Raw genomic sequence first — 399,507 nt, 5'->3', positions numbered from 1 at the left:
AGTAATGTTGGCGGGCTTGGCTCGTTACCTTGTGGAATGCTGAACAAAGACGCCATCGTAAAAGAACTTCAACTTATCAAGCAGGCAACTAACCGACCGTTTAACCTCAATTTCTTTTGCCATGAAATGCCGGAGTATGACGCCAACAAGCACGAAAAGTGGCAAAAAACGCTGCAACCGTATTTTTCCGAGGTTGATGCAACCGTTCAGGCTCAGCCAAACGCTCCGACAAGGATGCCTTTCAATCATGATATTGCTGACGCGATTGAACCATTTGCACCGCCAGTGATCAGTTTCCACTTTGGTTTGCCAGACGATGATCTGTTAGCTCGAATTAGAGGGTGGGGAGGGAAGATCCTTTCGTCAGCGACCACGGTGGACGAAGCACTTTGGCTAGAAGCAAAAGGCGTTGACGGTATTATCGCCCAAGGCTTGGAGGCTGGTGGACACCGAGGTATGTTTTTATCGGATGATTTAACTACTCAATTAAGTTTGATGGCGTTATTACCACAAATCGCCAAACGGGTGAATTTGCCCGTTATTGCTGCAGGCGGAATCGCTGATAGAAGTGGGGTGGAAGCCGCGTTGAGATTAGGAGCGAGTGCCGTTCAAGTTGGCAGCGTCTATTTGTTGTGTGATGAGGCGAAAACATCGTCTTTACATCGATATGCCATTGCCAGTGAACGCGCGCAACATACCGCAGTGACCAATGTTTTCTCGGGCCGACCAGCGAGAGGCATTGTGAATCGCGCGATGTCGGAGCTAGGCTACATCAGTGAGTTTGCGCCGAAATTCCCATACGCCTCCATTGAAATGGCTCAACTAAGAGCGCTTATGGAAAAGCAAAACCGAGATGAATTCACACCGTTGTGGTGCGGACAAAACTCGTCGGGTTGTAAGGAAATATCGGCGGCAGAAATGACATTGTCATTAGTGGAAGGCATCGATTTAAACTGATATGCATCTTGCCTTTTAAAGCGATGCTGACCGAATGGTTACGAGTTATCCCTGTATTTATGTAGTAAATCTAATGGGATGTGGCAGTAATCATTCGGAAAGTTTGTGAGTCTGTCTTGGTGCTCATCATCACTTGGCACATAATTTGTGAGTGGCATTACTTCTACGGCGATCTTGTCGGCGTCCGGTCGTGCTGCGATAAACGCTTTCGCGATGGTGAGATGCTGTTCGTTTTGGCTATAAACACCAGTACGGTACTTCTCACCTACGTCTTCACCTTGCTTGTTAACGCTGTAAGGGTCGATTATCTCAAACAAATACCCCATTAAAGTTTCAACCGAAACTTGCTCAGCATCGAACTGGGTTTTCACGCACTCTGCGTAGCCATCGTATTCGGATTGAGTGTTATCCGTTGTGCCATTTGCTCGCCCGGCTTCTGTGTTGATTACGCCCGGAAGGTGGCGCATAAATTCTTGCACGCCCCAAAGGCAGCCGCCTGCGAAGTAAATTTCTTCCATTACTTTTATCCTAGTCTCTATCGTTGTTGGGATGTAGGGAGTTAACCCCTCTTCTTCCATCCCATTTTCGTTGCCCTATTATCTGTTGATGGGAGCGATATTCGCAAGGTACAGCTTGGCTAATCAGACCACGCGTTTTTTCCTTTTTACTTTCAAGTTCTTTTCTTATGAAACATCAGGTGAGTATACTGTAAGCTCATCAATAAGGAGCGAACCTGTGAACCCAAGACAAAATGAAATCCTGCAATTAGTGAACGACCGTAAACGCGTTCAAGTCACAGAGCTTTCTGACATCATTGGCGTGTCGGGTGTGACCATCAGACAGGATTTGAACTTTCTGGAGCAACAGGGCTACCTAAAGCGCGTTCACGGCGCAGCTACCGCGTTGCAAAGTGATGACATTGATGCCCGCCTAGAAGTACGTTTCGATATTAAACAATCGCTCGCAAACCAAGCTGCGGATTTGGTCGCACCGAATGAGACAGTGCTGATTGAAGGAGGCAGTGCCAATGCGTTGTTGGCTCGGACATTGGCTGAGCGCGGCGATGTGACCATCATTACGCCATCGGCGTATATCGCCCATCTCATCCGTAACACTTCTGCCAACATTATCTTGCTTGGTGGCGTGTATCAGCACCAAGGCGAGAGCTTGGTCGGACCGCTGACTAAGTTGTGTATTGAGAACATTCATTTCAGCACGGCCTTCTTGGGTATTGACGGCTTCCATCAAGACACTGGCTTTACTAGCCGCGACATGATGCGCGCTGAGATCGCAGAAACCATCATTGCGAAAAAAAGGCGCAATATTGTTCTAACGGATTCTAGTAAATTTGGGCAAATTTATCCCTCATCAATTGGTAAGACTGACGAAATATCAGTGCTGCTGACTGACAAAGCCGCTCCGAAAAGCGACCTTGAACAAATCAAAAAGCGAGGTGTGGAAGTTATATTAGGCTGATTAAGCCACGCTTCGTTTTCGCTTCGCGAGCATTGCTGTTGGGGAGAAACCGGTGACTAGCATAGTGCCGCTAAGCACTAGAATTGTTCCTATGATGGTGTTAGAGCCGACGGGCTCATCTAGCACCAAGTAGCCCCATAAGATACCAAAAACAGGAACAAGAAAAGTGACAGTCAGTGCTGACGCCGGGCCGATATCAGAAACTAAGCGGAAATAGAGCAAATAAGCGAACCCTGTGCATACAACGCCGAGCGTGACAACAGAGCTCCATTCGAAATGACTTGGTTCTGCACGCATTGGTAAGAATGGTAGCAGCGGCAGTACCCAAATAACCGCCGCCCACATGCTGCCGTGAGCATTGTCAAAAGCAGGTACTTGTGGCGCATTTTTAGTGTAGTTGGTAGCAATGCCATAGCTGAAAGAAGCCATCAAACTGGCGGCAATAGGGAGCATGGCTTCTTCACCTATGGTTGAAGTATCTAAGCCGACCAAGACTGCAACGCCTCCAATGCCTATTAGCATACCGAGAACAGATTTCGCTGTGAGTGGGCTGCGGTACCAAACAAAGCCAACTAGTGCTCCCCATATTGGGGCGGTTGAGTTCAATATTGCTAAAGTTGATGCATTCAGTGTCTGGGCTGCGTACGCAAAGAGTAAAAATGGAACTGCGCTATTGAATAAGCCAATAATAAAGAAGTGTTTAGTATGCGCAGTTAACGTGAGTTTCTTCTTCAAATATACGGCGATCAATAACAAAGCGACGGCGGCAAATGTAACTCGAAATTCGATTAAGTAAGCCGGCCCGAATGTGTTGGCGGCGACTCGCATAAACAGAAACGAGCCACCCCAAATAGCAGCGAGGCAGAGTAAGCGAAAAAAACTGACGGCAGTCATTTGACATCCTTGGTCGAGGTCTAGCGCCTCATCGATTAATTGTTGCGCTAACAGTGAATTAAACCAAGGATGAGGTCAACCAGAAATGTAATGCCAGTTCCGGATCTGGCTAGCTTGGGCTCACGTTGATGGTGTGTTGTTGATTTGTGATGACTTAATGGCTCTCTGACCATACTGCGAATTCATTTCCACTCGGTTCAGTGAAGTGGAATCGACAGCCGCCGGGGAATTCGAAAATAGGGCGGATAATTTTTCCACCATGCAGCTCTACTTTTGTCTGAGTGGCCTGAATGTCTGAGCTATAAAATACTAAAAGTGCGCCACCATTTGCGGTTTGGTTTATAAACTCAGATTTGAAGAATCCGCCATCCAACCCTTGTCCTGAAAATGCAGAATATTCTGGGCCATAATCGGTAAAGCTCCAGTCAAAAGCACGCTCAAAAAATTGTTTGGTCGCACTGACATTAGTGGAACCAAATTCAACGTAATTCAATTTTTCATGTTGATGCATGGTGAAATCCTTCTCGGTTACTATCGTTTCTAGGCGAACTTTTCTACGATGATGTCGTCCGCTTTTTCGACAAATAATGCGCCATTATCTCTGAGCTCTGTCAGCACATTCTCTACATTATCAGGCAGCACCGCACGAGTTGAAGCAAGATTAACTACCACATTGTAGCCAAGTTCCAGCGCTTGCATGACGGATTTTTTCACGCAAAAGTCTAAGGCAAGGCCACCTATAACTAAGGTATCAATCCCGTTGAACTTTAGAAATTCATGCGCGCCTGTCGTTTTGGTGTCGGCAATATCATGGAAAAAAATACCGTAAGGGTGTGCGTCAGGATCCATACCTTTATTAACTTGAAAATCATAGTCCAACACGGGTGGTAAGCCATCTAGCAGCTCAGAACCTGTTGTGCCAAGCACACAGTGACGGTTCCACTTTATATCCACATTCGGTAAACCAACGGGCTCAAGCATATTGGATGGCGATTCTGCATCCCACTTTGCTTTTGGTGGGTGTAAGTCACGACTGACCAGTTTTAATCGGCCTTTGGCATGATTGTTCAAAAGCTCCGGTACGATTTCCAACGCACCTGCAACGGGCAGTTCATTTGGACATAACTCACTAAAGCCTTTCTCTGGATCAACGTCGATCACTGCTGTAGTTTGATAGTTTACTCGAACAGTCATGGCAGACTCCTTGTCTGTCTGATTGTCTGCGTTTATCCACGCAAACAGTTTTGAAAAAAGGTTACTTCGTCGCTAGTCAGCGTATATACCATTGCGGGTTTTCCACCTTTGCCTTTGTTGGTTGAAGCGACTTTATTAGTGGGTTTTAGTACGCCTGAATCTATCAAGCGGCGCTTAATCGTCATTCGGCTGATATCAATACCAAACTCTTGATAAGCAGAAATGATGTCCGCAACCAAAAACTCTTTGTCTAATGCAAACAAAAGAACCGATGTGTATTCAATGGATGCACGAAGCTTTTGCCACGCTTTTTCAATGGTTTTTTGATGATCAAATGCGAGGGTTTCTTCTCCATTGAGAATAGCCTGTAGCGAAAACCATTTAAGTTGGCATTCCGGTACACCTGCATTATTTATTTGCTCTACATTGTTACGATCAACTAAGGCGTAGTGCGTAATGTTTAAGCTCCAGTCTTCTGGATCGCGTTTTGGATCACCGTCGATAAACGCTTCGCTAAAATGGCGAGGGTAGGTATGGATTTTCTCACGGCAAATTCGGCGACGCGCCGCTTCAAAGTTTTCATCGGCCGGGCGTCCGCCTTCACTGGTTAAGTCTTTATCAAAGACAAATCCGCCCGGTAGTGCCCAGACTCCATGGTATGGCCGATTTGGATTTGAACGTTTAATCAACAACACTTCCAATCCCTTATCGGCACAGCCAGATAGCCTGAATGGAATAATGTCGACAGATACGATCATGGTTGGGTCCTAATATTGATTTGTAAGTAATCTAGCGCATAACAAGTGGTCAATCAATGGGTAAGTAACGAGTTGTTAGAAACGTTTTCGGTAGTGTTCTTAATACGGTTTGAGCATAAATTCACGGATGACTCTGACTTATTCACAATGCTTGCTCGAATTCTAGACAAAAAAACCTTATAAAAATGAGTGGTTAGTAACAAAAGTTGACAAACTATAGATGGGTGTTTATTGTTTACGCAAATTAGTTAGTAACAAAAAGTTATATACCCAGGAAGGGCATGTAGAAGGGCACCTAATGACCACCAAACTATTTTCTTCCCGCATCATTCAAAGCGCTTTGGATTTCGATGTCTACAAAGTCAATATGATGAGCGCTGTAACAGCGCTTTACCCTGATGCGATGGTGTCATATAAGTTTATCGTGCGCAGTGAGGAAGACCTCTCTGAGCTTTTGCCTGAGGTAAAAGCCGAAGTCCTTAAACTGCAAGATATTCAATTTACGCAAGAAGAAATTGAATATATTAAGCGTGTCGCGCCTTACCTGAATCCTGACTTTGTTGATGCACTGCGCCATTTCCGTTTCAACCCACAAAGTGATGTCTCTTTCCATAATAAAGCCATGGCTGATGGCTCAAGCCAGTTAAGAATTACCATTAACGGTTTGTGGCGAGATACCATCTTGTACGAAACGATCATCATGAGCATCGTGTCTGAAGTTCGTAGCCGTCAGCGTTGGTCAGATATCCCTGTTGCGCAATTTACCACTGTTTTAGAAGAGAAAGTTCGGCACCTAAAGTCGGAACTAAAACGTCGTAAAATCACTAACTTTAAATTTTCTGACATGTCGACGCGTCGACGTTTTTCCTTCCAAGCTCAGCGCACTATGCTGGAATATTTGTGCCAGGAAGTGCCGGAATGTTTGACAGGAACAAGCAACTATCACTTAGCAAAAGAGCTAAACTTGACGCCTATCGGCACGGTTGCTCATGAATGGTTTATGGGACACCAAGCTCTGGTGAATGTGCGAGATTCGCAAAAAGTGGCGTTGCAACGTTGGCAAAAAATGTTTAATGGTGCACTAGGTATTGCGTTAACCGATACGATTGGTATCGATGCTTTCCTTAAAGACTTTGATGAAGAACTAAGTAACGCGTACTTCGGCGTACGTCACGATAGTGGTTGCCCTTATAGCTGGGGTGAAAAAATGATTGCACACTACCAGTCGCTGAATATAGACCCATTAACAAAAACACTGGTGTTTACCGACGGACTTAACTTCGAACAAGCGTTAGATATTTGCGAGTATTTCCAAGGACGTATTCAGGTGAGTTTTGGTATCGGTACTTTTCTTGCCAATGATATGGGTGATTATGTCAATAAAGATGGTGAAGCCTACCAACCACTTTCTATCGTGATAAAAATGGTCACGTGCAATGGTTCACCGGTCGCCAAAATCAGTGACGAACCTGAGAAAGCCATGTGTGAAGATATCTTCTTTTTGATGAATCTCAAGCGCCGCTTTGAACAACCTCTTGATTTAAATGAGTGTCGTAAAATGATTGATCGTTTAGAAACTGAAGGTCAAAATTATCTCATCGACGCGTAGGCGTTATCCTCTCTCCATGATAAGCACCCTCTATCGTTACGACAAATTTATATAGGTAAACGTGGAGGGTGATTTCGTTATAGTAATATACAGAAGTAACCAGATACAGCGCAGGAAAGCACTCGAAAATTGATGTGTTATCTGCCTTTGATTGGTGTAAATCGATACGTTACAGCATCGTGGACGGCGTATCTTTATCCGACACTAAACTCAGTCTAATCACGTAGTTTGTTCCCACGTACCATGAGCTCACTCGGGTATAGGCGTCTATCTGCTTTTATGACTTTGGGCTTCACGTAGTTGCTTGAATCAGGAGTCAAAATGAACCTAGTAGTACATTTGCAAAAGAAAGCGATCCGAAAATATGGCTATGAGATGGCCACTCGCCAAGCATGGAAGTGTGGTATCAAGGCAAATCTTGTAAAGCGCGTGATTGGCCTTTTTAAAGGACAAATTGTTTGTGTGGTTGAAGGTTGCCGAGCAGAGTTTTCTTCTCCTCTTAATAACCCCCTTCACGAAGATGACAAGCAGGGGCGATATGTGTTTGTTGGCGGTGTATGCTGGGAACCAAATAACATTATAGCGCCTGGTTTCCCTGATTTTATGTTTATGCACGTGCGTAATCTAAGCCACCGTCATAAGTATTTAACGGATGACGAACTATTTTTGAGCTTGGCTTAAAAATAAATCTCATAGACTAGTTCAGCCCAATCATAATCAGTAGTGATACAGTTTTAGCTCTGTTGACACGTTGCTGAGTGTTTCTTGACGTATCTTTTATAAAACAGTGTTTCTTTACTTGTTAATGACAGAGGGTTTGTTTTCGTCTGATGTGATTTCCCTTTTGCGATTTACCATAACGCTCATCAAAGCAAACCATACTGGGATGTAAATCATGAATATGAAATCTATCGCAATTGCAACGGCAGTTGTTGCTGTACTAGCAGGCTGTAAAGACAAAACGCCACCAGCTCCAACTCAAGCAAACATTACTTTGGTTGAAGCGGTGACTGAAACGGTGAAAAAGCCGCACCAAGTATGTAAAGACGTGGTAGTAACCGAGCAAGTTGCCCCTGCGGATGACAATAAAATTATTGGTACGGTTGGTGGCGCAGCAGCTGGAGCAGCGCTGGGCAACCAAATCGGTGGTGGCTCAGGTAAAGTGATTGCAACTGCAGCTGGTACGATTGCTGGTGCACTGACAGGTCGTAAGATCCAGGAGAATGTGCAAAAAGGTGATGTAGTAACAACGACGAAAAAACAGTGTCATACAGAATATACGACATCTGATAAAATAGTGGGTTACGACGTCACTTACGAAGTTTCAGGTGCACCAACGACGGTTCGTTTGGCGAGCAAGCCAGCGACAAAAACGTTCCCAATTCAAGATGGTAACGTTGTTCTACCACAATAGTTAGCGACTTAACCGAAGCGATTAACAAGCCCTTTTATCTTTGAGATGAAAGGGCTTTTTCACATAAGCGGCGTTTTCATCTGTTTTCCTATTGGAATGTGCGGCCAGAAATACCCGTTAATTTCCGCGTTCGATACAATCACTTTTCTAAAAGTACGAACGGAAAAAACATGGAAGATTTTTACCTGACCGAGCACGGTTTGGCTGGTTATTTCGAAGCGCAATGGTTCGACAAGTTCATTGAGGATCAACAGATTGAGATGATAACCAGTCGCTCAAAACAAGTCCCACTTTCTTTTTTGTCATCACCTCACTGCTCCCAAGTTGCTGATTTTATTGCGCAGGCGGTAATCGAAAGCAGCGTTCAGCCGTATTCCCTACTTGAGGTTGGGGCGGCGCTGGGAAGAAATTATTATGAGTTAGTGCAACGCTTACCTAACCTTAGAGAAGCGACGCTTGTGGAGCCTTCAAATAGGTTAATGGATGGCTTGAAGCAACTATTAATAGAAGAACAACGCGTCGAGCTTACTTACCTTCACGATGTGAACACCTTAAACACTTTAGAGGTAGAGAATAGAGATATCGTACAGAAATGTGCTCATGTTGATTTGACGCTAATTAACCAGCCTTTTGAGCTTGATACTCTCCAATCTCGCTTTGATTTAGTCGTATGTTTAAATGTGATTGATCAATGTGAGTCGCCACTTAGCGTGATCAATGCTCTAAAAAAAACCACCAAGGTGGGTGGGCTGATCGTTGTCTCTTGCACTTATCAGTGGAACGCGAAACACATCAAAAATAAAGAAGAGGCGGTTGATGATATCAAAGAATACTTTGCTGAAGGCTGGCGTCTAGTGTCGGAAGCCGAGCATGAATATCGCATCCGGTTTAATGATCGCTTTACAAGGCAGTTTTTATCTCACGTAGTCGCTTACGTAAAAAACGATTAGAGCCACATAAAAAAACCGAGCACTTACGGCTCGGTTTTTTAGTCTTTGGGCTAGAGCACAACTTTAAGTAACGTGCGCTTCTTGTTGCTCTTGCAACTTTTTCTTACGACGTTCTCGTTTAGAAAGCCAAACCAGAGGCACAACAATCATAATGGTTCCTATTGCCATAAATATATCTGGCACTTCTCCAAACCAAATCAATCCCACAAACACGGCACCAATTAAGCCACTGTATTCAGCGCTGGCAATTTTGTTGCTATCGATCGAGCGGTAAGCGATGACACATGTTGCTGCATAAATCATGATGAACAGACTTGAGCCAGCAGCAACAGGGAAAGCACTCCAGTCCCAAGGTTCTGCTTCGATCAGAACAAGCAAGAATGCTACTGGAATACCTGCCAAGTTTGTCATCAATAATGTTTGCATCACAGACTGATTTTTTGGCAGTTTTCGAATGAGCAAGTTATTGATTGCTAAAGTAATTGCAACAACTAAAGCTGAAATTGCTGCCCAATCGATTTGGTCTGGACGAATGATGACTAACACACCGGCAAAGCCCATTATCGCTGCGGCGACCGATTGCTTAGACAACTGTTCTCCAAAAAAGATTGCTGCAAGTGGCAACATGATCAATGGCGCGGCGTAAAAGATCGCGTTCGCAGTTGCGAGCGGTAAAGATGAGATCGCCAAAACCATGAATATTGCACCAAGTAACCATACGTGAGCGCGAACAGCATGCCACTTAAACCCTTCAAGAAAAGGCGCATTTTTTGTTAGCAAGTAGACTGGCAGCAGGAAAAGCACCGCTGAAATTTGTCGGAAAAAGACAAATTGAAAAATAGGCACTTCATTTCCGACACTTTTAATTAAAGAGTCCGAAAGCACCGCAATGAGATTTCCAACAATTAATAGCAGCATCGCTGCTCCGACCGATGTAACTTTCACTTTTTCCTCTCCTCTTTCTTTGCCAAAGAGTAGGTGATGTCATAGGATGAAGTGAAGTGATATTTATTAGTTTAAGTATGAGATTTTTAGATGATGAAATTGCCACCACTCAGAGCGGTTCACTGTTTTGAATCTGTTGCCAGAAACTCTAGCTTTTCGCTTGCTGCTGAAGAACTCAATGTGACGCAAAGTGCCGTTAGCCACCAGATACGATTATTAGAAGATTACTTGGGTGAATCATTATTTATCCGCCAAGGCAGAAAGCTCTCTTTGTCCGATACGGGCACCCGCTATTTAGAGGATATTAGCCCAGCAATTAGCTCAATTGCGATGGCCAGCCAAAAGGTGCGAGAAGGGGACAAAGGCAGCATACGGTTGGCGATTTATAGCTCGCTTGCCGTAAAGTGGCTTATTCCGCGTTTGTCTGATTTTAAGCGCTTACATCCAGAAATCGACCTGACACTCAATATGGTCGTTGGTGATCCTGAACAGACAGACAGCGTTGGCGATTGTTTTATCACGGTAGAAAAGCCAAAGCGAAACTACATGTCGGTAAAGTTATACGCGGAGACGCTGTATCCGGTCTGCAGCCATAAAATTTGGAAAGAGTTGCAAGATCAACCGATTCCAGAAGCGCTTTGGCGATACCCTATTTTGTCGACAGACTCAATTTATCGAGAGAGAGGAAAAGATTGGGCTGAGTGGTGCAGAGCGGGCGGTTACACCTTGCCGAAAGATGTCGATGTTCAACATTTTAGTCATATGTTGTTGGCAATAGAGGCGGCGCGTTATGACCAAGGCATCGCATTTGCGAATGATTTTATGCTCAATGAAAGAGATAAAGCGCACGATTTGGTGTACATCCCTTCTCATGGATTGGAAACCGGAGATAGCTTTTATTTTATTCATAAAAAGAGTCGAGCCAAGCAAGCGGAAATCATCAAGCTCACTAACTGGTTGAAGCAGCAATGCTTGTGAAATGACTAAATTGTCAAAACTAAGAAAGAAAGTGGCAAAGTTGTGTCTAAATATTTCATGTTTTATTGAGTTTTTATTCATTAACATCCACTTGGTTTTGAAACCAAGTGAAATGGATAGCATGGCATGCTTAAGGATGGGCAAAACACAACCTCAATAATTAACAGGCAGTGAAATACAATGTTTAAAAAAACATGGCTAATGACAGCCCTTCTAGCAACATGTTCTGTTGCAAACGCAGCTCCTTACGTTGGTGCATCTGTAGGTCAAGCATCGTTTGGTGATGTTAATGGCTCTATCAATGGTGGTGGTACTAACGCTAGCACTAAACTTAAACTTGAAGATGACTCAAGCCTTTCAGGCAAAGTATTCGGTGGTTACAAATTCAACGAATACATTTCTCTAGAAGCAGCCATTGGTGGTTACGATGCTTTAGACGGCAAAGTTGTTACTGTTGGTGATATGAAGTATCTATCGATTCAGCCAAAAGCGACTCTACCGATTGGCGATCGTTTCAACCTTTTTGCTAAAGCTGGTCTTTCTTACTTCAATGCTGAATTCAAAATTAGCAACTCTGTGATTGACGGTAGCGCAGGCCATACCACCATTTCTGACAGCACTGTAACAGGCATGTACGGTTTAGGCGCAGAGTTCGCTATTACTGAAAACTTTGCTCTACAAGTTGAATGGGAATACATGATGCCTGAGCTAGACATTGCGAAATTTGGCAATGAAAAAGTAACGGTTGATGCAGACATCAATGTATTCTCTGTAGGTATGAGCTACCGTTTCTAAGAATACTTATTCAAGTTACCTCTTGGCTTAGTAAACGTTTGTGACTTCTGTTGGTCGAGCTGAGTCCAAGATTTGAATTTGTTTAGATATAGCACAGGAAGTTTAGTTGCTAAGCGTCCTGTGCTATTTTTTTGCTTTGGAATAACTCTTAGGAATCTTTGTGAACGATGTCAATCTTAGGTATCTGGATCTACTGTTAAAGCACTTTGAACCTCACCAGTATCACCTTGTTACGCTTTCTGAGCTAGAAGCGGTGATTTGCACGTCGAGGCGCAATGTTTCTATTGTGATGAAAAAGCTTGCCACTTACGATTGGGTCGATTGGCAACCTGCGATTGGCCGAAGTAACGCTAGCCGTCTCTGTATTAATATTTCCCTCCAACAAGCGATGACCGAGTTTTTGGTTGAGGAGCTTGGCAGAGGAAGAATGAACTCAATAACGAAACTTATTGATTGGTTCGGTCAAACCGCGGTTAGAGCACTGACTATCGCTTCTGAAAAAGTGAATCGATTGAACGAATCAAATAACGCTATTTTGATTTCTTCTTACCCTTGGGTATCCAAAATCGACCCTGCGAATACTTACCGTCACACTGAATTACACGTCGCGAAAAGCGTTTATGACGTATTGCTGACCCAAAATTCCAATGGTGGTATCGAGCCATCGTTAGCACACGAATGGAAAATGGAAGGCAAGGTAATGACGTTATGGTTGCGGCCAGGCATATATCGCCATGATGGCGAGCCCCTTAATATACAGGATGTGGTTTGGAGTATAGAAAGACTTAGGGAGATAAAAGGACCAGTTCACGAGCTCTGGCAATGCATTGATAGCGTGGTTGCAGAAACATCTAACTGCTTAAAAATCATATTGAAGTATCCGAACAAGTTGTTTCCATACATGCTAGCAACTCCTCATGCGTCTATTCTGTGTCGAGATGTCGTCTCTTTCGGTTCTAGTTATTCCTACCACATAGGGACTGGGCCATTTAAAATCAGCGGCTGGAACCAGGAGAGTATGACTCTTGAAGCGCACAAAGAGTATTTTTCAGCACGCGCATTGTTAGATCAAATAACGCTGTCTCATGGTGATGTTAAAACCTTAAATATGTTGAGCTTTAACCAAAGCTCCGATCACGTTGAAGTGGAAAAAATTAGCGCATTTTCATATCTGACCTACCGCGAACGCGCGGAATCCCAACTCACAAAAGAGACTTGGTATCAACTCGCTGATTACATCCATGTGCAAAAGCGAATTTATGATGCGCCAAGTGCCGTTGACAGCATTCAGTTAGAGACTTACGAGCAAGATTTATCAATAACAGATGGTGGTGTGATACCTAAACTGAAAGGTAAAGTGGTATTAGCTGAACCTGTCTGGACGATACCGAGTTTAATTCGTCATTCCGAATGGTTGCACAGTGTGATTCGTGCAACGGGATTGGAGTTGGAGGTCATTGTTATTGATGACATTAGTTTTCCTGAGGTAGTGTCTCACCAAGCAGACTTGCTCTTCATTGAGGAAGTCATGGAAGCACCATTTGAATATGGCATCTTCGAATGGCTGTCGATAGCAACTGGACTGCGTTTTAGTTTTGATCAAAGCCAGATGCTAAGCCATAGAGAAAAGGTTCGCAGGGCGATGGCAGATGATCACTCGCTACAGTCTTTATTAAACCTAGAGAAAGCGCTGCGCGATCAGTACCTATATTTGCCTTTGTTTGTTGGCTACGAAGAAGTGACAAAAACACAGCAAGTGCGAGGTGTGCAGGTGAAGAATACAGGCTATAGCGATTTACATAGGTTATGGATTGCTCATTCACACTAGAGTCTGTGTTCAAGATTATGCAAATGTCCAACGCATAAAGCCATCGAAATGATGGCTTTATAAGGGCGTATCGGATTAGAAGTTGTACGACACACTTGCGCCAACAACCCATTGGTTTGCACTATCAACGATAGATGAGTCGCTGATACCGCTGCCTAGGCGCGTGTATTGTGTCATTTGGCTTACTTGCCAGTTGTCGTTGATTGGCATAATAAGTTTGTAGCCCACACCATAGCTTACCGTTGAATCACCTTTGTATGCTTTGCGGTTTGCGTTTGCTTCGCGTTGTTTTACACCAAAGTAGTAATCTACGTAGTCTTCACTTTGATAAGTTAGGTTAGCAAAAGGAACAAAATCAACACTACCGAATTTCATGATGTGGAAGTAAGTCGCGCCCGCTAAGTAACCTTTGTAAGCACCGCTGATATCGTGCTGAAGGTATGTAGAAATGACGTTGTTTTGATCCAGTGTAAAGTCTGTGTTTAAACCTAGATCGACGGCGAAACGGCGTTTATCTGTGCCTTTCAGGCTTTTCGCTGTATCACCGTCGCGCATTACACCACTACCTACAAGGTAGGCACTCATGTTGATTAACTCATTGGTGTTACCGAAGAAGCGGTAGTTAATGCCACTTAGGTCGGCATTAAAGTCGTCACCATGGTAACCACCGTTGAGAATTGGTGCTGTATTATGCTTTTGATCTTTGAAAAGATCGCTGCCTTGAGCCACACCAGCTTCTACGTTCCAACCGCCTTCGTTGTTGTAGATGTTACCGTTACGAATGTAAGTATCGCCAGCGAAAGCTGAGCCAGCAGCTGTCAGAGTAAGTAGTGCAATTAATGTTTTTTTCATCATTTTTCCGAGTTGTTCTGTTTTGTTTTGAACACTGTACAAAATGACGTTGTAAGCATCTATCGGCAAAGCGTATGGAAATGTAATGAACAATCAGGGTAAGAAGCAGAATGTTGCTTCAGAATAGAAAGGTTGCTGGAATAGCTTTCGTTAAAACAGCGAAAAAATCCGAGCTGGGGTGGCTCGGATTTGGGGTATTTATCAGGTATTGATACTAACTTCTTACTGTTTCGTTAAGTTGTATAGTGGTGCTAGGTCACCCGTTACTTTTTCGCCATTCATGTCTAGCTTCATAAGTACGTTTTCACCAACAAAGTATTGGTTTGGTGCATCTTCATTTGTCAACGTTACGATGCTGCCATTTGCGTCCCAAGTGAATTGACCTTCAGATTTTGATTGACCGTCTTCTTTGTCTTGGTAGCTTTCTTCAAGTACGTAAGTGCCATCTTGATTTAGTGTGATGGTCATATCGATACCAGCACAATCCGCGCAAGGTAGTGTTCCTTTGTAGGTGCCGTTCCAGTCCAGAGCACTTTGTGCGTTGTGTTCAGAGTCTACAAATGTCTCTTCAGTAATTACCTGTTCTTCTTCTACTGGTAACGTGTCAATTGTCTCAGTCGTAACGTCTGCACTGGTGGTGACTTCAGTTTCCGTTGCCTGAGGTACTTCAACTGCGCTTGTTTCGGCAGGTTTCTCATCTTGACAGCCTGCAAGAATGATTACCGCTCCTGTTAGTGCCAACATTGTCTTTTTCATTTTATCCCTCTTTAAATCAAGATTTTGTATGAGAGTAATAGTAGACATTTATCGAGGATTTGCGTCATCAAAAAGCAATAGAATGATCTAACTATGTCAATAAAACCGGATATGAGCATGAAATTGTCAGGAAAATCAGAACAATGTAAATGTTGCTTTGGGTATCAAGCTTGAGCCCACAGATAAATATCTAAAAAGGGGAGTGGGAGTGGGAGTGAGTTAATTGATAACAGCCCACATTGTTGTGAGCTGTATTATCAACATCATCTAAGAAACGTTATTGAAGCTTGAGCGTGAAGTGCCTCGTTTTGTGCTTCGTTGATCAGAAAACAGCTCCGCAATAACCTGACGATTTAATTCGCCTTTCAAATGGCCGTGCTCATCGATGACGGGCAGTGAATGTTCACACGACATGACTTCAGTCAGCACTTGCTCAATGGCTAAATGTGGAGAGATGATAGGCACCTCTTCATAGATATCATCACGCCAATCTGATATATGAGTTAACTTCGCTGCGTTTAGCAATCCTTGCTGTGTTATCACGCCTTGATAGCCTGCATTGGTCTCATGGTAGGCATAATCACGTTTAACACGTTTCATTTCACTTAGTGCATCTTCAATGGTTTCAGCGCGAACACAGTACGAAGGTGGCTGCATCAGTGTTTCGACTGTCAGTGCTCGCGCTCTATTGACGTCTTTTACAAAGGCTTCAACGTACTCATCGGCAGGATGCAGTAAAATTTCGTCTGGTGAACCTTGTTGGACAAGTTCACCGTCTTTAAGAATCGCGATGCGATCGCCAAGTCGAAGCGCTTCATCTAAATCATGAGTAATGAAAATAATGGTTTTGTGCAGCTTCTGTTGCAGCTCTACCAGCTGATCTTGCATTTCGCTCCGAATCAGAGGGTCCAATGCTGAGAAAGCCTCGTCCATCAACAGTATTTCGGCGTCGGTAGCCAGTGCCCGTGCAAGGCCCACACGCTGTTGCTGTCCACCCGATAGTTGAGCAGGATACTGGTGCTCATAACCCGTCAGTCCAACGGTTTCTAACCATTCATTTGCTTTTTCTAAGCGCGCCTCTTTATTCATTCCCTGAACTTCCAAACCATATGCGATGTTGTCGATAACAGTGCGATGAGGCAGCAAGCCAAAGCGTTGGAACACCATAGACATCTTGTGACGGCGAAACTGTTCAAGTTCTTTGTTAGAAAGTTGCATGACATCCACCCCTTCTACCAAAATCTGCCCCATGGTTGGATCGATTAATCGGTTGAAGTGGCGAATCATGGTGGATTTTCCAGAACCGGATAATCCCATAATGACAAAAATTTCACCCTTTTGAATTTGCAGGTTGATGTCTTTTAGTCCGACCGTGTGGCCCGTTTCCGCTAAAACCTGCTCTTTACTATGTCCCAACTTAACGCGCTCAATCACGCTATTGGGTCTGGTACCGAAGATTTTATAAAGACCGCTGATTTCGATAAGTGGACTAGTCATTTTTTGAATCTCCTAAATGAGCTTGAGTGCGTTTCGCATATGCTTGTGAAGCACGGTCAAAAAGGATTGCTAGGGCGACAATTGCTAAACCATTGAGAAGACCAAGAGTGAAATATTGATTGGTAATAGACTTTAGAACAGGCTGACCTAAACCTTTTACCCCAATCATTGATGCGATGACCACCATTGACAGTGCCATCATGATCGTTTGGTTAATTCCCGCCATGATGGTTGGCATTGCAAGCGGAAGCTGAACCCCAAAAAGCCGTTGCCGAGTGCTGGCACCAAATGCGGTTGCGGCTTCCAATACTTCTTTATCAACTAGACGAATGCCCAAATTGGTTAAACGAATAACCGGTGGAATCGCGTAGATCACTACTGCGATAAGGCCAGGAATTTTCCCGATGCCCAATAACATCACAACTGGAATGAGATACACAAATGCCGGCATGGTTTGCATGACGTCGAGTAATGGTGTTACCACCGACTGAATGCGATTAGAGCGCGCCATAGCGATGCCGATAGGGATACCAAGTGCGATGGCAAGCATAGTACATACAGTGATGATACTGAGCGTGCGCATAGTATCTTCCCACATTCCAAAATAGCCAATCAGAATCAGCGAACCAAAACATGCAGCGGCCAGTTTCCAAGAGCGGCTAGCGGCATAAACGAGAGTGGTGCAGACACCTAAAATAATGAACCAAGGTGTAGAAATCAGAAGTTTTTCAAACCAGACAAGAAACGCCAGGAGCGGATCAAACAGAGACTCAATGAGTTCACCATACTCGCGAGAGAAATCTCTGTAGGCGCCGTCGAGTGTTTTGCGAATCGCCCTGAGATCAGAGGCATCCATTTCCGGGAATTCGCTGAGCCAATTTGAGTCAGACATATGTACTTCCTTTTTCTGATATACCTAAGCGCTTTCAAGAAACTTAATTTGGCAAGAAGAGTAGGGCACCTAGGCCAAGTAATGGTCGTTCGACAGGTTCTTTATCGAACGTATTACTCTTTAAGCTCAGGCGAATATCGTCAAACTTCTCTTTTTCGTTCCTTAGGTATACATCCTTTAAAATAAAACAATCATTAGTGTTCAAACTAATGATTTGCTTGGATTATAGTTTTTCTTCTTCAATAAAATGAACACATTAGCGTGTATTTGTATGAAAAATCTGCGCAAACTAACGTTTTTATTATCCGGTTAATTAGAATTGATCTTTTTGCTCGTTTGTCATCGAAATTTCTAAATTATTAGATGTCTAATTAATGCTGATGTATTACGTATTTGTCGTGTTGATTTTTGCAAACTTAGTTTATTGGCATATGCTAGAAATGTTATTGGCATATGCCAGTTTAAGGCGTAATTTGACTCTATGTTTTTGAGGGACAATGATGGCAAGACCAAAGATAGAAAGACGAATATGCGGACGTGCGGCTCACCATTGCTTTAAGCCCAATGGCATTCCATTTAATCAGTTGGAGCAAGTCGCCATATTACCTGAAGAGTTAGAAGCGCTACGTTTAGCCGACTTAGAGGGGCTTAGCCAGCAGCAAGCTGCGGAGCAGATGGGCGTTTCTAGACAAACTTTTGGTAACACAGTAAAAAGTGCAAGATTGAAAGTCGCAAAAAGTTTAGTTGAAGGTCATGCATTAGTTTTTCCGAATGAGGAGTCAAACTTATGATTTATGCTATTCCTAATGATGGTGAGCGGGTGGCAAACCACTTTGTAAAAGCACCATACATTGCTATTTATTCTGATACTGACGGTATGCTAAAAAACTTAGCGAACATAGCTTCTATGCCACAAGCGGGTTGTAATGCGAAGTCTCAGTTGATTCAGTCTCTAAAAGGGTACAATGTGGATGCTGTTCTTGTGCGAAATATCGGTGAACGTGTATTGGCAAAGCTACTTAGCAGTGGCACGCCAGTATTTAGGCTGTCTACTCGTAGTTCCTTGGAAGATGTGCTTGCGGTTCCAAGAGAGCCTTTGATTGAGCCCTCTCAAGGACGTCCATCAAACAATCATAAGAAAAGTGTTCACAAAGAAAAAGGCGGCTGCGGCTCCTGTGGTTGTGGTGGCCAAAAATCAAAACCCTCCTTGTTGGCAAGACCTAAAGCGCTAATCAAAGCGACATCTAGCCCTGCTATACTTAAGCTAGAGTCGATGGCTAATAAGGCAGGTTAATATGGTTTGGTTATTTACCTTTCTTGGTTTTCTCGCAATCATTTTGTTGATGTCACTTGGCGTCATTTTTCACAACAAGCGCATTCAAGGAAGTTGCGGCGGTTTAAACAACGTCGGTGTTGATAAAGTATGCAACTGCGAAACCTCATGCGCAGAACCTGAAAGGCGTTTATATCAAATCTCAGAGCCTAACTCATCACCTGAGCGCTAAGGCTTTTGGCCCATTGCGGCAAGGTTTGCCGAAACCAGTCCAAATACTTGCTGGTCTGCGGATTCTCTCTGGAGACCAGTATGTTGACTACCTCGACAACGATCCACGCTTTTGCTAGTCCGATATCGCGCGCCAATTCTGTTGTTTCACCTTTCTCTGCGCACTTTATATATTTGTCTGCTACGTTCAAGTAATTATCAAATGTGCCCATGCCCTCGATGAGCGGCGCTAAATCTATCGCGACATGCCCTGTAGAAAAGCGCTCCCAGTCGAACAGCACCAGCTCGCCATTTTGGCGCTGTCCCCAGTTTCCTGCATTGGTGTCTCCGGAGATCAAGTTCTGCCCATCGAAAAGGTGCGCCGATCGTTGTTGTAGCTGGTGGAAGAACTGTTCTGTCTCTGAGCCCAGTTTAAGTGTTGCGAGTGCTTGTTGAGTCGCTTGTGGTGTCCACTGGTGGCGGTGATAAACACCATCTGATGTTGGTGGAAGTCGGTGCAGTTTGACGAGTTGTTCAATGACTCGATCATCTTCAAGTAAGAATGCTTGCTCGACTGCGTGGGGAACGTATTCAACGTACAGAACGTTTTTCTGGTCGTCGAGTTGAATCAAGCGCGGTACGTGTATTCCAAGCGCGTTAAACTGCTCGGCATAGCGTTGATAAAACGCCACTTCTATTTGAGTAGGGTTACGTTTTTCTATTACTTGGACGCCATCTTTTTCGATGAGAAAAACTTTGGCACTGCCCATTTGGTTGAGTTCTTGTTGCGACACCGGACTTCCTGTCTTCATGTAGAGAGAGCTCACCTTAATCGCTGCACTCACGTTTGCCAATAGCCACGACAAAGTGCCTCAAAAATATTAAATGCAACTGTTTAAATATGATTTTGCTGTGAGTGTCTAAATTTTACACAGTCTCGCCTGTACTCCGTTAAATTCGTTCTACGCTTACTATTCGTCTTAATAAAGGAGAACCAAAATGGCTGTAATGAAGCAGGATATTCCAAATCGTGTAACGGTTTACCATGACAATATCGACCAAGAACAAGAGCTGAAAAATGCGATGCTGCCAGAGAAACCGCGCTACTTTAACGGTGCTCCGACTTACAAAGCGAACAGCATCGAAGAGTTTGAAAGCAAAATCAGTCAGATAGGTTTGTCTCTCGATAAATAATTTTTCTTTTACCTAAAAGCGCCCTCAAAATGAGGGCGCTTTTTTGTTTATGTGATTGATTTGAATCGTAGGGAATTAACCTTGTTGTGCACTGCCTTGGCAGACTTGTTTCTGCACTGCTGGTGGCGCGGGCTCGTAATGGCTTAAGGTCATACTAAAGCTGCCTTCACCACCCGTGATGGAGCGCAATCGACGAGCGTAATCTTGCAGCTCGTTTACTGGTGACTTGGCTCTGAGTAAGGTGAAGCTGCTGTCGATTGGCTCGGAGCCTTCGATTAAGCCTCGGTTGCCAGATAAATCACCAGAAACATCGCCAACATTCGCGGTTGGGATGTGCAGTTCCATCTGGACAATGGGTTCTAGCACAATAGGATCGGCGTTGTTAATCGCATTTAAAAACGCTTTCTTACCTGCGATGACAAACGCAATTTCTTTCGAATCGACGGAGTGATATTTACCGTCATAAACGGTGACTTCCACATCCTTAATTGGGTTGCCAGAAATCGCGCCTTCCTCTAACGCTTGCAAAATACCTTTTTCTACAGCAGGAATGAGCGCGGTTGGAATTGCGCCACCCACCACTTTGTTGATGAACTTAAATCCGGCGCCACGTTCGAGTGGACGAACCTTCAATTGCACTTCACCAAACTGACCTGCACCGCCACTTTGTTTTTTGTGTCGATAATGCCCTTCGGCAGGTTTGGTGATGGTTTCAAAGTATTCGACGCTTGGTTGGCAGGTTTCGACGTCCAGTTTGTACACGTTCGCCATCTTTTCTAATGCGACTTTGAGGTGAAACTCCCCTTGGCCGCTGATGATGGTTTCGTTGGTGCGAGCGCGATGTTCGATGCGCAGAGAAGGGTCTTCACTGGCAATTTTATTCAGCACATCTCCTAATTTTTGCTCATCTCCACGCTTAAGAGGCTTCAAGCACAAAGAATACATGGAGTCAGGAAGATCCAACGTTTTGAGTTGAACTCCATCTTCTTCGTGAGAGTCATGAACGATTGAATCGAATTCGAGATCATCCACTTTGGCTAAAACGCAGAAGTCGCCCGCAAGCGCGCGAGGGATCTCGGTTCTATCTTTGCCCTGCAGTTGATATAAGTGCCCAACTTTAAATGCCTTGTTGCTTTCGCCAATATAAAGCTGGCTGCCCGCATTGATTTCCCCCTGATACACACGTAAGTAGGCAAGTTTTCCCATATATGGGTCGACGCTGACTTTGTACACGTGTGCGACGGTGTGCTCTAAGGTTTCGCAATTTACTTTGATTTTTTTGCCGTTCTTTTCCAGTTGAGGAGGGTTACCCTCGTTTGGCATGGGCATGATCTCCGCCAAGGTGCGCAGCAGCAACTCGACGCCCGTGCCGGTTTGTGCTGAGACAAAACAGACCGGAATCACATGTCCAGTTCTCAGTGCTTCTTCAAACGGATCATGCAGTTGCTCTGCGGTGAGTTCGGAGCCTTGTTCCAGATACAGTTCCATCAGTTCTTCATCGACTTCGATGACTTGGTCAATTAAGGTCTCATGAGCTTCATCTACCGTTGCAAGTAAGGTTTCTCGTCCCAATTCTGGTTCGAAATAGCAGTCAACTACAGATTCCCCGTCAGCCGAAGGTAAGTTGATCGGCAAGCAGTGGTCACCAAAATGCTCAACGATGTTCTCCATCAATCTTTCTAACTGACTACCGTGGTTATCGAGCTTATTGATGATGATCATCTGACATTTTTGCTGCTCTTTTGCAAAGGTGAATAAGCGATCGGAAGTTTGGTTAAGTGGTGTTTGAGGGTCGATGACAAGGGCGGATGTTTCAACGGCAGGAAAAACGCTGATAGTACGGCCAAGTAACTCGTTTTGTCCCGGAGTGTCGATGATATTGAGCCGGTGTTTATTCCAGCGCAGTGCGACTGGCGTTGCTTCAATACTGTGTTGATATTGGATGGATTGAGGGTCGAAGTCGGTAACAGTATCGCCTTTTTCTACGCTGCCTAAATGGTGGGTGGCATCGCAGGTGAAGAGCAGTTTTTCTATCAGTGTGGTTTTACCGGTCCCGGTTTGACCGACAAAAGCGATATTGCGTATTTTATTGATAGGCATAAAGCCTCCTTGCAAGATGGCGTGAAAAACCTACGAATTGCTAGGAAGTGGGTTGTTATAGAAACCCACGCACTGCATTGGAGTAGGGCGGGATTACCGCCTATTCGTCTTCCATGTCATTTTCCGGATGACTCGATGCATAAGACCACCTTCTTGGACTACTGGAATCTTAGCATGCCTCAATAACCATATAATTTATGTGATTTATTTCATGATGGGGCTGATTGTTTTTTAATCGAGATCATAAACTCAGAGGTTCTGACTTTTGGAGCAAAACCTCTGGATTGTTTAGGCTATTTGGAAAGAACGATTTCGCCGTCGCGATAAACCAAGCTTGGCGTTACATCTTGTCCGAGCAACACCGGGCCATCAAGATCGACAACGCTTGCCTGAGCAGCAATGGGTAAGGCAGCACGCATCGCAAGCGACGTCCCCAACATACAACCGGACATGAGGCTAAAACCGAGTTTTTGGGCGTCGTCGGCTAATAATAGTGCTTCAGTGAGCCCGCCAGTTTTATCTAGCTTAATATTCACCATTTCATATTTTCCAACCAGCTGATGTAATTGCTCTCTGGTGTGACAACTTTCATCGGCGCAAAGTGGAATGGGGTGCGGAATGCTGGCGAGTACGTCATCGCAGTCTTGTGGCAACGGTTGTTCGATCATGGTGATGTCTAGCGGTTCGAGTTGAGCAAATACCGTCGCGAGGTCGAGGTTTTGCCACGCTTCATTCGCATCTAAGACAATTTGTGCGTGCGGCGCGGCATCGCGTACTGCTGCAACGCGCTCAATCACGTTTTCACCATCCAGTTTTACCTTAAGCAGTTTTGCGCCTTGGCTAAGGTAAGCTTGTGCCTGTTTTGCCATCGCTTGCGGCTTGTCGATAGAAACCGTCATCGCCGTCACAATCGCCTCGGGTAAAGTAAAGAGGTCGTGAACCTGCTGCTTTTGGCTCAAAAGCGCGTGAAGATGCCAAAGGGCGCAATCCAATGCATTTCTTGCCGCCCCTGCGGGTAATAACGATTGAAGCTGGCTTTTGAGAACCATGACATCAGCTTCGCCTTTGGCATACAAACTTTGCAGTTCATGCGCGGCGTGAGAAATCGCCTTAATCACCGATTCAACCGATTCACCATAACGAGGGTATGGCGTACATTCACCTTGGGCGGTCATGCCTCGATGTTCAATTGTCACGCGGACTACGTGGCACTCTGTCCGACTGCCGCGAGAGATGCGAAATGGTGTCGCCATGGCAATCGTGACAGGTTCTACATGAATTTTCATCTCACTAGTTTTCCCTAAACCGCAGTTATTTTCTAAACCGTAAATGTTTCTTAAATCGTAAGGAGCCTATCTGCAACCGCATCAACGCCAAAACGTACAGGGTCGGTGACGGGCACTTGGTATTTGTCGCTCCAATCCTGGCATAACTGGGCTGCATCTTCTTCGCTGACCGCCGAAGTGTTCAAGCAAATACCCACTAATTGAGCGTTTGGATTTGTTAGGCGAGCAGCGGCCAGATTCGCTTCTATCGTTTGTTCAATGGTTGGCAAGCTCGCATGTGGTAAGTTGCGGATGTGCGGGCGACCAATCTCATGGCACAGTATCAGAGCGTCAGCTTGTGCGCCGTGAAGTAAGCCCAAACTTACGCCAGCAAACGAAGGGTTAAACAATGAACCTTGCCCTTCGATGATGTCCCAATCGTGATCGGTGAACTCAGGGCTGATCGCTTCTACTGCGCCGGAGATAAAATCGGCAACTACGGCATCAATCGAAATGCCACTGCCTGCGATGAGAATTCCGGTTTGACCCGTTGCTTTGAACTCTGCACGACAGTTTTTACGCTTCAATGCATACTCAATGGCAAGGGCAGAGTACATTTTGCCAACGGAGCAATCTGTTCCTACAGTAAGTACTCGCTTGCCTGCACGAGCTTTGCCATTGCCGACCTTGAGCGGGGCATCATAATGGCGAACATCATACAGTTTGGTTAATCCGCGTTGTTCTAGATCGGCAAGAGGAGAAAATTCCGCCAAACGTTGATGCATGCCCGATGCAATTTCAAATCCCATCTCTGCCGCTTCAAGTAAGGTTGCTTGCCAAGCTTCGGGAATGACGCCTCCTGGATTTGCCGTGCCGAGCACCAGCGTTTTTGCTCCTTGCTGCTGCGCTTGTTGTATTGTCATGTCGGTTAAACCAAGCGATACGGTTTCTGGCGTCAGGCGGATTTGGCCAAGGCAAATCTCAGGTCGCCATTGGTAAATGCCACGCGCGGTTTTTGCTGCAAGTGGATCGGTTACATCGCCAAGAAAAAGTAGGTAAGGTTGAGCAATTTGCATGATGGTTCCCTTCGTCATCGTTATTGCTCATTAATTTAGCCAGACTGATTTAGGAAACCGAATGCTTATTTGTTAGGCAGGTATAACTTCAGGTTATACCTTTAAACCATCTGTTGTTTTAGAGCGGTGATAAATTGCTTTGTCGCAATGGATTGAGGTGTGTGCTCTGCGAATAAAATAGAGACAGAGAAGGACATATTTGGCTCCAAAGCATGCACGGAAACGGCATTATCTTGGCGATATTGTTTTGCAGTCCAAGGGTCTACAATCGCGAATCCTGCTTCGTTTTTCACCAGTTCAGCCGCCGCGGAGTAGCTGCGGACGGTAATGGCATGTTGATAATGCTCGTCACGCGCTGACAAGGTTTGATGTAACAGCAAGCCCAGAGGGTCTCGGCTATCTAAACCGATAATGGGTAAATCGTGACTGATGAGTTCTTCTAAAATGACGGTTTTTTCTGCGGGTATCGCTGCGCTTTTAGGAGCAATCAGTGCTAAGTTTTCTTTCAATAACACGTGCCCCATGATCGCTGGTGGTGTTTCTTCACCGAACGCAATGGCGACATCCAGTTCATGTTTCAGTAATCCTGAGCACAGCTCATCGCGATTGGCCGTTAATAGCTCAAAGGAGATGCCGTGCTCTTTCGACAACAACGCGACAGTCGGCGCTAACAAGTGCGCGGCCAAAACAGGCGGGGCACCGACTCGTAAATGTTGAGTTCCCTGTTTGACTTTGTTGGTCAGAGAGCGAAATTGTCCGAGTTGTTGATAGACTTTTTCAGCCTCTGGCAATAAGGCTTTGGCTTCTTGAGTGGGAACGAGGCGACCTTTTACACGCTCAAATAAAGCGAAGCTCAGTTGTTGTTCTGTATGGGCGAGAACTCGAGTGACATTAGGTTGGGAAACGTGCAGTAAGCGAGCCGCGCCTGACACCGTTCCTGCTTGCATAATGGCGTAAAAGACTTCTAATTGCCTTAAGTTCACTGCGATTTCCCCCTGCTCATGTTGGTCACCTCAGAATACCCAACCTTGCTGATAAGCGATAGAGGCAAAAGTGCTGGCGTAAAAAATAGGAAGACGATGTTGGTTGCCTTCTTATCTCGCTTTTTCAATTTCTCAACTTCTCAACTTCTCAACTTCTCAACTTCTCAACTTCTATGCTTCACTTTGCTGCTGCATGAAGGGGCAGGTCGTTAAACGGCTCGACGTCTCGGCTGAGTAATCCCATCAAAACCACTGCTAACACCATGACAACAGCTGCTATTGCAAAACCGTATTGTGTTAGCTCGTAATGACTTAACATCGCGATTAACACGTAACTGAGAGATTGAATGGTGGTGGCAAACATGCTGATGCCGCCATCGACGCGACCTCGTTGATGAACCGCTACGGTATGATGCATCCAGTTGACTCTCGCAATGCGATTTAGCGCGTTAAATACGCCAAACAGCGCCGTAAACAATAAGATGGTCAGCGGGCTCATCGCAAAACTCATACCGATAAGCGCAAAAGAGACCATAACCATCGAAGCGAACATAATGTGGCTATGGGAGGCACGGCTTAGCACTTTGGTGACAATAAAGCCGGTTAGCAACGAGCCGAGGCCAAAACTGATGTTGAACCCTGCAAACCAATCGCCAGAGATGCCTTGTTCAGAAAACCAAATCGGCACCAGTTTGCTCAAATACGTCAATGCAGGATAAGAGAGGCAAGAGAGCAGAATAAAGCCATAAAATCGAGGTTCGAGACGGAATATTTGTTTGCTCTCTTTGAGTTGCGCGATGAAAGCAACGGATTTTGATGCCCTTAATTGTTGGGTATAAGGCGTCAGAATATAGAACATCGCTGCTAACGCAGAGGCGCTGGCCGCAAACAAAGCAAACTCTTTCATACCCCACATTTCAAGCAAAACAATACCCAACGCGCCAGCTCCGAGGGTTGTGGATTGCATTACAACTTCTTGCTGACCCGAAATTTTCGCATACTCATGGTGCTGATAATTTTCTTGGGTGAAGGCGTTGTTGGTCGTCCATGCAAAATTACTCGAAACCCAATACACCAATTGCGCAAAAGCCAGCAACCAGTGTGACTCAAACCCTAACCAATAAGCAATGAACACCACCAAAGCCATACCCGATTGAATCCATTGATTGAGCACGAGTAGTACTTTGCGTGAATGTCGGTCAATTAAAGTGGAAAAGAAAGGCGTTGCTAGAAAAGAAATCGCGGTGCAGCTCAGAGAAACTAAAGCTACGAAAGTGCCCATGTTAGGTTCGGAAAGCATGACCCATGGCAGCGCCATCATGAATAAGCCAGAGGAAATGCTGTCGAAGAAGCGGCCAGCTAAGTACGGCTGAGTTTTATTTTTCATTATGTTTGCCTCTAACTCCCGATGGATTTCAAAAGGTTGATGTCCAACTGTCTTGTGTTTAACAACCAAGTCGTTCGCGCTGAACACATTATCTTGAGATCGCCGGGGTTTAGCGTTAATTAAGATGGTGCAACTTTAAAACCTCAAGTAAACTTGAGGTAAAGCATTTTTTTAACAAAATTGATACACAGGGAGTCAAGGATGGAAATCAGCGTAGGAGAAGTGGCAAAACGTTCTGGAGTGAAAGTATCTGCCCTACATTTTTACGAGCAAAAAGGACTGATTTCGAGCTGGAGAAATCAAGGTAATCAGCGTCGCTACCATCGCAGTGTGTTGCGCCGTGTTGCGGTGATCAAAGCAGCGCAGCAAGTTGGGTTGTCGTTAGAAGAAATTAAACATGCGTTAGATGAACTGCCGAAACACCAAGCCCCTAACAAAGCGCAATGGGAAGAAATGGCAAGCCATTGGCATGAACAGTTAGAACAAAAGATTCAAAAACTTAAAGCGTTGCAAAACGATTTAGGCGGATGCATTGGCTGCGGGTGCTTGTCGTTAGAAACCTGCGCACTGCGAAACCCAGAAGATGTATTAGGGAAAGACCACTCGGGGTCGAACTTAACGTTAGAAGAAGAGTAGCGATTATCTCTATTCTTTGTCGAAACTGTCGACTACGATCGCGCCCATCGAAGCAGGCATTGTGATGACGATAACGCGTTTTATCGCAACCAAAGGCTCATTCATGAGTGGCAGTTTATCAAGACAGAAAAGAACTAACGCTACCACAACGGCCGCAATGAGGTACGCAATAACCACACGAAAAATAAAGATGGATACGCGATTCTTGATGTGGCTTTGAAACACGCTTTGATACGCGAAAAAACTGAGGAAAATGACAGAAAGACTTAACAGCATGAGCAAGTTTGCCATTGGTAGGCTCTCACCCAATCGCCACGCTTCCTCCGAAAATGAGATCGGGACTGCTAGGGCAAAAGCGCCAACCAATACTTGGCTAGCGTCTTCTAGATTAAAGTGGCTGCTCATGCTGTTTATTCCATTATTCGCTTGCTAGATGTAAGAGCTTTTCAAAACGCTCATTACCGTGCAGCAATTCGAGGTCTCGTTCTTCGGCAAGTAAATCACGAATGGATGGGCTGTATTCAATTGCGCGTTCCAAGTCTTCAATAGCTTGCTCTTCGATACCAAGGCGAGAGTATGCACACGCGCGTTGATACAGTGCAGGGCCGTTGGTGTAATCGACTTCAAGTACGCGGTTACAAATGCTAAGTGCCCAATGGTATTCGTTGATTTCCATCGCTGCGTCGGCTTTGTAAGTCAACGCTTCTAAATCACCTGGACGAATTAATAAGATTTCATCATAGATTTCAATACGTTGTTCTGGAGTTTGAGAGCTTTGTGCACGTAGCCATAAGTTATGGATCTCGTTGATTTTCTCAATCTCTTTGTTGTTTTCGCTGATAATGCGAGTTTTGCGTTTTAAATCTCGCTCAAGGGCGACAAACTTTTTCTCGTATTCTTGGGCGATCTTCTCCAATCGTTTATCAGCCATCTCTTTGGTGTTGTGTTTAAACTCGCGCAGAGATTGCCATCCGACAAAGGCAATCAGCGATGCGACACCAGCAATGATGTAGAAGAAGTATGTAACGGTCACGTTGGCATAGTTCAACGATTTATCTGCGACCGTTAGCTCGCGATCGGTGATCTCTGTGATCATTCGCTTTTCTAGGCTTTGATAGTCCTGACGCAGCGCTTTTAGTTCATCTAAAATGTAGCGTTCCATTAATGGTCTATCTAACAGATCCGATTCTGAATACTTTTCCTCCGATGCCATTGTTGGCAAGGCAAGTATCAGCGAGAAAAAAATACCAATAAATAAGCGCATATAACGTCCTTTCACGAGAAGAGTACAGATAGACCATGCAACAATAGCAAATAGCACAAACGTTTAGCAAAGTTATTACAAAAGAAATAACAGTCGTCTTCGTAGAAGTCATATTCTTGTTGTTTTTCAGTTTGTTCCTGGTGGTTATTTGTTGTGATATCTTTTATCCTCCTTGCGAATTTATGATTAATGGAGTGAGCATGGACGCGCGAGCTAAGGATTACTTAGAACAATTCCTAGAATTATTATCACCAGAACAAAGGGAAGCTGTACCATCAGTCAGTGCTGACTATTATTGTGCCGATGAATACAACGCGAATGTATGCGCAGATTTGGTTCGTATTGGACAGAAAACTGCATCGTGCAGTTTGGAGCTTTGGTATCGAGAGCATGGTGAAATCATGCCCCAAGTCGGTCATTTACAAGTAGTGACGAATTGGGATGGGGACCCGGTTTGCGTGATACGAATTACTGACGTAAGTACATGCAAATATGAGGATGTAACCGCAGAGTTTGCCTTCGCAGAAGGCGAAGGTGATAGAACCTTAAACTGGTGGCGTGATGCTCATACTGCATTTTTTAAAGCTGAATGCGATGAGTTGAATATCGATTGGCATGAGAAACGTACGCTGGTTTTAGAGCGTTTTGAAGTGGTGTATCCCGTCAATTAGTCTCTGATAGCAGCACTGATTTGAAGTGCTGCTTTCTTTACTGAGAGACCATTTTTAGCGCTTTCGAGCGGTCACACTAAACATGTGCCAATGTTTTTGGCTTCCTACTACAGTGGTCCCGTCTTCATCTCTTTCATGCAATGAAATGAGGTCGTAACCTTCGAATAAGCTTTCCACTTCCTTTTTTGTTAATGCGGTAATGTTTGGGTGCATTTCGGAGGTAACCCAGGAGTCTTTCACTCCCAAGAAATCGCCGCAGAAGATACCGCCCGGTTGTAATGCGCTGTCTATTTTTGTCCAGACTTGTTTGAAGCCTGTATCAGGGCAAAAGAACAAACTGGCATTTGCGATAACCAAGCTGCACTGAGGGTAATGAAATTCAGTAAAACAGCACTGCGAAACCGAAAATCGTTTATTACCTTCAAAGCGTGTTAAACAAGTTTTTACTGCATCTTCATTGCTATCACATGCGTGAACCTTAAATCCCTGTTCGAGTAGAAAGTGGCTGTCTCGACCTATTCCGCAGCCAATATCAAGAGCGACTTTGCCTTCTATCTTAAGTCGGTTTACGGCATTTTCCACGTTTGGGCGGTGAGGTTGGCTTAAAATTTTCTGATAGTATTCATTCCATTGCGCTGGCATTGAACTTCCTTATGTTGGTTGTGTCCCCTGCCCAAAACTAGCGTCCATTTTGTTTTGCTTGACTGGGGAGGTTTGCAGTATTGGCAGCTGTTATAGCTGATCTTCAATCGGTAATATTCCGGAGAACCAAGCGCCCATTTTTCGCCATACTCCTGCTTCTGGTTCGGAGTCGTATTCTTCGCCTGTTTTTACGTCGGTCCAGACAATGTCCCCGTCGCGCAGAGTTAAGGCGTAGGCGTTACTCGACAGTTGATTTGGCAGTTGTTCTAGAAACATTTGCACATATTCTGGCTGTTCGATAACAACGGCCATTTCGGTATTCAAAGCGGCCGAACGTGGGTCCCAGTTCATCGAACCAACGAAAAGTGTTTTGTTATCAATTGTCATTGCTTTAGCGTGTAAACTTGCTCTGCTACTCCCCGTGAGGCTCCACTTACTTTTGAGTTTCGCGCTCGCTTTTACTTCCCAAAGCTTGATTCCAGCTTCGAGTAGATCTTTTCGATATTTTGCGTACCAACCATGCACGGCAAACACATCGTTAGACGCGAGGCTATTGGTCACAATCGTGATATCAACGCCTCGCTTGGCCGCGTTACTTAATGCTTGAGTACCTGCTTCAGTTGGAACGAAATAGGGAGAAATGAGCACAAATGAATCCTCAACACTTTTAACCAATTCCGACAAATTATCAATAAGTTGGCTCTCTCGGGTCGCGACTTTATCGGGCAGATCAAACCATACTTTCGCTTCTCCCCAGTAGAGCTTGAGTTTGCCTTGTTTTAGATCTTGGTACATATCCAGTTGAGTGAAGTCATAGCGGCCGGTTGAAAACTTTTCCTCTAACCGGAGTTTATTGACCTGCTTTTGAATCGCTTGGTCGGTAATTTGCTGTGAATTCGGTGTAATCCATTCCATTGGTATCGAATAGGCGCTATTCCAGTAGAGGTCGAACTGATCGGCAGTTTGTTGTACCGCCTCACCATAGAGCAGAAGATCAAAATCACCAAACTCAACTTGCGATTCAAAAGAGAAGTATTCATTGCCGATATTTCTACCTCCGACAATGGCGGAAACACTGTCTGCAATCAGAGACTTATTGTGCATACGACGATTAAGGCGTTCAAAATCGCTAGCAAGAGCGAACCAACGGGAGTCGCGATACTGATGCGGGTTAAATAAGCGGATTTCTATATTAGGATGTGCATTGAGGGCTGCCATCACATCGTCGTTTCGCTTTTGCATATCGTCAAGCAACAGTCTTACTCGAACACCACGCTTTGCCGCTTCATACAAGCGCCACGTTATTAGCTGACTCGTTTCGTCACCACGGTAAATATAGTATTGAAGGTCAAGGCTTTTCTGGGCGGACTCGATCAAAGAGGTTCGAGCAAGAAGGGCATCGTGTCCCTGATTTAACGGTGCAAAGCCAGTTATGGACTTAGGATCTCTCCCGTAAGCTTCAAAGTACTGCGCAAGAACAGAATCCTTTTGATAACCGAGCTGAAAGCTGGTGGACTTTTCACTGGCGTCATTCAACGATACGGATGAGCATGCCGATAAAATAGTGAGCAGCGAGGGGAAGAGCAACTTGGCGAGCGTTTGTAACAAAGCACATTTCCTTGTCTTACAGAGTGTTACCTACTCCAAATTATAGACTTAAGCTGACGCCACATGCACCCAGAACCGTTTTATAACGAGCGATTAATCAATGAATTGCCATAGAACCTGCACTAAGTTCAACTTTTAGAGCGCAGATAATCATTTATTTTAATTATCATTATGGCCGTATTGGTCATAATCACTAATATCTGGTGATTATGACCAATAGCACACTGGATAAAATAATGGTTTTTATATAACTATATGATTTTTAATAAATAAATGCTTGGCATGTCATTTGCTGTTTAGAATAAAAGTTAAGTTAGAGCAACTTGCGCAGTTGGTTAATTTTTTGTTAATTTTATTAACTTTGAATTGGCAATAACTATCTAGTTCGCTGCTTAAAAGACTAGGCAAGTGCCGCTTTGATGTTTATTCAAATTCAATTCTCTCACCACCATGCTTACCGGGAGCAATGGACTGAATAAAAGTGTGGTGTTGAAAACAACAATAAAAAAGGATTTTCGATGTTAGCAAAACCCATATTACGTTGGCTTTTACCCTTCGTCGTCGTTGGAGGCTCTTATGCAGGATATGCTGCAATTGCCGCAACTGCGCCGGAAAAAGAGTCAACCAAAGATGCAATTACAGAGCCTACTGTTCAGGCTTCTTCTCTTTTTCCTACCGATCACAAAGTGGTGATTACCAGTCACGGTGAATTAGTCCCTTTTGAAAAAACACACCTTTCCGCGCAAGTTAGTGGTGAAGTTACAAGTTGGCACCCGAATTTTGTGACGGGTGGCATCGTAAAACGAGGAGAGGTTCTTTTCACAATTGAAAGTGACAACTATGAAGCGTCGGTTTTACAAGCTGAAGCCGATTTAGCTAGTGCACGCGCAAACTTGATTGAGGAACAAGCGAAAGCCGAAGTGGCAAAACGTCAGGCAAAGAGACTGAGCGATAAGCAAGTGACGGATCTGTATTTACGCAAGCCTCACGTTTTGAGCGCACAAGCGCAAGTGAAGTCGGCTCAAGCGGCACTCAAACGAGCAAAAAGAGAGTTAGAAAATTGCAAAGTCGTTGCACCTTACGATGCGCTGGTTGTTGAGCGTGATATTGGTGTTGGTCAATTTGTTACATCTGGTTCTCGAGTTGCCACGTTAAACAACATCGAAGTGGCAGAGGTGCACGTACCCATTGCCGGTTTTGATAGTGCATTTTTACCCGAATCCATTGGTGAACTCACTGCGACAGTGACGCAGCAAGGTGTGTTTTCTACCACTAGAGAAGGTCGAGTAGTTCGTGATCTAGGCATGATTGATAGCGCTACCCGAATGATTAACATGGTCATTCAAATCGCGGACCCATACGGTGTCGATAACCAGCAGCCTCCAATTAAATTCGGCTCCTACGTTGAAGTGAGCTTCACTGGTAAGGAACTTAAGCACATCTACCGCTTGCCACAGGAATTAGTTAAAAACCGTACCGTGTGGGTGGTGAATGGCGATAATCAACTTCAACCCAGAACTGTCACGGTTTTGAGAGCAGAAGGTGAGTTTTTGCTGGTGGGCGAAGGCTTAGAGCAAAGTGATAAGTTGGTACTGACCTTACCAGAGTACCCTCAAAAAGGCATGGCGGTACAAATCGCAAAAAAGAGTGACGACTCCGAAACCGTCGTACAGTAAGTAGGAGTTTGTCATGGAAGATACTAAACAAAAGGGCTTAATTGCCTATTTTGCGAATAACCCCGTCGCTGCCAACCTTTTGATGGTGTTCATCATTATCATGGGTGTGGTGAGTTTTCTCTTTATTCAAAGGCAGATGTTTCCGAATATTGAGGTGAACTACATTGATGTTCGTGCGACTTATCCTGGCGCTTCTCCTCAAGAGATAGAAGAGAGTATTCTCGTTAAGGTCGAGGAATCGATTAAAGACGTCACCGGGATTAAAAAAGCAGTCTCAACGGCCTCTAGAGGTAGCGCGTATGTTTCCATCGAGGTAGACGTTAATGCCGATATCAAGCGTGTCTTGGATGATGTAAACCAACGTATTGATACCTTGTCTAACTTACCAGCGGGTATGGAACCAATCAATGTCTACCAAGTTGAATGGCGCCAAGATGTAATCGAAATGGGGTTAGTTGGGGACCGACCGCTCGAGGAGCTTAAACTGCTTGCTAAGCAAATCGAAGATGAATTACTTCAGTTAGAAAACGTCATGCTGGTGTATCTGAGTGCGCCAGAAGAAGAAATAGCGATTGAAGTTGACCCACTTGTTCTTCGTAAATACGACCTGACGTTGAGCGATATCAGCAGCGCGATCAGCCGTTACTCAGCCAACTTTTCTGCGGGCGAAGTAAAAACAAACTCAGGGATGATTGCAGTAAGGATTGAAAACCAATACTACCGTGGTGATGAGTTTAGAAATATTCCTGTAAAGCTTGGCGCAAATGGTGCAAAGGTTCTGTTGCAAGATATTGCCACAATAAAAGATGGCTTTACGGAAGAAGAGCGCTACTTTGAATACTCAGGTCAGAATGCGATCTACATGTCTGTTGAAGCAACTCGTGACCAGAACATTATCCCTGTTGCACAGTCCGTTCGTAATTATATTGAAGCAAAAAACAAGACATTGCCGCAGGATGTTAAGCTCAAAGTCTTAGTTGATACGACTTACTATTTAAATGGGCGTCTCGACATGATGTTGAAAAACTTGCTGCAAGGCGCTGCATTAGTCGCGATTATGCTGACCATTTTCCTACGTTTCCGCTTGGCTATGTGGGTAATGATTGGGCTACCTGTCTGTTTTCTCGGTGCCGTAATGATGATGCCTGCATTAGGGATCACGGTAAACATCGTGTCTCTTTTTGCCTTCATTATGGTGCTCGGTATTGTAGTTGATGACGCCATCGTGATGGGAGAAAGTGCGTACAGTGAAATCGAAGAAAAGGGCGGTGGCGTCGAAAACGTGGTTCGTGGTGTAAAACGTGTTGCCACACCAGCCACTTTCGGTGTGTTAACCACAATTGCTGTGTTTGCCCCTTTCTTGTTGTCTAGCGGTATTGATAGTGCCTTCTTTTATGGTATCGCGGGGGTCGTGATTCTTTGTTTGATCTTCAGTTTGATTGAATCGAAGCTGATCCTACCAGCGCACTTGGCGCATACCCATTTTAAGCCAGTTAAACCAGGTGGCTGGCGTGACCGATTTAACCAACGTTTTTTTGGTTTTGTAAATGGTCCATATCGTAACTTTGTAACAACATGCACCCATTGGCGCTGGACAGTGTTTGCGGTGTTCTGTGGTTTACTGCTGATCAGCGCGGCTTTGATCAACGCGAATTATGTTCGGGTGATCCCTAACCCTAAAGTGCCGACTGACTATCCTGCGATCACTATTGAAATGAATGATACCGTTTCAAGTGAGCAGACAATCAGTGCACTCAAGACTATTGAACGTGTCATGCAAAAGATCGAATCTGAGACCATTGCGGAACATGGTCAAGGAATGATTCGTGATGTGCTGTCGTACAACAGAAGCCGCACCGAAGGTCGAGTATTAGTACCTCTTGTTGATGAAGAGTTACGCCCGTTCAATACATTTGAACTGGCTCGACGTTGGCGTGAAGCTATGCCTGTTATTCCAGGTATGAAGAGCATCAAAATCCGCGAGCAGAGTGCGGGTGGTGGTGACAGAGATGAGTTTGGTTACTTGTTGTTTGGTTCTAACATCAATGAGCTCAACGAGGCTGGGCGTTACTTGATAGAGCGTTTACAGCAGGAAGAAGGGTTATATGATATTTCATCTTCTATTGATTCTGGAAGCAAAGAAGTACTCCTGTCTCTTGCGCCTGTAGCGTACGATCTCGGTCTGGATCTCACCATGATCGCAGAGCAAGTTGGTGGCAGCTTTTATGGTGGCGAAGCACAGCGCATTATTCGTGATGGTGAAGAAATTAAAGTTATGGTGCGTTACCCGCAACTGACGCGTGAAGCATTCTCATCATTGCGTTACGCCGTGATTACAACACCAGCAGGTAAGAAGGTCATGTTGGGTGATGTGGTGAAGATCAATGAGCAGCCGGGCGTGAGTAGCATTCGACGTGAAGGCGGGTATCAAACCGTTTATGTCTATGGTTCGATAGACGAAGAATTGGTTGAACCTCAAGAAATCGTGAAGGTCATTGACGACAATATCTTACCGGACATGAAGCAAGCCTTCCCAACTGTGAAAACAGAATTGGGCGGTGATATTGAAGAGCAGGCTGCGCAGCGTAATGAACAGATTTTGTTCTTTATTGCAGGCATGATCATCGTCTACATCTTGTTAGCTGTACCGTTAAAAAGTTATACCCAACCTTTGATTGTAATGTCCGTCATTCCGTTTAGTCTGACGGGGGCGATTTGGGGCCATTTCTGGCTAGGTTTAGACATCAGTATGATGTCGACATTTGGTTTGATCGCCGCTGCTGGCGTGGTTATCAACGACTCTCTGGTTATGACAGATTACGTAAATCAAGTGAGAGAAAAGGGTATGAACATCAAACAAGCGGTTGTTGAGGCGGGTTGTGCTCGTTTTCGAGCTATCACGCTCACCTCAATAACGACGTTTGCGGGTGTATTGCCGATAATGTTTGAAACGAGTTTGCAGGCGCGTTTCGTCATACCGATGGCTGTCGCTTTGGGCTTTGCAGTGTTGTACGCAACGGTTCTGACTTTAGTGTTGGTGCCTTGTTTGTATTTAATGCTTGAAGATATTAAAAATATTTTCAGATCGATTAAGAGGTTTATCCATCGTTTGATTAATCGTTTCAGAAAGTCGCCAGTGACGTCGAGCGTTGAAGCAAGCGTATCGAGTTAACAAGCTTGATGTTAACGATTAGGAGCAGCCTTCGGGCTGCTTTTTTGTTTCCGCATTTTGATTCAAAGCGATTTTTTAGTGGGCAGTTACGTAATTATCTGATGAGAAAACTGCCTGACAAAGCATTTATAATATGTATGTTTTTAATGTATTGAATTCGCATGGTTAATTTGACACTTGGTTAGCGAAATTTACCAGACGAAGATAACGCTGAATATGGCTCATGATTTAAGTTATTGAAAAATAACAAAATAAAAGTTGGCATCGTATGTGCAATATATAAATTGTAATTAAAATTAACTGCTAATCCTCAAGGAGCTTATTATGAAAAGCGTATTTCTATCTACTCTAAGTCTTATTGCTGTAATGTCATCACCAATCGCTGCTGCTAACACTTTAGACAAAGAGGAGTGGAGCTCAGATTTACGTCAGGACTTTTCTGAGATGAAACATGAAGCTATAGCAGATATTCAGCAAATGAACATGGATGCCATTCACGCACGTGATGAGCGTATCGTGAAAAACATTAAAGATGAGCAAGAACAGTTAGTAAAGGTAACGTGCCACAAAGAGAAAGCAAGCAAGTCATAAACGCCGCTAAAAGAGACTAACAGACGAAAATGAATCCAATACGAGTTCGGTGTTAGTTAGCAGTAAGCACTGACCTTGTTGCTCTACTTGCCAGCCTTTTAAGGCTGGCTTTTTTGTTTCTCATTTCATGGGTGGAGATCAGATCCTCAAGCTTATTATCAATAGTTGGCGTGTTTGATGAGCTATTGCTGGATGGAGCGGATGTAACTTTCAAAAGTGTAGATTTCAGTAAAGTGGAGGTGATGTTAGATATTTAAAATTTAGAAAAGATCCGATCTCCTTTTTGACCTTCATAATACCTTAGTATGTGGCTTACCTTTACTTGAATTAGAACTCATATTGCAGGCTCTCGTTTAAAGGTATTGATGCATATTTGAAGAATAAGAGATAGACATATGAGTTTTATTAAAATGTGTAAAGATGGTTTTAGAGGAAAGCCGGATTTCTCTAATTTATTACATAATGCGTTCCAGATAGATGACTTAGTGCTGTCATTTGAGTGTCCGAACAACATATATGAAGGACATGTATACCAGGATCTTGTTAATTTAGAACGGTTCGATGTTGAATCAAAAGTAGAGAGGCATGAAAGGTTTGTAAAGTTAGCTACGGTATATTTTTTGTTTCAGAAGAAAATATTAAACCCTTTGCTTCCTATTAACAAACAAGGTGGATTATATATTAGGTTACGGGTTAAATCTGCTGGAGAAGATATTAATAATATTAGTCAATTGTCTTCATTTTTAGAGAGAGAGTATTATGATTTTTATCATGCCCCGGAGCAAAGTGAAGGCTCTATGAGGGGGTATCATACAGACTTGATGAAAGAATTGACTAAGCGTGCGAATAAACAATGGGGAGAAATTCCAGAAAGTGAAGACCGAAAAAGAGAAAAAGAAGAATATTTAATTAGAGGTTTCTTAAGTGGTTATCCACCAATAAAGTGTGAGCTAGTTGAAGTTGGAAAAAACAAATACTCAAAATACTCAGAAGGTAATCTTAATTATAAGATTGAATTAAGAAGAGTATACAATGTACCCATAAAAAATGAATTCTACCTGAGCATCGAGTTTTGGTATAAGTACGAATCGATGTTTGCCAAGCAAAAGTTTTTAGATTGGGTGAGAAGTGCTGATGAAACTTTTGAAAAAAAAGTATTGGAATTACTGGACTTGTCTCCGCTCATCGACTCGTATACAGCCAAAGCAGTAAAGGGATTGAACGAAGAAACTAAGGCAGAGTAACACAGCGTCAGTGTCAAGAAAAGCTAGCAAAGTATGTAGCCATGAGAGAAAAATGAATCTAATTGGATGTCTATTTACCCTTGTGCTCATGGTGCATATAAAGCCAATGGATTTAGTATAGAGCTTACCACAAATATCAATAAATATTTAAATAACAAGAGATAGAAATATGGATTTTATCAAGATCTTTAAAGATGGTTTTAGAGGGAAACCAGATTTTGCACACTTGTTACATAATGTATTCCAGATAGATGACTTAGTACTATCATTTGAATGCCCGAACAATATATATGAAGGTCATGTATACCAAGATTTTATTGAATTACAACGGTTCAATATTGATTCAAAAGTAGAGCGACATGAAAAGTGTATAAAATTGGCCACGATTTATTTTTCTTTTCAAAAGAAAATAATCAATCCACTATTACCAATCAATAAACAAGGTGGTTTATATATTAGGTTAAGGATTAAGTCTGCAGATAAATGTATTACTAGTGCTAATCAACTATCTTCACTTATAGAGAAAGAGTACGTGGATTTTTATCATGCTGTAGAGTCACCTGACGGCTCTCGAAAAGGTGATCATACAGAGTTGATGAATGATGCCATTGCGTACGCAAATCATCGTTGGGGAACAGACCCGATAAACGAAGAAAAAAAGAGAGCGAAAGAAGAGTTCCTTGTAGGAGAGTTTCTTCGTGGTTATCCTCCAATCAAATGCCAAGATATCAAGATTGGTGAAAATACATTTTCAAAATATGTAGAAGGAAATTTGGAGTATAAAAAAGACTATCGAAGAGTGTACAATTTGCCTATCAAAAATGAGTTTTACTTTAGTATTGAATTTTTATATGAAATCGAACCTATGTTTGCTCAAAAAAAGTTTTTAGATTGGGTAAGACACGCGGATGAAATTTTTGAAAAAAACGTTTTAGAGTTGCTAGCACTGTCTCCGCTTATTGATTCGCATACTACCTCCAAATCCGAAAGGTTGGCAAAAAAAGTTGATCCAGAGCGTTCATACTTAACTTAAAGAAAAAAGCCCGCGAAGAATACCTTCACGGGCGAAAAAAGGGCACCAAATTGGGTGTCTATTCATTTTGGAGGTGGTCGAACGTCCATATAAAACTGACAATAGGCTTGGTGAGAGGCTTACCACCAGCGCGACCAACGAGGCTAAAGTTAACATTGTTGTAATGATTGTTAAAATGTTAATTCTTCAATCAATGTTTTCATTATCGTGAGTTTAAATTGTGAATGTGTTGCCTGCGTGTATTTTTACTCTGTGAAATGCCGTTTTTGACAATAAAACATATTATAAATCTTGTGTTGGTTATTTGATTTGGTTATATAAAACTCAACATACTTAATCCTTAACTGTTCATATTTACACTTAATGAGACACAATAACCCTCTGCTTGTTAAGTGATTGTGTGTTTTTTAACGCATTGGTATTGAACAAAAAGCGACCTAAGCCGCTCTTGTTCATTTTGATAAGTTTACTTATCAGTTGTTTTAGATTTCTTCGTGCTTATGGACTAGGCCGAAGTCAGCTAAAATGGCATACGCAGCAGGGATCATAAACAACACCAGCAGAGTGGATGCGAAAATACCAAACACGATGGAGATAACCAGTGGTTGGATAACCTGTGCTTGCAAACTGGTTTCAGTCAGTAACGGAAGCAAACCTGCTGCAGTGGTCATTGATGTCAGGAATACTGCTCTAAAGCGTTCCCGACTGGCTTTGACTACTGAGTCGTGCACATTATCCCCTTCATCGACATGATGGCGTATGTACTGAACTAACAGAATCGAGTCATTCACCACAATCCCCGCTAGTGAGACAAAGCCCATCATACTCGGCATACTTAATGAGTGACCGAGTAGGATGTGTCCCCATACCACGCCAATAAAGGCGAGTGGAATCGCAAGCATGACCACGAATGGTTCCAAATAACTGCGGAATTGGTAACTCAGAATCGCAAACACGCCAAACAAACCAAGCAAGAAGCCTTTACCCATTGATGCGCCAGTTTCAGCGGTATCTTTGGCTTCGCCTTCAAAATCAAAGCGAAGACCAGGATACTTTTGCATAAGCTTTGGCGCTTCATCTTGTTGGAACTGACGAATAATGGCGGTTGAGTTGGCTTTCGTATTGTCGATATCGCCGAATACACTCACTGTGCGCAAGCCATCAATGCGCTGGATTCTTACGTAATTACGTTGGAAATCCAAAGTCGCAATGGTCGCGAGTGGGATTTGACTGCCATCGGACAAGATAATTGGGAAGTTTGCCAATTGCTGTAAGTCACCAGCTTGTGCTTTATCGAGGCGAACTTCGATGGAAATGTTTTCTACCCCAACTTGGATTTCGTCTGCGGTTTGGCCAAAGAAAGCCGCACGTAACTGATTGGCGATGAGTTGGCCGTTAACCCCATAAGCTTCTGCCCCCGGACGCAGTTTAACCAAAACTTCTTCTTTACCCATACGCATGTCATCCAACACGCCATGGACACCGTCAAACTCATTCAAGTATTGCTGAATGTCGATAGAGGCCGCTTTGAGCGCATCCAGATCATCATGCTTCGCTCGAATTTCAATCGCTCGTCCACCCGGCCCCATGGTCGGTTGTTTAAATACCAGCGAGATAGGATCGGCAAGTTCACCGATGTCTTCGCGCCATGCATCGATAAATTCATCGATGAGTGTGTTACGACTCTCTGCACCCAGCAAATCCAGACGCACCGTGGCAATATGAGGGCCAGATTCATTCGCATCGGCGTTAGCGTTGAATTGACTGGTGATGTGTAGAACCAATGGATTGCCGTCTTCCACTTTCTCTGTCCATTCTTTATCTAGCTTTTGAGCGGAAGCGACGATCTTATCGACGACGGCTTCCGTTTGAGACAGAGAAGAACCCGGAGGAAGAATAATGCGCGCTTCTGCAATGTCGCCATCCAGTTCAGGGAAGGGTTGAAACTTGAGTAAACCACCTACTAACGTGGCTGCGGAGATAAGAAGCAAGGCAACCACACCACCCATAAAGGCATAGCGATACTCGACCACTTTATCCACTGCGTTGACCAAGGTGGTGTTGCGAAAGTTTTCAAAAGAAGCGAGCAGCTTTTGTTTGAACTTCGGTGTTTTTCGCTCTTGCTTTTGTTTGTGTAGTGAGTGAGAAAGGTGGTTAGGTAGAATCAAGAAGGCTTCCACCAAACTTAAACTCAGTACGAGGATCAGAACTTGAGGAACCGCTTTAAGTACCGCACCCATTTCACCTTGCAAAAATAACAAGCTACCGAAAATACACACCGTAGTTAAAAAGGAAGAGATCACCCCCGGCAGTACCTTTTTCACTCCTTTAGTTACGGCATCATCGATCTCTTCTCCTCGGTCTAGGTGAGCGGCAATCGATTCGGCAATAACGATGGCGTCATCCATCATGATACCGATGGCCATGAGTAACCCGACCAAAGACATGATGTTGATGGACAGGCCAAGTTGCGCCATCAAAAATAACCCACCTAAGAAGGCAACAGGTAAACCAGCTGCGACCCAAAAAGAGTAGCGAAAACTAAAGAACAACCACATGGTGGCGAAGACCAGAATGATACCTTGCCAACCGTTTTTGACCATCATGGTCAGGCGATCCCAAAGCACGGATGAAAGGTCATTGGTCATTTGTAGCATCACACCGTCTGGCGCGATGGCTTGTTGTTCTTCGACAAATTGAGCAACACGTTCTTTAATGCGCAGTGCATCGTCTTCTTTGTTTTTGCTGACTTTTAGTAGGGCAGAAGGGTGACCATCAAAGAGGACTTTCTGTTCGTCCAATTCAAATCGGTCGGTAATCGTCGCAATATCTCTTAGACGGATGATTGACCCATTTGGACCAGAGCCCACGACGATAGTCTCAAGCTCTTCTGGCGTCACGCGTCGTTCGTCAAAGCGGATCAGAAAGTTCTTATCTGGCGTTTCGACATTACCACTTGGCAACTTGACGTTCTGACGACCAATCTGCTCAGCAATATCGCCAACACTTAAGCCAAGCTGTCGAATGGCTTGAGTGTCTAACTCTACTCGGTATTGGTGGTCAGAGAAGCCTGCAACTTCAACCAAAGACACATCATAATCGAGCTTTAATGTGCGTTTAAGTTGTTCTGCATAGGCTTTTAGCTCTGGCCATGTGGTGTCTGCAGTGATCGCGATATCCACAACTGGCTCATTCCAATCTAGCTCTTGGACCACAGGAGACTCAATTTCTTGTGGGAAGTCATTAATCGAGTTGATCTGGGTTTGAACATCAACCAGCATGCGGCCGATGTCGGCTTCTTCATTCAGTTTTAAGATAAGACGCGCAGAGCCTTCAATCGCTTCACATTGCGTTTCTTCAATGTTAGCAAGGCCATCAACAGCATCTTCCATTCGGACACAGATACTCTCTTCGACTTCTTGCGGGGAAGCTCCTGGGTAGACTACACCAGCTAGGATGTAGGGCGGATCAAACTCAGGAAAGGTTTCCCGCTTAATCGTGGAAAGTGAAGAGATACCCAATATAAGCAGCGTTAGCATCAGCAAGTTAGCTGCCGTTGGGTGCTTGGCGAAGAATCGGATCATGAATCAGACTCCTCAATAGCCGTTTCTGACTGTTCAGGTGACTCTTTCAATAGCATGCCGTTAATTGCGGGCAGCAAATCGTTGATGATCAGCTTCTGACCTTGCTCTAGTTCACCATCGATCACCACTTGGTTATTGCGGCGATATAACACTTCAACCGTCACGACTTGCAGACGATTGTCATCGCCCATCAGGTAAATCTTATCGCCATGAAGCGCACGCTCTGGGATGACCCAACTCGGGTTCTCTTGTCCCTCAATCAAGGCACGCACAAACATGCCGTTCACCAATGGAGGCGCAGACGTTGGGTTTAATGCACGGTAGTCTTGTTCAATTTCCAGAATCACACCGGCAGTCGCTTGGCTTGGATCAACCGTTTCACTGATGCGTGCAACTTTCGCAGGCCAGCTTGCAGAGAGGTTACCGCTGCTGAGTTCAATGTTGGCATGAATCGCATTCATATCAGGTTGTGGAATACCAGATTCATCACGAACAAACTCACCGATGCTCGCCGCCAAAGTTTGCATGTCATGAATGGACAGTTGAGCTTCCACTTCCATGACATCAATACCATGTCCTGTCACCATGGTTTGTTGGAGGTTAACCACTTGCTTTTTCTCAATTTCTACGTCAGCAATACGCAAATCGTAAGGAAGCGTGATGATGGTTTTATCAAGCGAGCGTTCGGCCTCATCCACTTTTGATGCATTAACTTTAACTAGGGCTTCCGCGACTCGTTTCTCATCCGGCATCAAACCAATTTGATTTTCAATATCCAGTACTAACTTACGTTGAGAGAGCGCGCTTTGCTCTTGCTGATCTACATCCGATTGCGAGGTTAAGCCTTTCTTACGTAGGTTTTGTTTACGGTCTAACTCTTTGTTGGCGATAACCAGACGGTTGGCTTCTATCTTGAGTGTGCTTTTGAGATTCGCTTCTTCTTGGTTCAGCTTAGCCAGAGAGGTTTGAGCAGATTTGAGATCGGCTTGAGCTTGAACCAGTTTCAGTTCGTAATCGAGTGGGTCGATTCGCAAGATTTCTGTCCCTGCTTGCAACACTTGTCCTTTTTCCAGCTGCGGATGGCGGTAGACCACTTTCCCCGTCACTTCGGCTATCGCTTTCCATTCCACTTTTGGGGCGATCTTGCCAAACCCTATGGCTACTGGAGCAATGGCTTTGAGCTCAAGTGGAATCGTCTCGACCAACCGTGCACGATCTCCAGCGGGTTTTACGGGCAAATCTGGTTTGAGGCTAATCGCCAAAAACAGAATGACGACCCCCACCGCAAGAGCAGGAAAGAACAGCAGCTTTTTATTTATCTTCATATTGGTCGCCCGAGTCTAAAAATCCATGTTTCATCAGTTGTATGTTGTGTTCGAATAATCGGTTCAAGAAGGCTTCAGAAAGTTCAATGCCATGAATGGCGAGCAGTGCTGGTGGTGCCATAAAAGGAAACACCATCAAGCTGATGTAAGAGACGCGACAAAGTTGAGGGTCGGCGTCTTTTCGTAAAACGCCACTGTCGATCAACTTATCAAAGATCACGCCTTGCATTGGCTTGCTGATATCTGCGAAGACTTTTTCGAGCAGTTTGCGTTGGGTTTCCGATGGGGGCATATTCATAACTTGGGCAACTAAGCGTGGGAACTGTGGTACCTTGATCATTTCGCGGTAGTAGGTGCGCATTAGATCGAGAAAGTTTTGCTCGTTACTGTTGGATACCAACGTCTGCATCTGCTTTTGCATCGGTGACAGTGTTTCGCGCAACATGGTCTCGAACAAGCCTTCTTTGTTGCCAAAGTAGTAACGAATCATCGCCACGTTCACGCCTGCTTTCTGCGCGACTAGGCGAGTAGAGACCTTGTCATAAGCCATAATGGTGAAGAGTTCGCGCGCGTGGAAAATCAGTTTTTCCCGTGCGTCGATATTATCTGTGGGTCTTCCCGCCCTTCGATGCGCTTCCGTCACAATCTTCTCTCAAAATATTAAACATTTGATTAATTATAAGACGCTGATTTCTCATGCGACATGTGAAAAATTAATCAGTATTTAATCAAGTGATTAATTTGTGATGAAGAGAAGTAAAAAAGAGCAGAAAGAACTGCTCTTTGAACAAATAGAAAAGTATTTACTTAGGAAGAACGGCCTTTTGAGGCTAGATCACCCCCAACTTAACACACTCCAATTCGGTCTGTTGGCGTGTTCTTTTAGTTGTGGGCATGGATTTACCAGATAAGCGTAGTTCGCGTATTCACAAAGCGGTAAATCGTTGATTGAATCGGTATAGAAATGGATTTCGGAATAAGGCTCAGGCTGATTTTCTAGCCACTGTTTTAATCGCGTGACTTTGCCTTCACGATAACTCGGAATACCGTCGATTTCAGCAGTATAACGGTTGTTTTTCTCGATTAAATCAATTCCGAGTGCGGTTGGAATATTAAGACGGCGACCAACGGCTTCCACCAAAAAAGTGACGCTGGCAGAGATGATAACCATATCTATACCATCACGAGACAGTTGCTCAATCAGGGTTTTGGCTTGAGGAAACTGTTTAGCCAGAATATGGCTTTCAACACATTCTTCAACCAAGGCGTTTACTTCTTCAATCGGCATGTTTTCTAGTGGCTTCATGGAGAACGCTAGGTAATCTTCCATGTCCATTTTGCCTTCAGAGTACAAGGCCATTAGACGCTGATCTTCCATAATAAATAAAGGATCAGTCGCGATGCCTCTATCAACCATAAACTCGTTCCAAATCATTGCGCAGTCAGCGTTTATTAGGGTTTCATCCATATCAAAAACATACAAAGGTTTGGACATGTTTAGGCTCTCACTGGTTGAATTTCGTTTAGGTTAAAGAGTAGCTCTAGTTGGCTGCCATTCGCTAGTAAGCGTTCTGAAGAGCGGTTAAGCAAGTCAACAGTGAGCTCACACTCTTCAACGTTCACTTGATAGCGAATAACATTACCTAGAAGCTGGTGGTTGGTGATCGTACCTACTTGTGGCGCTGAGATGTGGCTATCATATTGACGACCTTGCTCTTTTACATATATAGACTCTGGGCGAATCGCTACTTTCCATTCGGTATCAATGTTGAAGAGTTGCTTGGCTTTATTGGCCTCTACAAGGTTGTAGTGCCCCATGAAACCGGCCACAAACTCGTTAGCAGGATGAGTATAAATTTCTTCAGGTGTTCCTGCTTGAACAATTTCCCCTTTACTCATTAGGAAGATACGATCAGACATAATCATCGCCTCTTCTTGGTCATGAGTTACGAAGATAGTGGTGAGATTCATCTCTTTCTGAATGTCTCGGATTTGCTGACGAAGGTGTTTGCGTATTTTGGCATCAAGCGCAGAAAGTGGCTCATCAAGCAATAATATGCGAGGTTTCACCACCAACGCTCGAGCGAGTGCGACACGCTGGCGCTGACCGCCAGAAAGTTGATGCGGATAGTGTTTTTCTTTACCTGCCAGATCCACCAGCTTGATGACTTTAGCCACTTCACGTCGAATATCATCATTCGCAAGCTTTTTCATTTTTAAGCCAAATGCAATGTTGCCTTCGACGGTCATATTGGGAAACAGCGCATACGATTGAAAGACCATCCCAATACCACGCTCTTGCGGGACTTGATGCGTGATATCTTCTCCGTTTACCCAAATCTCGCCTCCATCGACAGGGTTAAGCCCAGCAAGGCTGCGAAGTAGTGTCGATTTACCACAACCGCTAGGGCCCAAAAGCGTAATGAATTCACCTTGCTCGATGTTAAAGTGAATGTCCTCAAATACGGTGTTATCACCAAAACATTTAGTCAGATTTTTCGCTGTTACGTAGCTCATTGTTTGACTCCTCGGCTGAAACGACTTGCCAACCAAGTCAGTAAAAAAATAAATAGGAAGTAGGTCATCACTAAGGCAGACGTAAAGTGGCCGCTCGTCTGACGCATGTTATACAAGTAGATTTGCAGGGTTTCATAACGTGTGCCGACTAAAATATTGGCGAACACAAACTCTCCCAATAGAAATGAAAATGAAAGGAAAAGCGATGCCATCAGTCCTTTTTTGAGGTTAGGTAAAATGACCATCAAAAACGCTTTGGTTGTGCTTGCTCCTAGCAAGTGTGCAGCGTCCATTAAATCGTTAAGGTTAATTGCTTCGAAGCTATTAGAAATCGCACGATACATGAACGGTAACGCGATGGTGAAGTAAGTACCTACTAGAATCCAAGGAGTACCGATAAGGGAGATTTCACTGTCAGCATAAAGTTGAAGCAAGCCGACGGAGGACACCACTGGTGGTACAGCGAATGGTAGCAAAACCAATACGTTCATGAGCTTATCGAGCTTCGGAAAGTAGTAAAACACCACGAATATCGCTGGCAGAACTAGAATCACACTGAGGGTTAGCGAAGCAATACAAATAAACAGCGAACGCCCAAATGCTTGCAAAAAGCGTGGGTCGGTCAGCAATTTAACGTACCAATCAAAAGTGAAACCATCTGGAAGCACCGTGGCGCCCCAGCGTGATGAAAGCGAATAGACAAAGGTCGCTAAAATCGGGATGAGCATGATCCCAACAATGGAATAAACCACCGTTTTATGGAATCGAGTATTAACGTTGTTCATGACTACTTCCTACCTGCATAGCTTTTCGAAATGAGCCATTGGTTAATCACTGTGATAAAGGCAAGTAACGCCATTAGAATCACCGAAATTGCAGCGGCGAGATTAGGTTCAAGGAACAGGTCTCCCGATACCAGACTCGCAATTCGAATTGTGATGACGTTATAGTTACCGGAGGTCAGCGCATAAACACTCGCATAAGCGCCAATTGCGTTGGCTATTAAGATAATAAAGGTACCGAATAAGGCTGGTGAGAGCACTGGCAGAGCGATTTTCGCCCAATACTGTGATGTTTTGGCTCCCAGTAGCGCAGCAGCTGCTTGCCAATCATCACTCAACGCGTCGAACGCAGGGTAGAGCAACAACACCGCCAGCGGGATTTGGAAGTAGATGTAAATGGCCAGCAGGCCCCATTTACCATAAAGGTCGAAATCACCGAGTAAGCCATACTGCTTGAGCAAAAGGGTAATCGCCCCATTGGTGCCCAAAATAATAATAAAAGCGAATGACAGAGGTACGCCTGCAAAGTTGCTGCTCATGTTCGTAAACGCAATCACACCGTCGCGGACTTTAGAATCGACTCTGCGTAGAGAAGAGACCAACAGAGTCGCAATGGCTAAGCCAAAAATGCTCGACCACACAGCTATCCACAAGCTGTTGCCAAACGCCTGCATCATAAAGGTGGAGTCGAGCACTTCAATGTAGTTATCGAAGGCAAACTCGCCATCGTAGATAAAGCTGTTTAACAGTACCCAAATCATCGGTGCGAGTTGAAATAGATAGAAAAACAGTGCGAAAGGCACCAACCAAATGGCTGGCTTAAAGCGCTTTAACCAAGTACTTGCCAAATTTGAGCGTGATTCGCTGGAGCTTGGGGAGAGGACTGAACTGCTCATAGTGCTAACAATTCCTGAGTGTATGGCTTCGTGTGGTCAAGGTTTAGCAATTGACAAACGGTGCCACAAATATCAGTTTGCTTAATATGACAATCTTGATGGGTAAACTTATCACCAATCACAAACAGGGGAACTTCTCGCTCTTCAGGTAAAATCCCACCGTGAGAAAGATCGTTGTTCATGCCATGATCGCTAGTCACAATGATTTGATACCCATCAGCAAGCCATTGATCGATGTAGTTGGAAAGAATAATGTCTGCACCTCGCGCACAATTGCGGTATTGGCGAGAGTCTAGGCCAAACTTATGTCCTGTATCGTCGATATTCATCGGATGGATCAGTAAGAAATCAGGTTGATAGTTGCGGCGTAAATACTCTGCGTCCAGGAACAAGGCTTCATCAGGATAATGATCCCAATGGTAAAAGCAGCCGTGCTGGATATTCAGGGTTTCATCATGCGTGAAACGATCGCGAACAGGTTCAAATGGCGCGCGATTATAAAGCTCACTTACCCAGTGGTAGGCAGCCGCAGCGGTCACTTTTCCTTGGGCTTTTGCCAAACTGAAAATGGAATCGTGTTTGGATAGACGAACGATATTGTTGTTTACGATGCCGCTTTCTACAGGGCGAACGCCCGTTAAAATGCACTCATAAAGTGGGCGAGACATAGAGGGCAGCTCACACTGCACAGGATAAAGCGTTGCGCGAGTTTCTTGTTGGGAACGACTTTGTTCTAGAAGACCATTGAGGTAGCCCATGCAATCACGGGCTACCTGATAGTTCAGTCCATCTAGAACAACAAGGATGACCTTATTGCTCATAACGACTTACTCTTATTGCTGGTGGATTAAGACACTTTCTTGCCATTGACGTGGCAGCTTACGTGCGGACTTTTCCCAAGCTGAGAAGTCAGTCACTGGGTGAACATTGCTGTATTGGTCATTAGCAATTAGCTTGTCTTGCACTGCTTGAGGCAGTGTGATGTTGGTGCGGATTGGACGCGCATAACCTTCTGCTAAGTTGATTTGCCCTTGATCGCTGAAGATGTATTCACGAGCAAGCTTTGCTGCATTAGGGTTCTTCGCGTATTTATTGATTATGGTTGTATAACCAGAAATCACAGAGCCATCTTGAGGAATGCTCACTGTAAAGCGGTCGCGGTCAATTTTGTCGCGGTAGTTCAATGCATTGAAGTCCCACATGATCGCCACTTCAACTTCGCCTTTTTCTAGGTTGGCGATGTTCGGATCGGTAAATGAAAGACGACCTTGCTTCGCGAGTTCAGAAAAGAATTTGAGCGCAGGCTTGAGGTTGGATTCGTCCCCACCGTTGGCGAACGCTGCGGCGAGAACCGCGTTGTTTGCCTGTGCTGCTACGCCTACGTCACCTACGGTCACTTTGTAGTCGCCTTTTAATAGGTCATCCCACGTTTTTGGCGCGTCTTTTACGAGGTTATTGTTGGAGATAAAAGAAATAGTGCCAGTGTAGGCAAGTGCCCAATGACCATCTTCGTCTTTTGCCCAATCTGGGATGTCATTCCAAGTTGTTGGTTTATATGGCTGAGTGACGCCTTTTTTTACCGCTACACGTGCAAAGGCAAAGCCTACGTCACCAATGTCTGCGGTCGCGTTTTTCTTCTCAGCTTCGAATTTTGCGATTTCTTGAGCCGAGCTCATATCCGTGTCTTGGTGCTTAAGGTTGTAATTTGACTTTAAATCAGCCCAAGTGTCTTTCCAGTTTGCCCAACTGTCAGGCATACCCACACTGTAAACCGCCCCTTCTTTTTGTGCTGCTGCTACCAAAGATTCAATATCGGCTTCTTTCGCTACTGTTGGCGTAGCGAGCGTTACCGCAATGATTGCCGCTGGTGCGGTAATTGAACGACTTAGCAAAGTTTTCATTGTCTCCATCCTTCTGGACTAGGTCAGTAAGTTCGCTTTGTATGCTATGGATGGAATGTGACGATTTAGCGCAAGTAATTTGACAGTTTTGCTGATTTTATATGGCACTTATATTTCATACGTTCAGTATGTGTTCTGTTGATTAATGTCATATTTTTGTTACGTAAACGCCTTATGTTATTCGTCAAATTATCGTTGGACTAGATCAGAATGAGAGCGACAGGCACCGGACAATTTGGTACCCAATTAGGAAAAATTAGAAGCAGCTTAAAACAGCAGATTCTTTCCGGCATCATGTCGGAAGGACAAAAACTGCCGTCAGAGAGAGAGCTCAGTGAGCTGTTTTCTACGACTCGAATCACTATCAAAGATGCGTTGGTGTCTTTAGAAACTGAAGGTCTTATTTATCGAGAAGAGCGCCGGGGTTGGTATGTATCTCCTGAGCGTATCTGTTACAACCCGTTGTCTCGTTCTCACTTCCATCAGATGATTCGAGAGCAGCATCGTATTGCAGAAACTAAGCTACTCAACGTGCGAAGTGAAATGGCCGCAGGTGAGTATGCCAAATCGTTAGAGGTTGAGCGAATTACCCCAATTTATGTGATTGAACGGTTACGTTTTATTGATGGGCGAGCGGTATTGTTTGTTGAGAACGTGCTCAAAGCGGCACTGTTTGAGGGTATATTGTCTGAGAACCTCACTATGTCCCTGACGGGCATTTATCGTGAGAAGTATGGTTACGAGACAAAGCGCTCTCGTTTTGATGTGATTCCAACGTCAGCTCCTGCTCATGTCGCTAAGGCGTTGAACCTAGCTGAAGGACAACCCGTTCTGAAAATTCGGCGGGTAAACTACAAACAAGATGGCAAATTAATGGACTGCGAATTCGAGTATTGGCGTCCAGACGCAGTGATGATTCGCATTGATAGCGTAGGATAAAGCGCAGAATTAAAAAGAGCCCAATGAAGGGCTCTTTTTCGCATATTGGTTAGAGAGGCGGTTTAAACGAGGCCTTGCTCTTTCGCCATTCTGCTTGCAATGCCGGGTGCTTTCCAAATGCTTGGCAGCAAAATGAAAGACACAGGTACGGCAGTAATTACAATGAAAGACTGCAATGCAGAAATACCACCAGAGCCCATTGAGATAAGCGCAATAGCGACAATACCCATAATCAGCCCCCAGAACGAGCGAATCACTGCGTTTGGTTCTGTTGAGCCCGTCATCACTACACTGATTGTGTAAGTCATCGAGTCACCCGTCGTCACGATAAATGTTGTCGTTAAGATCAGGAACAGAACCGAAATGATCATTGGGTAAGGTAATTCACCAGTAATCGCTAGCAGTGCTGCAGGCAAGTTAAAGCCTTCAAACGCAGATGAAATCAAACCAGGGTTATCAAGTTCAAACGCAAGGCCACTGCCACCAACGATACTAAACCAGAAGCAAGTAATCAGCGGTGCCGCGATGCTAATAGACATGATTAATTGGCGAATTGTACGACCACGAGAGATACGAGCAATAAAGATCGCCATCATTGGGCCATAACCGATAAACCAACCCCAGAAGAATACTGTCCACCAACTTAGCCAGCCTGTATCACCACGGTAAAGTGCCATAGGGAAGAAGTTATCCACCATACGACCAACGCCTTGCACGTAGCCATCAACGATAAAGCTTGTCGGCCCGAAGAACAGGATGTAACCAATTAATAGTACAGACAAAATGATGTTGTAACGACTGACGATTTGAATACCCTTGCTCAAACCGCTCAGTGCGGAAAGGGTATACATCAGGATCGCCGCCATAATAACCATACTTTGCGTTACGAACGTATCTGGCAGGCCAAACAATGAGTTTAGCGCGTAGCTAATTTGTAAACCTAAGAAGCCGATAGGACCGATGGTTCCTGCTGCTACTGCAATGATGCTACATGCGTCAGCAACATCACCAATCCAGCCTTTAATGGCTTTATCACCAAACACAGGGTAAAGCAGAGTACGCGGCTTAAGAGGCAGGCCTTTATCGTAATGCAAGTGCATTAAGACAATGGAAGATAGACCACCAAGGATCGCCCAAGCTAAGAAGCCCCAGTGCATAAAAGACTGAGATAGGGCATTGATTGCGGCAGTTTTCGGTGAGGCTTCCCCGTATAGAGGCGGAGCAGTCACAAAGTGCGCGATAGGCTCAGCTGCGGCCCAGAACACACCACCACCTGCAAGTAGAGTACAGAGTACGATTGACAACCACTTAAAGTTATCAATATCAGGTTTCGCTAGACCACCTAGGCGCACATAACCAGTGCGACCAAACGCAAGAGCCAAACCAATTAGGAAATTCAGAAGAAGCAGTACTTGCCAGTAAGCTCCGAAATATTTAGTAGCAAAGCCGAAGCCGGTGTTAACCATTGCGGTTAGAGAGTCGGTATTCGTTAGAGCAAGTAAAACGAATAGAGTGAGGAAGCTACCACTTAACCAAAAGACAGGATTGGTGAGTTCGAGGCGCTTGAGTAAAGATGGGGGATGAATAGCAGAATAGTCAGCATCCTGAATAGGCGCTGTGTGGGAGGCGGCATTCGTCATATTTGACATAATTACTTCGCTTTTTAGGGCTATGAAGCCGTGCATTTCCCCTCACATCGTTTCAACGAAAAGTGTGAGGATGTTCAAAAAGCCGATGATGTTAACATGTCGAAGTTGCAAATATAACCTTAGATTTCGATTAATTTTTAACAGGTTAGCCAAGTTGCTGATTTTTGGGTAGAGATCAAAAGAAAGAGTTTTTACGTGAAATGCACCGCATTTCGTATGTAATTAACATTTCCCTTGTTTTCGCATGGGTTTATCAGGATTACATTGAGAAAACATGTTTTTCCCAAGCTAAGGTTTAACTCGATGGCTCACTTCGAACTTAACGGGCAGTGGATGCTTACCTCGCCACAGCGCCCCAATCTTGAAATTCCAATGTTTATTCCGAGCGATAATGTGTCGGCGCTTTTACAAGCAGAGCAGATTCCAGATCCTTATTTTGCCGATAATGAAAACAAAGTTCGATGGATTGAAGAGTGTGAGTGGCATATCTCACGTGAGTTTGACGTCGACGCGTTTACGTTGTCTGCCAAGCAAATTTGGATGACGCTAACTCGTGTCGATACATTGGCAACCTTCTATGTTAATGGTGAGCTAGCACTAACTTGCAGCAACATGTTTACCCAGCAACGTGTGGATATTAAACCGCATTTAAAGCAAGGTACTAACACGATTCGGGTTGAGTTTGCTCGGGCGGATTTAGAAGGTATCGCAAGAGCAAAAAAACTGCCATTTCCTATTCCATCGGCAATGGGCAACAACCAAATTCCACACATGAACTTGATCCGCAAAACACAATGCCATTCCGGATGGGACTGGGGCATTTGCTTGATGGTATCGGGTATTTACGACCCCATTCAAATCGACATTGTGAATGAGCTTTGGCTCAAAGGCTTCTCGACAGAGCAGCAATGGCAAGCCGATGGGAGTGTGTTTCTTGATGTAGTAGTTGAAGTGGAAACGGACAGTCAACGCCATGAAATGATGGTTGAATTTAATGGTGAGCGTCAATGTATTCAAACAAAAGGAAGTGGTCACTATCATTGCCAGTTCCACATTTTGGAGCCTCAACGCTGGTGGCCATCGGGTTATGGCGAAGCGTATCTCTATCCCATTACCATTTCTTGCAGAGAGCAAAAGTTAACGCACAACATTGGTTTGCGTCAGTTAACCCTAAATAACCAAGCTGATGAGCACGGCTCTGCAATGGAATTTATCGTCAATGGCGTACCGATTAATGCTAAAGGTGCCAACTGGATCCCTATTGACGCAATGCCGGGGCGAGAGTACGAAACACGTTATCGCAACCTTTTGCAAAGTGCGGTTGACGCCAACATGAACATGATTCGCGTATGGGGCGGTGGTCAGTACGAGAGTGAAACCTTTTATAACCTTTGTGATGAACTTGGCTTGTTGGTGTGGCAAGACATGATGTTCGCCTGCTCGTTGTACCCATCAAACGACGAGTTTTTAAAAGACGTAGAAGAAGAACTTAGATTCCAAATCCCGAGGCTTAAGAAGCACCCATCAATCGCACTTTGGTGTGGTGACAATGAAGTGATTGGAGCTATTGGTTGGTATGACGAATCTAAGCGCAGCAAAGTCAAATACACGGTTAACTACGATCGCCTCAACCGCATGATTGAGAAGGAGATTACCGAGCAAGATAGCACTCGCCGTTTCTGGCCAAGTTCCCCATGTAATGGTGAACTGGATTTCGGTGATGCGTGGCATGATGATAGTAAAGGCGATATGCACTTTTGGGACGTTTGGCATTCAGGAAAATCATTCAGTGCCTACCTTGACGTGAATCCTCGTTTTTGCTCTGAGTTTGGTTTTCAATCTTGGCCATCTTTTGCTGAAGTTAAGCGGTTTGTCCCTGAGCAAGACTGGAATATTACATCCCCAACTTTCGAACAACATCAGAAGAACCCTCGAGGTAATAGTATTATCACAGAGATGTTCAAGCGCTATTTTCGTTTTCCCTCTGGATTCGAGAGCATGTTGTATTTAAGTCAAGTTCAGCAGGCAATCGCGATCAAAACTGCATGCGATCATTGGCGTGCCATTTCTCCAGTTTGTCGCGGCATGCTGTACTGGCAACTCAACGATAACTGGCCTGTCAGCTCTTGGTCTAGTTTGGAATACAGTGGTCGATGGAAGCAGTTGCACTACCATGCGAAGCGATTTTTTGCGCCACAGTATTTGGTATTTTCCGAGCATACAGGCAAGTTGAGCCTACATTTGCTCAATGATGCCAAAGAGTCCGCAAGCGTCAACGCACTGCTTAAGTGGGTAGATTGGCAAGGGGAAGAAAAGCGATGTTGGAGCTTAGAACAAACAGTCATAGCAGACAGCAATACGATTTTGTGGCAATTGGATGAATCGATCGAGAAGGACGAACTTACGTCAGGCTTCTTCTATGTTGAAGCGCAAATCGGTGAAGACAGAATAAGCAACACATGGTTTAGTACTCACGAGCTAAAAACCTTGCCGATAGCGAAAGCCAATATAGGTGTCTCTATTGAAGGGAGGAAAATTACATTGATTGCGGATAAGCCTGCGTTTTTTGTTCATTTGGAGAGTGATGCTGATGGAAGGTTCAGTGACTCTAGTTTTACTCTGTTGGCCAAGGTTCCAATGACGGTTGAGTATTTAGGTGATGATGTTTCAGGTATGCAGCAGTCGTTGAGGGTATGCCACCTTAATGATTAAAGCGGGCATAGAACATCTACATGCTGATAACTAAAAACGGAGCGTTTGCTCCCTTTTTAGTTACCAAGTATCCGTTATTAAGCTCAGGTTGAGACAGAAGTTTATTTAAGTTTCTGATGGACCCGATAGCTAACGACAAAGCCAATGTAGAATAGTGCAGCAAGAGTAATCACTGCCGTCGCGTACGCCAGCAGGCTGTTTAACCCTAAACCAAAAGCCAAAGTGAAGGCGATACCATGAATGGCTTCCGCAGGGATTCGGTACCAAGCAGCGTGGACGGAAGATCCGAAGAGGATAAAGGTACTAAGTAAGACAATCGTGCCGCCTATAAAGCCGACCCATCTGCTGTTGTTCATGTTGCAGTCTCAGGGGTTACCGAGGTAACGTAACAAAATATTTCAGGATCGTATTATACAACCGATCATCGCGAAAAGCGCTAGAGAAATTTCGCGGATAAAACAGAGTGTTTTAATTCGAACAAAAGAATACGACCATAGCCAACTTAATACAGGAATAACAAAACATGTTGAGATTTATACAACGTCGTCGCATTAAGAAAGTGATTAAACTAATGAGTACCAGATTGGTGGTGGGATACGGCAGTCGTGAGTATTTTTCGGTTGGTCAGGTAAAGACGAGCACCAGTGAGTTAAGCGCGTGCCAACAAAAAATTGCGTTGGCATTATATGCGGATCCGCAAGATCTTGATTTGGAAAATCAACCAGAGTTGCAAGCAATACGCTCAGACGTGGCGCATGATTTCTTTTCTGGTGCCGACTATACCGCTCAAGATGTGCTTAATTTACTCGGCTCTGGTGGCTGGAAAGGCGGCCGAATGGAAGATGGAATGTCTCATCATTTTGGTATGCACAGTCGCTATTAAAAACATGCGTTAATTTTATAAATTCGATAAATATTTTTGCTGTTAAAGATTAATTAAATTTTCTTTCAATTGGGTAACAATTACCTAATTATGCACCCGAATCCCAGCGCGTCGCTGGACTGGTTGGATTGCATACCATGAAATTAATCATCAAAGGATTGGGGCTGAGTGCTCTTGTGCTCAGCATGTTTGCTCATGCAGATAGCAAAACGTTGAACGTTTATGCATGGGGTGGCTATTTGCCGGAAGCATCGTTAAAAGCGTTTGAAAAACAAGAAGGCGTTACGATTAATTATTCGACATTTGAGAATAATGAATCAATGTACACTAAGCTGAAATTGCTAAAAGGTTCTGGTTACGATGTGGTTTTTGCTTCTGCGTACTTCATTGAAAAAATGGGTCGAGAAGGACTGCTTTCGAAAATAGATCACGCTCAAGTGCCAAACATGCAAGACACAATGGACGGCTTACTTGGCCAAGCGCACGATCCGAAAAATGATTACTCGCTGCCTTATATTTGGGGCATTACAGGGATCAGCTACAACGAATCCATGGTTGAGCAACCAGTGACAAAATGGGCTGACTTATGGGAGTCTCAATACGAACAACAAGTTATGTTGATTGATGACGTCCGCGACGTGTTCGGTATGGCGCTTAAGAAAAATGGCCATAGCGTGAACACAAAAGACGAAGCAGAAATCGAGCAGGCTTTTGATTCTCTAGTTGCGCTGAAAAACAACGTATTACTGTATAACTCAGATGCGCCGCAAGTCCCTTACGTGTCCGGTGAAACATCGGTCGGCATGCAATGGAACGGCAACGCATTCCAAGGACAGGTTGAAATGCCTGAGCTGAAGTTCGTGATGCCGGAAGAGGGCGCGGTATTATGGATGGACAACTTCACTATTCCGTCTGGCAGTAAAAACAAAGCATTGGCGCATAAATTTATTAACTTTATGTACCAATCAGAGAACCAAGCGGAAATCGTGACCAGTTTGGGTTATGCGTCGGCAACAAACGCTGGGCGTGACAAATTGCCAGAAGAGTTGAAAAATAACCGTACTATTTTCCCTTCATCAGAAGACATGAAAAAAGGCGAGTTTATTAATGATGTTGGCGCAGAAACGTTAGCGATTTACGAAAAGTACTGGCAACGTTTAAGAACGCAATAAGCAACGTCTTTGCCTATTGTTAGGCTTAAAATCGTTCAAATTTGGATTCCCCTCATCACGAAAGTGGTGAGGGGAATTTTTTTATAGGTTTTGTACTGCGAGTGTTGCTACGCGGAACGCTTTACGAGGCAGAAGTGCTTTTTACCGCGTTGCAGTAACCAATATTGATCAAACAGTGGGAAGCTTAAACTCGGGTTATCAGCCGCCACTTTTTCACCGTTTACACTGATGGCGTTGTTGCTGATGTGTTCGCGTGCAACACGCTTCGAACTTGCTAAGCCCGACTCAATCAACAGCTCAACCAAATCTTGTTGTGTGCTCTCAATGCTTGGTAAACCATCCAACTCCAACTGTTTTAATTCACCCAAACTCAGTTGTTGCACATTACCGCTGAATAAAGCTTGAGTGATACGCTCGGCACTGGCTAGGCCTTCTTCGCCATGAACAAATCGCGTCATTTCTTCAGCGAGAATACGTTGTGCTTGTGGCTTACCTTGGCTTGCTTGGTCTTGCGCTTCAATGCTGGCAATTTCTTCGCAGCTCAAGAATGTGTAGTAACGCAAGAAGTGGTAAACGTCGGCGTCTTCTGCGCCAAGCCAGAACTGGTAGAACGCGTAAGGAGAGGTTTTGCTAGGATCTAGCCATACTGCACCGCCTTCGGTTTTGCCAAATTTGGTGCCATCGGATTTGGTGATCAGCGGCAGAGTTAAGCCAAATACTTGCTCACCATTTTGACGGCGAGTTAAATCGATCCCGCTGACGATGTTTCCCCATTGGTCATTGCCACCGATTTGCAAACGGCAACCGTATCGACGGTTTAGCTCGGCAAAATCGTACGATTGCAGTAGGGCGTAGCTAAATTCGGTGAAGGAGATACCTTGGTCAGGTCGTTGCAGGCGTTGTTTTACCGATTCTCGGTTGACCATAGTATTGATTGAGAAGTGCTTACCCACATCGCGGAAGAAGTCGATCACATTGATCGCTTTCATCCAGTCAGCGTTGTTCACCATGATCATCGGCTTGGCCAGTTGGTGATTCATCAACTGCTGAATTTGATTAGAAAGATCGTTAACCCAGCCTGAGACGATTTCCTCTGAGTTCAGACTGCGCTCAGTCGCTTTAAAGCTTGGGTCGCCAATCATGCCCGTTGCACCGCCAATCAAGGCAACAGCTTGGTGTCCGGCATCTTGAAAGCGCTTAAGCATAATCAAAGGCACGAGGTGGCCGATATGTAAGCTGCCAGCTGTAGGATCGAAGCCGCAGTAAACGGTTTGTGGCTGTGAGAGAAGTGTCTGAATTTCTTCCAAATCGCTGGCTTGTGCAATCAAGCCGCGATCTTGTAAATCTTGCAGTAATGGTGTCGTCATTCTTTTTGTCTGTTTTAGTGGTTGTTACATTCAGACTAAAACGCGACACCTTTTCTCGATATATCCCTTAAGGGACAGTTTTTTATCTTGAATGGAGAATGAGGTGATTGAGGAAAAGCTGGAATAACTCACTCAATGAAGACACATTTAATTGCGAGTAAATTCGCTTTCGATGATTTTTGACCGTGCCTTGAACTAAGTGTAACCGCGCGGCAATTTCTTTGGTGTCAAACCCTTGAGCGAGAAGCGAAGCCACCTCTTGTTCGCGACGGGTGAGTGATTCTACGCCAAACGTTGCTAAAGCTTGCTCAATGGCTAATCGCATACTGCCAGAATAAGCACTCTGTGCAAAAACAGGCTCAGAAAAGGTAAATTCCGTTTGTTTCCAATGCTGCTGACAAAGCGACTGAATTATCGGGAAATAGGGCTTTAGCTTATTGATTTGTTGCTGAGAAAAGTATTTTACATCAGTCATATATCCGAAGTACAGCATGACCCAACGGCCAGATTCAACTTCGACTAGCATGCTAAGTTCGTCTTTCCACCCTGTTTGATGATAGAACTGCTCGCAGTATGAGGTGAAGTCAACGCCTTTACGCGCCACGTCTTTGAGCGTAAATACGCCTTGTTGCTTTGTCTCGTTTAGTTTGAGAAAAAAAGGGTCATTTTGAAATGAGTCAGTAAGGTAGCGTTGAAAAAGTAACTCTCGCTCGTTCTCAATTGAGTCGTAGAGATAAATAGGATGTTTACCTTCTCGGTAACCTAAAATAACTGCGCAATCAAAATGAAAAAGAGTGCGAATGACACGCATAAGTTTAGGAGTAAAGTTAGGCGTGTTAAGAGCAGAAATTGCTTCTGCTAGCAGATTATTAAAGTTATTGTCAGGCATGGGATACCGAATTGCAGGTGGTTTTGCGCAAGCATAACCAAAAGCAATCCAACGAGAAAGGGAAGTCGCCATCTTCTGGTGACTTCCATAGAGAAAGTTGCGTAAGTGCTCAGTTTTGAGGAATCATATCCCCGTTAACTTATTGATAAGGGTGCATAACAACGGTTTTATTTAAGCGATTAGTTGCTATGCATTACTGCGAGTTAGTGAGCTCTTCGTTAACCCAATATTTAGAACCAGACACGTTAGCATCGATGAGCAAACCTTTAGCGTTCAACTGATAGACGGCGACGCCGCTGTTAAATTGTTTTGAAAGTTGCTCTGAATCTTCGCCCGCAACAGCAGAGGCTTCACTTGTGGCCTCCCATCCTTCGTTGACGAACGTATCAAAGTCTTCTTTGCTCTCAAACAGAACCACTTGTTGGTAAAATTTGCCGCCAGCCCCAAGTGCAACGCCCAAACCAAACATATTCATATAAGTGCGTTCTTCTGTTTCCTTATTCACTGCGACTCCTGACCCTGAGTTGGTGTGAAACAGCAAAGATAATTTACGAGAATCAAAGACCGCGTAGCCGTACGCGTTGTCGTAAATAGCTTTTGCCTCCGGCTTTTCATTAAATAACTTGAGCAAAGCGCTATCTGCCATTAAGTCCACGGCTTGGCGAGCTTCTTCTGGCGTATCGCCTTCCATCAGCTCATCAATTTTTTTGTCGGCAGCATCTATCCATTCTTTGCTTTTCTCGATGCTGGCTTCTGTCCATTCGCCTGCGGTATTGATCGCTTCCTCGGACCAGTTCGTGAAATCTTGCCACGCTTGTTTTGAAAACGCTTTGGTGTCGTCCCAAGCATCTTGTGCAGTATCAGAAACTGCGTCGCCAAGCTCAGACATTTTATTGGAAATTTCATCCCAATCGGCATAAGCAGGGGATGCCAGGAGCATCAATGTAGTAAGGAGTGCGATAGGCTTTTTCATCAAATTCTCTCTGGAGTTATCGATATACCATTCATTTTAGGTCATCAGACTTTGATAATGAAATTGACTAAATGACGAACTTGAGAGAGGAATCACGAACTGATTGTGAAATGACGTGTGAATAACAAAGCCCTCACAAGTGGAGTGTGAGGGCTAGAGTTTATCGTGTGTTACTTGCTGCTAACTTTACCGAGTTTTAACCAAGTATCGATAACCGTATCTGGGTTTAGTGATACAGAGCTAATACCTTGATCCATTAGCCATTCCGCTAGGTCGTCGTGGTCTGATGGGCCTTGACCACAAATACCAACGTATTTGCCTGCTTTTGTTGCCGCATCAATCGCCATCTGAAGCATCACCTTAACCGCTGGGTTGCGCTCATCAAATAGATGTGCAACATCGCCAGAGTCACGATCAAGTCCAAGCGTTAGCTGAGTCATGTCGTTTGAGCCAATCGAGAAGCCATCAAAGTACTTCAAGAACTCATCGGCAAGGACCGCGTTGGATGGCAGTTCGCACATCATGATGACTTTAAGACCCTGATCGCCACGGCGCAGATCAAACTTCGCTAGCAAATCAATCACTGATGCTGCTTCGCTTGGTGTACGCACAAATGGGATCATGATTTCAACGTTTTTCAGACCCATTTCGTTACGAACGCGTTTGATTGCTTGAGTTTCTAGCTCGAAGCAGTCTTCAAACACTGGAGAAATGTAACGAGACGCGCCACGGAAGCCAAGCATTGGGTTTTCTTCATGCGGTTCGTAGGCTTTACCGCCAACCAAGTTGCTGTATTCGTTAGACTTAAAGTCAGACATACGAACAATAACACGTTTCGGCCAAAATGCCGCAGCAATGGTTGCGATACCTTCTGTCAGCTTGCTTACGTAGAAATCGATAGGATCTTTGTAACCACGAATACGCTGAGTGATTTCTGCTTTTAGCTCATCGCTTTGTGCATCAAAGTTAAGTAATGCTTTCGGGTGGATACCAATCATCTTATTGATGATGAATTCAAGACGAGCAAGACCAACACCTTCATTTGGAATTTGTGCGAAGTCAAACGCGCGATCAGGGTTACCCACGTTCATCATCACTTTTGTTGGTAGCAGTGGCAGTTCATCAACAGAAGAGCGTTTTACATCAAATTCAAGTTCACCTTGGTAAACGTAGCCCGTTTCACCTTCAGAACAAGATACTGTCACGGTTGCACCATCGGTTAACTTGCTTGTCGCATCGCCACAGCCAACGATTGCAGGAATACCAAGCTCACGAGCGATGATGGCAGCGTGACAAGTACGGCCACCACGGTTGGTTACGATTGCAGATGCTTTTTTCATCACTGGTTCCCAATCTGGGTCAGTCATGTCTGTAACTAGCACGTCACCTTCTTGGACTAAAGACATTTGGTCCAGAGAGTCAACCAAGCGAACCACGCCTTTACCGATGCGCTGACCGATTGCACGACCTTCAACCAAAACATCCGCTTTGTTTTGTAGCTCGTAGCGCTCAATCACGTTTTGTTCCGTTTGTGAACATACGGTTTCAGGACGCGCTTGAACAATGTACAGCTTGCCATCAATGCCATCTTTTGCCCATTCAATGTCCATTGGACGCTGATAGTGCTTTTCGATGATCATTGCTTGTTTTGCGAGCTCTTTGATCTCGTCGTCGTTCAATGAGAACGTGTTGCGCTCTTCATCAGAAGTATCAACGATATCAACTTGTTTGCCGATTTCTTGGTTATCTGAGTAGATCATTTTGATCAACTTAGAACCAAATGTTTTCTTAACGATTGGGTGTTCGCCTGCTTCAAGCATTGGCTTGTGAACGTAGAACTCGTCAGGGTTTACTGCACCTTGAACGACCATCTCGCCTAGACCCCATGAAGAGGTGATGAAGACAACTTGGTCGAAACCCGATTCAGTGTCTAGTGTAAACATAACACCCGACGAGGCTTTATCTGAACGCACCATACGTTGGATACCCGCAGATAGCGAGATGCCACGGTGGTCGAACCCTTGGTGAACGCGGTAAGAAATCGCACGGTCGTTAAATAGAGAAGCGTAAACGTGCTTAGTTGCTTCTAGTACTGCGTCGATGCCTTTCACGTTCAAAAACGTTTCTTGCTGACCAGCAAAAGAAGCATCAGGTAGGTCTTCTGCCGTAGCAGATGAACGAACTGCGACTGAAAGCTCAGGATTGCCTTCGATCAGTTCTTGGTAATTTTCACGAATTTCTTGTTCAAGGTCCGCAGGGAAAGGGGCCTCTAATACCCATTGACGAATGTTTGCACCTGTCTTACGCAGAGCTTCTACATCTTCAACGTCTAGTTCATCGAGTAATTGGTGAATACGCTCATCCAAACCTTCGTGGTCAAGGAATTGGTTAAACGCGTATGAGGTTGTCGCAAAACCATTTGGTACAGAAACGCCTGCGTTTGCTAGGTTAGAAACCATTTCGCCAAGTGAAGCATTCTTACCGCCGACTTTGTCGACATCATCCATGGATAGGCCATTGAACCAGAGGGTGTTCTTTTGCATGTCTTTCTCCAGAAACATTGCAGCTTAGTAGGGGGACTTAAATCGATCTAAACAATCGCATGTTGGCTGTTATTACACGTTGACCATACATTGCTTCATTTAGATTGATATCAAAGGCAAACGATTACGTTCTGGCTGAAAAAAATTCAAAAGAATTTTTAAAGCTGTGGTGAACCTAACTGAAAGCCAAACTGATTTATTAATATTATGTGTACCATCCTACTCAAAAGATTTTGAAAAATTAAACAGAAATGCAAATAAATAACCAAAGTCGTGATGTGTTCTATGTTTCTGACGGTACGGCGATAACATGTGAGACATTAGGGCATGTTGTTCTCGGTCAATTTCCGTTCATTCCTAACGAAAAAACCTTTCCGTTTGTAGAAAGCCAGGACAAAGCTACTGACGTAGTCAAAGAAATTGAAACTTCCTACCAGCGCAATGGCGTCAAACCTCTGGTCTTTTTCTCAATTGTCGTTCCAGAAGTACGTGAAATGCTGCTTGAAGCGCCGGCATACAGTTACGATGTTTTGGAAAGCATTGTGCAGAAAGTGCAAGACGACATTCAGATGGCACCAAAGCCTAAGTTGCAGCGTTCTCGCAGCGTGGGGAAAGATTCCGATACCTATTTCGACCGTATTGCGGCCATTGAATATACATTGGCGCATGATGATGGCATTACGCTAAAAGGGTTGGAGCAAGCTGATATCATCTTACTTGGCGTGTCGCGCAGTGGAAAAACGCCGACTAGCTTGTATATGGCGATGCAATTTGGTTTACGTGTTGTGAACTATCCGTTTATTGCGGAAGATGTGAAGATGATGCGTTTGTTACCTGAGTTTGAGATCCATCGTCATAAGTTGTTTGGGCTGACGATCGATCCCGAGCGCTTGACTGAAATCCGTGAGAATCGTTTGTCTGGAAGTGATTACGCTAGCACAGAGCAGTGCAAGCTGGAGCTAGACACTGTTGAGGCGTTGTTTAGAAGAGAGGCGATCCCATATATCAATACGTCCTCTCTGTCTGTTGAGGAAATTACTACGCGTATTCTGGAAAAAGCAGGAATGAAGCGTCGCTTGTTTGGCTAACAAGAGACGCTCATGTCGCTATGTGTAAGAGGAGGTAAGGTGTGTACCTCCTCTATCAAATGAACCTTAGACAGAATTAATAGTATTGGAACATCTTTTGGATGTCTTGATAGTTTTTGGTCTGAGTTAGTGACAGCATCAGTAAGATACGTGCTTTTTGTGGGTTCAATGTACCAGCGGCAACAAAGCCGTATTTGTTGTCATCAATTTCAGCATCCAAAGTGGTTGAGCCGCTAGGCGTTCGGGAGCTTCTTACAACAACAACGCCATCTTTACTCGCTTTCTCTAGCTCATCAAACACAGTGTGGTACAAGTTACCATTACCGACACCAGCACTTACGATGCCGTCAAACTTCGCATCCACAAAGGCTTTCACTGGCAAATTGGAGGCATTTGCATAGTTATAAACAATACCGACCTTAGGCAACTTAGTAAGCTTTGATACATCGAATGGGGTTTCTGTCGTATGTTTACGCTCTGGGCTTCGTTGATATTTGGCATCGCTATTATGAATGTAGCCGATAGCACCAAAGTTGGGTGACTGGAAAGTGCTGACGGAGGTTGTATTGGTTTTTGTCACATCTCGCGCATCGAAAATCGTGTCATTCATTGCGACTAGCACGCCACGTCCTTCTGAATCTTCATCGGTGGCTGTTACGACTGCATTGTATAAGTTGACTGGTCCATCAGCACTCATTGCGGTGGAAGGACGCATTGCACCAACGATCACGACAGGCTTTGTGCTCTTGACGGTCAGATCAAGGAAGTAAGCGGTTTCCTCTAACGTATCCGTACCATGAGTAATGACGATGCCGTCAACATCATCTTGAGCGAGTAGCTCATTAACTCTTTTCGATAATTTTAGCCACACTTCATCATTCATATCTTGTGAACCGATACTGACCACTTGCTCTCCAGAAATATCGGCAATGTTGGTCATACTCGGCACCGCAGAAATCAATGATTCAACGCCGACTTTACCTGCTGTGTAGTTTGACTCGGTTGCAGATTGACCTGCGCCTGCTATGGTGCCGCCAGTGGCAAGAATTTTAATGTTCGGAAGATCGGATTGCGCGAAAGACAAAGAACTAAGGCACAAACCAAGGGTTATCGTACTGAGGCGGAAAAGATTTTTCGTCATGGGAATCACCTGCTGTTAGGTTGGATGTTGGGGAACTCATCTATCCTAAAAACAGCGGGTTAGATTTTTTGAGTACTAGTTCAACAAATTGCAGATGAAGATCGTGATCAACTAATCACTTAAAGAATATCAAATCAACCAGTTAACCTAATTGACGTGCTTCTTTAACAAGTGAGATGTGCTAGTAACGTGCACAACGTGTTAAGCCCTATAATTTATTGATTTATAAATAAAGGCGGTAGGAGTCTCGTGATGAGGTTACTAAATATGAATTTAGCCGTGTAATTTTCCAAAGTTTACAGTGTAAAAAAAAGCGGCTTTACCCCGGAACAGATAAAAGCCGCTTGCCAATGATGTGTTAATTCACATCTTATCGCATAATCATTTGTTCACGACCAGGACCCACAGACACCATTTTTACTGGTACGCCCATGAGTTCCTCAATGCGTAGAACGTATTTCTGTGCTGCTACTGGAAGCTCTTCAAACTTACGACAACCTGTGATGTCCTCGCTCCAGCTTTCCATCTTTTCGTAGATTGGCGCAAGAGAGGCAGTTTGAGGCCAGATTGGGTTTTCGCTGTGGTCGCCTTCGTAGCCAACACAGATTTTCAGATCGTTAAGGCCAGTCAAACAGTCTACTTTCGTTAGTGCAATTTCAGTTGCGGCTTGCAGTTCAACGCCATTTTTCGTAGCGACTGCGTCGAAGTAGCCCATGTCGCGTGGACGACCCGTAGTTGCACCGAACTCGCCAGCAAGTTCGCGGAAAGCGTCTTGCTCTTCCATTGCAGTGATCAACGTACCAGTACCCACTGATGAGCTGAAGGCTTTTGCAACCGCAATAACGCGTTCAGGACGAAGTGCCGGAAGGCCACTACCGATACCCGCGTACATTGATACAACGTTAGAAGATGTTGTCCAAGGGTACTCACCGTAAACAAGGTCACGACCCGCGCCAAGCTGCGCTTCGAACAATAGAGTTTTGTCTTTCGCTTGTAGTTCTTTTAGAGGAAGCGTTATGTTGCAAATTGAATCGCGCCAAGGTGCAGAGACTTCTAGCAGCCAGTTCGCCAGTTCTTCAGCGGTTTGTTCAAACTCGAACGTCGGGTAAAGTGCACGCAGTTGCGGCAGTTTCCAATCCATCATGAATTGAAGGCGTTCAACCAATACTTCTGGTTGCTTCAACCAACCAACTAGGATGCCTTTCTTCATTACGCGATCACCGTACGCAGGTGCAATACCTTGGCGAGTTGAACCGTATGCTTTGTCGCCTAAACGTTGTTCTTCTAGCGCATCTTCTAGTGCGTGTAGAGGTAGACACAGTGTTGCGCGATCAGAGATGCACATATTCACTTTTACGCCCGCTTCTTCAACTTCCGCAATCTCCTGAGACAGCAACGCAGGGCTGATAACCATACCCGGACCTAACACTGCCAAACAGTCAGGGTTGAATACGCCACTTGGAAGCTGGTGCAGCTTGAACGTACCTAGATCGTTAACCACGGTGTGACCCGCGTTGTTACCACCCTGGAAACGAATGCTCGCAGAAGCTTGCTCTGCCAAAAAGTCAACGATGCGGCCTTTGCCTTCATCACCCCAGTTTGCACCCACAACAACGATAGACGACATAATTTAATCTCCAAAAACAGATGCAAAAATCTTAAGGTGTTCGCCATAATAAGAGAAATTAATTATACTCATTAACTTGATAAGAATCTCATATAGGAATTGGCAATGTTAGATTTGAACTGGCTGCGAACCTTCGTAACTCTTGCAGAGGTAAAACACTTTGGTAAAACAGCGACGGAACTGCACATGACGCAGCCGAACGTAAGTTTGCATATCAAGCAGTTGGAGCAAGCCACGCGCACGAAATTGATTGAGCGAAATCCTGTGCAGTTGACGCAAGCGGGGAAGCGTTTGTTAGCTACGGCGCAGCGGATGCTCAATGAGCTGCAAATTTGTCAGTCAGATCTCAATGCCATCAACGATCTTACGCAGGGGACGCTTTCTATTGCGGCGAGCGATATTGTTTCACGTTTACTGCTTATCAAACCATTTCAGCAATTCAAAAGTGAATATCCGGGGATCGACTTGGCATTGTTCAACACCACATCTTCTCAAGCGGTGGATTTGGTGAAAAGTGCACGTGCCGATATCGGCTTTGTTATCGCACAAAAAGAGAGTCAACCGCTGCATTTTACGCCTCTCACGCAGATTCACTGGTGTGCGTTTGGCGATAACATTTTTGAGTGGCAAGACAATCGAAAAGAGAGCCAGACGCTGATCCTGCTAGGGCACGATACTCGAACCCGAGAGCTGATTGATGCGTCTTTACCTGAACTAAATCTGCCTAAGCATCGCGTGATGGAAGTGGGCAGTGTGGAAGCACAAATCGACTGGGCGGAAGCGGGGTTTGGGACTGCTATTGTGCCGGATTTCTCGCTCGATCCGAGATTAAAGCTTTCCCGAGAAGTTACGCCTTTGCCAAGTTTTCCAAACACTGATTTCGGCTACATCGTGCGTCAAAATCAGGTGTTATCCAAAGCGGCAAAACAGTTGTTGGCTTGGGTTGGCGAGAATGTGTCGGTGGTTGAGGGCTAAGGCGATGAAAGAAAAGGCCATGAAAGAAACGAAGATTACGATTTCGCTCCCATCCTTGATTCACCGTATTGGGGGCGACCATGCCAAGCGAGCGAAAACACTCGCAGCAGAAAAACAGTGCGATCTTAAGCGAATTAGACGATCTCGTCACTGGCAAATCTCAGGCGAGGCTTTGGATGTAAAAGCGTTTTTAGAGCTTCTCAAAAACGAAGAAGCAGAGACGATGCGATTTGCGATCAACAAAATCGAACAAGCTCTACTTGCTCACCAAGACAAATTGGAACCTTTGGACGTGAAGTTGATACGTTTGGTGAGACAAAACCCAAACATCACCTTAGCGGAGCTGATGGCTGAAACGAACTGCACGTTAGTTCAAGCTCGCACGGCACGATTTGATGCTGAGTTGCTTTAAGATCGGTTTGTGGTTTACTCACTTTATTAACAGATGTTAGGGTACCGATCAAAATCACTCACTAAGACCATTTTATTATGGATATTTGGCAGCTTCTCCTTTTTATTCCTGCTTGCTTCGCTCTAAATATGGCTCCAGGCCCAAACAATTTATTGGCAATGAATAATGCGCGTTGTTACGGCTTTAGGGCCGCGTTTACGGCCAGTTTAGGCAGAATTGCTGCTTTTTCAGCGATGATTGCGTTGTCTGCATCAGGTCTGGCTGTGATTTTGTATACGTCAGAAATGCTATTTTTGGCAATAAAGTTAGTAGGGGCGCTGTATCTACTGTGGATTGCGTTCAACCTTTGGCGTTCAGAGTCCAGTCCGATCTCTGACTTGGACAATTCGCGCAATTACGCAGGACTTGCGAAGCAAGAATTTACGCTTGCTGCTGGCAACCCGAAAGCGATACTTATTTTTACTGCATTCTTGCCGCAATTTGTTGATGCCAATGCCAACGTTCAAGAGCAGTTTTTTGCCCTTGGCTCGACGTTTTTGATATTAGAAATGGTCGCCATTTCAATCTATGCCATCTTTGGTTTGTACTTGAGACACTGGTTTTCAAATCCCAAAATGGCGAAACGTTTCAATCGCGGATGTTCGTTGTTTTTAGCCGCATCAGGGGCGAATTTGCTACTAAGTAAGCAATAACAACACATCATCTCTGTAGATTATTTTTCTATAAAAAGAGCCGCTGATGTTACATCAGCGGCTCTTTTCGTTGATGCATCGATTATTTATTGTTACCACATCAAATCGTCAGGCACGACGAAATCTGCGTATGGGTCGTCTTCTGCTGGAATGTCCGATTCAGATTCTTTTTGTTCGATGATGACGGACTCATCACGTTGAGCAATTTTATTCGCTACTCCACGTGGAATGACAACATAGCTTTCACCAACAATTGCGATTGCCAAAATACCTTTAATCAACTGCTCGCGGATAAGTGAATCTACATAAAGAGATTTCACTAGCGTACCGTGAGTGAAGTTGTATTTGATGTCGCCATCTTTTAAGTCGATCTTGTTCATCTCAATCAATTGATTGATCTGCGCTTTGATCTCTTTGTTTAATCGCTCAGCATTTTGCTGCTCGCTCAATTGTTTATCACGCTCTAACTGTTGGCGTTTATTCTCTTCAACCGCCGCTTTTACTTCGCGTGCTTGAACGCGTGATTTTTTAGAGCCTTTCTTCGCTTTCTTTAGTTTCTTTTCATTAACTAAGCCAGCTTTCAGCATTTGTTCTTGAAGGGTAAGTTTTGCCATGTTTTATCCAGTTAGTGCGCAATTTTGGGCATTTTACCCACTATTGCCACTTGTAGTAAATAATAGTGCTTTCTATGGGTCTAAAATGTTTGGTTGGCTTGTTATCTCTTTAATGGAAAGTGCAAAGCGGGCCTTCTCCAAAGCCCGCGAGCATTACTGAAATCTAGGTGGGTTATGGCTGCCACTGTTTAGATGTGACGAGGTTATCCATCACTTTGTTTACCGCTTGATGCGCTTTGTCGACAATGGTGTCTATATCGTTGCGATTCGCGATAAGCGGTGGAGCAAAACCGAGGATGTCACCATGTGGCATAGCGCGAGCGATTAAGCCTTGCTCTAAACAGGCTGCCGCGATTTGCGGACCTACTTTCAAGTTTGGATCAAAGTGTGCTCGGCGTAGTTTGTCTGAAGAAAACTCCAACGCATGCAACAAGCCAACGCCACGAGTATCACCGACCAATGGATGATCGTTAAACGTCTTCGCCATACGTTGCTGCAAGTAAGCGCCGACTTCGGCTGCGTTTTGCACCAGGCCTTCACGTTCAATGATATCGAGGTTGCAGTTCGCGGCTGCCGCTCCCATTGGGTGACCAGAGTAGGTATAACCGTGTCCGATAGCGCCCCATTGGTCGGTGCCGTTTTCTAGCACACTCCAAACTCGTTCACCGACGATCACGCCAGACAGCGGTTGATACGCCGAAGTTAATCCTTTCGCTACCGTGATGAGATCTGGTTTCATGTCGTAGTGCAGTGAGCCAAAATCGGAGCCGAGGCGACCAAAGCCACACACCACTTCATCCGCAATCAAGAGTACATCGTATTTGTCGAGTACTTTGCGAATCGCCTGCCAGTACCCTGCTGGTGGTGGCACAATACCGCCAGTACCGAGCACTGGTTCTGCAATCATTGCTGCTACCGTTTCTGGGCCTTCTTCCAAGATCATCGCTTCGAGTTGATCTGCGCAATATTGAGAGAATTCAAGCTCAGACATACTCTCGTCTTCACGGCGATAATAATATGGCGCGATGGTGTGTTTGATACGCTCAAGTGGTAAATCAAAATGGGCGTGGAACAGCGGCAAACCTGTCATTGAACCGGACGCGATACTTGAACCATGGTAGCCGCGGTCACGCGAAATGATTTTTTTCTTCTCTGGTAGACCACGAGCATTGTTGTAATACCACACCAACTTAAGTTGAGTTTCGTTCGCGTCGCTGCCTGACATGCCGTAGTAAACTTTGCTCATGCCTTCAGGCGCCATTTTGATGATGCGATCTGACAGTGTCACGAGCGCTTCGTTCGTATGGCCGACGTAAGTGTGGTAGTACGCCAGTTCTTTGGCTTGCTCATAAATCGCATCGGCCATTTCGGTCCTGCCATAGCCAATGTTCACACAATACAACCCGGCAAAGCCGTCTATCAGCTCGATGCCTTCTGAATCGGTGATGCGTATTCCGCTTCCGCTCGAGATAATTCTTCCCGGAAGCTCCCCGGCCGCATACTGCTTCAGGTGGGTTGAGGCATGAAATACTCTCTGACGATCGATCTCTAAAAGTTGTTGGGTTTTGTTACTCATGATCCTTCTCCTCGAATAATTGGATATCCATATTTCGTGTCTCAACTGCCACTGACGGTTGGTAAAGCGCCTAAGCAGCAGTATTTGATTTCACTGTATTCTTCAAATCCGTGACGGCTTCCTTCTCGTCCAAGACCAGACTGTTTCACGCCGCCGAATGGGATAGGGTGCCCTGTCATTTTGACGGAGTTCACGCTCACCATGCCAAACTCCAAACCGCGCATGCAGTGCCAAATTTGGTGAATATCGTGACCATAAACATAGGCAGCTAAGCCGTACTCAGTGTCGTTGCTCATTTCAATCACGGTATCTAAGTCTTGGTAAGGCAATACGCCTGCCACAGGACAAAAATTCTCTTCGCGATACACCGCCATTTCTGGGGTTACATCGGCTAGCAATGTCGGCGCGAAGAAGTTTTCGCCTGGTACGGGCTGGTGGTATCCCGCTACCAATCGCGCGCCTTTGTCGAGCGCGTCACGCACCAAATCATGCGCTTTATCCACCGCAGTGCGATTAATAAGCGGTCCCATGGTGGTTTTTTCGTCTAAGCCATTGCCCAAAACGATGTGGCTCATTTCTTTGGCAAACGCTTCCAAAAACGCTTCGTACTTATCGTCAGGGACGAATATACGGTTTGCGGCCAAGCAGTCTTGTCCTGCGGTTTGAAACTTCGCATCCACGGCGGCTTTGGCTGCTTGCTCGACATCCATATCTGGCAGCACGATGAAAGGGGCGTTACCACCGAGCTCCATACTGCACTTCTTCACGGTTTGTGCCGCGTCGCGTAGCAATAGTTTGCCTACTCGAGTTGAGCCTGTGAACGAGAGCGCTTTGACTTTATCGGAGTGACACAAGGCTTGTGACACCATCACCGCATCGCCAGTGATCACGTTAAAGACACCAGGTGGAAAGCCAGCTCGGTCTGCTAACTCTGCCAACGCTAACGCAGAAAAAGGCGTTTCACTGGCGGGCTTAATGAGCACCGGACAGCCTATTGCTAGTGCGGCAGCGGCTTTGCGTGTGATCATGGCATTAGGAAAGTTCCATGGCGTAATCAGTGCTGCGACACCAATCGGCTCGCGCACGGTTGATAGCTGCGCATTCGGAATATGACTTGGGATGGTTTCACCATAGCTGCGGCGTGCTTCTTCGGCAAACCAACGAACAAAGGATGCGCCGTAGTCAATCTCACCTACAGCATCACCTAGTGTTTTTCCTTGCTCCATCACCATCAAATGAGCAAGATCTTGCTTTGATTCTAGAATCAGGTCGTGCCAACGCATGAGAATTTCAGCGCGCTCTTCTGCTTGCATTTTTCGCCATTGACGAAAGGCTTGGTCGGCTTCATCAATCGCTTGATAGAGTTGTTGCTGAGATAGCTTAGTGATGTAACCGATGACCGTGCCATCTGCTGGATTATCCACCGGATGAAATTGATCACCACTTACCCATTTGCCATTCACGTACGCTAAACCTCTCACCAAACGTACGTCTTTCATTATCGCCATCATGTCGTGCGAGGCTTTTAATTCTTCAGCGTGTAAGCTGTGCAGTGCTGTCATGAGTCCTTCTCCCAGCATCGTTGTCCATAATGAAACTGTAATGGAGAAGTGACCGAAATAATTTCTGATACCGAGGTTTAAAACGTCAGAACTTTCTTTTTAGTGCCGTTAAATATGGTGTTTTTTCTGTTCACGCCTGATACGCATTTTCCCTTTTATAACAAAGCGTTTTGGTTTACTTCGAATGTGCCCGCATCACGTTTGATTGTTTTTGTCACAATGTAAGTAAAGTAGCGCTCAATGCCCACATCTGAGTCTAACCAGTTGTCGATAAGCCGCTGATATTGGTCGATATCTTCTGACTGAATTTTAAGGATGTAATCGATACCACCGCCCGTGGCATAGCAATCAGTGACTTCTGGTGAATGTTGAACCAGTTGCTCGAAGCGTTTGAACGCTTGGGCGTTGTGTTCTTTGAGCGTAACTTCAACCATAACCGACGTTCGTTTGAACAAAATATCGGTATTTACTTTTGCTCCGTAACCTTCAATGATGCCTGCTTCTTCCAGTTTTTTGACGCGCTCCCAGCAAGGGCTCACGGATAGGTTGATGGCCTCGGCAAGGTGAGATTTGGTGATACGACCATTATCATGAAGTATTTGTAGAATTTTTACGTCGTAGCGATCGAGGCGCATTATGAGTCTCCCTGTTGAATACTAATCATTTCATAAAGGCTGATGACTGGTCGCTGTTATAAGGTGCTTTCCAGTTTGCTTCTGGTATGCCATTTGTTTTGATTTCTTTAGTTGGCTTTTCAATCAGCCTATCTCGCCGCAGTCTTCGGCTATAACTGCGATAGTGTCACCGATATTCACCATAGCAGGAAAACGACGTGCCGCGAAAATACCATTGCGCTGTGACTTGTACTCAACGGGGGCGGTACCTGTGCGCTCGGTCGAGAAGATTCTCACTAATACATCTCCCTTTTTGACGGTATCGCCAAGATCAAATAAGTATTCTGTGATGCCGTGGTGCTGGCTTTGCACATAACAACTTGCATCAGGCATATCTAATAACTTAGTTGGTTGGGTTGGTTGTTCGTAGTCACCGGGCAAGTTGCCTGAGAAGCGTAAGAAGTTGCGAATGCCACGGTCGGAATAAGCGATGGTTTCTGGAGTGCTGGTTCCGCCTCCTCTTAGTTCGGTGGTAACAAAGATTTTTCCCTGAGACTCCACGGCAGTGTCATACAGGCTGGTGGCGTCCATTTCGAGCAAGATCATGGTGTAAGGTGCGCCAAACAGTTTTGCACCTAATATGCAGGCTTCTTCTTGATCGAGATTGTCGAGACGATGGGCAGCGGCGAACGGCACGATATCTAACGTTTTACCACCTGAGTGAATGTCTAACGCAAAATCGCACTTAGGAACTAGGTAACGAGTAAAATAATCCGCAATTTTCTCGGTCACTGTGCCTATGGGGTTGCCGGGAAAGCTGCGATTTAAATTCCCTTTATCGATAAACGACGTACGTGAGGCATTTTGTACCGCAGGTAAGTTCATCATGGGTACAATAATGACACGACCTTGGATTTGATCTGCCTGAAGCGAGTTCGTCAATTTTAGCAGGCTGGTGATGCCTTCGTATTCGTCTCCGTGATTACCGCCAGTAAGCAGTGCGGTTGGTCCGTGACCATTTTTGATCACGGTGATAGGTATCATAATACTGCCCCAAGCGGAGTCGTCATGTGAATAGGGCAGCGTTAAAAAGCCGTGCTGTACACCTTCTCGGTCAAAGTCTATGGTGGCTGTGATCGAGCTTTTTTGCATATCAAGTCCTTTTAGTTCTCAGACCTGGCTCAACAGAGCTTAAGGTTTGAAAAATTAGTGTTTAACAAATAAGTGGCGTGGAAAATCACACAATGTTTTTGCTCCATCATGGGTAATGACGATACTTTCCGTTGTTTCTAACCCCCAATCTTTGAACCACAGCCCCGGCATAAAATGGAATGTCATACCTTCTCTCAAGATGGTTTTATCGGTGTCTCGCAAACTCATGGTTCGTTCCCCCCAATCTGGCGGGTAGCTCAAACCTATTGGATAGCCACAACGGGCGCCTTCGCGTGAGAATCCTGCTTTATCGAGAACCTGGTTTAGTGCATTGGCGATGTCGGCGCAGGTATTTCCGGGCTTTGCCACTTTCAAGCCTGCTTCAAGCCCTAAAGTTAGGGCTTCGTCGGCTCGTTTAAACTTGTCGTCAGGCTCGCCAAGAAAAATAGTGCGAGAGAGTGGACAATGGTAACGGCGGTGCGCCCCTGCAATTTCAAAAAACGTCCCTTCGCCTTTCTTGAAGGGTCTGTCATCCCAAGTCAGGTGAGGTGCGGAAGCATCAGAACCTGATGGCAAAAGCGGCACAATCGCGGTGTAATCGCCAAAGTGGTCTTCATGCCCGAGCACGGCTTGACGGTTAATCTCGGCAACAAGGTGGTGTTTCGGTAATCCTGGTTCAATCATGTCGAACGCGACACGGTGCATGTTTTCAACAATGCGAGCGGCACGGTACATGTATGCCAGTTCTTGATCGGATTTAACGGCGCGGCACCAGTTGACTAGTCCGGTTGCATCGAGAAGTTGAGCATTCGGTAGGTGCGTAGTGAGTGATTCGTAAGCGGTGGCGCTAAAGTAATAGTTATCTTTTTCTACACCGATACGACCACGATCCCAAAGGCGCGGAGACAGTACGGCTTCGACCAGGAAATCCATCGGGTGTAGCGGCGGATTCATTACATAATGGTCTGGATAGTAGGTGATGTTTTCTGCCGACATATACGCAGTCCTGTATGCTCCGTTGGCATCTTGGCAGCGTCCAAACCAAACGGGTTCATCAGATGGACCAACAACGACACATTGTGGCACGTAAAAAGACCACCCATCATAGCCTGTCAGCCACGCCATGTTAGAAGGGTCATGAATGATAAGGACATCCAATTCTCTTTCTTCCATCGATTGCCGAACTTTCGTTAACCGATCCTGGAACTCATCCAGTGTAAAATGCAAAGCAACGCCTCTCATATTTTCTCCTTGTTAGAAATCCGACGCCTTATGGGCCTTCGGAGACGCTGAGGTATTTCTACCTTCTACCAGCTAGCCAGATCTGCGTTAAAAATGATTGCAATTTACCTCTGGGGTTGTATTTGGATTAAACGATGCTGTTTAACATGTTTGTTTAACCCATACATTTCATGTCAATCATTACAATTGTGGTTTATTTTTGTGCATTTCACCTCGTTTTGTGAGTTAAAGTTCGCCATTTGTTAAATGGAAGTTACAATGAGCGTTAAAAATGAATCAATTAAAATATTGTGTCATGACAATTTCTTTGAACCCGATCATTCGGCCAGGCACCGCTAAATACATCTCCATTGGTAACTATCTTGTCGAATGTGTCCGCAGTGGTTATCTAAAACCGGGAACTCGATTACCCACACATCGTGAGTTTGCAGAGCAAATTGGCGTCAGCGTACAAACGGTGAGCCATGCATATGGTTATGCAGAGAAAAAAGGGGCGATCGAGTCTTGGGTTGGGAATGGTACTTTTGTCAAATCAGGTTTTGTGGATGAAAGTACGGACACGGAGTTCATGCTGACACAAGAGATGAAAGAAACGCCGGATGAAATTGATATGTCGATTGCACATCCAGTGGTGACCGATCGCCACATTACGCTTTTTAATCAGGCGTTAATGGAGATTGCTGGGCAAACAAACAATCGTGGTTTGATCAGTAAAGCAAAGCCGGTAACAGGTCAGCCTCATCATATTGAGTCAGGAGTACGATTTCTAAGTAGCCAAGGGCTGGATGTGGGTGCCGATCAAATATTACTCACAAATGGTGCATGCCATGGTTTAACGTTGGCTTTAAGCACAGTTGTTGAACACGGTGATTTAGTTGCTTGTGGTCACTTGGTTGATCATGGCTTGATCTCTCGCTCGAGAATGCTTGGATTTAAGTTGCAACCACTTGAAATGGATGAGTTTGGTATAACGCCGGATGCATTTGAATGGGCATGTAAACACAAACCAATCAAGGTATTGTGTTGCACACCGAGCATGGCTAACCCGACTAGTGCGCATATGGATGTTGCACGCCGAGAGGCGATAGCGAATATTGCGCAGCAATACGACATCTATGTCATTGAAGATGACGTGTATGGAGCACTAGAACCTAACCGTGTCCCACCCCTTGCCACATTGTTACCCGAACAAGCTTTCTATGTCACCAGTTTAACCAAAGTTGTAGCGCCAGGCATGCGCACTGGCTATCTGACGGTCCCACGTCATTTTCTGCAGCACGCGATTGGTCGTTTAGCGGCTACGAGTTGGTCTGCGACTCCATTACCATTTGAAGTCGCTCATTTGTGGATCGAAAACGGTACGTTAAATCGACTTATTCGCTTTCAAGTCAATGAGTTTGCTAAGCGACAGCGAATAGCAAAAGCCGCTTTAGAAGGGCATGTTTATAGCTCGCACCCGAATGGACAGCATATTTGGTTGAGACTACCCGAGCAGTGGAATAGCGATGACCTGGTTGCTTCGGCTAAGCGTTCAGGGGTGCAGATCACGGGATACAAACCGTTTGTTCTCGATACTAATCAGCCAATGCCTTACGTGCGAATCAGTTTGGGAGCAGAAACAAACCGAGGCTACATCAAACACGGGTTATCTGTGATTGCTGAAATTCTCGATACCAACCCTCCCACCTCACACTTTTTAGTTTGAGCGATAGGTTATTTATGCTTTTATCTGATGGGCTTAAACGTTTGTAACTGAGTTTTTTCTTGTCGCCATTGCCTTGGCGATTTTCCCGTCCAGCGACGAAAGTGGCGGCTGAAGACCGCAGTTTCTGCATAGCCCAGTTGCAACGCGCTCAACGCTGCATTCTCCGGTTGAGAGCAGACGGCCAATCATGTTTGCTGCTTGGTCACTGAGATTGTTGGGGTAACGGGTTTGCAGCTCTTTGAGGTGCTGTTGAAAATGGCGCTCTAGTGCGTCTTCATCTTGGTGGTTCTTAGCGTTAAGCAGAGTCGCTTTAAGTAGGATACCGTCAAACTTATCACCGAAACGCAGTTTGTTCTGCTGGGCAAACTTGCTTTTTTCTACTTCCAATGTTGCGTGTTGAGTCAAATGTAGCGCGAAGTGACTTGCTTCAATATCAAGTAAGCTCGCAACAAACATCGCCAGATGCGACACACTGAGCTGCATCAACTGCGCGATACCTCGTTCGCTGTGCACATCAATATTGAGCGACAACCGTACCCAATCATCTTGTGGCGTCATGTTGAGAGTTACCCCTGACGAATGTAGATAGAGAAAATCATTCACCCGCGCCAAGGCATCACCAACCGTTTCCGCGCGAGAAACCAGCATTGGTAAGTCCCCCAAGCTTTGTAGGTTTTGACGCTCAGCGAGTAACGCACCAAACAACGGTTGCTGACAACGAGCAGCCGCTTCCTCCAGCAATTCAGCCAGCCTAGGGTAGGCGAGATACGTATCGGGATTGCGAAACTGCGCCGCAGACAGCCCGACGGCAGCCATAATCTCAACCGGATTCTGCCCCAGTTCGGAAACCAAGCTATCAAATTTATCGGCAGCGCCACTTCGTACGATATACATGTCTCGATTTTTAAATGTTAACAGGTTGTAAATCGCAATGTGTCAAATTTACTTCGCAAAAGGTCAAGTGAGTGTCAGTGAGTTGATCTAGGTTACATTTTGATAACAAAAACGCATGAATGAGAAGGTGTATGGAACTTATCAATAAAACGGCCATCGTGACTGACGCTGCGGGTGGAATTGGGCAAGCTATTATTGCAAAGCTAAGAGAGCAAGGAGCCAAAGTGCTTGCTGTAGATATTTCAGAGCAATCACTGCAAATGTACGCAAGTTTTGGCCCTAAGCAGTTGGAAACCTTTGTTGCGGACGTCACCGATTACCAACAAGTCGAAGCCATGGTGAAGTACGCGGTCGAACTATTTGGCTCACTTGACATCATGGTCAACAACGCGGGCATCGGTGCACCGAAACCTCTGCTTGACCACGACCCAATTGCTGATTTTGAGCCGATCTCAAAGGTCAACCAAAATGGTGTCTACTACGGAATTCTCGCCGCTGGGCGACAATTCCAAGCGCAAGGCACGCCGGGCGTGATCCTCAATACTTCTTCTGTTTACGCACGAATGGCGTCTGAGATGACCTTTACCTACAACGTCAGTAAAGCCGCAGTCGATATGATGACCAAATGCGCCGCATTAGAACTCGCACCATTGGGTATTCGTGTTTGCGCTGTCGCTCCGGGACGCGTTGATACTCCGATGTTAAGGCAATACGAAGAGATTGGCCTGTGGGACCACATCCGCAAAGAACAGATGCGTCAAAACTTCACACAACCAGAAGAGATTGCTGATGTGGTGGCGTTTCTGGTCAGCGAGAAAGCCAACTGTATCAACGGTTGTACCATCAGCGCATCTGACGGTTTCGAGAATTTTAAGTACCCACTTATGGGATAGGCGAGTACGCCACATTACAGCAACAGCGAGGATGTAAGTTATGTCATTACCAGAAGTTATTCAGCACCAAGATTTCTTATTAACTCTTAATACCAATGAAGAGTCGATCATCAAAGACGCATTACCGGGTGTGGATGTTTACCCGTTGTTTCTTGACCCAGAAAACGGAACTTGGGTGATACGCGCCAAGTTCAAACCGGGCGTGACTTTACCTAAGCACTTCCACACTGGTGTGGTGCATTTCTATACACTGAGTGGCGCTTGGCACTACATTGAATACCCAAACCAAGTCCAAACCGCTGGTAGTTATTTGTATGAGCCAGGTGGTTCGATTCATACCTTTCACTGTCCAGAAGAGTCGGGTGGTGCAGATGGATTTATGGTGATCCAAGGTGCGAACATTAACTTTGACGACGAGGGTAACTTCATCAACATCATGGATGCAGGTTGGATTGAGCAAGTTGTTATTGCAACAGCGAAAGCACAAGGCTTCACTGCGCGCTACATCAAACCGGGTGCGATTGCTGGCCTAAGCGATGAGCTAGCGGAGTAACCCCATGCAACAGATGAACAGTATCATAATGCAGGATGGTAGTGTCCGCCTGAAGCAAGTCGAAATCCCCAAACCTGCAGCGGGACAAGTGTTGGTTCGTAGTCTAGCTTGTGGCATTTGTGGCTCCGACCTTCACATTACTCGACACGCGGATGAGGTATTTGATGTATTCCACCAGCTCGGGTTGATGCCTGATGAAGCCGGTGAGCACGCTCAAGTGATGTTGGGGCATGAGTTCTGCGCGGAAATTATCGAATACGGTGCCGATACGCAGCAAACGTTGTCCGTTGGTAGCCGAGTCACCTCAGTGCCGATGTTGCTCAGCCAAAATGGCGCGGGCGTTGGTGTTACTCCGGGTACTTATGGCGCTTACTCTGAGTATTTCCTGCTTGATGAAGCGTTATTGCTACCTGTGCCAGACGGAATGCCGTCTGAGGCGGCGGCATTAACCGAACCACTAGCGGTCGGTTTGCACGCGGTCAACCGCAGTGAAATCGAAACGGAAGAAACAGCGCTGGTTGTCGGTTGCGGCCCTATAGGGCTGGCGGTGATTGCTGCACTGAAACAACGTGGCGTCAGCAATATTCTTGCGGTCGATCTTCAGGAAGAAAAGCTGCAACTTGCCAGCGAGTTTGGCGCAAATCGATTGATCAACCCGACCAAGGAAGACGAGATCGCCGTCGGGGCACAGTACGCGATGAATTCACGCTTGGTCATTTATGAGTGTGTTGGCAAGCATACCTTGATTGACGATTTTCTGCGCCGCGCTCCTGCCCGAGCGCGAATCGTCATCTCGGGTATCCATACGACACCCGCAATCATTAACTACGCGTACGCGACGGTAAAAGAGCTCGACTTGAGATTCTCTTACTACTACCAACCGCACGAGTTTGAGCAATGCCTACAAGCGATTGCCGAACATAAGTTGCCTTGGCAGAAAATGCTCACTGCCAAAGTAGGGATCGATGGTGTGGAAGATGCGTTTAGACAGTTAATGACTCCCAATGACCACATCAAAGTGGTTATCGAACCTTGGCGCAGCGGCGCGTTAGAAGTGATTTAACTCTTAGCCAGATTAAGCTAGCTAAAACCAATTTTAGTTTGGTGACAGCCCCAACCGTAGCAGCTAGGTTGGGGCTTTTTTGTTAGGCCTGTTCTGCGCATTCCTGTTGCAGAGCAGGGTAATCGGTGTAGCCTCGTTCGTTTCCGCCAAACAACGTTGAGCCATCGAGTTCTGCCAACGGATGGTGATGTTGCAAGCGAGAGACTAAGTCTGGGTTTGCTACGAATGGCCGTCCGAATGCGACAAGATCCGCGTAGCCTTTCTCTAATACTTCGTTTGCTCGTTGAGGATCGTAGCGACCGGCAACAATAATAGCGTTGCGAAAGCGCTTTCTAAGTTCGATTCGAAACGTCTCAGGAATCGTTGGTGCATCGGCCCAATCGGCCTCGGACAAGTGCAAGTAGGCAATGTCGCGCTCCTGTAGCTGTTTTGATGCTTCCAAGATTGTTGGAACGATATCTGGGCAGTCCATATCTTTAAACGTAATGAATGGTGCCAGTCTCACTCCAACTCGATGCGCACCAATAGCGGCGATAACTGCATCCACTACTTCGATAAGAAAACGGATACGATTTTCTCGTGAACCGCCGTAGTTGTCTATTCGATGGTTTGAGTTGGTTCTTAAGAACTGATCGATCAGATACCCATTCCCGCCGTGGATTTCTACACCATCAAAACCCGATTCAATAGCGCGTTTGGCTGCGTTCGCGAAATCACCGACAACTCGGTTGATATCCGCTTGTGTCATGGCGTGTGGCTCAACACAATCGACCATATTGCCGTTGCCTTGTTCATCTGCAATCCAAACTTGCGTCTCTACCGGAGCGAGCGCAGATGGCGCGATAGGCTGTTCACCATTTTGGAATGTTGGGTGAGACACTCTGCCCACATGCCATAGCTGACAAAACATCGCTGCGCCTTGTGACTTGACCGCTTGGGTCACACCCTGCCAGCCCGCCACTTGCGCATCGGTGTAAACGCCAGGGGTGAACGAATAGCCTTGAGAATCGTCCGAAATTTGTGTGGCTTCGGAAATGATCAGCCCGGCAGAAGCGCGCTGTTGATAATACGTTGCCATCATCTCATTCGGGATGTTGCCCGGCTGAGTGGTGCGTGCGCGAGTCATTGGTGCCATGACAATGCGGTTTTGTAGTGACAACGCTTTCAGTTGAGCTGGTTCAAACAGCTTATTTGTTCTTTGTTTCATGATGCGCTCCTTAGATAAGTACTGGCACGTTGGTCGCTTTACGAGCGGTTGCCATCCAGTGAAGTACGGCTGGATCCCATTGCACTTCGGGCGCACTGAAAAAGCCGCGTAGAATGGAAAACATAATGGCTTGATCAACCAGTGACGTTTGCTTTTCTGAACTTAGGTTGAGCAAGGGTTTAGTTTGTTCTATCAAAGCGGCGACTTCTTTCGCAATCGCAGGTGTATCGTTAATCAAAGCTTCAAAATTTAACGCTTCGGTTTCTTTTTTTGCACGCCATGCTTGTTTAGCGGTTTCTGTTGCAAATTCCGGTAACGTCATGTTTGACCAACGCGGATACCCGACTTTTTGTAGCGGTAAAAATGCTTGTTTTTGCCAGTCTAAAACCGGTGTTGAGGGTTGGCTGTTTTCGCTGGAAGATGCCAATTCAAGGAAGTAGTTGATGATGTCTAAGCTTTCCGCCATGGCTTCACCATCGTCTTTGATCAAAAGAGGAACTTGTTTTGCGCCGATGAGGTTTGTGGTGGTGCTCTCGTCGTCATAAGCAATGTTGATGACGTCGAGCTGAATATTCAGCATGCCTGCAACAAAACGGACGCGGGCGCTAAAGGGGCAATGTTCATAAATGTACAGTTTCATTTTTGTTTCCTATCTCTTGGCTGGGCAGGGCGTGTTGTTGTGCGTTGAACAGCGTTACGGCGTTTAACTTTGCCCTGTCACATAACGTTCTGGGTCTAAACAATGTCGATAGGGTCAGTATATGGATTCGATTTAATTTGATAATTGAGTAATATCTGAATTGATTATTCAGTTTTTTCAAATAATAAGGGCGCGAAGATGGATAAGTTTTCGGATATGACGTTGTTTGTCAGCATCGTTAAACATCAAGGTCTGGCAGCGGCGGGAAGGGAGTTAGGTTTGTCTCCGGCGACGGTAACGGCAAGGCTGCAAGCGATAGAAGAACGCTATGGCGTAAAGCTGCTCAACCGAAGCACACGCCACGTATCACTCACGGACGCAGGGGCAATGTACCATCAAGCTTGTCTGAACATCATTGATAGCGTGAAAGAGACGGAAAACTTACTGCAAACGGGTATTTCGGAAGTGCGCGGAACGTTGAAAATTTCAGCTCCACGAGATATTGGCAAACAAATTATTTCGCCGATGGTGTCGGCTTTTTCTGAGCAATATCCGGATGTGACGCCTTATCTATATCTTAATGACAATTTATCGAACTTGGCTGAATCGGGGCTCGATTTAGTGATTCGTTACGGTGAGTTAGCGGACAGCAATCTCATTTCGCGCAAGCTGGCGTCGAGTCAACGTGTGCTGTGCGCGTCACCTGATTATTTGTCGAAGCAAGGTATCCCAAACTGCCCACAAGATCTCGCGGATCATCGCTGCTTAGCCATGGTGCGCAGCAATGAAGAATTAAAAACGTGGCACTTTAAAGATGAAGAGTCTAACCAAACGATCACGGTCACGCCAAAGCGATTTTCTGATGATGGTGAAGTGATTCGACAATGGGCGTTGGACGGTGCGGGGATTGCGTTGAAATCGATTTTAGATATTCAGCAAGACCTAAAACAACAACGTTTAGTAACGGTTTTGGATGGGTATATGAAAAACTTCAGCGCCTTTTCGCAAGGCGCTGAAGCGGATCTGCATGTCATTTATCAAAGCCGTCAATATCAACCGAAAAGAGTTCGCCTGTTTTTGGACTTTCTAGTTGAGCAATTTAGCGCGCTGAGTGATGCCAGCAATCAGATCTAGATGCGATTCCGAGGTTTCTCGGCGGTGGCGATAAATCCCGACGGTGCCAGGGTTTGGTTCGTTTTCCATGGTTAAGCATCGTAAGCCAAAGGATTCCAAATACGGTTGCAGATGGCGGGTATAAGACATCACCGCGACGCTTTCTTTCAGTACATCAATGCTGGCGAGCAGAGAATCCACTTCGTAAGTCGGTCTGTCATCCAGTTGCTGCCTTTCGCGTTCATTTTGTTTCGGGATTGGGTTGTCGATGACGTGAGCGAATTTCTTAGCGTCATAAGTGACCGAAAGAGCGGGGTATTCGTGCAGCATTTCTTCGGTGACGGTTTTCCCTAGCAGTGGATGGTTTGAGGAAACAAAATAGGCATCAACCGTTTGAAATAGCGGAATAAACGTAACATCGCATTTAGACGACAAGCCGACAATCTCGTGGCCGATGAAGAATTCAATCTGTTCGTTGATTAATGAATCCATCAAGCCTAAGTGGTTGCCAAATTCGACGTGTGTAGATGCCGATGGCTGCTTGGTCAGATGTTCATTGAGTGCTTGTTTGACGAACAGCGGCCACCACGCATCGCCAGTACCCATTTTAATTTTTCCGACTTGATACTGTTTCCGTTCATCAATGCTTTGCATCATTTGGTTGTATTCATGCTGCATCGCGTTGCTATGGCGATAGAGGATGCGTCCGTATTCGGTCAACACCATGCCATTAGGATGACGTTCAAACAGCGTCACGCCGAGATTCTCTTCCAGCTTCTTTAAATTGCTTGTTACCGTTGGCTGGCTTAACCCTGCCATTCTTGCCGCAGCACTGATGCTTTGGCAGCGTGCAACCAGTAAAAATTGCTGCAGAGATTTGTCCATTTTCTTTCCCCTCTAAGAACGAGGGGTATTTTGCACAATTTCATTTATAAATCACAAATCTGTAATCTCATTTGATTGAAATTATGCGCATTTCATAGATCTACATCACTGTTGGGGTTTGACGTATAGATGTTATCTATAGCTCGCTCCTGACTTCCTATTTTCCCCTCAAAAAGGTGTTCTTTAGACTGTCGCCAAAATAACAATCTAAGGGATGAACATGAAACCGAGTTTTATTGCGCTTGCTGTCGCGTCTTGTATTGGTCTTGCTGGGTGTGGGTCAGATTCTTCTGATGCGCCAATGCCGGTCGACAAACCAATTATTTCAGCCGACTTATATTTACGCGGTTTAAATGGGGATTGGGGCACGGCAGAGCATGCCAAGCTAAACTATTTGGGTAATAACGAGTACGAAACCGTACTGCGCGTCGCTCGAGGTAGCAATCAGTTCAAGATTGCTGATCCGGGTTGGCAGATCCAATACACCTATTTTGAGGAGCCCGCGGCGTTCGATAAAGCTCAAGAGTACCTGCCAAAACCAGACACGAATGAAGCGTGTATGAACGATGATTGCAACTCTGAGATCACGTTTGAAGACAAAGGGTATTACAAGTTTTCTGTGAGCTTTGCCGATGAAAGTCGCGCGACAATGACTGTGACGAAAGCAACGCAAGAAGAAGCGGAAAAATACTACTCTGATGCGATTCTCGACCCTGCAATGGTGCATCAAGGGCATCAGGATAAAGAAGTGAAACTGTTCGCCAATTACGATGACTCGAGTGATACCGTGATTTTTTCGGTGAAAGATCCTAAAGCTGAACTGCGTGAATTTGGTATTTCAACGACGACAGAATTGCGTGATGCGCTCGACCAAGGCTTAGTGATTAATGAACAAACAGGGCCGCGAGTGGTGTCGGGCGATGTCGCGTTTGACGCGTTGTTTGCGTTGACGATGAAAGAGCTAGACCAGCTTGCCGTTTCTGAAATCAAAGACGGCAATTACAACTACAACAACCCAATCAAAGCGGAAGTTTTTGAGACGGGCGCGAAGTGGCATTACGTATGGACGCGTGATTTGGCGTACGCAGCAGACCTTTCGCTTGCATTGATGAATCCAACTCGCGTGCAAAATGGTTTGAATTTCAAATTGTCCGCTTTCCGCGATACGACCGATCAGCAATACGATGGCGAGCAGATTGTGCAAGATACGGGCACGGGCGGTAGCTGGCCAATCAGTACCGACCGCACGACTTGGGCGCTTGGTGCAGAAAGCTTACTTTCGGCATTGGATGGGGAAGAGTACAACCAATTTGCCGAGCGCGCTTACAAAGCGATCAGTAATACACTTGAAGCCGATCGCCTGGCGGCTTTTGATGCGAAATCTGGTTTATACACCGGTGAGCAATCATTCCTTGATTGGCGTGAGCAAACGTATTCAACGTGGACGCCAAACGATGTCAATGCGATTGGTAGCAGCAAAGCGTTATCGACAAACGTGGTTCACTACCGCGCGATTCAGCTCGCGGCTAAGTTGGCAGAGAAGTACGATTCAACCAACGCGGTCAAATACACCGAGTGGGCTGCACAGCTAAAAACCGCTATCAACGAGCAGTTTTGGAATGCCGAACGCGGTATGTACGTAAGTTATTTGTTTGATAATGGCAAAGACATCGCGGTCGACAAATATGACATGTTGGGCGAAGCACTTGCGATCATCAGTGGTGTGGCAAGTGATGCGCAGGCGAAACAAATCATGGCCAATTACCCACACAGTGAGTTTGGCGTGCCGGTTTACTTCCCTCAACAACCGGACGTGCCTGTGTACCATAATCGCGCAATTTGGCCATTTGTTACCGCGTACAGCTTGCGCGCCGCGCATCAAACACAAAATGTGGCAGCAGCGAACAATGCCATTCAATCGTTGGTTCGTGGTACGGCAACTAATTTATCCAACATGGAAAACTTAGAGTGGCTTTCTGGTAAGTCATTCATCATCCATAGTGATCATGGTGAAGATCCAAGCATGGATGGCCCAGTTATTAACTCTCAGCGTCAGCTTTGGTCTGTGGGTGGCTACTTGAACATGGTGGTAGAGACCCTATTCGGCATCCATACCGAAACGGGCAAGTTGGAAGTGAAGCCGTTTATCACAAGTTGGGTGCGCAATAACTTGTTGGCTCAGTCTGAACAAATCACGTTGGAAAACTTTGCCTTCAAAGGAAAGAACTACTCGGTAACGATTGACTTGCCTGAAGTAAGCAAAGATGACACAGGTTACTACCCAGTTGAAAATGTCACGATGGACGATGAGGGGCATTTCCACGTGACATTGGGCGCGCTTGTGAATGTAGATAGCAGCATTACTTTAGTTTCTGGTGTGAAACCGTACGCAAGTGAAGATAGTCGCGTTTATTCTCCGCAAGAGCCAACATTGGTGGTAAAAAGCGTTGATAATTCGGTTTCGATTGACGTGACGAGTAAGTACAACGTGAACTTGTATCGCAATGGCGAGCTGATTCAAAAGAACGTGATTGCTCAATCTTATTCCGATACGCCAATAGGTTTTGCTTGTTATTTGGCTGAAAGCATTAACGATAAAGGCTTCCGTTCTAACCCAAGCCAACCTGTTTGTGTCGGTGAAGAGATCCGCATCAAACTCGATGGCGAATATCAGCCACTCAAAGACAATGTCTCAGTGGTTACGGTGAGTAAAGACAGTGGCATCGTAAAAGGTACAGAGTCGTTTACAGCGCCTGTAACGAGCACTTACCAGTTCGATGCTTGGTACAACAATAACCTAGGGCAACTTAATACTGGCATCACGAACACCGTGAAATTGTTAGAGGTATTGGATGATGCAGGTAAGGTGGTTGGCCAAGGTTACTTGCAGATGGGCCATATTGGTGAAAACCAAGGTATGCGTTACTCAACGCCAATTGAAGTAGCGTTGGAGCAGGGAAAAACCTATCAGATCGCGCTGAAGGACCACTTCAATATGAGTTACCTCAAATCGAATGAAACCTACATTTACGCTGGTGGTATTGAGGGTGAAAAGAACGAAGCGCAAATCGCAGATATTCGAATCACACCTTTAATGTAGACTGTTTTAACAAAGCTGTATTCTAAAAAACTGTGTTTTAAGAAAAAAAGCCGCTGAGATTATCAGCGGCTTTGTTGTATTTGCTATCGGTGGCCGTTTACAGGTTAGTTTGCAGCTTGCGGACGAGGCTTACGGCGCTGACCTGACGGTTTGTTTCCTGCAGGCTTAGCATTGTTTGGCTTGCGGTTACCAGACGGTTTACCAGCGTTGCCACTCTTATTACCGTTTGGTTTATTTCCATTCGGTTTATTACCATTTGGCTTGTTGCCGTTAGGTTTGCGGTCATCTGGTTTACTGTTTGCACGACTTTGGCCTTCACGGTTGCCTTTAGGCTTGCCTGCACCGCCTTGGTTGGTGCTGTTTTTGTTGCCGTTGCTACCACCGTTGAAGCGACGTTTGGGTTTGTTTGCACCATTGCCTGCTTTCTTTTCGGCTGCTGGGGCATTTTCACTTGCAGCATTTGGCGCTTTTGGTTTTTTCGGCTTCTTAGGTTTTTTCGGTTTGATTGGGCGCGTATCCAGTTTAGATTCTGGCACCACATTGGTTGGCGCAAAACCTTCCAACTTTTTACGTGGTAGTACTTCTTGAATCAAACGTTCAATCGCAAACAATTCAGATGCTTCTAGCGCACACACCAGTGAAATCGCTTCACCTACTTCGCCCGCGCGGCCAGTACGACCAATACGGTGAACGTAGTCTTCTGCCACTTTCGGTAGCTCAAAGTTCACCACTTGCGGTAATTGCGGAATATCGATACCGCGCGCAGCAATGTCCGTCGCGACCAACACACGAATTTCACCCGATTTAAAATCCGCCAGTGCTTTGGTACGCGCGCCTTGGCTCTTGTTGCCGTGGATGGCAGCAGCCGGTAGATTTTGTTCGATCAGGAACTTCGCCAGACGGTTTGCGCCGTGTTTCGTTTTCGTAAACACCAGCACTTGCTTCCAATCGCCGTCTTTGATCAATTTAACCAACATCGGTGCTTTCTTCTTCACGTCTGCTGGGTAGATGCTTTGCTCAACCGTTCTCGCCGTCGAGTTTTCCGGGTTAACGGAAATCTCAACCGGGTTGTTCACCAAGCCTTTCGCAAGGTCGCGGATTTCATCCGAGAAAGTTGCAGAGAAAAGTAGGTTCTGACGCTGTTTAGGTAGCAGAGCTAGGATCTTACGAATGTCACGGATAAAGCCCATATCTAGCATGCGGTCTGCTTCATCGAGCACTAGCACTTCCAGTTGGTCGAACTTCACCGCATTTTGGTTGTACAAATCCATCAGGCGCCCTGGTGTCGCGACCAACACATCCGCACCTTTGCGAAGACGCTGCATTTGCGGGTTGATCTTCACACCACCAAAAACCACCGTACTGCTTAGTGGAAGGTGACGGCCGTACATAAACACGTTTTCTTGCACCTGAGCCGCAAGTTCACGCGTTGGCGTCAGGATAAGTGCACGAACTTGGTTAGCACGAACGCGAGGGCCGTTCGATAAACGCTCAAGAATCGGTAGCGTAAAGCCTGCGGTTTTACCTGTACCAGTCTGCGCTGCTGCCATTACGTCTTTCCCTTCCAAAATAGCAGGAATTGCTTTTGCCTGAATTGGCGAAGGGGTGTCGTAGCCTTTTTCTTGAATAGCTTTAAGGATTGGAGCAGATAGACCTAACGAGGTAAAACCCATATGTATGATTCTCAATTGTAGAGTTAGATAACAACGCGCCGAAAACAAATCGGTGCGAAAAGTGCGACATTCTGAGGCTTTTACGCGCAGGCTTCAACTAATTCCGTCATGGATAAATATTTGAACTGGATCTCATTTCTTTTTGGCAGGCAAAACTGATAACTGGTTTGATCGATCGATTGAATGGTTTTACGTTGGCGATGCCCATTCTTACATCGCTATCACGGCATGCAGTTTGAGTTTATCGAATGCTTTTCGGAGCAAGGGGGAGGCTTGATCCTTTCATTACTCCGCTTTTGCATGCGTTAAAAACGCACTCGTCAATTGCTGAAAGAGCGAATCTACCGATGGGCGGTCGGATACATGATGGAAGAGCGGTGTGTGGACATCACCACGAATATCATCGCTGTGACCGCAAAGCTGATTACACATTCGTACTGGTTCGACAATCTTCTCGACGTCGGCATCAATCAGAATGCATGCTTGTGACAATACCACTTGTCCGCCGCCTTTTTTAAGTAAAACACGCTGCGCGGTTCCCACGACTTTTTGCCCGCCAATGTTGAGGTTGTACTCGCCATCGCAGTAGGAATAAGGCGTAGCATGAACATCCACTTTCACGCCGAGCTGTTTAAAGAAAACCGTTAATATCGCACATAAATCGAGATACGCTTTTTTGATGTTGTAAGGCTCGCCTTCTGGCCAGTGGTAAATGTGGGATAGATTGATAATACCTGGCACCTGAGGGACTGGGGCACCACCGGTTTTACGAGAAAAGAGCTTCCAGCCAGACGTATTTAACGCATGTTCTAACTCATTAGACACTGGCCATTTCTTACCCGCGGGAAGCACGAGCGTTGGACTTTTTACTTGCCAAAGCAATAGCACTTGCGAGAGTTGGTTGGACTGAACTTGTTTAATGAGCTCATCTTCTTTGTCAAATGCATCAGCGACTTCCGTAGCTGTGTAGCGAATTAGCTTATTTTTAGCAACCAAACTCTATCCCTCGCGGCTATTTAATCATTACTGTTGTATCTCAGATACAGCTTTATTGCTAGGTCTGTGATTATTAGGTTTTTGCTCGCTAGCTGCATGATCACCTTTTGGATCTTTTCCGTTGTCCATTAATTCTGCTTGAACACGCGATAAAAAGTTTTTGCTAGTCATCACATCAGCCATTCATAAAATCTGCCATCTATGAAAAATTTTGGCGATATAAGTATGAAAAAGCGAGTGATGACTCTCGCGTTAGCGGCATCATTAACGGGATGTGTGACGTTCCCAACTCAAGAATCTGAGCAAGTACAGGTGCTTTGGGACAATGTGAATGCGATTGAAAACTGTGAACTAATGGGTACCGTGATCGGCTCAGAAGGCCACTTTTACGACTATTGGCTTCACGCAGATAAAGACATGGTTTGGGGTACGCTAAACCAAATGCGCATCAAGGCGGCGGATTTAGACGCAGATACCCTGTACTTATATCAACCATTGAGCTTTTCTACGTCAGTAACGATGTTTGCAAATGCTTACAAGTGCAAACAGTAGCTATAGGCTTGAAGACAGGCGCTGCTCTCCTGTCTTTGATGCGTTCTACAAATACTGGCTACCTTGCGTTAATTGACGTTTGCTGTCGCCACCGCTGATGTATCAGAGAACGACAATGTAAAGTCTCGCTCGGTATTAAGCACTTTGGCTGGAAACTCTAAGCTCAACTGCGTATGTGGCGCGACTTCTGAAGCAATGCTAGTAACGAATTTTCGGGTTTCTCCAGGAGAGATCGATATGTCACTTCCACCTTGTGATGAGAGCTCAGCGATACCCATTGTTTCAAGTGTGTTACCTGCAGTATCCGCCAGGTGTAGTAAAGATTCTGACTTGTAGATTAATTCTCCACTTTCTGTGCGATATGCATTAAACGTGTTGAAATTTGGTTGTAATGATCCTTGTGAACCAATGTTAGTAACGGAAAATGTCACATTAGCGCCATCAAAGTTCTCGACTCTTACGAGTACGTTACCGTCTTGGTAACGAGCGGCTGCTGCCGCGGTTGCTTGTTGTTTCTGCCGCTGTTTTTCTTTTTCAATGTCGCTTAACTGTTTCTGCTCATTAGCGATTCGATTCTTTGCCATGGAGTACGACTGATCGACCATTGCTATTAAAGCGGGGATTGAATACAAAGTGAGGCCTTCCAAATGGTCAAAGTCGATTTTGGCATGTTGAGTACGTTTATGATTAGAAAATTGGCAGTAACCATCAATCAAACTGATGAAAGCCACTTCAAAAGTGCCCTGTAATCGGCTTACTTCCTGTGCTGCTTTCTCTAGATTTGAGCGGACTTTCCGAATCTCTTCCAAACTCTTTTGTGAAAGACGACCGTTTGGCGATACGTCGTTAGAAACCGAAACCAGTTCTTCGGTCACAAATGGATTGTTTTCGGCTGGAATCACCGTAGTTATACGGTTGGATTTGGTGATGTCTTCGCCCAATAAAACCATCATTTTTTGCGATGCGGCGGTTGTGTTGCCCGCTAATACGTCACTACAGTTTGGCGACGTATTGGCATACACGGCGAATGCGGTAAAAAGTGAAAGTGTAACGGACCAGCCGATGGTGACGAGTCCTGTCGTGGTTCGAGTATTCATCCTGATAACCCCTCTGTCATTTGGTGCGATTCACTGACGTAATTGCCAATCAAAAGATTGGCTCGCGACATTCAGAATGGTTCTGGTCAACCCTTCGTAGTGGGTCTGCCCACAGATGCTTTTTTAGTCGTTTATCAACCGCTAAGCCACGATTGATAAAGTGTCTGAAATTGAGAGCATTAACGCTGCGAAGTTGATGTCTTTGACTGAAAGATAGACGTAACTTTTCTAACCATCAAATACGTGATTGAGTTCTCATTTTTATATGAGTGAGAGGTTCAAGAGAAAACAGGCACTTACTGTAGAGAGTTGATTTGAAGGAAAAATATAAATTTTTTTGGGGAACTTTTTTGATGCTGCCTTTGAGACTTTTTTTGAATCTCAAAGGCAGGTTCTTACACTCGCGTTCAATTACAACGTGTTGAGGACATCCGCGAGTCGAGAGACAGCGGTCGTCAGTTCTTCTGGTGTAGCATTGGTAAAGTTAAGACGCAGAGCGGCTTTTACCTTTGAACCTTCTGGATAAAAGACCGGGCTAGGCACTACAGCAACCCAGTTTGCGAGAAGGTTTTTCGCCAGTTCGAAGGTGTCGCATTCTGGAATCTCGACCCAAACGAACATACCACCATCGACGGGTTTGAGTACGCAACTTTCTGGCAGCTGTTTTTGCAGTTCAGCAAACATGACATCGTAACGTGATTTGTAAAGCGCACAGATGGTTGAAATGTGCGTTTCGAAGTTGTCATGTTGCAGTAGACCATGCAGCAAAGCTTGCATAGGAATACTAGAGTGCAGATCGGCACCTTGTTTAATTTTGATGAGTGGCTCAAGGTAGCTACTCTTGCCCGTAACTACACCAATACGCAAGCCTGGTGAAGCTATTTTGGAGAAAGAGCGCAATACGATGGAGTGCTGTGGGCAGAAGTCCGAAACCAGTGGAAGCGCTTCACCAGAAAAACGCAGCTCGCGGTATGGTGCGTCTTCAATGAACGCCACGTCGTATTGTATACAAAGCTCGGCAACTTTTTGGCGAGTCTCTAGCGCCCAGCATACGCCCGTTGGGTTGTGAAAATCGGGTACGGCGTAGAACATTTTTGGTTGCTGCGTGGCAAAGCACTGTTCGAGTTCTTCAAGGTTTGGGCCACACTCGGTTTGTGAAACGGTCACGATGTTGGCTTGCACTAGACCGAATACTTGCATAGCACCAAGGTAGCTCGGTGCTTCCATCACCACTTTATCGCCCGGATTTACGTACGCACGCGCAATCAAATCTAGCCCTTGCTGAGAGCCCGTTGTGATCATAGCCAAATGAGATTCCGGCAGCTGGTAATAATCGGTCAAAAAGTTAAGTAGCGGGGCGTAGCCTGCTGTTGCGCCATATTGAAACACCTCTGGCATATTAGCGAGGTTTTCGAGCGTCGGTTTCATTAAGTCGATCGGGAAGGTTTTTTCGTCCGGCAAGCCACCTGCAAGAGAAATGACGTTCTTATCGCTCGCTGCTGCGAGGATCTCTCGGATGTAGGATGACTTAGTTTGTTGTAATGACTGTGCGATTTCCATGTGCTGTGCTTCTCGTAATTGTCTTTTTTTATGTCAGAAATAGTATAGGTAAATTGCCAAGCTTGGTGTGTCCATTTATGCTGTTAAACATGTCCATTTATGCTATTTAAGCGAAAGTTTACTCCGTGAGCCATCAACAAGTTTCCAGAATCAATGACGTGCTGTTTTACATTCACCAGGACATTAGCAGAGATTTATCGGCTAAAGAGCTAGCAGATGTAGCAGCCTATTCTGAACAGCACTTCCATCGTATTTTTAAAGATGTGGTAGGGGAGTCTGTCCATCAATATATCCGTCGAACAAGAATGGAATACGCCGCCAATCAACTGATGTTTGATACCAGCTCATCGGTGTTAGACATTGCTAACAAGTGCGGCTTTAGCTCGGTATCTTCTTTTAGCCGAGCGTTTAAAGCAACGTTCGCTATGTCTCCTGGCGCGTGGCGAAAGCATGATTTACAAGTCGCAGAAAAGCCGTATCTAAAAGATCCGGAAGTGGCTGCGGGTTATCATCGGGTTGCTAAACGCGAGTTGCCAGAACCTAAAATTATGGAGGTTCCACAACGCTTTGCGGCTTATGTGCGGCATGAGGGTTATAGCCGTTCCATTCGCAATGCGTGGCTAATTTTGAAGGCGTGGGCAAGCTCTGAGAATCGGGACTTTTCGGTTCAATACGGTTTGCATCACTCCAACCCCGCTTGGGTCGAGCTCGATAAGTGTCGCTATGTGGCTTGTATGGCGATTGATAAGCCGCTTAAAGTACGCGGTGTCGTGAATCAAATGACGATTCCGGGTGGTTTACATGCTGTTTTTCGCTTAACAGGCGTATATGGAGAGCTTCTTCCTCAATTGAGTATGGTGTTAGAGAAGTGGTTGCCGAATTCAGGCTTTAAGCAGCGTTCTACTCCCGCTTATGTTCACTATCATAAAAACCATTTCCTCAGCCATGATGAGGCGTTTGAGCTGGACTTCTATCTTCCCATCAGTTTTTTCTAACCGGAGTACTTATTTACTATCCATAAGGAAGAAAATGCTAAGCTCTATATGGTGATTTTTTACAAATAATTGAAAATTAAATGAACATCGATCATGTAAAGCTATTTGTCCGTTTGGCTTCGACACACAACATCAGCATGGCTGGTCAGGAGCTTGGACTTTCTCCTGCTGTCGCTAGTGCGCACATCAACAAACTTGAGGACAGCTTAGGAGTTCGTTTAGTTCATCGCACCACACGCAAAGTTTCCTTAACTGAAGAAGGGCAGGCTTTTTTACCTCACGCGGAGGAGGTCCTTGCAACAGTGGAGGCAGCAAGGGGAGCTGTTGGCTCAGGGCAGAGCGCGCCAACGGGAGTATTACGTATAACCGCCTCTGCAACTTTTGGTCGCTTGCATATTGTGCCCGCATTAAAAGGTTTTATGGCGCGTTACCCAGGGTTAACCGTGGACTGCCGATTTTCTGATTCCATTATTGATCTGGTTGAGGGAGGTTTCGATGTCGCCATTCGTGTCGCTGAGTTGAAAGATTCTTCATTGGTCGCAAGAAAGCTTGCGCCAGATCGTCGTATTATCGTTGCATCACCAGATTATATTGAACAATTTGGGAGGCCTAACAAGCCCCAAGACTTGACGAATCATCAATGTATTAACTTAGTTGGAATGAATAATTGGTCATTCAATACAAAAGATGGAATGGTCAATGTAAGAACTTCTGGTCGTTTTAAAACTGATAATGGTGATGCGATGAGAGACGCGACGGTAAACGGGTTAGGTATTTCTATCAACTCGGTTTGGAGTGTTTATCAAGAATTACAAAGTGGTCAGCTAGTGGAAGTACTCGAAGATCACCCTTTAGCGATGGATGCTGGGATTTGGGCTGTGTACCCAAGCTCTCGTTTAATTGCGCCTAAGGTGCGTGCCTTTATTGATTACTTTGCTGAATACTATGGCACGCCACCTTATTGGGAGTTTGCGGAAAAGTGATAATAAGTTTCAATTATCGAATACATTGTTTTTAAGGTCCGAATAAAAACGAACCTCAAGATAATTCTTAATTGTTATTAATAGAGTTTGCTTAGGATTAATTCAATACTATCAATTATCTGCTGTGTTTTGCTTTGATCTAATGCATCAGGGTGTGGGGGCGCGAATGCTTCAATGTCATTATCGAAGTACATACCATGCGCTTGAGCAAACTCTTCTGATAGCGCAGCGCGAGTTAGAATATCTGCTCCTAAGCGGATATCACCACCAGCAACCCCATAAGCATCTTTAACCATCTTACTACCTAGGAATGATTTTGGGTTTACTGATACCAACATAGGGCCAGTGTTCTTAAGCTTTAGTCCGATTGCTCGTGACCACATCGTTAATGCCAATTTGCTTTGGGCATATGCTTCGCCATCTGACAATGGTTTATTACCGACTAAAGCGCTAGTGTTTACTGTTGTTTGTGCAGCTGAAGACAAATTAACCACACGACCCGTATCACCGAGCAACGGCAATAGCTCTCTAGTGAGTAAGTAGGGAGCAATGGTGTTGACTGCGAAGCGTACATCAAGACCCTCTTTAGTTCTTGGATTTGGTGTTGCGTACACACCAGCATTGTTAATGATGACGTCTAAACGATTGAACCGTTCTGTTATCTCCATCACTATCTGTTTTACCGCATTGGGAGAGGATAAATCAGCAACAAGGCTTTCAACTTTACCACTTTTCATCTCCCTCAAACTTTGCTCAACTTGTTGAATTTTATCTATATTCCGGCCATGGATTATTACGTGTTGTTCACGGTTAATTAACATTTTCGCGGTTTCTAAACCAATACCGTCAGTAGATCCAGTAACTAGAATTGTCTTTCGCATGATCGCTCTCATTGTTGAGGGTTATTATAGAACGATCATAGTGGCATCTTTTGCATTCGACTATTGAGACTAAAAAGAAAACACTTTCTAGGAAAAATTGAAAATAACTTTGTTGTTCTTTTTGTGGACGGTGCGACGAATTAACGTCTCATTAGATGCTACGGTTATACATGTGGTGCTCAAAAATTAGGCACTGTTTTGTACTCAAATAATAGCCAAGAGGTCTCTATGTTAGGTGAAAATCACTCATTAACTCATGAATTCCCAGAACATTTGGATACCATTACTCAGCTTACCGAAAACGATGCATCATTTGCTGAAACCGTTAAAAACTACAATGCTTTAGATAAGGAAATCCGCGTACTAGAACTTCAAGGAAGCCCGATTGATGATCACGAAATGAACGTGTTAAAACATAACCGGGCTGAGCTCAAAGACTGGCTCCACTCGCGAATAATGGGTTCTTAGTGACGAAATGATCATCGGCTCGTAAATTGCGGGCCGATTTTAGTTCCAATGGACGATGCCAAGTGTGCAAACATTAGGAGTGCTGAGCAGGAGCTTGGAGCGGCAGGTGACCAGTTTTTACCCAAATGATCGTTTCTTGCTCTACAAAAGGAAAATGCTCGCTCATATGTGGGCTTCGAATCCAAGAGAGAGCGGGATAGGTACCTAGCTCGTCTCTAAACTCTCCTGACAATACGAAAATTTCTTCACCACCAAAGTGACGGTGTGGTTGAAACTTCTCACCTTTTGGCCATTTAACCAACGCGACATGTTCGTGCTCAAAATTATGCAGCGGCATGACTTGCAACCCACCGACACCACTCTGCCAGCTCGCTTGGTTTGTATTAATGCGAACTGTTTCAAGATCCTCAGATTCGAACTGATTTAGTTTAACTAAAATCACACAGCCTTCTTTGCTAAATGGTGCGTGTTGACTTCCTGGAGGGTTACGAAGGTAAGTGCCGGCAGGGTAGTCACCGTATTCGTCAGAGAATACTCCCTCGAGCACCAATATTTCTTCTCCTTGAGGGTGAGGATGAGTCGAAAACTGCGAATTTGGCTCGTATTTAACGACGCTGGTGGTATGCCCTGATTCTTTGGCTTCTCGTTCCAAAGGTTTGCGCCACACACCTTTGGAAGGGCTGGCGATCCACTCCTGTTGAGCAGTATCTATCACGATTCTTTTTGAAAAATCCATATTCAACATATTGAAATTCCGTTACTTATTTAATTACTAATTCTCATTAGTATACGTATAAAAAACATCAATTGATTCATTTGTTGATAGCCCAATTCATGGATTGAGTACGAACATGAAATCGGAGCCTAATTTAAATTTCTGCTTGTGTAATGAGAATTGTTATATTATAACATCGCAAAATTAAATGTTATAACATAACAAAAAGGAAAAAGTAGTGAATAAGAAATTAGTGTCTCTCGTGATCGGTAGCATTTTTGCATCCCCTGTTTTTGCCGACACACTATCGAACCCACAGATTGGTGTTGTTGTTGATGGCTACTACCAAGATGGCCAACGTCATAATTCTGAGCGCGAAGAAGGCTTTGGTCTAGGCCATACGGAATTAAACTTCTCATCAAATATCGACGACAAGTTTTACGGCGCATTGACCGCGGTTCTTGAAAGTCATGGTGATGAGACAGAATTAGAGCTTGAAGAGGCATTCATCGAAACTTTGGCATTGCCATATGGTGTAAACGTGCGCGCTGGCCGATTCCTATCTGACTTTGGTTACCTGAACAACCAACACATGCACACCGATAGCTTTGTTGAGCGTCCAATTGCTTATCGTACTTTCCTTGGCTCGCACTACTACGATGATGGTGTACGTGCAAACATCGTGTTGCCAACCGACCTTTATGTAAAACTTGGTGTAGAAGCGCTCAGTGGTAGCAAAATGTCTTCTGTCGAAGATGGTTCTGAAGTTGGCGTGTACACCACGACGCTGAAGCTTGGTAGTGACTTCTCCGAATCTTCAAGTTGGCAGTTTGGTTTAAGTTACCTGCGTAACGAAAACGGCAAGGTTAAAGAATTCGAAGATCACGACCACGGTCATGAAGAAGAGCATGAGCACGATCACCATCATGGCGCAGCAGTGACAGGTGCGAACCTTTACGGTGCTGATTTTGTTTGGAAATGGGCACCAGACGGTAATTACAAATACAGCAACTTCACGCTATCGGCTGAATACATGCTGTTAGACGGTGTGGTAGATAGCAAATATAAAAACGATGCAGAGTCACCAGACAACTTAAGCGCTTACTATGTTTCGGGTGTTTATCGCTTCAACCCAAGCTGGTCAGCAGGTCTACGTTACGGCGAAGCAGAAAGCTACGATGGTCATGCACATGGCGACCACATGCATTTTACTGAGCTGAATGATAAAGAAATGGATGCGATGATCGCATGGGATTCTTCTCACTTCGGTACTATCCGTGCGCAATACACTCGCATTGATAACCAAGACAGTGAGACAGACAACGTGTTCACTCTGCAATACGTGATGACATTTGGAGCGCACGGTGCTCATGCGTTCTAAGCTGACATTAAATAAATGCAGTTTGGTGATGATGGCGGCAGGAGCTGCCATCATTGCTTCGCCTGCTTCGGCTCTAAACATTTTCGTTTGTGAGCCAGAATGGAAAGCCTTTCTTGAAAGCCACGCGCCAGATGCCAGTATTTATTCAGCGACAACGGCTAAGCAAGACCCACATTACGTACAAGCTCGTCCTTCTTTGATTGCGAAGATGCGCCAAGCGGACATGGCAATGTGTTCGGGCGCAGAGCTAGAGGTGGGGTGGTTACCTATGCTGCAAGTTCGTAGCAGCAATGCGGCGGTGCAAAATGGTGCGCCGAGCATGATCTACGCGACGGACTTCGTGCGCATGTTAGATACTCATGCTCACGTTGACCGTAGCATGGGAGATATACACGCTCACGGTAACCCACATGTTCAATTTGCGGCAAATGACATGATTCCATTATCTCGTAAAGTCACGGAGCGCCTAAAAGCGATTGATCCCGACAACGCACAAAGTTACCAAGTGAATGGTATGAAGTTTCGTGCTCATTGGCGTAAAAAGCTTAAAGAATGGAATGAGAAAGGGGCTGCTTTAAAGGGTAAGCAAGTTGTCGGTTATCACGCGACGTATCGTTATTTGTACGATTGGCTCGGAATGAAGCAGATTGCCGATCTCGAACCTAAACCGGGCATTTCACCGACCACATCTCACCTGCAATCACTCACCAAGTTAAATGCCGACAGTTTTGATGCGATTGTTTACTCCTCTCATCAGGATCAGCGTCCAGCGAACTGGTTGCAAGATCATACTGACAAACCTGTGATTCAACTGCCATTGACCGTTTCTGAGGGTGAAAGCTTGGATGAGATGTACGATCAGGTCATTGATGATTTACTGGATGTGTTAGTGCCGCCCGTTCCTGTGAGGATCTAAGTATGGCGGATTATGCATGGCTTTTACCTGCGGTTTTGTGTGGTTTAATTGCGTTGGTCGGCAACATCGTTCTGGGGCAACAAGTTCTTAATCGTCAGATCATCTTTATAGATTTGGCGGTGGCGCAAGTTGCGGCATTGGGGGCAGCACTAAGCCACTACTGGTTGAGCCAATACGCGCTGTTCTCAGGCTCATTCTTTGGCGAAATGATTGGCCCTTGGGTGATGTCTTTGATGCTTTGCGGTTTGATTGCCTTAATGGAGAAACGATACCAGCAACATTTAGAGCCCATGATTGGCAGCTTGTTTGTCGTGTCTGCATCGCTGGCGATCCTGCTGGTGAGTAAAGACCCACACGGCGGAGACTTTATTCAAGGCATTCTTAATGGGCAATTGTTATGGGCGACTTGGGCAGACGTTTGGCCTCTGGCACTCATTACCGCTGCGATGTTGCTATTGGTTTGGTTAAAACCTGCGTTTATGCGCGGTAGTGGTTTTTATCTGATCTTTGCAATCCTGATGCCCATTACGGTCAAGTTAACCGGCATTTATTTAGAATTTGCTTTGTTGGTTATTCCAGCTTTATGTGCGGCAGCATTGAAGGGAACTCGATTCTTTGTCGCTAGTATCAGCATTGGTATTGTTGGGATCTTATCGGGTATTGCCGCATCGGCTCGCTATGACTTACCGAGTGGTGCGAGTATTGTGATCACCCTGTTTATTGCTGGCATGTTGTTTAATCTCTTGCTTCAGCCTTTTCTGGTGATAATAACAAAACCAGCTTTTGTAAGAGATTAAGAGACAAGTAATATTGGTCTGATGAAGTAGTATTTGATTAATCAGACCAATACTTTTCTATCCAAGTCCTCCAATCGTGTAACTTTGCGCCTTCCAACACACTTTCTTACGTTGATCTTGCCATAGTCATCAAGTTGCCTTGATTAGTTCACATTCGACTCCCAGACTGTTTCTATAGTTTTTATAAGATATAAAAGACCCTGCGTATGAGAAGCGCAGCTGTAACGCGACTAGGCATAAAAACAAAAAACGCTAGGGATACAAGCGAATTTGTAATCTCAACATTTAAGGAAGACCAAGATGAAACCGGAAAAAGTAGCAGTAGTCACTGGTGCGGCTCGTGGTATTGGCCAAGCGATTTGTGAGCAATTACTGGAGGATGGATTCCACGTAATCGGGCTAGACATATCGCCCGTGGAATGGAGCCAGTCGGCGCAGCTAAGCAGTTATCAAGTCAACTTGTGTGATGCCGAAGCTGTCAGTGAAGTGGTAGAAAGTGTTGTAGAGCAGCACGGAAGAATCGATGCTCTGGTTAACAACGCGGGCATCACTCGAGATGCACTGTTGCCAGACATGTTAGAGCAAGACTGGGACAGCGTGATCGACGTGAACCTAAAAGCGGTGTTCTTACTCACCCAACGTGTTGCTCCTGTCATGCTAGAGCAGGGCACAGGCAGTATTGTTAGCATTTCTTCTATAGTGGGAACGGATGGTAATATCGGCCAGAGCAACTACGGCGCAAGTAAAGGCGGCGTCATCTCAATGAGCAAAGGCTGGGCGAAAGAACTTTCAAGAAAGGGTGCACAGATACGCGTCAACTGTGTCGCGCCAGGCTTTATCGCCACCGACATGACCAAGAACCTGCCAGAGAAAGTCATTCAAATGATGAAAGGCAAAACCCCATTAGGGCGCATGGGCTCAGTTCAAGATATTGCCAATGGCGTCTCTTTCCTAACCTCAGACAAGAGCGCCTACATCACAGGCCAAGTGCTCAAGATTGACGGTGGGTTGGTATTATAGCTCGTTAATCAAAACCCAAAATAAAAACGCCTTTTACTTATATGAAGGGCGTTTTTGTTTGAGGAACCCGACTTATGTGAGTACTACTAATAGAAAGCTTCGATTTCGCTTCGAGTTGAGTTTTTGAAGCAAAAGGCCAATACGTTTGAATAGCGTCGGGCGTCTCCTCTTAAACACTGCATTCCCTAAAGCACAGTATTCCCAAAAGAAAAGCCCACCGAAAAGCGGGCTTTGCTCTCTTTTAGTAACGAGAAGAATAACTAGTAGCTCGCTTGAATGCTGACACCGCTATAGTTTGAGTAACCTTGAATCATGACGTGATAACGTCCACTTTGCGTCGCACTGACCGTACATGTTTCATTGTTACCGTATTTGAAAGGTCGGCAGTCCCATGCATTCAGTGCTGGTTTTGCTCCAAAACGGAGATACAAATCCGCATCACCACTTCCACCATACATTTGTACGGTTAAACGCTGCCCAGCTTCTACATCAACATAGTAATACGCTACTTGACCAGTTGAACCACTTAAACCACTTACTGGCACGCCCGAGGTTAATTTGCCTTCTGGGTCCGGTGTTGGGTCTGGGCCACCGCAGTCTTGGCCACAATCTGCATCCGTTAAGCTATAAAGTAGCTTGTTCACGCTGCCTCTTGTGTCCGTCACTTTTCCGCTAGTTGCGCGGCTAACGATCAAGGCCTCTACTTGGCTTGGAGACAGTGAACTGTTTTCTTGAAGATACAATGCTGCTACACCCGCCACATGTGGCGTCGCCATCGAAGTGCCACTAATGGTTTTGTAGCCACCGTCATACCATGCAGATTTGATTTGTGAACCTGGCGCAAATACATCCACACAACTGCCCCAGTTTGAAAAACTCGAACGTGCATCCGTGCTAGTGGTCGATCCGACAGTTACTCCGGAAGCAACGCGTGCTGGAGAATAGTTACACGCATCGGCGTTGGAGTTACCTGCTGCTAGCATAAAGCTGACACCTGACTGAACCGCACTTTGCACCGCACTATCCAGAGCGACGGATTGACCGCCGCCTAAACTCATGTTGGCGACTGAAGGTCCGGAAGCGTTCGCAGCCACCCAGTCCACACCGGCAATAACACCAGAAGTAGAACCCGATCCGGTACAGCTCAATACTCTCACGCCGACAAGGTTGACGTTTTTCGCAACACCATACAAGCTGCCGCCAATGGTGCCCGCTACGTGTGTGCCGTGTCCATTACAGTCACTTGCATCTGCATCGTTATCGACAAAGTCATACCCTGAAACTGAGCGACCACCGAACTCAACATGCGCGTTATTCACACCAGTATCGATGACATAAGCCGTTACCCCAGTCCCATCAAAGTTGGCACTGTAGTTGTTATCGAGTGGCAAGTTTCGTTGGTCGATTCGGTCTAGTCCCCAAATGGCATTGGTTTGATTTGCGTCTGCCGAGACTATTGGGTCAAGCGATAGGATTCTGTCTTGCTCAATGTAGTCCACACGAGGATCAGAACGCAGATCTTTTAGTTGCTCAGGACTCAAGTTAGCGACAAATCCACTTATCGAGTGGTCAAAAACCGACTCCACTTTTACCGAATACAAACCAGACATGCGGTCTACGGATTGTTGCGTGAATTGCTCGAATTCCGTTGAGTTGCTCGCCATCATTTGCGGTTGTTGAAATACCACTATGTAGCGATCTGCAATGGCGATCTCGTCCGGTGCGAGCATTAATGTGGCTGGTAATATGTCCGGAGCTTGTTGTAACTCTGCACTGTCCGCAATCTCATTGGGTTGCGAAAAAGCGAGAGAAGAATGAAAACAGAGTGCGGAGGTGATACAACAACTTAGTAGTTTCTTTAACATAAAATGTTCCTCGAAATCATAGTCTTGTTGATTTTTACCTAGTACCAAACTGTCAACACGAAAACACAGACAATCAGCGTAGTGCGTGCTGAAGTGACGTTACACAAGTCAAACTAGACAATGAGCAATCATATGCATAACTGATAATAATTCGCATACTCAGAAACATGATCAATAACCAAGCTTTATTGAAATTGAAATGCAAAGATTCATTTAGACTTAGAGCAAAATCCCTAAAATAGAATAATTCTACACACCTGAAATATTGCCTGTTATATGACTTCATCTTACCGATAATTTACGCAATAAAAACCTAACTATCCTTTTATTGGTCATAACTCAAATCGGTTGATAGATGTTAATATAGCCACCTGATTTCTGATGTTTTTAACTCATGGTTACTATCCAAGTTCAATATCGTTTCTGTAATAAAACAGAGCCCGTTCGTGAACATGGAAAAGGGCATTCTGGCTCTCCTCGCTCCAGATGTATCGAGTGTCGAAAGAGCTTTAACTCGATTACGTTTACGAAGCCCGCAAGCCAGATGTAAAAGAAAAAACTGTTGATATGTCAATGAATAGCTCTGGCGTTAGGGAAACAGTACAAGTGTTGAATGTCGTATACAACACAGTATTGAGTACTTTAAAAAATCTCGCCAAGGTAAGTAACCTCAATGCCTTTCGATAAAGCAAATATAAGACTAATTTGTAAACTTGAAAGGCTAGCTGTATTGGTTGAGGTATATGAGGAAAACACTTCCCCATTTAAGAACTGAAACACACTTTTGCCCCTTTATTGGTGTCGTCAAAAAGCCTACGGTCATAGTTAGCCGAGTTTTGCACAAATATTGCTAATGTGAAGAGGCAAAGATTTTTCATTAAAAGGTGGTTTTGAATTGATATCGTCTTTGTACCAAGGCTATTTAGGGATTAAAGACCATCAAACATTCTGTAAATGTGCACAGAGCTTGTCTTTTTAGTTAAAATACCTAAGAAATCAAGCATATTGCATAGCAAAACAATTCACTTGCTTACTGTGTGATCTATGCACTGTTGGTAAAATGTACTTTTGAAATGAAAGTATATGATATGCCAATAGAATTCCCTAAGCCGAAACGGTTAACAAGTGCTGGATATGCCCCAGTTCAGGAGGATACCCCTCTCGCTCCCCCAACTCCAACCCCAGCGCTCGAACCTGAGCCTGTAGCAGGGTTTGAGTGCCGTATTAAGATCTATGCACCAAAATCCGATCTCTCTAGTCTGAAATTAGGTGTCTTCTCTCTTAGTAAATCTGATAATGAGGAGAGCATTAAACGCTGGCACTCTGAAGAGGCGTTAGACTCGGCAAGGTATACCGTGCTCACAGGAGAGTGCCATGTCGAAGAATCAAAAAAGCTGATTCATGAGTTTCATCAGAATTTTGGCATCAGCACATCCTTTGACGTTACGCCAAGACCGATCGGCTCTGAATACTTTAATGCTGAGTTTATCCCCTTGTTGCCATCTCTAGAGAGCGAGTCTAAGTTAGGTTGGTCTTTGCATGGCTTCTATTACTACTTCTACGAAGGCAAGTTGTTGTATGAATTCGATATACTAGGTGACGGCAAGTGGGGTTGGCGTATTACTCAATCTTCATCTGATGGCATATCTAATACCCTCGCAAGCAATCAGATTTTTAATTCTCTACTGGTTCCAGTGAAAATTGAAGGAAAAGAACCAGGGAAACAACACATACTCTATTCCCGTGCTAAGTTGACCAACGAACAACTGAGCGAAGTGAGTATGGCTTGGCTCGACGAAAATGCGACACTGATTGATACGGCTCTTCTTGTTTCTTCTTTACAACAGCCTCTTCTACCAAGAGAAACACCTTCTGATATTAACGATACCGCTGCCAAAGAAATTCAAACCCATAAAGTGAATATGAAGGATAATGGACAGCATGAAAGTTGGAGTGACATTGCAGGGTATTACGACCTTAGCCCGAAAGAACTCCTCAAATTAAACCCATCATTCGAACAAGATCCGATGGCTTTAAGAGCTGGCGATGTTCTTATTGTTGAAAAATCGGATGTTGGCGATGAAGCTCAAGAAACCAAAGAATCTCCCTCACCGTTAACGGAGATAAAAGTTGGCGAGAGCTATGTATTAGGTAATACATGGGGGAAGTACAATCAGCCACTGCTTTCTCCGTCAATGAAACACATCTTTGAGCTTCAAGGTGTTTCTCAGACAACACCAGTCCTCAATGTAAAAAAGTCGATGAAAAAGTACTACGGATTGGGGTGTTCTTTGATGAAACTGGGCAAAATCATCTGAATGATCTCTACAAAGAAACACGTGGAGTAAAATCACGCACTAATGTGGCACGGCTATTTGAAATTTACCCATTAGATGATGATACCAATAAAATTTATGTTGCAGGGGTCGGGACTGTGGATGGAGCGTGGCAAACCCCAGCCTTGATAGATGAAGGAAAAGATGAGGTCGATCTAGCTCAGGCGTTTGGTGTCAGCCCCAATAATTTAGAGAAAACATGGACGTTCATTGATAGGGCTTATAACCTTGTCGCTGACGATACTGGGGCATTTTATAAGTGGCAAAATTGGACAAAACAATTTTATGGAATTATCACTGATTTGATCCGCCAGCAAAAATACCAATCTATAACACATATTGAGTTCGATGTATTTGGTTTTAGTCGCGGAGCGGCTTTAGCTCGTCACTTTGTTAATGCCGTTAAAGATGGGTTACCTGATTATAATAAGCCGCGTGATGGAGAGTCATTCGGTGAAGTTTTCCCAAACTTATTAGCACACCAAAATGATATCAGTAGCCAGCTTAAACATGGTTATTATCCTGACGAGACACGTACCTGTAGTGTTCGCTTTGTTGGGCTGTTCGATACCGTAGGCTCGTTCTATCTAGCAGGAAACAACGATGAAGGCAATTTTGAACTAGGACTTGATACTAGTTGTGCTGAGCGTGTATTACAGATAAGCGCCCATCACGAATACAGAAAAAACTTCCCTCTAACGTCACTGCTACCTAGCGATGGCATTCTACCTTCTAACTTTTATGAGGAGGTGTTTGCTGGCTGTCACACAGACATTGGTGGCGGTTATCCTTCAAAAGAGCAGTATGCAAAGCAAGGTTTACCTGAAAGGTATGGCATGCCTCTGTCTGCAACTTATAATCGTGAGTTAATAAAAACAGAATCTATAAGGGAAGATATACAAGCACAACAGAATGTTTATGGAGCCGCCGCATACAGTGAGCGCCTACACAAGCAAGCTCAAGATGCTTGGAATTTGGAATGCAGAACTAAGGGTTTATATGGTGTTGTGACACTGGTGAATGGCATCCTTTATTATTACGAGTTACAGCCTATTAGCAATGCTCTTTCGGCTTTGCCATTAGAAAGAATGAAACAGCAGGCAGAGGTTGCAGGTGTTAATTGGGATGACGAAAAGCTCGCCTATCAACAAGATTTTAGTCAATTGACAGGAAATGATGTGGCTTTAAAAACGTTGAACGAAAAGCTATTAGCTCAACCGTTAGGAAGCATTGCACCAACACATTGGCAGGGTGAGATTAGCCAGTATGGAAAGGAATGGATACATCGGCCTCATGATGCTCTAATCAACGCGGGGTGTGAGACTGCTATGGACAATCTTGTTAACGCGGTAACGAAAGAAGGAAACCAACTCAAGCGAGTGGTATTTGATAATGAAGTATAGATTTTTAATTGCTGTAAGCATGTGCTTTTTACTTAATGGTTGCTTTGAGAGTAAGCCAGTTTCAGTTGCGAGCATTGGCAATGCAGGGTCTTTAAGTGGTCCTCATTTTATTCGTGATATGTGGGTCAGTGATATATATGGTGGAGGTGCAAGCTTTGCGTATGGGAGCGTTCAGGGCTGTTGTGCTAGCGCAAGCATTGGCATTGGTATCCCTAGATCCATAAAAGGTAAATGGGAAAATGGAGTTGGTGGCGGCTCATCCCGTGAAAAGTGGCAAAAGCGTTGGAAGCCCGAATGGGGTAATTTCGATGAGAATTATGACACTAAATGGTTTCGAATTGATGATGCGATAGATAGTGAGCTTGCCAAGAAAAAAATTGAAACAATGAACCATTACTACAAGAACCATCATGCAAACCCAGTCATGAAGCTTCTTGTAAATAATGATAGGGTCTTACTTTTGTACGCTTACGGCTGTACTCCAGAAATAAACGATGACTGCACGGTCAGAGAGGGAGCAGACCCTAATGGATGGGTTCAAGTAGCACCGTATAGCAAGCATAAGAACTCAACTGTGGTTGTTCTTTATGAAGGCAGAGGTGAGGTCTCAGACAAACCATTCACGGATAATACACCTTAGTCATTGAAACTGCCGATTTTCCATGCCTTAACCTGTACAACCTTAGCCCACGTTCATCTAACCTAACAGTGGGCCTTTTCACTTTGTCATATCTGTAGTTATTTATGGTTTGCTAATGTTTGCTTTTCCGAAACTCATTTTTGTCCAAAAATGAGTTTCGTTAGCTTGAATTAGAATAACAAAGCGCTCTTCACAGAAAGTGAAGGGTGTTTATCTCGTCTTAACTGCCTTTCATGTCTTTTGAACCAAGGTATCGAGATCCGCTTCGCTCCTAGTTATGTTCAACCTTAGCTGCTACTTTTCATCAACAAATAGAGATGAGTTACCATCAAGTAGCATAGGGAAGCTCGTGAGCACTATTCTCTCAAATGAACACTAAACTCCTTCTTTGTAGCCTGTCACCTTCAAACTACTTCCTTTAGGGCTAACAATTAACTCAAATGTGCGCTGGTTAATGATTTTTCTGTAAGTAACACAATTGAACGTGATAGAAGTAACAAAATCACCTCTTTGCGGTAACGTTCCCGAAAAGTTTATATATTATCGCCCTCATTGATATAAGTAGTAGAGACGCTCTGAGTACGAGCGCTCTGAAATTCAGGCTTTAGATGGACATTTAAAGTCACCATAAGTTTGCGATTTTTTTTTGGGAACGTTTGCAATATGCCTAAGTATAAATTTACGTGAGACTATGGAAATGAAACTACACACTTTGACGATGGCAGTAGTGCTTGGACTGGTTACTGCACCTGTATTCGCAGCAACAGATGTTGACGCTCTTGAAAAGCGAATTAATGAATTAGAACAGAGACTTGAGCAGACAGAAAAAGCATCCACAGAAGCAAATGAGAAAGCCTCAAGCTTTGAGTTTCATGGCTACGCTCGTTCCGGGCTGCTCATTAATGATGATCTGAATGGTGCAGTGGGTACTGGTCCTTACATGACGGCAGCTGGTGCTATTGGCGCGCCAATTGGACGATTAGGGGTTGAGGATGATCATTATGTGGAAGCAAACCTTATTCACAAACGCTTTGCAGATGATGGTTCCAGCTCATTGTTCCGAATCATGTTGGCAGATAGTACGGAAACCAATAACGAATGGACAGCGAGTGAGAGTCAATTAAACGTTCGTCAGGTATATGCTGAGCTAAACAAGTTGAGCATGTTCTCTGAATCAAGTGCGTTTGCTGACGCGACGTTTTGGGCTGGTAAACGATTTGACCGTGATAACTTTGACATTCACTTCTTTGACTCGGATATTGTTTTCTTATCTGGCACTGGTGCTGGTGTGTATGACGTCCAAATGAGCGAATCATGGAAAGCAAACTTCTCGATCTATGGTCGTGATTTTGGTGAGATTGATAGCTCGTCAACGGATGTTGAAAACTATATCGCGACAATGAACAACCGCTTCGGTAATTGGCAATTGATGCTGAGCGGCATGACGTCAGCTGATAACAATGATCGCGTAGAAGGAGCAGCGGACAAAGGTTTACATGCGATGTTTGCCTACCATGGCGATAACTTCTTTGGCATGAGTGAAGGCTTCTCTAAAACCGGTATTTTGATGGGTGATGGATTGGGTGCGGAACTTAAAGGCATCGGTTCAAACGGAGATTTGTTAGAAGACGCAAAAGCCGTACGCTTGTTTAGCTATGGTGTAACACGCATCGGCGACAACTGGCGTGTAGCACCTGCGTTGCTAGCAGAACACAGCCAAGATCGCTTTGCTAAAAATGATGAATTTACGTGGGCATCGTTCAACATCCGCTTAGCGCAAGAGTTTACGCAGAACTTTGAGATGGTTTATGAAGGCTCATACCAATACATGGACCTAGACAATGCGATTGATAAAGCAAGTGGCAGTTTTTACAAAGCGACAATTGCACCAACGCTTAAGATGTCTACCGCTGCAGGTTTCTTTGACCGTCCGGAGCTACGTTTTGCAGTTAGCTACGTTGATTGGAGCGAAGACTTGAATGGCTACTCGATTAGCCAGGATGCGGGTGCTGCAACGATGGGTGATGGTGGTGAAGTTCTGTTTGCACTGCAAATGGAAACTTGGTTCTAAAGGGATCTAACCGACAAAGAGTAATAAGAAAAGCGCCAACTGATTTCAGTTGGCGCTTTTTCATTAACAGGACTGACGCTCAATTGTTTTGAATGTTAGTACCATCTTACTCATTTCAAAACTTCTGTTGGCAATTCTATCTAGTAGCAGTTTCGCACCATTTTCACCCGCTTTATCAAATGCATAGTTAAATGTTGATAAGGTTGGGGTGCACACTGATGCGAGCTCATCATCACCAACTCCTAGCACTAAAACGTCTTTACCCGGTGTTAACCCGAGCTCTTGAATCGCTCTCATCGCACCGATAGCAATACGGTCTGTCGCACAGAACAAGCCATCTAGCTTAGGGTTCTTTGTTAAGTGTTGTTTTGCCAATGAATAGCCAGAATCGATGGTAAAGTCACCACGAGCATGGAAGGAAATCTCAAAACCATGATGCTGTAGCGCTTGAACAAATCCTTCAGAGCGTTGCTTATCTACCGCGATATCGTCACCTTGCACACCAATAAAACCCATGGTTTGGCAACCTTTTGCAACCAGTCTATTTCCCGCTTCAAACCCTACTCGTGCGTCATCATGAATGATGCTTGGAATATTAAACATGGAACCATCTTGACCGACGAGCACAACTGGAACGGCTGAGTTTTGAATTGCTTTTACCAGTTTGGAATCGAGGTGGGTGGCGTAAAGAATGATCCCTTCAACCCGTTTTTGGTTAAAGATCTGAATGTATTCCAGTTCTTTTTCGTGGGCTTGGTGAGTGCTAGCAAGTAAGACATGTTTCCCGGCTTTTTCAAGGACATCGGTTAATCCATCGACACCTTGGGATGTGGCATGAGAGGAAACCCGAGGAACAATGACACCAACCAGATTGGTCTTTTGAGATTTTAGATCTTTAGCGACTTGGTTCGGCACATAGCCACACTCCGCTACTGCTTGGCGGACCTTCAGTTTTGTCGCTTCTTTTACGCCATACTCATCGTTTATAACCCGTGACACTGTTGATTTTGATACGCCAGCCAGACGGGCGACATCATGCAGACTCGCCATTGTTCCTATCCATTCTGTTTTTCGTTTTTGGGATTGTTTGCAAAGAGAAGATGAAAAGCTCTTTGATAAGTAGCGATTCTAACCTCCTATACTGCTCTTAGGGAGAGAATTTGACGATCATTCTCACATTCTCTCTGCTTTATCTTTGATCATTTGGTTTTATTGAGCAAAAATCTGTTTTGCAAACGTTCCCGAAAATATCGCAAGCTCAGATAATAATCCAATGGGGTATGAAATGAATTATCCGGCAGTAGCAAAAGAGTTGTTAACTCTATTAGGTGGTAAAAGCAACATCACCGCACTTGCGCATTGTGCGACACGCTTACGCCTTGCCGTTGCAGATGAGCAAAAAATAGATGAACAAGCGATTGATAACCTTGAAGGGGTCAAAGGGCAGTTCAAAGTTGCGGGTCAGTACCAAATCATTTTTGGATCAGGCATCGTAAACCAAGTTTATGCAGAAATGGCGAAGTTGACGGGTATGAGTGAAATGTCCACCAACGACGTTGCGTCTGCTGGCGCAGAGAAACAAAACATCGTTCAGCGCGCGGTGAAAGGGCTGTCTGATATTTTCGTCCCAATCATTCCCGCAATCGTCGCTGGCGGTTTGTTGATGGGTATCTATAACCTATTGACTGCTCAAGGTTTGTTTATTGATGGCAAATCTTTGATTGATGCCAACCCAGGACTGACAGACTTGGCGAACATGATCAACACGTTTGCGAACGCTCCGTTTGTTTACCTGCCTATTTTACTGGCATTTTCAGCCAGTAAGAAGTTTGGCGGCAACCCATATTTAGGGGCAGCGCTAGGTATGTTGATGGTTCACCCTGACTTGCTGAATGGTTGGGGATTCGGCGGCGCATCTGTGTCTGGCAACATTCCGGTTTGGAATATTCTTGGTTTTGAAATCCAAAAAGTGGGTTACCAAGGTTCAGTGTTACCAGTTTTGGTATCGGCATTCATTCTTGCGAAGGTTGAGCTAGGCTTACGTAAAGTCATACCTTCTGTTTTAGACAACCTTTTAACGCCATTACTGGCGATTTTCATAGCGGGTTTGTTAACGTTTACTGTCGTCGGTCCGTTCACGCGTGATATCGGTTTCCTATTAGGTGATGGTCTGAACTGGCTATACAACACAGCTGGCTTTGTTGGTAGTGCGGTATTTGGTCTTATCTATGCTCCATTTGTTATTACTGGTATGCACCACAGCTTCATTGCGATTGAAACGCAACTTCTTGCGGATATTGCGACGACGGGCGGCACCTTTATCTTTCCTATTGCGGCGATGTCTAACGTTTCTCAAGGTGCAGCAGCGTTGGCGGTTGGCGTGATGAGCAAAGATAAGAAGATGAAAGGTATCGCGATTCCATCTGGTGTTACGGGTTTGCTGGGTATTACAGAGCCAGCCATGTTTGGTGTTAACTTAAAGCTACGTTACCCATTTATTGCGGCAGTTTGCGCCGCGGCGTTATCGAGCGCGTTCATTACAATGTTTAATGTAAAAGCTCAGGCATTGGGTGCAGCAGGTCTTCCAGGCATCATTTCTATTACGCCAGAGAAGATTGGATACTACATCGCGGGTATGGTGATCGCGTTCTTGACCGCATTTGTTCTCACCATTGTTCTTGGTATGCGTGACCGCGCTAAAGTCGGTAGAAAAGCAGCGGCTTAATCTGAACTCCTTAAGGGTGGAGTCCCCCAAAATCCACTTCTTTTCCTAAATGTTTGGGGTGCTAGCCAAGCACTAATGGCTTGGCTAGCCTTTTTCAATTTTTACTTGGTAGTGAAGGTGTTCAACACGTTGGACTATCAGGGCTTTAATTTCAAGGTAAGCAAGATGAATCAAGTGTGGGTAACTGGTGATGCTGTTGTCGATCTAATACCGGAATCTGAGACTTCTTTACTCAAATGTCCCGGAGGTGCACCAGCGAATGTCGCCGTAGCAATTGCTCGTCTATCTGGTAAGAGTGCGTTTTTTGGACGTGTAGGTGATGACCCATTTGGTCGCTTCATGCAATCAACGCTCGATCAAGAGGGCGTGAGCACGGAGTTTCTCGTTAAAGATCCTGAGCAAAGAACATCAACAGTGGTGGTGGATTTAGACGAGCAAGGTGAGCGCAGCTTTACGTTTATGGTAAAACCGAGCGCTGATCAGTTTATGTCTGTTGAAGACATCCCTAACTTTAAGCAAGGTGATTGGCTGCATGTCTGCTCGATTTCACTGGCAAATGAGCCAAGTCGAAGCAGCACATTTGAGGCGATCAAAAGAGCAAAAGCCGCTGGTGGTTTCATTAGCTTTGACCCTAACCTGCGTGATGAAGTGTGGCAAGATCAATCAGAAATCCAAGCTGTCGTAATGAAGGCTGTAGCGATGGCTGATGTGGTTAAGTTCTCTGAAGAAGAGCTTTTGTTCTTAACTGACTCAACATCGATGGCGCAAGGTTTAAAACAAATAGCCTCTTTGAATATTGCTTTGGTCTTGGTGACACAAGGTGCGAAAGGTGTTTGGCGCGTCTTTGAAAGTCAGAGTGAACTGATCACAGGTCAAGTCGTTAGTCCGATTGATACCACAGGTGCGGGTGATGCTTTTGTCGGAGGGCTACTGGCATGCCTGTCTCGGTATGACGATTGGAAAAATCATCCTGTTGTTAGCTCTGCGATTCAATGGGCAAATGGCTGTGGTGCATTAGCGACGACGCAAAAAGGCGCAATGACCGCGCTTCCGACCCAGACAGAGTTGCTGCAATTTATTGGGCAATGATCTTCAGATCCAATTTCAGTTGAGAAAAATTATGAGCTTAAACAACCGTTGGACTGTAGAGCAAAGATATCGCCGACTTGAGCAAATCCCTCAGTGTGATATCGAAGAAATGACACTTTCACGTCAGCAAGATAAAGGCTTTCCTAGTTTTCATATCGCCCCTAGATTTGGGCTGTTAAATGACCCAAATGGGTTGTGCTATTTCAATGGTGAGCACCACATCTTTTACCAGTGGACGCCTGTGGGACCAGTCCATGGAATGAAGTATTGGTATCACCTTTCTACTAAAGACTTCATCCATTTTACTGATCATGGCGTGGGTCTTCATCCCGACCAAGACTACGATTCACATGGTGTCTATTCGGGCGGCGCTTTGGTGGAAAACAACAAGGCTTTGCTGTTTTTTACTGGCAACAAGCGTGACCAAAACTGGAATCGAATCCCAACACAGTGTTTTGCCACCATGGATTCAGACGGCAGCATTGAAAAGCACGGTGTAGTCATTGAGAACGAACATTACACGGAGCACTTTCGTGACCCAAAAGTTTGGAAGAAAGGCGACGACTATTTGATGGTGGTGGGTGCTCAAACCAAAACCGAGCATGGTTCTATGGCGCTCTATCAAAGCAAAGATTTGAAAACGTGGCAGCATAAAGGTCCTATCAAGACCAAGTTCTCTGACCTTGGGTACATGTGGGAGTGTCCTGATTTATTTGAGATTAATGGTCAATCGGTGATGCTGTTTTCTCCACAGGGCGTGAGCAGTAGTAATCCTTATGATTTCAAAAACATCTATTCTGTCGCGTATATCGTGGGTGATCAGTTGAACCTAGAGTCGATGACTTTAGAAAACCACCAAGATATTTTACAGCCAGATTATGGGTTTGATTTCTACGCCCCACAAACCTATTTAGATGAGAATGGGCGTCGCATTCTTATTGCATGGATAGGGTTGCCAGAAATCGACACGCCATCGGTCACACACCAGTGGGCAGGAATGTTGTCTCTTCCTAGAGAACTAACGTTGAAAGATGGTTTTCTTGTTCAAACTCCACTCCCTGAATTGGAGAGTTTAAGAAAAGAAGAGGTAGTCTTTGCACAGTCCCATACACTGGAAAGCACAAGTTGTTTGATCCAATTAGACCTTGAGGGCGATGGCTTTGAACTTGAGCTGAGTAACCTCAAAGGTGACAACATCGTCTTTAGTGCGACAAAGCACGAGTTTATGCTGGACCGTCGTCACATGTCTCATTTGTACGCAGAAGAATTTGGTAGCATTCGAAAAGCACCAAGATTGGACGCTAAGCAGACGATTGATATATATATCGACAATTCTGTCATCGAGATTTTCATTAATGGTGGCAAACACACGATGACCAGTCGTTTCTTTATTGATGACCTGAATACGGTAACGTTGAGAGGGTTGGAGCAAGCAAGGCTTTTCCCTTTGAAAGGTATTTCTGGTTTGTTTGAATCAGCTAAGTAACGGTTTTGAATACATTAAAACGCTCTTCATTGATTTAGTGAAGGGCGTTTTTCTTTCTAACTATCTAACTTAACTGCCTATCACGCACGTAAGTTGTTTGAACTAAGGTATCCAGAACAACTTCATTCTTGGTGACTTTGAAGTTTAGCGGTTGTTCTAAATCCCCAAATAGAGGTGCGCCGCCGAGTGTAGCTTACTCATCGTTGGCATCTCGAACCTAGTTCACATTACCGTGACGTTTTTACTTATAGCGTGAAAGAAAATCCCATAACCAAAGGTTCTAACTAAAAGAGATTACAGGACTTTTATTTAGCGAATTCGACCTAATATCTTGAGTATGCCTAATCGCAGTTGGCGAAGAGGTGATGTTAATAATGCTTGCTGGCGCGTAAGACCCGTCAGTTTGAAGATGCATTCAAACACAATAAGGGAAAACAATGGCTAACGAATACATTCCACCAAAAGTTTGGACAAACGATAATGAAAACGGCGGTCAGTGGGCGAGCATCAACCGTCCGGATTCTGGCGCACGTCATGAGCAAGAGCTTCCAGTTGGTGAGCACCCATTCCAACTTTACTCAATGGGTACCCCAAATGGTCAGAAAGTGACGATCATGTTTGAAGAGCTTTTGGCGGCTGGCGTAACGGCAGCAGAATACGATGCATACCTGATTAAGATTGGCGATGGCGACCAGTTTGGCTCTGGCTTTGTGGCTGTTAACCCAAACTCTAAAATTCCGGCATTGGTTGACCGTTCGGGTTCTGAGCCAGTGAACGTGTTTGAATCTGGCAACATCTTGTTTTATCTAGCAGAGAAGTTTGATCATTTCTTACCAAAAGAAGGCGCTAAGCGTGCTGAGGTAATGAACTGGTTATTCTGGCTGCAAGGTTCTGCGCCATATCTAGGCGGTGGTTTTGGTCACTTCTACGCGTACGCACCAGAGAAGTTCGAGTACCCAATCAACCGCTTTACAATGGAAGCAAAACGTCAGTTAGATGTATTAGACAAGCGTCTTGCGAACAATGAATTCCTAGGTGGCGATGAGTACAGCATCGCTGATATCGCAACATGGCCATGGTACGGCAACCTTGTGTTGGGTCGTGCTTACGATGCGGCTGAATTCTTAGACGTAGAAAGCTACAAAAACGTTGTGCGTTGGGCAAAAGTAATTGATGAGCGTGAAGCGGTAAAACGTGGTCGAATTGTGAACCGTTCATGGGGTGAAGAATGGGAGCAGTTACCTGAGCGCCACAGCGCAGAAGATATTGATAAAGTATTGAAACTTAAACCATAAGCAATCTTGGCCTAGCTACGTCAAATGAGTTTAGTTTTATCTATGCTTATACAGTGACCTTAATCAAATCTATAGCGCACCATATACGGTGCGCTATTTTTATTCTCATTTAGTCTCGAAATGCTAATTTATATCACCTCTTGAAGAGCATTTAGTTCGTAGATGAATCTTTAATGTATTTATATGTTATGATGCAAAACAAAGCTCATATTTCCATGTTAAATATGAACTGGTCATACTGCTTTCTAATAATTAAATTATTTAAAAATTATAAACTGATTTTATATCCATTATAAATAAAATTAATGATAATTAATATTTGACATAACCACTAAATTTGTGTGGAATATGCGGGTTGATTTTTTTTGATGAAATAAAATTAATTTCTAATACTTTTATTTATGACAAGCTTAGCTTTTAGCGATGTTTAATTATTAATGCTTATATCATGAAAGAGGATATGTATGATGTCGTCGTTTGAGTCGTACTGGGTTGGGATACGTCAAAGAATAGCCGCACAAACCGAAGGTAACCGCAGTTTAAAGTCTCTAGTCATTAAAAAGCAGCGTGTGAACTTAAATAACAGTGGGTTATCCTTTCGCGCTAAGTCCGGATGCCTTATCCCTCACTGTTATACCAAGTTCTCTGATGAGATAAACCTAAAAACATCGAAAAAATCGTCTCTTAGTTTTAAAAAAGGAAAGCTGTATTTTTCTCCAGTTTAATAATAAATGAAATTTGCATAAATTATAATATTAGGTTTTTAAATTTATCGATAATTAATTACGATTTTATGATGCGTTTTAAATATGTTTTCTTGGTAAATAATTAGCTGGGCTTATTGTTGCTTGTTTTTGTTGTTTCCTATTTAGATATGGATAAAAGCTCAACTACTTTTCCTATACCAACTTACTCCCTGAATTGGCTTGCGCGCTTTTTCTCCCCTCTAAAAAAACATAGCGTTACGGAATTATTTTTGCTCCTGTTTCATTCTTCAAGACGAAAGCTCTACCTACCTCTCATTATTTTCGACAAACATTGAGTAAAAGTAACCAATCGTAACAAGGTGGCTGTAACTGAGCGCCGTTTCAATATACTCGTTTTTTAACTAGGTAATCCCGCGCTTTGAATTCATTCGGGTACCGTTTGTAAGCCTTAAATGCTACTAAGATAAGATGTCATGATGAGAAAAAGTACTATATTACACACAGTGTTAATTACAGGGTTCGCTGCTGTATCCTCGTTGGCTTATGCTGCGCCTTCAGTTGTGCCAAATGCGCCGGAACTCAGTTCTCGTGGTTATGTTTTGATGGACTTCCATACGGGGAAAGTACTGGTTGAACGTGATGCCCACAAACGTTTAAACCCCGCGAGTTTAACGAAGTTGATGACTGCTTATGTAGCTGGTCAAGAAATTAATACAGGCAATATTACGTTGAATGATGAGGTTGTCATCAGCCGAAATGCTTGGGCAAAAAATTTCCCAGATTCTTCAAAAATGTTTATTGAAGTCAATACTTCCGTTTCTTTGTCTGACTTATACCGTGGTCTGATTGTTCAATCTGGTAACGATGCCAGTGTTGCTATTGCTGAGTATGTTGCGGGAAGTGAATCAGGGTTTGTGAGTTTGATGAATAGTTGGGCCGCCAAGCTTGAATTGTCTAACACGGCATTCACCAACCCTCACGGCCTAGACAGTGACGGTTTATATTCGACACCTTATGATATTGCCAAGTTGGGCCAAGCGATTATTCGTGACTTACCTGATATCTATCCGCTGTATAGCGAAACCTCGTTTACTTACAATGGCATCACTCAATACAACCGTAATGGCTTGCTTCGTGATCGTAGTATGAATGTCGATGGCATGAAAACTGGATATACAAGCGGTGCGGGTTATAGTCTAGCGACTTCTGCAATACAAGGTGATATGCGTCTGATTGCTGTAGTGATGGGAGCGAAGAGCGAGAATGTTCGTGAATCAGAAAGCAAGCAGCTGTTAAGTTATGGCTTCCGCTTTTACGATACGGTAATGCCGACTGAGGCGGGTGCGGAACTTGCGAAAGCTCGAGTTTGGATGGGCGAAAAAGACGAGCTTACTGTTGGCGTAGCTAACGATGTTTATCTCACTTTGCCAAAAGGAGATGTAAAAAATCTGCAAGCGGAAGTTGAATACAACGGTGATTTAGTTGCGCCAATTTCTGAGCAACAAGTGGTTGGTAAAGTGCTTTACAAAGTCGAAGGTAAGGTCGTAAATGAAGCCGAGCTCGTTGCATTGGAGTCTGTGGAGGAAGGCAGTTTATTCAAGCGAATTTTAGACTGGTTTAAGCAATTGGTCGCTAGCTGGTTCTAAACAGTAGCGAACTTCTGTCTATATCACTCTATCTTGTTAATGTTCTATTAAATCAATTTACTAAGGCGGCCAACGTGGTCGCCTTACGTTTTTGGAATACTCGTTGCGTTAAAACGCAGGCCTTCTTGTAAGGGTGTGTTTTACCTGACCAAGAGCGTTTTGTGTTTTTGGGTGCGAGAGAAAAGAAACTAGAACAAGAATGGAGTGACACGTGCACAAGATTTTATCTTTGACATTGATTTTATCGCTCATGGGCTGCGCTATGCCTTACCAGCAGGAGGTCGATAGCGGCCAATGTGTTGGAGTCATGACCTCTCAGGATGCATATGGTTATTTAAACCCAAACCATTACACGATGCAGGTACTCGCGCTAAAGCAAGAAAAAGATGTGAAAGATTATATTCGCTATATCGATCCTAAGCATCCGGTTTGGGTTAACTGGAAAAACAGCCGAGGCACGCGTTGGTATACGGTAACTGTTGGTGATTTTAAAACGAAACAGGATGCCTACAATGCGCTTTCTTCATTACCAAGCCGTGTAAAGCAGTCATCCCCGTTTGTGCTGACTTTTGCGGAAATGCAGCGTAAGCAACAAACGAGTGTTGTGAGAATGCGTTAGCCAACAAAAAACGGAAGCGATGGCTTCCGTTTTTGTATTTAGGAGTAAGCTTAAAGCGCCGCTAAAATCGTTTCTGCTTTGCTTGCTTCAAACTCTTTTGGCTCTTCAACGTTAAGCTTAGTCACTGTGCCGTTTTCAATGATCATCGCGTAACGTTGTGAGCGAATACCACCAAAGCCGCCTGTATCCATTTCAAGACCTAATGCTTTAGTAAAGCTAGCGTCGCCATCACCCAACATCAGAATCTCAGAAGCGTTTTGAGCTTCGCCCCACGCTTGCATCACAAATGCATCGTTTACAGAAACGCACGCAATTAAATCAACACCTTTTGCCTTTAGCTCATCAGCTAATACCACATAGCCTGGTAGATGAGCTTCTGAACAGGTAGGGGTGAATGCGCCAGGTACAGCAAAGAGTACGACTTTCTTGTTCGCAAACAGTTCTGTAACGTCGTGGTTAACCATACCATCGGCAGTCAACTCACTTAGAGTTGCAACTGGTAGAGCTTGGCCTTGTTGAATCATGATTATATTCCTTTTTGTGTGCTAGTTTAGCTTTCTGAGTCTAGCGTTTATAAATGCGGTTAACCACAGAGTTTTTGTAGGGTTTTAATACCTACGCGTTTGACCTAAGGCGTGGCACTGATGCCTTTATTGCAACGCTTCGTGCTGGTTTACGTATTGGCTAACAAGGTGACGATATTTCGCCTTTAACTCGTTATCGATAAAGCTGGCATCAATCGCGTTCATTGTAAATTGGGCAAGTTCACTCTTACTCATTGGATGTGCGTTGTTGACGGCCAGAAAGTTATCCGTCATGTAGCCACCAAAGTACACAGGATCGTCTGAGTTAATCGTTACGGCGACACCTTTTCGTAGCAAATCCACAATATTGTGATCTTTCATATCGTCGAATACACATAGCTTAAGATTCGATAACGGACACACTGTCAGTGGCATTTGGCTTTCGATTAAGGATTCAACTAATGCTTCATCATCAACACAGCGAACACCGTGATCCACGCGGCTCACGTAAAGCATTTCAATTGCATCGCTAATATTTTGTGCGGGGCCTTCTTCACCTGCGTGAGCAACGGTAAGTAAGCCTTCTTCTACTGCTTGTTTAAATACGCGCTTGAATTTAGCTGGCGGATGACCTTGTTCTGAAGAATCTAGTCCAACACCAATGATCTTATCACGGTGTTTCAGAATAGCCTGTAGGGTCTCTATGGCGCTCTCTTCTGAAAGGTGACGGAGAAAACACGCAATAATTTGCGAGGTAATGCCAAGTTTTTCGTGACCATCTTTTAGCGCGCGAGCGATTCCATTGATAACAGTGTCAAAGTCTATGCCGCGTTCTGTGTGTGTTTGAGGGTCAAAAAAGATTTCGGTATGAATAACGTTGTCTTCTTTACAGTGCAGTAAGTATTCCCAAGTGAGATCGTAAAAATCTTGCTCCGTACGCAGAACTCCCGCTCCTTGGTAATAGAGGTCGAGAAATGATTGTAAGTCTGTGAACTGATATGCGCTGCGTAGTTCACTCGGAGAAGAGTAAGGGATCTCGATGCCGTTTCGTTTTGCTAATTTGAATAAGAGTTCCGGCTCAAGTGAACCTTCGATATGTAAGTGCAGCTCTACTTTTGGAAGACCTTGAATAAATGCGTTCATATTCCACCTTATGTGTATTGTGGATGCAGTTACTCTAAGAATAGGTATAGATAGAAATAAATCGAACGCTATCACAAAGAGTAAGACCCACGATGATCTCAACTCTTCGTAATCAGCACTTTGCGGGAACTGGTAGAGACCCCCAAACCATATCATTGGGGTTATACGAAGCAAACGAGAGGGATTATACGCAAAAATATCGCTTTGGCTATACGCAAATAACCTAACTGTCATTAGTCACGGGTTTTCCTGTGAGCGAAACGACTATTTGCAAGTCCACTTGAGTATAGAGGAGCCAGTTGTTTTTGCGTGTGTGAGAGGCACGTGTAATTAGAAGAGTAGTCTAAAAGAGTGGAGATTCGTTTGAGCAAAGGTAGGTGGCGGTACCTTGCACAACGATAAAGGCAGAGAAAGCACTAGAGAGCATTTTATAGATCGAATAACTTATCAAATTCTCTTTGTTCCATAATGTCTTCTATGCGGCGTCGAGTTTTCTGCTTTACCGCCGCCGCGTTTTGTTCAGACTCTTTTTTGTCTTTTTCTGACTGCTTCTTACTTTTTCTAGCCATTGGATACCTTCCAAATTAGTTGCATTATCCATTAATGCATGAAAACTGAATCAGTTAACAGTAAAACTTCCTAACTTTGAACCTGAATCACAGAGAATAGTTCCAGATTGCGTTTTCTCACAATATTCAAAATCGATCATGAAGCTATGAGAAAGAAGTTTCGGTAATACGTGCCTTCGTAAAATATCACCATTTAATTGATGTATTTTAGCGTTCCAAGAGGTTTGAGGTTGTTCTAAATTAAATTCAATTTCTAACATTTATTCTCCTGTTTTTTAGTGATTTTCTCTTTGTTAAGTAATTGATACCAATGCCTTTGACGGCCAGTTCTTTTTGAGGACATGATTTTTCCTATAAATAATAAATTAAGCAGTACTATTCAGTTTATTTTAGATAGCACAAAGCAATGCCTAAAATTAGGTTGAGTGATTGATGAAAGAATATTTTTGAAGGAGAGAGGTTTGGTGCAGCATGGGCATGCTACACCAAGAAAAGCAGTCTTATAGAGGAGTTACTTCAGTCGCTTGAGGACCTTTTTTACCTTGCTCTACATTGAAGCTTACTTTCTGACCTTCAGTCAGTGTTTTGAAACCGTCAGAAACGATAGCGTTAAAGTGTACGAATACATCTTGGCCGCCGTTGTCTTGAGATAGAAAACCGAAGCCTTTAGTTTCGTTAAACCATTTTACTGAACCAGTTACTTTAGACATAAAAATACCTTTGAATTAAACATTAAAATTATGATTTGTTTTGTGGATCTTTTCTAAGCTATTGAATGTTCAATCAAGAGGAAGTTGTACGCAGGTGTCTGAATTGGGGATTCAAGATTTTACTGAGAGGAAACTTAAACTAAATGTTGCATTAACAGCTCTCTTCTAAGAGCCAAGGCACACTATACACCTTGTTTAGAAAATAGCTACATTTATTTTAGATAAATTAAATGTGCTCATTATTAACTCGATAAACTGTATTGTTCGAAAAAGTTGAATAAGTAGAACGAATAGTATGGCTCATAATTTTAGCTCATCAACCTAAAATAGAACCTTATCGATAGCCATAGATTGAACATGCGATTTGCAAGCGGTCACAAAGATAAACTAGGAGAACTAGTATGAGTACATTCAGAGACATTCGTCAGCTTATTCCTGCGCAACCTACTGCTGATGGTGATGGAGTGAAAATTCGCCGAGTAGCGGGTTTCAATCATGCTAGCTTTTCTCCATTTTTGATGATGGATGAACTCAAATCAGAAGACCGTGCTGACTATATCGGCGGTTTCCCTCCGCATCCGCACCGCGGTATCGAGACGCTTACTTATATGTTGAAAGGTCATTTCCAGCATCGTGATCATATGGATAATGTTGGTGAGCTTCGTTCCGGTGGTGCACAGTGGATGGCGGCAGGAAGAGGCGTCATCCATAGCGAAATGCCTATTATGAAGGAAGGCGAACTGCATGGTTTCCAAATTTGGATTAACCAGCCTGCGAAAAATAAGATGCAGCCAGCTCAATATCATGACTTTCAACCTGAAACGATCACTGAGTTTGATACTCCGAATACGGGGGTTGTACGTTTGATTGCGGGTCATATGACTATAAACAACGAACGAATTCAGGGGCCGCTAACAGAGACAGGTGTTGCTGCCACGGTAGCCGATTGGAGAGCGATGGGTGGTCAAGCTTTGAATTTGAACACGGATCAAGACAACAACATGATGCTCTATGTCTATAAAGGTCGTATTCAATTAAAAGGTCGTGAGATCAATCAAGGCGAAATGGCCATTTTATCGAAAGGTGAATGGGTTGAATTGCAGGCCGAAAAAGAGAGTGGTGCACTGATCTTTATAGGTGAGCCAATTAATGAACCCGTGGTGCATTATGGCCCTTTTGTCATGAATAGCATGGAAGAGATAGAACAAGCCATCCAAGACTACAACTCTGGGTTGTTTGAAACTTACTAGTTTTGACAGCCTACTCGCTTTCTCAGTTAGCGAGCAAATTAAAACAGTTTTGAGCCTGAATATTGGGCTCGACCAGAAGCAAATACGATAATCCACTGCCATCGAATTTGCGTTAGCCACGTTTAATCCACGTGGCTTTTTTCTACTTCTGACTCCAGCGTATGATGGCTTCCTTTCCTGCTTCAATTCCTAACTCATAAGCATGACGCAGTGGTGCTGGCGATCGACTCAGCCGTTTCAACTTGAATGTTTCAGGAGGACACACTTGAATGATTTCGATACCAGGTGGTGGGTTGTTGATCAGCGCTAAGGTCTGATTGTAGCGAACTTCACGTGTCAACATAGGTTCAATTAATCCGGGCGTTTCTTTCAACATCCTCCTAGTTAGGGCGCTGAATTTTCCTCTTGGCTTTTGATAGCTTGCGGGCTGACTGCGTAAAACCATAATCTTTTTGGCTCCTCGCTTTATTGCTTCTGCAACAGGAAGTGCGTCTGAGACGCCACCATCAACGTATTGAATTCCGTTCAGTGATACGCCATTTCGGTAAAGTACAGGCAGTGCGCTGCTGGCTTTCATTGTTTCTGCCAAGTCGTCGACATCAGGAAGGTGGTACTCCGCTTGCCCATTGTCTTGACGCGTCACGCCTAAAAAGAAAGGTCGTGAATCAGCTTTGAGCGCAGATTTATCGATTCCAAGTTCTTCGAGGGTGACATTCCACATCCAGTCTAAGTTCATCATATCACCACCACGTAGAAGTTGAGATGGAGAGATAAATTCTTTTCTTAAGCTGTAATCGAGGTAGATTTTTAAGTTACGTCCGGGCATTTTAGCTAAGTAGGCAGCCAAGTTGCTAGCACCCGCAGACACTCCCCAAAAGCTATCAAATGGAGAGAACTCGCTAGCAAGAAAATGATCGAGTATGCCGCATGAAAATACGCCTCGCATGGCTCCACCTTCGACAATCAATGCTCGAGAGCCTACTTTTTCCATCACTTCGCTCCACTCTTTATCAATCGGATAATAGCGTGCAGCTTAACGCATAATGGTTTTATACCCAAGTGGGCCAAAGGTCTATTGGTTGCGTTCCTTTGAATAAAAAGGGCATCAACGGATGCCCTTGTCACTTTTAGCTTATGGAATTGCGGGTAATTGAGTCGCTAATTTAGTGAAGGAGACCGAGCGAATTAGCCCCCTTACATAGAGCCATACCTGTAGTCCCATACTGATCGTTGTTGGAATAGTTTGATGATCACTTGTTAAATAGGCATACAAACACTATCCAGAGCGTTGTAAGCAAAAGTAATGGGGTGAATACTTTCTGGATAGAAGCGCCATCAGTTAAATTGTAAATTTTGATGGATTCATTATAGAACGCTCGTTTGAATTCTTTGAAGCTAATGTCGCTCTTCGCATGCGACTGTTCATAGTGCTGGTGCGCAGCGTCCGATAGCTGGTATTCCAAGTCTTGGAGCTCGTACTCCTTGTTAAAAAACGCATCCCAAGCCGAAAAGCGGGCTATCGTTTTAGGAGATGGATCCCCATTTAGTTTCTCTAGACGCTTAGCATAAGCTGCTTGATATTTATCCACGGTATATTCCTGTCTGAATAGACGTTGAGTTAGAACATATGTAAAAAGAAAAATAAGTAATAAAAGGTTTTTTACGTTCTATACCTGTGATAAATGCTAAAAAGTTCAATGCTCTAGCACTCCGATGTCGCAAATGATATTGATGGAATTGCTCTGCGACAAATAAAATAATTACTCTAGATAACAACGAATTTTTGTTGTTTTTTAAAAAAACTGATCATGAGATTGAGTGGGGAGTTTTACCGAGAAGAATTTCGCTACTGTAACTGTCTATATTTACTCAAAAAGAGAAAATCTTAGAAGCTTTCTTTGATTGATGTGAGATATTTTAGGTCGAAAAGCATTAATTTTGGCTATGATTATAGTTCGTCTTTTTGTTGTTGAACTCTACTTCGAGGGGGAAAGAATCCATATTTCGAGCATAGGATAGCTCGCTTTTTCGTTACGTCGTTCTTGGAGTTTGAGTCAGTGACGACGCTATGAGTCTAGCACCTTGAACTCGATTGGGCGTATTAATTAATTATAAAAGTAAAGCAGTGCTGAGCTAGGATAAACTTCAACGTAAAGGTGACGGTATGAATATACAATCAGCCATTATTGAATATGCGATAGCGATTATAGGCTTACTTTTGACGGGCGTTACCCTCTGAGCATGACTGCCCAGAGGATAGAAAGCGCATTAGCTTTTTGCTAACGATTGATGTTGTATCGAGCCATTGCAGCTTCTTCTGACGATACAACCGTTTTACCAATTGGTGCGAGTGAAATAACCGCTAGCTTGAGGTGTTGGAGCGCAAACGGAATGCCGATTATGGTGACAAAGCATGCTGCGGCAGAAAGTACGTGACCGATAGCTAACCAAAGGCCTGCAAATACAAACCAAAGGACGTTACCAATAACGCCGAGCGGACTCGTGCCAATGTCCATTTCATTGGTCAATTCATCGCGTGAGATGGCCTCTTTACCGAATGGGAAAAAGGAAAAATTACCCATAACGATACACGCACGCCCCCAAGGTATTCCGATGATGCTAATAAAGGCCAAAATACCAAAAAACCACCATAGCAACCCCATAAATACGCCACCAAATACAAACCAAATGATGTTACCAAGTGTTCTCATTCTATTTCCTTTATTCTTGAATGTGATGATTCAGATACCTGAGAGCACCGTAAAACAAATCTAAACCGTCTGTTTTGTCGATGTGTGCTTTTGTGCCCTCATTCACCTGATTGATAGAATAATCGCCGTAGTCTTAACAGAGAATGAATGCCTTCCCTAAGGCAAGTCTTTTTAGTATAGAGCGTAATACTCAATCAAGCATATAGCCAAGAATCGCATTATCTAGAGACAACTTTCTCGAGATATTGACAAATTTGCTCTGCCAATCGATGGCTGGCAATGTTGCGTGTTACTACTTCATCAGCAATATTTCCAGACTCAACGACGCCAAACCAATCGAGCAACATCGAATGGAAACCTTTACTCGTCAGCATTGGCGTCCAGTCTTTCAAATTGATTTTTTGCTCTTGGTTAGCTTGCCATAGTTTGCCTTCAACGAAGGAGTCGAACTCAACTGCCTTGTTTGCATAACAAGCTTGAACGCGCTCTGTAGTGATACCGAAGTGGCGATTCATCGAGGCGTGGAGCAAAGTATCTCCATGTTGCCACTGAATATCTAAACGCGCCAACTGACCACCTTCAAGTTGATGAGTTACATAAGCATCTTTTAGATCGGCTTTGGCTGTGACGTTAACGCTGTCTAATGGGTGAATAAAATCATCAAATATAAAGGTACGAACATCCCCCGGTAGTTGGTGACGGTTCTTTTCCCAGCGTAGCGACTTTAAGTCATATATGTTGCCTTGCTGCACTTGTGGCATATGTTGGTTGTAAAGTGGAATGTGACGACGGTTAAAGCCCACATAGAGTGGCTGTCTCTCTTTTTCGGCAATGTCGTACAGCTTTTCCACGTCATCAGCACTGTTCGCTAATGGTTTGTCGACAAAGGTTGGAATTCCATGCTGCAGAAAAAATGCCGCTATTTGAGGGTGTACGCTTGTTGCCGCATGAATCATGACGGCATCGACGCCAAAGTGTAGAAGTTGCTGGTAGTCTTGGCAGATCTCTGAGATTCGATACTGCTTAGCCAGGCTCTCAAGTGTGTTTGGGTTGCGGGTACAAAATACAAGTTCGATATTTGGAAGCTGAGTGATAACAGGAAGGTACGCTTTCTGAGCGATATCCCCTAGACCAATAATACCAATTTTCATCCTAGTCCTTATCTCGATGTATGGATCGCGGACTGTCAGTATAACGCTTGGCGTGGCGATGAGTTTAAATACCTTGTTAGAAAAAGCCTGGTTCACACTTTGAGCCAGGCTTTATTGAATGATTTAGGAAACGGCTCGGCAGGCTTTGAATATATCTAACTTGCTATCGTAGGCTTGAGTTTGTACATCCATAATGCCTAATAAAGAGTGGAACACGTTATCATGTGAGTATTGGCCTGCATTCTGTGCTTGTTTATACAAACAGTCGGTATTGATCTGCTTCGCTTGTTTAAAGCCCGAAGACAGCCACATAATCAAAGGAACACGTTTTTGGAAATCTGGTGCAAGGCCATAAGGCATACCATGTAAGAACAATCCGTTTTCGCCTAGTGACTCACCGTGATCCGATATGTAAATTAGCGCGGTATTATACTCAGACTCTAACGCTTTAAGTTTTTTGATGGTTTCTGCCAATACAAGATCGGTGTAGCGTATTGTATTGTCATATGTGTTCACTATTTGTTCGATGCTACAGTTTTCGATGTCTGCACGTGGACAGTCTGGTTTAAAGAAGGCGTTGTCTCTTGGGTAACGCTGAAAGTAGGTCGGACCGTGGCTTCCTATAAGGTGCATGGCGACCACTCGGTTACCGTGCATATCCGCGACTTCCTGATCAAAATGATCTAATAGCGCCATGTCGTAACAAGTTTGGCCATTACACATAGGGTTTACTTGCTTTCGATCCACTTCAATTTTCTTGATCTTGTGGGCTACTTCTTTATCCCCACCGTCATTTTCTTTCCAAATGAGGTCAACCCCAGCGCGCAGCATTATATCGAGAGCATTGTCCTGGTTATCCGCTTTGGTGCGTTCAAACTCGTTTCGCGTGAGCTGTGAAAACATACAAGGCACAGATACAGCAGTCGCGGTGCCACAAGACGCGACGTCTTGAAATGAGATAACATCCAGTTTACTAGTATAAGGGTTTGTCTCTCGTGTATAGCCATTGAGTTGGTAGTTCTGCGTTCGAGCGGTTTCTCCTACGACAAAAACCAGTAGTGTTGGTTTGCGCTGTGCTTGCTGTACGGCGCTATCTGACTGCTTTGCATCTGTGCCGATTTCTCGATATGGCTCTGGCGTGGTGAAATATTTCTCCTTCACATACCCGGTCGCGCTGTAAACGAACTGGGTGGGTATGATGATTTTTTTTAGGTGGCTATTGTTGCGCCCTACAGATGCGTAGTCTTGATAGTACACGCTGGCAATGACGGCGATGACAGCTAGCGACGACAGCATCGATACTAATTTGGTAACAGAGAAGTACAGTAATTGGTGACGTTGAGATTGCAGCTTGACCTTAAAGATAATTATCGCTGGGATAACTCCCATAATCAGCGTCCAAATTACAGAGTGAGCACTCAGGTAAGAACTCGCCTCGCTCGAATCGGTTTCAACAATATTGGCAATCATTCCAGAATCGAAAAGTGTGCCATAGTTATAGCTTGCGTAGCTCACCATACTTGAAACAATGATTAAAATTATAAAGAACGGCTTGCCGATCCAAGGCCAACTAAATAAATTAAAAAGGAAATTGAGCGCGGCAAGAAAGAAAATTGGTATTGTGATAATAAATCCAATCTTGACATTATCTAAGTGTGTAAAGATGCCGATCAGTTCTTTATAAATAGGGATGTTTACGACGAGAGCGAAATACAGCGCCAACAGGAAAGTAAAGGTAACGTAAGAGATACCTCTCTGTTGTAAATCATGTGTCTTCATAATGAGTGTCTTGAATAAAAATTAGAGCAAGAACGAAGCCCAAATAAAAAGGGCAAGAGTTAACGCAACAAATACTGCTGCTGAACCAATATCTTTGGCTCTACCACTGAGCTCGTGCCAGTCATCGCTAACACGGTCGACAACCGCTTCTACGGCGGAATTAATGAGTTCGACGATCAATACCAAGAACAGGCTACTGATCATCAGCACTCTTTCGTATGTGGTGACAGGAAGGAAAAAAGCACAGACGGAAAGCACCAAGGCGAGAATCAATTCTTGTCTAAAAGCGGCTTCGTGTGTCCATGCGGCTTTCAATCCTTGAAATGAATAGCCGGTCGCATCCATGACACGGCGTATACCTGTTTTACCTGGCTTCAAAATATGACCTTACTATTTAAGCATTGGGATGGAACACATATCCCAGAGAGGTAACGAGATTAATCGTTACAGCGTGAAACATTTGTGAATAGAATCCATCGCGCGATAATTTAAGAAAAGTGCTTATTTAATCAAGATCGTAGACGGTATAGCCTTTGTTCTGGAGACATTTACGCAATACGAGAGATTGGGTTTTGGTTGAATCATTTGTTCCACTCAAAGCACCAGCTCCAGCTCCTACAGCACCGCCGGCAGCAGCACCGACAGCCGCTCCACCTAATCCGTCTTCTAGCGCACCAGCAGCTGCGCCGATCAATGCGCCTGTAACTGCCCCATTAGTGGCTTCAGATTTCGCTGCCTCTGATTTGTCGACATTTTCTGCATAGCCTTGGCAGTAAAGAAAGTCTTGTTCATATGTACTAGGGTCAACATTGGTCATGTCGACGACAGGTTTTTGGTTGTAGGCGCAAGCTGTAAGCGTAGAAGTAAGCGCCATAATCAGGATAAAAGATTTATACATGAGTACTATCCATTTAGTGTGTGAATCTTATGGATTAAATGTACACTGTTTTATTGTTGGGCTCTGTCGCTTGAGTGTATTGAAGTGTCGTCTTCTGTAAACGGGGTAGGAAGGTTAAGTTAACTGTCTGATTTTTTGAGGCTAAGTGTGAAGCAAGCTCCTCCAAGTGGGCTATGGCAAATCGAAACTTCTCCACGTTGAAGCTCCATTATCTGTCTGACAATCGCCAAACCGAGCCCAAACCCGCTCGTCTTTTTGTTGCGAGATTCATCCGCGCTGTAAAATGGTTCGAATAGATGAGGCCAATGCTTTTCTTCAATACCTATGCCATCATCATGAACATTGATGAAGCAGCGGTGCTGATCGTGTTTTATCTCCACTAAAATCTGCTTATCTGCGTACCGCATTGCATTGCGCAGCAAGTTATCTAAGGCTCGCTTTAACAATTTTGGGTCAGCAAACGCGAGAACGTTTTCTGAGTTTACTTCTTGAAGCGAGATAGCGAGCGTAGTCTCTTTTTGCCATCTCTGTCGTAATTCTTTGACTAAGTTGAATAGGACGACTTCTTCTTGAGTTTGTAATGCTGTGTCAGGACGCTCCATCTTTGCGTAGTAAAGCAATTCTTCAACCATTTCTTCCATCTCGTCAATGTCTTCGACGATACTGTAAACATACTTTTTCTGTTGTTCAGTTAAGGTTGAATCCGATAACAAATCTGCTTGCCATTGTAAGCGGAAGATTGGGGTACGCAATTCATGTGCAACGGCGTTAGTTAGCATTTTATTGCTAGTGATCAAGCGAGATACTTTATCGGCCATCGTGTTAAAGCTTTTGTTTAACGTCCCAACAGACTTAGCGCTTGAGGTACTAGCTCGAGCCTTGAAGTTACCTGAGGCAAACTCAACGGTCACTCTCTCTAGCTCTCGAATCCGACGGCTTAAGAACCAGATCAACAATATGCAATACAGAGCAAATCCAGCTAAAAAGAACAACCAAACGATATTGTCATCAAAGTTGGCAGCTTTAACCACAGGGCTATTCGGATTATCGCTCATTTTAAAGATAGGCGTGCTCGCATCTAGGCGGAACCAGATATCCCTTTCTTCATCGTAAGCGACGTTAACGGAGGTATCATTTTCAAACGCCTTTTTGATGTCTGTTGGAAGCTCTTCAAGCGTATGAGGCACCAACAAACGATGGCTTGATGTGGCAAATTGTTCCAACTGTTGTTGAGTATATTCTAATCCGTGTTCTTTATAGATAGGGTAGATCAGATCGTGAAAAGCTTGACCCTCATGCTCTTGTAACAGGTAGTCATAATCTGTGTTGATCTCATAAACTAAGAACTCGTATCCCCACAAGCTAGCCATAAACAGAATGATAAGGCCAACAAAGCTTTCCAGATAAATCCGTCTCATTATTCATTCCATGCATCAGGCATAAATAGGTAGCCTTTGCCGCGAACGGTAATGATTTTTTGTGGTGAGCAAGAAGCATCGCCTAGCTTCTTTCTCAGTGTCACTATGCGATTATCAATGGTGCGGTCTGTTCCATCGTATTCAATACCACGCAGTGTTTTGGTCAGCCACTCGCGTGATAGTGTTTTTTCAGCATGCGTTGCAAGAACCCACAACAAATCGAACTCGCCGTCTGTCAGCGCAATTTCTTCTTGGTTCATTACGCACGATTTACGCAATCGGTTTAAACACAGAACACCAATTTGTAGGCCGTTTTCGGACTCGGTAGGCGCCGCCTCTTTTCTTCTTAATAGCATGCGAATACGAGCCAGCAATACGCGAGGTTTGATGGGTTTAGTAACAAAGTCATCTGCGCCTATTTCTAATGCGGCGACATGATCGAAGTCATCATCACTTGCTGTTAGCATCAACACTTTGCCTTTGTAGCATTCTCGGATTTGACGACATACACTCAGACCATCTTGTCCGGGTAGCATCAAATCTAACAGCACCACGTCTGGTTGTGTGTCAATAATCGCATTAGGTGCGTCCGTCCCATTGTCGATACATTTGACCTGAAAACCTTGTTCAACAAAATACTCTCCCAACATAGTTTGTAATTTGGGATCGTCTTCCACAATGATTAGAGATGGTTTGATTTGTTGTGCGTTCATTTAAGTGATGTATACAATATTTAATATCAATGGAACTTAAACAAATTTACGAATTATTTCAAATAAAGCTTTCTCAGAATAAGGTTATCGGATGAGTTAATTGGATAAAATTGCCAATTAATAATTTAAATCTAATCACCTATCACATTTAGAGAGATGCAAAAAGGCGCAACGTTTGCGCCTAGGTATGGAATCTTAAAGCGAAATTACCGCTTATTCGGTGGTACACACGACGCTGTTGTCGCTGCCAAATGCATTTGGAACGTAAGCATCAGCTTGTGGGTCATTTTCCCACTTCGCGTCATCGAGCAAGTAACGGAACTGAACATTCTGCGCTTTAGGTAAGCGGGTTTTAAATTTAAACTGACGACTTTTCTTCACTAATTTCATCGGTTCTGGCTGCCAGTTGTTGAAGTCTCCAGCAATTTGGACAGAGTCCCACTGATCTTTATCTAGCTCGAACGTGACTTCGACTTCATCTTTTGTCTTAAAGAATCTTTTTTTAAGCATTGATCTTTCCTTGTTCGTACAAAAACCGTTCTAACTATTACTCGTGTTTCATAATGATTTCAAGTTTTATCGAATTGTTGCTGGTATCTGATGAGGGGAGTATCCGAACGGTGAATAGCTCGTTGTGCTGGTTTCGTGTACTGAGGGAGCGTTAGAGAGAAAATTCACTAGCCTAAAATGGTCAAAGAACAGAGTTTGTTAGCGAGCCGAGAGTCCGTATCTTGAAGTCAAATCGTTATCATGTATTATCTTAAATCACCATTTTCCTTGATGTAGCTATGTTGAAGTTTAACCGTACATTGTTGACTGCGATAGTTTGCTTAGTTGCTATGCTTTTGAGTAGTGTCGCTCCTGTGGCGCAGGCTTCCGCTCCGATGAAAACAATTGAAGTACGCGATCTTATTGTTCAACAGGCTGCTCTGCACAAACAACTTGGCGTCAATGACGACTGCGTAGAATCACATCACGATGAGTCAGCCATCAATAAGGCACAACAATCTCACACGAGTTGTAGCTCTTCCTGCATGGTCAAAATTCCCGCCAACTTATCTCAAAACGACTTACTGCTTCTTCCTTATAGCCTTGCCTTGATTGATAGGCCTCTAGTCGAAAAAGTAGTGACAGTGATCACCAAACTTTATCGTCCTCCGATTGTTTAATTCCTCATCTCAAATTACTTGGGGTTTCCCCCTTTTTACCAAATGAAATGATTTGGCATTTGAATGCCATAAGGAAATAAACAATGAAAAAACTACTTGCCTTATGTAGTGCACTTTTACTGACTTTTACCGCTCATGCAGCGCAATTTGAAGAAGGGAAGCACTACAAAGTTCTGGATGTTAAGAAAGCATCGAAACCTGTTGTGACGGAATTCTTTTCTTTTTATTGCCCACATTGCTACAAGTTTGAGTCGCTTATTGAGCGTTTAAAACCTGCTCTGCCAAAAGAGGCAAAGTTTGAAAAGGTACATGTGGGGTTCATGGGCGGAGATATGGCGATTCCGATGGCCAAGTCCTACGCGACGATGGTGTCGCTAGGAGTTGAAGATACAATGATTCCTGCTATGTTTGCCCAAATTCATCAAAAGCGACAAGCGCCAAAAGACGAAGCTGAGCTGAAACAGCTGTTCGTTGATAATGGCGTCGAAGGTAAGAAGTTTGATGCGGCGTACAATAGTTTCGCCGTAAACTCAATGCAGAAAGGTTTTGATAAGCAATTCTCTGCCAGCACGTTGAGAGGGGTTCCGGGTGTGGTTGTGAACAATAAATACATTGTTTTGGCCAACGAAATTCGTACTTACGACGAGTACAATCAATTAGTTAACTACTTATTGACGCTGTAACTGTAAATAGCATTGAAGCTTAAAAATGGCGACGGTAGAGTCGCCATTTTTTATGCTTATCACTTTCGTATTATCTAAGAACGCTTGTACATGCTTGAGTCGGAACACTAGTCATAAATATGGCATGCGGATAAAACAAGCTAGCAGCAGTGATTGCAACATTACATGGCTGAGCAATCGTGGTTTTAATCACATTGGTAAGCACGGCTCCTGTATTATTTACTGTTTGAGCGGCGGCTTGTTGTGCTTGGTAAGACACGCAACCTGTCGTTGCATTGATCATCGCAGTGCTAAACAAAAGTTTGCGAAAAAACATATTCATATCCTTTGTGAATGCTTTGAATTACTTATATGTGGATTGGTTCATAAATGAAACAAAACAGTGTTCAAAATATGTGTGCATTCACGAAATGAACATTGTTTTATAAAAAGACGTTTTTTTGTGATCTTAGTACTGGACAGACCAGGTTATGAAACTAAAGCCAATCCGTGCATTACGATTACGCCGAAGGTCAGTTTGCTCCTCATTCCTTGATATCCCTTGGGCTCGGCGTCTTGTTCGACTTTCCTCACGAGCTTTTCTGCATACCAAACAGCAAGGTACCCAATTGCTAAGAGTAGGGTTGCGACTGCGTAATGTTTGTGGCCCTGCAGTAATGCGCCCCAAGCCAGTAAGACAAAAAGGTTGCTGAGAATTAATATATTTCGGCTAAGGCGATGGTAGTAATGCTCAATGCCATTACCCCAAAGGATGCCGGATAAAAAACTTAATATAACGGCGCTATATGCGATGAAAAATTGCTGACCACTTAAATTGAAGAATGAGATGTCAGTGAAAATCAGCCCTAAACTAAACACAAATGGAACCAGGCCTAAGTAACCGAGTTGTAGCATGGTTGAGCGTGTTGTCATGGTCGTCACCTTATAATTGTTGCTCTATCATATTGGTAAGCGTAGTACTTGTCGGTGATGTGGAGCTTGGAAAAGTAGCAATAACTTTACCTTCAGAGCTAATTAGAAACTTGTAGAAGTTCCATTTTGGTTTTATGCCTGCTTGGTTAGTAATCTGGTTGAAGACTGGGTTCGCATCTACACCTAATACTGAAGAGCGAGCCATCATTGGAAAGGTGACCCCGTAATCGAGATAACAGACTTTCGCTGTGTTTGTTTCGCTTCCTCTATCTTGTCGAAAGTCATTGCTCGGGAAACCGATAACGGTGAAGTTTTGGTCTTTGTAAGTTTGATAGATGGTTTCTAACTGTTCAAACTGAGGAGTGAAGCCGCACTGGCTTGCTGTATTGACGATTAGTAGTGTCTTTCCCTTAAAGCTTTCGCATAGATCGACTTCTTCCGTTGAGTTTAACAACCTTTGCTTACCTTGAAGAATATCAGGGCACTCAGATGCAAGAGCAAGCGAATTCATGGAGAGAAAGCTAACGAGAGCGGCGAAGTTCAGTAATCCTTTCATGGTGTTGTTCCCCTTGTTTTCAATAAGTATAACTACTTAAGTGCAAAGAGGAACGATCAAAAAAGCCGCACAAATGCGCGGCTTTTTCAAGAGCTGAGATCTGACTATGCCAGTTTCAACTCGAACTGGTTCAGGTACATTACCATGTCTTCAATCGTCAGTACCGGCATGTTGTGCAGGCGACCGAATGCTACGATCTCCGGTGCCTTTGCCATCGTGCCATCTGGATTGGTCACTTCACACAGTACGCCAGCGGGTTGAAGCCCTGCCATTTGCATCAGATCAATCGTACCTTCTGTGTGACCACGGCGAGTCATTACACCACCTGGACGTGCGCGCAGAGGGAATACGTGACCCGGGCGAGCAAGATCTTCCGGTTTTGCGTGCGGGTTTGCCGCCGTTTTAATGGTCGTTACGCGGTCTGCTGCTGAAACACCCGTTGTTACACCAACTTTCGCTTCAATAGAAACCGTAAATGCGGTTTGGTTTGCGCTGTTGTTGTTTACCACCATTGGAGGCAGTTCCAGTTTGTCTGCTTGAGCATCTGTTAAGCACAAACAAACGATGCCGCTACATTCGCGGATCATCAATGCCATTTGCTCGTTAGTGAGGTGCTCGACTGAATAAATGATATCGCCTTCGTTTTCGCGATCTTCATCATCAAGAAGCAGTACTCCACGGCCTTCTTTTAAAGCGATAAGTGCGTTTTCAACGCGAGTAATTGGGTCGCCGAATTCGGCAAGTAGTGATGACTGATTCATGGTTAACTCCTAAATTTCACCAGAATCAGGGCGGTATGAGAGATCGCCGTAAAATACGATCAAAAAGAAGTGCACCAGCATTCTTAGCGATCTGACTCGCTATGCTGGTGTATTCTTATTCTCTTTCATCCGGACTATAACCGTCGGCTCTGGCATCTCACCAGATCTGCTGACCTCGACGAATCGAGCGCTCGCGGGCTCACTTGAAAAAGTATACCGCCGGTGGGGAATTTCGCCCCGCCCTGAGAACAATTAAAAATGTACCACTTCATCCAAGTTGTGAAGAAGTGGAGCTAGGATAGTACTGCGAACTGAATAGCTTGGAAAGTCGATTCCATCTGTATGATGGAAAAGTGTGCTATCGACGGAAATAATCTGTGCGAATAAAGTGATCAATCTGCTGCGGCACGAAGGTGTTGTAAATCAGGCTCGTATGCGTTTGCTTCACTTCGATATGATCTTGCATACCGTCCAGTCTTGTCTCTTCCACGGTAACGGTACCGTCCGACATGGTGTTGTCATTACGGATCAACAATGGGCGAGCACCAATCGGCATCGTTCCTGCGATACTGCCGAGTTTTTGAGGGAGATCCCAAGCGTCATCATGTTTGTTTAATCCGTGGTGTGGCGAATTGCCTAAAATTGTACCCAATCCGAGATCTTGAATTCGGCCTACAATGGACGCGCCTTTAAGAGGCGAACCGATAGCGACAACATGAGAGATTAAGTTAGTGCTCGGTTTTCTGTTGGCGAGATAGCGCTTAATCATCAAGCCTCCCAAGCTGTGTCCCACGAGCACGTTTGTGGTCAGTGGATTAAGCGAATGATCAATAGAATCAAACAGTGAAGACTCATCGATAGCAACAGTGTTATAGCTGAGTACTTGCGTTTCGTATCCGAGTTTTCTCAGCTTTTGGCTAAGAGGCTGCATGACCAGCCCATGCATATAAAGACCATGTAAGATGATGATTTTCATAATACCTCCTAGATTTATGACGTCGTAGATATCCTACTCTAATTGACAAGAAACTACTTGTGCTTTGTGGTGCATATTTACGTTTTGCTGCAAAGTTTGACTGCTGTAGCAAGCGACTCAGCCCAGTAAATCCTGTACTTGTTGTTGCAATTGATGACGATTTAAAGACGCAGGACTTAACACTTCACCGATAACAACATCCACTTTTGACCAAAAACGAGTCGGTCGTTTTGTGAGAGCATGTCCGCCTTTATGGCTGAAAAAAGAACCCCAAAGCCCTTTTAACGCCATAGGGATGACAGGAACAGGGTTACGTTCAAGGATTTTCTCTACACCAGGGCGAAACTCACCCAATTGACCGTTAGACGTTAAACGACCCTCAGGGAAGATACAGACAACCTCACCGTCGTAAAGTGCTTGTTCAATCTGTTCAAATGCTCGTCGGTAAGTGTCGGCACACTTACGTGGAGAACAGATCGGGATAACACCGGCATGACGGAATACATATTTAAGAACAGGTAGCTCGCTGATGGACTTGTCCATCACAAAACGAACCGGGCGAGTAGAGGTTCCCATCAAAATCAACGCATCGACATAGCTAACATGGTTAGCCACGATTAACACAGCACCTTGTTCAGGAATATGTTGACGCCCCTTTACAGACACACGATACATACAATGGCTGAGTAAATAACTGATAAAGCGTTGTGTGAATTCCGGTACTTGACGATAGACATAGACTGCCACGAAGAAGTTACCTATTGCCATCATGGCAAACAGTTCCACAATAGAAAGCTCTAGTACGCTGAGTACAACGATCGAAACCAAAGCAGACACCACCATAAACAATGCATTCATGATGTTGTTAGCAGCAATGGCACGTGCACATTCCCCTTTGTTTGAACGCGATTGGATGAACGCATAAAGAGGAACAATAAAGACACCGCCGCTTACACCAACAAGGAACAGGTCAATCATGACGCGCAGATGTTTTGATTCAGCAACGAAGCTTTGCACATCATAAAAGTGCACCGGAAGTGATGGATAACTTGGGACTGCCCATAGCAAGTCGACGCCAAACACTGTCAGTCCAAGGATACCGAATGGCAAAATACCAAGCTCAACGTGGTTGAAAGAGAGCTTTTCACACAACCAAGAGCCTGTAGCGATACCAATGGAAAACAATGCCAACAGTAAAGAAACGACAGTACTGTCTGCAAACAAATGTTCGCGTGCGAAGTTAGGGAATTGAGTTAGGTAAGTCGCACCCATGAACCAGAACCAACTGATGGCAAGAATAGACATCCAGATGCCTCTCTGCTTTTTTGCCACTTTTAACGTGTTCTTTAAACCAGAAATCGGTTCAAACTTCGCTTTGTCATTTGATTGGCTAGGCATCGTTGGAATATTCACGCTGCTCATGAACCCAAGCAAAGACAAGGCAATCACGGTACAAGAAGCAATCAAGGCACCATTAGGAATGGCTAGCAGCAGGCCTGCGCTAAGAGTACCTATAAGAATCGAAAGAAACGTGCCCATTTCAACCCAAGCATTTCCTTTAACAAGCTCATTTGGTTTGAGCGCTTGTGGTAACAAGGCGTATTTCACGGGACCAAAATAGGCCGATTGAGTGCCTGTCATAAACAGCAGAACCAGCATCAGCATGGCACTTTGGGTGGCAATAGCGGTTGCTGCGCAAGACATGATAGCTAGTTCGATGAGCTTTAGACGTCGGATTAATTTGGCTTTGTCCATGCTGTCAGCGACGGCACCAGCATGCGCTGAGAATAGAAAGAAAGGTAGGATGAATAAGCCTGCCGCCAAATTAACGAATAGATTGACGGATATTGGTAGGTTATCAATTTGGCTGTATGTCACCATCAATAACAGAACGTTTTTGTAGATGTTGTCATTGAGTGCGCCAAGGCATTGCGTCACAAAGTAAGGAAAAAAGCGTTTTGAGAAAAACATACGGGCCCCGATTAAACAAAGTCGAATGAGATGGGAGCACTTTATGCTCAATGAACGATTAAACCAGCTTTCTCTTTCAAGTGACGTTGCATGCCACCAAAAGTAACGAAATTCGTTACTTTTATTTCCATTTGTTTATTGAGTTACTAATTGCGAGACTTATTGGTGAGTTTTCTTTCCCATGGTTCAAATAAAGGGAACGTCCAGCGACGCATCGCAATAATCAGAGAGGTGCCGTGTTTTTCGTCCATATCGAGAGAGCTATCACTTTGGCAAGCCTGATAAAACTCATCGATGACCTTTTGCAGTTTCTGTTGTAGCTTCTTGTTGGTTGGTACACTCATCAATCCTGTTGCCATGGAGAACTTTTCATCTTCACCAGAAAAGTAACTTTGGAAAAAGGCGTCTTGAACTTGCTGTTGGAAGAACCGTTGAATAGGGCCGCCCATCTGCCACTTAAATGTCGGAGATATACGCAAACGAATTTTGTTATTTGGCTGCAAGTCGATGATGTTCAGCCGATCCAAATGAGCAAGCTTTTGCACCAGTTCCAACTCATTGAAGGTATATTGCTGAACGATTTGTTCAAACTGATAGCCATTTACAACACAGATCGCCACGAGCAGCAGGGCTTTATCGTCAACCAGCTGCTTTTCTTGCTCTAACGTTAGAGACTCTAGACCTTTATTGTGCGCAGCCGCGAGCTTAAATAGTTCCGCCATTTCTAAACCAATCAATTGGCAAATTCGTTCTAAGCGCTCAAGGCTAATGTGCTGACCTTCAGCGAGTAAACGTTTGACGCTTCCTTCACTTAAATTAAGGTGTTGTGCAACATCCGCATAATGCAGCCCAGCTAACTTTAGTTGGCGTTTAAGCTCTTTAATTAACGTATAGCTTTCTGACATTTACGCTGTTACCTCGTCGTGTAACTGCTCTAGGTACGTTTGCATAAAGGTTTTGCGTTTTTGCGCTTCGCGTCTCGCTGACTCCGTGTTCATGGTTTCAGCGATTTTGAATAACTTGGTTTGAAAGTGATCCAGAGTGAATTGTTTATCGTTAAGTTCACGTTCTTCGGCAAATATATCGCTGTCGTTGTAAAGTTGCGCGTTAAATTGAGTGCTGACTTGAATGCATCGCGTCACGCCAATTGCGCCTAAAGCGTCCAGACGGTCGGCATCTTGGACGATTTTAGCTTCCAACGTATTTGGCCTGATGTTTGCGCTAAAGCTGTGTGCCTCTATCGCATGAGCAATGGCATCATGATATTGCTGCGGATAATCGATACTCTCTAAAAATGCGACCGCTTTTTTGGCTGCGATGATTGAGCTCTCTTTGCGATTTGGGTGATCTTTCGGGTAAGTAAAGCAATCATGCAAATAGGCAGCCGGTAATACAATCGCGATGTCTGCATTTTCTTCTTTGCAGAGCTGTTTCGCTGTTTTGACCACGCGTTTTACGTGTTTTAGATCATGAGCTGCATCTACTTGCATCTCTTGCTGCATAAATTCCAAAAATTGCGGTTCTATCTGGCTTAATGACGTCATGGTTCATATCTACAACTAAAATGAAGTCAGAAGTATGCCCAACGCTTAGAATAATTTCCAAGTGCGATGGTGTAATTGAGATTCAGCCACCAGAACCTTGTGCAACGTTTGGTACTCAGCCGTTTTATATGGCCTTTCAATGTGTTCAGTGGTTTATGAGACAAGAATAGACAGAGCGAGCAGTGATGTTTACCAGTAGAAAAAAGGCCTGACGATGTCGTCAGGCCTTTTTCGTTTCGCCGATCTTTTTAGCGTTTGAACGTTACTTGCTCTGCTTGTTCAAGATGAATATGAGTTGTCGCAGGCTGTGTTTCTGCAATCACTTTACCGTGACGAACAGAGTAACGAACCGGCACTTGGCGACGTACTGCGTCAAAACCATTTTCTGCGGGAAGAATCAGTAAACTACCAGGTTTGCCTTCTTCAATGCCGTGCTTATCTTGAATGTTCAGTGTACGTGCTGAATTGGTGCTGATCAGATCCAGTGAGTTGTTGATTTGGTCGTAACCCATCACCTGGCACACGTGCAGACCCATATGCAGCACTTGCAGCATGTTTGCAGTGCCTAGTGGGTACCAAGGGTCAAATACATCATCGTGTCCAAAGCAGACGTTGATGTTGGCATTCAGCATCTCTTTCACTCGTGTTACGCCGCGACGTTTTGGGTAATCATCAAAACGGCCTTGTAAGTGAATGTTCACCAATGGATTTGCCACGAAGTTGATACCGGACATGCGTAATAAACGGAACAGGCGAGATGCGTATGCACCGTTGTAGGAACCCATCGCTGTGGTGTGACTGGCCGTGACTTTATTCCCCATATCAAACTTGTGCGCTAATGCTGCCAGTGTTTCAACGAACCGAGATTGTTCGTCATCGATTTCATCACAATGCACGTCGATCAGGCGGTCGTATTTTTTCGCTAACTCGAATACGTAGTGCAGCGATTCAATGCCATATTCGCGTGTGAATTCAAAGTGTGGAATCGCGCCAATCACGTCCGCACCTAATTTGACGGCTTCTTCTAGCAGCTCTTTGCCATTTGGGTAAGAGAGAATTCCTTCCTGCGGGAAGGCGACGATTTGGATATCTACCCATTCTTTCATCTCTTCACGCACTTCTACCATCGCTTTTAGGGCAATTAGGGTAGGGGCTGAAACATCGACGTGGGTACGAACGTGTTGTACGCCGTTTGCTATCTGCCATTTTAAGGTTTGTTTTGCGCGCGCTTTCACGTCTTCAATCGACAGCATTTCTTTGCGCTCAGCCCAACGTTCAATACCCTCAAACAATGTGCCAGAGATGTTCCAGCTTGGCTCACCTGCGGTTTGAGTTGTATCTAAGTGAATGTGTGGCTCGCAGAAAGGCGCAACCGCCATACCGCCTTCAGCATCGATGATGTCACCGTTATGACTAAGCTCCACATCGTTGCTTTCAATGCGCTTGAATTGACCATCTTCAATCAAAATTTGCTGCAGACCTTCTTGTCCTTTTAGCGTTACGTTTTTGATCAGTAGTGTTGTCATGATGGTTCCTTACGCTGGCTGTGTAGCCAGTGCTTTTTTGTTGAGAATAGGATTAAGAATCAGGAAGCTAATTGCGCCGCCAAGTACAGCGTTAATCGGCACTACGCCAGGCAGGAAGTGTCCCGCACCAACGCCAATCACGACAGCGATAATGCCAGCCCAGTTAACGTTTTGGAATTGGGCGGCTTCAAAGTTTGCGTAGCGTTTACGGTTCGTGAAGAAGTCAGCGATGATCACACCGCCAATCGGTGGAATTGCCAAAGATAAGAAGGTCAGCCAGCCAACAAAGTTATTGTAGAGCCAGAGAGCGCAAAGTGTGCCAACAAGACCGTTCGCCATTGAGATGTATTTACTTGGTAAGCCTGTGATGTTGGAAAATCCAAGACCCGATGCGTAGAGCGCGTTGTCGTTGGTCGTCCAGATGTTCAAGCCAAGAACGATGATAGCTGGAATAAGAAGACCTTGCGCGATCATCACTTCAGAAATGTCTGATTGACCCGTCACCGACGCACCTGCCGCGCCAAAGATAAACATTAACGAGTTACCGATGAAAAATGCCACCATGGTGATCATCACGGCGCTGCGCGGCTTTTTACCAAAGCGTACGAAATCCGCCGTTAATGTACCAGCACTGACAAAAGAGCCGACAACCATCGCGAGAGCTATTGAAAAATCGAGTGGCTCGGTTGGTTGAACTTGTTGTAGTTCGCCAATACCACCAACGCTATTTACTGACTCGATGACAGAGTAGCCGCCAAGTAGCGCAATGGCAGGAACGGCAATTGCTGACAACACCATCAGTGCGGAGATGCCAAAGTAAACGGTCGCGGTCATGAGCAAACCGGATACAAGGATCAACGTGTTGGTATCGATGCCCGTTGCTTTATGCACCGGAATCGCAAACATCGCGACACCAACTCCAAACCACCCGACTTGAGTACCACCAAGAAGAGCGGAAGGAAGCCAAGAGCCTTTAGAACCAAAAGAGAAACGAGCAAGAAGGTGAGTAGAGAGACCAGTAGAAGCGCCGATGTAACCGAGGAAAGAAGTGTAAATACCGAGGATTAGGTTACCGATGAGAACAGCGAGGAAAAAATCATTAAAGGAGAGCCCAGTACCGAGAGAACCCCCAGTCCACATACTTGCGGAGAAAAAAGTGAGTCCTAACATCACCATTGTAAGTGATGCCACGCCTTTTCTGGCCGTGTTGGGAACTGGTCCAAGACTGTAATTATTGTCTCCAGCCATTATTACCTCCGCACATTGAAACATTAAATTATAGCACCTGATTTCAGGCAAACGGCGCGTATTATCGTGATGTAAATTTAATAGTCAATGATAAAATTGCAATTTAAACGTTTGCTTGGTTTTTTATGTGTATTTTTTCTTTTAATAACAATGGTTTGGTTTTTAAATTCTAAAAGTGGAAAGTTTGTTTTTACGTATTTTCTATGATTTATAGACAGGTTTTCTATGTGAAATTAATGTTTTGAATTGCTATTTGTTTTTATGGATTAAATTTATCTATAACTCTGGATTGTTCAGTCGATTTCTATTAAAGGAAAACGATTTCATGATGAGGTTTTTGGTTTGGACGTTATTTGTTCTTTTCTTGGGTGTGTTTTCTTGGTTTTATTTTATGTAGGTGATTTATTTTTGTTGAAGCTGGCATTTCTAATGGTTTAGTGGGCGAATATTTGAATTTTATAAACAGTAAACAATCTGTTGTGGGTAAGAAAAGTACAACCGAGCTCGGTCAGAGGATAAGAGGGCAATAGCCACATAAAAAAATAGCCAACCGCAAAGAGTGCGATTGGCTTATATACATGTGAACAAAATCAAGTTCACTAACAACGTCAGTTGGCTAGGTGACCCTCGGCTTAAGAAGGGTCGATTTATATAATGCAGTTACTGTGCCAACTTTAATATGCCCTAAAATACGTAGTTTCTGTGACATGCGTTGCTTAAAGTTTGAGTAATGTTTGCAATTTGCAACTGCGTTATGCAATTTGACTCTATTATGCTAATGATTGATTAATAAACAATGAACCTTTTAAAGCATGACTAAACTCGCCGTTCCTAAAAAGGCGAAAAAACCAACTACATCTGTCACTGTTGTTAGAATCACCGAGCCAGCCAAAGCGGGGTCCAATTTAAACTTATCCAGAATAATGGGAATCAGCACACCAAATAAAGCTGCGGTAATAATATTGACGATAATGGCCAGCGCGATGGTTCCCCCAAGAACCGGAGATTGAAACCACAATCCGGCGAGCCCGCCGATGATTAACGCCCAAGCAATGCCGTTCAGAGAGCCAATACCCAACTCATTTTTCAAAAGCTTGAAGCGGTTACCTGGGGTGATCTGATTAAGCGCCATCGCACGAATCATTAGAGTGAGCGTTTGGCTGCCAGCAATGCCCCCCATGGATGCAACAATTGGCATGAGCACCGCCAAAGCCACCACCTGCGCAATTACATCTTCAAATAGTCCGATAGTGACAGACGCCAAAATCGCAGTAAGCAGATTGATGCCTAACCAAACACCGCGCTTTTGCGAGCTTTTTAATACTGGCGCAAACAAGTCATCGCCTTCATCCATACCTGTACCGGCCATCAAACGTGCTTCGTAGATTTCACGCTGTGTACTCAATGCAAACTGCCAATCGACTTCACCGATCAGTGTTTGGTCTGCATCAGTTACAGGGAGAGCGGGCAGTGTGCTGTGTTCTAATGCCTCTACCGCTTCAGGAAGCATCATTTTACTGTCTAGAACCGTCACTGCCTCAATAACGAGTGTTTTTAAGCGAATATCGGGGTCACCACGTAAGATATCGAAGTAATTGACCGTTCCACGATACTGTTTATTACGATTAATCAGATATACCTGTTGAGGCGTGTCGTAGCTATAGCGCTCCATTAACTGCTTAGCTGTCCCAATCGTAATGTTGAAGGGAAGAGTGATGATCTTACGTTCAGCCCAGTGGCCGAGTTCTTCATCAGCATACTCGTTTGCTTGATCGTAAAGTTCCAACTCATCTTTTTCTATCAACGAGAGCGCTTCGTTTATGATCGACTCTGGTAACGAATCGGCCCATTCGATGAGCGATAAGTTGTCGAGTTTAGCGAGAGTGAGTTTTAGCTCGACTTCAGATAACGCGTTGATGATAGAGAAACGTACGTCCGCACGCATTTCCGTTAACACGTCGATATGTAGCTCTAGTGGTAAAGCTCGCCATAAGCGAACACGATCGTCGATTGGAAAGGCTTCTAGAATCAGGGCAACCGCGCCGGGCTCGAGGCCCGCTTCAATAGATTCATTGAGCGTTGCGACTTGATCCGCTTCTTCGGCTTGGCCAATTTGCTGGATTAGAGTGGAGAGATCTTGAAACTTGCTCACCGAGTACCCCGATAGTTAATTCGTTTTATGGAAGTATGGCATGTTATTGAGATGCACAACTATGCACCTTAACCTTGCTCAAGGTACTTGAAAGTAACAGAAAAACAATAGGCTATTCGCTGTTGATGGTGAGATATGGCTGTACCAATTGGCGAATGTTCACTTTTGCGCCAATACGGGCTGCCAGCAAGTACATTCCGCCGATTTTTCTGTGTAAAAATAGGGCATCTGCTGGTGGAGTATGCCAGTATTCTTGCTCCATGCTTAGAATGGTGCCAGCCTCGCGAAGCTTTTGTGCTAAGCCGCTGGCTTTAAAGTCATAAGGCTCATCAACTAACATCGGTTCACATGCCATTTTCACTAGATCGAGAATCGCTTGGCGTTGGTCTGGAAGGATGGTTTGGCTGAAGAAGCCTATTTGTTCAAGCGCATTATTCAAGCCTTGTTCGTCATTGTTAACGACAGATGCGAAAGCTTGGCGATAACCAGTGCTGAACCGCTCGCTGTACTCTCGAGTGGCCCCGAAATCTAGCAAGCCGATTTGACGAGTGTTTTCGATATATAAGTAGTTGGCGAAATTTGGGTCGGTTTGTACCATCTTAAATTCGAACAGCTCCCTGAACAGTAATTCGAGTAGGCTGTGCATGACAAAATCTCGCGTACTCTGATCATAATGTTCGATTTGCTCAATCGGGCTACCATCAATGAATTCCATCGCGAGAACGGAGTCTGAGCAACTTTCAGTATGAATCTTGGGCACCACAAAATGAGGGTGCTCCTTCAAAGCGTCATGATAACGAATGGCAAATTGTGCCTCTCGTGCGTAATCGGCCTCGTCATGTAGCTGCTTTTTCGCTTCTTCGAGCAATCCTTTGTAGTCGACAGACTCGGGAATCAACCCAACGACCTTGAGCAGTGTACCGACATTATCGACGTCGCTATCGATACTTTTCCGTATGCCCGGATATTGCACTTTGACGGCTAGGTTATCGCCCGCATCGCTGTAGGCTTGGTGCACTTGTCCTATTGATGCACTGGCGATTGGTTTGAAGTTAAATGACAGAAACTCAGCTTTCCAATTCGTTCCTAGCGAACTTTCCATTACTGCGTTGAGTTGTTTTGCAGGCATTGGGTCTGCGTTGGAACGAAGACGGGAAAGAATATCGGCAAGTTCAGGTTCTAAAACATCACCAGCATCCATTGATAGCATTTGACCAAGCTTCATTGCAGCGCCACGCAGGTGAGCAAGTTGGTCAGTTAAGCGCGCGATGTTCTGTGGCGTCAGCAAGAGGTCTTTCGCTTTTGGTTTGTTGCCTTTGGCTATCTGCTTCGTGCCTTCTGCAATCACATTGCCTGCGACACGGGTAGCAAGTGAAGCGAACTTGCTGAATCTTGAGATGCGATGGGTAGGTAGGCTTCTTTCCTTTGCCGACATGAATCTTCTCCGCTATTTACTAACTAATTGTTATACGGGAAAAGGATATGTTTGGATACAAATGAAAAGAAAACCGCCAGCGTAACTGGCGGTTTGCGAGTTTAGATAGAGTAGAAGAAGTACAGTTGAGACTTCATTCGGATGATGATCCCGCGAATCACATCTAAGAAGGCCATGAAGCCTATCGGTTTTTCACCGCTGACCCATGCGAGGCCAACAGAGCCAACAGGGATGTCGTAGCCTTCTGGCTCATCAATCTTAAGACGAACAAAGTGGTGTTTGTTCTGTAAGTTCTTTCCAGTGGTGACACGTACGGAATCATCGAAACCCAGTAGATTACCTTGTGACTCACCTGTTGCTTCAACAATGCCTTCGACGGTCGCTGAGAAGATCTTACCTGGGTAAACGGACGAAGAGAATTCCGCTGGCTGACCCGGTTTGATGTTACGAATCGCTTGGTGGTTCACTCGCATCAGTACGTACTTCTCGTTGGTGTACATATTAATACGTGGCATCGCTGATACGCGCTGACCTTCACGCAGGATAAAGTTAGTTACAAAGCCATCACTAGGTGCATGCACTTTGGTGCTGTTCAAATCCCATTGTGCTTTTGCAATTTGCTCTTCCGCTTGACGCAATTCAGCCTGCTTCGTTTCAACCGCTAACTCCGCTTTATGAATCGCCAGCTTCGCACGTGAAATATCGACTTGTTTCTTCTTGATTTGAGATTCAAGAGTCAACACATTGTGGCGAGCCATGTCTACTGTGCTCGACTGTTTGTCGATGTCGCTTTCCGTGATGGTGTTTTGCACCACTCGGTTTTGCTCAACATAGCGAACTAGCATCTTTTTCTGCAATTTGTAGTCAACTTTCGCCGCTTCCAACTGGCTCTTTGATGTTTCTAGATCTTGCACTAGCGCTTCGTGGTTAGCTTCTTCAATCTCGATGTCGCCTATTGCTGTAGCTAATGCAACGCGAGCAGAATCAGCGGATACGTTCGCTTGATTTAATGCGATGTTGTATTGCGTTGGGTCAAGTTCATAAATGAGCTGACCTTCTTTAACTTGCTGATTCGGCTCAATGTAAATGTGGTCAACTTTACCTTTTACATTGGTTGAATCTGGACGCAATTGGATGTGTGGCGACTGCACGACAGAACCGCCGGATAAATCCATCGGGGTGAAGTTAATCAAACCTACCCAGACGAACATTAGCCAACCCAAGCCGCCAAGATAAGCGAACGATTTGGTTGCTTTGTTCCAAGGCATGCCAACCAAACGCAACAGATAGATGAAGAGTGCCCATACCGCTAAACCTTCTAACATTATGCTTCCTCTTTTGGCTGTGTTTCTGTTTGCGGTTTACTTTTCCATGTATCACGCAGATTGATGATGGCTTTTTCCATATCAACGAATGCAAAGATCACGGCTAGCACCCAAACCCAGTGCCAGACAAACCCTATCCAGGTCAGCGCAGTGATGAGCCCTATCTGATGATGGTCTTTGCTGTGTGCTTTATTGATAGGCAATTCATGGATTTTCCAAAAGCCGTAACACGCGCCCGCGACACTCGCAATTAAAACGACAGCAGCGACAACATGTAACGCCGTATCTGCGCCTGTACCGACAAACGGGACACTCAGTAAACTCATTAAACACTCCTCTATCAAACTGTTGGCGTATTGTGATCTGAATTTGATTTGCGGCTTTCTTTGTGACAGATTCAATCACTACAGGATTAAATTTGATGTGATTGGTTATGAAAACGGTTCGGTTTATTCGCGCGATGGGCATTCTAAACATGCATAACCTCGCGTTATCTAAATACAATTTGGACTCGGATGAGTTAGGGATCCCAGCATCGGTGTTTCGTAACCCAATGACACTGATCCCGCTAAAAGCCGTTGCGGAATGGTACCGTTGTGTTGAACAAGCCAGTGGTGACCCGGATGTGGTGTTGAGTCTCAGCCGAGGTATTGAACTGCAAAAGCTAGGGCCAGTGGGGCGCTGGTTATTCTCCGGCAATGATTTAGCCAGTACCATTCGGCGAGTGAATTATGGTGTGAGCAACCTACAATCAGGGGCGTTTTTTGCTGGCGAACAGTCGGGTAAAATCATCAAATGGACTTACCACAACCCGTTTATAGAAACGTCAGTAAAGGTGCACGATAGTATCCGCTGTGCGGTATTTATGATTAAGGTGTTACGCGAATTTCTTGGCAAAGATTACCAGCCTTTACGTGTCAAGGTTTCAGGCTCGAGAAAAAATACTGAGCGATACCGGGAATATTTCGGCTGCGAGGTGGAATGGAGTCAGCCAAAAACAGAGATATGGATCCCGGGAGATGACCGACTAGCTTCTCGCCAAGTGAGCCATCGAGAAGACAGCCGTCTAGCGATGAGTTTTTCCGATTTGGATGATTTGCTTAATATGCCCGACCCAGAAGATGAGTTGAAAGTGATTTATGAAGTGGTGAATTACAGCAGCCATTATGGATTGCCAACGTTAGAGCGCGTGTCTTCTCTGCTTGATTTATCTGAACAGCAGTTTCAACGTCGTTTGCATAAATTAGGGCTCAATTTTTCGACGGTTTCTGGCTATGTATTGAGTAATATTGCAGCTGGTTTGTTGAGTAAGCGCGTGAGTATTGATGACATTGCCACGCGCCTTGGTTACACCAATGTGGCGAGCTGCAATCGTATGTTTAAGAAACATCGTGGATTAACGCCCAAGCAGTATATGGGAAGATTAGAGAAGTAGTGCTCCACTTATTTCTATGAGTACAAGCAATAAAAGCCCTCAAAAAAGTAGAGGGCTTTGTTTTTTGTGTGTTGTTGTTTTATGTAATGGCTATTTTTTAGGGCGCCAACTTAGTGCACTTGCAACAGCGCCGATGGCAACTACATCCTTTTTTTGTTCGCTAAGTTCAGGGAGCATCTGTACCGCAATGGTACCGTTCGTCTGCACAGCGGCAATTTCTTGTGTGCCTTCCTTAAAGCTATAACCCAATGGAATGTCTACCGCCATCATGGCGTCAGGACTAGTATGTACAGTTTCTACATTAAAGTGGGTGCTACCAATACGCACTATGCCTGTCTCTTTTTTCTCAAAGCTGATGTCGATGAGAGCCGATTTTGGCTCCATCGCAAACTCACCGACTTTTTTACCATCTTGAGTAATGTCACAGGTGTAAGGATCATTCCCACCAAAATCGACGCCCATGTAGTTAACCGACATGCCGCCTCCGGTGCAGTTCAAAAGCCAAGTTTCCCCGCTGTCGATACGAGTCACTTCTGCGCCCATTGAACCTTCTTTGAAAGAGATACGGTTAAACCAACTTGAGTTAGAAGCACTGCGTGAATACTTGCCTTTGTACTTACCAGCAAAATCAAAATGGCCATCTGCACCGAATCCCCAAAAATCACCGTCGGTTTTGATCAGCATTTCTGGTTGTGCTTTTACGGCATCAGTACGATCCATGACGGCTAGGCCACCACAACCAACAAGGAGCAAGGGAGCGAATAGAATAAGTTTCTTCATGTTTTTCATTGTTTATAGCTTGGTTACATCTAGGGTTTGGTCGGTGAATTGGATGTTCTGAATGTCGTACAACTCGTCAGTGCCTGTATTTGGGCACTCAACAGAAACACTCTTTGCTTTGATAACAGTACATTCCGCCAGTTTGTGTGGCACGATATAGGTGTTGATACCGCCTTCACCATAAATGCTGTTGTCTTTGCTGTTGCCTTCAAAAGTATTGTTTTGATCATTACCGATCACATTCATCGCGTCGTCGCCAATGATCTTCACTTTTGTTAGCCACTGAGATTTGTAGGTGTACGCTTCTATCAAACCGTCTTTGTTGGGAGCCATACGGAAGGTATGTACTGTGCCTGGATTTGTCTTTTCGGTGTAGAGCTTGACGCCCGCAGAGTCGATATTCGCGGTATATTGCAAGTATCCGTGGAATAAGCCACTGATCCAATCAACGGCTTGTGGATCTTGGGTTTGCATTTCTTCACGCGTTAACGCTTGGTAGCCATCTAAACCATGTCCGTTTGCTTTTGCTACGCCCATGTACGCTTCAAAAGCGGCAGCAAAATATTCGTGAGAATATGAAGGGCCCGTTTGTTTCACACTTTCAGGATCGAAGTCGTCCGATTTCCAATCGTCCCAGTCATACTGAGTAGGGCGCCACACCGTCGGTTTGCCCGATTGAATATCGTTATAGATGCTTAACGCATGAGCTTGAATGTCATTTTGCAGTGCCGCAGTCGCCGTGTTAGGTGCAATACCTTGCGCTTGGACCAAGTGTAAAATTTCTTCAAAAGCGGCGTCTCGTTCGGCTTTTTTACCAAGATTGGCGCAGTAATCGGCAAAATTACTCATGTAATGGCAATCGCCTTCAACTGTCAGTTCTCGATACATTAAAGATTGGCTATTCCTTAGCCAGTTTGGTGTTTCTTCACTAGTTACTAATGTTGACGCGATAGATGTGACAAGTGTATCCATATCATCTTCGTTAAGTACGATCATGCTTACAACAAACTTTTCTAGAGAACTCGTATCAAAAGAGTGTGCTAAGCCCGAGTTTGTAACTGCATCGTTCAATTTGTCTTGGCGAATCAGTTCGTTGATAAAGATTTTGGTTAACATCTCATCATTCTGTTCGTCGTTTTCGGTCAGCATTAATGTGGCATCACGCTCGGCTAATGTCTTAGCGATAAGAGACTTGTCAGCACCGTACTTAGAGTCTGGTTGGTTTGTTAGAAGGTGTTGGATGATTTTGGCTGCACGAAAGATTTTTTCATTATTCGCACCGTCATCAACGGCCACAATGTGAAATGTATCGTTGTTGTTTGCTTCGGAAAGGGAGATTTTCACATAGTGGGTGAAGCCCGCATCAGCAGCCACTTTTAACTTGGCCGGAAACTCTGTAGAAACGACAGTTGGGATTGTGACAGTGCTCAATGTTGGCACTGGTGGTGTTGGAGGTGTCGTTGTCGATGGTTTCGAATTAGATTCACTGCCGCCACAAGCAGTTAGACTTATCGCGCAAAATATGGCTAAAGGTGTTAATTTGGAATATCTCATTTCATGTTACTCGTAGACTTTATTAGAGCAAGAAACTTAGAAGCAACATAAAGTCCTGTCTATATAAGCAAACTAAGTCATATATGTTGGTATTGTTTTTTGGTAAGACCTATTATTCGATACATTTGAAAATATAGTGGATTTTTATTCCGAATTTTATTTTCTATGTGAAGCTATATTCTGATAATGAATAAAACCTCAGGTTATTGCATGGCTTTAGGGGTATAGAATGATTAGGATTATCGTATATGTATGGTTTGTAAGCGTATGTAAGCCTGCGTTTTATTAAAATTATCATTTAAGTAGGTTGCGCAGTATAGGACGAGCGATATACTCCCTCCATCATATTGGTGGAGTAAATGATTCATGGTGGGTAATACAATCTTACTGGTAGAAGACGACTCAGAGATTGCTCGATTAACCAAAATGTACCTCGAAGCCGAAGAATATACGGTAACTGTCATCGATAACGGTCAAAATGCATTAGAAACGATTAAGGGGCTCAAGCCGGACCTAGTGCTGTTAGATTTGATGTTACCAGGAAAAAATGGCGCAGAAATATGTCAAGAGGCGCGTAAGTTTTATCATGGTATTATCATTGTTTTGACTGCGACCGATGATGAAATGAGCGAGGTGAGCTTATTTAAGTTTGGTGCTGATGATTACCTTACCAAACCGATAAAAGGCAATATCCTTCTCGCCCGTATTGAAGCAGCGTTGCGTCGCTATTGTCGTCAAGTTGATATCGTTGAAGAAGAAAAGCTGAGCCGATATGGCATTAGTCTTTGTCTTCGTCGCTCCCAAGCATTTTATTTGCAAAAAGATATTGGTTTAACGAGTTCTGAGTTTGAAATTTTAGAGCTCCTGATGCTGAATGTCGATAAGCCAGTATCTCGTGAATCATGTTGCCGTCTTGCCCGAGGCATTGAATACTGTATTACTGATCGTTCGATTGATATGCGTATATCCTCACTAAGGAAGAAATTCTCTAAGGCTCATATCCATACGGCTACCATTAAAACCATACGTCACCACGGCTACATGCTGACAGGTAAATGACGCATGTTTTCCCTGTTTACTCGTCTATATGTGGGGTTAGTAACTGGCCTTGCGCTGACTGTTGCTTTGTTTCTCTTTATGGGGGAAGAGTACATGCGCAAAACAGAAGTCGGTGTTTTTTTGAGTGACGGTGCTTATTTTGTCGATCAATACATTGAGCAACGAGGCACTCCGGATTCTCTCTACAAGAAGTTAACCGAAAACGGCAAGCAAGATTTCTTTATCTTTGATTTAACATTGGTTGAAAACTGGGACGGATCACCGCCTTGTCGAGATTGTAATCTGCTGTACCGTATGCAAGGGATACCTGTTTATCTTATTGATGGCAGTACCTATGCTGCGGTATTCCCTTTGCCTAACACTTCGAAGAGTTTAGTTTTCAAAGAAAAAACGGATTTCTTTAGCCCACACGTTGATTGGAATGAAGATTCTGAGATTGTATTTATACTTACTCTACTTTTGGTTGTTGTATGCAGTTTAGGCATTATGGTTTACATACCTGTACGACGTCTTGACCGCCAAATTCGGCAACTAACGGCTGCGCAACAACAATTTGGTTCTGGTGAGTTGAATACGCGAGTCGATCTAAAGCAATTTTCGCAACCCGTGAAAGAGCTCGCCCAAGGCTTCAACTGCATGTCTGAAGAGATTGAGAGACGAGTGCGCCAAACACACATCTTTACTCAAGCTATTCCTCATGAAGTGCGCACTCCGCTGAGTCGTATTCAGCTAGCGACGGATTTAGCTCGACGCACGAGTGGTGAAATGCAGGCAGAGTTACATGACGATATTGAACGATACGTTGATGTCGTGACGGATTTAACATCCGACATCGTCATGCTGTCTCGCTTGAGTGTGAAAAACCACTCATGGATCGATTCTGTTGAAACCATGGAACTGCCACTTTGGTGTAAAAGCCGCATGAATTACCTAGGCTTAGAGTCCGCCATGTTGAGAGCAGAAAATAAACTCGCGAACCAATTGATTCACTTTCAGCCTACTTTGGGTAACCTTGTCCTCGATAATTTACTGCAAAACGCCAAGCGTTATGGTGAGTCCTGCGTTGAGGTGACGATTCGAACGGTAGCGGATTGCTGGAGCATCGATATTGAGGACGATGGTCCGGGCATCCCTGAGGCGATGCGAGAAGAAGTATTTATGCCATTTTCGCGCTTAGACAAAAGCCGCAACGCCGACATGAAAGGCTTTGGTTTAGGGCTTGCCATCGCTACCAGTGCAGCGCGGCAACTGGGGTGGGAGCTTTCTGTCGGCGAGAGTTACTTAGGCGGCGCACGTTTTACGGTGCTTATTCCTGCCAACGGTTAGAGTAGGCACTGCGGTAGTCTGGCTCTGCGATACCTTCATACAAATCGTCACAAGCTTGCAGCGGACCTACGACGGTTTGGTAGGGTAGGACACCTGCCCAAACAGGGATGTCCATGTCTTCCGCATCGTCGTTGACGCCAAAATTGCTGATTTTCACCGATGCTTCTGTGAGTGGAATACGCAGCAGCATGGTGGCTTTGAGTTCTTTTTCATTACTCAAACGGACTTGTTCTGTTCTCCCCGGAGCGATCTGTTCAATAAAGTGATTCAGCAACCTGTCTTTCTCTTGGTTATCTTCCACCACCTCAAACTGGCCAAAGACCACAGCACTGCGATAATGCGCACTGTGGTGAAACGCACTTCGAGCCAATACCCAACCATCAAACAAAGTAAAGGTTAAGCACGTTTGCACTCCTTGTTTGAGTGAGCGTAACAGTCGACTGTTGTTGGCACCATGGATATACACGTAATCATCGACACGCCATGCCAGCATAGGGATGACCACAGGGCCTGACTCGTTGGTTATCGCAATATGAGCGATTAGGCTGTCATCTATGATGGCGTGCAGTTTGCTAACATCAGAGACGGCTTTATGTGCGCCTTTCTTAATTTCCGTTCTATTGGTGTTGGATAGCATTTTCTCTCCTTGTTTGCTCACGATTACGAGCGATTGATCCTCATTCTTTGATTGCAATGTAGCGTTTAACTGGTAGCTTAAAGAGAGCCAGTTTTAACTAATGGATGGATCCAGTTTGTCTTTGATTGATATCGGTGACCTGCATTTAAAAGACAGTGAAGGAACGCGTCAGCAAGCGTTGTTTTTGGCTATTCGCAAGAAAATTGTTCAAGGACTGTGGGTGAAGAATGGGAAGCTGCCTTCTACGCGGAAGCTTTCACAAGAGCTTAATCTAAGTAGGAATACCGTGATTTCTGCCTACGAACAGTTAGTGGCGGAAGGGTACTTGAACAGCCAAAAAGGTTCTGGCTTTTATGTTGCCGTAGAACTGCCAGAGCAGTACTTGCCTGAACCTAGTTCAGTTCAGAGAGACTCATCACCGAAAGCTCACTTTGATATCAACCGCGCATTTGCACCGGGTGTGCCGGATTTGGACGCATTTCCGATGGCGCAATGGCAAAAGTTACTCACTCGCCATATGTCTCGTACTTGCTTGTTGGGGAATCAAGATATTCAGGGTAGTTGGGCATTGCGCTGTGCTTTAGCTGACTACCTCGCATCAAGCCGTTCAGTGAATTGTTCTCCAGAGCGCATTATTATTACCTCTGGGGCGCAGCAAGCGTTGTCGATTGCGACGATGGTAGTGCTCAAACAAGGTGATAAGGTTCTGATGGAGCAACCAGGTTACGCGCAAATGCGGAAGTTGATTCAGTTCCAAAACTATCAATTTGAGCCTTTGTTCGTAACAGAGAAATTAGGTTTTGATGTGGAAGCGGTGACCTCAAGCGATGCCGATGCGCTGTATATTACACCAAGTAATCAATATCCGATGGGTACCACACTCAATACCGAGCAAAGAGGAAAGATCATCAACTGGGCGGTCGAACAATCAAGTTGGATCATCGAGGATGATTATGACAGCGAATTTCAGTTTGCTCATCGTCCCTATACCAGCTTACAGGGGCTAGCAGCTCAAATGGGTCGAGATGATCGTGTGTTGTATGTGGGTTCCTTCAGTAAAGTGATGTTTAACGGATTGCGGCTTGGCTACCTTGTAGTTCCTGAACGTTTAGTAGAGCAATGCTTAGTGGTTAAGGATGCGTTAAGTGGTGATTCGCTGACGCATACACAAGAAGCATTGGCAGATTTTATTACTGAAGGTGGGTTATTACGTCATATTCGAAAAATGCGTCGACTATACAAAACTAAGCATGAACAGATGCATTTATCCATTCAACAGTATTTTGGCGACCGTGTTTGCGTCGTTAGCCAAGCGGCGGGGCTTCATATTACGTTGAAATGGCAAGACGGTATGGATGAGCAGCGTTTTACAAAACTGGCAGAGCATGAAGGGATCATCTTGCGACCTTTGAGCTATTATGAACACCCAGATTTTCAAGCACGTCACTGGCATGGTGCCGTGCTTGGTTACGGCAATATCGCGTTAGAGAACATAGACGCTGGTATCCAACGTTTAGCTCACATATTTCGAAATGGGAAGCGATGACTATTCAGCTACACGTGTTTGTCGCTTATGTCGCCACTGTTTCCAAGGCAGTAAAAGTAGAGTAAAAATGCCAAGTGCATAAAACATTGACCAGCCTAAACATATAAAAACACCGGTACAAAGCAGTAGGGACAGTCCCGCAAGTGTTTTACCAAATCCTCGAAGCAATTTAAAAGCGGCTAACATCGCCAACATGTAAACCAGAACGAATACACTGTTTGCGAGTTTTAGGAAAAACTCCAGATCGAGCTGTGATAGGGTTCCTATCACACAAGATATCAATAATATGCCGCCAACTAATATGGTGGCTGAGAAAGGGACACCGCGACGTGAAATCTTGGCTAGTGGACTAGAAGGACGATGTTCACGAGCTTGAGCCCAGACCATTCGCGCTAGGCTCTGTGTGTATAAGTTAACGCTCGCGAAACAAGCGGAGAAACCTATCAAGCTGATTATCCATTTGGCTCCATCGCCTAGTAGTTGGGCACTAAGCCAGGGGATGGATGCGTTATCAAATTGAGCGTTACCATACGCGCCAAATTTTAAAATAACGACAGAGCATGCCCAATAGGTAGCCCCTGCTACAAAACAACCGACCACAATGGCAATAGGGAAATCTCTTTGAGGGTTTTTGAACTCTTCCCCCATATGGGCAAAAGCCTCTATGCCAACAAAACACCAGAACATCACGCCTAACGCTGCGGTAATAGGCCAAATTGACTCTTGTGTGATGGCGGGCATCACAAGATCGGCGCTGTTAACGTCGCCTTTCCATAAAAATGCGCCAACAAGTGCGAAGACACTCAAAGCAATAAGAGTTTGTAAATGACCTGATGATTTTGTGCCCATCAAGTTGACGAACACAAGTAGTACTACCGTCAGAATTTGTGCAAACAGATTGTTGCTAATAGGCTCTGGCAATATTTGTTGTAGGAAGCCTGCGGCGAGTGCAATCGCGGCCGGAACCCCTACCGGAATGACACTAACAAATAGCCAAGCGACACTACTTTCCAGTTTGGCGTTAAAGGCTTTGCGTACAAAAAAGGCTGTTCCGCCCGCGTTGGGGTATCGTTTACCCAGTTGAGCAAAAGTCAGCGCAATAGGACAAATCGCGATGAACAATAAAATCCAAGCCCATAGTGAAAAATGGCCAGCTATACCTGCTGCGATAGCCGGGATCATAAACAGCCCAGTTCCCATTAATGTGGTGGATAACTGTGCGATACCTGATGTGAGTGAAATGTCTTTTTTGAGCTCTTCCATGCGAATTGATTCATCCAATGTTATGAGGCTTATTACGAAAAAGCTTGTGGCTTCTGGTTATTTCGTTTTATGTGTTTAAGCGATGCTATTTATGTGCTGAGCACTTAAGTTGGGAATTTGATTTCAATGTGTTATCTATTTTCTGTTGAAATGGATAACAGCACTCATCTCATGCCCGCCAAATAGCATATCCAAAATGTTAATAACAAAATGATTTACTAAACCGTCAATATGACGGTTGTTTTAAATAATTCCAACAAAATGTTGGTTTCTTATGCAGTTAGAATCGGTATAGAATGAGAAAAATAAGGAAAGCTTGGTAACGGTATGGACAAGTTTGATCATAAGATTGTGGATCTGCTCAGGCACAACGCTCGGCTGTCGGTGACTGAAATTGCGGATAAAGTAAACCTTTCTCGTTCTGCGGTAACGGCCCGTATTCGTAAGCTAGAGCATGACAAAGTGATTCTAGGGTATCACGCTGAAATTGCACCTTCGGGTGGGGATTCGATTTGCGCCTATTTTGCCTTAAAGTTCGATAAATCAACCTCTACGTATTATTGCGAATCATACGCGGACGAGTTATACAAAATTGATGGCGTAAAATGGTGTCATGCGATCAGCGGTGAGACGGACATGATGGTTTTTGTCGAAGTGCCTACGATGGCTCGCTTGAACGAAATCAGAGATCAAATTCAACGATATCCAGAGCTTCGAAACCTGATGACTCATACCGTCTTAGCTGAATTCTTTAACACGACTGGGAACCTGTTTGTGAAGTGACCATGAATGGATGCCATGTTGAAAACCCTTCTGAGCGAATATGTTAAACAACATTAATTTGAATCTACTTAGATCCTTGCATGTACTTTTAGAGGAGTGTCATGTCAGCCGGACCGCAGACCGTTTGCACATTACGCAGTCTGCCGTCAGTCGACAGCTTGCACAATTGCGCGATCTGTGTGGTGACCCACTGCTTATTCGTCAAGGTAATCAACTGATACCAACGCCACGAGCAATAGCGTTAAAATCAAAGCTTGATGCATTACTGGCTGAGTTTGACCATTTACTCGATGACCAACCTTTTGAGCCGCGGCAGTGGCAAGGTGAGCTTGTTATTGCTTCTAGTGACTACGTGGCGCAATACGTATTGCCCGATATTGCCTCTCACTTGGGTGAACAAGCGCCACAGTTAGATATGGCGTACCGACTGTGGCAACCCAACTTTCTTGATAAACTTCATGAGACGGGCATCCATATCGCGTCTTCTATGTATCCAGAAAAACCACAGAGTGTGTCGAGCGTTAAAATTGGTGAGGATTCATCAGTTTGTTTGATGAAATCTTCTCATCCGTTAGCAAAGCAGGACCAGATCAGTATTGAAGACTTGATTTCATATTCACACATCAAAGTGACTGGCGGCGGAGACAAAGATTCCTACACTGATTTAGCATTGAAAGAGCTAGGGCACACCCGCCACGTTACCTTTAAGGTTCCATTCTTCTCTGCTGCGATCAATCGCTTAGTTGCAAGTGAGCACCTGATGGTGGCTCCTGAACATATTGCCGTTAACCTCGCTAAGCATTGGGACTTAACCCATAAAGCATTACCACTCGAAACACCTATTCATCAATATTGGTTAATGTGGCACCCCAAATACGACACGGATCCTGCGCATAAATGGGTGCGAGAAGAGATTCGCTCAGTAATGCAAATTTCTGAATATTCCATTCGCTAATACGTACACCGTTTAGCTATGACTTGAAGTCATGATTAGTATGAATAACTTTGATTTCTAATTATACCTCTTCCGTTGATAGAGTGAGCTTCAAAGAGGGGAGATTCTTATGACACTAACAGTTTGGTTATCACTTTTTACCGTGTGTTTATTAGGGGCTATGTCACCAGGTCCCAGCTTAGCTATTGTCGCTAAGCACTCGTTGGCTGGTGGACGTATCCATGGATTAGCTACGGCTTGGGCTCATGCGTTTGGCATTGGTATATATGCGTTTATTACCTTGATTGGTCTCGCTGTTGTTTTGCAGCAAAGCCCGATGCTGTTCAAGACGATTAGCCTTGTGGGTGCGGCATATCTTGCGTATTTAGGGTTTAATGCTTTGCGTTCAAAAGGTGGTGTGGCTGCGAAGTTGGAGTCAGGTGAGGAGACAACGGTAATCCAGTCTGCGCGAGAAGGCTTTTTTATCTCGATTTTAAGTCCCAAAATTGCTTTGTTTTTTATCGCATTATTCAGTCAGTTTGTCGCGCTCGGTAATGATTTGAGTAATCAGATGATCATTGTTGCCACGCCGTTTGTTGTGGATGGGCTTTGGTACACCTTTATTACCCTAGTGCTATCGAGCTCTAAAGTCGTTGACAGAATTCGCTCTAAGGCAGTGTTGATTGATCGTTTGTCAGGGGTAGTACTCATGCTGCTGGCTCTTAGAGTGGTCGTAACGGTATAGACAAGCTCGCAAGACAGAAATACTAAAAGCAGCCCGTGTGGCTGCTTTTTTGTCTACTCTCAGTAACCCTTACACAATTTACGTAATTCTGACGCTAAACGTTGCTAAAATTAATATTATCAATAGTGTTACTTTGGTTCATATTCTCATTTGCTGTGAAAGCTACTTTCCAACGCATTGTTATAATGAGAACGATAGCCACTTAACGTTAATACTAACAGTGTCGCATATTAAGTCGAGAGTGCTTTATTGGATAAAAACGGACTTTCCTCTTACTTACCCTATGAAAGGGGTAGAGACTTCATGACCGTTTAGAAGGTGAGAGCAATATGCAAAGAATAGTAGATTTAGCTCCAGTAGTAATTTTGACCAGTGTTTGCAGCGTTGCTTGGATATTCTTTTCAACAAAGAGCATTTGGGTGTTTTTTGAACTGTTTGTATTTACGATGCTTGGCTTTGGCCTTTTGTACGGGTTACTACAAAAGGCTGATCCTAAACACTTTGACTTTGTTTTAAATCACATCGATGAAATTAAGAAGGAAGGCAAAGATGCTTGCCTAAGCGGCGCTCCGAAAGAATCCAACCCATACTCTGGTGTCGATGGTGATTTATGGGAGGCTGGTTACACAGCCTCCTACAACAAAAAGATAAAGCAATAAACCGCTAGGTGCTTATTCAACATTGTGCATTTCAAAAAAGCACCCTGCCATTTTAAGGACAGGGTGAAAGCAAGAAGTTTCTCAGGAGCGGTCGGGGGAGAGAAACTCATCTAAATCTTATTTACTTACCGGCGAACCTCTTCAAATTCACCTTCAATCGCATCTGCTTTACCTGTATTAAACTCATACTCTTCGTGCATTTCTCTCTGCATTTTCTTGACGCGCTTTTCAATACGCTTGCCGGTAATTAATGCTGCGATGGTCAACGGAATCGCAATGATCAAGCTAAATACTAACGTAAAAAAGCCGGTAATCAGTGCTAGTGCAGTTACAATAATCCGATTCATAATCATGACCTCTCTGTAATTTATGTGCTCAGATTAATGCTGTGAACATGAACAAAACATGAATGCTGACGTTCACTTTGTCCGGAGAGTGTCAAATGAATGAAACGAAAAAACGCCTGAGGGTGATCAGGCGTATAAACGGGGAAAAATATTAGTAATGCGCATGGCGCTTATTATTTAGAACAAATATGAGATATTGTCCGCTACGCTATGTGGTTAACGTTGTGGAGCAAAGTTCACCTATCGAGGGAATGTTTGGTAACGAACACCCATCATTTGTTCCATACAGTGCACAACTTGGCAGCTGTAACCGAATTCGTTGTCGTACCAGATGTAAAGTACACAACGCTTGTCTTGTGCGATAGTCGCTTGACCATCTACGACGCCTGCATGGCGAGAGCCAACTAAGTCAGTTGATACAATTTCTGTTGAATCGGTGTAGTCAATCTGTGCCGAAAGCTCAGAGTTCAACGCCATTTCACGCAAGTAATCGTTCAGTGAATCACGGTCTACGTCTTCACCTAAGTTTAGATTAGCGACTGCCATAGAAACGTTTGGTGTCGGTACGCGTATCGCGTTGCCTGTTAGCTTGCCTGCAAGCTCTGGCAATGCTTTAGCAACTGCTTTTGCCGCACCTGTTGAAGTCAGAACCATGTTTAGTGAAGCACTACGTCCGCGACGGTCACCAGAGTGGAAGTTGTCGATCAAATTTTGGTCGTTTGTGTATGAGTGCACGGTTTCAATATGGCCAGAAAGAACACCATATTTATCGTTCAGAGCCTTAAGGACTGGCGTGATTGCATTTGTTGTACAGCTTGCCGCAGAGATGATGGTGTCATCTTCTTTAATTACCGACTCATTTACACCGAAGACAACGTTTTTGATGTCACCTTTACCTGGTGCTGTTAGCAGTACTTTCTCTGCGCCTTTACACGCTAAGTGTTGGCTCAGGCCTTCAGAATCACGCCAAACACCTGTGTTATCAACAACTAGCGCGTTATTGATACCGAAAGCTGAGTAATCCACTTCGCTTGGGTTATTTGCGTAGATGATTTGGATGTAGTTGCCGTTAACGATCAGTGCTTTACGCTCTTCATCGATAACAATGCTACCGTTGAACTGACCGTGAACTGAGTCACGACGCAGCAAGCTAGCACGCTTCTCCAAATCGCCTTTTTTACCGCCACGAACCACAATCGCACGTAGTCTTAGTGGGTAACCTGGACCACTTTTCTCAATGAGAAGGCGAGTAAGTAGTCGACCAATGCGACCGAACCCGTAAAGAACCACATCACGCGCTTTCAATGAAGAATCTGCGTCGCGAGCGCCATCAAGTGCAGTGATAAGGAAATCGTTTAGAGAGCTTGTATCGTCATGTTCATTCCAGTACATAGTTGCCAATTGGCCAACATCGACACGGCATGAAGAAATGCTCATTTCACAAAGCGCTTGAATAATAGGCATCGTGTGCTCAAGCGAAAGTGGGTTACCGGTATAACGTCTTGCAACGCGATGAGTTTTGAGAATGTCTATAGTAGTAGCATTAATAAGCGTTTTACCAAACAGAACCACTTCGATTCCTTTTTGACGATATAGCTTACCAATTAGAGGGGAAATAGATTCAGCAATCGTTTGGCTAGTTTGCCAGTCTTGGAGATATTTCTCTGGACTCATTGTTGTATTAGACCTTTCACGTTTTGGGGGCTAACCATACTCTCTGCTGTTGCCTCTTCGGCAGCGTGCAAGAGTGTGGTGGGTTATGTAATCGGGTTGTAATAGTTATGTGTGCGGATTCTAAGGTCGGAGTCCTTATTCTGCTAGGAAAATTAAATCCAGTGTAAAACACTACTTAAGGGGACGTTAGTGGTGGATTAATGTGACTAAAGCAGTGGTTTTCACGTATTGACATTTAGAAAGTAACTTACTTTTTTTGCGATGATAACGTTTGCTTTCAAATTAGTTTTGTTGACAAAAATGGATATTTTGCATTTTTGTGTGATTTGACTCGATAAGGCAACTCAATAGGTAAACATACAATAGATGATTTCCTGAAAAGTGATGCGACTCTTATTTGTGAGTGAAACTTTATTGTTTGCATCCAACTTTAAAATCAAAAAATATGACTTGAATCACAATTGCCACTTCATTAGCCGATGATAAAACACTCACAATAACCATAATCTAGGTAGGTGAATGTTGTTTGAAAGTAACAATGTCGTATATGCCTTTCAATGCAAGAAACTAGTCTAATATTAAATAAACGGATGAAATCAACCATTAGGCTGATGGATGTTGAGATTATCAATAAAAACACGCTTAGCACTCCTCGCACTATTACCCGCTGTGGTAATAGTGGTGTTTGCAGTTCAGCAGTTTTCTGATAATGCGTTGCGCGTGAGCCGTCTCAATCAAACGGTTAGCAATATTCAAGGTTTCCAATTGATATCCAAGGCCTCCCACTTTATTTACTCCATAGAGAAAGTACGCCGACAGCCTGATCTTCAAGTCTCTGCAGCCATTAATATTGAAGAACAAGATGAAGTTATTTCTTCTTTGCATCAAAAGTTTGTGAGTAACCCTAATACTGCTGAGTATGCTGATGAACTGAAAGAAGCCATGCTGGGGGTATTGTCAGGTAGATTGAGTGAGATGGACGACCTGGGTGATTGGGCATTTCAACAGCTCCAAAATATGTCGCGCTCTTTGTTGCAAAATCATCAATGGTATGGCAGTGACGACGGCATTCGCATGCAAAATTTTATTGCCTACCTTGCTCAGCTCTCTTTTTGGACACAGAAAGAAGCTTGGCTGACGAACCGTTTAGTCCAAGACCCTGAGAGTCGGCTAAGTCAAAGTATGTTTTATCAGGCGATTGACCGACAGCAGCAAAATTTGGATGCGTTTTTAAACTTAGGTGGGTCATACGAGCAAGTGGATAAATTGCTTGGCTTGTTTACTTCGCCGAGATATCAGAGAAACTTGGCGTCTCGCGGACAATTAATGTCAGGAGACATGTCACAAAGTGACTACGCCGCATATTTAAAAGAACTCGATTTTCGTGTGCAGCGCTTACAAGTGCTCATTGATGGGTTCACCAAACAAACTGAGCAGTCGCTTCTCACGCAGGTTCATGAACAAAAGGCCAATATAGCGGTGATCAGTTTTGGCGTTGCCTTAGTGGTTATCCTGCTTTGTTGGCTCGGATTTAGTACTTGGTTCCGAGTTAACAGCAAACTCGATGCGATCATTCACACTTTAAACGCGTTGATCAACTCCGAAGAGAAGCAAACAAAAGTCAAAGTTGATGGAAGTGATGAACTGACCATTTTTGCTCAGCAAGTGAATCGAGTGGTTGAAGAAATGCAGAGACAAACTGAAGAAATACTGCATGCAAAAGAGTCAGCAGTATCGGCTAATCGTGCAAAATCTGTGTTTCTTGCCAACATGTCACATGAAATACGCACGCCCCTTAACGGGATCATGGGCATGACAGAAATACTCTCTCAAAGTGAGTTGTCTTCGCATCAACAAGAAGTTGTTGATGACATTGACTCCTCATCTCAAACACTGCTTACTTTACTTAACGATATATTGGATCTCTCTAAAATCGAGTCTGGACGATTGGAGCTGTCACTAGTAGAAGCGGATATCCGAGAAGTCGTGTATCAGTCGATGATTTTATTCCAATCCAAAGCAACATCTAAACAGCTAAAGTTAGGTATTAATTTAGCTGAAAATATCCCCATTCGCGTGATGGTCGATGATCATCGTGTCAAACAGGTCGTTACGAATCTGGTATCGAATGCGGTTAAGTTTACCGAAAGTGGGCATGTATGCGTTGATGTTAGTTATGAGGAGTTACTTGAGAAAGAACGTGGAGTGCTGAAGTTTAAAGTAGAAGATACCGGAATAGGCATTGATCAAGATAAGTTAACCACGATTTTTGAACCCTTTACTCAGGAAGATGAAGGAGTGTCGAGGCAATTTGGCGGTACAGGGTTGGGTTTGGCAATTTGTTGTCAGCTTGTGTCGATGATGGGGGGCAAGCTCGTAGCAACATCTACAAAAGGAGTGGGCACATGCTTTGAATTCTCGATTGAGGTTGAAGCAATTCCGGTGTTTGGCTGGCGTTCGGAGGTGATTAATAAAGGGCTTTTGATCTGCTCAAATTACGACTACGCCGACCAAATATTAAAAGAGTGTCGCTTAGCGAAAATCAATCTCTTTGGCGTTAATAATGTGAATGAAGTGCAAGCGATAAATGATGACTTTGATGTCATATTTCTGTGCCACAGTAACGACGCTAATACCGATGAAGTCTTGGATAATCTATCATTTAATTACGATCTTCGCCGTGTGATTATTTGCCAGCATCATTTATCCACTCCCTACGAAAATGCAGAAAAAGTACATGCCGTACTCACATTACCTTTCCTTGGCAATCGATTTAAGCATGTCATTGATGATTTAGCTAAGGTTGAAAAGACTATATCAAGTGACAATGTCACCAATAATGTTGTCAGCTCTGAATATCGAGCGTCGCGCTCTCATCGGAGGATCTTAATTGCGGAGGATAATTTGATGAACCAGAAAATAGCGAGTTTCTTTCTGGATAAAGCAGGTTATGACTATTTGATAACAAGCAACGGTCAAGAAGCGTTAGAAGCCATCACAAAGGGAGAAGAATTCGATGCAATTTTAATGGACTGCATGATGCCCGTGATGGATGGACTGACCGCGACGAAAGAAATTCGTCGTTGGGAAAAGAAAGCAGGACGTGAAAAAACGATGATTATCGCACTCACTGCGAGTGTTTTGGAAGAAGACATCCACAACTGTTTTGCGGCAGGCATGGATGCTTATTTACCTAAGCCGTATAAATCGAACCAGTTATTTGAGCTCTTTAGTGAATTAAAACTCGCCTAGCTAACATTTCAACTTAGACAAGGCGTCAAAACGATAAAGCCCCACTTCAGGGGCTTAGTTCTGATTATTCATTGTTGTGCGTTGGCTTGAGCGCCTGCGAGTTTGCGTATGGTTTGGCGATAGGTTAGGTATGCGGAAACACCAGCTAACAGGTTGCCGATACAAGCGCCTAAGAGTAAACCTCGGATTCCATCCATTTGAGCGCCAACCCACAAGCACGGTAGGAAAAAGACAAACAAGCGCAGCGCTGAAATAGTGAGCGCGGTGTAAGATTTGCCTAATGCATTACAAAGAGAAACCATTAGCATACAAACCCCTAACGAACCCAAACTGATCGGCACTATCAGTAAATGCATTTCCAAGACTTGCTCCACTTGCACATCACTTGTCATCAATAATGCGAGTGGATTTGCCACGGCAAATGTAGTGGCAGCAATCAAAAGTTGGAAACCTAGAATGAATTTTACGGCAATACTGACGAGCCTTTGGATATCTTCATAGTTCTTTGCTCCAAGTAAGCGTCCAACCATTGGAGGCATAGACATTGTCAGCGCCAAGACCGAAACGATAGCAAAGAACTCATAGCGTGAACCAAGCGCCCAAGCGGCGACTGCTGCGGTTCCAAAGCTTGCCAATAATTTTGTTGCTAGCATGGAAGACAACGGTGGTAGCAGTTGGCTAATCATCGCGGGGCCCATAATGTTACCGATAGATGCAACACTTTTGGCTACGTTAAGATCTTGCCATTGTGTCGTTGCCCAGTGATTCTTTTTCACGCGAGGAGCGACGACTAAAATACCAAACCCAAAAGCGACGATGGTTGCTATTGCCGCTCCGTTAATACCCAAGTCAAACGTGAAAATAAATAGCGGATCGAGTACAAGGTTCACGCCGCTGGTTATCATCATCATTGTGCCAGGTAACATTGTATTGCCATTAGCTCGGCAGATACTGTAATAAAAATACAAAACCGCACCAGTCCATGAGCTTAATAACCACCAAGGCCAGTAACTGTCGATTATCGGCATAACAGATTCTGGAGCGCTTAATAGAGCTAAAATGGGGTAGCGCAAAAGCCAAATTAGCCCGCCAAAAATAGCGACACCAATTGAGCCGATCATCAATACCAATCCGCCAAGTTGTTTGGCATACCGACTTTCATTCGCCCCAAGAGCTTTAGAAATGACCGCTGTCGTTGCGATCCCTAGACCGACTTGAATACCGATAATGACCATTTGCAAAGGCAGAGTGAAACCTTGAGCGGCTAACGGTAAAACGCCGAGCTGACCGATAAACGCGCTATCCACAAGCTGAAAGCTCATTAAAGACAGAACGCCAAATAGCATTGGCCAGGTCATCGTAAATAATTGTTTTGCAAGCGTTGGTTGTGTACTTGTCGTAGTTGAAGACATAGAAAGCTGAATGCGTTAGGAATAAGAGTTAGATTGATTGTACACGGCGGTTAGTTTAGAGACAAAAATAAACCCCGAGGAAGATATTCTTGCTCGGGGTTCGAAAATCTAGCTTACGCGTTTATTTTTTGCCGCTAGTTTGCTTGTCTTCTTCAGTCAGCTCACGAATGCGACGGCTGATGTCACGACGTGCTTTAGAGATCTCAGCGCTTTTAATGATGTGGTCATCAACACGATCTTCATAGTCTGCTTTCATATTTTTGATGATTGCGACGATTTCATCGTGAGTCATTTCTGGTTTGATGTAGTCTAGAAGGTTTTCTAGAAGATCAACACGTTTACGGTTATCACGAACTTTCTTCTCGTTATCAAGAAGCTCACGTTTTAGTTTGTTTTTACGACGAGCTTGGTTAACGATTTCAAATACGCTACTCATAGTTCTCTTTCCTAATTTTATGAATATCTTCCTCGATTAAAGCACAACATCCAGTGGCATAACAGTCTTTAGATCAATAGCAATGCAGAGTTGAACATTTCTCAACCAATTGCGCTGTGTCCATATAATCGTGCTGCTTTCTTCGAGTTTTGGCCAACATCGTAGAATCCATCGATTCATTGTCATAACGTGGCCTTCACTATATTATCAACACCATTGAATGCAAAATGATGAACTTGATATGGACTCTGGTAACACTGCGGAGCAAGTAAATAGTCAAGATAATGAGCAAGTCACTCGCTCTGTGGCTGAAAAGTTAAAAACGGCGTATATCAACTCACGCGAGCAACTCGAAATCATCGAAGTTGAGCTTAATCGTTCAAAAATAATGATGGTCGACCAAGATGGCAATTTGACGAGAGTGCCGATTCTCTCGGAGCATTGATACCTGACCCTATTCGTAAGGGGTGTCAGGTCTTACGCTATGCTTTAGCCTGACACCAACACCTGAACCGCTAACGCTTCTTGCACTGCTGTGTGAATTTATGGCGTATGATTTCGAAGCGATTTAGGTACAAAGTCAAATGCAAAAATAATAAGGAAATGCATTATGAAAGTTGAGCTAACGGCAATTGAAGCACGAGTTATTGGTTGCTTGATCGAAAAAGAAGTCACTACCCCAGATCTTTACCCCCTCAGCCTAAACGCATTAACCAACGCGTGTAATCAAAAAAGCAACCGTGATCCCGTGATGTCACTCTCAGAGTCAGACGTACTCGATGCCGTTGATGCTCTTATTGAGCGCAGGCTCGTCAGTGACGAAAGTGCGTTCAACAGCCGCGTCAGCAAGTATCAACACCGTTTCTGTAATACGGAATTTGGTGATTTAAAGCTGACAGAGCAGGAGAAGGGCATTGTATGCTGTATGCTTTTGCGCGGTGCTCAAACACCTGGGGAAATTCGTACTCGTACTAATCGTCTCGCGACATTTCATGATGTAAAAGAAGTGGAAATGGTCCTTGAGCATTTAGCAAGTGAAGAGAAAGGACCATTAGTGGTCAAATTACCACGTGAGGCTGGTAAGCGGGAGTCGCGTTATATGCATTTGTTCTGTGGTGATGTTGATGCGTCCGAACTTGCAGCGCCTGTGTCTGCTGCAAGATCGAGCTCCGATCGAGTAAGTCAGCTAGAGCTCGAAGTCGCTCAGCTGAAAGAAGAGCTGGATGAATTAAAAGCTAAGGTTGAGTCACTGCTTTCATGATGGAAAATACAACGCAGCGTTGGAGTGTCTACCTGATACGAAATAACCGCAACGCGTTGTATTGTGGTGTTACCAATGATGTTGAACGAAGATTCAATCAGCACCAAACCGGAAAAGGAGCGAAAGCTTTGAAGGGAAAAGGCCCTTTGGTATTGGAATGGTCATTGGATTTTGACTCAAAGACGCTTGCCATGCGAGCAGAGTACTATATTAAGCAACTAACTAAAGCGAAAAAAGAGCTGCTCGTTATGTCAAAAGCAAATATTGTCGTCGACGAACATCAACAAATGATGTTAGAGATAGTGGCACTCTGATAAGCCCTTGCTACGCAAAGATACACGGAAACCGCCCATGTCACATTGGCGGTTTCTTTTTGTTTTTGGAGTACCATGTAGGAATAAACTGACGCATAATGGGCTGGTGTTCTGTTTACAGGTCCTGAATATGAAAAGCGCGAAATGTCTTTGCGTCATCGAGACAAAGGAAGCGACTCAATGTACTTTCATTTGCATCCACTCAGACCAAGAACTAATTTACTATTGAAACAGGCACTAAGAGGAAGGTAGATTACAAGAGTATAGGATGACTCGGCTAGGTAATGAATAGAGTTGAATTAGGCTCATAAAAAAGCTAAAAGAGCAGTAGATGAAAAAAGCGTTAGTATTCTCCCTGATTTCAATGGCCGCTTTTGCGCCGAATGTGCAGGCCACCCAAGTTCTTAATGGGTATTGGGCATATCAAGAGTTTTTAGACCAGTTTCCACAACAGAAGCAGCTAACTAGTGCGTTGGCTGAAGTGGTAAGAGAAACCCCTGTACCCGTAGCAAAAGACAAAAAGCGTCCACTGAAAATTTCTGTTGTTTATCCAGGGCAGCAGATCTCTGATTATTGGATTCGAAACATCGACGCGTTTGAAAAACGCCTAGATAAGCTTGATATCGACTATCAGCTAAATCAAGTGTTTACTCGTCCTAATGCAGATATAAAGCAGCAAAGTTTGTCTTTAATGGAGGCGCTGAAAAGCAACTCCGATTACTTGATCTTTACTCTAGATACCACAAGACATCGTAAGTTTGTTGAGCATGTCTTAGATTCAAAGAAAACCAAGTTAATTTTACAAAATATCACCACACCTGTTAGGGATTGGGAACATCATCAGCCGTTTCTTTATGTTGGTTTCGACCACGCAGAAGGAAGTCGTGAATTGGCCGTTGAGTTTGGCAAGCGTTTCCCTAAACATAGCCACTATAGTGTTCTCTACTTCTCAGAGGGCTACATTAGTGACATCAGAGGCAACACTTTTATCAACCAAGTGAACCGCGATAATCAATTTGAACTACAATCTGCTTACTACACCAAAGCAACAAAGCAATCTGGGTATGAAGCTGCAAAAGCCAGTTTGGAGAAGTATCCGGACGTTGACTTCATTTACGCGTGTTCTACCGATGTAGCATTAGGTGCTGTTGACGCTCTTAAAGAGTTAGGTCGTGATGATGTCATGATCAATGGTTGGGGCGGCGGTTCAGCAGAGTTAGAGGCGCTTTCTAAAGGGGAGTTAGACGTTACCGTTATGCGTATGAACGATGATACAGGTATTGCAATGGCTGAGGCCATTAAGTGGGATTTAGAAGGAAAGCCAGTTCCCACTGTTTACTCTGGTGATTTTGAAGTCGTTACCAAATCGGACTCTCCAGAAAGAATTGAAGCATTAAGAAAACGTGCATTTAGATACTCAGATAATTGATGACAACTACATCAAAAACAAGAAAGCGTCGCTCACTGTCGACGCTTATTACCAAAATAATTATTCTCGTACTTGCTCCGATCATTCTAGGCATCTTTGTTCAGAGTTATTACTTCTCGAAGCAGATTATTTGGCAGGAAGTCGACCGAACCAAGCAGCAGACCTCTGCCCTGATCCTGAACATTTTTGATAGCCATTTTGCAGCGATTCAGATTCATCACAACAGCAATTCGAAAAGTGATGTTGTATTGGATTTTTATACAGAACGTGATGAAGAGGCACTCAATTACTTTTTCATGAGTATTGACCAGAGTGATCCTTCCCATACACCGGAGTTTCGTTTCCTAACCGATCATCAAGGTATTATTTGGGACGATGGCAACGCGCATTTCTATGGCATCAACAACCTGATACTTAGCCGACTTGCCAGTCAGGTGACCTTTAGCAACAACTGGTATTATCTACCCTCACAGACCCCGATGGGAACTCGCCATCTGTTACTTCGTCGCGTACCCGTTTTACAACCTAAAACCGGTGAAGTGATGGGGTACTCTTACAATGTTGTTGTTTTAGATAATAACTTTGGGTTGATGGAAAGGTTAAAAAATGAAGGCAACGTCGACAATGTTGTGTTGGTCGCTAACAACACACCATTGGCAAGCTCATTAGTAGGAGATGAGGCTTATCAAATATTTGACGTACTCAAACGACGAGAGTCCCAGCACAAGCTTGACCAATTATTGATCATCAAAACCCCTATTGAGGTAAATGCCGCCGAGACTGACTTGTGCTTGCTTACTGTGCAAGACAATCAGAGCGTGGTGACATTGCAAATCCAACACCTGCTAGCAATGCTAGCCTCAGTTATCGGTATGGTCATGATTGCGCTAATGACTAAAGAATGGATCGAGAATCGAGTAGTTGAAGAGTTAGGATCCCTGATGGCATATACCCGCTCGGCTCGTGAAGAAAAAGGATTTGAGCGTTTTGAGGGGTCAGATATTGAGGAATTCGATCATATTGGTTCGACACTAGAAAACACTTTTGAAGAGCTTGAAGCACAAAAGCGCTCTTTCCGCGACCTGTTTAACTTTGCGTTATCACCTATTATGGTGTGGTCTGAATCGGGTGTGCTTGTCCAAATCAATCCGGCAGCACGCAAAGAGTTAGTCATGGAAAACGATGTTGAAACCATGCACCCAGTGTTCAAAGGTTTCAAAGAAAAGTTGATGCCACACCTTCGCATGGCGGCTCAGGGAGCTACGTTGACAGGCGTTAATGTGCCAATTGGAGACAAAGTATATCGCTGGAACTTATCGCCGATTCGAGTTGATGGAGATATTAGCGGTATTATTGTTCAAGGTCAGGATATAACCACGCTTATTGAGGCGGAAAAACAGAGTAACTTGGCGCGCAAAGAAGCAGAAAAATCTGCTCAAGCCCGTGCCGACTTTCTGGCTAAAATGAGCCATGAGATCCGAACGCCAATCAATGGAATTTTAGGGGTTGCTCAATTGCTAAAAGACTCTGTGGAAACAGAAGAGCAGAATAACCAAATTGACGTACTTCGGCATAGTGGTGAGCACTTACTTGCTGTTTTGAATGATATTTTGGACTTTTCGAAGATTGAGCAGGGTAAGTTTAATATCCAAAAGCACCCGTTTTCTTTCACTGATACAATTCGAACGTTAGAAAACATTTATCGTCCTATTTGTGAAAGTAAAGGCGTCAACCTTGTCATTGAAAACAAAATAGATCCCAATGTTGAAATTTTTACTGACCAAGTTCGTCTGAACCAAATTTTATTCAACCTAGTCAGTAACTCAGTAAAGTTTACGCCCTCGGGTAGCGTGCGCTTGCATGCTGAACTTGAGCAGTTCTATGGCGCTGACAATAGCGTGCTGGTCGTGGAAATTACGGATACAGGTATCGGCATCGAGTCTGACAAACTCGACCAAATGTTCGAACCTTTTGTTCAAGAAGAAGCAACAACGACTCGAGAATACGGTGGCAGTGGCTTAGGGCTGACCATTGTGAAGAGCCTTGTCGACATGCTGGAAGGTGATGTTCAAGTCCGCAGTCAGAAAGGCTTAGGAACGACTTTTGTCATTACAATGCCAGTGAAAGATCGTGAGCGAGTACTCACCCCTCTTGATTCGAGTTTGCGAGTTAAGCCAGGTGAACTATTTGCAGAGAGTCTCAAAGTGTTGTTGGTAGAGGATAACCATACTAACGCATTCATTCTAAAAGCGTTTTGTAACAAGTACAAAATGCAGGTTGATTGGGCGAAAGATGGGTTAGAAGCAATGGAATTCTTAAAAGATCATACTTACGATTTGATATTGATGGACAACCAACTTCCGCATCTTGGTGGAATTGAAACGACCAAAGAGATCCGACAAAAGCTAAAACTAGGCACGCCAATTTATGCGTGTACTGCTGACACCGCGAAAGAAACCAGTGACGCCTTTATGGAATCGGGTGCGAATTACGTGCTTCTCAAGCCGATTAAAGAAAATGCGCTCCATGAAGCATTTGTGGATTTTAAACAGCGGTTCTTAGTCGAGCGAACATGAATAATTGGCTCACTACGAGATAACCCAATTATTCATTATCTGAAAAGCACAACACCATGACTGTGGGTTGTGCTTTTTTGTATCTGACCCTTTTACTCTTATACAAATCAGACTTTATTGGTCTCGACGTTTGTTGTGTACATCGCTGCATTTCAAGTTCAAACATAGTGTTGTGTTACTTAGATTTCTGCCCCTTCACTGACACACCCAACGTGATTTCAATCACAAAAAGATATTTACTTAGCGTGCTAACTATTTTATATTACTTAGCACGCTAAGTAATTGAGTAGATCTTATGATTCAAGACATCAACAGTTTGCGAGACCTTTCTCTGGCTGAAAAATTATCTCGTGTTGCTCGTTTGTGGAAAATGGTTGCAGATCGCGAGTTAGAGCCTTTAAACCTAACGTATCCGCGTTGGACTGCGTTATGGAAGCTTTATCGAATGGGTGACAACATCAGTCAGAAGCATTTGGCTGAAGCGCTTGAGATCGAGTTAGCGTCGTTGATGCGAACATTAAAATTATTAGAAGAGCAATCTCTGATCGTTCGCCATTGCTGTGAACACGATAAGCGAGCACGTATTGTTAGCCTCACAGAAGAGGGGAAAACCCTACTAAAGCAAATGGAGGCTCGAATTCTTCAAGTTCGAAGCAAGCTCCTAACGGACATCAACGACCAGGAACTTCAGCAGCTTTCATTGATTCTTGATCAGATTGCTCACAATGCGCTTGATTCACTTAGCGAATAAGTCAGAAAACCGAATAAAAAGAGAAGTAAACGCCTATGACTCCAGATCAAAAATTCGCACGTTGGATCAAATATTCTTGCGTCGCGTTTGTCCTTGTCTTTGCCTATTTTCTAGTTGCAGATCTCGCCATGCCGTTGACGCCTCAGGCAATGGCAACGCGTGTGGTAACTAAAGTGGCCCCCCGTGTGAGTGGGCAGATTACGCATCTTTATGTTGCCAACAACCAAGAAATAAGCCAAGGCGATCTACTATTTCAGATTGATCCCCAGCCTTATCAGCTCGCCGTAGAAAAGGCTCAACTTAACCTTGAGCGTGTGATTCAAAACAACGAACAACTTGATGCTTCTATTGCGGCGGCAAAAGCAGACGTTGAAGCGAGCAAAATCGTGGCGGAACAAAAAGTTCGCGAAGCGAAACGTCTTAATACCCTGTTTCACCGTAATGGTACTTCGCAACAACAGCGCGATGACGCACAGAGCAGCGCAACGGCAGCTAAAGCGAACTTACTGGCCGCACGTGCTCGTTTAAAAGAGTTGGAAGTAAACCGCGGTGATTTAGGCGCGACGAATGTGAATATCCGCGTGGCGCAAAACCAGCTAAAACAAGCGGAACTTAATCTGTCTTACACTCAAGTCTCGGCGGAACATGATGGCGTTGTCGCTAACTTGCAGCTGGAGACGGGGGCCTATGCGGCAGCTGGTACACCTCTTGTCGCTTTAGTCTCCGATGACGTGGATATCATTGCCGACTTTCGTGAAAAGAGTTTACGACACTTTAATCAGAACAGCCGTGCGTTAGTGGCTTTTGATAGCTTGCCTGGTGATGTATTTGAAGCTCGTATTACGAGTGTGGATGCCGGGGTCAGCTCGGGTCAGTTCGATGCGGATGGTCGCTTAGCAACACCAACTGACTCAAACCGTTGGGTGAGAGACGCGCAGCGCTTACGTTTACATTTAGCTATCGATGAGCCTCAGCAGCGTGCATTTCCAGCAGGGGCACGAGCAACCGTGCAGTTGTTGCCAGAAAACGCATTATCTGGCTGGTTAGCGAGATGCCAGATCCAATTCTTGAGTCTTCTTCATTATATTTATTAACGAGGAGGCGATATGAAGTTATGGGACCACCCCATGTCGGAAAACGACTTCCGTCAGTGTTTGCGCATTGCAACTGGTGCGACTATTGGTTTCACTTTATGTAAAGTATTTGGTTGGAACTATGGCGTATTCTTTACTGTAACCCCGATGCTGTTACTTGGAATGGTGCCAGTCATGAGTCTACATGCCGCACGACAACTGATTTTTTCAGCGGTTGTGTGTGGATTAGAAGTTGGGGTGCTTGGTGGATTGTTTGGTGGGCACCCAGGCATGATGACAATCATTGCATTCGGGTTGTTCCTATATAAATTCGCCTGTATGTCAAAAGGGAGCTTGTTCTTATTTGGAGCGAACAGCGTACTGAGCTTAAGCATCATGCTGCATTTTGCTAGTTATCCAACCACTGACTTAAATGACCTAATATTTAGCAACCTGCAAGCGAATGTTATTTCAGTGATCGTTGCTTATGTGGTGACATTTTTGATTCCCGATGCGGAACCTCGTCAGCCACCAGCGAAACCGTCGCAGCCTAAACAGAGTCATCGAATGCGTCATGAAGCCCTTATGGGGGCGAGTATCGCTACAATGTCTTTCCTTGTATTCCAGCTATTTGACCTCAGTGACTCTATGTCTGCTCAGGCGACAACCTTACTTTTATTGTTTCCTATGCATTGGAACGGTGCTTTAGGGTATGCGCGAAAAAGAGCAATGGGGACCTTGATGGGGGTGACCTTTGGTATTGTCGGACAACTTGTATTATACGATTGGTCGGATACCTTATTGTTTATCGTCCCATTGCTTTGGATTGGTGCAATGATGTTCAGTTATATGCACGTGAAAGAGTCTAGCGGTTCGGGAGCCGGATTTGGCGGTTTAACCACATTAGGCATTTTGTTCGGCCAATATCTTACTCCGGATGGTGACTTAATGTTCAGTGCGCTGTATCGCGTGAGCAGTATTTTGTTTGCTATTGTTGCGACGCTGCTTGTGACCTATACGGTTCACAGAATACTCAACAGCTTTGAGGCGACGCGCTTTAGCGAGCAGTAAGTTCAGACGTTACTGGTTAGAAAGGATTGCTCCAGTAACTCTGTTTTTAGTTCGTGAGTCATCGCAATGGGACTGGCAAACTTAATTCCAACTACCCATCCCTTCACCAATTTCTTAATGTTGGCAATGACACATCGATTTTCTTCTCCGATATAGTGGCTTAACGGGCATTCGATGGTAACACTCTCACCCACGTTGAATTCGGGCTCAATCAAGGTTGATATACCAACACCTGCTAGAGAGAAATCGATAAGGCTACCGTCGTAGACATTCCCTGCATGAATAACGTTACAGTCCATTTGCAACTTGTAACGCTCATGTTCCCGAACTGGTTTGGTTGCAAATGTTCCTGGAATGCGGATAAACAAAAGGGGGGATGGTCGAACGGTCGTCGTCAGCACGCTGGACTTAAACGCAATGACATGGCCTAACTCCGTATCTGATACACCACGCACGATGACATCGGCGTTGGGGAGTTTTCTCATCACTTGCTCTTCAAGCAAACGCATTGGTATATCAAGAATCAAATAAGCATTTTCTTTCATCCCCAGATAGGTGGTGGAATACGTATATTGATCCTTAGGCCCAAATTCGAAATTAGTAGAAAGTTTCATTCCCGGTTTGAGAAACCTATGCAGTTCATCTTTAGTATGAGTGGCTGGCATCACATTGGCGTTTTAATTATTAGTTAAGCTGAGGCTATCAAAACGCCATTTTGTTATTCAAGATAGTAAGGCATAAGTTTTTGTAAAATCATCGCTATCTGTGAAGTGGTGGGCGATAAGTTTGGCTCATTCCACCTTTCATAAAGATTTGGCTTGCCACAATACTGCCGCATGTGACCAACATCAGCGCTAACCAAGTGAGAGAATCTGGTTGTTCACCAAAAATTGGAACGGCAAGAAGTGTCGCGACGACTGGAGTTAATGAACCAAAAGCTGCGCTGGCTTCGGCACCGATGATCCTAATTGCATAAATGAAAGTGAAAGAAGCGATTAAACCTGCGCCAACACCTTGTAGCATCGCGTGGCCAAATAACTCCTCCCATGGCCACTGGCTGAACGGTGTTACCACCAAATAACTGTCTACCCACCCGAAACCAACGGCGATGATGAGCAGAGCCAAAGACGCGATTGCAACGAATCCTGCACAGACGTGTGCATTAAGATTGGCGACACGAGCGCTGATGGTGAAAGCAGCCCACATGATGCTGCCAGTTAGAAACAGGATATGCCCTTGCAACTGAGACCAGTTGTACTCTGCGCCGCTATTAGAAAGAAGGAATACGAAAATCCCTAACAACACCGTAGAAAGCCCGATTAAGCGGTGAGCACTCAGCGACTGTTGATAACAAAGTACCGCGATAGCAGAAACAAACAATGGCAAAGTGCCAGGTACTAATGCACTGCCGTGCGCCACGGGAGCGAAATGCATAGCCGTTCCGACGACCAGAAGATAGGGAAGGCCGCTTCCAACCACAACACCAACCAGGTAGCGTTTAGGCACTACGCGTAGCGACTGTTTATGCTTAATCACAAATGGTAATAAAATTATACTTGGGATTAGAAAGCGAACTAACGCGATATCGGCTGGCTGCAAGGCAGAAATTGCGCCCCCTTTTAAAGAAATAAAGAAACCAGACCAAAGCAGTAAGGTCGTTAATATAGCTGCGTATCCCAAGATCATTATCGACATATCCATTTGTAAATGATGTGTTAATTGTTGAATAAAACTCTTGCCAAAGGGAGGCAAAGTTTGACGTAATTAGGCTTGATGTTGGTGATAAATTGCGTATAAATGTTAATTATTAGTGATTAAAGGCACAGAAGAATAAATGGATAAAATTGACAGGCAACTTATCAACCTAATGCAGAAGGATGCCACTCTGACAACTGCAGAACTTGCTGACCAAGTAGGGCTATCGGCATCACCTTGTGCAAGACGCATTAAGCGTTTGGAGCAGGAAGGTGTAATAAGTGGTTATCGAGCTATTGTGTCCAGAGACACTGTAGGCATCGCGATGACTGTATTTGTTGAAGTGAGTTTAAATAACCACCAAGCTTCTTCGATTGATGAGTTTGAACATGCCGTTGTTGAGATGGATGAAGTGATCTCATGCCATGTCGTATCAGGGGCCTATGATTACCTGTTAGAGGTGGTCAGTAAAGATCTCGCTGGTTATGAAACATTTACTAGAAAGTTACAGCGATTAGAAAATGTGAAAGATATTCATACCCACCTGGCGATTAGACAAGTGAAAGGAAATGGCAGTTTGCCGATTTATGCATAAGAAAGATGAAATTTTTCGATAGACTTAAGATTGCCCACTATCATCGAAAGCGATATAGACAGTTTGGTAAAGACAGAGCCCGAACTCTGGGATGGGCAGATAAGTATAGTCAGATCAGCCGTTTTGAGGCGTTGTGTCGAGGGTTAACGTTAGACGGTTCAAGTATTTTAGATATTGGGTGCGGCTACGGAGACTTGTTAGCGTTTATCGAACTTACGGGGGGGCTTCCTCAAAGCTATATTGGCATTGATCAGCAAAAACAATTTATCTCTGAAGCCAGAAAACGAGATTTTCGTACGCAAAGTAAGTTTATATGTGGCGACTTTTCAACGTTGGTATTGCCTCGTTGCGATTTTGTTTTTGCTTCCGGATCATTGAACTATCAATCCACCAACCCAAATCATGCCATTGAAATGATTGATAAAATGTTCCGAGCGACAGAGAAAGGTTGTGTGTTTAACTTGTTGGATGAATCCAAACTACCCAGCATGAAAATGTTAGCGTTGCACAATAAAGAAGGTGTCTTTCGCTATTGTCGGTTGCTGTGTCCGAATACACGATTGATTGAGGGGTACTCCGAGCACGACTTTACGATTGCCATGATCAAAAAAGCGGAGTCCGTTTCCTGACTCCGCTTTATAAATTCTTAAGCCTTATTGGTTTTTGTATTGTGAGATTTCACAGTTACCTGTGTATCTATCAACCTTGAATGAGAACGCGGCTGAATGGTATTCCCTCCCATCACTCCATATTGTTTCTCCGAAGATTTTACACAGATCCAAATCACTGATTGAACCGAACTCTTTTACGTGCCTAACTACTGACAAAAACTTGGCTTTGGTAGCATTAGGACATTCCCTGTTACTTAATCGATTGATAACCATGTTTGTAGCATCATCTCCAGCCAAATGTGACTTTTTATTAAATTTTATTAATGGCTAAACTAACCAAAAAATGTCCATAAGTAAAGCATTAATGTGACGTATGTCTCTATAAATTGATTGTCTTGGTCATGGTTTAGTCAAGTTTGTCAAAGGGAACAATCCCATTATTTACATTTGATATCATTCACGACTAAGGAAAGATAAAAAGCACGAATAACGTCCAATATTGGAGTGAAAAACCAACATCGTCTATTCAAAACTGGCTCTGTTTTTACTTCGAAACATCTTGAGCGTATTGAAGCGCTCGAGCTTCTTTATCATAGACTTGTGACAGAGTTTGATATTGTGAAGAGAGGCGCTTGTAATCTTCAGCAAGTTCCAGAGCGTTGGTGTTATACCATTCCGCGGTTATTTGATTGGCTATTTTGTTTGACTCGCGGCACTTTTGGGCCAGTATCTCCCACCCATTTGCTGACCATTGGGATTGTGTGCTCAATTTAAGCAGCTGATTCGCTTTAGTTGTGAGCTCTTCTTTGTATTGAATCGATGCTTTTAATTGCGCTTTGAACACATTTTGGTTCGACTTGGCACGCCAAAGTAGCACGAGCTCATGCATTGAAAAGGTTTCGGACAATAACTGACGCTGTTTATGTTCGGTTAAAAGTGTATTGAATACCTCAACATGCTGATTGTAATTGGACTCTAAACGATTGAATTGGGTAAGATTGTCATTCCACGACGATGGGTTACATTGAATATTGGCGTGCCCCGTTATCGGGAACAGAAGAAATAGTAGTATCCAATTGAGTCTGTTGATCATTATTGCTCGCGTTAGTTGACCTGCTCTTTTGAGTATATACCCAAATTTCTACGACATGCGTGCTGCTGGTGGGATAAGAATAAAGAATGAAAAGGAAAAGGGCATGAAGAAAATTCTCGTCGCATTGATTGTCATGCTGTTGCTCGGCGGAGCGGGGGCTGGATACTATTTCTTCTTTATGCAGAAAGATGAACCTGAAGCACCAAAGGCTACACAAGTCGAGCAATCGTCACTGCAAAAAGAAACATCCAAACCGATTCTGGATTTAGAAGCCGCTCCCCCGGAAGTTACCGAGTACTACGTTATTGAGCGTCGTGTCAATGTTTACAACAAGCCTAACCTTAATGCTTTAGTTGTCGATACGCTCTATAAGGGAGAAAAAGTATCGGTGTTAGAAAAAGTAGATGGGTGGTACCGAATCTCCGGCTATCTTGTCTATGAAGAGGGTGGAGAAGAAAAAGCCGAATGGTTGAATGCTGAAGGGTTATCGGATGCAGAGCCAGTTATTAAAGAGCAAGAGCGCTTAGAGATATTGGATGAATACCTACAGAAGTCGGATGATTTAAAAGTTCACTTGGATATTTTCCGTAAGAAAACACAGCAATTGTTAGACGATGAAACCTGTGATCCGAGTGATTTTGAGGAGCTCGGGGGTTGGGTGCGTTCTGTGACGTTCAAAAAGCGCAACGTTTACTTCATCTATTGTGGCGGTTTGGAGCAAGAGAATAAGATCTACTTAGATGTTGATAAGGGCGATATTTTTTATCGATAACTCACCACCAATTACACTCGTTCTCTAAAGACGTTTTGATAAATGCAATAACGATGCAAACCTGAAATCAGAGATTTATAACTTTTTAGTTGTGAACCATAATCAATAGGAATACTATCAACGAGTCAAGTGACCTAACTTGGCTCTTTGTGTTTTTAGTGAGTTCCTATGCCTTGGATTTACCTTAGAAAGTTGATTTTGCTGCTATTTGCAATGGTATTGCTACCAGTGCATGTATCTGCTGCGCAAATCGACCACAAGGCTCACGTACCGCACTTTTCTAAGCTACAACCTTTTGTAGCCGTAAGTGTATCGCCAAACTCTTCCGTCGATTTTTCTGAAGTTTCAGAAGAAAGCTCTCAATCTCCAGTATCTGAAGGCCATGCAAGTCTCGATTCCGTTGCTTTGTTTAACTCTCAGCGCTGGACGTCTTACTTACGGGAAGGGCTTGATGACGAGCACGTAGATTTTGTCGGCGATCTCACTACTCCGTTTTACGCTGATGCGGGTTACGCATACAGCTTGATGGACATTAACTGGCGTCACAACCAGTCCACATTTTATCATTTCACAAGCGATCATCGCATTTCTGGTTGGAAAGAGACCAATGCCATGTACGTCGCACTCAATAGTCAGTTTTCTGCCTAAACACCATCTATTTGCACCATTGTGCACTCTTAGCACGACGATTGTATTCGACAGGACGTGAGCGTTCTGAGCATTTCATACCCTGAATTTATTCTGGGAGCATCTGTCGTGTGTTAAGCCTTGTTATTAAAAGCTTCACTTCATTGTGAAGGGATGATGTTTACATGAAAAAAACACCAAAGCAGCAAAAGAACAGAAAGCTGATGAATCACTACTCAGCTTGGAAATATGTCGTATTAATCACGACAGTCATTATTTTAACCCTAAGTGCTATACCAACTTGGTTTGGTGAACAGCCTTCTATCCAGTTGACGTTTGCGGATCAAAACAACAGCGAAATGTCGGTTGTTCATCTGAATCAACTGCTAAAAACCAACCATATTTCAGCCGACAAAATCATCGAAAAAGACGGCAAAACAACCATTGTATTCGATGGTGAAGATGCGCAAAGTAAAGCTCGTGCGTTGTTAAACAAAGAGCTAAATAAAGACGACAGCATCACTTTCTCATACGTATCGGTTGCGCCAGAATGGTTAAATGAGATGGGCTTTAGCCCAATAAAGCTCGGTCTTGACCTTCGTGGTGGCGTTCAGTTCTTGTTGAATGTTGATGTGAATAAAGCGTTTGAAGAACAACGTGATGCGTTGATTGATGAAATCAAAGCGAACCTACGTGATCAACGTGTTCGTGGTGTGCAAGTTCGAGCAGAGAGCGGCAACCGAATTACGGTAAACAGTGACAGCGAGCAAGCATTGTCGGAAGTGAACAAGCTCTTGCGTCAAAACTACCCGGGCTGGATTTCAAAAAGTTCATCTCGTGGCTTTGTGCTTGAACCGAGTGAACAAAATATCCAAGAATTTCAATCGTCGACTCTTCAACAAAACCTGAAGATCATGCGTGGTCGTATTGAAGAACTTGGTATCACAGAAGCACTAGTGCAACGCCAAGGTAAAGAGAGCATTCGAATTGAACTCCCTGGTGTACAAGATCCTGCTCAAGCGAAAAACGTTATTGGTGCAACAGCAAGCTTGGCGTTTTATGAAGTGAAAGATGCGAGCCAAGCACACAGCAGCCAAGATCTTGTTCTTCAAGATAATGATGGTCGTACTGTGATTTTGTCAAAACGACCAGTTCTAACGGGCGAGCACATCGTGAACGCTCGTGCTGGTGTCGACAAAATGGGCATGTCAGAAGTCAATATTTCTCTTGACCACGCTGGTGGTAAGAAAATGAGTGACTTCTCAGCAACTCACATCGGCAAGCCAATGGCGACCGTTTACCGTGAATACAAAACAAACGATCGCGGTGTAACTGAGCGTAGTGAGCGCGTTATCAGCGTCGCGACTATTCAATCTCAGCTTGGTAGCCAGTTCCGTATTACTGGGGCAGGTAGCATGGACGATGCGCAGCAGTTGGCGCTATTGCTTCGCGCGGGGTCACTGACCGCGCCGGTTACTATTGTGGAAGAGCGAACAATCGGTGCTTCTCTGGGGGCAGAAAACATTGAAAACGGTTTTGCAGCACTGGCTTTAGGTATGGGACTAACACTGACCTTTATGGCACTTTGGTACCGCCGCTTAGGTTGGGTAGCAAACGTGGCGCTTTGTGCCAACATGCTTTGTTTGCTTGGCTTAATCGCCTTGTTACCAGGAGCGGTTCTAACGCTTCCGGGTATTGCCGGTTTAGTGTTAACCGTCGGTATGGCAGTAGACACCAACGTTATTATCTTTGAACGTATTAAGGACAAAATGCGTGAAGGCCGCAGCTTCGCTCAAGCGATTGATCTTGGCTTTGACAGCGCATTCTCGACCATCCTTGATGCCAACATTACTACCATGATCACCGCCGTGATTTTGTACGCCATCGGTAATGGCCCAATCCAAGGCTTTGCCTTAACACTCGGATTAGGTTTGTTAACCAGTATGTTTACAGGCGTATTTGCCTCTCGAGCAATGATCAATTTAATTTGGGGCCGCGATGCCCGTCGTGATGTGAGGGTTTAATCATGGTCGAAATGCTAAAACAAAATATTCGTAAAATTCGCTACTTTACTACGCTAGTTTCCATCATTTTAACGGTGATCGCGATCGTCGCTCTAGGCTTTAAAGGGTTGAACCTAGGTTTGGACTTCACTGGCGGTATGGTGACAGAAGTAAAGGTAGATAAGCAGCTAACTAACCATGATCTGCTTGACGTTCTGCAACCAAAGCTTGGTGAATCTGCGTCAGTGACACGCTCTGGTGAAGATGGCCGTTGGGTGATTCGTTACTCTGCGCCGGAAGATGGACAAACGTTGCCAAGTGTAGAAGAGGTGTTGAAGCCAATCTCTCACCAAGTTGATGTTGTCAGCAACAGTATAGTTGGCGCTCAAGTTGGCCAAGACTTGTTTGAACAAGGTGGCTTAGCATTGTTGATTTGTGTGTTGAGTATTCTCGGTTACTTGTGTTTCCGTTTTGAGTGGCGTTTGGCCAGTGGTTCACTGTTTGCTTTGGCCCATGATGTGATCTTAGTGCTTGGTTTTTTTGCAGTTACTCAAATGGAGTTCAACTTAACCGTTTTTGCAGCGGTGTTAGCAATTTTAGGTTACTCATTGAATGACTCTATCATCATTGCAGACCGAACCCGTGAGCTGTTGATTGCGAAACAGAGTTGGAAAACAGAAGACATCAATGATCAAGCTGTTATCGCGACGTTTTCACGCACCATGGTGACATCTGGTACGACATTGATCACTGTTGGTGCATTATGGATTATGGGAGGAGCGCCTTTGGCTGGTTTCTCAACCGCCATGTTTATTGGCGTTCTGTCGGGTACATGGTCTTCGATTTCGATTGGTACTGTTCTGCCGGAGTGGTTGAAACTGGAGCCGAAACATTATCTTCCAGTTGAGATCGACGCTGCGCCGTAGCATTATTTTTAAGGTAAAAGTGCTTGCGCCACTCATCTTGAGTGGCGCTTTTTTGTGCTTATTTCACGCGCATCAAGCGATGTTTCACAAGTCCCAAATCGAACTCTAAGACTTGTGAGCGCTTCATTGCTTCGACTTTATTCAACATCGACTCTTGGTAGCCTTTCTTCTTCATCCACTGAAGAGGTACAGAGAAAGCATCTTCATTAACGACATAAGACTCGCCTTTATGCTCACCGCTATAGACGTTCACAACCCAAACTCGGGCTTGAAAGTCCAATACTTCACCCATGACTTTAGCGATTTTATTCAGAATATTTTTCATTGTTTCCAGTTTGCCTTAGCTTAGTAGCAACCAAACACCAACTCCCATCATTAAAGTGCCTGCGATACGGTTCATTAGGCGTACATTCTTAGACTGACCTAATACGTGTTTCAACCCTTTACCACCAGTAGCGTACAGAGACATGCAAATGAACTCAAACAGTAAAATAATAGAGACAAGTATGATCAGTTGCGGTGCAAGTGCTGCGTTTTGGTCTATAAAAGGCGGTAAAAGAGAAATCATAAATGCCCAGCCTTTTGGGTTTGCGATTGCAGTAACGAAGCCTTGCATGATCAGTGCGATATTGTCACTCTTTGGTGTTTCTAAGTTGTCGACATTAATCGCAAGTTTCCCTCGCGATCGCCACATTTCAACACCAAGATAGAGTAAATAACCGCCACCAATGAACTTTAACGCGATAAACATCCAAGGATAATTGAGCATAATCGCAGCGATACCTAACACCGCAGAGACTGACACCAGCGCAACACCGAGAAGTTCTCCTATCATCATCCATAACGTGCGACGATAACCGATACTCATACCTAACGTTAGGGCGAGAGTCATGCACATACCAGGCGTGATTGAGACAAAAAAGAAAGTAGGGATGAACATACTGAGCAATGCAAGATTCATATCTGTTGATGATTTAGTGATTAAAGAGAAGCCACAAAGATAGTGCAAAGTGGAAAAGGATGCTACTACAAAGCGAACGATTACTTTCACTAGTAGCTAGTTGATGTTCTTCGAGTATATAAATTTAAAATGAAATTATATTTTAATCTATGCGTCATAATAGTGCGTATTGCACCAGTATGAGACAAGCTCTTATATCATGTTTAGATTAAATATGTTTAATTTATTATATTTTATCGGTATTAATCATCACTGTATTAAAATAATCTAATTGATAACTAAATTATCATTAAATGCAGTAATTAAATGATATGTTTGATAATTATTTTTACCGATAATTGAATTATTATTCTAATCTCAAGTTTGTTGTAATCATATAGGCTTAAAATTCAGATCTTAAATCATGACATAATGTAACGTCTACCATTCTGTATGTAAGCTCATGATATTTAATAATTATGTTTCTATTTCTGTTGGTGTGGCTTTTGTGGAAGTGTGATTTAAAACAATGACTTATGTAAAATTAACCATTTTATAACATTTCACGGGTAATGAGATCTAAATCAATCTTATGCAATTGGGTGAGTTTTTTATTTGAAATGTAATATTTCTAGGTTAACTTAAAATAAAGGCAGCACGGGATTGGTTGTCAAAAGAATAAATAAACACGTCAGTTGGTGAACTATTTCATCAGTGTATTAAGTTTGCTTTTTAAATGCCGTTAAGAATGGAGTCTTCAATGAAGAAAGTCGCTTTGATCACTGGATCAAAAGGCGGAATTGGTTCTGCTATTTCCTCTCAATTAGTCAATGACGGTTACCGTGTAATCGCTACTTATTTCACAGGTAACTACGAATGTGCGCTGGAGTGGTTCAACAGCAAAGGGTTTACCAAAGATCAGGTTCGCCTTTTTGAGTTGGATGTAACAAACACGACAGAGTGTGCAGAGAAATTGGCGCAATTGCTTGGGGAGGAGGGAACCATTGATGTTGTTGTCAACAACGCAGGAATCACACGTGATGGCGTGTTTAAAAAGATGACTGCGCAAGCTTGGAATGATGTCATCAATACCAACCTCAATAGTTTATTCAACGTTACGCAACCCCTCTTCGCTGCAATGTGCGAAAAAGGCGGTGGTCGTGTCATCAATATCTCTTCAGTCAATGGTCTTAAAGGGCAGTTTGGTCAAGCAAACTACTCGGCGGCGAAAGCTGGGATGATCGGTTTCTCTAAAGCCTTAGCATACGAAGGTGCTCGCTCGGGTGTGACAGTTAATGTTATCGCTCCGGGTTACACGGGTACGCCAATGGTTGAGCAAATGAAGCCAGAAGTGCTGGAATCCATTACGAACCAAATTCCAATGAAACGTCTTGCGACACCAGAGGAAATTGCAGCATCAGTGAGCTTCTTGGTCAGCGATGCGGGCGCCTACATCACCGGAGAGACTTTGTCGGTGAACGGCGGCCTATACATGCACTAAGGAGAGAAGATGATGGAAAAAGTATTTATCGTAGCGGCGAAGCGTACTCCAATTGGTGCTTTTGGTGGCAGCCTGAAAAATACTTCTGCTGGCGATCTGGCAGCAGTAGCGATTAAAGGCGCGTTGGAAGCGGCAAAGTTGCCTGGCGACAAGGTTGACGAAGTGATTGTTGGCAACGTTGTTGGTGCAGGTCAAGGAATGGGTGTTGGCCGCCAAGCGGCACTGTTTGCGGGGATTCCTGAATCTGTTCCTGCATATGGCGTAAACATGGTTTGCGGTAGTGGCATGAAAACGGTCATGGATGCCGTGTCCCATATCCGTAGTGGCGATGCTGAGATCGTTGTTGCAGCGGGTGTTGAAGTCATGTCTCAGATTCCGTTTGCCGCACCAAGCAGCATTCGTGATGGCAACAAAATGGGCAATCTGGAGCTAAAAGATCTGCTCGTAGCGGACGGTTTAACCGATGTTTACAACCAATATCACATGGGTGTGACGGCAGAAAACGTAGCAAAACAAATCGGCTTAACTCGCCAGCAGCAAGACGAATACGCGCTGTCTAGCCAACAGAAAGCGGTAGCCGCTATCGAAGCTGGCAAATTTCAAGACGAAATTGTGCCAGTGGAAGTAAAGCAACGCCGTGAAACCGTGATGTTTGATACGGATGAATACCCAAAAGCGAACGCGACAATGGAAGCCTTAAGCAAGCTACGTCCTGCTTTTGACCGCGAAGGCACTGTGACTGCGGGTAATGCATCAGGTATTAACGATGGCGCGAGTGCGATTATCGTGGCGTCTGAAAGCGCAGTTAAAGCGCATGGATTAACGCCGCTTGCTGAGATCGTAAGCTACGCGCAATCGGGTCTTGATCCGAAGATCATGGGCCTAGGTCCTGTTGAGTCGGTCAATAAAGCACTCGCAAAAGCGGAACTCAGTGTACACGACATCGACGTTTACGAGTTAAACGAAGCATTTGCAGCGCAAGCACTTGGCGTGATTCATCAGTTGGCGGAAACAAACCAAGTTCCAGTTAACGCGATTCAAGACAAAGCGAACTTTAACGGTGGTGCTATCGCGCTAGGACACCCGCTTGGTGCTTCTGGCAACCGAATCTTAGTCACGCTGGTTCACGAGCTTCATAAGCAAAATGGTCAATATGGCGTTGCTTCACTTTGTGTGGGCGGCGGCATGGGCACGGCTGTGGTTGTAAAGACAGTTAAGTAATTATTTAAACGGACATTTTTAATTCTTTCTCTAGGAGACAAACCATGTACACAGATTTCTTCAAAACATTTAGCGATCAAACTGAAAAAAATCTAGAACCTTACTTGAAGTTCAACAAGCTAGTGACAAAAAACGTAGAAGTGTTGACCGAGCTTCAATTGAACGCCATTCGCACATACAGTGAAGTGGGTCTAAACCAGATGAAAGCAGCGACAGAAATCAAAGACGTAACGTCATTGACTGCTTTCAACAGTCAGCAACTAAGCGTACTTACTAAACTTTCTCAACAAATGATGGATGACAGCAACAAGCTTCAAGCGATTGCAAAAGAGTTCAAAGAAGACGTTGAGAAAATGACTTCGGAAAATCTAAAGACTGTTACTCCAGCGTAATTTGTCCGATTCTCGCCGCCCCTAGATTTGGGCGGCGTTGTTTTTTCCGAATATAGGAGTAAGACTATGTTTCAACACTTCTTTTCGGACTATCTTGTGAAGCTTCAGGAAACCAATCATCAGTGGTGGCATGATTTCGAAGTGAACAAGGCAGTCGTGAACTCTCCTTTAAACAAGGCCATGCAAGAAGTGAACTTTGAGGATACTGCCAAACTGTTCGAACAAGCTGCGAATCAGCCTGCTGCGATTTTAAAGCTGCAAGCACAGTGGTGGGAACAGCAGCTGCAAATTTGGCAGAATGTTGCATTGGCAGGGAACCAAGCACAAATCGTCGAAGCTGAAAAAGGGGATAAGCGTTTCTCAAACGAAGCGTGGCAAAATGAAGCCATGTATAGCTTCATCAAACAATCCTACCTTTTATTTAGTAAGACCTATCTGGACACCATCGAGTCTTTGGAAGGCTTAGATGAAAAGACGAAAGAACGTATTATTTTTTTCTCTCGCCAAGCCATTAACGCCCTTTCTCCTTCCAACTTCATCGCCACTAACCCAGAGCTTTTGAAGCTGACACTTGAGCAAAACGGTCAAAACTTACTGGCAGGCTTAGAGCAGTTGAAAGAAGACGTTGAGTCGAGCGCAGACATTTTAAAAATTCGTATGACGAATAACAATGCATTCCGCGTGGGCGATGACGTTGCGACGACACAGGGCAATGTGGTTTTTCAAAACGAATTGTTTGAGTTGATTCAATATCGACCTCTAACAGAGAAAGTGAATGCGACGCCGCTGCTCATCGTCCCACCTTTCATCAATAAATACTACATCCTTGATTTAACAGCAAAGAACTCAATGGTTCGATGGTTGTTAGAGCAGGGGCATAGTGTATTTATGATGTCTTGGCGCAATCCAGGCAAGGCACAAGCGCACATAGAGTTTGGTGACTACGTGACAGAAGGCGTAGTGAAAGCCGTCGCTGCAATTGAAGATATAACAGGACAAGAGCAAATCAATGCTGCTGGTTATTGTATCGGTGGTACTGTTTTAGCAAGCACGGTTGCCTACTACGCTGCAAAACGTATGAAGAAGCGCATTAAGTCTGCCACTTTCTTCACCACGTTGCTCGACTTCTCTCAACCAGGTGAAGTCGGCGCGTATATCAATGACACCATTGTTAGTGCAATTGAAGCGCAAAATAACGCAAAAGGGTATATGGACGGCCGTTCCTTAAGCGTGACGTTTAGTTTACTGCGTGAAAACAGCTTGTACTGGAACTACTACGTCGACAATTACTTGAAGGGTAACAGTCCGGTTGATTTCGACTTGTTGTACTGGAATAGCGATAGCACCAACGTCAGCGCTGCATCTCACAATTTCTTGCTTCGCGAGCTCTATTTAGAGAACAAGCTGGTGCAAGATAAAGGCGTCAAAATTGGTGGAGTATGGATTGATCTAAATAAGATCAAAATTCCTAGCTATTTTGTGTCAACGAAAGAAGACCACATTGCGTTATGGCAGGGAACTTACCGTGGTGCGCTGAACACGGGTGGTAACAAAACGTTTGTCCTCGGTGAGTCTGGTCATATTGCGGGCATCGTGAACCCTCCAGCTAGAAATAAGTATGGTTATTGGTTGAACGATAATTTGGATGACTCTGCTGATGAGTGGTTGAATAACGCGGAACACAAAGAGGGATCGTGGTGGACACACTGGAACGAGTGGTTACTCCAATTCAACCCTAAAGAGCAAGTTGAGCCTTTCCCTATTGGCTCAGAAAACCATCCGGTTATTGATGAAGCGCCAGGACAATACGTCAAACAGGTTCTGCCAGTGAAAGAATCTTAAACAACTCCCTATAGCAGTAAATCTTAGCGGCCTTTATGGTCGCTTTTTTTATGTATGATTGCTTGTTTATTGTTGGCAAGTACCATTGAGTAATAAATAAAAAGCGCCGAGCATTTGCTCGGCGCTCAGTGTCAACAAATAGGCTAGTTGACGAGTAGAGATGCGTTACGTTACACCTCTTTATCCTTACCAAATGACAGCAGCCAGAGAGAGATTGCTGCTACCGCCACAAAGCCGGAAAGAATAATCACTGGCATAGCACTGTAGCCAAGGATATGCCAAATTACAGATTCTAATGTACTCATGGTAAGTCTCCTTAGTGCCAGCCTTCAACGCCGCTCATGTCGGGTAGTTTGTGCGCAATACCTTTGTGACAGTCTACACATGTTTTCTCGCCTGAAGCTAGAGCGGTGGAGTGTTGTTCTGCCGCACGTGATCCTTGCTGAGAGTAATCCATGAAATCAAACTCATGACAGTTACGACATTCAAGAGAGTCATTCTTTTTCATACGTGCCCACTCTCGCTCTGCGAGGTGTCCACGACGCTCTTGGAACTTCTCTGGCGTATCGATCGTCTTCGTTACGAAGTGTGCAAATAGCTCTTTAGATGCCTGTACTTTACGAACGATCTTATCCGTCCATTCATGAGGAACGTGACAGTCTGAACAAATCGCACGAACACCAGATCGGTTGGAGTAGTGAATTGTTTCTTGAATTTCAGCAACGATCGGCGCGTGACAGCCAGAACAGAATTCTTCTGTGTTGGTTGCTTCCATACCTGTGTTGAATGCGCCCCAAAATAGAAGGCCACCAGCGAAGCCTAGAAATAAAACCACACCAGCGGCAGCTTTACTCGGGCTCGACAGTCTCTTCCAAAACGCTTTAAGTATTTTCATAAGTAACCTCTTAGTACTCGCGTTTCAATTACTGAAGCGAATCGACTGCCTTAAACTCGTTTTCCACTAGTGGTTTTGCATCCGTTTGTGGAACGTGACATTGCAAACAGAAGTAACGACGAGGAGACATATCTGCCAGTACCGCATCTTCTCTGTTTACATAGTGCGTTACGCTAATTTTAGTCGCACCTGACTCTTTTGCATTTTTCCAGCTATGGCATGCAAGACACTTGTTAGCATTTAACGAAATTTCGTAGTGACGAATGCTGTGTGGGATCAACGGTGGTTGATAAACATAGCTGTCTTCAACAATTTGATCTTTAGGGAAGTCTTTGAACTCGTCTGCTGGACGCGTATCTTCCAATTGAGACATTCCACGTAAAGATTCTAGACCTCCAATACCACCTGGATTATCCAACTCAGCTTGCGCAATGCCTGTCACTAACGCACCTACAGATAAAACTGCGACAAGTAATTTTTTCATCATTTCATCTCCGCCTTTATGGCTTAAATTCTTTATTAGGCCGCCATAATGACGGCCGTAGCATTCAGTATCTGAAGGTTAAGCAATCTTAGTGATTTTGACTGGGCACTTCTTAAAGTCTGTCTGTTTAGACAGTGGATCAGTCGCATCTAGGATAAGCTTGTTAATCAAAATACGTGCATCAAAGAACGGTACGAATACCAAGCCTTTTGGCGGACGGTTACGACCGCGAGTTTCAACACGAACGCGTACTTCACCGCGTTTGTTTGCCATGAGTACTTCTTCACCACGACGAACATTGCGTGCTTTTGCGTCTTCTGGGTGCATGTAACACACTGCGTCTGGTACTGCTTTGTATAATTCAGGTACACGACGAGTCATGGTGCCTGTGTGCCAATGTTCAAGAACACGACCAGTACATAACCACATATCAAATTCATCGTTCGGTACTTCTGGTGGCGCTTCGTATGGCGCGGAAATGATCTTCGCTTTGCCGTCAGCATTGCCGTAGAAGTCCCAACCAGAACCTTCTTTCGCGTATGGGTCTGAACCTTCTTTAAAGCGCCACTGTGTTTCTTTACCATCAACAACAGGCCAACGTAGACCACGTACTTGGTGGTAGCGGTCGTATGGAGCCAAATCATGCCCGTGACCACGGCCAAATGTTGCGTATTCCTCAAACAGACCTTTTTGAACATAGAAACCGAAGTGGTGAGCATCGTCATTCAGTTCACGAGCTTCTTCGATAGGGAATTTGTCGACGTTACCATTGCGGTAAAGTACGTCGTACATTGTTTTACCACGGTATTGAGGCGCTTTCGCTAGAAGCTCTTCAGGCCACACTTCTTCCATTTTGAAGCGTTTCGAGAACTCCATTAGCTGCCAAAGGTCGGATTTTGCTTGACCGACTGTGCCCACTTGTTGGTACCAAGCTTGGGTACGACGCTCTGCGTTACCGTAAGCACCTTCTTTTTCAATCCACATTGCGGTAGGAAGAATAAGGTCTGCTGCTTGTGCTGTTGCTGTCGGGTATGGGTCAGACACAACGATGAAGTTTTCTGGGTTGCGGTAACCTGGAAGACGCTCTGTGTTGATGTTTGGACCGGCTTGCATGTTGTTGTTACATTGAACCCAGTAACAGTTCAGAACGCCGTCATTCAGCATACGGTCTTGCAATACGGCGTGGAAGCCAGGTTTTGGTGGAATCGTACCTTCTGGCAGTTTCCAGATGTCTTCTGCAATCTTACGGTGTTTAGGGTTAGCAACCACCATGTCCGCTGGTAGGCGGTGAGCAAACGTACCAACCTCACGAGCGGTACCACATGCTGATGGTTGGCCCGTTAGTGAGAATGGGCTGTTCCCCGGAGTCGAGATCTTACCGGTTAGTAGGTGGATGTTGTAAACCAAGTTATTCATCCATACACCACGAGTATGCTGGTTCATACCCATCGTCCATAGAGACATCACTTTCGTGTTTGGATCCGCGTATTGCTTCGCAAGCTCGATAAGCTTCTCTTTCTCAACACCAGAGATTTCAGATGCTTTCTCTACTGTGTATGGCGCTACTGATTTCTTGTACTCTTCGAATGAGATAGAAGTGAGTTTGCCAGAGTTCGGGTTCTTCGCTGCTTTTTGTAGCGGATCATCGTCACGTAGACCGTAGCCGATGTCAGTGTCTGCTTGAGTGAAGTTCGTGTGTTTGTTCACGAAGTCCCAGTTTACTGCATCGTTTTCGATGATGTAGTTTGCGATGAAGTTAGCAATTGCAAGGTCAGACTGAGGATTGAAAATGTAGCCGTGGTCTGCCAACTCAAATGAACGATGGTAGTAAGTAGAAAGCACGTTCACTTTAACGTGAGGGTGGCTTAGGCGGCGGTCAGTAATGCGAGTCCATAGAACCGGGTGCATCTCTGCCATGTTTGAGCCCCAAAGAACGAAAGCGTCTGCGTTCTCAAAGTCATCGTAACAACCCATTGGCTCATCGATACCGAATGCGCGCATGAAACCTACAACGGCAGAAGCCATACAGTGACGAGCGTTTGGATCAATGTTGTTTGATCGGAAGCCTGCTTTCATTAACTTTGACGCAGCGTAGCCTTCCATTACTGTCCATTGGCCTGAGCCAAACATACCTACGCTTGTTGGGCCTTTTTTCTCGAGGGAAGCTTTCCATTTCTCAGCCATGATGTCGAAAGCGTCATCCCAAGAGATAGGTGTAAATTCACCATCTTTGTGGAATTTGCCATCTTTCATTCGTAGCATCGGTTGAGTTAGACGGTCTTGACCGTACATGATCTTAGAAAGGAAGTAACCTTTGATGCAGTTCAGACCTTTGTTTACTGGTGCTTCTGGGTCACCCTGTGTTGCTACCACTTTGCCGTTTTGAGTGCCAACAAGAACAGAACAGCCTGTACCACAGAAACGACAAGGTGCTTTGTCCCATGTGATTTTGGTTTGATCAGAGCTTGCAATCAGGTTGGCTGCAGATGCTGGTAGTGTCACACCTGCGACAGCAGCAGCTGATGCAGCCGCGTTTGCTTTCACAAACGCACGTCTTGTCATTTTCATACTTCACCCTCGATTTGGGAATGTTGTGTTCCAGTGTCTTCTTCATCCGTTTCTTCAAGCCCAGTTTCGATTTGGTGATAAACCAATACCGTGCTTAAGACGTTCGGTAAATTGTTAATGGCATCGATAGTGTCTGTGATGAAACCTTGGTTCTCAGTTTCAAGTACGACGATAATCTTGCCTTCAGGACTGTCACCATAGATTTCCGCATTTTCGTGTGCTTCTATCTTTTGTTTGATTTCGTCCAAATGTTCCGGCAGCACATGTACTACCAAACTTGAAATATGCACTTCATTTAGTGACATATAGCTCTCTCATTTATTTTTATTGCCTTTGGCCGACGACATTCGGCTTAGGCTGTTATATTGCTCACATTGATGGATGAAGTCGGGCACACTGAAACACAGGCGCCGCAGCCGTTACACTCATCAAGGTCTAAATTGGGTTGTGCTACTTTCCCCAGTTCTAATTTGAACTGAATTGCCATCGGGTCGCACATATCCCCACAGCTTCGGCATTCGACATTTTGTTTTGCTAAGCAGTTATCGTTGATACTTGCTTTTGCTTGCCAAGGTTGTTCTGTTTTTGGCAAGAAAAGGGGCTCAGGACAGGCGTTTGCACATTGATAGCAAAATGTGCATTCATCGATGGAAAAATCGACCGAGGGGAATCCGCCATCACTTTTGGTTATAATCTTTGTTTCACAGGCCTCAATGCATTTACCGCAGCGAGTGCAATCGTCCGTAAACTGTTGCGGTTTAGTTAACCAAGGCAAACGTACGGCGTTGTCGGGGTGCGCTTTTCTTGCAAAGAGTCTTCTTCTGGAAAGGTCTACCACTTAGTCACCTCGAAACTTGGAACCCAAACTAAGCATAGTCCACAATTTTCATTAATAAACTGTCATTTAAACTAACGAAATTGTAGTTTTTGACATATTTGTATAAATACCTCTTAGGGGGTAAATGGTATGCAATATTGTTTTGGATCAATAAATTCCGTCGCAGGTGATCACATATTGATAAAGTTGAAAGGTAATGGGTTCATTGCACGTACAAATAGGATTGTTAATGGGCGAGGAACTCAGATTGTTTAAAAATGTGAAAAAGTCAGTGACGCGCACGATTGCGTCCGCGATGCTTCTTATTTTGCTGCTCTCAGTCGCTACGACTGGTTTTGCGATTTTTACGTTAGCGTCCAGTTTGAACGATGCTGAAGCCGTCAATGTTGCTGGCTCGATGCGAATGCAAAGCTACCGTCTGGCGAATGATATTCAGGTTAAATCTGTTGACTATTCTTCACATATTGACGCATTTGAACATTCGATATATTCACCTTCAATGAAAGCGCTTCAGCATTGGTCTGTGCCTGAAGACATCACTCACGATTACTACCGTCTTATTATCAGATGGCATGAACTCAAGGCGGTGCTGAGAGGAGACAACCCGGCAGAATATCAACTCCTAGTGGCCGGTTTTGTTGAACAAATCGATGAGTTTGTATTTAAGCTGCAAAGCTTTTCGGAGCAAAAACTGATTAACTTAGCCTGGATCGGCGGGTTAGGGTTGGGTGGCATTCTTTGTGTCAGTATGTTTGTCGTTCATTTTGTGCGCCTCGAAGTTGTTCGGCCTCTGCGTGCCTTAGTTTTTGCTAGCGAGCAAATTAAAAATCGCTCATTCAATATATCGCTCAATGTATCTAGCGACAATGAAATGGGAATACTGACTCGAACCTTTAACCGGATGGCGACAGACCTTGGTAAGTTGTACCGAGGATTAGAACAAGCGGTTGATGAGAAAACACGTAAATTGCAGCATGCCAACCAGTCTTTAGAGGTGCTGTATGACTCGTCAAAAGAACTCACGGCGTCGCGTATTAATCAAGACAATTTCCAGGCGATTTTGCAGCATATCGTCAGTCTTGAGGGCATTAAAGCGGTCAAACTTGAAATCGAGCAGCTGGGAGAACCGAGCTGGATATTGATGGAAGGAGAAGAATGCTGCCAAGATTGTGATGAAGATTGCCACGGTAAAGCCCTGATGCTAGATGGCGAGCACTTGGGCTATTTATATTGGAAAGCAGGGTTACCTTGTCCGAACGAGGCTCTTATTGACAACTTCGTGCAGATTTTATCACGCGCCGTGTATTACAATCGGGCGCAGCGCCAAGCAGAACAAATTCTGCTGATGGAAGAGCGAGCCACTATTGCTCGGGAGTTGCATGATTCATTGGCTCAAGCACTCTCTTACTTAAAAATTCAGGTCGCTTTGTTGAAGAGAAGCGTAAAGAACTTGCCTGACGAAAAGGCGATCGCGCAGGCTAATCAAGTTATTGCCGAGCTAGATACGGGCTTATCTGCCGCTTATACGCAGTTACGCGAGTTACTGACGACGTTTCGTCTTACGATTAAAGAGGGCAGTTTTGGCCAAGCATTGCAAGACATGGTTGAAACGCTCAGTGAACAAACTACTGCGGACATTACGCTAAAAAATAGACTTTCATCAACTGAACTGGATGCACATCAGCAGGTTCATTTACTACAGTTGATAAGAGAAGCGGCAATTAATGCTATCAAACATGCGCAAGCAGATAATATTCACATTCAATGTCTCGATAATGATGGAAAAGTCACAGTAACCGTTAGCGACGATGGAATAGGCTTTGAACATCAAGACGAAAAATTAAATCATTACGGTATGAGTATCATGCAAGAGCGGGCCGCTAGACTGCATGCCGATCTGCACATCGAAGCATCGATAAACAAAGGTTGTACCGTAAAATTAGAATTCCAACATAGTAAGGAAGTAAACAGTGACAGTGTGTAAAGTAATGCTGGTGGATGATCATCCACTCATGCGAAGAGGTATCCACCAGCTTTTAAGCTTTGAGCCTGAGTTTGAGGTCATTGCAGAAGCAAGTAATGGCGCGGATGCAGTAGCGAAAGCGCATGAGCTAGAACTGGATCTTGTACTTCTTGATCTTAATATGAAAGGCATGTCTGGCCTTGATACTTTGCAAGCACTGCGTGCAGATGGCTGTGAAGCCAGAATTGTCATTCTAACCGTTTCGGATAGCCCAGCAGATATAGAAGCAATAGTTCGAAGTGGTGCCGATGGCTATTTATTGAAAGACACTGAGCCTGATGAGTTGGTTGAGTTGCTAAAACAAGCGCACCAAGGGGACAAGGCATACAGCCAAGAAGTTTCTAAGTATTTGAGTGAACGTTCAGAGCAAGAGGACGTGTTTGATACACTGACCGATCGTGAATCTCAGATCTTAAGAGAGGTGGCAAGAGGTTTCCGCAACAAGCAAATTGCCGATCGTCTTTTTATCTCTGAGTCTACGGTTAAAGTACATATGAAGAGTTTACTTAAAAAGCTTCAAGTTCCTTCTCGTACTGCAGCAACCGTCCTTTATCTTGAGCGCTTTGGCGACATCAAATAACATTGTTGGATTTGAATCTGTAATAATAAATAAAATCAAACAGTTATATTGATTCTGACGAATAAAAAAACCGCCTGTTAGGCGGTTTTTTTACTTGTCTGGGCGAATAGAGTACAAGTCACTGTTGTGCTTACCACACTCCAAATAGTACTGATAAGCCACTTTTTTGCTTTCAGCAATGACTCTCATGCAGTGCATTTTCCCCTGTTCAAAATATCGAATCTCATATTCTACACTGGTATCAAGTTGCTCAGCGGCTGCCATACTTCGCCTCCATAAACCATCCAAAAAACATCCATGCAAATTATATGCCGTTATAGGGAGCGTCGTTCGGTACGTTTTTTAGCCGATAATTGCGCTCTAACTCACTTTTTTGCGGATAGCTGTGATCAAAAAGTTAATTTCAAACTCTATATATTATTAAGGTGGCAATCAATATTTGTCACACTGGTGTAAGTTTGCCGCAATACTAAGTGATACAGGTTGAGTATAGAACTTAATCAACAGAAAAGGGAATACGAATAAGTGACTAAATTAAAGGATGTATCTAATAAGGCGCTTCGTTATGGCCTTCTATTTTGTTTCGTATTTCTGCTTGCCGGTTGTGCGAAAAAGTTTTTATACAGCAATATCGATTGGTTCGTGCTCGATTACTTAGAGGACTATGTCTCGTTGCAAGGGGAACAAGAAGTCCTAGTGGAAGAGCGCTTATTATTGTTGGCAGACTGGCACAAGAAAGAGGAGTTACCATTATATATCGAACATTTAAAAGACCTTGAGAGATTAAAAGCGAGCGATATCACCTTAAATTACTTACAACAAAATCGAGATAGAATGCGAGCGCATTACGATAGAGTGGTAAGCAAAGCAGCACCAGATCTTTTTGCGTTAAGTTTGCAATTAACGAAAGAGCAAGAACGCGAGTTTTTGAGTAATGTACAAGAACATTATCAAGAGCGAAACGCAAAATATGCCGATAAGACAGAAGACGAAGTGCGTGAAATTATTCTGGATAACACTGAAGAGTGGATGGAAGAATGGCTAGGGAATCTATCAGGAAATCAGCGTCAATTAGCTCAAAGATTTTCTCAGCAAGTTATTTTAAACAGCCCTTTATGGAGAGATTATCGAGCCACGGTATATCAAGAGCTCGAATACTTGTTCGACAACAAATCTAATGTTGTGACTTATCAAGATATATTTATGCGACTCTTGTTCGAGCCAGAGAGTTATTATAGTGAGCAGCTTTCTCTGAATATTGACTCTAACTTTGCATTGGTTGATCAACTGACATTAGATGTTTCTCGTTCGATGACCGATAAGCAATGGCGTCATTTTCGTGAAAAGGTTAAAGAGTGGCGAGTACTGGCAGAGGAACTTTTAGATTAAATTCATGCTTCAATGAGCGAAAGCAAAGCGCAAAAGCCTTTCTTATCAAAAAATGATTCAAAGCAAATTCTTATTGAACTAAGAGCGTAACATAGCGTGAGGTTTGATGAGGCAACGTCAGCTTATCAATGCGTGATAAGGCCTCATCGTACAAAACAATGAGAATAAATATGAAACATTTAGTTGAAAGATTTCTTCGATACGTCACGTTTGATACCCAATCCAATCCACATGTGACGCTTTGCCCAAGTTCACCTGGTCAGCTTGTGTTTGCTGAGTTACTTAAAAAAGAGATGATCGAGCTTGGTTTAAGTGACGTGACTTTGGATAAAAATGGCTATTTGATGGCTAAACTGCCAGCCAATATTGACTATGAGGTTCCTCCTATCGGCTTCATTGCCCATATGGATACCGCGCCGGATGCATCTGGCAAAAACGTAAAGCCGCAATTCATCGAAGATTACCAAGGTGGCGATATTGCATTAGGGTTGGGGGATGAAGTGTTATCTCCCGTGCAATACCCCGATTTACATCACCTACATGGCCACAATCTTATTACTACCGATGGCACTACATTACTTGGCGCGGATAACAAAGCCGGTATCGCAGAGATTCTTTCCGCGGTAGCTCTGCTACTGGAAAACCCAGACATTCCACACGGCGACATTTGTATCGGTTTTACTCCGGATGAAGAAATCGGTCGTGGTGCAGATTTGTTTAATGTTAAAAAATTTGGCGCGAAATGGGCATACACTATAGATGGTGGCCCGCAAGGTGAGTTGGAATACGAAAACTTTAATGCAGCAAACGCTGATGTAATTTTTCATGGTGTTAGCGTTCATCCAGGTACTGCAAAAGGCAAAATGGTCAATGCGATGAACTTGGCTGCGAAATTTCAAGTTCAAATGCCCCAAGATCAAACTCCGGAAACAACCGAAGGTTACGAAGGGTTCTTCCATCTAAAATCGGCAGAAATGGGCGTTGCACGAAGCGAGCTAGGTTACATTATTAGAGACTTTGACCGTCAAAGACTTGAGGATCGAAAAGCCTTTATGCAGAAACTCGTCGATGAAATGAACACGGGTTTACGCCATGGTTCTGTAGAGCTAAAAATAAAAGACAGCTATTACAATATGAGAGAAATGGTTGAGCCTTACCCTCATATCATTGAGCTGGCAAAGCAAGCGATGGAAGCGTGTGATGTGGAACCGATTATAAAACCTATTCGTGGTGGTACAGATGGTGCTCGTTTATCTTTTATGGGTTTGCCGTGCCCGAATATCTTCACCGGCGGTTTTAACTTCCACGGAATTCATGAGTTTATTTCTGTTGAAATGATGGAAAAATCAGTACTCGTTATCGTCAAAATTGCTGAGCTTACAGCGAAAAAACACAGTTAAAAGACTACGTCGAGACCTCTTGCAGATTTAATAACAAAATAGCCCAGATCTTCCTGGGCTATTTAAATATTAAGATGGAATACTAGCGCACGTCTTTGTCTTCAATTTCAATGTCTTCTAGTGGTAACCAGTCGACTTTCACACCCGCTTGATCGAACATATCTTGACTGACTTGGATTTTATCTCCCCAGCGAGATAAAAAGTCTTCAGACTGCTCAGGGCAGTGTACGTGTGAGATCCCTGTTTGAATGATCTTTGCCGCGCAGTTAGGGCAAGGAAAATGCGTTACCCAAATATCACATCCGTCTAAGTCACGTTTTGAGAACAAAATTGCGTTCTCTTCCGCGTGCAGTGTTTTAAGGTATTTCAACTCGCGCTCATCGGTGTCGACACTGTCAGAAACACCATGCGGATAGCCATTAAATCCAACAGATACAATGCGATTCTGTTTAGTAATAACGGCACCGACTTGTGTTGATGGGTCCTTACTCCAAGATGCCACTAGTTCTGCCATCTGGTAAAAGCGTTTCGCCCATTTAGAAATCATAGTCATCCTCTCTGTCGAAGGCGTTGAATTAATTGAATGATAACCCATTTATATTAAAAAAATAGTCAAAATCGGGGTCTTGAGTATGAAGGCGTCACTTTTTACCTTTTTAGCCATAAAACGTTCTTATCTTGAGCACTGAATCTCACTTTACGCCCGAATACAATACTCCCGTTAGTGTTTCCAAACTCAAATTAAAACTCGCGATCTCCTAAGGCGTATATTAAATAGTTATGATTGAGTTGTATGTATATTGCTCATTGAATACCACTGTTAACTAAATTACTTTATTTTCCTTTTGTTTCTCATGTTTACATTTAGAAACACCTTGGGCGCTTTTCAGTGAAGTTTTCAGTGGCAGCAAGGAGTAAGGTTGATAGGAATTCAACAATATCCTGTTCTATAAAGACGGTAAATACATGCAAAAGAAACCACTTGTCGCACTAATGGCGGCTACAGCAATCCTCGCTGGATGCGGGGAAGCTAATAATGCCCAAACGAAAGGTCAAGCGCCTCTCGTAGTGACTCAGGATGTCACGGTTATCGACTACCAACCGAGCAAGTCTTATATCGGTCGCATTGAAGCAGTAGAAGATACCAATATTACCGCGCAGATTTCTGGCTACTTAAAAGCTCGTCACTTTGAAGAGGGGCAAATGGTAGAAAAAGGGCAGCTCCTTTACTCTATCGAGCCATCTTCTTTTGAAGCCCAAGTCGCGAGTGCTAAAGCCGCACTTGCACAAGCTAAAGCGGCGCTAAAAAAAGCCGAATTAGATCATACTCGAGGTAAAAACTTGTTGCCTCGCGGTAGTATCTCTCAATCTGAGTTTGATGCTTTAACAGCGGCACTTCTTGGTGCGAGAGCAGAGCTAGAAGCGGCAAATGCTCAACTTAAACTTGCTGAAGTTAACCTTTCCTATACTCAAATCCGAGCACCTTTTAGCGGACGTATTAGTGATACCAAAGTGAGTACGGGTGATCTGGTTTCTCCATCATCTGGCGTGCTGACGACATTGGTGAGCTTAGACCCAGTGCATACTTCATTTAGTGTGAGTGAGCGCGAGCGTTTAGCCATGGGTATGGATCAAGTCAAAGGCGACGGCTCAGCAGAATCAAACCGCGTTGAAGTTCAGCTTGAGCTGGAAAATGGTCAGTTTTTTGAGCATCTGGGTAAGCTCGATTTCTTAGGTAATCGTATTGACACCAAAACGGGTACGATTGCAATGCGTGCGCTAGTGCCAAACCCAGAGCAGAAGTTACTTCCGGGTCAGCACATCAAAGTGAACTTAAGAGATAAGAATACGAAGGACGTTATTGTTATTCCACGACGTGCCGTTCAGACTGACTTAGAAGGTGACTTTGTGATGGTGATGGCTGAGGGAAATGTCGCAGAGCGTCGTAACGTAGAGCTTGGCCCTCAGGTTGAACAAGGTATTATCATTCGAGAAGGGCTCGATCAGGAAGATACAGTTATTACACAAGGCCTACAACGTGTGCGTAATGGTGTAGAAGTGCGCCTTCAAGCACCTGCTGAAGATAAGCAGTAGGGGGCACTATGTTAAGTCGTTTCTTTATTCAGAGACCTAAATTCGCGCTGGTTATTTCGATCATATTAACGCTAGCCGGCGCGATCTCACTGGCGATTTTGCCAGTGGCGGAGTACCCACAGATAAGTCCGCCATCAGTCAGCGTTTCGGCATACTACACCGGTGCGAGTGCGGAAGTTGTCGAGCAGGCCATTGCTGACCCCATAGAGACCTCAGTCAACGGCGTTGAGGATATGATATACATGTCTTCAAAGAGCGCGAACGATGGCTCTTACAGCCTAAACGTCACGTTTGATGTCGGCACCGATCCAGATATGGCGCAAGTTAACGTGCAAAACCGCGTGTCACAGATTGAGTCAAAACTGCCTCAAGAAGTTCGCATGGTTGGTGTGACGGTGAAAAAGCGTTCACCTGACTTGCTGATGGTACTTAACTTCTATTCACCTGATGGCAAATACGATGATCAGTTCTTGATTAACTACATTAACTTGAATGTAAAAGATCAGTTGGCTCGTGCGAAAGGTATCAGTGAAGTTAACGTGATTGGTGGTGGCGAATACGCAATGCGTGTTTGGTTAGATCCTGAAAAAATGGCCAACCTTAAGCTAACCACGTCAGACGTATACGCCGCTTTGGCTGAACAGAACGTTCAAGTTGCGGCAGGGCGTGTAGGTGCAGCACCATACAACAATCCGCAAGAAGTTCAGTTTAACCTTGTGACCAAAGGTCGCTTGGAAAGCGTGAATGAGTTTGAGAACGTAGTCCTTCGAGCTAATCCCAATGGCTCTACGGTTTATCTGAAAGATGTTGCTCGCGTTGAACTAGGCAAAAAGTTCTACGATGGTAACGGTAAGTTCCGTGGCCAGGACGCGTCAATCGTTGCGTTGTCTCTTCAATCGGATGCGAATGCGTTAGAAAGTGGTCAGGCCGTCATGGAGCTCCTTGAAGGCTTGAGCAAAAACTTCCCAGAGGGAATGGAATACGAGACCAGCTACGATACAACCGTGTTCGTATCTGAATCGATCAAAGGGGTAGTAAAAACACTGATTGAAGCGATTCTATTGGTGATTGCTGTAACTTACTTGTTCTTGGGTAGTGCGCGTGCAACGTTGATTCCTGTTGTCGCGATCCCCGTTTCTCTGATTGGTACGTTTGCCATCATGCAGGCAACGGGCTTCACCATTAATACGGTTACTTTGTTTGGCTTGATCCTTGCGATTGGTATCGTGGTGGACGATGCGATTCTGGTTATCGAAAACGTCGATACTACCATGGCGAAAGACCCAACCATCTCACCGCGTAAAGCGACGTTGCTAGCGATGAAAGAAGTAACGGGCCCAATCATCACGTCGACCTTGGTTCTACTTGCGGTATTCATACCCGTCGCCATGCTGCCAGGTATCACCGGTATCATGTATCGCCAGTTCGCTTTGACCATCTGTATTTCGGTTGTGATTTCATCCATCAATGCATTGACGCTGTCTCCAGCACTTTGTTCTCTGGTATTGAAGCAGGGTGGGGGCAATACCGCTAACTGGTTCCAGGCTTTCAACCGAGGCTTAGAGCGCATCACTACGCGTTATGGCCAGATCGCTGGTTTCTTGGTGAAGAAGTCTTTACTGCTCGTGACGTTCTTTATAGTTGCTATCGCAGCGGTCACTTTCTTTGCGAAAACTACCTCTACAGCGTTTGTTCCTCAAGAAGATAAAGGCATTTTGCTGGTTAACGTACAGCTACCAGATTCAGCCTCTTTATCACGTACTGAAGAAGTCACCAATGATTTAATGAAAATGATCGGTGAAGAACCTGGTGTGGATGGTGTGACGGTTGCGAACGGTTACTCGTTTATGACAGGCGCAGCAGCATCAAACGGTGCTTCTGTATTTATCAAATTGCATGACTGGGATACTCGTAACTCGCTGCAAGGAGAGCACTCTGCTAATGCTATCGCGGCACGTATTAATGGGCGAGCGGCGACAGAGTTACCTCAAGCGGTTGTTTTTGCGATGGGACCACCGGCGGTTCCTGGTATGGGCGCTGCGTCTGGTTTTGAGTTTGTGCTTGAAGACACGCTAGGTCGAAGTCGTACCGATTTGTCGATGGTCATGGGAGAAATGATCCAAACGGCTAACCAAGCGCCTGAAATTGCCTACACGTTTAGCACGTTCCGCGCGAATGTTCCGCACTACTACGTTGATATCGATCGTGAGAAAGCGCAGCAATTAGGTATTTCGCTGTCGTCTATTTTCCAAACCTTGCAAGGCAACTTAGGTTCGCTTTATGTGAATGACTTCACCATGTTTGGTAAGAACTTCCGCGTAACCATGCAAGCTGATAGCCAGCACCGTAGCAGCATGGAAGATCTAGAGCGTTTCCATGTTCGTTCTTCGAACGGTGATATGGTTCCGTTAAGTACGCTAGTGAGCTACGAGCAAGTGTTTGAGCCTGATGTGGCATGGCGTTACAACATGTACCGCAGTGCTATCATTCAAGGCCAACCAGCTCCGGGTTACTCTAGTGGTGATGCGATTGCCGCAATGGAACGCGTTGCTGCTGAAGTTCTTCCGCAAGGGTATACGTATGAATGGACAGGTATGGCTTATCAGGAAGTGCTTGCGGGCAACCAAGCCATTTATGCGTTTGCGCTGGCTTTGATATTCATTTACTTGTTTATGGTGGCTCAGTATGAGAGTTGGAGTATTCCACTGGCTATTATTTTGGTGGTCCCAGTAGCAACGTTAGGTTCCTTCCTTGCGTTGAATCTAACTGGCACGCCGCTTAACTTGTATGCCCAAATTGGTCTTGTCTTGCTCATAGCCTTGGCGGCGAAAAACGCAATTTTGATTGTGGAGTTCGCCAAGCAAGAGCGTGAAGAAAAAGATGCTGATATCGATAGTGCAGCGGTTAAAGGAGGCACGTTACGTTTCCGCGCTGTGAATATGACATCTTGGTCATTTATCCTGGGTATCTTCCCGCTTATCTTTGCCGCTGGTGCGGGGCACGTGAGTCAAAACTCACTCGGCGTGTCGCTGATTGGTGGTCTATTGTGTGTGCTTCTAGCAGGTACATTCTTGATCCCAGGCTTCTACGCCCTGGTGCAAAGACAGCGTGAGAAAGTTCATGGCGGCAACACCAAGCTGGTTCCTCTTGATGATGAATAATCACATCCGAAGTGCGCAGTAAGCACGAAGTGACAATTGAAAAAAAGCCCGAAGCAATGATTGCCTCGGGCTTTCTATTTTGAAAAAGGGTTATTTTAGCGCAGTTTTGAATTGTGCAACGGCTTCATCCATATCATGAGCTTGAGCAGAGACAGAGTTCACTTCGTGCAAGCATTCCTGAGCGGATTGCATGTTATTCTCAGATATTGCGTTTAGCTCGGTGATTGAACCGCTAACTTGGTTCATAACGATACCTTGTTCTTCAATTGCTGAAGCTATGCGCTCCGAATTAGCTTGAATTGAATGCATGTCAGTGATGATCTGCTGCAGGCTAGAATCCAGTTTTTCAGAAGCATTAAGTGTTTGTTGCCCTTGATCGTTACATTGATCAATATCAGCAACAACTGTAGACATTTGAGTTTGAATATCTGCAACGACCCGCGTGATTTCCTCTGTGGATTGATGAGTTCGGCTAGCTAGGGCGCGTACTTCATCGGCAACAACTGCAAACCCGCGGCCTTGTTCGCCTGCTCGCGCGGCTTCAATTGCTGCGTTGAGAGCTAGTAGGTTGGTTTGCTCTGCAATTTCTTGGATGATGTTCACGGCACCACCAATTTTATCTACATGCTGATTCAGCGAGCCAATCGACTGCTGGCTGTTTGATAAAATCGTGGTTAGTTGACCGATGTTGGTTACCGTCGCCTCAACAACTCCTCGACCTTGTTCGGCATTATTCGCTGCCTGATGTACGCCTTCTACCGCAACTGATGTGCTTTCAGAGATTTCACCTATTGTGGCAACCATTTGCTGAACTGCCGTCGCCATTGATGCAGTGTGGTCAGTTTGAGTGTGGAATTGCTCCATAACGCCTTCTAACTCACGATGCATATTATCGGTACTTGCAGTGAGTTGCGCCGATTTTTCTTGGGTACTGCTAATTAGATGCTCAAGCTTATCCAATAGGTCATTGAGGTGATGACTGATATCAAATAGCTCGTCTTGACCTTTCAAATCAGATCGAAGTCCCATGTTGTTCGTTTCGCTGATACTTCGAATGGTGCCAAGTAAGCTATTCACTCGCGTATTGATTGAACGTGAAATTTGCCAAATCAATGCGAAAATAACGACTAAGATCAGAGCTGTAATGACCTGCTTGATGGTCGACATTTGTTCATCACGTTGTGCGGCAGCAGAGCTAAGGGCTGTGGAAAAGGTTTCAAATTGCTCTTCTACGGCATGAGATAATGCGCGAGTTTCACCGAGTAGGCCTTTGTCATAAGCAACCCCAACAACTTGCTTTTGGGCCGCCAATTGCTTACCTGTTTTGATAAGCTCCGGAGCATATTGTCCATCAAGCAAGTCACTATTGAATAGTCCTGCTTTTACCGCAGAGTCAAAACGGACTAATGCCAATAACTGCTGGTGGTCTGAACGTTGTTTTGCTTCTAATAGTGCTTGTTCGTAACCAGCGAGAAGCCCACTCTTTGAATCAAGCCCGTATCGTTGGTAAGCGCTGACCAGATTCTGAAAGCCCCTTTGGTATGCGAGCAAGTCTTGCTTAAATTGTTGACTGGAAGGTAATTCATTACTCTTGAGTATGTTCGCAAGCTCTTTTTCTGTGTCTATAAACTTGTCAACATTGGCGTCAAACTTATTTAGATATTTGTCATTACTACGTAGTAGGAAATCTTTTTCATTTCTGCGTAAGTTTAGTAAGCGTATTTCTAGATCACCAACGAGTTTGATGGCGTGATTAAGGTCATTGCTCTTATTTTCAAAATGGGATGACGTACCCAAAAGGGCTACGATGCCTAAAATGGCGATAACTCCGAGGAAGTAGAGTTTTTGCCTAATAGTCATATTGTTGTTTCCTGAATAAGTAACTAAAAAGAGAAATCCAATGAGATTTCCAAGGGCTAGCAAACGTTGTTCAACTAACATGTCGAGAAAACGACATGCACTAATACAGCACTTTTTTACGTTGCTGTTTTTTCGCTCCGTGCTTGTTTTTTGTATCAAGTCGTCGGCGTTGAGAAGCGCGGGTTGGTTTCGTTTTAATACGCTTCTTCTCCTGTAAAGCGGCAGCTTTTATCAATGCTTGAAGCCGATTTAGGGCGTCTTCCTTATTTTGTTCTTGTGTCCGAAATTGTTGCGCTTTGATGATGATCACGCCATCTTTACTTATACGACTATCAGAAAGTGCAAGTAATCGCTCTTTGTAAAAGTCAGGTAAGCTTGAATGCCGGATATCAAAGCGCAGGTGTATAGCGGACGCTACCTTGTTAACGTTCTGGCCACCATTCCCTTGAGCTCTAATTGGGGATAATTGAATTTCCCACTCTTGAATTGTGACGGAGTTCGAAATTTTGAGCATGATAAGTAAATGCCGGTAAGGACGATTGAAAGAGCTGATAAATTAACATTACAGATGCACAAATAGAAGAAAAGACATGAGCACGATTGATTTTAGACCCTATGAAGGATTCATATTTGATATGGATGGTACTCTAATCGATACCATGCCAGCCCACTTGGCAGCTTGGCAAGCAACTGCTGAGCGTTTTGATTTTCCGTTTTGTCAGGAGTGGTTTCACAGTTTAGGAGGGATGCCGAGCTTTAAAATTGTTGAGGAACTAAATCGTGTGCATGAGCTTTCATTAGATCCTAAAACTGTCGCGACATTTAAAATGGAAACATTCGCTGCTATGGAGCTTCATGGTGACGTTATTCCTTGCACGAACATCGTGTTAGAGGAATATTTAGGCCATAAGAAAATTGCAGTCGGGACTGGCAGCCAACGAGAAAGTGCCATGCGCTTATTAAGTCATGCAGGTTTATTAGACAAGTTGGATGTTGTAGTAACCGCGAGTGATGTAGAGAACCATAAACCCTTTCCAGATACCTTTTTGGTGGCCGCGCAACAACTCGGCGTGGAGGCGTCACAGTGTCTTGTGTTCGAGGATACTGAGTTGGGGAAGCGAGCGGCGCATGCAGCTGGTATGGATTGCGTTATGGTGCAAGATAATGAGTTGATCTTTTTCCCAAAACCATAGTGGCAATATCCCTTAATATGAGATCAAAATGGGGTGCAAATGCACCCCATTAATTTTTACCACATCATCGATCATGAATCATAGATGCTTATTCTGGTTGAACTAGCTCTTGGTATTCAAATGAAGGTACCACAACTTCTACGCGACGGTTTTTCTCACGACCTTCGCGAGTGCTGTTGTCAGCAACTGGGTTTTCTTCACCCATACCTTTAACTGTCAAACGATCTGAACCAATGCCAGCTGCGGTTAGGTAATCAGCAACAGATTGAGCACGACGCTCAGACAGTTTTTGGTTGTATGCCGCAGGGCCTGAGCTATCCGTGTAACCAGTAATCTCTACTTGAGCTTGAGGATATTCGTTCAAGAATGAAACAAAGTTGTCCAGACGTTCAGAAACGGACTCTGTTAACTTAGCACTATCGAATTCAAACGTACCTGTACCGTACTCTTCTTTGTGCACCTTGCTCATCATCACTGGTTCTGGATCTGGCTCGATCACTTCTTCCGTTACAACTGCTGCAACAACTGGAGCTGCTGCGAATTTGTAGTTAACACCGATACCAAAGAAGTTAGCATCCATGTCGTCCCACACGTCGTCAGACATATCTTGGTAGCGTTGGTATTCAGCGCGAACACTCCAGTTTCTATCGATCGAGTATTCAGCACCCAAAGAACCTGTTGGGACAAAGTCTGTTTCGTCATCAGACATCATGTAAGCACCACCGATCTTAGCAAATAGATTCCAAGAGTCGTTTAAGTGCCAGTTGAATTTAGGTGCAAGTGTTAAAGCCGTTAGATTGCCGTCAATCGTATTAATCGTATTAGCCCCTGACCTAGAGTTTCCTTCATAGTCGCCTAAGAAGTCTACGCCGTACTCTAGCCCGATGATATCGGTAAAGTCATAACCGATATGTAGTCCTGCACCGAACGCTTCATCATCACAAGGGCTATTTAGATAGCAAGCGTCGTCAAGTGTAGTCATGCCCACTTTGCCCCCGATGTACATTTCAGCTTGAGCAGAGTTTAAAAGCGCGCTACTACCAGCTACCACTGCTGCTACTGCAATTGCTACTTTGTTCATAATGTTTCCTTGTATTGATTGCATATTAACTTCTACTTCGTTTTATCAAAAAATTAGAAAAAACCAGCGTTTATAAGAAATTAGTTTAATATTCTAATCATTTCATATCAAGCAACAATATATTTGAACTTGATCAACATTTACTACCCAAAAATACCTCACAAACTTCTGATATTTCTTACATTGTAGTAAAGATTTTTTGGTGCATAAGAAAATTGATGATTATTTTGAACTTTTTTTCGTAAACTTTACTTTACATTGTGCGCGGTGGTTAACAGGTGGTTTTTATTTGCATTTATTTGCAAAAACTGATTGCAAGTCTACGCCTAAGCCGATAAGTTACTTAGACGCTAGACAGAAAATGACCACAGCCCTTGATGCTGCTCGCTTTGTGAACAATGTTGCAATGAGTTCAGTTGGTAAAAATGGGGTCGGAAATAAAACCAGGAAGTAGAAGTAATGTTTCAAACTGATGATGTAAGAATAAATAGAGTAAAAGAGTTATTGCCACCTGTTGCAGTATTAGAGAAGTTCCCAGCGACTGAAACCGCTTCTTCGACCACTTTTGATTGCCGTAACGCCATTCACAATATTCTTGAAGGAAAAGACGATCGATTACTCGTGATCGTTGGCCCGTGTTCTATTCACGATCCGGCTGCCGCGGTTGAGTACGGTAAAAAGCTAAAAGTACTACGTGATGAACTGGGCGAGCAGCTTGAGGTTGTTATGCGAGTTTATTTTGAAAAGCCGCGTACGACCGTTGGTTGGAAAGGCCTTATCAATGACCCTTACTTAAATGACACCTATAAGCTAAATGATGGTCTACGTATCGGACGTAAACTTCTTCTTGATCTAACCGATATGGGCTTGCCAACGGCAAGTGAATTCTTAGATATGATCACACCTCAGTACGTGGCGGATTTGATCAGTTGGGGCGCTATCGGTGCTCGTACGACAGAATCTCAGGTTCACCGCGAGCTAGCTTCTGGTCTTTCTTGTCCTGTAGGTTTCAAAAACGGTACAGACGGGAATATTAAAATAGCGAGCGACGCGATTCGTTCTGCAAGCGCTTCCCATCACTTCCTTTCAGTAACAAAATACGGTCATTCCGCGATCGTAGAAACCGCTGGTAATCCAGACTGCCATATTATTCTACGTGGCGGTAAAGAACCAAACTACAGTGCAGCACATGTAGCTCAAATTAAAGATGAGCTGGACACTGCAGGTCTACCGAAAAAAGTGATGATTGATTTTAGCCATGCTAACAGCTCGAAGCAGTTCAAGCGTCAAATGCTGGTGTCTGATGATGTATCCGAGCAAATCTCTGCTGGCGAAGAAGCCATTTTTGGAGTGATGATCGAGTCTCATTTAGTTGAAGGTCGCCAAGACTTAGTGGATGGTAAAGCAGCCACTTATGGTCAGTCGATTACTGATGCATGTATTGGTTGGGAAGATACGGAAACGGTACTTCGTCAGCTTTCTGATGCAGTAAAAGCGCGCCGCAACAAGTAAACTCAACAGAAAAACTTTTTTTAAAAGTGAATAGTGAAGAGCCAGAGGTACTATGCCTCTGGCTCTTTTTGTTGAGAATTACTCTCATATCTTTCTATTGCTTCTGCTTTCCTATATGTTATCTGTATACGTTGTAACCAAAAGGAATTTGGAATTGAATCGTAATGTATGGCTTCTATCCCTCTGCCAAGCCTTATTAATGACAGGGAATATTTTACTCATATCTGTTATTGCCCTTATTGGCAAAACACTTGCGCCGTCATCAAGTTTTATCACATTACCAGTTGCACTGCAGTTTTTGGGACTGATGGCCGCGACAATTCCCGCGTCGCTAATTATGGGCAAGTTAGGGCGTCGCCTTGGTTTTAGCCTTGGTAATGTCATTGGCATTTTGGGTGCTAGTCTAGCGACGTATGCATTAAGTCAACAAAACTTCTATCTGTTCTGCATGTCTACGTTTTTGCTTGGTGTTGGTATAGGTTTCGGTACTCTATACAGGTTTGCTGCCATTGAAGTGTGTGAAGAGTCGGCAAGGCATAGGGCGATTTCGATATCTATGGCGGGTGGGGTGTTAGCGGCGATCCTTGGACCTAATTTGGCGGTGTACTCACAGCAGTGGTCAGGTGATGGCTTATACATTAGTGCATTTGCTGTGCTTGTCGTGCTTTATATAACCGCGTTGGTTGTGCTACAAACCATTCGTTTTCCACCTGCACACACGCAGGCGCTACACGCTAAGGCGGATAAGCTGAGACTGATTATTCGTCGACCTAATTTCATGCTGGCCGTTATCGCGGCAATGGTTGCGTACGCGGTGATGAACATTTTAATGACAGCAACTCCTTTAGCGATGATTGGTTGTGGCTTTGATTTTGATAAAGCGGCAGGAGTGATCGAATGGCACGTGTTGGGTATGTTTGCACCTGCGTTTGTCACGGGCCGTCTGATAGAGCGGTTTGGCGCTAAGAATATGATTTTGGCGGGTGGATTGCTATTTGTTGCTTGTATTGGAATTAATATACATGGAGTGTCTATCTGGCATTTTAGTCTTGCTTTAATCCTGTTAGGAATAGGGTGGAACTTTATGTTTATCGCAGCAACCGGGCTGTTTAGTCAAAGCTATGAAGCGAAAAACAGAAGCAAGGCTCAAGCGTTTAATGAATTCTTCGTGTTCAGTTGTGTCACCATCACCGCATTACTATCTGGTTGGCTTGAGTCTACCGTAGGTTGGCAGAATCTTAATTTGTATGTTCTTCCATTTGTGTTACTCGTTATCGCGATGTTTGCGTTAAAAACGAATAAAAAGCCAGAATCACAAACCGCTTAATTAAGGCTTAATATATAACCCGGCCGATCGTGTCGGGTTTGTTTATTAGCTCAAATCAACAATCTCTTCTTTATGTTTTTATCGATAATGTGAATTCCCACAATAAAAATGTCGATTTGATAAGACTTTTTATCTAACTTTTTGTAATAAAAATAAAAATCCTGTATATATCTTGCCGAAAATCAATAAAAACTAAAGAAGTTTCGTCTATGTCAGCCAATATTTCTCATAAAGCTCAAGAAACTCTCGTGAGGGAGTCTGAGGAACTCGTCTCAACAACGAACTTACAAGGTGTTATTACATATTGTAATGAAGCCTTTTGCCGCGTTGCTGAATACACTCACGAAGAACTTGTCGGTCAGAACCACAATATAGTTCGTCATAATGATATGCCTAAAGCCGCTTTCGGTGACATGTGGGCACGCCTTAAACAAGGTAAAGCCTGGCGTGGAATGGTTAAGAATGCCACTAAGTCTGGCGGTTACTATTGGGTTGATGCTTATGTCACCCCTATCTACGAAGACAACCATGTTGTTGGGTATCAATCAGTGCGCGTGAAACCAAAGCGAGAGTGGGTTGATATTGCGACAAAAGCCTACAAAAGCATGCGTGCTGCAGAGAAGTCTGGTCGAACTTGGTCGTTGAAAATCAATGAAACCATTCGCTATGCGATTCTACTTGGTGCACTAACCGCACCTGCAACCGCATATGCGTTGTCTGTTGAAGGGCCGTTGGCTTGGCTTGCAAGTGCGTTACCTGCAAGTGTTCTGGCTCTGTTATTCCGCCAAGAGTTAATTGATACACCTCAGCAACTTAAAAAGTTACAAAAGCAATATGACAGCGTAAGTCGCTTGATCTATTCCGGTAACACGGCATTTTCGATTGCCGATTTCCATATCAAAATGCTATCCGCAAGAATTCGAACCGTGTTAGGAAGAATGACTGACTCCGCATTGCCTTTGCAGCATTGCGCCGAAGAGCTCAGTCAAACAACGGCAGAAGTCTCGGCTGCATTAAATCAGCAAAATACCGATATTCATCGTGTGCGAGATGCTACCCAAGAGGTGGAGTCGTCGGCAAATTCGGTTTCTTCGAGTACCAATGATGCCCATATGTTGATTGATGATACATTGAAGTCATGCTTGATGGCGAAGGAGACCATTGATCAAACGCACACCAATCTAGCGCAATTAAGCCTTCAAGCTGAAAAAGCGACGGAAACGACGTATCAACTGAGTGATCAGGCGCAGAAGGTGAACCATTTGATGGAAGAGATTGGTGGGATCGCAGAGCAAACCAATTTACTGGCACTTAACGCGGCGATTGAAGCAGCAAGGGCAGGGGAGCAAGGTCGTGGTTTTGCTGTTGTAGCTGATGAGGTCCGCGCGCTTTCTGGGCGTACATCCAATGCAACTGAACAAATCCAAGCTTCTATCTCCACTATGTTGGCAACGATTCAAAGTTGGCAGAAAGATATTCTGGCAAACAAAGAGCAAACCGATGCCTGTTCTCAAGTAGCAGAACAAAGCGCGTTGCGTTTGTCTGAAGTTGAACAGATGATGCAAACCATGAGTGGGCTGATGGTTGATGTAGCAGAAGCGGCGAATAACCAGTTAAAGCTATCTAGTGATGTAAACCAGCACATTCATTCTATCGCTTCGACCGCAGAACAAAACTTGGCAGCAACACATTCAGTTGAGCAAAATAGCCGACAGTTGAAAGACCAAGTACAAGATTTCTATCAGCTCGCACTTCGATTTGAAGACAAATAGTCGTAACGAAAGTTGTGATGTTTATGCCCTGGCTGCGTTTATGCGAATAGGAGCCAGATAAAGAAAGCCCCGCCATTGCTGGTGGGGCTTTTCAGTTTTCACATTCGCAATAGAGAAAACTGACTATCTTTTTACTGCAATTACGCGAGTAGCTCTTTTGCTGTGTTCACTACGTTTTCAGTTGTGAAACCAAACATTTTGAATAGTTCGCCAGCTGGTGCAGATTCACCGAATGAAGTCATACCGATGATGCGACCGTCGAAGCCTACGTACTTGTACCAGAAGTCAGCAATACCTGCTTCAATTGCGATACGTGCTGTTACGTCTGATGGCAGTACAGCTTCACGGTAAGCGGCGTCTTGTTTGTCAAATGCGTCTGTTGATGGCATTGAAACAACGCGTACTTTCTTACCTTCAGCAGTTAGCTGTGCTGCTGCTTCTACTGCTAGTTCAACTTCAGAACCTGTTGCGATAAGGATTAGCTCAGGCTTGCCTTCGCAATCTTTCAGAATGTAAGCACCTTTCGCGATGTCTGCTACTTGTTCTGCTGTGCGCTCTTGTTGCGCAAGGTTTTGACGAGAGAAGATAAGTGCTGTCGGTGCATCTTTACGTTCAATCGCTAGTTTCCAAGCTACAGCGGACTCAACTTGGTCACATGGACGCCATGTGCTCATGTTTGGTGTTAGGCGTAGCGATGCCATTTGCTCAACTGGTTGGTGAGTTGGACCATCTTCGCCAAGACCGATAGAGTCATGCGTGTACACTTGGATGTTCTGAATTTTCATCAGCGCAGCCATACGCATTGCGTTACGTGCGTACTCCATGAACATTAGGAATGTTGCGCCGTAAGGAACGAAACCACCGTGTAGCGCGATACCGTTCATGATCGCTGTCATACCGAATTCACGTACGCCGTAGTGGATGTAGTTACCAGAGAAGTCGCTTGCTTCTAGAGACTTAGAACCAGACCACATTGTTAGGTTAGAAGGTGCTAGGTCAGCAGAACCACCCATGAACTCTGGTAGTAGAGCACCAAATGCTTCTAGAGCATTTTGAGACGCTTTACGTGATGCAATGTTTGCTGGGTTAGCTTGAAGATCAGCAATGATTTGGCTTGCTTTCTCTTCCCACTGTGCAGGAAGCTCACCGTTTACGCGGCGTTTAAATTCAGCTGCCAGCTCAGGGTACGCTGCTTCATAAGCTGCAAATTTCTCGTTCCACGCTGCTTCCTTAGCTGCGCCTGTTTCTTTCGCTGACCATTCTGCGTAGACTTCTTGCGGAATTTCAAAAGGACCGTGCTCCCAACCTAGTTCTTTGCGTGTTGCTGCGATTTCTTCTGCACCTAGTGGCGCACCGTGACAATCGTGTGAACCAGATTTGTTTGGTGAACCAAAACCGATGATAGTCTTAGTACAGATAAGTGTAGGACGTGGATCCGCTTTCGCCGCTTCAATTGCTGCGTTGATTGCGTCAGCATCGTGACCATCGACTGCAGGGATTACGTGCCAACCGTAAGCTTCGAAACGCTTAGGTGTGTCGTCAGAGAACCAACCTTCAACGTGACCGTCGATAGAGATGCCGTTGTCATCCCAGAACGCGATCAGCTTGCCTAGACCTAGAGTACCTGCGAGAGAACATGCCTCGTGCGAAATACCTTCCATCAGACAGCCGTCGCCCATGAACACGTAAGTGAAGTGGTCAACGATGTCGTGGCCTTCTTTGTTGAACTGTGCTGCTAGCGCTTTTTCAGCTAGAGCCATACCAACCGCGTTAGTGATGCCTTGACCTAGCGGACCCGTTGTGGTCTCGATACCTGGCGCGTAACCATACTCTGGGTGACCAGGAGTTTTAGAGTGAAGCTGACGGAAGTTTTTCAGATCGTCGATAGACAACTCGTAACCTGCAAGGTGCAGTAGAGAGTAAATCAGCATTGAGCCGTGGCCGTTAGACAGTACGAAACGGTCGCGGTCTGCCCACTCAGGGTTTGATGGGTTGTGGTTTAGATGAGAGCGCCAAAGAACTTCAGCGATGTCAGCCATACCCATAGGTGCACCTGGGTGACCAGAGTTAGCTTGTTGAACACCATCCATGCTTAGCGCACGGATTGCATTTGCTAGATGTTTACGATCCATAGTGATTACTTCTCGATATTTGATTTAAATAGAGGGAACTCGCCGAAACAAGTTCAAATAGAATTTTTTGAAAATAGTGCTGATGGTAAAAGCGAGTAGACGGGCTACTCGCTTTTGGTAAGCAATTAAAGCTTAGCTTCGATCATCGCTTCTAGTTTGCCTTGGTCAACGGCGAAGTTGCGGATACCTTCAGCCAGCTTCTCAACAGCCATTGGGTCTTGGTTATGTTCCCATAGGAACTCAGCGTGAGTCATTGGTGCTGGACGCTCAGCTGCGCCTTTAGAATCAACTAGTTTCTCAACTACTTCACCCTCAGCTGCTTCTAGTTCTGCAAGTAGAGCAGGAGCGATAGTTAGACGGTCACAACCAGCTAGTTCTAAGATCTCACCGATGTTACGGAAGCTTGCGCCCATAACTACAGTTTTGTAGCCGTATTCTTTGTAGTAGTTGTAGATCTTAGTTACAGATAGTACGCCTGGATCTTCTTGAGCTTCGAAGTCACGGCCTTCTTTCGCTTTGTACCAGTCCATGATACGACCAACGAATGGCGAGATTAGGAATACACCCGCTTCTGCACAAGCACGTGCTTGAGCGAACGAGAATAGAAGCGTTAGGTTACAGTTGATGCCTTCTTTTTCTAGGATCTCAGCTGCGCGAATGCCTTCCCAAGTTGAAGCCAGTTTGATAAGGATACGGTCGTTAGTGATGCCAGCATCGTTGTACATTTTCACTAGTTGACGAGCTTTCGCTACGCTGCCTTCCATATCGTAAGATAGACGAGCGTCTACTTCTGTAGAGATACGACCTGGGATAGTTTTTAGGATTTCTTTACCGATGTTTACTGCAAGCATGTCACAAGTATCTTGAACTTGTTGAGCTTTGTCGTTGCTCTGTGCTTTAGCGTATTCGATTGAAGCATCGATTAGAGGTGCGTACTCTGCGATTTGAGCGGCTTTAAGGATAAGAGAAGGGTTAGTTGTTGCGTCTTCTGGCTGATACTTTTTAATTGCATCAATCTCGCCAGTGTCTGCTACTACAGTCGTTAGTTTACGAAGTTGCTCTAACTTGTTGCTCATAATCGATCATCCTATTTAAATGGGCTTAAGCGTGATTTTTGTTATCACAGCTTGTGCATTTGCAAGCGAGTTAGCTAACCGTCTCATCGCATTTAATGAGACATCTGCTCAGCCAACTACGGAAAATTTCGTTACCGAACAAATGCTATGAACATTTGATCGATAGCTGAGTAAATGATGTGTCCATATTTATCCTATCTATGCTGAAAGTCAATCGCTGAAATGGACTTATAGTGAACTTCATCAACGTTTTTTTACTGTGTGTTTAGTGGTTAACCCAAATAAACGTTTGCCCTTATTGTTCAAAGCTTGAGCGTTGTCCAAGAGGGTAAAAAATTGTAGTGAGAAAATGTTATTGCGATGAGCAAATGTAGCGTTTAAATTGATAAAGAACATATGCTAAGTCAATGAGCATATGTTCACTTATTGCATACAATATCGATCCTCTTAAAGGGCGAGAGAAACCATGAGCAGTTCTAATCAAGATATTTCCATTGAAAACACGGATTTGTTGACAGAGATTTCCGTCGCGTATTATCAAGACGGTGCGACTCAGGAAGAGATATCGAGAAAATTTGCCATATCACGCGCAAAGGTCGGGCGAATGCTCAAGCAGGCGCGTGATGAAGGCATTGTTGAAATTACCGTTAAATACCATCCGGTGTTCAGCGCCAAGATTGAACAACGTTTGATCGAGCGATTCGGCGTTAAGCGCGCGCTTGTTGCTCTTGATCAACCGAATGAAGAAGCGCAACGACTACAGGTATCGGGATTGGTGTCCAATTATCTCACTAGCACGCTCAAAAACGGCATGGTGGTGACGGTCGGACAAGGGCGCAACGTGTCGTCTGTCGCTCACCATATTGGTGTTATTACGCCGCGTGATTGTAAATTTGTGTGTGGCATTGGTGGTATTCATCCGCGTGGCGGTATGTATAACGCCGACCATATTTGTCGTCAGTTGGCGAAGAAATATGGGGGGACCTCTGAAACACTTTATGCGCCGGCTTACGCAGAAAACAGAGAACAGAAGTTGGCCTTTATGCAAAATGCAACCGTGAAACAAACGCTCGACCTAGCACGTAAAGCCGATGTCGCTTTGGTTGGTATTGGTGACATGAGCGAAAACAGTTACATGGTCGACTTAGGTTGGTTTACGCCTGATGAAGTGGTTCAGTCGAGACTTCAACAAGGTGTGGTAGGGGATTTTGCAGGTTATGACTTCTTTGATATTCACGGTAATGTAGCGAACACGGTAATGAGTGACCGAGTAATTGGACTTGGTATTGAAGAGTTTCGGCCGATCTCGGAAGTCATTGCGATCGCAGCTGAGAACAGCAAGCCACTCGCTCTACTCGGAGCATTAAGAACTGGAGCGATAGACGTGATCGCCACGAGCGTTAGCAACGCATTAACCGTGCTCAACTTAGATGAGCAAATGCACGGCAACGCGACATCTGAACGCTAACGGAAATAGTCGGCTTTTGATGTAGTCAGGCTATGAGGGGTGACAAATCACTCATAGCCAGTTTCTATTTCGAAATGACAAGTTTGGTTTAGAAGCTGCGTTTAGTATATTGGAACACATCATCTTTAGATAAACGTAAGATACTTTGTTAAACAGACACTTGTCTTAACGCTCGATAGGTAGAGAGTGGTCTGCACCCCATTCGGTCCAAGAACCGTCGTACACCGACAGATTGTCCAGACCAATTTGATACGCCGCGAGTAATAAAATGCATGCGGTCACACCGGAGCCGCAACTAAAAATAATTGAAGTGTCACTATCTATCGTTAGTGCGCTAAATATCTGTTGCAACTCTGAATTTGGTTTAATGTGACCGTTGGTTAAGAGTTCTTGAAACGGTAAGCAAACCGAATTTGGAATGTGCCCACTACGTAGACCTTCTCGTGGCTCAGGCACTTCACCAAGGAAGCGTGCTTTGGCTCTGGCATCGATGATATTTGCACTTTTATTGGTGGAATGAGCAAGAACATCTTGTGCACTCAAAAAGGCATTTTGATTGAGCTTACCCGCAAAGTTACCTTTTTCGCTTGGTTGCGATAGGGCACTTTCGACAGGAAATCCGGCTTCAATCCAAGCAGGAAGACCGCCGTTTAAGACTCGAACATTATCATGTCCCATAGCTTTGAACATCCACCAAGCTCTTGGCGCGGCTAAAGTGCCAGAGTTGTCGTAAACCACAATCAAATCTTCGTTGTTCAAACCGAGTTGTTTCGCACTTTGGTTGAAGCCTTCTTCTGTTGGCATCATATGCGGCAGAGAAGAACCGGGTAAGCAAAAGTCATTGTCGTAATCAAAGCGTAAAGTATTTGGAATCCACTTATCTTGAATCTTTTTGCCTTCAGAAGGGATTTGAAACGCAATACTAGCGTCGAGGAGCTTGACGTTAGGTTGGCCGAGAAGGCTATTGAGTTCATCAGTACTAATCAGTGCTTGCATTGTCTTTAGTTTGCTAGGTGGATAATCTTACTGTTTTACAACAAAAAAATCGCATGTTCAAAAGAACGATGCGATTTTTAAGTTAAAGATTGAAGATTTGTTCTGAAAGACAGCTTTCGATTTACCCAGTTACATGGTCCAAGTGTTGTCTCCAGAAGTAATCACTTTCTGAATTGGGTCACTACCGTCATAGAACCAAATTTCAACAAGTAGGCTACCTTGGCTATCAGAAACATTAAAGTCGACATTTGCTGTACCATTGTTGAGTGGAACCGATGCGACTTTGCTTGGGTATTTTGCATCGTAGTTACCTGAACTGTTCTCGACAAACTCTTTGTACACGCTTAGGTGTGCTCGTTGTGAAGAGAAACCACTGATGTCTACATTGAGCGTACCTTCCGTCACTGGGTTGTAGCTAAAGCCATCTGGTACTACTAGATCCTGCATGGTTGCATCTTCCACTGTTACCGTTGTCTCTTCTTCAGTTGTTTCTTCCTGTTGGGTAGTCTCTTCCTCTGCAATGGTGGTTTGGGTTGGTGAAGGTGGTGTACTGTTACCACCTCCGCCGCCACCGCCTCCGCCACAAGCTGTTAGTGCTAATCCCATGATGATTGTGATAAGTGCTTTCATAATGTTATCTCCCTATGGAATGTAGCATTTGTTAGGTGTTGGAGCGGTGTGCCAATCTGTGCTTAGTTCGCCACCAGACTCAGCCCAAGTTTGGAATTGAGGGTATGCATCGACCATGTCTACACGCTCTAGCGGCCAATCCCAATCTTCTACTATCAACAGTGCCCAAGGTAAGTTGTTTGCTGTTTTGAAGTACACACCTTGTGCAGGGTCACTTGCATCGACGCCGACACCGAAGAGGTTTTGGTCATCAAACTGTTCTGTTGGTGCTTGGTCTGCTAAATGAACTTCCCATTTACGACCTGGCTGGAAGGTAATCCCGTCGCCATGATAAGTCCCAGGCGTTGCGAAGATGAACGGGTCGTATGGCATGGCTTGAATAGCTGAACGGTCAGAGCCTTCAGTGAAGTACACATTCAAGGTAAAGGTGAGTGAAACGTTATCATCACAGCCAGACTCGGTGCGGAAGTAGCTACAGCTGCTCGCCGCGTGTGTGCTTAAGTCTTCACTGATGATGAAAATGGCTTCATCAGAAATACTTTCCAAGCCATTAGATGCTTGCTCTACACCATTGAAGGATAGCGTTGTTAATCCGTTTTCAATCGAGCTTCTCAATACACCCGGTAGTCGGATTGCGAAGCCATTTTTGTAACTTGCGCCGTAGGCCGCTAGGTCACCTGTAATCTGGATATTCTCAACATGACCAGCAAGACTGGTTTCAGTGATGCGGAATTTCACGACCACATCGTTCATGTCGTAGTCTGCGGTGTATGGCCAGTTATCTTCGTAAGCCACGGTGGCGTAATCTTCTGCACTCGGGAAATACTCCACTGAGTAACCATTACCAGTGATGGTAATTGGGTAATCTTCCACCTCACCAGACGTTGAGCCACCATCGTAGTTTAATCCGGTTTGTTGGCTAAAGCGGAATCGACTCCAGCTTGAACCTTCCGTTGCAGCGGTTGAAACTACAAACGGTAGGGGATTATTACCCGCAGACAGTAATTGGTCGGTAAAGACTTGCTCACCTTCATCATCAAAGTCACCATCGCGGTTCCAGTCAAACCATGCTGATAGGTAGCCAGAAGTAGAAGCTGTCACATTCACAATTGAGCTTAAGCCTGGATCAAGTGCGGATACAAAACCAACACCATCTTCATCGGCTGTGCCCACAGAGTTATCGTTTGCCTGTCCGTCGGCATCACCATCTGGAGCGACGGAACCAAGCCAAGTTACACCGTCCACTTCGTGACGAGGACCGTTTGACGCAAGTGTTGTGTGGTAGCTGTCTGGAGCATCACCGAAATCAATTGGCTCGTCTTCGTTAATCACCGGAGCATTTGCACAACGTGCACCGTCATTTTGGCTTGAGCTTGGACCGTTGGATACAAACTCAACCGCAGGAACGATACCTGCTGCGATATTGGCTGCGTTACCTTCCGAAAGGTCAACACGATAGATTTTGCCGTCTTGGTTGCGTGACACGTAGTAGTTGCCGTTTACATCGAAGTAGCCAGCACCAAATGTGCCTAACTCGCCAGTGTCACCAATCGCAGTTGCGCTACCATTTGATGGGTTGAACTGATATAGCACTCCAGAGTTATTGTCGATGCCGTAAAGGGAACCGTCGCCTGGATGGAATGCAAAGTCGGTTAGGTTCACCGTCGCTGTTGAACTAATTTTCACGATGCTCAATGTCGCATTTGGATCAGAATCGAGCGGAGAAAGGTCAATGGAGAAAAGTCCTTTGCCTTTGCGGTACAAGTAGTAGACGTGGTTGTAAACGTCACCTACGTAAAACGTGTGGTCGGTAGGAAGACCCGAAACATCAAGCGTCTCTGCTTGGAAGTCTTGACCAAGACGAACAATCTTTTTGTTTGTGGTGTCGTATCCGTAGATATAACGGTCAGTGAAGTTAAAGCCTACACCGTTGATGCCCGAAGCCAAACCTGTGTCGTCCTCTAAAAGAGTCGTAGAACCTGTAACCAAATTGACGCCATAGATTTGAACCGGGGTTGATTGGAATAGGTATGCTTTGCTTGGGCATGTGTCAAATGGCGCCGCTTGTGCGTAAGCGCTCGCTATTAGAGACCCAAGTAATAGTGATGTCCTTTTCATAATTCGCCCTCTCATTGGTTCGTAATATATGCAATGAAAGGAATGTGCCAAATTTTAAGTTTTTGAATTTTATGAAATTAAGGTTTGTAAGAAGAAGGGTTTTAAATCTGATTGTCAAAATGAGAAAAAAGCCCAACATCGAGTTGGGCTTTTTGGGAATGATTAGAGGTATAGAATTAACTACAAACCGGACAGGAGGGCATTTTCATCAGATTCATTTCTCGCCAAGACATGCTGAGCGCGTCCAAAATCAGAATTTTGCCTTTCTTTGGCTGGCCGTAATCAGCAATCACTTTAATCGCTTCCATCGCTTGTACTGCGCCAACAATACCCACAACAGGCGCCATGACTCCAGCTTCGACACAACTTAACGCACCGCTGCCGAAGAGGGCACTTAAGCACTGGTAACATGGTTGCGTTGGGTCATCGTAAGTAAACACACTCACTTGGCCTTCCATACGAATGGCCGCGCCTGAAATTAGCGGTGTTTTGGTCGCAAAACATAGGCGGTTAAGTTGATTGCGCGTATCGACGTTATCTGATGCATCGACAACAATAGTGTGCTGCGTAATCAGGCTCTCTAACGCGGTATCATCAAGACGTTTTGCGATGGTATCTACGATAATGTGCGGGTTAAGCTCGCGTAGCGCATCGGCCGCCGACTCTACCTTCTTACGACCAATATCCGCATCGTGGTGCAGCACTTGGCGCTGAAGGTTAGACAGCTCGACGATATCATCATCAATCAGCGTGATTTTACCGACACCAGCCGTCGCCAAATATTGGCTCGATGCACAGCCTAAACCGCCAGCACCAAGCATCAATACCGATGCTTGTTTGAGTGCTTCTTGTCCTTCAAAGTCAAACTGACGAAGAATGATTTGGCGGTTGTAACGCAACATTTCCTGATCGGAAAGAATATCCACAACGACTTCCTAGTAAAGGGTTGAGTTGAATAGTTGAATCTGAACCGTTTCGCCCACTTCAACTCGGCCGCGTTCACGTTCTAATACAACAAAACAGTTCGCTAGGCTCATGGAGCGGAATGCGCCAGAGCTCTGGTTACCGGTTGTTTCAACCACAAACTTACCATCTTCCAATTTGTAGATACCACGTTGGTAATCGGTACGACCTGGCGCTTTCTTAAAGGCGGTTTTGGTTGTTGCAGGAATAGACTCGGGTGCTTTCCATTCTGTATGGCCTGCAAGTTTTGCCAGCATTGGTTGAACAAGCACGTACATAGTAAGAACTGCAGAAACAGGGTTACCCGGCAGACCACAGAACCAAGCTGTACTTAGCTTACCAAATGCGAAAGGTTTACCCGGCTTGATTGCTAGCTTCCAGAAACCGATTTCACCAAGCTCTTCAAGAATGTCTTTGGTGTAATCCGCTTCGCCGACACTGACACCGCCTGAGGTCACGACCACATCTGCCAAAGTTTGCGCTTGTTCAAAGGTTGCTTTTAGAGTCTCTGGGCAATCTGGAATGATGCCTAGATCAACGGCTTCACAACCGAAGTTCTCGATAAGCGGTTTAATACCGTAACGGTTGCTGTCGTAGATCTGACCTTCGTCTAGCGGTTCGCCCAGTGGTTTAAGCTCATCGCCAGTAGAGAAGAAAGCAACTTTTGGCTTACGTACTACTGTCACGTGGCTAACACCAAGAGACGCAATCATCGGAATATCGCGAGGTGTTAAACGTGCGCCTTGTGCAAGCACGATGTCGCCTTGCTTGATGTCGTCACCTGTTGGGCGGATGTTGTTTTGTGGCTTCACGTCGGTTTGGTTGAACTGAATGCCAGCATCCGTTACTTCTGTGTTTTCTTGCATGATAACGGCATCACAACCCTGTGGGATTTTTGCGCCAGTCATGATGCGAACACAGGTACCTTGAGGCCATTCACCTTCAAAAGGTTGTCCTGCAAATGATTTACCTGCCAGAGGCAATACAGAAGATGACTCAAGATCTTGAATGCGAATAGCGTAACCATCCATTGCTGAGTTATCGAATGGCGGTACGTGAATAGGAGACAGGATGTCTTCTGCCAGTACAAAACCGAGTGCGTCAGCAAGTGGAAGAGAAAGCGTTGTTTGGATAGGTTTGATTCGCGATAGCATTTTGTCCATCGCTTCTTCAATTGGCATCAAGCCAGGTGCGTCGCAGCAGCCCATTGAGAAAATCCTGTGTTCTTTTGTTTTGTGGCAACTTTACCATAAAAGGGGACTGAGTAAGAATGTCCACCTATAAAATATGGGTGTAATTATTCAAAAATCCGAGTATCCTTGTCAGCCATCCAAAAGGGGTAAAAAACCTGCGGAGCTCAAGAAAATCAGCTCAGTACCTTCATCTGATGTGACTTGGTGTAAAGACACGAACTGAGCAACTCAAAGCGAAAAGTATGAATGCAATTTTGATTGGGTTTGTACGAAGGCTGAAGTAAAACAAAAGAGGAAGTGGAATGTCAGGTCTTAGCGAGTCAGCGAAGTTAGTAAAAGAAGCGCTAGAGCAACGCGGTTTGGAAACGCCAATGCGTCCAAATAACGTAAGTCGTGAAGAGAAGAAAGAGAAGATCGAACACCACATGCGTGAGATTTTAGGTCTACTTCAACTTGACCTCACTGACGATAGCCTAGAAGAGACCCCTCACCGCATTGCTAAGATGTACGTTGACGAAATCTTCTCTGGTCTGGATTACTCCAACTTTCCTAAAATCACGGTGATTGAGAACAAGATGAACGTGAGCGAGATGGTTCGCGTGAAGGACATCACAGTGACCAGTACTTGTGAACACCACCTTGTGACCATCGATGGCAAGGCTGCTGTGGCTTACATTCCACGTGGCAAGATCATTGGCCTGTCAAAGATCAACCGTATCGTTCGCTTCTTTGCCCAGCGTCCGCAAGTACAAGAGCGTATGACTCAGCAGATTCTTGTTGCTCTTCAAACGTTGCTTGAGTCTGATGATGTGGCAGTGACGATTGACGCAACACACTACTGCGTAAAATCTCGTGGTGTGATGGATGCAACCAGCGAAACGACGACAACAGCATTGGGTGGTATCTTCAAAAGCAACCCAGCGACGCGAGCCGAGTTTCTGCACGGTTTACGCTAAGTATCAAGCACTATTCTGAGAGGATGGCAAACGCCATCCTTTTTTTATGCTTGTTTAGAAAATGACTTCATGATTTCTGGCCAATACATTTTGACGTAACCTGCCGATACCCAAACAACCAATACAGTCGCGATACTGAGCTCTAGAAAACCAAAGTCGTGTAGCCAGTGCCAGTGAGGGTGCGATTCGGCGAAAAAAGAGGTCAAGCGATGCATTGCGATGGCGCTGATCACGGAAGGAAAGGTTACTGCCGCGATAGAAGGTTGAAACTTCAAGCGAAGTAAGCGGAAGTAACATAAGTAGATCAATAACGTCATAGTGATGGCGATCCCTGCCAATGCGCCTGTCAGTATCGGATCAGGTAAGGGAAAGTTCACCAAGTATGCTGCTAATGACAAGTTTACCGGCGCGGCCATAATCGCGAGGGTCGGTCTTGCTCGCCTTGGTAGAGAGCCGAAAAACACCAAACGATACAACACGAGTGGCAGCATGAAGAAATAAATGCCGATGCACATCATCGCTAACGTTTCGGAGAATAAGTTGTGACCTAGTTGAGAACCGGCTAGTGAACTACTGATCAGCCCCACCGGATAAAGAAACCAACTCGGTACGATATTGGACATTTTGAAGTTCATTAGCTGAAAGCTAAAAAACAGCACCATCATAGTAAAATGCAGCAAAAGCGCCATAAACCAAAGTGGATAAGCGATGATAGGCGCTACAGCGGCAAGATAGTCTGCAAGGATCAGTAACGCCATACTCATTGGTGCCATTAAACTACCACTCAGCGGGTGACGAATGTCGACCATGAATAATCGTGGATTAGCGGCATATTTTATGAGTACAGGGGCGAGTAAAAGTGCGCCGAGTGACGCCAAAAATGGGCGTATCGGTTCACCAATCTCAGGAACATAGAGTGCCCAAGCTTGCCCTAAACCTATCATACCTAGTGCCAACGCGGCTTGAGACGGCGGGACACTATAAAACTGCACAAGTCTTCTCCAGTTCAAATCTACTCCATTTGATTTTTGCCTGAATGAAACAAAACATGACGATTTGGATGAAATGCTCTATTTAGGTAGCGAATACTAACAAGTATGGAGAGGGGTTTCTCATGAAAGGTGGTGAGCAAATATCAGAGAATGATAATTTTGTGAGTTTGGTATCGAATATTTGGGAAAAGATGTAAAAACGCAGAGTTTATCGCTCCAAACCCTTCGATAGTCTGGAGCGAAGTGATAACAAAGAGAATGTTATGTTGATTGATTCTCCGGTAGATCCTGTTGGCGTAACTTTTCGTTTTTGATTGTGCGATGCAGCAACTGGCTGTAAATAGGTTGTCCACCCAACAATTGAGCAATAATCACAGCGCCCAAACAAGTAATGATCAATGGCAGGATTAAGTAGTAGTTATTCGTCATTTCAATCACTAACAGAATACCAGTAATCGGTGCACGTACCGTTGCAGCAAACAGGGCACCCATGCCCGCAATCGCAAATACACCAGGCTCGATATCAAGCGCAGGGAGCAAGACATCAGCACTTGCTCCGAACGCGTAGCCAAATAAGGTTCCCAGAGCAAGCATAGGTGCAAAGATGCCTCCCGGCGCACCAGAACCAAAACAGAGCAGGGTTGTAATTACACGACCAAAGAAAAGCAAAACTAAAATAGATACCGAGTAGTTACCGTTAGTAATGTCAGGAATAAGGCCGATACCACCACCAGTTAGTTGGGGTACGTACAAAAGAAGCAAGCCAAACACGCCTCCCAGTAACGAACCTACAATCAAGTAGCGCTTACGATCGTTTTTGTGAATTGCGACAAAACTGTCTTGTGCCACGGTAATCAGTTTATTGAAGATCACGCCAAACACGCCAAACAATGCGCCAAGCAATAAAAACAGCCATAGGGTTTGAAGCTCTGGCGACTGGTATTGCGGCATAGTGATAACGGCGTCTTGCCCGTTGATGGCGCGAAACACTATGTTCGCCATAATGGCAGAAATGATCACTGCGCGAATTGAGATCAAAGAGTAGCGAAACTGAGGTCGCATTTCCTCCACAACGAACATAATGCCTGCGAGTGGGGCATTAAAGGCCGCAGCCAAACCGCCAGCAGCACCAGAAGCGAGCAGGGAGTGGCGGGTATCGTCATCCTTTACCCGGAATATATCGGTCACCATTCGACCTACAGCACCACCCATTTGAACGGTTGGGCCTTCACGACCCAGCACCATACCTGAGCCAAGTGCGCCCATGCCGCCGAAGAATTTTACTGGTAGAACTCGCCACCAGCGCACTGGACGAATATTATCCATTGCCCCTTCGATTTCAGGAATACCAGAGCCTGCCGCTTCTGGCGCAAAGCGGTGCACAAGAAAATAGCCAACAAAAGCTAAAAGTGCGCTAATGAGAACCGCTGCCAGCCACAATGGTAGAACATTACCAATTTCGCTTCTTAACCATTCTGTTCGTGTTTCAGAAACGAAATGAACGGCAAGCTCGAAATACGTACCGACAAAACCAGCCAACGTACCTACAATGGCCGCCATAATGAGAACAGAAAATGGTGTTGACCCTCGAGAGACAAACTGGTTAATCGCATCTTTCGGTACGTGCGCTAACACAGATTTCACAATTCTCTCGCGTTTGGTCATTAACAAGCTCTCCTGTTGCTGGGGGAAGGTACGAAAGAAAGTATACGCTTCGCAGAGTCTAGACCTAATCAATAAAGATGCAATTTAGCTTTTCACTATTGAGTGTTCGAAGTGTCGCGATATTATTCATTCACTCAGATTGTGCTATTGTGCTATTGCTCTCATAATTTAGGATAAAAAACTTGTTTTTTGAGAAAAATGAACCATGCTTTAAATGTAAAGCAACATGACTGCTTCAGAAGGAGGGATGTGAGGTTTTACACACAATTTGGATGGATTCAAACCCTACGGTAAGTCCTCGTTTTATGTTCGGGATGCATCAATAGACATCGCCGATTCGCACACTCACGATTGAGTAACGAGGTAGAGGCGCACGAACATGTGCGCCTTCTTAATTTCTGCGTTATAACTTTCATCACCATAACTTTCATCGCCACCTGCCACTATTTTTCTCTTGAACATTTTCTTGCAGTTAGTAATGTCTTGGTTCGATGTCAACCAACTAGAGCAGTGCATGCGCTTTTATCTTCGACTCTTACTTTCTTTATGTTGTTGTTCGGTAACGTTTCCGGCACTTTCAACGCCGAGCTGGTGGCAAGACACGTTGTCAGCTATGCCATATTCCAATCTAAAAGAACGTATAGAAAAAAGTGGGAGCTGGTATAGTTGCGAAGTGCAGCTGCTAGACAATTCAACGTTTATCAGCGCATTTTGTTTGGATGATTTTTCGTACTACCAGCAGCACTTGTATGGTGAAGTGGTTTTGAGAAGAGAAAGTGCTCAGTTCTCGTTTCTCACTGAATACGAGTGGCAGCGTCTGAATGACTTACTCCTCAACTTAAGAAAGGATGGGTTAGTTTTACGCAGAGTTACTATCGGACAAGAACACTATGATGTCGTTGAAGCTCTGGAAAAGAAATCTTCCGAACTTGTCGATAAAGAAGTTATTTTGTTGATGAACCGCTATCCGCAAGAAGCGATTCGAAGTTTGCTTTGGGTAAAACCGGACGAGTTTCTGACGCCATCACCGTCCTTAAATGTGCAATTGCGCAGTGATGGCGAAATTATCGAGGTCAAAGTGACTCGTTTTTAGATTCTTTATGGAGAGATAGGAAGGTCGCCATTGCAGATTCGTCCAAAAAACCATCCGATTTTTTGTGAGCGCGCAGGTATTGATAGCCTGCGATTAGCTTGCGGTGTAGCTCTTCTGCATCGTCTGACAACGGCTGATTCATAACGTGTTGAAAGGCAAGTTTGTACGCATCCATATCCACGACTTCAGCACGGCGATATAAATAACCACATCCCGTTGCTAACCATTCGAGAGAGCAATTGGCGCGCATTGCAATTTGATTTGCTTTGGTTAGGCTAGGTTCACTGCCTTTAAGGTATTTGCGTATTAAAGCTTCAGACACATCGACGCGTCGAGCGAACCCGCTGATGCTTTCTTCTCCGATCAGGGTGGCTAGGCGTTGGGCAAAAGACATATTTCGTACTCCAGTTCGAATTGCGAAAGTTTACCCGTTGAGCCGGTACGAAAACAAGACTACGATGAATGCAGATCAATTGAAGGAGAAAACCCATGGTTGCAAAAGTAGTAACTGCACCAAAAGGCCCAGAGTTCTCAGAGCTGGTTCAAGGATATTGGCGTGCAGTTGAGTGGGGAATGACGGCTCAAGAGCGTTTGTCATTTCTTAAGCAACACATTGAGTTAGGCATTACGACAGTCGATCACGCCGACATCTACGGTAATTACGAGTGTGAGGCGTTGTTTGGTGAAGCGTTAGCTTTAGACAAGAGTGTTCGTGAGCAAATTCAGATCGTGACGAAATGCGACATCAATTTGTGTGGCGATAAAACGCCAGAGCGTAAGATCAATCACTACGACACGAGCTCAGCACATATCTACCAATCGGTGAATAACTCGCTAGAACGTTTGAATGTGGATGAAATCGACGTACTTTTAATTCATCGTCCTGACGTGTTAATGGATGCGGACGAGGTTGCAGAAGCATTTTCTGAGCTTCACAAAGTCGGCAAAGTGAAGCACTTTGGCGTGTCTAACTTCACTCCACGCCAGTTTGAACTGCTGCAATCTCGCTTAGGTAAGCCGTTGGTTACTAACCAAGTGGAAATCAACCCACTTAACTTTGAGGTTGCTCACGATGGAACGCTTGACCAAATGCAAATGTTGCGTACGCGACCAATGGCTTGGTCTTGCCTCGGTGGAGGTTCAATTTTTAGTGGTGACAGTGAGCAAGCTGTTCGTGTCCGTAACGAATTAGAAGCAATTCGTGAAGAAGTGGGCGCAGCGAGTATTGACCAAGTAATTTATGCCTGGGTACGTCGTTTGCCATCTAACCCTATTCCAATCATTGGCTCTGGTAAAATCGAGCGTGTGCAAACTGCAGTTAATGCATTGAACATCGAACTTACTCGAGAGCAATGGTATCGCGTATGGGTGGCTTCTAAAGACCATGGTGTGCCATAGAATTGATATCTTATCGATGAAATTGTTATTAAAGGCATCCTCTAGCAGGGTGCCTTTTTAGTTTTAGCGCGTTACTGTTTACCCATTATGGAAATGGAAAGAATGAAATTCGAGCAAAAATGGGCTTTGGATGTTAGCTGCAACTTTTTGCTTACTTTGGGTGGAGGAGTTTTACCCATGTTTGTTTTATGTCACTAAACAGCGAATGTGATGCTTGCTTTTTAGTCATTTTGTTCACTCATTCATTCATATTGCGTATGCTTATTGAATAATAAAGAAATAAAAAACTCGTCAGTTTTCTCGTATTACATGCTGTAACAATCTGTTAGACTCCGGCGCAGATTGTGGAATATAAAAAGGTGATTGAATGTCTTTTCCCGTACTCATCTGTGATGATTCAGCGTTAGCACGCAAACAGATGGCGAGATCACTACCAGCCACATTGAATGCCGATATTACGTTTGCTATCCACGGAAAAAACGCGCTAGAAGAACTCGAAAAAAACGAGTTTAAATTGATGTTTCTTGATTTGACCATGCCAGAAATGGATGGCTTTGAAACACTAGAGCACATGCAACGGTTGGGGGATAAAACTCCGGTGGTTGTTGTGTCGGGGGATATCCAACCTAAAGCGAAAGAGCGCGTGTTCGCACTGGGTGCAAAAGCGTTTATTCAAAAACCGATCGCCAAAGATGAACTCAAGAAGGCGCTTAAAGAGTTGGTCGAGCCAGAACCTCGTCCTCAAATTATCACGCCTGTCTCTATTGAGTTACCGATTTTACGTCGTCGCGATATTTACATGGAAGTGGCTAACGTTTCAATTGGTCGAGCAGCCGATGCATTGGCGCGTCACTTTGATGTGTTTGTGCAACTACCTCTGCCGAACGTCAATATCTTTGAAGTGAGCGAACTTCACATGGCCCTACGCGACTTGGCGTCGCATGACAACGTATCGGGTGTTTGTCAGGGATTTTGTGGCGAAGGTATTGCTGGCGAAGCGCTAGTGATTTTGAGTGATTCAAGCGTATCTGATCTCAAAAAGTTGATGAAAGTACCAGCAGACAGCGAAGAGCTAGAAGAGCTTGAGCTGCTAATGGATATTTCTAATATTTTGGTGGGGTCGTTCTTAAATGGTTTAGGCGAGCAGTCTGAAGTCCGATTCTTCCAAAGTCCACCAGTACTCCTTGGTCAGCATATCTCAATTGACTCGATCATTGAATCTACAACTGGAGCATTCAGCCGCACGATGACATTCGAAGTGAGCTACAACATTGAAGGAACGTCGATTCGTTGTGACTTGTTGTTTATGTTTGTGGACGAATCCTTGCCGCTGCTTGATAACAAACTGTCTTATCTAATGGAGGAGTTCTAATGTTGAATATGCCAGCAGAGTTTGAACAATTCCATTGGATGGTGGATATGGTACAAAACGTTGACATGGGCTTAGTGGTCATTGATCGAGATTACAATGTACAGGTCTGGAATGGGTTTATGACTCATCACAGTGGTTTGCAGTCTCATGATGCGATAGGTCGTTCTATATTTGATATCTTCCCTGAAATCCCACAGGAGTGGTTTAAATTAAAAACAAAACCAGTGTATGACCTAGGCTGTCGCAGCTTCATCACATGGCGACAACGACCTTACTTATTCTGCTGTCGCAATGTTCGACCAGTTACGCAGCAAGCGGAGTTTATGTACCAGAATGTTACGTTGAACCCAATGCGCACACCGACTGGAAAAATCAACTCGTTGTTTTTGTCTATACAAGACGCGACGGCTGAAGCTCTGATGTCTCAGAATCAATAGCGATAAAAAACTTTCTCAAAAGCCAAGGTCCGCCTTGGCTTTTTTGTATACTTATAATTGTGTTTCCCAATGCGTAGAACGTGAATATGGACTTTAATCTCGCCCTAAAACTCTACACCGCAGAGCAAGTAAAAAACGGTGAAACGCTGGCTGCGCAAATGGCTGGTGTTTCTATGTATAGCTTAATGCAACGCGCTGGTATGGCCGTGTATGAGCGCTTTTTACATCTGTATCCTAAATCAAAAAATATCTTAGTGATTTGCGGTAAAGGGAATAACGGTGGCGATGGTTACGTATTTGCATCTCTTGCGAAACAAGCTCAACTCAATGTACATGTTTTCCAAATTGGTGATGTATCTGTGCTAAAAGGTGATGCTTTGCGCGCATACCAAGACTGGCAGTCAATCGACGGTGTTAACAATGATTGGGATGAATGGAATACCGCATTGCTAGAAGCAGATGTGATCATCGATGCCATGTTAGGCACTGGTTTAAGCGGTGAGGTTCGTTCGGAGTATCGTCGCTATATTGACCAAATTAATCAAATTCATACCCCTGTGATTGCAGTCGACGTTCCTTCTGGTCTGTGTGCTAATACAGGTGCAGTTTTAGGTGATGCTATTCGTGCCGAGCATACTGTAACCTTCATTGGGGTTAAGCAAGGCTTATGCACTGGACAAGCGAGAGATCGAGTTGGCGAGCTCTACTTTTGTGGTTTAGGCGTCAATACTAAGTTTGATACTATCGAAGTAGAAAGTGCATTAGGTATTGATCATCAGGTTGTTTCAAGATTAATGCCCAAGCCAAATCCAACGGTCCATAAAGGTGACAACGGGAAGTTGCTTTGTGTTGGTGGCAACCAAGGGATGTCTGGAGCGATTCGTTTATGTTCCTCCGCTGCGATTAGAGCCGGAGCGGGTTTAACTGCCGCAATTACTCACACGAGTAGCCTTATTCCACTGCAGGTTGGTTGCCCAGAAGTAATGAGCCAGAGCATCACCGCTGACTTACTCAGGGATACTGAGAACGACTTAACTAAACGCATACGCTGGGCTGACGTATTAGTGTTTGGTCCTGGCTTTGGAGATGATGAGTGGGCTTATCAAGCCTATCAATATCTGGCTCAAGAGCAGAAACCTAAAGTTGTTGATGCTGATGGCCTCAATATTCTAGCGATGCTGAGCCAGCGATGCGATGGCACTCTAGTGTGCGACAACCATCGAGTGATCACGCCGCATCCTGGAGAGGCAGCTCGACTACTAAATGTAACCATTCAACAAATAGAAAGTGACCGATACTCTGCTGCAAGACAACTGCAAGAGCGTTATGGCGGTGTAGTGGTTTTAAAAGGCGCGGGGACGCTTATTTACGATGGAACGAGAATGTACGTCTGTCTAGCGGGTAACGCCGGAATGGCGACGGGGGGAATGGGAGATGTGTTATCTGGAGTCATTGGTGCATTACTAGCCAAAGGTTTACCAATTTCTGTTGCCGCACGTTTAGGTGTGGTACTTCACAGTCATGCTGCTGATATAAACGTGAGTCAGAATGGTCAAATTGGTCTTTTGGCAAGTGATGTCGTTAGCACTCTTCGTACCGCTATCATCCAAGAGCTCTATCGAGTTTAATTAGATTTCATGCATTTTTGAGAAAATTGGTCGATTTTTTTGAGTACTTTTTTACGAATTAGCAGGGCATCTTAGTATTAGGTGATTGAGTTTTAGGCAGATTTGAGAGGTGATGCGTTTTAATTTTTAAGATATGACGCAAAGGTTTGCGCAATGGGTTAACTTAAGTGCTTTCTCAAGTTGTTGATAGTTATAAATAATAAGAGGTTTTGGTGACTTGGGGAGCGTTTTTGATATGCGATTTTCAAGATGGTATCACAAAAAAAATTCAAATATCAGACTTGTAGGAAATAAATCACAGCCTATAATGCTGAAAACCGGAGCGTCTGCCAACGCTCCGGTTTTTTTGTGTCCGAAGAACAGTGAACTCGTCTGCCAACGAAATCACTACGCACTCTGAAATGACACATATACATATGAATCAAGGAATTACACAATGCGTATCGAACAAGAACTTAAGTTAGGTTTTAAAGATGTACTGTTTCGCCCGAAACGTTCTACCCTTAAGAGCCGTTCTCAAGTAAATTTAACCCGCGATTTTACATTCAAGCATAGTGGTCGTCAATGGTCTGGTGTGCCAGTAATCGCAGCAAACATGGATTCGGTTGGTAGCTTTGCAATGGCTAAAGCGCTGGCTGAGCATGGTGTAATGACCGCTGTTCACAAACATTACACGGTAGAAGATTGGGCTGAGTTTGCTAAATCAGCAGATAAAGTAACCATGAATAACGTTATGGTGTCTACTGGGACATCTGACGCAGACTTCCAAAAAACCAAAGACATCATGGCACTTTCAGATGAATTTATTTTCATTTGTATCGACATTGCAAATGGTTACTCAGAGCATTTGGTCGAGTATGTTGAACGCGTGCGAGCAGAGTTCCCAGACAAGGTCATTTCTGCAGGCAACGTGGTTACTGGTGATATGTGTGAAGAGCTAATCCTAGCTGGTGCAGACATCGTTAAAGTGGGTATCGGCCCAGGCTCTGTATGTACAACTCGTGTAAAAACGGGTGTTGGTTACCCGCAGCTTTCTGCAATCATCGAGTGTGGTGATGCAGCGCACGGCCTTGGTGGCATGATCGTCGGTGACGGTGGCTGTTCTTGTGCGGGTGACGTAGCGAAAGCATTCGGTGGTGGCGCGGACTTCGTAATGCTAGGTGGGATGCTAGCGGGTCACGAAGAGTCAGGCGGCGAAGTGATCGAGAAAGACGGCGAGAAGTTCATGAAATTCTATGGCATGTCGTCGAAGAGCGCGATGGATAAGCACTCAGGTGGTGTCGCTGGCTACCGTGCGGCTGAAGGTAAAACCGTATTATTGCCATACCGTGGTAGCGTTCACGGCACTATTCAAGACATCCTTGGAGGCGTTCGCTCAACATGTACATACGTAGGTGCAGCAAAGCTTAAAGAGCTAACCAAGCGTACTACATTCATCCGCGTTCAAGAACAAGAGAACAACGTGTTCGGTAAAGAGTAAATCGACTGAATGTAACAAGTGTAAAAGCAACCATACGTTATATCTATAGCAGATAAAACTATACTATATGCAGCTATGAGCCAGAGTGAGATTGATTTCTTACTCTGGCTTTTTGCTTCTCATTTGTTTGCGCTTCAAAATTAACTCTAAGCGATTTTAATAGTTGGTCGAGATTCGACTTGTTCAAACGGTAATGATGTTGTAACTGGCATGAGCTGTAAAACGCTTGAAATCTGACAGTCTCTATTTAACCCAATATAGTCTTTGACATTAGCGACTCGCCAAGTCATGTCTCCGTAAGTACGCAGATAGAACGCGGGTGATTGATGACTGTTATGTCTAATAACGCTCCATTGGGTAATATCACTAAAAAAGACTTCAGGGTTATCGGATGTCTCAAACTCATTCGCCATGATGCCCAAAGGTATATCAACGCGATTAAGTAGCTTTTGTCCGAGTGAGAAGGCTTCGTCGAAGTTAGTTGGTTGTTCGCTTAACTGCTTAATTGCATAGGTTTGTACAAATCGAGACGGCGGTGTTGGGTCGGCGGGTAGACCCATCAAGCCAGCGCCATTGATTGATTGAAGTGGGCCAGGCACTTGGACATGACGTTGCATGGTTGCTTCATTGTTCGGTTCTGGGTTGTAGTTGCGCAAATTGGAAAAATAAGAGAGGTGATTGACATGCCAATGGTAATTTGGGCAGTTAGTCATTACTCCAACGTAGGAGTGGTCCACAACCACTTTATAATCATCAAAGTCGTATTCGGTACATTGATAGCGTGCTTGCTGATTTTCCTCTTTGCTGAACATATCGCTTTCTTTGAATGCTCGATAGATATGCATATTACCGTTAAGAAACTCAATGACGGCACTGTCATTATTTGCATCGTGAATCACGAAATGCTGGTCCAAAGCCATGTTGTCACTCTCTGTTTCACCAGTTGAAATAGTCGAGTTAAACACGTAAACGGGGTGGGTGGTGAAGTAGGTCACCATCTCGTCCACAGTATTAAACGTAGACAAGATAAAAGTACCAAACAGGCCGCTGCCTAATGCAAAGGCATCATCAGGGATGTGAGAGGTCGATACATTTTGATTGAGAATGGGCAAGTACAGTGACCCAACAGAAAGGCCAGATTCATTAATGCCATCAGCTGTTAAAAGAGGGTTATTATACCGGGTAATGGCATTGCAGTGTATGAAGCTCAACTCTCCCTGCCAATTTGCTCGAAACTCACATTCTTTACTGTGACGTTTTGGCGGCTGACCATTGAAAACACGGTCGGCTTTTCCGTCGGAAGTAAAGGTCGTAATTTGGTAAGTTTGTTGGGCTCTAAACCAAATCTCGGTCTGAAGGTTAACTGCAAACTCCATGGTTCTAGCGGATAAGGTTTGGTTGTTGCAACCATAATTGATATTAACATCTGTACACATAGCCATGCTTTCCGTTGTTTATCTTGAATGATGAATATCCAAGAAACCCTCTGAATCAAATGCTTAGAGATTACGTGGATATAGATGAATTGCGCTTTAATAATGGTTTTAGCCATTGAGATAAGCGCATGCTATTAAGTTAAGCATTCAATCAAAAAACGTCAGTAGCAGTTTAGTATCAGTTGATAGAGTTAAAATAAAAAGTGATGTATTAAGTAAAACTCTTTGATCTTAGAAATTAATAATATATTTATTTTTTCAATCTTGGTTACTCTAGATTTAAAGTTTATTTTAAAAGTGATTTGTATTTATTCGATTATCTTGCAGTGGTGATATAAAGTGAGAACATAAAGTTAACAATTTCAGATTGTGATTGAAAATGGGGAGAGTCTTCAATCCAAATACCGAGAAATGAAACTGCCCGAGAAGTTGTGCAACTGTCTCGGGCGAAGTGATGAATCAGGTGAGCAGCTATAAAGTTTTCTCACAAGAACCGCTAAGTGGTGGAGATATTTTTAAATTATCATTAAAGATTTCTACAACGACGGGGCCTTTATTTTCATCTTTTGCATAGTATGCACAGGGCTTGTCCCCAGTATAGGTTTTACCTGCCTTTTTGAAACTGTAATACCAGGAGTCATGGGTAGCGGCACCGGATTCAAAACTAGCAGATTCAGATTGTTCGCCAATATTCAAGTCGAAATGAACCTCCATTTCCGGAGAGTCTTTAAATCTCACATATCCGGTGATTTTATCGTTGGAGTTATTTTTAACGTAAAATGAACCCTTAGTTGTCATAATTTTTCCTCTTTTTTAATTTCTATACGTGATAGAACGGCCAAATGACGTTCTGTTAATATATGCTTTTTAAGATGCATATTGATGTTAAATGATGGTCTTATTAGTTCTAAGGTGATTAAACTTATCCTTAGCGTATTTTTCTTTTATACCGATTAAGTCGCGGTAGCTTCGATCAAAATAAACGCTTGTCGGAATTGCCGGATCTTTAAAGCTGATGAAGGCACCATAGGTTCCCGGTATATCAGCTTCTCTGGCTTTATCAATCCAGTCCATGGCTCTGTTTACATCAACAAGTACTGGGTTATTTTGTAGTTCTAGTTTTTGCTTTATCTCTTCATTCCACCAGGTTTGGTATTGGACTGTATATTGACACTGGCGGTAGGGGAAAGATATGTCTTCAAGGTCGTCTGAGTGATGATAAAAACCGCCAGTGATCGCCCCTAAGGTTACGTAACTAAATAGCCCTTGATCGCGGTTTTCTGGCTTTATCAAAGGTGAAGTTAAGCTTTGCAAAAGTGCAGTATAGCCTTCTGGTTTAAGACCTCGCTCTGACACCAATCGCGAAGTGATTTTGTGAGGTGCTGGGGCGTCATAATCGGGAGGGAAAGGAGAACCGTTTTGACACAAAGAATCGCGCCCCCATGTGCTCATCAGGGAGTGATCGTATTTCTTCCCGTCAAAGTCAGTGCCATGTGCTTCATAGACTTGAACTAAATCAGGGAAGCAAGCGCCAAATTGAACGGCTATAAATTGGTGAAGATCTTGTTCTGTTCCTTCCCAGTAGCCATACATGGTGCAGTGATGGCTGATGGTTTCAATATCACAGTGGTTAGATGATTCAGGCAGAGCATCAATTTGCAAGTTGGTGCCAAGAAGTTTAGGCGTATCGAGGCTTTTTATAGCCTGCTCCCAATTTTTTAGCACATCTATGGTAGGGTGCGTTGGTATTGGCTGAAGCATACCGTTGATTTTTGGATAGAGGTTCCACTGAAGCTCGAAGCGGTGGATCTCTTTGGGTAAAGGGAATGTTTTTACGCGTAGCTCGGTAACAATGCCATAGCTCATGCCTCCGCCGCCTCTTAGTGCCCAAAATAGGTGAGGGTTGGACTCTGCTGAGACTTCTGTGATCGTACCATCACCCAATACCACGGTTGCACTCACTAGGTGCTCACAACACATGCCGTATTTTCGCGTCCAAGGGCCCCATCCTCCGCCTTGAATATAGCCAGTCAACCCAACTGTGGCACAGGTTCCATGTGCAATCATTCGATCATGCTCTGCAAGTTTTGGTGTCAGTTGATAGAAGCGATAGCCAGCACCAATGGTGGCAATATTGTCACACAATTGGAAGGTCTTAATTCTGCTCACGTCAATCAAAATGACGTTGTCACCACTGCATTCACCTGCGTGATCATGCCCTCCTGAGCGAACACGAATCGGGAGATTGAATTGAGTTGCTGTTAGATAGGCTTGCTGAACTTCTTGCGTACTTTCGCACATGACAATGACAAAGGGTTGGTGTTGATAGCGAGTATTGAAGATGAGTGACTCGACTTGATATTGGTTCAAACCGGGAACCGGTGAAACCGTGTTTTCAAGAGGTGTCAGTAATCGTTCTTTAGGAAAACCGCACTTATCCATTTTCTGAATAAACAGTTTGGCATTATTGACTGAGATTGAGTACGCGCTAAGTACAGCGAGGCGTTGTATTTGAGGGTTAGGGTGCTGTTCTACCACTTGGTTTTCTTTAGTTCCCTGCATCCATTCATGTTCCATTATTTTTTCCATTTGGCTTATGTATTGAATAGTTGTTCAAATATTAAACCAAGTGCATATATTCACCATATCAGTTTGGTATCAGTTGTTCTGTACAAATCGCCAAAAGCATCAGCGAGAGAGCAACAATATCTGGTTGATGAAAAGAACGATCGGCATCTGCGTGACCGTGGATAATTTATGTAGTCAAGTAGATCTGAGCCTAAATTGATACTGAACCAGAATGACGTGTTATCTACATTGAATGGGTCACTAACGACAATAAATTCAGTTGGAGAACACAATGAAAATGGACTCAAAAGAATCACAAGCAATTTTTACTGCTCATTATCAAATTGGTAACGGCTTACCTGGAGGAGTGAGCTTCGATGTTAATCTACTCGTGGCCAGCGAAGACAAATCAATAGTGGGTAAAGGACATATCTTTCAGGCCGTTAACCCACCGTTAAATGTGGTGTCTGATCTCAATGGTAGTTTCAACTATCAATGCACGATGCGTGATTGTCATATCATGGTGACGTTGCAGGGCTACCAGCCTTATCTAGGCATTGCTCCTTTAGGAGCTGATCTTCATAACGTAACGCTCAACCTCCTACTTAATGATGATTGGAAGTCAGGCGTGGCATTCTATCGATATAAAAATAGTTCAGGTAAATGGATTGAAGTAGCAAATCAACGCGTTACTCTACTTTTGCCTGAGCATGTTCCTAGCATCGAGAACTTTAAGGTGGAGCAAAATGATCTTGCGCCAGCATAAATCTCATCAGCGATGACACTGTGCCAAAACACAGATATTCGATGGTTTCGAATATCTGTGTTTGACGAGGTAAATCGAGTAAACACGATGACTTGACGGTGCAATTAATCGATTTTCTTCGTTTATTGAATATTTCATGGTTGAGTAGATGTGGAGAGCCAATGGTCCAGCTCATCAACACTTATTTGAGCCTGATTCAGTTGATGCTTACGCGCGGCCTGATTGAAGTTTAACAACTCAGAGACGGAGCTGGACTGGTCGAGTAAGGCAAGCATCAGATTCGCTTGTTCAATATAAAAGTCACCCCATGGATGCGGATCTTCTCGGGTGAAGTTAGACAGCTTATCGCGATATTTTCGAAGTAGCGTAGGCTGCTTATACTGCCACGCTACTTGGATTCCTTGTTGGTAAAAGCGTAAATAGTTATGACCGACACAGGTAGATTCTAGCCAAGCCTCACCAGTGCGCAAAGCGGAGAGGGTCGTTGATTCATCGCCACAAATAAGTGCCTTGGTAGATACGAGCCAAGGACCAATAAAATTGTGTAGCTTATTGATATGAACAAGATCTAGAGCCGTGTCGATGTCCGAAAGGGCTTTCTCCTCTTTTCCCTGATACCAGTGCAATCTTGCACTGGACTCCAAAAGAAAAGCGACAAATCGATGAGCATTAAGCTGTTTTGAAAGTTGTAGAGCGGTCGAGATTTCGTTTTCAGCTTGCACCAAGACATTACGGTCGAGAAAGATCCATGCAGCCGTAAGCCTAGAAACAATTTCTGCTCGGCGGTTTGCCGTGAGATAGGCAAGATTCGAGGCATGCTGAGCCTGTTTTAGTGCTTCGTCAGATTGCAGTTGATAGATCATCACTGTTGCCAGCATGTAGCGATTGGCAGTTTCAATCGAAAGCAACTGATGCTCTTCACACAGTTGCAAACACTCGGTTAAGTGCTCGTATGAGCGAGCCATTTTTCCTTGTGCGTAGGCACAATCACCGAGGCCGCCAAGCGATTTTGCTTTCGCGCGAAAACAGTTTGCTCGTTGACTGTAATCTAATGCAAGTAAATGTTCTTTCTCACATTCGTCTAGCTGCCCAGTGGGGAACAGCATATTACCTCTCATCGAGTGAATTTCACACAAAGATTTATTTAACGTCAGCTTTTCGCACAGGGCTTGGGCTTGGTCTAAAATCGACATCGCTTGTACAAAGTTGTCGGTTAAACGGTAGGGGTTAATGAGGTCTAAATAGTATTGAACACGTTCAGAATCATTTTCTGTGTGATGAATCGCTTGCTCAAGAACCTCAATACTCTCTTTGATGCGTCCCATCGAATACAGGCAGTTTCCTTTCATATTTAGTGCATACGCCATCTGTGCTTTAGGTGACTCTTTAATAGCGTATTCAATAAGAGTCAGTGCTTTTTCAAATTGATAATTGCTCAGGTAATGTTTGGCGGTCTGGTCAAGAACAGTAAATACACCTTCGCCCTTGGCATGATTGATATGGACTGCATATAAGAACCGATCTCGGTTCTCATACCATTTTGCGCAGGCCATGTGTATTTTTGAACACTGTGACTTGTCTATTTGACGGAAAACAGCATTACAAATCAAATCATGATGGAAAAGGTATTGATCGCCATTGAGTTTTACTAAGCCAGCGTCGACTAACTTATCTGGTACGTAGCCGGGAATTCGAGTGATTTCACGCAGTTGCTCCAGTTGAAAGTACTGCCCCAACACAGATGCAGTACAGAGTGCTTGGCGATCTTGGGCTGGAAGTTGAGCTAATTGTATCGAAACTAAATGTTCCAATGACTCCGGAACGTCTTTATCAAACTGAGAACAAAGTAGTGTTTGGCGTAAGTATAGAGGATGGCCTTTCGCAAGCTTTATACAGTCATTGATATGTTTATTCTGTTGGCATGTGATTGAGCAAGCTAACTCGTAAGACTCTTCAGATGATAACTCCCTAAGTTCGATTAGATTCACGTTGGCAAACCAAGATTGTTTGGAACTAAGTCGTTTTTGCTGCCTAAACGTCAGAAAGAGTAAAATATTGGTGTTTGTAATATAAGGTAGCAGTGTCTCAAGAAATGCCAACATTACCTCGTCGGCCCAATGGACATCTTCAACAATAATCAAATGCGGTTTGCTGGTCTGCCGTTGTTGAATTAAGAAAGGGATAGATTGCTCTATCGTTTGTTTCAGCGTTTGGAACTCCATTAAGTTCAGCAGCTGTTTTTCTGATTCGTTGAGTGTTACCCCCATTAACCAATAAAGGCAGAGATGGAAAGAAGAGGGAATTGATGACTCGACAGTCTGCTGACGAATAGAATCATCGGTATCTTCACGAGTAAATGAACAAATTGCCCGAGTGAATATATTTTGAGGGGACAAGAGATCAGCACTGCCATGATTCAGGATTTGAATCTCTGTGGTTAAACACGAAGAACGACTCAAAGACGAAATGACCTGGTTGAGTAGGCTGGTCTTTCCTATCCCTGCGGTACCAGTAATACAATACGTTTGGCCTGCTTCTTGTTTTTGCCATCGCTTGATTCCGCTATTCAATGTTTCTAGTTCAAGTTTACGCCCTACGAAACAGTCAGTATGGTTTTGGTGTAAGGATACAAAATGCCAGTTGTTGAAGTCTGGCTCTCCTGTTAGAAAAGGTTTTATTGGTCTGGCACAATTGGACGAGATAAAGCAAGGACAAGCAGCTATTTCTCCCCAAGGGATTTTAACTAGGATTTCATTGATTGGGGTAATCGCATTCGGATGTTCCGATAGCTCAGTGATTCGATGCATGTATTTCACATTGATAAAAGACCGAATCGAAGCCGAAAGAGCAACCTTTAATTGAAGGGCTAGTTGTCGAATTCGCTCAAAAATATATTCGTCCGATTCCTGTAAAGACCAAGTAAGAACAAACGTTCGGTTTTGTATTATGGGTGTAGTGTTTTGGCTGAGAAGTAAGGTTTGCAGAGCCTTTGCGGTCAAATCACACTTTGCTTCGATTGCAAAAATAAAAAAATATGGTGGTGATGAAGATACATTTGTAAATAATGGTTCTGAGGCCCGATCTATTAAAAGGTCCTCTACGGGGACAGAAAAGTATTCCGCGAGATTGGATGCGGTACGATACAGCACATTCGCCCCAGACTCTGCTCGCTTTATAGAAGCAATAGATACGACAAAACCCTGTTGAAAGCATTCTTCCGCCAGTTTTTCTTGGCTCAGTCCTAATTTCTTTCTCAGTTCTTTGAGTCGTAATACGTTGAGTGGAATTCTTCCATCCCTATTTGCCATATTTCACTCCGTTGTAACGTATAGCTTTTCCCAGTAAACCTGAATCGATTGGATATGTTGAGTGAATAAATTTATCTTATTTCACCACATATATAATACTAGTAGTTAAAATGTTATATACGAAAATGAAATGGGCATTTTAATCTTCAAACCACCTTAATTCATTGTTATATTAGTGGTGTTTTTTTATTAATAATTTTGATATTTATTTTTGTGAGTTCATGTTTTTCTTAATAAGTTTTTTGAAATATCTTTAAACTTATATCTTTTAAAAGATTGCACACCTTAAACTTGTATTGGACTTCATTAAACTTTAAAAATTAAATTCTTTAATTTTAGAGATATAAATTGACAATCTTATTTTTAGTGTTTTTTTTGATCTCTATTCTGGCTAACTGATTTTTTCTAGTCTATAAATCAAATATCGGCAATTTCAAAATAACTGCCGAAAAAATTATTTTAATTTCAATATTATAAATAGTTGGCTTTATACTATGTATATTGGCTTTTTCTGCCTATTAAAAGGCTTTCATATTACACCACACTTGAGTGCCGCGCTTACCTCTATTAAGGAGACTGCGTGGCTGCCATATGTCAAACGATCTTGCCATCGAGGGGATTGGCAAGCGCTTGCTTTAGAAGAATCACATCGAAAGGCCTATTACCCTAACTATTTACTACTCTCTGAATTTACAGGATTAGAACTGTTTTTATCTCAATTTTTCTGCCCAATTTTGTCAGTACGGTTTATGAAGTTAGAGCCGGGAGCTGAGATATTGTAACGCGGACCTCTGGCATATGTTTTTCTCAAGTACAGGTGTGTTACATCATTAACTACTGCTACAGCGGCAAGTGAGGTTCATGAATTATGCAAAAAGGCTCATCTATAGAATTCTACCAGCAACGTCCTCAATCTCGTGAGACGGTCGGTGTTGAAGAAGTGCAGCAACAAACTCTACAGTTTGGTTTTGCTGAACCCGAAATGGATGAGCTGCTTAAGTACTCATTACGGACTAAACTTGAGGCTATGCTCCAAAACCAACTCAGCACGGCTGAACGCCAACGGCAACTGAAAGAGAGTTTCGCTGCGGCAGTTGAGCTCGTATTGAAGGAGACGAAAGTTGAGCACCGAACACTGGTGCAAGCCTTTCAGAGCATGTATGGCAACGCTTGCCAATCTCTTTCTCTGGCTAAACTCACTCAAGAGGAACTGACCCGACAGTACATTTCCACGTCTGGGCTGGTGATGTCCCCACTTAACTGTAAACACACCATCAAAGATGTGTACCGAATTAAAGGCTTTGCGTGTGGTATAAACAAAGCTATCCAACATATGCTTGCCAACAAGTCACAGGTTAAAGTGCTTTATCCAGCTTGCGGCCCCTTTGCACCATTGCTGCTGCCTTTACTTGCTCACTACAAACAAAGTGATCGAATTAGCGCAGAGCAGCTTCAGGTGACACTAGTAGATATTCACCCCGGAGCCATTAAAGCACTCAATCAATTGATCGCGGATCTCGATATCGCAGACTACATTGAAGCCTTAGTGGAAGAAGATGCTACCCAATTTTCGCCAACTCAAACGTTTGATCTCCTGATACTTGAAGCGATGCAGCATGGCTTTAGTCGGGAAGGGTTCCTCAGCATCGCGAAACATTTGGTTCAATATTTACATATTCAAGGCGAAATGATCCCCAATCAGGTATCTGTGCGCGCCATGATGGTCATCGGGGAGACGGAATTTAATCAACAATGGGAAAAAGCAGAGTATGCACATTCCAACCATTGCCAGCCGGAAGCGATCGATGATCGAATTGATCTGGGAGAAATTCTTAACGTCAATAAAGCCATGTTGCTCAGAAGCGAGATTTTTGAGCTAGATGGTGGAATAAAAATGCTGCAAGGCAACACCATTGAGCTGCCGAAAGATGTGCCAGATATGGCAAAACGTATCCTCGCCATTTACAGCCATATCGATACTTACGGAGATGCGATGGTCGGACAATACGACTCTGGTATTACCCATCCTAAACCCGACATGACTTTTTATGTGGATGCCAAGCCCAAAGCTGTTGAACACCATTACTTTGAAGCGAAGGGAGGGGATAAGGTCAGTTTCTATTATCAGTTAACCGGATTGCCAGGTTTTGTCGCCACCCATGGATGATTTCGATATGCAGCAAAAATACGTCGTTTTTACAGGAAGTTGTTACGCCTTGCCCATCATTCAGTTGTTGGCACAACAGCATAAATTGGCGGGCGTGGTAGTACCGGAAGGAGAACTAAATCCTGACTTACAGCAGCTACAGAGCTATCTGAGCGCTCAATCGATTCATATTGCTCAGTATACCGCCAATGACAGCAGTGCTTTGATAGCGCAACTCGATGTTTGGCGAGTCACGGATGGCGTTATCTATTTGTTCAGGCACATAGTTCATTCCTCGCTGTGTCAGTTTTTCAACGGAAACTTGTACAACATTCATCCGGGAAAGCTGCCCGAGTATCGAGGCCCGATGCCTCTCTATTGGCAATTAAGAGAGGGTTTAGACACCTTTAGCCTCACCCTGCATCGTCTTGAGGCATCGGCTGATTCCGGCGCTATAGGAATGGAGTTAGAGGTACCATTTCACCCGTTTGAGACCTTAACCAGTGCTCAGCAAAAAGCGTCACAAATGACGGCTAAGCTGATGTATGACTTCCTCATCGCGCAACAAAAGCAAGGGCTGGTTTGGCGTGAACAAGTATCAAACCCCAACGAAGTGGCACGAGCAGTAAACCAACATGATCTGCACCTTCGTTGGAACGTGCAAACGAGTCGCGAAATCGTCAACTTAGTGCGAGCAGGCAATCATGACTTCGGTGGTGCGATGTTGAGCTTGCCAAGTGGTGTCGCCAATGTTTTGCAAGCAAGCGCAATGGAGACTTCTTTAGTTGGTGTTGAGGCGGGGAGCATTCTCGAGATCAGCCCACAACATGGGTTACAAGTGAAAACGTTAGATAGCGCCATATCAATAGATGTTATTGCTACACAGCAAGGCGTGTTTTCGGGTTATCGCTACGCGCAAATGGCTGGGCTGGACGCTGGGATGTCATTGCTTCAGCGCTCTTCGGCCTGCGAGTAAAGAAATATCTCAATACGGCTCTTTACGGCATTAATGAAGCCCTTAACGGTATTTAGTAATGCGAGATTGGAAAGTTTTAACCAACCACACCAATTACGTTATGGGTTGGTTTTAACTTAAGTGTATACGTTAAAAGGAAGAACAGTATGGCTACAGAACCGTATCTTGGGACACTAACCGCATTTGGCGGCAATTTTGCAATTAGAAATTGGGCAATGTGCTCGGGGCAAATGCAGGCAATTGAAGATAATCCAGCGCTCTTCTCTCTAGTTAGCACTCTATACGGAGGTGACGCCCGAACTACCTTTGGTTTACCTGATTTGCGTGGCCGCAGTCCAGTTGGTGTAGGCACACGACCTGGGGGGATGGATTATCATCAGGGAGAAAGATTGGGTACTGAACTGGTAACTATTGATATAACTCAAATGCCAGCACACTTACATACGGCAATTTTTACCCCTCTTGGCACTTCTGCACCTGTAACAGGCAGGATGAAGGTTGCTACCAATGCTGCAAATACACAGGTACCCGATAGTAATTCGTATATAGCGCAAAACTCTACCCCCGGGTTCTATAAACCGACGTTTCAGCAACCAGATTTGACCGAGATCGAAGGCTTAAGTGTTTCTGGTGGTGGCTCGGGCGGAGGTACTGTAACTGTGACTAAAACAGGCGGTTCAATGCCACTTAATATTTTGAGCCCGGTATTGCCGATTAATTGGTTAATTGCCACTGCGGGAGTATACCCACCGCACAGCTAATCAACCAAGAAAGAATTGGCTGAATCTTTCGCTAATCCTTTCCTATAAAAAATTAAATATTTAAGTTGATTATGATAACCCGGCCATGTTGATAAGGCCGTCATCTTCAGGAGAGGAAAATGAGATTACATCGTCAGGTTGCGATCGCAATTACAACAGCATGGGTGTTCTCAGCGTTTTTTTCCGGTGGAGTCTGGGCTGCACAGCAAACGATTAACTACTCTAATGGTTCAGGTTCCAATTTTAGTGAGGTGGAGACCGGCGTCACAGGGGGTATGCCCTCAGTCACTCTTACCAATGCAGGTGCTGTATCTATGGTATTAGATGCGGGCACTAGCTCGGATGGCACTCCGTTTACTGGCCTAAATGACCTCGGGTTTGTAGCTGGTGTTCTTTACTCAAATACCATGATTAATGAGTTCAACAATCGTGGCTTCCGCTTTTTTGAGAAATCAAGTACTAACTTCAGTTTCGACGAAATTACCTTTATGCAGGGGTCGGCCCGAGACTCAGATAAAACGTATCAACTTGTGTTAACTGGCTTCTCTAATGATACTCAAACAGTGACCGAAACTGTCACCTTGCCAAAAGGTGGTGAAGCAAACTCAGGGTTACAGGACTTGTTTACCCTGACCCGTGGTACAGACTTTAATGATTCGGCATGGCAGGACGTTGATACAGTGACTATGGCGTTTACCCGAAGTCCGGGTGCTGACTCTCGTTATCTTATCAGAAGTATCAAGATTGATGACGCTGCGGTTTCAGACTCTACCGCGCCTACTTTTGTCAGTGCGAGCTCAACCCCCACTGATGATGCAACCAATGTTTCTGTTAGCAACAACATCGAGATTGCCTTCGATGAAAATATTGAGCTGAAGAGCGGCAATATTACCATTCGTAATGTTACCGACAGTCGCGACTTTGAAGTATTTAATGTTGCCACCGAAAGCGATGGCACAACAACATCACCAGGCGCTGGTCGCATCAGTGTTACCAACAATAAAGTTTACTTAAACCCAACCAGTGATCTGGCAGGGAACCGGACCTACGCCATTCATATTGAATCCAGTGCCGTGGCTGACAGCGCAAATAATAGCTTCGCTGGGATCAGCGATGATGCCACATTTAACTTTACGACAGTCGATACCACGCCAAATGCGCCATCTACACCCGATTTAGATGCTAGTTCGGATACCGGGCCATTAAATACTGATAATATTACCAGTGACACTACACCAACGTTTAGTGGGATTTCTGAGAGTGGATCGATCGTTACTTTATACAGTGATCAAGTCGGTGGAGGTGCAACGGTTATTGGCACAGGCACTGCTACTGGAGGGAACTGGCAGATAACAACCAATGAGTTGGCGTCTGGTATTACACATGCAATAAGCGCTAAAGCGTCTGATAGCGATGATAATGTTAGCTCGGCATCCAACGCGTTAAGTGTCACCATTGATACAATAGCCCCATCAGCAGTGAGCATTACCACACCGATTGAGGCTGACAGTATCGTCAACGCTGCAGAAGACAACGATGTGTTGATCGCTGGCTCCGACGCGGAAGCAGGCAACAGCGTGACCGTGACTATCACAGACAATAACAGCTCTGTCAGTCGTACGGTGATGGCCGACAATTCAGGCAACTGGACGCTGAGCGGCAGCGAGCTGGATGTCAGTGGCTTGAACAATGGTACCCTGACGGTGTCTGCAACCCAAGCTGATATAGCTGGTAATATCTCCACCGCAGCCACACAGAGCATTACCCTGGACAATACAACCCCATCAGCAGTGACCATCACCACGCCGATTGAAACTGATGGGATCGTCAATGCAGCGGAAGATAACGATGTGTTGATCGCTGGTTCCGGCGCGGAAGCAGGCAACAGCGTGACCGTGACCATCACGGACAATAACAGCGCTGTCAGTCGTACGGTGACGGCCAACAACTCAGGCAACTGGACGTTGAGCGGCAGTGAGCTTGATGTAAGTGCGTTTAACAACGGCACCCTGACTGTGTCTGCAGCCCAAGCAGATATAGCAGGTAATACTTCTACCGCAGCCACCCAGAGTATTACTCTGGATAATGCAGACCCATCTGCTGTAATCATCAATACGCCGATTGAAACTGATGGGATCGTCAATGCGGCAGAAGACAACGACGTACTGATCGCTGGCTTCAGTGCGGAAGCAGGCAATAGCGTGACCGTGACTATCACGGACAATAACAGCTCTGTCAGCCGTACGGTGACGGCCGACAACTCAGGCAACTGGACGTTGAGCGGCAGTGAGCTTGATGTCAGTGGCCTGAACAACGGCACACTCATAGTTGCTGTGACGCAATCGGATACGGCGGGTAATACCTCCAGAGTGACCACCCAGAGCATTACCTTAGATAACGCCGCACCATCAGCTGTGACCATCACTACACCGATTGAAACCGATGGTATTGTTAATGCAGTGGAAGATAACGATGTGTTGATTGCTGGCTCCGGCGCGGAAGCAGGCAACAGCGTGACCGTGACTATCACGGATAACAACAGCTCTGTCAGTCGTACGGTGACGACCGACAACTCAGGCAACTGGACGTTGAGCGGCAGCGAGCTGGATATCAGTGGCTTGAGCAATGGCACCCTGACTGTGTCTGCAACCCAAGCTGATATAGCAGGTAATATCTCCACCGTAGCCACCCAGAGCGTAACCCTAGATAACGCAGCGCCATCCGCTGTTACCATTTCCACGCCGATTGCAATCGACGGTATCGTCAATGCGGCAGAAGACAATGATGTGCTGATTGCTGGCTCCGGCGCGGAGGCTGGCAATAGTGTGACCGTGACCATCACGGACAATAACAACTCAGTCAGTCGTACGGTGACGGCCGGCAATACCGGGGCTTGGACGACTATTGGCAGTGAGTTTGATGTAAGTGCGTTTAACAACGGCACCCTGACGGTCGCGGCGAGCCAGAGCGATGCGGCGGGCAACACCTCCAGTATAGATAGCACAACAATTACGTTAGATAACGTGAGGCCAACTGTTTCTTTGAGCAGCTCAGACCTTGATTTGATCTCTGGCGAAACGGCGAGTATCACGTTCACCTTAAGTGAGTCCTCAAGTGACTTTACTGAGTCAGATGTCACCGTCACTGGCGGCAGTTTGTCTAACTTTGCGGGCAGCGGTGACAATTACACGGCCACCTTTACGCCGGATAGAGACAGTACAAGTACAGCGACGATTAACGTGGCGGCAGATTTCTTTACCGATGCTGCCGGGAATAGCAACACTGCTGCGTCTCAACTGTCTATAACCGTTGATAGTTTAGTGCCGAGTGTGACTATCTCCAGTGATAAATTGGCGCTGAAAGCGGACGAAACGGCGACCATTACCTTTACCTTAAGTGAAGCGTCGAGCGATTTTACCGAGGCGGATATCACGGTTAGTGGCGGTACTTTGTCTGGTTTTGCTGGCAGTGGTAGCAGCTACACTGCGACCTTTACACCAACGGAAGAGAGTGCGACGAGCGGTACTATTGAAGTTGCCACAGGTACATTTACCGATGCCTCTGGTAACACCAATAGTGCAGCTACACCACTTTCCATCAGCGTCGATACTGTGCTTCCAACCGTTAGTATCACTAGCTCCAGCGCTGCGTTGAAAGCGGGTGAAACGGCAACACTCACGTTTACCTTGAGTGAAGCCGCAACTGATTTTTCCGAAGCCGATGTGACCGTGGCTGGAGGAACTCTTTCTAACTTTGCGGGCAGTAGCGCCAGTTACACGGCTACCTTTACACCTGCAGAAGAAAGCACTGAGGATGCAACTATTGATGTTGCAGCCGAGAAATTTAGCGACGCAGCTGGCAACCTCAATACAGCAGCGACTCAGTTGTTGATCTCAGTGGATACGGGGATCCCGACTGGACATAGCATCAGCATTGATCAGGAGAGCATTAACAAAACCAACGAACAGGCGATGAGCTTTACCTTCGCAGCAGCTGAAGTGAACGCGATGTTCACTTATAGCGTGACCGACGGTACCACGACCATTGACGGCGCTAGTCAAACAATTTCTTCGGAGACCATGCAAGTAACGGGCATTGACGTCACTATTTTGCAAGAGGGGACGTTGACAGTAAGCGTGGTGGTAACCGATGCCGCAGGCAACGCATCTGATGCAGTGACGGATACTGTGACCAAACGCTACGATGTCGCGCCAACGGTAGTTGATGATAGCTTCTCGACTGAGGAAGATACGGCGAAACAATTTAGTCTGTTAGCCAACGATTCCGATGTTAATGATGACATGGTCGCTTCTTCTACAACGATTAAAACGCAACCAATTAAAGGTCAGGTGTCGATCAGCAACGGCGTTGTTACCTATACGCCAAATAATAATGAGACAGGCACAGATAGCTTTACCTATACCGTGAAAGATGCCCTGCTGCAGGAGTCGCAAGAGGCGACAGTGACCGTCACTATCATGGCTATAAATGATGCGCCAGTCGCTAAAGCGCTGACCATCAACACCGACGAAGATACCGCAAGCGCAGCAGTCAGCGCGCGTAGTCAAGCGGAGGATGTTGAAGATGGCATCCCAACGGGTGATTTATCGTTAGTTAGTTTGCCTCAAAAAGGACAAGTAGCCATTGATCAAACTGTAGGCACTTTTGTATATACGCCGAATCCGAATGAAAATGGTAGCGATAGCTTTACTTACACGATCGCAGACAGTGAAGGCGGCGTTTCTCTTGCGGCCACGGTCAGCGTCAATATCGGTTCCGTCAATGACTCACCAGTAGCGGAGGAAGACAGTTTTACTTTTGATGAAGATATCACATCGACACTCGATATTTTAAGTAACGACAGTGATATTGAAGATGGGTCATTCACCCCGAGTAGTATTACCCTGCAAGATCTTGGTCAAGGAGAGGGGGTATACAGTTTTGCCACGGTCAGTGTCAATGTCGATGGGACCTTAAAGATTGTGCCAACAGCGAACGTTAATGGTCAACATAGCTTTACCTACATGCTAACCGATAGTGGTCAAGCAGTCTCAGTGCCTGCAACCGTCACGCTCAATATTACGCCAGTGAATGATGCCCCCGTTGCTGTTGATAACAGTGCACAACTACTAGAGGGAGGCTCCTTCGAGGTCAATGTATTAGGCAATGATAGTGATGCCGATGTTGGAGACAGTTTTGAACTCACTAGTGTCACAGTCGTCGATACGCCAGCACATGGCAGTGTGAACGTGACGGCGTCAGGAGCGATTGTTTACAACCCCAATGAGAACTACTTCGGTGAAGATAGCTTCACCTATACGGTGGCAGACTTAGCAGGTGCTGTATCTAACGCCGCAACAGTGACCATGACAGTAACACCAGTCAACGACGCACCAATGGCGCAAGCACAGTCACAAACGCTTGATGAAGACAATAGTTTGGTGATCACGCTGGTTGGTTCAGATATTGATAACGATGATGACACTCTGCAGTATCTTATCACTGAGCAAGTCAGTCATGGCGTGCTAGAGCAGTTGACCAATAATAGTTGGCGCTATACACCAGAAGCGGACTTCAATGGCTCCGACTTCTTCTTGTTCAAGGTCAACGACGGTGATCTCGACTCGACAGAGGTTCGTGTCGATTTGACGGTTAATGCAGTCAACGATACACCAACCGCGACCGATATCAGTGCTACGGGAGAGGAAGAAATACCGCTGACCATTACTTTAAATGGTAACGATGCAGAAGGCTCATCTTTGAGCTATCAAATTGTAAAATCGCCAGTCAACGGTAATGTTACCGTCACAGGCAATCACGCGGTTTATACGGGTAACAGTAACTTCTTTGGTCAGGACAGTTTCACTTACAGCGTAAGTGACGGAGAACTTACCTCTGGAGTGGCGTTAGTGACCATCACGGTGAATAACGTTAATGACGCGCCAGTGATTACGGGTACCCCATCGGCGCAAGTTGATGAAGATAGTGTGTATCAGTTTGTGCCCGCGGCATTGGACAATGACCCAGCGGATACTCTGACCTACTTGATAGCTAACAAGCCACCTTGGGCTACATTTGACAAGACAACAGGAGCGCTTTCTGGCACGCCAAGTAACCGTTATGTGGGGACTTATCCAGGTATCGTGATTAGCGTATCCGATGGCTCTATTTCTTCCTCATTGTCAGCTTTTTCGATTACTGTGAATAACGTTAACGATGCACCCGTTATCTCTGGTTCACCAGCAACACAAGTGAATGAAGACAGCACCTATCTGTTCACGCCACAAGTGTCAGATGTTGACAGCCAAGCCTTCACCTTCAGTATCGTGAACAAGCCATCTTGGGCTAGCTTTGATGCATCAACAGGCACGCTTAGTGGTACACCAGATAATGGTGATGTTGGCAAATATCAGGGCATTGTTATCTCGGTTTCTGATGGTCTCACGACCACAATGCTCAATAGATTCAGTATTGTGGTTAACAATGTCAATGACGCGCCAGTGATCAGTGGCACTCCTGCTCTTACCGTCAACGAAGGCAGTACGTACCGCTTTGCGCTGCAGGCATCGGATGTTGATAGTAGTAGCTTGAGCTTTTCAATCCGCAATAAACCATCATGGGCAACCTTTGATAGAGCAACTGGGTTGCTAAGTGGTACGCCGGAAAATGAGCATGTTGGCAGCACCAATAATATTGTTATTAGTGTCTCAGACGGTGAGCTAAGCACATCTTTAGCAGCGTTTAGCATCACGGTAATCAACGTTAATGATGAGCCAGTGGCGGTTAATGATACCTATGTCTTTACCGAGAGTAACGATGGTAGCTACTTATTGGATGTACTCAGCAACGACAGCGATGTTGATCTAGATACATTACAACTGGAATGGGTTAAACCTACATCTGGAACGGCAACGATTGTGGGCAGTCAAATCCAATTGGTAACGACCTCAATTGGTACAGTGGCAGTGCAATACAGTGTGAAAGATGGTAACGGTGGAAAGGCCACCGCGAAAGTAATCGTGACAATTAAAAGTGCGAAATTGGACGCACCAACAATAGCCGCACCTTCAGATATCGAAGTGAACGCAACTTCGCTCTTTACTAAAGTTGCATTAGGCTCTGCTGTGGCACGAGATAGTACAGGCAAGCTATTACCTGTTTCATTGGTCGACAGCACGACCTTTTTCCGACCTGGAACTAATACGGTCTATTGGCGCACTCAAGACTCTGATGGAAACGTCGCTGAAGCTAGTCAAACGGTAACAGTGTATCCACTGATAAGTATCTCCAAAGATGCGCAAACCACGGAAGGCACCAATCATAGCGTATCGATACACCTTAACGGTCCTTCGCCGAGCTACCCAGTAATCATACCTTATACGGTTTCAGGAAGCACGGACAGTGATGACCACACGCTCACCTCTGGTGAAGTGGTGATACCTAGTGGTACCGAAGGCAAACTTTCGTTCGAACTACTTAATGATGGACAAAATGAGGGCGTTGAAACCTTAGTGATTGATCTGGACAGCACCCTTAATCTAGGTAGTAAGCGTCGTTACACCTTGACAATCTTTGAAGAGAATGTGGCTCCGAAGGTCACGGTAAGTGTATCTCAGGCGGGGGAGCAGCGGAGCCAAATTGAAAATGGTGTTGAACCGGTCACAATCACGAGCAGTGTTAGTGATGCCAATATGTCCGATATACACAGTTTCAGATGGAGTAGTGATAGCGATGTACTTAACCAAGCGATTGCGGGGCAGATGTACAGCGAAACATTGACTTTCTCTCCGCAATTACTGAGTTCAGCGATTTACAATTTGCAATTGACAGTTACTGACAATGGCACTCCACCATTATCAGTGACACGGAATGTCTATTTAGAAGTGGTACAAACATTGGCGGAGCTCGGGAGTGAAGACAGTGATGGCGACTTAATCCCGGATGATCAAGAAGGTCATAATGATAGTGATGGTGATGGTATCCCTGATTATCTTGATGCAATTTCTGACTGTAACGTAATTCAACAGGTTGTGTCAGAAAAAGATCGCTTCCTCATTGAGGGGCAGCCAGGTGTCTGTTTACGCAAAGGAATAACCATTCTGACTAACGCAACAGGAGGAGCTTTATTGCTGGATGAGGAGCTTCCTAAAGATATCAACATGAAGAGCATAGGGGGAATCTTTGATTTTGTAGTAACTAATTTGCCGCTGCCCGGCCAAAGCTATCAATTAGTTTTGCCTCAGCGTTTACCTGTTCCAGCAAATGCAGTGTACCGAAAGTATAACGCTGAACAGGGGTGGATAGACTTTATTGAGGATGCTCAAAACACGGTTTCTTCTAGTGCTGGCGAGGCTGGTTATTGTCCGCCACCAGGGCACAGTTCATGGTCACAGGGTCTGACTGAAGGTGACTGGTGTGTACAACTTACCATTGAAGACGGTGGTCCGAACGATGATGACGGATTGGCTAATGGCAGTGTCGTTGACCCTGGCGTCGTTGCCGCTCGTGTAAGCAATAATACACTCCCTCAAGCGATTGACGACAATGCGTTTGTTAGTCTCAATGGTACGGTGACGATCGATGTATTGAGCAATGATGCTGATGCTGATGGTGATGGGCTGAAGGTAAGTCGCGCTTCTGTAGATATTGGTAGTGTTAGTGTGGTTGATAACAAACTAAGTTATGTCACTCAACCACAGTACTACGGGGAGGCTTTGATCACTTATAGCGTAACGGATGGTAATGGTGGAACGGGATCGGCGAAGGTGACGGTAAATGTGGTAAACAGTCAGAATCCGAATGCGGTGGACGATAATATTACCACCGATGATCGTACCCCTGTCACGGTTTATGTCCTTGCTAACGATACCGATCCGGATAACGACACATTGAAGTTGGTTTCAGTCCAAGCGCAGTATGGGCAGGCGGTCATGAATGCAGATCAGAGCGTGACCTATACCCCTACCTCAGGGTTTGAAGGCAATGATGTGTTGACATATATCATTCAGGATAGCCAAGGCCTGCAAGACGCGGGGAAAGTTATAGTGACCGTTAAGTTGGTAAGAGATGTAAAGGTTGAAAATACTTCAGCAGGATCATTGGGTGGCATGGTGTTGATGCTTTTGATTTTGTTAGGAGCCATGCAACGTTATGGAAGAAACAGTGCTCTAGCACTAATTGCTGTGTTTAGTTTTAGTAGTCAAGCGGGCTGGTATGTTGATGTTCAAATGGGGTCAAGCCATGCAGATGAGCGTGATGCTGTTAAAGGTGATAACGTAATCTCTACTGACAACACCGGGTTCTATCGCTCTGTCGGGTTGGGATATACTTTTTCTGATCAATGGTCTGGAACTATTCGTTATATTGATATGGGTGAAGGTAGTGCTACATTGCGTAGTGCTACTACTTCACCAGAAGACTATCACGCCAATGTCGCATCTATAGCCCCACTCCTTGTTAAGGGCATGGGCTTCGACATCGGTTATAAGTTCTGGCAATACAATTCATGGTCCGCAAAACTGAGTTTGGGGGGCTTGTTCTGGGATACCGATATTGAAAGTACGTATCAAGGCAGCAAGATAACGACGGAAGTGGATGGTTTTGATGGATATATTGGTGCAGAAGTTGGCTACAACCTCTCAGATAATTGGGAGATCGGTGTCCAAGGCGCTCGTTATTTTTTACATGAAAATGATGTTGATATAATTGCGCTACAACTTCGTTATTTTTTTGAGCCGTTAGCAGCGTATTAACTTATGGTTTGGTATTTTTCGATAATTTATATCCCAATTGCTCATGAAGCGGTATGGTAAATCACTGGAGATTAATGTCGTGATTGTGCTCTTTATTATGTAGGTCAATAGTCTATAACAAATCCTTAATTACCTTGAAGTCTTTTCTTCTTTAACATCTAGCGAAAGATAGTGTTTTGATAGAGTGTTAAACAGAACTTACGGTTCGATATTAGAAAAATAAGGTTCATTGAATGCTCGATGTGAACTTAACTTAAAAGAAGATGATTTACGCAATAGGGTTGTTGGTAGTGCTGCAAATGTCAGCGTGATACGTCGCTTTACTTTGAACCTAGTACGTTTACAGTCGAAGAAATATAGTGTTGGGGCTGAAGCCAAACCAAGCGTGTCAGAGCGACACAGTTCGTATTGAACCCTTATTGGGTTGAAAAGCGTTCCACGCTGGCTGTCGCCCTGATGCTGATAACTGCGACGATAAATTGATACCGAGCAAAACGATAATTTTATATCTGTTTTAATCCAATATTGATTGAATAATATCAAATGCTTTTTCTATTTTTTGGGTAGGAATAATGCCAAATCCAAATAAGAGGGCATTAGAATGATTGTTGATAGAAAAATGCGATGATGGGTAAACCGCTACATTTGATGAAGCAAATTTATTCATCATTTGTGTCGCGCATCCCGATACTTCAGCTGCTATATGCAATCCACCTTGGCTTGGAATACGTTGTAAGCAATCTATGTTGTCAATTAATTGAGTTAGCTTATTATACCTTTCGCTGTAGATTTTATTCATATTGAGTAAATGGTAAGAGAAATGACCGTCACGCATGAATTCGTCAAGTAGGATTTGAGACACTACAGATGTACTTCTTCCCAAGTGCCATAACATATTTGAAATTGGCTCTATTAAAGACTTTGGCGGAATCATATAGCCAATGCGTATGCCGGGAAATAGTATTTTAGAGAAACTGCCTATCATAACGACGCAGTCATTTTTGTCTTGTGACTTGAGAGCTTTCTTACTGGTATTGAGATAGTGATATTCCGAATCATAATCATCTTCGATAATGATTGCGTTATTAACTTCTGCCCATCTCAGCAGTTCTAACTTCCTGTCAGCTGAGTAGCTAAAGCCTAAAGGGAACTGATGACTAGGCGTTGTATAAATAATTTTGGCATTAGAAGCGATTGATTCAACGACAACACCTTGGTCGTCCATCGGCACGGAGCCTATTTGCGCGCCAAGTAATCGAGCTTGATTTCGAAAAACAGGATATCCTGGATCTTCCGTCGACACGAGATCCCCGGGAGAGAGTAATGTAAGGAGAGTCGTCATTATTGCCTGCTGGCACCCTTGAGTAATGATGATGTCTTCAGGGTCACAGATTACGCCTCTCGAGTGTCTCACATACTCGCAGATAGACTCTCGTAAACAAGCTAACCCTTGTAAATCACCGCCATGTGCAAACTCTGGAGTTAATGCATTGAGCCTACTCAGTCTTGAGTGTCGCCAAATATGCTTTGCTATTCTCTGATGATCAGGAACGCCTAAAGTGAAGTCATAGTCTAGATTCTTTGGTGCGATGATCTCTGGCTTCTTCGATGCGTTAGTGCCAAACACCCCTAGTTGGTAGTGTTTTATTGGTCTCTTATCTTGATTCACCGTTTGTTCTAGAGCATTACTTACGTACGTGCCAGATCCTGCCTTTTTTACTATCCACCCCTCGAACTGAAGTCGCTCATACACCGAAATGACAGTGTTTCTTGCTATGCCTAACTTTTTCGACAGCATGCGGGTTGACGGTAATCTCTCATTTGATCGTAATCTGCCTTCTAATATCCCTTGGTATATCTCGGAGTAAAGTTGTTGGCTGGTGACTTTTCCAGTTTCGAAGTGTAGTGAAAATGGCATCGTTTTCTCTGTAGACGTTGAAAAGTGGTTCTAAAGCGTTGTGAGGATGTGGATCTGTATATACCAAGTATATCTACCTAGTATACCGTTATCGTGATATGGAGAAAGCGTAATTGAGTACACTATTTCCCCATTTTGGAAACGGATGTTACTTACATTCGTATCTAACCGGCCTACCTATCAACGGTGATCAGGTTTAGACCTGTTTATATCGCACTAAAAATTTGAAGACACAGTGTTATTCATCGAGGGTTAACGATTGGAGTTCTTCAAGTCAGGATTACTTTTATATAAAAAGTTAAAAGCCTTGGAATAAACTAGAAATTAATTATAAGTTAAAATTAAAAAATTGAGGGTTCAATGAAGTTAAACAATGCCTTGCTGGCCATTTTATCGCTCACTTCTTTCGTCACGTTTGCGAAAACGGAGTTAACGGTTAGCAGTCAATTAAAGAGCGTAGTTGATGAATGCGCTAAAGGATTAATCAACGAATACGACATTCCGGGGTTGGCTGTTGCAGTAACGATTGATGGTAAACGTTATTTTTATAATTACGGTTTGGCTGACGTAAGTAAGGGGAGTTTAGTCACCAACGACACAATTTTTGAACTCGGCTCTATCAGTAAAACTTTTACTGCTACTTTGACTGGGTACGCCCAAGAAAAAGGTAAGCTAGACATGGATGACAAGGTCAAAGATTATATTCCAGAATTAGAGAATAGTGCTCTGGGTAATACCAAGCTAGTTAATGTCGCCACCTACACTGCAGGTGGTCTACCATTGCAATTCCCTAGCGAAGTAACGAACGACGCTGAAATGATGCAGTACTACAAAACGTGGAAACCGGAGTACGAAGCCGGTACTAAGAGGAAGTACTCAAACCCTAGTATTGGTCTATTTGGCTACATCGGTGCCTTGAGTATGAAGTCAGACTATACGGAAATGATGGAAACCGTCATCCTGCCTGAGCTCGGTATGACCAATACCTTTGTCGATGTACCAAAGGATAAGCTTAACAACTATGCTTTTGGTTATAGTTCTGAGGGAAAACCCGTTAGAGTTAATCCAGGTATTCTTGATGCACAAGCCTATGGTATTAAATCAACAAGCTTAGATATGCTTCAATATATCGAAGCAAATATGGGTCAAGCGCAACTTAATACTGATATAGAAAATGCGCTAGAGAGAACTCATACTAAGTATTTTGATACCGACACGTTTACACAAGCCGTAGGATGGGAGGGTTATGATTACCCCGTTTCACTTTCGCAATTATTGAAGGGTAACTCCAGCGATGTAATTCTCAAAGCTAAACCGGTTCAAGCAAGTGTATCTGGTACTCTCGGTCGTGACGTTTGGTATAACAAAACGGGCTCAACAGGTGGCTTTGGGGCATATGTCGCGTATGTACCCTCTGAAAAAATAGGCATAGTGATTCTGGCGAATAAAAACTACCCTAATGCAGAAAGAGTAGAGGCTGCTTACCATATTATTAGCTCAGTGGTGAAGTAAATTTTAGTGGTAATAGGCACTACGTAATTATTAGAGCTTATTTAGATACATACTATCTACAGTGTTTTATTAGATAGTATTTATAGGAGTATTCATGAAAACTAAGCATTGGTCTAAGGTGACTTTGCTACATGAAGTTGTTACGAACCCAAATATAACGATTAAAGGTAAACATAGTTATTACAGTGATTGTTGGGACGCCGGTTTTGAAGAGTCTGTTGTAAGATATCTACAAGGCGATGAGTTCAGCCGAGATTGGGAACCAAAATGGAAGATTGATAAGTTACATATAGGTGACTTTGTCTGTATTGCAGCGGAAGTTGTCATTGTTATGGGGGGAAACAGTACACATAGAGCTGATTGGTTCTCCTTGTACCCATTTATGGACTTTATTGAAGAAGCGTACGTCGGGAAAGGAGATACTCATATTGGCGATGGCGCCTGGCTCGGTATGCGATCCATGATAATGCCGGGTGTGACTATCGGAGAAGGAGCAATCGTTGCGGCAAACAGTGTGGTGACGAAAGATGTTGAGCCTTACAGCATGGTTGCGGGGTCACCAGCTAAGCATGTCAAATATCGCTTTTCTCGAGAGACGATAGACGAACTGCTTGCTCTTAGGATATATTATTGGCCTGATAAGAAAATCGACAGCCTGAAGAGATTTTTATGTTCAGACGATTTAGAAGGGCTGAGAAAGGCAAGCGCTGAATATGATAGAAACCACTCATAATCGTGACAGCGTCACTGTTTAGAAAGTAAGAAAGAGGTATTGTTGGGCCTCTTTGTATTAGATATCTAGCCAATACAATGAGTAATCATTTTATTCTTTTATTGATCTTTTACGTGAACATGATAGGGCGCGTACCATTTGCGTTCAAGAACAAGAGGACAACGTGTTTGGTTAAGGGGAAACCGATGGAATATCGGGAAATTATAATCATTAAGAGCCGCATGTAGCGGCTCTTTTTGATCCTGAAATTGGTTAGTGGCGACAGACTACGAAGCGCTCAGAGGGTTACGAGGACTCGCTTCAGATAAATGAAGAAAGAGCGAATCGAAGTGGCTGTTGTTACCTATTTGACTGCTCATACCGTTGCCATTCCGCTGTTAACTCTGCTTTTTCTTTTCTCGCTGCAATCAGCATTTCTATATTTACGTCAGTGTTTGGGTGCCTTTGAATGTATCGTTCGTAATCAACCGGAACACCATTGATGTGCAGTTCAAGATGTAAATGCGGCCCTGTTGTTCTTCCTGTGTTACCCGTTTTCCCTATCACTTGTCCTCGGCTGATCTTCTCACCAACATGGACGTTGCGCTGAGATAAGTGTAGGTAGCGTGATACAGAGCCATTTGTGTGGCGGATATTAATGTAGTTGCCGGCAAAACGGTTGTAGCGGGACTTTAAAACGACGCCATCAGCAATACTACGAATCGGTGTACCTACAGGTGTGGCATAATCAGTGCCTAAGTGCGGAGTCGTTATATTGGTCACTGGATGTGTTCGCTTTAAGTCATAGTCAGAGCTCACTCTGTAGTTTTTATCAAAGGGTGAAGAAAACATGAACTGATTATTTATCGACACACCATGCTCATCAAATACGTTACCGTGACCATCATTGATAATAAATAAATCAGTTTTACTGCCTAAATAGTAAAAAGAACTAATGTAAGTTTCATTTTTACTATTTAATTTAGTTCTTAAGATAAAGTTATCACCTCTTTTAATAGAGTCAATAATATTAAACTTGCTTTTGATAAGTGCTAATAGCAAGTTGATCTCTTTTTGACTCACTCCTGATTTTAATAATGAAGCGACAAAAGAGTATTCAACAACACCGATAGTGATTTTTTGCCTACGAGTATTCTTATTAATTGGTGGCTGCACATTCTTACTTTCGAATTCTAAAGGCTTGATGGTAGGTAGCCTATCCACAGGAGTGAGGAAGTAGTGAGAAAGCGATACGCTAATCAATATGATTAACGCAGTAGTGATAAAGGCTACGGTAGGAGCTTGCACACTCCTTTTTATTATTAAAATAGTCATTAGTTTTGTTGATTTATCAATACTGACAGTTGTGCGTAGAGTATAATATTTTAAATAAAAACTAGCATTAAAGCATGAGTAATTCCTCTGTTTTAACTAAGTTAATAATTATAGGATGTAAGAATAATTTTAATAATTCAGTCAAAGTGACGGTTGGCTTGGTGTTTATGCCTATTTTGTTGGTGTTAATGTCACGTTGAGAAAATATTTTTCAATAATATAATCTCGGGAAAATATATTTTGCCAAATTACTATGTTCGCTAAAAATACGCTGAAATTAACATTAGGTCTTACGCTTACATCTCTTTTATTGAGTGCATGTGGTGGTGGTGATGGAGGAGACAACACACCGCCAGCTAGAAGCAAAGGAAGCATTTCCGGTATGGTGTTTGACGCCCCAGTCAATGGCGCCAAGATTGAGGTTTTCGAGTTCAAAAATGGAAACTTAGGTCGGAAGTTGGCTAACACAACGTCTGATGCCTTCGGAAACTATCTGCTAGAGTTTGAATCTTCGTCAATGCCTCTTTTTGTTGTTGTAAAAGAGGGGAGTTATACCGATCCGTTTACAAATGAAACGGTATCTGTGAGTAATGCGAAGACACTTAAATTTGAAGGTGTTGTGAACTTTAAAGAGGGGAGTGAGCAAAAGTTAATGCTTACTCCGCTGTCGAACTTGGCAGCAGGCTTGGCAAAGTACAAAATTTCTCAGGGGGCCACAGATGAAAGTGCCTTTTCAACTGCTTTGGATAGTATCAATAGCATGTATGGCTTTGACGTAAATGAGACCAAACCTATTGATATTACCAAAGGTGGGCAAAGCAGCTTTGCTAGTGTAGGGCATCAATACGGCGCTTTATTAACAGCATACTCGTCTTACTCTTACGATCTTATTAAAAAATACGGCAACAGCGATAACGTCTACACTTCGATGCACTTCGCTGACATCCAATATCGGGATGTTATTGCAGATGGTGTTCTTGATGGTCTTGAAGTGAGCCAGACTTCCGGAGCAGTGACTCCCCTCAGCTTTGGACAGAAAAAGATAAACAGCGACGTTTATACACGTGACTTATCTCAACATGTTTTGATCGTGGTAAACGACCCAAGTATCAATATTTCTGGTACTGATGCTGCCGACTATGTCGACTTTAGTAAGAAGCTTAATGACTTAGGTACATATGGCAGTACAGATGGCGTCATTCCACCGCGAGATGGGACGGAGATCGATACCACAGCGCCTATCGTGACACGCATTGACCGTGATGTACTTGCTGGCACCGATAAAGTTGATCTAAAAATTGTTGATGATATCGGTGTAGAAGACGTATCCGCCTTTATTCAGTATCAGATTAATGGCTCTTGGTCTGGTGAATTTCAATGTAACGACATACAAGATTTTGGAAGCACATTCTGTTCGGTTGAATTTGATGATTTTGAAGTTGGCCTTCGAGAGACCAACGTTAAAGTTAACATTAATACCAAAGAGATCGATAGTGTAGATATGAACCCTGCCACAGGGCTCTCAAACGTAACAGCAGCACGGTTAGTCTTATATACAGCGGATGTACTGGGTAATGAGTTAATTCCAGGCAGCCATTCGGGTCTTCATATCAACTTTGAATGGGATAACGATGCGCCTGTTATCGATATTACATCGGCGAGTGCAATTAATAACCAACTTAAAGAATACGTTCTGAAAGGGGTTGTAAAAGAAAGCTCGCAAGAGATTAGTTCGGTCAGTATTTCATTTAAAGATGGCTTACATGAGGGCGTCACATGTTCTCCTGTCACTGTAGAGTCTGGAAATGCTTGTGAGTTTAGTAAGGCTTACCCAACTGATGAATTCCTATCTACGACGGTCTTTGAGGTTCGAGCGAGGGATAGCAAAGGCAATACGGGCTCTGCGCAGCATGCAGTAAGTCGTGACGATCAAGCGCCAGCACAGACGATAACCTATCCTGAAGGTACGTCAATGACGTACGTAAATGTGGGTTTAGATGGTGAACGAACCACTTACGATGGTATCTACTCTCAAGATACGTACACCCCAGACAATGTTCAAGCAAGCCGCGATTTCCTGAAGATTGATTATGCGTACGCAAGTTTAGGGATTAAGAACTCATTAAAAGGGATAGATTTTAGTAACTTCAACGCTAATTTATTGAAAGAGAATAAAATCCCTTATGTTCGTGTGAAAGTTTCAGACGTAAACACCGATACGGTTTTAGGCTCCAACGCTAATAAGCTTAAGCTCGTCGTCAAGTACTACGTAAGCCAAAACAACGATAACAACTACTCACTTCAGCAAGTTATTGATACAACGGCATCAGATGACGATTACATCGCAAAAATTCCGCACGAAACGCTGTTAGATAGCAATGGGCGAGTAGAGGATGTCATCTATTACATTCCTTTTGTAAGAGATATTTTGGGTGACAGCTTTAAATCGGTATCAGAAAACAGTAGTCAAAAGTTAGTCATTCAAACCATCGATGAGTCTGATAACGAAAGTACTCCAAGAGAAGTATATTTTAGAAGTAGCTTTGACCTACCAACCACAAAAGTGGTGACACCATTTATTGGTGCGCGAGCTCAACTTGAAGGGTTGAGCCCAAGTGGTGAATTCACTTCACTTGCAAGTTGTACCACTATCCAGCAACTGGAAAGTGACCAGTCTATGGCTCTTGACGTAGCGAGCTGTGAAACCACAACTGACGTAGTGAATTATGATTTCATGCGTGTTCGTTTAATTGGTATCGAAGGTAGTGAGCCATACTATTACCAATGGAAAAGAGATCCAGGGACCAAGAAAGTAACGGTTGACTTAAACAAGGCCAATATTGGTGTGTATTTTAAGCTCAAAGGTTCTCAAACTTACTATATTACTGAACTATCGACATATCAGACTGGTTTGTTTGATTTCCAGTGGGATCAAGTGACAGCGGGAGAGAAAACTTCAGAACGTGCGATTCAAATTCTTGATGAGGTGCGCTACGCGTTATCAGGTACGAATAACAACTCATTCTTTGGGTTTGATCCAACGGTTGTGTCTTATGCAACCAATGAAATGCTTACGACTAAAGCGATTCCAGACAAGCCATCAAATGACTATCTACACCGATTCCTTGTTGAAGCAATTGATAGTATTGCCGAGAGAATGCCAAGAAATAACTCATTAGATTTTGCATCTGCTATTTACGATGATTTTAGCTACGATGGAAAAGCAAATGGTATAGGGGCCGGAGGAAGTCAAGTTACGCTCGATTCTTACACGCTTGGCGCTGAAACTTACCGAAAAGATCTGGCGCAATCCTATTATGAAATCATGGCGAGCAAATACGGTATTGAGACCAATATCGCGCAGCTCTATGTTGATGATATTTCGATGGCTAATCCTGACTTAAATGGTAAGAACATTTTTGATACAGAGGGTAGCAGTATCGATACCTTGCCGCCGCAGCCAAAATTAACCATTGAAAGCGGTAGAGAGACGATGGTTGGTAATAGGCTTTATATCGCTGGCGAGGTTGTTTCTAAAATTGTCCTAGACGATCCTTCTGGTATTGTAGGAACCGACGCTCACGGCCCGAAGTTTAGCACGATGTGGTATCAAGCCAATGAGCCAAACATTGAAATACCACTGGACATCAACGTCGTAGAAAACTCAGACAGCAGCAATGCTTATCGAAAAGAGTACTTCTTCACCCTTAACTCCCAGTCTAGTGAACTAAAAGATATTATAGAGTTTGCCGTGGAGACCAGTGCTATGGACCCACATGGCAATGCGTATGGTTACAATGGTAAATCTCCGTTTATAGAATCGGTGTTTATTGATAACGACTTCCCTAAGGCCACTTACCTTCCACCGAATGATGTCGATGGTAAACCTGTAGAAAACGGTATTTATTTAAATGCGAACAATACTCATGAATTAACCTTCAAGGTTGAGGATATTGTTGGTGATAAGCTTGCCTCGAGGGGCCTTGTTTTCTACCAGCAAACCGGTGAAAAAGTAACATACACACCAGAAAACTTTGCAAGTAACTCGAAAGACGCGTTTAAAGTCAAACTATGTACGGGCGAGATTTGTTCAAATCAAGGCTCTACGATTTATCCTGGTGATGGAGATTGGTTAGTTGTTGCAGCAGCAGAGGACAACTTAGGTAACTCCGTTTCAGAGTTAACTAGCACCGCTCCGAGATTCAATATTCGTATCGACTCTGAAGCCCCTATTGTAAAAAGTGAGCAGGTTCAAAGCCGTTTAGGTGGTAATAACCAATGGGCACCTGTCATTGATTGGGGGACGTTAAGCTCTGGCAATAACGTAAAAATAGATTTGCGCCGCGGATCTGGTCAGGCTCTGACATTAGAAAGCTGTGACCCTCTAACAGAGGCGTGTGACGTACCATACCTAGTTGGTGAACAGCCTGACGTCAAAGTCCAACTGGTTTCAAAAGCATTTGATTACGATGAATGGAATGAATTTTACGTCACTGCGACGGACAACGCTTACCCTGCCAATGTTAGTACAACAGGGAAATTTACCTTCCAAGTCGATAACAAAGGCCCTGAAATCATCCTAAATACGCCTTGGGTTGAAGACACATTGTCTAAAGAGAACTATGTCATAGGGCGTGAGTTCAATGTGCGATTTAAATCCGTAATAGACGATTCAGACCTTGAGCAAGTCTCGCTGTATCAAAGTGGTAAAGATTCGCCAATTAAGACAATTGTGCCAACGGATTCATCTAAAGAATTTGTCATGTCTCTTATCAAGAGTGACACAGATAAAATAGACATTTCTGAAGATGAAAAAACAACGTCATTGTATGTAAAAGCAACCGATATTTATGGTTTTGAGTCTAGTTCTAACACGCACAAGGTTATTCTTGATCGTGATGGGCCAACATTAGGCTTAAGTGGTTTCAATGCGAATGACTACTACTTAGGTAACTATGTCTTTGACCTAACGGCGCTAGACCTAAATGCAAACGGTGATGTTTCAATTAATGGCGTAAATCGAGAAAGCCTAGAGTATTGGACGTTTAGCGATCTGGAACCATTACCTGGCTCTTCTGGTACAAAAATCAATGAGGATCTCAAAGTGAGCCTTGGTGATTTAGGTACGGGTACACACAAGATTCGTTTAAAAGGGTCTGATGTTCGTGGCAACACAACCTTAACCAGTGATGAGCAAGATTTTACCGTCAAAGTGTACAACTCAATCCCGCAGGTGACGCTGGCGATGAGTTACACGGATGGAACGCCAATTACAAACAACACCATCTATCAAGATGGGAATATCGTACTTACGCTTGATATTGTTGATGATAGTGGCGTTGATCGAATTGACTCAACGTATAGATTCTCTGGAGAGCAAAACGGGACTAACTTTACGTTCTCAGAAACCGCAGATGGCACTTGGACTGCAACGTTGCTTTCTACACAAATTGCCAAAGATGGTAATTATGAACTTGATATCAAGGTTTATAACAAAGTTCGTTACCTTGATGAAAAAGACCGAAAGGTTGGAAAAGTAAACCAAACCTTTAGCGTACAGCGTGAAGGCGTGGTTCTAACAGTTGAAAGCCCGCTGGACTTCCAAAATTACTTATCTGATGGTGTTCTTGATGTCACCTTTACTACATTGAGTGCGGTCAAGGCCAAAACGTTAGAGTGTTGGGTTCGTGAAGAATACAACTCTCTAGATGCGCCACCAACTAATGAGCAACCAACTTCTGGTGTTATCAACGTATCGCAAGAACCTTACAGTTGTAGTGTCAATGTTGGGCAAAACATGACCAAAGCACCTGTTACTTTGATCACTAAAACCTTGGGTACAAATGGGCGTGAAACGATCAACAAGTTCAATTTCTCGATGGTGGATATTGATGCACCGACAGTCGTGGATGGTAACTCATACAGTTTTAAAGGAAGTGATGTTTGGTTTGATGAAGCTTTGAAGAAGAAGATGCTCACATTTGAGCTCTCTTTTAATGATGCTTTATCAGGCGTGAATACCGAAAGTTCAGATGAATATCCAAAATTGGTTCGTAATCTTGGCAACAAAGCTTATACACCAACGACTTGTGCCAAAGGTGTTGGAAATATCAAGTGTACGTATTCTGAATCCTATGCCGATATTATTGATGGCCTGAGTACAACTCAAGAATACAAAATCAAGAACTTATCTGATTTAGCAGGAAACTTGACGCCAGAGCACGATCTAATGCTTGAATTACCTAAAGGTTCGGTAGTCGTTGAAATTACTGATCCGGTCGGAAACACAACCATTAATGGTCAGCAGCTTGTCGCCAAATTCAGAATTAAGCTGTATGAAAACTCTAGACTAGACAATGTGATGGCCAGGTTTGGAACGGAATCCTACAACTATAAAGATAATCCGGAGAAGTTTGCACAATTAGAGGTGTGTGCAGATGACCCAACCTACAAGTGTTCAACATTTACAAGTGAACTTCCTAGCGATGCGGATGGAAAAACGATCAGGACAACGATTACTGCAACGGATGTGTGGTCGAGAGTCGGTGAAGCGAACGTTGATATTAAAGTTGACAACACACCTCCAAGTGTTGGCGATGAGATAATCGTAACCGAATCGCCAACAAATCCAGATAATGTTCGTTTTCGTTTTGACATAACGGACACTGGTAGCAGCCTCACAAAAGTAAACTACTCGGTTTTAAACCCGAGTTATCAAGAAGAAAGAGTAGAGGATGGGAATGGTTCATCTACGTACTTTGAACTACCGAAATCTCAGTTAGAGGGGCGTGGTTCAATCACGGTTGATATCAAAGCGACAGATAGTGTTGGGCTATATTCAGACATCAGAAAAGTCATTGATATTAGTGTTCCTAAAGTCACGATTGATTTCGATGGGATTACGAGTTTGCAGGGTGGGAAACTGTTTTTTACCAAGGCGAGCCAGCCGTTTACGGTATCTACTGTGGAAGGAGAAAGAGTGAAAGCTTCACAATATTCTGTGGAGCTTATTTCAAGCCTCGGTGATTCCTTGCGTTACTCAGGTGATGTTATCTCATCTAGTGGTAATGGAATGATGAACTTTGCCGTCGATAACCAAGGGTCATACACCCTTAAGGTGACGGTGACGGACTCAGTTGGAAGAGAGAATACAAGCTTTGAATTACTAGGCAAAAGTTATGATGGAAAGGTTATCGAATCTATTGTTGATTATGACGCTCCAAGTATTTCGGGCTTAAGTGCTAATCAAACCTCTAAGGTGCCGACAAACGATAAGTATCAACTAGAAATTAGTGCATACATTACAGATAAAAATTTAAATCTCGTCACGTCAAAAGCGGTGAGTGGTGGTAGCACAGTGGCTCCTCAAGCGATTACTGAGCCGACAACCGAAGCGGGGCCTTATGTCATAAGCTATTTGTTACCGAAAGGCGATCATACGATCACGGTGGCAGCAACAGACAAGGTGGATAACAAGAGTGAAAGTTCTATTGACGCGCATGTGGAAGCGGCAACCGTTCCCGGGCTAAGTATCTCTACCGCCTCAAGCGCCCCTCTTTTTGGAGGCGAAGAGATTACGCTTGCGTTTAACTTTACAGAAGAAGTTACGAACTTTGATATCTCAGATGTCCATCTTGTCGCTAGTGATAGCGGTGTAACAGGAACGTTAAAACAAGATACTTGGTCGACTTCAGACAATATTACGTGGACGGTTAACTATGTCAGCCCAGAAAAACAAGATAAAAATATCACTATTCAGGTAGAAGACAATAGCTATCAAAGTACCAACACCATTCCTGGAAAAGGAAGCAGCTTAAGTATCGCGGTTGAAGGAACCTTACCAAAACTGACCAATGTGACATTTAACCCCGAGCATCAGAGCGTGGGGCAAAGCGTGAGTGTCTCGCTTGAGTTTGATAAAGAGCTCCAAGAGGCGACCGCTACGCTTGGCGGCAATCGCATTAGTTCTCTGTCAGCAACGGCAGATAAAAAGGTCTGGGTTGGTGATGTACAAGTTCCGAGCACCGCGCTGTTAAGTGTCGACTTGGTTGTTAGTCAGTTTAAAGATTTGACTGGCAACATAGGTGAGGATAACACCGCTCACGAATTGCCAATCACGCCAACCTTAGCTATTAAGCCAGTGGGCAATGTGGATGAAACGCATGCCGCCACACTACAATTCGAAGGCACGTCGACACGTTTTGACGGTCAGTCCCTGCGTCTTGAAGTGAAAGCCCAAGGCAGCGCGACGGTACTAAAAAGCGGCAGCGCGACAGTACAAGCCGGTGGCACTTGGACCAGTGACGCGATGGATATGAGTCATCAAACCAATGGCACTTACATCGTGATGGTGACGGGGACGAACTCAGCGGGCATTGAAGTGAGTGAAAGTCAGAGCTTTACACTGGCGCAGTCTCTGCCAACACTGACTAACGTGACGTTTACGCCTGAGCACCAAGCCATTGGCCAAAGCGTGACGGTGACGCTGGAATTCGATAAAGATCTGCAATCCGCCTCAGCGGAGTTAGGTGGCACGACGATCACCTCATTAGTGGCAACCGCGGACCCAAGTGTTTGGACTGGTGATGTGGTGGTACCAAGCACGTCGGAGATCAATGTGGCGTTGCTTGTTCGTGACTACCAAGACTTCTCAGGGAATACCGGTAGCCAGAACACGGCTTACTCCATGCCGATCACGCCGACCTTAGCCATCACGCCAGTGGGCAATGTGGATGAAACGCATGCCGCCACGCTACAATTCGAAGGTACGTCGACACGTTTTGACGGCCAGTCCCTGCGTCTTGAAGTGAAAGCCCAAGGCAGCGCGACGGTACTAAAAAGCAGCAGCGCGACAGTACAAGCCGGTGGCACTTGGACCAGTGACGCGATTGATATGAGTCATCAAACCAATGGCACTTACATCGTGATGGTGACGGGGACGAACTCAGCGGGCATTGAAGTGAGTGAAAGTCAGAGCTTTACACTGGCGCAGTCTTTGCCAACGCTGACTAACGTGACGTTTACGCCTGAGCATCAAGCCATCGGCCAAAGCGTGACGGTAACGCTGGAATTCGATAAAGATCTGCAGTCCGCCGCGGCGGAGTTAGGTGGCACGACGATCACCTCATTAGTGGCAACCGCGGACCCAAGCGTTTGGACTGGTGATGTGGTGGTACCAAACACGTCAGAGCTGAATGTGGCGTTGCTTGTTCGTGACTATCAAGACTTCTCAGGGAATACCGGTAGCCAGAACACGGCTTACTCCATGCCGATCACACCAACCTTAGCTATTACGCCAGTGGGTAATGTGGATGAAGCGCATGCCGCCACGCTACAATTCGAAGGCACGTCGACACGTTTTGACGGTCAGTCCCTGCGTCTTGAAGTAAAAGCCCAAGGCAGCGCGACGGTATTGAAAAGCAGCAGTGCGACGGTACAAGCCGGTGGCAATTGGACCAGTGACGCGATGGATATGAGTCACCAAACCAATGGCACTTATACCGTGATGGTGACGGGGACGAACTCAGCGGGCATTGAAGTAAGTGAAAGTCAGAGCTTTACACTGGCGCAGTCTCTGCCAACGCTGACTAACGTGACGTTTACGCCTGAGCACCAAGCCATCGGCCAAAGCGTGACGGTAACGCTGGAATTCGATAAAGCATTGCAAGGTGCCGCAGCGGAGTTAGGTGGCACGACGATCACCTCGTTAGTGGCAACCGCGAACCCAAGTGTTTGGACTGGTGATGTGGTGGTACCAAGCACGTCAGAGCTCAATGTGGCGTTGCGGGTTAGTGACTACCAAGACTTATCAGGAAACACCGGTAGCCAGAACACGGCTTACTCCATGCCGATCATACCAACCTTAGCCATCACGCCGGTGGGCAGTGTGGATGAAACGCATGCCGCCACGCTACAATTCGAAGGTACGTCGACACGTTTTGACGGTCAGTCCCTGCGTCTTGAAGTGAAAGCCCAAGGCAGCGCGACGGTACTAAAAAGCGGCAGCGCGACAGTACAAGCCGGTGGCACTTGGACCAGTGACGCGATGGATATGAGTCACCAAACCAATGGCACTTATACCGCGATGGTGACGGGGACGAACTCAGCGGGCATTGAAGTGAGTGAAAGCCAGAGCTTTACACTGGCGCAGTCTCTGCCAACGCTGACTAACGTGACGTTTACGCCTGAGCACCAAGCCATCGGCCAAAGCGTGACGGTGACGCTGGAATTCGATAAAGATCTGCAATCCGCCGCAGCGGAGTTAGGTGGCACGACGATCACCTCGTTAGTGGCAACCGCGGACCCAAGTGTTTGGACTGGTGATGTAGTGGTACCAGACTCGTCAGAGCTGAATGTGGCGTTACTAGTTCGTGACTACCAAGACTTATCAGGGAATACCGGTAGCCAGAACACGGCTTACTCCATGCCAATTACACCGACAATACACCTAGACGTTATCAACGATGTTACTGGAGTGGAAAGCGTGACAGTAAGTGGTAGCAGTGAACGATTTGAAGATGGTGAGTTCATAGATATCAAAGCAGTCGACGCTGATGGTACAGAAGCCACAGGCATGGCAACCGTGCTTTCAGACTCATGGACAACTGATTTAGATCTTTCAGGACTGAAGGAGGGAGTAGTGACGATTTATGTAAATGGTACCAACAAGCTTTCCGCCTCTGCCGAAGAGGCTCAAGCAACATTTAACTATGATCGTTTCGCAAGTACAGCCTCCTTAGGTGCTGTTTACAACCGATATTTTAGTGATAACAAAACTTTAAAAAATGCGGCATAAATAAAGCGAGCGTTTAGCTCGCTTTATTTCTTTGGGACTTTTTGTGATATTTATCAAAATAATTGCCTTTATTGATAAGTTACTCGAATTAATGAATCGTCTTAATACAAGGCTGAATAACTATAATAACTAGGCCAATGTTGCTTTTAGGTGTGTATGACGTGATTGTGATGGTCGCTCGGCAGGAGCTGTGGTGAATGTGTCGCGTTGAAAATCTTTTTAAATATTATATATTTACGCTCGTTTCTATACTCTGAGTATAGTGTTCTGCATGAGGTCGATGGGTAATACCTCACCTCTTTAACTCGCGATGAAGCAAATTTAATCCTAGCAAGCTTCAGAGCAGTTACTTTTGTGAGTGCGTAATGCGCTCACCTTTTTATTTAAACTTCCTCAGTAACAGTCAATTTGTTGTTTGTTGCTGAGGAGGGCACCTCATAAACTTCTGAATTTCCTCGTGCTTACCTGAAGCACACGTTACTACGATTTTTGTTAACTTCAGTCCATAAATTAAATTTTTTTAGATAGTAAGATTTTACCATTTTGACAGAGTGGGTGATGTTACTGGCTTTTATTGTGGTCAAATCGCATGTTTTAATAGTAAAAATCACCATTTTTTTGGTGTTTTTGATTTCGGGCGATTTTTCTATCTCGTTGAAAATAAATGGCTAAGTAAGTAGGATACGCAGACCAAATCGTACTTGTAAGCCTTATCAGCTTAATTGTCACCGCAGCCATATTTACGATGTTGGTTGTGGAGAATTCAAATGCATTTAGTTTGCAAATTTATACCTAGCTCGAAGCTATCCTCCAACGAGCTATCTTATGTTCTTACACCGGACGAGTGTATAGGACAGCTTTCGCGTTTGCGAAATTCAGATGACATCCTTAGAAACCTCCCTAAAGAATTGGCGCAAAAGATTTCCATCTCTGCCAAAAAAACGACCAGCGCATTACTAGCTGCTATAAGAATCGAATTGGGAAAAGGCAATTGGGTGTCATTATCTACCGTTGCACGTCGGTCGCCATTGACGGACTCTCAGCTGCAAAGCTTCCCTAGACTTAAATCACTCGTTGACTCTGTATCTGCTTCGAATGAAAGCAAAGCTTTTAAAGCAGGATACAAGCAGGTTATCGACGATGTTGCTTTAGTTCGTAGTTACACGCATGTACCTTCTGAGCCAAGCCCAGATCAAAAAATCGTTGTTGAGTTTGCAGGGCAGTGGTCTAGTAATGCAGCATGTTTGATGTTGGGAAAAACCGAAGCTCAAAAAGAAAAAGTGACTGTAGGCAAGGCTGATACAGAAAACAAACACCGCAGCCTCGCGACGTTTAAAGATCTCGAAGCTGAGGGCAAAACGCTCTATATCAAAATCCCTTGTTCCGACCAACCTCAGCCAATCTTGCTTAAACTCGCCGAAGACCTGCAACCCGTTGATAAAGAAACTCAGATGGATGAGTGGGACAACGTGTTGGTGCCGGTAGTTCCAGTTCATAAGAGTGATTCAGGGTATGTATCTATTGATCGCGGTTATATTTATGTCGTTTGGCAATCAGAAGTTTGGCGAGAAATCCAAGTTCAAAACGACGGACGCTTTTCTGATGTCGATCTATCGCTCTACCAAAGCACTAAGTCCTCGCCTCAAAGATCGGTCGATATCAGCTTATATGATGAAGACTCCGAAGCATTTCTGTCAGGGGAAGCGTTTCAACTGTACCAAGACGGTAAAAAAGTCTATGAGGGCGTGTTGGACGAATACGCTTGCGCCCGTGTTTTTGGTCTTACGGGAGAAGAAGTTGAGGTAGTGGTTGCTGATTGGCCTAATGAAGGCGAAACATACAGAGAATTATTTCAAACCGAGTTGAGTCCATTTAAGGCTGGAAGTAAAACTAAGAGAGAGCCGCTTGGTGTTCCTTTGCCTCATATTTGGCTTCCATACAAAATCAACGGCAGCGTACAGAGTGATGTTGCTCTTTATTATTCTCGGGCTCAACTCAATACTCAGCAACTCAACGAGTTAAAGAGCGGGAATAACGAGAAAGCGGTTAAAGTAGACCTCAGTGATTATTCTTCTGCTCATAACTTTGATGCGAGCTCCGAACCTGTGATTTCGCTGCCGAATCTAGATACTCAAGTGTTAAGCAAATCAGATTACAATGTCGTCAGTCAAAAAGAGCAGGGTGTTGCTGCCGCTGTTGTTAACTCCCCAAGTGAAGGCATCGTAATTACTTATAAGAGTAACCCCCAATGCGATCAACCAGATGATTATTTCCAACTGGCGTGTGTTGATGAAACATGGAGCCAAAAGATTTTTTTGCGCGAGGCTGAGTTTGTGGATCAGTATTGTAAAGAAGTCGTGTTTAGTGGTTGGTTACCAGAAGTTAAAAGGGTCAATCTAACCCGTCATTGCCGATCTCATAACTCAGATAAAACGGTCTTAATGTCAGTAATTTTTCAAGACATTGAACTCACGGAACTATTATAAAATGAAACGAACAACGTTAAGTATCATGCTTCTGTCGACAGCTATGTTATTAACAGGCTGTGGTGACGAAAGTAATCAAACTTCGAATACTGCAACAACACAATCCGTAGAAAAAGAACCCACTCAAAAGGCTTGTTACAATGTTGGTGAAACAACGTCATTAGAACGCAAAGATGTGACAGGACCACGCTGCCAATGGCAAAGTGAGCACAACTTTATTGTTTACTCTGAAGATCTGTCCAAGCCTGAATACCCAGGTACACTTCCCGTAAAACCAGGCTATGCTGTTCGCAGAGCAAAAGAGTGGCCTCGTGAAGATTTATCTGATGCAAGTTCCTATGACAAACCTCGAATTCAGTTTTGGTGGAATAATGTTGGCTCTCGAGACCCTCTCGTAAACGATTACGAAAATGGCTATAAAATCTGGAGCATGAAAATTGATGGGACAGATTTACGCTTAGTCACGGATGATATGCCAAGCACCGCGTCACCACAGAATTTTACGATGAGTCGTTCACCTAACAATCGTTATGTGGCTTATGCATACAGTTATGGAGAGCCTCTGATAAAAGCCATTTTTGACTTAAAAACGCAACAGACCATTAAGCTAGGGAGCGCGCGGACTAAGCCATATTTGGTCTGGGCGGACGACTCTAGTTACATCTACTTCTCAGATGGTTTTAAGCGTTTTAAATACACACTCGCGACAGGAACCAAAGAAGAGGTAGATGTACCGTTGTCTGAAGATACGGTCATTGTAGATGGCAAGTTAATCAATGCCGCGGGCTTGGGGGTGGGAGTTTATGACGCCAAGACTCTCGAACGGTTATACACGATTTTACCTGAAAAAGAGTTTGAAGACTCCATCGATATTGAGAAGCGCATCTACCGCCAAACTGCCATCAGCCCTAATGGTAAGTACGTATGGGCGGTGAACTCATACCGTAAAGTTTTGATCAATGTTGAGGAAAAAACGTGGCTTGCGTTCTCTGACGAAGGAGAGGAAAAGAAAGTTTACGATAAGGTGGTTAACATTAGTAATGATGGCCGAGAAACCCAGACTGGAGCAGCAGTAATAACCATAAAACGCTATGGATCTGATTATCGCTATGAGTTGACCGGAAAAGGTCGACAGTCATGGAAGGTGATTCATTCTGGAAGAGTAGCTAAAACCCCAGTTCTTTATAATGCCGATGCTAACGGTGGGCGTTTTCTGGAGGTAGAAAACGATGAGTAATGACCTTAAGTATTTACCAACAGATGTCTATTTGTTTGGTGTCGATTTTCCTAATGTTGGGGATGCACAGAACCCTCAATATAAAGAACTCAATATCGAAAAAGACCTGACCTCATTGGAAGAGTTGAAAAAAATTCGCCCTATGTCACGGCTTCCCATTGCCAAAAACTTAGGAGAGGAAAGCGCAGCCCTTTGGGCGACAGACGACTTAGGTCGTTTACATGTACTGGGCGATTCTATTCAGAAAAACCAAAAAACCAGCATCAATCAGGTTTTGGCACTGCGCTCGCCAGTACATGAACTAACACAGAAGACGTACAAGCTGTCTTTTCCTGAATGGTCAATGCTTACAGAGTTGGCGATTGGTGCACAGAGTGATGCTCGGCCAATGAAAAAGACGTGTGCAGACCTTGTCTCTATCTTAGAAAAGCTAAAGGGGTATGACGGTGATCAAGCACTGAACTCGCTAGAAAAAAAAGTGGAATACGCTGTTACAGAAGTAAAGCGCTCACAACTCGCGCCTAAATATGAAGCAGGCACTCAAGCACTAACGGATGAGCAAGCTACATATAACAAATGGTATGACTCTGTTCCTGAAGATAAGCCCATTCGTGGCTTTATTGTACCCACGTTCTCATTTCTCGCCGTAGCATTTTCTACACAAGAGTATGCTGATGCAATTGTTAAAGTTACTCGTTTTGATGAGGAGACCGGACAGCACCTAAACCTGCAGGGCAAAAATACCATAACGCAAGCACAACTTGAGCAAAACAGCGGTTCGCATCGCCCAATTGCGTTGTTTCCGTTGGCGTCGGACGTTTTTATTGATGGTATGTACACCATTGAGGTGACTTTTGACATTGAACTCATTGATGAGATCCCTGAGTTTGCATTAAATGCCACTAATGTAACTAAAGAATATGATGAGGTTGGACTTATCTCCAAAGTTAGCTACGAGCTACGAGAATACATCACGCTTAGCCAAACGACACCTTTTGGTAAGATCGCGGTTGTTGCGGGCGACATGATCTCACTTGAAGAGTCTTTGATATACCAATTTCCTACGCAGTTTAAAGCTCTACAAGCCTTCCGAATGGGAGAGCTTGAAAACCTAGAGAATAGCGGAACGACTGCCAGTATGAGTGCTGCGCTGTGGGAGATTGGTACAAAAGTTACGCCAAGTTTGGTTAATGCTGGCATTAATATTCATCAAAATCCCTCCAGTAAACACGACGTGGTTGGAAGTTTAGCAAACACGTTTTGGGGGCAAGTAGATAAGGGCGCATTACCTCCAGCCATGATTTCGGCATTGGAGTTTTCATTTGGGGTATCGGCTACCGCAGCAGCTTACCAAACTCTTCAAGATTTACGCCAAGCGGCATCGGAATCCGAGCGTGCAGCACAAGTGGGCTTAAAAGTGCTCCTCAAAGAGAAGGGGTTTGACAAAAGTAAGTTCTTTACCAAGGTGATTGAACCTGCGAGAAATGGTAATGCCCACGTTGTGGCGGGGAGTGCTGCTAGAACGTGGTTGACAGGTAACGGCAGTATCAAAAGCTTTTTGTCGCCCTTTGCTGGTGCAGGGCTCAATGCAATCAACACCTTCTATGAGATAAAAGCGATCACTGACAAAAGCGAGCAATTACGCTTAGCAGAAGAGAAAGCTAAACTCAGGAAAAGTTATTTTGAGCAGGTATCACGCGATTATCTGAACTGGGTACCTGTCTGGAAAGAAAGTCTGAAGAGCGGGGAATTACTACTTAAGCAAATCATAGATAAGTTAGGCGACAATGTAACGTTTACTGACAGCATTCCTAATGACGTTGCTGAAGACAGTGCAATGTTTGTTAAAGACCATAAAGGTGCCGGTTTACGTTTGGTTTTTCCTTTTGATAACAACCAGGTTCAAGCCCCTCACTTGTCATATTTGGCTGCTGTCGATAAAGAATTATCTAAGATTCCAAATGCCGTTGTTGAAATCGAAGGGCATGCCTGTCAAAACGGTGATTCAGAATATAACCAAAACCTTTCGCAGCAGCGAGCGCAGCATGTTGCTGAGTTCTTTTCTTCAGTTAGTGACATTCGATTTTTTGGCGAACGTCGACCGATAGTCGAGGTACCAAACAACGAAATCAAACGCGAAAACGCGCAACTTAATATTAACCGACGTGTTGAGGTTCGAATCTACCTACAAGAGTTTGCGGCGAGAATTCCACCGAGTCGACTCGGCTTTAAGGCTATGGAGCAAGCGCGTTTAGCTCAGTTAAATGCGAACTTGGGAGAAGAAGCAATTGCAAAAGAGCTCAAGCTAGCTATCTTCGAGATGATCGTTGGTATGGCTTGCTATGCTCCGATAATAGGGCAGGCAGCAAGAGGCTTTTTCGTTGTCAAAGAAGGCGGAAAAATGCTGATGAGTGGTGCCCAGTTGCTTGACTCTGCACTCTTTGATTATTACTTGTCTTCTTACAACGAGGTTAGAAAAAGCGTATCTGCAATTGAACAACTTAGCCATGAAACCACAGAGATTATTGATTCATTGGCTGAGATTAATACGCAATTGACTGAGGTGTATTTTACGTCATCAGATGCGTTAGTTGAGCACTTAGGAAAAGCTACGGGTGCAAAGGAGCTGATTAAGCGCTATCAACGCCGTGCACTTGCTATTAATGGTTTGGTGCTTTTGATTCAAAGAGCTTGTGCTGAGGGCGAACAAGAGTTCACAGAACAGTGGCGAATATTAGCTATCGATGAATACATTCAGCGATATATTGAAACCGATGGTTGGATATTAAACACAGAGTTAAAAGAAAACTTGTGCAACTTGTGGATCCAAGAACTCATGCGTCGTGAGGGACGCAAGCAATTAGTTGAAAGTTACGGTGAAGAAATAGCTGAACAAATCATTACTCGTAACAAAGCCAACTATATTGCTCCAAAAAGGAAAGACGTTTCTGGGGCGTTTAATGTCGCGTTTCCAGTGCAAGACAAGCTCTATAATCGCGATCAACAACGAGGCTTAGTGGAGTTTGCGACACAGTTTAATGTTGAGTCTAAAAAATTATCAGAAGAGGACCTAGGGTTCGTTAGGTTATTAGTCTCTGAGCCTCATGACAACTCTAAATGGGTCACCTTTGATGAGTGGGAGAAGGTACGATTAAAAGCAAATAAAAAGGTGCGATTATCGCCTTTCCACCGTTTGAAGTGGCAAATGGTGTTAGGCAAACAAAGTCTGAAACAGATGACGTCAAATGTGTTTCAGTGTGAGATGTCTTATCAGCGCACTGACGGTTTACTTAATACCAGTGGACCTAAGTTTAATTTGATGTTCAAGCCGATGAAACACGAGGAATTTAGTGTAGATCCCAAAGGTGAGTTGGCCGAATTTTTTGAGGCGGAAAAAGCAGACGGCAAAGTCCTTATTGGTTGTGAGTTTGAACCGTATTTTTACTTTGGCGATGATGTCTTCTCTGGAGTGAAGCCTTTGATCGCTAAGCACGATTTAGTCGATTATAGCGGATACTTATCTCAAGTTGCTCTCGGTCCGATTTTTGGGCAGGTGATAAAAATTGACTCCCAACAAGATGTACTCAAAGAATATGTAAACAGCGGTGGCTTCAAAAATATGACCTATGAGTTCACTCTATCTGGAAGCAACTATAAGCTACCAGTACGAGTGGACAAGACAGTCGGACGATTTATTACGTCACCTAGACAGATTCCTGTAGGAGTCGATACAAACCATAACTATACACTCTCTGCTAAATCGGGCTTTATTGCGAACGGAAATAGTGTGTCAGAGAAAGATTTGTTAACGCTAGATTTTGTCTTACATAGTAAAGTTCATAAAGGCCCGACAAAGCCTGTTATCGATGACATTAAGCACAGTGCGATTGCGGTCAACTACGGAAATAAACGACAGTTTATGAACGAAGACAGTATGTTCACTACTGCTGATGAGCTCAAAGGTTTTGATTGGACTTCGAATAAGTCATTCGCTATGGAAGTTATGCTTATTGGTGGCAAGCACAGAAAAGAGTCGTATGAGGGACAAAACCTCGAATGGCAAAGTGTTCCAGTTTCACTAAAGCTATCTACTACTTTTGATAATGAAGCCGTATTCGGATCTGAAACTACCGCTGGTCCTGAGTATCTAAGTAACCTTACTTATATTGGGATACTAAAGAAAGACGGTTCTAAATGGACGCTAGATGACAGCGATGTGATTAACAAAAATATAGACGCAGATTTTGTCTCTGAGGCTCTATCCAACATAGACATGGATGAAGATTTCGATGGTAAGGTGGTCTACGCGTCTCGTTTCGAGTTCGCATTTAAAGCGCTGAACGGGCAAGAAATCAAGGGGCTTCGACCATTTGGACCCGTTGTCTCGACATCTGGTCGATTCCAAGAAGCAGTTCTAAAGGTGTCCTCTCTAGTACAACGTAATACAGCGGAAAAAACGCCGTTTAAACTTGAAAGCTTTGAGATGTCGTTGGGCAGGCAGTACAAAAATGTAGATGAGTTATCTTATTTTTCTGATTGTGAAGACCCAAGCTATAAAGTTGATAAAGATATGTACATCAACTGGGCAAAACTGAAACCTGAAGAGCGTACAGAACGTTTGGTAACTTGGATTAGAGACCCATACTTAGCAACTATCATTGAAGCGTCGATTCTCAATAAATAAAAAAACCGCCTTCGGGCGGTTTTTCTTTTCTTATCAATGGAAACTGAAGTAAGATTTCTCGCTTCTCGCTTCTCGCTTCTCGCTTCTCGCTTCTCGCTTAACCCGCTGCAGAAATATCGTATTTCTTCATCTTATGGTTGAGAGTGCTCATTGGAAGCGCCAATTGCTCAGCGGCCTTCTTGGTGTGCCAATTGCAAGCATTTAAGCAATCGATGATTACTGTACGCTCGTATTGGCTGACAACGTCCTTAAGGCTCTTTGAAACGTCTTCTAAATCCGCTTGTGCTTGCTGCTCGTAAGTAGGTTGCTCTGGGGTAGATGAAGCTGCTTTCATGTCGATACTTGGCACACTTTCTGGGATTTGTTCGCCAAACTCGATGTGAGTAATAGTTTCAAAATCGGACAGTAGCACCGAGCGCTCAATGATGTTCTTAAGCTCACGCACGTTCCCTGGGTATTGGTAGGCAAGGAGCTGTTTACGTACGTTGGCACTTAACCCTGGTGCTTGCGGCAAACCTAGCGTGTTGGTGGTGTGTTGCACGAAATGTTCGGCAAGGGGAATAATGTCTGACTTGCGAGCTCTCAATGGTGGTAATGTAATAGGGAACACATTCAAACGATAGAACAAATCGGCACGGAATCCGCCATCTTTGATTTGCTGCATAAGATTACAGTGGGTTGCGGCGATAACGCGAACGTCCACTTCAATCTCTTTGCTAGTGCCGATTGGGCGAACTTTACGTTCCTGTAGCACACGCAGCAATTTTGCTTGCAGTAGCATTGGCATATCGCCAATTTCATCTAGGAAAAGCGTGCCGCCGTTGGCTGCTTCAAACAAACCGACTTTGTCTTTGTCCGCGCCCGTGAATGAACCTTTCTTATGCCCAAACAGTTCAGACTCTAACAACTGTTCGGGAATTGCCGCACAGTTTTGTACGATCAAAGGCTGTTCTGAACGGTTAGAGTTTTCGTGAATGTATTTCGCGATCACCTCTTTACCTGCGCCCGTTTCACCACGCAACAGAACGTCGACAGGAAGAGATAGCACCTTATCAAGACGATTCAAGACATTGAGCATTTCTTCGCTCTCTGCAATAGGACCTTGATAGGCTTTCTGAGTACGTTTTTTGAGCTGAGTGTTCTCGCGCACTAGGGCTTGATTGTCGGCATTGAGATTTTTAATCACTTGCCCATATTGCTCTAACCAAACGGCTTGACGAATGTTACTCGCTGCCATTCGACAAAACTCAGTCAAGGCTGCCTCGTTGTCAATGACATTCAAATCGAGTAAGACTAACAGCCCAATGGTTTTGCTTTCGCTATCAATCAAAGGCCAAGCCAGTAAGTTCTCGCTTTTTAGTCCCAATGTCTGCTCTGTTTGATAAATGCTTTCACAGTCGTAGCCGTTGTATTTGTATAACTCGTTAATCAACACCACTTCACCATTACGAATCGCAAAGTTAAATGGGTCGTTCTCACTGGCTGAGTCTAGCTGTAATGCTTCCCAAGGGTGGGAAACGACGGTTTTATCGTTGTGGTGAGCGGTACTTGGAATCAACGCCTGTCCTGTCTGGTCCAAAACATAAATGATGCCGTGCTTTGCTAAGGTCATTTGTCTCGCAGCGGTCAACACGGCATCCAATGTTTGGGTAAGCTGGCTGCGATCAGCCAAAGATTGGCTGATCGCAAGTAGGGCGTTACTAAGTTCGCTATGGTTAGCTGAACGCATAGGTTAGTGTTCCTTGCTCATCGACAGACACTTCGATTTGCGTATGTGAATCATCCTTGTCATGCACTAATAGCTGAGTCGATAGTTGCGGCAGCAACTGACGGTTGATGACCGCGTCGATATTACGCGCGCCTGTTTCAGCAAGGCGGCAGTTACCTAGTACGAACTCAACCAAACTTTCTTCGTAGCTTAGCGACAACTTGTGATGGCTCTGTAGACGCTGAGAAACTTTATTCAGCTTGTGGTGAATAATTTCTGTCATTGCTTCATCAGACAGCGGAACAAATGGTAGTACTGACATACGTGCCAACAGCGCTGGTTTGAAATGTTGGTTCAATGTAGGACGAATAGCTTCTGCGATGATGTTCGCATCGATGTCTTTTGATTGATGAACCAAAGATTCAATCTCGTGCGTTGCAAGGTTACTGGTCATGATGATCAGCGTGTTCTTGAAATCGATGGTTCGGCCTTCGCCGTCGTTCAATGTACCTTTGTCGAACACTTGGTAGAACAGGTTCAACACTTCAGGATCGGCTTTTTCCACTTCATCAAGAAGAACAACAGAATATGGACGTTGACGAACCGCTTCTGTCAGCATGCCGCCTTCACCGTAACCTACGTAACCCGGAGGTGAACCGATTAGGCGAGATACCGTGTGCTTCTCTTGGAACTCAGACATGTTAATGGTCGTCATAAAGCGCTCACCACCAAACATTTGATCAGCAATCGCACGAGCCGTTTCGGTTTTACCCACACCACTTGGGCCAACGAGCAGGAATACGCCTGTCGGTGCGTCTGGGTTACCTAGACCAGCTTTCGCAGTTTGAATGCCTTCAGACAGTGCATCGATAGCGTATTCTTGGCCTTTGATGCTTTGTGTTAGGCTTTCTTTCAGTTTTAGCGTGGTTTCTGCTTCGTCTTGAAGCATCTTACCCATAGGAATACCAGTCCAGTCCGAGATGACGTGGCTAACTTCATCTGGACCCACTTCAAAGTGAACCAGTGGGTTGCCATTGCGGATTGCATCTAGCTGTTCTTGGCAGGCCGAAATTGCAATGCGAACGGCTTCTTCATCCATTTCTGCATATGGAGAAACGTTTTGCTCTTGTTCTGAATCTTCTTCTGCAACAAGCTCCTCTTCATTTGTTTCGCCAAAGACCAGTTCATGCAAACGAGAGCGTAGAGCAATCATCTCTTGGATCTGCTCTTTTTCTTTGTGCCATTGCGCTTCTTGTTCTGCTAGCGCTTCTTTCGTTGTTTCCATTGCCAGTTTTAGGTCTGGAATGTTAGCAAGGCTGTGCTTGTCGCCAGTTTGCTGCAGAGCATCACGCTCAAGTGCTTCAAGCTCGCGCTGTTGAGCTGCAAGTTCTTGTTGCAGTGTCTCTACAGAAGCAGGAATGGCATTAAGGCTGATGTTCACTCGTGCACACGCCGTATCTAGTACATCGATCGCTTTGTCTGGCAGTTGACGACCAGAGATGTAACGAGCAGAAAGTGCTGCCGCAGCAGTGATAGCATCGTCACGCACGTAAACGTTGTGTGACTTCTCGTATGTTGGGCGCAGACCACGAATGATTAATGCTGCTTGCTCAGGAGACGGTTCGTCGAGTTTCACCAATTGGAAACGACGCGCAAGAGCAGGATCTTTCTCGAAGTACTTCTTGTATTCCGACCATGTTGTCGCAGCGATGGTTTTCACTTCACCACGCGCTAGGGCTGGTTTTAGCAAGTTTGCCGCGTCGCTGCCGCCTGCTTGGTTACCACCGCCAACAAGGGTGTGTGCTTCATCGATGAATAGAATGATTGGAGTTGGTGAGTTTTTCACTTCATCCAATACTGCGTTTAGGCGTTTTTCGAATTCGCCTTTTACGCTTGCACCAGCTTGCAGAAGACCCATGTCCAGGCCGTAAAGCTCAACACCTTTGAGGTTGTCTGGTACGTCACCTTGTACAATCTTAAGTGCCAAACCTTCTACTACTGCGGTTTTACCAACGCCCGGTTCACCAACAGCAATAGGGTTGTTTTTACGGCGACGAGCAAGAATGTCCACGATTTGGCGGATTTCTTGGTCGCGGCAGAAAACAGGGTCGATTTCGCCTTTGCGTGCTTTACCAGTGAAGTCGGTTGTGAACTTGCTCAGTGCTGAGCCATCCTCACGAGCTTGTGTTTTCTCTGAAGTAGCAACTTGCGCCTCAATAGAGTGGCTTGTTAGCTCTGCAAAGTTACGCTTAAGGCTGTCAGGGTTTACCGCTTCAAGGATAGAGGCGTAACCATGTTGGCCGTAACGGAGAGGGTTGCTAACAAGAGTAAGGAGTAAGGCACCAGAGCGGATTTGTGTTTCGGATAGATCTAAAGAAGAAACCAGCCAACTTTCTTGCAACCATTCGATTAATAAAGCAGAAAAAACAGGTTTGCTGCCATTTCCTTTGGCGTTGGTGTCGAGTGTGGATCGAACCGATTGTCTTAATAAGTTCTCAGAACAATCAAAATGACTTAATAAGACGTCAAAATCACTATTTGGCCTTTCTAATAGACTCAGTAAATAATGCTCAATTTGAACTTCGTTTGCTTTTTCAGAGACTGCAAGTGCAGCGGCGTCTTCTAATGCTACTTTTGCAATCGGGTGTAGACGCTGAATTAATGAAGAAAGGTTTATATTTATCATAGCCATTTTATTCTTTAGAGGAAAAGAGGTAGCAGCTATTATACTAAAAGTGATTGCGTTCTTTTTTTATCAAGATATTTTGACTATCGTTTGTTGGTTATTTTTAATGATTATTGTGACATTAATGTTTGTGGTTATTTTAATGGCGTTGTTATTCTAAATTAATTGATAGTAAAAGTGTCGGATTTATTAGTTTTAATGACTTTATTTACACGGTTTTATATGGTTATTTTCACTTTTTAAAGTTATAACAATTTATTATTATCTTAATCCAACTTTTTGGTTTTTTATCCAATAAATTGTACTCAAGATATTAGTGAATAATGCCTTAATTTGTATAAGTTGTTGTTTTTATTTTGTTTTTAAAGTTGGCACGGACTTTGATTATACCAAGTAGTCGCGGTGATAAGCGATTTGGTGATTTAAACAAAACAGATTTTAGAAAAGGAAATAGCGATGCCAACTCCAGCATATATGTCTATCCAAGGTGAGACTCAAGGCCATATTACTAAAGATACTTACTCTGCAGATTCAGTAGGTAACACATGGCAAGAAGCTCATGTTGATGAGTTCCTAGTACAAGAACTTGATCACGTGCTAACTGTTCCACGTGATCCACAAAGTGGTCAGCCAACTGGTCAACGTGTACACCGTCCACTTGTTGTAACTAAAGTTCAAGATCGCTCATCTCCACTACTATTCAACGCACTAGTATCTGGCGAAAAACTTCCTGAGTGTGTGATCCGCTTCTACCGCACTTCAGTTCAAGGTAAACAAGAGCACTACTACTCAATCAAATTGATTGATGCGCTACTTGTCGATATCCAAACTCGTATGAACCACTGTCAAGACGCAGCAACAGCTGACCGCGTGACAGAAGAAGTGCTTAAGTTTACTTACCGTGCGATCGAAGTAACTCACGAAAACTGTGGTACTGCGGGTAACGACGACTGGCGTGCTCCACGCGAAGCTTAATTGCTCGTCGCGTAAAGATTCAGGGCCAACGATTGTTGGCCCTAATTCGATTATTTGTATCAGGTAAAAGATATGGTGAATGACGTAGAATTTAAATTTGAAGTGCCTGGATGTGGGCATGAATTTCGGGTCGAGAGCTTTCATGTTCATGAAGAGTTATCTAAGCCTTTCCACATCAATCTCTCATTACTTTCACTTGATCCAGATATCTCGTTCGATGAGTTAATACGTAAAGCAGGAACATTGACACTTTACGGACAAGGTGTTGGGGCTGCGCGTGTGTTCAACGGCGTGGTGAATGAAGTGCGTTACTTAGGAACTGGACGTCGTTTTTCTCGTTATCAATTAGTCTTGGTTCCTCAAGCTTGGTTCTTATCTCAGCGCCAAGATTGTCGTATTTTCCAGCAAAAGTCAGCGCAAGACATCATCACAGAAGTACTCGATGATGGGGCAGTCACCGATTACCGATTTGAAGTGTCGGGTACTTATCCTCCAAAAGAATACGTTCTGCAATACCGTGAGTCTGACTTGCACTTCGTGCAGCGTATGATGGCTGAACACGGTATGTGGTATTACTTTGACCATAGCGATTCAAATCATACGATGGTCATTGTCGACAGTAATGACGCGATTGCACCTTTGATAAGCTCGCCACTAAATGCTTCTTACATTGGGCCGATTGTTTATCATGCCGATGGTGGCGGTGTTGCCGATCGCGAACATATCTCTGATCTCGAGTTAGTTAACCGCGTTAGAACAGGACAGGTTACGTACACAGATTACAACTACGAACACCCTAAAATTCCACAAGAGATGACACAGGCTGGCGAGCTAGACCAAGATCTCAAGCAGTTTGATTATCCTGGACGATACGTTGACCCGCTGATGGGTCAGGTGAGAACCACGGAGTGGATGTCGGAACACATAGTCGATAATCAACAAGTGGAAGCAACGAGTGACGTAATGCGCTTAGCATCTGGTTACAGCTTTAACGTCAGTGACCACCCGCGTTCTGAGATTAACCGCGATTACCTTATGTTGTCTGTAATGCACACAGGTCAAGATCCGCAAGTGCATGAAGATGAAGCGAGTGGTATGCCAACCACTTACTACAACCAGTTCTCGTGTATTCCACGTGATGTGGTGTTTAAAGCGCCTAAACTAGCAGCACCAGTGGTTGATGGCCCTCAAACGGCGGTTGTTGTAGGACCAGAAGGTGAAGAGATTTACACCGACAAGCTTGGTCGAGTGAAAGTACAGTTCCATTGGGATCGCTACGGTGATAACAACGAACATTCAAGCTGTTGGATTCGTGTAAGCCAATCCATGGCGGCGCCAACATGGGGCGCAGTTTATTTGCCGCGTATTGGCCATGAAGTCGTAGTGACTTTCCTTGAGGGGGATCCAGATCGTCCGTTAGTTACGGGCGCAGTTTACAACGGTTTGCATTTCCCACCGTACTCTTTGCCAGAAAACAAAACTCGTACCACGTTCCGCACGCAAACGCACAAAGGAACAGGTTACAACGAGTTGAGTTTTGAAGACGAAGCGAACCAAGAAGAAGTCTATATTCACGCTCAAAAAGACATGTCGACCAAGGTGCTCAACAACCGTTACCGTGATATCGGTCAAGATGAATTCTTGAAGGTTGCACGTCACCAAACGAATGAAGTTCATGGTGACCATAAAGAAACCATTCATGGACATAAAACGACACAAGTAAACAGTACGTTTACCGAGACAGTCGAGCAAGACGTTACCGTCACATACAACGCGAACGAAGCCCAGTATGTGAAAAACAATTCTGACTTAGAAATTGGTGATAACCGTACGACTAAGATCGGTAAAAATGATGACTTAGATATTGGCGAAAACAGTAACCTTACTATCGGTGCGTCTAAGAGTTCAGATATTGGTGCGGATGATAACCAGACGATTGGTGGCAACTTAACGGTATCAGTGAAAGGGAACACCGCTTATAAAGCCGATGGTGCAACGCAAATTATCAGTGGCGACAAGATTGTATTGAAAACGGGTGGTTCCTCTTTAGTGATGAACAGTGATGGTTCAATAAAGTTATCAGGCTCGGCTATTACGATCGAAGGCAGTGACAAAGTCGTCGTGAAAGGTGGCAACGTAGTGGTTAACTAACAATGGAAAAACAACCTCTTACAACAGAAGTAATATCAGAGCAGCAAGCCGAATCAACGGCTTGCTTTTCGCGTTTTGGAAGAATAGTGGCTATCAATGAGTCTACGGGCAGTGTGCGAGTTGATTTTGATGGTAACCCATTTAAGCAGCCACTCACTGCGAGACTAGGACGTGGCTTTCGTCGTTCTGAGCTGCAAATGGCTATCGATAATCGATTAAGTTGTCGAGTTGAATTTTTGAACGACGACTTAAGCTTGCCTCTTGTGACGGACATTTTCTTCTCCATTCTGGATGACTCTGACGAGTTTGTATTGCGAGCGAAGAAGATGGTTATCGAGACAGAACAAGAGTTGGTAGTCAAAAGTGGTGAGACAGAAACTCGCTATAGCGGGCGCGATGGACGAATTACCACTAAAGCGAAGTACGTCACCTCTCAAGCAGAAAAAGCACAAAAAATTCAAGGCGGAACGATCGCAATTAACTAATTACCTAGCATTAGCTAATTTACGTCGAGTTAGCTAATTACTTTGTATTAACTAATTGCAATCGCGTTATGGCACGCTAATAACGGATAACTAGATGCGACAAAGAATCGGTGTCGAGCACCTAAAGGCACCCATAACCAATCAAGAAGTCGAAGGCGCGTTAGCAAAAGCTGAGCGCGCTGTGAACGACCTTTCCCAATTGCCAGTAACATGGCTGGATTTCTGTAATGAAAAGCTGTCCATTGCTTCTGAAAGTATCGGTTTTTTAATCAGGCAGCGAGTTCAAATTCACAAAAGGGGTTATCCAAGTCGTGAGTTGGCGTATCTCAAGCTGATTGAACGCCAAATTGAAGAACTGAAGCAGGTGTACTTGTCGTTTTATCGGTTAGCACCGGGGTTGATTCATCAGTTAAGAGGCCAGGAGCCAGAAATCTACAGCTGGCTGATGCTACAAGGCGAGTTGGGCTCAGCGTTGGATAACCTTTTGTGCGGCTTGAGTTTACTCGAAGATATTGACGCTAAAACCGCAATGGTCATTGCCGTACAATCTCCGGTTGAATCTATGGATAGCACGCTTTCGGAGCTTATTGAGGGTAATGCGACATCCAGTGCGTTTTACTTTGAATGCTTACGTGTACGTCAAACATTAAGTGTTTCTCTCATCAAGCGCTGGCACAAAGCCAGCATCATTAGCTCTCATGTTGCTTTGCCACTGCTCGCTTTACAAGACGTGAAAGAGGGGATTGATTGGCTCAATGACAATGCAGGCAGCGAACAATATCTATTTGAACGTTTGATTACCAAACGTGACAGAGGCACTTGGCTCCGTCAGTGCTTTGGCATCGAACCAAATGGATTACCATCAGCGCAAGTGCTCACTTATGCCAAGTTACTTGAGTTAAAAGAGTTTGAGGCGTTTGATATCTCTTCTTCATTAGCACCTGTTGATTTTGCGCTGGGTGGTGATTGGAAACTGGTACCCCAAATCATCGAGCACTTGGAAAGTCTGGAGGAAGGTGAAGCTGAGGGTGAAATTTGGCTTCAAGCCTTGTATGTCGTCTACGGAAAGCTTCTTCCTCTGAATCCGCAAGATGTTGGTGTCGAGTATGAATGGGAAGAGATTGTCGATCTGCTCAATGAGTGGGTGGAAGATGAAAAATATATCCAAAATCTACCAAGCCGCTTGGGTTACGCATTGAGCTTCGAGTCTACGTTAGCTGCGATGCAAGATTCTAACGTTGATGTGCTGTTCCGCGATTGGCTATGGCGTCAACTCTGTATTCAATCCAGAGCCTACGTGCCTTGGGATATGGCAATGCCGATTCATCAACAAGACTGGAACTTTAACAATTTAAAGGCCGCACCTTCTGCGAGCGAACGATTCAACTTAAGGAATAGCAATGCAGTTATGGGATATTGAGGCGTACCCTGAGCTATCACTCAAAGGTCGTTTTCAACGTGACGAAAACGGCGATGAAGTCTGGGTTGTAGTCGCCAAACGCACATGGCAATTCGATGGTGTGGTTTGGCACGAATTAGGTGAAAGTGAAATCTTCGATGATCCCCAATATTTGGGCGAAGAAGGCTTCTCTGCGATGAAAGTTGACCACGAGTTCGCGTATACCAAAGAAAACACAGATGTACTTGTTTACGGCAAAGCGCGCAGCTACGCGAAAAAGCCAGTGACATACCAAGAGTGTCGTGTGCTGATTGATGGTCATATCGATAAGACTCTCGCTATTCACGGGGAACGCGTATGGGTTGAGCATGCTGGCAGTATCACGCTGAGCAATCCAGTCCCATTTATTGAAAAAGACATTGATTACACTTGCGCGGTAGGCGGTGATTTACGTAACCGAATAGGTGGTGGGGTTGCCGACTCCAACAAAGAATTGCTTGAACAGAAAGTGCCCTCGATTTTTTATCCCCGAGAGGACTGGAGTGCCGCCGCGAAAAAACTACGCGTTGCGGGGTTCGGGCCAGTGCCTCCGTTCTTTGAGTCGCGCCAGAAGCTGGCCGGCACGTTCGATGACGATTGGATTGAGAATCGCAAGCCAATGTTGCCACTCGATTTTGATAAGCGGTTCTTCCAAAGCGCGCCTATTGATCAACAGTGCAAAGGCTTCCTTCGTGGGGGGGAGCGTTTGATGATGAGTGGCTTTTGTCATGATGACACGCTTTCATTTCGAATTCCTAAAGAAAAATACCGTGCGATCGCGACGTTCAAAGATCAAAGTTATCAAGCTGATATGGCGATGTACACCTTATTCGTTGATACGGAAAAGAAAACTATATCAATCAGTTACACCGCTGCGTTTCCTTGTCAGGGCAAGGAACATTTGTTGGTGTCGACATCCATCACTAAGTTGGAAGAGGTAAGCGAGCATGCATAATTCAACAGGCCGTTACGTGCTAGGGATGGAAGTGATGACGCCAACCGGTATGAATTTAGATATTGCTAGTGCAGTTTCGTATGCTGACTTAGGAAGATTCGACCAATGTGTAGGGGATGATGGTATCGAGCGTTTTACTTACGCCAAAATCGAATACACCAAAGAAAGTGAGCAGTTTGAGAAAACGTGTGAGTTAATCACCCACTTGCTTGATTCATTGTTAGCACAGTTACCACGTTCATTGAGACCAATACCTTTGCTTATAGCGGTGCCTGCGTCTGTTTCACTAGTAAAGGTGCAAGAATGGCTTGGTGAAAGTAACTATGCTGAATTTCTCTCTGTGGTGAATGCTGTTCATGCCAGTGGGCCCAGTTTCGTTCTCCAGGCCATGAAATCATTGGATAAATACGATGCTATGATGTGTATCAGTGTCGATACCTTGGTGAGTTCGATGCAAACACTCATCGACGATGCGATGGTAATGAGTACCAATAATCCATGGGGCGTTATTCCGAGTGAGGGTGGGGCGGGTTTAATTCTTTGTCGAAGAAATACCGTAGAAACATTGAAACTTAAGCCTCAAGCGCAGCTTGGCTACATTGATACGGAATTAAACACTTCAGACCGAAGAGGCATGTTTCGACTTGTTCAACGTGCGAGTAAAAAGCTCGATTCATTTGGTGAAGTGTATTCCGATATGACGAACCTTCGCATGCACTCGGAAGATTACGGTTTTGCTCTGGGAGCTAAAGCAGAACGATTCACGAACCCAGAACAACCGCAGCTTATCAATGAGTTGTGGGGCACGATGGGCAGTTGTTCTTCTCTCGCTTTAATTGCCTTTGCGGTCAGAGAGCACCACTTTAAGCAACCAACTACATTGTTAATGTTCGACTTTCATGGTGACAAAGGAGTTCTCCAATTACTGCAATGTTAGTGGGCACTCATCGATCAAATAGCAATGAAAATATACTCATATTATTAGGTTGAAGTTTGTAACACGAAAAAGCGTATAACTCATGCAGTGAAAGCGTAAGTAAAAAGGTCTAATAAGTTAGTAATAATAACTAAAATAATAGGCTTACTGTTTGTTTTAAATACCAACCTTGATACAAGTACGTTCAAGAAAATATTATTCAACTCTAATAATATTTATTCTATGAAAGAGTACTAAGTGTCTAATAATCAGAGTACAGCCAAAGGATATATCGATCAGTTGGTTGTTAAAGCTATTGAGAAAAAGAAACTGAATGAGCAAAGGCTAGCAGAAAAAAATAAGCCGAAGCTTGAGTACGTGCTTTTTTCACAGTTTGATGTATTAGACAAGCTTCCTTCTAAAAATGGTAAGACAACGGTTTACCATCTTGCAAAAAAAGGGCAGCCAGAGAAGCAAATCTGTTGCAAAGTTATCAATGATGACTCGCCAGAATTTGCGAGCAAAATGTTGATTAACGAAGCGAGCAGGCTGGAGCTTTCTCAACACCCTAGCGTGGCTAACTTTGTAAAAATCGGCAACGAATTCGAACGCCCATATTTGATGTACGAGTGGATCCAAGGTGAATCACTGGCAGAAAAAATGGATCGTCATTCTTCTAAAGGCTTCCGCCACGACCACATCGCTTGGTTGGTGTATCAACTCGCTGGCGCTCTAGAGTTTATGCATACAAGAGGTATCTGCCATCTTGATATTAAACCATCTAACGTATTAGTGAGTGAAGGCGATTACGTTAAGCTCATTGATTTCGGCGCTGCTCGTTACATTGGAGAGACAGAACCTTACGCAGAAGCAAGCTTGAGCTACGCTTCCCCTCTTTATATAGAAACTGGCATCGCGGAACCGCAAGATGATGTTTACTCTCTCGCTTTGCTCGCTGGACATCTATTTTTAGGCTCAATATTTGGTGATGCTTGGAATAAGCAGTTAAAAGACCGAAAGCGTCCGGCTTTGATCCCGGCTCATATTTGGAAATTGCTGAAAGAAGTCATCAACAAACCAAGAGGGCATGGCTATACCGCTATTTCGTTTGCTCAGCAGTTAGCGCGAATCGATACGCAATCAATTAGCTCAAATTCTAACGCACCAATTTTCAGTAGCTTGCGTAACGCGGACTTGCTGCTTACACACTGTAAGCCAAATGATAAAACGGCGTATGGTCGCTTTAAAATATTAGAGGCGAGCTTAGTGTTGAGTGTGCTGGCAACAGCAGGAAGTTATTTATATCAACAGAATAAAGATCAATTGGATGCCATTTTTTCCCGAGGTGTCACTACTGTAACTCACGTTATTACGCCCTCTGAAACGGCTTCTTTTTTGGCTCAGCCTCCATGGAAAATCAAAGAAGAATTGTCTCAAGCTACTCAGAGTATTGATATGACAGAAGCTTATCGAACAGCATATCAAGCTCAGCAGTTAAGCCTCTCGAATTTATATGAAGAAAAACAGGCTCAGTTAACGTCGTATCAATCGTTAGCGGATGGCTTACCAATGGCATTAGTCGAGTTACGTAAGGAGCTTGTCACCTTGCGAGAAACCCTTGTTCGTGACGGTGCTCTGTTTCCATATGCGGATGAGGCGTTGACTAAAGTGATGTCTGGATTAAATGTCGCGTCTATCGATTCCATGAAAGTATCTTCCATAGCTGGCAGTCGAGATAAGCAGATTGCTCGCTTAATTTTAGATGGTGAAGCTAAGCTCGCAGAAAATGAAATGAAAGAGGCATGGTTATTAAACCAGTCACAAGCCTATTTCTACAACCAAATCTTACCAAAGGCTGTGATGGAAAATATTAATGACTCCATCGATAAACATGCAGAGGCGCACTTTTACACCAAAGCAATTGAAGAAGCCGAATTAGCCAAAGCCTACTTCGGTAATACGCCAGAACTAGACAAAAAAATAAAGGATTTAATCGTCGCAAGAAGCGAATTTATTTTGTTTAGCACCGTGATGGAGCAATCCGTTTACGACAAACAAAAGCTACATGAATCCCTTGCCGATTTAGAACGGAATGCACCAAGCAAATTTACAGAAATCACGAAAATTCTAGATAGCATGGCGTCGGATGCAATTGAGCAGAGCCATCGATTATCTAAGCCAGCAAATGGCGCAATTGCGGTAGCGCGTGCGTTGAGAGATTACTTGACTGAAGGAGACGTGAATTTTGTCCAACATTGATATCGATCGTCTGCTTAATCCTATTTCTGATGAATCTCCAGTGGGAAACGATGCCCGTTACGAGTTTTGCTATGAAATGATGGAGTCCGAAGTGAAGAAATTCGGTTCCTTGTTTGGCGAAACAGTAGATTGGAGCGTGGTAAAAACGCACGCGACTGAAGTTCTAGAGCACCACAGTAAAGACTTAAAAGCCATTTGTTACCTCGTTCGCGCGCTAACAGAAGAGTTTGGTCTGCAAGGCTTTGAACAAGGTCTAAAGCTGCTTAGTGAGGCGTTAAGTCGCTTTGGCGTTGAATTGTATCCTTCGCGAAAGCGGGGTCGAGATGGCGCGGTCGAATGGTTGAACCATCAGTTTAAACTGGTCAGCAGCAAGTTAGCGGAAAGCGCTCAGTCATGGGATTTGGTATCAAACTGCATTTCGACTATTGAAGAAGTGCAGCGCCAGTACGACGAGGTTTACCAAGACTCAGAAGCGGATTTCTTTGAGATTCGCACTCAACTCAATGTCTTATCTCAACAAGCGGTGGCTGATGAGCAGAGCGATGATGCAGTCGTTAACGTCGAACAAGCGGCGCCTGCACCAGCTACGCAGCCTGCTGCCGAAGAAACGCCAGCGCAGAGTGAAGTGCAAACCGCACCGGTGAAGGCGGTTCCGCCGGCCCCTAAACCTGCGCCAGTTAAGAAAGCGGTAGCAAAAGAAGTCGATGTCGATACGGACTTCTCTTCGCCGACGGCTTCTAAGCGCACCTTGAAGAAGGTTGCGGAAGTCATGCTTCATGCGAACCCAAGTGATCCGCTGGCTTACCGGATTTATCGTCATCTGACTTGGGATGACATTGATGGTCTACCCGACCATCAAAACAATCAAACGCCTTTGAGCTTGGCAGTGTCGTCCGATCAACAAGCGGAATACCGAGATAAAGCAGACCAAGAAAGCGACATCGACACGATTAAGCGTTTGGAGCGCACATTAACGGATGCGCCGTTTTGGCTGACGGGCCATTACTTCGTGTATTCGATGCTTAATAACTTGGGCTTTGATGATGCAGCACTTGCTGTGAAACAAGAAGTGACGCGTTTTGTTGAATCGCTAGAGGGCATCGAGCACCTCTCATTTAAGAATTCTATACCATTTGCAGATGAAGCGACCTTGAGCTGGTTATCGACTCAAGATACTACTTCTTCGACTTCTCAACCCGTTGTTCAAACGGTTGTGATTTCGCAGGAAGACTCGCTGCCAGTGGAGGATATCACTCTAGAAAATCTAGGGGAATGTGCCGCAGAGCTTGCCCACAAACTTGAGCTGGATAGCTCGGGACGTGGGCAGTTCATGCTGTATTTACAATTGATAGCAGCTTACCAGTCTGTTGGATTATACCCGTTGTGTTTGCCGTATCTTGAGAAGGGGTGGGAAGTACAAAAAGCGTTTAATCTCGCGAGCTGGGAACCCCACTTATCGTCACAGTTAGAAGACCTAATTCGAAAAACACTCCATCGGTTATTTGGAAGCAAGGATCTTCTACCTGAGAAGTATGAAGAGTGGAAAGCAATTTACGACTAATTAAAGAGTTAGATAAGGAACGAATTATGTCACGTGACGGCTCGGTGGCTCCTAAAGAGCGAATTAATATCCGTTATGTTCCAGCAACTGGCGATACGCAAGAAGACGTAGAGCTGCCGCTAAGCATGATGGTAGTTGGCGACTTTACTGCGCGTGCAGATGAGACACCAATTGAAGAACGTACTCCAATTAACATCGACAAAGACAACTTTAACGAAGTGCTAGAGGGCATGTCTCCAAACGTTAAAGTCAACGTTGAAAACCGTCTTTCTGATGAAGAAGGCGGCCAGATTGGTGTTGATCTGACGTTCCAAAACATGAAGGACTTCTCTCCTGAAGCGATCGCGAAAAGTGTACCTGAACTAAACAGCCTACTTGAGCTTCGCGAAGCCTTGGTTGCACTTAAAGGTCCTCTAGGAAATGTTCCTGCGTTCCGTAAGAAGATCGCATCGGTTCTTCAAGATGAAGAAGCGAGAAAGAAACTGTTGGATGAACTAAGCATTGGCAACGACCAAGACGCGAAAGAAGAGTAAGGGATATCATGTCTGCAGAAGCACAAGCGCCAGAACAAGAAGCAGCCTTAGTTGAATCAGGCTCACTTCTGGATAGCATTCTTAACGAAACACGTTTAAAGCCAAGTGATGAAGGTTTTGACGTTGCAAAACGCGGCGTAGAAGCATTCATCAGTGAGCTACTAAGCAGTTCGAACACAGAGAAAGTCGACCAATCTCTGGTTGATCTGATGATCTCTGAAATCGACCAAAAATTGTCTAAGCAAGTTGATGCAATTCTTCACAACGAAGAAGTTCAAGCGATTGAATCAACGTGGCGTGGCCTTAAGTACCTGGTTGATCACACTGACTTCCGCGAGAACATTCAAATCGAACTGATCTCTGCGAAGAAAGACGAAGTTCTTGATGACTTCGAAGACGCTCCAGAGGTGGTGAAGTCTGGCCTGTACAAGCAAATCTACACACGTGAATACGGCCAGTTCGGTGGTAAACCTGTTGGCGCAGTCATTTGTGATTACGCTATGTCTGCCTCGTCGCCTGACATCAAACTGATGGAATATATGGCGAACGTAGGTGCAATGTCTCACGCACCATTCATAACGTCGGCATCGGCTAAATTCTTTGGCCTAGACAGCTACGAAGAGCTGCCAAACCTAAAAGATCTGAAGTCTGTATTCGAAGGCCCACAGTACGCGAAATGGCGTGGTCTGCGTGAGCACGAAGATGCACGTTATTTAGGTCTATGTACATCTCGCTTTATGCTACGTACGCCTTACTCTGTTGAAGATAACCCAATTAAGGCGTTTGACTACGATGAGCAAGTGACAGACAGCCATGATAACTACCTATGGGGTAACTCAGCGTACGCGATGGCGTCTAAGATCAGTGAATCATTTGCTAAGTACCGTTGGTGTCCGAACATTATTGGTCCTCAAAGCGGTGGTACTGTACAAGATCTACCGGTTTACAACTTTGAAGCTATGGGTCAAATCGAGACTAAGATCCCAACCGAGATCCTGGTTTCTGACCGTCGTGAGTACGAGCTAGCGGAAGAAGGCTTCATTGCGCTAACCATGCGTAAAGGTTCTGACAACGCGGCGTTCTTCTCTGCAAACTCTGTTCAAAAACCAAAAGTGTTTGCGAACACGCCGGAAGGCAAACAAGCCGAGATGAATTACAAGCTAGGTACTCAGCTTCCTTACATGTTCATTATCAACCGTTTAGCGCACTACATCAAAGTGCTACAGCGTGAGCAAATTGGTTCTTGGAAAGAGCGTTCTGACCTAGAAATCGAATTGAACAAGTGGATTCGTCAATACGTTTCTGACCAGGAGAACCCGCCAGCGGAAGTTCGTGGTCGCCGCCCACTTCGCGCTGCGAAGGTTGAAGTATCAGACGTAGAAGGCGATCCAGGCTGGTACAAAGTATCGATGTCTGTACGTCCTCACTTCAAGTACATGGGCGCAAGCTTCGACTTGTCTCTAGTTGGTAAGCTAGACCAATAACCCATTACTGAAACCATCAAGCAGCCAGTGAAGACTGGCTGCTTTTTTCGTAGGACCGCATATGGAAAAAGGTTACCGTCTTTTAGAGCGGATCGAGCTAGGAGAACCAAAAAACTGCTACGAGAAAGTGGTGTCTCATAAGCATTTGATTGAATCCATTCACTCGCATCTCGCTGACTTGTTGAATACGCACTCCGGCAACGCAATGATCGACAATGAGTATGGTCTGCCAGATTTTAACGACGTACTTTCTAACAACACAAACCTCGTTCGCCATATTCAAAAAAACATCACGTCAACCATAGAACGCTTTGAGCCCCGACTGCTTAATGTCGAGGTTCATTACCGTGAAGACCACCATAATCCATTACAACTCGGCTTTGGTATTCGCGGCGAAGTTTCCCATAACGGCGGTAAAGTCCCAATGTCGATCGATGTCTACATGGGAACCGACGGCCAATTTAACGTTTAGTAGGTGCCACTTGAGTAACAGTAAATACTTTCAAGATGAACTCACGTATTTACGCGAGTCGGGTAGTGAGTTTGCCAAATATCATCCGAAGTTAACTCACTTTCTCTCTGAAGGAACTTTTGATCCAGATGTCGAACGATTGCTGGAAGGTTTTGCTTTTTTGACCGGACGCATCCGCGAAAAGATTGACGATGAACTGCCTGAGCTTACGCAATCTCTGATGACTTTGCTGTGGCCACATTACATGCGTTCGATTCCGTCTTTGTGTATTAGCGAACTAAAACCGCATACCGGAAGTGTTACTGAGAAAACCGTGGTGAAACGTGGTGCGGAAATGGCCAGCGAACAGGTAGAAGGCACGCAGTGTTTGTTCCGTACTTGTTATGACGTCAATCTATACCCAATTACGATTACTAACATTGAACAAACTAACAGCCGCACCAGCTCGATGATTGATGTGACGTTATCGACGGAGCATGGCCTTGAGCTGTCTCGTATCGGTTTAGATACGTTGCGTTTGCACCTGCATGGTGAGATTCATATTACTCGCACTGTCTTCTTATGGCTGTTCCGTTATCTAGATTACGTCGAGTTGGATGTTGGTGGCGGCTACAAACATCGTTTAGGGCCAGAATACGTTAAGCCAGTCGGGCATGAAGAGGACGAGGCGCTGTTGCCTTACAGCAAAAATTCCTTTGCAGGCTACCGTTTGCTGCAAGAATTCTTCTCTTTGCCAGATAAGTTCATGTTCTTCGACATTAAAGGCTTAGAGTGGCTAAAAGGCATTCCGCAACGCAGCACGGTCAAAATCAAATTCCACTTTAAGCGTGCTTTGCCTTCAGAAGTGGTACTTAAAGATAAACACTTAAGGTTGCACTGCACACCTGCGGTTAACTTGTTTGAAAAAGACGGCGATCCAATCCGTTTAGAGCATCGACGAAACGAGTACAAGGTGCGTCCACAAAGTAACACTCAGGAGCATTACGAGGTTTATTCCATTGAGCAAGTGGAGAGTTGGAGTAAAGAGGAGCGTCGCCGAAAACCACTGATTGAATTTGAATCGTTTGAGCACCAAATCAACCAGCGTGATAAGCGAGAGTTCTACAAATCCAAAGTGGGCGAGCGAGTAAGCGGAAGAGGGTTAGAGCGCTATATCTCATTCCATACTCACAATGGCGACATTGCGGATTTAGGGACTGAAACAGTATTGATGAAGCTGCAATGCAGTAACGCGGACTTAGCGGAGCGCCTGTCAGTAGGAGACATCACTTACGCGACGCACAAATCGCCAACGTATGCGACGTTTAAAAACATTACTAAGCCAACACAGTCAGTAAGTCCTCAGGTTAATGGTGAACTTCAATGGCAGTTGATTGCCAACATGTCGCTCAACTACTTGTCTTTGGCCAATATCGATGTGTTGAAAGTGTTGCTCTCGACTTACGACTTCCACTCTCGAATCGATAGACAAGCCCACCGCGCGTCGATTCATCGACTTGATGGCATTATTTCTTCAGAGATGAAACCAATCGATCGCGTATTTCGTGGTGTATCTGTGCGTGGTAACCAATTCAAGCTCGTGACGGACTCTAAGTTCTTCGTAAATGAAGGCGATATGTTCCTTATGGCCACGGTATTGAATGAATTTATCCGTTTGTATTCGAGTGTGAACTCCTTTACCGAACTAGAGGTGTTCGATGAAGCGACGGGCGAGGTTTACAACTGGGCAAGCCTAATCGGGCAGCAGACAATACTATGATTAATACACTTTCTGATAAGTCGAATGAGTTTAGTTTCTACCAAGCGGTGTTGCTGTTAGAGAAACACTACCAGCTGGAGCCAAACTCAAACTTTGTTGCCGTGGGCGAGAACAAATACTTCCATCAAGAGCGAATTGAGTTCAGCGTGTCGCCAAACCTGTGCTTTCCAAAGAGTGATATGGATTTTATTACTCATATGGAAAGAAACGGACAGCAATATTCACGTATTGAGACGAACTTTCTTGGCTTGCATGGTTCAAGCTCGCCCCTACCTGCGTCTTACACTGAGAAACTCGTCGGTCGTGATCCCGATGATAACCCAGTGAAGGATTTCTTCGACTTTTTCCACAACCGCTATACAAGCTTACTGTATCGTGTTTGGAAGAAATACCGATATCACGTGCAGTACAAAAGCGGGGCAAGCGATGCGTTTTCTGGGCGCATACTGCATTTGGCTGGTCTCTCTAGCGTTATGCAAGATTGCGAAGTCGCGGAGTTAGATCGAGCGAAAGTTCTGTCTTACGTGAACCAGTTATCTACGCGTACACGTTCACCTAAGCTTATTTCCGGTATTGTTTCACACTACTTTTCACTGCCGAATGTGCGAATCGAAGAATGGGTTTATCGGCGGGTCGAGATTGCAGAAAGCCAACGCAACAAACTCAACCGCTCCAATTGTGTATTGGGGCAAAGCTTACACTTGGGACAAAGCATTGCGGATTTGAACGGCAAGTTTAACTTGTGTATCGACAACATCGATTTTGAAACGTTTAAGCAGTTTTCCTACGATGGTGAGTTACATAAGACGCTGGTGGGCTTGATGCGCTTTATTCTGCGTGACCCAATGTCGTGGGACCTAAAGTTGACAGTTAACTTAGACAGTATTCCAGAAAACAAACTGGGTAATGGAGAAGGGAACCAACTAGGTCAAACCTTCTGGCTTGGCAACCCAGGTGATAAAGACGCCAAAATTCGACTTATCGGAAGCATATAAGAAAGCCGCTCAACGAGCGGCCCTTTATGTTTTCCTCAAAGAGGTCAGAAAAGCTTAACGACTGATCGGCTGATGCAGTACAACGGTAGTATCAAGCCTTTGAATGCCGTTAAATGATTCAATTTCATTACAAAGATGATGAATAGACTGCAGGTCGGGCGCTTCAATTAGGGCAATAATATCAAAGTTGCCACCAACAACGCTCGTTAAGCGAACCTCAGGGATTTCTTTAAGTGCATTCGTTACATCATTCTTCTTACCCTTTTCACAAGAGATCAGTAGATAACTAGCGGCTTTTCGCCCTTCATTTTCTACACGAATCTGTGCGGTATAGCCTTTGATAATACCGGTCTTTTCTAAACGATTAATTCTTTCTGCTACTGCTGTTCGAGACAAACCAATGTTTCGGGATAGATTCGCAATCGACTCTCGCCCATTCGATAATAGACTTGAAAGTATTTTTCGATCTAATTTATCTAAACCTTGTAAAGTCATGTTTGAAATCATGTGTTCTGCCTATTTTGTTTTTATATTGTTATTAAATCGACTCTGGGAGCGTAAAGTTATACAGCTCAGCAAGAGTGAATGGGTTTTTCTGTGTCAACGGAGTGATGCGTAAGCTCAAGTCCCTCCCTGACACTTTTATGTCACTGACAAAGCTGCCGTTATGAGTGTTTGTCAAGGTCGAGTCACCTAGCAATCTGTATATCGCCCATTGACCACTCTTATTTAAAACGTGCTGTCTGCCTTCATCGGTTACATCCTGGAGTGTGATACTAATATTGAAGTCACCATTTTGCGGTGGCCATGCCATTTCACGAATGCGGCTTGGACCGTGGTAGTAACTTATATTGGTATCTGCAATTTTTAAGCTCGCTCTAATCGCACTAGAATCAAGATCGAGTACTCTTGCACTAAACGGAATATGAACGCGGTTAGTGCTTTTATTAATTAATGTGTCTCGAATAACGTTATAGTTACGCAGTTGCACTAACAGAGCCGGAGAGATTGGCATCGTCTCGCCATCCACCTGTTTTGGCGTCCACAAATTGGTATCGTAGAACGGTGCAAAATTTTTCTGAATAAATGTGTCTAACAAGCCACCTGAAGCAAACAGTAATTCAAAATCTTCAATTGAGATTTCCTCGGTCGCTGTTAGATCAAATGGGTATCGTCCCAGCCCTATCTCTTTAAACTTGGTGTAAATCTCGCTGTACCATTGGGTTTGAATGCCTTTAGCGGACTCTTTAATCATGACTGACCAGCTTTGTTGAACCACATCTAACAACCAGCTACGAACGGGTTCCGGTGATTTTTGGGCAATCTGTTTAAGTTTGATTAATGGGTCAGCTTCACTGCTGTTCATTCGATGCTGAGCTGCCGCTAGCGCCGCCATTTGCGGGTCAGGTGCATCAGCGATGTCTTTCATATACGTGCGAACACGGCTTAGCGCTGTTACGGTCTCATCCCAAGGAGTAGGGGAGTTTGGTGTTTCACTGACCTGAAGTTGGTTTAATAAGTGAAAAGCTTGTTCAACACGTTTCATCAACAAGTAATCAGGCTTAACTACTTCCTCTACTGCGTCTGATGCGGAGTCTGCCGCTGCCACGAGTTTCGGGTCTAGCTTTGAAATCAGAGCATTTTTTTCACCAACGGGTGAAAATTGTGTGTTGGCATAGACCTGCTTCAGTACGGTTGTCATTGGTGAAGAAGGGCCCGAGATTAAGTCTATCGCGTTCGTTAGATCGCCGACATTGTCATAGTTCTGGACTTTTAGTTCACTCAGCGCATTGCGCCAATTACTGATGTAGTCGTCAGTATATTTTTTACGTACTTCCTCTTTGAAGGCTTCTTGTTCTTCACTAGTAGGAATAACGTGTTGTGACAGACCTAAAACCCAGTTGTCACTGATGACTTGTTGTGACATTAGGTCCACGCGTGGTCTATAAAAAGTGCTAAAACCAGTGGAGGTATAGATCTTATCTACGATCAAGCGTTCGCTATCGATTGGTGTGTTGAACACATTGCTAAACTCGAAACCCACAGCTCGTTGCAGATCTAGGGTTCCTAAATCAATCGAATTTGCTTCGTTTAAAATGCCTGCATAAACGAGATCAACATTCGAATTTGCTAGCAATGAGCGACGTGTTGCGCGAACAAGATCCATATTGATATCAATTGGCTCAAACTGCGTGCGAAAGTAAGCGTCCAAATAGCGCATCGCCTGATTGACGACGTCACTTTGGTTGCTCAAGTCGTTCATCATTTGGCGAGTTTGATGACGCAAAAAACGGATATCACGCTTTGTTGGATCGTTTAGCATTAGATACCCCTTCAATAGAGGTAAAGCGCGTGTAAAAGTGTTTTGATTTTGTGTCAGTTGTAGACGGTAACCTTTCTCAATGAGAGGTATCAACTGTTGAGCAACGTCCTTAAGTAATGCTTCGTATGCGATGCGAGTGCTTTGATCCAAACGGCTAATGTTGAGTGGTAATATCTCTTCATCCAAAGCCTTAGAACCTTTAAGCCACGCCCCATAAGAAGGCTCTATTGCTTTCGTCGCCTTCGCTAAAAGCTCATTGAATCTTGCATCTTGCTCCACTTGTGATTTGTCATCGATACTCAAGAGTTGATTCATCACATGTAAGTTACGGTCTAATGTCGTGAAAAAGAAGTAACTGCCTCCAGTAAGCAGGATAATAGAGCCGAGTATTGCCAAACGGCTTTGTCTCTGAATTAGACGAAGATACGTCTTGTTTTCGCCCGCAAAGTCGCTTTCCGGCAATATTTGTGAATCAATCAGAAAGCGAGAGAAATAAGGCGTTTCTGTTAACTGAGTATGCTCTGACGCGATAATAGGTAAGTTGAAGTAATTACTACAACTTTTTGCAAGTAAATTGTACTTGCGACCGCCTTGCAGACTCGAACTAAAGAAAATCTCACGGATGTCTAGTGAATAGACACCGTTGTTAACATCACATAGACGCTCAAGCACATAGCTGACTTCAGACTGACATAGCTCAAACTGCTTAGGGAAAGCGAGTATTGCTTGTTTCTCATCAATGTCCGTTGAATTAGCGGATGCATCTAGCGCATTACTTTCAAGCACTCTCACTAGATTTCGATAGCTATCGCGGTAGTACTCTGCAAATACACCCTTGGCTTCTTTTAGTGGGATAGAGAGGAACTCAACACGTGTCTTGAGAGAGCTAAAGTGCATGTATTCTTTAAAGCCATCTAACTTGTCTAGCTTTGACATAATCAAATAGATTGGCAATGCTGAAGACGTTTTAGAGTTGATGGTACTCAAGCGCGCCAATAACGACGAAATGGTGTACTCTTTTTGTTCTGGTTCAGAGACGATCATGAACTCGAAATCGATGAAGAATAGACACCCAGAAAATGGCTTTCTAGGTCGATGATGAATAACTTCTTCAATGAACGTATTCCATAAAGAAGCATCACTGCTTGATACTTCCTGGAACACTAAGCGTTGGTCAGGCTTGATGTATACAGCGCTGTCAGATTCGTACCATTCAAAAAAGTCATTCTTAGCGGTTCTAGTGCGATCCATCGGTTTAATTGCACTAGAATTAAATAAAAATTGACGTCGCCCTGACCCTTTATTACCAAGCATCAGGTAAATTGGTTTCTTGCCTGAGTTAGCAAGAAGAGGCTGGATAACCATAGAAAGCGCTTCTTCCTCGGTTTCCAAATGTTGAGCTTTAGCGTTGTTCTTTTTCTTCAACCATAATGTGAATTGAAAAGTGACGTAAACCATGGCGATAGCACCAAGAGTCAGCCAAAGATAAAGTTGATCGATTTCGTCAAGAAAAAGCAGATAAATAGTGGTGATAATTGCAGCCACTAAAAACATCAATATAGTAGAAATCACCACTGGATTTCTAAACAGTTTTTGTTTGAACATAAGCCTAAAACTTCTTTAATTGTATTGTTATTTATTGTCAGTTTTTTCAGCTTGTAGCTGACTCAATTTATATAGGTAGATGTTCAGTAAAAGGGTTGCGCGGTCAATTTCCTTTTGCTGTGAATACTTTTCAGCGTATTCAATACGACCTAAAAGCGGGAATAACGAGTTACTGTATTCGTACGCCTTTTCAGAGTTCTTATCTACATTCTGTCTAGCTACGTTGGCAAACACCGTTCTTGCGTCTGAGAATCGCTTATAAACATCCATAAACTGGTCTTCTAAATGGGCGCTCTGTGTCAAAAAGTTTTGACGTAGCTGCTGTGCAGAAGACGAATCCGGATAGATTGCGATTAATTCATTGGTCAAGCTATCGAGCTCGCTGACGTTACTTACTTTTGCCGAGTCTAAAAACCAGTTATTCATCATAATATCGACACGATTAATGGCCTGCGTTTTCAATGACTGAGCATATTTTTTATTTTCGTAATCTAACGAGGCGACCAAATTTACAAGTTCATTAAGTGAAGCTTGATTAATTTTTTGTTCCAATGTTCGATAACGTTGTTGCTCGTACATGAAATGTGAACATATCGCAGTAACAATCAAACCAATAACGAAGTAGATCATAAATCGACCAGACTTTGCCGGTGATGCTTTCTCTTGGCTATTTAGGTTGGGTGATGACACCGGTGCCGGAGAGGGAGACACATTCACTTTAATTTCAGGTGCCTTCTGCGTTGCTGCAGGAGCGCTAGTGTTGGCTTGTTTTTTCTCGCGTAACTCAGCCGCAATTTGTTGTTCTTTTATCTGCTCAATCCATTGATTCAAAATACGGCGAATGCGACCTAATGACGGCGCTTCAATACCGTAATGAAGACGAAGCTCTTCCTCAATCCTCAAGCATAATTGATGTGCTGCCTCTATCAATGGGAGCTCTTCTGGTAACGCTCGATGCTTATTAATTCGTTTTTCAGTATGCTCTACCATCCATTCAATAGCGCTCATTCGTGCCTTTGACTTTGAATGCTCTGGATACGCGTTGAACCAATATACGACACACACATCAAGTATTGAGTTTAACCCTTCAACAAGGCCTCTTAAGCCGTCGTTATAGGTTGACGCAACGGTAAAGTAACAGCAACAACGTAGGTCTTTCGCTTGGGTACTCAAGATCTTTTTTGAGAGTGTTTGAACCGTTTTCCACGAGACTCTCCCTGTGACTTTATTCAGGTTGTTTATTTGACGTTTAATTTCGTCAAAATCCTCAGAACCATTAGGATTAGAGCCGCTTGGGTTATTTTCATCGATTGGTCTTCGAGCGAAGTCGGTAAAAAACATAAAGAAAGTTCCAACTGATCATATAGAAGTATTAAGTTATATAGGATTTCACTACTGTTATATTAAATTATAAGCAGTGCACATCTGCCGCAATTCTATAGACAAAATAAGCGGATTAGATAATAAAAATTCATTAAAAGAAATTAAATTACTTTTAGTGTGATCTTTGTTCATAATATTAATATCAATAGTTAAGTCTATTTATAAGAAGAAACTTATATATGAAGATGAGAACGTTGATTAAAAAGTAACTAAATTGTTATCGGAGATTACGGTTTGTTCAATTAGCAATCAAATTCTGTGACTTCTATTTAAATAGAAAGATTTACTGTCTCGTCACTTAATCTGTAGTCGGTTCTTTAGTTTTTGTTTGTAGGTAAAACAACCAACCTGATAGTTGAAATGTATTAAATTATAGGTGTTTTTTTAGGCTTATTGAAAAAGAGAATATAATTGATATCTTTCGCCTCTAAGTAGAATATCGGTTTTCCTAGAGGGACGAAATGCTAAAACCAAGTCAAATTGGGCTGATTTCAGCCATGTGTCTATTTTCTTCTGTTGCAATGGCAAAAGGGGAGCGATATGGACTCTCTACCAGTATGTTGACTATCGATAGCATTAAATACGATGAAGGTAAAAGTGGTGAGCAGGATACGCTTAGGTTCGGCTTGGTTCATACTCGTCCTATTGATGAAAACAATAACCGTTGGCGTTGGTGGTTAGGGCTAAACTATCTAGCAGAAGATATTGAAGCGCCAGCAAACGGCTTATATCAAGAAGCGACGAACTATGAACTTCGTGTTGTTCCTCAATATGCGTTGACTTCTTGGAGTGTTTTCACGCCATACGTTGGTGCGGGCTTGTCTGTCGGTTACTCGCAATATTCTAATCGCTGGCAAGTAGACCAAGAGGGCTATCGTTATGAGAGTGTTGAAGACATCGACCAGTTTGAGTTAGGTGCGGTTGTGACCCTTGGTACTGCTATAAAGTTAGGCAGTAATCCTGACGCCCATATACAAATTATCCCGCAGGCCTCTTATATCCTTCCGGTTGTAAATGATGGAATTGGTGGGCTTGAACTATCAGTTTCTTTGCTCTTTTGAGGTTCGTAAATGTACTCAAATCAGCTAGTTTTATTTATCTCAAAGTGTCCAGAGGAATACACCGGTGCAAAGCATATTGAAATGCCTGAAAGTGGTGGTTCGATAGGTCGTTCCCCAAGCTGTAGCGTGTCTTTAGCCGATCACAACCGCTTTATATCGGGCACTCATTGTTTGCTCAGCGTGTATGGAGATACCTACTATATAAGTGACGTATCAACTAACGGCACAATGGTGAATGGGAATAAAATACTAAAAAATCAACCCGTTGCGATAGTTGATGGCGACGTCATTTCTTTAGGGCAATATGAGATTGGTGTTTCTCTTGAGCACGTTACCTCAACACTAGACATCGCCGCTGATATTGCTCCTGAGCGAGTATCTAGCGATCCTCTGGTTAGTCTAGGAGATGCGGTTGTCGAAGAGGAAGAAAAAGTCGGTGCCTTAGAAGATTTGTTTATGGAGACTAAACAGGATGACATTGATTGTCATGATCCTGTTGCTCACCTTAACTTTTCGATGCAGCGAGATGACGATTACTTAATTCGTGATAATGAGCGTACAGAATCTGAACAACCTAGAACCGTGGAAAGCACGCGTCAGGTGGTCGATGACAGTTTCAGTATATATTCCGAATTCGATCAGCCAAGCCTAATCCCTGAAGACTGGATGGCTGCGGAAACCAAGAGTAACGCATCAGTCAATGATGCATTAGCGCCAGAAAGCGGTAAGGCACATAGAGCCGATATTGCCTCAGCTGAGGTGATGCAACCTGGCACGGTAGCCCCAGATAGCACGATTCAAAGACAACATCGTACGCCTAATGTTACTGAGATGGTCGTAGAGCAGGCTAACACAGGGTCAAAATGGGAAGAGATGACCCAATCTTTTACGCCTTCTCCTAACACTAATCAGCAACTTCAAATACCTACGGCAGAGCACGCGATAAACAGTACGACGAAAGCACAAGTCGATACTGATGCGGCCGTTTGCTCTCAAGATATAGCGCAAGCGTTTTTTGATGGTTTGGGTATTCGAAACCCAGAGTTGATGACAAATGAGGCGCAGTTATTCAAGCAAATGGGCACTTGCTTGCGTTTATGTATTGATAACCTACAGAAAGAGTTGCACGAAGTGGAATCGTTAAAAGATGAGCAGAGTGCGAGTGAGGCTAACTCGAACATTGCAGAGCTAATGCTTACTTTGAATAGTCAGCAATTACTGGCTCCAAATGAACTGGTTGAACAAATGCTCGATGAGCTGAACGACCACCAAGTTATGTTTAACAAAGCACTGAATGAGCTCGTTTTAGAACAGTCTGAAACGAACGATCCCGTAGCATTTGCTAACAGGGTCGCTAGCCAGTCTTTGTTCTCAACTAAGTCAAAGCTGTGGGCCGAATACCTAGATTTCTACACTAATAATCGTCGCCTGCTTAATGAAACATCCTTAAAAGGGCTGATTAAGAAAAACTATAACAAAGTGATTAAGGGAAACCATGCGTAGTATCGCCGTATTACTCGGATTTGCCATGTTGTCCGGTTGTTCCATGTGGGATCAATTTAAAGAGTCCACTGGTATCACACCAGAAACTTCGTCGATTGAATTGGTTATTGAGGCATCACCTGTACTTAATGTGAGAAATGGGGGCCAGTCATCTCCAGTTATTCTCCGTCTTCACGAATTAAGTTCGCCAGTATTGTTCCGAAGCTTAGATTTCTTTGCCTTGTTTGAGAGCGATAAAGCGTCGTTGGGTGATGAGTACATCAAACGTTACGAGTATCAAATACAGCCAGGTGGAAAAGTTCATGAAATGCTAACGCTAGACCCTGACACTCGTGCCGTCGGTTTTTCAGTGGCTTTTCGTGATATTGATGGTTCGTCATGGCGAAAAGTGGAAGTTATTGAAGAGAAGAGCGAGTACTACATCAAGCTCAAGTTAGAGGGCAGTGAGTTAATTTCTGATAACACTCGCGGCATTGAACAGGTTTACTTTTAAGGGATAGAAACATGTCTTTATACAATCCAGTTGTTTGGCAAGATGGAATGTTCATGAAGCCGCAGCATTTTCAACAACTCGATCGTTCGCAAAGTAAACTATCGAGCCTACTGAGTGCCAATGCATCGCCTTTGCATTGGGGAATTAAACGTTTAGAAATCAACTCTCAGTTACTAGCACTGGGTAAAATCGGTATTACTCGTGCTGAAGGTATTTTACAAGACCGGACACCATTTGAGCTTCCGTTGCTTGCTGAGCTGCCTGAAGTGAAAGATGTAGATCCTTCGATTGCCGATAAAGTCGTTTATTTGTGCTGTCCGTTACCATCGGAACGTTCTGAGTTATTTGGTACCAAAAAAGACGGTGCGCGCTATACGATGGAATCTCAAGAAGCGGTTGACGCTTGTTATGATTCGGAAGACATGGCAAATATCGTCGTCGGTAAGCTTAACTTTTGCTTAATGTACGATCATGAAGATAAGAGTGCTTACACGTCTATTCCGATCTTAAAGATCTCAGAAGTGAAGCCTGATGGCAGCGTGATCTTAGATGATAGTTTCATTCCTACCTGCATCGATATTCATGCGTCGACAGTACTGAGTAAATTTGCGACCGAGTTTGCTTCTATGTTGAAGCATCGCGCGGAATCGATAGTCCAGCGATTAGGGGTGGTGGATCAACAAGGCGTATCATCGGTTTCTGACTTTATGCTATTGCAAGCGCTCAACCGATACGAACCCTTGTTTTGGCATTTCGCAAGCACAGAAGCTGTGCATCCTGAGTCTTTGTATCGAATTCTTCTTCAGGCAGAAGGTGAGCTTTCGACGCTGTGTTCAACAACACGCCGACCTATTGAGTTTACGAAGTACAATCATGGTGATCTTACTAGCTGTCTTTCTCGCGTCCTAGACAGTGCGAAAATGACATTGAGCGTGATGTCTGAGCAAAGAGCAATTCCACTGACCTTAAAAGATCAGAACTATGGCATCAGAACGGCAGCAATCCCTGACAATAAGATCATTGATACGACAACCTTTATCCTCGCAGTTAAAGCCGACGTGACCTTGGATGTTCTGCATACCCAGTTTGTCAGCCAAACGAAGATCGGTTCTATCGATAACATACGTGACTTGATTAACCTTCAACTGCCTGGGATTGAGATCAAACCAATGCCAGTTGTGCCACGCGCGCTGCCGTATCATGCTGGCTACACCTATTTCGAGCTCGATAAAACGGGCGAAGAGTGGATGGCGTTGAAGAACACTGCTGCGATTGCGATTCACGTTGCGGGCGATTTCGCTAACTTATCATTGCAACTTTGGGCCGTTCGTCTATGAGTTACGCAGAAACCGACGTCACCGTAGTCTTATTCCAACCAGAGCCTGGCAAACCAATGGAGGTAATGCCAGCGCCTGACTTGTCGAGAAACATCGCAGTACAAGATCTATCTATCGACAACATGGGTATTAACCCGCTAGTGGACCAGTTCTCATGGTTGATCGCCAGTCTGTCTTGTATGTCTTCGATCCCTTGGCTTGATGACCCGATGCCATTTCGTGAACAAGTGGCACGTGAGATTCGAAAAGGTGAACGAAAACTTAATGAAATGGAGCTCGATCGTGCTTCGGTTCTTGTTATTCGTTACTGCTTGTGTGCGGCGATTGATGAATCTGTTTGTCGACAAGAGTGGGGGGCAAATAGTCACTGGAGCCAGAACAGCTTACTGTCTGAATTCCACAACGAGACATCTGGTGGTGACAAGTTTTTCGTTATTCTCGACCGCTTAAAAGCCGACCCTCGCAAATACCGTCACGTTATAGAGTTTCTCTATTTATTGCTTCAACTTGGTTTCCAAGGCAAGTACGGCCGTGAAGAGCGTGGCAACGAAAAGCTAGCGGAAATTGGCAGCACCATTTATCGATTAGTGCGAGATGACCGCCTAGCAGAACAAGAAAAAGTTTCTTTAATCAACCTTAAAGCTAAATACCTAAAGAAGCCGTTAAAAAGGGTAATTTCACCCAAGCTGATCTTAAGTCTTAGTGCGATGACGTTTGCGCTTATGTATGCGGCAACCTACATCGTCATAGACTTAAAATTCCAGCAACTGCTTGAAGTGTATAGATAACCAGAAATCTAAAAATGAGATCTTCTGCCAGTTTTAGGGCTTATTGTGAATATCACTGGTCTTTTAGTGAAATTCACTAGTTATTTAGAGAGATTGCAGTTTGCGATCTCTTTTATCATTCAATCAATAAAATTCAAATGGATTGGTTATGGGCGTAACAGTTGGTGCGAATGGACTTTCGATAGTTCATAAAGGCTCAGGTGGTGAAGCGAATGCAACGCTCCCAGATGTTTGTTTAACTAAGGTCGGCAAGCCAGTCGTCCCTATCCCTTATGGCAACAATGCTAAATCAGCAGACCTTGCTGGTGGGACTACGACAGTCTCTATGGATGGCGGTAACAGTGTCGCTATCAAGGGCAGTACGTTCTCAAAAAGTACCGGCGATGCGGGCGGTGACAGAAAAGGCGTTTCCTCTGGCACGATAGAAGCTGAAGCAAAATTCATTTCAGCCTCACCAACGGTTAAATTTGAAGGTAAGGGCGTATGTCGCCTGTCCGATCAAATGACCATGAACAAAGCCAACACTGTGTGTCTTGGCGGCGCACAAAACCCATCGGTTTCTGTGAGTGAAGAGCAGGAAGGGACGTATACGCTGGATATAGAATGCAAATATCCAAATGGGCTCCCTTACTCTAATGCACAATTTTCTTTAGTCGAACCTTCAGGTGCTGTCATTGGGAGTGGAGTGCTGGATTCTAGCGGAAAAGCATCTGTTAATGGTCTCGCTCTAAAAGAATGCAGGTTAGTGCTCAGCGAAACTCAAGACTCTTACACCCCGAACCAATCTTTAGCTGAAAATATTGTTACGGAAACTTACCCTGATCCGAATGATTTTTGTACGTTTGTCGCAGGTCGCCGCTCGCCATTTTGGGAAGATCGTGTTGGGGTTGCTAATGACTGGGGCATATTGATGTCCCCATCCTTCAGTGATGATGACTTTAAAGATATTGTGTTAGAGCAAAGCCGTATATCGTCTCCTTATGCGATTAGTCAAAATCACTCTAAAGATTTTTCTGATGCTTATGTTTCGGCACTTTATCACATCCAAACTGATACTACTGCGCTAGAGAAATATGAACCTTTAGTTGAACTGCTCTTGGAGCAAGTGCACGAAAATGGCGATATATTGAGAGTCTTATATCAAGCTGATGTGTTTGAGCCTCCCTATGAATTATTAGCGAAGCTTCGCTTTTTAGGGACTGGGAATACTGTGAAGTATTTGCAGTTTGTTTTATGGACGTTGATAAACAATCAAATCTGTTCATACATCGATGAGCTAAACAGTGAAATCATCGGTCGTTTAGATTTCATACAAAGCCAAGCTTCTGCAAGATCGTTGAGTTCTGTTGAAGAGGGTATAAACGGTTATAAAAAAGCACTTAACCACTTCAAACAAGCACTTCCTGACGTCATTAGCCAAATTTTCGAAACCAAAAATGACACCCTAATTTCTATATCGGCAATGGCCCTTGGGAGTACCGTTAACATAGCGAGCCAATCTAGCTTTGCTACTAATTTAGGTAGGGTTAATGCGGTGGTGTACACGAAGTCAAACAACTTGAACCGCCCATCATTTGTCACTTTTGACGATAACTTTTCTGACTAGGACATTTAAATCATGGATGCAGTTTTTCCGATAGCGCAACGAGAAGGTGACGCTTACTACACGCTCAGTGATTTTACGAAATTGTTTGATCAAGCTAAGAGCGGTCGTTATTTAATAGGACAAGGGTACGGTTGGCATAGTGGCATTCACTTAACATCAAAAATGTTACCGTGGGGGAAAGGGCTCAGACCTATTCAAGCGATGCTTGATGGAAAAATAGTGGCATTTCGCATAAATCCTGATTACCTAACATCAACGTACCAAGAGCAAGAGTTTAAGTATAGTAATAACTTTGTGCTTATCGAGCATGAGGCTGTAAACCCCGAAGATAATGAAGATGTATTTAAGTTCTATACACTTTATATGCACCTTGCGCCACCTTCAGATATTGGCGCCAATTCATCTATAACCACGCGTTACCGTTTACAAGAAGCGAGAAATGTACGCACTTTCAAACATAGTGATGTGCCTACTAATTCTGGTGAAAAAAAACAGTCGATGTCTAAAGGAACATTACTTGAATACCTGTATGCAGAAGAGAAGGAGACCCATCCATACCAGATCGACAAAAATACCTACAAAATGATAAAGTGCCGTGTGGTAGAGAATGGTAAATCGGCAAGTGGTAGCGAAAAAGCACTGTTAAACAAGATTGTTTGGTTTGCTTCGGGTCTCAATAGTGACTTTGACATTTTAGAAGATTCCTCTGCTGTCCTATCAGAACCAGTTTCAGAACCTAAATGGATGTCGGACAAGGCGGCAATGATTAGGGACGGTAGTGTGGTTTCTTTACTCCCACTCCTATTTAGAGAGGGGGTAAAGGTTTCAGCTGGGGAAGATATCGGTTACATGGGACTGCATGAGTACAGTAACGATGCAATTGGAACTAAGAAAGAAGATAATCGTGTGCATATCGAGATGTTCTCTTTTGAGGAGCCGCCCGAATTTTTCAAAAAACAGATTTCTCCCAAAAATGCGGAAGAAAATCCACTTGTTGTTCTCGATGGGGCCGATAGTAGCGGTGCCGTTGATATGAGTAATTCGTTTATTCAGCAATTACTTGAATCTGTGACAGAAGATCAAGTAACGGACTTCTCCTCGTTCACTGCTCGCGATGCCAAAGTATACTTAGACGGTAAGCGTAAACACTTTGAGCGATTTATTGTGAAACATCCTACAGATTGGCATACAGAGTCGTCACAAAGTCTTTATGAATCAATCCATCAGACCGCAAAGGAAGCTCTAGATATTAAGTGCTCCGCTGGTTTTGTGACTATAGAGGACTACCGTAACTCCCCATGGCGCGATCAAGTGATGGATAGCTTTGATCTTTTCTCACAATTCGAACTGGAAAGAGCAGATAAGTTCTCATGGATGCAAGATTTACATGGTGATTTGCAACTAAGCGATGATAAGAGCCTTTGGCATTATTGGCCTTTTACATTGAATGTTACGAAATTAAGTGAATGTAAATTATCAATTGACCACGAGTTTATAGGTGAACTTGAAGGTAGCAGAAAAAAAGGATATGTTCCTGACCCTAAGAATAGTAAGAGTGGGGTAACTATTGCTACTGGCTTCGATTTAGGAGCAAGAAACATAGTTGATTTGAGAAAACTCGAACTACCGAGTGACCTTATAACAAAGCTCACCCCATATCTAGGTATGAAGAAATTTGAAGCAGAATCTTTTTTGAAAAAAAATCCGTTAACTATTAATGAAGATGAGTTGCTTTTAATTAATCACGTAGTTAAAAAGCATGAAACTGAAAAAATCATAGCGTTGTATAATAAAAATTCTCAGATTGAATTTGCCTGCTTACCAAGTCAAGCTCAAACTGTAATTGCTTCCGTTGCCTATCAATATGGTTATCTACCTCGTGAAACTAGAAAGTTCTGGTTTCAAGCTGTAAACCAGAAGTGGGAAGAAATGTATGATAATCTAATGGACTTTAGGGATCTATATCCAACACGCAGAAAAAAAGAAGCGTTATTACTTAAGGAAATTATTGAATGAATTATAATAGACTATTAATTACTTTGGCTGTGATTTGGTCAGGTTTGACTAGTGCAGCTTCAATGACGGATATTTATGAATTGTTAGACTTTACATCATTCCCTAACTCACTGAACCCCAAAAGCATCGAAGAAAGGCATTTTTCTGATTTTCAAGGTGAATTCAAACTTGCAGTACCAAAAATAACAAAAGATGAGATTGTAATAGATGATGACCATTGGTATTACAAGATTGAGTTAATGGAAATTAAAGGTGATAATGTGTACCTTTGCTTTCATGATAAATCTAAGGTCGGCACTTATGACTCTGTGCAACCTATTGTTGTTAGAAGATATGGGAATGATTTTGTTGCTTTAGCATTGGACCCAACTTCTTCAAACCAAGAGTGTAAGTAATTATACCGATTTAGACTTTGGGTTTTAATGTAGAAGAAATAAAATAGCTGTTTATTTAGTAATTAGTTTTATACAGTGATTACGGGCAGATATATTCCTATAAGGAATAGTCACTATTAATAAATGTAATTAGAGTTGGAGTCAATTTGGTTAATGTTTCATATGTTCCTTAACTTTACTCAGATTACATCCTTACTATTTTTCTTCTCTTCCGTTCTAAGTAAATGCTGCGTGTGAGCAAAGCTCAGTTGTATTCACATGTAATTTGGAAAATAAAGACAGTGGCTTGAAAGCTTGTTTTAATCAAGCCGAGAATTCGATGTACTTCGTTGTTGACGAAAATGGGTTGAAAACAGTTTATGCCCCACGAAAGGGGAAGAGTTTAGATAATTATAAATGGATAGATATTTCTCTTGAAGAACCTGAATTCATTCCTTTGAAATTTGAAGTAAATGAAAACAAGAATGCGTACTTTTCATTGACTAGAGGTGGTGGACGGTTGAGTGTCGTTGCTAGCTTCGTTGACATGATTGAAGATGAAAATGCTGTTGAGTACTACTGTGAATGGGAAACTGAAACAGCTCTGGATCCCAACGTTAGATTAAAAATAAAACACGTAAAGCCTAATGAGTTTGAAGCTTGGGGTTAAATAGCAATAGATTCCGGTGAGAGCCTAAATAAAATTCATTGTAATAAAAAGTTAGCTTTTCTAGAAAATCTACTCGAGACGTTTGGATAAGAAATGTTCAGATAAAAAGCGCCGAAAGGCGCTTTTTATTTTCTTTAAAATAAAGTATGGTCTCCCTCCTTTTAAAATGGTAAGTGTTGAATAATTCAACAGTGGTTAGGTAAATGAATAAAATAACTAAACTCGCTTTGGCTTTGTCCGTATTGACATCTGTTGTTGGGTGTCAACTGGTCTCAAATACGCCGATGCAATCGACAGCAACGAAGGAAATAATTGAAAAAGCAAAGACAGAGTTTGATGGACAACGTTTTTATAAGTTGAATGAATATGATGAAGAAATCAACGTTTCAGATGACGGGGTCATTACCTTCAAGTCTTACTTACCACGCAGCGGCGGCTATGAATGGGTACCAATTGTTATACGCGATACTAGTTTTCGTGTTTCTTGCGATTATTTCAGTGAATATGTTGAAGCTGGAATGGTTGTTCAGGTTCAGTTTGTAGGTAAACGCGGGCGCATTGAAAATTACGACAAGCAACGTTGTGAAGAGTTTGGCGAGCCAACATGGCAATAAGATCTATGGATAATTAAAGCGCCGACAGGCGCTTTTTATTTACGTTTTAGTTAACCGTTAGAAAAGATGTAGACCAATCTTCGGAAGATTAGGCAAGCAATGCGTAGTATCTGGTCACAAGTTGGTATGAACTTGCCTTTTAGAAAACGCTAATAAAATCGCTAAACAGCTACATGCTAATAGAACGACACCTAAGTTTTGTGCTGTTCCAGCCATCGCTAATCCCGTCCCGATCATGATGTAGTACATGAGCCCAAATAAAGCGCCTGCGCTACCTACCTGTTGTTTATAATCAACGAGTGCGTCACTGAGTATATTGGGTATCGCAATCCCATAAGACATGACGACTAACACCATTGGAGCAACAAACCAGATTGATTGGCTCAGAATCAACACACCGACTGATCCCAAACTAAGCAATACTGCTGAGAGCCAAAGTAGTTGGCTTTTTCGAACATTTTTAGACACTAGGGATTTGTTTAAACAACTCCCAAGCAGAGTGCCTAACCCCAGTACCATGCCACTGTATCCAAATTGTTCGGAGTTATACCCAAGTACCGAGAAAGTAAATGCGCCAAGCTGGTAATAAGAAAATAGAGCAATGTTATACAAAGCAACCAGTAATCCTGAGCGCCAAATTCGCGCGTCTCTTACCATTTTCCAGCTAAGTTGATGCAACCGTACTGGTGTCTGTTCCTTCTGTGTTTCAGGAAGCTTAATAACGTTGTAAGCGAGCAATACTAACGCGATTAAAAACAAGGCAAAAAACACATAACGGTATCCACCAAGCGCTGTAAGCTGCCCGCCTAATAGCATGCCAACTACCGGGCTGATTGATATACCCATCCCCATTAAGCTAAAGACTTTACTCAGTTCTTGACCGTCAAACGCGTCACGAAGCATGGTCTGTGTGACAACGGATCCTACCGCGATACCAAATGCGCTTAGGGCTCGCGCGGTCATGACAACAGCAAAGCTTTCGGTTTGAGTTGCGAGTAAAGATGCGCAACCATAGATAAAGAGCCCAATAAGCATGGTGGGCCTTCTTCCCAGTTTATCTGCGAGAACTCCCCAAACTACAACGCCAATGGCAAAAGCTAGGAAGTAAATCGACAATGTTTGGGCTGCTTGTGCGTGGTTTACATCAAATGAAAGAGCGATTGAGCTCAGCGCTGGGCTATAAATAGTTTCTACAATTTGCGGAAACATCAACATAACCAGCATGAGCCATAAAGAGGGCTTAGTATTCATATTGTTACCCATCGTTAATGAAGTTGGCAGGCAGTATAAATGAGGCTATGATTGATCTAATAACAACATAAAAACCAAATACATCAACATTCGGACAAAATGGCGCTTATTAACGAAAAAACACAATTTGATGCAGACAAAATTTCTACTTGTGTAGTGGGAATTGCTGCGGATATTGGCAAGCACGACTCAGGTATGCATATGCACAAGAAAGGGCAGTTATTGTACGCACCTCAAGGTTGTATGAGTTTTGCTCTGGAAGACTCGATTTGTATTTTGCCACCGACAAAGGCGGTTTGGATCCCACCTAATACGCCGCATCGCGCACTAATGACGAATGTGGTGGCGTACCGATCTTTGTATTTTGATTGTGAGGAGTTTGCCTGTCCGAGTAAGATCACGATGATAGAAGTGAATAATTTACTCCAAGCTCTTATTGATAAAATGTCATTTTGGGAGTGGGATAAGCCTAGCAGCGAGATGGTAAATACGACGGCGCTTTTTTGGGAGGAGTTTTATGCTGCGAAACGTTATTCGTTTCAGTTGCCTTTGCCATCGCATCGGCGCTTAACAACGTTTCGTCGAGAGTTGGTTGAACCTTCATTTCTAGCTCCTTCGCTTACTGCTCTTGCAAGCAAAGTTGGGGCAAGCACCAAGACGGTAACACGATTATTTAAGTCGGAAACGGGAATGAATTATCAAGATTGGCGGCAACAGTGGAGGCTTTTAAAGGCAGTTGAATTGTTATCAACGGGCATGCCAGTCAGCGCAGCTGCCGATTGGCTGGAGTTTTCGTCAGACAGTGCTTTTATTGCATTTTTCAAAAAGCAAACTGGACAAACACCTCTGACGTTTATGAAAACCAAGCCTTAAGCGTCAAAATGCTCACACTCTTTCTAGAACAAACCCCAGGTTCGCAGGCTCAGCCTATAAAACATACATAGACAGGTACCAACATGCAGGTTACTTGTCTTTACTCTGCAGTTTGCGAAAGTATTGCGTGGTAAAATCAACAAAGGCTCGGATGCGTTTTGGTTGATGTCGGTCGTGATGATAAAGGAGTGAAAATTCCACACTCGGAATGCTCCAGTCGGTAAACACTTCTTTTAGCTTGCCTGTCTGGAGTTCTTGTTGGCAATAAAGTGTTGGCACACGGATGATGCCATTTCCCGCCAAGGCTGCTTTTATCATTACTCTGCCGCTCTTACATCGTAACTGTCCACGTATCTGGTGTTCAGTTGACTGCTTTGTATTCGTGTTCTCAAATGCCCACCGTGTCACACTACCTGTCAAACAAACGTGTTTTTCTAAGTCCTTTGGATGTGAAGGATAGCCATATGTTTCTAAATAGTTTGGGCTTGCGTATGTCCCCATTTCCACATCGATCAGTTTGCGAGCGATAAAGTTGGAGTCGTCTAACTTTCCCATTCGAAAAGCGATATCGAATTCATCCGCGATTAAATCGACACGATGGCTGCTAAAATCTAAGTTAATGCTCACTTGTGGGTGTTGGATTAGAAACTGAGCAACGATATCTGCGACAACGTCTTCTCCTAAATAGCCCCCCACACAGTTGATACGAATGTCACCTCTTAAGTCTTCTACATCATCAACCACTGCCATAACAGCTTGATCAATATTGTGAAGGGCAGTTTCACACTGTTTATACAGAACCTTGCCTGCTTCGGTGAGGTTCAGTGTTCGAGTGGTCCTTTGTAGCAAAGTGACACCAATCTGTTGCTCCAGATTTGTTATTTGACGTGAAACGTGTGAGCGAGAAACGCCAAGTTGCTCTGCTGCTTTCGTGAAGTTTCCTAGTTGAGCGATTAGGACGAAAGAGCGAATATCCGCAAGGTTGATGTGTGTTTGCATGATGACTTCTTCATAATTCAAAAAAGTATTGTTGCAGTATAACAACAGTGTTTCAACTAGGTCGGTATATATCAACAAACAAAGTTTTCTTAAACTTACCGCCACTGATGTAAACCGTTCTATTAAGGATTCAAAATGAAAAAGTTAATTGTTATTACAGGCGCTAGTTCAGGCATTGGTGAAGCGATTGCACGTCACTTCAGTGACCAGGGCCATGCTCTTCTTTTGTTAGCAAGACGTGTAGAACGTTTGGAAGCATTAAACTTACCAAATACGCTTTGTGAAAAGGTAGATGTGACCGACAAAGCTTCTTTTGAGGCTGCAATTGAGAAAGCTGAAGCGTTGTATGGTCCGGTAGATGCACTTGTAAATAACGCAGGCGTTATGCTTCTAGGTCAGATAGATACTCAGGAAGCATCGGAGTGGAAGCGCATGTTTGATGTGAACGTAATTGGCTTGCTCAATGGCATGCAGTCCGTCCTAGCACCGATGAAAGCACGTAACAGTGGTACGATCATTAACATCAGCTCTATTGCGGGCAAGAAAACATTCCCTGATCATGCTGCTTATTGCGGTACCAAATTTGCGGTTCATGCTATTTCTGAAAACGTACGTGAAGAAGTTGCGTCATCGAATGTTCGCGTTACGACGATTGCACCTGGTGCAGTGGAAACGGAATTACTTTCACATACAACGTCTCAAGATATTAAAGATGGCTATGACGCTTGGAAGGTGGATATGGGCGGTGTGTTGGCCGCAGATGACATCGCACGCGCAGTGCTGTTTGCTTATCAGCAACCGCAAGGTGTATGTGTTCGTGAAATTGCTTTGGCACCGACAAAACAACAACCTTAACATTGAGTTACGGCGATTTTAGGTCACTAAAGCCGTAAAACTTTGCATATCGATTCGTGATTGAGATGGCATCTTTAAACTAAGTTGCGTGAAAATTTAGGTCATCCATTTAAATCCGGACACTAAGTGTGTTATTGCTTATACCCAAGTTACTCAAGGTGAGAAAAAACTTTGAGTAATTTGGGTTTTTATTTGGTCTCAACTTTAGGTAGCGGAATTTATTTAGGTCGAAGGCGATAGTTGTGAAGAAAGGAGAGTGTGACGTAAAACAAAATGAAGCAATATCCGTCTCTTAATGAGAATTGATTTCATCAACGTCACAAGCCGTTACAATTATCCGTTAGGTATTATACTTTGTGGGTGGTTAATATTTAACCAAACAAGGAGGTGTGTATGAAACGATTCGCAAACATACTTTTTGCAACACAAGGATTGCCAGGCCATAGTGACGCCCTCGAACAAGCGATGAGGATTGCATCTAGCAACAAAGTGCCTGTCTCAGGGCTAATAGCGTGTCCTGATTTCCCAACAGACATGATCCAGTATCAGCAAAGTTATGAGCAATCGCTGCAAGACTCCCTCAAACAAAGTATTCACGAATACAGACAGAAGCTGGGACTCTCTGAAGAGGATCTCGCATTTCCTCTTACTGTGAAAAGCAGTGAAAAGCCCGCTGTCTGTATTATTCAAGAAGCATTAGCTGATAACAAAGATCTCATCATCAAAGAAGCTGAACCGCTCGGTGAAGGTGCTGAGGGTTTCAAAGCTATTGATATGACTCTGTTACGAAAATGCCCTTGTCCGCTTTGGTTGCACCGACCAATTGATAAGCCAAGAGATAAACGCCGTGTTGCTGTGGCTATCGACCCATTAACGGCAAGCGATGAACAGCACTCATTAGCCGTGCGTTTACTCGAATTATCGCGTTCGATAGCCGACACCTGCGATAGTCGTTTACACGTGATTTCTTGCTGGGAGTATTACTTAGAAAACTACCTTAATGGTAACGCTTGGATTCAAGTCGATGATGCTGAGTTGAAACATGAACTCGACAAAGCAAAAGCCGATCATAAACAAGCTCTGCAACAGCTGTTGGAGGAGTCTGGGATTACAGGTGAAATTGTGATTCACCACCTGCATGGAAAACCCGACGAAAAGATTCCAGATTACGTAGAGAGTATTGAGGTAGACGTGCTGGTAATGGGAACCTTAGCGAGAACTGGTATATCTGGCTATGTCATTGGTAATACGGCTGAAAATATTTTGCAATCGATTAACTGTAGTTTGGTCGCTCTTAAGCCCGATGGCTTTGTCTCACCGATTCAGTAATTGGGGTGTAACAAAGTTGGGTTTAAGTGATGTTTTAGGTAAAGGAGGGAGATGGATCTCTAGAACATGGAATTATCAATGTATCAATAAGTTATCAGAGGAGAGTGACATGAAAAACCTATGCCCGAAATGCCACACAGAAATGATAGAACGTTCGAATGTTTATGTTTGTCCGAGAAATGATATCGGTGACTGCACCTACGATGCATTCGAGTTAGCTGATGACGATAATCCATATACATTCAGCCAAGAACACGTAAGTAGTGACCTACGTTCTTATGCCGTAGCAGACAGCAAATAGCGGTTTGTATCGGCGTTCCTCTAAGTAGCACTCAGTGATTACTGTTTGCTACTTTTCCCTTGGTTTCATGATCGTTTTTGAAGCGCTTGGGCTAAAACAATACAGTGGAGTTTGTCATTTGCGCCGAATAGCGCGTACCTTCTTATAATAACGAATGGGCTGCGATGTTGAATAACATAACGGGTAAAGAAAACCTGCCGAAAAACCTAGATAATCAGTTGGTCTTACTGATTTTCCCTGCGCTGCCAGTTTTAATCTTCTCTTTTCTCTTCTATATCTATACTCCTGCAGGCGTGAGCTGGAATGCGGAATGGATACCAAGCCTCGATATCAACCTTAGCTTTAGACTAGATGGCCTTTCATTTCTTTTTGCGGGACTGATCAGTGGGATTGGCGCACTGATTCAAATCTACGCTTTGGCTTATTTACGAGAAAGTGATAGCCGGTTTTCCTTTCATTTGTATCTAACCCTATTCATGCTTGCCATGCTAGGGATTGTGATGAGCGATAACATTCTGTTGTTATTTGTTTTCTGGGAACTCACCACCATCACTTCTTACTTACTGATCGGGTTTAATCACGAAAATAAAACGTCTCGGAAAAACGCCTTGCAGTCGCTGATTGTTACCGGTGCTGGTGGACTAGCGTTGCTAGCTGGTCTTATCTTGCTGGGAGCAATGGCAGGGAGTTATGAGCTAAATACCATTATCGAGCAGGCAGACACTATTGCGCAGCATGAATGGTTTATCCCATCTCTAGTGCTCATACTACTCGGTGCATTTACTAAATCTGCGCAATTCCCGTTTCATTTTTGGCTACCTAACGCGATGGCAGCTCCCACTCCGGTCAGTGCGTATTTACACTCGGCAACAATGGTAAAGGTAGGCATTTACCTATTAGCACGTTTATCGCCAGTTTATGCCCACAGCGAGATCTGGTTTTATGCTTTAGTCATCACTGGGAGTATCACGGCCATTTGGTGCACATTTGTCGCATTAAAACAAACTGACTTGAAGCTGATGCTAGCCTACAGCACGAATGTTGCTTTGGGTAAATTAACATTATTACTAGGTATGGGCACAGATTTGGCCGTTAGTGCAGTATTGATGTTTATTCTCGCTCACTCTTTCTATAAAGCTGCGCTGTTTATGGTGGTGGGTAATATCGACAAAGCGACAGGAACACGAGATATTGATCAATTGTACGGTCTGAAGTCAGTGCTCGTCATCAGCATGGTTGCGGGGAGTTTGGCTGCGTTGTCTAAAGCGGGGTTCCCGCCGTTGTTAGGTTTTTTGAGCAAAGAATACATGTACAAGTCCGCAGTAGAGCTCAATAGCTGGATCGCCTTTGTACTTTTAATCGTGAATATACTGATGGTCGCGCTAACCATTATGCTTATTGCGAGACCATTCTTTGCTCGCCGTGGTCTCGTGCCGATTGAAACTAAGCCAGTTGAGACAAAAAAAAACCTGTGGATCTCGCCTTTGCTCTTGGCACTTGGCAGTCTCCTGGTCCCGTTATTCGGTTTAAATTGGTTAGATCGCAATATTATTTTTCCGGGCTCTGCTGACATTCTGCCCACAGCAACTCTTAAAGAGACATCACTATGGCATGGCGTGAATGTACCGTTAGTGTTAAGCGTTATTACGCTAGCGTTGGGGTATGTGGTGTACCGTGTTTATCCAGCTGTGTCTGCATTTTTTCAGCGGTTACATCTATTCGTCCCCAAAGCGGAGAATATTTTTGAACGACTATTAGATGGCATGATGACAGTGGCGAAGTGGCAAACGGCGCGGTTACAGCAAAAGAAATTGAGTCGCTATGTCCTATTATTTTTCACGGTACTTGCCGTTGCGTTACTGAGTCAGGTAGCGCTTATTCCTCTGCCTTTGGTTGGCGAACTTTCAAGTGTCACTTTCTATGAGATTGGTATTGCCTTATTGTTGATTGGTGCTGCGCTCGTATGTACGTTGTCCCACGCAAGACTTCTTGCGATTTCTGCGCTTGGTATGATTGGCTTCATGACCACGCTTGTTTTTATGATTTATAGCGCCCCGGACGTTGCGAAGACTTTACTGTTAGTGGAAACATTAATGGTGGTCTTTCTTGCATTGTTAATGCGTCATATGCCACGTCTAACCACCGTGCCCAAGCATTCAATAAGACGTAAAGTAGCGAATATTTGCATAGCAGGTGTGATAGGTGTTTCGGTTACTTTACTTTTGTTAGGAATCACGTCTCAGCCGATGGATTCTTCGGTGTCAGATTTCTTTGCAGAAAACAGTGTCCCGGGTGGACATGGGCGAAACATTGTTAACGTTATTCTGGTCGACTTTCGCGCATTTGATACATTGGGAGAAGTTGTCGTCGTTGTTATTGCTGGGATTGCGGCAGTGAGTTTGCTTAAGACAAGAGCGAAAAAACAAAATCGTATCCAATCATTAATTTTTGCAACCACGGCACACATCGTTTCGGCACTCATGCTCGTATTTTCAGTGTATCTGTTGTTACGTGGTCATAACGAACCGGGTGGTGGCTTTATTGGTGCGTTGATTGCCGTTATTGGTTTATCACTTCTCATGTTCGCGGAATCACCGAAATACGTTCGTTCTAGGTTGTATTTCAAACCGTTTCTCATTGCGTTATCTGGCATCGCATTGAGCTTAGTTTCTGGTGCTTTGAGCTTTGCGTTTGATAAACCGTTTTTGACCGGACTGTGGTGGAAAGACGTGATACCACTAGGGACGCCATTGGTTTTTGATGTTGGTGTTTACCTTGCCGTTATAGGTGGCGTGATGGGTATGCTGCTTCGTATTAATGAGGAGCTAGAGTGATGGAAGTAGTTTGGAGTGTTGTCGTTGGAGTATTTGTCGCAGCAGGTGTTTATTTAATGCTTGAAAAGCATATCTTGCGCCTTTTGTTCGGCATCATGTTACTCAGTAGTGCGGTTAACCTTGCTATTTTTACCGCTGGAAGGCTGACGCCTGGAGAGCCGCCATTGATTGGCGATAATGCTCTTTTACCACCAGATAGCGCGGCAAATCCTTTACCTCAAGCGCTTATCTTAACTGCGATAGTCATCGGTTTTGGACTACTTATTTTTTCTTTAATGCTGTTCTATCGAGCTTATAAAGACACTGGAACTGCAAACGTCGATGAAATGCAACGTTCTGAGGAGGGTCAATGAGTTCGATTTTGCTTACGTTACCGGTTGTTCTCTCGCTGAGTACGGCGTTGACTATCTTCTTCGTCCGTCGCTCAACAAAAAGTGTTGAGTGGTTGAGCGGTGTAAGTGCGATTTCGAACCTTTTCGTTGCGGGCTTTCTCACAGAAAACATCATAAATAATGGTATTCAAGCCGTTGCTTTTGGTCAGTGGAGTGCGCCATTTGGTATCGTGTTTGTCGCAGATTACCTCAGCGTTGCTATGGTGATGATCACGGCGGTGATTGGTGCGATATGTGTTTTCTACGCGATGGCGGACCTTCACCGAAAGCCCTCCTATAGCAATTACCATGCGTTAATGCACATGTTGCTTGCTGGCGTTTATGGCGCTTTCCTGACTGGAGATATTTTTAATCTGTATGTTTGGTTTGAGGTCATGCTCATTTCATCATTTGGTTTAATGGTGTTAGATGCAACGAAAACTCAAGTTGATGGTGCAGTAAAGTACGTGATGTTGAACCTGATTTCGACGCTGGTATTTTTGCTTGCTATCGGCTTGTTGTATGGCGCAACGGGCACCTTGAACTTGGCCGATCTCTACACCAAAGTAGGGGAAAATGAATTGAGCATCAACATGATGCTGTCCGCGCTATTTTTGTTTGCCTTTTCTATTAAAGCGGCACTCTTTCCTTTATTTGCTTGGTTGCCAGCTTCTTATCACACGTTACCAAGCGGTGTGGTGGCACTGTTTGCCGCGTTGCTTACTAAAGTCGGTGTATACGCGTTGATAAGAGTCTTTACCTTGGTATTTCCGCTCGCCGAGAGTGGTTGGCAACCGACGTTAATTTGGGTCGCAGGGCTAACCATGTTAACGGGCGTTTTAGGAGCGGCTAGCCAATTCGACATTAAGAAAATTCTTTCTTTTCATATTATTAGCCAAATAGGCTATATGATCATGGGGTTGGCTATTTACACTCCCTTAGCTTTAGCCGGTGCCATTTTCTACATTGTTCATCACATCATTGTAAAAGCGAATTTGTTCTTAATAGGTGGATTCATCGAGCGCAAATATGGCTCTAGTCAACTTGAACATTTGGGTGGGGTATACAAAGCTATGCCTTGGTTAGCGTTCTTGTTTCTTGTCCCTGCGTTTTCTCTGGCCGGTTTTCCACCGCTATCGGGTTTCTGGGGAAAGCTATTGGTCATCAAGTCGAGCATACAGGCTGAATATTACTGGTTAGCAGGTACCGCGTTATTGGTGGGGTTGCTTACCGTCTACTCGATGACGAAAATTTGGAGTGAGGCATTTTGGAAAAAGCCATTTAGAGAGAAGCCAGAACAGACTCTGCAGGCCAAAGTACATTGGTTGTACTGCGTTCCAATTATTGTATTGACAACGTTGACGCTAATCATTGGCTTAGTGGCGGAGCCTTTTTATCAATTTTCCGTTCAAGCTGCAGAACAACTGTTAAATCCGACTGAATACATCAGAGTGGTGTTAGGAGGAAATACATGATCTATCTATTCCTCAATTTTTTCTTAGCGTTAGCGTGGATGATGCTTAATGGCAGCTATTCGAGTCTGAATTTTGTCGTCGGATTTACGGTCGGTTTTTTTGCTTTAAGGTTGAGTCAACCATTTGGATTGAAAACGAGCTATTTTCAACGTTTTGCATCTGCATTGAAGTTATTGGTGTACTTCGCTTATGAAATGGTTATATCGGTTGCGAAAGTGGTGTGGGACGTCGTGACACCTACTCATTTGAGTCAGCCTGATATCGTTTATGTCCCTCTGGAGGTCGATTCTGATCTAGAAATCACATTACTGGCGAACATGGTTTCTTTAACACCGGGCACGCTTAGTTTGGATGTTACGGCTGATAAAAAGTATCTTATCGTTCATGCCATGTTTGCACCTGAACATGAAGAGGTTATTCGCGGAATTAAAGATGGGTTAGAGCATCGAATTTTGGAGGTGACGCGTGGATAGTTGGCTGCAAATAACGGTCACTTTTGCCTATTCTGGGCTACTACTCAGCTTTGTTATGGCTTTTGCTCGTTTAATTCTAGGACCAACGCTAGCTGATCGAGTTGTGGCGTTAGATCTGATTTCATTTATCACTATCGGATTTATTACGGTTTACACCTTAGACAGCGGTGAGGACGCTCTGTTAGACATCGCCATTACATTAGGTTTGGTCGCATTTCTCGGCACGATCGCATTTGCACGTTTGATCGTTAAAAGAAAGGAGAAAGAATAATGGACGTGTTGATTGGACTATTTTTATGCTTAGGAACATTGTTGACCTTGGTTGCAAGTCTAGGTGTCCTGAGGCTTCCTGATTTGTATACCCGAATGCATGCAGCGACCAAAGCTGGAACTGTCGGAGTGAGCTGCTTGTTATTAGCGGTCGCTTTCTCACTCCCTGAAGTTACCGTGATCTCTCGGGTTATCGGTACGATGTTGTTTATCGTTCTCACTGCGCCAGTCGCCTCCCACCTGCTCGGCAGAGCAATGCGAGAGGTCGGATATAAGATTTGGCGCAATGATTAACCATTAGCGTCGAATAGTACTACGTCCTAGTTGAAATAAACTCGAAGCTGTATTGATGAAGTCGGAAGTAATTGACGGTATATTCAAATGCACGACCATCTTCTAGGTAACCAGTGGACTCAACTTTTAGAATAGGGGAAGCTTCTGATTCATTCAGGTATGAGGCCGTCTCTGCATCTAACAAGTACGGTTTGACAGACTGACTGCTTTTCGCAATTTTCAATCCTTTGCTATTTTCAATGTACTCATATTTAGAACCATTCATTATGGCTATGCTCAAGTCTGGAAATAACATTGCTGGCATATGAGTGACTTCGTAAATTTCAGGCTCATCATTAATACATCTGAGTCTATGTATTTCATATGTATCATCATTGGGCGAGAGATTTAACTGCTTAGCAACCTGCTCATTCGGCTTTTTAAGTTCGAACTTTATGACTTGAGAGCTAGGCGTTTTCCCCTGTTTACTGACTTCCTCGATAAAACCCAGCAAATGTAAGGCATCATGTTGGGCTTTTAGATCGTTTACATAAGTTCCACTACCTCTTGTCCGACTAATTAAATTATTGTCGACCAGAATTTGTAAGCTTTTTCTGATGGTTACGCGGCTTACGGAAAACTCTTCTTGCAAATCACTCTCTTTTGGAAGCATCGATTTCGGTTGTAGTTCCCCATCTTTGATCTTTTTTTCTAATCGTTCCGCAATGTCTATGTATTTGGGTTTCATAATACCTCGCTAAGTCTTGGATCATGATAGCAAGAATGTGATCTGAGATGTAGTTAATACTTTTCCTTAGGATCTTTGTGTGATTTTTATCTCGTATCTTTGTGCTTATACTTTAAATGTATCATAAAAGTATTAATACTTACTTTATACATTTTCAGGATAAACATTTGAGGTAGCGAAATGAAACGTCAAAAATTAACGATTGTTGGTGCTGGCAGTACATACACACTTGGTATGATGAACAGCCTTATTGCCGAAAAAGATAACTTTCCACTCGCAAAAGTCGTGTTTTACGACATAGATGAGAAACGCCAAGAGTCGAATGCATTAGCTACTGAAATTCTATTGCGAGAACACTATCCAGAAGTTGAAGAGTTTGTTTATACAACGGATAAATCTGTCGCATTCGCAGATTCGGACTTTTTCTTTATACAGATCCGCACTGGTGGGTTGGCCATGCGCGAGCGCGATGAACAAATCCCGCTATCCAACTCTTGTGTTGGGCAAGAGACATGTGGCGCGGGAGGAATGGCATATGGACTTCGCTCTATCGGCGATATGATCCAGCTAGTGAACGAGATCCGACAAACGTGTCCAGATGCGTGGATTCTTAATTACACCAACCCAGCGGCAATTGTCGCTGAAGCTTTAAATCGTGAATTTCCGCATGATAAGCGAATTCTAAATATTTGTGATATGCCAGCAGCGATTATGGTCAGCTATGCGCAATTGTTAGGGTGTGAAATTTGGGACTTTGTTCCTGAATATTTTGGGCTTAATCACTATGGCTGGTTTACCAAAATTCGTAACAAACAGGGTGAAGACTTAACGGATAAAATTAAAAATATCATCCTAAAAGAAGGGATCAGTGCGGTTGATGCGGAAATAGCGGATGACCCATCGTGGCAAGCCACATTCAAAAACATGAGAACAATGCTTGCTGATAATCCAGAGTTTTTGCCGAATACGTATCTTCAATACTATTTGTACCCTGAAAAAATGGTGGCGAAAGAGGATATCAATAATACTCGCGCAAGGCAGGTAATTAACGGCCGTGAGAAACGAGTGTTCGAATTGAACGCAAGAATAATTGAAGCGGGCACCACGAAGCACGAAACACTGCATGCCGATATCCATGGTCGATACATGGTGAGAGTCGCGGCTTCGCTTGCCTACAACTTGAGCGATGTGTATCTCGTCATCGTACCGAATAATGGTGCTATTACAAATTTACAAAATGACGCCATGGTAGAAGTTCCAGCTGCGCTAACTAGTGATGGACCGAAAGCTTTTACTGTAGGAAAAATCCCAACCTTCCAAAAAGCCATGATTGAGAGCCAACTTGGTTACGAGAAATTAGTCGTGGATGCTTGGTACGAAGGAAGTCAGCAAAAGCTGATTAATGCACTCACACTTAACCGTACCGTGGTTAATGTGCCAAAAGCTAAAGAAATAACAAAACAATTACTAGAAGAAAATAAAGCCTACCTTCCTCAATTTTTTCAATAACAACTGGACGTTCGGGGCCTACTTGTAGGCTCCGTGAATGAAACAAGAGGTTTATATGAAAGACATTATTCAAAGGTTCGGGGCCGCGATGTTTGTTCCCGTTCTATTATTTCCAGCAGCGGGCATGTTATTGGGTTTCTCTGTTGTGCTGTTAAATCAAGAAGTGTTTCCTTGGGCACTAGAGGGGAGTGCTTGGGTTAAAGTCTCGACGATCATTTTACAGGCATCTCTCGCTGTATTTAAAAATATGGCACTTATTTTTGCCGTTGGGTTACCTATCGCTTTAGCTAAAAAAGCATCTGGTCGCGCTGTACTTGCAACACTCGTTTCCTACATTACGTTTAACTACGTTATTGGTGGAATCCTTCAATTTTGGGGACCAGAACTGGGCGTTAACTATACGGAAGGTGAGCGAGGTTTGACTGAAGTTGGTGGCATTCTAACGCTTGATACCAACTTGCTAGGTGCCATTTTAATTGCAAGTCTCTCTGTTTGGGTTCACAACCGATTCTTTGATAAAAAGCTACCGGATTGGGCGGCTGTATTTGGCGGAACGCCATTGGTTGTGATCATTAGCTTCCCAATTATGGTCGTGATGGCAATTCTAACTTGTTTGACTTGGCCAAGTATTCAGCATGGTATTAATAATCTGCAATCATTTTTGGTTTCTGCTGGATCGTTAGGGGTATGGCTATTTACGTTTTTAGAGCGAATCATGATACCAACGGGGTTGCATCATTTCGTATATGGTCCCGTTTTTTATGGGCCAGTTGCAGTCGATGGCGGAACAGTTGCCTATTGGATTCAAAATATACAGACATTCGCCCAGAGCTCGGAAAGTTTAACGACACAATTTCCTCAGGGAGGTTTGATGTTGACGGGAATGGGTAAAGTGTTTGGTTGTACGGGTATCGCACTAGCACTCTATTCAGTTGCGAAAAAAGAAAATAAAAAGATGGTGATGGGGTTAGTGCTCGGAGCCGCAATCACAGCAATTCTTACAGGGATCACCGAACCAATAGAGTTTACATTCTTATTTATCGCACCTGCGCTGTTTGCTTTGCATGCGTTGTTATCTGCGACAATGGCAACGATCGCCTTTATGTTTGGTGTTTCCGGTAACTTTCAGACTGGCTTGATAGACTTCATTTTCCAAAACTGGTTGCCTTTGGCTGGTAACCATGTAGGAACATACGTGATTCAGATTATTATTGGTCTCATGTTTACTGGTGTTTACTTTGTTACGTTTCGCGCGCTTATTTTAAAATACAACATACTTACTCCGGGGCGTGAAGGTGCAGATAGTAAGTTGTATTCAAAAGCTGACTACAAAGAAGCGAAAGCGGTCCATAACAGTAGCGCAAGTCCGTCACAAGCTAGTGCCTTTATTGAAGGTTTGGGTGGAAAAGAAAACATTGACTTGTTAACTAATTGCGCGACGCGTCTGCGTGTTAAAGTTAAAGATGTCTCTCTGGTAAAGGAGAACGCATTTTTCACACAGCACGGAGCGGTGAATACTGTTAGAAATCAAGAGAGCCTTCAAATCATCGTTGGTTTAACGGTGCCACAAGTTCGCGAAGATATGAGCCAACTGATAAAAGCTTAACCCCCAAACTAATGCTCCAGCTCATATGGCTCAAAGGTGAGATAGAATTATCTCACCTTTTTTGTGTACATGAAGCATATTTCGCACAGTTTCCACGAAAGTGGGGAGGAGTTATCGAGCGAGCTAAAAATACAGTTAGGTTATACCCGTCTGTATTGTTGGAAGACTTGTTGAGTCTCTAAGTGACAGTGGCGCCACTTTCTATGTTGAAAAGCGTTTTAATTTCTTCCAGCACTTCTGGGTTAGTAATAGCACCAATGTTTTTTACAGCTTGTCCGTTTACCAATTGTTTCACTGCTAGCTCAACCAATTTGCCTGAGCGCGTTTTAGGAATATCACTGATAGCAAAAATTTGTCGTGGGACATGGCGTGGTGAACATTTTGTTTTCAATGTTTGGCGAATTGAATCGGTGAGTTGTTGGGTTAACTCGACGTTGTGAGCGAGTTTTACTAGTAACCAGATTTCTTCAGACTGCTGGTTTAACTTGCCGACAGCGATGGAGTCTTCAACCTCGGGTAACGCGTTCACTTGTTGGTAGATTTCAGCGGTACCGATTCGTACGCCGCCCGGATTTAAGGTTGCGTCACTACGGCCATAAAAAATAAAGCCGCCATGTTCGGTTTGCATCACATCGTCGCCATGGTGCCAGATATCGGTAAACTTGCTCCAATAAGCGTTGTGATAACGTTCGCCGTTGTCGTTCCAGAAGCCAATAGGGAAGTTAGGTAGCGAGTTATTACAAGTCAGTTCGCCGCGTTTTTGCGTAATAGTATGTCCATCATCCTCTAGAACACGTGCGTCGATTCCCAGCCCTGCGCCTTGGCATTCACCTTTGTAAACTGGTGAGATTGGGTTTCCAAGTACAAAGCATCCGCAAATATCTGTGCCGCCAGCAATAGAAGCGAGATGCAAGTCCTGCTTGATGTGCTGATAGACATAATTAAATTGTTCTGGGTAAAGCACCGAACCAGTTGAGCACAGAGTTTTGAGTGACTTCAAGTTATGTTCTAGTTTTGGAGAGCAGTCCGCATGCTCCAGTGCCTCTAAGTATTTCGCTGAAGTACCAAACAGCGACACGTTATGTTCTTCTGCTAATCGCCATAAGACGGAGTGATCAGGATAAACCGGACTACCGTCGTAAATCACTAAGGCTGCACCACTCGCAAGAGCGGAAACATGCCAGTTCCACATCATCCAACCACATGTTGTGTAGTAGAAAACCTTGTCTTGCGATTTGATGTCGCAATGCAGTTGATGTTCTTTGAGGTGATTGAGCAAGGTAGCGCCTGCGGAATGGACAATACACTTAGGTTGACCTGTTGTACCAGAAGAATACAAAATGAATAACGGGTCATTAAACAGCGTTGGTTGATATTGAATTGATTGTGGAGAAAAGTGGTGAGTAATATCGGACCAAGAAACAAACTCAGAAGTGCTAGCACTCTCAGCGTTTTGTAAATATTCGATTTGGCATACGCTAATAGTAGTCTCTTCGGAGGCACTGCTTAACTTACTACTAAGAGTGGTGTTCTTGTTCGTCATATCGAAAGCTTTGCCTCCGAACTGGTAGCCATCACAGCAAAAAAGAACTTTCGGTTTGACCTGACCAAAACGCTCTACGACGCTATCGATACCAAAATCAGGAGAGGTTGAAGTCCAAATGGCACCAAGACTGGTGGTGGCCAGCATGGCAATAACGGTTTCAGGAAGGTAGGGCAAATAACCCGCAACGACATCGCCTTTACCGACACCACAATTGAGTAGCCATTGTTGAATGGCAGAAACTTGTTCAAGCAACTGTTTACCGGTGAGTTGTCGGTGTTCACCGCTTTCATTGCTAAAAACAATAAACTCACGCTCTGGTGATTGTTCAGCCTGAGATAGGAGGTTCTCTGCGTAGTTCAGCGTGGCGTCAGCAAACCATACTGTGTCTCTATTTACATGATGATGATTAGAACCTGTTGGTGTCCATTTGGGACTGCCAAGGCTCTTGACTTGCGAACCTATATCTCCGATTACGTTGCAAAACTGCCAAGTATGTCGCCAAAATTCATCATTGTGCTCAATGGACCACTGGTGTAGAGACGTGTAATTGTTGATTACGGTACCTTCGGCTTTGTCTTTATTAACCTTTTCGATGAACCGTAATAAGTTGCTATTGCTGACGCGCTCAGCAGATGGTGACCAAATAGGTGCAGAATTTGGCATAGGTCCCTCTAATTTCAATTCTTTTGAATATGACCAAAAACAAAATAAAGGGGCGAACATAGCAGTGTTCGCCCCTTATCTGATCGTTTAAAGTTGTTCGGCAAGCTGAGGTAGTACCTCAAATAAATCACCAACCAATCCATAGTCGGCAACTTCAAAGATAGGAGATTCTGGATCTTTGTTGATCGCGACAATCACTTTGGATTCCTTCATTCCTGCAAGATGCTGGATGGCACCGGAAATCCCAACCGCTATATAAAGCTTAGGTGCAACGATTTTACCGGTTTGACCCACTTGTAAGTCGTTGGCAACAAACCCGGCATCAACCGCCGCGCGAGAAGCGCCAATGGCAGCACCTAGTTTATCGGCTACTTGTTCGATCAACGCGAAGTTCTCTTTGCTACCGACCCCGCGTCCACCTGACACAACCACCTCTGCCGCGCTTAATTCAGGACGTTCTGACACGGTTTTATCGACAGAAACCAATTCAACCATTGGAGCTGAGATAGTGACCTGCTGATGCTTAATATCAGCTTGGTTGTGACAAGTAACCGGCTCAAACGCAGACGCGCGCACGGTGATGACGCGAACCTTGTCGCTGGTGGTCACTTTGGCAAATGCGTTTCCTGCGTAAATAGGGCGGATAAAAGTGTTTTCATCGATAACTTGGACAATATCGGAAATTTGCCCAACGCCGAACTTCGCTGCTACTCGAGGTGCAAGGTCTTTCCCTTTTGATGATGAGCTAGCCCAGATTGCGTCAAAACCTTCAGCAATACTCACTACAATAGGTGCGATACTCTCGGCAAATTGATGCTTAAGTTGCTCATCATCGACACAAATTACGTTTGATATACCATCAACGCGACAAGCTTGCTGAGCGACTTCTTCACACTGGTGGCCCACTACGATAAAAACATTGTCTTGGCTGACTTGTTTTGCTGCATTAACCACTTTGAGTGTGTCCGCATGCAATTGGTTATTGTCATGCTCTGCTATGATTAAGTTCTTCATGAAATCACCTTCGCTTCGTTACGCAGCTTATCGAGAAGCTCTGAGACAGATTCAACCTTGATGCCACCTTTTCTTTGCGCTGGCGGTGTGATTTCTTGAATGGTTTGGCTAAATACCACTTCAACACCCAGACTGTCAGGTGTGATGGTATCTAACGGCTTGCGCTTAGCTTTCATGATATTAGGCAAAGAGGCAAAACGCGGTTCATTCAGGCGTAAGTCAGTACTGATCACCGCAGGTAAGTTCATCGCGACCGTCATCAAGCCGCCGTCCACTTCTCTCACGACCTGAACTTTTTGATCTTCAATCTTCACGTCGGAAGCGAAAGTTGCTTGAGGCCAGTCAAGTAGGGCGGCCAGCATCTGAGCCACTTGGTTGTTGTCCGTATCAATGGATTGTTTACCCGTAATCACAAGCTGTGCTTGTTCTTGCTCAACTAGAGCTTTGAGCAGCTTAGCAACAACTAATGGCTCTATTTTGTCTTCAGTATCGACATGAATAGCGCGATCGGCGCCTAATGCAAGCGCGGTACGTAGTTGCTCCTGACACTGGCTACCGCCAGCACTGACAACGATGACTTCATCTGCAATACCTTGCTCCTTTAGTCGTACGGCTTCTTCAACGGCTATTTCGCAAAATGGATTAATCGTCATCTTGACGTTATTGGTTTCAACATCGCTATGGTCCGCTTTCACGCGAACTTTAACGTAGGGATCAATGACCCTTTTGATTGGCACTAGTATTTTCACGTTAGATTCCTTTTACAGTGAAGACTATGTGTTTACAGTGAAGACGATGTGATGACGTCTTTAAAATGATGTTAATTTACCTTTACGTTTGCGTCAACTTTAAATATATTGTTGATTAACAAGTTGGCAACATGCAAAGAAAAAGGAATGCAATCATGGAAAGAGACTGCATGGAATTTGATGTTCTGATTGTAGGCGCTGGTCCCGCAGGTTTGTCTGCGGCATGCCGAATCAAACAATTAGCAGCAGAAAAAAAACAAGACCTCTCTGTTTGCGTGGTAGAAAAAGGTTCTGAAGTTGGAGCGCATATTTTATCGGGTGCGGTGTTTGAAACGCGGAGTTTGGATGAGCTTTTTCCCGACTGGGAAGAGAAAGGCGCTCCGCTCAATACCAAAGTAAACCAAGATAAAACCTACTATCTAGGCAATGACATCAATGGTCATGAACTGCCTTCTTGGGCGGTGCCTAATACGTTACATAACAAAGGTAATTACATCATAAGTCTGGGCAGTCTATGCCGATGGATGGCGTTGCAGGCTGAGAACTTGGGGGTGGAGGTCTACCCAGGTTTTACCGCCAGTCAAGCGATCATCGATGAAGATAGTCGTGTTTGTGGCGTGATCACGGGCGATATGGGATTAGATAAAAATGGTGAACAAAAAGGAAATTTCGAACCTGGTATTGAACTGCGAGCGAAGTTTACTTTATTTGCTGAAGGCGCACGGGGGCATATTGGTAAGCAGTTGATTAACCGATTTAATCTTGCTGAAGAGAAAACTCCTCAACATTACGCTATCGGTTTTAAAGAGCTGTGGGAAATCCCATCAGAGCAGCATCAGCAAGGTTTAGTAGTGCACGGATTAGGCTGGCCGTTATCAAACGAAGCCACAGGTGGCAGCTACCTCTACCATTTAGAGGGAAACCAAGTTGCCGTCGGGTTGATTGTTGACTTGAACTATAAGAATCCGTACTTGAGTCCATTCGATGAATTTCAGCGTTTTAAACATCACCCGATGATTGAGCAATACCTCAAAAATGGTAAACGAATTAGTTATGGTGCAAGGGCGATCACTAAGGGTGGCTTTCATTCGCTTCCCACTCAGCAATTTGCTGGTGGTTTATTAATTGGATGCGATGCTGGAACACTAAATGGAGCCAAAATCAAAGGCACGCACACCGCAATGAAATCTGGCATGCTTGCCGCCGAAGCTGTCGTTGAAGCCCTTGATAATCAGGTGATTACCGCTGACTATCAAAAACACTTCAAACAGTCTTGGCTGTATGAAGAGCTTTATCAAGCACGTAACTTCTCAAGTGGCATTCACCGCTTTGGATCGTGGCTGGGCGGTGGCATAGCGCTGCTAGAACATAACGTGTTAAAAGGTAAAGCTAAGTGGCATATCCGCTGTGATAAGCCTGATCATCAGTCTCTGTTATTGGCGGAAAATAGCAATGAAATTGTCTATCCGAAGCCTGATGGCGTGTTAAGTTTCGATCGCCTCTCTTCTGTTTATCTATCCAATATCTTCCATGAGGAAGATCAACCATGCCACTTACGTTTGGCGAACCAGCGGATCCCTATTGAGCAGAACCTTGAATTATATGCAGAGCCAGCACAGCGCTATTGTCCGGCTGGCGTGTATGAAATTGTACAGGGGGAGCAGCAGCCAGAGCTGCAAATAAATGCGGCCAACTGTATCCACTGTAAGACCTGCGACATCAAAGATCCAAGTCAAAATATTACCTGGACTCCGCCAGAAGGTGGTGGTGGTCCGAACTATCCAAATATGTAAGCGTTTGAGAATAATTTTTATTAACAATTTATTTACTTAAAGTTTGCGTTAGTTCAAATCTTTCTCGATGAACTCGATTGCAACTTAATCTTTCAGGCACTATTCTGATTTTAAATTGACGTTTACGTAAACTGAATACAAGGTTGATGCATAGGTGTAAAAGCGGTTACCAGTATCAAAGTTAGGTTTGATCAAATAGTGCTCAATGGAACGCACTTAAAATAACGAAAGGGAGATCAACTATGGTATCGGAATCGCCTCTGTTGCAGGTAAACGATATTTCATTGGCTTTTGGTGGGGTGAAAGCTTTAACTGACGTGAGCTTCCATGTGAATGAAAAGGAAATTTTTTCAATCATTGGCCCAAACGGTGCAGGTAAAACCTCAATGCTCAATTGCATCTCTGGTCGATACACACCAAACAAAGGCTCTGTAATCTTCGCTGGAGATGATGTAACTAAACGGACACCTAGCCAACGAGCTGAGTTAGGGTTGGGAAGAACCTTCCAAAACTTAGCGCTCTTTTCTCACATGTCGGTACTGGACAACATCATGGTTGGCCGACACCACCTACTAAAAAACAACTTCGTCACGGGGCCACTCTATTGGTTCTCCAATGCGCAGAAAGAAGAGATGGCGCACCGCAAATATGTGGAAGACGTGATCGATTTTCTAGAAATCCAGCACATCCGAAAAGCGACTGCAGGCACCCTATCTTACGGCTTACGTAAGCGTGTAGAGCTTGCTCGTGCCATTGCCTTAAAACCTAAGTTACTGCTGCTTGATGAACCAATGGCAGGTATGAACTTGGAAGAAAAGGAAGACATGGCACGTTACATCATGGATCTGAATGAAGAATTAGATATCACGATCATCATGATTGAGCACGACATGGGCGTGGTCATGGACATCTCTAATCGCGTTTTGGTTTTGGATTTCGGTAAACACATTGCTACGGGTGAGCCTGAAGAAGTGATGGCCAACCCACATGTGAAACAAGCGTACTTAGGCGAAGAGTTACCGACATTAGAGGAGAGTGCATAATGGCACAGCAACATAATGATTGGGCAGATATAACCCGCTTAGATACCTTTCCAAAAGTGTTGCAACACAATGCCAAGAACTGGCCCGAACAAGTCGCAATGCGTGAAAAGGAGTTTGGTATATGGCGAGAGTTCACTTGGAAGGATTATGAAAATCGAGTGAAGTGGATGGCACTGGCACTACGAGATTTGGGTATTGGTGAGCAAGATGTCGTTGGTTTGCTAGGTGATAACCGCCCTGAATGGGTATGGGGCGAGTTAGCGGCACATGCGATCAAAGGTTTCTCGCTGGGCATCTATCAAGATTCTATGCACGAAGAGGTGGCGTACCTTATCAACTATGCAAAAGCAAAAGTCGTGATTGCCGAAGATGAAGAGCAATGCGACAAGCTGCTTGAGCTTGGTGATGAAATTCCTAGCGTTGAATACATTATTTACTGCGATCCTCGTGGAATGCGTAAATACGATGATCCAAGATTAATTGATGTTGAACAGGTCTACAAAAAAGGTCAGCTGATTGATAAAGCGGACCCAGACAAATATCTCAATATGGTTGTTGAAACCAAAGGCAGCGATCTTTCAATTCTTTGTACAACGTCGGGTACGACTTCTAAACCAAAATTGGCTCAGCTACACAGTGGCACGTTCTTGGATCACTGTGCGGCTTACTTGCGTGCAGACCCTCGTTCCCCAGGCGACAACTACGTTTCTGTTCTGCCTTTGCCTTGGATTATGGAGCAGGTTTACGTGGTTGGTCAGGCGTTGATTTCTCGTCAAATCGTTAACTTTGTGGAAGAACAAGAAACCATGATGTCCGACTTGCGTGAAATCGGTCCAAACTTTGTGCTGTTAGCGCCACGTGTGTGGGAAAACATTGTGGCAGACGTGTCTGCACGAATGATGGATTCGACACCGTTTAAGCAAAAGATGTACAAACTGGGCATGAGCTTAGCCAACAAAGCGTTAGAGCAGGGCAAACGTTCTAAACTCGCCGAATGGATTCTTTTGCGTGCTCTGCGTGACCGTTTAGGCTTTTCGAACCTAACATCTGCTGCAACGGGCGGCGCGGCGATGGGGCCTGACACTTTCCGTTACCTACAAGCTATTGGTGTGCCACTTAAGCAGCTTTATGGTCAGACCGAAATGTGTGGCGCATACACCGTGCACCAAGCGGATGATGTGGATTACGATTCCGTTGGTGTTGCGTTTGATAATGCAGATGTGAAAGTCATCAACCCGGACAGCAATGGCGTTGGTGAAATCATCGCGAAAAGTACAGGCATGTTTACTGGCTACTTAAACAACCAAGCAGCATATGATGAAGATGTTCAAGATGGTTGGATGCACACAGGCGATGCGGGCTATTTTAAAGATTCCGGTCACTTGGTGGTGATTGATCGTCTGAAAGATATGTCGGAAACCAGCCATGGCGACCGTTATTCGCCACAGTTTATCGAAAACAAACTCAAGTTCTCGCCGTTTATTGCAGAAGCCGTGGTGGTAGGTAAAGGTCGACCTTGGCTGTCTGCCATCATCTGTATTCGCTATGCGATCGTCGCGAAGTGGGCAGAGCAACGCGGCTTGGCATTTACCAACTACACCAACTTATCTGCTCAACCAGAAGTGTACCAAGCGATTCGTGAAGAAGTTCAAAAAGTGAACGAATCCCTACCGGATGCACAGAAGATCAGCAAATTCATTCTACTTTACAAAGAGCTGGATGCCGACGATGGAGAGCTAACTCGCACACGTAAAGTACGCCGTGGTGTGGTTGCAGAGAAATACGGAGACATCATCGAAACCATCTACAGCGACGATCCAAAAGTCGATGTCGATACAGTGATCACTTATCAAGATGGCACCAAAACACGCATTCAAACGTCGCTAGTTATTGAAACGCTTATTGAGCATGAGCCAACACTAGTGGATAGCGAACAACGGAGGATCGCATAGTGAATACGGATTTATTACTGCAACTCGTCATTAATGGCGTGATCGTTGGCATGTTGTATGGCGTTGTCGCCATGTGCTTTGTATTGATTTACAAATCGACCCAGGTGGTCAACTTTGCTCAGGGTGAGTTCCTGTTGATTGGCGCATGGGTATGTTGGGCGGCATTGGTGCACCTACAGTTACCGTTTTTTATTGGCTTTTTACTCACGCTCGCGTTCATGATGATTTTTGGTATCGCCGTGCAAACCATTGTGCTCAGACCGTTGATTGGTGAACCGATTATCTCTGTGATCATGGTGACCATTGGTCTATCGATGTTTTTCCAAGCGCTGATGAAGTGGATATTCGGTGTCTCGGCTGTGTCGTACCCGCAAGTGTTCGAAACCAACGTGGTGAATATCGGAGGTTTGAATGTTGAGTTTGCTTACATTCTGAGCTTGATCTTCTCAATGCTCATCATGGGCGCGTTCTACTGGTTCTTCAAATTCAGCAAAATGGGTCTGGCAATGCGCGCAACGGCATTCAACCAGCAAGTAGCCCAGAGTCTTGGCATTTCCATCAAGAAAGTGTTCGCCATCAGTTGGGCCATTTCGGCAATGGTATCTGCAACAGCAGGGATTGTTATCGGTATCGTTAACGGCGTATCTGACGCGCTATCCATTATTGGTATCAAAGTTTTCCCAGCCGTTATTTTAGGTGGCTTAGATTCGGTGGTCGGCGCAATTGTCGGTGGTATTACCATCGGGGTGCTAGAAAACTTGGCTGAGTTTTTTGATAGCCAATACCTGCAAGTGGGTAACCTGTACAACATCGCACCATTCTATGTGCTGTTAATCATTCTTGCCTTCAAGCCATATGGCCTGTTTGGTACCAAAGATATTGAGCGTATTTAAGGAGAAATAACATGGCTCAACTTAGCATGCGCCCATGTGGGGATTTTCGAACCACATACAAAAGCGATACGCCAATTTTTGAAACCAAAACCATCAGAAGCCTTGCGATTGCAGGTGTCATCGCCATGCTGGCAGCACCGCTGGTCTTGGATATTTACTTCCTAAACCTGTTTATTCAGATTGCATACCTCGGTATCGCGGCATTGGGCTTAAACATTCTGGTTGGTTTTACCGGACAAATTTCGCTAGGTCACGGTGCGTTCTTTGGCTTTGGCGCCTTTGCATCGGCTTGGCTAAATAACCAGTTTAACATTCCAGTCGTGTTTGCGATTCCGCTCGCGGGTTACTTAACCATGATTGTGGGGATGCTGTTTGGTCTGCCAGCGGCTCGAATTAAAGGTTTATACCTAGCTATCGCAACGTTGGCGGCGCAGTTTATTCTAGAGGACTTCTTTGCTCGCGCAGATTGGTTCAGTGGCGGCTCATACGGTGCAAGCGCGAACCCAATTAATTTGTTTGGCTTTGAGTTTACGACTGACGAAAGCTTCTTCTACATCGCTCTGTTTGCGCTGATCTTCATGTATATGTGGGCATCAAACTTAATCCGTTCTCGTGACGGTCGCGCGTTTGTCTCAGTACGAGATCACTATCTGTCAGCAGAGATCATGGGCATCAACCTAACCAAGTATCGTCTGCTCTCATTTGGAGTGTGTGCATTCTATGCGGGCATCGGGGGTGCACTCTACGGACATTATCTAGGGTTTGTATCAGCAGAAGGTTTCACCATCATGATGTCTATCCAGTTCTTGGCAATGATCATCATTGGTGGCTTAGGCTCAGTCAAAGGCACATTGATGGGGACGATATTTATCGTACTTCTGCCTGAAGTTTTAGAGTTTGGTGTAACGGGGCTTTCAGCGTTTGGTGATACCACCGCTTTCACTGATGGTCTGGCTTACTTCAAAGAGATGGCGATTGGTTTAGTCATCATGCTGTTCCTCATTTTCGAACCTCAAGGATTATCGCATCGCTGGCAACAGATTCGAGCATATTGGAAACACTATCCGTTCTCATATTAACGTGGAATTAAGTGGAATATACCTCAATAACAAGGACAACGAGTTATGAACAAAGGACATTTAGCGACAACGTTGGTGCTGTCATCTGCACTGTTTACTACCGCAACTTGGGCAAAAGATTCTGTGTTTGTCGGGCAATTAGTCGACTTTTCTGGACCAACTGCCTATGTAAGCAAGCCTTATGGTTCTGGCGTGCGAGACGCATTGCGTTGGATTAACCAAAACGGTGGCATTAACGGTACCGAGCTCGAATTTGAAACAGTAGACATGGCGTACAAAGTACCAGTGGCGATTTCCAACTATAAACGTTGGGTGGCGCGTAAAGACATGGTTGCGCTGCAAGGTTGGGGTACGGCGGATACCGAAGCACTTATTTCGTTTGTTACCAAAGACAAAGTGCCGGTGTTCTCTGCTTCTTACTCTGGTCACTTAACTGACCCAACTGGCAAAAACCCAAAAACCGCGAAACCAGCGCCTTATAATTTCTTTTATGGTGCGTCGTACTCAGATGCGTGCCGTGCGCTAGTTAAGTGGGCGAAAGAAGATTGGGAATCTAAGGGCAATCAAGGTGCGCCGAAATTTACGCACATTGGCGATAACCATCCATTCCCGAATGCGCCAAAAGAAGCGTGTGCAGAGTACGCCAAAGAGCTTGGTTTTGATGTGCAAAACCCAGTCGTTGTGTCACTAAAACCAGGGGACTTCAAAGCGCAATGTTTGTCGCTGAAAGAGTCAGGCACCAACTACGGTTACATTGCTAATATCGGTAGCTCGGTTATCTCACTAGTGAAGTCTTGTAACACGGTTGGGACAGAGTTCCAGTACATGGCAAACATTTGGGGCGGCGATAAGCCAGTGCTTGAAGCAGCAGGCGATGGCCTTAAAGATTACGTTTTCCCAGGTATGACAGCGTTTTGGGGAGATGATAATGAAGGCATGAAACTGGTCCGTGAGATTTCTAAGCAGTCTGAATCAGAGCCGGGCGAATTCAGAACTCACCATTACATTCGCGGTATTTGTTCTGCGTTCTATATGAAAGAAGCAATGGAGTGGGCGAAAGACAACGGTGGCATCACAGGTGAAAACATCAAGAAGGGCATGTATGTCCATGACAACTGGGTACCACAAGGGTTAGAAGGTGTTTGTGTCCCTGCGAACTGGAAACCGGAAGATCACCGAGGCACAACAACCGTGAACGTCTTTATGGGCAACAACGATGGCGGCGCAGTTGATATTAAGAAAGTATCTCAGGTGACATTGTCACGTCGTGACGATTGGCTAGGTTACTAATCTACGACTTATTAATAACAAAGCTTACTGAAAATAAGGATGGGTGAGAGAACACTCTCACCCTAGCAAGGAGTAGTTTGATGGCTGAATTAGCAACGAATATCGAACCGGCAGAAATACTGCTTTCAGTGAACAACATTGAAGTCGTCTACGACGAAGTAATACTAGTACTTCGCGGTGTGAGTTTAGAAGTTCCAAAAGGGCAGATTGTGACCTTACTGGGCGCCAACGGTGCGGGTAAATCCACAACGTTGAAAGCCATTTCTGGTTTATTGAAAACCGAAGATGGTGAAGTGACGCGCGGCGAAATCAACTTCATGGGCGAGCGTATAGACAACAAAAGCCCGGAAGAGATCGTCCGTTCGGGCATCTTCCAAGTTATGGAAGGGCGCCGAATTGTTGAAGATATGACGGTAATAGAAAATCTTCGCTTAGGCGCTTATACACGCACTGACAACGAAGTTGAACAAGACATCGAAATGGTGTTTGACTATTTCCCGCGACTCAAAGAGCGCACTGGCCTGGCGGGCTATTTGTCTGGCGGTGAGCAACAAATGTTAGCGATTGGCCGAGCGTTAATGGCTCGACCGAAGATGATTTTGTTGGACGAACCGTCTATGGGGCTTTCTCCACTGCTAGTTAAAGAAGTATTCAGCATTATTAACAAGATCAACAAAGAGCAAGGTATTACCATGCTTTTGGTTGAACAGAATGCCAACTTCGCTCTTCAAGCGGCCGATTACGGTTACATCATGGAATCAGGCAAAATCGTACTAGATGGCAGCAAGCACGAATTGCTAAACAATGAAGACGTAAAAGAATTCTACCTTGGCGGCGGCGATGAAGATCGCAAGAGCTTTAAGAATCTGAAATCTTACAAACGTCGTAAGCGTTGGTTGTAAGGAGCAAGGATGAACGAACTATTTGATGCGAAAGAATCGTTGTCTCTACAGGCGCGAGAAGAGTCGCTGTTTCAACGTTTGCCAGCGCTGATTGAGAATTCGAAAGCCAATAGCGAACATTACGCAGCGCATTTTTCTGAGTTAGATCCTACATTGGCAAACAATCGTGAAGGGCTTGCTCAGTTCCCGATTACACGTAAGTTCAATGTACCTAATCAGCAGCAACTTAAACCGCCGTTTGGTGGCTTAAATAGCGTTGCCATTGGTCAAATGGCGCGTGTTTTTCAGTCTCCTGGGCCTTTATATGAGGCTCAAACGGATGAGGCCGATTTCTGGCGTATGGGGCGCGCGTTTCACGCTGCTGGGTTCTGTGCGGGTGATTTAGTGCATAACACGCTCTCTTACCATTTCTCTCCTGGCGGATTTATTATGGATGGTGGCGCAAGGGCTTGTGGCTGTGCGGTATTTCCGGCTGGAGTAGGCAATACCGAAGCGCAAATAGAAGCAATTAAACAGCTTCAACCTAATGGTTACACTGGTACACCTTCGTATTTGCTGACGTTGCTACAAAAGTACCAAGAGAAATACAATGAGCTGCCTAGCTTTGAGAAAGCTCTGGTCTCTGGTGAAGCGGTTACAGCAGACATGGAACAGATGTTTGAGGAAAAAGGCATTGCAGTCTTTCAAGCCTACGCAAGTGCAGAGCTTGGTTTGATTGCTTATCAAGTGTCTGGTGAACAAGGATTAGTGATTGCCGAAGATATTATTGTTGAAATCGTTGATCCTGATGGTGTTCCTGTACAACCGGGAGAAGTCGGTGAAGTCGTTGTAACCTCGCTTGATGAGAAGTTCCCGCTGATTCGCTACGCAACGGGAGATTTATCGGCATATCTAGAGACAAGTTCTGATTCTTCACGCACGAACGCACGAATTAAGGGCTGGATGGGACGAGCAGACTCCGCGGTGAAAGTAAAAGGGCTGTTTGTTTATCCGCATCAGATCCAAGAAGTCTGTCGTCGCCACAATATTAAAGGCTCCTTGAAAATTGAGCGCGATGGCTTCAACGATGCCATTACTTTCTGTTGTCATGATGTGCATGTATCAGCAGAGGACATTCAAGCAACACTCCAGTCTGTCACTAAACTGAAAGGCAATGTCCAGTTTGTACCGAACCAAGCGGAGCAGCCGTTAATCAATGATCTTCGCAGTTAACTCATTGGTGGCATAAGTGCAGTAGAAAGTGGTTGTCATAAAAAACTAACAACGTCAGACAAAAGGCTAGAAAAGGGATACCACATTGCGCTGCGTATCCCTTTATTTTTTACTACCGCAATCAGGGAGCGGGTAAATGAAACAGGCACCAATGATTAACACACAATTCTGGGATGATTTGTTTATCCGAGGCACTATGCCTTGGGATGCCCAATCGACACCTCAAGAACTCAAGGACTATCTCGACAATTCACTTCATGTAGGCCATTCAGTGTTTATTCCTGGGTGTGGTGCCGCTTATGAACTGAGCACTTTTATTCAATATGGGCATGACGTGATCGCGATGGATTACAGCCAAGAAGCGGTAAAAATGGCGCAATCAGCGTTAGGTAACTACAAAGATAAAGTCGTATTGGGTGATGTATTTAATGCCGATTTTTCTCAATCGTTTGATGTCATTTACGAGCGGGCCTTTCTCGCAGCACTACCGAGAGACATGTGGTCAGAATATTTCTCTATGGTGGATAAATTATTGCCAAGCGGAGGTTTTCTAATTGGTTTTTTCGTCATTGATGATAATTACCTATCACGCTTCCCTCCATTTTGTTTGCGAAGTGGGGAGTTGGAGGGTTATCTAGAACCGGCGTTTAAGCTTGTGGAATCCTCAGTGGTGGCAAACAGTGTTGAGGTTTTTAAAGGCAGAGAACAATGGATGGTGTGGCAGAAACGTTAGTCGCTTTTAATCTTTTTGAAGAAGTATTCGCGGAAACTTTCTGGTTCTTTGTGAATCGCTGATATATAAGTCTTCACTCTATGCCTGATGGAATGCTCACATAGTTTGTCGGTTTGTGTGAAAAATTAATTTCTCGTTGCTGGTTTTAAGTTGTTGAGATATCTCTAACAGCGGTTGAGTGGTTGAGTTTATTGCTGGCACGGGTTATGTGCTCAGAGCGTAAAGCGACAGATCAGCATCGATCCGAAAGGTAGTAGAACGTCTCTTACTGATCTGTCTATTTCATGCTTATACTATTTTAGGTTGACCATCTGATGCGGTGGCACCGCCGTCTACAGGTAGGTTTACGCCATTAATGAAAGATGCTTCATCACTTGCCAAGAAAGTCACGACAGACGCAATTTCTTCAGGTTCGGCTGCTCGGCCAAGCGCAATGCGCTCATTGAATTTATCGCGGATGTCCTGCGGCCAGCCGTTTGTCATGTTGGTTTTTACTAAACTTGGGCATACGGCGTTAATTCTTACCCCATCCGCACCATGGTCCAATGCCATCGCTCGGGTAAGGTTCACCACTGCGCCTTTACTCGCGCAATAGAATGCGGCACCCCAGTCACCACCCAAACCGGAAACGGACGCGGTATTTACCATACAACCTTTCGTTTTTAAGAGTTCAGGTAAAGCAAATTTCGCGCAATAAACAACACCATCAATGTTTACACCAGAGATCTTCTTCCAGTCTTCCACACTACCTTCAATCACGGTACCAGGGACATGTACGCCAGCATTGTTTACTAAAATATCCAGTTTACCGAAACGGGTAACAACATCAGAAATCAGTGCTGCGACTTTGTCTGGATCAGAAACATCAATGGAATGCGCAGACACACGCTGTTTATCAAAGCCCTCAACGGCGTTTGCCAACTGCTCTTCATTCCAATCGGCAAGAGCGACGTTTGCGCCTTCTTCATACAAACGTTTTGCGATGGCCAAACCAATGCCATTGGCAGAGCCAGTCACGAGTGCGACTTTATTTTTTAATCCTCTCATGCGATTTCTCCTTCGAAACTTACAAAAACGGGATCTTGATTTTTCTCTGTGCGCGGCAACATCAGTTTGTCGTTGTCGCTGTAATCTACGGGGATAGCCACCACTGCTGGTCCTTCAACATCCATGGCTTTATTCAATGTCGGTAGCAATTCGTGTTGACTAGTCACTGCGAAGCCTTTCGCGCCAAATGATTCGGCGTACGCCTTGAAATCAATTGGTCCAAATTTCACACCAGAGCAGCGCTGATATTTGTTGATCTCTTGCATTTCTACCATGTTGTAGGCGTTATCAACCCACACAATATGGACGATATTGCAGTTCAGTCTAACCGCGGTTTCTAACTCCATGCTCGATTGCATAAAACCGCCGTCTCCCGATATCGATATCACTTTGCTACCAGGTTTTAGTAGGCTGGCACCAATGGCCCATGGTAGTGCAACGCCCATTGTTTGTTGGCCGTTAGACACCAGCATTTGGCGAGCTCGAAAACAACTTAAGTAACGAGCGATCCAGATGTGGAAGCTCCCCATATCAAGACATAGCGTGGTATCTGGTGTGATGATAGATTGCATGGCTTTAATCAGTGCCAGTGGATGAAATCCTTGCTTGTGATAGACATTGGGATAGGTTTTGATCACTTGCCGTTGCAGTGCTACCTCTTCCAGTACTGAAAGTGCCGTTGGGGAAAGGCGGGCATATTCAGAGATATAGCTGCCCATCTTGTCTAATGACTGCGCAATGTTTCCGACGATTTCAACACAAGGCTGATAATTAAGTTGGTATTCTGCCGGTTCAATATCGAGGTGAATCACTGGGTTGCGGTGGCTGTTCCAAAGCTCAGGGTCATACTCTATTGGGCTAAAGCCGATGGTGAGAATTAAATCGGCGTCCCGCAGTAAAACATCGCCAGGTTGGTTATTAAACAAACCGACACGCCCAGCAAAGTGATGATAGTAATTGATGTCTACCGTGCCGGCGGCTTGGTAAGTGCCGACAACGGGTAGCTGCGTATTTTGAAGAAATCGGGCGATAGCAGCAGCGTTTTTACTGCGGCTCGCGTGAAGGCCAAGTAAAACCACACAGCGCTTTGCTTTACTGATTCGACTGACCGCTTCTTCGATTGCTGCGATGTCTGCGCAACCAGGCTGTGTGTAAGGCGAGGGGACAATAATGTCCGTTTGGGTTTGCTCGGATAAAACATCTTGGGGGAGACTCAAAAAGCAAGCCCCAGGACGACCTGACTCTGCGATACGAAATGCGTTCGCCATGACCTCGCTTGCGGCGTCCACATGCTGCACTTCAGCACTGAACTTAGTTATAGAGCGAAAAATACTGACGGTATCCATGCTCTGGTGTGTTTGTTTTTGCTGGTCAGTTCGTTTCACCGCACCACCGATAGCAATCAGCGGATCGCCTTCGGAGTTTGCTGTTGCCACCCCCGTAACTAGATTTCCACAGCCAGGGCCTGACGTAACCATGGTGACGCCTGCTTTGCCGGTTAGTCTTCCCATAACGCCCGCCATAAATGCGCCGTTAGCTTCGTGGCGTACCGGAATCATTTGGATGTTAGTGTCTTCAATCGCATCGAACAGTCGATCGATTTTTGCACCGGGAATACCGAAAATGTACTTAATGCCGAGAGACTCTAGCTGTTGAGCGATCAACTGAGCTCCATTTTTATTTGAAGGTTTGGATTGCATTTGTTGTCCTTATTATTTGCCTGACTTTGTTACTTTTCCGCCTTTTCTATGGCGGTATTTATATCTTCCGGAGCCAAATTGGCGTTGAGGAAGTCTGTCGATACCGGGGTATCAATCACTAGCCGCGAGACTTTGCCAATCTGGAGGAACCCTGACGAAATGCTGTAATCCTGAATATGACCACCTCCTTGGCGGTCATCGGTAATAAAGTGTTCGTGATAGCCGGGCACATTGATGCCAGTCGTATATTTAGGACTGCGAAAGCCGGCGACCACGCCTTGCTTATGCGTGAAGCGGAACGTTGGTTGTTCTTTGACCACTTCAAGCATTGGCCGATAAGGGCGTGTTTGTTTAGGTACGGTACGAGTACGAACTGAATCGAAAACACCATCAATGCGCACTGCGCAAAATAGGTTATCGCTTGGAACCAGGTCGTCTATGAGGCTATGGACTTCATGACGTGACATGCGCGATGTCAATGGCAGCTCGATATCAGGCTTAAAAAAAGTCATGACAGCAAAGGGCGTTTTTTGCTCTAGGTCTGCCGGGTTTGCGGAGCCATCCGACTTGAGTTGAAAAACTTCCTTATCAAACGCAATCAACTCACCATCCAATTCATTGAACGTACCTAAACCAAAATCCCCATGTTTCAGCAGTTCTTCTATGGTTGTCGAGCCTTCGTAAACACCAGCGATCAAAGCACTCATTAACGAAGTCTGATAAATCTCACCATCTCCGGTAACGTGATGGTATTCAGAAAATTCTTTCGCTACTTCAAGCGAACAAGCGCATAGAGGGTTATAAAATCCACGCATGAGTAAGACCAGTTATGCAATGAAGAGTATATTTAGATTGACTTCTACACGGTGCTAAATCCAATATAAAAAAGATTTATTTTGATATGGAAAATATATGGAATTTCGCTACCTGAAGTATTTTGTCGCGGTCGCCGAGACTCGTCACTTTACCCGAGCAGCTGAACGGTTAGGGATTGCGCAACCTCCTTTGAGTCAACAAATCAAAAAGCTAGAGCACGAGCTTGGCGTGGACTTATTTAAGCGCTTGTCTAGAGGAGTAGAACTGACCCATGCAGGGCAAGTCTTTTATACGGATGCGGTAAATATTCTTGCTGATGTGGAACGCGCTAAAGCAAAAGCCCGACAGATTGCCCGTGGTGAAAATACGCAGGTTAAAATTGGGTTCGCGACGTCAACATCAACCTGCATTAAGGTATTGGAGAGGATTGGGCGTATTCAAGAGAATGGGGTTCATTTACAGACGGCGGAACTGTCAATGCCAGAGCTTGCCACTCAGTTAAAAAGCAAACAACTTGATCTCGCAATCATGCGGCTACCCTGTTACGCCAGTGAGCCTTTTGAGCACAAGGTGTTGTTTAACGACCCGTTTGTCGCGGTGATTCCGGCGGGCCACGAACTGGCAAAGTATCCCTGTATCCAGATGAAACAGTTGAGAGGCCATAAAATTTTACTGTTTCCACGAGAGACGGGCCCCGCATTGTTTGATGGCATGAGCACACTTTTTGCCGACGCAGGAGTAAGGCTCGAACCACAGTTCGCAGCACCGCAACTTCGTACGACGATTGCCATGGCGCAGGCCGGGTTAGGTATCGCTCTCGTTCCGCGCTCACTGGCTGAACATCTCGATGATTCCGCGACAGTCGCCGAGATTGATGATATCCCTCTCACTAGTCGTGTTGTTGTTGCTTGGGAGGCATCTAATCTCAATAAACAAGCGTTAAAAGTAGCCATGCGCATCGGTCATGTTGAGGCTTAAAGCTTTGTCATATAACCTGTCGATTGTACCCAACGAACAAAACTTACTGAAGATTGCGACTCTGTTGTCGTATATATTACCTACATCAAGTTGACTTGATAGCTGAACTCTCGTTTTTATCGAGATGATAATGACGAGGACCTTGATTTAATGCATGGTTAAACCGCAAGGATGATGGATGATTAAAGCGCAAATATTTGATGTATTTTGTGATGAGTTAGCTCAAGGTAATCCATGTGGCGTTGTCGAACTAAATCACTGGCTGAGTGATTCTGAACTACTTCAAATCACTCATCAGGTCGCTCAACCTGTCACATCATTTGTGGTTCAGTCTGGCAGTGACTACCACATTCGCTGGTTTAGCCTAGAAGGAGAGATCAACCTATGCGGACACGGAAGTTTGGGCGCAGGCGCTGCAATCATTTCCAACTATCATCAGAATGAGGTCATTCTAAAAAGCCAGTATGGCCATATTACCGTTACTGAACTTGATGGAATGTACAGGATCGTGATGCCAAGTTGGCAAGCCAAGCCTCATGCCATCCCCTTGGGTATTTCAGGCTTTTCCAATCACCCCATAGATGCTTTTACAACGCGTGATTTGGTTGTTGTTCTCGAATCCGAAGATGATGTTGTTCGCTATCAACCTAACTTTGATGAGCTGATTAAAATTGATGAGTTTCATGCGGTCATCGTGACGGCTCAAAGCTCTGATAGTGGCTATGTGCTGCGTTACTTTGCACCTAAAATCGGTATTTCAGAAGATCTTGCCACAGGCTCGGCTCAGTGCTCATTAGCGCCTTATTGGTTTGAAAAGCTGGGCAAAGAAAAATTGACGGCTCGTCAGCTATCTCGTGCTGGTGGTTATTTTGAAGTGGCTCGTGGTTCAGAATCTACTATCGTATTGTCTGCACACGTGAAAAGTCGGAATTGAATGTAAACGCCTCTAGCTCTTACACAAGATCTAGAGGCATCCATTTTTTATTGACTTAAAAGTGCCGAGCTAAGATTTTAACCCTGCAGCGGTCATCATGACGCGAAATAACATACACACTAACCCTAATGCAGCGACGCTAACGACCCATATTCCAATCATCCAAGCCCATTGGCGGCACCAATTTTTGATTTTCATACTCACTCCTTATCAACTCGTTAATGGTACGCTTCGCCTTCTTTTACTTTTCCGGAGAAGACGTAGTAACTCCAAAAGGTGTAAGCCAGAATGATCGGGATGATGATCACTGCTCCAACGAGCATAAAGCGCTGACTGCTTGCAGGAGCCGCTGCTTCCCATATTGATATGCTAGGAGGAATGATGTTTGGCCAGATACTGATGCCAAGCCCAGCGAACCCGAGAATCACGATCACCAATGCCATCACGAAAGGGCTGCGCTCTTTACGCTTTTTAACGGAGTCGGCAATCTTCAAACATACCAGCCCAGTAATGACAGGTACGGGCAGTAAGTAGAACAAATTAGGCAGAGAAAACCATCTTTCCGCAATGGCAGGGTAAGCAAGTGGAGTCCAAGCGCTCACAATAACTAATGCGGAGATCATTGCCAGTAGTGTTTTGTTAGTGAAGCGGTACATCGTGTTTTGCAGTTCACCTTCCGTCTTCATGATGAGCCATGTGCTACCAAGCAGCGCGTACGTTGCGACTAAACCCAAACCACAAAAGATGGGAAAAGGGCTGAGCCAGTCGAGTTGGCTACCTACGAAGACGCGGTTTTCCACCGCAAAGCCTTGAATTACCGCGCCAACAACGATGCCTTGGAAAAACGTGGTTAAAATCGAGCCGACCATAAAAGAGCGATCCCAGAACTTTAAGTGGCTTTCCAATGCTTTAAAGCGAAACTCAAACGCGACGCCACGAAAGATCAAAGCAATCAACATCAACGTTAAAGGGATGGTTAGCGCTTCAATAATCACCGCGTAAGCCATCGGAAAAGCGCCAAATAGAGATGCGCCTCCAAGCACAATCCAAGTTTCGTTGCCGTCCCAAACTGGCGCGACACTGTTGACCATGACGTCTTTTTGTTTTTCATCCTTGATGAAGGGCATCAGTATTCCAATACCCAAATCGAAGCCGTCCATGATGATGTACATCAAAGTGGCAAAAACGATGATCGCGAACCAAATCACGGATAAATCAAAATGCATATTTTCTACCTTCACTTTGTGACAAATTCTAAATGCGACCTGAAACGGTCGTCATGTCGTGCTCATCGTGTTCGATTGCATCGGGGCCTTTCTTGATTTGGTGGATCATGTAGTAATAACCAAAACCAAATACCAAGCTGTATACAACAAGGAAACACAGCAGGCTGATGCTCATTTGTAGGTCTCCGTGTGCAGAAACCGCATCACGCGTTTTTTGTACGCCATACACGACCCAAGGTTGCCGACCAACCTCTGTCGTAAACCAGCCAGCGAGTATTGCGATAAGACCAGATGGCCCCATAAACAATGAAAACTTGAGGAACCAACGCGAAGTATAAAGCGTGTTCTTTTTTCGTAACCATATGCTGTAGAAGCTCTGAAAAATCATCAGAAGTCCTAGCCCGACCATGATTCGAAATGACCAAAAGACGATAGGTGAGTTCGGTCGTTCCTCTTTCGGGAAGTCTTTCAGCGCCGGGATTGGCTCAGTTAAACTGTGGCGTAGGATCAAACTTCCTAAAACAGGAATTTCTAAGGCATAGTCTGTGCGTTCTTGTTCCATGTTTGGCATGCCGAACAATATCAATGGGGTTGGTTTGCCATCGCTGTTATCCCAATGTCCTTCGATGGCAGCGATTTTGGCGGGCTGGTGTTCCAGAGTGTTTAGCCCGTGCACATCGCCAATCACGGCTTGGAGTGGCGCAAGGAACACTAAGATCCCGAGCGACATCGAAAACATGGTTTTTACCGCAGTCGATTGATTGCCTCTCAATAAATGCCAAGCGGCTGACGCGCCTACAAAGAGTGCTGAACTGACGAAAGCCGCGACGCTCATGTGCGCCAAACGATAAGGAAATGAAGGATTGAAAACGATAGCAAACCAGTCGGTTGGCACCACACGTCCGTCGACAATTTCATAGCCTTGTGGCGTTTGCATCCAACTGTTGGAGGCGAGAATCCAGAACGTCGAAATGATCGTTCCTAACGCCACCATCGAGGTTGCAAAAAAGTGCAGCTTTTCGCCGACGCGACGCCACCCAAACAGCATTACGCCAAGAAATCCGGCTTCGAGAAAGAAAGCCGTTAACACTTCATAAGTCAGTAATGGGCCAGTGATAGAACCAGCGAAGTCGGAGAAACCACTCCAGTTGGTGCCGAATTGATAGGCCATGACAAGACCAGATACAACACCCATTCCAAAGTTAACCGCAAAAATTTTCGACCAGAAGTGATAGAGATTTTGGTAATCGGGATTACGTGTTTTTAGCCATAAGCCTTCCAGCACAGCGAGATAGGTGGCCAAACCTATGGTGATAGCGGGGAAAATAATATGAAAGGATACGGTAAAGGCGAACTGTATCCGTGCAAGCATAAATGCGTCGAGGCCAAACATTAAACTTCCTTTGATCTTTTAAGTTTTATGAGAGAGCTATTTTAAAAGGAGCGGAATGAGGGAAGTAGGTACAGACAGTGACTATAAACCTATAACAGATTAAATATTGAAGTGTTATTATTTTGAATTCGGCTTTATGGAAGGGGATTTGCGTTTGGCGAAGTATCAAGAGTTAGTGGAACAGCTTAAAAGGCAGATAAAATCGGGGATATGGCATCCGGGTGACAAGCTGCCTTCGCTGCGTCGCCAATCTGAACACTCGGGTTTGAGCTTGATGACGGTGTTGCACGCGTATCAAATTCTGGAATCTCAAGGCTGGGTCACGTCACAGCCGCGATCTGGTTATCGAGTCGCGCCCAATATTAAGAGCTCAAATGAACCCCAAGCGCCAGCCGCGGTTTCGTGGACTGAGCAGGTAGACATCAATGAGTTTATCTTTGATGTTCTGCAGGCGAGTAAAAATCCATCCATGATCAATTTTGGCTTTGCCTATCCAGACCCAAGTTTGTACCCACGATATCACGTGAATCGGGCGATGAGCGCAGCCGCTCGCAATATGCCGATTTCCACCACCTTTGATAACTTACCGCCGGGAAACGAGCAATTACGCACCATCATCGCGAAGCGTTATGCTGCGAAAGGCATTGAAATTTCACCCGATGAAATTGTCATTACGGCAGGCGCGCTGGAGGCGTTAACGCTCAGTTTGCAAGCCTGCACAAGACCGGGAGATTGGGTGGTTGTGGAGTCGCCTGCATTTTATGGTGCATTGCAATCCTTAGAGCGGTTAGGTTTGAAAGCGCTCTCAGTAAGAACAGACCCAGTCACGGGCATTGACCTAGACTCATTGGAACGAGCGCTGCAAACACACGATGTGAAAGCATGTTGGCTGATGTCGAACTTCCAAAATCCTCTGGGTTTTACGCTCACCAACGAGAAAAAACAAAAGCTGATTGAGCTGACACAGCGATATAACGTGCCAGTGATTGAAGATGATGTGTACAGCGAACTGCATGCCGAGAATGACTCGGTTTACCCACTAAGAATGTTTGATGACACGGGCAATACCATGTTGTGCTCCTCGTTTTCAAAATCGTTAATCGCAGGGCTACGTATTGGTTGGGTTGCGGCGGGAAAGCGGGCGCTAGAGGTACAAAAGTTACAGTTAATGAGTACATTAGCGACGAGTGCACCAGTGCAAATGACATTGGTACACTATTTAACAAGCCGCAATTATGAATCTCATTTGAAGCAGTTACGGAAAAAGCTGTTTGAACGTAAAAGTAAGATGACGGTTCTGCTTAGTGAGCTGTTACCTGAAGCAGTCAAAGTGTTAAGCCAAAGCGGTGGGTACTTTATTTGGTTAGAGCTTCCCAAGCATATTGATGCCTTGCAGATATATCGAGAAGCGCTAAAAGGTAATATCAGCATCGCACCGGGAAAGATGTTCAGCCTGACAGAACAATACGATCACTGTATTCGTCTTAACGCTTCTTTTGAGCTCAATGACAAATATGTTCATGCTCTCAATCTGCTCGCTAATATTATTCGCGAGCATTTGGCGAAATAGCGACTTTCTTCAGTTTTTTGGTTTAATGGAGCGCGCCGGATTTCCAACAACTCGATCGCCCGGCGCAACGTCTTTGGTTACGACAGAGCCAGCGCCGACGACGGCCTCATCGCCAATGGTCACGCCCGGCAGTATGATTGCGCCCCCACCAATCCAAACGTTATTGCCAATTGTTACCGGTTTGGCGATCTCATCTCCGGCTAAGCGTCTTTGTGTATCGAGTGAATGAGCGGCTGTGTAAATTTGCACTCTAGGCCCAATCATGACGTTCGCGCCAACCTCAACCTGCCCATTGTCCAGAATAATGGCATCCCAGTTGATGTAGGTGTTTTCTCCGATGGACAAGTGACAACCGTAGGTAAGTTGTAGCGGTGGCTCTATACAGGCGCTGTTTTTTAATTGGACGCCCATTTCCGCCAATAGTTGTCTACGGATATCTGGGTTTGGCTCGTGGTTAAATTGGAAGACAAGCTGCGCAGTTTTGGCGCGCATTAGCTTTAGTTCTTCATCCAGACAATTATAGGTTTCTCCAGAGCGCATCCGAGTCAGTTCTGACATAACAATCATTCCATCAATGTTATTTGCAATAAGGTGCATAATAGGTGAGAGTGATTCGAAGTGAAAGTTTGATGCTTAAAAATCAGAAAGTTATCACTGATTTGCCTTGCGTATCCAGTTGGTTGATTGGCTCGTTTAGTTCACAAAGACGTATTCCCTAAATGGCTTAATCGGTTGAAGCCAAAGTGGGAAACCACTCGAAGCGTTTTACGTAGATTACAATATAGTTAATAAGAAGAACTTAATTGAGCCGCTGCGCTATCGATTGATCCAAAAATTTATGACTTATGCGCTCTGGCTTGCTGGCAACGATGAATCAAGAGTGAGCACTTTATGTTCGAACGGGTCATTTCATTTTTAGAAACAACACTGTTTACCTTTAACGAACAACCTATCACGTTGTGGGCGATATTGATGGTGCCGACATGGGTGATTGTCGCTTTATGGTTGTCCAAAATTTTAATCAAAACCGTTACGTCAAGAATGTCCTCATCGGGGAAAGATCCAAACGTGATTCATTTGGTTAAACGGATATTATTTGTCATCGCTCTCGCCATTATTTTTATGACCACACTTTCGATGATAAATGTGCCAATTACCGCGTTTGCCTTTCTGTCTGGTGCCATCGCTATCGGCTTCGGTTTTGGTGCGCAAAACATCATTAACAACTTCATAAGTGGCTGGATTTTGATTGGTGAAAAGCCAATCCGAATTGGGGACTTTTTAGAGGTTGAGGGCGCCAAAGGCACTGTCGAGCAAATAAATACACGCTCAACGAGAATCAGACGAACCGATGGTGTTCATATGCTCATACCCAACAGTCAGTTGATTGAGAACGTGGTGATCAACTGGACGTTATGCGACAGATTAGTTCGTGGCTCTGTCGTCGTCGGTGTCGCGTATGGGAGCGATGTCAAACAGGTTGCTGCCTTAATGGCGGAAGTGACTTCGCAGCAAGCGCAAGTTCTGAGTTCGCCAGCGCCAGATGTGTTTTTTCAAGACTTTGGTGACAATGCTTTGATCTTCGAATCTTATTTTTGGATTAACTCAACGGTTGAGGGCGGTATTCGCTCGGTCGCAAGTGCCATGCGTTTTGAAATCTACGAAGCTTTCGAAAAGCACGGCATTGAAATCGCGTTTCCACAACGAGATGTGCACATTGATGGGCAAATCAAGTTGTCTAGGGAGAGAAACGGATAGGGCGATAAGCGGTATTGGTGTTCTTATCTTGGTGTCGAGTAACCAAAGCGAGGCGGTCGCAACACGGATTCACCTCGTTAGAAACCAGTTTGAAGGCGTTATTGGTTGTCCCACATGACTTCGCATTCTTCTTTGATTGCTGATTTTAGCAACTCAATCAGTGGAAACGCTCTGCGTCCTAGGCTTACCGCGGGCTCTGCTTGTTCTTCCTCCTCGTCTACATCAGTATGGAGATTTTCTTCAGCTGCATTTTTCGCAGATAGAGCAGAAGTTAATCTTGATAACGCGTCAGGAACATCTTGAGCGGAAATTGATCCCGGCACCGTGCCGCTGTGACCCATCATTTTGAGCATATCTAATGCAATATCACCAAACATTGTGACGTTTGAGTGGCTTCGACAACGAAATGTTATGAGCATTTACCTGATCCTGTTTTATACGTTCGCTTTGAAACTAAATTGTAGCTGAAATCAGGCACTAATTAATGTGATGAAGACCGTTGAGCGTTAAGGTTTTTATGAGTAACAATAAAAAACGGGCACGTACGTCTGCATGCCCGTTTAAATACATTATTTGATTATGATAGTTGATGATTTACAAGCTATACGGATCGCCTAGAGCCAATGCGACCCTAGAAGCAGGAGACTTTCCTAACGCACGGCAAATTTGCCAACCCGCTTCATTGATGACGCTAAGGTCAACGCCCGTTTCAATCCCAAGTTGCTCACACAGATAAAGTACATCTTCCGTTGCAACATTGCCACTGGCTCCTTTCGCGTAAGGGCAGCCGCCGAGCCCCGCTACTGCGCTATCAATGGTGTTGATGCCCATTAACAAGGCTTGATAGATATTGGCTAATGCTTGTCCATAAGTGTCATGAAAATGTACTGCGAGCGCGTCTTTTGGCAGTAGCGTTAACAACGAATCCAGCATGGCGATAACGCGATTAGGCGTTGCTTTACCGACAGTATCACCGAGCGAAATCTCATAACATCCCATATCAAACAACGTATTGGCGACCTTGGTAGTTTGCTCTGGCTTGACTACTCCCTCATATGGACACACCATGGTACAAGACAAGTAACCGCGTACAGGAATGTTATGCTGGTTCGCCAATTCGATAACGGGTTCAAATCGAGCGAGACTTTCGGTAATGCTGCAGTTGATGTTCTTCTGGCTGAACGTTTCTGAAGCGGAGCCAAACACCGCAATTCGCTTTACACCGCTTTCCAGCGCACGTTCTAACCCTGCGAGATTTGGTGTGAGCGCGCTATAAACCACGTCAGGCTTTTTTGAGATACCAGCAAACACCTGATCGGAATCGGCCATTTGAGGCACCCACCTTGGAGAGACGAAAGATCCCGCCTCAATATGCTTTAAGCCACTGCTGCTTAGTTGGTTAATCAAACGGATTTTATCAACCAGCGTCACTGACGTTTCATTTTGCAGACCATCACGAGCGCCGACTTCGACGATATTAACCTTCGCTGGTAGCATATTCGCGCTCCTTATCTTCACTGACGTTATCCGATATCAAAGCCAAATTCAGCAGGATGGAACCGTGCTGTACTTGGTCCCCGTGCTGATAAAACAATTCGTCGACTTTTGCTGCTACCGGAGCCGTGATGGTGTATTCCATTTTCATTGCTTCGAGTACCAAAAGCGGATCGCCCGCCGCCACTTCGTCACCTTTAGCCACCATAACTGCTGAAATTATGCCGTTGAGTGGTGCGGTTGGACTTAGTTCATCATCTACATCTTTTGCAGAGTCAAAGTTAGGTTGATGAGCGAACGTGCGCTGCTGACCAAGATAAAATAGTGTTGTTCTTTGTTCATCGCTAAGTGCATTAAAGGTGTAACGCACATTATCAATATCGACGATAAACTGGTTGTCACTTTCAAGCAGGATGACCTGATGCAGATCCTCGCCGCATCGGACAGTGAAGTGAGATCCTGTATCTTGCGATGATTGTTGCAAACGTGCCTGATGGTTGGCATTGGCATCCGTGAAGTTAAATCGATAAACGTTGTCAACTGACAGTCTAAAACCTCGTTTGGTTGGCGCGGGTAACGTTGAGCTGTCTGATTTTGAAATGAGATCATTCCAACGAGCAACCGCCGCCAATGTAAGCCAGATTGAATCCGAGACGTCTTGCTGCTCATTTATGCCTTGTTGATGTCTTACGAGGAAACCTGTATCTAGCTCAATCTCGGCAAAGGCTGGCTGCGAAATAATACTGTGCAGATAACCAATGTTTGTCGTTACGCCACGTACGTGATATTGAGTTAACGCCTGCTTAATCTGCTTTAGAGCGATATCACGAGTTTGCCCCCAGACGATCAGCTTGCTGATCATTGGATCGTAATATTCGCTGATGCTATCGCCTTGGGTAACACCACTATCAACGCGTACGCACGCTAGGCGCACACTACTGTCTGATACGGGTTCTTTTAAGTAATCAATGCGGCCAGTCGACGGCATAAAGTCATTGTCTGTATCTTCTGCGTAAATTCGCAGCTCAATTGAATGACCGTTGTGGGTGATTTCCGATTGCGAAATAGGTAAATGCTCGCCAGCTGCGACTTTGAATTGCCACTCCACCAAATCAACGCCGGTGATCAATTCAGTGACAGGGTGTTCAACTTGCAGACGGGTATTCATCTCCATGAAGTAGAATTGACCTCGGCTATCGAGTAAGAACTCCACCGTGCCAGCGCCAACATAGTCGATCGCTTGAGCGGCCTGAACCGCAGCTTCACCCATTTGTTTACGCAGTTCATCACTAAGACCGGGAGCTGGTGCTTCTTCGACTACTTTTTGGTGACGACGCTGAATGGAACAATCGCGATCAGAAAGATAGACACAGTTGCCACGCTGGTCTGCGAATACCTGAACTTCCACGTGGCGAGGCTGCAATATGCATTTTTCGATTAGAAGCTGCTTATCGCCAAAGCTTGAAAGTGCTTCACGCTGCGCTCCGTCGATAGCCAGCGGCATTTCGGCTGCGCTGTTGACCACTCGCATGCCTTTGCCGCCGCCACCTTGTGTTGCTTTAAGCATCACTGGGTAACCGATTTTTTCAGCTTCCGCTAATAAGTGCTCTACGCTGTTGTCTGTGCCGTGATAGCCGGGAACCAAGGGCACGTTCGCCTCAGACATGATGGCTTTGGCTTGCGACTTCGAACCCATTGCTTCAATTGCGCTGGTGGGAGGGCCAATAAAAACAATGCCATTTTCGCTGCACGCTTTCGCCAGTTTAGGGTTCTCGGAAAGAAAACCATACCCAGGGTGGATAGCATCGGCTTGCCATTTTTTCGCAGCGCCGATAATTGCATCGATATCGAGATACGATTCACTCGCAGGAGCGGGGCCAATGAATTCAGCGAAATCCGCTTGTTTAACATGTAAGCTGCTGCGATCCGCTTCGGAATAGACGGCAACCGTCTCTATAGCCATGCTTTTTGCGGTTTTAATGATTCGGCAGGCAATTTCACCGCGGTTTGCGATCAGTATTCTTTTAAACATGATTCCTCCAATTGGCGGCGCGCTTTTCAAAAAATGCACTCAGTCCTTCTTGTCCTTCTTCGGACACGCGGGCGGTTGCAATAGCTTGGCTGGTGTATTCAATTAATGAATGCTCGATAGGTTGATTGTCACAACGTAAGCAGAGCGTTTTTGCTGCCTGCATGGCTTGTGGACCGTTGTTAAGCAGGTGATCAATGGTGCGATTGACGGCTTCACGTGGTTGAGAGTCTATCTGATGAAGAATACTCATCGATAGTGCGGTTTCGGCATCAATCAGTTCCGCGGTTAAAAAGTAGCGTCGGCTTTGTCGTTGTCCAATCGCTCGAATGACGTAGGGTCCGATTGTCGCGGGTAACAAACCGAGTTTCACTTCACTCAAACAGAAGCGGCTTTCAGGTGTACCGATAGCGATATCGCAGCAGCAGATAAGCCCAAGTGCGCCGCCAAATGCAGCGCCATGCACCATAGCAATGGTTGGTTTGCTAAAGGTATCCAGTTTGTGCAAGAGCAACGCTAACTGCTGTGCATCTTGCAGATTTTCCCCCTCGGTTTTGGTGGCCATTGACTGCATCCAGCCAAGATCCGCACCCGCAGAAAAGTGTTTACCTTGCGCCGTTAGTACCAATGCACGTAGAGAGTTGTCTCTCTCAAGTTTTTCCAAGGTGTCGATAAGTGAAGCAATTAATTCATCATTAAACGCGTTGTGTTTCTCTGGTCGATTGAGGCTCAACCAAGCAACGCCATTGCTGTCTTTTTCAAGCAGTAGTCCGGTCATGTGACTTCCTTTGTCTGACATTTCAGTCTGTATTTCAATGCTCGCTAACCATTACTTTTTAAACATCGGTATTCGCGAGGAGTTAAGGTTTGCCTTGCATCCGGCTACATGCGGAAGATGCCAAATTTACTGTCTGGTATTGGCGCATTAAGCGCAGCAGACAGAGCAATGCCGACAACATCACGGGTTTTCGCAGGGTCAATAATGCCGTCGTCCCACAGGCGTGCACTGGCGTAGTATGCATGGCTTTGAGTCTGATATTGCTCCGCAATTGGACGTTTGAACGCTTCTTCTTCCTCTACGCTCCAGCTTTCACCTTTGCGAGTTTTGATATCGCGGGTCACTTGCGCCATCACGCCAGCCGCTTGCTCTCCACCCATGACGGAGATGCGCGCGTTTGGCCACATCCACATCATGGTTGGATCATAAGCGCGGCCACACATGCCGTAGTTTCCTGCGCCATACGATCCACCAATAACCACGGTAAACTTCGGCACGTCTGCACACGCAACAGCAGTTACCATTTTCGCACCATGTTTGGCGATGCCTTCGGCTTCGTACTTCTGACCGACCATAAAGCCCGTGATGTTCTGCAAGAAGAGCAGAGGAATTTTGCGTTGTGCGCACAGCTCAATAAAATGCGCGCCTTTTTGTGCTGATTCCGAAAATAGAATGCCGTTGTTAGCGACAATGCCAATCGGCATACCGTGAATATGGGCAAAGCCACAGACCAAGGTTTCGCCGAACAAGGCTTTAAATTCATCGAACTGGGAATCATCAACAATTCGGGCAATGACCTCTTTAACATCAAACGGCTTTTTGAGATCGGTCCCGACGATGCCGTACAGCTCTTGGGCAGGAAAATGTGGTTCCTGTGGTGCTTTTTGCTTGAGTTGAACGGGTTTCAAGTGGTTAATTTGAGAAACGGCTTGTCTTGCCAACTCTAACGCGTGGTGATCATTTTCTGCGTAATAGTCCGCCACACCAGAGGTGCGACAATGAACGTCTGCGCCACCAAGATCTTCCGCACTGACTTCTTCACCTGTCGCTGCTTTTACAAGAGGTGGACCTGCCAAAAAAATCGTGCCTTGTTCTTTGACTATGATGGATACGTCGCACATGGCAGGGACATAAGCGCCGCCAGCGGTACATAGCCCCATGACCACCGCAATTTGTGGAATGCCTTTGGCCGACATACGGGCTTGGTTGTAGAAAATACGGCCAAAATGGTCTTTATCTGGGAAGACTTCATCTTGGCGGGGGAGGTTAGCACCGCCAGAGTCGACTAAGTAAACACACGGCAGTTGGCATTTTTCTGCAATTTCTTGTGCTCTTAAGTGCTTTTTCACGGTGAGTGGGTAGTAACTGCCGCCTTTTACCGTCACGTCGTTCGCGACGATCATGCACTCAGTGCCGTCAATCACACCCACACCTGCAACCACTCCAGCACATGGAACGTAATCTGGATACACATCCCAGCCAGCAAATTGACCAATTTCTAGAAAGGACGAACCAGGGTCGAGTAGGGCAAGAATGCGCTCACGTACCGGAAGTTTGCCTTTCTTCTGCTGATGCTCGCGGGCTTTCTCACCGCCACCATCTTCTATTTGGGCAGTCACGGTATAAAGTTGATCTACAAGTGACGCCATAGAGCGGTAGTTTTCCTGATACTGCTCTGAATGGGTATTAATATTGGTCGTCAAACAAGCCATAAATAGCCGATCTCCATTCGGTAGACGGGTGTCACTACCCGTCTTTATTTAGGTTGAATAAGATTTAGATTGAATAAGGAAGTTGTTTCGAGTTCGAACCGCCTAGGTATGATGATTAGGCGCTTTCGTTAAACAATTCGCGACCAATAAGCATGCGGCGAATTTCTGACGTGCCCGCACCGATTTCATACAGCTTGGCATCTCGCAACAAACGGCCCGTATCAAACTCGTTGATGTAGCCGTTACCGCCAAGTAGTTGAATCGCATCCAGTGCCATCTTGGTTGCCAGCTCTGCGCTGTAGAGGATCGCGCCAGCAGAATCTTTACGTGTGGTTTCACCGCGATCACAAGCGGCAGCGACGGCGTAAACATACGCTTTAGCGGCATTCATTTGTGTGTACATATCCGCGATTTTTGCTTGAACTAGCTGGAATTCACCGATGGATTTACCGAACTGTTTACGGTCGTGAATGTAAGGCACAACGATATCCATACACGCCTGCATGATGCCAAGTGGGCCGCCTGCAAGCACCACACGTTCGTAGTCGAGGCCGCTCATCAATACTTTCACGCCTTGGTTTTCTTCGCCGAGAATATTCTCCGCAGGGACCTCGCAGTTTTGGAAGACCAGCTCACACGTATTCGAGCCGCGCATACCCAACTTGTCGAGTTTTTGTGCTTGAGTAAATCCAGGGAATCCGCGTTCCACAATAAACGCCGTGATGCCTTTGGAGTGCTGGCTTGGGTCGGTTTTTGCGTAGACAACATAGGTGTGTGCATCAGGGCCGTTGGTGATCCACATTTTGTTGCCATTTAATAGGAAAATATCGCCTTTACGTTCGGCTTTAAGCTGCATAGAGACCACATCAGAGCCGGCGCCGGGTTCACTCATAGCAAGGGCGCCGATATGTTCACCGGAGATGAGCTTAGGTAGGTATTTCTCTTTTTGCGCTTGTGTGCCGTTACGGTGGATTTGGTTGACGCAAAGGTTGGAGTGAGCGCCGTAACTTAACGCAACCGAAGCGGATGCTCGGCTTATTTCTTCCATAGCGATAACGTGGGCGAGATAGCCCATGCCTGCACCACCAAACTCTTCGCTGGTGGTCACACCTAAAAGACCCATGTCACCTAATTTGGACCAAAGATGGTTTGGAAAGTCGTTAGTTTGGTCGATAGATTGCGCTAGCGGCGCAATTTCTCTTGCAGCAAAACTATTGATTTGCTCGCGAAGCAAATCGGTATTTTCGTCATAAACAAAGTTCAGGGAAGAGTAGGTAGATTTCATTGCGTGTCCTTGCCTTTACGTCACCTACATCCCAGAGTTGAGGTGTTAGGTGACTTTTTCGCCTTTCATGGATCTCAGTGTGTTTTGGCATCGCAACTGCGCAGCATTTAACTCCATCATTACCGCTTGAATGTCGTTTGCTTGCTGTTGCAATGCTGCCTTCTTCTCTTCGATCAACCGAATCATATAGTTCAACTGCTCAGTACTTTGATCGGTATCGTAGAGTTCAAATAACTCTTTGATATCTGCAAGAGAAAAGCCCAATCGCTTACCTCGCAAAATCAGTTTTAGTCGAATTCGATCGCGACCATTGTAGATTCGAGTGTTGCCTTTACGTTCTGGAGTTAGGAGACCTAAATCTTCGTAGAAGCGAATGCTTCGAGTAGTAATGTCGAACTCTTTCGCGAGCTCGCTGATCTTAAATGTGTTCATTCCTTAACCTTACGACTTTCGTATAACATTCACATGAATATACAATTCGTTAACGTTAAAGTAAACAAACAACATCCACTCTTGAGCCTTGATATCACTCGCATTTACTCAAAATCAAAGAGTCACTCGAACAAACAATAACCTCAAACTTGACGTTAACGTAAATGTTAGTATAGTTATGACGTAAACGTCAACAAAAGGTTAATGGAATGAAAAATGAAACATGGATTGTAGCCGCTAAGCGAACGCCTATCGGCTCTTTTCAAGGTGCATTAGCTTCAACAGATGTCACGGAACTTGGTGCGAAAGCCATTCAAGGGGCGCTAGCCGAAAGCCAACTCGATGTGCACAAAATAGACGAAGTGTTGATGGGATGCGTTTTACCCGCCGGTGTGGGGCAAGCGCCTGCAAGACAAGCAAGTCTTAAAGCTGAAATGCCACAATCGATTGGTTGTACGACACTGAACAAAGTTTGTGGATCGGGTATGAAAACCGTCATGCTGGCATATGACCTTATTCAATCTGGTAATGCGCATGCTGTCATCGCTGGTGGCATGGAAAACATGTCGTCTTCTCCTTATCTATTAAAGAAAGCGCGTGATGGTTTCCGTTTAGGTCACGAGCAAGTGCTTGATCACATGTTTTATGACGGGTTGCAGGATGCCTACCAAGGCGAGCTGATGGGTGTCTTTGCAGAACAGACGGCGCAAAAGTATCAGTTCAGCCGTGAAAGTATGGATGCCTGGGTGCAACAGTCGGTGACTCGTGCGCAGCAAGCAATCGAACAAGGTTTGTTCAAAGAAGAGATCGTGCCTGTTAACGTAAAAAGTCGACGCGGCGAAACCCTGGTTGTAGATGATGAGCAACCGAGCAAACTCGACGTCACTAAAATTCCTACCTTACGCCCTGCGTTTGCCAAAGATGGCGGCGTAACCGCAGCAAACTCTAGTTCCATTTCGGATGGTGCGTCGGCAATGATCTTAGTCGATAGTGAGTTTGGTCGTCAGGAAAACCTTCAGCCTCTAGCCAAAATTGTCGCGTACAGCACGCATGCAAGACAGCCTGATGAGTTCACCATCGCACCAGTCTTCGCGATTGAATCGCTGCTGGAAAAAACGGGCTGGGACAAATCAGACGTGGACCTTTGGGAAATCAATGAAGCGTTTGCAGTTGTAACGCAGTACGCAGTGAAAGCGCTTGAGTTGGATGCAAGCAAAGTGAATCCACGTGGCGGCGCATGTGCGTTAGGCCATCCAATTGGTGCAAGTGGTAACCGAATCCTCGTCACTTTGATTCACGCTCTTAAACAGGCAGGCGGCAAACGCGGTGTCGCATCACTTTGTATTGGTGGTGGCGAGGCAACCGCTATCGCGATTGAAATCTGCTAAATCACTCTCAACAAAGTTTCACTTACATAACAGTAGTCAGTAACAAGCTGAAAAATACAAGGATGTCATCATGACAGAACAAGTAAAGCAGTATATCGGTGGTGAATTTGCCATCTCCGATTCAAAACAATGGCTAGATGTAACCAACCCGGCAACCAACGAAGTGATTGCACAAGTACCTTGTGCCACGGAATCGGAAATGAATGCGGCGATTGCCAGCGCAACAGAAACGTTCAAACGCTGGAAAGAAGTTGCAGCGCCGGAGCGTGCGAGATTGATGTTGCGCTACCAACATCTGTTAAAAGAGCAACACGATGAGTTGGCGATACTGCTTTCAAGTGAGACAGGCAAAACCCTCGCGGATGCAAAGGGTGACATTTGGCGCGGAATTGAAGTGGTAGAGCAAGCTGCAAACATTTGTAGCTCAATGATGGGCGAAACGGTGGAAAACGTCGCGACCAATATTGATGGTTACTCTTACATTCAACCGCTCGGTGTTTGTGCTGGCATCACACCCTTTAACTTCCCTGCGATGATCCCATTGTGGATGTTCCCGATGGCGATCGCTTGTGGCAACACCTTTATTCTAAAACCTTCGGAACAAGTTCCGCTGACTGCAATGAAATTGGCGGAGCTGTTTGAACAAGCTGGCGCACCAAAAGGCGTATTGCAAGTTGTTCACGGGACCAAAGAGCAAGTCGACCGCATTCTGACTGATCCAGTCGTTCGTGCGATCTCTTTTGTTGGCTCTGTGCCCGTTGGTGAGCACATCTACAAAACAGGTACAGACAACCTGAAACGCGTGCAGTCATTTGCAGGTGCTAAGAACCACATGGTCATCATGCCGGATGCAAACAAACAGCAAGTCATCAATAACCTAGTTGGTGCGTCAGTTGGTGCTGCAGGCCAACGCTGTATGGCGATTTCGGTTGCCGTATTTGTCGGCGAAACCAAAGAATGGATTCCAGAGCTTAAAGAGGCGTTAGCTCAGGTTCAGCCTGGCGCGTGGGATGATGAAACCGCCGGTTATGGTCCACTGATTAGCCCTCAAGCGAAGCAGCGAGTGGTGAATCTGATTAATGAAGGCAAAGCGTCAGGCGCGAATTGTGTTCTGGACGGGACAGAGTGCCAAGTACCTGGCTTCCCGAACGGTAACTGGGTGGGGCCAACACTGTTTACCAACGTGACCACAGACATGTCGATTTATCAGGAAGAAATTTTCGGGCCTGTGCTGTTAACTATGGAAGTGGATGACCTAGATGAAGCGATTGAACTGATCAATGCAAACCGCTTTGGTAATGGTACGTCTATTTTCACGGCGAACGGCGCTGCCGCGAGAAAGTATCAACACAATATCGAAGTAGGTAACGTAGGCATCAACGTTCCGATTCCGGTGCCATTGCCATTTTTCTCATTTACTGGGTGGAAAGGCAGCTTCTACGGCGACCTGCATGCTTACGGTAAACAAGCGGTTCGCTTCTACACCGAGACGAAAACGGTCACCGCGCGTTGGTTTGAAGATGACATTCCAAGCGGTCCAAACATGACCATTCAACTTAGCTAATTACTGGATTAGCGACACCTCTAGCCAAGCGCCACCGTTTAGGTGGGCTTGGCTCGGATACAAATGCAACGAATTAGACCTTAGGACTTCAAGATGGATTTTGAATTAAACGAAGATCAACTCGCGTTTGCCGAAGTAGCAAAGCAGTTTGCAGACCAAATGTTAGCGCCTCATGCGGCCGAGTGGGATGAAAACCATCACTTCCCTAAAGATGTACTGCGTCAGGCGGGTGAGCTGGGCTTTCTGAGCATCTATACGCCGCCAGAGCATGGTGGCTTAGGGTTATCTCGTTTGGATGCGGCGATCATTTTCGAGCAGTTGGCTATGGGTTGTACCGCGACTACTGCGTTTATGACCATTCACAACATGGCGACGTGGATGATCACCAGCTTTGCCAAAGCAGAAGTGGCGCAGCAATTTAGCGCGGATCTAATTTCGGGTGAAAAGCTCGCTTCCTACTGTTTAACCGAACCTAATGCCGGCTCTGACGCCGCTTCTCTAACGACTAGCGCAGTGCGTGATGGCGATGAGTTTGTCCTCAATGGCGCAAAAGTGTTTATCTCGGGTGCGGGTGATACAGATGTTCTCGTCGTGATGGCGCGTTCGTGTGGTGAAGGAGCGGGTGGCGTTTCTGCATTCGTTGTTCCTGCTGATTGCGAAGGCATTAGCTACGGTAAAAAAGAAGCCAAAATGGGTTGGAACTGCCAGCCAACTCGCATGATTACCTTCGAAAATGTCCGCATTCCGGCTGACTATCTGTTGGGTGAAGAGGGAGAAGGCTTTAAGTTCGCCATGCTTGGCCTTGATGGTGGTCGAATCAATATCGCTACTTGTTCCGTCGGTACTGCGCAACAAGCACTGAACGAAGCCAAGCAATATATGAACGAACGCAAACAGTTCGGCCGTTCACTGGCGCAATTTCAAGCGTTGCAGTTCAAGCTTGCTGATATGGCGACTGAGCTGGTCGCTGCGCGTCAAATGGTGCGACTCGCTGCCGCTAAACTCGATGCCCAGCACGCAGAAAAAAGTGCGTACTGTGCCATGGCAAAACGCTTTGCTACTGATGTGGGCTTTAAAGTCTGCGATCAGGCGCTGCAAATTCACGGTGGCTATGGCTACATCAAAGAATATCCAGTCGAGCGCCATTTCCGAGACGTTCGTGTTCACCAAATTCTTGAAGGTACCAACGAAATCATGCGTCTGATCGTCGCAAGACGATTACTAACGGAAGGCGTTGAGCTGCTTTAGTCAGCGAGACACAGCCTTACCTAAAGAAATTAAAAAGGACTGAAAGATTATGACGGCACAAATCAAATTAGAGCGCGAAGCGCATATTGCCAAGCTCACGATTAGTAATCCGCCAGCGAACACTTGGACGCTTGAGTCTTTGAATCAGCTAAAAGAGTTGGCAATTGAACTTAGTAATGATCGCTCTATTTATGCGTTGGTTTTAACAGGCGAAGGCGAGAAATTCTTTTCTGCTGGAGCAGATCTTAATAACTTTGCATCGGGTGATAAATCACAAGCAGCAAACATGGCGTTCGCATTTGGTGAAGCGTTTGAAGCGCTTTCTGCATTCGATGGGGTTTCTATCGCAGCGATTAATGGTTACACGATGGGCGGCGGTCTGGAAGTGGCGATGGCGTGTGACATTCGTATCGCAGAAGAACAAGTACAAATGGCACTTCCTGAAGCATCGGTAGGTTTGTTGCCGTGTGCGGGTGGGACGCAAAACCTGACCGCGTTGGTAGGTGAAGGTTGGGCGAAGCGTATGATCCTGTGTGGCGAGCGTGTGACGGCCGAGCGAGCGGAAAAAATTGGGTTAGTCGAAGAGGTGGTGGCGAAAGGTCAAGCACTCGAAGCGGCTATGGAGCTAGCACAGCGTGTTGCAGGTCAATCACCGAAATCTGTGTCTGCGTGCAAAACGCTAATTCAAGGTCGACGCAGCCAAACTCATGCAGCTGGATTGGTTTTGGAGCGTGAACTGTTTTTACAGCTGTTCAATACACAAGATCAGACTGAGGGTGTGAATGCGTTTTTGCAAAAGCGCAAGCCACAATGGACAAACAGCTAGCGGAGGCCAAATGACAGGTACAGTAAATGTTTCAAAACTTGAGTGCGCTGATGGCTCTGTTATTGGTGTGCTGGAGCTGGATAATCCAGCTGCTCTCAACGCGTTGAGTTACGTGATGATTGAGAAGTTGTACAAACAGCTTAGTGAATGGCAAACGGACGACAGCGTCGTCGCGGTATTCTTGCATGCTCAAGGTGAAAAAGCGTTTTGTGCTGGTGGCGATATTCAAGCGATCTACCGTGCACTTGAAAACAAAGAGCAAGACTTTGATTCTGCGTTTTCAGCGATGGAAACCTTCTTTGACCTCGAATATCGCTGTGACCATCTTATTCATACTTATCCAAAACCGATCATCGCGTGGGGACATGGTTATTTGATGGGCGGGGGAGTTGGCCTGTTTATGGGTGCCAGCCATCGCGTAGCAGAAACCACCACACGCTTTGCAATGCCAGAGATTAAAATTGGCCTTTACCCAGATGTAGGCGCGACGTACTTCCTGAACCAGTTGCCAAAACATTTGGCACTGTTCTTAAGTTTGACTGCTTGCCAAATTAACGCAACAGATATGAAAGCGTTGGGGTTAAGCCAATGGATTGCACAGCCAGAAAACAAGCAAGTGCTGCTGGATCTGCTTGCATCGGTAAGTTGGAAAGGTGAAGCGAACATCAACGAAAAAATCGCCACTACGCTGCGTTCGGTACACGTGGACGAGCCAACCGAAGGGATGTTGATGCCCTATGCGGAATTGATTGAGCAGTTATGTTCGGGTGACTTAGCGTCAATTGTTGATGCAATCAGCCGTGCTAACGTTGATAACAAGTGGTTCGTCAATGCGCAGAAGTCACTGAACTATGGCAGTCCGTTGTCGCTCAGTATCACTTATCAGCAGTTAACGCAGTATCAAAACCTCTCTTTGAAAGCGTGTTTTGATATGGAATTTAACCTAACACTACGTTGTGGCTTAGAAGGTGATTTTAGAGAAGGGGTTCGTGCGCTGATTATTGATAAAACCAATCAACCGACTTGGCAACATCGCACGGTTTCTGACGTAACGCCACAAGTTTTGGAGCGCTTCTTCTCGCCAATTGACTCAGCAGAATACCCACTGACCGCATCGTCGGTAGCTATAGCGGCACTTTAGTACAAGGAAGAAATACGATATGGACAAAATTGCATTTATTGGCCTTGGTAACATGGGTGCGCCTATGGCTAAGAATCTACTCAAAGCGGGCTTGAATGTCGAAGTATTTGATTTGAACCCAAGCGCAGTTGAGGAGTTGACCGCATTGGGCGCTTCAAGTGCCGATTCCGTTCAGCAGGCAGTACAAGGTGTGGAGGTGGTTGTCACTATGCTGCCAGCGAGCCAACACGTTCAAAGCGTTTATCTTGGTCAAGATGGCATCTTAGATAGCGTCGAATCAGGCACCTTGCTGATTGATTCATCCACCATCGATCCTACGACTGCTCGTTTGGTTGGCGAAAAAGCATCGCAACTTGGTATCAGTTTTGTTGATGCGCCAGTATCTGGTGGCGTTGCGGGCGCAGCAGCAGGTACGTTAACTTTCATTGTTGGCGGCTCACAAGAGAACTTTGTTCAAGCCAAAGCGGTGCTTAGCCACATGGGTAAAAACATCTTCCATGCTGGTGATGCTGGAGCTGGTCAGGTGGCGAAGATCTGCAATAACATGATGTTGGGCATTTTGATGAGCGGCACCTGTGAAGCACTCAATTTAGGGATGGAAAACGGACTCGATCCCAAAGTGCTTTCCGACATCATGTTGCAAAGTTCAGGGCGTAACTGGGCGCTAGAGCTTTATAACCCTTGCCCAGGTGTGATGGAAAATACGCCTGCAAGCAATGGTTATCAAGGCGGCTTTATGAGCCAGTTAATGGCTAAAGATCTGGGTCTTGCGATGGAAGCGGCGGTTGCCAGTCAAACATCAACGCCAATGGGCAGCTTGGCTCGTAATCTGTTTAATTTTCACAACGGTCAGGGCAACGGGCAAAAAGATTTTTCGAGCTTGTTTGAGTTCTACCAAAAGCAAAATCAGGCCTAAGGAGCGCTTATGGAGTTAGCAAATAAGGTCATTGCGATCACGGGGGCAGGGCAGGGGCTGGGTAAACAAATGGCACTGTCACTGGCGGAAAATGGCGTTCATCTTGCGCTTATCGACCTCAATTCAGATCAACTGGCTGAAACGAAAGCGGAATGTGAATCTCTCGGCGTTACCGCTCGTTTTTATGTGACGAACGTGACTGACGAACAGCAGGTGTGCACTGCTTTTGAGCAAATTGAGGCAGATTTCAAGCAGCTCAATGGCGTTATCAATAACGCAGGTATTATGCGTGATGGTATGTTCATTAAAGTCAAAGATGGTCAGGTTAACACGATGTCGCTGGAACAATTTCAGTCTGTTCTAGATGTGAATGTAACAGGCACTTTCCTGTGTGGCCGTGAAGCGAGCAAGGTAATGCTGAACACCGATAGCAAAGGGGTTCTGATCAACATATCCAGCGTTGCGCGTGCCGGGAATATTGGTCAAACCAACTATTCAGCATCTAAAGCGGCGGTAGCCACCATGGCAACGGTGTGGGCGAAAGAGTTAGGGCGTTTCGGAATTCGCTCAGTGGCGATTGCTCCGGGTGTCATCAAAACTGCCATGACAGACCAAATAAAACCTGAAGCGATGGAACGTTTAATCGGAATGATTCCGGTTGGACGTTTAGGTTTGGCGGATGAAATTTCATCGACCATAAAATACGTGTTAACCAACGAATTCGTGACCGGAAGAGTGTTCGAAGTCGATGGCGGAATGCGAATGTAACCCCTTCTGCAACATAAAAAAGGGGAGCGAGTTTGATTGTCCGCTTCCTTCCATTTTCTCCTTTCTTTTATTGCTTCTATCTGAAAAATGTATTGGATGCATGGTCGACTGCTATCTCATCGAACGGTATAAAAATTGATTCTATTTCTAATGTGAATGGTTAGTTCTATATTGCTTGTCATGTAAATGTATCAACTCACAACTAAGACGATCTTTTGTCTCACTAACGAGATCGTCATTCTTGGTGTGTAAAAAACATTCTTATTGGTCATATTGTAACCGAAAACTATTTCGGCATCTAAAGATGGTGATTTATTATTCAGCGCAAAATACATGGGAATATGAGGCTGACTGAATAACCTTCAGTTGTCTTAATAATAAATAATCAGAATTCTCAATTACACTGAAGTAACTACCCATTAGGGAAGAGCAATAATGTCACTATTTCATTCGCTTAGGACGATGCCGCTATTATTGGGGTGTCTGTGTTTTTCTGTTCAGGCCTCCACAGAAAAGGTGGAACAGGAAGGTAAGTTTTTACAGTCGTTAGAAGGCATCGAAAATCAAATTTACGCATTACCTCAGAGTTCTTTAGCTTTGATTGAAGCGTTAGAAGAAGAGTCTTTACTACAAAACCAACCAACAGCGCTGTTGGTGCGTTACTGGCTTGCCAAGGCCACGGTTTTAGAGCTGCTAGGGCGCGTAGAAGAGAGTCAGAGTGTCGTTCAAAAAGGATTGGAGCTTGTGCGTCCACAGAGCCATGAGTATCTCCTGTTTAAGTTGATTCAGATGCGAACTATGGTTGGAAAGAGCGATATCGATACCGCGCTTTCTGCGTTGGATAGCTTGTTGGAAACATCGCGTGAGAATGGTGATAAGCAACTTGAATCAGAAATCCTGTTGCTAAAAGGACGCTATTACGATGAGCAAGGTGAGTTTAAAAAATCCTATGCTGCACTTATGTCGTCCATGGATGCGGCTGAATCTTCAGGTGTTCACGGGCTGGTCGAACGTGCAGCACTAGAGCTAGGTGACGTACTTGTCAAAATTCAGGGTTACGACCGATCTGAGGCGCTTTTGGAACAAGCATATCGCTATTTTAGGGATAGGCGTATGTCGTTCAATGAGTTGTTGAGCGTTTTGACGATAGCGAAACTTCATAAAGCACAGTTCCAATACGAAGAGGCGATAGCGTCATATCAGCGAGCGTTAAAGCTGGCTCAAATTATCGGTGATGGACGCTTTAGATTTCGAGTTAACCTTGAACTTGCAGCTTTATATCGCGAGACGAAACAAGAAAAGAAGATGGTTAACCACTTGAAGCTGGCGGAGAATTTACAGTACAGAGAAACGTCTAGCGCGTATTTGGCAACATTTAAGTTGTTACAAGCCGAATATATGTTAGAGCAGCAGCAATTTGAAATACTTTTAGCGATGATCGCGCCAATGCTGCCGGAGATTATAGAGAGTCGATACGTCAAGCAACAGCAAATGGAGCTACTAAAAGTCGCCGCTATGGCCTATGCGGGAAGCAATGACTTTAAACTAGCATTCGAAACTTACGGTAACTATCACGATAAATTTATCCAATTTAGCAATCAAAGAGAAGTTGAAAATCTTGAGCGCCAGCAGACGTTATTTGAGTTGGAACGACTTGAATATGAGAACGAAGATCTCAACTGGAACAATGTTTTGCAGCGTATGGAGCTAGAAAATAACCGTCGTACTTTTTACTTATTGGGTGAAGCGCTACTTGCGCTCATCGGTGTTCTATTTTTGATGGCGGTAGTATTTCTCGTCGTCAATCGCTCGCGTTTGAGAATGCGTCGCCTCGCAAAGACAGACACATTGACAGGGTTGTTCAATCGCCGTTTTTTAGAGGACTGGTTCACTAAGCCAGTAGAAGTGAGGCGTGAGCGAAAAGAGAAACCGGTACCTCAATCTAAGCAAGAAAAAATACAACACTTTGTTTTTGAGCAAGTCGAGCAAGTTAAGTACGGTTATCTAGCTTTAAATAAATGGGTAGATAGCAAACTCGATAAACAGAAAATGGTGCCAAATAAACCACAATCGGGGCCAGTAACTTTAGCGTTAATCGATGTGGATTATTTCAAGCAGGTAAATGATACCTATGGGCATGTGTTTGGAGATACCGTACTAACGGGCGTTGCCAAAGTGTTGGAGGAAACTGTACGTGAGAACGACATTGTTGCTCGCTTTGGTGGTGAAGAGTTTGTTGTTGTTATGCCCAATACAGACCATGAAAACGCCCTTATTACTGCCGAACGTTTACGTAGCGCTTTATCCCTACATGGCTTTGTTACGGAACAGAAAGAAGAAGTGAGAGTGACCTGTAGTTTTGGAGTCGTTACCACTGAAGATAATGAGATGAGCTTTAAATCACTTTGCGATCAGGCCGATAAATTGCTTTATCAAGCGAAAGCGAACGGACGCAACTGCGTGAAAGGTCGCTCGCTAGCGTAACAGAAATCAAAAGTTCAGGCTCATCGCACGATGAATCTGAACTTATCCCTCCCATTTACTTTGATAGCCAAGTGACTTTGAGATCCTTGCTTCGAATATAAAACGCTGAATCTAAAATCTTAAAGTCACTTGGCGATATTACTTAAAAATGGCTTAAGGATATCGAATCGCATATTCATGGCGTTCAATATAACCTCTCTTTTTGCCTCCTTCACCTTCAAAGTGCGAATGCCACTTGTGTCTACAAAACTATAACAAACTAGTGTGTCTATTCTTTGTACAAACAAACCATGTACAGGTGAAATGATTAGTGGTCGATATAAATTTTTTGTGGCACAGATTTTTGTTGTTCAAAAATCAACTCGTTCATCATCGTTTTAAAAATGGATTGATATTTAAGTGATTGATTTTAATTGCTTTATTTGTTTGTTCTTAAACTGAAATCTAGTTATCCCGACAAGTTCTTACCGAGCAATTTTTCGTACACCCTCAACTTTTCATCCTTTTTTACTAACATTTTTCTTTAAAAATAATTTGAGTTCGAATTAATTTTCAGGCATTTTATATTTAACTAACCGTTCAATTAAAAATAACAGGGACGCAAAATGCCAAAGGTGGGGATGCCTGAAATCAGAAAACCGCAGCTTGTGAAAGCGACAATGTCAGTGATTGATAGAGTCGGTTTACACGCGGCGAGTATTTCGTTAATCAGCAAAGAAGCCGGTGTATCAACGGGGATTATCAACCACTATTTCGGTGGTAAGCACGGATTGCTGGAGGAAACGATGCGCGAAATCTTGCGTCAGCTTTCGTCCACTATCACACAGAAGTTACGTGAGCTGCCAAGTGATGCTCATCACCAAAGAATTAACGCCATCATTGATGGTAACTTTGTCGGCTATCAGGCAGAAAACCAAGTTGCTAAGACTTGGCTGGCGTTTTGGTCGTACTCAATGCATGACGAGCAGCTCAAGCGTTTGCAGCGTGTCAACGAACGACGTCTATTGTCCCATCTAAGAAAAGAACTCAAAGCATTATTAAATGCAGAGCAGGCTGAATTGGTTGCTCATGGTATTGCATCACTTATTGATGGAATTTGGCTGCGCGGAACGCTCAACCCGCACGGCATTGATGCAGAAAGAGCGAGAATCATCATCAACGATTATCTCGAAAAACAACTTACGTTTTATTCTGAAAAAATATAAAAGTTACAGGTCTTCAAAATGGAAATGAAAGCACACTATATCAATGGTGCGATGTACGACGGGTGTTCAGATGAACACTTCACCACTTACAATCCGGCGAATGGTGAGCCATTGGCCAATATTAAACAAGCGAACCAAGACGATCTTCAAGCAGCGATTGAATCGGCAAAAAAAGGTTTTGCTGCATGGTCGGCGATGACTGCGATTGAGCGCAGCCGTATTTTACACAAAGCCGTTGCCATTTTACGTGAGCGTAATGACGAGTTGGCTGCATTGGAAGTGGCAGATACTGGTAAGCCAATTCAAGAAGCTATCGCGGTTGATGTCACAACAGGTGCCGATGTTCTTGAGTACTATGCGGGACTTGCTCCAAGTCTACAAGGTGAACAGCAGCCACTCAGCGACGATCAGTTTTTCTATACACGTCGTGAGCCATTGGGCATTTGCGCCGGTATTGGTGCTTGGAATTATCCAATTCAAATTGCGATGTGGAAATCGGCGCCAGCACTGGCTGCGGGCAACGCAATGATCTTCAAGCCATCAGAAGAAACACCATTAACGGCGCTTAAGCTCGCCGAAATTTATTCAGAAGCGGGCATGCCAGATGGCGTATTTAATGTCGTGCAAGGGGATTACCGAGTAGGACAGATGCTAACGGCGCATCCTGATATCGCAAAAGTGTCATTCACGGGTGAGTCAGGCACCGGTAAAGTCGTCATGAGTGACAGCGCTAAGACACTAAAACAAGTAACGATGGAGCTTGGTGGTAAGTCTCCGCTGATTATTTTTGATGATGCGAAGTTAAACGATGCCGTTTCTGCGGCCATGGTGGCGAACTTCTACACCCAAGGTGAAGTTTGTACGCACGGTACACGCGTATTTGTCCATGAAGGTATTTATGATGACTTTATCGCACAACTTAAAGCCCGAACCGAGCTGTTAGTCGTCGGCGATCCGCTTGATGAGAACACGCAGATTGGCGCGCTAATCTCTAAAGATCATGAATCGAAAGTTTTAGGAGCGATTGAAGCCGCGAAAGCGAGTGGCGCGACGTTACTGACTGGCGGCTACAAAGTAACAGACAATGGTCTAGCTAATGGTAACTTTGTTGCTCCAACCGTATTTGTCGATTGCGATGATGACATGAGCCACGTTCAACAAGAAATCTTTGGCCCGGTAATGTCAGTCCTGAAATTCCGCGATGAGTCGGAAGTGATTGCGCGTGCAAATGGCACCGATTATGGCTTAGCGGCAGGTGTATTTACTCAAAACCTATCTCGTGCGCACCGTGTGATCCATCAAATTCAAGCGGGTATTTGTTGGGTGAACACATGGGGTGACTCACCTGCGGAAATGCCAGTTGGCGGCTACAAGCAATCAGGTGTTGGCCGTGAAAACGGAGTCGAAACCCTTAAGCACTACACACAAACGAAGAGTGTTCTTGTTCAGCTAAGCGACTTCGAAAGCCCTTACAAATGATACCAATCGTAGTAGATAACTGACCACTTTAGCTTGTTAAAATGCTCGATAACTACGTTGTCAATTTTGATTGTAGGTTAACTACTTATCAAAATTTCCGCCTTGTTCTCAAGCATTTTTCCTACGCTAATTTCGTTCACTTATCTACGGTGATTAGTATTAACTCCTAGGAGAATAAAAATGCAACAACACTACGATTACATCATCGTCGGTGCGGGTTCGGCCGGCTGTGTGTTAGCGGATCGCTTAAGTGAAAGTGGTCAAAATTCGGTCCTTTTACTCGAAGCGGGTGGGTCGGATAAAAGTATTTTTATCCAAATGCCAACAGCGCTTTCTTACCCGATGAACACTGAAAAATACGCGTGGCAGTTTGAGACGGTTGAAGAGCAAGGGTTGGATGGCCGTCAACTTCATTGCCCTCGCGGAAAAGTTCTGGGTGGTAGCTCATCCATCAACGGCATGGTTTACGTTCGCGGACACGCTTGTGACTTTGACCAGTGGGAAGAGGAAGGCGCGAAAGGCTGGAACTATCAGTCGTGTTTGCCTTATTTCCGTAAAGCAGAGTCTTGGATTGGTGGTGCTGATGAATATCGGGGCGATCACGGTCCAGTCGGCACATGTAACGGCAACGATATGAAGCTCAACCCGCTGTACCAAGCTTTTATTGATGCAGGCAAAGAAGCGGGCTACCCAGAAACAAAAGATTACAACGGCTATCAGCAAGAGGGCTTTGGCCCAATGCATATGACGGTCGACAAAGGCGTACGCGCTTCGACCTCTAATGCATACTTAAGCCGTGCTAAAAAACGCAAAAACTTCACCCTAATGAAGAGGGTGACGGTTCATCGAGTTTTATTAGAAGAAACTGGTTCAGAAGGAAAGAAAGCGGTAGGCGTTGAATTTGAAAAGTCAGGTTCAATTCAGCAATGTTTTGCGAATAATGAAGTGATTTCGAGTGCGGGTTCGGTTGGCTCCGTTCAGCTGTTGCAGCTTTCAGGCATTGGCCCTAAGGCAGTATTAGAAAAAGCGGGCATTGAGGTGAAACACTCGTTGGAGGGGGTAGGTAAAAACCTGCAAGATCACTTAGAAGTGTACTTCCAATATCACTGTAAACAACCTATCACGCTCAACAGCAAATTAGGTTTGGTGAGCAAGGGCTTGATTGGCACTGAGTGGATATTAACTCGCAAAGGCCTTGGTGCGACTAACCACTTTGAATCGTGTGCATTTATCCGCTCTCGAGAAGGGCTAAAGTGGCCAAATATTCAATATCACTTCTTGCCAGCGGCAATGCGTTATGACGGGCAAGCTGCTTTTGATGGTCATGGTTTCCAAGTGCACGTTGGACCTAACAAGCCAGAAAGTCGCGGGTCGGTCGAAGTTGTCTCTGCGAATCCGAATGATAAGCCGAAGATTGAGTTTAACTACATTTCCACTGAACAAGATAAGCAGGATTGGCGTGATTGTATTCGCCTTACTCGCGAGATCCTCAATCAGCCAGCCATGGATGAGTTTCGTGGGGATGAGATCCAACCCGGTCTGAACATCACAACGGATGAACAGATTGATGAATGGGTGAAGCAAAACGTCGAGAGTGCTTACCATCCATCTTGTACCTGCAAAATGGGCGCAGATAATGACCCATTAGCCGTCTTAAATGAGCGATGCCAAGTACGCGGTATTCAAGGCTTGCGTGTGGTGGACTCTTCTATTTTCCCAACCATTCCGAACGGTAATTTAAATGCGCCAACGATTATGGTGGCAGAACGCGCCGCGGATATGATTTTGGATAACGCCCTAGAAACGTCGAACAACGTACCAGTTTGGATTGCACCGGACTGGCAAGAGATGCAACGAATGCATCCGCCAAAAAGAGATCTCGATTCGATCTCATAAAATGAAAAAGTCAGTAATCATTACAAGGAATTCAACATGTCTAAGATGACAAAAATCTTCTCAACAATTGCACTAAGTACTTTAGCAACAGGCGCTTACGCCAACCAATGTGAAACGGTTCGTTTCGCAGATGTAGGTTGGACTGACATCACAGCGACCACTGCCGTTACATCAGAGTTACTTAAAGGGTTGGGGTACAAAACGAAGACTGATCTTCTGTCTGTGCCTGTAACTTACTCCTCTATGGCTAATGGCGATATCGACATTTTCTTAGGTAACTGGATGCCAACGATGGAAGGTGATATCGCGAAATACCGTGATGCAGGTACTGTTGAAACCGTACGCGCGAACCTCGTTGGCGCAAAGTACACGCTAGCGGTTCCAAAATACGTTTATGACGCAGGCGTAACCAACTTCGCTGACCTAGTAAAACATGCCGACAAATTTAAAGACCGCATTTACGGCATTGAACCTGGAAACGATGGCAACCGCTTAATTCAGTCAATGATTGATAGTAACGCATTCGGCCTAAAAGATTTCAGCCTAGTTGAGTCCAGTGAAGCTGGCATGGTGTCTCAAGTATCACGTGCCGCACGCCGCAATCAATGGATTGTGTACCTAGGTTGGGCGCCGCACCCAATGAATAGTAACGTTGAAATGGAATATCTAGCGGGTGGTGATGACTTCTTCGGTCCTAACTACGGCGGCGCGAACGTCTACACAAACGTACGTAAAAATTACCTCGCTGAGTGTCCAAATGTAGGTCAGCTAGTGAAAAATCTAGAGTTTAACCTAGAAATGGAAAATGAACTGATGGAAGCGATTCTTAACCAGAAACAGAAGCCATCAAAAGCAGCGCAAGCATGGTTGAATGCAAACCAAGAGCAAATTGAAGCGTGGCTAGAGGGCGTGAAAACGGTAGATGGCCAAGATGCGCTAACAGCTATTACAAACTACTTAAAAACAAACGCTTAATAAGCAGTATTTGAGCTCGTTTTTTTAAAAGAAAGTGGGCAGAGTTTTGCCCGCTTCATTAACACAAAGGTTTTATTTTGAATTTTATTACGGACAACAAACTACCGTTGGGCCAATGGATGGAAACTGGCGTCGATTGGTTAACCATCAATGCATCGGGTTTTTTCGATGCAATCTCTATTACACTTGAAACGATCATTCTTTTCGTGGTGGACATTTTTAAATGGATGCCACCTGCAGCGCCAATCATTATGACGGCGGCAATTGCTTGGTTCTTACATCGCAGCATTCCTCTTGTCGTATTTATCGTGTTGGCCTTACTCGCAATTCTCAACCTTGGTTACTGGCAAGAAATGCTGGAAACCTTTGTCCTTGTGTTTGCAGCGACAACGATTTCCGTATTAATTGGCGTGCCGTTGGGCATTATGGCGGCGCACCGTCCTTGGTTATACACCTTGTTGCGGCCAATACTCGATTTGATGCAGACCGTACCGACATTCGTTTACCTAATTCCAACCTTGGTTCTGTTTGGCTTAGGTATTGTCCCTGGTCTAATCTCGACCATCATTTTCGCTATCGCTGCGCCAATTCGATTGACGTACCTCGGCATTATTAAAGTTCCGGAGGAGCTACTTGAAGCGGGTAAAGCATTTGGTGCCAGCCGCATGAAGTTGCTGTTTAAGGTGGAGTTGCCTGCGGCATTACCAAGTATTATGGCCGGTGTTACGCAATGTATTATGTTGTCTTTGTCTATGGTTGTCATTGCGGCGCTTGTTGGTGCTGATGGGCTTGGTAAGCCAGTCGTACGTGCACTGAATACGGTAAACATTTCACAAGGTTTTGAAGCGGGTTTAGCGATTGTACTCGTTGCCATCATTCTTGATCGCTTGTGTAAAGCACCAAACCAGAAGGAGGCATAATCATGGACGCTATTACTATTAAAAATCTTGATGTCGTTTTTGGTCAGCAACAAGAACAGGCGCTAGCACTACTAGATCAAGGGAAGTCTCGACAAGAAATCATTGATGAAACTGGCCAAGTGGTTGGGGTTGATAATGTTTCGCTGAACGTGAAACAGGGTGAGATCTGTGTCTTGATGGGGCTTTCGGGCTCGGGTAAATCAAGTTTGCTGCGAACGGTTAACGGATTGAACGATATCTCTCGTGGCTCTCTGAAAATCAAAGATGGCGACGATATGGTTGAGCTCTCTAACTGTGACGAACAGAAGCTGCGCCACCTTCGTACGCACCGCGTGTCCATGGTGTTTCAGAAGTTTGCATTGATGCCATGGTTAACGGTGTTAGACAATGTAGCGTTTGGTCTAGAGATGCAAGGCATTGGTAAAGCTGAGCGCCGTAAAAAAGCGCGTGAACAGCTCGAAATGGTCGGTTTGTCTGAGTGGGAAACGAAATTCCCGCACGAGCTCTCTGGTGGTATGCAGCAGCGTGTTGGCCTAGCGCGAGCGTTCGCGATGGACACAGATATCTTGTTAATGGATGAGCCGTTTTCAGCGCTTGACCCATTGATTCGTGCTCAGCTTCAAGATGAATTGATTCTGCTGCAAGAAAAGCTAAACAAAACCATTCTTTTTGTGAGTCACGACTTGGATGAGGCGCTTAAAATCGGCAACAACATCGCCATTATGGAATCAGGAAAGCTGATTCAACATGGCAAGCCAGAACAGATCATTCTTGCTCCAGAAAACGATTATGTGGCGGACTTTGTTGCTCACACTAATCCATTAAATGTGCTGAAGGGACGTTCCTTAATGCGTGACGATTTGGTTCGCGAAGATACGCGTGTTCTGATTTGCCCTGATAAAGATATTTGGGTGATACAAGAGAGCAAGGGGTTAAGTTTAGCGGATAAAGGTAAATCGTTGATTCAATGGAAGAGCGATTCTTCGAACCTTGATGAAGTTAATGAAAACTCTCTGGTTCAGGTTAGCCCAGAAATCAGTATGCGAGAAGCGATTGAACTTAAACAGCGCAGCAATCAGCCTCTGCTTATGGTTGAAGATAATAAGCTGGTTGGTGTGTTAAGCGACAATGAGCTTTACGATGCATTGCTTGGTAATTTTAAGTCAGAGCAAGTTGCGTAACGTTGACGCAGAACCAAGTAAAAAAGAGCCGCACATTAATGCGGCTCTTTTTAGTTTAAACAATGAGTTAAGTCGCTAAGCTAAGACAATGGTCGACTATAGAGTCGTAATTACCTCATCCATTGCAAGGCGTGCTTTTGGAAGACCATGATTGTAATCTTCCCCATCTTTATGGTAGCCAATCGCCAGCGCAACTTCACAAATATGGCCCTCGAGCTCTTCTTTAAACTCTTCTCCAATCAGAGCCGGATCGACACCTTCCATCGGTGTTGAATCAATGCCTAGTCGTGCCAATGTGTGTAGTAGGTTGCCTAGTGCCAAATAGACTTGTGCTTTTGTCCAGTTTCCGTTGAAGCCATTTTCGTCCGTATTTGCATCGGCAAAAGCGTAAGCACCCATAAAGTTGTTGTACATCTCCGCTGGCAAGTGGCCAGATGTTACTTCTGCATCCACACGTTTCGCAAATTTCTCTTTAGTAAATTTAGGATCGTAAGCAAACAGAATCGTATGTGATGCGGCTTTCGCGTGTGGTTGGTTAAACTGGTGCATATTTGCAAACGTATTGTGGAAACGTTGCTTCGCTTCATCACTTTCAATAACGATGAATTTCCATGGTTGTGAGTTGATAGAAGACGCCGACAAACGCAGTGCTTCTTTGATTATCGCCATGTCTTCTTGAGAAACGCGCTTGGTTTCATCATATTTTTTTGCAGTGTAACGGTTATTTAGATCGGTAATGATTTGATGGGACACGTTTATATCCTCTTTATGTGATGACAGATGAGGATGCACTAGCATCGAAAACCATGCGTACCTCGAATATGGGTTCATGATAATGGATATTTTTTCATTGATAAGAGGGTGTTTATTTAAATCACTTTTTACTTTTTGTTGAAAATCGATGTGAGTTGATCGATTTGAAACTTAAAAGTCCTTATTTGGAAGCTTTTATTTGATATTAAATTAAACTCATATTGAGACGTAGGGGAAAGCAACATGAACGTGATTGAAGTTTTTAATGATAGCTATGAACGTTGTACTTCAGATCAGGAGTTTTTCGACTTGTTCTACAAAAATTTATGGTCGAAAAGCGCCAACTTTAGACAGAAGTTTGACGGTATAGACATGCACCAACAAGTGAGAATGCTTAGAGGGTCTATCGTGTTTTTTATGATGGCAGATACCTCGACCGAAGCGCACAAAATGGTGGAAAAGTATGGGAAAAAGCATGCAAGTGCAGATATTGGTATAGAGCCGCAGGATTTTGATGTTTGGCTTGAGAGTTTGTTAGAAACGGTTCGGCAGTGTGATTCTGGGTACGATGCCGATGTTGAAACCGCTTGGCGAACATGCTTTAAAACGGGCTTAGAAGTAATGAAACAAGAATGTGATAAAGAAGATGGGCACATCCTTAAAGCGAGTACCAAATAAGGAAGTAACGTGAGTGGTCGTTACTTCCTAGGGGCAGAATCTTACTTATCTTGTGTCTCTTTATTCTTTTTCACCGCTTCGGCGATATCACTGACAGCTTCGACAAGATTGATCGGCATTGGAAAAATAATAGTGGATGTTTTGTCTGTAGTGATTTCAGTGAGTGTCTGCATGTAACGTAATTGCAGTGCATTCGGTGCTTCGTTGAGCATTTGCGCTGCTTCTTTTAATTTATTTGAAGCCTCTAACTCACCAGTAGCGTGAATGATCTTCGCCCTACGGTTACGTTCTGCTTCTGCCTGACGGGCTAGGGCTCTGACCATGCTGTCATTTAAATCAACATGTTTGACTTCAACCGTAGCAATCTTGATTCCCCAGTCATCAGTCTGTTGATCGAGAATGGATTGTAAATCCTTATTGAGGCGTTCTCGCTCTGATAGCAATTCATCGAGTTCATGCTGACCCAATACCGAGCGCAGCGTGGTTTGTGCTAGCTGGCTGGTAGCATCGCTGTAGCTTTCAATATTGTTAATCGCCATTTGAGGATCGACTACGCGAAAATAAACGACCGCGTTGACGCGCACAGAAACGTTATCTTTGGTAATTAAATCTTGTGTCGGCACATCCAAAACGACAGTACGTAAATCAACCCTCACCATTTGCTGAATAAATGGGATAAGGATGATCAAACCAGGTCCTTTGACTTCTTGAAATCGACCAAGAAAGAACACAACCCCACGTTCGTATTCTCTCAAAACCTTGAACATTTGGGTCGCTAGTGCGAACAGCAGCACCACGATCACCGCAACGGTATAGAGCATCATAAAGCGCCTCCTATTTATTTTGGCGGTCATCAGGCATCACAGTTAAGGTCAGCCCTTTAACATTAACAATGGTGACGTGATCACCTTGTTTGAATTGTTGATGGTCTTTGGCTTTAGCTCGCCATAACGCACCGTTGAGTTGAACGCGTCCTTCGCCATCGATAAAGTCATCGCTTACCACAGCGACCTTCCCAGGGTAAGTCTCTAAACCCGTCGTTACACGCCGGCGGCGAATTTTGAGCAGCAGGCCGACGGTCAGCACGATTAGAGCTACGGAAAATATGGCAATACCAAAAATCAAAGGAAGGGCGATCTGGAACCCTGGTAACTCACTGTCCATGAGAAATATCGAACCGAGTACAAAGGCGACAACGCCGCCTAACCCCAAAATACCAAAGCTCGGACTGAATGCTTCCGCTATCATTAGTGCAATACCGAGTAACAGCAGACCAAGACCTGCGTAGTTGACAGGCATCATTTGTAGTGCGTACATGGCAAGAAGCAGACAAATCCCACCTAGCACACCGGGTAAGCCAATTCCTGGGTTGTAAAATTCAAGAAGTAAACCGTAGATGCCGATGAGCATTAGAATGTAGGCAACGTTTGGATTGGTGATAACGGCTAACATTTCTGCTCGCCAATCTGGCGTTCTTTCAACCCATGTTGGATTTTCAAGTGACAATGTCACAGTGCGATTGTTTACTTTAACAGTTTGCCCATCTATGGCTTTGACTAAGTCCTCTGGCGAATTGGCGATGTAATCGATCACGTTTAATTCTAATGCTTCTGTTGCATCCAAGCTCGCCGCCTCGCTTACTGCTTTCTCTGCCCATTCTGCATTTCGTCCATGAAGTTTTGCTAAGCCTTTAATGTAGGCTTTGGCGTCGTTAATTACCTTTTTCTCCATTGCGGTTTTAGCGGGAACTTTTTCTGAGCTTTCGTTGGTTCCTTCTGGCGTTTCTTCCGCGTTTTGATCTTTGCCATCATCCGATGAAGGAGGTTGAGGCGCACCACCTAACGCGACGGGCGTTGCAGCTCCGAGGTTTGTCGCTTCAGCCATGGCGGCTACGTGACTAGCGAGCAAGATGTATGTTCCGGCACTGGCGGCTCTAGAACCAGATGGGCCGACCCAAGTCGCAATGGGAGTCGAGGAGGTGGTAATCGCGTGAATAATATCTCGCATTGCGCTATCTAAGCCGCCTGGTGTGTCCATCTCTAAGATCACTAAACTGACACCGTTTAGTTGAGCTTCTTCTATTTCACGAGATAAATAGTCGCTAGTAGCAGGCCCTATAGCGCCTTTGACAGGAACAATCCAAACGGTATTCGCCAGTGCTTGACTGGCAATCAAGAGTAAAGGTAAGAACCATATCCATAGTCGTTTCATGCAGTCCTCCTTGTGTGGTCACAGGGACTTTTTGAAATCCTAATTCAAGTATATCCAAATAACTTAGAGATGCTTGAGTATAGGTTCTAATGAATAAGTTGCCGAGGCTAATTAGGAGACTACTTTTTTATATATAAACGCTGTGTGAGATAGTAAACTAAAGCAAATTATTGGTAATTGTGATGTTTATGTTTATTGTTCAGCGTTTGATTAACTTGGCCGTTATCTGTGCCGTTTTCTTTACTATTTTCGATCTGATCTCCTATGGAGAGGTGACTTGGTTTCAACGGTTTTTGGCTTTTCTACACTAAACTCAGATTTCAATACGTTAGCTACTCATAAGGCGATAGGTTTCTTCCTATTCGCCTTATTACTCCCTCTTCAACCAAAGCCTTAAACAAAGCAATACTTAACTCGTTTTTTCAACTTCCTGTCGGTGGAAAAAACGCCAAAATGCAACTAAATTCATATCAATGACAAGTTTAAGGTATGTAGTTGATGAGGCAATTCAGCGCAATCGCACTAGCTGTTGTAACACTCATTTTGAGCCAAACAACAACCGCAAGAAACGCGAAGATGTTAGGTGATATCTCCCTAGTTCAGCCCATACAGGGTGATCCTAATGTGGATATTAAGCTAGCGAGAATTGGCTGGCATCTCTTCCGCGATCCTCAATTATCGTCAAATGGTAATGTCAGCTGTGCGACATGCCACAATCTGCAAACCAATGGCGCTGAAAATACACCTGTCTCTACGGGGGTGAAAGGTGATGGAATTAGAAATTCTATAACAGTGTTTAATGCAGCGTTAAATTATCGTTTTTTATGGGATGGTACGGAAAACACCTTGATGGCTCAGATTGATGGTCCAATCCATAATCCAATGGAAATGGACTCAAACTGGCAAACAATAGAGCAATATGTAAAAGAGAGTGAACATTATCAAGCTCTATTTAATCGTGACGGTGAATTGCCGATTAACGTTCATAATATCAAGTCCGCTATTGTGGAGTTTGTTGAAGCGCTGCAGACGCCTGGCGCACCATTCGATGCTTACTTATTGGGTTACACGCATGTACTGAGTGAACAGCAAATCAGAGGTTGGAAAACATTTCAGACTTCAGGTTGTGTGCAGTGTCATCAGGGCAAAAATATCGGCGGAGCGATGATCCAAAGGTTCGCCTATTTCAAGGATAAGCCAGTAGTAGAGGACTCGGGCAGGCAACTCGTTACGATAGAAGATGAAGAGCGATTCTATTTTAGAGTAGCCAGTTTACGCAATGTCGCGCTAACGAGTCCTTATTTTCATAATGGGCAAGTCGATAAGTTATCCGACGCGATACAAATCATGGCTAAAACCCAGCTCGGTATAACGATGAACGATGAGAATGTCGCGGACATTGAAGCATTCTTGCAGTCGTTGACAGCACCTAGACCCATAATTTTAGAGGTGTTGGAAAATGAATAAATTCAAACTGATCAACTTTTGCTTTTTTATTGGGATACTGACGTGCTGCACACTGGCGTATATGTCGTATATGAATTCAAAAAACGCTCAAGAATTTCATGCAGGGCTAATGAATATCGGACATGAGTTGATTGAAGAGCGTGATGTTATCGTGAACCGATATGCCGTTGAAGATAGGAAAAACTATGAGTTAACAACATCTTTAGTAGAGATAGAAATCGCAGCACAGGCACTGTTGGAATCATCAAAGGCATCAGTTTGGTTTCCCGTGACACCCAATCGTATAAAAGTTAGGGATACGCTTGAACAGTTTAAGGAGCGAGTGCTTCAAACAACGTTGAAGCTTGATATGTTAATTGGTGTTCAGGTAGAAAATCGGTATGCATTACTCATGTTGTTCAATTTATATCAGCAAGAGGTTTCTACCGAGAGCGGTCAATCATTGGGTGGCAGTCGTTATTTTGAATTTCTCAACCAGTTGCTTCTAACACAAACTGAAGTTGAGAGTGAAAAAGAAGCGAGCTTCCTTAAACGGCTTCAAACGAGTGATAAAAGAATTGAATTGCTGACGAATGAACTGCTTGATCACACTTATATTGAGTTTGTCGAAAGCTCAGAGCATCGGTTACTCAATATTGCTCAAAGTGAGGCGCGTTTTACGTGGTTGTTTGTATTTATCGCGGTGATGTTTCTAGTTAGCGCGTTTGTTTATCAGTCACATCACCGAATGCATAACTTAAAACAGTTGAATCTTGAAATTGAAGAGGCGAGAAACAAAGCCGAGCGAGCGGCAAAAGCGAAATCAAATTTTCTTGCTGCAATGAGTCACGAACTAAGAACGCCGATGAATGGCGTACTAGGGCTTTCTCAAATGATTGCAGAAGAGACCAAAGAGCCGACGACGAAAGAGCACATTAGGGTTATTCTTGACTCTGGCCAGCATCTGATGACTATCCTCAACGATATTTTGGATTTTTCTAAAGTTGAAGAAAACAAACTGGAATTTGAGCAAGCTAAGTTTAAGCTCGATCAAGTGCTTTCTCCGGTGTGTAGCGCAATAAAACCACTTGTTGATGAAAAAAATATCGAGTTAATCTTGGAAAACGAGGTTTCTGAATATACTGAATTTACTGGGGATTGTGCGCGTTTACGACAGATCTTGTTTAATCTCGCCGGTAACGCGGTGAAGTTTACCAACGAAGGGCATGTGCTGGTTAGAACCGAGTTAGATGAATCGAATCAGTTGTTGGTCATGCGCGTGAGCGACACCGGTATTGGTATTGCGCCAGACAAGCACGAGCATATTTTTAACTCGTTTGAGCAAGCAGACTCATCAACGACTCGAAGATTCGGCGGAACAGGGCTTGGGTTAGCCATCGTCAAAAAACTAACCGATTTGATGGGGGGCCATATTACTCTCAAGAGTATAGAAGGCGTTGGAAGTCAATTTATCGTTGAGTTGCCGATTCCTTGGGTAGAATCTGCTCCGAAAAAGCAGCAAGAAGCACCGAAACCTCGCGCAAAATCACACCATTTAAAGATACTACTTGCTGATGATAACCGTGTGAATGCCATTGTGGCAAAAGGGTTTTGCGAAAAGCTTGGGCATGAAGTGGATGTTGCAGAAAATGGATTAATCGCGGTTAAAAAGGCGAAAGAGAAGGAGTACGACCTGATCTTGATGGACAACCATATGCCCGAGATGAATGGCGTTGAGGCGACACGCGTTATCCGACAAGAGTTAGGTATCAAGACATTACTCTTTGCGTACACGGCAGACGTATTTCGTGAAGCTCACGATAGCTTTATTGAAGCAGGAGCAGACCATGTGCTTACAAAACCGCTACAGCATGAGAGCTTTTCAGACGCTCTCAAACAGTTTGCAGCCAGACTCGAACCGAAACGGAATCCGCCACTAACGAATGACAGCAATGTGCTTCAGTTGCAACGTAAGCCAATCGAGAACTTAAGGTTAACAGAGGAAGAACTCTCCCGTTCAGGCATGTTTACTTCTTTACGAGATGAGCCAGAAGCGCTTGACGAGCTGCTAAAAAGCATTATTGTCGATTTTGAGACATCTGTTGATGAGCTTATTGAATACTTTATGGCTGAAGACTTTGCTTCATTAGCGCTGACGTTGCACAAAACGAAAGGGATGGCACTGAACCTAAGTTTACCTATTTTGGCGAGCCAAACGGAGGCCCTGGAAACTCAACTTAAAGCCAACCAAAGTCCCGAGATTGAGCAGTTGCAGATGCTGATCAATCGGTTACAGGTCAACATCCATCAGTCTCATAGACTTTTGGATGATATCCAGAAGAACAATGCCGATCCTCAACAGATTTTATAGTCCCTGTGAGTGCGATGCTTTCCTTAACTCATTTTGTTGTGGTTTACTGTGGCAAGGACGGATAGTGTTGATTCGTCGTCGGAAAATCAGGGAGTTAGAATGAGTAAGCATTCCGCTTTAATCAAATGGCATCGTAAAGCTGGGGAAGAGTTTAGTGATAATAAGTATAGTAGGGCACACATTTGGCAATTTGATGGAGGGTTGCAAGTCCCAGCATCTCCATCTCCCCGCGTAGTACCATTACCACTATCCGTAGAAGAAAACGTTGATCCAGAAGAAGCGTTTGTCGCGGCACTTTCTAGTTGTCATATGCTCGTTTTCCTGTCTATTGCAGCAAAGCGGCGTTACGTTGTGGACAGTTACTTCGATGAAGCGGTAGGGGAGCTTGAAAAAGGCGAAAACGGAAAAGAGTGGGTATCAAAGGTAACGTTAAACCCTAAGATAACATTTTCAGGTGAAAAACAACCGACACCATCTCAATTAGAAAAACTGCACCACATGGCCCATGAGAATTGCTTTATCGCCAACTCCGTTAAAACAGAAGTGACAACGCTTATTGCGAATTAAGTGGAGCTCTTTATCAAAAAGCGCGGCCTATTGCGGAGTTATATTAAGCCAGCAGTCATCCTGCTGGCTCGTTCATCTAGACGACACCTTGCTCAATCATTGCATCAGCGACTTTTCTAAAGCCTGCAATGTTGGCGCCTAAAACTAAATTTCCAGGTTGGCCAAACTCTTTACTGGTTTCGTTTGCATTGATGAAAATATTTTTCATGATGGTTTGCAACTGACTATCCACTTGTTCAAACGTCCAGTTTTGCATGCTGGCGTTTTGCGCCATTTCAAGTTGACTGGTTGCAACGCCGCCTGCATTGGCTGCTTTGGCAGGCCCATAAGCTATGTCTGAGTCCACGATAATATTGGCAGCATCACGGGTGGTTGGCATGTTCGCCCCTTCACTAATCAAAATACATCCGTTTTCGATAAGAGCCAGTGCGTCGTCTGACGTTAGTTCATTTTGAGTCGCACAAGGGAAGGCAGCATCAGCCTGATATCGCCAAACAGCATGTCCTTCATTAGGATAGTCGCCCTCTGGTGTGTATTCTGCTTCAGGGTAAGTTTCTAAATATTCTTCTAAGCTTGCTCTTTTCACTTCTTTCAGTTGTTTTAGGAGCTTAAGATCAATACCGTGCTCATGATAGATCATACCTCGAGAGTCGCTGCATGTAACTGGCGTTGCTCCCATATGGTACAGTTTTTCAATGGCGTAGATAGCCACGTTGCCAGCACCAGAAACGAGACAAGTTTTCCCTTTCAATGAATCGTTGCGGTCGTTGAGCATGCATTCTGCAAAATAGACGGCGCCATATCCTGTCGCTTCTTTTCTGGCGAGTGAGCCACCCCAAAGAAGACTCTTGCCTGTAAGCACACCTTCGTAGCGGCCCGTCAATCGTTTGTATTGACCAAACATATAGCCAATTTCGCGCGCCCCGACACCGATATCGCCTGCGGGCACATCGGTGGTAGGACCGATGTGACGGTACAACTCGTTCATAAATGATTGGCAAAATCGCATGATCTCGCCGTCGGATTTTCCTTTAGGATCGAAGTTTGAACCGCCTTTGCCGCCACCGATAGGAAGGCCAGTCAGTGCGTTTTTAAAGATTTGCTCAAAGCCGAGAAATTTTATGATGCTCGCATTGACTGAGTGATGGAATCTCAATCCTCCTTTGTACGGCCCCAAAGCAGAGTTGAATTCAACTCGATAACCTTTGTTTACTTGTACATTTCCAGCATCATCAACCCAAGGAACTCGAAACATGATTTGACGTTCTGGCTCGACGATCCTCTGGATAATCGCTTGTTCCTTATATTTATTATTGCCTTCTATTACCGGCGCGAGAGAAGTTAATACTTCTTCTACCGCTTGGTAAAATTCTTTTTGCGCAGGGCTACTGTGTTGCAACGCAACAATAGTATCGTGTATGTATGACATAGATTTCTTCCTTGATGTGAATAAGCAATCAGTTTATATGAATGCATTTCCATTAAATAGTGATTTTGACCAAGATTCAATGGTTGTAGTGGTCTTTCCTGCGGATGAGAATGTGCAGCTTCTAACCCAGGCAGTGTTGGTTGAGATAGGTAGGGCGAGCTAAGTAAGCGGGTGGTTGAGTGATCAGTTTCACATATAACAAGCAGAAATCACTTTAGTCGATGTTGTTGTGCAGTTACGCAAATTGTTTATGTTAACGTCATGTTAAAGTTTGTGTGTGTGATAACTTGTGAAAAGACAACTATATGGATGAGCTTAAGGTTCTGAACTCGTTTATTCAGCAGAATGGTCTACCAGCGTTTGGCCACCTTGATGGAATTCCAACATCGTTACAGCTAGATAAATTTACTTACCTCGATGAGATGGATAAGCCAGTGTCTAAGTGGCGCCGTTACCGCGATTATAAGCAGTTTCAGTTCGTCAATTTGGTCACACCTGATTACGTCATTGGAGTAGCGATTGCTGATATACGGTATTTAGCATCCGGCTTTTGCTACCTATTTGATATTAAAAAGAATAAGTTGATTGAGCAACAATGGTTGAAACCTTTTAATATAGGTTATCAAACTCAGCCTTCCAGTTGGTGCAGTCTTGCCCATCTTGCTAACAAAAGAGTTCAGTTTTCTATTAAGGATGGTATTTGGCACGTCCACTTTGTGACAGAGTCAGTCAATGCGGATCTCTATTTACGTCCAGAAAACATGAGTTTGCCATTAATGTTGTGTACGCCAACAGGTTATGCGGGTTGGACATATACTCAGAAGCACAATGCGTTAGCAGTAGACGGTAACTTGTTCATATTAGGAAAAGAGCAAGATCTTTCAGAGGTGGCTGCTGGTTACGATTTTTCCGCTGGGTACATGCGGCGAGAAACAAGTTGGCGCTGGGCGAGTATCAATTGCTTTGAGGATGACAGGCGTCTGGGGTTGAACTTGGCAGCTGGCGTTAATGAAACTGGCTATTGCGAAAATGTATTGTGGATTAATGGTCAGCGTCACTTTTTGCAACCTGTGCAGTTTCAGTTTTCACGAAGTGATGAAGGACAAAAGTGGCATATTACGTCGGAAGATAAACGAGTTAACTTACAGTTCACGCCTTTGAATCGACGCTCAGAGAAGAAAAATTTTTGGCTTCTCAAAAGTAACTTTCGTCAGTACATCGGTTATTTCTCTGGCTATATTATCGATGGAAATGGCATCAAACATCAGTTAGAAGAAGTTATGGGTCTTACTGAAGATCACTATGCAAAATGGTAGAAACACAATGGATTGGACGCAGTTGATGGACCGCCCAGAATTACTTCTGATGATTCTGGCTCCAGTTTTCTTTTTCTGCATGCTTGCCGAATATTGCTTCGGACAAAGAAGGGGACGCTTGCCTGAAAGCGCGACGTATTACTTCCCTGAAGTAGCGTGTAATTTTGTTCTTGCGGGCTTACACCAAGCGACAGACATACTCACGGGTTTACTGATTGCTCAGTTGTATTTGTGGTGGCTCGATTGGCGTTTGTTTGATATCGAAATGAGCGTCTCAGCTTTTCTTTTACTTGTTGTCCTGCAAGATTTTTTCTATTACTGGTTTCATCGGGCTAGCCATCGTATTCGTTGGATGTGGGCCGCGCACGTTGTTCATCACAGTTCGGAAAGAATGAACTTCAGTACCGCCTTTCGTCAAAGTTTAATGTATCCGCTAGCGGGGATGTGGATTTTTTGGTTGCCCTTGGTGATTATTGGTTTTGAGCCAAAATGGGTTGTCTTCGTTGTGTTGTTTAATCTGGGCTTACAGTTTTTTGTTCACACCCAATCAATTCGTTCGCTCGGGCCACTAGAGTGGGTATTTAACACGCCGTCTCACCATCGCGTTCATCATGGTGTGAACCGTCAGTACATCGACAAAAATTATGCGGGTGTATTAATTATTTGGGATCGAATGTTCGGAACGTTTGAACCAGAGGTGGAAACGGTTCGGTATGGGGTTTCTAAACCTGTAAACAGCTTTAATCCCATCCGCGTGACGTTTGCAGAATGGAAAGACATGTTTTATGACGTAACTCGACCAAACTTATCATGGAAACAACGCTGCCGCCGTTTGTTCGCTCCGCCATCGGATTTTTATGAGTAAATTGAGATAAAGAGATTGGAGCGGGCAGCGGGAATCGAACCCGCATCATCAGCTTGGAAGGCTGAGGTAATAGCCATTATACGATGCCCGCGCATCGATAG

331 protein-coding genes, 1 tRNA gene, 4 pseudogenes and 2 riboswitches are annotated in these 399,507 nt (G+C 44.4%); of the genes and pseudogenes, 180 read left to right on the top strand and 156 right to left on the bottom strand.

What is annotated here, in order from left to right:
* A partial coding sequence (locus R7P35_RS06830; RefSeq protein WP_318091893.1) for a nitronate monooxygenase occupies positions 1-957 on the top strand: 957 nt, incomplete at its 5' end.
* Positions 958-995: 38 nt separating this feature from the next.
* On the opposite strand, the gene R7P35_RS06825 is transcribed toward R7P35_RS06830, so the two are convergent.
* A complete protein-coding gene (locus tag R7P35_RS06825; RefSeq protein ID WP_213904401.1) occupies positions 996-1,475 on the bottom strand; it encodes a peptide-methionine (S)-S-oxide reductase in 480 nt (159 codons plus the stop codon).
* Between the two features lie 217 nt (positions 1,476-1,692).
* On the opposite strand from R7P35_RS06825, the gene R7P35_RS06820 reads away from it, so the two are divergent.
* A complete protein-coding gene (locus R7P35_RS06820) occupies positions 1,693-2,433 on the top strand; it encodes a DNA-binding transcriptional regulator YciT (RefSeq protein ID WP_017635127.1) in 741 nt (246 codons plus the stop codon).
* Here the strand turns inward: R7P35_RS06820 and R7P35_RS06815 are convergent, their stop codons facing one another.
* The 4 genes from R7P35_RS06815 to R7P35_RS06800 all read right to left on the bottom strand — a co-directional run bounded on the left by R7P35_RS06815 (position 2,434) and on the right by R7P35_RS06800 (position 5,279).
* Positions 2,434-3,327, bottom strand: coding sequence for a DMT family transporter (locus tag R7P35_RS06815; protein ID WP_005373960.1), 894 nt, complete (start codon positions 3,325-3,327; stop codon positions 2,434-2,436).
* 154 nt (positions 3,328-3,481) lie between these two features.
* Complete coding sequence (locus R7P35_RS06810; protein WP_017635128.1) at positions 3,482-3,838, bottom strand: VOC family protein; 357 nt, start codon at positions 3,836-3,838, stop codon at positions 3,482-3,484.
* A 29-nt stretch (positions 3,839-3,867) separates the two neighbouring features.
* Positions 3,868-4,521 carry an isochorismatase family protein gene (locus tag R7P35_RS06805; protein WP_017635129.1) on the bottom strand — a complete coding sequence of 218 codons (654 nt, stop codon included), beginning with the start codon at positions 4,519-4,521 and terminating at the stop codon, positions 3,868-3,870.
* 32 nt (positions 4,522-4,553) lie between these two features.
* Positions 4,554-5,279, bottom strand: coding sequence for an NUDIX domain-containing protein (locus tag R7P35_RS06800; RefSeq protein ID WP_005373953.1), 726 nt, complete (start codon positions 5,277-5,279; stop codon positions 4,554-4,556).
* A 298-nt stretch (positions 5,280-5,577) separates the two neighbouring features.
* Between R7P35_RS06800 and pncB the strand changes: the two genes are divergently transcribed.
* The 4 genes from pncB to R7P35_RS06780 all read left to right on the top strand — a co-directional run bounded on the left by pncB (position 5,578) and on the right by R7P35_RS06780 (position 9,252).
* Complete coding sequence (gene pncB / locus R7P35_RS06795) at positions 5,578-6,888, top strand: nicotinate phosphoribosyltransferase (RefSeq protein WP_005373949.1); 1,311 nt, start codon at positions 5,578-5,580, stop codon at positions 6,886-6,888.
* Positions 6,889-7,209: 321 nt separating this feature from the next.
* On the top strand, positions 7,210-7,569 hold the full coding sequence (locus R7P35_RS06790) for a hypothetical protein (RefSeq protein WP_005373947.1): 360 nt from the start codon (positions 7,210-7,212) through the stop codon (positions 7,567-7,569).
* 214 nt (positions 7,570-7,783) lie between these two features.
* Entirely contained in the window at positions 7,784-8,302 is a 519-nt protein-coding gene (locus tag R7P35_RS06785) for a glycine zipper 2TM domain-containing protein (protein WP_025768006.1), read from the top strand.
* A gap of 170 nt (positions 8,303-8,472) precedes the next feature.
* The gene (locus R7P35_RS06780) at positions 8,473-9,252 is read left to right on the top strand and encodes a methyltransferase domain-containing protein (protein WP_053304617.1); all 780 of its coding nucleotides are present in this window, start codon (positions 8,473-8,475) and stop codon (positions 9,250-9,252) included.
* A gap of 63 nt (positions 9,253-9,315) precedes the next feature.
* Here the strand turns inward: R7P35_RS06780 and R7P35_RS06775 are convergent, their stop codons facing one another.
* Positions 9,316-10,197: a DMT family transporter gene (locus tag R7P35_RS06775; protein WP_005373940.1), complete on the bottom strand. Its 882-nt coding sequence runs from the start codon at positions 10,195-10,197 to the stop codon at positions 9,316-9,318.
* Between the two features lie 93 nt (positions 10,198-10,290).
* Between R7P35_RS06775 and R7P35_RS06770 the strand changes: the two genes are divergently transcribed.
* The 3 genes from R7P35_RS06770 to R7P35_RS06760 all read left to right on the top strand — a co-directional run bounded on the left by R7P35_RS06770 (position 10,291) and on the right by R7P35_RS06760 (position 13,798).
* Complete coding sequence (locus R7P35_RS06770; RefSeq protein ID WP_005387224.1) at positions 10,291-11,175, top strand: LysR family transcriptional regulator; 885 nt, start codon at positions 10,291-10,293, stop codon at positions 11,173-11,175.
* Positions 11,176-11,355: 180 nt separating this feature from the next.
* Complete coding sequence (locus tag R7P35_RS06765) at positions 11,356-11,970, top strand: outer membrane beta-barrel protein (RefSeq protein ID WP_005373936.1); 615 nt, start codon at positions 11,356-11,358, stop codon at positions 11,968-11,970.
* Between the two features lie 160 nt (positions 11,971-12,130).
* Positions 12,131-13,798, top strand: coding sequence for an ABC transporter substrate-binding protein (locus tag R7P35_RS06760; protein ID WP_213904402.1), 1,668 nt, complete (start codon positions 12,131-12,133; stop codon positions 13,796-13,798).
* Between the two features lie 75 nt (positions 13,799-13,873).
* Here R7P35_RS06760 and ompV read toward each other — a convergent pair whose 3' ends face one another.
* The 4 genes from ompV to R7P35_RS06740 form a co-directional block, all read right to left on the bottom strand.
* Entirely contained in the window at positions 13,874-14,650 is a 777-nt protein-coding gene (gene ompV, locus R7P35_RS06755) for an outer membrane protein OmpV (RefSeq protein WP_206225810.1), read from the bottom strand.
* A gap of 222 nt (positions 14,651-14,872) precedes the next feature.
* On the bottom strand, positions 14,873-15,406 hold the full coding sequence (locus R7P35_RS06750) for a copper resistance protein NlpE (RefSeq protein ID WP_005373930.1): 534 nt from the start codon (positions 15,404-15,406) through the stop codon (positions 14,873-14,875).
* A gap of 267 nt (positions 15,407-15,673) precedes the next feature.
* The gene (locus tag R7P35_RS06745) at positions 15,674-16,903 is read right to left on the bottom strand and encodes a quaternary amine ABC transporter ATP-binding protein (RefSeq protein ID WP_005387213.1); all 1,230 of its coding nucleotides are present in this window, start codon (positions 16,901-16,903) and stop codon (positions 15,674-15,676) included.
* Positions 16,896-17,795 carry an ABC transporter permease gene (locus R7P35_RS06740; protein ID WP_053304614.1) on the bottom strand — a complete coding sequence of 300 codons (900 nt, stop codon included), beginning with the start codon at positions 17,793-17,795 and terminating at the stop codon, positions 16,896-16,898. Before R7P35_RS06740 ends, R7P35_RS06745 begins: the two co-directional genes overlap by 8 nt.
* A 500-nt stretch (positions 17,796-18,295) precedes the next feature.
* Between R7P35_RS06740 and R7P35_RS06735 the strand changes: the two genes are divergently transcribed.
* The 3 genes from R7P35_RS06735 to nqrM are packed head-to-tail and all read left to right on the top strand — an operon-like array spanning position 18,296 to position 19,300.
* On the top strand, positions 18,296-18,586 hold the full coding sequence (locus tag R7P35_RS06735) for a DUF134 domain-containing protein (protein WP_005373924.1): 291 nt from the start codon (positions 18,296-18,298) through the stop codon (positions 18,584-18,586).
* Positions 18,583-19,089 carry a NifB/NifX family molybdenum-iron cluster-binding protein gene (locus R7P35_RS06730; protein WP_053304613.1) on the top strand — a complete coding sequence of 169 codons (507 nt, stop codon included), beginning with the start codon at positions 18,583-18,585 and terminating at the stop codon, positions 19,087-19,089. The genes R7P35_RS06735 and R7P35_RS06730 overlap by 4 nt, the downstream gene beginning before the upstream one ends.
* 1 nt (position 19,090) lies before the next feature.
* A complete protein-coding gene (gene nqrM / locus R7P35_RS06725) occupies positions 19,091-19,300 on the top strand; it encodes a (Na+)-NQR maturation NqrM (RefSeq protein ID WP_017635136.1) in 210 nt (69 codons plus the stop codon).
* Here nqrM and R7P35_RS06720 read toward each other — a convergent pair.
* Positions 19,278-20,090 (bottom strand): aminoglycoside phosphotransferase family protein, encoded by an 813-nt coding sequence (locus R7P35_RS06720; RefSeq protein ID WP_206970393.1) that lies wholly within the window; start codon positions 20,088-20,090, stop codon positions 19,278-19,280. The genes nqrM and R7P35_RS06720 overlap by 23 nt on opposite strands.
* Before the next feature lie 187 nt (positions 20,091-20,277).
* On the opposite strand from R7P35_RS06720, the gene R7P35_RS06715 reads away from it, so the two are divergent.
* On the top strand, positions 20,278-20,472 hold the full coding sequence (locus tag R7P35_RS06715) for a hypothetical protein (RefSeq protein ID WP_005373920.1): 195 nt from the start codon (positions 20,278-20,280) through the stop codon (positions 20,470-20,472).
* Between the two features lie 75 nt (positions 20,473-20,547).
* On the opposite strand, the gene fusA is transcribed toward R7P35_RS06715, so the two are convergent.
* From fusA to R7P35_RS06690, 5 genes are all read right to left on the bottom strand, one after another.
* Entirely contained in the window at positions 20,548-22,572 is a 2,025-nt protein-coding gene (gene fusA, locus R7P35_RS06710) for an elongation factor G (RefSeq protein ID WP_206970392.1), read from the bottom strand.
* A gap of 293 nt (positions 22,573-22,865) precedes the next feature.
* Positions 22,866-23,858 carry an N-acetyl-D-Glu racemase DgcA gene (gene dgcA, locus R7P35_RS06705; RefSeq protein ID WP_033906306.1) on the bottom strand — a complete coding sequence of 331 codons (993 nt, stop codon included), beginning with the start codon at positions 23,856-23,858 and terminating at the stop codon, positions 22,866-22,868.
* A gap of 50 nt (positions 23,859-23,908) precedes the next feature.
* Positions 23,909-24,913 carry an N-acetyltransferase DgcN gene (dgcN, locus tag R7P35_RS06700; RefSeq protein ID WP_025767998.1) on the bottom strand — a complete coding sequence of 335 codons (1,005 nt, stop codon included), beginning with the start codon at positions 24,911-24,913 and terminating at the stop codon, positions 23,909-23,911.
* A gap of 101 nt (positions 24,914-25,014) precedes the next feature.
* Complete coding sequence (locus R7P35_RS06695; RefSeq protein WP_025767997.1) at positions 25,015-25,896, bottom strand: LysR family transcriptional regulator; 882 nt, start codon at positions 25,894-25,896, stop codon at positions 25,015-25,017.
* A gap of 178 nt (positions 25,897-26,074) precedes the next feature.
* Positions 26,075-27,283 carry an MFS transporter gene (locus R7P35_RS06690; protein WP_132936992.1) on the bottom strand — a complete coding sequence of 403 codons (1,209 nt, stop codon included), beginning with the start codon at positions 27,281-27,283 and terminating at the stop codon, positions 26,075-26,077.
* Between the two features lie 201 nt (positions 27,284-27,484).
* Between R7P35_RS06690 and soxR the strand changes: the two genes are divergently transcribed.
* Entirely contained in the window at positions 27,485-27,919 is a 435-nt protein-coding gene (gene soxR, locus R7P35_RS06685) for a redox-sensitive transcriptional activator SoxR (RefSeq protein ID WP_005373898.1), read from the top strand.
* Positions 27,920-27,928: 9 nt separating this feature from the next.
* Here the strand turns inward: soxR and R7P35_RS06680 are convergent, their stop codons facing one another.
* Both R7P35_RS06680 and R7P35_RS06675 read right to left on the bottom strand, forming a co-directional pair.
* Positions 27,929-28,324, bottom strand: coding sequence for a DUF2391 family protein (locus tag R7P35_RS06680; protein ID WP_005373896.1), 396 nt, complete (start codon positions 28,322-28,324; stop codon positions 27,929-27,931).
* A 13-nt stretch (positions 28,325-28,337) separates the two neighbouring features.
* The gene (locus tag R7P35_RS06675) at positions 28,338-29,183 is read right to left on the bottom strand and encodes a tetratricopeptide repeat protein (RefSeq protein ID WP_005373890.1); all 846 of its coding nucleotides are present in this window, start codon (positions 29,181-29,183) and stop codon (positions 28,338-28,340) included.
* Between the two features lie 200 nt (positions 29,184-29,383).
* Between R7P35_RS06675 and R7P35_RS06670 the strand changes: the two genes are divergently transcribed.
* A complete protein-coding gene (locus R7P35_RS06670) occupies positions 29,384-29,854 on the top strand; it encodes an ASCH domain-containing protein (protein WP_017635141.1) in 471 nt (156 codons plus the stop codon).
* 54 nt (positions 29,855-29,908) lie between these two features.
* On the opposite strand, the gene R7P35_RS06665 is transcribed toward R7P35_RS06670, so the two are convergent.
* Together R7P35_RS06665 and R7P35_RS06660 are read right to left on the bottom strand one after the other, a co-directional pair.
* Positions 29,909-30,496, bottom strand: coding sequence for a class I SAM-dependent methyltransferase (locus R7P35_RS06665; protein ID WP_132936993.1), 588 nt, complete (start codon positions 30,494-30,496; stop codon positions 29,909-29,911).
* Positions 30,497-30,586: 90 nt separating this feature from the next.
* On the bottom strand, positions 30,587-32,104 hold the full coding sequence (locus R7P35_RS06660) for a phospholipase D family protein (RefSeq protein ID WP_047102775.1): 1,518 nt from the start codon (positions 32,102-32,104) through the stop codon (positions 30,587-30,589).
* Positions 32,105-32,622: 518 nt separating this feature from the next.
* Here R7P35_RS06660 and R7P35_RS06655 point away from each other — a divergent pair.
* From R7P35_RS06655 to R7P35_RS06635, 5 genes are all read left to right on the top strand, one after another.
* Positions 32,623-33,780: an efflux RND transporter periplasmic adaptor subunit gene (locus R7P35_RS06655; protein ID WP_005387110.1), complete on the top strand. Its 1,158-nt coding sequence runs from the start codon at positions 32,623-32,625 to the stop codon at positions 33,778-33,780.
* Positions 33,781-33,793: 13 nt separating this feature from the next.
* The gene (locus R7P35_RS06650; RefSeq protein ID WP_213904403.1) at positions 33,794-36,952 is read left to right on the top strand and encodes an efflux RND transporter permease subunit; all 3,159 of its coding nucleotides are present in this window, start codon (positions 33,794-33,796) and stop codon (positions 36,950-36,952) included.
* 324 nt (positions 36,953-37,276) lie between these two features.
* Complete coding sequence (locus R7P35_RS06645; RefSeq protein WP_005373876.1) at positions 37,277-37,543, top strand: hypothetical protein; 267 nt, start codon at positions 37,277-37,279, stop codon at positions 37,541-37,543.
* A gap of 395 nt (positions 37,544-37,938) precedes the next feature.
* Entirely contained in the window at positions 37,939-38,787 is an 849-nt protein-coding gene (locus tag R7P35_RS06640) for a DNAase (RefSeq protein WP_169628775.1), read from the top strand.
* Positions 38,788-38,956: 169 nt separating this feature from the next.
* A complete protein-coding gene (locus R7P35_RS06635; protein WP_042523285.1) occupies positions 38,957-39,820 on the top strand; it encodes a hypothetical protein in 864 nt (287 codons plus the stop codon).
* 482 nt (positions 39,821-40,302) lie between these two features.
* On the opposite strand, the gene R7P35_RS06630 is transcribed toward R7P35_RS06635, so the two are convergent.
* The 9 genes from R7P35_RS06630 to R7P35_RS06590 form a co-directional block, all read right to left on the bottom strand.
* Entirely contained in the window at positions 40,303-43,404 is a 3,102-nt protein-coding gene (locus R7P35_RS06630; RefSeq protein WP_149192153.1) for an efflux RND transporter permease subunit, read from the bottom strand.
* A complete protein-coding gene (locus tag R7P35_RS06625; protein WP_042523281.1) occupies positions 43,401-44,729 on the bottom strand; it encodes an efflux RND transporter periplasmic adaptor subunit in 1,329 nt (442 codons plus the stop codon). The genes R7P35_RS06630 and R7P35_RS06625 overlap by 4 nt, the downstream gene beginning before the upstream one ends.
* Positions 44,716-45,372: a TetR/AcrR family transcriptional regulator gene (locus R7P35_RS06620; RefSeq protein WP_021707693.1), complete on the bottom strand. Its 657-nt coding sequence runs from the start codon at positions 45,370-45,372 to the stop codon at positions 44,716-44,718. The genes R7P35_RS06625 and R7P35_RS06620 overlap by 14 nt, the downstream gene beginning before the upstream one ends.
* A gap of 192 nt (positions 45,373-45,564) precedes the next feature.
* Positions 45,565-46,224 carry an HAD family hydrolase gene (locus R7P35_RS06615; protein WP_005373864.1) on the bottom strand — a complete coding sequence of 220 codons (660 nt, stop codon included), beginning with the start codon at positions 46,222-46,224 and terminating at the stop codon, positions 45,565-45,567.
* 2 nt (positions 46,225-46,226) lie between these two features.
* Positions 46,227-47,246 carry an ABC transporter ATP-binding protein gene (locus R7P35_RS06610; protein WP_085569185.1) on the bottom strand — a complete coding sequence of 340 codons (1,020 nt, stop codon included), beginning with the start codon at positions 47,244-47,246 and terminating at the stop codon, positions 46,227-46,229.
* Complete coding sequence (locus tag R7P35_RS06605) at positions 47,243-48,031, bottom strand: ABC transporter permease (protein WP_086047537.1); 789 nt, start codon at positions 48,029-48,031, stop codon at positions 47,243-47,245. The genes R7P35_RS06610 and R7P35_RS06605 overlap by 4 nt, the downstream gene beginning before the upstream one ends.
* A gap of 2 nt (positions 48,032-48,033) precedes the next feature.
* Positions 48,034-48,924 carry an ABC transporter permease gene (locus R7P35_RS06600; RefSeq protein WP_085569183.1) on the bottom strand — a complete coding sequence of 297 codons (891 nt, stop codon included), beginning with the start codon at positions 48,922-48,924 and terminating at the stop codon, positions 48,034-48,036.
* Positions 48,921-49,745: an alkaline phosphatase family protein gene (locus tag R7P35_RS06595; protein ID WP_005373854.1), complete on the bottom strand. Its 825-nt coding sequence runs from the start codon at positions 49,743-49,745 to the stop codon at positions 48,921-48,923. Before R7P35_RS06595 ends, R7P35_RS06600 begins: the two co-directional genes overlap by 4 nt.
* A 12-nt stretch (positions 49,746-49,757) precedes the next feature.
* Positions 49,758-50,825: an ABC transporter substrate-binding protein gene (locus R7P35_RS06590; RefSeq protein WP_005373851.1), complete on the bottom strand. Its 1,068-nt coding sequence runs from the start codon at positions 50,823-50,825 to the stop codon at positions 49,758-49,760.
* 210 nt (positions 50,826-51,035) lie between these two features.
* Between R7P35_RS06590 and R7P35_RS06585 the strand changes: the two genes are divergently transcribed.
* Positions 51,036-51,764: a UTRA domain-containing protein gene (locus tag R7P35_RS06585; protein WP_085569182.1), complete on the top strand. Its 729-nt coding sequence runs from the start codon at positions 51,036-51,038 to the stop codon at positions 51,762-51,764.
* A 62-nt stretch (positions 51,765-51,826) separates the two neighbouring features.
* On the opposite strand, the gene R7P35_RS06580 is transcribed toward R7P35_RS06585, so the two are convergent.
* On the bottom strand, positions 51,827-53,413 hold the full coding sequence (locus R7P35_RS06580) for a BCCT family transporter (protein ID WP_005373846.1): 1,587 nt from the start codon (positions 53,411-53,413) through the stop codon (positions 51,827-51,829).
* A gap of 303 nt (positions 53,414-53,716) precedes the next feature.
* Between R7P35_RS06580 and R7P35_RS06575 the strand changes: the two genes are divergently transcribed.
* On the top strand, positions 53,717-56,125 hold the full coding sequence (locus R7P35_RS06575; protein ID WP_213879744.1) for a beta-mannosidase: 2,409 nt from the start codon (positions 53,717-53,719) through the stop codon (positions 56,123-56,125).
* 101 nt (positions 56,126-56,226) lie between these two features.
* On the opposite strand, the gene R7P35_RS06570 is transcribed toward R7P35_RS06575, so the two are convergent.
* Entirely contained in the window at positions 56,227-56,481 is a 255-nt protein-coding gene (locus R7P35_RS06570; RefSeq protein WP_005387084.1) for a hypothetical protein, read from the bottom strand.
* A gap of 167 nt (positions 56,482-56,648) precedes the next feature.
* Here R7P35_RS06570 and R7P35_RS06565 point away from each other — a divergent pair, with 167 nt between their 5' ends.
* A complete protein-coding gene (locus tag R7P35_RS06565) occupies positions 56,649-57,008 on the top strand; it encodes a DUF6559 family protein (RefSeq protein ID WP_017819807.1) in 360 nt (119 codons plus the stop codon).
* 137 nt (positions 57,009-57,145) lie between these two features.
* The gene (locus tag R7P35_RS06560; RefSeq protein WP_047102765.1) at positions 57,146-58,180 is read left to right on the top strand and encodes an ABC transporter substrate-binding protein; all 1,035 of its coding nucleotides are present in this window, start codon (positions 57,146-57,148) and stop codon (positions 58,178-58,180) included.
* A gap of 107 nt (positions 58,181-58,287) precedes the next feature.
* On the opposite strand, the gene tyrS is transcribed toward R7P35_RS06560, so the two are convergent.
* The 4 genes from tyrS to ppsA form a co-directional block, all read right to left on the bottom strand.
* Positions 58,288-59,547 carry a tyrosine--tRNA ligase gene (gene tyrS, locus R7P35_RS06555; RefSeq protein WP_213879745.1) on the bottom strand — a complete coding sequence of 420 codons (1,260 nt, stop codon included), beginning with the start codon at positions 59,545-59,547 and terminating at the stop codon, positions 58,288-58,290.
* Between the two features lie 82 nt (positions 59,548-59,629).
* The gene (locus tag R7P35_RS06550; protein ID WP_213879862.1) at positions 59,630-60,436 is read right to left on the bottom strand and encodes a response regulator transcription factor; all 807 of its coding nucleotides are present in this window, start codon (positions 60,434-60,436) and stop codon (positions 59,630-59,632) included.
* A 193-nt stretch (positions 60,437-60,629) separates the two neighbouring features.
* Positions 60,630-61,409, bottom strand: coding sequence for a hypothetical protein (locus R7P35_RS06545; RefSeq protein ID WP_005373824.1), 780 nt, complete (start codon positions 61,407-61,409; stop codon positions 60,630-60,632).
* A gap of 170 nt (positions 61,410-61,579) precedes the next feature.
* Positions 61,580-63,952, bottom strand: coding sequence for a phosphoenolpyruvate synthase (ppsA, locus tag R7P35_RS06540; protein WP_005373822.1), 2,373 nt, complete (start codon positions 63,950-63,952; stop codon positions 61,580-61,582).
* Between the two features lie 251 nt (positions 63,953-64,203).
* Here ppsA and R7P35_RS06535 point away from each other — a divergent pair, with 251 nt between their 5' ends.
* Positions 64,204-65,040, top strand: coding sequence for a pyruvate, water dikinase regulatory protein (locus R7P35_RS06535; RefSeq protein ID WP_005373820.1), 837 nt, complete (start codon positions 64,204-64,206; stop codon positions 65,038-65,040).
* A gap of 76 nt (positions 65,041-65,116) precedes the next feature.
* Here the strand turns inward: R7P35_RS06535 and ansB are convergent, their stop codons facing one another.
* Positions 65,117-66,181, bottom strand: a complete 1,065-nt coding sequence (gene ansB, locus R7P35_RS06530) for an L-asparaginase 2 (protein WP_213879749.1) — start codon at positions 66,179-66,181, stop codon at positions 65,117-65,119.
* Positions 66,182-66,551: 370 nt separating this feature from the next.
* Positions 66,552-67,808: an adenylosuccinate synthase gene (locus R7P35_RS06525; RefSeq protein ID WP_213879751.1), complete on the bottom strand. Its 1,257-nt coding sequence runs from the start codon at positions 67,806-67,808 to the stop codon at positions 66,552-66,554.
* Between the two features lie 105 nt (positions 67,809-67,913).
* Between R7P35_RS06525 and R7P35_RS06520 the strand changes: the two genes are divergently transcribed.
* From R7P35_RS06520 to R7P35_RS06510, 3 genes are all read left to right on the top strand, one after another.
* Positions 67,914-68,783: a LysR family transcriptional regulator gene (locus R7P35_RS06520; RefSeq protein WP_005373812.1), complete on the top strand. Its 870-nt coding sequence runs from the start codon at positions 67,914-67,916 to the stop codon at positions 68,781-68,783.
* 19 nt (positions 68,784-68,802) lie between these two features.
* A complete protein-coding gene (locus R7P35_RS06515) occupies positions 68,803-69,195 on the top strand; it encodes a ribosome recycling factor family protein (protein WP_054577722.1) in 393 nt (130 codons plus the stop codon).
* Between the two features lie 77 nt (positions 69,196-69,272).
* Positions 69,273-69,887, top strand: coding sequence for a LysE family translocator (locus R7P35_RS06510; RefSeq protein WP_017633575.1), 615 nt, complete (start codon positions 69,273-69,275; stop codon positions 69,885-69,887).
* A gap of 92 nt (positions 69,888-69,979) precedes the next feature.
* Here the strand turns inward: R7P35_RS06510 and R7P35_RS06505 are convergent, their stop codons facing one another.
* The 6 genes from R7P35_RS06505 to doeA all read right to left on the bottom strand — a co-directional run bounded on the left by R7P35_RS06505 (position 69,980) and on the right by doeA (position 76,647).
* The gene (locus R7P35_RS06505) at positions 69,980-70,501 is read right to left on the bottom strand and encodes a DUF2058 domain-containing protein (protein ID WP_186585493.1); all 522 of its coding nucleotides are present in this window, start codon (positions 70,499-70,501) and stop codon (positions 69,980-69,982) included.
* A 172-nt stretch (positions 70,502-70,673) separates the two neighbouring features.
* Complete coding sequence (locus tag R7P35_RS06500) at positions 70,674-72,077, bottom strand: aspartate aminotransferase family protein (RefSeq protein ID WP_318091882.1); 1,404 nt, start codon at positions 72,075-72,077, stop codon at positions 70,674-70,676.
* A 41-nt stretch (positions 72,078-72,118) separates the two neighbouring features.
* Complete coding sequence (locus R7P35_RS06495) at positions 72,119-73,639, bottom strand: NAD-dependent succinate-semialdehyde dehydrogenase (protein WP_258624620.1); 1,521 nt, start codon at positions 73,637-73,639, stop codon at positions 72,119-72,121.
* Between the two features lie 155 nt (positions 73,640-73,794).
* The gene (locus tag R7P35_RS06490; RefSeq protein ID WP_005387046.1) at positions 73,795-74,274 is read right to left on the bottom strand and encodes an Lrp/AsnC family transcriptional regulator; all 480 of its coding nucleotides are present in this window, start codon (positions 74,272-74,274) and stop codon (positions 73,795-73,797) included.
* Positions 74,275-74,397: 123 nt separating this feature from the next.
* The gene (doeB, locus tag R7P35_RS06485) at positions 74,398-75,405 is read right to left on the bottom strand and encodes a N(2)-acetyl-L-2,4-diaminobutanoate deacetylase DoeB (RefSeq protein WP_005373782.1); all 1,008 of its coding nucleotides are present in this window, start codon (positions 75,403-75,405) and stop codon (positions 74,398-74,400) included.
* A 54-nt stretch (positions 75,406-75,459) separates the two neighbouring features.
* Positions 75,460-76,647: an ectoine hydrolase DoeA gene (gene doeA / locus R7P35_RS06480; RefSeq protein ID WP_086047530.1), complete on the bottom strand. Its 1,188-nt coding sequence runs from the start codon at positions 76,645-76,647 to the stop codon at positions 75,460-75,462.
* A 271-nt stretch (positions 76,648-76,918) separates the two neighbouring features.
* Here doeA and R7P35_RS06475 point away from each other — a divergent pair, with 271 nt between their 5' ends.
* Entirely contained in the window at positions 76,919-78,352 is a 1,434-nt protein-coding gene (locus tag R7P35_RS06475; RefSeq protein ID WP_080996177.1) for a PLP-dependent aminotransferase family protein, read from the top strand.
* Positions 78,353-78,372: 20 nt separating this feature from the next.
* Here the strand turns inward: R7P35_RS06475 and R7P35_RS06470 are convergent.
* A pseudogene (locus tag R7P35_RS06470) lies at positions 78,373-79,246 on the bottom strand (AraC family transcriptional regulator ligand-binding domain-containing protein).
* A gap of 131 nt (positions 79,247-79,377) precedes the next feature.
* Here R7P35_RS06470 and R7P35_RS06465 point away from each other — a divergent pair.
* Genes R7P35_RS06465 through R7P35_RS06455 form a run of 3 tightly spaced genes read left to right on the top strand, consistent with a single transcriptional unit; the run spans position 79,378 to position 81,755 of the window.
* Positions 79,378-80,139 carry an SDR family NAD(P)-dependent oxidoreductase gene (locus R7P35_RS06465; protein WP_086047528.1) on the top strand — a complete coding sequence of 254 codons (762 nt, stop codon included), beginning with the start codon at positions 79,378-79,380 and terminating at the stop codon, positions 80,137-80,139.
* 40 nt (positions 80,140-80,179) lie between these two features.
* Entirely contained in the window at positions 80,180-80,692 is a 513-nt protein-coding gene (locus tag R7P35_RS06460; RefSeq protein WP_053304588.1) for a 2,4'-dihydroxyacetophenone dioxygenase family protein, read from the top strand.
* A 4-nt stretch (positions 80,693-80,696) separates the two neighbouring features.
* Positions 80,697-81,755 (top strand): zinc-binding dehydrogenase, encoded by a 1,059-nt coding sequence (locus R7P35_RS06455; RefSeq protein ID WP_053307200.1) that lies wholly within the window; start codon positions 80,697-80,699, stop codon positions 81,753-81,755.
* A gap of 82 nt (positions 81,756-81,837) precedes the next feature.
* Here the strand turns inward: R7P35_RS06455 and R7P35_RS06450 are convergent, their stop codons facing one another.
* Positions 81,838-82,962 (bottom strand): alkene reductase, encoded by a 1,125-nt coding sequence (locus tag R7P35_RS06450; RefSeq protein WP_318091879.1) that lies wholly within the window; start codon positions 82,960-82,962, stop codon positions 81,838-81,840.
* Between the two features lie 10 nt (positions 82,963-82,972).
* Positions 82,973-83,602, bottom strand: coding sequence for a glutaredoxin 2 (grxB, locus tag R7P35_RS06445; RefSeq protein WP_015312939.1), 630 nt, complete (start codon positions 83,600-83,602; stop codon positions 82,973-82,975).
* A gap of 198 nt (positions 83,603-83,800) precedes the next feature.
* Between grxB and R7P35_RS06440 the strand changes: the two genes are divergently transcribed.
* Entirely contained in the window at positions 83,801-84,736 is a 936-nt protein-coding gene (locus R7P35_RS06440) for a LysR family transcriptional regulator (protein WP_258458566.1), read from the top strand.
* Here R7P35_RS06440 and R7P35_RS06435 read toward each other — a convergent pair.
* Positions 84,689-85,600 (bottom strand): LysR family transcriptional regulator, encoded by a 912-nt coding sequence (locus R7P35_RS06435; RefSeq protein WP_029852941.1) that lies wholly within the window; start codon positions 85,598-85,600, stop codon positions 84,689-84,691. The two genes, R7P35_RS06440 and R7P35_RS06435, sit on opposite strands and share 48 nt — an antisense overlap.
* A gap of 220 nt (positions 85,601-85,820) precedes the next feature.
* Between R7P35_RS06435 and R7P35_RS06430 the strand changes: the two genes are divergently transcribed.
* Positions 85,821-88,700 (top strand): MGH1-like glycoside hydrolase domain-containing protein, encoded by a 2,880-nt coding sequence (locus tag R7P35_RS06430; RefSeq protein WP_318091876.1) that lies wholly within the window; start codon positions 85,821-85,823, stop codon positions 88,698-88,700.
* Positions 88,701-88,804: 104 nt separating this feature from the next.
* Here the strand turns inward: R7P35_RS06430 and R7P35_RS06425 are convergent, their stop codons facing one another.
* The 3 genes from R7P35_RS06425 to R7P35_RS06415 all read right to left on the bottom strand — a co-directional run bounded on the left by R7P35_RS06425 (position 88,805) and on the right by R7P35_RS06415 (position 91,552).
* Positions 88,805-90,373 (bottom strand): DEAD/DEAH box helicase, encoded by a 1,569-nt coding sequence (locus R7P35_RS06425; RefSeq protein ID WP_213972243.1) that lies wholly within the window; start codon positions 90,371-90,373, stop codon positions 88,805-88,807.
* Positions 90,374-90,658: 285 nt separating this feature from the next.
* Positions 90,659-91,369, bottom strand: coding sequence for a biotin/lipoate A/B protein ligase family protein (locus tag R7P35_RS06420; protein ID WP_005373753.1), 711 nt, complete (start codon positions 91,367-91,369; stop codon positions 90,659-90,661).
* 27 nt (positions 91,370-91,396) lie between these two features.
* Positions 91,397-91,552 carry a hypothetical protein gene (locus R7P35_RS06415; protein WP_213871512.1) on the bottom strand — a complete coding sequence of 52 codons (156 nt, stop codon included), beginning with the start codon at positions 91,550-91,552 and terminating at the stop codon, positions 91,397-91,399.
* Positions 91,553-91,594: 42 nt separating this feature from the next.
* Between R7P35_RS06415 and R7P35_RS06410 the strand changes: the two genes are divergently transcribed.
* The gene (locus R7P35_RS06410; RefSeq protein WP_005387015.1) at positions 91,595-91,921 is read left to right on the top strand and encodes a DUF4156 domain-containing protein; all 327 of its coding nucleotides are present in this window, start codon (positions 91,595-91,597) and stop codon (positions 91,919-91,921) included.
* 68 nt (positions 91,922-91,989) lie between these two features.
* On the opposite strand, the gene R7P35_RS06405 is transcribed toward R7P35_RS06410, so the two are convergent.
* Both R7P35_RS06405 and R7P35_RS06400 read right to left on the bottom strand, forming a co-directional pair.
* Positions 91,990-93,018 carry a hypothetical protein gene (locus R7P35_RS06405; protein ID WP_053304579.1) on the bottom strand — a complete coding sequence of 343 codons (1,029 nt, stop codon included), beginning with the start codon at positions 93,016-93,018 and terminating at the stop codon, positions 91,990-91,992.
* Positions 93,019-93,429: 411 nt separating this feature from the next.
* The gene (locus R7P35_RS06400; protein ID WP_017819834.1) at positions 93,430-94,578 is read right to left on the bottom strand and encodes a PLP-dependent aminotransferase family protein; all 1,149 of its coding nucleotides are present in this window, start codon (positions 94,576-94,578) and stop codon (positions 93,430-93,432) included.
* Positions 94,579-94,703: 125 nt separating this feature from the next.
* On the opposite strand from R7P35_RS06400, the gene R7P35_RS06395 reads away from it, so the two are divergent.
* Positions 94,704-95,573, top strand: a complete 870-nt coding sequence (locus R7P35_RS06395; RefSeq protein ID WP_005387011.1) for an AraC family transcriptional regulator — start codon at positions 94,704-94,706, stop codon at positions 95,571-95,573.
* Between the two features lie 80 nt (positions 95,574-95,653).
* Positions 95,654-96,556 (top strand): LysR family transcriptional regulator, encoded by a 903-nt coding sequence (locus tag R7P35_RS06390; RefSeq protein ID WP_017633593.1) that lies wholly within the window; start codon positions 95,654-95,656, stop codon positions 96,554-96,556.
* A gap of 77 nt (positions 96,557-96,633) precedes the next feature.
* Here the strand turns inward: R7P35_RS06390 and R7P35_RS06385 are convergent, their stop codons facing one another.
* Positions 96,634-97,437 (bottom strand): SDR family NAD(P)-dependent oxidoreductase, encoded by an 804-nt coding sequence (locus tag R7P35_RS06385; protein WP_213910124.1) that lies wholly within the window; start codon positions 97,435-97,437, stop codon positions 96,634-96,636.
* 228 nt (positions 97,438-97,665) lie between these two features.
* Here R7P35_RS06385 and R7P35_RS06380 point away from each other — a divergent pair, with 228 nt between their 5' ends.
* Entirely contained in the window at positions 97,666-97,905 is a 240-nt protein-coding gene (locus R7P35_RS06380) for a YdcH family protein (RefSeq protein WP_005373737.1), read from the top strand.
* 73 nt (positions 97,906-97,978) lie between these two features.
* Here the strand turns inward: R7P35_RS06380 and R7P35_RS06375 are convergent, their stop codons facing one another.
* On the bottom strand, positions 97,979-98,650 hold the full coding sequence (locus R7P35_RS06375; protein WP_054574565.1) for a cupin domain-containing protein: 672 nt from the start codon (positions 98,648-98,650) through the stop codon (positions 97,979-97,981).
* Between the two features lie 208 nt (positions 98,651-98,858).
* On the opposite strand from R7P35_RS06375, the gene R7P35_RS06370 reads away from it, so the two are divergent.
* The 4 genes from R7P35_RS06370 (at position 98,859) to fabG (ending at position 102,734) form a co-directional block, all read left to right on the top strand.
* A complete protein-coding gene (locus R7P35_RS06370) occupies positions 98,859-100,001 on the top strand; it encodes a hypothetical protein (protein WP_017633595.1) in 1,143 nt (380 codons plus the stop codon).
* The gene (locus R7P35_RS06365) at positions 99,991-100,917 is read left to right on the top strand and encodes a metal ABC transporter solute-binding protein, Zn/Mn family (RefSeq protein ID WP_025767961.1); all 927 of its coding nucleotides are present in this window, start codon (positions 99,991-99,993) and stop codon (positions 100,915-100,917) included. Before R7P35_RS06370 ends, R7P35_RS06365 begins: the two co-directional genes overlap by 11 nt.
* Before the next feature lie 2 nt (positions 100,918-100,919).
* On the top strand, positions 100,920-101,714 hold the full coding sequence (locus tag R7P35_RS06360) for a metal ABC transporter permease (RefSeq protein WP_213972241.1): 795 nt from the start codon (positions 100,920-100,922) through the stop codon (positions 101,712-101,714).
* Positions 101,715-102,014: 300 nt separating this feature from the next.
* Positions 102,015-102,734: a 3-oxoacyl-ACP reductase FabG gene (gene fabG, locus R7P35_RS06355; RefSeq protein ID WP_042523233.1), complete on the top strand. Its 720-nt coding sequence runs from the start codon at positions 102,015-102,017 to the stop codon at positions 102,732-102,734.
* Between the two features lie 260 nt (positions 102,735-102,994).
* On the opposite strand, the gene R7P35_RS06350 is transcribed toward fabG, so the two are convergent.
* Positions 102,995-104,599 carry a S8 family peptidase gene (locus R7P35_RS06350; RefSeq protein ID WP_213906691.1) on the bottom strand — a complete coding sequence of 535 codons (1,605 nt, stop codon included), beginning with the start codon at positions 104,597-104,599 and terminating at the stop codon, positions 102,995-102,997.
* 394 nt (positions 104,600-104,993) lie between these two features.
* Between R7P35_RS06350 and R7P35_RS06345 the strand changes: the two are divergent.
* The 5 genes and pseudogenes from R7P35_RS06345 to R7P35_RS06325 form a co-directional block, all read left to right on the top strand.
* Positions 104,994-105,317: pseudogene (locus R7P35_RS06345) on the top strand (IS1-like element transposase); the annotation flags it as partial.
* A 370-nt stretch (positions 105,318-105,687) separates the two neighbouring features.
* Positions 105,688-106,917: a LysM peptidoglycan-binding domain-containing protein gene (locus R7P35_RS06340; protein ID WP_258458567.1), complete on the top strand. Its 1,230-nt coding sequence runs from the start codon at positions 105,688-105,690 to the stop codon at positions 106,915-106,917.
* On the top strand, positions 106,884-108,338 hold the full coding sequence (locus R7P35_RS06335; protein ID WP_258458568.1) for a T6SS phospholipase effector Tle1-like catalytic domain-containing protein: 1,455 nt from the start codon (positions 106,884-106,886) through the stop codon (positions 108,336-108,338). The genes R7P35_RS06340 and R7P35_RS06335 overlap by 34 nt, the downstream gene beginning before the upstream one ends.
* The gene (locus R7P35_RS06330) at positions 108,328-108,978 is read left to right on the top strand and encodes a hypothetical protein (RefSeq protein ID WP_213899216.1); all 651 of its coding nucleotides are present in this window, start codon (positions 108,328-108,330) and stop codon (positions 108,976-108,978) included. Before R7P35_RS06335 ends, R7P35_RS06330 begins: the two co-directional genes overlap by 11 nt.
* 697 nt (positions 108,979-109,675) lie before the next feature.
* A complete protein-coding gene (locus R7P35_RS06325) occupies positions 109,676-111,049 on the top strand; it encodes a carbohydrate porin (protein WP_258458596.1) in 1,374 nt (457 codons plus the stop codon).
* Between the two features lie 63 nt (positions 111,050-111,112).
* On the opposite strand, the gene R7P35_RS06320 is transcribed toward R7P35_RS06325, so the two are convergent.
* A complete protein-coding gene (locus tag R7P35_RS06320; protein ID WP_258457546.1) occupies positions 111,113-112,099 on the bottom strand; it encodes a LacI family DNA-binding transcriptional regulator in 987 nt (328 codons plus the stop codon).
* Between the two features lie 235 nt (positions 112,100-112,334).
* On the opposite strand from R7P35_RS06320, the gene R7P35_RS06315 reads away from it, so the two are divergent.
* From R7P35_RS06315 to R7P35_RS06305, 3 genes are all read left to right on the top strand, one after another.
* A complete protein-coding gene (locus R7P35_RS06315; RefSeq protein ID WP_318091872.1) occupies positions 112,335-113,774 on the top strand; it encodes a sucrose-specific PTS transporter subunit IIBC in 1,440 nt (479 codons plus the stop codon).
* A 165-nt stretch (positions 113,775-113,939) separates the two neighbouring features.
* Complete coding sequence (locus R7P35_RS06310) at positions 113,940-114,863, top strand: aminoimidazole riboside kinase (protein ID WP_170890198.1); 924 nt, start codon at positions 113,940-113,942, stop codon at positions 114,861-114,863.
* A gap of 31 nt (positions 114,864-114,894) precedes the next feature.
* Positions 114,895-116,349: a sucrose-6-phosphate hydrolase gene (locus R7P35_RS06305; protein WP_042523221.1), complete on the top strand. Its 1,455-nt coding sequence runs from the start codon at positions 114,895-114,897 to the stop codon at positions 116,347-116,349.
* A 64-nt stretch (positions 116,350-116,413) separates the two neighbouring features.
* Here the strand turns inward: R7P35_RS06305 and R7P35_RS06300 are convergent.
* Positions 116,414-116,533 (bottom strand): annotated as a pseudogene (locus R7P35_RS06300) (dihydrofolate reductase); the annotation flags it as partial.
* Positions 116,534-116,786: 253 nt separating this feature from the next.
* Here R7P35_RS06300 and yghU point away from each other — a divergent pair.
* From yghU to R7P35_RS06285, 3 genes are all read left to right on the top strand, one after another.
* Positions 116,787-117,644 (top strand): glutathione-dependent disulfide-bond oxidoreductase, encoded by an 858-nt coding sequence (yghU, locus tag R7P35_RS06295; protein WP_005373705.1) that lies wholly within the window; start codon positions 116,787-116,789, stop codon positions 117,642-117,644.
* Positions 117,645-118,827: 1,183 nt separating this feature from the next.
* Positions 118,828-119,997: a D-alanyl-D-alanine carboxypeptidase family protein gene (locus R7P35_RS06290; protein ID WP_031778835.1), complete on the top strand. Its 1,170-nt coding sequence runs from the start codon at positions 118,828-118,830 to the stop codon at positions 119,995-119,997.
* Between the two features lie 211 nt (positions 119,998-120,208).
* On the top strand, positions 120,209-120,616 hold the full coding sequence (locus R7P35_RS06285; protein ID WP_005373701.1) for an SPOR domain-containing protein: 408 nt from the start codon (positions 120,209-120,211) through the stop codon (positions 120,614-120,616).
* Positions 120,617-120,666: 50 nt separating this feature from the next.
* Here the strand turns inward: R7P35_RS06285 and R7P35_RS06280 are convergent, their stop codons facing one another.
* From R7P35_RS06280 to R7P35_RS06260, 5 genes are all read right to left on the bottom strand, one after another.
* Positions 120,667-121,140: a peroxiredoxin gene (locus tag R7P35_RS06280; protein WP_005373699.1), complete on the bottom strand. Its 474-nt coding sequence runs from the start codon at positions 121,138-121,140 to the stop codon at positions 120,667-120,669.
* Positions 121,141-121,266: 126 nt separating this feature from the next.
* A complete protein-coding gene (locus R7P35_RS06275; RefSeq protein WP_017819853.1) occupies positions 121,267-122,283 on the bottom strand; it encodes an adenosine deaminase in 1,017 nt (338 codons plus the stop codon).
* A gap of 89 nt (positions 122,284-122,372) precedes the next feature.
* Positions 122,373-122,472, bottom strand: a riboswitch (purine riboswitch).
* Between the two features lie 239 nt (positions 122,473-122,711).
* Positions 122,712-122,852: a PA3496 family putative envelope integrity protein gene (locus tag R7P35_RS06270; RefSeq protein WP_017633782.1), complete on the bottom strand. Its 141-nt coding sequence runs from the start codon at positions 122,850-122,852 to the stop codon at positions 122,712-122,714.
* A 50-nt stretch (positions 122,853-122,902) separates the two neighbouring features.
* The gene (locus R7P35_RS06265) at positions 122,903-123,112 is read right to left on the bottom strand and encodes a hypothetical protein (protein ID WP_005373692.1); all 210 of its coding nucleotides are present in this window, start codon (positions 123,110-123,112) and stop codon (positions 122,903-122,905) included.
* A gap of 240 nt (positions 123,113-123,352) precedes the next feature.
* The gene (locus tag R7P35_RS06260; RefSeq protein ID WP_005373691.1) at positions 123,353-123,562 is read right to left on the bottom strand and encodes a cold-shock protein; all 210 of its coding nucleotides are present in this window, start codon (positions 123,560-123,562) and stop codon (positions 123,353-123,355) included.
* A 401-nt stretch (positions 123,563-123,963) separates the two neighbouring features.
* Between R7P35_RS06260 and R7P35_RS06255 the strand changes: the two genes are divergently transcribed.
* Entirely contained in the window at positions 123,964-124,812 is an 849-nt protein-coding gene (locus R7P35_RS06255; RefSeq protein ID WP_042522691.1) for a pirin family protein, read from the top strand.
* A 142-nt stretch (positions 124,813-124,954) separates the two neighbouring features.
* Here R7P35_RS06255 and R7P35_RS06250 read toward each other — a convergent pair whose 3' ends face one another.
* The 10 genes from R7P35_RS06250 to R7P35_RS06205 form a co-directional block, all read right to left on the bottom strand.
* Positions 124,955-125,803, bottom strand: coding sequence for a patatin family protein (locus R7P35_RS06250; RefSeq protein ID WP_042522690.1), 849 nt, complete (start codon positions 125,801-125,803; stop codon positions 124,955-124,957).
* 259 nt (positions 125,804-126,062) lie between these two features.
* Positions 126,063-126,401: a hypothetical protein gene (locus R7P35_RS06245; RefSeq protein WP_213904412.1), complete on the bottom strand. Its 339-nt coding sequence runs from the start codon at positions 126,399-126,401 to the stop codon at positions 126,063-126,065.
* Positions 126,402-127,091: 690 nt separating this feature from the next.
* On the bottom strand, positions 127,092-127,523 hold the full coding sequence (locus tag R7P35_RS06240; RefSeq protein WP_005373685.1) for a YccF domain-containing protein: 432 nt from the start codon (positions 127,521-127,523) through the stop codon (positions 127,092-127,094).
* 218 nt (positions 127,524-127,741) lie between these two features.
* Positions 127,742-128,674 carry a Gfo/Idh/MocA family protein gene (locus R7P35_RS06235; RefSeq protein WP_042522689.1) on the bottom strand — a complete coding sequence of 311 codons (933 nt, stop codon included), beginning with the start codon at positions 128,672-128,674 and terminating at the stop codon, positions 127,742-127,744.
* A gap of 123 nt (positions 128,675-128,797) precedes the next feature.
* On the bottom strand, positions 128,798-130,453 hold the full coding sequence (locus R7P35_RS06230) for a phosphoethanolamine transferase (protein WP_005373681.1): 1,656 nt from the start codon (positions 130,451-130,453) through the stop codon (positions 128,798-128,800).
* 21 nt (positions 130,454-130,474) lie between these two features.
* Positions 130,475-130,831, bottom strand: coding sequence for a diacylglycerol kinase (locus tag R7P35_RS06225; protein WP_017635149.1), 357 nt, complete (start codon positions 130,829-130,831; stop codon positions 130,475-130,477).
* Between the two features lie 127 nt (positions 130,832-130,958).
* Complete coding sequence (locus R7P35_RS06220) at positions 130,959-131,351, bottom strand: glycine zipper family protein (RefSeq protein ID WP_005373677.1); 393 nt, start codon at positions 131,349-131,351, stop codon at positions 130,959-130,961.
* Positions 131,352-131,470: 119 nt separating this feature from the next.
* The gene (locus R7P35_RS06215; RefSeq protein WP_042522686.1) at positions 131,471-132,769 is read right to left on the bottom strand and encodes an ATP-binding protein; all 1,299 of its coding nucleotides are present in this window, start codon (positions 132,767-132,769) and stop codon (positions 131,471-131,473) included.
* Positions 132,769-133,482 carry a response regulator gene (locus tag R7P35_RS06210; protein WP_005373673.1) on the bottom strand — a complete coding sequence of 238 codons (714 nt, stop codon included), beginning with the start codon at positions 133,480-133,482 and terminating at the stop codon, positions 132,769-132,771. Before R7P35_RS06210 ends, R7P35_RS06215 begins: the two co-directional genes overlap by 1 nt.
* A 213-nt stretch (positions 133,483-133,695) precedes the next feature.
* The gene (locus tag R7P35_RS06205) at positions 133,696-133,992 is read right to left on the bottom strand and encodes an isoamylase early set domain-containing protein (protein WP_005373671.1); all 297 of its coding nucleotides are present in this window, start codon (positions 133,990-133,992) and stop codon (positions 133,696-133,698) included.
* Positions 133,993-134,270: 278 nt separating this feature from the next.
* Between R7P35_RS06205 and R7P35_RS06200 the strand changes: the two genes are divergently transcribed.
* Entirely contained in the window at positions 134,271-134,651 is a 381-nt protein-coding gene (locus R7P35_RS06200) for a hypothetical protein (RefSeq protein WP_005373669.1), read from the top strand.
* A gap of 83 nt (positions 134,652-134,734) precedes the next feature.
* Positions 134,735-135,334: a thiol:disulfide interchange protein DsbA/DsbL gene (locus R7P35_RS06195; protein WP_005373667.1), complete on the top strand. Its 600-nt coding sequence runs from the start codon at positions 134,735-134,737 to the stop codon at positions 135,332-135,334.
* 70 nt (positions 135,335-135,404) lie between these two features.
* Here R7P35_RS06195 and R7P35_RS06190 read toward each other — a convergent pair whose 3' ends face one another.
* From R7P35_RS06190 to R7P35_RS06125, 14 genes are all read right to left on the bottom strand, one after another.
* The gene (locus R7P35_RS06190; protein WP_005373664.1) at positions 135,405-135,650 is read right to left on the bottom strand and encodes a hypothetical protein; all 246 of its coding nucleotides are present in this window, start codon (positions 135,648-135,650) and stop codon (positions 135,405-135,407) included.
* Between the two features lie 152 nt (positions 135,651-135,802).
* Positions 135,803-136,246: a DUF3429 domain-containing protein gene (locus R7P35_RS06185; RefSeq protein WP_042522685.1), complete on the bottom strand. Its 444-nt coding sequence runs from the start codon at positions 136,244-136,246 to the stop codon at positions 135,803-135,805.
* 10 nt (positions 136,247-136,256) lie between these two features.
* Positions 136,257-136,802: a glutathione peroxidase gene (locus tag R7P35_RS06180; RefSeq protein WP_042522684.1), complete on the bottom strand. Its 546-nt coding sequence runs from the start codon at positions 136,800-136,802 to the stop codon at positions 136,257-136,259.
* A gap of 104 nt (positions 136,803-136,906) precedes the next feature.
* Positions 136,907-137,563 carry a 3,4-dihydroxy-2-butanone-4-phosphate synthase gene (gene ribB, locus R7P35_RS06175; RefSeq protein ID WP_005373655.1) on the bottom strand — a complete coding sequence of 219 codons (657 nt, stop codon included), beginning with the start codon at positions 137,561-137,563 and terminating at the stop codon, positions 136,907-136,909.
* Between the two features lie 113 nt (positions 137,564-137,676).
* Positions 137,677-137,817, bottom strand: a riboswitch (FMN riboswitch).
* A 104-nt stretch (positions 137,818-137,921) separates the two neighbouring features.
* Positions 137,922-138,539: a cob(I)alamin adenolsyltransferase/cobinamide ATP-dependent adenolsyltransferase gene (locus R7P35_RS06170; protein WP_042522683.1), complete on the bottom strand. Its 618-nt coding sequence runs from the start codon at positions 138,537-138,539 to the stop codon at positions 137,922-137,924.
* Positions 138,540-138,656: 117 nt separating this feature from the next.
* Positions 138,657-140,510, bottom strand: a complete 1,854-nt coding sequence (locus R7P35_RS06165) for an MFS transporter (protein ID WP_318091867.1) — start codon at positions 140,508-140,510, stop codon at positions 138,657-138,659.
* A 146-nt stretch (positions 140,511-140,656) separates the two neighbouring features.
* The gene (locus R7P35_RS06160; RefSeq protein WP_042522681.1) at positions 140,657-141,415 is read right to left on the bottom strand and encodes a helix-turn-helix domain-containing protein; all 759 of its coding nucleotides are present in this window, start codon (positions 141,413-141,415) and stop codon (positions 140,657-140,659) included.
* Complete coding sequence (locus tag R7P35_RS06155; protein ID WP_017819864.1) at positions 141,416-142,054, bottom strand: HD domain-containing protein; 639 nt, start codon at positions 142,052-142,054, stop codon at positions 141,416-141,418.
* 248 nt (positions 142,055-142,302) lie between these two features.
* On the bottom strand, positions 142,303-143,580 hold the full coding sequence (locus R7P35_RS06150) for a cytosine deaminase (RefSeq protein ID WP_042522680.1): 1,278 nt from the start codon (positions 143,578-143,580) through the stop codon (positions 142,303-142,305).
* Between the two features lie 9 nt (positions 143,581-143,589).
* Positions 143,590-144,828 (bottom strand): cytosine permease, encoded by a 1,239-nt coding sequence (gene codB, locus R7P35_RS06145; protein ID WP_042522679.1) that lies wholly within the window; start codon positions 144,826-144,828, stop codon positions 143,590-143,592.
* Between the two features lie 805 nt (positions 144,829-145,633).
* A complete protein-coding gene (locus R7P35_RS06140; protein WP_017635159.1) occupies positions 145,634-146,980 on the bottom strand; it encodes a magnesium transporter in 1,347 nt (448 codons plus the stop codon).
* Positions 146,981-147,092: 112 nt separating this feature from the next.
* Positions 147,093-148,415 (bottom strand): ABC1 kinase family protein, encoded by a 1,323-nt coding sequence (locus R7P35_RS06135; RefSeq protein WP_017635160.1) that lies wholly within the window; start codon positions 148,413-148,415, stop codon positions 147,093-147,095.
* A gap of 101 nt (positions 148,416-148,516) precedes the next feature.
* A complete protein-coding gene (locus R7P35_RS06130; RefSeq protein WP_017635161.1) occupies positions 148,517-149,740 on the bottom strand; it encodes an HlyD family secretion protein in 1,224 nt (407 codons plus the stop codon).
* Positions 149,740-150,066 (bottom strand): MFS transporter, encoded by a 327-nt coding sequence (locus R7P35_RS06125; RefSeq protein WP_017635162.1) that lies wholly within the window; start codon positions 150,064-150,066, stop codon positions 149,740-149,742. The genes R7P35_RS06130 and R7P35_RS06125 overlap by 1 nt, the downstream gene beginning before the upstream one ends.
* Before the next feature lie 107 nt (positions 150,067-150,173).
* Here R7P35_RS06125 and R7P35_RS06120 point away from each other — a divergent pair, with 107 nt between their 5' ends.
* Positions 150,174-151,175, top strand: coding sequence for an AraC family transcriptional regulator (locus R7P35_RS06120; protein WP_017635163.1), 1,002 nt, complete (start codon positions 150,174-150,176; stop codon positions 151,173-151,175).
* A gap of 90 nt (positions 151,176-151,265) precedes the next feature.
* Here R7P35_RS06120 and R7P35_RS06115 read toward each other — a convergent pair whose 3' ends face one another.
* Both R7P35_RS06115 and R7P35_RS06110 read right to left on the bottom strand, forming a co-directional pair.
* Positions 151,266-151,955, bottom strand: coding sequence for a hypothetical protein (locus tag R7P35_RS06115; RefSeq protein WP_017635164.1), 690 nt, complete (start codon positions 151,953-151,955; stop codon positions 151,266-151,268).
* 12 nt (positions 151,956-151,967) lie between these two features.
* The gene (locus R7P35_RS06110) at positions 151,968-153,509 is read right to left on the bottom strand and encodes a hypothetical protein (protein WP_318091864.1); all 1,542 of its coding nucleotides are present in this window, start codon (positions 153,507-153,509) and stop codon (positions 151,968-151,970) included.
* A gap of 366 nt (positions 153,510-153,875) precedes the next feature.
* Here R7P35_RS06110 and R7P35_RS06105 point away from each other — a divergent pair, with 366 nt between their 5' ends.
* Entirely contained in the window at positions 153,876-154,568 is a 693-nt protein-coding gene (locus R7P35_RS06105; protein WP_318091862.1) for a response regulator transcription factor, read from the top strand.
* A gap of 3 nt (positions 154,569-154,571) precedes the next feature.
* Positions 154,572-155,894, top strand: a complete 1,323-nt coding sequence (locus R7P35_RS06100) for an ATP-binding protein (RefSeq protein ID WP_033906363.1) — start codon at positions 154,572-154,574, stop codon at positions 155,892-155,894.
* Here the strand turns inward: R7P35_RS06100 and R7P35_RS06095 are convergent.
* The gene (locus R7P35_RS06095; RefSeq protein ID WP_017635166.1) at positions 155,875-156,531 is read right to left on the bottom strand and encodes a pyridoxamine 5'-phosphate oxidase family protein; all 657 of its coding nucleotides are present in this window, start codon (positions 156,529-156,531) and stop codon (positions 155,875-155,877) included. The genes R7P35_RS06100 and R7P35_RS06095 overlap by 20 nt on opposite strands.
* 100 nt (positions 156,532-156,631) lie before the next feature.
* Between R7P35_RS06095 and R7P35_RS06090 the strand changes: the two genes are divergently transcribed.
* Positions 156,632-158,077 (top strand): PLP-dependent aminotransferase family protein, encoded by a 1,446-nt coding sequence (locus R7P35_RS06090; protein ID WP_318091859.1) that lies wholly within the window; start codon positions 156,632-156,634, stop codon positions 158,075-158,077.
* Here R7P35_RS06090 and yjeH read toward each other — a convergent pair whose 3' ends face one another.
* Positions 158,078-159,340, bottom strand: coding sequence for an L-methionine/branched-chain amino acid transporter (gene yjeH, locus R7P35_RS06085; protein WP_033906365.1), 1,263 nt, complete (start codon positions 159,338-159,340; stop codon positions 158,078-158,080).
* A gap of 327 nt (positions 159,341-159,667) precedes the next feature.
* Between yjeH and R7P35_RS06080 the strand changes: the two genes are divergently transcribed.
* The 4 genes from R7P35_RS06080 to R7P35_RS06065 all read left to right on the top strand — a co-directional run bounded on the left by R7P35_RS06080 (position 159,668) and on the right by R7P35_RS06065 (position 162,461).
* A complete protein-coding gene (locus R7P35_RS06080) occupies positions 159,668-160,123 on the top strand; it encodes an Lrp/AsnC family transcriptional regulator (RefSeq protein ID WP_005373615.1) in 456 nt (151 codons plus the stop codon).
* 40 nt (positions 160,124-160,163) lie between these two features.
* Positions 160,164-161,078, top strand: coding sequence for a LysR family transcriptional regulator (locus R7P35_RS06075; protein WP_017819875.1), 915 nt, complete (start codon positions 160,164-160,166; stop codon positions 161,076-161,078).
* A 109-nt stretch (positions 161,079-161,187) separates the two neighbouring features.
* Positions 161,188-161,802 carry a LysE family translocator gene (locus R7P35_RS06070; protein WP_017819876.1) on the top strand — a complete coding sequence of 205 codons (615 nt, stop codon included), beginning with the start codon at positions 161,188-161,190 and terminating at the stop codon, positions 161,800-161,802.
* A 329-nt stretch (positions 161,803-162,131) separates the two neighbouring features.
* On the top strand, positions 162,132-162,461 hold the full coding sequence (locus tag R7P35_RS06065; RefSeq protein ID WP_005373609.1) for a hypothetical protein: 330 nt from the start codon (positions 162,132-162,134) through the stop codon (positions 162,459-162,461).
* Between the two features lie 125 nt (positions 162,462-162,586).
* Here R7P35_RS06065 and R7P35_RS06060 read toward each other — a convergent pair whose 3' ends face one another.
* Both R7P35_RS06060 and R7P35_RS06055 read right to left on the bottom strand, forming a co-directional pair.
* The gene (locus R7P35_RS06060) at positions 162,587-162,808 is read right to left on the bottom strand and encodes a hypothetical protein (RefSeq protein WP_005373607.1); all 222 of its coding nucleotides are present in this window, start codon (positions 162,806-162,808) and stop codon (positions 162,587-162,589) included.
* Positions 162,809-163,048: 240 nt separating this feature from the next.
* The gene (locus R7P35_RS06055) at positions 163,049-164,482 is read right to left on the bottom strand and encodes a glyceraldehyde-3-phosphate dehydrogenase (RefSeq protein WP_025767937.1); all 1,434 of its coding nucleotides are present in this window, start codon (positions 164,480-164,482) and stop codon (positions 163,049-163,051) included.
* A 615-nt stretch (positions 164,483-165,097) separates the two neighbouring features.
* Between R7P35_RS06055 and R7P35_RS06050 the strand changes: the two genes are divergently transcribed.
* Positions 165,098-167,734: an ATP-binding protein gene (locus R7P35_RS06050; RefSeq protein ID WP_318091857.1), complete on the top strand. Its 2,637-nt coding sequence runs from the start codon at positions 165,098-165,100 to the stop codon at positions 167,732-167,734.
* Between the two features lie 68 nt (positions 167,735-167,802).
* Here R7P35_RS06050 and R7P35_RS06045 read toward each other — a convergent pair whose 3' ends face one another.
* The gene (locus R7P35_RS06045; protein ID WP_206958756.1) at positions 167,803-169,146 is read right to left on the bottom strand and encodes an MATE family efflux transporter; all 1,344 of its coding nucleotides are present in this window, start codon (positions 169,144-169,146) and stop codon (positions 167,803-167,805) included.
* A gap of 121 nt (positions 169,147-169,267) precedes the next feature.
* A complete protein-coding gene (locus R7P35_RS06040; protein WP_005373603.1) occupies positions 169,268-169,582 on the bottom strand; it encodes a DUF496 family protein in 315 nt (104 codons plus the stop codon).
* Positions 169,583-169,823: 241 nt separating this feature from the next.
* On the opposite strand from R7P35_RS06040, the gene R7P35_RS06035 reads away from it, so the two are divergent.
* The 8 genes from R7P35_RS06035 to R7P35_RS06000 all read left to right on the top strand — a co-directional run bounded on the left by R7P35_RS06035 (position 169,824) and on the right by R7P35_RS06000 (position 178,057).
* Entirely contained in the window at positions 169,824-170,027 is a 204-nt protein-coding gene (locus R7P35_RS06035; protein ID WP_253819668.1) for a hypothetical protein, read from the top strand.
* A gap of 165 nt (positions 170,028-170,192) precedes the next feature.
* Positions 170,193-170,843 carry a YceH family protein gene (locus R7P35_RS06030; protein ID WP_213904415.1) on the top strand — a complete coding sequence of 217 codons (651 nt, stop codon included), beginning with the start codon at positions 170,193-170,195 and terminating at the stop codon, positions 170,841-170,843.
* On the top strand, positions 170,840-171,157 hold the full coding sequence (locus tag R7P35_RS06025) for a GIY-YIG nuclease family protein (RefSeq protein ID WP_132937186.1): 318 nt from the start codon (positions 170,840-170,842) through the stop codon (positions 171,155-171,157). The genes R7P35_RS06030 and R7P35_RS06025 overlap by 4 nt, the downstream gene beginning before the upstream one ends.
* A 331-nt stretch (positions 171,158-171,488) precedes the next feature.
* Positions 171,489-172,586 (top strand): autoinducer 2-binding periplasmic protein LuxP, encoded by a 1,098-nt coding sequence (locus R7P35_RS06020; RefSeq protein ID WP_005385634.1) that lies wholly within the window; start codon positions 171,489-171,491, stop codon positions 172,584-172,586.
* Positions 172,586-175,162: a quorum-sensing autoinducer 2 sensor kinase/phosphatase LuxQ gene (luxQ, locus tag R7P35_RS06015; RefSeq protein WP_017635176.1), complete on the top strand. Its 2,577-nt coding sequence runs from the start codon at positions 172,586-172,588 to the stop codon at positions 175,160-175,162. The genes R7P35_RS06020 and luxQ overlap by 1 nt, the downstream gene beginning before the upstream one ends.
* Before the next feature lie 295 nt (positions 175,163-175,457).
* Positions 175,458-175,913, top strand: a complete 456-nt coding sequence (gene slyA, locus R7P35_RS06010; RefSeq protein ID WP_017635177.1) for a transcriptional regulator SlyA — start codon at positions 175,458-175,460, stop codon at positions 175,911-175,913.
* 35 nt (positions 175,914-175,948) lie between these two features.
* Positions 175,949-177,007 (top strand): HlyD family secretion protein, encoded by a 1,059-nt coding sequence (locus R7P35_RS06005; RefSeq protein ID WP_005373588.1) that lies wholly within the window; start codon positions 175,949-175,951, stop codon positions 177,005-177,007.
* Positions 177,008-177,019: 12 nt separating this feature from the next.
* Positions 177,020-178,057 (top strand): DUF2955 domain-containing protein, encoded by a 1,038-nt coding sequence (locus tag R7P35_RS06000; protein WP_017635179.1) that lies wholly within the window; start codon positions 177,020-177,022, stop codon positions 178,055-178,057.
* Positions 178,058-178,059: 2 nt separating this feature from the next.
* Here R7P35_RS06000 and R7P35_RS05995 read toward each other — a convergent pair whose 3' ends face one another.
* Complete coding sequence (locus R7P35_RS05995) at positions 178,060-178,722, bottom strand: flagellar brake protein (RefSeq protein ID WP_064369362.1); 663 nt, start codon at positions 178,720-178,722, stop codon at positions 178,060-178,062.
* A 94-nt stretch (positions 178,723-178,816) separates the two neighbouring features.
* Positions 178,817-179,743, bottom strand: coding sequence for a DMT family transporter (locus R7P35_RS05990; protein WP_017635181.1), 927 nt, complete (start codon positions 179,741-179,743; stop codon positions 178,817-178,819).
* Positions 179,744-179,891: 148 nt separating this feature from the next.
* Here R7P35_RS05990 and R7P35_RS05985 point away from each other — a divergent pair, with 148 nt between their 5' ends.
* Positions 179,892-180,347 (top strand): Lrp/AsnC family transcriptional regulator, encoded by a 456-nt coding sequence (locus R7P35_RS05985; protein ID WP_005373581.1) that lies wholly within the window; start codon positions 179,892-179,894, stop codon positions 180,345-180,347.
* A 5-nt stretch (positions 180,348-180,352) separates the two neighbouring features.
* Positions 180,353-180,976, top strand: coding sequence for a class I SAM-dependent methyltransferase (locus R7P35_RS05980; RefSeq protein ID WP_318091853.1), 624 nt, complete (start codon positions 180,353-180,355; stop codon positions 180,974-180,976).
* Positions 180,977-181,502: 526 nt separating this feature from the next.
* On the opposite strand, the gene R7P35_RS05970 is transcribed toward R7P35_RS05980, so the two are convergent.
* Positions 181,503-182,051 carry a hypothetical protein gene (locus R7P35_RS05970; protein ID WP_005373576.1) on the bottom strand — a complete coding sequence of 183 codons (549 nt, stop codon included), beginning with the start codon at positions 182,049-182,051 and terminating at the stop codon, positions 181,503-181,505.
* A gap of 103 nt (positions 182,052-182,154) precedes the next feature.
* Here R7P35_RS05970 and R7P35_RS05965 point away from each other — a divergent pair, with 103 nt between their 5' ends.
* The 4 genes from R7P35_RS05965 (at position 182,155) to secF (ending at position 186,379) form a co-directional block, all read left to right on the top strand.
* Entirely contained in the window at positions 182,155-182,823 is a 669-nt protein-coding gene (locus R7P35_RS05965) for an SH3 domain-containing protein (RefSeq protein ID WP_005373574.1), read from the top strand.
* Positions 182,824-182,991: 168 nt separating this feature from the next.
* Complete coding sequence (locus R7P35_RS05960; RefSeq protein ID WP_005373572.1) at positions 182,992-183,471, top strand: hypothetical protein; 480 nt, start codon at positions 182,992-182,994, stop codon at positions 183,469-183,471.
* 164 nt (positions 183,472-183,635) lie between these two features.
* Complete coding sequence (gene secD, locus R7P35_RS05955) at positions 183,636-185,474, top strand: protein translocase subunit SecD (RefSeq protein WP_193837923.1); 1,839 nt, start codon at positions 183,636-183,638, stop codon at positions 185,472-185,474.
* A gap of 2 nt (positions 185,475-185,476) precedes the next feature.
* Positions 185,477-186,379 (top strand): protein translocase subunit SecF, encoded by a 903-nt coding sequence (secF, locus tag R7P35_RS05950; RefSeq protein ID WP_318091850.1) that lies wholly within the window; start codon positions 185,477-185,479, stop codon positions 186,377-186,379.
* Positions 186,380-186,437: 58 nt separating this feature from the next.
* Here secF and R7P35_RS05945 read toward each other — a convergent pair whose 3' ends face one another.
* The gene (locus R7P35_RS05945) at positions 186,438-186,704 is read right to left on the bottom strand and encodes a hypothetical protein (protein ID WP_017635186.1); all 267 of its coding nucleotides are present in this window, start codon (positions 186,702-186,704) and stop codon (positions 186,438-186,440) included.
* 15 nt (positions 186,705-186,719) lie between these two features.
* On the bottom strand, positions 186,720-187,340 hold the full coding sequence (locus R7P35_RS05940) for a LysE family translocator (RefSeq protein WP_021035942.1): 621 nt from the start codon (positions 187,338-187,340) through the stop codon (positions 186,720-186,722).
* A 739-nt stretch (positions 187,341-188,079) separates the two neighbouring features.
* Between R7P35_RS05940 and R7P35_RS05935 the strand changes: the two genes are divergently transcribed.
* The 4 genes from R7P35_RS05935 (at position 188,080) to phaC (ending at position 192,275) form a co-directional block, all read left to right on the top strand.
* Complete coding sequence (locus R7P35_RS05935) at positions 188,080-188,820, top strand: SDR family oxidoreductase (protein WP_005373555.1); 741 nt, start codon at positions 188,080-188,082, stop codon at positions 188,818-188,820.
* 12 nt (positions 188,821-188,832) lie between these two features.
* Complete coding sequence (locus R7P35_RS05930; RefSeq protein WP_170897050.1) at positions 188,833-190,041, top strand: acetyl-CoA C-acetyltransferase; 1,209 nt, start codon at positions 188,833-188,835, stop codon at positions 190,039-190,041.
* A gap of 44 nt (positions 190,042-190,085) precedes the next feature.
* Positions 190,086-190,433, top strand: coding sequence for a phasin family protein (locus tag R7P35_RS05925; RefSeq protein ID WP_005373550.1), 348 nt, complete (start codon positions 190,086-190,088; stop codon positions 190,431-190,433).
* A gap of 66 nt (positions 190,434-190,499) precedes the next feature.
* Positions 190,500-192,275, top strand: coding sequence for a class I poly(R)-hydroxyalkanoic acid synthase (gene phaC / locus R7P35_RS05920; protein WP_054574707.1), 1,776 nt, complete (start codon positions 190,500-190,502; stop codon positions 192,273-192,275).
* 170 nt (positions 192,276-192,445) lie between these two features.
* Here the strand turns inward: phaC and R7P35_RS05915 are convergent, their stop codons facing one another.
* The 6 genes from R7P35_RS05915 to napF form a co-directional block, all read right to left on the bottom strand.
* Positions 192,446-192,580 carry a TIGR02808 family protein gene (locus R7P35_RS05915; protein WP_005373546.1) on the bottom strand — a complete coding sequence of 45 codons (135 nt, stop codon included), beginning with the start codon at positions 192,578-192,580 and terminating at the stop codon, positions 192,446-192,448.
* An 11-nt stretch (positions 192,581-192,591) separates the two neighbouring features.
* Positions 192,592-193,170, bottom strand: a complete 579-nt coding sequence (locus R7P35_RS05910; RefSeq protein WP_005373542.1) for a NapC/NirT family cytochrome c — start codon at positions 193,168-193,170, stop codon at positions 192,592-192,594.
* A 28-nt stretch (positions 193,171-193,198) separates the two neighbouring features.
* The gene (locus tag R7P35_RS05905; RefSeq protein ID WP_005389061.1) at positions 193,199-193,654 is read right to left on the bottom strand and encodes a nitrate reductase cytochrome c-type subunit; all 456 of its coding nucleotides are present in this window, start codon (positions 193,652-193,654) and stop codon (positions 193,199-193,201) included.
* A gap of 78 nt (positions 193,655-193,732) precedes the next feature.
* Positions 193,733-196,222, bottom strand: coding sequence for a periplasmic nitrate reductase subunit alpha (napA, locus tag R7P35_RS05900; RefSeq protein ID WP_005389060.1), 2,490 nt, complete (start codon positions 196,220-196,222; stop codon positions 193,733-193,735).
* A complete protein-coding gene (locus tag R7P35_RS05895) occupies positions 196,219-196,527 on the bottom strand; it encodes a chaperone NapD (RefSeq protein ID WP_005373535.1) in 309 nt (102 codons plus the stop codon). The genes napA and R7P35_RS05895 overlap by 4 nt, the downstream gene beginning before the upstream one ends.
* 47 nt (positions 196,528-196,574) lie before the next feature.
* Positions 196,575-197,060: a ferredoxin-type protein NapF gene (napF, locus tag R7P35_RS05890; protein WP_082240183.1), complete on the bottom strand. Its 486-nt coding sequence runs from the start codon at positions 197,058-197,060 to the stop codon at positions 196,575-196,577.
* Positions 197,061-197,307: 247 nt separating this feature from the next.
* On the opposite strand from napF, the gene narQ reads away from it, so the two are divergent.
* Both narQ and R7P35_RS05880 read left to right on the top strand, forming a co-directional pair.
* A complete protein-coding gene (gene narQ / locus R7P35_RS05885; RefSeq protein WP_053349410.1) occupies positions 197,308-199,044 on the top strand; it encodes a nitrate/nitrite two-component system sensor histidine kinase NarQ in 1,737 nt (578 codons plus the stop codon).
* A 4-nt stretch (positions 199,045-199,048) separates the two neighbouring features.
* Positions 199,049-199,663 carry a response regulator gene (locus R7P35_RS05880; protein ID WP_031777156.1) on the top strand — a complete coding sequence of 205 codons (615 nt, stop codon included), beginning with the start codon at positions 199,049-199,051 and terminating at the stop codon, positions 199,661-199,663.
* 90 nt (positions 199,664-199,753) lie between these two features.
* On the opposite strand, the gene R7P35_RS05875 is transcribed toward R7P35_RS05880, so the two are convergent.
* Entirely contained in the window at positions 199,754-199,927 is a 174-nt protein-coding gene (locus R7P35_RS05875; RefSeq protein WP_005373524.1) for a hypothetical protein, read from the bottom strand.
* 261 nt (positions 199,928-200,188) lie between these two features.
* On the opposite strand from R7P35_RS05875, the gene R7P35_RS05870 reads away from it, so the two are divergent.
* Both R7P35_RS05870 and pepT read left to right on the top strand, forming a co-directional pair.
* Positions 200,189-201,052 (top strand): DUF6279 family lipoprotein, encoded by an 864-nt coding sequence (locus R7P35_RS05870; protein ID WP_005389049.1) that lies wholly within the window; start codon positions 200,189-200,191, stop codon positions 201,050-201,052.
* Between the two features lie 170 nt (positions 201,053-201,222).
* Positions 201,223-202,452, top strand: coding sequence for a peptidase T (gene pepT / locus R7P35_RS05865; protein ID WP_033906377.1), 1,230 nt, complete (start codon positions 201,223-201,225; stop codon positions 202,450-202,452).
* An 82-nt stretch (positions 202,453-202,534) separates the two neighbouring features.
* On the opposite strand, the gene R7P35_RS05860 is transcribed toward pepT, so the two are convergent.
* Complete coding sequence (locus R7P35_RS05860; RefSeq protein ID WP_005373515.1) at positions 202,535-202,999, bottom strand: dCMP deaminase family protein; 465 nt, start codon at positions 202,997-202,999, stop codon at positions 202,535-202,537.
* Positions 203,000-203,418: 419 nt separating this feature from the next.
* Between R7P35_RS05860 and vmeY the strand changes: the two genes are divergently transcribed.
* Both vmeY and vmeZ read left to right on the top strand, forming a co-directional pair.
* A complete protein-coding gene (vmeY, locus tag R7P35_RS05855) occupies positions 203,419-204,546 on the top strand; it encodes a multidrug efflux RND transporter periplasmic adaptor subunit VmeY (protein WP_064369359.1) in 1,128 nt (375 codons plus the stop codon).
* An 8-nt stretch (positions 204,547-204,554) separates the two neighbouring features.
* On the top strand, positions 204,555-207,707 hold the full coding sequence (vmeZ, locus tag R7P35_RS05850; RefSeq protein WP_172563733.1) for a multidrug efflux RND transporter permease subunit VmeZ: 3,153 nt from the start codon (positions 204,555-204,557) through the stop codon (positions 207,705-207,707).
* Between the two features lie 90 nt (positions 207,708-207,797).
* On the opposite strand, the gene R7P35_RS05845 is transcribed toward vmeZ, so the two are convergent.
* Positions 207,798-209,567, bottom strand: coding sequence for a methyl-accepting chemotaxis protein (locus tag R7P35_RS05845; RefSeq protein WP_172563734.1), 1,770 nt, complete (start codon positions 209,565-209,567; stop codon positions 207,798-207,800).
* A gap of 100 nt (positions 209,568-209,667) precedes the next feature.
* Positions 209,668-210,081 carry an alternative ribosome rescue aminoacyl-tRNA hydrolase ArfB gene (arfB, locus tag R7P35_RS05840; RefSeq protein ID WP_017635196.1) on the bottom strand — a complete coding sequence of 138 codons (414 nt, stop codon included), beginning with the start codon at positions 210,079-210,081 and terminating at the stop codon, positions 209,668-209,670.
* A gap of 76 nt (positions 210,082-210,157) precedes the next feature.
* Between arfB and R7P35_RS05835 the strand changes: the two genes are divergently transcribed.
* Complete coding sequence (locus R7P35_RS05835) at positions 210,158-210,760, top strand: beta-phosphoglucomutase family hydrolase (RefSeq protein ID WP_172563735.1); 603 nt, start codon at positions 210,158-210,160, stop codon at positions 210,758-210,760.
* A gap of 88 nt (positions 210,761-210,848) precedes the next feature.
* Here R7P35_RS05835 and R7P35_RS05830 read toward each other — a convergent pair whose 3' ends face one another.
* Entirely contained in the window at positions 210,849-211,841 is a 993-nt protein-coding gene (locus R7P35_RS05830) for an OmpA family protein (protein ID WP_005373499.1), read from the bottom strand.
* 459 nt (positions 211,842-212,300) lie between these two features.
* On the opposite strand from R7P35_RS05830, the gene aroG reads away from it, so the two are divergent.
* From aroG to R7P35_RS05815, 3 genes are all read left to right on the top strand, one after another.
* Positions 212,301-213,353, top strand: a complete 1,053-nt coding sequence (gene aroG / locus R7P35_RS05825) for a 3-deoxy-7-phosphoheptulonate synthase AroG (protein ID WP_017635200.1) — start codon at positions 212,301-212,303, stop codon at positions 213,351-213,353.
* A 154-nt stretch (positions 213,354-213,507) separates the two neighbouring features.
* Entirely contained in the window at positions 213,508-214,680 is a 1,173-nt protein-coding gene (locus R7P35_RS05820) for an MFS transporter (RefSeq protein WP_025767923.1), read from the top strand.
* Between the two features lie 209 nt (positions 214,681-214,889).
* A complete protein-coding gene (locus tag R7P35_RS05815) occupies positions 214,890-216,452 on the top strand; it encodes a methyl-accepting chemotaxis protein (protein ID WP_005389027.1) in 1,563 nt (520 codons plus the stop codon).
* Between the two features lie 140 nt (positions 216,453-216,592).
* On the opposite strand, the gene tkt is transcribed toward R7P35_RS05815, so the two are convergent.
* Together tkt and tal are read right to left on the bottom strand one after the other, a co-directional pair.
* A complete protein-coding gene (gene tkt / locus R7P35_RS05810; protein ID WP_042522667.1) occupies positions 216,593-218,584 on the bottom strand; it encodes a transketolase in 1,992 nt (663 codons plus the stop codon).
* Between the two features lie 125 nt (positions 218,585-218,709).
* Positions 218,710-219,660, bottom strand: a complete 951-nt coding sequence (gene tal / locus R7P35_RS05805; RefSeq protein ID WP_005373488.1) for a transaldolase — start codon at positions 219,658-219,660, stop codon at positions 218,710-218,712.
* A 466-nt stretch (positions 219,661-220,126) separates the two neighbouring features.
* On the opposite strand from tal, the gene R7P35_RS05800 reads away from it, so the two are divergent.
* Entirely contained in the window at positions 220,127-221,128 is a 1,002-nt protein-coding gene (locus tag R7P35_RS05800; RefSeq protein ID WP_005387670.1) for a sugar-binding transcriptional regulator, read from the top strand.
* A 165-nt stretch (positions 221,129-221,293) separates the two neighbouring features.
* On the opposite strand, the gene R7P35_RS05795 is transcribed toward R7P35_RS05800, so the two are convergent.
* The 5 genes from R7P35_RS05795 to moeA form a co-directional block, all read right to left on the bottom strand.
* Positions 221,294-222,124 carry a sulfurtransferase gene (locus tag R7P35_RS05795; protein ID WP_042522665.1) on the bottom strand — a complete coding sequence of 277 codons (831 nt, stop codon included), beginning with the start codon at positions 222,122-222,124 and terminating at the stop codon, positions 221,294-221,296.
* Positions 222,125-222,253: 129 nt separating this feature from the next.
* The gene (locus tag R7P35_RS05790; protein WP_130546363.1) at positions 222,254-222,754 is read right to left on the bottom strand and encodes a hypothetical protein; all 501 of its coding nucleotides are present in this window, start codon (positions 222,752-222,754) and stop codon (positions 222,254-222,256) included.
* 12 nt (positions 222,755-222,766) lie between these two features.
* The gene (locus R7P35_RS05785; RefSeq protein ID WP_258458569.1) at positions 222,767-224,872 is read right to left on the bottom strand and encodes an LruC domain-containing protein; all 2,106 of its coding nucleotides are present in this window, start codon (positions 224,870-224,872) and stop codon (positions 222,767-222,769) included.
* Between the two features lie 176 nt (positions 224,873-225,048).
* Complete coding sequence (gene moeB / locus R7P35_RS05780; protein WP_213904420.1) at positions 225,049-225,798, bottom strand: molybdopterin-synthase adenylyltransferase MoeB; 750 nt, start codon at positions 225,796-225,798, stop codon at positions 225,049-225,051.
* A gap of 9 nt (positions 225,799-225,807) precedes the next feature.
* On the bottom strand, positions 225,808-227,043 hold the full coding sequence (moeA, locus tag R7P35_RS05775) for a molybdopterin molybdotransferase MoeA (RefSeq protein WP_213904421.1): 1,236 nt from the start codon (positions 227,041-227,043) through the stop codon (positions 225,808-225,810).
* Positions 227,044-227,330: 287 nt separating this feature from the next.
* Between moeA and folE the strand changes: the two genes are divergently transcribed.
* A complete protein-coding gene (gene folE, locus R7P35_RS05770) occupies positions 227,331-227,984 on the top strand; it encodes a GTP cyclohydrolase I FolE (RefSeq protein WP_005373478.1) in 654 nt (217 codons plus the stop codon).
* A 44-nt stretch (positions 227,985-228,028) separates the two neighbouring features.
* Here folE and R7P35_RS05765 read toward each other — a convergent pair whose 3' ends face one another.
* Positions 228,029-228,976: a TDT family transporter gene (locus R7P35_RS05765; RefSeq protein WP_005373475.1), complete on the bottom strand. Its 948-nt coding sequence runs from the start codon at positions 228,974-228,976 to the stop codon at positions 228,029-228,031.
* A 261-nt stretch (positions 228,977-229,237) separates the two neighbouring features.
* On the bottom strand, positions 229,238-230,641 hold the full coding sequence (clcA, locus tag R7P35_RS05760) for a H(+)/Cl(-) exchange transporter ClcA (protein WP_206953448.1): 1,404 nt from the start codon (positions 230,639-230,641) through the stop codon (positions 229,238-229,240).
* Between the two features lie 478 nt (positions 230,642-231,119).
* On the opposite strand from clcA, the gene R7P35_RS05755 reads away from it, so the two are divergent.
* On the top strand, positions 231,120-231,734 hold the full coding sequence (locus R7P35_RS05755; protein ID WP_242542021.1) for a hypothetical protein: 615 nt from the start codon (positions 231,120-231,122) through the stop codon (positions 231,732-231,734).
* Here R7P35_RS05755 and R7P35_RS05750 read toward each other — a convergent pair.
* A complete protein-coding gene (locus R7P35_RS05750; protein WP_005387686.1) occupies positions 231,715-232,128 on the bottom strand; it encodes a helix-turn-helix domain-containing protein in 414 nt (137 codons plus the stop codon). The two genes, R7P35_RS05755 and R7P35_RS05750, sit on opposite strands and share 20 nt — an antisense overlap.
* Positions 232,129-232,223: 95 nt before the next feature.
* Between R7P35_RS05750 and R7P35_RS05745 the strand changes: the two genes are divergently transcribed.
* The 5 genes from R7P35_RS05745 (at position 232,224) to R7P35_RS05725 (ending at position 238,049) form a co-directional block, all read left to right on the top strand.
* Positions 232,224-233,132 (top strand): aldo/keto reductase family oxidoreductase, encoded by a 909-nt coding sequence (locus R7P35_RS05745; protein ID WP_206953449.1) that lies wholly within the window; start codon positions 232,224-232,226, stop codon positions 233,130-233,132.
* Positions 233,133-233,499: 367 nt separating this feature from the next.
* Complete coding sequence (locus R7P35_RS05740) at positions 233,500-234,504, top strand: response regulator (RefSeq protein ID WP_005373466.1); 1,005 nt, start codon at positions 233,500-233,502, stop codon at positions 234,502-234,504.
* Positions 234,504-234,941, top strand: coding sequence for a PAS domain-containing protein (locus R7P35_RS05735; RefSeq protein WP_005373463.1), 438 nt, complete (start codon positions 234,504-234,506; stop codon positions 234,939-234,941). Before R7P35_RS05740 ends, R7P35_RS05735 begins: the two co-directional genes overlap by 1 nt.
* An 86-nt stretch (positions 234,942-235,027) precedes the next feature.
* Positions 235,028-236,569, top strand: coding sequence for an NAD(P)H-hydrate dehydratase (locus tag R7P35_RS05730; RefSeq protein WP_042522658.1), 1,542 nt, complete (start codon positions 235,028-235,030; stop codon positions 236,567-236,569).
* Positions 236,570-237,005: 436 nt separating this feature from the next.
* Complete coding sequence (locus R7P35_RS05725; protein WP_005373458.1) at positions 237,006-238,049, top strand: GMP reductase; 1,044 nt, start codon at positions 237,006-237,008, stop codon at positions 238,047-238,049.
* Between the two features lie 146 nt (positions 238,050-238,195).
* On the opposite strand, the gene R7P35_RS05720 is transcribed toward R7P35_RS05725, so the two are convergent.
* The 3 genes from R7P35_RS05720 to R7P35_RS05710 form a co-directional block, all read right to left on the bottom strand.
* Positions 238,196-239,485 (bottom strand): linear amide C-N hydrolase, encoded by a 1,290-nt coding sequence (locus tag R7P35_RS05720; RefSeq protein WP_017635214.1) that lies wholly within the window; start codon positions 239,483-239,485, stop codon positions 238,196-238,198.
* A 471-nt stretch (positions 239,486-239,956) separates the two neighbouring features.
* Entirely contained in the window at positions 239,957-240,283 is a 327-nt protein-coding gene (locus tag R7P35_RS05715; protein ID WP_042522657.1) for a hypothetical protein, read from the bottom strand.
* 87 nt (positions 240,284-240,370) lie between these two features.
* Positions 240,371-242,062 carry an FAD-binding oxidoreductase gene (locus tag R7P35_RS05710; RefSeq protein ID WP_005373452.1) on the bottom strand — a complete coding sequence of 564 codons (1,692 nt, stop codon included), beginning with the start codon at positions 242,060-242,062 and terminating at the stop codon, positions 240,371-240,373.
* Positions 242,063-242,345: 283 nt separating this feature from the next.
* Here R7P35_RS05710 and R7P35_RS05705 point away from each other — a divergent pair, with 283 nt between their 5' ends.
* Positions 242,346-242,819 (top strand): DUF1842 domain-containing protein, encoded by a 474-nt coding sequence (locus tag R7P35_RS05705; RefSeq protein WP_042522656.1) that lies wholly within the window; start codon positions 242,346-242,348, stop codon positions 242,817-242,819.
* Positions 242,820-242,953: 134 nt separating this feature from the next.
* Here R7P35_RS05705 and R7P35_RS05700 read toward each other — a convergent pair whose 3' ends face one another.
* On the bottom strand, positions 242,954-246,127 hold the full coding sequence (locus R7P35_RS05700) for an AAA family ATPase (protein WP_318091843.1): 3,174 nt from the start codon (positions 246,125-246,127) through the stop codon (positions 242,954-242,956).
* Positions 246,128-246,995: 868 nt separating this feature from the next.
* Here R7P35_RS05700 and R7P35_RS05695 point away from each other — a divergent pair.
* The 4 genes from R7P35_RS05695 to R7P35_RS05680 all read left to right on the top strand — a co-directional run bounded on the left by R7P35_RS05695 (position 246,996) and on the right by R7P35_RS05680 (position 259,762).
* Positions 246,996-248,294: a hypothetical protein gene (locus R7P35_RS05695; RefSeq protein WP_042522654.1), complete on the top strand. Its 1,299-nt coding sequence runs from the start codon at positions 246,996-246,998 to the stop codon at positions 248,292-248,294.
* Between the two features lie 7 nt (positions 248,295-248,301).
* Positions 248,302-249,249 carry a formyltransferase family protein gene (locus R7P35_RS05690; RefSeq protein WP_230623501.1) on the top strand — a complete coding sequence of 316 codons (948 nt, stop codon included), beginning with the start codon at positions 248,302-248,304 and terminating at the stop codon, positions 249,247-249,249.
* 146 nt (positions 249,250-249,395) lie between these two features.
* Positions 249,396-250,010 carry a phage tail protein gene (locus R7P35_RS05685; RefSeq protein ID WP_042522652.1) on the top strand — a complete coding sequence of 205 codons (615 nt, stop codon included), beginning with the start codon at positions 249,396-249,398 and terminating at the stop codon, positions 250,008-250,010.
* Positions 250,011-250,129: 119 nt separating this feature from the next.
* A complete protein-coding gene (locus R7P35_RS05680) occupies positions 250,130-259,762 on the top strand; it encodes an Ig-like domain-containing protein (protein WP_258458571.1) in 9,633 nt (3,210 codons plus the stop codon).
* 514 nt (positions 259,763-260,276) lie between these two features.
* On the opposite strand, the gene R7P35_RS05675 is transcribed toward R7P35_RS05680, so the two are convergent.
* Positions 260,277-261,680, bottom strand: a complete 1,404-nt coding sequence (locus tag R7P35_RS05675; RefSeq protein WP_205461070.1) for a PLP-dependent aminotransferase family protein — start codon at positions 261,678-261,680, stop codon at positions 260,277-260,279.
* A 360-nt stretch (positions 261,681-262,040) separates the two neighbouring features.
* On the opposite strand from R7P35_RS05675, the gene ampC reads away from it, so the two are divergent.
* Both ampC and R7P35_RS05665 read left to right on the top strand, forming a co-directional pair.
* Positions 262,041-263,192, top strand: coding sequence for a class C beta-lactamase (ampC, locus tag R7P35_RS05670; protein WP_205461069.1), 1,152 nt, complete (start codon positions 262,041-262,043; stop codon positions 263,190-263,192).
* A gap of 94 nt (positions 263,193-263,286) precedes the next feature.
* Positions 263,287-263,925: a CatB-related O-acetyltransferase gene (locus R7P35_RS05665; RefSeq protein WP_213904424.1), complete on the top strand. Its 639-nt coding sequence runs from the start codon at positions 263,287-263,289 to the stop codon at positions 263,923-263,925.
* A 339-nt stretch (positions 263,926-264,264) separates the two neighbouring features.
* Here the strand turns inward: R7P35_RS05665 and R7P35_RS05660 are convergent, their stop codons facing one another.
* Complete coding sequence (locus tag R7P35_RS05660; RefSeq protein ID WP_054865523.1) at positions 264,265-265,239, bottom strand: M23 family metallopeptidase; 975 nt, start codon at positions 265,237-265,239, stop codon at positions 264,265-264,267.
* A 253-nt stretch (positions 265,240-265,492) separates the two neighbouring features.
* Between R7P35_RS05660 and R7P35_RS05655 the strand changes: the two genes are divergently transcribed.
* The 4 genes from R7P35_RS05655 to R7P35_RS05640 all read left to right on the top strand — a co-directional run bounded on the left by R7P35_RS05655 (position 265,493) and on the right by R7P35_RS05640 (position 284,441).
* Positions 265,493-276,034 carry a tandem large repeat gene (locus R7P35_RS05655; protein ID WP_318091836.1) on the top strand — a complete coding sequence of 3,514 codons (10,542 nt, stop codon included), beginning with the start codon at positions 265,493-265,495 and terminating at the stop codon, positions 276,032-276,034.
* Positions 276,035-276,801: 767 nt separating this feature from the next.
* On the top strand, positions 276,802-278,520 hold the full coding sequence (locus R7P35_RS05650) for a hypothetical protein (RefSeq protein ID WP_042522646.1): 1,719 nt from the start codon (positions 276,802-276,804) through the stop codon (positions 278,518-278,520).
* Between the two features lies 1 nt (position 278,521).
* Positions 278,522-279,757 carry a TolB family protein gene (locus R7P35_RS05645; protein ID WP_042522645.1) on the top strand — a complete coding sequence of 412 codons (1,236 nt, stop codon included), beginning with the start codon at positions 278,522-278,524 and terminating at the stop codon, positions 279,755-279,757.
* Positions 279,750-284,441 (top strand): OmpA family protein, encoded by a 4,692-nt coding sequence (locus R7P35_RS05640; protein WP_176311472.1) that lies wholly within the window; start codon positions 279,750-279,752, stop codon positions 284,439-284,441. The genes R7P35_RS05645 and R7P35_RS05640 overlap by 8 nt, the downstream gene beginning before the upstream one ends.
* A 97-nt stretch (positions 284,442-284,538) precedes the next feature.
* Here R7P35_RS05640 and R7P35_RS05635 read toward each other — a convergent pair whose 3' ends face one another.
* Together R7P35_RS05635 and tssH are read right to left on the bottom strand one after the other, a co-directional pair.
* A complete protein-coding gene (locus R7P35_RS05635; RefSeq protein WP_054574684.1) occupies positions 284,539-286,170 on the bottom strand; it encodes a sigma-54-dependent Fis family transcriptional regulator in 1,632 nt (543 codons plus the stop codon).
* Positions 286,157-288,835: a type VI secretion system ATPase TssH gene (gene tssH, locus R7P35_RS05630; protein WP_065275620.1), complete on the bottom strand. Its 2,679-nt coding sequence runs from the start codon at positions 288,833-288,835 to the stop codon at positions 286,157-286,159. The genes R7P35_RS05635 and tssH overlap by 14 nt, the downstream gene beginning before the upstream one ends.
* A gap of 456 nt (positions 288,836-289,291) precedes the next feature.
* On the opposite strand from tssH, the gene R7P35_RS05625 reads away from it, so the two are divergent.
* From R7P35_RS05625 to tssG, 13 genes are all read left to right on the top strand, one after another.
* Complete coding sequence (locus R7P35_RS05625; RefSeq protein ID WP_005373415.1) at positions 289,292-289,810, top strand: Hcp family type VI secretion system effector; 519 nt, start codon at positions 289,292-289,294, stop codon at positions 289,808-289,810.
* A 72-nt stretch (positions 289,811-289,882) separates the two neighbouring features.
* Positions 289,883-291,961: a type VI secretion system tip protein VgrG gene (tssI, locus tag R7P35_RS05620; protein WP_042523523.1), complete on the top strand. Its 2,079-nt coding sequence runs from the start codon at positions 289,883-289,885 to the stop codon at positions 291,959-291,961.
* A 2-nt stretch (positions 291,962-291,963) separates the two neighbouring features.
* Positions 291,964-292,446 (top strand): hypothetical protein, encoded by a 483-nt coding sequence (locus tag R7P35_RS05615; RefSeq protein WP_025767908.1) that lies wholly within the window; start codon positions 291,964-291,966, stop codon positions 292,444-292,446.
* Positions 292,447-292,540: 94 nt separating this feature from the next.
* The gene (locus tag R7P35_RS05610) at positions 292,541-293,866 is read left to right on the top strand and encodes a hypothetical protein (RefSeq protein ID WP_042523526.1); all 1,326 of its coding nucleotides are present in this window, start codon (positions 292,541-292,543) and stop codon (positions 293,864-293,866) included.
* Entirely contained in the window at positions 293,847-294,839 is a 993-nt protein-coding gene (locus R7P35_RS05605; protein WP_042523528.1) for a DUF2169 domain-containing protein, read from the top strand. Before R7P35_RS05610 ends, R7P35_RS05605 begins: the two co-directional genes overlap by 20 nt.
* Positions 294,832-295,776 (top strand): hypothetical protein, encoded by a 945-nt coding sequence (locus R7P35_RS05600; protein WP_005386097.1) that lies wholly within the window; start codon positions 294,832-294,834, stop codon positions 295,774-295,776. Before R7P35_RS05605 ends, R7P35_RS05600 begins: the two co-directional genes overlap by 8 nt.
* Before the next feature lie 237 nt (positions 295,777-296,013).
* On the top strand, positions 296,014-298,014 hold the full coding sequence (locus tag R7P35_RS05595; protein WP_042523531.1) for a serine/threonine protein kinase: 2,001 nt from the start codon (positions 296,014-296,016) through the stop codon (positions 298,012-298,014).
* Positions 298,001-299,575, top strand: a complete 1,575-nt coding sequence (gene tssA / locus R7P35_RS05590) for a type VI secretion system protein TssA (RefSeq protein ID WP_064369335.1) — start codon at positions 298,001-298,003, stop codon at positions 299,573-299,575. The genes R7P35_RS05595 and tssA overlap by 14 nt, the downstream gene beginning before the upstream one ends.
* A gap of 26 nt (positions 299,576-299,601) precedes the next feature.
* Positions 299,602-300,108, top strand: coding sequence for a type VI secretion system contractile sheath small subunit (gene tssB, locus R7P35_RS05585; protein ID WP_005373381.1), 507 nt, complete (start codon positions 299,602-299,604; stop codon positions 300,106-300,108).
* Between the two features lie 8 nt (positions 300,109-300,116).
* The gene (tssC, locus tag R7P35_RS05580; RefSeq protein ID WP_005373378.1) at positions 300,117-301,592 is read left to right on the top strand and encodes a type VI secretion system contractile sheath large subunit; all 1,476 of its coding nucleotides are present in this window, start codon (positions 300,117-300,119) and stop codon (positions 301,590-301,592) included.
* A gap of 61 nt (positions 301,593-301,653) precedes the next feature.
* Entirely contained in the window at positions 301,654-302,064 is a 411-nt protein-coding gene (gene tssE / locus R7P35_RS05575; protein WP_005373376.1) for a type VI secretion system baseplate subunit TssE, read from the top strand.
* Between the two features lie 10 nt (positions 302,065-302,074).
* Positions 302,075-303,823: a type VI secretion system baseplate subunit TssF gene (tssF, locus tag R7P35_RS05570; protein ID WP_054865526.1), complete on the top strand. Its 1,749-nt coding sequence runs from the start codon at positions 302,075-302,077 to the stop codon at positions 303,821-303,823.
* Positions 303,820-304,818, top strand: coding sequence for a type VI secretion system baseplate subunit TssG (gene tssG / locus R7P35_RS05565; protein WP_005373373.1), 999 nt, complete (start codon positions 303,820-303,822; stop codon positions 304,816-304,818). The genes tssF and tssG overlap by 4 nt, the downstream gene beginning before the upstream one ends.
* Before the next feature lie 54 nt (positions 304,819-304,872).
* Here the strand turns inward: tssG and R7P35_RS05560 are convergent, their stop codons facing one another.
* The 3 genes from R7P35_RS05560 to R7P35_RS05550 are packed head-to-tail and all read right to left on the bottom strand — an operon-like array spanning position 304,873 to position 310,087.
* Complete coding sequence (locus R7P35_RS05560; RefSeq protein WP_005373369.1) at positions 304,873-305,325, bottom strand: Lrp/AsnC family transcriptional regulator; 453 nt, start codon at positions 305,323-305,325, stop codon at positions 304,873-304,875.
* 31 nt (positions 305,326-305,356) lie between these two features.
* Positions 305,357-308,746, bottom strand: coding sequence for a type VI secretion system membrane subunit TssM (tssM, locus tag R7P35_RS05555; RefSeq protein WP_318091830.1), 3,390 nt, complete (start codon positions 308,744-308,746; stop codon positions 305,357-305,359).
* A 27-nt stretch (positions 308,747-308,773) separates the two neighbouring features.
* On the bottom strand, positions 308,774-310,087 hold the full coding sequence (locus R7P35_RS05550; RefSeq protein ID WP_005386112.1) for a type VI secretion system ImpA family N-terminal domain-containing protein: 1,314 nt from the start codon (positions 310,085-310,087) through the stop codon (positions 308,774-308,776).
* Positions 310,088-310,590: 503 nt separating this feature from the next.
* Between R7P35_RS05550 and R7P35_RS05545 the strand changes: the two genes are divergently transcribed.
* The 10 genes and pseudogenes from R7P35_RS05545 to R7P35_RS05500 all read left to right on the top strand — a co-directional run bounded on the left by R7P35_RS05545 (position 310,591) and on the right by R7P35_RS05500 (position 320,591).
* A complete protein-coding gene (locus tag R7P35_RS05545) occupies positions 310,591-311,190 on the top strand; it encodes a hypothetical protein (protein ID WP_017633753.1) in 600 nt (199 codons plus the stop codon).
* 9 nt (positions 311,191-311,199) lie between these two features.
* Positions 311,200-312,693, top strand: a complete 1,494-nt coding sequence (gene tagH, locus R7P35_RS05540; RefSeq protein WP_213904428.1) for a type VI secretion system-associated FHA domain protein TagH — start codon at positions 311,200-311,202, stop codon at positions 312,691-312,693.
* A complete protein-coding gene (tssJ, locus tag R7P35_RS05535; protein ID WP_005386118.1) occupies positions 312,686-313,186 on the top strand; it encodes a type VI secretion system lipoprotein TssJ in 501 nt (166 codons plus the stop codon). Before tagH ends, tssJ begins: the two co-directional genes overlap by 8 nt.
* Positions 313,187-313,197: 11 nt before the next feature.
* Positions 313,198-314,523 (top strand): type VI secretion system baseplate subunit TssK, encoded by a 1,326-nt coding sequence (tssK, locus tag R7P35_RS05530; RefSeq protein WP_005373357.1) that lies wholly within the window; start codon positions 313,198-313,200, stop codon positions 314,521-314,523.
* Positions 314,520-315,311, top strand: coding sequence for a type IVB secretion system protein IcmH/DotU (icmH, locus tag R7P35_RS05525; RefSeq protein ID WP_025767903.1), 792 nt, complete (start codon positions 314,520-314,522; stop codon positions 315,309-315,311). Before tssK ends, icmH begins: the two co-directional genes overlap by 4 nt.
* Before the next feature lie 148 nt (positions 315,312-315,459).
* A pseudogene (locus R7P35_RS26585) lies at positions 315,460-316,036 on the top strand (DUF4150 domain-containing protein); the annotation flags it as partial.
* A gap of 893 nt (positions 316,037-316,929) precedes the next feature.
* On the top strand, positions 316,930-318,933 hold the full coding sequence (locus tag R7P35_RS05515; protein ID WP_318091827.1) for a pesticin C-terminus-like muramidase: 2,004 nt from the start codon (positions 316,930-316,932) through the stop codon (positions 318,931-318,933).
* On the top strand, positions 318,930-319,328 hold the full coding sequence (locus tag R7P35_RS05510) for a hypothetical protein (protein WP_017820366.1): 399 nt from the start codon (positions 318,930-318,932) through the stop codon (positions 319,326-319,328). The genes R7P35_RS05515 and R7P35_RS05510 overlap by 4 nt, the downstream gene beginning before the upstream one ends.
* A gap of 319 nt (positions 319,329-319,647) precedes the next feature.
* Positions 319,648-319,977 (top strand): hypothetical protein, encoded by a 330-nt coding sequence (locus tag R7P35_RS05505; RefSeq protein ID WP_213904429.1) that lies wholly within the window; start codon positions 319,648-319,650, stop codon positions 319,975-319,977.
* 203 nt (positions 319,978-320,180) lie between these two features.
* The gene (locus tag R7P35_RS05500; RefSeq protein WP_005373341.1) at positions 320,181-320,591 is read left to right on the top strand and encodes a hypothetical protein; all 411 of its coding nucleotides are present in this window, start codon (positions 320,181-320,183) and stop codon (positions 320,589-320,591) included.
* Positions 320,592-320,705: 114 nt separating this feature from the next.
* On the opposite strand, the gene R7P35_RS05495 is transcribed toward R7P35_RS05500, so the two are convergent.
* On the bottom strand, positions 320,706-321,842 hold the full coding sequence (locus R7P35_RS05495) for a multidrug effflux MFS transporter (protein ID WP_005373339.1): 1,137 nt from the start codon (positions 321,840-321,842) through the stop codon (positions 320,706-320,708).
* Between the two features lie 99 nt (positions 321,843-321,941).
* On the opposite strand from R7P35_RS05495, the gene R7P35_RS05490 reads away from it, so the two are divergent.
* Entirely contained in the window at positions 321,942-322,715 is a 774-nt protein-coding gene (locus R7P35_RS05490; protein WP_132937156.1) for an AraC family transcriptional regulator, read from the top strand.
* Between the two features lie 90 nt (positions 322,716-322,805).
* Here R7P35_RS05490 and R7P35_RS05485 read toward each other — a convergent pair whose 3' ends face one another.
* Positions 322,806-323,714: a LysR family transcriptional regulator gene (locus R7P35_RS05485; RefSeq protein WP_053349221.1), complete on the bottom strand. Its 909-nt coding sequence runs from the start codon at positions 323,712-323,714 to the stop codon at positions 322,806-322,808.
* 135 nt (positions 323,715-323,849) lie between these two features.
* On the opposite strand from R7P35_RS05485, the gene R7P35_RS05480 reads away from it, so the two are divergent.
* From R7P35_RS05480 to mnhG, 9 genes are all read left to right on the top strand, one after another.
* Positions 323,850-324,569 carry an SDR family oxidoreductase gene (locus tag R7P35_RS05480; protein WP_053307575.1) on the top strand — a complete coding sequence of 240 codons (720 nt, stop codon included), beginning with the start codon at positions 323,850-323,852 and terminating at the stop codon, positions 324,567-324,569.
* Positions 324,570-324,962: 393 nt separating this feature from the next.
* Complete coding sequence (locus R7P35_RS05475; RefSeq protein WP_005373330.1) at positions 324,963-325,898, top strand: universal stress protein; 936 nt, start codon at positions 324,963-324,965, stop codon at positions 325,896-325,898.
* Positions 325,899-326,007: 109 nt separating this feature from the next.
* On the top strand, positions 326,008-326,199 hold the full coding sequence (locus R7P35_RS05470) for a hypothetical protein (protein WP_005373328.1): 192 nt from the start codon (positions 326,008-326,010) through the stop codon (positions 326,197-326,199).
* 164 nt (positions 326,200-326,363) lie between these two features.
* Entirely contained in the window at positions 326,364-329,033 is a 2,670-nt protein-coding gene (gene mbhE, locus R7P35_RS05465; protein WP_213904430.1) for a hydrogen gas-evolving membrane-bound hydrogenase subunit E, read from the top strand.
* Entirely contained in the window at positions 329,033-329,386 is a 354-nt protein-coding gene (locus R7P35_RS05460; protein WP_138940374.1) for a Na+/H+ antiporter subunit C, read from the top strand. Before mbhE ends, R7P35_RS05460 begins: the two co-directional genes overlap by 1 nt.
* The gene (locus R7P35_RS05455; protein ID WP_213904431.1) at positions 329,383-330,879 is read left to right on the top strand and encodes a Na+/H+ antiporter subunit D; all 1,497 of its coding nucleotides are present in this window, start codon (positions 329,383-329,385) and stop codon (positions 330,877-330,879) included. Before R7P35_RS05460 ends, R7P35_RS05455 begins: the two co-directional genes overlap by 4 nt.
* Complete coding sequence (locus tag R7P35_RS05450) at positions 330,876-331,352, top strand: Na+/H+ antiporter subunit E (RefSeq protein WP_005373320.1); 477 nt, start codon at positions 330,876-330,878, stop codon at positions 331,350-331,352. Before R7P35_RS05455 ends, R7P35_RS05450 begins: the two co-directional genes overlap by 4 nt.
* The gene (locus R7P35_RS05445; RefSeq protein ID WP_005373317.1) at positions 331,345-331,623 is read left to right on the top strand and encodes a cation:proton antiporter; all 279 of its coding nucleotides are present in this window, start codon (positions 331,345-331,347) and stop codon (positions 331,621-331,623) included. The genes R7P35_RS05450 and R7P35_RS05445 overlap by 8 nt, the downstream gene beginning before the upstream one ends.
* Positions 331,623-331,916: a monovalent cation/H(+) antiporter subunit G gene (mnhG, locus tag R7P35_RS05440; RefSeq protein ID WP_005373314.1), complete on the top strand. Its 294-nt coding sequence runs from the start codon at positions 331,623-331,625 to the stop codon at positions 331,914-331,916. The genes R7P35_RS05445 and mnhG overlap by 1 nt, the downstream gene beginning before the upstream one ends.
* A gap of 19 nt (positions 331,917-331,935) precedes the next feature.
* Here mnhG and R7P35_RS05435 read toward each other — a convergent pair whose 3' ends face one another.
* Positions 331,936-332,643, bottom strand: a complete 708-nt coding sequence (locus R7P35_RS05435) for a GntR family transcriptional regulator (protein WP_053307578.1) — start codon at positions 332,641-332,643, stop codon at positions 331,936-331,938.
* A 180-nt stretch (positions 332,644-332,823) separates the two neighbouring features.
* Between R7P35_RS05435 and R7P35_RS05430 the strand changes: the two genes are divergently transcribed.
* Both R7P35_RS05430 and R7P35_RS05425 read left to right on the top strand, forming a co-directional pair.
* Positions 332,824-334,152, top strand: a complete 1,329-nt coding sequence (locus R7P35_RS05430; protein WP_005373308.1) for a 6-phospho-alpha-glucosidase — start codon at positions 332,824-332,826, stop codon at positions 334,150-334,152.
* A 55-nt stretch (positions 334,153-334,207) separates the two neighbouring features.
* Positions 334,208-335,758 carry an alpha-glucoside-specific PTS transporter subunit IIBC gene (locus tag R7P35_RS05425; RefSeq protein ID WP_258458579.1) on the top strand — a complete coding sequence of 517 codons (1,551 nt, stop codon included), beginning with the start codon at positions 334,208-334,210 and terminating at the stop codon, positions 335,756-335,758.
* A 178-nt stretch (positions 335,759-335,936) separates the two neighbouring features.
* Here R7P35_RS05425 and R7P35_RS05420 read toward each other — a convergent pair whose 3' ends face one another.
* The 3 genes from R7P35_RS05420 to R7P35_RS05410 form a co-directional block, all read right to left on the bottom strand.
* The gene (locus R7P35_RS05420; protein ID WP_213904433.1) at positions 335,937-337,967 is read right to left on the bottom strand and encodes an acetoacetate--CoA ligase; all 2,031 of its coding nucleotides are present in this window, start codon (positions 337,965-337,967) and stop codon (positions 335,937-335,939) included.
* An 87-nt stretch (positions 337,968-338,054) separates the two neighbouring features.
* Positions 338,055-338,981, bottom strand: a complete 927-nt coding sequence (locus R7P35_RS05415) for an electron transfer flavoprotein subunit alpha/FixB family protein (protein WP_213904434.1) — start codon at positions 338,979-338,981, stop codon at positions 338,055-338,057.
* Positions 338,978-339,730, bottom strand: coding sequence for an electron transfer flavoprotein subunit beta/FixA family protein (locus R7P35_RS05410; RefSeq protein ID WP_042523555.1), 753 nt, complete (start codon positions 339,728-339,730; stop codon positions 338,978-338,980). Before R7P35_RS05410 ends, R7P35_RS05415 begins: the two co-directional genes overlap by 4 nt.
* Before the next feature lie 155 nt (positions 339,731-339,885).
* Here R7P35_RS05410 and R7P35_RS05405 point away from each other — a divergent pair, with 155 nt between their 5' ends.
* From R7P35_RS05405 to R7P35_RS05365, 9 genes are all read left to right on the top strand, one after another.
* A complete protein-coding gene (locus R7P35_RS05405; RefSeq protein ID WP_213904435.1) occupies positions 339,886-341,523 on the top strand; it encodes an electron transfer flavoprotein-ubiquinone oxidoreductase in 1,638 nt (545 codons plus the stop codon).
* A 242-nt stretch (positions 341,524-341,765) separates the two neighbouring features.
* The gene (locus R7P35_RS05400) at positions 341,766-342,566 is read left to right on the top strand and encodes an ABC transporter ATP-binding protein (protein ID WP_005373297.1); all 801 of its coding nucleotides are present in this window, start codon (positions 341,766-341,768) and stop codon (positions 342,564-342,566) included.
* Positions 342,566-344,518 (top strand): long-chain fatty acid--CoA ligase, encoded by a 1,953-nt coding sequence (locus R7P35_RS05395; protein WP_154204278.1) that lies wholly within the window; start codon positions 342,566-342,568, stop codon positions 344,516-344,518. Before R7P35_RS05400 ends, R7P35_RS05395 begins: the two co-directional genes overlap by 1 nt.
* On the top strand, positions 344,518-345,411 hold the full coding sequence (locus R7P35_RS05390) for a branched-chain amino acid ABC transporter permease (RefSeq protein ID WP_005373295.1): 894 nt from the start codon (positions 344,518-344,520) through the stop codon (positions 345,409-345,411). Before R7P35_RS05395 ends, R7P35_RS05390 begins: the two co-directional genes overlap by 1 nt.
* Before the next feature lie 11 nt (positions 345,412-345,422).
* Entirely contained in the window at positions 345,423-346,490 is a 1,068-nt protein-coding gene (locus R7P35_RS05385) for a branched-chain amino acid ABC transporter permease (RefSeq protein WP_005382737.1), read from the top strand.
* A gap of 45 nt (positions 346,491-346,535) precedes the next feature.
* Positions 346,536-347,780, top strand: a complete 1,245-nt coding sequence (locus R7P35_RS05380) for an ABC transporter substrate-binding protein (RefSeq protein ID WP_005373285.1) — start codon at positions 346,536-346,538, stop codon at positions 347,778-347,780.
* Positions 347,781-347,860: 80 nt separating this feature from the next.
* Positions 347,861-348,682, top strand: a complete 822-nt coding sequence (locus tag R7P35_RS05375) for an ABC transporter ATP-binding protein (protein WP_005373283.1) — start codon at positions 347,861-347,863, stop codon at positions 348,680-348,682.
* A gap of 9 nt (positions 348,683-348,691) precedes the next feature.
* Positions 348,692-349,894, top strand: coding sequence for a phenylacetate--CoA ligase family protein (locus R7P35_RS05370; RefSeq protein ID WP_318091820.1), 1,203 nt, complete (start codon positions 348,692-348,694; stop codon positions 349,892-349,894).
* Positions 349,895-350,030: 136 nt separating this feature from the next.
* Complete coding sequence (locus tag R7P35_RS05365; RefSeq protein ID WP_085569108.1) at positions 350,031-350,627, top strand: methyltransferase domain-containing protein; 597 nt, start codon at positions 350,031-350,033, stop codon at positions 350,625-350,627.
* Between the two features lie 288 nt (positions 350,628-350,915).
* Here R7P35_RS05365 and R7P35_RS05360 read toward each other — a convergent pair whose 3' ends face one another.
* Genes R7P35_RS05360 through budA form a run of 3 tightly spaced genes read right to left on the bottom strand, consistent with a single transcriptional unit; the run spans position 350,916 to position 354,189 of the window.
* Positions 350,916-351,674 carry an SDR family NAD(P)-dependent oxidoreductase gene (locus R7P35_RS05360; protein ID WP_085569107.1) on the bottom strand — a complete coding sequence of 253 codons (759 nt, stop codon included), beginning with the start codon at positions 351,672-351,674 and terminating at the stop codon, positions 350,916-350,918.
* On the bottom strand, positions 351,671-353,374 hold the full coding sequence (gene alsS / locus R7P35_RS05355; protein WP_213962654.1) for an acetolactate synthase AlsS: 1,704 nt from the start codon (positions 353,372-353,374) through the stop codon (positions 351,671-351,673). Before alsS ends, R7P35_RS05360 begins: the two co-directional genes overlap by 4 nt.
* Positions 353,375-353,403: 29 nt before the next feature.
* Complete coding sequence (budA, locus tag R7P35_RS05350) at positions 353,404-354,189, bottom strand: acetolactate decarboxylase (RefSeq protein ID WP_017820349.1); 786 nt, start codon at positions 354,187-354,189, stop codon at positions 353,404-353,406.
* Between the two features lie 97 nt (positions 354,190-354,286).
* Here budA and R7P35_RS05345 point away from each other — a divergent pair, with 97 nt between their 5' ends.
* Both R7P35_RS05345 and R7P35_RS05340 read left to right on the top strand, forming a co-directional pair.
* Positions 354,287-355,168, top strand: a complete 882-nt coding sequence (locus R7P35_RS05345) for a LysR family transcriptional regulator (RefSeq protein ID WP_132937148.1) — start codon at positions 354,287-354,289, stop codon at positions 355,166-355,168.
* A gap of 178 nt (positions 355,169-355,346) precedes the next feature.
* Complete coding sequence (locus tag R7P35_RS05340; RefSeq protein ID WP_213962653.1) at positions 355,347-356,102, top strand: PhzF family phenazine biosynthesis protein; 756 nt, start codon at positions 355,347-355,349, stop codon at positions 356,100-356,102.
* Between the two features lie 69 nt (positions 356,103-356,171).
* Here R7P35_RS05340 and R7P35_RS05335 read toward each other — a convergent pair whose 3' ends face one another.
* The 3 genes from R7P35_RS05335 to R7P35_RS05325 are packed head-to-tail and all read right to left on the bottom strand — an operon-like array spanning position 356,172 to position 358,721.
* The gene (locus tag R7P35_RS05335) at positions 356,172-356,300 is read right to left on the bottom strand and encodes a DUF2474 domain-containing protein (RefSeq protein WP_213962652.1); all 129 of its coding nucleotides are present in this window, start codon (positions 356,298-356,300) and stop codon (positions 356,172-356,174) included.
* 20 nt (positions 356,301-356,320) lie between these two features.
* Complete coding sequence (gene cydB, locus R7P35_RS05330) at positions 356,321-357,328, bottom strand: cytochrome d ubiquinol oxidase subunit II (RefSeq protein WP_167416109.1); 1,008 nt, start codon at positions 357,326-357,328, stop codon at positions 356,321-356,323.
* A gap of 28 nt (positions 357,329-357,356) precedes the next feature.
* Positions 357,357-358,721, bottom strand: a complete 1,365-nt coding sequence (locus tag R7P35_RS05325; protein WP_213914903.1) for a cytochrome ubiquinol oxidase subunit I — start codon at positions 358,719-358,721, stop codon at positions 357,357-357,359.
* Between the two features lie 136 nt (positions 358,722-358,857).
* Between R7P35_RS05325 and R7P35_RS05320 the strand changes: the two genes are divergently transcribed.
* Positions 358,858-360,291, top strand: coding sequence for a PLP-dependent aminotransferase family protein (locus R7P35_RS05320; protein WP_081008266.1), 1,434 nt, complete (start codon positions 358,858-358,860; stop codon positions 360,289-360,291).
* Positions 360,292-360,300: 9 nt separating this feature from the next.
* On the opposite strand, the gene R7P35_RS05315 is transcribed toward R7P35_RS05320, so the two are convergent.
* Positions 360,301-360,849: a sugar O-acetyltransferase gene (locus R7P35_RS05315; RefSeq protein ID WP_025767897.1), complete on the bottom strand. Its 549-nt coding sequence runs from the start codon at positions 360,847-360,849 to the stop codon at positions 360,301-360,303.
* A gap of 333 nt (positions 360,850-361,182) precedes the next feature.
* Here R7P35_RS05315 and R7P35_RS05310 point away from each other — a divergent pair, with 333 nt between their 5' ends.
* Complete coding sequence (locus R7P35_RS05310; protein WP_005373258.1) at positions 361,183-362,049, top strand: mechanosensitive ion channel family protein; 867 nt, start codon at positions 361,183-361,185, stop codon at positions 362,047-362,049.
* A 98-nt stretch (positions 362,050-362,147) separates the two neighbouring features.
* On the opposite strand, the gene R7P35_RS05305 is transcribed toward R7P35_RS05310, so the two are convergent.
* From R7P35_RS05305 to R7P35_RS05275, 7 genes are all read right to left on the bottom strand, one after another.
* The gene (locus tag R7P35_RS05305) at positions 362,148-362,468 is read right to left on the bottom strand and encodes a DUF1840 domain-containing protein (RefSeq protein WP_025767896.1); all 321 of its coding nucleotides are present in this window, start codon (positions 362,466-362,468) and stop codon (positions 362,148-362,150) included.
* Between the two features lie 175 nt (positions 362,469-362,643).
* Entirely contained in the window at positions 362,644-363,546 is a 903-nt protein-coding gene (locus R7P35_RS05300; RefSeq protein ID WP_025767895.1) for a hydroxymethylglutaryl-CoA lyase, read from the bottom strand.
* The gene (locus R7P35_RS05295; RefSeq protein ID WP_005373251.1) at positions 363,527-365,575 is read right to left on the bottom strand and encodes an acetyl/propionyl/methylcrotonyl-CoA carboxylase subunit alpha; all 2,049 of its coding nucleotides are present in this window, start codon (positions 365,573-365,575) and stop codon (positions 363,527-363,529) included. The genes R7P35_RS05300 and R7P35_RS05295 overlap by 20 nt, the downstream gene beginning before the upstream one ends.
* Entirely contained in the window at positions 365,568-366,350 is a 783-nt protein-coding gene (locus R7P35_RS05290; protein WP_005373249.1) for an enoyl-CoA hydratase-related protein, read from the bottom strand. Before R7P35_RS05290 ends, R7P35_RS05295 begins: the two co-directional genes overlap by 8 nt.
* A gap of 104 nt (positions 366,351-366,454) precedes the next feature.
* Positions 366,455-368,062, bottom strand: a complete 1,608-nt coding sequence (locus R7P35_RS05285) for a carboxyl transferase domain-containing protein (protein ID WP_005373247.1) — start codon at positions 368,060-368,062, stop codon at positions 366,455-366,457.
* A gap of 115 nt (positions 368,063-368,177) precedes the next feature.
* Complete coding sequence (locus tag R7P35_RS05280; RefSeq protein ID WP_005373245.1) at positions 368,178-369,347, bottom strand: isovaleryl-CoA dehydrogenase; 1,170 nt, start codon at positions 369,345-369,347, stop codon at positions 368,178-368,180.
* A 45-nt stretch (positions 369,348-369,392) separates the two neighbouring features.
* Complete coding sequence (locus tag R7P35_RS05275; RefSeq protein WP_005373242.1) at positions 369,393-369,779, bottom strand: MerR family transcriptional regulator; 387 nt, start codon at positions 369,777-369,779, stop codon at positions 369,393-369,395.
* 209 nt (positions 369,780-369,988) lie between these two features.
* Between R7P35_RS05275 and R7P35_RS05270 the strand changes: the two genes are divergently transcribed.
* The 14 genes from R7P35_RS05270 (at position 369,989) to choV (ending at position 387,770) form a co-directional block, all read left to right on the top strand.
* Complete coding sequence (locus R7P35_RS05270; RefSeq protein ID WP_318091814.1) at positions 369,989-371,167, top strand: thiolase family protein; 1,179 nt, start codon at positions 369,989-369,991, stop codon at positions 371,165-371,167.
* 70 nt (positions 371,168-371,237) lie between these two features.
* Positions 371,238-372,731: a CoA-acylating methylmalonate-semialdehyde dehydrogenase gene (locus R7P35_RS05265; protein ID WP_171345620.1), complete on the top strand. Its 1,494-nt coding sequence runs from the start codon at positions 371,238-371,240 to the stop codon at positions 372,729-372,731.
* Positions 372,732-372,824: 93 nt separating this feature from the next.
* Entirely contained in the window at positions 372,825-373,979 is a 1,155-nt protein-coding gene (locus R7P35_RS05260) for an acyl-CoA dehydrogenase family protein (RefSeq protein WP_005373226.1), read from the top strand.
* Positions 373,980-374,028: 49 nt separating this feature from the next.
* On the top strand, positions 374,029-374,805 hold the full coding sequence (locus R7P35_RS05255; RefSeq protein ID WP_205461064.1) for an enoyl-CoA hydratase: 777 nt from the start codon (positions 374,029-374,031) through the stop codon (positions 374,803-374,805).
* 10 nt (positions 374,806-374,815) lie between these two features.
* Positions 374,816-375,946 (top strand): enoyl-CoA hydratase/isomerase family protein, encoded by a 1,131-nt coding sequence (locus R7P35_RS05250; RefSeq protein WP_054577807.1) that lies wholly within the window; start codon positions 374,816-374,818, stop codon positions 375,944-375,946.
* Between the two features lie 19 nt (positions 375,947-375,965).
* On the top strand, positions 375,966-376,862 hold the full coding sequence (gene mmsB / locus R7P35_RS05245; protein ID WP_025767888.1) for a 3-hydroxyisobutyrate dehydrogenase: 897 nt from the start codon (positions 375,966-375,968) through the stop codon (positions 376,860-376,862).
* A 9-nt stretch (positions 376,863-376,871) separates the two neighbouring features.
* Positions 376,872-377,630 (top strand): SDR family oxidoreductase, encoded by a 759-nt coding sequence (locus R7P35_RS05240; protein WP_005373217.1) that lies wholly within the window; start codon positions 376,872-376,874, stop codon positions 377,628-377,630.
* Between the two features lie 462 nt (positions 377,631-378,092).
* Positions 378,093-380,114, top strand: coding sequence for a tetratricopeptide repeat-containing diguanylate cyclase (locus tag R7P35_RS05235; protein ID WP_372430189.1), 2,022 nt, complete (start codon positions 378,093-378,095; stop codon positions 380,112-380,114).
* Between the two features lie 605 nt (positions 380,115-380,719).
* Positions 380,720-381,319, top strand: coding sequence for a transcriptional regulator BetI (gene betI, locus R7P35_RS05230; protein ID WP_031778820.1), 600 nt, complete (start codon positions 380,720-380,722; stop codon positions 381,317-381,319).
* Between the two features lie 18 nt (positions 381,320-381,337).
* Entirely contained in the window at positions 381,338-382,798 is a 1,461-nt protein-coding gene (gene betB, locus R7P35_RS05225; RefSeq protein WP_025767886.1) for a betaine-aldehyde dehydrogenase, read from the top strand.
* A gap of 180 nt (positions 382,799-382,978) precedes the next feature.
* Positions 382,979-384,694, top strand: a complete 1,716-nt coding sequence (betA, locus tag R7P35_RS05220; RefSeq protein WP_005382647.1) for a choline dehydrogenase — start codon at positions 382,979-382,981, stop codon at positions 384,692-384,694.
* A 36-nt stretch (positions 384,695-384,730) separates the two neighbouring features.
* Positions 384,731-385,669 (top strand): choline ABC transporter substrate-binding protein, encoded by a 939-nt coding sequence (locus tag R7P35_RS05215; RefSeq protein WP_005382646.1) that lies wholly within the window; start codon positions 384,731-384,733, stop codon positions 385,667-385,669.
* 77 nt (positions 385,670-385,746) lie between these two features.
* A complete protein-coding gene (gene choW / locus R7P35_RS05210; RefSeq protein WP_005392552.1) occupies positions 385,747-386,589 on the top strand; it encodes a choline ABC transporter permease subunit in 843 nt (280 codons plus the stop codon).
* A 2-nt stretch (positions 386,590-386,591) separates the two neighbouring features.
* Complete coding sequence (choV, locus tag R7P35_RS05205) at positions 386,592-387,770, top strand: choline ABC transporter ATP-binding protein (protein WP_258458581.1); 1,179 nt, start codon at positions 386,592-386,594, stop codon at positions 387,768-387,770.
* 96 nt (positions 387,771-387,866) lie between these two features.
* Here the strand turns inward: choV and R7P35_RS05200 are convergent, their stop codons facing one another.
* Positions 387,867-388,523 carry an NAD(P)H-dependent oxidoreductase gene (locus R7P35_RS05200; protein WP_017633663.1) on the bottom strand — a complete coding sequence of 219 codons (657 nt, stop codon included), beginning with the start codon at positions 388,521-388,523 and terminating at the stop codon, positions 387,867-387,869.
* A 243-nt stretch (positions 388,524-388,766) separates the two neighbouring features.
* Here R7P35_RS05200 and R7P35_RS05195 point away from each other — a divergent pair, with 243 nt between their 5' ends.
* Positions 388,767-389,201 carry a globin gene (locus R7P35_RS05195; protein ID WP_017633662.1) on the top strand — a complete coding sequence of 145 codons (435 nt, stop codon included), beginning with the start codon at positions 388,767-388,769 and terminating at the stop codon, positions 389,199-389,201.
* A gap of 41 nt (positions 389,202-389,242) precedes the next feature.
* Here R7P35_RS05195 and R7P35_RS05190 read toward each other — a convergent pair whose 3' ends face one another.
* Both R7P35_RS05190 and R7P35_RS05185 read right to left on the bottom strand, forming a co-directional pair.
* The gene (locus R7P35_RS05190) at positions 389,243-390,025 is read right to left on the bottom strand and encodes a slipin family protein (RefSeq protein WP_005373196.1); all 783 of its coding nucleotides are present in this window, start codon (positions 390,023-390,025) and stop codon (positions 389,243-389,245) included.
* 10 nt (positions 390,026-390,035) lie between these two features.
* Positions 390,036-391,412, bottom strand: a complete 1,377-nt coding sequence (locus tag R7P35_RS05185) for an NfeD family protein (protein ID WP_042523608.1) — start codon at positions 391,410-391,412, stop codon at positions 390,036-390,038.
* A gap of 498 nt (positions 391,413-391,910) precedes the next feature.
* Between R7P35_RS05185 and R7P35_RS05180 the strand changes: the two genes are divergently transcribed.
* The 3 genes from R7P35_RS05180 (at position 391,911) to R7P35_RS05170 (ending at position 395,796) form a co-directional block, all read left to right on the top strand.
* Complete coding sequence (locus tag R7P35_RS05180) at positions 391,911-392,879, top strand: cytochrome-c peroxidase (protein ID WP_042523609.1); 969 nt, start codon at positions 391,911-391,913, stop codon at positions 392,877-392,879.
* A complete protein-coding gene (locus tag R7P35_RS05175) occupies positions 392,872-395,229 on the top strand; it encodes an ATP-binding protein (protein WP_318091809.1) in 2,358 nt (785 codons plus the stop codon). The genes R7P35_RS05180 and R7P35_RS05175 overlap by 8 nt, the downstream gene beginning before the upstream one ends.
* Before the next feature lie 99 nt (positions 395,230-395,328).
* Positions 395,329-395,796, top strand: coding sequence for an OsmC family protein (locus R7P35_RS05170; protein ID WP_054574650.1), 468 nt, complete (start codon positions 395,329-395,331; stop codon positions 395,794-395,796).
* Positions 395,797-395,872: 76 nt separating this feature from the next.
* Here the strand turns inward: R7P35_RS05170 and gdhA are convergent, their stop codons facing one another.
* The gene (gene gdhA, locus R7P35_RS05165) at positions 395,873-397,225 is read right to left on the bottom strand and encodes an NADP-specific glutamate dehydrogenase (RefSeq protein ID WP_115386589.1); all 1,353 of its coding nucleotides are present in this window, start codon (positions 397,223-397,225) and stop codon (positions 395,873-395,875) included.
* 305 nt (positions 397,226-397,530) lie between these two features.
* Here gdhA and R7P35_RS05160 point away from each other — a divergent pair, with 305 nt between their 5' ends.
* Together R7P35_RS05160 and R7P35_RS05155 are read left to right on the top strand one after the other, a co-directional pair.
* Positions 397,531-398,541 carry a DUF2804 domain-containing protein gene (locus R7P35_RS05160; RefSeq protein ID WP_017633657.1) on the top strand — a complete coding sequence of 337 codons (1,011 nt, stop codon included), beginning with the start codon at positions 397,531-397,533 and terminating at the stop codon, positions 398,539-398,541.
* Between the two features lie 7 nt (positions 398,542-398,548).
* Positions 398,549-399,406 (top strand): sterol desaturase family protein, encoded by an 858-nt coding sequence (locus R7P35_RS05155; protein WP_258458582.1) that lies wholly within the window; start codon positions 398,549-398,551, stop codon positions 399,404-399,406.
* Between the two features lie 16 nt (positions 399,407-399,422).
* Here R7P35_RS05155 and R7P35_RS05150 read toward each other — a convergent pair.
* Positions 399,423-399,497 (bottom strand) — tRNA-Gly (locus tag R7P35_RS05150).
* Positions 399,498-399,507: the final 10 nt, after the last annotated feature.

This window comes from Vibrio sp. Vb0304 (assembly GCF_033338995.1).
Classification (GTDB): Bacteria; Pseudomonadota; Gammaproteobacteria; order Enterobacterales; family Vibrionaceae; genus Vibrio; species Vibrio alginolyticus.
Note: the sequence above shows the minus strand (reverse complement) of the source record. Positions and strands in the feature narration are given on the sequence as shown.

Excerpts from the sequence above, each read along its gene's own strand:
- R7P35_RS05560 (WP_005373369.1), bottom strand. The coding sequence starts at position 305,325 with ATGATTTCAAACATGACTTTACAAGGTTTAGATAAATTAGATCGAAAA.
- R7P35_RS06035 (WP_253819668.1), top strand. The coding sequence starts at position 169,824 with ATGGACTCTGGTAACACTGCGGAGCAAGTAAATAGTCAAGATAATGAG.
- R7P35_RS05740 (WP_005373466.1), top strand. The coding sequence starts at position 233,500 with ATGTCTTTTCCCGTACTCATCTGTGATGATTCAGCGTTAGCACGCAAA.
- R7P35_RS06560 (WP_047102765.1), top strand. The coding sequence starts at position 57,146 with ATGAAATTAATCATCAAAGGATTGGGGCTGAGTGCTCTTGTGCTCAGC.
- R7P35_RS06385 (WP_213910124.1), bottom strand. The coding sequence starts at position 97,437 with ATGCGAAAGACAATTCTAGTTACTGGATCTACTGACGGTATTGGTTTA.
- R7P35_RS05985 (WP_005373581.1), top strand. The coding sequence starts at position 179,892 with ATGGATAAAATTGACAGGCAACTTATCAACCTAATGCAGAAGGATGCC.
- R7P35_RS05395 (WP_154204278.1), top strand. The coding sequence starts at position 342,566 with ATGGCACAGCAACATAATGATTGGGCAGATATAACCCGCTTAGATACC.
- R7P35_RS06055 (WP_025767937.1), bottom strand. The coding sequence starts at position 164,482 with ATGAGTCCAGAGAAATATCTCCAAGACTGGCAAACTAGCCAAACGATT.
- R7P35_RS05935 (WP_005373555.1), top strand. The coding sequence starts at position 188,080 with ATGAAGAAAGTCGCTTTGATCACTGGATCAAAAGGCGGAATTGGTTCT.
- secD (WP_193837923.1), top strand. The coding sequence starts at position 183,636 with ATGAAAAAAACACCAAAGCAGCAAAAGAACAGAAAGCTGATGAATCAC.
- R7P35_RS06305 (WP_042523221.1), top strand. The coding sequence starts at position 114,895 with ATGAGCTTAAACAACCGTTGGACTGTAGAGCAAAGATATCGCCGACTT.
- R7P35_RS05735 (WP_005373463.1), top strand. The coding sequence starts at position 234,504 with ATGTTGAATATGCCAGCAGAGTTTGAACAATTCCATTGGATGGTGGAT.
- R7P35_RS06030 (WP_213904415.1), top strand. The coding sequence starts at position 170,193 with ATGAAAGTTGAGCTAACGGCAATTGAAGCACGAGTTATTGGTTGCTTG.
- R7P35_RS06460 (WP_053304588.1), top strand. The coding sequence starts at position 80,180 with ATGTCATTACCAGAAGTTATTCAGCACCAAGATTTCTTATTAACTCTT.
- R7P35_RS06200 (WP_005373669.1), top strand. The coding sequence starts at position 134,271 with ATGTTGAAGTTTAACCGTACATTGTTGACTGCGATAGTTTGCTTAGTT.
- R7P35_RS06390 (WP_017633593.1), top strand. The coding sequence starts at position 95,654 with ATGAACATCGATCATGTAAAGCTATTTGTCCGTTTGGCTTCGACACAC.
- R7P35_RS06425 (WP_213972243.1), bottom strand. The coding sequence starts at position 90,373 with ATGGGTTTTACCTCGTTAGGTCTATCTGCTCCAATCCTTAAAGCTATT.
- R7P35_RS06205 (WP_005373671.1), bottom strand. The coding sequence starts at position 133,992 with ATGCTTAAAAAAAGATTCTTTAAGACAAAAGATGAAGTCGAAGTCACG.
- moeA (WP_213904421.1), bottom strand. The coding sequence starts at position 227,043 with ATGGGCTGCTGCGACGCACCTGGCTTGATGCCAATTGAAGAAGCGATG.
- R7P35_RS05260 (WP_005373226.1), top strand. The coding sequence starts at position 372,825 with ATGGATTTTGAATTAAACGAAGATCAACTCGCGTTTGCCGAAGTAGCA.
- alsS (WP_213962654.1), bottom strand. The coding sequence starts at position 353,374 with ATGCAATCCAAACCTTCAAATAAAAATGGAGCTCAGTTGATCGCTCAA.
- R7P35_RS06105 (WP_318091862.1), top strand. The coding sequence starts at position 153,876 with ATGGTGGGTAATACAATCTTACTGGTAGAAGACGACTCAGAGATTGCT.
- luxQ (WP_017635176.1), top strand. The coding sequence starts at position 172,586 with ATGACAACTACATCAAAAACAAGAAAGCGTCGCTCACTGTCGACGCTT.
- R7P35_RS06800 (WP_005373953.1), bottom strand. The coding sequence starts at position 5,279 with ATGATCGTATCTGTCGACATTATTCCATTCAGGCTATCTGGCTGTGCC.
- R7P35_RS06635 (WP_042523285.1), top strand. The coding sequence starts at position 38,957 with ATGGATTTTATCAAGATCTTTAAAGATGGTTTTAGAGGGAAACCAGAT.
- R7P35_RS05340 (WP_213962653.1), top strand. The coding sequence starts at position 355,347 with ATGATTAAAGCGCAAATATTTGATGTATTTTGTGATGAGTTAGCTCAA.
- ompV (WP_206225810.1), bottom strand. The coding sequence starts at position 14,650 with ATGAAAAAAACATTAATTGCACTACTTACTCTGACAGCTGCTGGCTCA.
- R7P35_RS06430 (WP_318091876.1), top strand. The coding sequence starts at position 85,821 with ATGAAACCGAGTTTTATTGCGCTTGCTGTCGCGTCTTGTATTGGTCTT.
- R7P35_RS06275 (WP_017819853.1), bottom strand. The coding sequence starts at position 122,283 with ATGAACGCATTTATTCAAGGTCTTCCAAAAGTAGAGCTGCACTTACAT.
- R7P35_RS05325 (WP_213914903.1), bottom strand. The coding sequence starts at position 358,721 with ATGTTTGGCCTCGACGCATTTATGCTTGCACGGATACAGTTCGCCTTT.
- R7P35_RS05605 (WP_042523528.1), top strand. The coding sequence starts at position 293,847 with ATGCAGTTATGGGATATTGAGGCGTACCCTGAGCTATCACTCAAAGGT.
- slyA (WP_017635177.1), top strand. The coding sequence starts at position 175,458 with ATGATTCAAGACATCAACAGTTTGCGAGACCTTTCTCTGGCTGAAAAA.
- doeA (WP_086047530.1), bottom strand. The coding sequence starts at position 76,647 with ATGAGAGGCGTTGCTTTGCATTTTACACTGGATGAGTTCCAGGATCGG.
- dgcN (WP_025767998.1), bottom strand. The coding sequence starts at position 24,913 with ATGCAAATTGCTCAACCTTACCTACTTTTTCTTGGCGATGTAACCGAT.
- R7P35_RS06665 (WP_132936993.1), bottom strand. The coding sequence starts at position 30,496 with ATGCCAGCGCAATGGAATGAATACTATCAGAAAATTTTAAGCCAACCT.
- R7P35_RS06315 (WP_318091872.1), top strand. The coding sequence starts at position 112,335 with ATGAATTATCCGGCAGTAGCAAAAGAGTTGTTAACTCTATTAGGTGGT.
- tyrS (WP_213879745.1), bottom strand. The coding sequence starts at position 59,547 with ATGACGACACCATTACTGCAAGATTTACAAGATCGCGGCTTGATTGCA.
- R7P35_RS05600 (WP_005386097.1), top strand. The coding sequence starts at position 294,832 with ATGCATAATTCAACAGGCCGTTACGTGCTAGGGATGGAAGTGATGACG.
- R7P35_RS06180 (WP_042522684.1), bottom strand. The coding sequence starts at position 136,802 with ATGAAAGGATTACTGAACTTCGCCGCTCTCGTTAGCTTTCTCTCCATG.
- pncB (WP_005373949.1), top strand. The coding sequence starts at position 5,578 with ATGACCACCAAACTATTTTCTTCCCGCATCATTCAAAGCGCTTTGGAT.
- tssJ (WP_005386118.1), top strand. The coding sequence starts at position 312,686 with ATGCGTAGTATCGCCGTATTACTCGGATTTGCCATGTTGTCCGGTTGT.
- R7P35_RS06020 (WP_005385634.1), top strand. The coding sequence starts at position 171,489 with ATGAAAAAAGCGTTAGTATTCTCCCTGATTTCAATGGCCGCTTTTGCG.
- R7P35_RS05485 (WP_053349221.1), bottom strand. The coding sequence starts at position 323,714 with ATGCAAACACACATCAACCTTGCGGATATTCGCTCTTTCGTCCTAATC.
- R7P35_RS06565 (WP_017819807.1), top strand. The coding sequence starts at position 56,649 with ATGTTGAGATTTATACAACGTCGTCGCATTAAGAAAGTGATTAAACTA.
- vmeZ (WP_172563733.1), top strand. The coding sequence starts at position 204,555 with ATGTTAAGTCGTTTCTTTATTCAGAGACCTAAATTCGCGCTGGTTATT.
- R7P35_RS05795 (WP_042522665.1), bottom strand. The coding sequence starts at position 222,124 with ATGCAAGCACTGATTAGTACTGATGAACTCAATAGCCTTCTCGGCCAA.
- phaC (WP_054574707.1), top strand. The coding sequence starts at position 190,500 with ATGTTTCAACACTTCTTTTCGGACTATCTTGTGAAGCTTCAGGAAACC.
- R7P35_RS06400 (WP_017819834.1), bottom strand. The coding sequence starts at position 94,578 with ATGGAAATCGCACAGTCATTACAACAAACTAAGTCATCCTACATCCGA.
- R7P35_RS05335 (WP_213962652.1), bottom strand. The coding sequence starts at position 356,300 with ATGAAAATCAAAAATTGGTGCCGCCAATGGGCTTGGATGATTGGAATA.
- R7P35_RS06050 (WP_318091857.1), top strand. The coding sequence starts at position 165,098 with ATGTTGAGATTATCAATAAAAACACGCTTAGCACTCCTCGCACTATTA.
- R7P35_RS06765 (WP_005373936.1), top strand. The coding sequence starts at position 11,356 with ATGTTTAAAAAAACATGGCTAATGACAGCCCTTCTAGCAACATGTTCT.
- R7P35_RS05380 (WP_005373285.1), top strand. The coding sequence starts at position 346,536 with ATGAACAAAGGACATTTAGCGACAACGTTGGTGCTGTCATCTGCACTG.
- R7P35_RS06135 (WP_017635160.1), bottom strand. The coding sequence starts at position 148,415 with ATGTCGGCAAAGGAAAGAAGCCTACCTACCCATCGCATCTCAAGATTC.
- vmeY (WP_064369359.1), top strand. The coding sequence starts at position 203,419 with ATGCAAAAGAAACCACTTGTCGCACTAATGGCGGCTACAGCAATCCTC.
- R7P35_RS06150 (WP_042522680.1), bottom strand. The coding sequence starts at position 143,580 with ATGACAACACTACTGATCAAAAACGTAACGCTAAAAGGACAAGAAGGT.
- tssH (WP_065275620.1), bottom strand. The coding sequence starts at position 288,835 with ATGATAAATATAAACCTTTCTTCATTAATTCAGCGTCTACACCCGATT.
- tssI (WP_042523523.1), top strand. The coding sequence starts at position 289,883 with ATGGTGAATGACGTAGAATTTAAATTTGAAGTGCCTGGATGTGGGCAT.
- betB (WP_025767886.1), top strand. The coding sequence starts at position 381,338 with ATGGAAATGAAAGCACACTATATCAATGGTGCGATGTACGACGGGTGT.
- R7P35_RS05370 (WP_318091820.1), top strand. The coding sequence starts at position 348,692 with ATGAACGAACTATTTGATGCGAAAGAATCGTTGTCTCTACAGGCGCGA.
- secF (WP_318091850.1), top strand. The coding sequence starts at position 185,477 with ATGGTCGAAATGCTAAAACAAAATATTCGTAAAATTCGCTACTTTACT.
- R7P35_RS05785 (WP_258458569.1), bottom strand. The coding sequence starts at position 224,872 with ATGAAAAGGACATCACTATTACTTGGGTCTCTAATAGCGAGCGCTTAC.
- R7P35_RS05645 (WP_042522645.1), top strand. The coding sequence starts at position 278,522 with ATGAAACGAACAACGTTAAGTATCATGCTTCTGTCGACAGCTATGTTA.
- R7P35_RS05455 (WP_213904431.1), top strand. The coding sequence starts at position 329,383 with ATGAGTTCGATTTTGCTTACGTTACCGGTTGTTCTCTCGCTGAGTACG.
- R7P35_RS06250 (WP_042522690.1), bottom strand. The coding sequence starts at position 125,803 with ATGGAAAAAGTAGGCTCTCGAGCATTGATTGTCGAAGGTGGAGCCATG.
- R7P35_RS05285 (WP_005373247.1), bottom strand. The coding sequence starts at position 368,062 with ATGGCTTGTTTGACGACCAATATTAATACCCATTCAGAGCAGTATCAG.
- R7P35_RS06340 (WP_258458567.1), top strand. The coding sequence starts at position 105,688 with ATGCCAATAGAATTCCCTAAGCCGAAACGGTTAACAAGTGCTGGATAT.
- R7P35_RS05360 (WP_085569107.1), bottom strand. The coding sequence starts at position 351,674 with ATGAGAGGATTAAAAAATAAAGTCGCACTCGTGACTGGCTCTGCCAAT.
- R7P35_RS05640 (WP_176311472.1), top strand. The coding sequence starts at position 279,750 with ATGAGTAATGACCTTAAGTATTTACCAACAGATGTCTATTTGTTTGGT.
- R7P35_RS06290 (WP_031778835.1), top strand. The coding sequence starts at position 118,828 with ATGAGAAAAAGTACTATATTACACACAGTGTTAATTACAGGGTTCGCT.
- R7P35_RS06770 (WP_005387224.1), top strand. The coding sequence starts at position 10,291 with ATGAAATTGCCACCACTCAGAGCGGTTCACTGTTTTGAATCTGTTGCC.
- R7P35_RS05495 (WP_005373339.1), bottom strand. The coding sequence starts at position 321,842 with ATGAATACTAAGCCCTCTTTATGGCTCATGCTGGTTATGTTGATGTTT.
- tssB (WP_005373381.1), top strand. The coding sequence starts at position 299,602 with ATGTCACGTGACGGCTCGGTGGCTCCTAAAGAGCGAATTAATATCCGT.
- R7P35_RS05705 (WP_042522656.1), top strand. The coding sequence starts at position 242,346 with ATGAAAATGGACTCAAAAGAATCACAAGCAATTTTTACTGCTCATTAT.
- R7P35_RS06670 (WP_017635141.1), top strand. The coding sequence starts at position 29,384 with ATGGACGCGCGAGCTAAGGATTACTTAGAACAATTCCTAGAATTATTA.
- mbhE (WP_213904430.1), top strand. The coding sequence starts at position 326,364 with ATGTTGAATAACATAACGGGTAAAGAAAACCTGCCGAAAAACCTAGAT.
- R7P35_RS06360 (WP_213972241.1), top strand. The coding sequence starts at position 100,920 with ATGGCGGATTATGCATGGCTTTTACCTGCGGTTTTGTGTGGTTTAATT.
- R7P35_RS06375 (WP_054574565.1), bottom strand. The coding sequence starts at position 98,650 with ATGTTGAATATGGATTTTTCAAAAAGAATCGTGATAGATACTGCTCAA.
- R7P35_RS06790 (WP_005373947.1), top strand. The coding sequence starts at position 7,210 with ATGAACCTAGTAGTACATTTGCAAAAGAAAGCGATCCGAAAATATGGC.
- R7P35_RS05965 (WP_005373574.1), top strand. The coding sequence starts at position 182,155 with ATGAAGAAAATTCTCGTCGCATTGATTGTCATGCTGTTGCTCGGCGGA.
- R7P35_RS05685 (WP_042522652.1), top strand. The coding sequence starts at position 249,396 with ATGGCTACAGAACCGTATCTTGGGACACTAACCGCATTTGGCGGCAAT.
- R7P35_RS06325 (WP_258458596.1), top strand. The coding sequence starts at position 109,676 with ATGAAACTACACACTTTGACGATGGCAGTAGTGCTTGGACTGGTTACT.
- R7P35_RS05275 (WP_005373242.1), bottom strand. The coding sequence starts at position 369,779 with ATGAACACATTTAAGATCAGCGAGCTCGCGAAAGAGTTCGACATTACT.
- R7P35_RS05180 (WP_042523609.1), top strand. The coding sequence starts at position 391,911 with ATGAGGCAATTCAGCGCAATCGCACTAGCTGTTGTAACACTCATTTTG.
- choV (WP_258458581.1), top strand. The coding sequence starts at position 386,592 with ATGGACGCTATTACTATTAAAAATCTTGATGTCGTTTTTGGTCAGCAA.
- R7P35_RS05860 (WP_005373515.1), bottom strand. The coding sequence starts at position 202,999 with ATGATTTCTAAATGGGCGAAACGCTTTTACCAGATGGCAGAACTAGTG.
- R7P35_RS05815 (WP_005389027.1), top strand. The coding sequence starts at position 214,890 with ATGTCAGCCAATATTTCTCATAAAGCTCAAGAAACTCTCGTGAGGGAG.
- R7P35_RS06805 (WP_017635129.1), bottom strand. The coding sequence starts at position 4,521 with ATGACTGTTCGAGTAAACTATCAAACTACAGCAGTGATCGACGTTGAT.
- ppsA (WP_005373822.1), bottom strand. The coding sequence starts at position 63,952 with ATGCAAAAGAACACCCTCTGGTTCAATGGCCTATCCATGGATGATGTC.
- R7P35_RS06080 (WP_005373615.1), top strand. The coding sequence starts at position 159,668 with ATGGACAAGTTTGATCATAAGATTGTGGATCTGCTCAGGCACAACGCT.
- R7P35_RS06155 (WP_017819864.1), bottom strand. The coding sequence starts at position 142,054 with ATGACGTCATTAAGCCAGATAGAACCGCAATTTTTGGAATTTATGCAG.
- R7P35_RS05475 (WP_005373330.1), top strand. The coding sequence starts at position 324,963 with ATGAAACGATTCGCAAACATACTTTTTGCAACACAAGGATTGCCAGGC.
- R7P35_RS05995 (WP_064369362.1), bottom strand. The coding sequence starts at position 178,722 with ATGCCAGCCACTCATACTAAAGATGAACTGCATAGGTTTCTCAAACCG.
- R7P35_RS05960 (WP_005373572.1), top strand. The coding sequence starts at position 182,992 with ATGCCTTGGATTTACCTTAGAAAGTTGATTTTGCTGCTATTTGCAATG.
- ansB (WP_213879749.1), bottom strand. The coding sequence starts at position 66,181 with ATGACGAAAAATCTTTTCCGCCTCAGTACGATAACCCTTGGTTTGTGC.
- yghU (WP_005373705.1), top strand. The coding sequence starts at position 116,787 with ATGGCTAACGAATACATTCCACCAAAAGTTTGGACAAACGATAATGAA.
- R7P35_RS05990 (WP_017635181.1), bottom strand. The coding sequence starts at position 179,743 with ATGATCTTGGGATACGCAGCTATATTAACGACCTTACTGCTTTGGTCT.
- R7P35_RS06785 (WP_025768006.1), top strand. The coding sequence starts at position 7,784 with ATGAATATGAAATCTATCGCAATTGCAACGGCAGTTGTTGCTGTACTA.
- R7P35_RS05420 (WP_213904433.1), bottom strand. The coding sequence starts at position 337,967 with ATGCCAAATTCTGCACCTATTTGGTCACCATCTGCTGAGCGCGTCAGC.
- R7P35_RS05470 (WP_005373328.1), top strand. The coding sequence starts at position 326,008 with ATGAAAAACCTATGCCCGAAATGCCACACAGAAATGATAGAACGTTCG.
- R7P35_RS05750 (WP_005387686.1), bottom strand. The coding sequence starts at position 232,128 with ATGTCTTTTGCCCAACGCCTAGCCACCCTGATCGGAGAAGAAAGCATC.
- R7P35_RS05710 (WP_005373452.1), bottom strand. The coding sequence starts at position 242,062 with ATGGAACATGAATGGATGCAGGGAACTAAAGAAAACCAAGTGGTAGAA.
- R7P35_RS05160 (WP_017633657.1), top strand. The coding sequence starts at position 397,531 with ATGGATGAGCTTAAGGTTCTGAACTCGTTTATTCAGCAGAATGGTCTA.
- tssK (WP_005373357.1), top strand. The coding sequence starts at position 313,198 with ATGTCTTTATACAATCCAGTTGTTTGGCAAGATGGAATGTTCATGAAG.
- R7P35_RS05625 (WP_005373415.1), top strand. The coding sequence starts at position 289,292 with ATGCCAACTCCAGCATATATGTCTATCCAAGGTGAGACTCAAGGCCAT.
- R7P35_RS05500 (WP_005373341.1), top strand. The coding sequence starts at position 320,181 with ATGAATAAAATAACTAAACTCGCTTTGGCTTTGTCCGTATTGACATCT.
- R7P35_RS06215 (WP_042522686.1), bottom strand. The coding sequence starts at position 132,769 with ATGAGACGGATTTATCTGGAAAGCTTTGTTGGCCTTATCATTCTGTTT.
- R7P35_RS05305 (WP_025767896.1), bottom strand. The coding sequence starts at position 362,468 with ATGCTCATAACATTTCGTTGTCGAAGCCACTCAAACGTCACAATGTTT.
- R7P35_RS06320 (WP_258457546.1), bottom strand. The coding sequence starts at position 112,099 with ATGGCGAGTCTGCATGATGTCGCCCGTCTGGCTGGCGTATCAAAATCA.
- R7P35_RS05715 (WP_042522657.1), bottom strand. The coding sequence starts at position 240,283 with ATGACAACTAAGGGTTCATTTTACGTTAAAAATAACTCCAACGATAAA.
- R7P35_RS06825 (WP_213904401.1), bottom strand. The coding sequence starts at position 1,475 with ATGGAAGAAATTTACTTCGCAGGCGGCTGCCTTTGGGGCGTGCAAGAA.
- R7P35_RS06495 (WP_258624620.1), bottom strand. The coding sequence starts at position 73,639 with ATGACAGCACTGCACAGCTTACACGCTGAAGAATTAAAAGCCTCGCAC.
- R7P35_RS06185 (WP_042522685.1), bottom strand. The coding sequence starts at position 136,246 with ATGACAACACGCTCAACCATGCTACAACTCGGTTACTTAGGCCTGGTT.
- napA (WP_005389060.1), bottom strand. The coding sequence starts at position 196,222 with ATGAAAATGACAAGACGTGCGTTTGTGAAAGCAAACGCGGCTGCATCA.
- R7P35_RS06740 (WP_053304614.1), bottom strand. The coding sequence starts at position 17,795 with ATGTCTGACTCAAATTGGCTCAGCGAATTCCCGGAAATGGATGCCTCT.
- doeB (WP_005373782.1), bottom strand. The coding sequence starts at position 75,405 with ATGCAAAAAAGCTCGATCACAGCCACCATAGACTTTGACCGAGAAGGT.
- tssE (WP_005373376.1), top strand. The coding sequence starts at position 301,654 with ATGGAAAAAGGTTACCGTCTTTTAGAGCGGATCGAGCTAGGAGAACCA.
- R7P35_RS05480 (WP_053307575.1), top strand. The coding sequence starts at position 323,850 with ATGAAAAAGTTAATTGTTATTACAGGCGCTAGTTCAGGCATTGGTGAA.
- R7P35_RS06505 (WP_186585493.1), bottom strand. The coding sequence starts at position 70,501 with ATGGCAAAACTTACCCTTCAAGAACAAATGCTGAAAGCTGGCTTAGTT.
- R7P35_RS06715 (WP_005373920.1), top strand. The coding sequence starts at position 20,278 with ATGGCTGTAATGAAGCAGGATATTCCAAATCGTGTAACGGTTTACCAT.
- R7P35_RS05320 (WP_081008266.1), top strand. The coding sequence starts at position 358,858 with ATGGAAGGGGATTTGCGTTTGGCGAAGTATCAAGAGTTAGTGGAACAG.
- pepT (WP_033906377.1), top strand. The coding sequence starts at position 201,223 with ATGAAACATTTAGTTGAAAGATTTCTTCGATACGTCACGTTTGATACC.
- R7P35_RS06520 (WP_005373812.1), top strand. The coding sequence starts at position 67,914 with ATGTTAGATTTGAACTGGCTGCGAACCTTCGTAACTCTTGCAGAGGTA.
- R7P35_RS05190 (WP_005373196.1), bottom strand. The coding sequence starts at position 390,025 with ATGATGCTCTATACCGTTGCGGTGATCGTGGTGCTGCTGTTCGCACTA.
- R7P35_RS05720 (WP_017635214.1), bottom strand. The coding sequence starts at position 239,485 with ATGTGTACAGATGTTAATATCAATTATGGTTGCAACAACCAAACCTTA.
- R7P35_RS06240 (WP_005373685.1), bottom strand. The coding sequence starts at position 127,523 with ATGAGAACACTTGGTAACATCATTTGGTTTGTATTTGGTGGCGTATTT.
- R7P35_RS05635 (WP_054574684.1), bottom strand. The coding sequence starts at position 286,170 with ATGCGTTCAGCTAACCATAGCGAACTTAGTAACGCCCTACTTGCGATC.
- aroG (WP_017635200.1), top strand. The coding sequence starts at position 212,301 with ATGTTTCAAACTGATGATGTAAGAATAAATAGAGTAAAAGAGTTATTG.
- dgcA (WP_033906306.1), bottom strand. The coding sequence starts at position 23,858 with ATGAAAATTCATGTAGAACCTGTCACGATTGCCATGGCGACACCATTT.
- R7P35_RS05185 (WP_042523608.1), bottom strand. The coding sequence starts at position 391,412 with ATGAAACGACTATGGATATGGTTCTTACCTTTACTCTTGATTGCCAGT.
- R7P35_RS06590 (WP_005373851.1), bottom strand. The coding sequence starts at position 50,825 with ATGAAAACTTTGCTAAGTCGTTCAATTACCGCACCAGCGGCAATCATT.
- codB (WP_042522679.1), bottom strand. The coding sequence starts at position 144,828 with ATGGCTGGAGACAATAATTACAGTCTTGGACCAGTTCCCAACACGGCC.
- R7P35_RS06680 (WP_005373896.1), bottom strand. The coding sequence starts at position 28,324 with ATGAGCAGCCACTTTAATCTAGAAGACGCTAGCCAAGTATTGGTTGGC.
- R7P35_RS06270 (WP_017633782.1), bottom strand. The coding sequence starts at position 122,852 with ATGGCTAGAAAAAGTAAGAAGCAGTCAGAAAAAGACAAAAAAGAGTCT.
- R7P35_RS06365 (WP_025767961.1), top strand. The coding sequence starts at position 99,991 with ATGCGTTCTAAGCTGACATTAAATAAATGCAGTTTGGTGATGATGGCG.
- R7P35_RS05450 (WP_005373320.1), top strand. The coding sequence starts at position 330,876 with ATGATCTATCTATTCCTCAATTTTTTCTTAGCGTTAGCGTGGATGATG.
- R7P35_RS05745 (WP_206953449.1), top strand. The coding sequence starts at position 232,224 with ATGGTTGCAAAAGTAGTAACTGCACCAAAAGGCCCAGAGTTCTCAGAG.
- R7P35_RS06575 (WP_213879744.1), top strand. The coding sequence starts at position 53,717 with ATGGCTCACTTCGAACTTAACGGGCAGTGGATGCTTACCTCGCCACAG.
- gdhA (WP_115386589.1), bottom strand. The coding sequence starts at position 397,225 with ATGTCATACATACACGATACTATTGTTGCGTTGCAACACAGTAGCCCT.
- R7P35_RS06745 (WP_005387213.1), bottom strand. The coding sequence starts at position 16,903 with ATGACTAGTCCACTTATCGAAATCAGCGGTCTTTATAAAATCTTCGGT.
- R7P35_RS06100 (WP_033906363.1), top strand. The coding sequence starts at position 154,572 with ATGTTTTCCCTGTTTACTCGTCTATATGTGGGGTTAGTAACTGGCCTT.
- R7P35_RS06190 (WP_005373664.1), bottom strand. The coding sequence starts at position 135,650 with ATGTTTTTTCGCAAACTTTTGTTTAGCACTGCGATGATCAATGCAACG.
- R7P35_RS05240 (WP_005373217.1), top strand. The coding sequence starts at position 376,872 with ATGGAGTTAGCAAATAAGGTCATTGCGATCACGGGGGCAGGGCAGGGG.
- R7P35_RS05910 (WP_005373542.1), bottom strand. The coding sequence starts at position 193,170 with ATGAAAATACTTAAAGCGTTTTGGAAGAGACTGTCGAGCCCGAGTAAA.
- R7P35_RS06220 (WP_005373677.1), bottom strand. The coding sequence starts at position 131,351 with ATGTATAAATCTTTTATCCTGATTATGGCGCTTACTTCTACGCTTACA.
- R7P35_RS06165 (WP_318091867.1), bottom strand. The coding sequence starts at position 140,510 with ATGTTTTTCTCAAAACGCTTTTTTCCTTACTTTGTGACGCAATGCCTT.
- tssC (WP_005373378.1), top strand. The coding sequence starts at position 300,117 with ATGTCTGCAGAAGCACAAGCGCCAGAACAAGAAGCAGCCTTAGTTGAA.
- R7P35_RS06810 (WP_017635128.1), bottom strand. The coding sequence starts at position 3,838 with ATGCATCAACATGAAAAATTGAATTACGTTGAATTTGGTTCCACTAAT.
- betA (WP_005382647.1), top strand. The coding sequence starts at position 382,979 with ATGCAACAACACTACGATTACATCATCGTCGGTGCGGGTTCGGCCGGC.
- grxB (WP_015312939.1), bottom strand. The coding sequence starts at position 83,602 with ATGAAACTGTACATTTATGAACATTGCCCCTTTAGCGCCCGCGTCCGT.
- R7P35_RS05700 (WP_318091843.1), bottom strand. The coding sequence starts at position 246,127 with ATGGCAAATAGGGATGGAAGAATTCCACTCAACGTATTACGACTCAAA.
- folE (WP_005373478.1), top strand. The coding sequence starts at position 227,331 with ATGTCAGGTCTTAGCGAGTCAGCGAAGTTAGTAAAAGAAGCGCTAGAG.
- R7P35_RS05980 (WP_318091853.1), top strand. The coding sequence starts at position 180,353 with ATGAAATTTTTCGATAGACTTAAGATTGCCCACTATCATCGAAAGCGA.
- R7P35_RS06095 (WP_017635166.1), bottom strand. The coding sequence starts at position 156,531 with ATGCTATCCAACACCAATAGAACGGAAATTAAGAAAGGCGCACATAAA.
- R7P35_RS06650 (WP_213904403.1), top strand. The coding sequence starts at position 33,794 with ATGGAAGATACTAAACAAAAGGGCTTAATTGCCTATTTTGCGAATAAC.
- R7P35_RS06435 (WP_029852941.1), bottom strand. The coding sequence starts at position 85,600 with ATGGACAAATCTCTGCAGCAATTTTTACTGGTTGCACGCTGCCAAAGC.
- fusA (WP_206970392.1), bottom strand. The coding sequence starts at position 22,572 with ATGCCTATCAATAAAATACGCAATATCGCTTTTGTCGGTCAAACCGGG.
- R7P35_RS05660 (WP_054865523.1), bottom strand. The coding sequence starts at position 265,239 with ATGACTATTTTAATAATAAAAAGGAGTGTGCAAGCTCCTACCGTAGCC.
- R7P35_RS06750 (WP_005373930.1), bottom strand. The coding sequence starts at position 15,406 with ATGAAAAAGACAATGTTGGCACTAACAGGAGCGGTAATCATTCTTGCA.
- R7P35_RS06490 (WP_005387046.1), bottom strand. The coding sequence starts at position 74,274 with ATGCGCCTCGATCGCTACGACGTAAAAATTCTACAAATACTTCATGAT.
- R7P35_RS05915 (WP_005373546.1), bottom strand. The coding sequence starts at position 192,580 with ATGAGTACATTAGAATCTGTAATTTGGCATATCCTTGGCTACAGTGCT.
- R7P35_RS05615 (WP_025767908.1), top strand. The coding sequence starts at position 291,964 with ATGGAAAAACAACCTCTTACAACAGAAGTAATATCAGAGCAGCAAGCC.
- R7P35_RS05880 (WP_031777156.1), top strand. The coding sequence starts at position 199,049 with ATGCTGGTGGATGATCATCCACTCATGCGAAGAGGTATCCACCAGCTT.
- tssG (WP_005373373.1), top strand. The coding sequence starts at position 303,820 with ATGATTAATACACTTTCTGATAAGTCGAATGAGTTTAGTTTCTACCAA.
- R7P35_RS06230 (WP_005373681.1), bottom strand. The coding sequence starts at position 130,453 with ATGAAGACACATGATTTACAACAGAGAGGTATCTCTTACGTTACCTTT.
- R7P35_RS06655 (WP_005387110.1), top strand. The coding sequence starts at position 32,623 with ATGTTAGCAAAACCCATATTACGTTGGCTTTTACCCTTCGTCGTCGTT.
- R7P35_RS06455 (WP_053307200.1), top strand. The coding sequence starts at position 80,697 with ATGCAACAGATGAACAGTATCATAATGCAGGATGGTAGTGTCCGCCTG.
- R7P35_RS05895 (WP_005373535.1), bottom strand. The coding sequence starts at position 196,527 with ATGTCACTAAATGAAGTGCATATTTCAAGTTTGGTAGTACATGTGCTG.
- R7P35_RS06195 (WP_005373667.1), top strand. The coding sequence starts at position 134,735 with ATGAAAAAACTACTTGCCTTATGTAGTGCACTTTTACTGACTTTTACC.
- R7P35_RS06605 (WP_086047537.1), bottom strand. The coding sequence starts at position 48,031 with ATGAACAACGTTAATACTCGATTCCATAAAACGGTGGTTTATTCCATT.
- R7P35_RS06060 (WP_005373607.1), bottom strand. The coding sequence starts at position 162,808 with ATGAATCGGATTATTGTAACTGCACTAGCACTGATTACCGGCTTTTTT.
- R7P35_RS05425 (WP_258458579.1), top strand. The coding sequence starts at position 334,208 with ATGAAAGACATTATTCAAAGGTTCGGGGCCGCGATGTTTGTTCCCGTT.
- R7P35_RS05515 (WP_318091827.1), top strand. The coding sequence starts at position 316,930 with ATGGATGCAGTTTTTCCGATAGCGCAACGAGAAGGTGACGCTTACTAC.
- R7P35_RS06310 (WP_170890198.1), top strand. The coding sequence starts at position 113,940 with ATGAATCAAGTGTGGGTAACTGGTGATGCTGTTGTCGATCTAATACCG.
- R7P35_RS05940 (WP_021035942.1), bottom strand. The coding sequence starts at position 187,340 with ATGAATCTTGCATTGCTCAGTATGTTCATCCCTACTTTCTTTTTTGTC.
- R7P35_RS05690 (WP_230623501.1), top strand. The coding sequence starts at position 248,302 with ATGCAGCAAAAATACGTCGTTTTTACAGGAAGTTGTTACGCCTTGCCC.
- R7P35_RS06585 (WP_085569182.1), top strand. The coding sequence starts at position 51,036 with ATGAGAGCGACAGGCACCGGACAATTTGGTACCCAATTAGGAAAAATT.
- R7P35_RS06045 (WP_206958756.1), bottom strand. The coding sequence starts at position 169,146 with ATGTCTTCAACTACGACAAGTACACAACCAACGCTTGCAAAACAATTA.
- R7P35_RS05375 (WP_005373283.1), top strand. The coding sequence starts at position 347,861 with ATGGCTGAATTAGCAACGAATATCGAACCGGCAGAAATACTGCTTTCA.
- R7P35_RS06515 (WP_054577722.1), top strand. The coding sequence starts at position 68,803 with ATGAAAGAAACGAAGATTACGATTTCGCTCCCATCCTTGATTCACCGT.
- R7P35_RS05435 (WP_053307578.1), bottom strand. The coding sequence starts at position 332,643 with ATGAAACCCAAATACATAGACATTGCGGAACGATTAGAAAAAAAGATC.
- R7P35_RS05655 (WP_318091836.1), top strand. The coding sequence starts at position 265,493 with ATGTTCGCTAAAAATACGCTGAAATTAACATTAGGTCTTACGCTTACA.
- R7P35_RS06120 (WP_017635163.1), top strand. The coding sequence starts at position 150,174 with ATGAAAACGGTTCGGTTTATTCGCGCGATGGGCATTCTAAACATGCAT.
- R7P35_RS05830 (WP_005373499.1), bottom strand. The coding sequence starts at position 211,841 with ATGAACAAAGTAGCAATTGCAGTAGCAGCAGTGGTAGCTGGTAGTAGC.
- R7P35_RS05665 (WP_213904424.1), top strand. The coding sequence starts at position 263,287 with ATGAAAACTAAGCATTGGTCTAAGGTGACTTTGCTACATGAAGTTGTT.
- tagH (WP_213904428.1), top strand. The coding sequence starts at position 311,200 with ATGTACTCAAATCAGCTAGTTTTATTTATCTCAAAGTGTCCAGAGGAA.
- R7P35_RS05255 (WP_205461064.1), top strand. The coding sequence starts at position 374,029 with ATGACGGCACAAATCAAATTAGAGCGCGAAGCGCATATTGCCAAGCTC.
- ampC (WP_205461069.1), top strand. The coding sequence starts at position 262,041 with ATGAAGTTAAACAATGCCTTGCTGGCCATTTTATCGCTCACTTCTTTC.
- betI (WP_031778820.1), top strand. The coding sequence starts at position 380,720 with ATGCCAAAGGTGGGGATGCCTGAAATCAGAAAACCGCAGCTTGTGAAA.
- R7P35_RS06510 (WP_017633575.1), top strand. The coding sequence starts at position 69,273 with ATGGATATTTGGCAGCTTCTCCTTTTTATTCCTGCTTGCTTCGCTCTA.
- soxR (WP_005373898.1), top strand. The coding sequence starts at position 27,485 with ATGGAAATCAGCGTAGGAGAAGTGGCAAAACGTTCTGGAGTGAAAGTA.
- R7P35_RS06160 (WP_042522681.1), bottom strand. The coding sequence starts at position 141,415 with ATGTCAGAAAGCTATACGTTAATTAAAGAGCTTAAACGCCAACTAAAG.
- R7P35_RS05505 (WP_213904429.1), top strand. The coding sequence starts at position 319,648 with ATGTACTTCGTTGTTGACGAAAATGGGTTGAAAACAGTTTATGCCCCA.
- R7P35_RS06450 (WP_318091879.1), bottom strand. The coding sequence starts at position 82,962 with ATGAAACAAAGAACAAATAAGCTGTTTGAACCAGCTCAACTGAAAGCG.
- tkt (WP_042522667.1), bottom strand. The coding sequence starts at position 218,584 with ATGGATCGTAAACATCTAGCAAATGCAATCCGTGCGCTAAGCATGGAT.
- yjeH (WP_033906365.1), bottom strand. The coding sequence starts at position 159,340 with ATGGAAGAGCTCAAAAAAGACATTTCACTCACATCAGGTATCGCACAG.
- R7P35_RS05845 (WP_172563734.1), bottom strand. The coding sequence starts at position 209,567 with ATGACTATTAGGCAAAAACTCTACTTCCTCGGAGTTATCGCCATTTTA.
- R7P35_RS06000 (WP_017635179.1), top strand. The coding sequence starts at position 177,020 with ATGAAGTTATGGGACCACCCCATGTCGGAAAACGACTTCCGTCAGTGT.
- R7P35_RS06070 (WP_017819876.1), top strand. The coding sequence starts at position 161,188 with ATGACACTAACAGTTTGGTTATCACTTTTTACCGTGTGTTTATTAGGG.
- mmsB (WP_025767888.1), top strand. The coding sequence starts at position 375,966 with ATGGACAAAATTGCATTTATTGGCCTTGGTAACATGGGTGCGCCTATG.
- R7P35_RS06065 (WP_005373609.1), top strand. The coding sequence starts at position 162,132 with ATGCAAAGAATAGTAGATTTAGCTCCAGTAGTAATTTTGACCAGTGTT.
- R7P35_RS06005 (WP_005373588.1), top strand. The coding sequence starts at position 175,949 with ATGACTCCAGATCAAAAATTCGCACGTTGGATCAAATATTCTTGCGTC.
- R7P35_RS05270 (WP_318091814.1), top strand. The coding sequence starts at position 369,989 with ATGAAAAATGAAACATGGATTGTAGCCGCTAAGCGAACGCCTATCGGC.
- R7P35_RS06580 (WP_005373846.1), bottom strand. The coding sequence starts at position 53,413 with ATGTCAAATATGACGAATGCCGCCTCCCACACAGCGCCTATTCAGGAT.
- R7P35_RS05295 (WP_005373251.1), bottom strand. The coding sequence starts at position 365,575 with ATGTTTAAAAGAATACTGATCGCAAACCGCGGTGAAATTGCCTGCCGA.
- R7P35_RS06125 (WP_017635162.1), bottom strand. The coding sequence starts at position 150,066 with ATGAGTTTACTGAGTGTCCCGTTTGTCGGTACAGGCGCAGATACGGCG.
- R7P35_RS06610 (WP_085569185.1), bottom strand. The coding sequence starts at position 47,246 with ATGAGCTACGTAACAGCGAAAAATCTGACTAAATGTTTTGGTGATAAC.
- R7P35_RS06130 (WP_017635161.1), bottom strand. The coding sequence starts at position 149,740 with ATGTTAGAAGGTTTAGCGGTATGGGCACTCTTCATCTATCTGTTGCGT.
- R7P35_RS06465 (WP_086047528.1), top strand. The coding sequence starts at position 79,378 with ATGGAACTTATCAATAAAACGGCCATCGTGACTGACGCTGCGGGTGGA.
- R7P35_RS05835 (WP_172563735.1), top strand. The coding sequence starts at position 210,158 with ATGAGCACGATTGATTTTAGACCCTATGAAGGATTCATATTTGATATG.
- tal (WP_005373488.1), bottom strand. The coding sequence starts at position 219,660 with ATGAGCAACAAGTTAGAGCAACTTCGTAAACTAACGACTGTAGTAGCA.
- R7P35_RS06500 (WP_318091882.1), bottom strand. The coding sequence starts at position 72,077 with ATGAGTAACAAAACCCAACAACTTTTAGAGATCGATCGTCAGAGAGTA.
- R7P35_RS05405 (WP_213904435.1), top strand. The coding sequence starts at position 339,886 with ATGGAAAGAGACTGCATGGAATTTGATGTTCTGATTGTAGGCGCTGGT.
- nqrM (WP_017635136.1), top strand. The coding sequence starts at position 19,091 with ATGGTTTGGTTATTTACCTTTCTTGGTTTTCTCGCAATCATTTTGTTG.
- R7P35_RS06730 (WP_053304613.1), top strand. The coding sequence starts at position 18,583 with ATGATTTATGCTATTCCTAATGATGGTGAGCGGGTGGCAAACCACTTT.
- R7P35_RS06815 (WP_005373960.1), bottom strand. The coding sequence starts at position 3,327 with ATGACTGCCGTCAGTTTTTTTCGCTTACTCTGCCTCGCTGCTATTTGG.
- R7P35_RS05490 (WP_132937156.1), top strand. The coding sequence starts at position 321,942 with ATGGCGCTTATTAACGAAAAAACACAATTTGATGCAGACAAAATTTCT.
- R7P35_RS06040 (WP_005373603.1), bottom strand. The coding sequence starts at position 169,582 with ATGAGTAGCGTATTTGAAATCGTTAACCAAGCTCGTCGTAAAAACAAA.
- R7P35_RS06625 (WP_042523281.1), bottom strand. The coding sequence starts at position 44,729 with ATGAAGATAAATAAAAAGCTGCTGTTCTTTCCTGCTCTTGCGGTGGGG.
- R7P35_RS05345 (WP_132937148.1), top strand. The coding sequence starts at position 354,287 with ATGGAATTTCGCTACCTGAAGTATTTTGTCGCGGTCGCCGAGACTCGT.
- fabG (WP_042523233.1), top strand. The coding sequence starts at position 102,015 with ATGAAACCGGAAAAAGTAGCAGTAGTCACTGGTGCGGCTCGTGGTATT.
- R7P35_RS06260 (WP_005373691.1), bottom strand. The coding sequence starts at position 123,562 with ATGTCTAAAGTAACTGGTTCAGTAAAATGGTTTAACGAAACTAAAGGC.
- R7P35_RS06475 (WP_080996177.1), top strand. The coding sequence starts at position 76,919 with ATGAATCAATTAAAATATTGTGTCATGACAATTTCTTTGAACCCGATC.
- R7P35_RS06690 (WP_132936992.1), bottom strand. The coding sequence starts at position 27,283 with ATGAAAAATAAAACTCAGCCGTACTTAGCTGGCCGCTTCTTCGACAGC.
- R7P35_RS05195 (WP_017633662.1), top strand. The coding sequence starts at position 388,767 with ATGAACGTGATTGAAGTTTTTAATGATAGCTATGAACGTTGTACTTCA.
- R7P35_RS05930 (WP_170897050.1), top strand. The coding sequence starts at position 188,833 with ATGGAAAAAGTATTTATCGTAGCGGCGAAGCGTACTCCAATTGGTGCT.
- R7P35_RS05650 (WP_042522646.1), top strand. The coding sequence starts at position 276,802 with ATGCATTTAGTTTGCAAATTTATACCTAGCTCGAAGCTATCCTCCAAC.
- R7P35_RS06615 (WP_005373864.1), bottom strand. The coding sequence starts at position 46,224 with ATGTCCAAACCTTTGTATGTTTTTGATATGGATGAAACCCTAATAAAC.
- R7P35_RS06630 (WP_149192153.1), bottom strand. The coding sequence starts at position 43,404 with ATGATCCGATTCTTCGCCAAGCACCCAACGGCAGCTAACTTGCTGATG.
- R7P35_RS05400 (WP_005373297.1), top strand. The coding sequence starts at position 341,766 with ATGGTATCGGAATCGCCTCTGTTGCAGGTAAACGATATTTCATTGGCT.
- R7P35_RS05155 (WP_258458582.1), top strand. The coding sequence starts at position 398,549 with ATGGATTGGACGCAGTTGATGGACCGCCCAGAATTACTTCTGATGATT.
- R7P35_RS06280 (WP_005373699.1), bottom strand. The coding sequence starts at position 121,140 with ATGATTCAACAAGGCCAAGCTCTACCAGTTGCAACTCTAAGTGAGTTG.
- R7P35_RS05755 (WP_242542021.1), top strand. The coding sequence starts at position 231,120 with ATGTCTTGGTTCGATGTCAACCAACTAGAGCAGTGCATGCGCTTTTAT.
- R7P35_RS05265 (WP_171345620.1), top strand. The coding sequence starts at position 371,238 with ATGACAGAACAAGTAAAGCAGTATATCGGTGGTGAATTTGCCATCTCC.
- R7P35_RS05175 (WP_318091809.1), top strand. The coding sequence starts at position 392,872 with ATGAATAAATTCAAACTGATCAACTTTTGCTTTTTTATTGGGATACTG.
- R7P35_RS06350 (WP_213906691.1), bottom strand. The coding sequence starts at position 104,599 with ATGTTAAAGAAACTACTAAGTTGTTGTATCACCTCCGCACTCTGTTTT.
- R7P35_RS05290 (WP_005373249.1), bottom strand. The coding sequence starts at position 366,350 with ATGACCGGACTACTGCTTGAAAAAGACAGCAATGGCGTTGCTTGGTTG.
- ribB (WP_005373655.1), bottom strand. The coding sequence starts at position 137,563 with ATGAATCAGTCATCACTACTTGCCGAATTCGGCGACCCAATTACTCGC.
- R7P35_RS05510 (WP_017820366.1), top strand. The coding sequence starts at position 318,930 with ATGAATTATAATAGACTATTAATTACTTTGGCTGTGATTTGGTCAGGT.
- R7P35_RS06025 (WP_132937186.1), top strand. The coding sequence starts at position 170,840 with ATGATGGAAAATACAACGCAGCGTTGGAGTGTCTACCTGATACGAAAT.
- R7P35_RS06115 (WP_017635164.1), bottom strand. The coding sequence starts at position 151,955 with ATGAAGAAACTTATTCTATTCGCTCCCTTGCTCCTTGTTGGTTGTGGT.
- R7P35_RS06405 (WP_053304579.1), bottom strand. The coding sequence starts at position 93,018 with ATGAATACTCGAACCACGACAGGACTCGTCACCATCGGCTGGTCCGTT.
- R7P35_RS05430 (WP_005373308.1), top strand. The coding sequence starts at position 332,824 with ATGAAACGTCAAAAATTAACGATTGTTGGTGCTGGCAGTACATACACA.
- R7P35_RS06110 (WP_318091864.1), bottom strand. The coding sequence starts at position 153,509 with ATGAGATATTCCAAATTAACACCTTTAGCCATATTTTGCGCGATAAGT.
- R7P35_RS06170 (WP_042522683.1), bottom strand. The coding sequence starts at position 138,539 with ATGAAAATCATCATCTTACATGGTCTTTATATGCATGGGCTGGTCATG.
- R7P35_RS05315 (WP_025767897.1), bottom strand. The coding sequence starts at position 360,849 with ATGTCAGAACTGACTCGGATGCGCTCTGGAGAAACCTATAATTGTCTG.
- R7P35_RS05365 (WP_085569108.1), top strand. The coding sequence starts at position 350,031 with ATGAAACAGGCACCAATGATTAACACACAATTCTGGGATGATTTGTTT.
- clcA (WP_206953448.1), bottom strand. The coding sequence starts at position 230,641 with ATGACCAAACGCGAGAGAATTGTGAAATCTGTGTTAGCGCACGTACCG.
- R7P35_RS06645 (WP_005373876.1), top strand. The coding sequence starts at position 37,277 with ATGAAAAGCGTATTTCTATCTACTCTAAGTCTTATTGCTGTAATGTCA.
- R7P35_RS06525 (WP_213879751.1), bottom strand. The coding sequence starts at position 67,808 with ATGTCGTCTATCGTTGTTGTGGGTGCAAACTGGGGTGATGAAGGCAAA.
- R7P35_RS05170 (WP_054574650.1), top strand. The coding sequence starts at position 395,329 with ATGAGTAAGCATTCCGCTTTAATCAAATGGCATCGTAAAGCTGGGGAA.
- R7P35_RS06545 (WP_005373824.1), bottom strand. The coding sequence starts at position 61,409 with ATGAAAAAGCCTATCGCACTCCTTACTACATTGATGCTCCTGGCATCC.
- R7P35_RS06720 (WP_206970393.1), bottom strand. The coding sequence starts at position 20,090 with ATGAAGACAGGAAGTCCGGTGTCGCAACAAGAACTCAACCAAATGGGC.
- R7P35_RS05695 (WP_042522654.1), top strand. The coding sequence starts at position 246,996 with ATGCAAAAAGGCTCATCTATAGAATTCTACCAGCAACGTCCTCAATCT.
- R7P35_RS06675 (WP_005373890.1), bottom strand. The coding sequence starts at position 29,183 with ATGCGCTTATTTATTGGTATTTTTTTCTCGCTGATACTTGCCTTGCCA.
- R7P35_RS06410 (WP_005387015.1), top strand. The coding sequence starts at position 91,595 with ATGAAAAAGCGAGTGATGACTCTCGCGTTAGCGGCATCATTAACGGGA.
- R7P35_RS05790 (WP_130546363.1), bottom strand. The coding sequence starts at position 222,754 with ATGAAAGCACTTATCACAATCATCATGGGATTAGCACTAACAGCTTGT.
- R7P35_RS06735 (WP_005373924.1), top strand. The coding sequence starts at position 18,296 with ATGGCAAGACCAAAGATAGAAAGACGAATATGCGGACGTGCGGCTCAC.
- mnhG (WP_005373314.1), top strand. The coding sequence starts at position 331,623 with ATGGACGTGTTGATTGGACTATTTTTATGCTTAGGAACATTGTTGACC.
- R7P35_RS05250 (WP_054577807.1), top strand. The coding sequence starts at position 374,816 with ATGACAGGTACAGTAAATGTTTCAAAACTTGAGTGCGCTGATGGCTCT.
- R7P35_RS05550 (WP_005386112.1), bottom strand. The coding sequence starts at position 310,087 with ATGTTTTTTACCGACTTCGCTCGAAGACCAATCGATGAAAATAACCCA.
- arfB (WP_017635196.1), bottom strand. The coding sequence starts at position 210,081 with ATGCTCAAAATTTCGAACTCCGTCACAATTCAAGAGTGGGAAATTCAA.
- budA (WP_017820349.1), bottom strand. The coding sequence starts at position 354,189 with ATGCGTGGATTTTATAACCCTCTATGCGCTTGTTCGCTTGAAGTAGCG.
- R7P35_RS05905 (WP_005389061.1), bottom strand. The coding sequence starts at position 193,654 with ATGAAAAAATTACTTGTCGCAGTTTTATCTGTAGGTGCGTTAGTGACA.
- R7P35_RS06265 (WP_005373692.1), bottom strand. The coding sequence starts at position 123,112 with ATGTTAGAAATTGAATTTAATTTAGAACAACCTCAAACCTCTTGGAAC.
- R7P35_RS06570 (WP_005387084.1), bottom strand. The coding sequence starts at position 56,481 with ATGAACAACAGCAGATGGGTCGGCTTTATAGGCGGCACGATTGTCTTA.
- R7P35_RS05730 (WP_042522658.1), top strand. The coding sequence starts at position 235,028 with ATGGACTTTAATCTCGCCCTAAAACTCTACACCGCAGAGCAAGTAAAA.
- R7P35_RS06595 (WP_005373854.1), bottom strand. The coding sequence starts at position 49,745 with ATGAGCAATAAGGTCATCCTTGTTGTTCTAGATGGACTGAACTATCAG.
- R7P35_RS05545 (WP_017633753.1), top strand. The coding sequence starts at position 310,591 with ATGCTAAAACCAAGTCAAATTGGGCTGATTTCAGCCATGTGTCTATTT.
- R7P35_RS05680 (WP_258458571.1), top strand. The coding sequence starts at position 250,130 with ATGAGATTACATCGTCAGGTTGCGATCGCAATTACAACAGCATGGGTG.
- R7P35_RS06600 (WP_085569183.1), bottom strand. The coding sequence starts at position 48,924 with ATGAGCAGTTCAGTCCTCTCCCCAAGCTCCAGCGAATCACGCTCAAAT.
- tssM (WP_318091830.1), bottom strand. The coding sequence starts at position 308,746 with ATGTTCAAACAAAAACTGTTTAGAAATCCAGTGGTGATTTCTACTATA.
- R7P35_RS05235 (WP_372430189.1), top strand. The coding sequence starts at position 378,093 with ATGCCGCTATTATTGGGGTGTCTGTGTTTTTCTGTTCAGGCCTCCACA.
- R7P35_RS05280 (WP_005373245.1), bottom strand. The coding sequence starts at position 369,347 with ATGAAATCTACCTACTCTTCCCTGAACTTTGTTTATGACGAAAATACC.
- R7P35_RS06235 (WP_042522689.1), bottom strand. The coding sequence starts at position 128,674 with ATGAAAATTGGTATTATTGGTCTAGGGGATATCGCTCAGAAAGCGTAC.
- R7P35_RS06380 (WP_005373737.1), top strand. The coding sequence starts at position 97,666 with ATGTTAGGTGAAAATCACTCATTAACTCATGAATTCCCAGAACATTTG.
- cydB (WP_167416109.1), bottom strand. The coding sequence starts at position 357,328 with ATGCATTTTGATTTATCCGTGATTTGGTTCGCGATCATCGTTTTTGCC.
- R7P35_RS06255 (WP_042522691.1), top strand. The coding sequence starts at position 123,964 with ATGAGTACATTCAGAGACATTCGTCAGCTTATTCCTGCGCAACCTACT.
- R7P35_RS05875 (WP_005373524.1), bottom strand. The coding sequence starts at position 199,927 with ATGGCAGCCGCTGAGCAACTTGATACCAGTGTAGAATATGAGATTCGA.
- R7P35_RS06330 (WP_213899216.1), top strand. The coding sequence starts at position 108,328 with ATGAAGTATAGATTTTTAATTGCTGTAAGCATGTGCTTTTTACTTAAT.
- R7P35_RS06535 (WP_005373820.1), top strand. The coding sequence starts at position 64,204 with ATGCAAATAAATAACCAAAGTCGTGATGTGTTCTATGTTTCTGACGGT.
- R7P35_RS06780 (WP_053304617.1), top strand. The coding sequence starts at position 8,473 with ATGGAAGATTTTTACCTGACCGAGCACGGTTTGGCTGGTTATTTCGAA.
- R7P35_RS06075 (WP_017819875.1), top strand. The coding sequence starts at position 160,164 with ATGTTAAACAACATTAATTTGAATCTACTTAGATCCTTGCATGTACTT.
- R7P35_RS06550 (WP_213879862.1), bottom strand. The coding sequence starts at position 60,436 with ATGCCTGACAATAACTTTAATAATCTGCTAGCAGAAGCAATTTCTGCT.
- R7P35_RS06415 (WP_213871512.1), bottom strand. The coding sequence starts at position 91,552 with ATGGCTGATGTGATGACTAGCAAAAACTTTTTATCGCGTGTTCAAGCA.
- R7P35_RS05385 (WP_005382737.1), top strand. The coding sequence starts at position 345,423 with ATGGCTCAACTTAGCATGCGCCCATGTGGGGATTTTCGAACCACATAC.
- R7P35_RS05310 (WP_005373258.1), top strand. The coding sequence starts at position 361,183 with ATGTTCGAACGGGTCATTTCATTTTTAGAAACAACACTGTTTACCTTT.
- R7P35_RS05970 (WP_005373576.1), bottom strand. The coding sequence starts at position 182,051 with ATGATCAACAGACTCAATTGGATACTACTATTTCTTCTGTTCCCGATA.
- icmH (WP_025767903.1), top strand. The coding sequence starts at position 314,520 with ATGAGTTACGCAGAAACCGACGTCACCGTAGTCTTATTCCAACCAGAG.
- R7P35_RS06640 (WP_169628775.1), top strand. The coding sequence starts at position 37,939 with ATGAGTTTTATTAAAATGTGTAAAGATGGTTTTAGAGGAAAGCCGGAT.
- R7P35_RS05945 (WP_017635186.1), bottom strand. The coding sequence starts at position 186,704 with ATGAAAAATATTCTGAATAAAATCGCTAAAGTCATGGGTGAAGTATTG.
- R7P35_RS05925 (WP_005373550.1), top strand. The coding sequence starts at position 190,086 with ATGTACACAGATTTCTTCAAAACATTTAGCGATCAAACTGAAAAAAAT.
- R7P35_RS05725 (WP_005373458.1), top strand. The coding sequence starts at position 237,006 with ATGCGTATCGAACAAGAACTTAAGTTAGGTTTTAAAGATGTACTGTTT.
- R7P35_RS05610 (WP_042523526.1), top strand. The coding sequence starts at position 292,541 with ATGCGACAAAGAATCGGTGTCGAGCACCTAAAGGCACCCATAACCAAT.
- R7P35_RS06210 (WP_005373673.1), bottom strand. The coding sequence starts at position 133,482 with ATGAACGCACAACAAATCAAACCATCTCTAATCATTGTGGAAGACGAT.
- R7P35_RS06090 (WP_318091859.1), top strand. The coding sequence starts at position 156,632 with ATGGATGGATCCAGTTTGTCTTTGATTGATATCGGTGACCTGCATTTA.
- R7P35_RS05415 (WP_213904434.1), bottom strand. The coding sequence starts at position 338,981 with ATGAAGAACTTAATCATAGCAGAGCATGACAATAACCAATTGCATGCG.
- R7P35_RS05300 (WP_025767895.1), bottom strand. The coding sequence starts at position 363,546 with ATGCTACCAGCGAAGGTTAATATCGTCGAAGTCGGCGCTCGTGATGGT.
- R7P35_RS05675 (WP_205461070.1), bottom strand. The coding sequence starts at position 261,680 with ATGCCATTTTCACTACACTTCGAAACTGGAAAAGTCACCAGCCAACAA.
- R7P35_RS05215 (WP_005382646.1), top strand. The coding sequence starts at position 384,731 with ATGTCTAAGATGACAAAAATCTTCTCAACAATTGCACTAAGTACTTTA.
- R7P35_RS06440 (WP_258458566.1), top strand. The coding sequence starts at position 83,801 with ATGGATAAGTTTTCGGATATGACGTTGTTTGTCAGCATCGTTAAACAT.
- R7P35_RS05460 (WP_138940374.1), top strand. The coding sequence starts at position 329,033 with ATGGAAGTAGTTTGGAGTGTTGTCGTTGGAGTATTTGTCGCAGCAGGT.
- R7P35_RS05800 (WP_005387670.1), top strand. The coding sequence starts at position 220,127 with ATGAGCAGTTCTAATCAAGATATTTCCATTGAAAACACGGATTTGTTG.